The organism is Streptomyces sp. enrichment culture (genome assembly GCF_964272855.1).
Taxonomy (GTDB): Bacteria; Actinomycetota; Actinomycetes; order Streptomycetales; family Streptomycetaceae; genus Streptomyces.
In genome coordinates this window covers 2059999-2521371 of sequence record NZ_OZ186847.1, presented here as the reverse complement: position 1 = coordinate 2521371, position 461373 = coordinate 2059999, and the positions used below count along the sequence as shown (strand labels likewise).

The following is a 461373-nucleotide window of genomic DNA, read 5'->3' as shown; positions in this document are numbered from 1 at the left end:
GTGTATCCACTGGTCCCCATAGGTTCACCCGCCCGGGCAGGCGCTCGGAGTGAACCGGGGGAGCGGAAGGGGGCGCGTTCACCTCGCGATCTGTCCCGCTGATCACCACGCCCCTACCGTCGGACGCAAAGCACGCGTACGGCGGGAGGTTCGACCATGGCGGCACGGGGCCGGCGGGGCGGACCGGATCCGAGACCGGATCTCAGGCCCGATCCGAACCTGGATCCGAACCCGGATCCGAGGCCGGATCGGGGTCCGGATCCGAGGCCGGATCGGGGTCCGGATCCGAGCTCGCATCCGAGGGAAGACCACGCTTACGCGGCGCGCGACGACCACGGATCCGTGGTGCGCACGGCCGCCGCCCCACCGCCTCCGCCTCCCGCCTGGGACCACGCCCTGGTCCGTGTCCACGACCTCGCCGGGCGTCTGCGCGGCATCGGGATCGCGGCCGACCACCACGGCACGCTGCTCACCAGCCACGAAGCCGTCGACGGCCTGCCCCGGCTCGTCCTGCGCACCGCCGACCGGACGCGCGGACGCGTGGTGACCGCCGACGCGGTGACCCCGCTGCCCGATAGGGGCCTGGCACTCGTACGCGCCGAGGGACTGGGCGTGGACCCGCTCCCGCTCACCGTGCGGGAACGGATCGACACCGGCACCTACGTCCGCGTCGCCGCCGGCTGCTGGCGCGAGGCACGGGTGCTCGGCGCCACCGGCGTCACCTACACCTCGACCGGCCGCCACCACCAGCTCGAGGACGCCCTGGAACTGGCCATCGGCACCGCGGGCCGGGACGCGCTGCGGCTGGGCGGCGGCGCCGCCGGGGGACCGGTCGTGGAGACCGGCACCGGGGCCGTCGTCGCCCTCGTCGGCACGGCACTGAGGTCCGGCGACCGCGAGGCCGGCTTCGCCGTGCCTCTGCGCCCCGCCACCGACGGCCCACTGGCCGACCTGCTGGCCCGCAACGCGGCCACCGTCCCCGCGTACGGCGCCGATCTGAACCTCGCGGGGGTCCTGGAGCTGACCGCCACCTCCGTCGGGCAGGACGGCCCGCCCGGGGCACTGGACGTCGGCACGTCCGGGACCGGGGCGGCGCGGCCGGAATGGGCCGAGCCGGTCGAACGGGCTGCTGCCGCCGCCGAGTTCGCCGCTTTCGCCCACGGCCCGGCCGCGGTGCTCGCCCTCGTCGGAGCGCCGGGCAGCGGCCGTACGACGGAACTCGCGGCGCTCGCCGCCCGCCGCCACCGCGCCACGGCACCGGCGCCCACGCTGTGGCTGCGCGGCGCCGACCTGCGCGACGACGACACCTCGGTCGCCGACGCCGCCCGGCGCGCCCTGGAGCGCGCCGCCCGCATCGTCGCCGCGTCCGGCCCCTCCACGCCCGCCGCCCCGGTCGACGCCGACCCCGAACGCCTCGCCCGGGTCGCCCGCACGGCGGGCCGCCCCCTGCTGCTGCTTCTCGACGGGCCCGAGGAGATGCCGCCCGCCCTCGCCGACCGGCTCCCCGCCTGGACCGAGGGCACGGTGGCCTGGCTGCGCGAGACGGGGGCGCGGCTGGTGGTGGCCTGCCGCCCGGAGTACTGGGAGACGGCGGGCGCCGCGTTCCCGGCGGAGATGCTGCACGCCCCCACGGCCGGCGAGCCCGGCGAGTCGCCTCCGGACGGACTGCCGCCCTGCCTGCCCCTCGATGACCTCACCCCCGCCGAGGCCAGGGAGGCCCGCGCCCGCCACGGCATCCCCGACACCGCCCTCGCCGACCCCGACGCCCGCCACCCCCTCACCCTCCGCCTGCTCGCCGAGATCCGCGCCGCCGTCCCCGACGCGGCCGCCGGCGCACCGCTCGACCGCAACGACGTCTTCGCCGCCCACCTGGACCTGATGTGCCTGCGCGTCGCCGTCCGGCTGGCCGCCGAGAACGGCCTGCGCGGCACCGCCGTACGGCGCCTCGCGGCCCGGGTCTGCGGCCAGGTCCACGAGGCCGCCCGTCGCAGCCTCGGACCCGGCCAGGGTGAACTGGACCGCCCGTCGTTCGAGGCGGTCTTCCCCTGGGGACCCGCCCCCGCACGGCTCGGCGGCGGCACCGGCTGGGCCTCCGCCGTCCTCACCGAAGGGCTGCTCGTCCCCTCGGGCGACGGCTACCGCTTCGCCCACGAGGAATTCGCCGACTGGATCCAGGGCATGCACCTCGACCTCGACGAGGCCCTGCACGCCCTGGTGCACCGCCCCCGCGCGACCGGCCACGCCCACCCCCCGCCCGTCCCGCACCACCGCATCGGCCCGGTCGTGCAGTCCCTCCTCTGCGTCGCCCGCCAGCAGGGCACCGACCGGCTCGCCCGCCATCTGAAGGAGCTGGCGCACGCCCTGGACGCCGACCCGCGCTCCTGGTGGGCCGCCCGCCTGCTCGCCGAGGTGCTGCGACGCGTCCCCGACGCCACCCCGTACCTCGCCGTGCTGCGCCCGCTCGCCGACAGCGTCGTCGACTGGCACCGCCTGCACCGCCCCGTGCCGGGCGAGTTCGGGCCCGGCTTCTGGACCGCCCTGCGGCTGCCCGACGCCGAACGCCTCGACCTGCTGCGCCAGCTCGTCCTCGCCGACCCCGCCCCGCACCAGGCCCCGGCCCCGCGCCACCTGGACGCCGTGGCCCGCCTCCTCACGGCCGCCCCCACCGCCGTACAGCCCCACCTCACCCGCTGGTTCGACGACGAGCGTCCGCTGCCCGCGACCCCGCACGCCACCGTGGCCGCGGCGGCGCAGGCGCTTCTCCACACCCACCGGCACCGGTCGCTCGACGACCTCACCGAAGTCCTGGCCGACTGCGGGCACCCCCGTGCCGACGAACTCCTCGCCGTCCTCGCCGAGGAGGAGCCGTCGGCCGTCTGCCGGGCCGTGGACCGCTGGGCGCACGACGAGCGGCCCGCGCGGCGGGCGGCCGCCATCACGTACGGGCTGTGCGTCGCCCCACACCTGCGCGGCGACGCCGACGGCGAGCTGCTGCGCTACGCGGCCCTCGCCCTGCTCGCCCGCCCCGACGACCACGCCCTGCACGGCGGCGCGCTCGCGCTCCTCGTCCGGGACCCCCGCACCCGCGCCCACCACCTGCCCCGCGCCCTCGACCACTTCGTGGCCGCAGACCCCCAGCTCCCGCCGAGCGCCCTCGCGACCGCTCTGACCACCCATCCCGAGCCGGTCCTCGACGCCTTCCGCGCCCGGCTGCGCCGCCAGGAGGACATCGGCGAGGTCCTGCGCACGCTCGCCGACGTCACCGTCCCCGACCTGGCCCTGCGGATCGCCGCCCTGGTCCGTGAGGCCGTGGGCCTGCGCCGGGACCTCGCCGAACCCGTCGCCGCGTACGCCCACCGCCGCCTGGACCACGGGCCCGACGCCCGCGTCGCACTGTTCCCGCTGCTCACCGGCCTGCTGGACGGCGGCCCCACCGCCGTGCGCGTCGCCCTCGCCGCCGTACTGGCCGAGCCCGGCACCCCCGCATCCCGCCCCCTCCGCCGAGAGCTGCGCGCCTTCCTGCTGTCCCGCGAGCAGGAGCCCGAAGTCCTGGAGGCGCTGCTGGAGGCGACCGTCCGGCACGCCTCCGACGAACCGGACGAGCTGCGTGGCACGGTCCGCGACCTCGGCCTCCGCCTCGTCCGCACTCCCGCCGGGGCTACCCGGTTCGACCGGAGCCTGGTCGACCTGGGCCGTGAGGTGCCCGGCTTCGCCGCGCGGATGGCGGGCTGGCTGGCCGACGCACCCGGCGACTGGGCCGCCGTCGTGGGTCCCAGCACCCGCCGGATGCTGGAGAATCTGGCGGGCGCGCGGGTGCCCGCGTGACCGCCGGCCGCGGTTCACCGGGTGCTCGCGGGCCGCTCGCCGGGGTCGTGGCGGGCGTTCGCCGGGGTCGTGGCGGGCCTTCGCCGGGTGCGACGGGTCACAGCTCCCATGCCGATGCGGGCGGCGAGCACCCGGCATGGCACCCTTAGACCTGCATAAGAGGCATCCGTAAGAGTCAGACACGGGTTCGAGGAGCGGTCACAGTGCAGCGCTGGCGTGGCTTGGAGGACATCCCCCAGGACTGGGGGCGCAGCGTCGTCACCATCGGCTCCTACGACGGAGTCCACCGCGGACACCAGCTGATCATCCGGCACGCCGTGGAACGCGCCCGCGACCTGGGCGTCCCCGCCGTCGTCGTCACCTTCGACCCGCACCCCAGCGAGGTCGTCCGCCCTGGCAGCCACCCGCCGCTGCTCGCCCCGCACCACCGCCGCTGCGAGCTGATGGCGGAGCTGGGCGTCGACGCGGTGCTCGTGCTGCCCTTCACCGCCGAGTTCTCGAAGCTGTCCGCGGCCGACTTCGTCGTCAAGGTCCTGGTCGACAAGCTGCACGCCAAGGCGGTCGTCGAGGGCCCCAACTTCCGCTTCGGCCACCGGGCGGCGGGCAACGTCGAGTTCCTCGCCGAGCAGGGCAAGATCTACGACTTCGAGGTCGAGGTCGTCGACCTGTACGTCACCGGTGAGGCGGGCGGCGGCGAGCCGTTCTCCTCCACGCTCACCCGGCGCCTCGTCGCCGAGGGCGACGTGGCCGGCGCCGCCGAGATCCTCGGCCGGCCGCACCGCGTGGAGGGCGTCGTCGTGCGCGGCGCCCAGCGCGGGCGCGAGCTCGGCTTCCCGACGGCCAACGTCGAGACGCTGCCGCACACCGCGATCCCCGCCGACGGCGTCTACGCCGGCTGGCTGCACGCCCAGGGCGAGGCCATGCCGGCCGCCATCTCCGTCGGCACCAACCCGCAGTTCGACGGCACCGAGCGCACGGTGGAGGCGTACGCCATCGACCGCGTGGGCCTCGATCTGTACGGCCTCCACGTCGCCGTCGACTTCCTCGCCTTCGTCCGCGGCCAGGCGAAGTTCGAGACGCTGGACGCACTGCTCGAGCAGATGGCACAGGATGTGCGGCGGTGCCGGGAGTTGGTGGCGGAGCAGGGCGCGGAGTAGTTCCTTCTGGTTCCTCCTCGTTCCTCCTCGTACGACGTGAAGGCGGCCGGTGCCTTGGGGCACCGGCCGCCTTCGTCATGGTCGGGGGCTGTTACTGCTGCGGGGCTTCCGGCTGATCGGGCTGTCCGGGCTGACCGGGCTGGCCCGGCTGGCCCTGCTGGGGGTAGCCGTAGCCGGGCTGCTGGGGGTACGGCTGCTGTCCGGGCTGTCCGGGCTGGGCGGCGTGCGGCGGGTAGGGCTGCTGGCCGGGCTGGGCGTAGGGCTGGGGCTGACCCGGGTGGACGGGCTGCTGGCCCGGGTGGCCAGGGTGGCCCGGCTGGGCGTAGGGCTGGCCCTGGGCGTACGGCTGCTGGTCGGGCTGCGGGTATGCGCCGGGCTGGCCGGGGATCTGCTGTCCCCGGATCGGCTGACCGGGGACGGGCTGGCCCGGCATCGGCTGGCTGGGGAAGGGCTGGCCGGGGATCTGCTGTCCGGGCATGGGCTGCCCCGGCATCGGCTGTCCCGGCATCGGCTGGCCGGGCATCTGCTGGCCCGGCATCGGCGGGGCCGCGACCGGCGGCGGGTTGCCGTCGTTGGTCCACAGGCCGTGTGCCTGCTGGTGGCGGGTGAAGTCCTCGGCGACCATGGCCGCGAGATTGAAGTACGCCTCCCGCACCTTCGGCCGCATCATGTCGAGGTCGACCTCCGCACCGGCGGCCAGATGCTCGTCGAACGGGACGACGATGACGCCCCGGCAACGCGTCTCGAAGTGCGTGACGATGTCCTCGACCTTGATCATCTTGCCGGTCTCGCGGACACCGGAGATGACGGTGATCGAACGGGACACCAGGTCCGCGTACCCGTGCGCGGACAGCCAGTCGAGCGTCGTGCTCGCACTGCTGGCACCGTCCACCGACGGGGTGGAGATGATGATGAGCTGGTCGGCGAGGTCCAGCACACCGCGCATGGCGCTGTAGAGCAGACCGGTGCCCGAGTCGGTGAGGATGACCGGGTACTGCCGCCCCAGCACGTCGATCGCGCGCCGGTAGTCCTCGTCGTTGAAGGTCGTGGAGACGGCCGGGTCGACGTCGTTGGCGATGATCTCCAGGCCCGAGGGTGCCTGCGAGGTGAACCGCCGGATGTCCATGTACGAGTTGAGGTACGGGATCGCCTGGACGAGGTCACGGATGGTGGCCCCGGTCTCACGGCGCACCCGCCGCCCGAGCGTACCGGCGTCCGGGTTGGCGTCGATCGCGAGGATCTTGTCCTGCCGCTCGGTGGCGAGCGTGGAGCCGAGCGCGGTGGTCGTGGTCGTCTTGCCCACACCGCCCTTGAGGCTGATGACGGCGATGCGGTAGCAGGACAGCACCGGCGTGCGGATCAGCTCCAGCTTCCGCAGCCGCTCGGCTTCCTCCTTCTTCCCGCCCAGCTTGAACCGGCCACCGGCCGCGGGACGGCTGCTCTTCGCCTTCTGCTTCCTGCTGTTGAGCAGCCGGTCGGAGGACAGCTCCACGGCCGCGGTGTAACCGAGCGGCGCGGCACCGGGGTTGGTGGGCTGCCGCTGGTCGTGCTGCAGGGGCTGCGGCCACGCGGCGCCCGCGCGGGGGTCGACCGGGGGCTGGGCGTACGGGGGTTGCGCCTGGGGCTGGGGCTGCTCGGCGGGCGGTTGCTGGCCCGGCTGTACGTGCTGCCCCTGCTGTGCGTGCTGTGCGTGCTGGTCCTGGGGGGCCTGCGCGGGCTGCGGCTCTGCGGGGTGACCGGGCTGGCCGGGCTGGCCGGGCACCTGGGGCGCCTCGGGTGCCTGCGGCTGCTGCGGCGCAGCCTGCGGGGGCACGCCGGGCTGGCCCTGCTGGGCGGGCGGCTGCGGGAAGCCGTAACCGCCGGGCTGGGGGAAGCCGTAACCAGCCTGGGCGGTCGGGGCGGCAGGGGCGGGGGCCGGAGTGCCGGGTCCTTCGGGCGTGGGCTGCGGGAAGCCGTAACCCCCCTGGGCCTGGGGCACGCCGGGCTGCGGGAAGCCGTAGCCGGGCTGCGCCGGGGGCATGGGCGCGGCGGGCGGCTGGTGCCAGGCAGCGGGCGCGGGCTGCGGGGCCTGCGGCTGGAAGGGGGGCTGCTGCACGGGCACGTACGGCTGGCCCGGCGCCCCGCCCTGCTGCTCGGGCTGCGGTTGCGGCTGCGCCGGCCACTGGGCGGCCGGGGCCGGAGCGGCGGGCTGGTACGCCGGCGGCAGGGGCGGCACGCCCTGCGCCGCCGGCGGGGGAGTCCAGGCGGCGGGGGCGGCCTGCGGGTCCTGGGGAGCCTGCGCGAACGGCTGGGGCTGCGGGGCCTGCTGGGCCGGCGGGGCCTGCTGCTGGGCCGGGTCGGAGGGCACAGGCTCGGCAGGAGCGGCCGCCTGGGGCTCGGCGGTGTCCGCCGCCTCGGCCTCGGGCTCTTCGGCGACGGGCTCGGCACCCTCCGGGGCGGCGGCCGGGGCCTCCTCGGAACCGGCCTCCTCGGATCCAGCCTCGTCCGGCTCGGCCGCCGAGGCCTCGGCACCGGCGTCCGCGTCCGTCTCAGCGTCCGTACCCTCGACGGTGCCGTCGGACTCCGCCGCCGGAGCTTCCGCGTCCGTGTCAGTGCCCTCGGCGCCGTCGTCCTCGCTGTCGACGGCGGCGGACTCACCTGCGACAGCAGCAGGTTCACCTGCGACGGCAGCGGATTCACTTGCGACGGCAGCGGATTCACCCTCGTGGGCAGGCGTCTCACCGGCGACGGCAGGGCCCTCACCGACCACCGCAGCGGGTTCACCGGCCGTCCCCTGCTGCGCGGCCGCCGCGGCCGCGGCCTCCGCCTCGGCTGCCGCCGCCCGCTCCTCGATCTCCCGCTTCAGCGCGGCCGCGGAGAAGCGCATGGTGGCGCCGCTCTCCAGATCGCCGTTCCCGGGACCGTCCTGCCCCGAACTCACCGGCGCTGCAACGGGAGTCGGCTGCGCGGGTGCCTCCGGCTGTGGCGGCACCGGCTGCTGGGGCTCGAACCCACTGCCCTCGGGCAGCCTGGGCACGGCCATCGGGTTCCCGACGGGCGGCGCGGGCGGGGGCGTGGTGAACGGAGCGTTCACAGCCGGCTGAGCCGACGGGTCGAACGCGGGCTGATTCGTGGGCGCGACGGGCGGAGCGGACGGAACGGACGGAGCAACCGGAGCCGGTGGCACGGGAGGAACGGGCTGCGCGGGCTGTACGGGCTGCGCGGGAATCGCGGCCCCCGAACCCCCGGGAATCCCGGCCCCCGAACCCCCCGGAATCCCCGCCCCGTTCGAGCTTCCCGACGCGTTCTGCGTGTACCAGGCAGGCGGCGCGTAGTCGATGGTGAACTCGCCGGTCGTCTCGATGGCCGTCTCCGCGTCGGGCTGGTCATCGCCGGGCGTCGCCCAGCCCCCGCGCATCCCGTCCCGATCGCTGCTCACAGTTCCTCCTGGTGTGGTCGAGCACCCTCATAGCGTGCTGAGGCGACCATTGGTGTCGTACGAGTCAGTGGGCTGTCCCCCTGGGTCACCCGAGTCACCCCCGGATCGCGCGTCACCCTGTTGGGTCCTCGCTTCGTGCCCCGCCCCAGCCTAATCAAGAAAGGGGCGGACACGGCAGGCGCGTCCGGCCCTCCGATGTGCGTCCGACACAAAGTCGGCGGAACCTCCGCCGGTTCGCGGTCAGTCCATCCGGCGGGCCACGCCCAGCAGACCGATCTCGGCGTCCGTGGGCTGCGTCATCACGTACTGCCGGTCACCGTCGGTGCACCACAGGGTCACCCCGTCGGCGAGGGTCGGCAGCGGTTCGTACTCGGCGCGGGGCAGGCCGATCACCCGGCCGATCTCGGCCGCCTCGTCGGGCGACACCCGCTGCACTCCGATGAGCCGCGCCTGACGCATCAACCGGGGTGCCACCGGGCTGAGATAGGGCAGCAGGGTGAGCACCGACTGCCAGGGCGCCGACACCACGCGTCCGCGCGGCGGCCGCATACCGCAGTCCCGGATCACCAGGACCGGACTGCCCGCCGAGGCGCCGAGCGGAGGCACCCGGCCCACGTCGTGCACGGTCATCCCGGACTGGCCGCCGCCCACCGCCTGCACGACCTGCGCCCAGTGCTGGGCGCGGCCGGTCTCTACGGCGACGCGCGCGCCCGTCGCCGCGGCGCGCAGCGCGAGCACCTGGGCCGTCCACAGACCGCCGATCAGCAGCACGTCGTACGGCGTGGGGCGGTTAACCCCGAGCACGGCGGGCTGGCCCTCGGCGGTGACGCCGACGACGACGCCGTCGTCACCGATGGGCAGCGACAGCGCGTCGAGCTGGTCGACCGGCAGCGTGTGCCGCGGATGCCGGGGCCCGAGCAGCCCGAAGCCGGTGCGCAGCCGCTCCGCGAGACTGCGGGATGGCGCGCCCTGATCCGGAGCCGGGGCCGCGGGGGAGTTGGCGGGCGAGGTCGGTGTCGTCATGGCGGCCATCAGCGGGCACCTCCGAGCGGCAGGGTGGCCAGGACTCCGGGCAGTTGCTCCCGGTCGAGGCGGGCGAGTCCGGTCCGCGCCTGCCGCGCCACGCGTTCCAACTCGCGGCGGGACGCGGCCAGTTCGGTGCTGCTGCGCCCGGTGACCCGCACATGCCCGGTGAGGGACACCTCCTGCTGTCCGCCCCGGGCCAGCGTCAGGCTCAGCGTCGTCGCCAGCGCGGGCACCGCGGTCAACTGAGCGACCAGCTGCGGCAGACCGGTGCCGGAGCCGCCGAGGGAGGGCCAGCGGCGCACCCAGTACGTGGTGTGTCTGCGGTTGTCGCAGCGCCAGCTGCGACTGGTCTCCTCGGTCCGCCGCCGGGGCGCCTCGCTCTGCCCGGCCTGGGCGGTCACCATCGGGTTGGCGCAGGCGGAGGTGGCGATGGCGGCGGTCACCTCCTCCTCGGTGAGCACGCTCACCCGGAACCCGGCGCCCGTCAGCCGGCTCGCCAGATGCTCCGCCGACCGCACCAGGCTCTTCTGCGCCCCGACGAGCCCGCCGCCGCGGGCGGCCACCGCCTCCGGGCACAGCTCGGGGTCCAGCTTCAGCGCGATCCACATGATGCGGACGGCCGGGGAGGCGGTCTGCGCCTGGAGCTGTGTGTAGTTGGTCACGACGACCGACTGCTGGGGCAGGTGCGGCGCGGGCGCTGGCTGGGTGTGCACCACGATCTGTGCGGATTCCAGGTGGATTCCGTCGACGTCCAGTGCGTCCCGGACCAGGGCGAGGGGGAGCGGGCGGCGGCCGCGCTCCGCGCGCAGCGCCCCGAAGTCCGCCTCCACCTGGAGGACCGCGGTGAGGAAGCCGCCGTCGCCGACCATGCCGACGGGCCGCTGGTCACGGTCGTTGCCGCGGCTGTAGCTGTAGGTGCGCAGGCTCGGGTCGCACTCGACGGCGGGGGCCAGCCCGGAGTCGGTGCCCGGCGGCACCGGGGTGTTCGCGGCCTTGCGGCGGCGGGAGCGCAGGGCCTGCACGCCGGCCAGCCACTCGGGCAGGGAGCGCCCCCGGCGCCGTACCAGCGCGAGCACCACCAGGATCACGGCCACGACGGCGGCCGGGATCAGCGCGTACGTCCCGATCACCCAGCCGCAGACGACGAGCGCAGCCGCCAGTTCGAGCAGCACCAGCCGCTGCACGGCGAACGAGCCTCCGCGCCCCGAACGTGCTCTCAGATGCGGTGTGACGGAGCCCGATGCCGCGGCACCGCCGCGGGACGCCGCCGGACCGGCGCTGCCCGATCGTGACCTCGATTGCGATCGCGACCGGGTCCGCCGTGCGGAAGCCATCACTCCAAAACCCCCGAATCTCTACCGAAAACCCTTGTCCACACGCTCCTGCGAGTCCTGAGCGCCCTACCCATGACACACGCACGGCCACGCAACAGGCATAGTAGGGGCCGGGTCTGACAACCGAGGCACCAGAGGCAACCACGGGCGGGCGACGGTGACCATCACCGTCCCCAGGGCTCCGCAACGGGGAGAGAGCGGACACAGATGGCATCACGCCGCGATGAACTCAACGCCTACACCTTCGCGAAGCGTCGCACACTCGCTTCGTTCCTGCGGCCGTCGCCGTCGGGTTCGGAGGAGGGCGCGCCGAAGCCGCTGAGCGCGGTATGGCCCGGTGTGGTCGTAGGCGTGGTGATCCTGGCGGTGTTCGGCGCCATCGGCCTGTTCAGTCCCACCGCCCCGAGGGGCTGGGACACCCCGAACGAACACGTCATCGTCGCCAGCGACTCGACGACGCGTTATGTCGTCCTGGAGACGAAGGGCAAGAAGCAGCTGCACCCGGTGCTCAACATGGCCTCCGCGAAACTGCTGCTGAAGCCCGACAAGAACAGCATCATCACGGTCGACGAGAAGGTCCTCGACAGCGGCAAGCCCCCGCACGGCGCCACCATCGGCATCCCGTACGCCCCCGACCGGCTGCCCTCCACCGGCGAGGCGGAGGCCGCCAAGCGCTGGGCGGTCTGCGAACGCCCCAGCGACGGCGGCCGGGCCATCCAGAAGGCAGCGTTCGTCCTCGCCGAGAAGGAGTGGGGCAAGACGGAGGGCCGCAACAAGCTCTCCGGCGGCGACCTGATGTACGTCGTCGGCCCGGACGGCGAGACCCAGTACGTCGTCGACTCCCGCGGCTGGGCATACCCGCTCGCCGACCCCGAGGACAAGGAACTCCTCAAGGCCCTCGACACCCAGGGCCGCGCCCCGCAGCGCGTCTCCCAGAACTGGCTGGACACCCTGCACAAGGGCGATCCCCTGACGATCCCCTCGATCGACGGCACGCCCGGCGCCGAGGCCGGCGCCTCCGACAGCCTCGGGAAGTACGACAAGGTCGGCATGGTCATCAAGGCCTACGACGGCACGCGCATGCAGTACTACGTCGTGCTCCCCGGCGAGGTCGCCCGGATCAGCGAGTTCACCGCCACCCTCCTGCTGAACAGCGGCAAGCTCGTCGCCGTCGGCCAGACCGGTGAGGCGCAGCAGGTCAGCCCCGGCGCGGTGGTCGACAGCACCACCTTCCGCGGCGAGAAGAAGTGGCCGACGTACAAGCCGAAGACCGTCAACAACGGCACCAGCGCCACCACCGGCCGCAACACGGTCTGCAACGTCCTGCGCTCGGTCGACGCGAAGAACGGCACGACCACCCTGTCCACCTGGGTCGGCACCGACTTCCCCGCGCAGCTGCCCACCGGCTCCTCCAGCGCGTACGTCACCGCCGGCTCCGGACAGCTCTACCGCCAGTTCCAGGGCACCGAGACCAAGGCGGGCAGCGTCTTCCTGGTCACCGACACCGGCCTGCGGTACGCCCTGCAGTCCAACAGCGACAGCGCCACCGAGGACAAGGGCATCGGCACCTCCAAGGAGCAGCGCGAGCAGGCGCTGACCGAGGCCAAGATCGCCCAGACCCGGCTCGGTTACGAGAAGGTCGATCCGACCCCCGTCCCCGTGGCCTGGTCGAGATTCCTGCCCACGGGCCCCCGCCTGTCCGAGGCGGCGGCGCGGCAGCCGCAGGGCTCGTAGCCGCGGACGTCCGGTAGGAGAGCGAACCGATGCTGAAAGCAGGCGACATGAGGCCCAGGAGCCGCTCGCTGGTGGCGACGCTGCTCGCCACGACGGCCCTCACCGCGACGACCCAGCTCGCCCTCCCGGCCCCCGAGGCCCGGGCGGACGACAGCGGCCAGTGCACCTTCCCCTCGAAGAAGTACGAGGGCCGCCCCTGGTCGCTGCAGCGCGTCAACCTCGACGAGCTGTGGGCGCAGACCAAGGGCGAAGGCGTCCAGGTCGCCGTGATCGACACGGGCGTCGACGTCAAGAACCCCCAACTCACCAAGGCCGTCGACGCGTCCAAGGGCAGGAACTTCCTCCCCAAGAAGAACAAGAAAGGCGAGGAGATCGACCGCGGCAACGCGAGCGGCACGACGGACACCGTCGGCCACGGCACCCGCGTGGCCGGCATCATCGCCGCCCGCCCCGTCAAGGGAACCGGCTTCGTGGGCCTGGCCCCCGAGGCCACGATCATCCCGATCAAGCAGAACGACGCGGAGGGCAACGGCACGGCGTTGACCCTGGCCGACTCCATCCGCCACGCCGTGGACGTGGGCGCGGACGTCATCAACATCTCCCAGGACACGGCCAACGCCGTCAGACCGGACGAGAAACTGGAACAGGCGGTGAACTACGCCCTCGGCAAGCAGGTGGTCGTCGTCGCCTCGGCCGGCAACGACGGACTCGGCGGCAACGTCAAGGTCACCTACCCCGCGTCGTACAAGGGCGTCCTCGCCGTGGCCTCCTCGGACCGCAACAACGAGCGTGCCCCCTTCTCCCAGTCCGGCACGTTCGTGGGCGTGGCCGCACCCGGCGTCGACATGATCTCCACCGTCCCCGGCAACGGCCACTGCTCCGACAACGGCACCAGCTTCTCCGCCCCCTACGTCGCCGGAGTCGCCGCCCTGCTGAAGGCCAAGTACCCCAAGTGGACCGCCCAGCAGATCGTCGCCCAGATCGAACAGACCGCGGAACGCACCATCCCCGGCCATGACATCCTCGTCGGCTGGGGCGTGGTCGACCCGGTGAAGGCCCTCACCGACGTCGACCCGGCCAACCCCGTCGAGTCCCCCAGCCCCGAGCAGAACCTGGTCGGCGCCGAGGCCCCCTCGGTGGCCCCCGTCCACTTCGGCGAGACACCGGAGGAACGCAACACCCGCCTCGGCACGTACGTCGTGGTCGGCGGCCTCGTCCTGGTCGCGGGGCTCAGCGGGACGGCGGTGGCGGTACGGGACGCGCGGCGCCGGCGGCGAGGCCTCGGGGGCCCGGCGTGATGACAGGGCTCTCCGTCATCTCCTTCGTCCTGGCGGCCCTGCTGATCCTCATGGCCTGCGTGAAGGCGCAGCGGGTGCGGTCCTGGCGCGAGTCCCTGAACCCGTCCGCGCCGGAGGTCCCGGACGCGGCGTTCGTCGCCGCCCGCATCGCACTGATCGGTGCCGCGATCGGCTGCGTCGTCGTCGGGGTCCGGGGGCTCGGCGTCGAGGACGGCTCGAAGTGGAGCGACGACGAGTTGAAGAGCGCGGTGGAGCAGGCCGCGGATGAGCTCGACGGGTTCCTGTACCGGGTCGACGAGTCGGGCGAACCCGTCGTCTACTTCCACGACTACGAAACGCTCATCGAGAGCGAGGTCGTCGAGAACGGCGGGGGCGACGCCCCGCAGGACGGCGTGGACGCCGCACCGATGTCCGGTAATTCGGACACCGATGCCTACTTCACGGTCTCCGGCAACGGCGCGGACGCCGAATTCTGCACCCACATCAAGCGCGTGCGCTCGAAGGAGGACGACTACACGCCGCCGGGCATCACGGGAGGCGAGGGGACGTACACCGAACTCGGCTACCGGCTCGCTGTCACGATGCGGGAGGGGGCGTGCTGATCGCTCAGCCGATGTCGTCCAACGTGGCGGAAGGCGTCTTCCCCTCCTGAGCCTGTTCGGCGCGCTCGGCGAAGAGGGTGGCGAACTTCTCGAGCGTCTTCGGCAACTCGACGCCGGCCCCGGCTTCCCCCGTCGTCACCATGATGACGCTGCCGACCCGCGCCTGGACGAACGCGGTCCGCGCCCCGTCCACGAGCGAGGGACTCGCGCCGCTCACGGCATCGCTCTCGTCCCCGACCTTGCCGAGATCCAGATCACGGGGCTCGACGCTCTGTCCGCTCCAGGCCTTCCACACCGGCTCGTACGAAGCCCGCGCGGCCTGTGCGTCCTCGTACGCCATGAGCACGAAGTCGAGCCGGGGCTTGCCGCGGCCGCCCGCGAGCGCCGACACCCCGGTGACCCGGGGCCTCGAGCACTCCTCGGGCCCTTCGTAACACCTGGCCACGCGCAGCTCCCGCGCCTTCTTCTGCGGGTACGCGACGGGCTCCACGGTGACCTTCCACCCCGGGGCGGCCTTCGCGTCGGGCAGTGTGGCCTCGGCCTGCCGGGCACTGAGCGGGCCGGCGTCGTCCGCACTGCCGCTGCCGTCCGCACTGCCGCAGCCGGCCAGGAGCGCGAGGGCCGCGCAGGACGCGACAGCGTGTCGGCGCAGACGGCCCGCTCCTCGACTGAGCCCTCTCATTCCCAGCCTTCCGCCTCGCAGGAGGCCGAGCCCTCGACCTCACTCGTGTAGGCGGTGATCAGCCGCTTCATCGCGTCGGCGTCCTCGTGGTCCGAGCCCTGGGCCTGAACCGCCGTGTACAGTTCCTGGCCGTGCTGCTCGTCCACGCAGCCCTTCGTCTTCCCGAACGCCTCGTTCCCCGAGTACCGGAAACGGTCGCCCTCCGCCGACTCCCGAGGGGCCTTGAGCGTCTGACCGGAGGCGAAGTACGCGGTGGTCTTCCCCTCCTCCACCCACGCCTGGGTGGCCCTCAGAGCCAGCGTGTCGTCCACGACGACCTCGCACACCTTCGTGCCCCCGCCGGACCTGTCCCGCACGGTGACCTTTTTGCCGTCGGGGAGGAACGGGCCGAGGTCACCGGCGTTGACAGTGACTCCGCACAGTTCCTCCGGGACCGCGTAGTCGCGTCCGGACTCGTCACCGCCACACCCTGAGAGCGCGGCGACAAGGACGGCGATCGCCGGTACGACAACCATGCCTCGCTGTCGCGACGGCGTAGGGCGAACACTCACAAGATCCCCTTCGTCGGGCCGGGATGATCAGAAGGCGGCGATGCTACCGGGCGCCTGTCCGTCCACGATGGCGCGTGCGTTGATGTAACCCTGGCGTGCCGCCTCACGGGCGGTGATGCCGGCGTCGCTGGTGTCCATCGTGTGGTACTTGTCCGCCGCGGTCCGGGCGGCGTCCTCCGTGATGGTCAGGTTCCGCGTCAGGCCTTCCTGCCAGTACTCGCCGCCGGTCTGCTGCGCCTGGTCCATGGCATGACCCTCGGCATCCTTGAACACCGACTCCAGGACGGTGCTGGTGACCGTGCCGGCCGCGCCGCCGACCGCCGCTCCGACCCACGGGGTGGCGACGAAGGAGGTACCGACGCCGACCACGGTGCCGACCGTGCCGGAGATGATGTTCTTCTTCTGGGCGACGGCGTGCTCGTACTCCTTGTCCTTGTCCGAGGCCTCCTTGCCGATGTACTCCTGCGCGCCCAGCGCGAGCGTGCCGGACACCTCGCCGGACCGGCCGGCGATCTGCCGGATGACCAGCTCCTCGTCCTCGGAGAGCCGCTGGGCCTCCGGCAGGTCCGGGTTCAGGTGGTAGTCCATCAGCTTGCCCATGTAGGCCTTCTGGCCGACCTCGACGGCGGCGTACCCCTCCGGGTTCTGGCCGACGGCGAAGAGCAGCTTGCTCACCGACGCGTGATCCAGCTTGGCCTCCGAACCGGCGACGGGGTACAGCTTCTCCACCTCCCGCCACTTGTCCGACTCCGGGTCCCGCTCGACATCGGTCATGGACCGGTTGATGTCCGGCAGGTATTCGGACGTGATCTGTCCGACGCTGTCGGTCATGAACCCCCGGCCGGTGAGCCGCTCCGGATCGTCCGCGATCGACGCGACCAGGCTCTCCATGAGCTTGGCCTGGTCGGCGCTGTGGGCCGGCGTGTCGATGGTCGGCATCTCGCCCGCGGGATGACCCGTGGTGGCCGCCTCCAGCGCCAGGGCCAGGTTGTTCTCGCCGGTACGGAGTTCGTCGCCCTTGAGGTTGCTCTCCTTCGGCCACTCCCGCTCCTCGAAGAGGTACTGGAAGTTGGAGAGCGTGACCTTGCCGTTCTTGCCGTTGCCGTCGGTGTCCCGCTCGAACGGGTTGTCCTTGTCGTCCTTGTTGATGAACTCCTGGTTGAAGAAGTCCGTCGCGGCGTCGGGGCTGTTGGACAGGCCCTTCAGGTAGCCGGTGAGCGGGTCGGAGCCGCTGTCCTCGCCGATGCGGTTCAGCCAGGGGTCCATGCCCATGTGCTGCCACGCCCTGTTCTCATGCTCGCCGTTGCCGGTGAGTTTGCGCTCGGTGGCCATGAGCTTGTTGCCGTAGTCCTTCAGGAACTGGTCGTCGTAGTCCCCGGTCCGCATCAGGTTGCTCATGACCTGGAAGCCCATGGGGCCGCCGCCGTTGTTGCCGTAGATCGGCTTGTCGCCGATGTCGATCATCGTGCGCTTCCACTCGGTCATCGCGACCGAGTCGCTCTGCGTGGCGTTGGCGAGCGTCGTGCCCAGGCTGCGCTGCAGATCGTCGAACTTGTCCAGCCGCTTCTGCCCGAGCTCGTAGTTGCCCCGGTGCGGATCGTTGACGCCGGTCCAGAACTCCAGCGTCTTCTGCGGGCCGAGCGTCGTCGCGAACCGCTCGGCGAACAGGTCGTCGTTGCCGTACTTGTTGAGCCCTTTGAGGAGCCGGTCGAACTCCTCGGGGCTGAGGTCCTTGGGGTCCTTCCGCGCCAGCTTCGCCAGCTCGTCGGCCTGCTTGACGGCCTCGGCGGCGCTGTCCCGGTCCTTGTACGAGGCGTCCGAGAAGCCGAGCTTGCTCTGGTCGGCGATGGCCTGCAGAACGGTCTTGGCCGAGTTGTCGCTCTCGGTCGCCTTGTCGAGGATCTTCTGCAGCTGGTCGCGGAGCGCGGTGATCTCGGACTGCTTGTCCTTGTCCTGCTGCGCCCGGCCCTCCGGGGGCACGTTGGTGGTGACGGTGAACCCGCCCTCGTAGCCGATGACCGTCAGGTTGTTCTTCCGGCCGCCGTCTATCGCGTCCACCAGCTCCTGGTGGTAGCCCTTCAGCTCGGTCCGCGTGTCCTCGAGGATCTTGTGGATCGTCGTCGCCTGCGTGTGCGCGTCGCTGAACTCACCGGCCGTCTTGCCGATGAACTCCTTCGACACCTGAGCGTTCACACCGGCCCAGTCCGCCTTGTTCGCGGCCTGGTGCAGTTCGTCCTCGGCGTCCTTCTTCAGCGTCTCCAGATGCTTGACCAGCGTCGACCAGTCCGTGACGGCGTCGTCGAGCAGCTTGAAGTTGGCGTCGCGCAGAGTTTCGAGGTCCATCGGTCTCTATCCCCAGAAGTTCCGGAAGTCCAGAAGTGTCGAGCAGTGGCTGAGTGAGTCGGTGAGCTGCGTGCCGGGCTCCGGGCAGTACGCCGCGAAACACACCGGCGTCCCCCCGCGCCGCCGCTACTCGTCCTTCTTCTTCTCGTCCTTCTTCTCCCCGTACACGGGGTTCTTCTCGCCCGGCTGCCCGACGCGCTCGTCGAAGCCGGCGTCCAGGGTGTCGATGCTGCTCATCTGGCGCACGATGAAGTTGTCGTCGCCGGCGTGGATCTTCTTTGTGACCTGCAGATGGTTCGTGATCTGCGCGCACGCGTCCATGAGGGAGCGGAGCTGCTCCTCCCACCGGTTCGACACGTGCTGCAGCCCCGCGCCGAGCGCGAAGCCCTGCTTCGACAGGTCACTGGCCGCGGAGTCACTGCTGGGGACGGAGACGCGGGCCTTGTCCCACAGCGCGTTGTACAAGGAGTGTGCGGATTTGCTGATCTTCGTCAGCGAAGCGTTCGCGACCTTCAGATCGCCGTACGACGACGGCCCTCCCGCCGTACCGGGCGAACCGTCGCCCGGGTCGAGCTGGTTCAACTGCATCTGCGTGGACTGCTGCTCCGCAGCCTGACTCTTGAGCTGCTCCCACTCGTCCCATGCCATGGGTGGACCCCTTCCCCCGTACTGCTCGGCTCCCGGAGCTCGTGCCGGTTGGATGACTTGGTTCCGGTGCTGTAGTTGAAAGCCAACCTAGCAACCGGGTAGCGGAGGGGCCGGGGGTAGGCCTGATGTGCGAGATATGTCCGCGGTGAAGGTTCGAAGGAGGCAGGCGGACGGGCGTGGCGGCGCGATGAGCTGCAAAGGCTGTGGAGGTGTTGCAAAGGTCGCAGAAAACGATCTTGCGGCAGGGGCTGCCGACACCTCGGCAAAGCGGCAAATAGGTCAAACGGTGGCGCGTGCCCGAGACTCGTAACTGACTTAAGACACACCACGGTTGGACCCGTTGTGCAGGTTGACTAGAGTGGTAAACGCGTTGTTCGACGCGGCTCGCTTTGCGATCGTGCGGCGAGCGAGTGGTCGGTCCGGATCTGATCGGGGCCGATGGATGTCACGGGGAAACGGGGAGGCGTGTCGGTGGCCGGCGGGAAAGATGTGGACGTCAGCAGCATCTCGATGCTGAAGGATTTCGCCGACCGGGTGGACGCGGCCCTACGGGACCTTGAGGAATCGGCCGGCAACCCGAAGAAGGTGGGCGCGCAGACCATCAAGGCGTCGTCCCTGAGTAGCGGACGGGCCGATCTCTTCCCTGAAGCGCAGAGTCTGTACTCCCAGTACAACAGCGTCCACGAGCAGCTCACCACCTTGTCCAAGACGCTGCACCTCCACATCGAGGCGATCAGTATCGGCGTCAGGGGCGCGGCCAACGGTTACCACAACCTGGAAGACGACCAGCGTCGACGGTTCCAGGAGATTCGCGGGGAACTCGCGTCGATGGACCAGAAGGGCACGTCCGGCCAGCACTCCAACAAGGATGAATCGGGGATGGGGGCCTGACGATGAGCGACGAGCAGCACAAGCAGGATCTCGAGCGCGCCACCAACCAGAACAACTTCGCCGACGTCGCACGAGTCGTCGAGCACTCGGACGGCGATGGGTGGATCACCCGGATGGTGACCGACCCTGTCCGAGCGGTGGTCGGGTCCACCGCCCAGGGCAAGGCCGTCTTCGGCAGCACGGACTTCGGGGCGAAGGATCTCGACCTCAACGAGATGGTCGACCTGGTCGAGCAGACGAACCCCGAGGATCTGGAGTCGTCCGGCAAGGCGCTGTGGGACGCGCGCGACGCCATCAAGGCGGCAGCGGATGAGCTCAGGGGGCGCATCAGCAAGATCAAATGGAAGGGCCAGGGCGGCACTGCCTTCGAGGACTACGGCGACGCACTCGTCAAGAGCGCGGATGGCGTGAGCGAGTTCGCCGGAAAGGCGGGAGACCAGCTCACCGCCGCCGCGGTGGGGCTGGCCTCGGTGCGAGCGGCGATGCCGAAGCGCGACCCGCGGAACCTGAAGCGGCCCGATAAGTTCACCGAGGCCGAGAAGACTGAGAAGAAGGACGACTACGACGCTGCCGTCAAGGTGGAGAAGGACCGCCAAGAGGCGATCAACCAGATGAACCGGTTGGCGTCTTACTACGCGGTCTCCAGCCAGCAGCTTTCGGCGTTGCAGGAGAAGCCTCCGACGTTCCGCGAGTTGCCGGGTATGGGGGTGCCGAAACCCAAGCGTGACTACAGTGGCCCGGGAGCGGCCGGTGCAGCGGCTGGGACTGCGAAGGCGAATGCCACCACGTACGACGCGCCGGTGGAGTCGCAGGGCCGCTCCAGCGTGGACGGCGTAACGGACAGGCAGGCCCCCCAGACCACCGGCAAGGGGACGGTCACATACCCCGACGACGCTGTCGGTACCACCATCGACAGTGTCGGCACTCTGCCGCCGACCACGACGACGCCGCCCACCGGGAACATGCCTCCGGTCACCGGAACACCGCCTACGACGGGCGGGCAGCCCGGCACCTTCGACAACTACGCGCCCACTGTCCCCGGCAGGGCCAACGGCAAGACCACGGGTGGGACGAGCTGGCCTCGCACTCCTGTCACCGCCCAGGGACGTACTCAGCCCGGTTTGACCAACCCGGCCAACGGGCGCACCACCGGTCCCGGTGCCACGAACCCGATGGGTCGTCCGACGGCGACGGGCCAGCCGGTTGCCAAGGGAACCGGTTCCGGTTCCAAGCCGTTCCCGATGGGACAGTCGGGTGTGCACGGAGGCACTCCCCGCCCCGGTGGTACGGCCGCACCGCGGGCGAACACCGGTCCGGCCACTGGTGCCGGGCGGGCGAACGGAGTGGTCGGCGGGCGACCCGCGACCACCGGTGGTGCGGCGGCGAAGGGCGGACCGAAGGTCCCTCGCGGCACGGTGATCGGTGCCGGTCCGACCGCTGGGGCCCGGCCGTCGACTGGTGGTCCCGGACAGCGTGGGGTCTTCGGTGCGCCTCAGGCCGGCATGAGGCCTGGTGCCGGTGCGGGTGGTGCTTCTCGTGGTGGTGTCGCGGGTGGAACCAAGCCTGTGACCGGCCGCTCGACGGGCCGCAACTCCGCCGTCCAGGCGGAGCGCAACGGCATGACGCAAGGTGGGGCGGGCCTGGCCCGCAGGTCTGGTGACAAGCGCGAGCCTGGCGACGAGAGAGACCCGCAGGGATCGCAGCGCCCCGACTATCTCGTCGAGGATGAAGAGACACACCTGCCCGACAAGCCCCGGCGCGACGTGCCGCCGGTCGTCAACTGAGTGCTAGCGAGGACTAACAACGCCATGAAGTCAGGGACGACGCTCCTCGGTGCATGGTGCGGTAGGCGGGCGCGTGCGGTGGGCGCGCTCACCGGCGCCCTGGCTGCCGTGAGCATGGGGCTGGCCCCGAACGCCTCTGCGGCTGACGCCCAGTCGATGCAGTGGTACTTGGGACCGATGAAGACCGACCAGATGTGGGACGTCAGCACGGGTGAGGGCGTCAAGGTTGCCGTCATCGACTCCGGTGTGAACCCGAACACGCCATCGCTGAAGGGCCAGGTTCTGACCGACGAAGTCCCCAAGGCTGTTGACTACCACGTCACGAAGGACTTCTCCGGTCATGGGACGACCATGGCGGAGCTCATCGCCGGCACGGGGGCAGGCGGGGGCATTCAGGGACTGGCGCCCGGCGCGAGGATCGTTCCCTACCGAGTTGCGCTCGAAGGGCTGGAGACGGATCCGGCGGAGTACGATAAGTCGCCTGAGGCCTACGAGGCACTGAGGGCTGCGGCCGACAGCGACGCCAAAATCATCAATATTTCTTTCGGCGGCATGTACTCCAAGGAGGACAAGGCCGCGGTCGAATACGCCGCTTCAAAAGGAAAGCTGCTCGTCGCGGCAGCGGGCAACGACGGCTTCCCTGACGCGCCCGCCATCTTCCCTTATGTGATCGGTGTCGGGGCAGTTGACTCCTCCTACGACGTCACGGAATTTTCCAGAAAGTCATCAAAGGGCTTCGCCGACGTCGTAGCGCCCGGTGAGGGAGTGCCTGGGTGGTGCGACAAAACCTTCCGTTCGTACTGCGAGCAACGCGGGACGAGCCACGCAACCGCTCTCGTCTCCGCCTCCGCCGCCCTCATCTGGTCCGCCCACCCCGACTGGACCGTCAACCAGGTAACCCGAGCCCTGCTTGACACCGCTGGCCGCGGCTGGCCCAAGGACAAGCCGAGCGAATACGCGGGTTACGGAATGATCCGCCCCCGAGTTGTCCTCGAGGACCCCAACTACGACGCCGGCGCGCCGGACGTCGACCCCTTGGCGAAGGTGAACAAGGGTGACGTGCTCGCCAAGGCGGGGGCACGGGACGCGAGCAACACCGACAACGCAGGCAGCGGGGACGACACCTCGTCCGAGCCCTCCGCTTCTGCATCAGGCGCGTCACAGGCCCCGGAAAAGTCTTCAACCGGCGGCACATCGGCGGCAGGATCGAACACGAAGTCGGCCACCGACGACAACAACACCCTGTGGATCGCGCTGGGCGGCGCGGCAGCGGTGATCGTGATCGGTGGAGCCGGTGCGGCCGTGCTGCGGGCGCGGCGCGCCAGGTGATCTGAACCAGCGGTCCGAGCCGAGTGCCCACGCGAGCGTGGGCGACTGGGTGCGGCCTCGCCATCTGAACCAATTCGACCCGAAGACAGACAGACGAAGGGAAGGCTGGCCATGGCTATGGACCAGAAGCTCGAAGATGCAGCAGTAGTCAAGCTGCAGAAGCAGATGTACGAGAAGTACGAGGGCATCCGCAAGCGGGTGCACAACCTCCAGGGCGTCATCGACAGCCTTGAGGGCGGCCAGTGGCAGGGTATCGGTCGTGCTGAGTTCGACAAGAAGCAGTACGAGATCAACGAGTCTCTGGTCAAGATCGGCAACATCCTCGGTGAGGTCATGGAGGCCATGACCACGACGCGGAACATCAAGGACAGCAAGGAAGACGAGGTCCGCGCGTCGGTCAACCGGATCAACCTCCAGGACGGTGCCCCGACCGTTCAGCCGTCCGCTTTCAACTCGATGTGACCGGCCTGAACCGAGGGCATTCGGTTCGGGGCATCTGGCACGACGGTTCACCCACATTACCCACCGCAACGAGCGAGACAAGGTAGGCAGGCATGGGCCTCAACGGCGACGGACTTTCCGTCTCTTACGACGCGCTGGACTTCGCGGCCACCAACATCGGCAACGAGGCAAAGGCGCTTGAGCAGGACCTGGCGGAGCTCCGCAAGCTGGTCGAGAGCAGCAAGCAGTACTGGGCTGGTCAGGCTCAGGACACCTTCAACGGCAAGCTGGCCCGCTGGGACAAGGAAGCCAACGACATCCACCAGGCGCTGACGGGCATCGGCCACGTCGTCGGCCAGTCCGGTGGTACGTACATGGAAGGCGACAAGAAGGCCGCCAGCTACTTCCTGTAAGAGGACGGCTGGTTCGCAGGACGAGCACAGGGTGGGCGCGCGCGGGAGGCGCCCACCCTGCTGTTGTGCACGGAACGGGGCGAGGAACACCATGAAGTCAGCGAGGGGCCGGCGCGTGCGTGCCGCGGGCGGCGCTCTGGTGGGGGCCCTGGCCGTGGTCGTCACCATGACCACGGGACTCGCCCCGAGCGCAGCCGCGGCCGACGCCCAGTCGAAGCAGTGGTATCTGAAGCCGATGCAGGCCGAGCGGATGTGGAAGGTCAGCACGGGGGAGGGCGTCAAGGTCGCTGTCATCGACACCGGCGTCAACGCTGACACGCCTTCGCTGAAAGGGCAGGTCCTGGTCGACGAGGTCCCCGAGGCCGTCGATTACCGCACCACCGATGACTACACCGGCAACGGCACCACCGTGGCCGAGTTGATCGCGGGTACGGGAGCGGGAGGCGGACTGAAGGGTCTGGCACCCGGCGCCAAGATCGTTCCGTACCGAGTCCAGCTGGACGCCTTGCAAGTCGGGGTGAAGGAGCAGGAGAAGACCCCCGACCTCTCGGACGCCATCACGGCGGCAGCCGACACGGACGCGAAGATCATCAACTTGTCGCTCAGCTGGAGATGGGTCACCGGTAACGATGATGCGGCCATCGAGTACGCGGCATCCAAAGGCAAGTTGCTGATCGCGTCCGTCGGGATCGACGAAGATCAGGAGGTCGGCTTTCCCTCCAACCGCCCCTACGTGGTGGGAGTGACGTCCAGCGGTTCCTCCGGCACAGTGTCCAAGGGCACCGCACAGGGCTACGCCGACCTGACGGCGCCCGGCGAGAAGATCCCGCGCTGGTGTGACGAGACCTTCCGCGCCTACTGCGTCGGCGAACCGGACACACGGACGGCCGCCGCCCTCGCCTCCGCCTCGGCCGCGCTGATCTGGTCCGCTCACCCCGACTGGACGGTGAACCAGGTCACTCGGGCACTGCTCGACACGGCCGGTCGTTCGTGGCCGAAGGACGACCCGAGCCGGTATCTGGGTTACGGACTCGTGCGCCCCCGCAAGGTCCTGGAGAACGCCGATTACGACCCCGGACCCGCGGACGTCGATCCGCTCGCTGACGTGAACCGTGGCGACCTGCTGGCCGACTCCGCCGCGAAGAACACGCCCGCGCCGGACGACGACGCGGACCAGTCCTCGGCGGAGGATCCGGTCGTCGAGGCATCGACCGCACCGCCCCGCAACTACTACCACCCCCTCTGGCTCTCTCTGTCCGCGGCGGCCGTCGTGGTCGGTCTCGTTGTCAGCGGGGCGGCGATCGTGCGGCTGCGCCGCGCCGGATGACGGCCAGTCGCCGTCAAGGAGGAGATGAGAGGTGAGCATGCCCGCGGCAGGCATCGGGCCCCGTACGAGCACGCGGCAGATCGGCCCTTACACAGTCATCACCCGGCTCGACGACAAGAACACCGCCCCGGGCGCAGCCGTACCCGAACACCGGTTCATCGCCCGCAGCCCGGACGGTGACCGCGCCGTCCTGCTCAGCCGTCCCTTGCCGACCGTCGACCCGCAGCGGTTCATGGCCGAGGCGGACGCATCCCGCTACCTGCTCGGCCCCTGGATCCTCCCCGTCACCGAACTGGCCCCGCCCGGCGACCAGCCCTGGCACGCTCGACCGTACCTACCGGCCCTGCCCCTCCCCACCGCGCTCGCCGTGCACGGCGGTCCACTTCCCGAGCGCACGGTACGAGCCCTCGGCGTCGCCCTGGCCGAGACACTGGCCGTCCTGCACGGCCAGCAGTTGTGCCATGCCGGGCTTTCCCCCTCTGCCGTGCTGCTCGCCGCGGACGGTCCGCGGCTCAGCTCCTTCGGGGCGGTACGGGCCGCCGCCCCCGACGGCACCCCGCGCCACGGGACGCCCGGCCTCGACGCCGGCAGCCTCCCGCCCGAGCAGGCGACCGGGGGCCAACCCCGGCCCATGGGCGATGTGTATGCCCTCGGCGCCACACTGGCGTACGCCGCCACCGGCCACACGGCACCCGAGCGAGACGAACTGCCTGCTGCGCTGCGCTCGCTCGTGCCCCGCTGCCTGGCACGGGACCCTGTCCATCGGCCTCAGCTCGCCGAGATCGTCGCAGGGTTGGCGGACGAAGGGGCCGCCGGCCCGACCGGTATGGAGCCCGCCACTCGTGCCGAGTCACTCCTCGCCCCCGGCTGGCTGCCCGCACGGATCATCGCCGCACTCGCACACCAGTCGGCGTCCGTGCTCGCGGCGGAGGTAGAGCTTCCCGTGCACCCCCAGCCGCCGACCGGCGCACCCACTGCCATGCCCCACCCCAGCCACTGACGACAAGAAACCCCATGCCGCTCCCTCTCACACACGACGACCCCGCCACCCTCGGCCCCTACCGGCTCATCGCCCGGCTGGGCAGCGGCGGCATGGGGACCGTGTACGCGGCGCGCTCCGCCGGTGGGCGTACGGTCGCGCTCAAGACCATGCACGGCGGAATCGCCGCCGACCCTGCCGCCCGTACCCGCTTCCGGCTGGAGGTCGACGCGGCCCGGGTCATCGGAGGTGAATTCGGCGCGCGGGTCGTGGACGCCGATCCGCTCGCCCCCACACCCTGGCTGGCGACGGAGTACGTGCTCGGGCCGCCGCTCGACGAAGCCGCCGGGCCGCTGCCCGAACCGGCGTTGCGCGCGCTGGGCGCCGCGCTGTGCGTGGCGCTCGGCCGACTGCACCAGTCCGAGGTCGTCCACCGCGATCTCAAGCCGTCCAACATCCTGGTCACCGCCTACGGCCCGAAGCTCATCGACTTCGGTATCGCGCGGGCCATCGGTGACGACCGGCTCACCCGGCTCGGCGCGGCCGTCGGTACCCCGGCCTTCATGTCCCCCGAGCAGGCGACCGGGCAGGACCACGACGCGGCCGGGGACGTCTTCGCGCTCGCCGGAGTGCTCGTCTTCGCGGCCACCGGGCGGGCGCCGTTCGGCCACGGCCAGACGCAGGACCTGCTCTACCGGGTCCGGTACGCCGACCCGGACCTCACCGGCGTACCCGCCGCTCTCGTTCCCGTCCTGGCGCAGTGCCTGGACAAGAACCCTTTCCGGCGACCGACCACCGGCGAACTGGCCGCCCGGCTCCACGACGGCACCGGCCGCTTCGCCGACCACCTGCCGGACGCGCTGCTCGCGGAGATCGCCCGTCGTGCCACCGATGTCTGGCACATGACCTCGCAGCGGCTCCCGCCACCACCGCCCGAGGAAGGCAAGGAGGACGCAGCGCCGGCTCCGGCGATGTCCCGGCGGCGTCTGCTGCTGGCGGGCAGTGGTCTGGCGGTCGGTGCGGTGGCCGCAGGAGCCGGCGCCTGGGCGTGGAGCCGACGGTCCGGTCCCGAGCCGGCTCCGCCGGTCGTCGGTCCGAGCAACAGCGCGCTGCCGACCAAGGACCTCGACTCGATCTGGCAGCGACAGGTGGCCGACCCCGAGCCCGACGAGTACCCCGCCCTGCCGCGCACGGTGGGAAACCTGGTCACGGTGGTGGCAGGCCAAGGACTGGCCGGCATCGACGCCGCGTCGGGGGAGATCCTGTGGGCGTCAGGGGAGCATGAGCCGACGTGGCAGGTCGCGACAGACGGCGAGCGGCTCGTCCGGGTCGTGATGCCGGAGGGTACCGAGGGCAACCTGGGCAAAACCGGTGGGTTTCCGCTGATCCTCGCTGCCGTCAATCTCGCCACCGGCCTGGTGGGGGAGCCGTTCGCCGAATTCACGGATGTCAACGGTGTCATCGGCTACACCCAAATTCTGTGCACGGCCGACGGCGTCGTGTACGTCGCGGCAGGTCAGGGGAAGTACGACACCTACTGGGTCGCATCGCAGTCCTGGCGGCTTTTCGCCGTCGACCTCGACAGCGGCAAACGACTGTGGAGCCAACCGCTGCCGGGCCGCGATGACGGAGCGGATCGCCTGCTCTTCGTCACCGCCCACGTGGTCGGACGCCACTTGGTGACACTCACGGAGACGAACGACGGCAAGGTCCGGCTCGTCGTACGCGACAGCCGCACGGGCGCCGTCCGCTGGGAGAAGCCGCTCGACGGCCGCTCACCGGACAGCCTGCAGCTGCCGCTCGCGACCGACACCCGCAATCTCTACCTGGGCACCGGCCGCCTCCAGGCCTTCCGGCTGAGCGACGGCAGCGAGACGTGGGACTCCTCGACGGAACGCCCCGGCCGTACCTACGGGCCGCCGACCGTCAAGGACGGCGTCGTGTACGCCGTCGAAAAGGGACTCGGTCTCGTCGCGGTGGACGCCGGGACCGGGAGGGTGCGATGGGGGGAAAAGGGTGGTGAGGGAGCGAAGGCGGACCTGAAGGCCGCTCCCGTCATCGGGGCCGACCGCGCGTACAGCAGGCGCTCCTCGGAGCTCTGGGCGATCGACCTGTCCTCCCGTACACCCGCCCACTCCTACCGGACCACCGGTGACCGCTTCGTCGCTCACGAGAAGGCCGAGGTGACCGTCGCTCTCGGCGGCAAGTTCCTCGCGGCCTTCCCCCTGGAGTGAGCGGTCGGGCGTCACATCGAACGATCCACGGACACGACAGAAGGCAATCAGCGATGAAACCCCTCGGCACCGGCGATCCGATTCGTCTCGGGCCGTACCGCCTGCTCGGCGTGCTGGGCGAGGGCGGCATGGGCAAGGTGTACGTCGGCCAGGACCGGGCCAGGGCCGTCGCCGCGGTGAAGGTGCTCCGACCGGAACTCGCCCACGACCAGAACCTCTCCCAGCGTTTCGTGCGTGAGGCGCTCGCCGCCCAGGCGGTCCGCAGCACCGGCGTGGCGGCCGTGCTCGGCGCGCAGACCGAGGGCGGACGGCCCTGGATCGCCACCGAGTTCCTCGCCGGGCCCACACTGGACGAGGCGGTCGAGAGGTACGGCCCTCTCGACGAGCCCCGGGTGCGTGCCCTGGCCGCGTCGATCGCCCGCACCCTGACGGACATCCACACCGCCGGGTTCATCCACCGCGACCTCAAGCCGCAGAACATCGTGCTGACGGCGACTGGGCCGCGAGTGATCGACTTCGGCATCGCGCGTCCCGAGCACGGGCTGACGCTCACGACCACCGGACAGGTTCCGGTCACGCCGGGATACGGCGCGCCGGAGCAGGTCCTGGGCCGGCGGGTGACACCCGCCGCGGACGTGTTCTCCCTCGGCGCGGTCCTCGTCTATGCGGCGACCGGTCGGCGCGCGTTCCAGGGTGGCCATGTGGCAGCCGTCCAGTACGAGGTGGTCCATGGCGAGCCGCAGTGGCACGGACTGTCCCCTGAGCTGCACGCGCTCATCGCCCCGTGCCTGGCCAAGGACGAGGCTATGAGGCCCGCCGCCGAACAGGTCGTCACGGCGTTCGGCGCGTCCAAGAACGGTGGACGGGTATGGACGCGTGGTCCGCTGGCCGAGGAGATCAAGCAGCGTGAGAGCCGGATGCGGCAGCTTGCCGCACCTTCCACGGTCGACGGCTCGCTCACACCCGCCGCTTCGCTCGGTGTGCCCCGGCGCCGACTGCTCACCGCCATCGCCGCCGGCGGCGCCGCACTGACCGTGGGCGGTGCCACGACCGGGTGGTGGCAGCTACAGGAGAAGTCGCGCAGGGAAGCGCGGGAGGCCCTGTTCTCCGTCCCGCCTGCCGCGCAGAGGCCGCAGGCACGCCTGCTCGACGCGGATGCCGGTGACTACGTCGTCGGTGAGTCCCCCAAGGCACTGTGGATCACCGAGCAGGCGATCGATGCCGAATCGCCCGCCCCGATGCCCGTGCGGGATGTCGTGGTGGTCGGAGGGTTCGGCGGTATCGCCGCCCACAACGTCGTCGACGGCAAGCTGCGATGGGAGCGGTTGGATCTGCTGTCCAGCCACTACCTGTCGCTGTCCGACCGGCTGATCGTCGCCATCGACGCGAAGGGCACGCTGGTCACCTTCGTGCCGTCCACCGGTGAACCCAAGTGGACCGTGGACGCCGGAGCGAAGGCACTGCTGGCCGCGGACGAGGACCTCGTGTACGTCCTGACGAAGGACGACCGGCTGCGCGCCGTGCGGCGCTCGGACGCCACGATCCGATGGACGGCGAAGCTTCCGGCGGCGTACCGGGGCAAAATCTCCACCAAGGTGGCGCTCGGCGGTGGTCGCCTGGTGCTCCCGAGCACCGATGGTCATGTCCTGGCGGTGGCCTCGGAGGACGGGCGGTTCGCCTGGGAGCAGCGCGAGCAGGCCGAGAAGCTGGCGATCGAGCCCGTCGTCCAGGACGGGATCGTGTACGTCAACGGCAAGACGCTGAGCGCGCGGAAGGTGACGGACGGGACCGAGATCTGGTCCGAGTCGACCCGCGATGAGTACAGAATCCCCACGGAGTGGGGTCCGGTGAGCGTGCACGAGGGTTCCGTCTACTCCGTCGGCGGCGTGGGGCTGGAACGCCTCGCAGCCGGAGACGGGAAGCGGATCTGGCGTCCCAGCCCGGGCGCCGACAGCACCCGATCCGTCCTTTTCCAGGGCACGGGCGTGTGGATGATCGATACGGTCGACACGGCCGAGGTGCGTACCCTGGACATCGACGAGGGGTACACGATCTGGACCTACGAGCTGAAGGACGCCGAGCGGAACGCGCTCGCCGTCGACGGCTTCAGAGCCTTCGTCAGAAACGGCGCCTCGCTCCACGCCCTCCCCGTCTTCTGACCCTCCCGGCCCAACGGCAACGGGGCCGCCCCACCGAAGCAGAGCGACCCCGAAGCCGAACCGGCGACGACCTCACCGAAGCGGATCCGCCACCAACCCCACCTGGACCAACGGCTTCCCCCGCTTCCGTGACACGAACACGCCCCGCCCCGCGGGCATGGGGCGCGGCCGTACGCCGCCCAGCAGGTCGCCCTCGCCGGAGTCGCCGGCGAGGACCACGCCCTGGGCGCCGAGTTCCTTCATGCGCTGCATGAACGGCTCGTAGGCCGCGCGGCCCGCGCCGGCGGTGGAGCGGGCGATGATGAAGCGGACACCGACGTCCCGGGCGAACGGGAGCATCTCCGTGAGGCCGGCCAGCGGGTTGCCGCTGGACGTGGACACCAGGTCGTAGTCGTCGATGACGATGTACACCGTGGGGCCCTGCCACCAGCTGCGGTCGCGCAGCTGCTCGGGGGTGACGTCGGCGGTCGGCGTGCGGCGCTGCATCAGGTTGGCCAGCGCGTCCATGTGGTGCTGCATCTGGTTGGACATGGGGATGTACTCCGCCAGATGCGAGTCCGGGGTCACGCCGAGCAGCGAGCGCCGGTTGTCGACCACGAAGAGCTTCGCCTCGTTGCCGTCGTAGCGTTCGGTGATCCGCTGGATGAGCAGCTTGAGCAGGTTCGACTTGCCGGACTCGCTCTCGCCGAAGACGAGGAAGAACGGGTCCTGCTCGAAGTCGACGAACACCGGCTCGAGGTTGTCCTCGTCGAGGCCGAAGGCGACGCCGCGGTTCGGGAAGCGGTTGCCGGGCGGGAGCTGCTGCGCGGGGAACTCGCGCGGCAGCAGCCGTACCTCCGGAGCACCCGGCTGCTGCCAGTGCCGGGAGACCTCCGCGGCGAGCGCCTGCGTCGCCTCGGCCAGGTCGGTGTCGGAGGACAGACCGTCTATGCGGGGTACCGCCGCCATGAAGTGCTGCCGCTGCGGGGTCTGGCCGCGGCCCGGGACGCCGGTCGGCACGTTCGCCGCGACCTTGCGGTCGAACTCGGAGTCCATGGGGTCGCCGAGCCGCAGCTCCAGGCGGTTCATCAGGTGGTCCTTGAGGTTGGAGCGGACCTCCATGGAGCGTGACGCGGTGAGGATCAGGTGCATGCCGTAGCCGAGGCCGCGCGCCGCGATGTCCAGGACCGCCGGTTCGAGACCGTCGTAGTCCTGCCGGAAGTTGCCCCAGCCGTCGATGGCCAGGAAGACGTCGCCCCACGGCTGGTCGGTCGTGGAGATGTCGCCGCGGGCGCGGCGGGCGCGGAACTCGGCGATCGAGGAGATGCCCGAGGTGCGGAAGTACTCCTCGCGGCGGGTCATGATGCCGTAGACCTCGGCGACCGTACGCCGGACTTTCTCAGGGTCGAGGCGTGAGGCGACGCCGCCGACGTGCGGCAGGCCCGCCACCGACGCCAGACCGCCACCACCGAAGTCGAGGCCGTAGAACTGCACTTCCTGCGGGGTGTGGGTGAGCGCGAACGAGGCGACGATCGAGCGCAGCAGGGTCGACTTGCCGGACTGCGGACCGCCGAGGATCTGCATGTGGCCGGCCGCGCCGCCGAAGTCGGTCCACAGCGGGTCACGGCGCTGCTCGTACGGCTTGTCGACGATGCCGACGGGGATGACGAGCCGGCCCGCGCCCTCGTAGCCGGGCTGGGTGAGGCCGCGGCCGGGCACGGCGGCCAGGCCGGGCAGCAGGGAGTCCAGCGACGGCGGGCTGTCCAGCGGCGGCAGCCACACCTGGTGGGCCGCCGGGCCCTGCGCCTCCAGCCGCCGCACGATCACGTCGAGCACGGTGTCGGCGAGCGCGTCGTCGGTCTGGTCGGGCTCCTCCTCCTGCCGTTGCTGCGGCACCGCCACGTACTGCACGGGCACCGGCGCCGCCGTGAACAGCACGGGCCGGCGGTCCACCGGGAGCGGGCCGCCGTACGACGCGGCCTGCTGGGCGCTGGAGCGGTAGACGCCGGAGACGTACGCCGCCTTGAAGCGGACCATCTCGTCCGTGCCGTACTTCAGGAAGCCGGAGCCCGGCACGTTCGGCAGCTCGTAGGCGTCCGGGACGCCGATCGCGGCGCGCGACTCGGCCGCCGAGAAGGTGCGCAGACCGATCCGGTAGGAGAGGTAGGTCTCCAGGCCGCGCAGCCGGCCTTCCTCCAGGCGCTGCGAGGCCAGCAGCAGGTGCACGCCCAGCGACCGGCCGATACGGCCGATCTGCACGAACATCTCGATGAAGTCCGGCTTGGCGGTGAGCAGTTCGCTGAACTCGTCGATGACGAGGACGAGTGAGGGGATCGGCTGCAGCGCGGCACCGGCCGCGCGGGCCTTCTCGTAGGCGTGGATGTTGGCGTAGTTGCCCGCGTCGCGCAGCATCTCCTGGCGGCGGTTGAGCTCACCGCGGATCGAGTCGCCCATGCGGTCGACGAGGGTCAGGTCGTCGGCGAGGTTGGTGATGACCGCGGCCACGTGCGGCATCTGGGACATGCCCGCGAACGTCGCACCGCCCTTGAAGTCGGCGAGGACGAAGTTCAGCGTCTCGGAGGAGTGGGTGACCGCGAGGCCGAGGACCAGGGTGCGCAGCAGCTCCGACTTGCCGGAACCGGTCGCGCCGACACACAGGCCGTGCGGGCCCATGCCCTCCTGCGCGGCCTCCTTGAGGTCGAGCATCACGGGCCGGCCGTCCTCGCCGACACCGATCGGCACCCGCAGCCGCTCGGACTGCGAACGCGGCCGCCAGGTGCGCCGCGGGTCGACGGTGGCGGCGTCCCCGAGGTTCAGCAGATCGGTGAACTCCAAGTTGGCCAGCAGCGGTTCGTCGTCGTCCCCGCCGGAGGCCATGCGCAGCGGCGCCAGCTGCCGGGCGAGCGCCTCGGCCGCCTCGTAGGACAGGACGTCGGGGGTGCCCTCGTAGACCATGCCGTGCGCCGACTCCAGGCGCAGCTCGCGCGGGTGCACGACGATGGACAGGTCGCCGCGGCCGGTGGTGAGTTCGCCGGGCACGACCTCCAGGACCGTCACGCCCTGCAGCCCCTCCGGGCTGGCGAGCAGCGAGGTCGGCGGCAGGGAGACACCGTCCAGGACGACCACCAGGTGCGGCTGTTCGGGCACGGGAGGCGCGCTCGGGTGGAAGCGCGGGCGGCCCTGGAGCCGGGCGCCGAGCAGGTCCTCCAGCTCGATGGGGTTCGTGGTGATCAGACGCAGGCTGCCGGCGCCGTCCGCCTCGCCCCTGGCCTGTACGTGCGGCAGCCACTTCGCCCACTCCCACTCGGGCGCGGACTCCCGCCCGGTGGCGACGGCGATGACGAGGTCCTCGGGGGAGTGCAGCGAGGCCAGGGCGCCCGTCACCGCGCGGGCGGCGCCGCGCACGGTGACCGGCTCACCGCTGATCGACACGTGGTAGAAGGCCCGCAGCGAGACCGCCATCGGCAGGTCCTCGAGGGTGCTGTGCGTGGCCAGGAAGCGCTGCATGGCGCCCGCCGTCAGCGGCTCCAGCTGGTCCACCGGCGCGGTCTCCGGCGGGAGCAGCGGGGTGGCCAGGGACTGCGCGCCGAGGCCCACGCGCACCTGCCCGAAGTCCTCGTCGCCGGCGCGGCGTTCCCACACCCGGCTGCCCTCGGCGACCAGCGCCCACAGTTGCTCCGGCGAAGGGTGCAGGTAGTACTGGGCGTCGCGCTGCGCCTTGGCGGTCTTCTGCGCCGTACGCCGGGTCTGCGACAGGTACCGCAGGTAGTCGCGGCGGATGTCGGCGATCTGCCCCTGGTTGCCCCGCCGGTAGCGGATCAGCATCGCGATGCCCATCGCGATGGTGGAGGCGATCATCACCATGCCCATGATCTTCATGAAGGGCTGGGCCTGGGGGTTGAAGAAGAACACCACGGACCCGCCCATGCCGAGCATGGGCAGAAGCTGCATCAGGGCGCCTTCCCGCTCCCCGCGCGGCAGCTCCGGCGGCGGTTGCAAGACGACCTCGTTCGTGGGCACTTCCCGCGGCAGAGCCCTCGGTGGGCGCTTGACGACGATGTGGCTCACTTCGCACCAATTCCCTTGCCGGACCGACCGTTCCGTCCGCCGCCCCGTGTCCGGCGAACGTCGATCGCGAAGCGCGATCCTACTGACAACCACTGACAACCGTGGGCGGTAGGGTGCCCGTGAGACGTGTGAGCAGTTGCGAATCGGGCGCCGGAAAACCAGACATTCCGCACTGTTCGTGGTGAGTGCCCGCCGCCTGATCCCGGGCAGCACGGCGCATGCGACCGGCGGCGCGGGCGGCAGCGCACAACCTACACAGGATCGTTACAGGCGATCGCGCGCTCGACGGCGCGAACGCCGTACCACCGACGAGGGGGAACAGCAGGTGAGCATGACGGCCTCCGCGCCGACCGGCGCGACCGGCGGAGCGGGCACCGGAGCCCCTTCCGGGGCCGGTACCGGGTTCGGGTTCTGCCGAGTCACCATCGTGGCACCGGACAGCCGTATCGACGTGGCGCTGCCCGACGACGTGTCAGTCGCCGATCTCTACCCGGAGATCCTGCGGCTCTCCCGGCAGAGCCCCGCCGAGGGTGCCCCGGTCGGCTACCACCTCGTACGCCGGGACGGCACCGTCCTCGACGGCTCGCGTTCGTTCGCCGCCCAGCGCATCCTCGACGGCGAGCTGCTGACGCTGCGTCCGTTCGCCGAGTCGCTGCCGCCCGCGGTGCACGACGACGTCTCCGAGGCGGTCGCCTCCGCCGTGACCGAGGACCGCACCCTGTGGAGCGGCACCCTCACCCGCGCCGCCGGCCTGGTCGCCGGCGGGGTCCTGCCCGCGCTGCTCGCGTTCGTGGTGTGGAGCTCGCAGATCCGCCACGACATGAACAGCCTCCAGGGCATCCTGGCCGCCGTCACCGGTGTCCTGCTGGTCACCATCGCGTGCGTCCGCGCCCGGGTCTACGACGACCGCGGCTCGGCCGTCGCCCTCGGCCTGGGCGCCCTGCCGAACATCGCCGTGGCCGGCTCCGGACTGCTCCCGCTGTCGGAGGGTCAGGGCATCGGACGCCTGCAGTTCCTGCTCGCGTGCGCGGCCGTCCTCGTCGCCGCGCTGGTCCTCACGCTGGTGTCGCCCAGCGGCGACGGCCCGTTCGTGGCGTTCGTGTTCGCCTCCACGATCGGCCTGCTGACCACGTTCGTCGCGATGCTCACGCATCTGAGGCCCATCGAGACGGCCGCCGTCTGCGCGCCGCTCGCGGTCTGCGCCCTCGCGTTCCTGCCCGGCCTGTCCATGCGCTTCGCCCGGCTGCCCATCGGCTTCGAACCGCCGAACCCCGGCCGCGGCTACACCACCGAGGAGCCCACCGCCCAGCACGAGCCCGTCGACGCCCAGCGCATCGCCGCCCAGGTCCGCCGCGGTCACGAACTCCTCGTCGGCCTCGTCGGCGGCTGCGCGCTCGTCACGGTCGGCGCGTCCATCGTCCTCGGCTTCTCCGACAACGTGTGGGCGCAGCTCCTCGCCCTCGCCACCGGCATCGCCATGCTGATGCGCGCCCACCTGTTCCGGTACACCGCGCAGGTCGGCGCCACGCTCGCCGCCGGTCTCGCCGCCCTCGTCTTCCTCGGCCTCGGGCTCGCCCTGAACCCGCCCGTGGAGTTCCTGCGCGACGCCCTCCAGGGCGACACCACCGGCCTCGACATCCGCTCGGTGTGGCTCGCCGCCGCGATCGCCGCGACCGCCGCCCTGCTGACCGCGATCGGCCTGATCGCCCCGCGCAGCGGCGTCACCCCCTTCTGGGGACGCTTCACGGAGATCGCCGAGACGTTCGTCCTGCTGACACTGGTCCCGCTGGCCCTCGCCGTGTTCGACGTGTACGCGTCGGCGCGGTCCATGGCCGGCAACTGAGCCGCCGCCCGCGACGACCAGCGAAGGGATCACCCAGCGTGAGCTTTGGCCCGCCTCCGTCCGTGTTCACCCAGTCCGTGACGGCCGACCGGCAGCGCAGGAAGCGCCGTACGATCCTGCTCACCGCGGTCGTCGCGGCCGCGGTGCTGGCGGCGTCCGCCGCCGCGTGGCTGTGGTGGCCCGAGACGGCGCACGAGGACCCCAAGCCCGCGGCCGCGGCCGGCCAGGACAGGCTCGACGTCCGCGAGACCGTCGAGCGGCGCCCGGCGAGCCCCCGGGGCGTCATGGCCGTGCGGTTCTCCGCCGACGACATGGGCCCCGGGGAACGCTACGAGATGCCGGGCATGTGGGCCACGGACAAGATCCTGGCCAAGGGCGTCAACAGGACCCTCATCGGCATCGAGATCGGCACGGACGCCAGCCTCGGCGAGGAGGCCTGGCAGCTCCGGCTGGGCGGGCCGATCTGCGGCAGGACCCGGCACGTCAACGTCGACAACCGGACCGCCGTGCTCTTCCGGGACAGCGAGGACAAGGAATCCCTCTGCAACCACGTCGCCTTCGTCGACCTGGACGACGGCAAGCTGGTGTGGCAGGCCGAGTTCCCGATCACCGGCAACGGCATCGGCGACCCCGACGACGCCGGCAGCCAGTGGACCCCCGGTGACCCTCACGCACGCCACGGTCGCGGTGACCTGGGGCGGCGGCACGGACGCCTACGAGATGGACGGGGGCAAGCTGCGCTGGCGGGTGAAGCCGGAGAAGGACTGCGACTCCAGCGGCGGGGCCGGCGGCCGGGCCCTGCTCGTCCGGTTCGCCTGCTGGGACCCGGACATCCAGCAGAACCACGGCCGCACCTTCAAGGTGCGCGCTCTCGACCCGGAGACCGGCCGCACCCGGTGGACGTACGCACCCGCGCTCGGGGTCAAGGACGTCCGGCTCGTCTCCGCGGACCCCGCCGTCCTCGCGACCTCGGCCGGCGACATCGGCATCACCGAGATTATCTCGCTCGACGAGCGGGGCAAGTACCGGACCACTGTCCCGCTCCAGAACGGTACGTATGTCGCGGAGTGCAACGAGGAGATCACCTACCTCGCCGCCGATGAGTGCCCCTCCGTCGCCGTAGGTGCCGGGCAGGTCTTCCTGACCAGCAAGGAACAGGGCGACCTGGTCCACAACGCCAACTGGATCATCGGCTTCGACCTGGGCACCGGCAATTCGGTCAAGAAGTTCGAGTCCGGGCCCGACGCCCTGCTCCGCCCTCTGAGGATGAGCGGCGACCAGCTCCTCGCTCTGCGCGAGAGCAGCGACCACATCTCGCCCATGGCCCTGGTCAGCCTGAATCCGAAGACCGGCGCGGAGACCCCGTACTTCTACTTCGACCTGCCGTTGGAGGGCCGGAGCCTCAGCTCGATGACAGTGGCCGACACCGTCGTCCAGAACGGCCGCCTCTTCTTCGGGGCCAAGACGGCCGAACCTCCGGCAGGCGCCGATGGCAAGGCCTGGGTATGGCTGGCCCTCGGCATCGAGAGCGACGCGACGAGAAAGCCGTAGAGGTCCTGGCGGTCGCAGGAGCCGAGGAAGACGCGACGTACGCGCGCGTGCGCCCCCGACGGGCTCCACGCGCGCGTACACGCACCACTGTGTCACTGCCCCTCGGGCGCCGGCTCCAGGTCGAACTCGCCGTCCCGCGCCCCCAGCACGAACGCCCGCCACTCCGCCTCGGTGTACCGCAGCACGGTGTCGGGGTCGAGCGACGACCGCATCGCCACCGCGCCGCCGGGCAGGTAGGCGATCTCGACCCGCTCCTCGTGCTCCTCGGTGCCCGGCGCGCCGTGCCACTCGACGCCGGAGATGTCGAGCGCGTAGAGCTCGTCCCGCTCCCGCTCCTTGCGCGCCTTGATCTCCGCTTCCGTCTCCGCCATGCCTCAGCGACCCCTTCCCCGCATGCTGCTCGCGTACGATCCGACGGCTCACCCTAGTGGCCGCGACCCCGCCGACCGGCGGGTTCCGGGACCCCGCGACGGGCGCCGTCCACGTGCTGGTACCCTGAGTGACGGCCGTTTGTGTACGCGCCCCCGGAGCCCTGCTCTGGAGGCCGCGCCCAGCGGATCCCCGCCTCCCGAGTAACGGAAGCTCCCCCGAGATGTAGACCGGGGGCACTCGGTGGCCACTCACAGACCCATGAGGAGTACGCGTGTCGCTCGACGCCGCCACGAAGAAGCAGATCATCGCCGAGTTCGGTACCAAGGAGGGTGACACCGGCTCCCCCGAGGTCCAGGTCGCTCTGCTGTCCCGTCGGATCTCCGACCTGACGGAGCACCTGAAGACCCACAAGCACGACCACCACTCCCGCCGCGGCCTGCTGATCCTCGTCGGTCAGCGCCGCCGCCTGCTGCAGTACCTCGCCAAGAAGGACATCCAGCGCTTCCGTACGCTGGTCGACCGCCTCGGCATCCGCCGTGGTGCGGCGGGCGCCAAGTAAGACGCCGTGGAGGGAGCGGTTCCCGTTCGAGGGGACCGCTCCCTTTGCTGTACGTGCGGAGTGTCACCGCCCCTTTGTAGTGTGGTAGCACAACGCATGACGTACGACACAGCACGACAAGAATGAGGAGTAGCGCACCACGCCGCCGCCGGTCCTCGGTAGTGGCCCCCGGGGGGAAGCGAGCCCCGAGGGCTTCGATCGAAGACCGGCCCGCACACGGCGCGCAGCTCCGCGACCGTCCCCCTGCCACACGGGCAGCAGGGACGAAGACGAGGAGAAAACGCTAGTGGAGAACGAGACCCACTACGCCGAAGCCGTCATCGACAACGGCACCTTCGGCACCCGTACCATCCGCTTCGAGACGGGCCGCCTGGCCAAGCAGGCCGCCGGTTCCGCCGTTGCGTACCTGGACGACGACACCATGGTGCTGTCGGCCACCACCGCCTCCAAGAACCCCAAGGACCAGCTCGACTTCTTCCCGCTGACGGTGGACGTCGAGGAGCGGATGTACGCCGCCGGCAAGATCCCCGGCAGCTTCTTCCGCCGTGAGGGCCGTCCCTCCGAGGACGCCATCCTCACCTGCCGTCTGATCGACCGCCCGCTGCGCCCGTCCTTCAAGAAGGGCCTGCGCAACGAGATCCAGGTCGTCGCCACGATCATGGCGCTCAACCCCGACCACCTGTACGACGTCGTGGCGATCAACGCCGCGTCCGCGTCGACGCAGCTGGCCGGTCTGCCCTTCTCCGGCCCGATCGGCGGCGTCCGCGTCGCGCTGATCCGCGGCCAGTGGGTGGCCTTCCCGACGCACACCGAGCTCGAGGACGCCGTCTTCGACATGGTCGTCGCGGGCCGCGTCCTGGAGGACGGCGACGTCGCGATCATGATGGTCGAGGCCGAGGCCACCGAGAAGACCATCAAGCTGGTCGAGGGCGGCGCCGAGGCGCCCACCGAGGAGGTCGTCGCCGCCGGTCTGGACGCCGCGAAGCCCTTCATCAAGGTGCTCTGCAAGGCCCAGTCGGACCTCGCCGCGAAGGCCGCCAAGCCGACCGCCGAGTTCCCGATCTTCCTCGACTACCAGGACGACGTCCTGGAGGCCCTGACGGCCGCCGTCAAGCCCGAGCTCGCCCAGGCGCTCACCATCGCCGGCAAGCAGGAGCGCGAGGCCGAGCTGGACCGCGTCAAGGGCCTCGCCGCCGAGAAGCTCCTGCCGGAGTTCGAGGGCCGCGAGAAGGAGATCTCCGCCGCGTACCGCTCGCTGACCAAGACCCTGGTCCGTGAGCGCGTCATCAAGGAGAAGAAGCGCATCGACGGCCGTGGCGTGACGGACATCCGCACGCTCGCCGCCGAGGTCGAGGCCATCCCGCGGGTGCACGGCTCCGCCGTGTTCGAGCGCGGCGAGACCCAGATCCTGGGCGTCACCACCCTGAACATGCTCCGCATGGAGCAGCAGCTGGACACCCTCTCCCCGGTGACCCGCAAGCGCTACATGCACAACTACAACTTCCCGCCGTACTCCACCGGTGAGACCGGCCGCGTCGGCTCCCCGAAGCGCCGCGAGATCGGCCACGGCGCCCTCGCCGAGCGCGCCCTGGTGCCGGTCCTGCCGACCCGCGAGGAGTTCCCCTACGCGATCCGCCAGGTCTCCGAGGCGCTGAGCTCCAACGGCTCGACGTCCATGGGCTCGGTCTGCGCCTCCACCATGTCGCTGCTGAACGCCGGTGTGCCGCTGAAGGCCCCCGTCGCCGGTATCGCCATGGGCCTGATCTCCCAGGAGATCGAGGGCGAGACGCACTACGTCACCCTCACCGACATCCTCGGTGCGGAGGACGCCTTCGGCGACATGGACTTCAAGGTCGCCGGCACCAAGGAGTTCGTGACCGCCCTCCAGCTCGACACCAAGCTGGACGGCATCCCGGCCTCCGTCCTGGCCGCCGCCCTGAAGCAGGCCCGCGACGCCCGTCTCCACATCCTCGACGTGATGATGGAGGCCATCGACCGGCCCGACGAGATGTCCCCGAACGCGCCGCGGATCATCACCGTGAAGATCCCGGTCGACAAGATCGGTGAGGTCATCGGCCCCAAGGGCAAGATGATCAACCAGATCCAGGAGGACACGGGCGCCGAGATCACCATCGAGGACGACGGCACGATCTACATCGGCGCCGCCGACGGCCCGTCCGCCGAGGCCGCCCGCGCCACGATCAACGGCATCGCCAACCCGACGATGCCCGAGGTCGGCGAACGGTACCTGGGCACGGTCGTGAAGACCACCACCTTCGGTGCCTTCGTCTCCCTGCTGCCCGGCAAGGACGGCCTGCTGCACATCTCGCAGATCCGCAAGCTGGCCGGCGGCAAGCGCGTGGAGAACGTCGAGGACGTCCTCGGCGTGGGCCAGAAGGTCCAGGTCGAGATCGCCGAGATCGACTCCCGCGGCAAGCTCTCCCTCGTCCCCGTGATCGAGGGCGAGGGCGAGTCCGACGGCTCCGGCGACGAGGCGAAGGACGACACCGACCAGTGACGTCCCGTGGCTCCAAGGCGACGGCCCGCACCTCTTCGGAGGCGCGGGCCGTCGCCCGTACCCAAACCCTGATCAAGGGCACCAACGGCATCGGCACCGTCCGCAAGACCACCCTCCCGGGCGGTCTGCGCGTCGTCACCGAGACCCTGCCCTCGGTCCGCTCGGCGACCTTCGGCATCTGGGCGCACGTCGGCTCCCGCGACGAGACCCCGGCCCTGAACGGCGCCACGCACTACCTCGAGCACCTGCTCTTCAAGGGCACCTCGCGCAGGACCGCGCTGGACATCTCCTCGGCCGTCGACGCGGTCGGCGGCGAGATGAACGCGTTCACGGCCAAGGAGTACACGTGCTACTACGCGCGCGTGCTCGACACCGACCTGCCGCTCGCCATCGACGTCGTCTGCGACATGCTGACCGGCTCGCTGATCCTCGAGGAGGACGTCAACGTCGAGCGCGGCGCCATCCTCGAAGAGATCGCGATGACCGAGGACGACCCGGGCGACTGCGTGCACGACCTGTTCGCGCACACCATGTTCGGCGACAACCCCCTCGGCCGCCCGGTCCTCGGCACCGTCGACACGGTCAACGCCCTCACCGCCGACCGCATCCGCCGCTTCTACAAGAAGCACTACGACCCCACCCACCTGGTGGTCGCCTGCGCCGGCAACGTCGACCACAACAAGGTCGTACGACAGGTCCGCGCCGCCTTCGAGAAGGCCGGCGCGCTCAGCGACCCGGCCGCCGAGCCGATCGCCCCGCGCGGCGGACAGCGCGCCCTGCGCACCGCGGGCCGCGTCGAGCTGCTCGGCCGCAAGACCGAGCAGGCGCACGTCGTCCTCGGCATGCCCGGCCTGTCCCGCACGGACGACCGCCGCTGGGCCATGGGCGTGCTGAACACCGCCCTCGGCGGCGGCATGTCCTCCCGGCTCTTCCAGGAGGTCCGCGAGAAGCGCGGCCTGGCCTACAGCGTGTACTCGTACACCTCCGGCTTCGCCGACTGCGGCCTGTTCGGCGTGTACGCGGGTTGCAGGCCGTCGCAGGTGCACGACGTGCTGAAGATCTGCCGCGACGAGCTCGACCACGTCGCCGAGCACGGCCTGTCCGACGAGGAGATCGACCGCGCCATCGGCCAGCTGCGCGGCTCCACGGTCCTGGGCCTGGAGGACACCGGCGCCCTGATGAACCGCATCGGCAAGAGCGAGCTGTGCTGGGGCGAGCAGATGTCCGTCGACGACATGCTGGCCCGGATAGCGTCGGTCACCCCGGACGACGTGCGCTCGGTCGCCCGCGACATCCTGGGACGACGGCCCTCGCTGTCGGTCATCGGCCCGCTGAAGGACAAGCAGGCGGCCCGGCTGCACGACGCCGTCGCCTGATCCACCCCAGTCCCGTAAGGAAGCAACAGACATGAGCAAGCTGCGCGTGGCGGTCCTCGGCGCCAAGGGCCGGATCGGCTCCGAGGCGGTGCGGGCGGTCCAGGCCGCCGAGGACGTGGAGCTGGTGGCAGCCCTCGGCCGCGGCGACAAGCTGGAGACGCTGACCGAGACCGGCGCCCAGGTCGCCGTCGAACTCACCACGCCGGACTCGGTGATGGACAACCTCGAGTTCTGCGTACGGCACGGCATCCACGCCGTCGTCGGTACGACGGGCTGGAACGACGAGCGCCTCGCGCGGCTCAGGGGCTGGCTGGCCGAGTCCCCGGAGACCGGTGTGCTCATCGCGCCCAACTTCTCCATCGGGGCCGTGCTGACCATGAAGTTCGCGCAGATCGCCGCGCCGTACTTCGAGTCGGTCGAGGTCGTCGAACTCCACCACCCGAACAAGGTTGACGCCCCGTCCGGCACCGCCACGCGCACCGCCCAGCTCATCGCCGAGGCCCGCCGCGCGGCCGGCACCGCCCCGGCCCCGGACGCCACCGCCACGGCCCTGGACGGCGCGCGCGGCGCGGACGTCGACGGCGTCCCCGTCCACGCGGTCCGCCTGCGCGGCCTGCTGGCCCACCAGGAGGTGCTGCTCGGCGGCGAGGGCGAGACCCTCACCATCCGGCACGACTCGCTGCACCACAGCAGCTTCATGCCGGGCATCCTGCTGGGCGCCCGCCGCGTGGTGACCACCCCGGGGCTGACGTTCGGCCTGGAAAACTTCCTGGACCTGGGCTGACCCGAGCCATGCGAGCCAAGCTGTCCTACGCCGTCACGGCCGCCGTCCTGGTCTTCTACTTCCTCCTGGTCGGCAGCCGTGGCGTCATGCTCATCCAGGCCGGCACGCTCCTCACCGTGACCCTCGGGGTCGCGGTGCTGATCCTGCCGGTCATCGGGCTGTGGTTCCTGTGGAAGAACACCCAGTTCGTCCGCCGGGCCAACGCCCTCGCCGCGGAACTCGACGCCGAGGGCGGCCTGCCCGTCGACGAGCTGAAGCGCATGCCCAGCGGCCGGATCGACCGCGACTCCGCCGACGAGGTCTTCGCAAGGCGCCGGGCCGAGACCGAGGCGGCCCCGGACGACTGGCGCGCCTGGTTCCGCCTCGCCGTCGCCTACCACGACGCCCGCGACACCCCGCGGGCCCGCAAGGCCATGCAACGCGCGATCGCCCTGCACGACGGCAAGCCCGTCCAGGCCTGAGCCGTACGCGAAGGGGCCGGCCCGCGATCTCCGCGGGACCGGCCCCTTCGCACATCCACCGACCGGGAACCGGGCTCAGCCGTGCCGGTACTCCGCAGCCCACGCCTCCACCGTGTCCGCCGCCCGGTCGAACGCCTCCACGCGCGCCAGGAAATCGGCGTTGTGCGTGGTCATCAGCGGCGTCACATGCGCCGCAGGCCGGTCCCCGCGTACGAGGGTCAGGGCCTGCCCCTGGACCGTGCGCGGCAGTCCCAGCCAGCGCACCGGCTGCTGCGCCGTCCGTACCGCCGAGACCTGGTTCCAGGGCACCGTGCGCGTGACGAGGAAGCCCACCTGCCGCAGACCGCGCGCGCTCACCCACACGCCCATGCGCAGCAGCCGCAGCGCCACGGCGATCACCACCAGTGCGACGCCAAGCACCGCGCCGGCGGCGGCCGGCGTGCCCGTCAGGGCGATGATGACCGCCGCGAACAGCACGTACGAGGCGAGCAGCAGCCAGACGGCGGCCGCGCCCACCCGCCAGGGACCGGGCCGGTAGGGCCGCCGCCAGCGGTCACGGTCGTCGAACGGCAGCGCGACGTCGTCCGCCGCGTCGAGGGCCCGGTCGGCCGTCAGAAAGGGCAGGGGCACGGCGAATCCTCACTCGATCCAGGCGTGGGCTGTGCCCGGTGAGGTTATCGACCTGTGTCCCGACTCACCACCCTAGGGGGCCCGTCCGGGGCAGTGGGGACTCAGCGCCCGTCGGACGCCTGGGACTGCTGGGCCGGCGTGGACGACTGATCCAGCTCCAGCGCCGGCATCCCCACCACCAGCGACCCCACCAGCGCGGCGACGATCGTGAGCCCCATCAGCCAGCGCCCGGCTATCTCACCGAGGGACGCCCGCTCACGGGGTGGGGGAGTGACATTGCTGCGGAACCTGTCGGCTTCGGCGACGAAGGCGAACGGTACGGGCTCGCGCCGACGGAACATGGGAAGTACATCCTCCTCTGGGGGGTTCGTGCGGATGGCTGTCTCTGGTACAGACGCGCGAGTGCCCCGGAAGGTGCCCTGTTTCACCAAGTTCACAGGCGAATGTCGCGACCCGGCACCGAACGCCCCGTTGTCAGTGGCGGGCCGTAGAGTGGGCGCCGCCCGAGAAGTGATGGAAGGGAACCCTCCGAGCCGTGACCGACACCCCCGCCGACGACCTCAAGCCCAGCTTCCGCAGTGATGTGACCGTCGAACTGGTCAAGCACACCGCATCCGACGCCGACGTGCTCTTCGCCGCCCGCGTCTCGACCATCGGCGAGCAGTCCCTGGACGAGCTGGACAAGGACCCGGAGCGCTCCAAGGGCCTGATCAACTACCTGATGCGGGACCGGCACGGCAGCCCCTTCGAGCACAACTCGATGACGTTCTTCATCAGCGCCCCGATCTTTGTCTTCCGCGAGTTCATGCGGCACCGCGTGGGCTGGTCGTACAACGAGGAGAGCGGCCGCTACCGGGAGCTCCAGCCGGTCTTCTACGTCCCGGACGAGTCCCGCAAGCTGGTCCAGGAGGGCCGCCCCGGCAAGTACCGGTTCGTCGAGGGCACCCAGGCCCAGCAGGAACTGGTCGGCCGCGTCATGGAGGACTCCTACCGGCAGGCCTACGAGGCCTACCAGGAGATGCTGGCCGCCGGCGTCGCCCGCGAGGTCGCCCGCTCGGTGCTCCCGGTCGGCCTGTTCTCCTCGATGTACGCCACCTGCAACGCCCGCTCGCTGATGCACTTCCTCGGCCTGCGCACCCAGCACGAGCTGGCCAAGGTCCCGTCGTTCCCGCAGCGCGAGATCGAGATGGTCGGTGAGCGGATGGAGGCCGAGTGGGCCAGGCTCATGCCGCTCACCTACGCCGCCTTCAATGCGAACGGACGTGTGGCGCCGTAACGGTCAGCCGCATGAAGTGTCCGTATTGCGGCATTTAGAGAAGTTCATCTAGCCTGATCAAACGGACCCGGCACTGCTTGAACCCCCGAGCAGGCAGTGCCGGGCTCCGCATATGTCAGGACTTATCCCGCCCCCCGAGGGCAGACCGCGCCTTGAGCAACGAGTAGCGTGTAACCCATGGCTCCGACCTCCACTCCGCAGACCCCCTTCGGGCGGGTCCTCACCGCCATGGTCACGCCCTTCACGGCGGACGGCGCACTCGACCTCGACGGCGCGCAGCGGCTCGCCACGCACCTGGTGGACGCAGGCAACGACGGCCTGATCATCAACGGCACCACCGGCGAGTCCCCCACCACCAGCGACGCGGAGAAATCGGACCTCGTACGAGCGGTCCTGGAGGCCGTCGGCGACCGGGCCCACATCGTGGCCGGCGTCGGCACCAACGACACCCACCACAGCATCGAGCTGGCCCGCGCCGCCGAGAAGACCGGCGCCCACGGCCTCCTCGTCGTCACGCCGTACTACAACAAGCCCCCTCAGGAGGGCCTGTACCGGCACTTCAAGGCCGTCGCCGACGCCACCGGGCTGCCGGTCATGCTCTACGACATCCCCGGCCGCAGCGGCGTCCCGATCAACACCGAGACCCTGGTCCGGCTCGCCGAGCACCCGCGGATCGTCGCCAACAAGGACGCCAAGGGCGACCTCGGCCGCGCCAGCTGGGCCATCGCCCAGTCCGGCCTCGCCTGGTACTCCGGCGACGACATGCTGAACCTCCCGCTGCTCTCCGTGGGCGCGGTCGGCTTCGTCTCCGTCGTCGGCCACGTGGTCACCCCGGACCTGCGCGCCCTCGTCGACGCCTACGTCTCCGGCGACGTCCAGAAGGCGACCGAGATCCACCAGAAGCTGCTCCCGGTCTACACCGGCATGTTCCGCACCCAGGGCGTCATGACCACCAAGGCCGCACTCACCCTCCAGGGCCTGCCCGGCGGACCGCTGCGCCCCCCGATGGTCGAACTCACGCCCCAGGAGATCGAGCAGCTCAAGATCGATCTTGCTGCCGGCGGGGTACAACTCTGACATCAGACTTCGCGGAGCAGACGCTTCGCAGCAACAAGCTCCACAACTGAATAGCGCGGGCCACCGGTGCCTGCACCCCACAACGACAACTGCTTCTGCACGAACGTCACGCGCGCCACGTGCCCGACCGGTACGTGGCGCGCGTGGTTGAGGAGAGTCTTTTGAGTCATCCGCATCCTGAACTCGGCCCGCCCCCGCCGCTGCCCGAGGGCGGCCTGCGCGTCACTCCGCTCGGCGGTCTCGGCGAGATCGGCCGAAACATGACGGTCTTCGAGTACGGCGGCCGCCTGCTGATCGTCGACTGCGGCGTGCTCTTCCCCGAGGAGGAGCAGCCCGGCATCGACCTGATCCTCCCGGACTTCTCGTCCATCCGGGACCGCCTCGACGACATCGAGGGCATCGTCCTCACCCACGGCCACGAGGATCACATCGGCGCCGTCCCGTTCCTCCTTCGCGAGAAGCCGGACATCCCGCTGATCGGCTCCAAGCTGACCCTGGCCCTGATCGAGGCCAAGCTCCAGGAGCACCGCATCCGCCCGTACACCCTCGAGGTGGCGGAGGGGCATCGCGAGCGCATCGGCCCGTTCGACTGCGAGTTCATCGCGGTCAACCACTCCATCCCGGACGCCCTGGCGGTAGCCATCCGCACCCCCGCCGGCATGGCGGTCCACACGGGCGACTTCAAGATGGACCAGCTCCCGCTGGACAACCGCCTCACCGACCTGCACGCGTTCGCGCGGCTGAGCGAGGAGGGCATCGACCTCCTTCTCACCGATTCCACCAACGCCGAGGTCCCCGGCTTCACGCCGCACGAGCGGGACATCTCCAACGTGCTGCGCCAGGTCTTCGCGGGCGCCCGCAAGCGGATCATCGTGGCCAGCTTCGCCAGCCACGTCCACCGCATCCAGCAGATCCTGGACGCCGCGCACGAGTACGGCCGCCGGGTCGCCTTCGTCGGCCGCTCCATGGTCCGCAACATGGGTATCGCCCGTGACCTCGGCTACCTGCGGGTCCCCCCGGGCCTCGTCGTGGATGTCAAGACACTCGACGACCTCCCGGACCACGAGGTGGTCCTGGTCTGCACGGGATCCCAGGGCGAACCGATGGCCGCCCTGTCCAGGATGGCGAACCGGGACCACCAGATCCGCATCGTCCACGGCGACACGGTGATCCTGGCGTCGTCGCTGATCCCCGGCAACGAGAACGCGGTCTACCGCGTGATCAACGGCCTGACCCGCTGGGGCGCGAACGTCGTCCACAAGGGCAACGCCAAGGTGCACGTTTCCGGCCACGCGTCCGCGGGCGAGCTGCTGTACTTCTACAACATCTGCCGCCCGAAGAACCTGATGCCGGTCCACGGCGAATGGCGCCACCTGCGCGCCAACGCCGAACTGGGCGCCATGACCGGCGTCCCGCACGACCGCATCGTCATCGCCGAGGACGGCGTGGCCGTCGACCTCATCGAGGGCAAGGCCAAGATCTCCGGCAAGGTCCAGGCGGGATACGTCTACGTCGACGGCCTCTCGGTCGGCGACGTGGGCGAGCCGGCGCTGAAGGACCGGAAGATCCTCGGCGAGGAGGGCATCATCTCGGTCTTCGTCGTCGTGGACTCCTCCACCGGCAAGATCACCGGCGGCCCGCACGTCCAGGCGCGCGGTTCAGGCATCGAGGACTCCGCCTTCGACGCGGTCCTCCCGAAGATCACGGAAGTCCTGGAGCGCTCGGCTCAGGACGGCGTGGTCGAGCCCCACCAACTGCAGCAACTCATCCGCCGGACGCTGGGCAAGTGGGTCTCGGACTCCTATCGGCGCAGGCCGATGATCCTCCCGGTCGTCGTGGAGGTCTGACCCGCCGGACGCCTGGTCGTCCGCGCGAACTCGGAGCGGGGCACCTCGATTTGCATCGGGGCGCTCCGCTCCAGTACGTTTACGGCCCTGCCCCGGAGGGAACCCGGCCGCCTCGTGCGCCGGAACCAGTCCCCTCAAGGGGGCGGGAAATCCGACTCAGAAACTCTGATAAAGTCGGAAGCGCCGGAAAGGGAAACGCGAGAGCGGGAACCTGGAAAGCACCGAGGAAATCGGATCGAGAAAAGATCTGATAGAGTCGGAAACGCAAGACCGAAGGGAAGCGCCCGGAGGAAAGCCCGAGAGGGTGAGTACAAAGGAAGCGACCGTTCCTTGAGAACTCAACAGCGTGCCAAAAGTCAACGCCAGATATGTTGATACCCCGTCTCCAGCATCCGCTGGGACGAGGTTCCTTTGAAAAAACACAGCGAGGACGCTGTGTGCGAGAGGACTATTCCTCCTCTCGCACCGCTCTCGTGATGTGTTGCACCGGATTACCGGTAAACATTCACGGAGAGTTTGATCCTGGCTCAGGACGAACGCTGGCGGCGTGCTTAACACATGCAAGTCGAACGATGAACCTCCTTCGGGAGGGGATTAGTGGCGAACGGGTGAGTAACACGTGGGCAATCTGCCCTGCACTCTGGGACAAGCCCTGGAAACGGGGTCTAATACCGGATACTGATCATCTTGGGCATCTTTGATGATCGAAAGCTCCGGCGGTGCAGGATGAGCCCGCGGCCTATCAGCTTGTTGGTGAGGTAACGGCTCACCAAGGCGACGACGGGTAGCCGGCCTGAGAGGGCGACCGGCCACACTGGGACTGAGACACGGCCCAGACTCCTACGGGAGGCAGCAGTGGGGAATATTGCACAATGGGCGCAAGCCTGATGCAGCGACGCCGCGTGAGGGATGACGGCCTTCGGGTTGTAAACCTCTTTCAGCAGGGAAGAAGCGAAAGTGACGGTACCTGCAGAAGAAGCGCCGGCTAACTACGTGCCAGCAGCCGCGGTAATACGTAGGGCGCAAGCGTTGTCCGGAATTATTGGGCGTAAAGAGCTCGTAGGCGGCTTGTCGCGTCGGATGTGAAAGCCCGGGGCTTAACCCCGGGTCTGCATTCGATACGGGCAGGCTAGAGTTCGGTAGGGGAGATCGGAATTCCTGGTGTAGCGGTGAAATGCGCAGATATCAGGAGGAACACCGGTGGCGAAGGCGGATCTCTGGGCCGATACTGACGCTGAGGAGCGAAAGCGTGGGGAGCGAACAGGATTAGATACCCTGGTAGTCCACGCCGTAAACGGTGGGCACTAGGTGTGGGCAACATTCCACGTTGTCCGTGCCGCAGCTAACGCATTAAGTGCCCCGCCTGGGGAGTACGGCCGCAAGGCTAAAACTCAAAGGAATTGACGGGGGCCCGCACAAGCGGCGGAGCATGTGGCTTAATTCGACGCAACGCGAAGAACCTTACCAAGGCTTGACATACACCGGAAACACTCAGAGATGGGTGCCCCCTTGTGGTCGGTGTACAGGTGGTGCATGGCTGTCGTCAGCTCGTGTCGTGAGATGTTGGGTTAAGTCCCGCAACGAGCGCAACCCTTGTCCCGTGTTGCCAGCAGGCCCTTGTGGTGCTGGGGACTCACGGGAGACCGCCGGGGTCAACTCGGAGGAAGGTGGGGACGACGTCAAGTCATCATGCCCCTTATGTCTTGGGCTGCACACGTGCTACAATGGCCGGTACAATGAGCTGCGATACCGCGAGGTGGAGCGAATCTCAAAAAGCCGGTCTCAGTTCGGATTGGGGTCTGCAACTCGACCCCATGAAGTCGGAGTCGCTAGTAATCGCAGATCAGCATTGCTGCGGTGAATACGTTCCCGGGCCTTGTACACACCGCCCGTCACGTCACGAAAGTCGGTAACACCCGAAGCCGGTGGCCCAACCCCTTGTGGGAGGGAGCTGTCGAAGGTGGGACTGGCGATTGGGACGAAGTCGTAACAAGGTAGCCGTACCGGAAGGTGCGGCTGGATCACCTCCTTTCTAAGGAGCACTTCTCAACCGGGCTTGCCTGGTTCAGAGGCCAGTACATCAGCGAACGTCTGATGCTGGTTGCTCATGGGTGGAACGTTGACTACTCGGCACGGTCCAGGATGGACCAGGCGCTAGTACTGCCCCTCGGGGCGTGGAACGCTGATCTGGTCAACTGATCGTGTCGGGCACGCTGTTGGGTGTCTGAGGGCACGGCCGCATGGTCTGTCTTCGGATCGCCGGCCCCAGTGAACTTGAGTCTTGATGGCTCGGGGTGATGGGTGGCTGGTCGTTGTTTGAGAACTGCACAGTGGACGCGAGCATCTGTGGCCAAGTTTTTAAGGGCGCACGGTGGATGCCTTGGCACCAGGAACCGATGAAGGACGTGGGAGGCCGCGATAGTCCCCGGGGAGTCGTCAACCAGGCTTTGATCCGGGGGTTTCCGAATGGGGAAACCCGGCAGTCGTCATGGGCTGTCACCCTTGCCTGAACACATAGGGCAAGTGGAGGGAACGCGGGGAAGTGAAACATCTCAGTACCCGCAGGAAGAGAAAACAACCGTGATTCCGGGAGTAGTGGCGAGCGAAACCGGATGAGGCCAAACCGTATGCGTGTGAGACCCGGCAGGGGTTGCGCATGCGGGGTTGTGGGATCTCTCTTCTACGGTCTGCCGGCCGTAGGACGAGTCAGAAACCGTTGATGTAGGCGAAGGACATGCGAAAGGTCCGGCGTAGAGGGTAAGACCCCCGTAGTCGAAACGTCAGCGGCTCGTTTGAGAGACACCCAAGTAGCACGGGGCCCGAGAAATCCCGTGTGAATCTGGCGGGACCACCCGCTAAGCCTAAATATTCCCTGGTGACCGATAGCGGATAGTACCGTGAGGGAATGGTGAAAAGTACCCCGGGAGGGGAGTGAAATAGTACCTGAAACCGTGTGCCTACAAGCCGTGGGAGCGTCGGAAGCACTTCGGTGCTTCTCGTGACTGCGTGCCTTTTGAAGAATGAGCCTGCGAGTTTGCGGTGTGTTGCGAGGTTAACCCGGGTGGGGTAGCCGTAGCGAAAGCGAGTCCGAATAGGGCGCTGTAGTAGCACGCTCAAGACCCGAAGCGGAGTGATCTAGCCATGGGCAGGTTGAAGCGGAGGTAAGACTTCGTGGAGGACCGAACCCACCAGGGTTGAAAACCTGGGGGATGACCTGTGGTTAGGGGTGAAAGGCCAATCAAACTCCGTGATAGCTGGTTCTCCCCGAAATGCATTTAGGTGCAGCGTCGTGTGTTTCTTGCCGGAGGTAGAGCACTGGATAGGCGATGGGCCCTACCGGGTTACTGACCTTAGCCAAACTCCGAATGCCGGTAAGTGAGAGCGCGGCAGTGAGACTGTGGGGGATAAGCTCCATGGTCGAGAGGGAAACAGCCCAGAGCATCGACTAAGGCCCCTAAGCGTACGCTAAGTGGGAAAGGATGTGGAGTCGCACAGACAACCAGGAGGTTGGCTTAGAAGCAGCCACCCTTGAAAGAGTGCGTAATAGCTCACTGGTCTAGTGATTCCGCGCCGACAATGTAGCGGGGCTCAAGCGTACCGCCGAAGTCGTGTCATTGCAGCGTATAGCCCCAACGGGTGCTGTGATGGGTAGGGGAGCGTCGTCTGCCGGGTGAAGCGGCACTGGAAGGTAGTCGTGGACGGTTGACGAGTGAGAATGCAGGCATGAGTAGCGATACAAACGTGAGAAACGTTTGCGCCGATTGACTAAGGGTTCCTGGGTCAAGCTGATCTGCCCAGGGTAAGTCGGGACCTAAGGCGAGGCCGACAGGCGTAGTCGATGGATAACCGGTTGATATTCCGGTACCCGCTGTGAAGCGTCAAACATCGAATCCAGTGATGCTAAGGCCGTGAAGCCGCCCCTGATCTCTTCGGAGTGAGGGGGAGTGGTGGAGCCGCTGACCCAAGTTGGTAGTAGGTGAGTGATGGGGTGACGCAGGAAGGTAGTCCATCCCGGGCGGTGGTTGTCCCGGGGTAAGGGTGTAGCCCGAGTGGTAGGCAAATCCGCCACTCATGCAGGGTGAGACCTGATGCCGAGCCGATTGTGGTGAAGTGGATGATCCTATGCTGTCGAGAAAAGCCTCTAGCGAGTTTCATGGCGGCCCGTACCCTAAACCGACTCAGGTGGTCAGGTAGAGAATACCGAGGCGTTCGGGTGAACTATGGTTAAGGAACTCGGCAAAATGCCCCCGTAACTTCGGGAGAAGGGGGGCCACACCCGGTGATCCGATTTACTCGGTGAGCTGGGGGTGGCCGCAGAGACCAGCGAGAAGCGACTGTTTACTAAAAACACAGGTCCGTGCGAAGCCGTAAGGCGATGTATACGGACTGACGCCTGCCCGGTGCTGGAACGTTAAGGGGACCGGTTAGCTAGGATTCGTCCTGGCGAAGCTGAGAACTTAAGCGCCAGTAAACGGCGGTGGTAACTATAACCATCCTAAGGTAGCGAAATTCCTTGTCGGGTAAGTTCCGACCTGCACGAATGGCGTAACGACTTCTCGACTGTCTCAACCATAGGCCCGGTGAAATTGCACTACGAGTAAAGATGCTCGTTTCGCGCAGCAGGACGGAAAGACCCCGGGACCTTTACTACAGTTTGATATTGGTGTTCGGTTCGGCTTGTGTAGGATAGGTGGGAGACTTTGAAGCGGGCACGCCAGTGTTCGTGGAGTCGTCGTTGAAATACCACTCTGGTCGTGCTGGATGTCTAACCTGGGTCCGTGATCCGGATCAGGGACAGTGTCTGATGGGTAGTTTAACTGGGGCGGTTGCCTCCTAAAGGGTAACGGAGGCGCCCAAAGGTTCCCTCAGCCTGGTTGGCAATCAGGTGTTGAGTGTAAGTGCACAAGGGAGCTTGACTGTGAGACCGACGGGTCGAGCAGGGACGAAAGTCGGGACTAGTGATCCGGCGGTGGCTTGTGGAAGCGCCGTCGCTCAACGGATAAAAGGTACCCCGGGGATAACAGGCTGATCTTCCCCAAGAGTCCATATCGACGGGATGGTTTGGCACCTCGATGTCGGCTCGTCGCATCCTGGGGCTGGAGTCGGTCCCAAGGGTTGGGCTGTTCGCCCATTAAAGCGGTACGCGAGCTGGGTTTAGAACGTCGTGAGACAGTTCGGTCCCTATCCGCTGTGCGCGTAGGAGTCTTGAGAAGGGCTGTCCCTAGTACGAGAGGACCGGGACGGACGAACCTCTGGTGTGCCAGTTGTTCTGCCAAGGGCATGGCTGGTTGGCTACGTTCGGGAGGGATAACCGCTGAAAGCATCTAAGCGGGAAGCCTGCTTCGAGATGAGGACTCCCACCCACTTGATGGGGTAAGGCTCCCAGTAGACGACTGGGTTGATAGGCCGGATATGGAAGCCAGGTAACTGGTGGAGTTGACCGGTACTAATAGGCCGAGGGCTTGTCCTCAGTTGCTCGCGTCCACTGTGTTGGTTCTGAAACCACGAACAGCCGTCGTAGCCGATGTGTTGCGGCTCCGGTTGTCAGTTTCATAGTGTTTCGGTGGTCATAGCGTGAGGGAAACGCCCGGTTACATTCCGAACCCGGAAGCTAAGCCTCACAGCGCCGATGGTACTGCAGGGGGGACCCTGTGGGAGAGTAGGACGCCGCCGAACAATTCTTCAAAGGGTTGGATCCTGAACTTCGGTTCGGGGTCCAACCCTTTTTTGTTCCGCGTCACTTGAAGTTCACGTGTCGCAACCACCATCCGAAGCATGGGTACTGCTGCAATGCTCAGGGCCGCCGGCGTCGGAGTCGGTGACGAGGTCGTCGTACCGGCCTTCGGGAACGTCGAAGTCGCCGAAGCGGTGACCCTGGCCGGTGCGCTCCCGGTGTTCGCCGACATAGATCCGGCGACGTACTGCCTCGATCCGACCGCGGTCGAGGCGTCCGTAACTTCTCGGACCGTGGCCGTGGTTGGCGTGCATCGCTTCGGGCGGCCGGCCGACGTGGCCGGGCTGCGTGCCGTGGGGCAGCGGCACGGGCTGCTGGTGCTGGAACAAGGGGAGTCCGAGGCCCCGTACGACGAGATAGCTCAGCGGCGGCAGCGAGCCGGGTATCTCGACGCGCGGCTGAAGGGCGTGCGTACCCCCGAGGGCGGGGTCGGGCACACCTATCAGCAGTACGTCGTGAGGGTGCCGGGGAACGGGCGGCCGGACCGGGACGCCTTCGCACGGGCCGTCCGGGCCAGGGGTGTTGACTGCCGGGTGCCGGTGAAGACGCCTGTGCACCGGCTGCCGGGGTTCCGGCAGTGTGTGTCGTTGCCGGAGACCGAGCGGGCCGCGGACGAAACGCTGGCGCTGCCGGTCGACGCCTCGTTGACGAAGCGGGAGATGCAGCGGATCGTGTCCGCCTGCAACGCGCTCGGAGGGCTGCTGCAACCCGCCTTCTGATCGGTTTTGGAACACGGGTCTGTTCGGGGTATGATCTATTCCGTTGCCGCGAGGGAAACCTCGGAAAGCGACAGGCCCCTATAGCTCAGTCGGCAGAGCGTCTCCATGGTAAGGAGAAGGTCAACGGTTCGATTCCGTTTGGGGGCTCAGAAAAAAGGCCTCCGCCCTTTCGGGCGGGGGCCTTTTCGCTGTTTCCGGACCGGCTCCTCAGCTGTTCTGCAGGCCCGGGACCCGCATCGCCAGAATCGCCATGTCGTCGGAGGGCGCGTCGGACGCGAAACGCTCCACGGCGCGCATGATGCGGGCCGCCACCGCACCCGCCGTGAGGCCGGTGCAGGTGGTGAGGACGTCGGCGAGGCCGTCGTCGCCGAGCATGCGGGTGCCCTCGCGGCGTTCGGTGACGCCGTCCGTGACGCACAGGAGGACGTCGCCCGGGTCGAGGGTGACCGTCTGCTCGTAGAGCTCCAGGTCCTCCAGCACACCGAGGAGCGGCTGCGGTTCGGCGGCGGCCTCGACCGTGCCGTCCTGGCGCAGCCGGAGGGGGAGCGGGTGTCCGGCGCAGACCACCTTCAGTTCCGCGCTGCCGTCCTCCTGGGGGCGCATCTCGCCGTACAGAAGGGTCAGGAAGCGGCTGCGGGCGCCCTCGTCGAGGATGGCGGAGTTCAGGCGCTGGAGGACGGCGGGGCCGCTGAGGCCCTCGCGGGCGAGCAGTCGTAGCGCGTGCCGGGCGAGGCCGGTGACGGCCGCCGCGTTCGGGCCCGTACCGCAGACGTCGCCGATGGCGAAGCCGTAGGCGCCGTCGCGGATGGGGAACAGGTCGTAGAAGTCGCCGCCGACCTCGTTGCCCTCGCCGGCCGCGCGGTAGATGACCTCGACTTCGACGCCGTCGATCGTGGGCAGCTCCGGCGGGAGGAGGCTGCGCTGGAGGGACTGGCTGATGGCCGTGCGCTCGGAGTAGAGGCGGGCGTTGTCCAGGGCCAGGGCGGCCCGGCGGGAGAGGTCCTCGGCGAGTTCCAGGATCTCCTGGCGGAAGTGTTCGTCGGTGGGCTTGCCGAGGGTCAGCATGCCGATGACGCGGTTGCGGGCGACCAGCGGCAGGACGACCGTCTCGCCGCCGACCGCGGAGGCGGTGGCGAGGGTGGTGCCGATGCCGGAGCTGACCGTGGCCGGCTCGCCGAGGCCGAGGCTGCGCATCGAGGTGCGCAGCGCCGCCTGGTGGGCGGTCTGCGCGGGCGCGGACCAGACGCGGGCGCCGGGGGTGGGGACCGGGTCGGGCGGGGGGACCTTCGAGAGCAACGACTTGATGCCGTCGATGAGTTCCTCGTCCTCGTGCAGCACGTACGACAGATACGGTTCCGAGGCCTGGTCGGCGATCGTGTAGACGGCGCACCAGGTGGCCAGGGTGGGGACCGTCATCTGGGCCATGAGCGCCAGTGTCTGGTCGCGGTCCAGGGTGCCGGCGAGGAGGTCGGAGGCCTCGACGAGGAAGCTCAGCGAGCCTCGGCGAAGGCGCTCCAGCTCGCCGAGGCGGGCGGATTCGACGGCCAGGGCGATGCGGTCCGCCGCGAACTGGAGGCGAAGGGCCTCCTCGTTGCTGTAGCGGCCGGGGGCCTCCGCGGCGACGCCGAGGGAGCCGGTGAGGCGGCCCTCGACCTTGAGCGGGACGGTGACGACCGAGCGCATGCCGGTGCCGTTCAGCAGCGGCACGGCGCCGGGTACGGCCGTGAGGTCGTCGTGGACCGCGGGCATGCGGGCGGAGCCGTAGCGGCCGGGGCCCGCCTCGACGGGGACGCGGGCGAAGCGCTGGCGGGCGGAGGGCAGGCCGGTGGAGGCGCGGACCTCCAGTTCGGTCTCGTCGTCGGTGGCGAGCAGGAGGAACGCGGAGTCGCCGTCGAGCATGTCGCGGGCGCGTTCCACCGTGCGCTGGAGGAGGCCGTCCAGGTCGTCCGGGGCCGGGGAGCCGATGAAGACCTCGAACGGGTCGGTGCTCTGGCCCTCGGCGGCGGGGGGTGCGTCGGGGGCGACGAGGCGCATCGGCGTCTGGAGGACGGCGCGTTCGTGGTCCCGTACGAGGAGGCAGACCGTCGAGGGTTCGCCGGCGGTGTCGCGGACGCGGAGGTGGGAGGCGTACACGGGGACGACCCGGCCGCCGGCGTCGCGGATGCCGTAGCTGCCCTCCCAGCGGGAGAGTTGTAGGGCTTCGGCGATGCCGGTGCTGATGCCGGGGGTGTGCGGCCAGGCGGCGAGGTCGGTGAGGGGTTTGCCGGTGACGAGGTCGGCCTGGTAGCCGAAGAGTTCCTCGGCGTCCTCGTTCCAGGCGGTGATGGCGCCGGTGCGGTCGATCTGGATGACGGCGACACGGACGCGGCCGTCGGCGAGCGGCAGGAGGTCGGCCGGGAGGGAGGGCCCCGCGGCCCGGGTGCCGACCGGGCGTTCGGGGAGGGCCAGCTGGAACCAGACGTTCTTGTGGGTGGGCGTGTACTCGACGCCCCAGCGGCCGGCGAGGGCCGCGCACAGCTGGAGGCCGCGGCCGCCCTCGCGGTCGGGGCTGCCCATGTTGACGGCGGCGCTCTGGAGGGGGACCTCCCGCTCCGGGTAGCGGTCGGAGACCTCGATGCGCACGCCTGCCTCGGTGCGCAGGCACAGCACGTCCGCGGCGGTGCCGGCGTGGACGACGGCGTTGGTGACCAGCTCGCTGGTGAGCACCACGGCGTCGTCGACGATGTCGGCGTAGCCCCAGCCCTGGAGGGTGTCCCGCACGAAGGAGCGGGCGGACGCGACCGAGCGCCCCACGGGCTCGAAGCTGGCAGCCGCGCGCGCGGTGATCACGGAGCTCCTCGACCTGCTTTCGTCGTGCCGGGCCTCGCCGCCCTCCGGCTCCTGCCGGGTCTGAGGCGGCAGGCCGCCGGCCGGCAGGGGGTCCGGGGGCTGCTCCCCGGGGATCAGTCCGGTGGTCATGTGTGCGGCCGCCCCTCCGATGCCCGCTCGTTCTCGTGCCACCGCCCAGGCCGGACGGACCGGCGCGGCTGGACAGCCGGATGCAAGGTTACTTACCTTCGCCGTCCGTACGGATGCCGGTCCGCGGTGTTTCCGCCCGGAGGGTGTGCGGACGGTGTGCGAAGCTGCCGAACTGTTATGGCCTGGTTCGGCCGGGGTGAAACACTGGGCAGGCTTCTGTCTGAGGTTCGGGCAGGCCGAGTGGCTTCCGTTCAGGGTGGGCAGCAGCCCTTGGTACGGGCTGGTGCGACGTGGCGGAATCTCGTTCGGGCTACCGGTACGCCGAGCGGTGACAGCAGCAGGACCCGAGAGCACAGCAGTAAACGGTCGATCCCTGCGGGAGGGACACAGTGGAGTCTGGCGCAGCGACGCGGGGCACGAAGACGCGCGCGAAAGGCGGACCGTCCCTGGGCAAGCGGCGTGCGGCGCCGAACGGCACCACCGAGGTGGACACGGCTGCCCTGAACCGGCTGCTGGCGGCGCTTGTGTCCATGCGCGACGGGAACTTCCGCAAGCGGCTCACGGTGTCCGGGGACGGCGTGATGGCGGAGATCGCGGCGGTCTTCAACGAGGTGGCCGACCGAAATCTCCATCTGACGGGTGAGCTGTCGCGGGTCCGGCGGGTGGTCGGCCGGGAGGGCAAGCTCACGGAGCGGCTGGAGACGGGGGCCTGCGAGGGGTCGTGGGCGTCGGCGATCGATGCCTCGAACGCCCTGGTGGACGATCTCGTATGGCCGGTGTCCGAGGTCGGCCGGGTGCTGTCGGCGGTGGCCGACGGTGATCTGTCGCCGCGGATGGACCTGCGGACGCACGCGTCCGACGGGAGCGGACACCCGCTGCGCGGGGAGTTCCTGAAGGTCGGGCGGACCGTGAACAACCTGGTCGACCAGCTGTCGACGTTCACCGACGAGGTCACGCGCGTGGCCAGCGAGGTGGGCACCGAGGGCAAGCTGGGCGGGCAGGCGCGGCTGCGCGGGATGTCGGGTTCGTGGAAGGGCTTGACGGAGTCCGTCAACACGATGGCGCACCGGCTGACGGCCCAGGTGCGGGACATCGCGCTGGTGACGACGGCGGTCGCCAAGGGCGATCTGTCCCGCAAGGTCACGGTGGACGTGGCCGGCGAGATGCTGGAGCTGAAGGAAACCGTCAACACGATGGTGGACCAGCTCTCGGCGTTCTCCTCCGAGGTGACGCGGGTCGCGCGTGAGGTGGGCACGGAGGGTGAGCTGGGCGGTCAGGCCCAGGTGCCCGGGGTGGCCGGCGTGTGGAAGGAACTCACCGATTCGGTGAACACCATGGCCGGGAATCTCACCGCCCAGGTGCGGGGCATCGCGGAGGTGACGACCGCGGTCGCCAGCGGTGACCTGTCGCGCAAGGTGACGGTGCAGGCGCGTGGTGAGGTGGCGCAGCTCGCCGAGACCATCAACCAGATGACCGAGACGCTGCGGATCTTTGCGGACGAGGTCACGCGGGTGGCCAACGAGGTCGGCGGGGAGGGACGGCTCGGCGGCCAGGCGAACGTGCCGGGTGCGGCGGGCACGTGGAAGGACCTGACGGACTCGGTCAACACCGTGTTCCGGAACCTGACGACCCAGGTGCGGGACATCGCCGCGGTGACGACGGCGGTGGCCAACGGTGATCTTTCGCAGAAGGTCACGGTGGACGTGGCCGGCGAGATGCTGGAGCTGAAGAACACCGTCAACGGGATGGTCGACCAGCTGTCCGCGTTCGGTTCCGAGGTCACGCGGGTCGCGCGGGAGATCGGTGACGAGGGCGAGCTGGGCGGTCAGGCGCAGGTGCCGGGCGCGGCGGGGACGTGGAAGGACCTGACGGACTCCGTCAACACCGCGTTCCGGAATCTGACCGGACAGGTGAGGAACATCGCGCAGGTCACGACGGCGGTGGCCAACGGTGACCTGTCGCAGAAGGTCACGGTCGACGTCTCCGGCGAGATGCTCCAGCTGAAGAACACCGTGAACACGATGGTGGATCAGCTGTCGTCGTTCGCCGACCAGGTCACGCGGATGGCCCGGGAGGTGGGTACGGAGGGCCGGCTCGGTGGCCAGGCGCAGGTGCCGGGTGTGTCGGGGACGTGGAAGGAGCTGACCGACTCGGTCAACGGCATGGCCGGGAACCTGACCGCTCAGGTGCGGCAGATCGCGCAGGTGACGACGGCGGTGGCACGCGGTGACCTGTCGCAGAAGATCACGGTCGACGCGCGGGGCGAGATCCTGGAGCTGAAGAACACCATCAACACGATGGTCGACCAGCTCTCCGCGTTCGCCGACCAGGTGACCCGGGTGGCCCGCGAGGTGGGTACGGAGGGCCGGCTGGGCGGTCAGGCGCAGGTGCCCGGCGTCGCCGGTGTGTGGCGTGACCTGACCGATTCGGTGAATGGCATGGCCGGGAATCTGACGGCCCAGGTGCGGCAGATCGCGCAGGTCGCCACCGCGGTGGCGCGCGGTGACCTGTCGCAGAAGATCACCGTGGACGCGCGGGGCGAGATCCTGGAGCTGAAGAACACCCTGAACACGATGGTGGACCAGCTGTCGTCGTTCGCCGAGGAGGTCACCAGGGTCGCCCGTGAGGTGGGCACCGAGGGCAAGCTGGGCGGGCAGGCCGAGGTGCAGGGCGTCGCCGGCACCTGGAAGGACCTCACCCAGTCGGTGAACTTCATGGCGAACAACCTGACCGTGCAGGTGCGTTCCATCGCCGACGTCACCACCGCGGTCGCCAAGGGCGATCTGTCGAAGAAGATCACCGTCGACGCCAAGGGCGAGATCCTGGAGCTGGTGACGACCGTCAACACGATGGTGGACCAGCTGTCCTCGTTCGCGGAGCAGGTGACCCGGGTGGCCCGTGAGGTGGGCACCGAGGGCATCCTGGGAGGCCAGGCGCACGTGCCGGGTGTCACGGGCATCTGGGAGGACCTGAGCGACAACGTCAACCTGATGGCCAAGAACCTGACCATGCAGGTGCGGAACATCTCCCAGGTCGCGGCGGCGGTCGCCAACGGTGATCTGACGCGGACGGTGACGATCGAGGCGCGCGGTGAGGTGGCGCAGCTCGCCGACACCTTCAACACCATGGTGAAGACGCTGAGTTCGTTCGCCGAGCAGGTCACCAAGGTGGCCCGTGAGGTGGGTACGGACGGCATCCTCGGCGGGCAGGCGCACGTGCCCGGTGTGGCGGGTACGTGGAAGGACCTCACCGAGTCGGTGAACCAGATGGCGTCCAACCTGACCGGTCAGGTGCGGAACATCGCCATGGTGACCACCGCCATCGCCAAGGGTGACCTCACCAAGAAGATCGACATCGACGCGCGCGGCGAGATCCTGGAGCTGAAGACGACCATCAACACGATGGTCGACCAGCTGTCCTCCTTCGCGGAGGAGGTCACCCGCGTGGCCCGCGAGGTGGGCACCGAGGGGCAGCTGGGCGGTCAGGCCCGGGTGCGGGACGTGGACGGCACCTGGCGGGACCTGACCGAGTCCGTGAACGAGATGGCCGGGAACCTGACCCGGCAGGTGCGGGCCATCGCGCGGGTGGCGACCGCGGTGACCCGCGGCGACCTGAACCTGAAGATCGACGTGGACGCCTCGGGCGAGATCCAGGAGCTTCAGGACTACATCAACAAGATGATCGCCAACCTGCGCGACACCACGATCGCCAACAAGGAGCAGGACTGGCTCAAGGGCAACCTGGCCCGGATCTCCGCGCTGATGCAGGGCCGCCGGGACCTCGACGACGTGGCGTCGCTGATCATGAGCGAGCTGACGCCGGTGGTGTCCGCGCAGCACGGCGCGTTCTTCCTGGCGCTGCCGCTCGCCGACGACACGGACCTGGGCGGCGACAACGGCGACCAGTACGAGCTGCGGATGCTCGGTTCGTACGGCTACTCGATGGGCTCCATGCCGACGTCGTTCCGGCCGGGTGAGGCGCTGGTCGGCACGGCCGCCATGGAGAAGCGGACGATCCTGGTCGAGAACGCGCCCAGCGGCTACCTGAAGATCTCCTCCGGGCTCGGTGAGGCGCCGCCCGCGCAGGTGATCGTGCTGCCGGTGCTGTTCGAGGGCACGGTGCTCGGGGTCATCGAGCTGGCCTCGTTCACGCCGTTCACGCAGATCCAGAAGGACTTCCTGAACCAGATCGCCGAGATGATCGCGACCAGCGTCAACACCATCTCCGTCAACACCAAGACGGAGGTGCTGCTGAAGCAGTCGCAGGAGCTGACCGAGCAACTGCGCGAGCGTTCCGCGGAGTTGGAGAACCGGCAGAAGGCCCTCCAGGCGTCCAACGCCGAACTGGAGGAGAAGGCCGAGCTGCTGGCCCGGCAGAACCGGGACATCGAGGTGAAGAACACCGAGATCGAGGAGGCCCGGCAGGTCCTGGAGGAGCGCGCCGAGCAGCTCGCCGTGTCGATGCGCTACAAGAGCGAGTTCCTGGCGAACATGTCGCACGAGCTGCGCACGCCGCTCAACTCGCTGCTGATCCTTGCCAAGCTGCTCGCCGACAACGCCGACGGCAATCTGACGCCGAAGCAGGTCGAGTTCGCCGAGACGATCCACGGGGCCGGCTCCGATCTGCTCCAGCTGATCAACGACATCCTGGACCTGTCGAAGGTCGAGGCGGGCAAGATGGACGTGTCGCCGACCCGGATCGCGCTCGTCCAGCTCGTCGACTACGTGGAGGCCACGTTCCGGCCGCTGACCGCGGAGAAGGGCCTGGATCTGTCGGTACGGGTGTCTCCGGAGCTGCCGGCGACGCTGCACACCGACGAGCAGCGGCTGCTGCAGGTGCTGCGCAACCTGCTGTCGAACGCGGTGAAGTTCACCGACTCCGGCTCGGTGGAGCTGGTGATCCGGCCCGCGCGGGACGACGTTCCGCAGGCGATCCGGGAGCAGCTGCTGGAGGCCGGTTCGCTGACCGACCCGGAGGCGCAGCTGATCGCGTTCTCGGTGACGGACACCGGGATCGGGATCGCGGCGAGCAAGATGCGGGTGATCTTCGAGGCGTTCAAGCAGGCGGACGGCACGACGAGCCGCAAGTACGGCGGTACGGGCCTCGGGCTGTCCATCTCGCGGGAGATCGCGCAGTTGCTCGGCGGTGAGATCCACGCGCAGAGCGAGCCGGGGCGCGGCTCGACGTTCACGCTGTACCTGCCGCTGCACCCGGGGGAGCTGCCGCCGCACGGCTACCCGCAGGCGATGCCCGCGGTGTCGGCCGGTGAGCCGCTCGCCCTGGAGCCGGCGCCGTCCGAGGTGCCGATCGAGACGCCGGCCGAGGTGAAGTCGTACCGCGAGACGCAGAACGGCGCTGCGGCGCTCTTCCGGCGCCGGCGCCGGGCCAGCTCCGTCTCCGAGCACCAGCTCGGGGCGCCGGAGCAGTGGTCGCCCGTGGAGCAGGAGGGGGAGCAGCGGGCGCATCGCGGGATCCGGTTCGGCGGGCAGAAGGTGCTGATCGTCGACGACGACATCCGCAACGTGTTCGCGCTGACCAGCGTCCTGGAGCAGCACGGCCTGTCGGTGCTCTACGCCGAGAACGGCCGGGAGGGCATCGAGGTCCTGGAGCAGCACGACGATGTGGCCGTGGTCCTGATGGACATCATGATGCCCGAGATGGACGGGTATGCGACGACCACCGCGATTCGCCGGATGCCGCAGTTCGCGGGGCTGCCGATCATCGCGCTGACCGCGAAGGCGATGAAGGGTGACCGGGAGAAGGCGATCGAGTCGGGTGCGTCCGACTATGTCACCAAGCCGGTCGATCCTGATCATCTGCTGACGGTGATGGATCAGTGGATGCGCGGCGAGTGACCACGGCGCAGGGTGTGCGCGGGGCGTGTGTGCGGATCTGGCGGGAAGTGTAGGTGTTCACGCGGTTGTGCTGAGCCGGTGTGGCGGAGGCCGTGTGGACGTACGCGATTCTGGGAACCTTCTGGTCTCCGCTTTCGTTTCTGCTATGTGCACAGTGACATCGCGGTGACAGGGTGTGGCGGCAGGCGGGGTGCGGCTACGATGACCGGCACGAGGACGGGCGGCGTAACGGAGTCGTCCCCTGGGGCGGCGCCCGGTGCACTGCCGGGGCGAGGAGGGCGGGCCATGGTGCAGAAGGCCAAGATCCTCCTGGTCGATGACCGGCCGGAGAATCTGCTGGCGCTGGAGGCGATCCTCTCGGCGCTCGATCAGACACTGGTACGGGCATCGTCCGGGGAGGAAGCGCTCAAAGCACTGCTCACGGACGACTTCGCGGTCATTCTGCTGGACGTCCAGATGCCGGGCATGGACGGGTTCGAGACCGCCGCGCACATCAAGCGGCGGGAGCGGACCCGGGACATCCCGATCATCTTCCTCACCGCGATCAACCATGGTCCGCACCACACCTTCCGTGGCTATGCGGCGGGCGCGGTGGACTACATCTCCAAGCCGTTCGACCCGTGGGTGCTGCGCGCCAAGGTCTCGGTGTTCGTCGAGCTGTACATGAAGAACTGCCAGCTGAGGGAGCAGGCGGCGCTGCTGCGGCTCCAGTTGGAGGGCGGCGGCAAGGGCGCGGTCGGCGGCGGCAAGGAGGCGGCCGGACTGCTCGCCGAGCTGTCCGCGCGGCTCGCGGCGGTCGAGGAGCAGGCCGAGGCGCTGTCCAAGCAGCTGGACGACGAGTCGGCGGACGCGGCCGCGGTGGCCACGGCGGCGCACCTGGAGCGCAAGCTGACCGGACTGCGGCGCGCGTTGGACGCGCTGGAGCCGGGAACCGGCGGGCCCTCCTCGGTGCCTTCGCAGAACTGACCGCCCGGCGGGGTCCGTTGCGACAGCGCCGTCGAGTGAGCCCGCGTCAGTTTCCCGCCCCCGCAAGGGCGACACGAACGGGTGAAGCGGTAGGCACACGTGTCCCCTGTCGGCTCCCCCGGTAATCTCACACCTATGGCCTCACGTCCCTCCGCAGCCAAGAAGCAGCCCGCGAAGAAGACGGCCGCTCCCGCGAAGGCTCCGGCGAGGAAGGCCGTGGCGAAAAAGGCACCCGCGAAGAAGGCGCCCGCCAAGAAGGCCCCGGCGAAGAAGGCCGCGCCCGCGAAGCCGGCACCGAGCCCCACCGGGGGCGTGTACCGGCTCGTGCGCGCCCTCTGGCTCGGCCTCGCGCACGCCGTCGGCGCGGTGTTCCGCGGCATAGGGCAGGGCGCCAAGAACCTCGACCCGGCACACCGCAAGGACGGCGTCGCGCTGCTGCTGCTCGCCCTCGCGCTGATCGTCGCCGCGGGCACCTGGTCGAACCTGCGCGGGCCCGTCGGCGACCTCGTCGAGGTGCTGGTGACCGGCGCCTTCGGCCGGCTGGACCTGCTGGTGCCGATACTGCTCACGGTGATCGCCGTCCGCTTCATCCGGCATCCGGAGAAGCCCGAGGCCAACGGCCGGATCGTGATCGGCCTGTCCGCGCTCGTCATCGGTGTCCTCGGCCAGGTCCACATCGCCTGCGGCTCGCCCGCGCGCAGCGACGGCATGCAGGCCATACGGGACGCCGGGGGCCTCATCGGCTGGGGAGCGGCGACCCCGCTGACGTACACCATGACCGACGTGCTGGCCGTGCCGCTGCTGGTCCTCCTGACCGTCTTCGGCCTGCTGGTGGTGACCGCCACGCCGGTCAACGCCATCCCGCAGCGGTTGCGGCTGCTCGGTGTGCGCCTCGGCCTGGTCCGTGACCCCGAGCCGGACGAGTTCGGCGAGGACGACGAGCGCTACGAGGAGCAGTGGCGCGAGGCGCTGCCCGCCCGTCCGCGCCGGCGCGGCGGCCCCGCCCCCGAGGTGTACGACCCCGACGGCGCGGAGCAGGAGGCGCTCTCGCGGCGTCGCGGCCGCCCCCGGCGCTCCGCGGTGCCGCAGCCCGAGATGGACCGGCAGATGGACGCCGTGGACGTCGCCGCCGCTGCTGCCGCCGCGCTCGACGGCGCCGTGCTGCACGGCATGCCGCCGTCGCCGGTCGTCGCCGACCTCACTCAGGGCGTACGTGCCGAGGACCGCGAGCCGACGACACCGACACCGACGCCGGTGCCGGCCGCGCGGCCCAAGCGGGAGCAGCTGAAGCGCCCCCAGCAGGAGCAGCTCAAGACGGAGGTCCCCGACCTCACCAAGGCGCCCCCGAACGAGCCCCGCGACCTGCCCGCGCGGGCCGAGCAGCTCCAGCTGTCCGGCGACATCACCTACGCCCTGCCGTCGCTGGACCTCCTCACGCGCGGCGGGCCCGGCAAGGCGCGCAGCGCCGCCAACGACGCGATCGTCGACTCGCTGACCAACGTCTTCACCGAGTTCAAGGTCGACGCGCGGGTCACCGGCTTCACGCGCGGGCCGACGGTCACGCGCTACGAGGTCGAGCTGGGCCCCGCCGTGAAGGTGGAGCGGATCACCGCGCTCACCAAGAACATCGCGTACGCCGTCGCCAGCCCGGACGTGCGGATCATCAGCCCGATCCCCGGCAAGTCCGCGGTCGGCATCGAGATCCCGAACACCGACCGCGAGATGGTCAACCTGGGCGACGTTCTCCGGCTCGCGGAGTCCGCCGAGGACGACGACCCGATGCTGGTCGCCTTCGGCAAGGACGTCGAGGGCGGGTACGTCATGCACTCGCTGGCGAAGATGCCGCACATGCTGGTCGCCGGCGCCACCGGCTCCGGCAAGTCGTCCTGCATCAACTGCCTGATCACCTCGGTCATGATGCGGGCGACCCCCGAGGACGTCCGGATGATCCTGGTCGACCCCAAGCGCGTCGAGCTGACCGCCTACGAGGGCATCCCGCACCTGATCACACCGATCATCACCAACCCGAAGCGGGCCGCCGAGGCGCTCCAGTGGGTCGTACGGGAGATGGACCTCAGGTACGACGACCTCGCGGCCTACGGGTACCGGCACATCGACGACTTCAACCGCGCGGTGCGCGAGGGGAAGGCCAAGCCGCCGGAGGGCAGCGAGCGGGAGCTCCAGCCGTACCCGTACCTGCTGGTGATCGTCGACGAGCTGGCGGACCTGATGATGGTGGCGCCGCGCGACGTCGAGGACGCGATCGTGCGGATCACGCAGCTCGCGCGGGCCGCCGGCATCCACCTGGTGCTCGCCACCCAGCGGCCGTCCGTGGACGTCGTCACCGGCCTCATCAAGGCCAACGTGCCCTCGCGGCTCGCCTTCGCCACCTCCTCACTGGCCGACTCGCGGGTCATCCTCGACCAGCCGGGCGCCGAGAAGCTGATCGGCAAGGGCGACGGGCTGTTCCTGCCGATGGGGGCGAACAAGCCCACCCGTATGCAGGGCGCGTTCGTCACCGAGGCCGAGGTCGCGGCCGTCGTCCAGCACTGCAAGGATCAGATGGCGCCGGTCTTCCGGGACGACGTCGTCGTCGGGACCAAGCAGAAGAAGGAGATCGACGAGGACATCGGCGACGACCTCGACCTGCTGTGCCAGGCGGCCGAGCTGGTCGTCTCCACGCAGTTCGGGTCGACCTCCATGCTCCAGCGCAAGCTGCGGGTCGGCTTCGCGAAGGCCGGGCGGCTGATGGACCTGATGGAGTCCCGGAACATCGTCGGACCGAGCGAGGGGTCCAAGGCGCGGGACGTGCTGGTGAAGCCTGACGAACTGGATGGCGTGCTGGCCATGATTCGTGGGGAGTCTGAAGCGTAGGGAAACGGCTGCGGTGGTGCTCTCACGGACGGGTACGCGAGTGGTTGCGCGGAACGGTGCGCGGATGGGTGCGCGTTCCGCCGGTTGCTGGATCGTGACTCACCCGTAAGGGATCAGTGAGCAACCGTTTCCCTTTGACGCACGTCAAGTTGAGGGAAGCGAAAAGCGCGTACCCCACCATCGGGATGTCCGGCCATTCCGATGGCGTACAAAGTCCTACCGCCCGGTTGCCCCACCCTTTCGCACCCCCCCTAGACTGAACCTCCAGCAGGTGGCTACACGCTCGAAAGGCGCCCCCGTGTCCATCGGCAACTCCCCTGAAGACGAGCGTCCCTTCGAAGACGTTTCCGAGGAAGCCCACCCCTCCATCGGCCACGCGCTGCGGCAGGCGCGTATCGCGGCCGGGCTGACCGTCGACGACGTCAGCGCCGCCACCCGGGTCCGGATCGCCATCGTGCACGCGATCGAGGCGGACGACTTCGCGCCCTGCGGCGGAGACGTCTACGCCCGCGGTCACATCCGGTCGCTGGCCAAGGCCGTCGGCCTGGATCCGGAACCCCTGCTCGCCCGGTACGGCGCCGAACACGGCGGACGGCCCGCGCCCACCCCGGCGGCACCGCTGTTCGAGGCGGAACGCATCCGGCCCGAGCGGCGCGGGCCGAACTGGACCGCGGCCATGGTCGCCGCGATCGTCGCCGTGGTCGGCTTCGTCGGGTTCACCGCCTTCAAGGGTGACTCCGACAGCGGGTCGAAGGAACAGGTCGCCGAGGGCGTCACGTCGACGAAGAGCAAGGACGTCTCGCCGAGCGCCGGGACCGGCAAGCCCACCGACTCCAAGCCGGACCCGACCGAGAGCGCCATCGCGGCCGCGCCGCGCGACAAGGTCACCGTCCAGGTCAGCGCGGTCGACGGGCGCAGCTGGATCTCCGCCAAGGACCACAGCGGCCGGCTGCTCTTCGACGGGCTCCTGAAGCATGGCGAGTCCAAGACCTTCCAGGACAGCTCCGAGATCAACCTGGTCCTCGGCGACGCCGGGGCGATCGAGCTGTACGTGAACGGCAAGAAGATCGACGAGGACTTCCGGCCGGGTGCCGTGGAGCGGCTGACCTACAGGAAGAGTGATCCGCAGGTCGGATAAGGGAGTCGCAACGGGGCAGCGGGTGCGGGGTCGACCAAGATCGGCCAACCCCGTCGACGTGGGGTGTCAGCGGGACGAAGTAGTCTTGAGCCCATGCCTGAACGCCGTACCGTCGCACTGGTCACCCTTGGCTGCGCCCGTAACGAGGTGGACTCGGAGGAGCTCGCAGGCCGTTTGGAGGCGGACGGCTGGCAGCTCGTCGAGGACGCCGCGGACGCCGATGTCGCCGTCGTCAACACCTGCGGCTTCGTCGACGCCGCCAAGAAGGACTCCGTAGACGCCCTGCTGGAGGCCAACGACCTCAAGGACCACGGCAGAACCCAGGCCGTGGTCGCGGTCGGCTGCATGGCCGAGCGGTACGGAAAGGAGCTGGCCGAGGCCCTTCCCGAGGCCGACGGCGTGCTCGGCTTCGACGACTACGCCGACATCTCCGACCGCCTCCAGACCATCCTGAGCGGCGGCATCCACGCCGCCCACACCCCGCGCGACCGGCGCAAGCTGCTGCCGATCAGCCCCGCCGAGCGGCAGGAGTCCGCGGCGGAGGTCGCCCTGCCGGGCCACGCGCCCACCGACCTCCCCGACGGCCTGGCCCCCGCCTCCGGGCCCCGCGCGCCGCTGCGCCGGCGGCTGGACGGCGCCCCGGTCGCCTCGGTGAAGCTCGCCTCCGGCTGCGACCGGCGCTGCACCTTCTGCGCCATCCCGTCCTTCCGCGGCTCCTTCATCTCGCGCCGCCCGAGCGACGTGCTGAACGAGACGCGGTGGCTGGCCGAGCAGGGCGTCAAGGAGGTCATGCTGGTCTCCGAGAACAACACGTCGTACGGCAAGGACCTGGGCGACATCCGCCTGCTGGAGTCGCTGCTGCCCGAGCTGGCCGAGGTGGACGGCATCGAGCGGGTCCGCGTCAGCTACCTCCAGCCCGCCGAGATGCGCCCCGGCCTGATCGACGTGCTGACCTCCACCCCCAAGGTCGCCCCCTACTTCGACCTCTCCTTCCAGCACTCCGCCCCCGGCGTGCTCCGCGCGATGCGCCGCTTCGGCGACACCGACCGCTTCCTGGAGCTGCTGGACACCATCCGGAGCAAGGCCCCGGAGGCCGGTGTGCGGTCCAACTTCATCGTCGGCTTCCCCGGCGAGTCCGAGGCCGACCTGGCCGAGCTGGAGCGCTTCCTGACCGGCGCGCGGCTGGATGCCATCGGCGTTTTCGGTTACTCCGACGAGGAGGGCACCGAAGCCGCGACGTACGACAACAAGCTCGACGAGGACGTCGTCGCCGAGCGGCTGGCCCGGGTCTCCCGGCTGGCCGAGGAGCTGGTCTCGCAGCGGGCCGAGGAACGCGTCGGCTCGACCGTGCGGGTCCTCGTCGAGTCGGTGGACGACGAGGAGGGCGTCTACGGCCGCGCGGCCCACCAGGCGCCGGAGACGGACGGCCAGGTGCTGCTCACGAGCGGCGCGGGCCTGAGCGTCGGTCGTATGGTCGAGGCGAAGGTGGTCGGTACGGAGGGTGTCGACCTGGTGGCCGAGCCGCTGGCGGGCCACCCCGGAGGCAGCGAGGAGGCGGGCAGATGAGCGGAGTGCCGGCGGCCGCGGGCGGTCCCGCCCGGGCGAACGGCGCGGCTGCGGCTTCCGCCCCGGGCAAGGGGGCGGCGGGCGCCGCCGCCCACGGTCCGAGCGCTGCCGGGCCTCGCGGGGCCGCCGTCGCCGCTTCGGTGCCGGGAGGCTCCGCGGAGTCGTCGCCCGGGAATGCCGGTGGGGCGTCCTCTGCGGGCGCTGCCGGAGGGGCGTCCGTCGGTTCCTCCGAGGGCGGACCCGTGGCTTCGCCCGGGGCAGCGCCGGAGAGCGCGGCGGACGGCGGATCGGGCAGCGGCCCGGCGGGTGCCAAGCCCGCGCGGGGCGGCAAGATCGCGGCTGCAGCGGTCAACCAGGCCAGCGTCTGGAACATCGCCAACCTGCTGACCATGCTCCGGCTGCTCCTCGTGCCCGCCTTCGTCGCCCTGATGCTGGCCGACGGCGGATACGACCCGGCGTGGCGTTCGCTCGCCTGGGCCGCCTTCGCCATCGCCATGATCACCGACCTGTTCGACGGGCATCTGGCGCGCACCTACGACCTCGTCACCGACTTCGGGAAGATCGCCGATCCCATCGCCGACAAGGCGATCATGGGAGCGGCGCTGGTCTGTCTCTCGGCGCTGGGCGATCTGCCGTGGTGGGTGACAGCCGTGATCCTCGGGCGGGAACTCGGCGTCACCCTGCTGCGTTTTCTGGTCATCCGGTACGGCGTCATCCCGGCGAGCCGGGGCGGCAAGCTCAAGACCCTCACCCAGGGCGTGGCCGTCGGCATGTACGTGCTCGCGCTGACGGGGTGGCTGGCCACCCTGCGGTTCTGGGTGATGGCGGCGGCGGTCGTACTGACCGTCGTGACCGGCCTTGACTATGTGAGACAGGCCATTGTGCTGCGCCGGCAGGGAATCGCCGAGCGCAAGGCCGCGCTGGAGGAGACGCAGGGGTGAGGTCCACGGCAGCCGACGTGGTGCGACTACTCACCGTGAGGGGTGAGACGGTCGCCGTCGCCGAGTCGCTGACCGGTGGGCTGGTCGCCGCGGAGCTCACCACGGTTCCGGGTGCGTCCAAGGCGTTCCGGGGTTCCGTGACCGCGTACGCCACCGAAGTGAAGCATCGGCTGCTGGGTGTCGACGCCACCCTGCTGGCCCAGCGAGGTGCGGTGGATCCGCAGGTCGCGGCCCAGATGGCGGTCGGCGTTCGGAAGGCGCTGGGCGCCGACTGGGGCATCGCCACCACCGGTGTCGCCGGCCCCGATCCGCAGGACGGACAGCCCGTCGGGACGGTTTTCGTGGCGCTGGACGGGCCCTTCGGCCCTGGTTCCGGTTCCGCCGGTGGCGGAAAAGTGGAGTCGCTGCGATTGAACGGCGACCGCGAGGAAATTCGTATGGAGAGTGTACGGAGCGTACTCGCACTGCTCCTGAAGGAGCTTGCGGGCGAACAGACCGGGAATGAGCGGGCACAGGATACGGAACAGAACGGGGGGTTTTGATGTTTGCAGCCCTGAGTGAACACGACATCGCTCCCCGCACGGCCGCGGCGCGAGGCGGTACGGTGGGGCGTGAAGGATGCGGCTACGCGGTCCGAGGAGGGAGCCACCGATGATTCTGCTCCGTCGCCTGCTGGGTGACGTGCTGCGTCGGCAGCGCCAGCGCCAGGGCCGTACTCTGCGCGAAGTCTCCTCGTCCGCCCGAGTCTCACTCGGCTATCTCTCCGAGGTGGAGCGGGGGCAGAAGGAGGCTTCCTCCGAACTGCTCGCCGCCATCTGCGACGCGCTGGACGTACGGATGTCCGAGCTGATGAGGGAAGTGAGCGACGAGCTCGCCCTCGCCGAGCTGGCCCAGTCTGCAGCGGCCACCCCCAGCGAGCCTGTGCACACGCCGGTTCGCCCGATGCTGGGCTCTGTTTCGGTGACTGGTGTGCCACCGGAACGGGTGACCATCAAGGCGCCTGCCGAAGCGGTGGACGTGGTCGCCGCGTGAGTGTGGCGCGGCGCTGAAAGAGCGTGACGTGTGAGCCCCGGCGGGGCTTCTTCAGGGGGATCTGGGGAAGCGGGTCGGGGTTTTCGCGTGTCTGGGCCCTTGTTTGGGGCGATGCCCCGTCGGCGTCTCGCTCGCGTCTGGCGATTTGCTCCGTTTGCCGCATTTTGCGGATCCGGTCATCGTGGAGGGGCCACGACTGGGTGAGTTGCCGGAGGTGCGGATGAACGCCGTGAAGAGCCCCCTGTCCGATTCGGATCTGAAGACCGTCGCCGACGCGCTGCAGGGCGCCCTCGTCGATCTGGTGGACCTGGCGTTGGTCGCCAAGCAGGTGCACTGGAACGTGGTGGGGCCGCGGTTCCGGTCCGTGCACCTCCAACTGGACGAGGTGGTCGACACCGCCCGGACGCACTCCGACACGGTCGCCGAGCGGGCCTCCGCCCTGGGGGTCTCGCCCGACGGGCGGGCCGCGACCGTGGCCTCCGGCAGCGGCATCGGAGAGGTGTCCGGCGGATGGGTCAAGGACGAGGACGCGGTACGGGTGCTCGTGGACGCCCTCGGGGCGGTGATCACCCGGATGCGGGAGCGCGTTGCGGCGACCGGGGAACCGGATCCGGTCTCGCAGGACATCTTCATCCAGGTCACCGCGGACCTCGAGAAGCATCACTGGATGTTCCAGGCGGAGAACGTGTGACGTGCAGGTGAGCGAGGGACGCAGGGGTGACGCGAGTGGTGCGCCCGTGTGCCGGTGGTGCGCCCTCCCCGCGCTGAGAGCGGCCGTCTAGCGTCGGCCCGGTCGGGGTGAGACGGCGTCTGGCGTCGGGCTGGAGGTGGCCGCCATGGCGGGGCGGATAGTGCGCTGGGGGGCCGTTCTGACGCTTGGCGCGGTGTGGTGGTGGGCCGTCGTCCGGGTCGCTGTCGCGCCGGACGCGGGGGTGCTGGAGGGGACGGTCGCGGCCGGCGGGTGGGGGCTGAGTCTGCTCCCGGTGCACACGGTCTCCAAGGCGCGGGCCGTCGGCGCCGTCGGTACCGGGCGCTGGCGGGCCGCCTGGCGGGCGGCGGACGCCACCAGGGCATCGGCGGATGGCGCCAGGGCGTCGGCGGACGCTACCAGGGCATCGCCACCCCACGGTTCGGGCGCAGAATCTGACCCGTCGTGAAGGACGGGGCGTCGCAGGCTAGATACAGGACCGCGTGAGCGATGTCCTCCGGTGTGCCGACCCGGCCCATCAGGGACATCCGGGCCATCGCCGCCTCGGTTCGGGACCGGGTCTCGTCGTCGCGGCGGGCCGTCATGGGGGTACGGGCCAACCCGGCGCGACCGCGTTCGCGCGGATGCCGTGGCCGCCCAGCTCGGTCGCCAGCGTCTTCGTCAGCTGCACCACGGCCGCCTTGGCGAGGCCGTAGCAGAGCAGGCCGGGGGCGCCGCCGTCTCGCGCAGGCCCGGTGCGTCGAGGTCCGCGCAGTGCACGGTGGCACCGGCGCCGGCGAGCAGGACGGCCGAGGCGCGGCCGATGCCGCCTGCCGCGCCGGTGACGAAGGCGGTGCGTCCGGTGAGGTCGTACGCGGGGGCCGGTATGGGGGGACCGTACGAAGGATCTGACGGGACGTCAATTGCTGCCGGGAGATCGGCTGGAATGGGCGGATCGGCTGGAGCGGCCGGCGGTCGGGGCCGGGGCCGGGCCGGTCTGGCAGGTCGGGCACCAGTAGGTGGGGCGGTCCCGGGAGCCGTCGCCCTGGTCGGCGACGCGGATGGGAGTGCGGCAGCGCAGGCAGGGGCGGGGTGCCCGGCCGTAGACGAACAGGTCCTGGCCGCGGCGGCCGGTCGTGCTGCGGACCGGGCGGTCGCGGTTGGCCTCCAGGAGCTTCTTGGCGAGGACCGGGAGCTGGGCGGCGCGGTCGGGCGGGAGCGCGCCGACGGGGAGCCATGGGGTGGCGCCCACCAGGAAGCACAGCTCGCTCTTGAAGACGTTGCCGATCCCGGCGAGATTGCGCTGGTCCAGCAGGGCCTCGCCGAGCGGGCGGGCCGGGTCGGCGAGGAGGTTGGCGAGGGCGAGGCCGGGGTCCCAGTCCGGGCCCAGCAGGTCGGGGCCGAGATGGCCGACCGCGCGGTCCTCGTCGGCGGTGCGGAGGAGTTCCAGGACGGGGAGGCGGTACCCGACGGCCGTGCGGTCGGCGGTGCCGAGGATCGCGCGGATCTGGTGCGCCGGGCCGCCGGTCCAGCGCTGGCCTGCCGCGTAGACCTTCCACGAGCCGTCCATCCGCAGGTGCGAGTGCAGGGTGAGACCGCCCTCGATGCGGGTGAGGATGTGCTTGCCCCGCGGGGTCACATCGAGCACGGTCCGGCCGGTGAGGTCGGCGGTCGCGTACCGCGGGACCCGGAGGTCGGAGAGGGTCAGCACCTCGCCCGCGAGGGCGGCGTGCAGCCTGCTCGCGGCCTGCCAGACGGTGTCTCCTTCGGGCATGGGTCAAGGGTGACACGGGGCGAGCGGGTCATGCCTGGTCATGTCTGTCTCATGCCTCGTGCTGCCTGGTGCTGCCTGGTCACTTGGTCGTGCCTGGTCTCCCGGTCATGCCCGCAGACGCAGTCCTCTGGGTGTCGCGACGAAGCCCGCTCCCTCCAGGAGGGCGCCGATGGGTGACGTCAGTGCCTGGGCGCCGTTGATCCGCTCCACGGTGACCGTGCCGAGGGAGCCCGCGCGGGCCGCGTCGGCGAGGGCGTCCGCGGCGGCGCGCAGCCGGGTGTCGTCGGTGGGGGTGGTGTCCGGGTCGGTGGGCCAGGCCAGCAGGGTCTTGCCGCCCCGCTCCATGTAGAGCACCAGCTCGCCCTCGGCGAGTACGACGAGGGAGCCCGCCTTGCGGCCCGGCTTGTGCCCGGCGTCGGTCGGCGGGTCGGGCCAGGCGAGGGCCGCGCCGTAGGCGTTCGCCGGGTCGGCGGCGGCGAGGACGACGGCGCGCGGGGCGGGCGGACCGGAGGCGCGGCGTCCGGGGGCGGCCTGGGCGTACGGTGGGCGGCCGCCGTTCTGCCAGGCGGGGGCGGGGCGGTCCTGGCCGCGGGGGGTGCGGTGGTCGCCCGGCGCAGGGTGGGCGGCCGGGGTGTCGAAGGGGTCGCCTCCGTCGGGGGTGTCGTACCAGGCGGGAGAGTGGTCCTCGAAGGGGCCCAACGGGCGGGCTCCGTCGAGGAAGTCGGCGGTGGCGCCGTCGACGCCGAGGAAGGTGCCGGGGCCGGAGCCTGGATTGCCTGCGCCGGCACCCGTGCCCGTGCCGACGCCTGTGCCGTGGGCGAAGTCGGCGTCCGGGCGGCCGGCGTTGCGTTCGCGGGCGTTGGCCACCGCGCGGAGGCGGTCCACCGCACCGTCCATGGCGAACTGGGCGGCGCCGAGCCCTTCCACCACGTAACCGCGCCGGGCCTGGCCGCTCTCCTCGAAGGCGGACAGGATGCGGTACGTCGCGGAGAAGCCGCCCTCGACGCCTTCCGCGGCGACCGCGCCGCGGGTCACCACGCCGTGCCGGTCGAGCAGGGTGCGGGCCAGGGCGTGGGCGCGCACCGTGGTGTCGGGCTCGCGCTGCGGGAGCAGGGACCAGCGGCCGGCGACGGTCGGCGGGCCGCTTCGGGAGGCCGGGCGGGCGGCGGCCGTCAGGGAGCCGTAGCGCCCGCGCGGGACGGCACGCTTGGCGCGGTGGGCGGTGGAACCGGCGGTGCGGCCCGAGCCGAGCAGGGCGCGCATCGGGGCGAGCGTGTCGTTGGTGAGGCGTCCGGACCACGCCAGATCCCACAGGGCGTCGGCGAGTTGCGGGTCGGTGGCGTCCGGGTGGGTGGTGGCGCGTACCTGGTCGGCGATCTGACGGAAGAACAGGCCGTAGCCACCCGAGAGGGCGTTGAGGACGGACTCGTGCAGGGCAGTCAGTTCGAGAGGGTGCGGAGGCGGCAGCAGCAGCGGGGCCGCGTCCGCGAGATACAGGGAGACCCAGCCGTCCTTGCCGGGCAGCGCCCCGGCACCGGCCCACACCACCTCCCCGGCGGCGGTGAGTTCGTCGAGCATCGCCGGGGTGTACCCCGTCACGCGCGACGGCAGGACCAGCTTCTCCAGCGCGGAGGCCGGCACCGAGGCGCCCTGCAACTGCTCGACGGCGCGCACCAGTCCGTCGACACCGCGCAGGGTGTGCCCCTGCCCGATGTGCTGCCACTGCGGGAGGAACTGGGCGAGCGCGGCCGGGGGTACCGGCTCCAGTTCGTGCCGCAGGGCGGCGAGGGAGCGGCGGCGCAGTCGGCGCAGTACGGCCGCGTCGCACCACTCCTGGCCGATTCCGGCCGGGTGGAACTCGCCCTGGACGATCCGCCCGGACGCCGACAGCCGGTGCAGGGCGCCCTCGGTGACCGCGACACCGAGGCCGAAGCGGGCGGCCGCGGTGGCGGAGGTGAACGGGCCGTGGGTGCGGGCGTAGCGCGCGAGTAGGTCGCCCAAGGGGTCCTTCACCGGTTCGGTGAAGGCCTCCGGGACGCCGACCGGCAAGGCTGTGCCGAGGGCGTCGCGCAGGCGGCCCGCGTCCTCGATCGCCGCCCAGTGGTCGGCGCCGGCGATCCGTACCTTGATCGCGCGGCGGGCACCGGCCAGCTCCTGGGCCCACTGGGGCTCGGCACCCCGCTCGGCCAGCTCGGCGTCGGTGAGCGGGCCGAGCAGCCGCAGCACGTCGGCGACGCCCTCGACGTCCTTGACGCGGCGGTCCTCGGTGAGCCACTGGAGCTCCTGCTCCAGCTCGGTCAGCACCTCCGCGTCGAGCAGTTCGCGCAGCTCGGCCTGGCCCAGCAGCTCGGCCAGCAGCCGCGAGTCCAGCGACAGCGCGGCCGCGCGGCGCTCGGCGAGGGGCGAGTCGCCCTCGTAGAGGAACTGGGCGACGTATCCGAAGAGGAGGGAGCGGGCGAAGGGGGAGGGCTCGGGGGTGGTGACCTCGACCAGGCGGACCTTGCGGGACTCCAGATCGCCCATCAGCTCGACGAGTCCGGGGACGTCGAAGACGTCCTGGAGGCACTCGCGGACCGCCTCCAGGACGATCGGGAACGAGCCGAACTCGCTCGCCACCTGGAGCAGCTGGGAGGCGCGCTGACGCTGCTGCCACAGCGGGGTGCGCTTGCCCGGATTGCGGCGGGGCAGCAGCAGCGCGCGGGCGGCGCACTCGCGGAAGCGGGCCGCGAACAGGGCCGAACCGCCGACCTGGTCGGTGACGATCTGGTCGACCTCGCCCTTGTCGAAGACGACGTCGGCCGCGCCGACGGGGGCCTGCTCGGCGTCGTACTCCGCGCCCGCCTTCATCGGCTCCTGGTCGAGGAGGTCCATGCCCAGCAGGTCGGCGTCGGGCAGGCGCAGCACGATGCCGTCGTCCGCGTGCATGACCTGGGCGTCCATGCCGTACCGCTCGGAGAGCTTGGCGCCGAGGGCGAGGGCCCAGGGAGCGTGGACCTGGGCGCCGAAGGGGGAGTGCACGACCACCCGCCAGTCGCCGAGTTCGTCGCGGAAGCGCTCCACGACGATCGTGCGGTCGTCCGGGATGTGGCCGCAGGCCTCGCGCTGTTCGTCGAGGTACGAAAGGACGTTGTCCGCCGCCCAGGCGTCCAGGCCTGCGGCGAGCAGGCGCAGACGGGCGTCGTCCTTGGACAGCGAGCCGACCTCGCGGAGGAACGCGCCCACCGCGCGGCCCAGTTCCAGCGGCCGGCCCAGCTGGTCGCCCTTCCAGAACGGCAGGCGGCCGGGGACACCGGGCGCGGGGGAGACGAGGACGCGGTCGCGGGTGATGTCCTCGATGCGCCAGGAGCTGGTGCCGAGCGTGAAGACGTCCCCCACGCGGGACTCGTAGACCATCTCCTCGTCCAGCTCGCCGACCCGGCCGCCGCCCTTCTTCGGGTCGGCACCGGCGAGGAAGACGCCGAACAGGCCTCGGTCGGGGATCGTGCCGCCGGAGGTGACGGCGAGGCGCTGCGCGCCGGGGCGGCCCGTGACCGTGCCCGCGACGCGGTCCCACACCACGCGGGGGCGCAGCTCGGCGAACGCGTCGGACGGGTAGCGGCCGGCGAGCATGTCGAGGACCGCGGTGAACGCCGACTCCGGCAGCGAGGCGAAGGGGGCCGCGCGGCGCACGGTGGCGAGCAGGTCGTCGACCTGCCAGGTGTCCAGCGCCGTCATCGCGACCAGCTGCTGGGCCAGCACGTCCAGCGGGTTGGCGGGCACCCTCAGGGACTCGATCGCGCCGGTGCGCATGCGCTCGGTGACCACGGCCGCCTGGACCAGGTCGCCGCGGTACTTCGGGAAGACCACACCGGTGGAGACCGCGCCCACCTGGTGTCCCGCGCGGCCGACGCGTTGCAGCCCGGAGGCCACCGAGGGCGGGGACTCCACCTGGACGACGAGGTCGACCGCGCCCATGTCGATGCCCAGTTCGAGGCTGGAGGTCGCGACGACGGCGGGCAGGCGGCCGGCCTTCAGGTCCTCCTCGACGAGGGCTCGCTGCTCCTTGGAGACCGAGCCGTGATGGGCGCGCGCGATGACCGGCGGTGCGCCCTGCGCGGCACCCGAGCCGCCCATCAGCTCGGCCGGGGCGTGGTGCTCGTCGAGGGGTTCGCCGGTGGCCCGCTCGTACGCGATCTCGTTCAGCCGGTTGCACAGACGTTCGGCGAGGCGGCGGGAGTTGGCGAAGACGATGGTCGAGCGGTGGGACTGGACGAGATCGGTGATCCGTTCCTCGACGTGCGGCCAGATCGACGGGCGCTCGCCGCCCTCGGTGCCCTCGGCGACGGGGGAGCCGCCCAGCTCGCCCAGGTCCTCGACCGGGACGACCACGGACAGGTCGAACTCCTTGCCCGACTTCGGCTGGACGATCTCCACCTTGCCGCGCGGGGAGAGGAAGCGGGCGACCTCGTCGACCGGGCGGACGGTCGCCGACAGGCCGATGCGGCGCGCCGGCCTCGGCAGCAGCTCGTCCAGGCGCTCCAGGGACAGGGCCAGGTGGGCGCCGCGCTTGGTGCCGGCGACGGCGTGCACCTCGTCCAGGATCACCGTCTCCACGCCCGTCAGCGCGTCCCGCGTGGCCGACGTCAGCATCAGGAACAGGGACTCGGGGGTGGTGATCAGGATGTCCGGCGGGCGGGTGGACAGGGCGCGGCGCTCGGCGGCGGGCGTGTCGCCGGAGCGGATGCCGACCTTGACCTCCGGTTCGGGCAGGCCGAGGCGGACGGCCTCGTGGCGGATGCCGGTGAGCGGGCTGCGCAGGTTGCGCTCGACGTCGACGGCCAGGGCCTTCAGCGGGGAGACGTACAGGACGCGGCAGCGCTTCTTGGGGTCCGCCGGCGGGGGTGTGGAGGCGAGCTGGTCGAGGGCGGCGAGGAAGGCGGCCAGGGTCTTGCCGGAGCCGGTGGGGGCGACCACCAGCACGTCCGAGCCCTCACGGATCGCCTGCCACGCGCCGGCCTGCGCGGTGGTGGGCGCGGAGAAGGCACCCGTGAACCAGGCGCGGGTCGCGGGCGAGAAGCCGTCCAGGGCTCGGTGCGGGGAGCTGGCCATGCGTCCATCCTGCACCCCGGCACTGACAATGGGCCTGAGCTGCGGCTTTGCGTCGAGGAGGCGGCTCGCCGGACCACCGGGGCGGTCGCGTGTCCGCACGTCGTCCGGCTGGCCGACAATGGGTGCATGGCGGGTTCGAGCGAGCGGGCGCGGCACTGGCGCTACGCCGAGCTGCCCGGAGTGGATCTGCTGCGGGCCCGGTACGTCAGGAAGACGTTCGTGCGGCACACCCACGAGAACTTCGTGATCGCGGCCATCGCGGACGGGGTCGAGGTCTTCCACCACCGCGGGGCCGACCAGTACGCCGGGGCGGGCGCGCTGGCACTGGTCAATCCCGACACCCCGCACACCGGGCGGGCCGGGGTGCCCGAGGGGTGGCGTTACGGGGCCGTGTACCCGTCGCCCGGACTCGTGGCGGAGATCGCCGCCGAGACGACCGCCATCCGGGGCACGCCGGGATTCGTCAGCCCGGTGCTCGACGATCCGTACACCGTGGGTCTGGTGCACCAGGTGCTGCGGGCCGCCGACGAGGGGAACGCGCTCGCCGCCGACACCCTGCTGCGGGTCGCGGTGACCCGGCTGCTCCGGCTGAACGGCGGGGCGCTGCCGCAGCGCGAGGTGCGGACGGCCGGGGCGCGGGTCGCGGCTCGGGCCCGCGCGGTGCTGGAGGAGCGGATGACCGAGCCGCCGACGCTGGAGAAGCTCGCCGGTGACCTGGGTACCAGCCCCTTCGCGTTGCTGCGGGCGTTCCGCGCGGCCTACGGGATGCCGCCGCACGCCTGGCTCACGGACGCCCGGGTGCGGCGGGCGCTGCGACTGCTGGACGCGGGCCGCTCGCCCGCCGAGGCCGCGGTGGCCGTCGGGTTCACGGACCAGCCGCACCTGAACCGGCACTTCAGCCGGATCGTCGGAGTGCCCCCGGGCGCCTACCAGCGGGAGCGCAAGAACGTACAAGACGCGTCCCGCCGGCTGGTCCTACCGTCCGACGGGTGACTGAGGAAACAGCTCTCGCGGAGATACGGGCGGACGACGGCGGCAAGCCGGACGCCGCCGTCGTCCGGGACGCCCTGGGGGTCGGCGTCGCCGTAGGACTGTCCGGGTTCGCCTTCGGGGTGACCTCGGCGGGCAACGGGCTGACGCTGGCGCAGACCTGCGTGCTCAGCCTGCTGGTGTTCACCGGGGCGTCCCAGTTCGCGCTCGTCGGGGCGCTCGCGGCCGGTGGTGGTCCGGTCACGGCGGCCGCCGGTGCCCTCTTCCTGGGGGTGCGCAACGCCTTCTACGGGTTGCGGCTGTCGCAGTTGCTGGCCCTCCCGCGCGCGGTGCGCCCCTTCGCCGCCCAGTGGGTGATCGACGAGACGGCGGCCGTGGCCCTGGCACAGCCGACGCGCCGCACCGCGCGGATCGGGTTCGCCGTGACCGGGCTCAGCCTCTATGTCCTGTGGAACCTCACCACGCTCCTCGGCGCGCTCGGTGCCGAGGCCATCGGTGACACCGATGCCTGGGGCCTCGACGCGGCCGGGCCCGCGGTGTTCCTGGCGCTGCTGGCGCCGATGCTGCGGACGGCCACCGAGCGGGCCGTCGCCGCGCTCGCCGTCGTCCTGGGGCTCGGGCTGCTACCCGTCCTGCCCGCCGGAGTGCCGGTCCTGGTGGCCGCTCTCGCGGCGCCCGTGGTGCTGTGGGCGCGTGGTCGCCGGGAGGTGGGAGACCGGTGAACACCTGGATCGCCATCGCCGTCACGGCCGCGGGCTGCTACGCCGTCAAGCTCGCCGGGCTGCTCGTCCCCGCCGGACTGCTGGAGCGGCCGCTGGTCAGGCGGCTCGCCGCGCTGCTGCCGGTCGCCCTGCTCGCCGCCCTCACGGCCCAGCAGACCTTCGCCGACGGGCAGGCACTGGTGCTGGACGCGAGGGCCGCCGGGGTCGCCGCGGCCGGTGTGGCGCTGCTGCTGCGCGCCCCGTTCCTGCTCGTCGTGGCGGCGGCCGTGGTGGTGACCGCGGGGGTGCGGGCGCTGGGCGGCTGACGGTCAGCCGATCGGGCGGCCGTGGGCCCTCAGGGTGCGCAGGGCCTCGATGGTCACCATGGGGCGGGCCTCCAGGGTGGCGCCGGGTGCCCACGGCCGCCAGAGAATCGGCCAGCCGCCGTCCTCCTGCTGCTCGCTCGCCAGATGGTCCAGGGCGCGGGTCATCTCGTCGTCGGTGAACCACGCGCGCGCGAGGGACTGCGGTGTTCTCGCGTAGTCGTACGGGAAGTGGTGCTCGCCCGGGGCGTAGCCGGGGGCGACGGGGAAGGCGTCCAGTCGGTCCGGGTCGAGGGCCGCCAGCCGCTGCTCGCGCACCAGGCGGCCCAGACGGTCGGCGGCCGCCTCCGCGCGGGGGCGGTCGGGAGCCGAGTCGAGGAAGGCCACGGCGGCCTGGATCTCGTAGGGGTGCGACCGCTCCAGCGACTCCACGGCCTGCCAGCAGAAGTCCGTCGCGCGGAACAGCCACGCGTGCCACACCTCGTTGCGGTGCAGCAGGCCGACCACCGGGCCGGTGGCCAGCAGCTCGCTGGGCGGATCGTCCACGATCGGCACGAAAGGGGCGGCCGGGTAGCCGCGCTGGCTGGGATGGACGGCGGGCAGTGCGCCGTCGGGGGTGGACACCGAGGTCAGGTAGCGGCACACCCACTCCACGCGCTGTCCGCCGCAGCGGCCGATCGAGTCCAGCACGCGCAGGGCCCGCGCGGTGTGCAGCGGTTGGCTGACCGGGCCGCGCAGATCGGGCTCCAGAGCGTGGCCGTAGCCGCCGTCCTGGTTGCGGTGGGCGTCCAGCGCCGTCTCGACGGGATCGGCACCGCCGTTGAGGAAGTGGTACGCGAAGAGGCGCTGTTCCAGCACCCGCGCGGTGAGCCAGACGAAGTGTTCGGCGCGGAAGAGCGGGGAGCGCGCCGGGGGCGATGAGGGGAGTGGGGATGCTCCTGTTTCGGCCATGGCTCAGACCGTAGGGCGAAAAGGGAGCCGGGCGAGCGGTCCCGGGCCGGGCCCACTCTCAGGGGCGGGATACTGGTGTCATGCGGTTGACGGTCTTCTGGGAGCGGATGGCGGAGCACTTCGGGACGGGGCACGCCGACACCTTCGCGCGTGATCATGTGATGTCGGAACTCGGCGGGCGCACCGTGCACGAGGCACTGGCCGCCGGCTGGGACGCCAAGGACGTGTGGCGCGTGGTCTGTGACGTCATGCACGTGCCACAGGAACAGCGCTGACAGATCACGGAGTCGCCCTGGGGCGGTAGGTTGTCGGCGGCGTGGGCCAGACTTGCAGCGTGACATCCACAGATGAGACCGGACCGGCCGCGCAGCACGCCTCCTCGAGCGGTACGACGCCGCCCGACCGGCCGCCGGCCGACGGGGCGGCCGCGCCGGGTGCGCGCATGCCGCGCTGGCTGCCGCGCGCCATGGTGCTGGCGCTCGCGCTCATCGCCGTCTTCCAGCTGGGCAGTTGGGCCTTCCACCAGCTCACCGGCCTGCTGATCAACATCCTGATCGCGTTCTTCCTGGCCCTCGCCGTCGAGCCCGCGGTCAGCTGGATGGCCTCGCGCGGTGTGCGCCGGGGGCTGGGCACCTTCCTGGTCTTCCTCGCCGTGTTCATCGTGACCGCCGGATTCGTCACGCTGCTCGGCTCGATGCTCGCGGGCCAGATCATCACCATGGTCGAGAACTTCCCGGACTACCTCGACTCCGTGATCAACTGGGTCAACACCCACTTCAACACCGAACTGCGGCGGGTGGACATCCAGGAGGGCCTGCTCCGCTCCGACTGGCTGCGCAACTACGTGCAGAACAGCGCCACCGGCGTCCTGGACGTCTCCGCGCAGGTCCTGGGCGGCCTCTTCCAGCTGCTGACGATCGGCCTGTTCTCGTTCTACTTCGCCGCCGACGGGCCGAGGCTGCGCCGGGCGCTGTGCTCCGTGCTGCCGCCCGCCCGGCAGGCCGAGGTGCTGCGGGCCTGGGAGATCGCCGTGGACAAGACCGGCGGCTATCTGTACTCGCGCGGTCTGATGGCGCTCATCTCCGGAGTGGCGCACTACATACTGCTGGAGTTCCTGGGTGTGCCCTACGCGCCCGTGCTGGCCGTGTGGGTGGGCCTGGTCTCGCAGTTCATCCCCACCATCGGCACCTATCTCGCGGGCGCCCTGCCCATGCTGATCGCGTTCACGGTCGACCCCTGGTACGCGCTGTGGGTGCTGATCTTCGTGGTGATCTACCAGCAGTTCGAGAACTACGTGCTCCAGCCGAAGCTGACCTCGAAGACCGTCGACATCCACCCGGCGGTCGCGTTCGGCTCGGTCGTCGCCGGCACCGCGCTGCTCGGTGCGGTCGGCGCGCTGGTCGCCATCCCGGCGGTCGCCACGCTCCAGGCCTTCCTGGGGGCGTACGTGAAGCGGTACGACGTCACGGACGACCCCCGGGTCCACGGGCACCGGAGGCGAGGCGGGCGCGACGCGGGACCCGGTCCGGTCACGCGGGCGCGGGAGCTGTGGGGACGGCTGCGGGCGGCGGGGCGGTCGGGCCGGTAGGTCCTCGCGGCGGGTCCCGAGGGCCCGGAGAGCCGCGTGGTGCGCTTGACACGAAAATCGAACATCCATTCATATGGAAGCTCCGGCGAGGCTCTCGGTGGGCGTTTCGACCTGTTATGAGGGGAGAAATGTCCGGGTTATCCACAGGCCGGACCCGCGTCGGGGCGCATTGTCAGTGGCAGGCGTTAGCGTCTTTGACGTGAAGCGATCGACTCAAGCAAACCGGGTGGAACCCATGGCAGGAACCGACCGCGAGAAGGCTCTCGACGCCGCCCTCGCGCAGATTGAACGACAATTCGGCAAGGGCGCCGTCATGCGCATGGGCGAGCGGTCGAAGGAGCCCATCGAGGTCATCCCGACCGGGTCGACCGCGCTCGACGTGGCCCTCGGCGTGGGCGGCCTGCCCCGCGGCCGTGTGGTGGAGATCTACGGACCGGAGTCCTCCGGTAAGACCACGCTCACGCTGCACGCCGTGGCCAACGCTCAGAAGGCCGGCGGCCAGGTCGCCTTCGTGGACGCGGAGCACGCCCTCGACCCCGAGTACGCGCGCAAGCTCGGCGTCGACATCGACAACCTCATCCTCTCCCAGCCCGACAACGGCGAGCAGGCCCTGGAGATCGTGGACATGCTGGTCCGCTCCGGTGCTCTCGACCTGATCGTCATCGACTCCGTCGCCGCGCTCGTCCCGCGCGCGGAGATCGAGGGCGAGATGGGCGACAGCCACGTCGGTCTGCAGGCCCGCCTGATGAGCCAGGCCCTGCGGAAGATCACCAGCGCGCTCAACCAGTCCAAGACCACGGCGATCTTCATCAACCAGCTCCGCGAGAAGATCGGTGTGATGTTCGGCTCCCCCGAGACCACGACCGGTGGCCGGGCGCTGAAGTTCTACGCCTCGGTGCGCATCGACATCCGTCGCATCGAGACCCTGAAGGACGGCACGGAGGCGGTCGGCAACCGCACCCGGTGCAAGGTCGTCAAGAACAAGGTCGCCCCGCCCTTCAAGCAGGCCGAGTTCGACATCCTCTACGGCCAGGGCATCAGCCGCGAGGGCGGCCTGATCGACATGGGCGTGGAGCACGGCTTCGTCCGCAAGGCCGGCGCCTGGTACACGTACGAGGGCGACCAGCTCGGCCAGGGCAAGGAGAACGCGCGCAACTTCCTCAAGGACAACCCCGACCTGGCCAACGAGATCGAGAAGAAGATCAAGGAGAAGCTGGGCGTCGGCGTGCGGCCCGAGGAGCCGGCGGCCGAGTCGGGCACGGACGCCGCGGTCACCACCGCCGCGGACGACACCGCCAAGTCGGTGCCCGCTCCGGCGGCCAAGACGGCCAAGACCAAGGCCGCGGCTGCCAAGAGCTGACCCCGTGACACGGCGAACCGACTGGGCCGAGTACGCCTACCCCGGCACCCCGCGGGAGCCGGAGCCGGGGCATGAAGGCGAGCGGCGGGCCGCCGGGCACGGCGACGGTCGGCCGGACGGCGACTCGTACCCCGGCGGGGGGACGAGCGGCGGTGACCGGAGCGGCGCGGGTGGCTCACGTCGGGGGCGTGGGCGCCGGCGGCGCGGCTTCGGAGACCCGTCCGCCGAGGACGGGGGCTCCTCCTCCTCGTCGAGGGCCGAGCAGGGGGAGTCCTCGGGGGACCCGGCTGAGCGGGCACGGGCGATCTGCCTGCGCCTGCTCACCGGGACCCCACGTACCCGCAAGCAACTCGCGGACGCCCTCCGCAAGCGGGAGATCCCGGACGAGGTCGCCGAGGAGGTGCTGTCCCGGTTCGAGGAAGTCGGACTGATCGACGACAGCGCCTTCGCGGACGCCTGGGTGGAGTCCCGGCACCACGGCCGAGGGCTGGCCCGGCGGGCGCTCGCCCGGGAACTGCGCACCAAGGGCGTCGACTCCACGCTGATCGACGCGGCCGTCGCCCAGCTCGACTCCGAGCAGGAGGAGGCGACCGCGCGTGAGCTGGTCGCCCGCAAGCTGCGCGCCACCCGCGGGCTCGACCGCGACAAGCGGCTGCGCCGCCTCGCCGGGATGCTGGCCCGCAAGGGCTACTCCGAGGGCATGGCCCTGCGGATCGTCCGGCAGGCGCTGGAGGAGGAGGGGGAGGACACGGAGTTCCTGGAGGACGAGGGGTTCTGACGGCGCCCGCGTGCCATGACGGGCCCCGGACACGGAGGGCGGGCGGGGGCGCCGATCGCGTGCATGGCCGAGCAAGGCCGAACAGGGCCGAGCAGGGCCGATGGGAAACCTCGTCTCACAGAACGCACGATTACCTTGCGCGCCTGGAGGGGTGATCCACTCCCCGCCGCCGGTACCGTCTGCTGCCGCACGGCCACGCGTCCGTACGCGCACCCCGCGTACTCGCACGGCTGTGCCCGCATCCCCAGACGCCCGAAAAGGCTGCCCCGCCATGCCCGTGTCCGCCCTCCCGAAGAGCGCTGGCCGCGTCCCTCCTCGGCGTCGGCGTCGGCCTCGCGCTGAGCGGCTGTCAGCTGCGATCGACCGCCGGGCAGGCTGCCGACGGTCCCGGCACACTGGGATTCGTCAACGGCGGCACCACCCAGTTCCACACCTGCCTCCAGCGGTCGATCGAGCAGGAGGCCAGGAACAACCTGGTCGACCTGTACACGGCCGACTCGGGTCAGGACTCCGCCGCGAACTGGCCAGCACAGAGGACATGATCGCCCGGGACGTCGACGCCCTGATCGTCCAGACCGTCGATGCCGACGCGCTGGAGAAGCACATCGCCAGGGCCCGCGACGCGGACATCCCGGTCTTCCTCACCTCGGTGGTGCCCGAGGACACCTCGGACATCCTCGGCGCGGTCGTGGTCGACCTGAAGGCGGCCGGCCGGCCGCCGAATGGATCGCCGAGGACGCGGCCGGCCGGCCCGTGGCGGTCGGCATCGTCGCGGGTGCCCCGGGCGCCGCCTCCGACCTGCTGGTGGGCGGCTTCACCTCGGCGCTGCCGGACAACGCCGAGGTGGTGGCCGAAGCGCCGGGCATGTACGACCCGGCCGGGGCCCGGCGAGTCGCCGAGGACATGATCCGCAGCCACCCCGACCTCACGTACGCCTTCGTCGCCAACGAGCAGATGGCGTTCGCCGTCCGCAAGGCGTTCGACGCGACCGGCGCCGGCCAGGTGAAGATCGTGACGGTCAATGGCACCGACGAAGGCCTCGCCGCGCTGAAGGACGGACGCTTCTCCGCCACCGTCGCCAACTCGGCGGCCCGGGCTGGTCGGTCCGGGGGCAGGAGCCGCCCCGGACCAGGGTCAGAAGCGACTTCCGGCCCCGGACCGGATCACCGACCCGCCTGGACCACCAGCGGCAGCCCCGCCGCCCGCCACCCCTGGAAGCCGCCCACCAGATCCGTGGCCCGGTGCAGGCCGAGTCGGTGCAGTGAGTCGGCCGCGAGGCTCGACGCGTATCCCTCGTTGCAGACCACCACGACCCGCAGGTCGTGACCGGTGGCCTCGGGCAGACGGTGGCTGCCCCAGGGGTCGAGGCGCCACTCCAGCTCGTTGCGCTCCACGACGAGGGCGCCGGGGATCAGACCGTCCCGCTCGCGCAGGGCGGCGTACCGGATGTCCACCAGCAGTGCCTCACCGCTCTGCTGGGCGTCGTACGCCTCCCGCGGCCCGATCCGCTCGTAGCGGGCCCGGACCCGCTCCAGGAACTCGTCGATCCCGACCGGGACTTCGCGCTCGCCGCTCACTGCCAGTCCTCCGGGCGCTCGACGTGCTCCAGGCGCAGCACCTGGCCGCTGCGACTGTAGCGGCGGATCTGCGGCAGCGGCGGATAGTAGGCGTGGACGGAGATCGCATGCTGATCGGGGGACCCGTTGAGGACCTCGTGGACGTGGTGGCGGCCGAAGGCGCGGCCCCGCCCGGCCGGCAGCAGGCGCTCCCGGTCCACGCCTTCGCTGAGTTCGAGGGTCTTCCAGCCGTCGGTGGGCAGCCGCGCGGCGAGCGCGTTCTCCGTCAGCTCGCCGCGCGCGGTGACGAAGGCACCGACCGAGTCGGCGTGATCGTGCCAGCCGGTGCCCGTGCCGGGCGGCCAGCCGATCAGCCAGGCCTCGCTGCCGCCGGGCCCCTGGAGCCGTACCCAGGTGCGGCCCTCCGGGTCGAGCGGCAGCGAGTCGATCAGTTCGGTGTCGGCGGCCGTGCGCCGGGCGAACTCCAGCAGATCGGCCTGGGTGGGAGGGGCGGCCTGCCGGGCGGCAGGGGCGGAAACGGAACGGGAGAAGGAAAGCGCAGACACGTGGACCGTCCTGGTGAGTTCGCGTGAGCACGCGCGACGACGCCTCGGCGGCGCGCGGCAGAGGGAGAGGCGAGATCAGCAGGACGGTCGACACACGCAGCCCGCATAGCGGACGAGGTCCATATGGACCCTCCGCCACAGGCGCACGTAGGTGTCGGTCACGATCCGGAGTACACCATGCCGGTCGGGACGGGTCAACTCACTGTCACCATGTGGACACACGGTGACCGTGGCCGCGGGTTGTCAGCGTGAGCCCGCCCCGGCCCCGGCACCGGCCTCCGCCCTCCCCTGCGCCTTCACGGGGCCACCGAGCGTCGCCTCGGCCGCCGTGTACAGATCGGCCGGGCGCACCCCGTTCAGCGCGGTGACCAGATGGCCGTCGGGCCGGACGAGGAGCACGGTGTGCGGGGCCGCACCGGGATAGTGCTCGGCGACCAGCAGCTCGGCGGGGTGGGGCAGCGCGGTCACCGCGGCCGCGAGCCGGGGCATGATCCCGGCCGACACCCAGTGCTTGCGTTCCCACACGCCCGTGCCCGGCGCGACGAGCACGACGAGCAGCGCGCCGCGGCCCAGCCGGTCCCGCAGCCACACGAAGGAGCCGTCCTCCGCCGTGACCACCACATCGGTGACCGGCGCACCCGGCGGGGTGTCGACCGGGACCTCGGCCTCGACGTGCCGGGGCGCCAGAGGGGACCCGGCGTACGTCCCCGGCGCGCCGAGCGGGCCGCTGCCGAGGTGCCCGTCGGTGAGCAGCGCGTCGTGGCCGCGGGCGGTGCCGGGGACGTACGAGCGCAGGCCCTTGCCGCCGCGCAGCAGCGGGAGCGCCTGGTCGGCGGCCCGCAGCCGGGCGGCGACGACGGCGCGCCGCTCCTCCTGATAGCTGTCCAGCAGCGCCTCGTGCGGCCCGTGATGCCATGCCAGCGCCAGCTTCCAGGCGAGGTTGTCGGCGTCCCGCAGCCCCTCGTCCAGGCCCTGCGTGCCGAGCGCGCCGAGCAGGTGCGCCGCGTCCCCGGCGAGGAAGACCCGGCCCGCCCGCCAGCGCCGCGCCAGCCGGTGGTGGACCGTGTGGACTCCGGTGTCCAGCAGTTCGTACGACGGTGACGCGCCGTCCGTCCAGCCGGCCAGGGTCTCCCGGACCCGGTCCATCAGCAGCTCGGGCGTGACCAGGTCCTTGCCGGGCGGCAGCAGCCAGTCCAGTCGCCAGACACCCTCCGGGAGCGGGCGCCCGGTCACCTCCCCGGCCGAGGGGCCCGACGTCCGCCACGGCGGCATCCGGTGGAGCAACGCCTGACCGGTCCACCTGAGTTCCGTGCGCAGCGCGGCCACGGCGTGTCGCTCGACGGCCGTACGGCCGGGGAAGCGGATGTCCTGGAGTTTGCGCACGGTGGAGCGGGGGCCGTCGCAGCCGACCAGGTAACTTCCGCGCCACCATGTGCCCTTGGGGCCGCGGGTGTGCGCGGTGACGCCCGAGGCCTCCTGCTCGATGGTGTCCAGCCGGCTCTCCACAGCGATCTTGACGAGCCGTTCGCGGGCGATCGCGGCGCGCAGGGCGCCGGTCAGCACATGCTGTGCGATGTGCAGGGGGGAGGCGAGCGGTGTGGCGGCCTCGTCTCCCTCGGCTTCCTCCGGGGCCTCGCCGAACGTGATCTCGCGCATCACCTGCTTGCGCCGCATCGACCGCCATCCGGCCCAGCGGGCGCCCGCTTCGGCGAGCGGCACACCGGTCAGCCGTTCGATCAGGGCGGCGGTGTCGTCGCGCAGGACGACGGTACGCGCGAGTCGTGGTTCGTCCTTGCCCGGACCCTCGTCCAGGACGACGGACGGCACCTCCTGACGCGCCAGTGCCAGGGCGAGCGTGAGCCCGACGGGCCCCGCTCCGACAATGATCACCGGGTCCACGGCGCTGCGCCCCCTGCCCGTGGCGGTGTCCTGAGGGACGGGTGTGAACAGGAAGTTGGAGCAGGGTGCACGATCACAGAACGTATGCAACCCATTGCCGGTGCTTGCGTCAAGTGACACAGGGGCAGTGGCGATCATGCCACTGCCCCTGCGTCACGGACGGTTACTGACCGACCATCAGACCGTCTTGCCGACCCCCGACCCGGGTGCACCACCGACCTCGGCGGCGTTCAGATCGTCGACGTCCTCGGCGTGCAGCACCGCGCCCGTCGACCGCTTGCTGCGCCGCAGCTTGCCCTCCAGCCAGCTAGCGAAGCTGGTGAGGATGAAGTTGAGGACGATGTAGATGATCGCCACCACGATGAAGCTGGGGATGACGTTCGCGTAGTTGGCCGCGAGCGTGCCGCGCGAGTTCAGCAGCTCGGTGAAGCCGAGCATCACACCGCCCAGCGCGGTGTCCTTCACGATGACGACCAGCTGGGTGACGATCGCCGGGAGCATCGCCGTGACCGCCTGCGGCAGCAGGATGCTGGTCATCGTCTGGCCCTTGCGCAGACCGATCGCCTGGGCCGCCTCCGTCTGCCCCTTGGGCAGCGACAGGATGCCCGCGCGGACGATCTCGGCGAGAACCGAGGCGTTGTAGAGCACCAGACCGGTGACCACCGCGTACAGCGGCCGGTCCTCGCTGGTCACGTCCGTGTAGCGGGCGTACAGCTCGTTGGCGAACAGCATCAGCAGCAGCACCGGGATGGCCCGGAAGAACTCGACCACCGCGCCGGCCGGGACGCGCACCCACCGGTGGTCGGACATGCGCGCGATGCCGAAGAAGGCGCCCAGCGGGAGGGCGATGACCATGGCGAGCGCCGCGGCCTTGAGCGTGTTCTCGAGGCCGGGGATCAGATATGTCGTCCAGGCCTCGGACTCGGTGAACGGCTTCCACAGGGCCCACTCCAGCTGGCCCTTCTCGTCCATCGTCTTGTAGACCCACCACAGAAGGAGTGCGAGGAGGGCGACGAAGACGACGGAGAAGATGATGTTGCGCCGCTTGGCCCGGGGGCCGGGCGCGTCGTACAGAACGGAGGTCACCGCTTCACCGCCAGTCGCTTGCTCAGCCAGCCGAGGAACAGGCCGGTGGGCAGGGTCAGTACCACGAAACCGAAGGCGAAGATCGCGCCGATGAGCAGCGTCTGAGCCTCGTTCTCGATCATTTCCTTCATCAGCAGCGCGGCCTCCGCGACACCGATCGTGGCCGCCACCGTCGTGTTCTTGGTCAGCGCGATCAGCACGTTCGCCAGCGGGCCGATGACCGCGCGGAACGCCTGCGGCAGCACGATCAGCCGCAGCACCTGACTGAAGCTCAGGCCGATGGCACGGGCCGCCTCGGCCTGCCCGACCGGCACGGTGTTGATGCCGGAGCGCAGGGCCTCACAGACGAAGGCCGCGGTGTAGGCGACGAGTCCGAGCACCGCGAGGCGGAAGCCCTGCACCTCGAAGTCGTCCGGCGCGCCCATGGTCATGCCGAAGATGTCGGCGAGACCGAGCGAGGTGAAGACGATGATGACGGTCAGCGGGATGTTCCGGACGATGTTCACGTATGCGGTGCCGAACCACCGCATCAGCGGTACCGGGCTGACCCGCATCGCCGCCAGCAGCGTGCCCCAGACCAGGGAGCCGACGGCGGAGAACACGGTGAGCTGCACCGTCACCCAGAAGGCACCCAACAAGGTTGGATCGTCATAGTCAGAAATAAAGTCGAACACGATCTCCCGCGCTTCCGGGTGTGTGGCGTACGTGGCGGACGCGGCGCGCCGCCGTCCTGATCGCGACGGACGGCGGCACGCCTCAGAGACCCCGCGTTACTTGGACGGGCCAGGGCCTACTTGACGATGTTGCCGATCTGCGGCGCCGGCTCGTTCTTGTAGCTGGCCGGGCCGAAGTTCTCCTCGACCGCCTTGTTCCACGACTTGTCGCTGACCATCTTCTCCAGCGCGTCGTTGATCTTGTTCACGGTCTCGGTGTCGCCCTTCTTGACGCCGATGCCGTAGTTCTCGTTGCTCAGCTTCAGACCGGCCAGCTTGAACTGACCCTGGTACTGCTTCTGCGCGGCGAAGCCGGCGAGGATCGAGTCGTCCGTCGTCAGCGCGTCCACCGCGCCGCTCTGCAGGGCGGCGACGCACTCCGAGTAGGTGCCGACCTGCTTCAGCTGGGCCTTCGGGGCGAAGTCGTCCTTGACGTTCTGCGCGGACGTCGAGCCGACCACCGAGCAGAGCTTCTTGTTGTTGAGGTCGGTGGCCTCGGTGATGTCCGAGTCCTTCTTGACCAGCAGGTCCTGGTGAGCCAGCAGGTACGGACCGGCGAAGTCGACCTTCTCCTTGCGCTCGTCGGTGATGGAGTAGGTCGCCGCGATGAACTTCACGTCGCCGCGGGCGAGCGCGTTCTCACGGTCGGCGCTCTTGGTCTCGACCCACTCGATCTGGTCGGGCTCGTAGCCGAGCTCCTTGGCCACGTACGTCGCCACGTCGACGTCGAAGCCGGAGAACGAACCGTCCGGCTCCTTCAGGCCGAGACCGGGCTGGTCGTACTTGATGCCGATCTTGATCTTGTCGCCGCCGCCGGAGCCTGAGTTGCTGTCGCCGTCCTTGTCGCCGCCGCCACAGGCGGTCGCGGTGATCGACAGGACGAGTGCGGCGGCAGCCGCGGCGGTGACCTTGCGGAGCTTCATGGTGAACATCCTTTGCGGGGTGAAGGGGACGCGGGCCGTCCGGTTCAGGGGTGACGCGGGTCGACGCGTGGGGGCGCGGTGGACGCGCGGGCGACGAGAGTGCGTCAGTGGTGAAGGATCTTCGACAGGAAGTCCTTGGCACGATCGCTGCGCGGGTTGCTGAAGAACTGCTCGGGCGCAGCCTCCTCGACGATGCGGCCGTCCGCCATGAACACCACACGGTTGGCGGCGGATCGCGCGAAGCCCATCTCGTGGGTGACCACGATCATGGTCATGCCCTCACGGGCGAGCTGCTGCATGACCTCGAGGACCTCGTTGATCATCTCCGGGTCGAGAGCCGACGTCGGCTCGTCGAAGAGCATGACCTTGGGTCCCATGGCGAGGGCCCGAGCGATGGCGACGCGCTGCTGCTGGCCGCCGGAGAGCTGGGCCGGGTACTTGTCCGCCTGGGTGGCGACACCGACGCGGTCGAGAAGGGCGCGCGCCTTCTCCTCGGCCTGCTTCTTGTCCGCCTTGCGGACCTTGATCTGGCCGAGCATCACGTTCTCGAGCACGGTCTTGTGCGCGAAGAGATTGAAGGACTGGAACACCATCCCGACGTCGGCGCGCAGCCGGGCCAGCGCCTTGCCCTCCTGGGGCAGCGGCTTCCCGTCGATCGAGATCGTGCCGGAGTCGATCGTCTCCAGGCGGTTGATGGTGCGGCACAGGGTGGACTTTCCGGACCCGGAGGGCCCGATGACCACCACCACCTCGCCGCGGGCGATCGTCAGATCGATGTCCTGGAGTACGTGCAACGCGCCGAAGTGCTTGTTGACGCTCTTCAGGACGACCAGTTCGCCGGACGCGGCCACGTCTTCCTTGGCCACCGATACTTCGGTCATCGCTTGCTGGCTCCGTCCTCCTCGGGTTTCGGAGGACACTAATAACCCTACGCGACCTGCGTCATTACATCTGAGGGGAATCTGAGCATCACGATCCGATAGCAATCGGACACCTGTCGTAGCACTTGTGACCAGCGACCGTATCGGCCGGATAACTTCGGGCGCCGCGCAACCGGAACCCTCTTGACGCCGTCGACATCCATCAGCGTGACTGCCATGGTGCACGCGCGCGTGCACGTGTTTCTAGCCAGCGCATCCAACCAGCCGATGAACCGAAGGGGGCCGGGATGAGACTGCTCCTCGTCGAGGACGACAACCATGTCGCCACCGCTCTGTCCGCGGTCCTGGCGCGGCACGGCTTCGACGTCACGCACGCGCGCAGCGGCGAGGAGGCCCTGCAGGCGCTCGTGCCCGAGGGCGCCGGATTCGGCGTCGTCCTGCTCGACCTCGGCCTGCCCGACCAGGACGGCTACGAGGTCTGCAGCAAGATCCGCAAGCGCACGGGCACGCCGGTCATCATGGTCACCGCGCGGTCCGACGTCCGCTCCCGCATCCACGGCCTCAACCTCGGCGCCGACGACTACGTGGTCAAGCCGTACGACACCGGGGAACTGCTCGCCCGTATCCACGCGGTCAGCCGCCGCTCCGTCCACGAGGACGCCACCGGCTCCATCGAGACCGCCCTGCACCTGGGCCCCGTCCGGATAGAGCTGCCCACCCGCCAGGTCAGCGTGGACGGTTCGGTTGTCCAACTGACCCGCAAGGAGTTCGACCTCCTCGCCCTGCTGGCGCAACGCCCGGGTGTGGTCTTCCGGCGGGAGCAGATCATCAGCGAGGTCTGGCGCACCAGCTGGGAGGGGACCGGCCGCACCCTGGAGGTGCACGTCGCGTCCCTGCGCGCCAAGCTGCGCATGCCGGCGCTCATCGAGACCGTACGCGGCGTCGGCTACCGGCTCGTCGCCCCGGGCGCGTAGCGGGGCAGGGTGCGCACACGTCTCCTGCCGCTGCTCATCGTCCTGATGGCGGCCGTGCTGCTGGCGCTGGGCGTCCCGCTCGCCGTCAGCCTGGCCGCCGCCCAGCAGCAGAAGGTGGTCGTCGACCGGATCGACGACACCGCGCGGTTCGCGGCCCTCGCGCAGTTCGTCACCGCCGCGCCCACGGTCAAGGACGAGCGCCGCGAGACGCTCAGACGCGAGCTGATCAGTTACTACAAGGTCTACGGCATTCATGCCGGTGTCTTCTACCGCGACGACGCCCCCATGGCCCATGCCCCCGACGACTGGGCGCTCCCCCGAACGGGTGAGGTGCGGGACGCGTTCGACGAGGCGTTCCTCAGCCGCCGCAGCCACGATCCGCAGCAGGTGTGGCCCTGGCAGCGCAATCGGCTCGTCGTCGCCTCGCCGGTCATCCGGGACGGCGATGTCGTCGCCGTGGTGGTCACCGACTCGCCCACCGGGCAGATGCGGTCCCGGATCCTCCAGGGCTGGCTCGTCATCGCCGCCGGCGAGACGGCCGCGATGCTGCTGGCCGTCGGCGCCGCGCTCCGGCTCACCGGCTGGGTGCTCCGCCCCGTACGCGTGCTGGACGCGACGACCCACGACATCGCCACCGGACGGCTGAAGTCCCGGGTGGCGGTGGCGAGCGGGCCCCCCGAGCTGCGTCGGCTGGCCCGGTCGTTCAACGAGATGGCGGACAACGTCGAGGACGTCCTGGAGCAGCAGCGCGCGTTCGTCGCCGACGCCTCGCACCAGCTGCGCAACCCGCTCGCGGCCCTGCTGCTGCGCATCGAGCTGCTGGCGCTGGAGCTGCCCGAGGGCAACGAGGAGATCGCCTCCGTGCAGGCCGAGGGCAAACGCCTCGCCGATGTGCTGGACGACCTGCTGGACCTGGCGCTCGCCGAGCACGCCGAGGCGGACCTGGAGATCACCGACATCGGTGCGCTCACCGCCGAGCGAGTCGCGGCCTGGGCGCCGACCGCCGAGGCCAAGGGCGTACGGCTGGAGGCCGACTGCCCGCCGACCACCGCGTGGGCCGACGCGGTCACCCTGTCCAGCGCGCTGGACGCGGTCATCGACAACGCGGTGAAGTTCACGCCGGCCGGGGAGTGCGTCGAGGTCACCGTCGCCTCCAACGGCGAGACCTCCACGATCGTCGTCGCGGACCACGGCCCCGGTCTCACCGACGAGGAGCTGACCCGCGTGGGCGACCGCTTCTGGCGCAGCGGCCGCCATCAGAACGTGAAGGGTTCGGGCCTCGGCCTGTCCATCACCCGCGCACTACTCGCCGCGGCGGGCGGCTCCATCGCGTACGAGCATCATGAGCCGCACGGTCTGAAGGTGACGGTGCGGGTGCCCAGGACCGGCCCGGGGGTGTGATCCGGCGGACCGCGTGGGGCGGGATTACCGCTGATGGGGATCCGCGCGGAGACGGGATGCGGGGAGACGGCGAAGGGGCACCGCGCGGAGACGGGATGCGGGGAGATGGCGAAGGGTCACCGCGCGGGGACGGATTTACGGCTTGACCGAGCGGTAGTAGCGTCGCGCGCCCTCGTGCAGCGTCAGCGGGTCCGTGTAGATCGCCGTGCGCAGATCGACCAGCTGCGCGGAGTGGACGTGGGCGCCGATGCGGTCACGGCTCTTGATGACGGTCCGGGTCAGCCACTCTGTCAGCCGGGGATCCATGTCCTTGCGGGTGATCAGCACATTGGACACCGCGATGGTGGGGACGGCCTCGCCCTGCTGGATGGCGGGGTAGGCCGACTCGGGCATGTTGGTGGCGCGGTAGTACCGCGTGGCGGCGCGCTCCTTGTGCAGCTTGGCGACCAGGTCGACGTCGATGGGCACGAACCGGAAGGGCTGCGCCTCGGACTCGGCCTCGGTGAGCTTGCGCAGGCCGTCCGTGGGCAGTCCACCCGACCAGAAGAACGCGTCGAGTCGTTTCCCCAGCTCCTTGGGCCCGGTGTCGATGCCGTCCGAGTACGCCGTGATGTCCTTCTCCGGATCGATACCGGCCGCCTTGAGCACCCGGCTGGCGATCAGCCGCACGCCCGAGTCGGGCAGCCCTATGGCCACCCGCTTGCCACGCAGGTCCCTCACCGACCGGATGTCCGAGTCCGGCGGCACGACGAGCTGCACGTAGTCGTCGTACAGGCGGGCGACACCGCGCAGCCGGTCGGCTCCCACGCCGTCCAGCTTGTACGTCTCCACCGCGTCGGCCGCCGCGATGGTGAAGTCGGCCCGGCCGGTCGCCACGCGGGCGACGTTCTCCTGTGATCCGGCGCTGGTGAGCAGCTCCACCTTGAGGTCCGGCATGTCCTCGGCGAGTTCCTTGCGCAGCCGTTCCCCGTACTCGTAGTAGACGCCCGCGCGGGTGCCCGTGCTGAGGGTGATCGTCCCGCGCGGGGGCTCCTCCTCCAGAGGCAGCAGCCACCACAGCAGCAGCCCGAGAGCCACGACACCGGCGGCCGCGCTCTGCAGGGCCCGGCGCCTGCCGATACGGGGGAACAGCTTGGACATGCGCGAGATCCTGCCAGCCGGTGCGCCCACTGACCAGGGCCGGAATCACAGCGGGGACTTTCGGTGGCGGTCGATACAGTCGAGGCATGAGTTCCTCCCCCGCCGACCTCGTCCGTGAATTCCACAGCGCCTTCGGTCTGGACGCCCGCAGCACCCCGACCGAGGTCTCGCCCGAGCTGGCCGCCCACAGAGGCGACCTGCTGGCCGAGGAGGCAGCGGAGGTCGCCGAGGTCTCGGTCTCCGGCCCGCTCGACCGGCTCGCGCACGAACTGGCCGACGTGGTGTACGTCGCGTACGGCACGGCCCTGGTCCACGGCATCGACCTGGACCAGGTGATCGCCGAGGTCCACCGCTCCAACATGTCGAAGCTGGGCCCGGACGGCAGCGTCGCCCGCAGAGCCGACGGCAAGGTCCTCAAGGGAGAGCACTACGAGGCGCCCGACGTGTCGGGCGTGCTGCGGCGCCAGGGCTGGCGGGCGGAGTCGGTCTGAGGCGGCGGCCCGTGGGGGGTGCCCGCCCGAAGCACCGCGCCGCCGCGCTCCGCCCGTCAGTCGCCCACCGGCGCCTGCGCCCGCTGCTCCTCCTCCGGCCGTACCGTGTCCGCGGCCCCCGCGCGGGCCGCGCCTCGGCGGCTCCACCACATGGCCACCGGCTCGGTGTACCGCGCGGTGAGCGGGCCGAGGACGACCAGCAGGAGGACGTACGCGGTGGCCAGCGGGCCCAGGGACGGCTCGATGCCGGCCGTGACCGCCAGCCCGGCGATGACGATCGAGAACTCGCCCCGGGCGACCAGCGCGCCGCCCGTGCGCCAGCGGCCCTTGACGGAGATCCCCGCCCGCCGCGCCGCCCAGTACCCCGTGGCGATCTTCGTCAGGGCGGTGACGACGGCCAGCGCGAGCGCCGGCAGCAGCACCGGCGGGATGCTCGCCGGGTCCGTGTGCAGCCCGAAGAAGACGAAGAACACCGCGGCGAACAGGTCCCTGAGCGGGCTGAGCAGCGTGTGCGCGCCCTCCGCGACCTCGCCCGACAGCGCGATGCCGACCAGGAACGCGCCGACCGCCGCGGACACCTGGAGCTGCTGCGCGACACCGGCGACCAGGATGGTCAGACCGAGCACGACGAGCAGCAGCTTCTCCGGGTCGTCGCTGGAGACGAACCGCGAGATGAGCCGGCCGTGGCGCACGGCGGCGAAGAGGACGAGCCCGGCGACGCCGAGCGCGATCGCCAGCGTCACACTGCCGGCCGCCAGCCCGACCCCGGCGACCAACGCGGTCACGATCGGCAGGTACACGGCCATCGCCAGGTCCTCCAGGACCAGCACGCTGAGGATGACCGGGGTCTCCCGGTTGCCGATCCGGCCCAGCTCGCCGAGCACCTTGGCGATCACTCCCGAGGAGGAGATCCAGGTGACACCGGCCAGGACGACGGCGGCGACCGGCCCCCAGCCGAGCAGCAGGGCGGCCACGGCACCCGGCAGCGCGTTGAGCGCGCAGTCGACCAGTCCGGCCGGATAGTGCGCCTTGAGGTTGGAGAGGAGATCGCTCGCGGTGTACTCCAGGCCGAGCATCAGCAGCAGCAGGATCACGCCGATCTCGGCGCCCGTGGCGATGAACTCCTCGCTCGCCCCGAGCGGCAGCAGACCACCCTCGCCGAACGCCAGACCGGCCAGCAGGTACAGCGGGATGGCGGAGATGCCGAAACGGGCGGCGACCCGGCCGAGCAGGCCGAGGCCGAGGATGATGGAACCGAACTCGATCAACAGGACCGCGGAGTGCACCGGCTCACTCCCGACCGAGTATGTCGGCGGCCGCGTCGACGCCCTCCCGGGTGCCGATGACGATCAGGATGTCGCCGCCCGCGAGCCGGAAGTCCGGCGCCGGGGACGGGATCGCCTCCGCGCGCCGCAGCACCGCCACGACGGACGCACCGGTCTCGGTCCGCATCCGGGTCTCGCCGAGCAGCCGCCCGTTCCAGTGCGAGGTCGCGGTGACCTCGATCCGCTCGGCCACCAGGCCCAGGTCGGTGGTGTACAGCAGGTTGTTGCTGTGATGCGACGGCTTCAGCGCGTCGATCAGCGCGCCCGCCTCCGCGCTCGTCAGCCGCAGGGACTGCGCGCAGGAGTCGGGATCGTCCGCGCGGTACACGCCCACCGTGCGGGCTCCGTCGCGGTGGGCGACCACGGACAGGTGGCGCTGCTCTCGTGTGACGAGGTCGTACTGGACCCCGATGCCCGGCAGTGGCGTCGCCCTGAGGCGTGGAGCAGACACGTTTCTTCCCTTTGCTCGCCAGCTCGTCGATACGGCTCGTAGTCCCCGGCTCGTGGCGGGGGGCTACGAGGCCGTCATGCTGTCACCCGCCCGTACGGTGGCGATATGGGTGTTGTCACGGATATGCGCGGTGGACGAGCGGTGGAGAAGCTTGACGGGGCGCGATCGTGCCGGGAGGCGAGCGGCGCCAGAGGGAGCGGAGTGGGAAGCGTGTCGCTGTTCTGGCGGATCTTCTCGCTCAACTCCGCAGGACTGGTCGTGGCCACCGCGCTGCTGCTGGGCCCGGTCACCGTGTCCACCCCCGTCCTGCCCGGCGAGGCGCTCGTGCTCCTCGCCGGCCTCGCGGTGCTGCTGGCCGGGAACGCCTTGGTGCTGCGCATCGGACTCGCCCCCTTGCAGCGGCTCGGCCGGGCCATGGCCGCGGTGGACCTGCTGCGGCCGGGCGCCCGCGCGGTCGTCGCCGGCCCCGCGGAGGCCGCCGAGCTGATCACCACGTACAACACGATGCTCGACCGCCTGGAGACCGAACGCGCCACCAGTGCGGCCCGCGCGCTCTACGCCCAGGAGCGCGAACGCCACCGCGTGGCGCGGGAACTGCACGACGAGGTCGGCCAGACGCTCACCGCCGTACTGCTCCAGCTCAAGCGGGTGGCAGACCGGGCGCCGGAGGAGCTGCGTGAGGAGGTCGGCCACGCGCAGGAGGCCACCCGCGCGGGCCTCGACGAGATACGCCGGATAGCGCTCCGGCTGCGTCCCGGTGTGCTGGAGGAGCTGGGCCTCGCCAGCGCCCTGCGTTCGCTCGCCGGTGAGTTCACCGCCCATGGGCTGACCGTGCGGCACGAGGTGCGCGGTGAGCTGCCGCCGCTCACCGAGGAGACCGAACTCGTGATCTACCGGGTGGCCCAGGAAGGGCTCACCAACACCGCGCGGCACTCCGGCGCCGACCGCGCGGAACTGCGTCTGACACCCGTCCCCGGCGGCGTCGAACTGCTCGTCCGCGACAACGGCAGGGGCCTGGGCGAGACGGCGGCCGAGGGCGCGGGCATCGGCGGCATGCGGGAGCGGGCGCTGCTGATCGGCGCCGAGCTGAGCCTCGGCCCGGGCCCGGAGCACGGCACGGACGTGCGGATGCGGATATCGTGCGGGCCGGACGGGCGGGACGGGCCGATGAGCGCCGGGACAAGGGCCGCCGGCGGGCCGACGGACGTGCCCACGTGCGTGACGGAGGCAGGCCGATGAGCGCGCCAGGACGCGGGCGGAGCGCGACGAGCGGCCCCGCGCGCGGCGGAGCGCCGAAAGGAGCCCCGTTCCGCGTCCTGCTGGCCGACGATCACACCCTCGTACGCCGTGGCGTCCGGCTCATCCTGGACGGCGAGCCCGATCTGACGGTCGTGGCCGAGGCCGGCGACGGCGCGGAGGCCGTCGCACGCGCGCGTGAGGGCGACGTGGACCTGGCCGTCCTGGACATCGCCATGCCCCGCATGACGGGTCTGCAGGCCGCCCGCGAGCTGTCCCGCCGGCTGCCCGGTCTGCGCATCCTCATCCTCACGATGTACGACAACGAGCAGTACTTCTTCGAGGCCCTTAAGGCCGGGGCGTCCGGCTACGTCCTCAAGTCCGTCGCCGACCGCGACCTGGTCGAGGCGTGCCGCGCGGCCATGCGGGACGAGCCCTTCGTCTACCCCGGCGCGGAGCGCGCCCTCGTCCGCGCCTACCTGGAGCGCCTCCATCGCGGAGAGGGCCGCCTGCCCGCGCGGCCCGTCACCGAGCGCGAGGAGGAGATCCTGAAACTGGTCGCCGAGGGCCACACCTCCAAGGAGATCGCCGAGCTGCTGTTCATCAGCGTCAAGACGGTCGAACGCCACCGCGCCAACCTGTTGCAGAAGCTCGGCCTGCGCGACCGCCTGGAACTCACCCGGTACGCCATACGGGCCGGCCTGATCGAGCCGTGAGCCGACCGGGTGATCCGCGCCGTGCGAGCCGGTTGTCCACAGGCGGCCCGAGCCACTTCTGCCGACGGCCTACCCTTGTCCCATGAGCAGCATCGACCGGAGCCAGGCAGTGGGCGTCAAAACATATGAAGTACGCACCTACGGGTGCCAGATGAACGTCCATGATTCCGAGCGACTGGCCGGTCTGCTGGAGGACGCCGGCTACGTGCGCGCGCCCGAGGGGTCGGACGGCGACGCGGACGTCGTCGTCTTCAACACCTGCGCCGTACGTGAGAACGCCGACAACCGGCTGTACGGCAACCTGGGCCACCTCGCCCCGAAGAAGGCCCAGCGCCCCGGCATGCAGATCGCGGTCGGCGGCTGCCTCGCGCAGAAGGACCGCGACACCATCGTGAAGCGGGCGCCCTGGGTGGACGTCGTCTTCGGCACCCACAACATCGGCAAGCTGCCGGTGCTGCTGGAGCGCGCCCGCGTCCAGGAGGAGGCGCAGGTCGAGATCGCCGAGTCGCTGGAGGCGTTCCCGTCGACGCTGCCGACGCGACGCGAGAGCGCGTACGCCGCGTGGGTCTCCATCTCCGTCGGCTGCAACAACACCTGTACCTTCTGCATCGTCCCGGCGCTGCGCGGCAAGGAGAAGGACCGCCGTCCCGGCGACATCCTCGCCGAGGTCGAGGCCCTGGTCGCCGAGGGCGTCAGCGAGATCACCCTGCTCGGTCAGAACGTGAACGCGTACGGCTCCGACATCGGCGACCGCGAGGCGTTCAGCAAGCTGCTGCGGGCCTGCGGCGGGATCGAGGGCCTGGAGCGGGTCCGCTTCACCTCGCCGCACCCGCGCGACTTCACCGACGACGTCATCGCCGCCATGGCCGAGACGCCGAACGTGATGCCGCAGCTGCACATGCCGCTCCAGTCCGGTTCGGACACCGTCCTGAAGGTGATGCGCCGCTCCTACCGCCAGGAGCGCTACCTCGGGATCATCGAGAAGGTCCGCGCGGCCATCCCGCACGCCGCGATCACCACCGACATCATCGTGGGCTTCCCCGGCGAGACCGAGGAGGACTTCGAGCAGACGCTGCACGTGGTGCGCGAGGCCCGCTTCGCCCAGGCGTTCACCTTCCAGTACTCCAAGCGCCCGGGCACACCGGCCGCCGAGATGGACGACCAGATCCCCAAGGACGTCGTCCAGGCACGCTACGAGCGTCTGGTCGCCCTCCAGGAGGAGATCTCCTGGGAGGAGAACAAGAAGCAGGTCGGCCGCACCCTGGAGCTGATGGTCGCCGAGGGCGAGGGCCGCAAGGACGGCGCCACCCACCGCCTGTCCGGCCGGGCCCCCGACAACCGCCTGGTGCACTTCACCAAGCCGGAGCAGGAGGTCCGCCCCGGGGACGTGGTCACCGTCGAGGTCACCTACGCCGCCCCGCACCACCTCCTCGCCGAGGGCGCCGTCCTCGACGTGCGCCGCACCCGCGCGGGCGACGCCTGGGAGAAGCGCAACGCCGCGGAGGCGGCCAAGCCGGCGGGAGTGATGCTGGGTCTGCCGAAGATCGGCGTGCCGGCACCGCTGCCGGTCGCCACGGGAAGCGGCTGCGGCTGCGACTGAGGGCGGATGACCGCGCGGCGCGTGCAGCGTGCCGCGCGGAGGCGGGGTGAGGCGTGGGCCCCCTGGGAGTTACGCTGCCGATCATGCTTGTCGCCGCCGCTGTCTGCCCATGCCCGCCCCTCCTGGTACCCGGCGTCGCCGCGGGCGCCGCACCCGAACTGGACGCCGCGCGTGCCGCGTGCACGGACGCGCTCGGCGTGCTCGCCGCCGCCCGCCCGGACCGGCTGGTGGTGATCGGCCCCGCCGACGAGAGCGGGCGCGGGCCGTACCCGGAGGGCACCCCGGGTTCCTTCCGCGGCTTCGGCGTCGACCTCGCCGTACGGCTGGGCCGCGCACAGGCAGGCGAGGGTAAAGCCGTCGAGGGGGAGGGGGACCTGCCGCCCTCCCTGGCGGTCGCCGCGTGGCTGCTGGAGCGCACCGGGTGGTCCGACGCCCCGATCGAGGGACTCGGCGTGGCGGAACCGATCGACGCCGAGCGGTGTACCGAAGTGGGAAGGGAGATCGCCGCGCGGGCCGGACGGGTGGCGCTGCTGGTGATGGGCGACGCCAGCGCGTGCCGGACGGTCAAGGCGCCGGGCTATCTCGACGAGCGGGCCGAGCCCTTCGACGCGGAGGCCGCGCGTGCGCTGGGGGCGGCGGACATCGAGGCCCTCAAGGCGCTCGACGCCGGGCTGGCCCAGGAGCTGAAGGTGTCCGGGCGGGCGCCCTGGCAGGTGCTAGCGGGCGCGGCGGAGGACGCCGGGCTCGGCGGAGCCCTGCTGTACGAGGACGCGCCCTACGGAGTGGGGTACGTGGTGGCCGCCTGGTCGTAGGGCTTCCTGACCGTCAAGGCACCTCATGGGGGCAAGGCCCCCGAAAACGGCGGGCGGCCGGGAGCCTGCTGCTCCGCGGCCGTCCGCCGTGTGCGTTGTGCTGTTGTGTGTCGACTGCCGTGTCAGGCCGGTGGCGGTGCGCTCGGCGGTGTGCCGGTGCCCTCTCCCCGGCCGGGTTCGTGCTTGTGGGCGAGTCGGTCCATGGCGCCCTTCGCCTTGCCGGTGCCCGACTGGATCTTGTCGCTGTACTTGCCCTTGGTGCGCTGGTCGACGGCGTGGGCGGCACGGTCGATCCCGTGCTGAATCCTGTCCCCGTGCTGATGCGCGAGGCCGGAGACCTTCTCCCTGGCCGGGCCGAGCTTGGCCTTCAGATTGTGGAAAAGACCCATGGGTTCACCTTCTCTCACGGGCAGTCTAGGTGCGGGCGCCCTTGTCGGCCTCGCTGTCGGCCGCCTCCACGGCGGACTGCTGCTTGGGGATTCCGACGGGGTCCGACGCGGCTGCCTCGCCGGCCTCCTTGACGGCCGTCGCCGTGCCACCGCCCGGGCCCGTCGTCGTCTCCGTCTCGGCGCCGGACCCGGCCTCGGCCGGTTCCTCGGCTTCCGCAGCGCCAGTCGCGCCGGTCTTTTCGGTCGCCTCGGCGGCTTCGGTCGCCTCTGACCCGGCCGACGACCTGTCGGCCTGTGCCTCGGCGGTCGACGCCTCCTCCGCAGCCTTCGACCTCCGGAAGAGTCGCGCAAAAACGCCCATATCTACTCCATATGTTACTCGTGCGGACGAAATCCCGCGTCGCCCGGTGCGTCCGTTTGCGTCGCCCGGGTCACAGCCCCTGTGAACCGGCGGCGGAAACCTCGCAACGGGCAACGACCCCGGTTGCGGGTCGTCACGTAACTCGTTCGAGGCCACGCTGTGAGGTTTGCGAGACTGTTCCGGTGAGCAGCGCAGCCCCCGCCCCCCGCGTCATCGCCGTCGTCGGACCCACCGCGGCCGGAAAGTCCGATCTGGGTGTTTTTCTCGCCCGGCAACTCGGCGGGGAGGTCGTCAACGCCGACTCCATGCAGCTCTACCGGGGGATGGACATCGGCACCGCCAAGCTGACGTCCGAGGAGCGCGGCGGCGTGCCGCACCATCTGCTGGACATCTGGGACGTGACCGTCACGGCCTCCGTCGCCGAGTACCAGCGGCTCGCCCGCGAGCGGATCGACGCGCTGCTCGCCGAGGGCCGCTGGCCCATCCTGGTCGGCGGCTCGGGCCTCTACGTCCGTGGCGCCGTCGACAACCTGGAGTTCCCGGGCACCGACCCGGAGGTGCGGGCCCGACTGGAGGACGAGCTCGCGCTTCGCGGCTCCGGCGCGCTGCACGCCCGGCTCGCCGCCGCCGACCCCGGAGCCGCGCAGGCCATCCTGCCCAGCAACGGCCGCCGTATCGTCCGGGCCCTCGAGGTGATCGAGATCACCGGCCGGCCCTTCACCGCGAACCTCCCCGGCCACGACTCGGTCTACGACACCGTGCAGATCGGCGTGGACGTGGCGCGGCCCGAGCTCGACGAGCGCATCGCGCGCCGGGTCGACCGGATGTGGGAAGCGGGACTCGTCGAGGAAGTGCGCGCACTGGAGGCGCAGGGGTTGCGCGAGGGGCGTACGGCGTCGCGCGCACTCGGCTACCAGCAGGTGCTCTCGGCGCTGGCCGGGGAGTGCACCCTCGACGAGGCACGGGCCGAGACCATCCGTGCCACCAAGCGCTTCGCGCGCCGTCAGGATTCATGGTTCAGGCGCGACCCGCGCGTGCATTGGCTGAGTGGGGCCGCGGCGGACCTCACGGAACTTCCGGGGCTCGCTCTGGCGTTGGTCGAACGACCGGTTACAGCCTGATCACGTCATGGCATCGGGACGCTCCGGCCGTCAACGGGGCCTCCGGCGCCGTGCCATCATCGAGCTTCGATCGACCAAGTGGAGTCCTAGTTGGGAGGGCGCGTGGCGATGGAGGCCGGCCCTCGTGACACCGCACCAGGCACCGAGCACACCACCACCGGAAGTGGCGGCGCTGAGCGGGAAGACGACCGTCTGAGCCCCGACGGGCCCGAGGAGACCCCGGACGGGGTCACCGACGACGGCCCCGAGCCCGAAGAGATGTTCGTGGGCGGTCCCGAGGTCGAGGTCGAACTGCGTCCCCAGCGGCGACTGCGCCTGTGGCAGCTGGCGCCGATCGTGGGCCTGAGCGCGCTCGGCTCCCTGATGTTCGCCTTCCCGCTGGCCTTCGACTTCGGTGACAGCGGGGCCATGATCGCCATGTTGGGGCTGCTCATCTGCTCCTGCGCGGCCGGCTGGGGCATGATGGCCGCCCGCAGGGTGGGCTACACCTGGCCCGGACTGCCGCAGCGCGGCTCGGGACGGCGCCCGGACTGGCGGGTCGTGATCGCGTACGTGATCGTGGTCGCCGCGGTGGCCGTGCTGGCCGTGTGGCGAGTGGCGCGGCTGCGCTGAGCCTCCGCGCGGGGCGCGCCCGGCGGGTGGGCCCCGCGGGCCGCCCATGGGCCAGCCGGTGTCGTAGCCACCCCGTACGATCGAGGCATGAGCACGCGGATCGCCTTCCTCAAGGGTCACGGCACCGAGAACGACTTCGTGATCGTCCCGGACCCCGAGAACGCCATCGACCTGACCCCGGCCGCCGTCGTCGCGCTGTGCGATCGCCGCGCGGGCATCGGAGGCGACGGAGTGCTGCACGTGGTGCGCTCCGCCGCGCACCCGGAGGCCGAGGAGATGGCCGCCGAGGCGGAGTGGTTCATGGACTACCGCAACGGCGACGGCTCGGTCGCGGAGATGTGCGGCAACGGCGTACGCGTGTTCGCGCGCTACCTGCAGCACGCCGGGCACGTGGCCGAGGGCGACATCGCCGTCGCCACGCGCGGGGGCGTGAAGACCGTGCACATCGCCAAGGACGGCGACATCACCGTCGGCATGGGCAAGGCGCGGCTGCCCGAAGGGGACGTCACGGTGAGCGTCGACGAGCGCAGCTGGCCCGCGCGGAACGTGAACATGGGCAACCCCCACGCGGTGGCTTTCGTCGACGACCTCGCGGACGCGGGCAACCTCCTCTCCCCGCCGCCGTTCAGCCCCGCTGCCGCGTACCCGGACGGCGTGAACGTGGAGTTCGTGGTCGACCGGGGCCCCCGGCACGTCGCGATGCGCGTGCACGAGCGCGGGTCCGGCGAGACCCGCTCGTGCGGCACGGGCGCGTGCGCCGTCGCCGTGGCCACCGCCCGCCGGGACGGCGCCGACCCGGCCGTCACCGGTACGCCGGTCAGCTACACGGTCGACGTCCTCGGCGGCACCCTGGTGATCACCGAGCGGCCCGACGGCGAGATCGAGATGACCGGCCCCGCGGTGATCGTCGCCGAGGGCGAGATCGACGGGGACTGGCTGGCGGACGCGCTGCGCTGAACGGCGGCCGGTCCGCGCTGACGGCTGGCCCTCTGCGCCGGCGGCTGGTGCTCTGCGCTGACCGGCTGACGCCGCGCGCCGATCGGCCGACGCCGTGGCGCGGCCGCGCGGTCCCCTCGGGAGCGCGTCGCCGCCGGGCCGCTCCCGTCGGCCGACGCGTTCCAAGGGGCCACACCGCCCCTTCGGAGCCACACCGCCCCTTCGGGGGCGCGCCGACGTGCGAAGACGGTCGCACTCCTCTTCGGGCGGCGCGCAACCGCAAACATCCGCGCCATCCCTCGAATGGGTGATCCGTTTCACGCTCGGCGAGAGGCGGTCAGCCGCGCGTGATGGGCTCGGTAGCATCAAGCACCGGCCCGGACGGGGGAGACGTCGCCAACCCCTGAGCCGAGTCCGCCCTGGGGTACCCCGTCCGCCGGTCCACGCAGCCGGAGGTGCCCATGAGTGCGGAGGCCACGAACCCTGCGAGTCCAGGCGCTGTGACGGACCCCGTGGTGGGCGCCATGGCGCCCACGGCGCCCGCGGCCCCACGCAGGAGGAGCCGACCCGGGATCGACCTGCGCCGCCTCGGCCGCGCCGCGCTGCTCGGCTCCGCCGCCCGCGGCCGGCTGCCCGACGCCATCAGCCATGTCGTCGACGCCCACCGGGCGCACCACCCCGACGCCGACCTCGAACCCCTGCGCCGCGCCTACGTGCTGGCCGAGTCCTCGCACCGGGGCCAGACGCGCAAGAGCGGCGAGCCGTACATCACCCACCCCCTCGCGGTGACCCTGATCCTCGCCGAACTCGGTGCCGAGACCACCACGTTGACCGCGTCCCTGCTCCACGACACCGTCGAGGACACGGATGTGACGCTGGACCAGGTCGGCGAACAGTTCGGCGAGGAGGTGCGCTATCTCGTCGACGGGGTCACCAAGTTGGAGAAGGTCGACTACGGCGCCGCCGCCGAGCCCGAGACCTTCCGCAAGATGCTCGTCGCCACCGGCAACGACGTCCGGGTGATGTCGATCAAGCTCGCCGACCGGCTGCACAACATGCGCACCCTCGGCGTGATGCGCCCCGAGAAACAGGCCCGGATCGCCAAGGTCACCCGGGACGTCCTCATCCCCCTCGCCGAACGGCTCGGCGTCCAGGCACTCAAGACCGAGCTGGAGGACCTCGTCTTCGCGATCCTCCATCCCGAGGAGTACGAGCGCACCCGGGAGTTGATCGCCGAGAACGCCACGCGGGCCGACGACCCGCTCGCCGAGATCGCCGACGACATGCGGGCCGTCCTGCGCGAGGCCGACATCCAGGCCGAAGTCCTCGTCCGCCCCCGGCACTTCGTCTCCGTCCACCGCGTCTCCCGCAAGCGTGGCCGGCTGCGCGGCGCCGACTTCGGGCGGATCCTGGTGCTGGTGAACGAGGACGCCGACTGCTACGGCGTCCTGGGCGAACTGCACACCTGTATGACCCCGGTGGTCTCGGAGTTCAAGGACTTCATCGCCGTACCGAAGTTCAACCTGTACCAGTCCCTGCACACCGCCGTCGCCCGCCCCGACGGTCAGGTCGCCGAGGTTCTCATCCGCACCCACCAGATGCACAAGGTCGCCGAGGCCGGCGTGATCGCGCTCGGCAACCCGTACGCGGCGCCCTCGGAGGAGCAGTCGGCGGCCGAGGGCGAGCGCGTCGACCCGACGCGGCCTGGCTGGCTCTCCCGCCTCCTCGACTGGCAGCGGGCCGCGCCCGACCCCGACACCTTCTGGTCGACCCTGCGCGAGGACCTGGCGCAGGACCGCGAGATCACCGTCTTCCGGCCGGACGGCGGCACCCTCGGCCTGCCGGAAGGCGCCTCCTGTGTGGACGCCGCCTACGCCCAGTACGGGGAGGACGCGCACGCCTGCATCGGCGCCCGCGTCAACGGCCGGCTCGCGACACTGAGCACCGTGCTGCGCGACGGCGACACCGTCCAGCTGCTCATGGGGCAGGACCCGGCGTCCGAGCCCTCCAGGGAGTGGCTGGAGCACGCCCATACGCCCACCGCGCGGATCGCCATCCAGCGGTGGCTGGCGGCGCACCCGGCGCAGGAGGGCCACGCCCACGGAACGGCGGCCGAGAGCCGTGAGACGGCGGCCCGCGCCACCGCGAGCCCGCCCGTCGCCGCCCGGCCCGTCTCCGCGCGTGCCGTCGCCGAGCGGCCCGGCGCGGCCGTACGGCTCGCCGGCTGCTGCACTCCCGTACCGCCCGACGAGGTCACCGGGTTCGTGGTACGCGGGGGAGCGGTGACCGTGCACCGGGTGCAGTGCGCGGCCGTCGCGCGGATGAAGGCCGCGGGCCGCGCGGAGGCTGCGGTGCGCTGGAGCGAGGACGCCGGGAGCGGGACGACGGGGTGCCGCGTGACGCTGATCGCCGAATCGTTCGGCCGCCCGCATCTCCTCGCGGACCTCACGGAGGCGATCGCCCTGGAGGGCGCCGAGATCGTGGCGGCCACCGTGGAGCCGCCCAGCCAGCAGCGGGTACGCCACACGTACACGCTGCAACTTCCGGACGCGGCCCGTCTGCCCGCCCTCATGCGGGCGATGCGCAACGTCCCCGGCGTGTACGACGTGAGCCGGGCGCAGCACCCCGCTTCGGCCCACTGACCGCCGTCAGGGCCCCGTTCGGGTGTGCCCGGCGCGCGTCGCCGCCGAGCGCCGGGTACGCGCTGGTAGCCGTGGGGCATGCCGTTCCCCCCTCGCACCCACGCGCCCCGACGGCTGAAGGCGGCGCTGCTCGCCTCCGCCGTCACCGTCTGCCTCGTCGCCGCGAGCGCCCCGCCGGCCCCGCTGGGCGTCGGCGACCGCCTCTTCCCGTACCTGGGCAACCCCGGGTACGACGTGGCGTCGTACGACCTCTCCTTCTCGTATCCCGGCGCCAACGACAGGCCGCTGCAGGCGGTCACGACGATCGACGCCTGGACCACCGACGAGCTCGAACACGTCAACCTGGACTTCGCGCGCGGCAACGTCCAGTCGGTCGAGATCGACGGCGAGCCGACGACGTACGCCGCGGCCGGCGAGGACCTGGTGATCACCCCCGAGGAGCCGCTGTCCGCGGGCCGGTGGATGCGGATCACCGTCCGGTACACCAGTGACCCGGTGCCCGGGAAGGGCCGGACCGGCGGCTGGGTGCAGACGAAGGACGGACTCGCGATGGCTAACCAGGCCGACGCCGCGCACCTGGCGTTCCCCTGCAACGACCACCCCTCGGACAAGGCGATGTTCACCTTCAGGGTGACCGCGCCCAAGAGCTACACGGCCGTCGCCAACGGTCTCCCGGCCGACGTCGAGCACGCCGGCTCCGCCACCACGTGGACGTACCGGACCCACCACCCCATGGCCACGGAGCTCGCCCAGGTCTCCATCGGCCGCTCCACGGTGCTGCACCGCACCGGCCCGCACGGACTGCCGGTACGCGATGTCGTGCCCACCGAGCACCGTGAGCAGCTCGAACCGTGGCTGGCGAAGACGCCCGACCAGATCGCCTGGATGGAGGGCAAGGTCGGCCGGTACCCCTTCGAGACGTACGGCGTCCTCATGGCCGACGCCTCCACCGGCTTCGAACTCGAGACCCAGACCCTCTCCCTCTTCGAGAGAGACCTGTTCACCGATACCGCCTTCCCCGCCTGGTACGTCGATTCGATCATGGTCCATGAGCTGGCGCACCAGTGGTTCGGCGACAGCGTCACCCCGCGCAGCTGGTCCGACCTGTGGCTCAACGAAGGGCACGCGACCTGGTACGAGGCGCTGTACGCGGAGGAGAAGGCGGACCGGTCCCTCACGGACCGCATGAAGGCGGCGTACGGCGCCTCCGACCGCTGGCGCGCCGAGGGCGGACCGCCCGCCGCCCCCAAGGCGCCCCGGTCCGGCAGCCGCCTCGGCATCTTCCGCCCCAACGTCTACGACGGCGCCGCCCTGGTCCTGTACGCCCTGCGCCAGGAGATCGGCCGCCCCGCCTTCGAACGGCTGGAGCGGGCCTGGGTGAACCGCCACAAGGACGCCGTCGCCGGCACGGCCGACTTCGTACGGCTCGCCTCGGAGATCTCCGGACGCGACCTCGCCGGATTCCTCGAAGGCTGGCTCTACGGTGAGAAGACCCCGCCGATGCCCGGCCACCCGGACTGGAAGCCGGAGGCACCCGCGAAGAAGGCCGGGTAATAACACGGTGACGAGACGGGGCGTCCCGTGCGACCATCTTCAGGCAGGCACAGCACGGTGCACCGGGAATCTCCCGGGGTACTCGTACGTTGTGACCAGTGACGGATTCCCCAACGACGTAAGGACCCAATGACCTCCTCTTCTTCCCCTTCCCAGGACACCCAGCGCAAGCGTCTCGCGCACGACTACCCCGAGGGCCTTCGGGCCGATGCCCTGATGGAAGAGGACGTCGCCTGGAGCCACGAGATCGACGGAGAGCGGGACGGCGACCAGTTCGACCGCTCGGAGCGCGCGGCTCTGCGCCGTGTCGCGGGTCTCTCCACCGAGCTCGAGGACGTCACCGAGGTCGAGTACCGCCAGCTCCGCCTGGAGCGGGTCGTGCTCGTCGGCGTCTGGACCTCGGGGACCGTGCAGGACGCGGAGAACTCCCTCGCGGAGCTGGCCGCACTCGCCGAGACGGCGGGCGCGCTGGTGCTCGACGGCGTGATCCAGCGCCGCGACAAGCCCGACGCGGCCACCTACATCGGCTCCGGCAAGGCAGAGGAGCTGCGCGAGATCGTGCTGGAGACCGGCGCCGACACCGTCATCTGCGACGGTGAGCTGAGCCCGGGCCAGCTGATCCACCTCGAGGACGTCGTCAAGGTCAAGGTCATCGACCGTACGGCCCTGATCCTGGACATCTTCGCCCAGCACGCCAAGTCCCGAGAGGGCAAGGCGCAGGTCGCGCTCGCGCAGATGCAGTACATGCTGCCGCGGCTGCGAGGCTGGGGTCAGTCGCTGTCCCGGCAGATGGGCGGCGGCAAGGGCGGCGGCCTCGCCACCCGTGGTCCCGGTGAGACCAAGATCGAGACGGACCGGCGCCGGATCCGCGAGAAGATGGCGAAGATGCGCCGGGAGATCGCGGAGATGAAGACCGGACGCGACATCAAGCGCCAGGAGCGCCGTCGCCACAAGGTGCCCTCCGTCGCGATCGCGGGCTACACCAACGCCGGCAAGTCCTCGCTGCTCAACCGCCTCACCGGCGCGGGCGTCCTGGTCGAGAACGCGCTGTTCGCGACCCTGGACCCGACCGTGCGCCGGGCCGAGACGCCGAGCGGGCGGCTGTACACCCTGGCCGACACCGTCGGCTTCGTCCGGCACCTGCCGCACCACCTGGTCGAGGCATTCCGCTCCACGATGGAGGAGGTCGGCGACTCCGACCTGATCCTGCACGTGGTGGACGGTTCGCACCCGGTCCCGGAGGAGCAGCTGGCCGCCGTGCGCGAGGTGATCAGGGAGGTCGGCGCCACCGACGTCCCCGAGATCGTCGTGATCAACAAGGCCGACGCGGCCGACCCCCTGGTGCTGCAGCGGCTGATGCGGAACGAGAAGCGCTCCATCGCGGTCTCGGCCCGTACCGGCCAGGGCATCACCGAGCTGCTGGCGCTGATCGACAACGAGCTGCCGCGCCCGGCCGTCGAGATCGAGGCGCTGGTGCCGTACACCCTCGGCAAGCTCGTCGCCCGCGCCCACGACGAGGGCGAGGTGATCTCCGAGGAGCACACCGCGGAGGGCACCCTGCTCAAGGTCCGGGTGCACGAGGAGCTCGCGGCCGAACTGACGCCGTACGCTCCGGCCTCGGCGGTCTGACGCCCGACGCACGGACGACCTCCGGGCGCACGGACGACCGAGAACAGCCCGAAGGCCCGCCCCCGCACACGCGGGGAGCGGGCCTTCGGCATGTCCGGTGCCCGACGGCGTCACTGGCCGCCGTACGTCTCACTCATGTTCTCGTACAGCGCCTGGGCGTCCTGGCCGAGCTGCGGGCCCGCCAGCCAGGTGTTGTCGGCCGGGCCGATCGAGGTGTTCGAGACCAGCTTGGTCTCGCCGTCCACCACCCGGAACCAGCCGCCGCCGGACGAACCCCCGGTCATGGTGCAGCCGATGCGGTACATCGTGGGCAGCGACGGGCTCAGCGAGAGCCGGCCCGGCTGGTCGACGCACTTGAACATCTTCAGACCGTTGTACGGCGGCGCCGCCGGGTAGCCCCAGGCGCCCATGTCCCCGGCGTCCGCCGCGGCCGGCGCGGAGAAGTCCACGTCCAGCGCCGCGCCGACGGTCTCCTCCAGCGACTTGGCGCCCTGCTCCGGCTTTACGTGCAGCACGGCGTAGTCGTACGCCGCACCCGCGCCGCCGGTCTCCGAACCGCCCTCGATCCAGCCGTTCGACGTCGACGCCCAGTCCGCCCACCAGTTGCCGTAGGGGGCGATCTCGACGGCGCCGGCGTTGCTCAGCTGGGCCTCGGACTTGCCGAGGTCGTTGTAGGCCGGGACGAACGCGATGTTCCGGTACCAGCCGCCGTTCTGGCCCGCGTGCACGCAGTGGCCCGCGGTCCAGACGAGGTTGGACTTGCCCGGGTGGTTCGCGTCCTTGATCACCGTGCCCGAGCAGACCGCCGAGCCCTCGGGGGTGTCGAAGAAGATCTTGCCGACCGGGGCGGCGTTGTCGTGGTACGGCGTCTTCTCGGGCGTGGCCGTGACCGGCGCGGGCTCCGGGTCGCTCACGCCCTGGGCGGCGGCCATGTCCTTCGTCGTGACCGTCTTGTCGGCCTCCTTCGCGGACTGCATCCGCTCCGGCTTCCACAGCCCCTCGATGACGGGGTTGACGAAGTCCTTGGCCTCACTGAGCCACTGGTCCTTGTCCCAGTTCTTCCAGCCGCCGTTCTTCCAGTCGTCGACGTCGATGCCGTGCTCCTTGAGCCGGTCGGCGATGTCGGACGGGATCTTGACCTTGCCGTCACCCGCGCCGTCCGCGGCCCGGGAGGCGCTGGCGCCCGGCTGGTCGGCAGCCTCCTCCTCGCCGGAGCCGTTGCACGCGGTCGTGGTGAGCGCCAGGGCGGCGACGAGGCCGGTGGCGGCGACAACGGTGCGCCGACGCCGCTGCGGTGTGGCGGACGTGCGTATGGAACGCATGGTGCGATGACCCCCGTGTGAACGTGTGAATGTCATGTGCTTGGCATGCTGCTGGTGCTTGTCACGCAGACGGAAAGCGAGCCGGCGAAGGACTCGCCTCGCGCATGCGACACCCCACTATGCCCGTGGAGTTGAGGGCGAACGGCGGTGGGACGGTGAAGGTTTCCGCACGGCACCCACCGCCGCGCCCCCGGCTGTCACTGGTCGGCGAACTTGCCGCTCACCTCGTCGAACACGGCCTTGGCCTCCTTGCCCAGGCGCGGACCCGCCAGCCAGCCCGCGGTGATCGGGCCGATCGAGGTGTTGGACACCAGGGCCGGCTTGCCGTCCGAGCCCGTCGCGACCCAGCCGCCGCCGGACGAACCGCCGGTCATGGTGCAGCCGATGCGGTACATCGTCGGATCGGCGTCGGTGATCGACAGCCGGCCCGGCTTGTCCTCGCACCGGAACAGCTTCTGGCCGTCGTACGGCGGCGCCGCCGGGTAGCCGATCGCCGTCATGCTGTCCATCTTCGGCACGGCGGGAGCGTTGAAGTCCACCGGCAGCGCCGAACCGACCATCTCCTCCAGCGACTTGCCGCCGCTGCCCTCCTCCGGCGTCACATGGATGACGGCGAAGTCGTACGGAGCACCGTCACCGCCGGTCGCGCCGCCCTGCTCGATCCACTGGTCCGAGGTCTGCACCCAGTCCCCCCACCAGACACCGTACGGAGCGACCTCTTCCTCGGTGGCGCTCTCCAGCTCCGCGGCCGACTTGCCCGCGTCGTTGTACGACGGCACGAAGGCGATGTTGCGGTACCAGCCGCCGGCCTTGCCCGCGTGCACACAGTGCCCCGCCGTCCACACCATGTTGGACTTGCCGGGGTTCGCCGGGTCCTTCACGACCGTCGCCGAGCAGACCATCGTGCCCTCGGGGGCGTCGAAGAACACCTTGCCCGCCTCGGGAGCGTTGGCGTGGTATGAGGCCGGCACGGCCTCCGCCTGCACCGGAGCCGGCTCCGGGTCGGTCACGCCCTGGTCACCGGAGAGGTCGCTGTCGTCGACCTCCTGGTCCGGCTCCTCCGCCTCCCGCATCCGGTCCGGGTCCCACAGGTCCTCGATGATCGGGTTGACGAAGTCCTCGGCCTCGCGCAGCCAGTCGTCCTTGTTCCAGTTCTTCCAGGCGCCGTCCCGCCACTGGTCGATGTCGATCCCGTGTTCCTTGAGCCGGTCCTTGATGTCGTCCGGGATCTTGATCTTGTCGTCCGCGGCCGCCGCGGAGGCCGTCGCCTCGCCGCCCGCCTCGGCGTCGCCCGACTCACAGGCGGTGGCGGTGAGCGCGAGCGCCGAGGCCAGCGCCACGGCGGTCAGCACGGGGGAGGTTCTGCGGCGGCGCCCGCTCCTCTCCCGGCGAGCGGTGAACGACAGCCGTGTGGATCGCATGGTGTTACTCCCCCTGGGGTGAACGGACTTGGTGCAGCGACCGTGAGCGCACCACCCGAGCTCATGCCGAACTCGGGCTGCTCTCACGGCCTTCTGGGAATGGCACCCCACACTATGCGCTCGCTGTGGGGGACTTCCGACGGAACGGCAACGGTTACGTCACGGCAAGGATCTTGAAGCAACCCGTAACCCGTTGCCCGGTGCGCGGTTGTAAGCGGTGGGGTCTGCCCGATCGGGCGGTTCGGGCACAGGTGAGGCCGGATGGCCGAGGACGCGGTGCGGCTCGGGTCGGGTCGGGGTGGATGTGAGTCGGTGTCGAGGAAGCGGCGCTGCGGGCGAGGGCCGGGCAGGCCCCGAGCGGCCGCCAACTCCTTGGTGCACAGCGGAAGGATGAGGAGCCGTGGTCGTTACCGAGGAGATCCCGCGCCGCCCGCCGGCGCGCGAGCCGGCCGCGCGCACCTATCCGCACGCCCTGCCTGTCGTACCGGTACGGGCACGCGGACTGACCATCGAGGACGCGGACGGCCGCCGCTACCTGGACTGCCTCTCCGGCGCGGGCACGCTCGCCCTCGGCCACAACCACCCGGTCGTCCTGGAGGCCATCCGCAAGGTCCTCGACTCGGGCGCCCCCCTCAGCGTGCCCGATCTGGCCACCCCCGTCGAGGACGCCTTCGTCACGGAACTGCTGCGCACCCTCCCACCCGGGCTCGCCGACCGGGCCCGCGTGAGGTTCTGCGGACCGGCTCGCGCGGACGCGGTGGCCGCCGCCGGCGCGCTGGTGCGAGCCGCGACCGGCCGAACCGCGATCCTCACGTTCGGCGAGACCGACGCCGACACCGGCGCCGAGACTCCGGGAGCTTTCGCCACCACGGACGCCACCGGCCGTACGCTGCCCTACCCGCACGACTACCGCTGCCCCTTCGGCCTCGGCGGCCCCCACGGCGCGGAACTCGCGGCGCGCTGGACCGAGGCGGTGCTGGAAGGCGCGGTCTGCGCGGGTGGTCCCGCTCCCGGGGCTCCGGGTGCGCGCACCTTTCCGGCCGCTCCCGACATCCCCGCCGGAATACTCCTGGAGCCGGTGCAGGGTGAGGCCGGGGTGAATCCCGCGCCGGACGGCTGGATGCGCCGGATGCGGCACATCACGGCGTCCCGCTCCGTCCCGCTGATCGTCGACGAATCGCAGACCGGAGTGGGCCGAACCGGCACCTTCTGGGCAGTCGAGCACAGCGGCGTGATTCCTGACGTGATGATCCTCTCCAGGGCCATCGGCGGCAGCCTTCCCCTGTCCGCCGTCGTCCACCGCGCCGACCTGCTGGACACCGACACGCCCACCGCCCACACCAGCCCGTTCCGCGGCAACCAACTGGCCATGGCCGCCGGCACGGCGACTCTCGCCCATGTCCGGCACCACCGCCTCGCCGAACGAGCGGCCACCCTGGGCACCCGCCTGCTCGCCCAACTGCGCGCCCTCGGCCAGGAGTTCCGCTGCGTCGGTGACGTGCGGGGGCGAGGGCTGATGATCGGCCTCGAACTCGTCGACCCGGAGGCGGAGTCCGGCCCGGCCCACACGGCGGACAGCCACGCTCCCGGAGAGGGAAACCGCACCGCCGGTGTCCCGCTGCCGCACGGCCCCGCCCATGACGTCACCCGGACGGGAACCGGCCCGTTCAACGCCGACTCTCCACGCCCACCCGCGCCCCGTCTCGCCTCCGCCGTCCAGCGGGAGTGCCTTCGACGGGGACTGATCGTCGGGCTCGGCGGGCGCGGCACGAGCGTCGTCCGGCTGCTCCCGCCGCTGACGATCAGCGACGAACAGGCGGCCGCGGTACTGGACCGCCTGGCCGACGCGCTGGCGGCAGCGGCCAGCGACCACACCGGCCACCCTCAGCAACGCCGCCCCGACCAGCCCGCCCGTCCGACCCAGCATCGCCAGGAGCCCGGTGACCCCACCGGGCGAACGCGGTAACGAGGCAGCCCGTGAACATGCGCTCTCACCCCATCACCGCGTCGGGCGCGAGCCCCACTGCGTCGGGCGCGAGCCCCACCGCGTCGGGCATGCCCTCCTTTCCTCATGCCTGCCGACCGAACCCCCAGCCGTACCAGGGCCCAACGCGATCCTTCGGCCCACGCCGATTACCTCCCCCCGCTCCGTCCCTCACCTGGCGAGGTCTTCACCGCGCCCATCCCCGTCGCCGTACCGCTCGGTCACTCCCCAGAGAGCCGGCACACCCTCCGAGGAACCGTCTTGAACACCACGCCCACAGCCGCCATCCCTCTGCGCCCATCAGAGCCGGGCCTCCCCGGCCGGCAAGGCGGGCCCAGGGACGCCGAGCGGCACCGGCCGGGCGCCGCCACCCTCGACCTCCTCCACCACCCGGACCCCCGCATCGCGGCCGAGGCCGCCGCCGTGGAGAACCTGCTGCGCTGCTGGGTACGCGAGGCCGGCATCCCCGTTCCCCCGCACGGCACGCTCCGCATCCCCCTCCTCGCCAGCGGCACCGCGCTCCTCGCCCCCGTCCGCTACCGCTCCGAAACCGGCTGGCACCGCTTCGGCATGCCCCAACTGGCCGACGCCCAGCAACAGCCCCAGCCCGCCCAACCGGCCTCGCCCGTGCCACCGACCCCACCTGTCGACGCCGTCACCGTCGCCGCCCTGTTGGCCAGAGAGGCGGCCAGGGGGTGCCGCTCGACCGACCTGTCCGCGCTCGCCCCCGGCCACGGCACCGACCTCGTGGCCCGCGTCGCCGATTCCGTCCGCCGGACAGCCGCCTTCATCCGCGAACGCCGGACCAGCCCCGCACACGGTCCCGACCTCTTCCTCACCGCCGAACAGGCACTCCTGCTGGGCCACCCCCTGCACCCGACACCGAAGAGCCGCGAGGGAATCACCGAAGCCGAAGCGCGGTACCACTCACCCGAGTTGCGCGGCTCCTTCGCCCTGCACTGGCTGGCCGTCGCCCCCTCCTTGCTCGCCACCGACTCGGCCTGGACGGAACGTGGCCGGATCATCCCCGCCCACCGCCTCACCGCACACCTCGCCGGGACGGGCCTCCCCCTGCCCGAGGGGTACGCAGCCCTGCCTCTGCATCCGTGGCAGTTCCGCGAGACGCGGCACTCGCGGCAGGTCGCGGCCCTCCTCGACGCGGGGCTGCTCAAAGACCTCGGCGTACGAGGCGCCCCGTGGCACCCCACCTCCTCCGTGCGCACCGTGTACCGGTCCGAGGCGCCCGCCATGCTCAAGCTGTCGGTGGGCCTGCGCATCACCAACTCCCGTCGGGAGAACCTCCGCAAGGAACTGCACCGCGGCGTCGAGGTGCACCGCCTGCTGCGCACCGGTCTGTCCCAGCAGTGGCGCTCCGCGCACCCCGGCTTCGACATCGTCCGCGACCCGGCCTGGCTCGCCGTCGACGCACCCGACGGCGACCCCGTCCCCGGGCTGGACGTGATGATCCGGCACAACCCGTTCACCCCGACCGACGACGTGTCCTGCATCGCCGCACTCGTCGCACCCCAGCCCCAGGCCCGGACACCGTCCCGGCTGGCCCACCTCGTCACACGCCTTGCCGTGCGGACCGGACGACCGCGCGCGGCGGTCGCCGCCGAGTGGTTCCTGCGCTACCTCGAACAAGTCGTCCGGCCCGTGCTGTGGCTGGACGGTGAGGCGGGCATCGCCCTGGAGGCCCACCAGCAGAACACCCTGCTCCTGCTGGACGCTCAGGGCTGGCCCTCAGGGGGCCGCTACCGCGACAACCAGGGCTACTACTTCCGTGAGTCCCACCGAGCGCGACTCGAAGCGCGGCTGCCCGGCATCGGCGAGCGCAGCGACACATTCGTCTCCGACGAGGTCACGGACGAGCGCTTCGCCTACTACCTGGCGATCAACAACGTGCTCGGCCTCGTCGGCGCCTTCGGATCCCAGCGCCTCGCGGACGAGCGACTGCTGCTCGCCGCCTTCCGCCGCTTCCTGGACGGCGCGGCCGCCGGCCCCGACCGACTCCGCAGCTCCCTGCCCGCCCGACTGCTCGACTCCTCCGTCCTGCGTTGCAAGGCCAACCTGCTCACCCGGCTCCACGGGCTGGACGAACTCGTCGGCCCGGTGGACACCCAGTCCGTCTACGTCACCATCGCCAACCCCCTGCACTCCTGACCGTCGGAGAGGAGCCCCGTCCGTGCCAGCCACCGACACGGAAGACCTGCTCGACCGGGTCGGCGAGTGGGGTCCCGCCGCCACCCCGGCGGGCACCTTCCTGCTCGTCCCCGTGCGGGTCGAGCGGGATCTCCGGCTCGTCAGCCGCTGGATGAACGACCCCGCCGTGGCCGCCTTCTGGAAGCTGTCAGGGCCGTCGGAAGTGACCGAGAAGCACCTCCGTGCCCAGCTCGACGGCGACGGACGCAGCGTGCCGTGTCTCGGTGTGCTGGACGGCACGCCGATCGGTTACTGGGAGATCTACCGGGCGGACCTCGACCCGCTCGCCCGCCACTATCCCGCCCGGCCTCATGACACCGGAATCCACCTCCTCCTCGGTGATGTCGGCCACCGTGGCCGAGGTCTCGGCAGCATGCTGCTCGGAGCCGTGGCCGACCTGGTCCTCGAGAAACGGTTTGCTTGCCGACGCGTGATCGCTGAGCCCGACGTTCGCAACACTGCCTCCCTGTCCGCCTTCCTTCGCGCCGGCTTCCGCCTCACCACCGAGGTCGATCTGCCCGACAAGCGGGCCGCCCTCATGGTCCGGGAGAGGACCGGCTGCCGTACGCCTCCATAGCGCTGTGACGACGTCGTCACTTCTGGTACACCGCTCGCGGCGATCCGGTTCCACTCGATTCGCGTCGGCTCGAATCAGGGCCAGTCGGGTCACGTCGACGCGCTTCCCGTCGGCTCGATTCACGCCGATCGCCACCGAGCCCCACATCCATCACCACCCAACCCCTCTCCAGGAACCCGACAGTCTTGATCCAGCCCTCCGCCTCCGCCGTGATCCCCCGTTTGTCAGTGCCGCGCCGTAGGGTGGTCGCGCTATGACGAAGCCCTCACTCCCCGAACTCCTGCATGCTGCCGTCACTGCCGTCGGCGGCACGGAGCGCCCCGGCCAGGTGACCATGGCCGAAGCCGTCGCGGAGGCGATCGACGACGGCTCGCATCTGCTCGTCCAGGCCGGCACCGGCACCGGAAAGTCGCTCGGCTATCTCGTGCCCGCGCTCGCCCACGGGGAGCGAGTGGTCGTGGCGACCGCCACGCTGGCCCTGCAGCGCCAGCTCGTGGAGCGCGACCTGCCCCGCACGGTCGACTCGCTGCACCCGCTGCTGCGCCGCCGCCCCGAGTTCGCGATGCTGAAGGGCCGGTCGAACTATCTGTGCCTGCACCGCCTCCACGAGGGCGTCCCGCAGGACGAGGAAGAGGGCCTGTTCGACCAGTTCGAGGCGGCCGCGCCCACCAGCAAGCTCGGCCAGGACCTGCTGAGACTGCGCGACTGGGCCGACGAGACCGAGTCCGGTGACCGCGACGACCTCACCCCCGGCGTCTCCGACCGTGCCTGGGCGCAGGTGTCGGTGTCGTCGCGGGAGTGTCTGGGCGCGACGAAGTGCGCGTACGGAGCCGAGTGCTTCGCGGAGATGGCCCGTGAGCGGGCCAAGCTCGCCGAGGTCGTGGTCACCAACCACGCGCTGCTCGCGATCGACGCCATCGAAGGCGCCCCGGTCCTGCCGCAGCACGAGGTACTGATCGTCGACGAGGCCCACGAGCTGGTCTCCCGGGTGACCGGTGTCGCCACCGGCGAGCTGACCCCCGGCCAGGTCAACCGCGCGGTGCGCCGGGCGGCGAAGCTCGTCAACGAGAAGGCGGCCGATCAGCTGCAGACCGCCGCGGAGGGCTTCGAGCGGCTGATGGAGCTGGCCCTGCCGGGGAGGCTGGAGGAGATCCCGGAGGATCTCGGTTATGCGCTGATGATGCTGCGCGACGCCTGCCGCACGGTGATCTCCGCGATCGGCGCGACCCGCGACAAGTCCGTCCAGGACGAGGACGCGGTCCGCAAGCAGGCGCTGGCCTCCGTGGAGACGGTCCACGACGTGGCGGAGCGCATCACCAACGGATCCGAGTGGGACGTGATCTGGTACGAACGGCACGACCGCTTCGGTGCCTCCCTGCGCGTGGCCCCGATGTCCGTCTCGGGCCTCCTGCGGGAGAAGCTGTTCGCGGACCGGTCGGTGATCCTCACCTCCGCGACCCTGAAGCTGGGCGGCGACTTCAACGGGGTCGGCGCGTCCCTGGGGCTCGGCCCGGAGGGCATGGAGGGCGACGACCTGCCGCAGTGGAAGGGCGTGGATGTCGGGTCGCCGTTCGACTACCGCAAGCAGGGCATCCTGTATGTGGCCAAGCACCTGTCGCGCCCCGCGCGGGACGGTGACCGCGCCGACATGCTGGACGAGCTGACGGAGCTGATCCAGGCGGCCGGCGGCCGCACGCTGGGGCTGTTCTCCTCGATGCGGGCCGCCCAGCTCGCCGCGGAGGAGTTGCGCTCCCGTATCCCCGAGTTCCCGATCCTCCTCCAGGGCGAGGAGACCCTCGGCGAACTGATCAAGAACTTCGCGGCCGACCCCGAGACCTGTCTGTTCGGCACGCTCTCGCTCTGGCAGGGCGTCGATGTCCCCGGCCCCAGCTGCCAGCTGGTCGTGATGGACAAGATCCCGTTCCCGCGTCCCGACGACCCGCTGATGAGCGCCCGCCAGAAGGCGGTGGAGGACGCCGGGGGCAATGGCTTCATGGCCGTCGCCGCCACCCACGCGGCGCTGCTCATGGCCCAGGGCGCCGGTCGCCTCGTCCGCGCGACCGGGGATCGCGGTGTGGTGGCCGTACTGGACCAGCGGCTGGCGACGGCCCGCTACGGCGGTTTCCTGAAGACGTCACTCCCAGACTTCTGGTACACCACGGACCGTAACCAGGTCCGGAAGTCGCTCGCGGCGATCGACGCGGCGGCGAAGCAGGCGGAAGCGACGTGATCGCGGGGAGGCCTGTCCGGCAGCGGACGGGCCTCCCCGCATCCCAGCGGCACCGGGCGCGGCACAGGGCCCCGGATCCAGCGGTACCGGTGCCGGCAAAGCACAGGGCCCCGGAACCGGCGCAGGGGTTCCGGGGCCCGGTCGGAGGGGCGCGGCTGTCGCCAGCCCGCCCGTCGCGGCCGTCACACGCGCCGCAGTACGGCCACCACCTTGCCCAGGATGGTCGCGTCGTCGCCCGGAATGGGCTCGTAGGCCGCGTTGTGGGGGAGGAGCCAGACGTGGCCGTCCTCGCGCTTGAAGCGCTTCACGGTGGCCTCGCCGTCGAGCATGGCGGCGACGATGTCGCCGTTCTCGGCGACGGGCTGACGGCGGACCGTGACCCAGTCGCCGTCACAGATGGCGGCCTCGATCATGGAGTCGCCGACGACCTTCAGGACGAAAAGCTCTCCGTCACCGACCAGCTGCCGGGGCAGCGGGAAGACGTCCTCGACCGACTCCTCGGCGAGGATGGGGCCACCGGCGGCGATCCGGCCGACCAGCGGCACGTACGACGCGGCGGGCTTGCCGGCGGTGTCGGTGGGGGCCACGGAGGCGGCCTGGTCGGAGCCGCGCACCTCGTAGGCGCGCGGGCGGTGCGGGTCACGGCGCAGGAAGCCCTTGCGCTCCAGTGCCATCAGCTGGTGCGCCACGGAGGACGTGCTGGACAGGCCGACGGCCTGGCCGATCTCGCGCATCGACGGCGGGTAGCCGCGCCGCTGGACGGAGTCCCTGATGACCTCGATCACACGGCGCTGCCGGTCCGTGAGCCCGGAGCTGTCCGCCCGGATGCCTGGAGGTCGTCCCGGAAGGGAGCGCTTGTGCCCCTCGGGATTCGTGGCTTCGTTCATCGCATGCACCGGCTCGAGTCGGCCCTGGGGGCGGTCCTGGGCAGTGATGGTGGCACTGTCTGCGGTGGTGGTCACGTCGGCCCCTCTCGATGGTCTCCCTGCTGGACAACGGTAGTTGCTTTCGAAAGGTTGCGCCAAACACACGTTCGAGTGAAAATTCGCGATTCGGCTGACGTGATCATGTGTCCGGGTGTATGGGTCACGCGGTGCCTCGCGGGCAAAAGTGCCCATTGTTGTACTCTTCACCGCCGGGAAAGCGCCCCGGGGAAGCGCCCTTGTGGGGCGGGCCCCAGTCTGCCATCCGGCCTCCCGTCGGTCGGGCATGGGCTGCCGTTCGCGCAGGAGTCGCACGCGTCCTCCCTGCGGCGGCCACGGTATCTCCCCATGCGTCATCGCATCAGGCTGGCGCGCCGACGTGCGTGCTTCGACACGCGGGGCTGGGCTGGATGTATGAGCCAATCCCCACATCTAGTGGTTGGATGACGGCGGCAGCCCACAAGTTGTGGTCCCCCCGGTCATCGACCCCTCGGCGATCGCCTATGCTTGTGGCTGCTTCGAGGGGCCCCTGTGGCTCCCGAGGCCATTGAGTCTGCTGTGAGGAGGGTTGGGAGTTCATGCACTGCCCCTTCTGCAGGCACCCCGACAGCCGCGTCGTCGACAGCCGTACGACCGACGACGGCACGTCGATCCGCAGGCGCCGCCAGTGTCCGGACTGCTCCCGTCGTTTCACGACCGTGGAGACGTGTTCGCTCATGGTGGTCAAGCGATCCGGAGTCACCGAGCCATTCAGCCGTACCAAGGTCATCAACGGTGTGCGCAAGGCATGTCAGGGAAGGCCTGTCACCGAGGACGCGCTGGCCCAGCTGGGGCAGCGGGTCGAGGAGGCGGTGCGGGCCACCGGAAGCGCCGAGCTGACCACCCACGACGTGGGACTGGCCATACTCGGCCCGCTGCAGGAGCTCGACCTCGTCGCCTACCTGCGATTCGCGTCCGTGTACCGGGCGTTCGAGTCGCTCGAGGACTTCGAGGCGGCGATCGCTGAACTCAGGGAACAGACGGGACGCCCCGCCGCGGACGACGGAGACGCCGGCGTGGGGCGCCAGGAAGACGACCGCGGGTCGGGAGAGGCCGTTTCGGTCCCCGAGCCCGCCGGCGCCGCCGACTGATCGAGGGGCCGGGCCGGACACCGCGTCCGGACCGGCCGGTCGGCGGCGATCCAAGACCTGTTGCGGGCCGCAGCGAGAGGGTGCCCGCAACACCAGACAGAACACCGTGCTTCGGGAACATCGGGGCACTTCAGGGCGTTTTCGCCCGTACAGGGAGGCGGCATGACAGAGACGGCGAGCGGTCCGGCACGAGGTTCCCGAGCCAAGGGCACCAAGGCGAGCAAGGGACTGCGTATCGAGCGCATCCACACCACCCCCGGCGTGCACCCGTACGACGAGGTGACGTGGGAGCGCCGTGACGTCGTCATGACCAACTGGCGCGACGGCTCGGTGAACTTCGAGCAGCGTGGCGTCGAGTTCCCCGACTTCTGGTCGGTGAACGCGGTCAACATCGTCACCAGCAAGTACTTCCGGGGTGCCGTCGGCACCCCGCAGCGCGAGACCGGCCTCAAGCAGCTGATCGACCGCATCGTGAAGACGTACCGGAAGGCCGGTGAGGACTACAACTACTTCGCCTCGCCCGCCGACGCCGAGATCTTCGAGCACGAGCTGGCGTACGCCCTCCTGCACCAGATCTTCAGCTTCAACAGCCCTGTCTGGTTCAACGTCGGCACCCCGCAGCCCCAGCAGGTCTCGGCCTGCTTCATCCTGTCCGTCGACGACTCCATGGAGTCGATCCTCGACTGGTACAAGGAAGAGGGCATGATCTTCAAGGGCGGTTCCGGCGCCGGCCTGAACCTGTCCCGCATCCGCTCCTCCAAGGAGCTGCTGTCCTCCGGCGGCAACGCCTCCGGTCCCGTCTCCTTCATGCGCGGTGCCGACGCCTCCGCAGGAACGATCAAGTCCGGTGGCGCCACCCGCCGCGCGGCCAAGATGGTCATCCTCGACGTCGACCACCCCGACATCGAGGACTTCATCGAGACCAAGGTCAAGGAAGAGGAGAAGATCCGCGCGCTGCGCGACGCGGGCTTCGACATGGACCTGGGCGGCGACGACATCACGTCCGTCCAGTACCAGAACGCCAACAACTCGGTCCGCGTGAACGACGAGTTCATGAAGGCGGTCGAGGAGGGCGGCAAGTTCGGCCTGCGCGCCCGCATGACCGGCGAGGTCATCGAGGAGGTCGACGCCAAGTCCCTCTTCCGCAAGATGGCCGAGGCCGCCTGGGCCTGCGCCGACCCGGGCATCCAGTACGACGACACGATCAACCACTGGCACACCTGCCCGGAGTCCGGCCGGATCAACGGCTCGAACCCCTGCAGCGAGTACATGCACCTGGACAACACGTCCTGCAACCTGGCCTCGCTGAACCTGATGAAGTTCCTGAAGGACGACGGCAAGGGCAACCAGTCCTTCGACGCCGAGCGCTTCGCCAAGGTCGTCGAGCTCGTCATCACCGCGATGGACATCTCCATCTGCTTCGCGGACTTCCCGACCCAGAAGATCGGCGAGAACACCCGCGCGTTCCGCCAGCTCGGCATCGGCTACGCCAACCTCGGCGCCCTGCTGATGGCCACCGGTCACGCGTACGACTCCGACGGCGGCCGCGCCCTCGCCGGTGCCGTCACCTCCCTGATGACCGGCACCGCCTACCGCCGCTCCGCTGAGCTCGCCGCGGTCGTCGGCGCCTACGACGGCTACGCCCGCAACGCCGACGCCCACAAGCGCGTCATGAAGCAGCACGCCGACGCCAACGACAAGGCCGTCCGCATGGACGACCTGGACACGCCGATCTGGGCCGCCGCCACGGAGGCCTGGCAGGACGTGATCCGCCTCGGTGAGAAGAACGGTTTCCGTAACTCCCAGGCGTCCGTCATCGCCCCGACCGGCACCATCGGTCTGGCGATGTCCTGCGACACCACCGGCCTCGAGCCCGACCTCGCCCTGGTCAAGTTCAAGAAGCTGGTCGGCGGCGGCTCGATGCAGATCGTCAACGGCACCGTCCCGCAGGCCCTGCGCCGCCTGGGCTACCAGGAGGAGCAGATCGAGGCGATCGTCGCCCACATCGCCGAGAACGGCAATGTGATCGACGCCCCCGGCCTCAAGCTCGAGCACTACGAGGTGTTCGACTGCGCCATGGGCGAGCGCGCCATCTCCCCGATGGGCCACGTCCGCATGATGGCCGCGATCCAGCCGTGGATCTCCGGCGCCCTGTCCAAGACGGTCAACATGCCGGAGACGGCGACCGTCGAGGAGGTCGAGGAGATCTACTTCGAGGCCTGGAAGATGGGCATCAAGGCCCTCGCCATCTACCGCGACAACTGCAAGGTCGGCCAGCCCCTCTCCGCGAAGACCAAGGAGAAGGAGAAGGCCGAGGTCACGGAGAAGACCGAGGCGACGATCCGCGAGGCCGTCGAGAAGGTCGTCGAGTACCGCCCGGTCCGCAAGCGCCTCCCGAAGGGACGTCCCGGCATCACCACGTCCTTCACCGTCGGCGGCGCCGAGGGTTACATGACCGCGAACTCCTACCCGGACGACGGTCTCGGCGAGGTCTTCCTGAAGATGTCCAAGCAGGGCTCGACCCTCGCGGGCATGATGGACGCCTTCTCCATCGCGGTCTCCGTCGGCCTCCAGTACGGCGTGCCGCTGGAGACGTACGTCTCGAAGTTCACGAACATGCGCTTCGAGCCGGCCGGCATGACCGACGACCCGGACGTGCGGATGGCCCAGTCGATCGTCGACTACATCTTCCGCCGCCTCGCGCTGGACTTCCTGCCGTTCGAGACGCGTTCCGCGCTCGGCATCCACTCCGCCGAGGAGCGTCAGCGCCACCTGGAGACCGGCTCCTACGAGCCGCTGGACGACGAGGACGTCGACGTCGAGGGCCTGGCCCAGTCGGCTCCGCGCGCCCAGGAGCTCAAGGCCGTTGCCACCCCGAAGGCCGAGACCGAGGCGGCCAAGCCCGCCCCGCGGCAGGCCCACACCAGCGCCGAGCTGGTGGAGATGCAGCTGGGCATCCAGGCCGACGCCCCGCTGTGCTTCTCCTGCGGCACGAAGATGCAGCGGGCCGGTTCCTGCTACATCTGCGAGGGCTGCGGCTCCACCAGCGGCTGCAGCTGACCGCTGAGATGTGACCGCTGAGATGTGAGTGAGGGGCGCCGGAGAAATCCGGCGCCCCTCTTCGCGTATGTGAAGCGGATGCGGAGGTCAGGGCCGGTGGGCGGCGCCCATGGTTCGCGTGAAGGTCGCGGGGTCGTCCTCGAAACCGGTCACCCCGGGGTGGAACTCCCACACGCCCGACTCGTCACGCCGGAACTCCGCGACCGTCGCCGCCGTGGCCCCGAGAACGCCGCCGAAGTCGTCCTGGGCGAGATCGGTGTATCCCTCACGGATGCGCAGCGACGGGTTGACCACGCTGACGAAGGTGCGCCGCGCGGGCCGCTGCTGGATGACGACACCGACGACCACGCGCGCGTAGCGGGCGTCGAGCCGGTCGAGCTCCACGGTCAGGACCTCGTCCCAGCCGAAGCCCTTGCCGTCCTTGCTGTCCCGGTTGAGGTAGATGGTGCCGTCGGGGGAGCGGCTGTCGAAGTGCACCAGGTACGAGGGTTCACCGTGCGGGTCGTCCGCCAGGTAGGTGCCGGCCACTATGTCGAGATCGGTGGGTGGCTGACCCGCCGGACTCGGGTCCCACTTCAGTGCGATCTCGACCTTGCGGATTCCCTTGCTGACGCCGTTCACGAACGTCCCCTTCCCCGTGTGCGCGCAGGCCGAACTGCCGGTCCGTCAAAGCCGGTTGTCCATCCTGCCACGCGAGACCGGGCGCCGGTGCGCGTCCGGTCCACCGGAGGCCGTCCGTCACCACGCTCCGTGGCCTTACCATGGCGCGGTGCTGGTCAAGTGGATTCGCTGCACCGTGGTGGACCGCCGGGGTTTCGAGCGGGGGCAGCGAAAGTGGGCGGGGCTGCTGGGTGAGCCGGGTTTCCGGGGGCAGGGCGGGGGCTGGAGCCGCAGCCGGCCCTCGGTGGCCCATGTCTTCGCCTTCTGGGAAAGCCGGGCCTTCTACGACTCCTTCATGGCCCGCTCCCACGACCGGCTCGCAGCGGCACAGTCGGGCACCTTCAAGGACGCCCAGGCCAGACTGTTCGACCACCGCTTCGACGTGAAGACCGGCTTCGAACCGCGCTTCACCGACGCCGATCTCCTCCGGGTCGCCCTGTGCCGGGTCCACGAGGACCGCGTGGAGAACTTCACCCTCATGCAGGAGAAGGTGTGGAACCCCGCGATGGCCGGTTCGCCGGGCATGATCCGCGGCCTGTTCGCCGAGGCGCCCGGGAACGAGTTCATGGTCCTCTCCATGTGGCGGTCGGCGGCCGAGCACGGCAAGTACCGCACGGAACGGGTGGAACGGCTCGCCCTGAGGGCCCAGACCGAAGCGGACGTCGCCGCGCTCACGGGTGACATCGTGGACATGGAACCGACCTGGACGGTTTGAGATCCGGACGGGCACATCGTGTGCCCTGTGTGGTGCACGGTGTGACCTACGCCGTACGGAACCCGTCCGACTGCTCGCCCGCCCGTCACTCCCACTAGGGTTTTTGGCATGGCACGACCACGGCGCATCGTCCTTGTCCGGCACGGCGAGTCAACGGGCAATGTTGATGACTCCGTGTACGAACGCGAACCCGATCACGCCCTCGCGCTCACCGAGCGGGGCTGGCACCAGGCGGAGGAGACCGGGAAGAGCCTGCGGGAGCTGTTCGGGCGGGAGCGGGTCAGCGTGTACGTCTCGCCCTACCGGCGCACGCACGAGACCCTGCGCGCCTTCCATCTCGACCCCGACCTGATACGGGTCCGCGAGGAGCCCCGGCTGCGCGAGCAGGACTGGGGGAACTGGCAGGACCGCGACGACGTACGGCTGCAGAAGGCCTACCGGGACGCCTACGGCCACTTCTTCTACCGCTTCGCCCAGGGGGAGAGCGGCGCCGACGTGTACGACCGGGTCGGCGGCTTCCTGGAAAGCCTGTACCGCAGCTTCGAGGCCCCGGACCATCCACCGAACGTGCTCCTGGTGACCCACGGCCTGGCCATGCGGCTGTTCTGCATGCGGTGGTTCCACTGGACGGTCGCCGAGTTCGAGTGCCTGGCGAACCCCGGGAACGCGGAGATGCGCATGCTCGTTCTGGGGGACGACGGCAAGTACACACTGGACCGGCCCTTTGAACGCTGGCGAGATCCGGAACCGTACGGGATCACCGATTAGAGTGGCAGGGCGATGACCGCTGACTCCTCTTCCGACGGGCGCCTGGACCGCGCCCTGGCCAGCCTGCGCGGACTTGCCGTGGGAGACGCGCTGGGCTCCCAGTACTTCGTCCCCGCCAACTATCCGCTCCTCAAGCGACGTGAGGTCCCGCCCGGCCCGTGGCAGTGGACCGACGACACGGAGATGGCCTGCTCCGTGGTCGCCGTCCTCGCCGCCCACCGGCGCATCGACCAGGACGCGCTGGCCCACTCCTTCGCCCACCACCACGACTTCGACCGCGGCTACGGCCCCGCCGTCAACCGGCTGCTCCGGCTGGTCCGAGAGGGAGGCGACTGGCGCGAGCTGGCCGCCGCGCTGTTCAACGGACAGGGCTCCTGGGGCAACGGCGCCGCCATGCGGATCGCGCCCCTGGGCGCCTGGTACGCGGACGACCCCGAGCAGGCCACCCACCAGGCGGAGATCTCCGCCTACCCCACGCACCAGCACCGCGAGGCCGTCGTCGGCGCCATGGCCGTCGCCGCAGCCGCCGCGCTGGCAGCCGATCCCGCCGGGCCGCCGACCGCCGAGGCGCTGCTCGACGGGGTCGTCGCGCTCGTACCCAAGAGCGCGGTCGGAGCCGGCCTGCGCCGCGCCCGCGACATGCTCGACTACGGCGACGCGACCACGGTCGCGGCCGTGCTGGGCTGCGGACGGCGTACGACGGCCCACGACACCGTGCCCTTCGCCGTCTGGTCGGCCGCTCGCTCGCTCGGGGACTACGAGCAGGCGTTCTGGACGACCGCGCAGGTCGGAGGGGATGTCGACACCACCTGCGCCATCGTGGGCGGGGTGATCGCCGCCGGCAAGACGGGGGTGCCGCCCGCCGAGTGGGTGGCGCGGACGGAAGCGCTGCCGGACTGGGCTCCGACGGCCGGCTAGTCCGCAGCCTCCGGATTTTTTCGAAACTCTCCGTGCACGCCGGGAACTCTCCGTGACCGGTCGCCGTTGTCCTGGTAACCGCAGGGCGTCGACCACGTCCGCGGACACGTCGTAGGCGTCGCAGGGGGTGGGCATGGAAACGCGGTGGGTGCTGCTCGCGCTGCTTGTCGCGGTGCTCTGGGGCCGGGCTGCCACGCGCGGGGCCGGACCGGCGTCCGGGCTGTCGGTGCCCTGGACGCGGCCCGGCCCCGCGCGGCTCCTCGCGGGCCGGCCGGTTCGCCTTGGGCATACCCCCGTCATGCCCGGCGGCCGGCCGTGGAGTGCGGCCCGCGACGGTCTCGGGTCAGCCGCCCACCGGGCCCGCCGTGCCGGCCAGGGCCTCCAGGTCGCTCTTTCGGACTCGGATCACCAGCCCAGCCGTGATCAGGGCGAGCACGGCCATCGCGGCAGCCGGGACGAACGCCGTCGAGATGCCTTGCGCGAGCACCTCGTGCCCCCAGGGCGCGGGCAGCTGAAGGGTCTCGGCGAACTCCGCCTTCTGCTGCGGAGTGCCCTCGGCGAGGAAGCCCGGGAGCTGCCTCTCCGCTTCCTCCTTGCTGGCCGTGCCGAAGACGGTGGTGAGGATGGACAGGCCCAGCGAACCACCGACCTGCTGGGTGGCGTTGAGCAGGCCGGACGCGGCGCCCGCCTCGCTCGGGGCGACTCCGGAGACCGCGGTCACCGTCGCGGTCACGAAGTTCAGGCCCATGCCGAGTCCGAAGACCAGCATCGGGCCGAGCACCCCGCTGAGGTAGGAGCTGTCGGGGCTGATGAAGGTCAGCCACGTCAGTCCGACGACGACGAGCGCGGAACCGGCCAGCATGAACGGCTTGGGACCGAGGACCGGCAGGAACCGCTGCGACAGGCCGGCGCCGATCACGATCGCGACGGTGACGGGCAGGAAGGCCACCCCCGCCTTGATCGGGCTGTACCCCAGCACGTTCTGCACGAAGAGCACGATGTAGAAGAACATGCCGAACATCGCCGCGGCCAGGCTCAGCATGATCACGTAGGTGCCCGCGCGATTGCGGTCGGTGAACATCTTCAGCGGGGTGATCGGCTCCTTGGCCCGCATCTCGGTGAGCACGAACGCGACCAGCAGGACCACGGCGACACCGAACGACGTGAGGGTGAGGCCGTCCCGCCAGCCTTCCTCCGCCGCGCGGATGAAGCCGTACACGAGGGAGGCCATGCCGAACGTCGAGGTCAGCGCGCCCGCGATGTCGAACCGTCCGGGGTGCCGCTCGGACTCGCTGATGTAGAGCGGGGTCAGTACGGCGATCAGCACACCGATCGGCACGTTGACGAAGAGGACCCAGCGCCAGTCCAGCCACTCGGTGAGCATGCCGCCCGCGAGCAGGCCGATGGCGCCACCGCCCGCGGACACCGCGGCGAAGACGCCGAAGGCACGGTTGCGTTCGGGGCCCTCGGCGAACGTGGTGGTGATCAGCGCCAGCGAGGTCGGCGACGCGATGGCGCCGCCGACGCCCTGCAGGGCGCGCGCCGCCAGCAACTGCCAGGGCTCCTGGGCGAATCCGCCCAGCAGGGAGGCGAAGGTGAACAGCAGGATGCCGGCCATGAAGACCCGGCGGCGGCCCAGGATGTCACCGGCTCGGGCACCGAGGAGCAGCAGACCGCCGAAGGTCAGGGTGTAGGCGCTGACCACCCAGGTGAGGTCGGTCGTGCTGAACTCGAGTGCGCTTTGAATGTGCGGGAGCGCGATATTCACAATCGTCGCGTCGAGTACCACCATGAGTTGGCAGGCCGCGATGACGGTGAGCGCGATGCCGGGACGTCCCTGGCGGCGTGCCGCGCCCGGTTTCTGATCCGATATCAACTGAGAGGTCGTCACTATGGGTCCCCCACAAGAGCTTTAGTGAACGCTCGCGTTCACTGTCGCGTCAACGGTAGTGAGTCCCCGGTAGTGAACGCAAGCGTTCACTCAGGCCGCGCTCTTGCGGCATGTGCCCGGCTGGTGCTGGGTGCAATGTCCCCATTGCTCGCAATTACCGAAATATTCCTTTCTGTAGTCCGCTGGAGACGCTCGGATGGTTACTTCGCGCTGGTCGGCCGCCCCCGCTCAGGCGGCCGCTCCCCGTCGGCGCGGCGCGGTGCTCGAACGCGCGATTCTCGATGCCGCGCTGGAACAGCTCAGCACGGTCGGCTGGAACGGCCTCACCATGGAGGGCGTCGCCGCCGGGGCCCAGACCGGCAAGGCGGCGGTCTACCGCCGCTGGCCGTCCAAGGAGGACCTGGTCGCCGACGCGCTGCAGGCCGGACTGCCGCGCCTGGACGCGGCACCCGACCTCGGCAGTGTGCGCGAGGATCTGCTGGCGCTCTGCCGGCAGGCCCGGGATGCGATGTTCTCGCGGCCGGGGAGTGCCCTGCGTTCCGTCATTCACGAATGCGACACCATGCAGGCGGAGCGCTTCCATGCGGTGATCGTCGAGGGGGTGGTGGAGCCGACGATCAAGCTGCTCCGTGAGGTGATCATCCGTGGTATCCAGCGTGGAGAGGTCCGTGAGGACGCTGCCAACGGTTACGTCTTCGACGCCGTGCCGGCGATGATGATGTACCGGTCGAAGATGTGCGGGTGCGAATGGAGTGACCGTGACCTCGAGGAGATGACCGACCAGCTGATGGTGCCGCTGCTCCGGCGGACCGATGTCTGAACGGGGGTGACGGCCGGTGTGACATGGCTAGGGGGTGTCTCGGCAGGTTCGGAGCGGCGTACGCTAAGGGCGCCATGCCGTACGAACCACCTACTCACACCGTCGAGCGCTCCCTTCGCGCCACGACCGGAGCGAAGGTCATTGCCGGTGTCGACGAGGTGGGGCGCGGCGCGTGGGCCGGCCCCGTCACCGTCTGCGCGGCGATCACCGGACTGCGCCGGCCCCCCGAAGGTCTCACCGACTCCAAGCTGCTCACCGTCAAGCGGCGCACCCAGCTCGCCGCCGAGCTGCAGAAATGGGTGACGTCCTATGCGCTGGGGCACGCCTCCCCCGAGGAGATCGACGAGGTCGGGATGACCGCGGCGCTGCGGCTCGCGGCGGTCCGTGCCCTGGAGGGCCTGCCGGTCCGCCCCGACGCGGTGATCCTCGACGGCAAGCACGACTACCTCGGTGCGCCCTGGATGGTCCGGACCGTGATCAAGGGCGACCGGTCGTGTGTGGCGGTGGCGGCGGCCTCGGTGATCGCCAAGGTTCAGCGCGACAAAATGATGGCCGAACTGGGTGTCGAACATGCAGACTTCGGTTTTGCGGACAATGCCGGGTATCCGTCGCCCGTGCACAAGGCCGCACTGGAGGTGCGGGGCCCCACTCCGTACCACCGGATGTCGTGGGCGTATCTTGATGCGCTGCCCCAGTGGCGGCACCTCAAGAAGGCGCGCAGCTGGGCGGACGGGAGCGTTCCGGAGATCGAGGGCCAGCTCGGCTTCGATTTCTGACGGTTCCGGTCGCACGTATGTGCCACCCACCGACGCGTGCCGCACCAACGTTTGATAAACATCAGCTCATGCCTCTCATCCCCGAGGAGCCTCAGATTCACGAGAGTGCCCAGGGTCCCCGCGCCACTCCGGCCAGCGGCCGCGTCGCGCCGACCCCCCGCCCCGTACCCGGCCCCCGCCCCGCGGCTCCGCCGCGTCCTGGTCGTCCCGGCCCTCTCCGGCCCGCGCCTCCGGTGCAGCGGACGACGCGTGACGCGGCTCCGGCCAAGCCCGGGCCGGCCGGTCCCGCCGCCCCCGCCGCGGCTCCGGCGACCCCGCAGATCCAGCTGATCCCGGCCTCGGCCGAGGGCGCGCTGGACGCTGCCGAGGAAGCTGTGGACCTTCTGCTGGACTCCGGTCGCGCCCCCGGCGACGTACTGGTGATCACCACCGGTGAGTCGCACCCGTGGGCCGCCCACGAGCTGTCCTTCGGCGAAGCGGCCTACTGGGCCCAGCACGACGCGCGCGACGACGTCTTCTACGCAGACGCCGCCGTCGCCGGGCGTGCCGCCACCCGTGCCGTGGTCGTCGTCGCCGTCAACGGCGGCACCGACGCCGCGGTCGCCGCCGCCCTGCCGCTGGCCCTGAGTCGTGCCGGTGCCCTGCTGATCGTCTGCGGCGACCCGCAGCAGATCAACGCGGTGCTCGGCGTGGGCGTCTGAGCCGGTTCGAGCAGGTCCCCGGTCCCGGCACGGGCGGGCGTCGTCCGGCCCGTCGGGGCGCCGCCATGGCGGCACCCGCACGGCTCGGCGACTTCGGCGTGCTCGGACGGCCGGGGCGCACGGCTGTCCGCGGCCGTTCGCGGTGACGTGGTCCCGCGGTGCGCTGCGCTGCGCTGTGCCCGAGGTGTGCGCGGTGGTCCGGCGAGGATGTCGCGTCGGGCGCCGGGTGTGGGCCTGGGTGGTCGTGCCGCCGGGTGTGCGGTGGGCCGGCGGGGTCGCACCGCCGGGATTTCGCTGAGGCGGTGCGGTTGTTCCGTCGGTCGTCGGGTGCGGTGGGCTGGTGCCGTTGGTGCACCGGGTCTGCGGTGGGCCGGTGTGGGCCTACCGGTGCGTGACGCAGTGGGCCTGGGTGGTCCTGCCGCCGGGTGCGTGGTGAGCCGGTGTGGTCGTGTCGGCGGAAGCTTCTTGGCGGGGCGCCGCGTGGTCGAGCGCGCCGGTGTGGTCCTAGGGGACGTCTCGCCGATCATGCCGGGCTCGCGGCGCCTGGCACCGCGCCTCGCCGCGTTGTCGTCACTCGCCGGTGCGCCGCATCGGCTCCCTTCTCCGCCTTGCGATGCACGGCACCAGACGCCGCTCCCTGATCCGGCCTGATCGACGAGACACCCCCTAGCACCGAGTGCTCGGTGAGCCGGTTCTGTGGTCCAAGCGCCGCGTGCGAGGTGAGCCGGTGCTGTCGTGTCGGCGGAAGCTTCCTGGCGGGGCGCCGCCTGGCGCAGTGGGCCGGTGTGGTCCTGTGTCCGGGTGGGCGGTGCGCCGGTCCGGGCGTGCTGCGGGGTGGGCAGGGGGTTGGTCCAGTCCGTGTTGCCGGGTGTGCTGGGGCGGTGTGGTCGTGCCGTCGAATACGTGCCGTGGGGGGCGGTGCTGTTGTGGCGGGGGAGGTTCCTCAGCGGGCCGCTGCGCGGCGGAGTATGTCCGAGGTGGCGCCGCCGGTGCGTGGGGGTGGGGTCTCGGAGAGGGCGACGGACTCGGGGGGTGAGTCCGAGCTCGGGCGGCGTCCGCCGCGGCCCTCGCCGAGGACCTGCCAGCCGTCGCGGGTCAGGGTGATGTACGCCCCGCAGCGCAGCCCGTGCAGTGTGCAGGCGTCCCGCAGGCCCCACATCCAGGCGCCGTCCTCCTCCGTCCAACGGGCGTCGCCGTCACGGCAGTACAGCAGCACCGCCGTGCGCACGGGGGTGCGGCGGCGCAGGTCGTGCGGGATGACCCGGCGCAGTTGAGCGAGGAGCGCGTTGCGGAACATCCAGCCGTCGGCCGGGGCCGGCCGGCGGATGAACGACGCGCTGGCCCGCAGCCGTTCGTCCGGGTCGAGCACGGCCACGATCGCGGTGGCCGGCTGCGGACGATGCCGCGCGTGCAGCCCGCTGACCACCTCACGCGGGTTGCGCAGCAAGGGGATTCCGGCGGCGGCCCACTCCGCGGGTTCGAGCATGCGGGCCACGGAGTTGGCGGAAGCGGCGGACAGGTCGGCGGACGTCGACGTGGATGCCGTGGACGGAGCGAATCCGAAGGTCACGATCCTCCCTTCGGCTACGCGCCCACACTGCGGGCGGGGTTGGAATCGGGGGAGCGCGCACCGCAGCGGAGCCCTACCTGATCACGGACGGGGCCGTGCGGGGAGCGGACTTCAATTCTTCCTGCCGAACCAGGAAGCGGCAACGAGCAATTGGGGCCACCGACCCTTATCAGGTGGTCCGGGGCTTATATCCGTACCCACAAGTTCACGGTCTGATGCCGGTGCCGGCGTGGATACGGTACAGGTCGTCACGCTGTGTGAATTGGCGGCTTGCCCGCGGGATCGGGTTGCATGGAGACATGGACAGTCCCGAGCTCCGCGCCGAAGCAGATGCCGTCCTCGCCGAGCTGGTCGGCACCCCAGGGGGTTCGGCGCGGCTGCGGGAGGACCAGTGGCAGGCGGTGTCGGCGCTGGTGGAGCAGCGCCGACGGGCGCTGGTCGTGCAGCGCACCGGCTGGGGCAAGTCGGCGGTGTACTTCGTCGCCACCGCCCTGCTGCGCCGGCGTGGCGCCGGCCCGACGGTGATCGTCTCGCCGCTGCTGGCACTGATGCGCAACCAGGTCGAGGCGGCGGAGCGGGCCGGTATCCGGGCCCGCACCATCAACTCGGCCAACCCGGAGGAGTGGCGGACGATCTACGACGAGGTCGAGCGCGGCGAGACCGACGTTCTCCTGATCAGTCCGGAGCGTCTGAACTCCGTGGACTTCCGGGAGCAGGTGCTGCCGCAGCTCGCGGCCACGACCGGCCTGCTGGTGGTGGACGAGGCGCACTGCATCTCCGACTGGGGCCACGACTTCCGGCCCGACTACCGCCGGCTGCGGGCCATGCTCGGCGACCTCGCCCCGGGCGTGCCGGTGCTGGCCACCACGGCGACGGCCAACGCGCGGGTGACGGCGGACGTCGCCGAGCAGCTGGGCACCGGTGCCGGCGAGGCACTGGTGCTGCGCGGCTCGCTGCACCGGGAGAGCCTGCGGCTCGGCGTGGTCCGGCTGCCGGACGCCGCGCACCGCCTGGCCTGGCTCGCCGAGCACCTGGACGAGCTGCCCGGGTCGGGGATCGTGTACGCGCTCACCGTGGCCGCGGCCGAGGAGGCCACCGCGTTCCTGCGGCACCGCGGCTTCCAGGTGGCCTCCTACACGGGCCGCACGGAGAACGCCGACCGGCTCCAGGCCGAGGCCGCCCTGCAGCGGAACGAGGTCAAGGCGCTCGTCGCGACCTCCGCGCTCGGCATGGGCTTCGACAAGCCCGACCTGGGCTTCGTGGTGCACCTCGGCTCGCCGTCCTCGCCGATCGCCTACTACCAGCAGGTCGGCCGGGCGGGACGCGGGGTGGAGCACGCGGACGTGCTGATGCTGCCGGGCAAGGAGGACGAGGCGATCTGGCGCTACTTCGCCGACTCCGCCTTCCCGCCCGAGACGCAGGTACGGCAGACCCTGGCCGCCCTCGACGACGCGGGACGGCCACTGTCCGTGCCCGCTCTGGAGGCGGCCGTCGACCTCCGGCGCACCCGGCTGGAGAGCATGTTGAAGGTCCTCGACGTGGACGGCGCCGTACGACGGGTCAAGGGCGGCTGGGAGAGCACCGGGCGGCCCTGGACGTACGACACGGAACGGTACGCCTGGGTGGCCCGGCAGCGGGCGGCCGAGCGGCAGGCCATGCGCGACTACGTCGACTCCTCCCAGTGCCGGATGGAGTTCCTGCGCCGGCAGCTGGACGACGAGGGGGCGGCCCCGTGCGGCCGGTGCGACAACTGCGCCGGGCCCTGGATCGACTCCTCCGTCTCCACCGAGGCGCTGAGCGGGGCGGCGAAGGAGCTGGACCGGCCGGGCGTGGAGGTCGAACCGCGCCGGATGTGGCCGACCGGCATGCCCGCCCTGGGCATCGACCTGAAGGGACGCATCCCCGCAGGTGAGCAGTGCTCCACCGGGCGGGCGCTGGGGCGGCTCTCGGACATCGGCTGGGGCAACCGGCTCCGCCCGCTGCTCGCCGAGAACGCGGCCGACGGGCCGGTCCCGGACGACGTCCTGCGGGCCGCGGTGGCCGTCCTCGCCGACTGGGCGCGCTCGCCGGGCGGCTGGGCGCCGAACGTCCAGGACGCCTCCGCCCGACCGGTGGGAGTCGTCGCCGTGCCGTCGCTGGCCCGGCCGCAGCTGGTGGACACCCTCGCCCAGGGCGTCGCGGCCATCGGCCGCCTGCCCTACCTGGGCACTCTGACGTACACCGGAGCGGGCGGCGCGCACGCGGCACGGCGCAGCAACTCGGCTCAGCGCCTCCGGGCGCTGTCCGGCGCCTTCACCGTCTCCGAGGAGCTGGCCGCCGCCCTGGCCGGCAACCCGGGACCCGTGCTGCTCGTGGACGACTACACCGACTCGGGCTGGACCCTCGCGGTCGTCGCCCGTCTGCTGCGCCGGGCGGGCGTAGAACGGGTTCTCCCGCTGGTACTCGCCGCGGCGGGCTGAGCCCCGCCCGGCTCTTGCCGGCGTGTCCTCGGCCGGCTCCGCCGTTCGTGGTGGCGTGGCCTGGGCCGTCTCCTCCGCCCTCGGAGGCGTCGCCCGGGTCTCCCCCTCTCGGTGGCGTCGCCTCGGTCGGCTGTGCGGTCGTGCCTTCGCCGCTCTTGTCGGCGCCGGCTGGCTCGGTTTCGCCGCTTGCCGGTGGCGCTGCCTGGGTCGGCCGACCGCGGTGGCGTCACCCTGGGTCGTCTCCTGCGCCCTCGGGGGCGTCGTCCGGGTCTCCCCCTCTCGATGGCGTTGCCTCGGGCGGCTGTGGAGCCGTACCTCCTCCGCTCTCGTCGGCGCCGCCTCGCTCGCCCCCTGCTCTCATCAGCGACGCCGCCAGACGCGCCGCCCCGGACCGCGTCGACCCGTACCCCGCCCCTCCATGCCACCACCCCCACCCACCGCCGCTTTAGAGCCGCAAGGCAGGATCAGGGAACTCCCGTATCCCCGGGGGGTTTTGGTGAGAAGGGATGAGGATGACAGGCTCTGCCGTCGACAGTGACCAGTGGATCAGGCGTTACCACCCGGCGCCCGCCGGGGGCGGCACGCTTCCCCGGCTTGTGTGCTTTCCGCACGCGGGTGGTGCGGCGACCTACTTCCATGAGTTCTCCCGCCGCCTGCAGGGGACGGTCGACGTGCTCGCCGTGCAGTACCCGGGGCGTCAGGACCGGCGTACCGAGCCGTTGCCGGCGAGCCTGGGTGAGCTGGCCGAGCGGATCGCCACGGTGCTGCGGCCGTGGACGGGTGCCCCGCTGGCGTTCTTCGGGCACAGCATGGGCGCCCTGATCGCCTTCGAGGTGGCCCGGCGGACGCGGCCCGGCATGCTCTTCGCGTCCGGGCGCCGGGCGCCGTCGACGCACCGGGAGGAGCGGATGCACCTGCTCGACGACGACGGCTTGGTGGCCGAGGCCACCCTCCTCGGCGGCACCGACCGGCGGGTGCTGGCCGACCCCGAGATGCGCGAGCTGGTCCTGCCGGTGCTGCGGGCGGACTACCGGCTGCTGGAGACCTACCGCCCCGATCCCGGGGCCGTGATCGACGTACCGATCGAGGTGTTGTACGGCGACCGGGATCCCAAGGTGACGGCCGAGGAGGCGCGGGCATGGGACGCGCACACCAGCCGTGACTGCGCGGTGCACGTCTTCGAGGGCGGCGGGCACTTCTACCTCGCGGACGCCCTGGACGAGGTGAGCGAACTCGTCGTGCGCCGCTGGGCGCTCACCGCGGCGGCGCCGGACGCAGACCGTCGATGAGGACGGTGACCACCTGACCGGCCTCCTCCGGCGCGTGTTCGGTGGCCCACGCGGCGGCCGCGATCAGGGCGAACAGCTCGCTGGGGGAGGTGTCGTCCCGTACGTCGCCGGCCTGCTGCGCCCGCCGCAGCAGGCGCTCGCCCGCCGACTGCATGGACGTACAGGCCGTGTTCAGTTCGGAGGCCTCGTTCTTCAGGCTGTGCATCAGCATGTCGACCAGCCCGCGGTAGGTGGTGGCGTGCGCGACGGCGGCGTGCACCCATGTGGTCAGCGCCGTCCCCGGCGGGTCCACCGCCATCAGCTTCTCCGCCGTGGCGCCCAGTTCCTCGATGCTGTCCCGCAGCACCGCCTCCAGGAGGTTCTCCCGGGTGGGGAAGTGCCGGTAGAGCGTGGCGTTGCCCAGGCCTGCACTGCGGGCGATGTCGTCGAGCGAGGTGTCGATGCCGTCCTTGCCGAAGGCCAGCTTGGCCTCGGTCAGGAGGCGCTCGTAGTTGCGGCGGGCGTCTGATCGCATGCGCTGCCTTCTCCTCGGCGGCGGGAAGCGGGGCCGGCACCCCGGTGGCCGGACGGTACCGGCTGAACCGGGGTGACACCCCGGATTTTACCCCGCGCCGCCCGACGGCACGGCCTGCGCGCCCGTCAGTTCGGCGAGCAGCCGCCGGGCCAGTCCGGCCGGGGTCGGGTGCTCGAAGGCGATGACCGCGGGCAGGGTCAGGCCCGTCGCCTCGCACAGCCGGTTGCGCAGTTCGAGCCCGGTGAAGGAGGTGAACCCGGCGTCGAGGAAGGTGACATCGGGGTCGATCTCCTCGGGTGACACGTGCCCCAGCACCTCGGCCGCCCCGGCCCGCACCAGCTCCAGCAGGACGGTCTCCCGCTCCTCGGAGCCGAGTCCGTCCAGGCGCCGCCGCAGGCTCCCGTCGTCGCCGTCCTCCGCCGTGCCGCGACCGTCCTCACGCAGGGGGACGCGCACCGGGCCGTTCTCGGGTGCGGCGGGCCGGGCCGGGGCGTGCAGCCAGTACGAGCGGCGCTGGAACGCGTACGTCGGCAGGTCGGCCGGGGAGAGCCGGTCGCCCGGAGCCTCCTGCCGCCAGTCGACCGGCCGGCCGTGCGCCCACGCCTGCCCGATGGCGGCGAGCAGCGTGCGCAGCTCCGGCCGGTCGCCGCGCAGCGCCGGGACCAGCACGAGCGGTTCGGCGCGCAGGCTCTCCCGGGCCAGGGCGGACAGGACGCCGTCGAGGCCGAGTTCGATGTGGACGCGTACGCCGTTGTCCTCCAGGTACCGGACGCCGGAGTGGAAACGGACGGGCTCGCGCAGGTGCCGGACCCAGTAGTCGGGCGAGCACAGCTCGGCGGGATCGGCCAGTCGGCCGGTCAGGTTCGACACCAGCGGGACGGCGGGCGGCTTGAACGCGAGGTCGCTCACCCGGCGCCGGAACTCCTCCAGCACCCCGTCCATGTGCGGCGAGTGGAAGGCGTGGCTGACCCGCAGCCGCTTGGTCTTGCGGCCCAGGCCGCGCCAGTGCGCGATGGCCTCGGCCGCGGCGTCCGCGTCCCCGGAGACGACGACGGCCCGCGGCCCGTTGACCGCGGCGACCGCCAGCCGGCCCGGATACCCGGCGACGAACTCCTCGACCTCCGCGGGCGTGGCCTGGACGGAGACCATGGCGCCGTCGTCGCGTGCCGACTGCATCAGCGCGCCGCGCACGGCGACCAGGGACACCGCGTCGTCCAGCGAGAGGACCCCCGCGGCGTGCGCGGCGGAGATCTCGCCGAGGGAGTGCCCGATCACGAAGTCCGGGACCAGACCGTGATGCTCCATGACCCGGTACAGCGCGCTCTCCACGGCGAACAGCGCGGCCTGCGCGTAACGCGTGGTGTCCAGCAGCGCGGCATCCGGGGTGCGCGGCGCGGCGAACACCACGTCGCGCAGCGGGCGTTCGAGATGCGGGGCGAACCTCTCGCATACCGCGTCGAACGCCTCCGCGAACACCGGGTGGGTCGCGTGGAGTTCGCGGCCCATGCCCGGCCGCTGGCTGCCCTGACCGGTGAAGAGGAAGGCCGTCCGGGCGCCGGGCGCCGCGCGCCCGCGCACCACCGCGGCTCCCGCCGTACCGGCGGCCAGGGCCTCCAGAGCACGGGTCAGCTCCGCCATGTCCTCGCCCAGCAGCACGGCCCGGTCCTCCAGCTCCGGCCGGGCGGCCAGGGCGCCCGCCACCTCGGCGGGGGAGAGACCGGGGTGCTGCCGTACGAAGTCCAGGAGCCGTCCCGCCTGTGCGGCCAGCGCCTGCCGGCCCCGGCCGGAGACGGGCCAGGAGAGGACCGGCAGTGCGGCGGCGGCCGGGGCGGGCTCCGCGTCCTCGGGGCTCGGCGCCTCCTCCAGGATCAGATGGGCGTTGGTGCCGCTGATGCCGAACGACGACACCCCGGCCCGCCGTGGCCGCCCGTCCTCGCGCGGCCACGGCCGCGGCCGGCGCAGCAGGCGGACGTCGCCGCCGCTCCAGTCGACCTGCGGCGTGGGCTCGTCGACGTGCAGGGTGCGCGGCAGGGTGCCGTGGCGCAGCGCCATGACCAGCTTGATCACTCCGCCGACCCCCGCCGCGGCCTGGGTGTGGCCGATGTTCGACTTCAGCGCGCCCAGCCACAGCGGACGTCCGGGATCGCGGTCCTGCCCGTAGGTGTTCAGCAGCGCCCGCGCCTCGATCGGATCACCCAGCGTGGTGCCGGTGCCATGGGCCTCCACCGCGTCGACGTCCCTGGGCGTGAGCCGGGCGTCGTCCAGGGCCCGCCGGATGACGTCCTCCTGCGCGGGGCCGTTGGGGGCGGTCAGTCCGTTGCTGGCACCGTCCTGGTTGACGGCGGTGCCGCGGATCACCGCGAGCACGGGGTGCCCGTTGCGCCGCGCGTCGGACAGCCGCTCCAGGACCACGAGCGCGGCGCCCTCGCCGAAGCCGGTCCCGTCGGCGGCGGCGGCGAAGGACTTGGAGCGGCCGTCGGGCGACAGCCCCCGCTGCCTGCTGAACTCCGTGAACAGCCCCGGCGTCGACAGCACGGTGGCCCCACCGGCCAGCGCCAGCGTGCACTCACCCTGCCGCAGCGACCGCACGGCGAGGTGGACGGCCACGAGCGAGGAGGAGCAGGCGGTGTCCACGGTGACGGCGGGACCGCGCAGCCCGAACGTGTACGCGATCCTGCCGGTGGCGACGGACGCGGCGCTGCCGTTGCCGACGAAGCCCTCGACCTCCTCCGGGATCGACGGCAGGCGGGTCGCGTAGTCGCTGTACATCAGGCCGGCGAACACCCCGGTCCGGCTGTCCCGCAGCCGCCGCGGGTCCAGTCCGGCGCGTTCGAACGCCTCCCAGGCGGTCTCCAGCAGCAGCCGGTGCTGCGGGTCCGTGGCCAGCGCCTCGCGGGGGCTGAGCCCGAAGAAGGCGGCGTCGAACTCGGCGGCGTCGTACAGGAATCCGCCGTGCCGGGTGTACGAGGTGTTGGACCGGTCGGGGTCGGCGTCGTAGAGGGAGTCCAGGTCCCAGCCGCGGTCGTCCGGGAAGGCGCCGATCGCGTCGACCCCGTCGGCCACGACCCCCCACAGGTCGTCGGGGCCGCGCACCCCGCCGGGGTAGCGGCAGCCCATGCCCACGACGGCGATGGGTTCGTGGGCCGCCGCCTCCAGTTCGGCGAGCCGCCGCCGGGTCTCGTGCAGGTCGGCCGTGACCCACTTCAGGTACTCGACCAGCTTCTCCTCGTTGTTCGGCGCGTTCGTTGGCGTCGTCATGACGATCAGGCCTTCCTGCCGAATTCGGTGTCGATGAGGTCGAGGATCTCGGCGGCCGACGCCGACCGGATCCGCGCCGCCACGTCCGAGCCGGGATCCGCGGCGGGCTGGTCCGTCTGGTCCGTCTCCCAGACGCGCAGCAGCTCCCGCAGCCGCCGGGTGACCTCCGCGCGGACGCCGCCGTCCTCGCGCGGCACCCGGGCCAGGGCCCGTTCCAGGTCGTCCAGTTCGGCCGGCGGTCCGGCCGGGGTGGCCGGCGCGGTCTCGTTCCGCAGCAGCTTGGCGAGAGCGGCCGGCGAGGGGTGGTCGAAGACCGCGGTCGCCGACAGCCACACCCCGGTCGCGCCGCCCAGCCGGTTGCGGAACTCGACCGCGGTCAGGGAGTCGAAACCCAGATCCGTGAACGGCCGGTCCGCGTCGATCAGCGAGGCGTCGCCGTGTCCGAGGACGACGGCCGCGGTTTCCCGCACCACGTTCAGCACCATGGGGTCCCGCTCCGGCTCCGGCACGGACGCGAGACGCGCCGCCAGTGACGTGTCCCCGGCCGTGCGGGCCGCCCGCCGCTCGGGCAGCCGGACCAGGGACCGGAACACGTCGGGCAGCAGCCCGGCCGCCGCCCGGCGGTGCAGCTCGGCGGTGTCCAGCCGGGCCGCCACACACGTGGCCGGGTCCGCGGCCAGCACCCGGTCGAAGAGGGCCAGACCGTCCTCGGCGGACAGCGCGGCCACGCCGTCCCGGCTCAGCCGCTCCAGGTCCCGGCCCGCCAGACGCCCGGCCAGCCCGCCGTCCTGCGCCCACAACCCCCAGGCGACGGCGTTCGCGGGCAGCCCGAGGGAGCGCCGCCGGTGGGCGAGCGCGTCCAGGTAGGAGTTGGCGGCGGCGTAGTTCGCCTGCCCGGCGTTGCCGACCACACCGGCGAGCGAGGAGAACAGCACGAACGCGGTGAGGTCCGCGTCCCGGGTCAGCGCGTCCAGGTGCTCCGCGGCGTCCGCCTTGGCGGCCAGCACCGCCTCGAACCGCTCGGCCGTCAGGGACTCCAGCACACCGTCGTCGAGGACCCCGGCCGTGTGGACCACCGCCGTCAGCGGATGCGCCGCGGGCACCGACGCCAGCAGCTCGGCCAGCGCCCGCCGGTCGCCGACATCGCACGCCTCGACGCGTACGTCGGCCCCCGACCGGGCGAGGTCCGCCATGAGTTCGTCGGCGCCGGGCGCCTGCCGGCCGCGCCTGCTCACCAGCAGCAGGCGCCGGACGCCGTACCGGCCGGCCAGATGGCGGGCGACGAGGCCGCCGAGAGCGCCGGTGCCGCCGGTGATCAGCACCGTGCCGTCCGGATCCAGGCGCGCCGAACCGTCGGACGGCTGCTCGGTCATCGCGGTCAGCCGCGGCGCGTACACCGTCCCCGCGCGCACGGCCAGCTCGCTCTCACCGCTCGCCAGAGCGGCGGCCAGGCCGCGCCACGCGGGCTCCGCCGGATCCGCGTCCACCAGGACGACACGGTCCGGGTGCTCGCTGCGCGCGGAGCGCAGCAACCCCCACACCGCGGCCGCCGCCGGGTCCGGGACCTCCGCGTCGCCGACGGCGACCGCGCCGCGGACGACCACGACCAGACGGCTGTCCGAGAAGGAGTCGTCCGTCAGCCACGACCGCAGCAGTTCCAGCGGCGCCCGCAGCGCGGCCCGCACCACCGCGGCGGCCGAGTCCCCGGCGCGGCTCCCGTCCGAGTCCCCGGACCCGGACACCGGCGGCAGCGGCGCCACGACCACCTCGGGCGCCGGCCGTGCGCCCCCGGCGACGGCCGCGCGCAGCGCGTCCAGCCCCGGGTACGCGGTGCCGCCCAGCGCGGCGGCGGGCTCCCCGGCGTCCGCTCCGACGACCGCCCAGCCCTCGGACGGCGCGGGCCGCGCCGACGGCAGCGGCGTCCACCGCAGCACGTGCGGCAGCAGACCGCCCGCGGCGCGGTCCCGCAGCGCGGTCAGCTGCTCGGCCGGCACCGGCCGCAGCGCCAGCCGCGCGCAGGCGGCGACCGGTGCGCCGTCCGCGTCGAACACCGCGAGGGCCGCCGTGTCGGTGCCCGTCCGGGTCAGCCGCACCCGCAGGCTCCCGGCTCCCCTGGCGTGCAGGCTCACCCCGCCGAACGAGAAGGGGAGCCGGATGTCGTCGTCCTTCCCGTCGCCGCCGGTGAGCGCGAGGGCGTGCAGTGCCGCGTCGAGCAGCGCGGGATGCAGGGCGTGCCCCGAGGCGTCCGTGTCCTCCGGCAGCGACACCTCCGCGTACAGCTCGTCGCCGTCACGCCACAGCGCGGTCAGACCCTGGAACACCGGCCCGTACGTGTAGCCGCGGGCGGCGAGTGCGGCGTACCCCGACGAGAGGTCGACCGGCTCGCCGGAGGGCGACCAGACCGACGGGCCGCCCGGCGCGGACGCCTCCACCAGGGTGCCCGTGGCGTGCCGGGTCCACGCGGCGTCGTCTCCGGCGCGCGAGTGGATCGCGACCGTACGCCGCCCCTCCTCGTCCGGCGCCTCCACGGCGACCTGCAGGGCGACCGGGCGGTCCGCGGGCAGCGGGAGCGGCGCTTCCAGGGTGAGTTCCTCCACCGAGCCCGCGCCGGCCGGCCCGGCCGCGTGCAGCGCCAGGTCCAGGAAGGCCGTGCCCGGGAGCAGCGCGGTGCCCTGCACGGCGTGGTCGGCGAGCCAGGGATGGGTCCGCGTCGAGATGCTCCCGGTGAGCAGGAGACGGTCGCCGTCGGCGAGCGGGACCCTGGCGCCGAGCAGGGCGTGATCGGCCGCCTGAAGGCCGAGATCGCCGGCGCCGACGGCCGCCGGGGGCGCCTGGAGCCAGTACCGCTGCCGCTGGAAGGCGTACGTGGGCAGGGAGCCCACCGGCGTACCGGGCCGTCGCGCGGGCCGCCACGACGCGGGCGGTACGCCGTTGACGTGGGCGGTGGCCAGCGAGGTGAGGAAGCGGTCCGGCCCGCCCCGGTCACGGCGCAGCGTCTCCAGCGCGACCGCCGGCGCCTCGGCCTCCGCGATCGTCTCCTCCAGCGACGTGGTCAGCACGGGGTGCGCGCTGACCTCGACGAACGCGCGGTGCCCGTCGTCGAGCAGCCGGCGCACCGTCTCGTGGAACCGCACCTGCTCGCGCAGCCCGCGCACCCAGTACGCGCCGTCCAGCTCCGTTCCGTCCAGCGGCGCGCACGCGACCGTCGAGTAGAACGGGATCCGCGCTGCGTGCGGCCGGGTCGCCCCGAGCAGGTCGTGCAGCTCGGGCAGCAGGGCGTCGACGTGCGGCGAGTGGGACGCGTAGTCGACCGGCACCGTACGGGCCCGCACCCCCTCGCGGACGAACCGCTCGCGCAGCTCGTCCAGGTCACCGGCCGGGCCGGACACGACGGTCGAGGCCGGGCCGTTGACGGCCGCGACGTGCAGGCCGTCGGCCAGCCGCTCCCGGACCCGGTCGGCCGGCAGCGGCACCGACAGCATGCCGCCCGTACCGGCCAGCCTGGTCAGGGCGCGGCTGCGCAGCACCGCCACCCGCGCGGCGTCGGCCAGGTCCAGGGCGCCCGCCACGTGGGCGGCGGCGATCTCGCCCTGGGAGTGGCCGACGACCGCCGACGGCTCGACCCCGTGGTGCTGCCACAACCGCGCCAAGGACACCATCACCGCGAACAGCGCGGGCTGCACCACGTCGACCCGCTCCAGGCTCGCCGCCCCCGGATCACCCCTGAGCACTTCGAGGAGATCCCAGTCGGTGTACGGCGCCAGCGCCTCGGCGCACTCCCGTACGAACCCGGCGAACTCCGGGCTGCCGGACAGCAGTTCGCGGCCCATCCCGGCCCACTGGCTGCCCTGCCCGGGGAACACGAAGACGACCCGCCCCGGCTCGTGCCCGACGGCGCTGCCGGTGACGAGCTGCGGGTGGGCGGTGCCGTCGGCGAGGGCGGTGAGGGCGGCGAGACGGGCCGGCCGGCCGGGGCCGAGGATCACGGCCCGGTGCTCGAAGAGGCTGCGGGCGGCGAGGGCGTGGGCGGTGAGGGCGGTGTCGGTGACGGCGGTGTCGGTGACCGCGGTGTCGCTGTCGGACGTGGCGCGCAGGTGGCGCAGGAGACGGCGGGCCTGGCCGCGCAGCGCCTCCGGCGTCTTCGCCGACAACTGCCAGGGCAGGTCGGGGAGTTCGCCGTGCCGCTCGGCGTTCTCCGGCACGGGTGCCTCTTCGAGGATCACGTGGGCGTTGGTGCCGCTGATCCCGAAGGAGGAGACGGCGGCGCGACGGGGCCGGTCGTCCGGGGTGTCCCAGGGCCGGGCCCGCTGAAGCAGCCGGACGGTCCCGTCGGACCAGTCGACGTGGCCGGAGGGCCGCTCCGCGTGCAGGGTGCGCGGGAGGGTCCGTTCCCGCATGGCCATCATCATCTTGATCACGCCGCCGACCCCGGCCGCCGCCATCGTGTGGCCGATGTTGGACTTGATGGAACCGAGCCACAGCGGCCGCTCGGGCGTGTGGCCCTGCCCGTAGGTGTTGAGGAGGGCCTGCGCCTCGATGGGGTCGCCGAGCTTGGTGCCGGTCCCGTGCGCCTCGACGGCGTCGACCTGGTCCGCCGACAGGCGGGCGTTGGCGAGGGCCTGGCGGATGACACGCTCCTGCGCGGGCCCGTTCGGCGCGGTCAGGCCGTTGCTCGCGCCGTCCTGGTTGGTGGCGGTGCCGCGGATGACGGCGAGGACGGGGTGGCCGTTGCGGCGGGCGTCGGACAGGCGCTCCAGGAGCAGCAGGCCGGCGCCCTCTCCCCAGCCGGTGCCGTCGGCGTCGTCGGAGAACGCCTTGCAGCGGCCGTCCGGCGACAGCACCCGCTGCCGGCTGAACTCCACGAAACTCGTCGGACCGGCCAGCACGGTCGCCCCACCGGCCAGCGCGAGCGAGCACTCGCCCTGGCGCAGCGACTGCACGGCCAGATGCAGCGCCACCAGCGACGAGGAGCAGGCGGTGTCCACCGAGACCGCCGGACCCTCCAGACCGAAGCTGTACGCGATCCGTCCGGACGCCACGCTGGCCGTGGTGCCGGTGGCGAGATAGCCCTCGACGGACTCCGGGGTCCGGCCCAGCCGGGTGACGTAGTCCCCGGCGACCACACCGGTGAAGACCCCGGTGTCGCTGCCGCGCAGCGCCGTCGGGTCGATCCCGGCCCGCTCGAAGCTCTCCCACGCGGTCTCCAGCAGCAGCCGCTGCTGCGGATCCATCGCGGTCGCCTCACGCGGGCTGATCCCGAAGAACGCGGCGTCGAACCGGTCGGCCCCCGTCAGGAACGCACCCCGCCGGGTGTACGACGTCCCCGGCCGGTCGGGGTCCGGGTCGTACAGCCGGGCGATGTCCCAGCCCCGGTCCTCGGGGAACTCCGCGACCGCGTCGGTGCCCTCGGCGACCAGCCGCCACAGGTCCTCCGGGGAGGCGACGCCGCCCGGGAAGCGGCAGGCCATGCCGACGACGGCGACCGGGTCGTCGCCGACCGCCGGGCTTGCCGGGTCCGCCGGGGCCGGTACGGACACCGGGCGGCTGTCCGGCGCGGCCCCGGTGCCGGCCAGCGCGGTGCGCAGATGGGCGGCGAGCGCCGCGGGCGTCGGATGGTCGAACACCAGGGACGACGTGAGACGGAGCCCGGTGGCGGTGCTCAGGCGGTTGCGCAGCTCCACCGACGTCAGCGAGTCGAACCCGATGTCCTTGAACGCCCCGTCCGGGGCGAGCGAGTCGGGCGTACCGTGCCCGAGCACCGCCGCGGCGTGCGTGCGGACCACGGACAGCAACAGCCGCTCGCCCTCCGCCGGGTCGAGCACCGCACACCGCGCGGCGAGCGACGCGCCGTCCCCGGCCTCGGCCGGACCGGCGGCGGCACGTCGCGCGGGAGCCCGGACCAGACCCCGCAGCAACGGTGCCGCCGTACCGGCGGCGGCGCGGGCGCGCAGCGCGGGCGGCTCCAGCCGGAGCGGCACCAGCAGCGGCTCGTCCAGGGCCAGCGCCTCGTCGAACAGCGCCAGCCCGTGCTCAGCGGAGAGCGGCGCCAGACCCGTACCGGCCAGCCGGGCCAGGTCACCGTCGCCCAGCGCGCCCGCCATGCCCTCGCCCCACAGGCCCCACGCCAGGGACAGCCCGGGCAGGCCCGAGGCACGCCGGCGGGCGGCGAGACCGTCCAGGAACGCGTTGGCGGCCGCGTAGTTGGACTGCCCCGGGTTGCCGACGATCCCGGCGACGGAGGAGAACACCACGAACGCCGCCAGATCCAGATGCCGGGTGGCCTCGGACAGATGCCACGCCGCGTCCCGCTTCGGCCGCGCCACCGTGTCCAGGCGCTCGGGGCTCATCGCCGCGAGGGTTCCGTCGTCCAGCACACCGGCGGCGTGGACGACCGCGGTCAGCGGCTGCTCCTCGCCGGCCGAGGCGACCAACCGGTCCACGGCGGCGCGGTCCCCGACGTCACAGGCGACCACCGTGGCCCGGGCGCCCAACCCGTCCAGCTCGGCGACCAGTTCGGCCGCGCCGGGCGCGTCCGGGCCGCGCCGCCCGGCCAGCACCAGACGGCGCACCCCGTGCGCGGTGACCAGATGCCGGGCGACGAGCCGGCCGAGACCACCGGTGCCGCCGGTGATCAGCACCGTGCCGTGCGGATCCAGCGCACGCGGCAGCGTCAGGACCACCTTGCCGACATGCCGTGCCTGGGCCACATGACGGAAGGCGTCCGGCACGCGGCGCACATCCCACGCCTGAAGCGGCAACGGCACCAGCACGCCCGCCGTGAAGCACTCCGTGAGCTCACCGAGCATCTCCTGGACACGGTCCGGGCCGGCTGCCTCCAGCAGGTCGAACGCCCGGTACACCACACCGGGATGCCGCTCGGCGACCGCCCGCGGGTCACGCACATCGGCCTTGCCCATCTCCACGAAGCGCCCACCGCGCGGCAGCAACCGCAGCGAGGCGTCGACGAACTCACCGGCCAGCGCGTCGAGTACGACGTCCACGCCGCGTCCGCCGGTGGCGTCCAGGACGCTCCGCTCGAAGTCCAGCGTCCGGGAATTCGCCAAGTGGGCGTCGTCGAACCCGAGATGCTCCCGCAGCGCACCGCACTTGGCCGGGCTCGCCGTGCCGTAGACCTCCAGCCCGCGTGCCCGGGCGAGCTGGGCGGCCGCCATACCGACACCCCCCGCCACCGAGTGGATCAGCACGCTCTGGCCCGGCCGGGCCTCGGCGAGGTCGTGCAGCGCGTACAGAGCGGTGAGGAACACCACCGGCGTGGCCGCGGCCTGCGCGTCCGACCAGCCCTCCGGCACCCGTGCCACCAGCCGGTGGTCGGTGACCGCGACGGGACCGGCGGCCCCCGCCGTGAACAGGCCCATCACCCGGTCCCCGGGCGCCACCGACGTGACCTCCGACCCGGTCTCCAGAACCAGCCCGGCACCCTCGCTCACCAGCGGCGCCTCACCCGGGTACCGGCCGAGGGCGAGCAGCACGTCACGGAAGTTCACCCCGGCGGCACGCATCGCGACCCGGACCTCACCCGGGCCGAGCGGTACGGCACCGTCGTCGGACGGCAGCAGGGCGAGGTTCTCCAGCGTGCCCGGCCCGGTCGAACCCAGACGCCAGCCGGAGGCGGCCTCGGGCGGCGTCAGCAGGCCCTTGGGCGCACTCCGGGTCAGCCGGGCCGCGAGAACGGTGCCACGCCGGACGGCGAGCTGCGGTTCGTCGGCCGTGTCCAGCGCAGCGGCGACGGCCCGGGACGAGCCGTCGTCCAGGTCCACGTCGATCAGCAGGAACCGGCCCGGATGCTCGTTCTGCGCCGAGCGGACCAACCCCCAGACGGAAGAGGCCTCATCCCGTACGGGCTCGTCGTAGCGCGTGGCGACGCCATGCCGGGTGATCAGCACCAGCCGGGACTGGGCGAAACGGTCGTCGGCCAGCCAGCGTTGCATCAGGTCCAGAGCGTGCTGCGCAGCCTCCCGGGCCGCCTCCAGGGGGTCGTCGTCCGTCCCCGCAGGGGGCCGCACCCCTGTCAGGGGCACCAGCACATCCCGCGGCACGGGACCGCTCGCGGCCGCCAGCGCGTCCAGGTCGGCGTGCCGTACCACGTCGTCGCCGAAGGCGGCGGTCATGCCGGTCAGGCCTTCGCCGAGAACTGCCGTGAGAGCGGTGCGGGCCGGCGGTTCGGGGGTCGGCTGGGGCTGCCATTCCACCCTGAAGAGACCCACGGAGGGGTCGGCACCTGTGCCGGCCCCGGCAGTCACCGCCGCGAGATCGGCGGGGCGAAGAAGCAGCGACTCGATCTCGATGACCGGTGCGCCTTGGGGGTCGGTTGCGGTGAGGGCGTAGGTGTCGGGGCCGGTGGGGGTGAGTTGGGTGTGGAGGTGGGTGGCGTCGGTGGCGTGGAGGGTGACGCCGCTGAAGGTGAAGGGGAGGCGTGGGGTGGTGGTGAGTTGGAGGAGGGGGTGGAGGGTGGCGTCGAGGAGGGCGGGGTGGATGGTGTGGCCGGTGCTGGGAGGGGTGGTCGTTTGTGTGTGGAGGGTGCCGGTGTGTGGGTCGTGCCAGGCGTGGGTGAGGTTCTGGAAGGTGGGGCCGTAGGTGTAGCCGTGGTCGGCGAGGTGTTCGTAGAGGAGGGTGGTGTCGAGGGGTGGGGAGGTCGGGGGCCAGGTTTGGGTTGCGGAGGGGCTGGTGGGTGTGGTGGTGAGGGTCGCGGTGGCGTGGCGGGTGAAGGGGGCGTCGGGGGTGGGTTGGGTGTGGATGGTGACGGTGCGGTGGCCTTCGGCGTCTGGTGCGCTGACGGTGATCTGGAGGTGGGTGGTTGCCGTGGTGATGGGGAGGGGTTGTTCGAGGGTGAGGTCTTGGATGGTCGGGGTGTTGGTGTGTTGGGCTGCGTGGAGGGTGAGGTCGAGGAAGGCGGTGGCCGGGAGGAGCGGGGTGCCGGCGATCGCGTGGTCGGCCAGCCATGGGTGAGTGCTGAGGGATATACGGCCGGTGAAGACCAGCCGATCCTCGTCGGCCAGGGAGACGAGAGCGCCGAGTAGCGGATGTCCTGGGTTGATCAGGCCTGCGGTGGTGATGCCGGTGGTGGTGCGCTGGACCCAGTAGGGACGGTGCTGGAAGGCGTATGTGGGCAGGTTGGTGGGGGGCTTGCTGGTGGGGTTGTAGGTGGTGGGGGTGTGGCCGGTGGTGTGTAGGTGGGCCAGGGCGCTTTCGAAGCTCTGGGCTTCGGGGGCGTTGGGTCGCAGTGTGGGGGTGGCGTGTGGGGTGAGGGTGGTGAGGGTGGTGTCGGGGCCGAGTTCGAGGTAGCGGGTGTGGCCGGTGGCGGTGAGGTGGGTGATGCCTTGGTGGTAGCGGACTGTGCCGCGGATGTGGCGTGCCCAGTAGTCCGGACCGAGTTCGTCCTGGGTGAGGGGTCGGCCGGTGAGGTTCGAGATGACGGGGGTGGTCGGTGGGTGGTGGGTGATGGTGCTGATGGCGTTGCGGAAGTCGTCGAGGATGCCGTCCATGTGGTGGGAGTGGAAGGCGTGGCTGGTTCGTAGCCGGGTGGTCGTGCTGAAGTGAGCGGCGATGGTGTTGATCGCCTCGGTGTCGCCGGAGATGACTGTGCTGTGGGGGCCGTTGACGGCGGCGATGTCCACGCTGGCGTTGAGCAAGGGCCGGATTTCGTCCTCGATGGCGTTGATGGCGAGCATGGCGCCGTCATTCCGAGCCTGGTGCATGTGGTGGGCGCGGGTGGCGATGAGGGTGACGGCGTCTGTGAGGGTGAGGACTCCGGCGAGGTGGGCGGCGGTGATTTCGCCGAGGGAGTGGCCGATCAGGGCGTCCGGGGTGATGCCGTGGTGGTCCAGTAGGCGGTGCAGGGCGACCTGGAGGGTGAACAGGGCGGGCTGGGCGTAGCGGGTGTCGTTGAGGTGGTGGCTGTGTTCCCCCCACATCACCTCCCGCAGCGGCAGTTCCAAGTGGGGGTCGAAGAGGTCGCACACGGTGTCGAAGGCGTCCGCGAAGACGGGCTCAGACCGGTACAGCTCCCGTCCCATGCCAGGGCGCTGGCTGCCCTGCCCGGTCAGCAGGAAGACCGTCTTCCCCTCCCGGGCCTGCCCGGTCACCACCTGCGGATGCGGGGCATCCTCCGCCAGCGCCGCCAGCCCAGCGACCCGGTCGGCACCCAGAATCACGGCCCTGTGGGCGAACCGTGTCCGGGCGGCCAGTGCCTGCCCAATGACCGCCGTATCCGCACCGGGCGCATCCTTCAGGTGTTCCAGCAGCCGGCGTGCCTGATCGCGTAGCGCCTGCGGCGTCTTCGCCGACAACTGCCACGGCACATCGGGCAGTTCGCCGTCCCCCTCAGCGCCTTCCAAGACCGGCGCTTCCTCCAGGATCACATGCGCGTTCGTCCCACTGATCCCGAACGAGGACACTCCCGCCCGCCGAGGCCGGCCCTCCACGGTCCCCCACTCGCGGGTTTCGTCCAGCAGCTGAACGGTGCCGTCGGACCAGTCGACATGCGTGGTGGGCCGTTCCGCGTGCAGGGTGCGCGGCAGCGTCCGCTCCCGCATGGCCATCACCATCTTGATGACCCCGGCGACGCCTGCCGCCGCCTGGCTGTGTCCGATGTTCGACTTGATCGACCCCAGCCACAGCGGCTGCCCGCCCTCGCGAGCACGCCCGTACGTGTTCAGCAGGGCCTGCGCCTCGATCGGATCCCCCAGCTTGGTCCCCGTCCCGTGCGCCTCGACGGCGTCGACCTGGTCGGCTGTCAGGCGGGCGTTCTCCAGTGCCTGGCGGATGACGCGTTCCTGGGCGGGCCCGTTCGGCGCGGTGAGTCCGTTGCTGGCGCCGTCCTGGTTGGTGGCGGTGCCGCGGATGACGGCGAGGACGGGGTGGCCGTTGCGGCGGGCGTCGGAGAGGCGTTCGAGGACCAGGACGCCGACGCCTTCTCCCCAGCCGGTGCCGTCGGCGTCGTCGGAGAAGGCTTTGCAGCGGCCGTCGGGGGACAGTCCGCGCTGGCGGGAGAACTCCGTGAAGAGCACGGGCGATGCCATGACCGTCGCGCCGCCGGCGAGGGCGAGGGAGCATTCGCCCTGGCGGAGGGAGCGTACGGCCAGGTGCAGGGCGACGAGGGAGGCGGAGCAGGCGGTGTCCACCGTGATCGCCGGGCCCTCGAGGCCCAGCGTGTAGGCGATGCGGCCGGAGGCGACGCTGGTGGTGTTGGTGACGAGGTAGCCCTCCAGTTCGGGGCGTATCTCCTCGGGGCGCGCATAGTCCTGTGCGATGACTCCGAGGAACACGCCCGTGTCGCTGCCCCGCAGCCGGTCGGGGTCGATGGCGGAGCGCTCCAGCGCCTCCCACGAGGTTTCCAGCAGCAGCCGCTGCTGGGGTTCCATGGACTCCGCTTCGCGGGGGCTGATGGCGAAGAACTCGGCGTCGAACTGGTCCGCGTCGTGCAGGAACCCGCCCTTGGCGACGTAGGTCGATGCGGGTGACTCGGTTTCCGGGTCGGGGTCGTACAGGGTCTCGAGGTCCCAGCCGCGGCCCGTGGGGAAGTCGGAGATCGCGTCGCCGCCCGAGGCGAGCAGGTCCCACAGACCTTCGGGGGAGGTCACCCCGCCCGGGTAGCGGCAGCCCATTCCGACGATCGCGATCGGCTCATGGGCGGCGGCCTCGACGTCGCTCAGCAACTGCCGGGTCTGCTGAAGGTCCACTGTGACCCGCTTGAGGTAGTCCCGCAGCTTCGCTTCGTTGGCCATGAACTCATCCCTCGTGTACGACGACCGAGATGGGCAAAGTCGCCGAGCGGGCTTACGGGGCGCTTAGCGGTGCCTAAAGCCGGGCGGCGTGGCGTGCTCGCGCGCTCGCCCGTTGTGCCGTACCTAAGGGGCTCTTTAGAGCGGTGGCGGACGCTCCCGCTATGGAAGCCTCGGAAGTTCACATCCTCTCGGCCCGTACCGCCCTGCCGGGGGAGCCGCTGGACAACGCGGCGCTCGCGCGCCACTTCGGCATGGACGAACTGTGGGAGCAGTGGGTCGACGCGTTCGTCGGCACCCGGGCCAGGCATCTGTCGGTGGATCTGGGCACCGGGCGGCTGCGTTCCACCCTCGCCGACCTGAGCGCCGAAGCCGCCGCCAAGGCCCTCGCCGACGCGGGACTCGGTCCGGCCGACGTCGATCTGGTCGTCCTCGGCACCGCGACCCCCGACCAGCTGATGCCCGCCACGGTGAACGTCGTCGCGGACCGGCTCGGCATCGACGGCGTACCGACCTACCAGCTGCAGTCCGGCTGCGCGGGGGCCTTCCAGGCCCTGGAGGTCGGGCGGCAGATGCTGCGCTCGGGCGAGTACCGCACGGCGCTGGTGATCGGCGGGGAGCTGTGCTCCCGCCACTACGACCCGGACGCGGAGCTGGCCGAACTGGACTCGGCGGAGCTGGTGAACTTCGTGCTGTTCGGCGACGGTGCCGGCGCGGCGGTGCTCACCACGCGGCCGGCTCCCGGCGCCCCGGTCGTCCGCCGCATGCTGAACCGGCTGACCGGCCTGAACCGGGCGCCGGGCCAGATCGTGGAGTGGACCGGTGCGCTGGACCGGCGGTTCGCGGACCGGTCGCACATCAAGGAGGACTACAAGGCCATCGAGGCGTCGGTCCCGGTGATGTCCCGGGAGATCGCCGACGAACTCCTCGACGGCCTCGGCTGGGCGCCGACCGACGTCGACTATCTGCTGCCGCCGCAGCTGTCCGGGCGGATGACGCGCCGCATCGTGGACGGGCTGGGCATCCCGGCCGCCGAGGAGATCAGCCCGGTCGCCACGATCGCCAACACCGGCAACGCCATGCCCTTCTTCCAGTTGGAGGAGGTGCTGCCGCAGCTGGCGGTCGGGGACCGGGTCCTGGGCGTCTCCGTGGAGTCCAGCAAGTGGCTGAAGGCGGGCTTCGCCCTGGAGACGGTCTGAGTGGGCGCGGTCCGTCAGCGCGGGGCACCGAACCAGGTCTTCAGGGCCGCCTCCAGCGTTCCGGCGCCCTCGGTCCACACCACGTGTCCGTCCGGACGCAGCAGGACCGGCGGGGCCTCGGCGGCCGGTCCGTCCGCGGCCGCCGACGCCGTGACCGTGTCGACCCGGTCCGCCCAGCCCGCCGCCGTGTCAGCGAGGGCCGCGGCGGCCTCGTCGGGGACGAGCAGCAGGCCGCGTCCGCCCCGCAGCAGCGGTGCCGTGCCGGGGAGCCGACCGCCCAGCCGTTCGTCCGGCTCCGAGCCGCCGTCCGCCGCCACGGGGTACCGCACGTCGGACCCGGTCACCAGTTCCACCAGGTGCCGGTTGACGTCGTCGTACCGGGCCAGTCGCGTGATCAGGGACCGGATGCCGGCCGACCGGCCCGGTGGGTCCATCATCGCCAGCTGGGCGTCCAGGGCCAGCCGGGCCCGCTCGCCCTCCGGGTGGCGTTCGGCGTGGTAGGTGTCCAGCAGTCCGGGCGGGGCCCAGCCGGCGAGCTCCGCGGCCAGCTTCCAGCCGAGGTTCACGGCGTCCTGGAGGCAGGTGCTCAGCCGCAGTCCGCCGAGCGGGAAGAAGGAGTGCGCGGCGTCGCCGGCCAGGAACACCCGGCCCGCGCGGTAGCCCTCGGCGTTACCGTTGACGCTGGTGAACCGCTCCGCCCAGACCAGTCGGCGCGCCGGGAGGGGGCGGCCCGTCAGCGCCCGCACGTCCCGCTGGAGGTCGTCGAGGGCGGCCGGTCCGGCGTCCGGGGTCCCGCCGTCGAAGCGGACGGTGATCACCCGGAGGAGGTCGGGTCCGGCGGGGGAGCCGGAATACACGCCGCCGGAGCTCGTGTGGAACGCGCCGAGGTGATCGGGGGCCAGGTCCGCGAAGTCGGCCTCGACATCCCCGACGGTTCCCGACACGGTCCAGTCGGACCCCGGGAAGCCGATCCCGGCCAGCCGTCGTACGGTGCTCCGGGTGCCGTCCGCCGCCACCAGGTAGGAGCCGTGCAGCAATTCGTCCCCCGAGGGCTCACGGTCCGTCGCGCGCAGCCGTACGGTGACCCCGTCCGCGGACTGCCGAAGGTCCACGACCTCCCGGCCGCGCAGGATCCGTGCGCCCGACCCGACGGCACGCCGCTCCAGCAGCGCCTCCAGACGCGACTGGGCGACCAGCAGCCCGCGCGGGCGGGGCGGCCCGGTCAGCCGCTCGGGGTCCAGCCACACCAGGGAGAAGTGCGCGCCGGGCAACGGCCGCCCCGACTCCCGCAGTTCCCCGGCCAGACCGCGCTGGTCGAGCAGCTCCATCACCGCGGAGTTGACCGCCTGCCCCGGCGAGTGCGGGTCGGGGACGGCGTTCCGTTCCACGACGACGACGGGCACGCCGGCGAGCCGCAGCTCGCAGGCCAGCATCAGTCCGGTGGGCCCGGCGCCCACCACGATCACGGACTCGGTCAACGGGCTCACCCTTCCCTCAGCAGCGGGATGACGGGCGCGAAGTCCCGCAGGAACGGGGCGAAGACCGTGATGTACGACAGCCCGAAGCGTGCGCGGGCCGCCCGCAGTTGAGCGGCGATCTCCTCGTGGGTGCCGATCAGCACGGTCGGCAGGTCCAGCAGCTGCGACGCGGTCAGGTGGGGCGCCAGATCGATGCGCACCTTCTCGGCGGCGGTCTCCCGGTCGTCGGTGATCACCACGCGCTTCGCGCCCACGTTGAGTTCGGCGGTGCGGCCCAGCGCCGCCAGCCGGTCCCGCAGACCGTCAACCGTGCGGGCGAACTCGTCGGGGGCGAGCAGCCGGAGACCGCCGCCCAGGGGCAGCTCGGCTCCCATGACGCCGATGACGTCGGCGCGCCGCGCGGCGAGCTCCACCTCGCCCGGCTCGTTGACGACGATCATCAGCGGCGGCCGGGGCCGCTGCAAGGGGCGCGGCCGGTGCTCGGGATCGGGCAGCAGCCGTTCCAGGACGTCCACCGTCTCCGCCAGCCGGGCCAGCCGGTCCGCCTCGGTGAGCCCGGCCGTGGCCGTGCTGCTGCTCCAGCCGGGATGCAGGCCCACCTCCAGCCGGCCCCCGGTCAGCCGGTCGGTGCCGGCGATCTCCCGGGCGAGCACCTCGGGATCCCACAGGGTCGTGTTGACGACGTACGTGGTGACCCTGATCCGGCTGGTGGCGGCCGCGGCGGCCACCAGCGACGGGAACGGCGCCGTCATGCCCAGATGGTCGCTGGTCCCGATCAGGTCGTATCCGAGCGACTCCGCCTCACGGGCCAGCGCGGGCCAGTCGGTGTCGTGCGCGAGGGCGTTGACCGCGAAACGGAACGGCCGCTCTGTGGTCTCGGTCATCGCTTCCCCTTTCCGGCCGCGCCCGGACGCGCGACCGTCCTCGTCCCGTTCCGCGGCGCGGGCACCGCCGCCGTGTTCCGCCGGGCCAGCACCGTGGCCACCCGCTGCCGGGCACGCAGCACCGACAGGGCCGCGCCGAGCACCGCCTGCTGCGGCGGACGGCCGCCCAGCACGTCCAGCGCCTGCCGCAGACTCCAGAGCCGGCTCTCCGCCACATGCGAGGGCGAGCCGTGCACGTCGTCGTGGACCAGCAGCCGCAGCGTGCGGACGTGCTCCCGCAGCAGCCGCGGATCACCGGCCGGAATGATCTCGTCGCGTTCGCTGACGACATACGCGACCGGCACGTCCAGCGCCGCCAGCTCGTCCGGTGTCAGTGCCCAGCCCTCCAGATGCGCGCCCACCGCGTCGGGCGTCACGCCCGCCAGCGCCGCGAGGGTGTCCACGGTGACCCGGGGGACCGCCGGCCGCCGGCCGGTGTCGGTGAAGAAGTCCCGCACCGGCGCCCCGGCTGTCACGACCCCGCGGATCCGCCGGTCGTGCAGGGCGGCCCGCAGCGCCAGATGCCCGCTGAAGCTCAGCATCAGCGCGCACACCCGGGACACGTCCGCACGGTCGGCGAGCGCGTCCAGCACCTGCGTCACCATGTGGTGGCTGTCCGCGGCGTAGCGCCAGGTGTTCTCGCCGACGCCCGGCATCTCCAGCGCGACGACCGTCGCGCCCAGCCGCTCGGCACGGGCGAGGATCGGCCCGAACTGCTCCTTGACGCTGACGATCCCGCCGCTGAGCAGGAGCACGGGACGCGGTTCGGTGCCCGGCCGGGCCAGCCCCGCCACCCAGCAGCTGAGGCGGCCGCCCTCCAGATCCAGTTCCAGACGCCGGATCCCGGCGTCCAGCCCGGCCCGCCACCGGTCGAAGGACGCGACGGTGAGCCGCTGCGCCTCCGCGCGGGCCGGCCCGTCGACGTACGGGAACCGGGCGAGGTTGAAGCACTTCCCGGCCGCCGACTCCCGGCCCCGCCGCTCCAGTTCGATGCCGGCGGCGGTCCACTCCCGTGCCCAGGACCCCGGCTCGCCCTCCTTGTCGTGGGCGATGCGGCCGAGCACCGTACGCGACCTCTCGCGGGGGATGCCCAGGAGGCGGGCGTGCACCCCGACGAACGTCTTCAGCTCCTCTACGTCGTTCACCGCGCCTCCCCGTCCGGGTGGCTCTCCAGCAGTTCCTTGACCTCGGTGAGGATGTCGGCGGCCTCCGCCCCGTCGATCACCCGGTGGTCGAAGGTGAGGTTCAGCCGCATCACCGGCGCGCTGCCCACCGCGCCGTCCCGGACCACCGGCCGGTCCACGATCCGGCCCACGCCGAACGTGACCGTCGTGCCGCCCACGGAGTGGAAACCGTCGACGGCCCGGTGCCCGAGCGAGCTGACCGCGAACGTGCCGAAGAAGCGCGGGTGGCGCACCAGCGGCCGTACCGCCAGCCGGTACAGACCGCGTGCGACGGGACCGGGCAGCCGGTGCAGGAGCAGCGTGGAGGCGAACTCCGGCATGGCCTCGGGGTCGCCGTCCCGCAGCTGTGTGACGCGCCGCTGGATCTCCGCCAGGCCGGCCTTGTGCAGATCCGGCAGTACCGCCGAGACCACGACCCGCCGGCCCCCGATCTCCTTGTCCAGGGCGATCTTCCCGGACACCTCGCCGAAGCGCGCGACCCGCGGCCGCAGATGTCCGCGGATCGCGGCGTTCGCCTCGGGGTGGGCGGCCAGCACCCGGGCCGCGGCGTGGAGCACGTACGTGACCACGGAGAGCGGGTGCCCGTCGCTCTGGGCGGCCCGGTGGGCCAGCACCTCGGACATGTCCACCTCGGTGTCCAGGTGCACCGGCGCGAACGGACGTATCTCATCCAGGAAGAGCAGGGTGTGCCGCCGTTCCCGGGCGATGGCTGCGATCTGCATCCCGCCAATCTCGTCAGCGCGGCTGAAGGGCACCCTAGACTTCGCTAAAGCCGCACGCCGCCGGGCCGTTCACCCCTGCCGGGCCGTTCGCCCTCGCCAGGCCGTTCACCCTCACCCGGCCGCCGCCCACGGCCTTCTGCCGCCTCTTGCCACGCCGACCCGCCCGGCCAGGGCTGTTAGCCGCCCTTTAGAACCGCGCTAGACGCCGCTTCCAGACTGGCCCGCATTCCAGGACGCCGCTGCTCGCAGGAGACCGCCCATGGCACACCCCAGCGTCGCGACCCTCCCCGAGGGCACCGAGCCGCTGCCCGACTTCCCCCAGGCGCGGCACTGCCCCTACCAGCCCCCGCCCGGCTACCTCGAACTGCGCGAGACCGAGGGCCCCGTCGTCCGGGCGCGGCTGTACGACGGGCGGGCCACCTGGGTCGTGCTCGGTCACGCCGAGGCCCGCGACCTGCTCGTCGACCCCCGGCTGTCCTCCGACTGGAACCGCCCGGACTTCCCCTCCCCGAGCCCGCGCCGCAAGGCCATCCAGAAGGCCACCATCCTCATCGGCATGGACCCGCCCGAGCACACCGCCTACCGGCGCCGCCTCATCCCGGCGTTCTCGGTGCGGCGCACCCGCGAACTGAGCGAGTCCATCCACCGGCGCGCCGGCGAACTCGTCGGCTCCATGCTGGAACAGGGACCGCCCGCCGAAGTGCTCACCGGCCTCGCGCTGCCGCTGTCCTCGCACACCATCTGCGGCATCCTCGGGGTGCCGTACGCGGACCACGAGTACTTCGAGCAGCAGTCGTTGCTGCTGGTGTCACCGCAGGTGTCCGAGGAGCAGGCCACCGGCGCGCTGATGAATCTGCGCTCCTACATCACGGACCTGGTGGGCGAGAAGCAGAAGCAGAACGAGCCCGGCGAGGGGCTGCTGGACCTCCTGGTGCACCGGGACCTCGCGGAGGGCTCGATCCCGTACGACGACGTGATCCGGCTCGGGATCATCCTGCTGATGGCCGGCCACGAGACCACCGCCAGCATGATCACCCTGAGTACGTACACCCTGCTCCGGCACCCCGACCAGCTCGCCCGGTTCCGCTCCGACCCGGAGAACGCCGCGCTCGCCGTCGAGGAGCTGCTGCGCTACCTGTCCATCGGGGACGTGCTCATGCGGGTCGCCGCCGCCGACATCACCGTCGGTGACGTCACCATCCGCGAGGGCGACAGCGTGATGCTGTCCACCACCGGCATCAACCGCGACCCGCACGTCTTCGACGACCCCCACACACTCGACCTGGAACGCGGAGCCCGGCACCACCTCGCGTTCGGCTACGGCGCGCACCAGTGCATCGGACAGAACCTCGCCCGCGCCCAGCTGCTGAGCGCGCTGTCCGCCCTGTTCGGCGCGATTCCCGGGCTGCGCCTCGCCGGTTCCGCCGACGAGGTGCGGATCAAACCCGCGCAGAGCGGGGTCCAGGGCATCTACGAACTCCCGGTGGCGTGGTGAGCGCCGTGCGGGTCGTCGCCGACAGCGAGCGCTGCGTCGGCGCCGGACAGTGCGTACTCGCCGCCGGCGATCTGTTCGACCAGGACGTGGACGGCCTCGTGACCCAGCTCACCGACGGCACGGTCTCCGGCACCGCCGTGGAACGGGCCCGTGAGGCCGCCCACCTGTGCCCGGCCGCCGCCATCACCGTGGAGCAGCCGGGCACTTGAGGACGCGGGAGCGGCCGGTGGAGGGAGCCGGCCGGTTCCGGGGGTTGTTCAGGCCCTCGCCGCGGCGAGGGCCGGGACCCGTCCCGTGACCTGGGCGAGCAGCTCGTAGGAGCGGACCCGTTCGTCGTGGTCCTGGATGGCGCTGACCACCATCACCTCGTCCGCGCCGGTCGTCTCGACCAGCTCGCCGATCCGCTGACGCGCCGTCTCCGGACCGCCGAAGACCTGGGCACCGTACAGCGCGTCCACCACGGTCCGCTCCTCGGCGGACAGCTCGAAGCCCGCGGCCTCCTCGACCGACGGGAAGAGCGGATCGAGGCCGCGCAGCGACTGCGCGGTGATCGCCCGCAGCGGCTCGCCGAGCCGCCTGCCGCGCCGGTCGTCGTCGGCGACCGCGGCGAAGACGGACACCAGGCAGTACGGCTCGCTCAGATACGGCGACGGCTGGAACCGCGTGCGGTAGGTGTCGAGGGCGGCAAGGGTGCCGTGCGGCGAGAAGTGGTGCGCGTAGGCGAAGGGCAGCCCGAGGACCGCGGCCAGCCGGGCACTGTAGTCGCCGGAGCCGAGCACCCAGACCGGCACGAAGTGCTCGTTCGCCGGAACCGCGCGGACGGCGCGGACGGGATGGACGGCGCGGGCTCCGGCGGTCGGGTCCTGGCCGTCCTGGCCGTATTGGCTGTATTGGTCGTCTCGGCTGTTCCGGCCGGTGTCGGCTCCCGGCGGCGCGAAGTAGCTGAGCAGTTCCTTGACCTGTGCGGGGAAGTCGGTGCCGCCCGCCGGGCCGGCCTCGCGCCGTAGTGCCCGGGCGGTGAGCGGGTCGGTGCCGGGGGCGCGGCCGACGCCCAGATCGATCCGGCCCGGGTGAAGGGCCGCGAGGGTGCCGAACTGTTCGGCGGCCACCAGCGGCGGGTGGTTCGGCAGCATCACCCCGCCGGCGCCGACCCGTAACCGGCGGGTGGCGGCGGCCACCTGACCGGCGAGCACGGCCGGTGAACTGGTCGACAGGGCCGTCATGTTGTGATGTTCGGCCAGCCAGAAGCGGTGGTAGCCGAGCCGGTCCACCGCCCGGGCCAGGCGCACGGTGTTGCGCAGGGAGTCGGTCGCCGTCGACCCCTTCCACACGGGCGCGGTGTCCAGGACGGACAGAAGGACGTCTGAGCTGGGGGAGGTGGTCATGGACGCAGAATATGGGGACAGTCCCCGGTTTAACAATGCGTCCCCTGCGGCCGGTGCCGCGCCGTGCGCGGTCACGCCGCGCTCGGCACGGTCGGGTCGTCGTCCACCAGGATCCGGTGATGCAGCTCGCGCACCTGGCGGCACGGCGCGATCCCCAACTCGCCGTCCAGAACGGCGCACAGGTCGCGGAAGGCCTGGAGCGCGTCGGCCCGCCGGTCGGAACGGTAGAGGGCGAGCATCAACTGCCGGTGGAACGCCTCGATCAGCGGATGCCTGCGCACCAGCGCGTACAGCGGACCCACCAGCTCACGGTGGCGCCCCAGCGCCAGCTCGGCCTCGTTGCGCTGCTCGACGCACTCCAGCCGCGTCTCCTCCGCCCGCAGCGCGAACTCCTCGACGATCGGCCCGCCGCGCAGCTCGCCCAGCACCGGGCCCCGCCACAGCGACAGCGCGCGACCGTGCAGCGCGGAGGCGTCCGCGTACCGCCTGGTCCGGCTGGCGGCCCGGCCCTGCCGGGCTAGGGCGTGGAACTCGTGGGCGTCCAGGATGCTGTTCCCGAGGTGCAGCAGGTAACCGGGAAAGCGCGTCTCTATCAGGCTCGCGCTCCCCGTCGTGTGCCGCAGCAGCTTGCGCAGCTGGGAGATGTAGACGTGCAGGGTGGCCGTGGCCCGCCGCGGGGGCTCCTGCCCCCAGATCTCGGTACACATCTCGTCGGTGGAGACGACCTCCCCGGCCCGCACCAGCAGAGCCCCGAGAAGGGACTCCATCTTCGAGGCGCTGACCGTGGACACCTCCTCCCCGTCGGTGATGCGCAGACTTCCCAGGACCTCGAATCGCACGACGTCTCCTTCCTGAGCGAGCTGAGGGGGCGAGGGGCTGTATCGGCGACCTCGGCCGGCCGGGGCGGCCCGGGCCGACCGGGCCGCCCCGGCCGATGGGACCGCCCGGGCCGACGAAACCGCCCGGGCCGACGAGACCGACGGGATCGACGGAACCGGCCGGGGTGAGGGCCGCGCGAGCGAACACGCGGCGGCGGGTCCGCCTTACCGGAGCGGGACCGCCTTCTCGTCGGCGGGCTCCTCCGGCACCTCTTCGGCCGCTCCGGCGCCCGTGGGCACGGCACGCATGGCGAGCGTGAGCAGAATCGTCGCGGCGGTGAAGACGGCGCCCCAGGTGAACGCCGCCGTGACCCCTTCGGTCAGTACGTAGTTGGCGGCGCCCTGGGGGTCGAGGTTCGCGGGGATGTGCCCTTCGGCGTCCCGGCTCGCGGTGCCGAAGACCGTCACCATGATGGCCAGACCGAGAGCGGCACCGATCTGCTGCATGACGTTGAGCAGGCCGGAGGCGGCACCCGTGTCCTCCGGGGCGACGCCGGACATCAGGATCGTGGTGACCCCCACGAGCAGCGTGCCCATGCCCAGGCCGGCCACCAGCATGGGGCCGAGCAGGTCGGCGGCGTAGGTGGAGGACGGGTCGATCCGCGCGTACCAGAAGAGGCTGGCGCTCATGGCGGCGGCGCCGACCGCGGTCAGCACCCGCGGCCCCGCCTTCGGCAGCGCCTTCGCCGCGACGCTGGAGGCGCCGAGGATGAGCAGGGCCAGCGGCACGAACGCCAGCCCTGCCTGGATCGGGCTGAAGTCGCTGACCTCCTGGAGGAACTGGGTGAGGAAGAAGAACATCGAGTTGCCCGCCGCCATGACGAACAGCAGGGCCAGGTAGCCGGTCACCCGGTTGCGGTCGGTGAGCAGACGCAGCGGCATGATCGGCTGCCGCGCGTTGTTCTCGATGAACACGAACGCGGCGAGCAGGACCACGGCGAGGGCGAAGGCGCCGAGCGTCAGCGGGTCGCCCCAGCCGTCCTCGGCGGCCCGGATGAAGCCGTAGACCAGGGCGGTCATGCCCACGGTGGACATCAGCGCGCCGGAGAGGTCGAAGCGGCCGGGGGAGCGGTCGGTCTCGCGGATGAACGCCGGGGCCAGGGCCAGCAGGGCCACGCCGATCGGCACATTGATGAACAGCACCCAGCGCCAGGACAGCCAGTCGGTCAGCAGGCCGCCGCCGATCAGGCCGATCGCGGCACCGGAGCCGGAGACCGCGGCGTACGCCCCGAGGGCGCGGGCCCGTGCCCGTTCCTCGGTGAAGTGTGTGCTGATCAGGGCGAGCACGGTGGGCGCCGCGACCGCCGCGCCGACGCCCTGCAGGGCGCGGGCGGCGAGCAGCAGCCCGGCGGAGGTGGCCAGACCGCCGAGCAGGGAGGCGGCGGTGAACACCGTCACGCCGATGAGTAACCCGCGGCGATGGCCGAGGATGTCGCCGATCCGGCCGCCGAGCAGCAGCAGCCCGCCGAAGGTGAGCAGATACGAGTTGAGCACCCAGGACAGTCCTGTCGGACTGAACCCCAGGGACTCCTTCAGCTGCGGCAGCGCGATGTTCACCACGTTGACGTCGAGGATGAGCATCGTCTGCAGGGCGAGAACGATGACGAGCACGACACCGGGCCGGCCGGCCGGCTTGGTCGTGGCGCCCGCCGGGTTCGCCGGGTTCGCCGGGCCTGGCGGGCTCTGGGCTGTGGTGCCGGTGCCGGTTCCCGTGCCGGCGAGGGTCTCTTCACTCATGGTCGGCTTGTCTCCTCGGCAATTAGCGGGGACTGTCCCCGATTCCATCCGGAAGATACAGGGACAGTCCCCGCTTCTCAATCCGCCTATGTGAAACTTCAGTTGACGCCCAGCTCACGGTCGATGAAGTCGAAGATCTCGTCGTCGGAGGCCTCCGCCAGCACAGCGGCCCCGGCCCCGGCCTCGCCGCCACCGCCGCCGTCCGGGCCGCGCCGGCCGTCGGGCTCGAGACGCGACAGCAGCTCCCGGACCCGTGTCGCCACCTCACCCCGGCCGCCCTCCGCCGCGGGCAGCGCCACCGCCCGGCGTGCCACCCACTCCAGATCCGCCAGTACGGATGCCAGGGCGTCGTCCTCGGAGGGCGCCAGCGCCTGCGTCAGGAACCGGCCCAGCGCGGCGGGCGTCGGATGGTCGAAGACCAGCGACGACGGCAGGCTCAGCCCCGTGACACCGGCGAGCCGGTTGCGCAGCTCCACCCCGGTCAGCGAGTCGAAGCCCAGCTCCTTGAACGGCCGTTCGGTGGCCACCCCGTGCGCGTCCGTGTGCCCGAGCACCGCCGCGACGTGGCCCCGCACCAGGTCCACCACCTCGTCCTGACGCCGTACCGCGTCCAGCCCGGCCAGCCGCTCCCGAAGCGACGGCCCACCCGGAGCCACGGCCGCCCGCGCCGCCCGCCGCGCCACCCGCTCCGCACCGGGCAGCTCCGCGAACAGCGGCCGCACCGCCGCACCGGCCCCGGACCGGACCGCCGACATGTCGAGGGCGGCCCCCACGGCCAGCGGCTGCCGCCCCTCCAGCGCGGCGTCGAACAACGCCAGCGCCTCCTCCGTCCCCAGCGGCAGGATGCCCTCGCGTGCCATCCGAGCGTGGTCGGTGGGGGTGAGGTGTTGGGTGAGGGTGCTGGTTTGTTGCCAGAGGCCCCAGGCGAGGGAGGTGGCGGGGAGGGCTTGGGTGTGGCGGTGGTGGGCGAGTGCGTCGAGGAAGGTGTTGGCGGCGGCGTAGTTGGCTTGGCCGGGTGTTCCGGTGAGGCCGGTGAGGGAGCTGTAGGTGATGAAGTGGGTGAGGTTGTGGTTTTGGGTGAGGTGGTGGAGGTGCCAGGCGGTGTCGGTTTTGGGTTGGAGGGTGGTGGTGAGGTGGTGGGGGGTTTGGGTGGTGAGGGTGGCGTCGTGGGTGGTGCCGGCGGTGTGGATGACGGTGGTGAGGGGGTGGTTGGGGTTGATGGTGGTGAGGAGGTGGGCGAGTTGGGTGGGGTTGCTGGTGTCGCAGGCTTCGATGCGGGGGTGGGCGCCGTGTTGGGTGAGGTCGTGGAGGAGTTCCTGGGCGCCGGGGGCGTCGGGTCCTTGGCGGCTGGTGAGGAGGAGGTGGCGGATGCCGTGGTGGGTGGTGAGGTGGCGGGCGAGGAGGCTGCCGAGGGTGCCGGTACCGCCGGTGATCAGCACCGTCCCCTCCGGATCCAGCGAGCGCGGCAACGTCAGCAGCGCCTTGCCGGTGTGCCGGGCCTGACTCAGATGACGCAGCGCGTCCCGTGCGTGACTGACGTCCCACGCCGTCGACGGCAACGGCCGTAGCGCCCCCGACTCGAACAGACCGACCAGCTCCGTCAGCATGGCCTGCACCCGCTCCGGTGCCACCCGCATCAGGTCGTACGCCGTGTACGACACCTCGGGGAACCGTGACCGCACCTCCGCCTCGTCGCGGACGTCCGTCTTGCCCATCTCCAGGAAGCGACCGCCCGGCGCCAGCAGCCGCAGCGACGCGTCCACGAACTCCTGGGCCAGCGAGTTCAGTACGACATCGAAACCGCGCCCGCCGGTCAGCGCCCGATACCGCTCCTCGAACTCGAGGGTGCGGGACGAGGCGATCCTCTCCTCCGGCACCCCCAGCGACCGCAGCACCTCCCACTTCGCCGGACTCGCCGTGCCGTACACCTCCAGGCCCCAGTGCCGGGCCAGTTGCAGCGCGGCCATGCCCACGCCACCGGTCGCCGCATGCACCAGCAGCCGCTCGCCCCGGCGCACCTCCGCCAGGTCCCGCAGCCCGTAGTAGGCGGTCAGGAACACCACCGGAACGACCGCCGCCTGGTGGAACCCCCACCCCGCCGGCATCCGGGTCACCCAACGGTGGTCGGTGACCGCGACCGGACCGATCCCACCCGAGGGGAACAACCCCATCACCCGGTCCCCGGGAGCCACCGACGTGACATCGGACCCCGTCTCAAGCACCACACCGGCCGCCTCGCCACCGATGCGCGCGTCGTCACCCGGGTACATGCCCAGCCCGATCAGTACGTCCCGGAAGTTCAGACCGGCGGCCCGGACCGCCACCCGCACCTCCCCGGCCCCCAGCGGCGCGCCCGCCTCCGGCGCGGGCAGCAGCGCGACCCCGTCCAGCGAACCGGCGGTGTCCACGTCCAGCTTCCAGTGCTCCACCCCCTGCGGCGGCGTCAGCACATCCCCGGCCGACTCCGCCGGCACGATCCGCGGCACGTACAGCCCGTTGTCCCGTACCGCACCCTGGAACTCCTCGTCGGCACGCAGCGCCGCCACGACCGCCCGCACCGCGTCCAGCCGCCCGTCCAACGGCCCGTCGAGGTCTAGCAACCCGAACCGACCCGGGTGCTCCGAGTACGCGGTGCGCACCAGCCCCCAGACCGTGGACGCCGCCAGATCCCGGATCTCCGGGCCCGGCCGGGCGGCCACGGCACCCCACGTCACCACGACCAGCCTTGCCCCCTCCGAGCGTTCGTCGGCCAGCCAGTCCTGGGTGAGGGCGAGGGCGCGTTCCGCGTGGTGGCGGGCCTGTTCGGGCACCGATGCGCCGGCGTCGGCGTCAGCGTCCGCATCTCCGGTTCCGGTTCCGGTTCCGGCTTTGGTGTCGGCTCCGGTCAGGGTGGCCAGCACCCGCACGGGCGCGGGCGCACCCGCGGCCACCGCCTCCCACAGCGAGGCGAGATCCGTGTGCGCGGTGACACCGAGCGCATCCGCCAGACCCAGCGGGTCGGGCCCCAGGACGTAGGTTCCCGCCGGGACGGCGGCCGCTTCCGCCTCGGCCGCGGGGAGCGGGACGGGCTTCCAGCGCAGCAGATGCAGCGGAGTCCGTCGGACGCTGTTGCCGCCCGTGCGCGGTACGGCGAGAGCGTCGCGGCCGACCGCACGCGCGGTGACCTCTGCGACCGTCATCACCGGGGCGCCGGCCAGGTCCGTGACATCCAGGCGCATGCTGTCCGCCCCGACCGGCGTGAGCCGCACCCGCACCGACGTCGCGTCAGTCGCGTGCAGCCGCACTCCCGACCAGCTGAAGGGGAGCAGCAGCCGCTCATCCCCGGCCGGGCCCCGCTCGGCACGGACCGAGGCCCAGACGTGGAGGGCTGCGTCTAGGAGGGCGGGGTGGATGGTGTGGCCGGCGGTTCGGGTGTCGGGGGCGAGGGTGGTTTCGGTGTGGAGGGTGCCGGTGTGTGGGTCGTGCCAGGCGTGGGTGAGGTTCTGGAAGGTGGGGCCGTAGGTGTAGCCGTGGTCGGCGAGGGCTTCGTAGAAGCCTGTGAGGTTGAGAGGTGGGGCTGTCGGCGGCCAGGTCAGGGCTGTCGGATTCGTGGGTGTGGTGGTGAGGGTTGCGGTGGCGTGGCGGGTGAAGGGGGCGTCGGGGGTGGGGTGGCTGTGGATGGTGAGGGTGCGGTGGCCTTCGGCGTCTGGTGCGTTGACGGTGATTTGGAGGTGGGTGGTTGCCGTGGTGAGGGGGAGGGGTTGTTCCAGGGTGAGGTCTTGGATGGCCGGGGTGTTGGTGTGTTGGGCTGCGTGGACGGTGAGGTCGAGGAAGGCGGTGGCGGGGAGGAGGGGGGTGTCGGCGATGGTGTGGTCGGCGAGCCAGGGGTGGGTGGTCAGGGAGATGCGGCCGGTGAGGACTATGCGGTCGTCGGTGAGGTGGATGGTGGTGTCGAGCCAGGGGTGATCGGTGGTCTTGGCCGGCGCCGGGGGTGTGGGCAGCCAGTAGGACTGGCGCTGGAAGGCGTAAGTGGGCAGGTCAGGGGTGATGTGACTGGTGGGGTTGTAGGTGGTGGGGGTGTGGCCGGTGGTGTGTAGGTGGGCCAGGGCGCTTTCGAAGCTCTGGGCTTCGGGGGTGTTGGGTCGCAGTGTGGGGATGGCCTGTGCCGTTGCGGCGGTGAGGGTGGTGAGGGTGGTGTCGGGGCCGAGTTCGAGGTAGCGGGTGTGGCCGGTGGCGGTGAGGTGGGTGATGCCTTGGTGGTAGCGGACTGTGCCGCGGATGTGGCGTGCCCAGTAGTCCGGACCGAGTTCGTTTTGGGTGAGGGGTCGGCCGGTGAGGTTCGAGATGACGGGGGTGGTCGGTGGGTGGTGGGTGATGGTGCTGATGGCGTTGCGGAAGTCGTCGAGGATGCCGTCCATGTGGTGGGAGTGGAAGGCGTGGCTGGTTCGTAGCCGGGTGGTCTTGCTGAAGTGAGCGGCAACGGCGTTGATCGTGTTCGCATCACCCGAGATGACTGTGCTGTGGGGGCCGTTGACGGCGGCGATGTCCACGCTGGCGTCGAGCAGCGGGCGGACCTCGTCCTCGCCGGCGTTGATGGCGAGCATGGCGCCGTCATTCCGAGCCTGGCGCATGTGCTGGGCACGGGTGGCGATGAGGGTGACGGCGTCTGTGAGGGTGAGGACTCCGGCGAGGTGGGCGGCGGTGATTTCGCCGAGGGAGTGGCCGATCAGGGCGTCCGGGGTGATGCCGTGGTGGTCCAGTAGTCGGTGCAGGGCGACCTGGAGGGTGAACAGGGCGGGCTGGGCGTAGCGGGTGTCGTTGAGGTGGTGGCTGTGTTCCCCCCACATCACTTCCCGCAGCGGCAGTTCCAAGTGGGGGTCGAAGAGGTCGCACACGGTGTCGAAGGCGTCCGCGAAGACGGGCTCAGACCGGTACAGCTCCCGTCCCATGCCGGGGCGCTGGCTGCCCTGCCCGGTCAGCAGGAAGACCGTCTTGCCCTCCCGGGCCTGCCCGGTCACCACCTGCGGATGCGGGGCATCCTCCGCCAGCGCCGCCAGCCCAGCGACCCGGTCGGCACCCAGAATCACGGCCCGGTGGGCGAACCGTGTCCGGGCGGCCAGTGCCTGCCCAATGACCGCCGTATCCGCACCAGGCGCATCCTCCAGGTGTTCCAGCAGACGACGTGCCTGATCGCGCAGCGCCTGCTGCGTCTTCGCCGACAACTGCCACGGAATGTCGGGGAGGCGGACGTCGTCTTCGGGGCCCTGTGGAGTGGTGGCTTCTTCGAGGATGACGTGGGCGTTGGTGCCGCTGATGCCGAAGGAGGAGACGGCGGCGCGGCGGGGGCGGTCGTCTGTCGCTTCCCATGGGCGGGGTGTGTTGAGGAGTTGGACGGTGCCGTCGGACCAGTCGACATGCGTGGTGGGCCGCTCGGCGTGCAGGGTGCGCGGGAGTGTCCGCTCCCGCATGGCCATCACCATCTTGATGACCCCGGCGACCCCGGCGGTGGCCTGGGTGTGGCCGATGTTGGACTTGATCGAGCCGAGCCAGAGGGGCTGGTCGGGCGTGTGGTCCTGTCCGTAGGTGTTGAGGAGGGCCTGGGCCTCGATGGGGTCGCCGAGTGTGGTGCCGGTGCCGTGGGCTTCCACGGCGTCGATGTCGGTGGGGCTGAGCTGTGCGTTCTCCAGTGCCTGGCGGATCACGCGTTCCTGGGCGGGCCCGTTGGGTGCGGTGAGTCTGCTGCTGGCGCCGTCCTGGTTGGTGGCGGTGCCGCGGATGACGGCGAGGACGGGGTGGCCGTTGCGGCGGGCGTCGGAGAGGCGTTCGACGAGGAGGAGGCCGACGCCTTCCGCCCAGCCGGTGCCGTCGGCGTCGTCGGAGAAGGCTTTGCAGCGGCCGTCGGGGGACAGCCCGCGCTGCCGGCTGAACTCGACGAAGGTCCCCGGGGTGGCCATCACGGTCACGCCGCCCGTGAGGGCGAGGGAGCATTCGTTCCGGCGGAGCGAGTGCACGGCCAGGTGCAGGGCGACCAGTGACGAGGAGCAGGCGGTGTCCACCGAGACCGCCGGTCCTTCGAGACCGTAGGTGTACGCCAGTCGCCCTGATGCCACGCTGCCCAGACTCCCGGTGGCCAGGAACCCTTCGTACTCCTCGGGCGCGGGGCGCAGCCGGGAGGCGTAGTCGTTGTACATCACGCCAGCGAAGACGCCCGTGTCGCTGCCGCGCAGGCCGGTCGGGTCGATCCCGGCGCGTTCGAAGACCTCCCAGGCGGTCTCCAGGAGCAGCCGTTGCTGCGGGTCCAGGGCGAGTGCCTCGCGTGGGCTCATGCCGAAGAACTCGGGGTCGAAGTCGGCCGCGTCGTAGAGGAAGCCGCCTCGGCGGGTGGTCGACTTGCCGGTCGCGGTGGGGTCCGGGTCGTGGAGTTCGTCGACGTTCCAGTCGCGGTTGCTCGGGAACTCGCCGATGGCGTCGGCGCCTTCCGCGACCAACTGCCACAGTTCCTCGGGGGAGGTCACCCCGCCCGGGTATCGGCAGGCCATGCCGATGATCGCGATCGGCTCGTGCAGGCCTTCTTCGATCTCCGTCAGCCGGCGCCGGGCCTGGCGCAGATCGGCGGTCGCCCGCTTCAGGTAATCGCGGAGCTTGTCCTCGGTGTTCGACACGGAAGGTCACCCTTTGCTGCTGACGGTTCGGCGATCGGTGGGACGTGGCGGGGAGCGGGTCAGGACAGGCCGAGTTCCTGGTCGAGTACGTCGAAGAGCTCGTCGTCCGTCGCGGATTCGAGGCTGCCGTCGTCGGGGGAGGACGGGCGGGTGAGCGCCTGCCAGTTCTGAGCGATCCGTTGCAGACGCTGTGCGATCTCGGCGGCTTCGACGACCTCGGCGGCCTCGCCGGCGCCGTCCTGGGTGGCGTACCGCTTGAGGAGCGACTCCAGCCGGTCGATGGCCTCCAACGGGCCGGCCTCCGTCCGGGGAGTCGACGACGTGAGACGGCCGAGGAGATGGCGGGCCAGGGCGTTCGGTGTCGGGTGGTCGAAGACGACCGTGGTGCTCAGCCTCAGCCCCGTCACCGAGTTCAGGCTGTTGCGGAACTCGACCGCCGTCAGCGAGTCGAAGCCCAGGTCCAGCAGCCCCCGGTCGGCCTCGATCCGGGCCGGGGAGTCGTGGCCGAGCACCCGGGCCGCGTGCTCACGCACCAGGGCGAGCAGCAGGTGCTCGCGCTCGTCGGGAGCGGCGGCCGCGAACCGCCCGGCGAACGCTGCCGCGCCCTTGCCCGGACGCTCGGTGCCGGCTGCTCCGGCTCGACGGAGGGGACCGCGTACCAGGCCTCGCAGCGGTTCCGGGAGCGTGCCGTCAGCCGCACGGGCCTGTAGGGCGGAGGTGTCGAGACGGGCTGGCACCAGAAGCGGCGATTCGTGCGCCAGCGCGGCGTCGAACAGGGCCAGCGCTTCCTCCGGGGACATGGGGACGATCCCGGAACGGCGCAGTCGTGCGTGGTCGGTGGGGGTGAGGTGTTGGGTGAGGGTGCTGGTTTGTTGCCAGAGGCCCCAGGCGAGGGAGGTGGCGGGGAGGGCTTGGGTGTGGCGGTGGTGGGCGAGTGCGTCGAGGAAGGTGTTGGCGGCGGCGTAGTTGGCTTGGCCGGGTGTTCCTGTGAGGCCGGTGAGGGAGCTGTAGGTGATGAAGTGGGTGAGGTTGTGGTTTTGGGTGAGGTGGTGGAGGTGCCAGGCGGTGTCGGTTTTGGGTTGGAGGGTGGTGGTGAGGTGGTGGGGGGTTTGGGTGGTGAGGGTGGCGTCGTGGGTGGTGCCGGCGGTGTGGATGACGGTGGTGAGGGGGTGGTTGGGGTTGATGGTGGTGAGGAGGTGGGCGAGTTGGGTGGGGTTGCTGGTGTCGCAGGCTTCGATGCGGGGGTGGGCGCCGTGTTGGGTGAGGTCGTGGAGGAGTTCCTGGGCGCCGGGGGCGTCGGGTCCTTGGCGGCTGGTGAGGAGGAGGTGGCGGATGCCGTGGTGGGTGGTGAGGTGGCGGGCGAGGAGGCTGCCGAGGGTGCCGGTACCGCCGGTGATCAGCACCGTCCCCTCCGGATCGAGAGCACGGCTCGGGTTGCCGCCGCTCGCCGGTGCCGCCTTGGCAAGTGCCGCCTCGGCGTGAGTGAGGAACGGGACGTACAGCGTTCCCTTGCGTACGGCGAGTTGGCCGCGTCCTGACGCTACGGCGGCGGGGAGCACCCGGACGCCACCGGCCCCCGTGTCCGGCTCGCCGGGGTCCAGGTCCACCAGCGTGAACGAACCCTCGGTCTCGGCCTGCGCGGTGCGCAGCAGCCCCCAAACCGGTGAGGTCGCCAACGACCGGACACTTGGCTGCGGACCAGCCGCGACCGCGCCTCGCGTCACGACCACCAGCCGCGACTCGGCGAGCCGCTCGTCCGCCAGCCACTCCTGGACCACCGCGAGAGTGGCACACGAGATCTCGTGCGCCGCAGCGGGCAGTTCGCCTCTCGCCTCCGGGACGGGCCACACCACCACATCCGGGACTGTGCCGCCTGCGGCGACAAGCGCTCGCAGAGCGGAGAGATCCGGATGTACGGCCTCGATGCCCAACTCGGCGGCGACGCCTGCAGCATCGTCCCCGACCGCTGCCCAGTGCTCCGCCTTGATGTCGTGTGTGCCATCGGCGCCGCCGATCTCACGCCAATCGAGGACGTACAGCGAATCGCGGGCCGGGTTCGTAGCGGTCAGCTTTCCGAAGTCGACCTCCCGCAAGGCCAGTTCGCTGATCGACAGCACCGGTGCGCCTTGGGGGTCGGTTGCGGTGAGGGCGTAGGTGTCGGGGCCGGTGGGGGTGAGTTGGGTGTGGAGGTGGGTGGCGTCGGTGGCGTGGAGGGTGACGCCGCTGAAGGTGAAGGGGAGGCGTGGGGTGGTGGTGAGTTGGAGGAGGGGGTGGAGGGTGGCGTCGAGGAGGGCGGGGTGGATGGTGTGGCCGGTGCTGGGAGGGGTGGTCGTTTGTGTGTGGAGGGTGCCGGTGTGTGGGTCCTGCCAGGCGTGGGTGAGGTTCTGGAAGGTGGGGCCGTAGGTGTAGCCGTGGTCGGCGAGGTGTTCGTAAAAGGTGGTGAGGTTGAGAGGTGGGGAGGTCGGGGGCCAGGTCAGGGCGGTTGGGGTGGTGCGTGTGGTCGTGAGGGTTGCGGTGGCGTGGCGGGTGAAGGGCGCGTGGGGGGCGGCTTGGGTGTGGATGGTGAGGGCACGGTGGCCATCGGGCGTGGGCGCGTCGATGGTGACCTGTATGTGGGTGGTTGCCGTGGTGAGGGGGAGGGGTTGTTCGAGGGTGAGGTCTTGGATGGTCGGGGTGTCGGTGTGGTGGGCGGCGTGGAGGGCGAGGTCCAGGAAGGCCGTTGCCGGGAGGAGGGGGGTGTCGGTGATGGTGTGGTCGGCGAGCCAGGGGTGGGTGGTCAGGGAGATGCGGCCGGTGAGGACTGTTCGGTCGTCGGTGAGGTGGAGGGCTGTGTCGAGCCAGGGGTGATCGGTGGTCTTGGCCGGCGCCGGGGGTGTGGGCAGCCAGTAGGACTGGCGCTGGAAGGCGTAAGTGGGCAGGTCAGGGGTGATGTGACCGGTGGGGTTGTAGGTAGCGGGCGTTTGACCGGTGACGTGCAGGTGGGCCAGGGCCGTGGCGAGGCTTTCCGATTCCGGGGTGTTCGGCCGCAGTGTGGGGATGGCCTGTGCCGTTGCGGCGGTGAGGGTGGTGAGGGTGGTGTCGGGGCCGAGTTCGAGGTAGCGGGTGTGGCCGGTGGCGGTGAGGTGGGTGATGCCTTGGTGGTAGCGGACTGTGCCGCGGATGTGGCGTGCCCAGTAGTCCGGACCGAGTTCGTTTTGGGTGAGGGGTCGGCCGGTGAGGTTCGAGATGACGGGGGTGGTCGGTGGGTGGTGGGTGATGGTGCTGATGGCGTTGCGGAAGTCGTCGAGGATGCCGTCCATGTGGTGGGAGTGGAAGGCGTGGCTGGTTCGTAGCCGGGTGGTCTTGCTGAAGTGAGCGGCGATGGTGTTGATCGCCTCGGTGTCGCCGGAGATGACTGTGCTGTGGGGGCCGTTGACGGCGGCGATGTCCACGCTGGCGTCGAGCAGCGGGCGGACCTCGTCCTCGCCGGCGTTGATGGCGAGCATGGCGCCGTCATTCCGAGCCTGGTGCATGTGCTGGGCACGGGTGGCGATGAGGGTGACGGCGTCTGTGAGGGTGAGGACTCCGGCGAGGTGGGCGGCGGTGATTTCGCCGAGGGAGTGGCCGATCAGGGCGTCCGGGGTGATGCCGTGGTGGTCCAGTAGGCGGTGCAGGGCGACCTGGAGGGTGAACAGGGCGGGCTGGGCGTAGCGGGTGTCGTTGAGGTGGTGGCTGTGTTCCCCCCACATCACTTCCCGCAGCGGCAGTTCCAAGTGGGGGTCGAAGAGGTCGCACACGGTGTCGAAGGCGTCCGCGAAGACGGGCTCAGACCGGTACAGCTCCCGTCCCATGCCAGGGCGCTGGCTGCCCTGCCCGGTCAGCAGGAAGACCGTCTTCCCCTCCCGGGCCTGCCCGGTCACCACCTGCGGATGCGGGGCATCCTCCGCCAGCGCCGCCAGCCCAGCGACCCGGTCGGCACCCAGAATCACGGCCCGGTGGGCGAACCGTGTCCGGGCGGCCAGTGCCTGCCCAATGACCGCCGTATCCGCACCAGGCGCATCCTTCAGGTGTTCCAGCAGACGACGTGCCTGATCGCGCAGCGCCTGCTGCGTCTTCGCCGACAACTGCCACGGCACATCGGGCAGTTCGCCGTCCCCCTCAACGCCTTCCAAGACCGGCGCTTCCTCCAGGATCACATGCGCGTTCGTCCCACTGATCCCGAACGAGGACACTCCCGCCCGCCGAGGCCGGCCCTCCACGGTCCCCCACTCGCGGGCCTCGTCCAGCAGCTGAACGGTGCCGTCGGACCAGTCGACATGCGTGGTGGGCCGTTCCGCGTGCAGGGTGCGCGGCAGCGTCCGCTCCCGCATGGCCATCACCATCTTGATGACCCCGGCGACGCCTGCCGCCGCCTGGCTGTGCCCGATGTTCGACTTGATCGACCCCAGCCACAGCGGCTGCCCGCCCTCGCGAGCACGCCCGTACGTGTTCAGCAGGGCCTGCGCCTCGATCGGATCCCCCAGCTTGGTCCCCGTCCCGTGCGCCTCGACGGCGTCCACCTGGTCCGCCGACAGGCGGGCGTTCTCCAGTGCCTGGCGGATGACGCGTTCCTGCGCGGGTCCGCTGGGCGCGGTCAGGCCGTTGCTGGCGCCGTCCTGGTTGGTGGCGGTGCCGCGGATGACGGCCAGGACGGGGTGGCCGTTGCGGCGGGCGTCGGAGAGGCGTTCGACGAGGAGGAGGCCGACGCCTTCCGCCCAGCCGGTGCCGTCGGCGTCGTCGGAGAAGGCTTTGCAGCGGCCGTCGGGGGACAGCCCCCGCTGCCGGCTGAACTCCGTGAACATTCCAGGACTTGCCATCACTGCGGCCCCGCCCGCGAGGGCGAGGGAGCACTCGCCCTGGCGTAGCGACTGCACGGCCAGGTGCAGGGCGACCAGCGACGACGAGCAGGCGGTGTCCACCGTGATCGCCGGGCCCTCAAGCCCGTACGTGTAGGCGATGCGCCCCGAGGCGACGCTGCTGAACTGGCCGGTGAGCAGGTGGCCGGCCACGTCTTCGGGTGCCTCGGTGAGCCGTGGGCCGTATTCCAGCCCGTACGTTCCCGTGAAGACCCCGGTGCTGCTGCCCCGGAGGGCGGTGGGGTCGATTCCGGCGCGTTCGAACGCCTCCCAGGATGTCTCCAGGAGGAGCCGCTGCTGCGGGTCCATCGCGGTGGCTTCGCGGGGGCTGATGCCGAAGAACTCGGGGTCGAAGTCGGCGGCGTCGTAGAGGAAACCGCCCCGGCGGGTGGTCGACTTGCCGGTCGCCGTCGGGTCGGGGTCGTACAGGGCGTCGACGTCCCAGCCCCGGTCGGTCGGGAACTCGCCGATGGCGTCGGTGCCTTCGGCGACCAGTCGCCACAGCTCCTCCGGTGTGCTCACCCCGCCCGGATAGCGGCAGGCCATCCCGATGATCGCGATCGGCTCGCCGGGGGACGCGGCGGTCGGCCGGATGTCATGGGTGCCTGCGTCCGTCGGCTCGTCGTACATCAGCGCGTGCAGATGTGCCGCGAGGGCCATCGGGCTGGGGTGGTCGAAGGCGACCGCGACCGGGAGCCGTACGCCGAGCAGCCGGGTGAGCCGGTTGCGCAGTTCGACCGCGCCGGCCGACTCCAGGCCCAGGGCGTGGAAGGTGTGTCCGGCGGCGGCCTCCTCGCGGTCGGGTCCGTGGGTGTCATGGGTGCCGTAGGTGTTGTCATCGTCCGCGGGCCGTTCCGTCCCCCAGAGGACCGCCGACGTCTGTTCCCGTACGACGCGCAGGAGCAGCTCGTGCCGGGTCTCGTCCCGCGCGGCGTCCAGCTCGCGGCGCAGGGGGAGCTGCTGCCGGGAGGCCGCCTCGGCCCGGTCGGCGGCCTCGTCCTGCGGGCCGTATGCGGGCAGGTCGAGCCGTACGGGGTCGTCGGTGGCTGCGGCGGGTGACACGCGGGCGAGGTCGACCGGCAGGCCGTGTACGTACAGGGCGGCGAGCGAGGCCGCGAGTTCGGTGCGGGCGTCCCGGCCCCGGGTGAGGGAGCCGGTCACCAGGGTCGGGCCGGTCGCGTGGGTGTCCTGCTCGCGGTCCAGGACGTCCTGGACCGCCGGTGTGAGCACCGGGTGCGGGCCGGCCTCCAGGAAGACGTGGAAGCCGTCCGCGACCAGTGCGCGTACCGCCGCTTCGAAGCGGACGGGGTCGCGCAGCTGGTGGGCCCAGTAGGGGCCGTCGAGTTGCTCGGTGGGCAGGCGGGTGCCGCGGGCCGCCGAGTAGAAGGGGATGGCCGCGGGCTTCGGGCGTATCGTGCCCACGTCCCGCAGCAGCCGTTCCATGATCGCTTCGACCTGGTGGACGTGCACGGGGAAGTCGGCGGCGACACGGCGGGCGCGGACTCCGTCGGCGGCCAGTGCCTCCAGCAGTTCTTCGAGCGCGTCGCGGTCTCCGGAGACGGTCACCGAGCCGGGGCCGTTGACGGCGGCGACGTCCAGTCGGTCGCCCCAGGCTTCCAGCCGTACGCGCGCCTCCTCCTCGGGCAGCAGGACGGCGGCGATACCCCAGGCGCCGGAGCGGTCCTCGGTCAGGGCGCTGCCCCAGACCGCCGCCACCCGCAGCGCGTCCGGCAGGGAGAGCGCGCCGCAGGCGTACGCGGCGGCCATCTCGCCGATGCTGTGCCCGACCACCGCGGCCGGCGTCACACCCCGTGAGCGCCAGACCTCCGTCAGGGAGATCATCACGGCGACGAGCGCGGGCATCACCACGGCCGCCGTCTCCAGGGGCGGAGCCCCGTCCGCGCCCCGCAGCACGTCCGTCAGCGACCAGTCCACCAGCGGCGCCAGCGCGTCGGCGCAGCGGTCGATGTTCTCGCGGAACACCGGGTCGTCGAGGAGACAGGCGGCCATGTCCGGCCAGTGCGCGCCGAAGCCCGGGTAGACGAACACCGCCTCCGCGGGGCCGCCCGTGCCCGCCGGTCCCTCCGGCCGGTGCGTTTCGTCCGTCCGGTCTGTCCCGGCCGTGTTCACCGCGTGTCCCTGGAACAGTCCCTCGGCCGTGTCGCCCGCGGCGAGGGCGCGCAGGCCCGCCAGCAGTGTCTCGCGGTCCCGGCCCAGTACCGCCGCCCGGTGCGCGTGGCCCCGGTCGGCGGCCGCCAGGGCGGCGGCGGCCTGGGCCGGGGACAGCGCGGGGAGGGCGTCGAGTGAATCGGCCGCCGCTGCCGCGCGCGCCCGCAGTGAGGCCGGTCCGGGTGCCGAGACCGGCCACAGCACGACCGGGTTGGACACAGCGTTCATCGTCTACCGTCTCCGAGACTTGGTGGTGAGGGAGTTCCGGGCGGGCAGGGGGAGGGCGGTCAGGCGGCCGGTGACCGGACGGTGAGTTCGTAGATGTCCCACAGGCTCGTCGCCTCCAGCACCTGGGGCATCGGGACCCGCTGTCCGGTCTGCCGTTCGAGGGCGGTCAGCAAGGTCAGAAGGTGCAGCGAGTCCCACTCGGGCAGCTGGTCGAAGGAGTGGCGCACGGCGTCCGGGGTCAGCCGGAGACCGATCTCGTCGTGGACGAGTGCGAGGAAGTCGTCGATCGTCTTCATGGCGTGTGCTGCCCTCCCAGGCTCCGCGTCAACTGGATGTGCTCCGGTGGCCCGGCGATCTCCGCCAGGTCGTGCTGGAACGTCGATACGGCGGTGTCGGCCGTATCGGCCGTATCGGCCGTATCGGCCGTATCGGCCGTGTCGGCGGTGTCCGCTCTGGTGGCGTCGCCTTCGAGCGGGCGGAAGCCGTTGCCCACGTAGAAGTCGCCGACCTTGCCGTTCTTGGCGGACGGCCGGTAGTAGGCGCGCACCGACCGCATGCCCTGCCGGCGGGCGTGGCCGAGCAGGGCGGACAGGCAGGCCTGCTCGATGCCCCGGGCCAGCACCCGGCAGCTGAGCAGGAAGTTGTCGATGTGCAGGATGTCGTCGTCCCGGTGCGCGAGGATCGCGCCGACCACGCCGTTGTCGCCGAAGCGGTCGGCGGAGCGGATGGTGAGGACGAGTGCGTCGGGGTCCTCCGCCAGCCGGGTCACATCGGCCGGCTGGAGGCGGCGGGTGGTGAGGTTGAACTGGTTGGTGCGCAGCGTCAGCTGGGAGACACGGGCGATCTCGCTGTCGGAGGCCTCGGCCAGCCGGACCCGGATGTCCAGCTCCCGCAGATAGTCCGTCAGCGACTCGAAGCCGTGCAGGAAGTCCTTGCGGCTCAGTTCCTCGCGGTAGCGTTCGGGCCGCTCGAGGTCGTCGGCGGTGATGCTGCGTACGTCGAACCAGCCGTCGCGCAGCAGCTTCTCGGTGTGCAGGGCCGGGTCGTCGTCCAGCCGGATCACGGCGACGTCGGGCAGCTCGCGGGTGACGAGCCCGCATTCGTAGGGGCTGTCGTCGGCAAAGACGAAACTGTCCACGCCGATGCCGAGGTCGTCGGCGAGTTCCCGCAGGTTGTCGTGCTTGGGGCGCCAGTTGGCGATGACGCGTACGAAGTCGTCCTCGCGCAGCGTCATCTCGGCGTGCTCGCGCAGCACCCGCCGTACCGGATCGAGGTCGTTCTTGCTCACCGCGGCCAGCAGCACTCCTTGGGAGGCGATCTGCCGGGCGGTGCGCTGCAGGGTGCGGAACGCCTCGCCGCGGTAGGTGCCGGCGACCTCGATGCCCTCGGGGCCGTCGTCGCCGAGGACCCCGCCCCAGACGGTGTTGTCCAGGTCAAGGACCAGGCACTTCTTCGCCCGCCCGGTCGCTGCGCGCAACAGGTGGGCCACCTCGCGGGCGTACTCGGCCAGCAGCTGCGGCGTGAACTGGGTCTTGGTGTACGTACCGAGCCGCGCGTCCCGCAGCGGCAGTTCGCCGCCGAGCAGCGGGTCGATGTCGACGACGACCAGCTCGGGGTGGTCGTCCATCAGCCGCAGCAGGCGGGCGTTCGCCTCCCGCCACACCGCGCCGAGGCGGGCCCGTGCGCTCAGGACGACCTGCTGGGCCGCGTGCAGTCGCGGGAGGGGGAGGGTGTTGAGGATCAGGGTGCCCCGGCCGGCGGCGGCGAAGGAGGAGGCCAGCCGGTCGAGCAGGGCCAGCTTCTCGTCGAGGACGCGCGCCACGTCCTCCGGCTGCCACACCGGCGGGACCTCGTCGAACACCACCGACGCGTCCAGCAGGCAGACCACGGCGTCGGGCCGGGCGGCGTACAGGTCGCTGTCCGGCGACGCGAGGCCGGCGACGTAGCCGTCGAAGTCGCCGACGTGGGGCCGCAGCAGCATGCCGTGCCGGGCCAGTTCGGCGGTGAGCGGGCCGGTCAGCCCGGACACCGTGCTGTGCCCGGTGATCGCCACCGACACCACCGGGGTGTCCGGGTGCTCCGCGAGCACCGCGTCGGCCCCGATCCGGGCCAGGAGGTTGCCGGCGCGGCGCAGTTCGTCGGGGTCCCCGGAGTCGCCGAGCGCGCCGACGAGCCGGCGTACGCGCGGGTACTCCGCGGCCACGCGGCCCCGCTCGTGCAGGGACCACAGTGTGTCCTCTGTTGTGTCACCCATCCCAAGCCTCTTCCGGTACGTGGGCACGACCTGGGGCATCGTCAGCAGGTTTTCTAAAGCGCCGCTTACCGCGGTCTAGGAGCAGGGCCGCGCGGCCGGCCGGCCGCGCCGTGCCGAGCTGAGCCGGGCGGGGGCCATGGGGGCGCCCCCGCACGGGCTCGTCCGTCCGTTCGTCCGTCTGTTCGTTCGTGGAGGCAGGGCCTAGGGGGTGTCTCGTCGATCAGGCCGGATCAGGGAGCGGCGCCTGGTGCCGTGCATCGCAAGGCGGAGGAGGGAGCCGATGCGGCGCATCGGGGACCGACGACAACGCGGCGAGGCACGGTGCCAGGCGCCGCGAGCCCGGCATGATCGGCGGACGCCCCCTAGGCGCGGCCCGGGGCCGCCACGTCGTGCAGGCGCGGTGCCGGCGCGCTTCCGCCGGACAGGATCGCCCGGTGGACCTGGCGCAGCTGGCGGCCGGGGCCCAGGCCGAGTTCCCGGCTCAGGGTCGTCGCCGCCTGCTCGTAGACCCGCAGGGCCTCGGCTCGCCGTTCCGACGCGTCCAGGGCGCGCATCAGCTGGCCGTAGAACACCTCGTGGAACGGGTGTTCCGACACCAGGGTGGACAGCAGGCCGATCAGGGAGCGGTGCCGGCCCAGTTCGAGGCTCACCTCGACGTAGTCCTCCAGGCAGTGCAGCCGGTGCGTCTTCACCCAGGCGGCGAAGTCGCCGATCAGCGGGCCGTTCTGCCGGGGGCAGGGCAGGGGGCCGCGCCACAGTCCGACCGCCTGGGCGAACGCGTGGGCGCTGTCCTCCAGGTCGCCCCTGTCGCGGGCCGCCCGGGCCTGCCGGGTGAGTTTCTCCAGCTGCCCCCAGTCCGTGTCCTCCGGCCCCGCCACCAGCATGTAGCCGGGGCGCTCGGTGACGATGGGCGACGCGTCCGGCGCGCCCATCGCCAGGAGTTTGCGCAGCTGGGACACGTACACGTGCAGGGCCGCGGCCGCCCGGCGCGGTGGGGTCCCCTCCCAGATCTCGGTGATCAGCGCCTCCTTGGAGACGACGGTGTTCGCGCGGACCACCAGCGCCACCAGGAGTGTTGCCATCTTGGGCGCGTTGACGGTCAGGACGGTGGATCCGGCCGTGATGCGCAGCGGCCCGAGTACCTCGTACTTCATGACGGCACCTCGTCCCTCATTGCGGCTCGCCGCCGCTCAGGCCGTGTACTGGGCGTTCCAGCCGGCGGCCACGTCGAGCGAGACGCCGCTGATGTGACGGGCCGCGTCGGACGCCAGGAACAGGGCGGCGTCGGCGGCTTCGGACGGCTCGATGTAGGGGACGCGCATCGGCATGAGGTTCGTCCATGTCTCGGCGGCGGCACCCGGCGTCGGGTCGTCGGGGCTGAACTGCCGGTAGTTCAGCTCGTTGTTGATCATCGCGGTGTTGGTGAAACTGGGCGAGATCGCGTTCACGGTGATGTTGTGCGGGCCGAGTTCCAGAGCGGCGGACTTGAGCAGTCCGAGCACACCCCACTTGGCGGCCGTGTAGTGCGCCATGTTCGCCGAACCGACGCGGGAGGCGACCGACCCGGTCACCAGGATGCGCCCGGACTTCTGCGGCACCATGACCCGGGCCGCGGCACGGAACGTGTGGAAGACACCGCTGAGATCGGTGTCGATCATGTCGCGCCAGGTCTCGTCGGTCATGTCCAGTAACGAGGACGTGCTCCACAGGCCCGCGTTGGCACAGACGACGTCCAGGCGCCCGAACTCCTCCACCGCCGTGCCGACCACCGCGTCGACCTCGGCGGAGACCCGCACGTCGGCCGGGCGGACGACACATTTCGCACCCAGCTCCTCGACCGCCTGCCGGGTTTCCTCGAGGTCCTTCGACGTGCCCATCGGAATCGGCACGGAATCGATCTGGGCCGCGATGTCGGAGAGGACGACATGTGCCCCTTCGGCGGCGAATGCAAGAGCGTAGGCACGGCCGATTCCACGGGCTGCGCCCGTTATCGCCACGACCTTTCCGGTAAACCTGGCCACGCTTGTTTCCCTTCGCGCGAGGACGTTTCGCTCGAGGCTAGGCGGTGGCGTTCAAGGCCCATACAAGGCTCGGCTTAGGCGGTGCCGACGTCGCTGGACAGGGCCGACCGGGGTTCGTCAGGATCTCCACCAGTGTCGGAGTGCCGGCCGAACTCGCGGAAGAAGGGTAGTCCTGTGATTCCTGACAGCCATCGTGACCTGCTGGAGCGGCCGCTGTTCGCGCATTTCGCCACGGTTCGGCCGGACGGTTCACCGCAGGTGAACCCTACGTGGTTCGAATGGGACGGAAACCATCTGTGGTTCACCAATTCCACGTTGCGCCGCAAGTACCTGAACATTCAGGAGAACCCGGCGGTGGCCATTTCCGTTCTCGACCCGGACCAACCGTATCGGTACCTGGAGATCCGCGGGCAGGTGGATCTCGTCGAGCCGGACCCGGAGGCGTCGACGTTCCTGCGGCTGGCCGAGCGCTATGGCGTGAAGGACGCGTCGGTGCCGCCCGACGCCCCGTCGCGGGTCGTGTACCGGATGACGCCGAGGCGCGTCACTTTTCAGTGATCGGCCGGTCGCTCAGGATCAGATCGAGCAGGCCGGGGAACTGCTCGTCGAACTCCGCCCGGCGCAGACGGTTGAGCCTGCGGGGACCTTCGTCGTGCTGGAGGATCAGGCCGGCCTGGCGGAGGACGGCGAAGTGGTGACTCAGGCCCGACTTGCGCACCGGCAGATCGAAGGTGCCGCACGCGAGCTCGGTCGGCTCCGCGGCCGCGAGCTGGCGGAGCAGTGACAGCCGTACCGGATCGGACACGGCCTGCAGCACGGTCAACAGGGGCACGTCGCGCGGATCGCGATGGGTCAGCGTCGCCGCTCGAGCAGTGACTTTCCCACTCGACTTGCGCGAAGCAGTGTTTGAGTTGGATCGTACACTCGTAGAGCCTGTTTGATTCATGTCGTACACCTTACCGGGTCGGCCCGGCCCGGACCGTCCCCAGACCAAGGAATGATGCTCATGACCTCCACCGCGTTAATCGACGATCGCGTCCGCAGGCCGGGCCTGACGCTCCTCGCCGTGTGTCTCACGGTGGTCCTCTTCCCGCTCGCCATCACCGGCGCGTCGGTCGCGCTGCCGGCCATCAGCGCGGACCTCGACAACTCGCTCGCGGCCGGGCAGTGGGTGGTCAACGGGTACGACCTGACCTACGCCAGCTTCATGCTCGCCAGCGGCTCGATCGCCGACCTGGTGGGACGGCGCAAGGTCTTCCAGGTCGGTGTACTGCTGTTCGCCGGCGGCGCGCTGGTCTCGGCGCTGGCGCCCAACATCATCGTCCTCGACCTGGCCCGGGCGGTGGCCGGCATCGGCGCGGCCGCGGCCACCACCAGCGGCAGCGCCATCCTCGCCCACGCCTTCGACGGCCCCGCCCGCGCCCGCGCCTTCGGCCTGTTCGGCACGTCGGTCGGAATCGGCCTCGCCTTCGGACCCAGCATCGCCGGTGTGCTCACCAGCAACCTCGGCTGGCGGTCGGTGTTCCTCGTGCCCGCGATCATCGGCCTGGTCGTGCTGCTGTTCACGCCCGCGCTGGCGGACTCCCGCAACCCGCAGGCCAGCAAGGTCGACTGGCCGGGCACCGTCACCTTCACGCTCGCACTGCTGCTGCTGATCCTCGGCCTGGTCGAGGGGCCGCAGCTCGGCTGGGGCAGCCCGCTGGTGCTCGGCAGCTTCATCGGCTTCGTCGTCCTGCTCGTGGTCTTCGGAGTCGTCGAACAGCGCCAGTCCGAGCCGATGTTCGACCTGAGCCTGCTCAAGCACCGCAAGTTCGTCGGCGTGTCCCTCGCCACCGTGCCGGTCGTCTTCGGCTTCACGCCGCTCGCGGTCTACCTGCCCGCGTACTTCATCGCCGCGGACGGGGTCAGCGCCCAGAAGGCCGGTCTCATCCTGATCATGCTCACCGGTCTGACCCTGTTCTTCCCGACCATCGCCGGCTACGCCACCCGCTGGATCTCCGCCCAGGTGCAGATCGCCCTCACCGTCATCCTCGCAGCGGTCGGACTCGCCTGGCTGACCGTGCTCGAGCCCGGCATCAGCTACTGGGCGCTGCTGCCCCCGCTGGCGCTGATCGGCATCGCCGTGGGCATCTCGTTCGGCCTGCTCGACGGCGCCGCCGTCAGCAGCGTCGAGGTGTCCCGGGCCGGCATGGCGGCCGGCATGTTCAACACCGTCCGGCTGGCCGGTGAGACCATCGCCATCGCCGTCGCCGGTTCGCTGCTCGTCAGCTTCACCCAGTCCTCCGTCAGCGGGAAGCTCGACCAGTTCGACACCCGCTACGCCGACGACCCCGAGGCGCTCGCCAACCTGATGAACCAGGGTGAGCTGGAGAGCGCCGCCAAGACCGTCGAACCGGCCGCGCAGCGCGGCGACTTCACGGACGTGGCCGCCTCGGCCTTCGCCCAGGGCTTCCACAGCCTGCTGTGGGTGCTGGCCGCACTCTGCGCGGTGACGTTCGTCGTCGTCGCCCTCCTGCTGCGCGACCGGCGCGACGACGCCGCGACCGCGGTCGAGCAGAAGCCCGCGTCGTCCCGTCCGACGGAGGTGGCTCACGCCGCGGACTGACGACTCCGTCGGGTCTGACGCAGTGTTCTGACGCAGTCCTCTGGGGGGCGCCGTGATCCGGCGCCCCTCAGTGCGTTGGCACTGCGCTGGCCTAGGGGGTGTCTCGTCGATCAGGCCGGATCAGGGAGCGGCGCCTGGTGCCGTGCATCGCAAGGCGGAGGAGGGAGCCGATGCGATGGGGATCCCCCCTGCTCGAGCGGAGCCGAGAGCTTGGGGGAATCGGGGACCGACGACAACGCGGCGAGGCGCGGCACCAGACGCCGCGAGCCCGGCATGATCGGCGAGACACCCCCTAGGGGGTTGGTGCGGGGCTGGGTGTGTGGGCGTTTGCGGGGCTGGGTTGTTGGTGCTGCGGGGCTGAGGGGGGTTGGCGTTCGCGGGGGCAGGATGCGTCGGTGCTGTGGTGGCTGAGTGTTGAGGTGGGTGGTGTCTGTGCTGGGTGGGGCGTGTGCCGGCTGAGCCTGTGCTGAGTCGGGCCTGTGCCTGGTCGGGCCTGTGCCGGGCTGAGCGTGTGTCAGGGTGGGTGTGTGTTGGAGTGGGCGTGCGCTCACGGTGAGGTTGTCGCGCTTCGGCGGCGCGGGGGTGGGGCCTGCCTCGCTCGCGGCGTGTGCCGCCGTGTCCACCCGTGGCGTCCCAGTGGCACGTCTGCCCGCGGCTACGCCGTGCCTGGCTGGGTGTGTCGCCGGGGTGGCCGTGTGCCGAACTGAGCGCGGGTGCTGGGGCTGTATCTGTGCGGAGCCGAGCGTGTGCCGGGCTGCGTCTGAGTCGGCTCGGGGCCGCCCAGGGCCGAGCGCTGTCCCGGGCCGGCTGCCGTGCTTGTTCACTGCCGTGCGGGTCCGCTGAGTGCTCGTCCAGGGCTGTGCTGGTCCGGGGCGCACTCGTCCGCTCGCCCCCGCTCCACTGATCCCCCGCTCAGTGGCCCCCGCTTAGTGCGCCCACATATGGCTGAGGGGCGCCGAATTCGGCGCCCCTCGGTGGGTGGTGGTGGCCGTCCGTGGACGGGGTGGGTCAGGCGAGCTGGGGCAGGACCTCGGAGGCGATCAGCTCCAGGTGGTCCAGGTCGTGCAGGTCCAGTACGCGCAGGTAGGCGATGTCCGCCCCCGCCTCGGCGAACCGGCCGAGCTTGTCGACCAGTTCGGCCGGGGTGCCGCGCAGCGCGTTGCCGTCGAGCTGCTCGGTGAACGCGTCGTTCCGCGCCTGGACCTGTGCGTCGTCCTTGCCGCAGCACACGGTCTGGATGATCGAGAACTCCAGGGACTGCGGGTCGCGGCCCGCCTTCGCGGACTCCTCGCGGACCCGGCCGTACAGCTCCGCCGCCTTCTCGGGCGTGACGAACGCGGTGTTGAACTCGTCCGCGAAGCGCGCCGCGAGCGCCGGCGTCTTGCCGGTGCCGACACCGCCGACGATGATCTGCGGCCGGGTGCCGTCACCCGCCCTCAGCGGGGCGACGGCGCCCTCGAGCTGGTAGTGCGTGCCCTTGAAGTCGTAGGTGCCGCCGGCCGGGGTCTCCCAGAGCGCCTTGACGATCTCCAGCTGCTCCTCCAGCATCCCGAACCGCTTGGCGGGGAACGGAATGCCGTAGGCGGCGTGCTCCTCGGCGAACCAGCCGGTGCCGATGCCCACGGACACCCGGCCGCCCGCCATGTGGTCGACCTGCCCGACCTGGATCGCCAGCTGGCCCGGCCAGCGGAAGGTGACCGGCGTGACCAGCGTGCCGAGCCGGATCCGGGAGGTCTCACGGGCGAGGCCCGCCAGCGTCACCCACGCGTCGGACGGTCCCGGCAGCCCGTCGACGTCACCCAGCTTCAGGTAGTGGTCGGAACGGAAGAAGGCGTCGAATCCGAGGTCCTCCGCGGCACGGGCGACCTTGAGCACGGTGTCGTACGAGGCGCCCTGGGACGGCTCGGTGTGGATACGCAGACGCATGACAACCTTTCGTGAAAGGGGAGTTGGGAATCAAGGGGAACTGCGGGCCGGGTACGGACCTGGCGGGACCCGGGCCGGCCGGGGCCGTCACGCGGGGCGGGCGAGACCCCGCTGTCCGCGTTCGGCCAGCTTGCGGGCCGCTCCGGTGCCGAACGCCGTGACCGTGTCGGGCGCGTGGTCGCCGGCCAGGATGACCTGCTGGAGCGCCTTGACGTGGGAGGCGGGCTCCAGGCCGATGTGCTCGATGAGCCGGGTGCGCAGCTGCTGGTAGACCTCCAGCGCCGAGGCGCGGCGGCCGCACCGGTGCAGCACCGTCATCAGCTGGGCGTGCAGGCACTCGTTGAGCGGGTGCTGTGCCACCAGCGCGGTGAGGTCGCTCAGCACGTCCTGGTGCTGCTGCAGCGCGAGCTTCGCGGCGATCCACTGCTCCACGACGCTCAGCCGGGACTCCTCCAGCCGGTCGATGTGCGTGCGCAGCAGGGGACCGGCCTGGACGTTGGCGAGCGCCGGACCGCGCCACAGGGCGAGCGCCTGGGTGAACAGCATGGCGGCCTTGGCGGGGTCCTGGACCGTCGCCGCGCTGCGCGCCCGGTTCACCAGGCGTTCGAAGTCCTGTGAGTCGAGGCTGATGGCCGTGCTGCGCAGCATGTAGCCGCGGCCCTCGGTCACCAGCATGTCCTCCGCCACGGCGGCGGAGGGCAGTCCGGTGGTGTCGGACAGCAGCTTGCGCAGCTGTCCCAGGTAGGTCTGGACGGTCCGCAGCGCGGTGCGCGGAGCGTCCTCCGGCCACAGCTCCCGGAAGATGGAGGAGACCGGGACGACCTGGTCGGCGTGCACCGCGAGCAGGGCGAGGACCTGCCTGACCTTCGGCGCGCTGGGCGTTGCGGAACCGTGCGCCGCACTGGCCTCGAAGTGACCGAGCAACTGGATGCGGACCGGGGGGTGACCGGCGGTCTCAAGGGAGCCGAATGCGTCGCTTCTGTGGAGGACTGACGCCGAAGGGGACACGAACCCAACCTCCTTGCTGACTGAAGGCCCGTGGTGGATGTGCCTCGAGCCGGGCACAGACACCGGGGGCACGACGCTGTGCTCCCGTGCTGAACGGCTCCAACCTGTCAGATGGTTATGTCGGGTCTCTTTCAACGCGCTTGCATGGCCTCTTGCACCCGCGATTCACCGCTTCGGACCGGCCCGGGGCGTGCTGCCGCGTCCGCGTGAAAGGGGCGGTTTCAGCTGTCGAAACCGCACGCAGACTGCGCCAGCACGGTGGTGGCGAGCGGCACGAACCGCGGCGACGCGCGCAGGAACTCCGCCAGGTCGAACATGCCCAGCTCGGCCTGCCGGACCAGCTCGCGCGACCGCTCCTCGCCACAGCTGCTGCCGAGCGCGAGATACGTGTCGGCCGCGTCCGAGCCGCACACCACGGCGTCCTGCCACTTGCCCATGGCGCTGAAGGCCACACAGCGCAGCAGCGTCACATGGGCCTCGCACAGCACCAGGTGGTCCTTGCGAGCGTGGTCCATCGCCCTCGAGAGGCAGTCGAGCGCCCGGTGCGGAAGGCCCCGCTCCAGCGCGACGACCGCCAGACCGAACAGGGCCTCGACGGCCGACTGCGGATGTCCCGCGAGACCGGCCAGCACCCTCGCCCGCTCGTACTCGTGCTCCGCCAGCTCCAGGTGTCCCGACATCCGGCTGCAGGACGCCAGGATGTTGTGCGCGTCCGCCGAGACGACCTGGTCACCGAGGTCCTTGGCCAGCATCTCCGCGGCCCGGGCGTGCTCGGTCGCCGTCCCCGGCTGCCGCTCCATCAACTGCCCCACGGCCAGACGGCAGTGCGCCGCGGCACGGTCGAACCGCCCGCCCAGTTCGTGGCTCGCCCGCAGCGACAGCCACAGCGCGCCCAGACCCTCCTCGCCCCGGCCGAGCGCGCACAGCGTCAGCCCGATCCGGCCCAGGGTCTCCGACTCGGTGAACCTGACGCCGTGCTCCCGGTCGATCCGCTGGGCCCGCTTGAACTGGGCCAGCGCACTGCTGAAGTGGCCCCGCGCGTGCTCCACGCTGCCCAGGTGGCGCCGTGCCCTGGCCTCCGCGATGGGCAGGTCCAGCTCGCGGTCGAGCACGAGACCGTCCTCCAGCGCCTGGGCCGCGTCCCGCAGCCGGCCCTGGGCGAGCAGGAGCAGGCCCATGCCGTTGCTGGTCTCGGCGGCGAAGGTGCGCAGCCCGTGCTGGGCGGCGAGCCAGCCGGCCTCCGTGAGGTGGGTGTGGGACAGGTCGTAGTCGGCGCTGCGGTAGTTGGCCAGGCCCAGGCTGTAGTTCATCGCCCACTGGGCCGGCGGGTCGCCCGCCTTGCGCGCCGAGTTCAGACCGGCCCGGGCGGCCGTCTTCCACTCGTTGCTGTTCCAGCCCGACCAGAAGTACCCGCGCAGCACGTCGGCTAGGAGCCAGCCGGTCTCGTGCGCGGTCAGCGAGTCCTGGGCCGCCGCGCAGGCTATGACCGCGATGAGGTTGGCACGCTCCACGAGCAGCCACTGCAGGGCCGCCTCGTCCGTGGCGAAGGGCAGCGGATGCACGGAGTCGGGCGGGTCGGCCATCGGCAGCCGGATCATCCCCGGGTAGCGGGGGACCACGGCGGACGCCGCGCTGTACAGGTACCAGGTGAACAGCCGCTGCTCGGCCGCCCGGCGCTCCTGCACGGTGTCCTCCTCGCGGGCCCGCTCGGCCGCGTAGATCTGCATCAGCTCGTGGAACCGGTAGCGGCCGGGCGAGTGCTCCTCCAGCAGGCTGGCGAACGCCAGGTCCTGGAGCAGCAGTTCGGCCTCGGAGGCGGGCAGGTCGAGCAGGGCCGCGGCCGACGCCGCGGTGTAGTCGCGGATCGGCACCAGCCCCAGCATCCGGAACAGCTGCTGCGCCCGGGCGGTCTGCGCGTGGTACGACAGGTCGAAGGCGGCCTGGACCGCAGCGCGCCGGTTGCTGCCGACGGTCAGCTTCGCCACCCGGTTCCCGTGCCGCAGCTCCTCGATGTAGGTGCTCAGGGCCAGCTGCGGACGCGACAGCAGGCTGGCGGCGGCGACCCGCAGCGCCAGCGGGAGGTACGCGCACAGCTCCGCCAGTTCGGCCAGGTCCTCAGGGTCGGCGGACCGGCTCGGGCCGAGCATGTGCGACAGCAGCGACTCCGCCTCCCGCGCGGTGAGCACGTTCAGCGGCACCAGCCGGGCGCCGTGCAGGGCGACCAGCTCGGTGAGGTTGCTCCGGCTGGTGATCAGCACCGTGCAGCTGGACGTGCCGGGCAGCAGCGGGACGATCTGCTCGGCCTCGCGGATGTCGTCCAGCAGCAGCAGGACCCGCCGGTCCGCGAGGCGCGCCCGGAACATGGCGGCGCGCGACTCGACGTCGGACGGGATGGCCGCGCTGGACACGCCGGAGCGGCGCAGCAGCTCGGCCAGCACGTCGGACGGGGACCGGGACTGGTCGCCCGCGCCGCCGAACCGGACGAACCACTGGCCGTCGAGGAAGTGGGAGCGCACCTGGTGGGCCGCCCGCACCGCGAGAGCGGTCTTGCCGACTCCGGCCGGGCCTGTCACCACCACGATGGAAAGGGCGGTTCCCCCGGCGTTCCCCTTCAACAGGGCGGTCATCTGTTCAAGCGGTTCGTCGCGTCCCACGAAGTCCGCGACGATCGGGGGGAGTTGGCAGAGTTCGGTCCAGTTGTAGGACGCGACCGCCGCATTGTCGGGCTCGTGATCCGGTTCCTGCGGCTGCGCGGCCGGCTCGGGCTCGGGCGGCTCGTAGGAATCATTCAGAATGCTTCGATGAAGTTTCTGGAGATCATTGCTCGGGTCGATTCCGGCTTCTTCCGCGAGCGTCCGGGAGAGCGTCAGATAAGTCTGCAGGGACTCCGCCTTGCGGCCGGTCTCGTAAAGCGCCCGGATCAATTGCGCCCATAGATTCTCGCGGAGCGGGTGTTTCACGACCGTGCTGCGCAGTTCGCCGATCGCCTCTTCATGCGCGCCCATGCGCAATTTGAGTTCGAAATGGTATTCCAGCAGGGCCAGCCGGCGTTCGGTGAGTTGCGGTGCGACGCTCTGGCGCAGCCGGTCACTGGGAATGTCGCACAGGGCCGGTCCGCGCCACATCGACAGCGCCGCCTCGATCAGGTCGGACTCGGCCTGCGGGGCGACGCGTCCGCGCTGCCTGCGGAACTCCTGCTCCAGCTGCTCGAAGCGGAGGATGTCGAGGTTGTCGGCGCCCACGTCGATGGCGTAGCCGTCGGGTGTGGTGCGGATGAGGTCGCCGCCCGTCGCGCCGGTGGAGGTCAGCGTCCGGCGCAGGCGGTTGATGTGGATGTGCAGAGCTCCACGACTGTTCTTGGGGACGTCTTCGTCATCCCAGAGAAGAGAAACCAGCCGGTCGTTGCTCACTCCTCGGTTTCCGCCGACCAGAAGCGCGGCGAGAAGTATGCGAGGTTTCTTTGCCTTGAGGTGGACGGTCCTCCCGTTGGCCGCTATTTTCAGCGGTCCAAGCAACTGGAATGTGAACAAGTGGATCCCCCTAACACTTGCTGGGCCCGGCCGGCCGGCCGTAGCGCCAGCAAACATTGTGACGAGCGCAATCAAAGCGGGGGTATGAGCTGCGTCACATTTTCATATGACTTTGTCAATCGCGTTGGCCGGGCGGCGGCAACTCGGTCGTTTGTATCGTTACACCGAACTGCCGATTTTTGGCCGGAACTCATCGCCGGGTGTGAACGGATTGTTTCCGGTGTTCACCGCGTCGACGGCCCCCGGGCGACACCAGCCGCGGATTCCGCCGTTCCGCGACCTGTGCGCCCGCTCGCCCCGGTGACACCCGGGGGAGGGCCAGTGGCGGCCCGTATGGCCGGATCCTTGCGTCCCGGCGGCGCGTCCGGAGACGCGGAACCCGGGTCCGCGCCCGTGCTCACGGCGGCGCCGGGCCGCCTTGTTCGCGGCTTGAGTGCCCCTTGCACGCCGACTGCAAGCATGAGTTCACCGCGCTGACAACGACCCCGGTGGTCGCTGTGCGAGTGCGTTGTCCATAGCCGGTCCGCGAGGGGGCAGTTCAGATGACCGCAGGGAAGGTGCTCGCAGCAGCCGACATCGGAACGCTGGTGCACCGAAGTGCCGAGACGGAGATCTTCCTGGCCGGCGCCGAGCAGACCGGAGAGTACGAGTTCGTGGGAACGGCCCGGCTGCCCAGCCGGCACCCGTACTACAACGACCTTCCGGACGCGCCCTCCCACGCCGATCCGCTGCTCCTCCTGGAGGCCTGCCGGCAGGCGGGGAGCTACCTCGCCCACGCCGCCCTCGGCGTGCCGCTCGACGCGGCGTTCCTCGTCACCGACTGGGACGTCCGCGCCCACGCCACCGCGTGGGGCGTCCTCGCCGACGGCGACGCCGAGCTGACGCTGCGGATCGGCGCGGACGACGTCGTGCACCGCGCCGACGCCGTCCGTTCGCTGCGCTGGCGCATGGCCCTCTCCGCCCGCGGCGAGGACATCGGCGAGGTGGTCATCGGAGTCGTGTACGCCGGCCCGGAGGAGTACCAGGCCCTGCGGACCCTCCAGCGGGGCGCCCCGCCGCCCCGGTCGAGCGACCTGCCGGACCCGCCCGCCGAGTCGCCCGCGCAGGCCGCCGCCGTCGGCCGCGGACGTGCCGAGAACGTGCTCATCGCCGATCTCGCCGGGGAACCGGCGTGGGACCGGGCGCGGCTCGCCGTGTCCCTGCGCCACCCCACGCTCTTCGTCCACGCCAACGACCACTTCACCGCGCTGACCCTCACCGACGCGGCCCGTCAGCTGTGCTTCGCCCTGCACGCCCGGGCCACCCGGGCGGCCGCCGCCGGACTCGCCCTGACCGGGTTCACCGGCACCTTCACCCGGTTCGCCGAGCTCGACGCCCCCGTCCTGCTGCGGGCGGAGCCCACGGCGCCGGGCCCCGACCGGACGGTGCCGGTCGAGGTACGGCAGCACGACCAGACCATCGCCCGCATCGGCATCACGTACGCGCCCGTCGAGGCCGCCAGGAGGACCGCATGACGTACGGCAGCACGGCCACCAGCCCCTCGCTGGGCACCATCTCCGCCGTCTGGACGGACTTCGGCGGGGTGCTCACCCCGCCGGTGGCCGACGACACCGCGGTGTTCTGCGCCCGGCACGGCATGACCCCCGAGCAGTTCCAGGGCGCCATGCGGCGCGTCGGCGAGCGCTACGGCACCGACGCGATGGGCCCGCTGGACACGCCGCTCATCACCGAGGACGCCTGGGTCGTCGAGGTCCAGGAGGTGCTCGCGGCGGAGTACGGCGTCCACACCGACCTGTCCGGGTTCGCCGACCGCTGGTTCGAGGGCCGCAGCGGCAACCCGGTCTGGGAGCGCTGGCTGCGGGCCGCGCACGGCCGCGGCGTCTTCGTCGGCCTGCTGTCCAACATGCCGCCCGCCTGGGACACCCACTGGCGCCGCATGGTCCCGCCGGACGGCCTCTTCGACGACCTGGTGATGTCCTTCGAGGTGGGCTGCCGCAAGCCGGAGCCGGCCATCTTCGCGCTGGCCGCCGAGCGGGCGGGCGTCGACCCCGCGCAGTGCGTGCTGGTCGACGACCTGGAGAAGAACTGCGACGGCGCCCGCGCCGCGGGCTGGCAGGCCGTCCACTTCACGGACGCCGGCCAGGCCATCCAGTGGCTCGAACCGCGGCTGGCCCCGGCCGTCACGGGAGTCTGAGATGCGGCTCGCCACGGAACTGGGCATCGCCGCGGTGGAGGCGTACTTCCCCGCGGGCCGCGAGACCGCCCGGCAGGCCGTCGCGGACGGCCGGCTCGACGCGGGCGACATCGACGACCTCGGCTACGAGGAGGTGCCGGTGGCCACGCACGAGGCGGCTCCCGAGATGGCGCTGCGCGCGGCCCGCACCGTCCTCGCCGACGCCGGATGGCCGCCGGCCGGACTCGGTCTGCTGGTCCACTCCTGGATGTACCACCAGGGGCACGACATCTGGTCCGCCCCGCACTACCTGGCCGCCGCGCTCGGCGCCGACCAGGTCCAGCCCATCGGCGTCCAGCAGGTGTGCAACGGTGCCGTCGCCGCGCTGGAGGTCGCCGCGACCCGGATCGCCGCGGACCCCGCGGTGGACCGGGTGCTGGTGACCACCGCGGACCGGTTCGCGCCGCCCGCCTTCGACCGGTGGACCGCCGACTACGCGCTGGTTTACGGCGACAGCGCCACGGCCGCGCTGGTCGGCCCGCTGGACCCGGAGCGCGACCTGTTCCGGCTGCGCGCCGTCGTCACCCACTCCGCTCCCGAGCTGGAGCTGATGCACCGCGGCGAACTTCCCTTCGGTCCCGCCCCGTTGTGGCCCGACCAGCGGGTGGACGTCCGCCGCGCGAAGAAGTCGTATCTCACCCGGTACGGCCTCGATGTCTTCACCAAGACCACCCGCGAGAAGGTCCAGGCGGTCGTGCGGGACTGCCTGGCCGACGCAGGCATCGCACCCGATGCGGACGAACTGGCCTGCGTGGTGCTGCCGCGCCTCGGCGGCAAGACGCTCCGGCACGCCTGGGTGCCGGCGATCGCCGAGGTGACGGCGGCACCGACGGTGTCGACGGGACACCTCACCGGACATCTGGGCCCCGGCGACGCCCTGGCGGGAGTCGCCGACCTCGTCGGGCGGCTGAGTCCCGGGCAGAGCGGCCTGGTGCTCAACGCGGGCGCCGGCTTCGCCTACTCCGGTGTGGTGGTCACGCGTCTCGCGGCCGAGCGCGCCCGGCCGGCGGACGAAGCGAAGGAGGACAAGCGATGAGTGACCGCGCGGACTGCGACGTGCTGATCGTCGGTGGCGGGCCCGTCGGCCTGGTGACCGGCTGCGAACTGCTGCAACGCGGTGTGCGGGTGCGCCTGGTGGACGCCGAGCGGCGCTTCACCCGGCACTCCCGGGCCAATGTGCTGTGGCCGAGGATCATGGAACTGCTCGACCGGATCGACCTGACCCGGCGGCTGGTCGGCCGCGGCCACCCGGTGTCCGGCGTCGGCTACTTCTCCCAGGGCCGCCGCATCGGCGACGTCCCCATGGACGGGATGCCGACCCGCTACCCCTTCGCCCTCGTCATCTCGCAGAACACCGTCGAGGAGGTACTGCGGGAACGATTCGCCGAACTGGGCGGCACCATCGAGTCCGGGCTGCGCCTCACCGGCCTCGACCGGACGGCGTCCGACGGCACGGTGCTCAGCACCCTCGAGGACGCCGACGGCACCACCCACCACATCCGCAGCGACTGGCTCGTCGGCGCGGACGGCGCCCACAGCACCACCCGGGAACTGCTCGGCGTGGACTTCGAGGGCGACGTCGTCGACGTCAGCTTCGCGGTCGCCGACGCGCCCGTCGACGGCGCGCCGGACGACGACATGACGTACTACTGCTACTCACCGGACGGCGGCCTCGCCCTCGGACCCTTCGGTGAGGGCCTGTGGCGGCTGGCGATCACCGTGCCGCACCAGGAACCCGGCGCGGCCCCGCCCGGCCGGGAGGTCTTCCAGCAGGCCGTCGACGAGCGCGCCCCCGGACACGCCGTCGTGGGCGAACTGCGGTGGAGCGCCGTCTTCCGCGCCCGCTGCCGGATCGCCGCCACCTTCCGGGCCGGCCGCTGCCTGCTGGCCGGCGACGCCGCGCACATCACCAGCCCCGCCGGCGGCCAGGGCATGAACACCGGCATCCAGGACGCCGTCAACCTCGCCTGGCGCCTCGCCGGAGTCGTCGACGGCAGCCTGCGCGACGTCGTCCTCGACCACTACGACAGCGAACGCCGGGCCGCCGCCCACCACGTCGCCCGCACCACCACCGCACAGACCAAGTGGGGCATGGCCCGCACCCCGAAGCGCATCCTGCTGCGGGACGGCCTCTTCCACCTCGCCCACCGCTCCGGACTGCTCCGCCGCCGGATCACCCCGCTGGTGAGCCAGCTCGGAGTCAGCTACGACAGCCCGGCCTCCGGACCGTCCCTGGCGCCCGGCATCCGGCCCGGGGAGCGCGTGCCGCTGCCGCTCGCACCGGTCAACGGCCGCCGCGTCCTCGCCCGTGACGAGCCCAGCGTCCTGCTCTGGCCCGGCCGCGCCGGCTCGGGCGGCGACTGGCAGCGCGTCAAGGAACGCCTGCACAAGGAACTGGCCGGACTGGCCCAGGTCGCCGAACCCGACGCCGTGGTGCGCCGGCGGCTGCGCGCCGCCCTCGGCGGCCGGCCGCTGGCCGTGGTGGTCCGCCCGGACGGCCACCTGGCAGCCGCCGTACCCCCCGACGACCCGGAGGCGGTCGCCCAGGCCCTGTACACGCTGGGCGTGCGGCCCGCCGCCCGGCAGGGAGAACAAGTCCACGCGCACGACACGACACCGACAGGAGGCGCCCGATGACCCGAGCAGCCGTGCTCGCCGGCGTGGGGGCCACGCTGCCCCCGCGTGTGGTGACCAACGACGATCTCGCCCGCCGCCTCGACACGTCCGACGAGTGGATCCGGACCCGCACGGGCATCCGGCAGCGCCACGTCGTCGACCCCGGCACGGCCACCGGCGACCTCGCGGTGCAGGCGGGCCGGCGCGCCCTGGAGTCGGCGGCCCTGACCAGCGGCCAGCCGGCCGGCGCCGACCTGCTGATCCTCGCCACCACCACACCCGACCGGCCGTGCCCGGCCACCGCGCCCGACGTGGCGGCCCGGCTCGGACTGGGCGGCATCCCCGCCTACGACGTCAACGCGGTCTGCACCGGCTTCCTCTACGCGCTCGCCGCGGCCGAGGGACACATCGCGTCGGGGCTCGCCGAACAGGTCCTGGTGGTGGCCGCCGACACCTTCTCCACCATCCTCGACCCGCAGGACCGCACCACCCTCGCCGTCTTCGGCGACGGCGCCGGGGCCGTACTGCTGCGCGCCGGGGAGCGCGGCGAACCCGGTGCCCTGCTCGACATGCGCCTGGGCAGCGACGGCACCCGGGCGGACCTGATCACGGTCCGCGCCGGAGGCTCCGCCCGGCCGCTGCACGGCGCCGACGTGCCGGACGAGGACCGGTACTTCAGCATGAGCGGCCGCGAGGTCTTCATGGAGGCCGTGCTGAAGATGGCGGGCTCCTCCCGCGCCGTGCTCGACCGGGTCGGCTGGGACGTGGCCGACCTGGACGCCGTCGTCGGCCACCAGGCCAACCTGCGGATCCTGCACGCCGTCGCCGAACAGCTCGACCTGCCCCGGGAGCGCCTGGTGGCCAACATCGACCGGGTCGGCAACACCGCCGCCGCCTCCATCCCGCTCGCCCTCGCCGACGCGGTGGACTCCGGGCAGCTGACCAAGGGCGACCGGGTCCTGGTCACGGCCTACGGCGGCGGGGCCACCTGGGGTGCCGGCGCCTTCGAATGGCCCGGACTGGCCCCCGCGGCGCCCTGACCGTCCCCCCCACCGCGCCGGCACCGCCGCCGCACCACACCCGACCATCCACCGAGCACAGCCGACTGAGGAGTTGCTGACATGAGCAAGGTCACCGAAGAGATCACCGGCATCCTGGCGAGCCGTTACGGCGTCCCCACCCCCCGGATCGCCGCCGGCGGCAGCCTGAACGACCTGGGCATCGACTCGCTCGTCACCGTCGAGCTCACCCTGACCCTGCAGAAGACGCTGGGCGTGCCGCTCGCGCCGGGTGAGATCACCTCCGCCCACACGCTCACCGAGATCGTCGAGCTGATCGAGTCCAAGGGGGCGGCGGTCAAGTGAGCGCCCCGACCTCCCGTCAGGAGATCGCCGTCACCGGCCTGGGACTGGTGTCCCCGGCCGGGCTCGGGGTCGGGCAGAACTGGGAGCGGGTGCTCTCCGGAGAGTCCACCGCGGCCAAGGACCCCCAGCTCGAGGGACTCCCGGTGGACATCTCCTGCCGGGCCGGCGCCTACGACCCCGAGGCGCACTTCGAGCCGAGCAAGCTGTGGAAGCTCGACCGGGTCACCCAGCTCGCCCTGGTCGCGGCACGCGAAGCGGTGAGCGACGCCGGACTCGACCCCGAGACCTGGGACGGCGCCCGCGTCGGCGTCGTCCTGGGCACCTCCATGGGCGGCATGGCCAGCCTGGAGGCCGAGCACCGCAAGATGCTGGAGGAGGGCGCGGCCTGGATCTCACCGCTCGTGTGGGTGATGGCCCCTGTCAACATGATCGCGGCGTACGTCGCGATCGAACTCGGTGCCAAGGGCCCGAACCTGGTCACGGCGACCGCGTGCGCCTCCGGCCCGACCGCCGTCGGCACCGCCCGCCAGCTGCTCGCCTCCGGGGCGTGCGACATCGTCATCGCCGGCGGCGCGGACGCCCCGATCACCACGATGACCATGGCGGGCCTCGCCCAGATGGGCGCGCTGTCCCGGCGGACCGGCGAACCGGCCGCGGCGTCCCGCCCGTTCGACGCCGCGCGCGACGGCATGGTGGTGGCCGAGGCCGCCGGTGTGCTGGTGCTGGAGCGGCTGGAGGACGCCACCGCACGCCGGGCCCGGGTACGGGCCAAGGTCCTCGGCTACGGCGCCTCCGCCGACGCCCACCACCCGTCGGCGCCGCACCCGGAGGGCGAGGGAGTCGAGCGTGCGCTGCGCGCCGCCCTCGCCGACGCCGGGGTCGGCGGCGGTGACATCGACCATGTCAACGCGCACGGCTCGTCGACCCCGCTCAACGACGTGACGGAGGCGCGCGTGCTGCGCCGGGTGCTGGGCGAGCGGCCGCTGGTCACCTCCACCAAGGGCGTGACCGGACACGCGCTCGGCGCGGCCGGCGCCATCGAGGCGGCGTACACCGTGCTCGCGCTGGAGCACGGCGTGGTACCGCCGACCGCCAACCTGGACAGCCAGGACCAGCAGATCGAGGTGGACGTCGTGGCGAAGGAGCCGCGGCAGGCGCCCCTGGAGGTCGCCGCCAGCAACTCGTTCGGGTTCGGCGGGCAGAACGGCGTGCTGATCATGGGCCGTGGCTGACCGTGCGGCACCGAGCAGGAACACGGAGAGGGAAGCAGTGAGTCGTTCGGTTCTGGTGACAGGTGGGAACAGAGGGATCGGCCTGGCCGTGGCGCGCGCCTTCGCCGACGCGGGGGACAAGGTGGCCGTGACCTATCGCTCCGAGCCCCCGGAGGGGGACCTGTTCGCGGTGCGCTGCGACGTGACGGACGCCGGTTCCGTCGAGGAGGCCTTCACGGCGGTCGAGGCCCAGCAGGGCGCCGTCGAGGTGCTGGTCGCCAACGCGGGCATCACCCGCGACGGGTTGTCCCTCACGCTGACGGACGACGACTTCCTGTCGGTGCTGGAGACCAACCTGGCGGGCTCCTTCCGGGTCGCCCGGCGAGCCGCCCTCGGCATGCTCGGACAGGGCCGCGGGACGATGGTGTTCATCTCCTCCGCGGTCGGCATGACGGGCGCGCCCGGACAGGCCAACTACACCGCGTCCAAGACCGGCCTGATCGGCCTGGCGCGCTCGCTGGCCCGGGAACTGGGGCCGCGCGGCATCACCGCGAACGTGATCGCGCCCGGCGTCATCGAGACGGACATGGCCGCCACGATCACCGAGGAGCGACGGGCCGAGCTGATGGCGTCCACGCCGCTGGGCCGGCCCGGCACGGTCGAGGAGGTCGCCGCCGCCGTGCGGTTCCTGGCGGACGAGTCGGCGCGGTACATCACGGGCGCGGTCCTGCCGGTGAGCGGCGGACTCGGAATGGGGCACTGATGGCGCTGCACGAGGAGATGCGCGCGTTCCTCGACTCGGCACCCGAGGGCGAGGTCGACTTCCACGACTTCACGGTGGCCGAGGTGCGTACGGCCGTCGACGGCTGGATGGAGGTCGCGGGCGAGGGCCCGGAGGTCGCGGAGGTCAAGGACGTCAGTGTGCCCGGCCCCGACGGCGGCGCCCCGGCGATCCGGGCCCGGCTGTACCACCCGCGTCCCGAGACCGCGCTGCCGCTGCTGGTCTTCATGGTGGGCGGCGGGTTCGTGGCGAACTCCCTGGAGGTGGAGGACACCCCGGTACGCCGGATCGCCGGCACCGCGGACGTCGCGGTGCTCGCCGTCGAGTGCCGGTCGGCGCCCGAGCACCCGTACCCGCTGCCCAACGACGACGCCGCCACCGCCCTGACCTGGGCACTGGAGCACGCGGCCGAACTGGGGGCCGACCCCGCGCGGGTCGGCGTGGGCGGGCACAGCTCGGGCGGCGCGCTGGCCGTCGGCGCCGCCCTTCGCGTCGCGCGCACGCACCCCGGCCGGCTGCGGGCCCTCGCTGTCGTCACCCCGTCCCTGGGCGCCGACTTCGACACACCGTCGTACCGGCGGTACGCGCAGGGGTACGCCCTCACGCGGACCAACGCCCGCTGGTTCTGGTCGCAGTACCTGGGGGACCGGCTGGCCGATCCGCCCGTGGAGGCGACCCCGGCGCGCGCCCAGCACGTCGAGGGCCTGCCGCCCGCCGTCTTCCAGCTGGCGGAGTTCGACGTGCTGCACGACGAGGCGACGGCCCTCGCGGACCGCATGCGGGACGCCGGCGTGCCGGTGACCCTGTCCCGCGGTGAGGGACTCATGCACGGCTTCTTCTACATGGACCGGGTCAGCGAGGCCGCCGCGGCGGCCAACCGCGCCTTCGGCCTGGCGACGGGCCGGCTGCTGCACGGCCCGGACGGCACCCGGCCGCGGGCCTGACCCGTCCGGTGGGCCGGGAGGCTCAGTCCGCCACGCGCAGGACCAGCTTTCCCACGCTGGTTCCGCTCTCCAGCAGGCGGTGGGCCTCCCGGGCGCACTCCAGCGGCATGATCTCGCCGACGTCGACGGCGAGCCGCCGCGAGGCCATCAGTTCGGCGGCGCGCAGGGCCTGTTCGCGCAGGACGCGCGGAGCCTGTACCGCGATCTCGCCCATGTTGTAGCCGATCACGGCCTTGGACGAGAGCCAGAGCGCGTGCGTGGAGACCGGGGCGTCGGCGTGGTTGCCCGGGTTGCCGTAGACGACCACCCGGCCCAGGGCGCGCAGGGCGCCGATGCTCGCCGTGGTGGTGGGGCCCGAGACCGAGTCGAGGACCAGGTCGACGCCGTGCTCCGGGGCGCTCGGTTCGGCCCAGCCGCGCACGTCGTCCCGCAGGTACAGCTCGTCGTAGAGGGCGGCCTCGGCTCTGGCCAGCTTGGCCGGCGACCCGACGGTCCCCAGCACCCGGCGGGCGCCGAGCAGCCGCGCGATGCCGGCCGTCGTACTGCCCACGCTGCCCAGCGCGGCGTGGATCAGCACGTCCTCGCCCGCGGTGAGACGGCCGGCCGCCAGCAGGCCGTAGGCGGTGGTGACGGTGCAGGGGAGCGCGGCCGCCGTCAGCAGGTCCACCTCGCCGCGCTCGGTGCGCAACGGGTACACCAGCTCCTGCGGCGCGACCGCGTACTGGGCGTAACCGCCGCTGGCGCCCGTCTGCTCATGGGTGAGGGCGGCCACCGGGTCGCCGACGGCCAGACCGCCGACGCCTTCGCCGCACGCGGCCACGTGTCCCGACACCTCGAGCCCCGGCACCACGGCCGCGTCGCCGGCCGCGGCCGCCCAGCCGCGCCGACGGTAGATCTCGGCGAAATTCACGCCCGCGTAGGCGACTTCGACCAGGACCTGGCCGGGCCCCGGCACCGGCACGGGTACGTCCACGACCTGCAGAACCTCGGGTCCACCGGGCCTCCTGAAGCCGACCGCGCGCATAGTGCTCCCCTTCAGTCGAAGACCCCCCGAGTGTTCGATGCAATTGAAACACAGGGCCCTGGCCGCGCCTTGTACAGACCTTTAGAACGCTCCGAAAGAGTGAACGCAGGCGTCACAGCGCGAGGAAGGATTGGGCATGGACCGGGTTCCGATGCGACTCGTCTGCTTCCATCACGCAGGGGGCGACGCTTCCCTGTTCTCCGGGTGGCAGCACCGGCTCGCCGACGATGTGGAGGTCGTGCCGGTCACTCTTCCCGGACGCGGCGGGGACCAACGGGTCAAAGACCTGAACGAACTCGTCGACCGGCTCGAAGAGAGCCTCACGCCCCTGCTGAACGGCCCGCACCTGGTGTACGGGCACAGCTTCGGCGGCCTCGTCGGCTACGAGCTGGTGCGGCGCCGCGCCGCCCGCGGCCTGCGCGCCCCCGAGGCCCTGTTCGTCGGGGCGTTCCCGGCGCCGGACGTGGCCCACACCCTCGACTCCCTGGAGCTCGACGAGGACAGCCTCATCGAGTTCATGCTGGAGATCAGCGGAATGCCCCGCGAGGTGCTGGCCTACCCCGACTGGGTCGACTCCGTCACCGCGTCGCTGCGCGAGGACCTGCTCCTGTGGCGGACGCACCGCGACGAGCCGGGCTCGCGGATCCCCTGCCCCATCCACGTGTTCTCGGGCACCGAGGACTGGCTGGTGCCCCGCGACCACATGGCCGGCTGGGCGGACCGCACGACGGCCACCTACCGGCTGCACCAGGTGGACGGCGGACACTTCTTCGTCCGCGAGAACCGCGCCGAGTTCCTGGAACTGCTGCGCACGGTGCTCACGCCCTACACCGCGGCCCCGGCCACCGTGCCGCCCCCGGCGCGCGTCCAGAGCCTGGAGGCCAGCCCGTTCCGCGGCTTCGGCACCCGGCGGGCCGTCCCGATGCCGTTCGACGCCGCCGCCTTCACCCTGGGCCCCGGCACACCGGTGTCCGGCCGCGACAGCGTCCTCGCCACCACGGCCTGGCAGCTGCTCGAACGGGTCATGATCCCGCCGGCCTCCACCCGCGGCCGGCAGGTCGGCGTCTTCGTCGAGCGCTCCCTCACCCCCGAGACGGGCGACGGCGACGACGGCCGGCCCGGCGGCGCGGGCCGCTCGGCCGCCCGCCTGTCCGCCACCTACGGCTGGCAGGGACCCGTCGGCGCGCCGGACGCGGGCACCTCGCCCGGACGTGCCGCGCTCGCCGCCGCACACCGTGCCCTGCGGCGCGGCGAGTGCGACCTGGCGATGGCGGCGGCCGCCCCGGACACCTGGGCCGAGGAACCCCTGCGGATCCTGCGGCGGCAGGAAGCCGACCGCGCGGACCGGCCCGCCTCCTCGGTGTCCGGCAAACCCGCCACGGCCCCCGGCGCCCTGCCCTGGGTGCTGTCCGCGCACGACGCTCCCACCCTGCTGCGGCAGGCCGACCGGCTCAGGACGTACGTCACCGAACACCCGGACCTGGACCTGGGCGCCGCCGCGTACGCCCTCGCGGCGGGCCGCAGTCCGCTGGCCCACCGGGCCGCGCTGGTCGCCGCGGACCGCTCGGAGGTGCTGGCCGGAATGGAGGCGATCGCCGACGACGGCTTCGCGGTCAACGTGGTGCCGCCGGCCCGGGCCGCCGACGAGCCGACGGCCTTCCTGTTCACCGGACAGGGCAGCCAGCGCCCCGGCATGGGACGCGAACTCCACGCCGAGTACCCCGTGTTCGCCGCCGCGCTGGAGGAGATCGCCGAGCGCTTCGACCGCCATCTCGACCAGCCGCTGCTGGACGTGATGTTCGCGGAGCAGGGAACCGAGCAGTCCGACCTGCTCAACCTCACCCTGTACGCGCAGCCCGCGCTGTTCGCCCTCGAAGTGGCGCTGTTCCGGCTCGTCACCGACTGGGGACTGACGCCGAGCCAGCTGATCGGCCACTCGCTCGGCGAACTCGTCGCCGCCCACGTCGCCGGCGTGTTCTCCCTCGACGACGCCTGCGACCTGGTCGCGGCACGGGCCCGGCTGATGCAGTCGGCGCCCGCCGGCGGAGCCATGATCGCCGTCGCCGCGGACGAGGCGACCGTCACCAGGGCCCTCGAACGGCACGGCGACGGACGCGTCGACATCGCCGCCGTCAACACCGCCACGGCCACGGTGATCTCCGGGGACGAGGAACCGGCCGCCGCGGTCGCCGCGGCACTGGCCGAGGAGGGCTTCAAGACGACCCGGCTGCGGGTCAGCCACGCCTTCCACTCGCTCCACATGGAGGGCATCCTCGAGGAGTTCCGCACGGTCGCGAGCAAGGTCGACTACCACGCCCCGCGGATCCCGGTCGTGTCCAACCTGACCGGCATGCGCGCCGGGGACGACGAACTCGGCGACCCCGACTACTGGGTCGAGCACATCCGCCGCCCCGTCCGGTTCGCCCAGGGCATCGGCTGGCTCGCCGGCAAGGGCGTGACGTCCTTCCTCGAACTCGGGCCGTCGCCCGTGCTCAGCGCGTTCGCGAGGATGGCCGCGCCCGAGGGCGGCTTCGCCTACGCCCTGCGCCCCGGACTGCCCGAAGGGGCCACCCTGAGCACCGCTGTCGCCACGCTGTTCACGCGGGGCGCCCAGCCGGACTGGGAGGCGGTCTTCGGCCCGGCGGCCGAACCCGGCGCCGCCCGCCGTGCCGCCGCGGACCTGCCCGCCTACCCCTTCCCGGCAGCGGATCACTGACTCCCGTGCCGCCTGGAATCCCCCACCGGGCGGCACGGGTGACGCACGCGGCGTGCGGTGGCCCGGCCCTCACCCGGGCCGCCCACATCCGCGTGCCCGAACCGGCGACGGGGAGCACCCGCGGTCCGCGTACGGCGACGGACTCGACGAGGAGACCGTCCGGGCCCGCGCGGCACCCACCGGCATCCGGGGGCGTGCCCGCGGGTCTTGATCCGTGACCGGCGCGGCCGGGCCGCCGGGCGGCCCCCGCCATCGCACCGAGACACCGCGCGACCCGTCGCGCACCACATCGCGCATCACCCGGGAGCACCGCTCCGGCACCGCCGCGCGCGGGCGCCGCTCCCGACCGTACCGGGGAGGAACACACCACCATGGGCCGCCGACACGGTCACGACAGCAGCGGCGTCTCGTCGCACGGGCCCGCGGAGCCCCCCGCGCACACCGCCCCGCCCGACCCGCGGGACGCGCCGATCGCGGTCGTCGGCGTGGCCTGCCGGCTGCCCGGGGCCTCCGACCCGCACGAGTACTGGTGGCTCCTGCGCGACGGCGTCGACGCCGTCGTCCCCCTGCCGCCCGAGCGCCGCGCCGCGAACCCGGCCGGCGACGAGGCGGACGGGGCCGACCGGCTCGCCGGGCTCGCCCACGGCGGATTCCTCGACTGGTCCACCGTCACCGGATTCGACGCCGCGTTCTTCGGTATCGGCCCCCGCGAGGCGCAGGCGATGGACCCCCAGCAGCGGCTGATGCTGGAACTGGGCTGGGAAGCCCTCCAGGACGCCCGCATCGTCCCCGAACGCGTCGAAGGCAGCCGCACCGGAGTGTTCGTCGGCGCCATCTGGGACGACTACGCGACCCTGCTGCGGCGCGAGGGACCCGACGCCGTCGGACGGCACTGGCTGACGGGTCTCCAGCGCGGCATCATCGCCAACCGCGTCTCGTACGGACTCGGGCTGCGCGGACCCAGCCTGACCGTCGACACCGCCCAGTCGTCCTCCCTCGTCGCCGTGCACCTGGCCTGCGAGAGCCTGCGGCGCGGCGAGAGCGACCTGGCCCTGGCCGGCGGAGTCAACCTCGCCCTCGCCGCCGAGAGCGCGGCCACCGCGGCCAGGATGGGCGGGCTGTCCCCGGACGGCCGCGTCCGCACCTTCGACGCCCGCGCCAACGGCTACGTACGCGGCGAGGGCGGCGCGCTCGTCGTCCTCAAACCCCTCGAACGGGCCCTCGCCGACGGCGACCCCGTGCTGTGCGTGATCCGCGGCAGCGCGACGAACAACGACGGCGGCGGCGACAGCCTCACCACACCGGACCCCCGCGCCCAGGAAGAGGTCATCCGGCAGGCCCACCGGCGCGCGGGAACCACCCCGGACGACATCCAGTACGTCGAACTCCACGGCACCGGCACGCCCGTCGGCGACCCGGTGGAGGCCGCCGCCCTGGGAGCCGCCCTCGGCACGCGCCGCACCCCCGGAACCGCGCCGCTGCGCGTCGGGTCCGTGAAGACCAACATCGGCCACCTGGAAGGCGCCGCGGGCATCGCCGGGCTCATCAAGGTGGCGCTCAGCATCGGACACCGGCAGCTCCCGCCGACGCTCCACCACGAGACACCCAACCCGCGTATCCCGCTGGACGAGTTGAACCTCGACGTCCAGACCCGCCTGACCCCCTGGCCCGACGAGCGGCGCGAACTCGTCGCGGCCGTCAGCTCCTTCGGGGTGGGCGGCACCAACTGCCACGTGGTGCTCGCGCAGGCCCCGACCGCCGGCCGGCCCGCACCGGACGCCGGGCCGCGGCGGGAGACCGGCGCGCGCGCCGCCGCCCCCGTGCCCTGGGTGCTGTCCGCCCGCGGCACCGACGCGCTGCGCGCGCAGGCCGGGCGACTCGCCGGCTTCGTGGCGGACCGGCCCGAGCTGGAACCGTCCGACGTCGGCCACTCCCTGGTGACCACCCGGTCGGTGTTCGAGCAGCGCGCGGTGGTCGTGGGCGGCGACCGCGACGAACTCCTCGCCGGGCTCGCCGCGGTCGCCGACGGCCGGCCGGCGAAGAACGCCGTGGTGACCACGGGACCCGTCGCACGCGGGCGTACCGTCCTCGTCTTCCCCGGCCAGGGGTCCCAGTGGGTGGCGATGGGACGGCGGCTGCTGGCGGACAGCGAGGTCTTCGCCGCGCGGATCGCGCAGTGCGAGAGCGCCCTGTCCGCGTTCGTCGACTGGTCCCTGACCGCGGTGCTGCGCGCGGACGCCGACGCGCCGTCGCTGGACCGGGTCGACGTCGTCCAGCCCGCCCTCTGGGCGGTCATGGTGTCGCTCGCCGAGGTGTGGAAGGCCCACGGGGTGACGCCCGACGCGGTGGTCGGCCACTCGCAGGGCGAGATCGCCGCCGCGCAGGTCGCCGGGGTGCTGAGCCTGCGCGACGCGGCGAAGATCGTTGCCCTGCGCTCCCAGGCGATCGCCCGGCTGGCCGCGACCGGCGGCATGGTCTCCGTGCCGCTGCCGGTCTCCGAGGTCGCCGAGCGCGTCGCACCGTGGAGCGAGCGGGTCGCCGTCGCCGCCGTCAACGGACCGTCCTCCACCGTGCTGGCCGGCGAGACCGCCGTACTCGACCAGTTGCTGGCCGCCTACGAGGCGGAGGGCGTACGGGCGCGGCGCATCCCCGTCGACTACGCCTCCCACTCCCCGGGCGTCGAGGCCGTGCGGGACGAACTCCTCACCGCCCTCGCCGACATCACGCCGCGGCCCACCGCGGACGTCGCCTTCTACTCGACCGTGACGGCGAGTGCCGTGGCCGACACCACGGAACTGGGCGCCGAGTACTGGTACCGCAACCTGCGGCGGACCGTGCGGTTCGAGGAGACCGTCCGCCTGCTCCTCGCCGACGGACACCGGCTGTTCGTCGAGTCCAGCCCGCACCCCGTGCTCACCGTCGGCGTCCAGGAGACCTTCGATCTCGCCACCACACCGGACGACCCGGCGGCCGTCGTCGGCACCCTCCGGCGCGACCAGGGCGACCGGGCCCGGCTGCTGACCTCCCTCGCCCAGGCGCACGTGGCCGGGGCGGCCGTCGACTGGGGCACCGTCTTCGGCGACGCCCGTACGGTCGACCTGCCGACGTACGCGTTCCAGCGCCGGCCGTACTGGCTGCCCACCGGCCGGGCCGCCGCGTCGGTCGGCGCATTGACCGGCGCGTCGGCCGGCGCGGGACCGCACACCGGCGCACCGGACGCGGCCGGCCGCTCGCCGCGAGCACGGCTGACCGCGGCGCCGGAGGCCGACCGGGACGCCCTGCTGCTCCGGCTGGTCCAGGACGAGGCCGCCGCCGTCCTCGGCCACGACTCCGCCGACGCGGTCGACCCCCGGCTCGACTTCAAGACCCTCGGCTTCGACTCCCTGGGCGCCGTCGAACTCCGCAACCGCCTAAACGCCGCCACCGGCCTGCGGCTGCCGGCGACGACCGTCTTCGCCCACCCCACACCACGGGCCCTGGCCACCCGCCTCGGCGCCGAACTCTTCGGCACCGGCGACGACAAGCCCACCCCAGTGCCCGCACCCGGTGCCCCCGCGCCTGACGACGATCCGGTGGTCGTCGTGGGCATGGCCTGCCGCTACCCGGGCGGCGTGGACAGCCCCGACAGCCTGTGGCGGCTGGTCGCCGACGGCCGTGACGCCATCACCGCGTTTCCCGACAACCGCGGCTGGGACCTGGACGCCCTCTACGACCCCGACCCCGGCCACCCGGGCACCTCCTACACCCGCCACGGCGGCTTCCTGCACGACGCCGACCGCTTCGACGCCGAGTTCTTCGGCATGTCCCCGCGCGAGGCGCTGGCGACGGACCCGCAGCAGCGGCTGCTCCTGGAGACGGCCTGGGAGGCGTTCGAGCGGAGCGGCATCGACCCGGCCGCCCTGCGCGGCAGCGACACCGGCGTCTTCACCGGACTGATGGCGTCCGACTACGGGCCGCGCCTCCACGAGGCGGTGGAAGGCACGGACGGACACCTGCTCACCGGCAGCGCGGCCAGCGTGGCGTCCGGGCGGCTGGCCTACGTCCTCGGCCTCGAAGGGCCCGCGGTGTCGGTCGACACGGCGTGCTCCTCGTCCCTGGTGGCACTGCACCTGGCCGCGCAGTCGCTGCGGCAGGGCGAGTGCTCGCTCGCCCTGGCGGGCGGTGTGACGGTGATGTCGACGCCGGGGACGTTCGTGGAGTTCTCGCGTCAGCGGGGTCTTTCGCCGGACGGGCGGTGCAAGGCGTTCGCGGGCGCCGCGGATGGTACGGGCTGGGGTGAGGGTGTCGGTGTCGTGCTGCTGGAGCGGTTGTCGGACGCGCGGCGCAACGGGCACCGGGTGCTGGCGGTGGTGCGGGGTTCGGCCGTCAACCAGGACGGCGCGAGCAACGGTCTGACGGCGCCGAGCGGCCCTTCGCAGGAGCGGGTGATCCGGCAGGCGCTGGCGCAGGCCGGGCTGGCGCCGGGGGACGTGGACGCCGTGGAGGCGCACGGGACGGGTACGCGGCTGGGTGACCCGATCGAGGCGCAGGCGCTCCTCGCCACCTATGGGCAGGAGCGGCCTGGTGAACGCCCCCTTCTCCTTGGGTCGTTGAAGTCGAACATCGGGCATGCGCAGGCGGCTGCCGGTGTGGCCGGTGTGATCAAGATGGTGATGGCGATGCGGCACGGTGTGTTGCCGCGGACGTTGCATGTGGACGAGCCGTCGCCGGAGGTGGACTGGTCGGCGGGCGCGGTGTCGTTGCTGACGGAGGCGGTGCCGTGGGAGAAGCAGGGTGGGGTGCCGCGGCGGGCGGGGGTGTCGTCGTTCGGGATCAGTGGGACCAACGCGCACGTCATCCTCGAAGAACCCGAACCCGAACCCGAGGGTGGGGCGACCCCGCCCGGCATGGACCTCGTGCCCCTCGCGCTGTCCGCGAAGACCCCGGAGGCGCTGCGCGAACTCGCCCTGCGGCTGAGCCGGTACCTGGCCGCCGAACCCGGACCGAGCCCGGTGGACGCGGCGTACACACTGGCCACCACGCGGACGGCGTTCGAGCACCGCGCGGTGGTCCTGGGAACCGGGCGTGACGACCTGCTCGCGGGCCTGCGTTCCGTCGCCGCCGGCGCCGAGGGCGTCGTGGCTGCCGCACCCGCCGCCGCCGGCCCGGCCGCCGGCCTGGTGGCGTCCGCCGCGGCGGACTTCGCCGACGGGGTCGGCGTGGACTGGGACGTGCTGTTCGCCGGTACGGGAGCGCGTCACGCCGAGCTGCCCACCTACCCGTTCCGGGCGGAGCGCCACTGGCTCGTACCTTCCGGCGGCCGGCCCGCCGACGCACCGGCCGAGGCGCCCGACGAGGCACAGCGCAGGCTCTGGACGGCCGTCGAAGAGGGCGACGCGGAGGCGTTCGCCGAGGAACTGGGAGTCGGCGTCGGCGGCACGCCGGACGAGCCGCCCGTAGAGGCGCTGACCGCCCTGCTGCCCGCGCTGTCCCGCTGGCACGACCGACGGCGTGCCGACGCCGGTCTGGACGGTCTGCGCTACCGGATCGGCTGGCGGCGCGTCGGCCCCGCCCCGGCCGGCGTCCTGCACGGCACCTGGTTCGTGCTCCGCCCGGCCGGACCCCGCTCCGACGCGTGGGCGCGGACGGCCGCAGACGCACTGAGCGCCCACGGCGCGGACGTACGAGAGGTCCGGATCGACCCGGCGGCCGACCGCGCGAACATCGCCGGACTGCTCCGCCCCCACCTCACCGAGGCACCCCCGGCCGGAATCCTGTCCCTGCTGGCACTCGACGACGGCCACGCCGCCGGGCACCCCGCCGTGCCGGCCGGGCTGGCGTCCTCGCTCGCCCTGGTCCAGGCGCTCGGCGACCTGGACTCACCCGCCCCCCTCTGGTGCGTCACCACGTCAGCCGTGTCCACCGGCCCCGGCGACCGCCTGCGCGACACCGACCAGGCACAGCTGTGGGGCCTGGGACGGATCGTCGCCCTGGAACACCCCGAGCGGTGGGGCGGCCTGATCGACCTGACCGAGCACCCGGACGACACGGCCGCCGCCCACCTCGCCGCCGTCCTCGGCGGTGCAGCCCCCGGCGAGGACCAGCTCGCCGTAAGGCCGCACGGCGTGCTCGTGCGACGCCTCGAACGCGCACCCGCGACGGCCCGGGCGCGACGCCCCTGGCGGACCCGGGGCACCGCCCTGGTCACCGGCGGCACCGGCGCGCTCGGCGCCCGGGTGGCACGGTGGCTCGCGGCCGCCGGGGCGGAACACCTGCTGCTCGTCAGCCGACGGGGCGACCGGGCACCCGGAGCCGACGCCCTGCGCGCCGAACTCGACGCCCTCGGCGCGCGGGTCACGTTCGCCGCGTGCGACGCAGCCGACCTCGACGCCCTGCGCGCCGTGATCGCCGACGTGCCCGAGGACCTGCCGCTCACCACCGTGGTGCACGCCGCCGGGCAGCTCGACGACGCCCTGCTCGACGCCCTGACCCCGGCCCAGCTGGACCGGGCGCTGCGCGCCAAGGCGACCGGCGCCCGCAACCTCGACCTGCTGACCAGGGACAACCCGGACCTGACCGCCTTCGTCCTGTTCTCCTCCGTGGCCGCAACCTGGGGTCTGCCCGGGCAGGGCGGCTACGCCCCCGGCAACGCCTGCCTCGACGCGCTGGCCGAACACCGGCGCGCCGAGGGGCTGCCGGCCACCTCCATCGCCTGGGGTGCCTGGGCGGGCGCGGGCATGGCGGCGGGCGCGGCCGTCGCGGGGGAGTTCGCCCGCATCGGCCTGGAGGGCGTCGACCCCGACGACGGACTCGCCGCGCTGGGCCGGGCGCTCGCCGGTGACGACGTCTGCGTCATCGTGGCCCGCGTCGACTGGGACACCTTCGTCCCCGCCACCGCGGTGGCCCGCCCGCGCCCGCTGTTCGAGGCGTTCGCCGCGGACCGGCAGGCGTCCGCCGCCCCGGCCGGACCCGGCGGCGACCTCGCGCAGCGGCTGGCCGGTCTCGGCCCGCAGGAGCGCGAGCAGCGGGTGGGCGACATCGTCCGGGAAGCGGTCGCGGCCGTGCTCGGCTTCGCGTCCCCGGAACGGGTCCGCGACGGCCGGGTGTTCTCCGAGCTCGGTCTCACCTCCCTGACGGCGGTCGAACTGCGCAACCGGCTGGGCGCCGCCACCGGCCTGCGGCTGCCGACCACCCTGGTCTTCGACCACCCCACCCCCAAGGACGTGACACGGCTCGTCCTCACCCTGCTCACCGGCGAGGACGGCGAGGACGGCACCGACGGGCGCACCGCACGGCCGCACACCCCGGGCCCGGCCGCCGCCGACGAGCCCATCGCGATCGTCGGGATGGCCTGCCGCTACCCGGGCGGGGTCACCTCACCCGAGGCACTGTGGGACCTGGTCGCGTCCGGAGCCGACGCGATCGGCGGCATGCCGCTCGACCGGGGCTGGGACGTGGACCGGCTGTACCACCCCGAGCCGGGCCGCCCCGGTACGACCTACACCCGAAGCGGCGGCTTCCTGTACGACGCGGCCGACTTCGACGCCGAGTTCTTCGGCATCAGCCCGCGCGAGGCGCTGGCCATGGACCCGCAGCAGCGGCTGCTCCTGGAGGCCGGCTGGGAGGCCGTCGAGCGCGCGGGCATCGACCCGGCCGCCCTGCGCGGTACCGACACGGGTGTCTACGTCGGCACGTCCAACGGCGAGTACGGCCCCCGCCTCGCGGAGCCCGCCGACGGCGCAGACGGCTACGTCCTGACCGGCAGCGCGGCCAGCGTGGCGTCCGGGCGGCTGGCCTACGTCCTCGGCCTCGAAGGGCCCGCGGTGTCGGTCGACACGGCGTGCTCGACATCGCTGGTGGCACTGCACCTCGCCGCGCAGTCTTTGCGTCAGGGCGAGTGCTCCCTCGCCCTCGCGGGCGGGGCGACCGTGATGTCCAGCCCCGGCGTCTTCCTGGAGTTCTCGCGTCAGCGGGGTCTTTCGCCGGACGGGCGGTGCAAGGCGTTCGCGGGCGCCGCGGATGGTACGGGCTGGGGTGAGGGTGTCGGTGTCGTGCTGCTGGAGCGGTTGTCGGACGCGCGGCGCAACGGGCACCGGGTGCTGGCGGTGGTGCGGGGTTCGGCCGTCAACCAGGACGGCGCGAGCAACGGCCTGACGGCACCCAACGGCCCTTCGCAGGAGCGGGTCATACGGCAGGCGCTGGCGCACGCGGGACTGACGCCGGGGGACGTGGACGCCGTGGAGGCGCACGGGACGGGTACGCGGCTGGGTGACCCGATCGAGGCGCAGGCGCTCCTCGCCACCTATGGGCAGGAGCGGCCTGGTGAACGCCCCCTTCTCCTTGGGTCGTTGAAGTCGAACATCGGGCATGCGCAGGCGGCTGCCGGTGTGGCCGGTGTGATCAAGATGGTGATGGCGATGCGGCACGGTGTGCTGCCGCGGACGTTGCATGTGGACGAGCCGTCGCCGGAGGTGGACTGGTCGGCGGGCGCGGTGTCGCTGCTCACCGAGTCCGTGCCGTGGGAGAAGGCGGACGGGGTGCCGCGGCGGGCGGGGGTGTCGTCGTTCGGGATCAGCGGGACCAACGCCCACGTCATCCTCGAAGAACCCGAACCGGAGCCTGCACCCGAGGGGGAGGCGGCTCAGCCGGGCGGCCTGGTCCCCTGGGTGCTGTCCGGTCGTACCCGCGACGCGCTGCGGGCCCAGGCCGAGCGGCTGCTCGCCGACCTGACGGGAGACGTTCCCGAACCGCTCGCCGTGGCGCGGGCGTTGGCCACCACGCGGTCGGCGTTCGAGCACCGCGCGGTGGTCCTGGGAACCGGGCGTGACGACCTGCTCGCGGGCCTGCGGTCCGTCGCCGCCGGCGCCGAGGGCGTCGTGGCTGCCGCACCCGCGGTCTCCGGGCCCGCGACCGCCGCCGCCGAGGACTTCGTCCAAGGCGTCGCCGTGGACTGGACGGCGCTGCTCGGCCCCGCCGAGGGGCCGCACACGCCCCTGCCCACCTATCCGTTCCAACGCAGGCGCTACTGGCTGGACCGGCCCGGACCGGTCACCGGCGGGTCCGCGCACGGCCTGGGCCAGCAGCCGCTGGATCACCCGCTGCTCTCCTCGGTCGTCCACCTCGCGGGCACCGACGAGTACGTCTTCACCGGCCGCCTCACCGACCGGGCGCAGCCGTGGCTGGCGGACCACCGGGTCGCGGGCGTGGTCCTGCTGCCGGGCACGGCCTTCGTCGAGCTGGCGCTGCACGCCGGCGCCCACGTCGGCTGCGGCGCCATCGGTGAGCTCGGTCTGACCGCGCCGCTGGCCGTACCGGCCGCCGTCGGTGTCGCCCTCCAGGTGTCGGTCGGCGCGGCCGACGAGGCGGGCCGCCGGTCCGTGCGCATCCACTCCCGGTACGAGGACGGCGCCGCCGGATCCGAGTGGACCACGCACGCCACCGGTGTGCTCACGACCGCCCCCGAAGGGGCCGCGGACGCACCGGCGCCCACCGAGTGGCCGCCACGCGACGCCCGCCCCGTCGAGGTGACCGGCCTCTACGAGCGGCTGGCCCGCCGGGGCTACGGCTACGGACCCGCCTTCCAGAACCTGACCCGGGCCTGGCGGGCCGGTGACGACCTGTACGCCGAGGTCGCCCTGGCCGACACCGAGGCGGCCGAGGCGGAGCGCTACGGAGTGCACCCCGCCCTGCTCGACGCGGCCCTGCACACGGTCGGGCTCGCGGCGGACGAGGACTCGGACGCCGTCCTGCCGTTCGTCTGGCAGACCGTGTCCGTCACCCGTCCCGGCGCGGCCGCCCTGCGGGTACGGCTGACCACCGCGGGCGCGGGCGAGGCCGCGCTGACCGTGTTCGACGAGGACGGCGAGCAGGTCGCGGCCGTCGGCTCGGTCGTCCTGCGCCCCGTGCCGAAGGACCTGACGGCCGCTCTGCCGGCCGCCGGTGAGACCGGGCTCCACCGCCTGGACTGGCCCACGACCACCGTCCGGCCCGACCCGGACGCCACGCCGGACACGGCCGCCGTCGTCGCGGCGGACGACGACTCCCGCCTCACGGGCCTGCCGGCCGGCGTACGCCGTCACGCCGGCCTGGGCGCGCTGCGCCGCGCCCTCGACGCCGGAGAGCCGGTGCCGCGGCTGGTGTTCACCACCACCGGCGCGGATCCGGACGGCGGCCCGGCCGAGGCGCCGCCCGTCGCCGCCGCCGCGGCGGCCACGCGTGTCCTCGCGCTCGTCCAGGAGTGGCTGGCGGACGACAGGCTGGCGGGCGCCCGCCTCGTGCTGGTCACCCGGGCCGCCGTCGCGGTGGCCGCCGGCGACCCCGCCGACCCGGCCCAGGCCGCCGTCTGGGGCCTGCTGCGCTCCGCGCAGACCGAGCACCCGGGCCGCTTCGTCCTCGTGGACGTGGACGGCACCGACTCCTCGGCGCGCGCCCTGCTCGCCGCGGCGGCGGGCGACGAACCCCAGCTCGCGCTCCGCGACGGCACGGCGCACGTGCCCCGCCTGGTGCGGGCCGCCCCCGCGTCCCGGCCCGCCCCGGCCTTCGACCCGGACGGCACCGTCCTCGTCACCGGCGGCACCGGCCTGCTCGGCCGGCTCGTCGCCCGGCACCTGGTCGCCGAGCACGGCGTACGCCACCTCCTCCTGGTCAGCCGCGCCGGCGACCGCGCCGAGGACGCCGGGGAACTGCGTGCCGGACTCGCCGGTGACGGCGCCCGGGTCACCTTCGCCGCGTGCGACGTCACCGACGGCGACGCCCTGGAGCGGCTGCTCGCGGCCGTGCCGGCCGAACACCCCCTGACAGCGGTGGTGCACGCGGCCGGCGTGCTGGACGACGGCGCGATCACCTCCCTGACGCCCGAGCGGCTGCACCGCGTACTGCGTCCCAAGGCGGAGGCCGCCTGGCGGCTCCACGAACTCACCCGCGAACTGGACCTGTCGGCGTTCGTCCTCTTCTCCTCGGCCGCCGGAGTGCTCGGCTCGGCCGGACAGGCCGGCTACGCCGCGGCCAACGCCTTCCTGGACGCGCTCGCTGCCCACCGCCGCGCCCAGGGCCGCACCGCCACCTCGCTCGCGTGGGGCCTGTGGGAGGAGCGCGGCGGGCTGACCGCCGCGCTCGACGAGACGGACCTGCGCCGTCTCGCCCGCACCGGCGTCCGCCCGCTGACCAGCGCGGACGGCCTCGCCCTGCTCGACGCGGCCCTCGCCGCCGACGAACCCGCCCTCGTGCCCCTGCGGCTCGACGTCAACGCCGTCGAGGCGGCGCTCGCGACCGGTGCCGGCAGCGGACCCGGCACCCCACCGGCCGTCCCGGCCCCGCTGCGCGACCTGGTGCGCGTCACCCCGCCAGGCCGCCCCGACCGGCCGGCCGCCGCACGGCGCACGACCGCCCCCGCCGGTGCCCTCGCCGAGCGCGTCCGCACGCTGGGCGAGACCGAGCGGACGCGCGTCCTGACCGGCCTCGTACGCGAGGAGGCGGCCGCCGTGCTGGGACTCGACGCGATGGACGACACCCAGGACACCCGCGCCTTCTCCGAACTCGGCATGGACTCCCTGACCGGGCTCGAACTGCGCAACAGGCTGGGCGCGCTGACCGGCCTCACCCTGCCCGCCGGGCTCGTCTTCGACCGGCCCACCCCACGCGAACTCGCCGAACACCTGGCGGCCGAACTGCTCGGCTCGACCGCCCCGCGGACCGGGCCGGCGCGGGCGGCACGGGAGCGGGCCGCCGACGACGAACCGATCGCGATCGTCGCCATGGCCTGCCGCTACCCCGGCGACCCGGACACGGGTGACCTCACCACGCCCGACGCCCTGTGGTCGCTGGTGGCGCGGGGCGCCGAGGCCGTCGGGGACATGCCGCTCGACCGGGGCTGGAACCCCGACGAGCTGTACGACCCGGAGCCGGGCCGGCCGGGCCGCAGCTACACCCGCCGCGGGGCGTTCCTGCGCGGCGCCGCCGAGTTCGACGCAGAGTTCTTCGGGATCAGCCCGCGCGAGGCGCTGGCCATGGACCCGCAGCAGCGGCTCCTCCTGGAGACCGGCTGGGAGGCCGTGGAACGCGCGGGCATCGACCCGTCGGCGCTGCGCGGCAGCCGAACCGGGGTCTTCGCCGGAGTGATGTACCACGACTACGGCTCCTGGGCGCGGCGCGTGCCCGAGGAGGTCGAGGGCTACCTCGGCTCCGGCACCGCGGGCAGCGTGGCGTCCGGGCGGCTGGCCTACGTCCTCGGCCTCGAAGGGCCCGCCGTGTCCGTGGACACCGCCTGCTCCTCCTCGCTGGTGGCGCTGCACCTGGCCGTGCAGTCGCTGCGGTCCGGCGAGAGTGACCTGGCGCTGGCCGGCGGCGTCACCGTGATGGCGACCCCCACCCCCTTCGTCGAGTTCTCCCGCCGGCGCGGCCTCGCCGCCGACGGACGCTGCAAGCCGTTCGCAGCGGCCGCCGACGGCACCGGCTGGGGCGAGGGCGCCGGCGTCCTGCTCCTCGAACGGCTCTCGGACGCCCGCGCCCACGGCCATCCCGTCCTGGCCGTGGTGCGCGGCTCCGCCGTGAACCAGGACGGCGCGAGCAACGGCCTCACCGCGCCCAACGGCCCCTCCCAGGAACGGGTCGTCCGCCAGGCGCTCGCCGCCGCCGGGCTGGCCCCCGCCGACGTGGACGCCGTCGAGGCGCACGGCACGGGCACCTCGCTGGGCGACCCCATCGAGGCGGAAGCCCTGCTCGCCGTCTACGGCGAGGGCCGTCCGGCGGGGCAGCCGCTGCGCATCGGCTCGGTCAAGTCCAACATCGGGCACACCCAGGCCGCCGCGGGCGTCGCCGGAGTCATCAAGATGGTGATGGCGATGCGGCACGGCGCGCTGCCGAAGACCCTGCACGTCGACCGGCCCACCCCGCACGTCGACTGGTCGTCGGGCGCGGTGGAACTGCTCGGCGAGAGCGTGCCCTGGCCCGCGACGGGCCGGCCGCGCCGCGCCGGCGTCTCCTCGTTCGGGATCAGCGGCACCAACGCCCACGTCATCCTCGAACAGGCCCCGGTCGAACCGGCCGCCGCCGCACCCGTGCGGACCCCGGGCCCGGCCGGGCGCGAGGCGGTGCCGTGGCTGCTGTCCGCCCGCACCGCACAGGCCCTGCGGGCCCAGGCCGCGCGGCTGCGGCGACGCCTCACCGAGCGCCCCGACCTGCGTCCGCTCGACGTCGGCTACTCCCTGGCCACCGGCCGTGCCGCCCTCGAACACCGCGCGGCCCTGGTCTCCGCCACCCGCGAGGACCTGCTGGAGCGGCTGGACGACCTGGTCTCGGGAGAGACGGCTCCCGGACAGGCGGCGGGCCGGACGGCCGGGGGCGGGACGGCCGGGGGCGGGACGGCCGGGGGCGGCACGGCCTTCCTGTTCGCCGGACAGGGCAGCCAGCGGCTCGGCATGGGACGCGGGCTCAGAACCCGGCACCCCGTCTTCGCCGAGGCGTTCGACGCGGTCCGCGCGGAACTCGACCGCCACCTCCCCCGCCCGCTGCACGAAGTCGTCGACGCCGAGGAGGACACGGAGGAGGCCGCGCTCCTCGACACCACCGAGTACACCCAGCCCGCCCTCTTCGCCGTCGAAGTGGCGCTCTTCCGGCTGCTCGAACACCTCGGCGTGCGCCCCGACGCGCTGATCGGTCACTCCGTCGGCGAACTGGCCGCCGCCCACGTCGCCGGAGTGCTGAGCCTGCCCGACGCGGCGGCCCTGGTGACGGCCCGCGGCCGGCTCATGCAGTCGCTGCCTCGCGGTGGGGCGATGGTCGCGGTCGACGCGCCGGAGGCGGACGTCCTGCCCCTCCTGACCGAAGGCGCGGCCGTCGCCGCCGTCAACGGTCCCGCCTCAGTCGTCCTGTCGGGCCGCACCGACGCGGTCCTCGCCGTCGCGGAGCGGCTCGGCGAACGCGGCCACCGGGTCACCCGGCTGCGCGTCAGCCACGCCTTCCACTCACCCGCGATGGACCCGGTCCTCGCCGAGCTGCGCACCGTCGCCGAGGGCCTGACCTTCCACGAGCCGGCCATCCCCATCGTCTCCACGCTGACCGGCCGCGCCGTGACCGCCGAGGAGCTGAGCTCGCCGTCGTACTGGACCGAACAGGCACGCCGGCCCGTCCGGTTCCACGACGCCGTGCGGCACGCGGCCGAGGACGGCGTACGGACCCTGCTCGACATCGGGCCCGACGGCTCCCTCGCCGGCCTCGCCGCCGGACAGGGCGGGCCGGCCGTGGCCGCCGTCGCCGCGCTGCGCCGCGACCGCCCCGAACCCGACGCGCTCGCCGACGCGCTGGGCCGGCTCCACGTCCGCGGCGTGGGGATCGACTGGGAGACGTACTTCGCCGGCACCGGCGCGCGGCGCGTGGACCTGCCGACGTACGCCTTCCAGCCGCAGCGGTACTGGCTGCCCGCGACGGACGAGCCGGCCACGCCCGCCGGGCCCGGCCTCGCGGGCACCGGACTCCGCCCGCCCGAGCACCCGCTGCTCGGCGCCTGGGTGGAACTCCCCGACACCGACGAGCTGCTGCTCACCGGCGCCCTGTCCCGCGACACGCACCCGTGGCTCGCCGACCACCGGATACGCGGCGAGGTACTGCTGCCCGGCGCCGCCCTGGTGGAGCTCGCGCTCCACGCGGGCGCCCGCCTGGGCTGCGACCACCTCGCCGAACTCACCCTGCGCAGCCCCCTGGTCCTGCCCGAGCACGACGACGTCCAGCTCCGCCTGCGGGTCACCGGGCCGGAACCCGACGGCCGCCGTCGGCTGTCGCTCCACGGCCGGCCCGGCGGGGCGGCGCCGGGGGAGACGTGGACCCTGCACGCCACCGGCACACTGACGACAGCGCCCGCTGCCGCCCCGTTCCCCACCGGCGCCTGGCCGCCGCCCGACGCCGTCCCCGTCCCGGTCGACGCGCTGTACGAGCGGCTTGCCGCGTCCGGCACGGACTACGGACCGCTGTTCCGGGGCCTGCGCGCCGCGTGGACCCACGGTGACGACCTGCTCGCCGAGGTGGTCCTGCCCGAGGAGGCCCGTGCCGACGCCGGACGGTACCGGCTGCACCCCGCGCTGCTGGACGCGGCGCTGCACGCCGCGGCCCTGCGCCCGCCGCGCGACGACGGCGACGCACCGCGCCTGCCGTTCGCCTGGACCGACGTCACGCCGCACGCGGACGGCGTGGACCGGCTCCGGGTCCGCCTGGCCGTACGCGGCGAGAGCCTGTCGCTGCACCTCGCGGACGAGACCGGCGCCCCCGTCGCCACCGTCGGATCACTGCTGCTGCGCCCCGCCGCACCGACGGCCCCGCGGTCGCTGTACGAGCTGCGGTGGCGGTCGCTGCCCGTCGCCCCGGCCGCCCCGGACACCGTGCCCTCCGCCGTGGTGGGCGAGCACCCGGACGACGGCCTCGACGCCGTGCCGTACGCCGACGTCGACGCGCTGCGCGCCGCCCTCGACCGCGGTCTGCCCGCCCCGCGGATCGCGTTCGCCCCGGTGCCCGCCGGGCGCGCGCAGGACGACGTGCCCGCCCGGACCCGCGCCGCGCTCCGGCACACCGCCGGACTGCTGCGGTCGTGGACGGCCGAACCACGCCTGGCCGCCACCGCCCTCGTCCTGCTGACCCGGGACGCCGTGGCGAGCGCGCCCGGCGGCCCGGCGCCCGACCCCGTCGCGGGCGCCGTGTGGGGGCTGGTCCGCTCCGCGCAGCTCGAACACCCAGGCCGCGTGGTCCTGGCGGACACGGACCGGGAGCCGTCCTCCACCGCCGTACTGCCCGCCGCCGCCCTGTCCGGCGAGCCGCAGCTCGTCCTGCGGACCGGCACCGTCACCGTGCCCCGGCTCACCCCCGCACCCGCCCCGCCCGCCCCCTCAGCCGGACCGGCGTTCGACACCGACGGCACCGTACTGATCACCGGCGGCACCGGCGGACTGGGCGCCCGGATCGCCCGCCACCTGGCCGCCGAGCACGGTGTACGGCACCTGCTGCTCGCGGGGCGGCGGGGCGGGGAGGCGCCGGGGGCCGCCCGGCTCACCGCCGAACTCGCCGAGCTGGGCGCCCGGGTGCGGATCGCCGCCTGCGACGTGTCCGACCGCACGGCACTCGCCGCGCTCCTCGACTCCGTCCCCGCCGACCGGCCCCTGACCGCCGTGGTGCACTGCGCCGGGCTGCTCGACGACGGCGTCCTGGAGTCGCTCACGCCGGGACACTTCGACCGGGTGCTCGGGCCGAAGGCCGACGCGGCCTGGCATCTGCACGAGCTGACCCGGGACCGGGACCTGACCGCGTTCGTGCTCTTCTCGTCCGTCGCCGGCACCCTGGGAGCCGCGGGCCAGGGCAACTACGCCGCCGCCAACGCCTTCCTGGACACCCTCGCCGCGCACCGCCGCGCCCAGGGCCTGCCGGCCGTCTCCCCGGCCTGGGGCTGGTGGGGGGAGACCGGCGGCATGGCCGGGGAGCTCGCCGCCGCCGACCGGGCCAGGCTCGCCCGGGCCGGGGTCACCGCGCTGGAACCGGCCGAGGCGCTGGCCCTGTTCGACGCCGCGCTCCGCCAGGACATCGCGGTGCCGGTTCCCGTCCGCCTCGACCCCGTCGCGCTGCGCGAACGAGCCGGTCAGGGCTCGCTCACCCCCGTCCTGCGCGAACTGGCCGACGCGGCGGCGCCGTCCGCGACCGGTGCCGCGCCCCGCCGCGAAGGCGACTCCGCACCGGGCACCCCTGCGTGGGCGCGGCGGCTGCGGGCCGCCACGGACGAGCAGCGGCCGCGCCTGCTGACCGACCTGGTGCGCGGGGAGGTGGCCAAGGTCCTCGGCAGGCCGTCGCCGGCGGGTGTGGACGCTCACGACCGGCTGCTCGACCTGGGCTTCGACTCCCTGACCGCGGTCGAACTCCGCAACCGCCTCGGCGACCTGTGCGGCCTGGACCTGCCCACCACCCTGGTCTTCGACCACCCGACCCCGGCCCGCCTGGCCGACCACCTCCTGACCCGGCTGGCGCCCGCACCGACCGGCGCCCCCGCCGACGGGGACACCGGCGGCGATCCCCTCGCCGAACTGGACCGCCTGGAACACGCCCTCACCGCGGCGCCCCAGGACCCGGGCCTGCGCGCGCGGGTGGAACTGCGGCTGAAGTCCCTCCTGTCCGTGTGGCAGCAGCAACCGGACCCCAAGGCGGACGACGACCCCGCGAAGACCGCGACCGTGACCGCGACCGCCACCTCCACCGCCGACGAACTCATGGCCTACATCGACAAGAACCTCCGAAGGCCCTGACCGGCCACGCAGACACGCACCACCGCAGACACGGCACACACGCACCCACGCACACCACCCGCGGACACGCACCCCGCACACCCGCACACACGACAACGAGTGAGGTTCCCATGGCCGACGACGACAAGCTCGTCGAGTACCTCCGATGGGTGACCACCGACCTTGAGGAGACCCGCCGACGGCTGGGCGAGGTCGAGGAGGCCGCCCAGGAGCCCATCGCGATCGTCGCCATGAGCTGCCGGCTGCCCGGCGGTGTCACCACCCCCGAGGAGCTGTGGCGGCTGCTGGCCGACGGCACCGACGCCGTCTCCGGGTTCCCCACGGACCGGGGCTGGGACCTCGACTCCCTGTACGACCCCGACCCGGACCGCGCGGGCACCTCGTACACCCGCCACGGCGGATTCGTCGACGGGTACGCGGACTTCGACCCCGCCTTCTTCGGGATCAGCCCCCGCGAGGCACTGGCCATGGACCCGCAGCAGCGGCTGCTCCTGGAGGTCGCCTGGGAGGCGTTCGAACGGGCCGGCCTGCCCGCCGAGCGGGTGCGCGGCAGCCGCACCGGCGTGTTCGCCGGCGTGATGTACAACGACTACGGCAGCCGGGTCCGCCGCCCCGCCGAGGACACGGAGGGCTACCTCGGCACCGGCAGCGCGGGCAGCGTCGCCTCCGGGCGGGTGGCGTACACCTTCGGCCTGGAAGGTCCGGCCGTCACCGTCGACACCGCCTGTTCCTCCTCGCTCGTCGCCCTCCACCTGGCCGTCCAGGCGCTGCGGCAGGGCGACTGCGAACTCGCCCTGGCCGGCGGTGTCTCGCTGATGGCCACCCCGGCCACCTTCGTCGGCTTCAGCCGGCAGCGCGGCCTCGCGCCCGACGGACGCTGCAAGGCGTTCGGGGCGGCGGCGGACGGCACCGGCTGGTCCGAGGGCGCCGGACTGCTGCTTCTCGAACGGCTCTCCGCCGCGCGCGCCAACGGCCACCCGGTCCTGGCCGTCGTCCGGGGCACCGCCGTCAACCAGGACGGCGCCAGCGGTGCCCTGACCGCGCCCAACGGTCCCGCGCAGGAACGCGTCATCGAACAGGCCCTGCGCAACGCCCGGCTGCGGCCCGACCAGATCGACGCCGTGGAGGCGCACGGCACCGGCACGACGCTCGGCGACCCCATAGAGGCACGGGCGCTGCAGTCGGTGTACGGAAAGGGCAGGCAGGCGGCGCGGCCGCTGTGGCTCGGCTCCCTGAAGTCCAACATCGGCCACACGCAGGCCGCGGCGGGCGTCGCCGGGATCATCAAGACGGTGCTGGCGATGCGCCACGGCGTCCTGCCGCGGACCCTGCACGCCGACGAGCCCTCACCGCACGTCGACTGGCAGGCCGGACCGCTCGCGCTGCTCACCGAGGCCCGGCCCTGGCACCGCGCCGACGGCCCCCGCCGCGCCGGAGTCTCCGCGTTCGGCATCAGCGGCACCAACGCGCACGTCCTCATCGAGGAGGCACCCACCGGCGACGAATCCGAGGGATCCGAGGAATCCGCCGCGCAGGATTCCGAGCCGCCGCCCACCGCCCAGCCGTCGGGCCTCCCGCCGCTGTGGACGCTGTCGGCCCGGACCGCCGAGGCCCTGAGCCGCCAGGCCGAACGGCTCGCCGCCCACGTACGGGCCCACCCCGAGCTGCGTCCCGCGGACATCGGCTGGTCGCTGCTGCGCACCCGCACCGCGTTCGCGCACCGCGCCGCCGTCGTGGGCCGTGACCGGGACGAACTCCTGGCCGCCCTGGAGGCGACGGCGGCCGGGGACCCCGCCCCCGGCGCGGCACGCGCCGCCGCCACGACCGGCCGGGCCGCCCTCGTCTTCCCCGGCACCGGCAGCCAGTGGGCGGGCATGGCCGGCGACCTCCTCGACACCTCACCGGTGTTCGCCCGGCGGATCGAGGAGTGCGCGCGGGCGCTGCGCCCCTACGTGGACTGGTCCCTGACCGACGTGCTGCGCGGAGCGCCCGGCGCGCCGTCGCTGGAGCGCACCGAGGTCGTCCAGCCCGCGCTGTGGGCCGTGATGGTCGCGCTGGCCGCCCTCTGGGAGTCCGCCGGCGTCGAGATCTCCGGGGTCGTGGGCCATTCGCAGGGCGAGATCGCGGCGGCGGCCGTCAGCGGTGCCCTGTCGCTGCCGGACGCGGCGCGCGTGGTGGCCCTGCGCGCCCGCGCCCTGGCGTCGATCAGCGGTCGCGGCGGTCTGGTGTTCGTCGCCGAGGCCGCCGACGACGTACGCCGCCGGTTGGCGGACGGCCACGGCGGCCTCACGGTGGCCGCGGTCAACGGGCCCCGCTCCGTGGTCGTCGCCGGATCCGACGCGGACCTCGACGCGCTGCTCGCCCGCTGCGAGAAGGAGGGCGTCTGGGCACGCCGCGTCCCCCTCGCCTACGCCTCCCACACCCCGCAGGTCGAGGCGGTGCGGGAGGAACTGCTGACCGCACTGGCGCCGGTGGCGCCCCGGGCCGCCGCGAGGCTGCCCCTCTACTCCCCGGCGACGGGCGGGCTCGTGGAACCCACGGCGCTGGACGCCGGCTTCTGGTACCGCAGCCTCCGGCAGCCGGTGGAGTTCGAAGCCACTGTCCGCGCCATGCTGGCGGACGGCTTCGACCTGTTCATCGAGTGCGCCCCGCACCCCGCCCTCGCCCAGGCCCTGCACGAGACCGTCGAGGACACCGGCGCCGAAGCCGCCGTCGTCGGCACGCTGCACCGCGGAGACGCCGGCCTGCGCCGCTTCACCCACGCCGTCGCCGAGGCGGTGGCGGCCGGCGCCCGGCTGGACGCCGACCGGTACTTCGGCGCCGCCGAGCGGGTCGACCTGCCCACGTACGCCTTCCGGCGCACCCGCTTCTGGCTGCCGGGCGACGACGACACGGCGGCGCCCACCGCGTCGCGGGACAGCGAGGACACCTGGCGGCTCGCCGTGACGGAGCCCGGCGACCTCGGCAGTCTCGCTCCGGTGCCCGCCCCCGACGCCCGCCGTGACCTCGCCCCGCACGAGATCCGGGTCGCCGTGCGGGCGACGGGACTGCACTTCGGGGACGTGCTCGCCGGACTCGGCCTCGCCCCGCACGGGCGGGACGGCACGGCCCTGGGTGTCGAGGCCGCCGGTGTGGTCCTGGAGACCGGGGCCGACGTCACCGGTGTCGGCGTGGGCGACCGCGTGATGGGTCTCTTCCCGGGCGGCGCGGCCGGCCCGGTCGCCGTCACCGACCACCGCTTCACCCTCCGTACGCCCGCCGCCTGGTCCTTCGCCGAGGCCGCGGTGACCCCGCTGGCCTACGTCACCGCCCACCACGCCCTGTTCGGGCTCGCCGGGCTGCGTCCGGGCGAGTCGGTGCTCGTGCATGCCGCGAGCGGCGGCACCGGGCGGGCGGCGGTGCACCTCGCCCGGCACCATGGGGCGGACGTCCTCGCCACCGACACCCCCGACCACTGGACGGAACTGCTCGCCCTGGGGCTGCCGGAGGAGCGGCTGGCCTCCTCGGCCACCCCCGGGTTCGCCGCGTCGCTCCTCGACACCACCGGCGGGCGCGGCGCCGACGTCGTCGTGAACTGCCTGGCGGGGGAGTACACCGACGCCACACTGCGGCTGCTGCCGCGCGGCGGGCGGTTCGTGGAGACCGGCCGCACCGACGTGCGCGACGCCGACCGCGTCGCCGCGGACCACCCGGGCGTCAGCTATCTGGTCGCCGACCTCGCCGGCCTGGCCGCCGCCGGACCGGACCGCATCCGGTCCGTCCTCACCGAACTCGCCCCGCTGTTCGGCGACGGCACGCTCTCCCCGCCGGCCGCGCCCGTCTGGGACACCGACGGGGCCGCGGCGGCGCTGGACCATCTCGCCCGGGCCCGGCACGCAGGCCAGGCGGTGCTCGTCCTGCCGTCGGCGGACCGCTCGGGCCCCGCCGCCCCACCCGCCGGGCCGCCCGTCGCGCCGGCCCGGGAGACCGTGCCGGCCGAGCTGCGCGACCTCGACCCCGGCGCCCGGCACGCGTTCCTGCTGGACCTCGTCCGCACGGAGGCCGCCGCCGTCCTCGGCCACGACGACGCCCGCGCGATCGGCTCCGACCAGCGCTTCCAGGAACTCGGGCTCGACTCGCTCACCGCCGTCCAGCTGCGCTCCCGGCTGGCCGCGGCGACCGGACTGCGGCTCACCGCGACCCTGGTCTTCGACCACCCCACCCCCCGGGCGGTCGCCCATCACCTCCTCGCCCGCACCGGCGGGGACGCCGCCGGCCAAGAGCCCCGGCCCGCCGGCACCCGGCCCGCCGGCACCGACGAGCCCCTGGCGATCGTGGCGACGAGCTGCCGGTTCCCCGGCGGCGTGAGCTCGCCCGAGGAGCTGTGGCAGGTGCTGGACGCCGGAGCCGACGTCATCGGCGACTTCCCCCGGGACCGCGGCTGGAACCTCGCCGAACTTCACGCGGAGACGGACGGGCCCGGCACCACCTACGCCCGCCAGGGCGGCTTCATCGACACGGTCGCCGACTTCGACGCCGCGTTCTTCGGGATCTCACCACGCGAGGCACTGGCCATGGACCCCCAGCAGCGGCTGCTGCTGGAGACCGCCTGGGAGGCGTTCGAACGCGGCGGCATCGACCCCGAGTCGGCGGCCGACGGCCGCGTCGGCGTCTTCGTCGGCTCCAACGGACAGGACTACCCGAGGGTCCTCGCCACCGGGAAGGAGGACCTGGAGGGGTACGTCGGCACCGGCAACGCCGCCAGTGTCCTGGCCGGACGCGTCGCCTACGCGTTCGGCTTCAAGGGCCCGGCGGTCACCGTCGACACCGCGTGCTCCTCGTCGCTGGTGGCCCTCCACTGGGCCGCGCAGGCGCTGCGCCGGGACGAGTGCTCCCTGGCCCTGGTGGGCGGCGTCACCCTCATGACGAGCCCCCTGCTGTTCACCGAGTTCAACCGGCAGAAGGTGCTGTCCCCGGGCGGCAGGTGCCGGTCCTTCTCCGCCGACGCGGACGGTACGAGCTGGAGCGAGGGCGTCGGCGTCCTGCTCGTGGAGCGGCTGTCCGACGCGCGGCGCCACGGGCACCGGGTGCTGGCCGTGGTGCGCGGCTCCGCCGTCAACTCCGACGGCGCCAGCAACGGCCTCACGGCACCCAACGGACCGGCCCAGGAGCAGGTGGTGCGCAGTGCCCTCGCCGACGCGGGCCTCACCGCCGCCGACGTGGACGCGGTGGAGGCCCACGGCACCGGCACGAGACTCGGCGACCCCATCGAGGCGCAGGCGCTGCTCGCCACCTACGGGCAGCGCCCCGCCGGCGCCCCGCTGTGGCTGGGCTCGCTGAAGTCCAACATCGGCCACACGCAGGCCGCTTCAGGTGTCGCGGGCATCATCAAACTGGTCGAGGCGCTGCGGCACGAGCGGCTGCCGAAGACCCTGCACGTGACCGAGCCGACCCCGCACGTCGACTGGTCGGCCGGGGCGGTGGAACTCCTCACCGAGCCCCGCCCGTGGCCGCGCGACGGGCGCCCGCGCCGGGCGGGCGTGTCGTCGTTCGGCATCAGCGGCACCAACGCCCACGTCATCGTCGAGGAGGCCCCCGCCGCCGACCCGGAAGACGCGAGCGACCCGCACAACGACCCGTACGACCCGTACGACCCGAGCGCCCCGGACGGCCTGGAGCCGGAGCCGGAGCGGGAGCCGTCCGCCGAGGACGGCCGCCCGGTGCCGTGGATCCTGTCCGCCAGGAGCCGGCAGGCCCTGCGCGGCCAGGCCGCGCGGCTGGCGGAACACTTGACGGCCGCCCGGCCCGCGCCCCGGCCCGTGGACGTGGGCTGGTCCCTCGCCACCACCCGCGCCGCCCTGCGCCACCGGGCCGTCGTCCTCGCCGAGGACCCCGAGCAGGTGTCCGCCGCGCTCGCCGCGGTCGCCGCGGGCCAGGACGCCGCCGGTGTGGTGTACGGGGAGGCGCGCGAGGACCACAAGGCGGCCTTCCTGTTCGCCGGGCAGGGCAGTCAGACCGCCGGCATGGGACGGGACCTGTACGCCGCCCACGCCGCCTTCGCCGACGCCTTCGACGCGGCCTGCGCCGCCCTCGCCCCGCACCTGCGGCTGCCGCTGCGCGAGGTGGTGCTCGCCCCGGCCGACGCCGCGCCCGACGGGCTGCTCGACCGCACCGAGTACGCGCAGCCCGCCCTGTTCGCCTTCGAGGTGGCCCTGTTCCGGCTCCTGGAGTCCTGGGGGATCACCCCGGACCTGCTGGCCGGGCACTCGGTGGGGGAGATCGCGGCCGCCCACGTGGCCGGAGTGCTCGACCTGGCCGACGCCGCCGAACTGGTCGCGGCGCGCGGCCGTCTGATGCAGGCGCTCCCGGAGGGCGGCGCGATGGCCGCCGTCGAGGCCGGTCCGGAGGAGGTCGGCGCCCTGCTCGACGCGGCGGGCGGCGCGGTCGGGATCGCCGCGGTCAACGGCCCGCGGGCGACCGTGCTGTCCGGACCCCGCGACGCGGTGGACGGTGTCGTCGGCGCCCTCCGCGAACGCGGCCGCCGGGTCTCCTGGCTGCGGGTGAGCCACGCCTTCCACTCCCCGCTGATGGACCCGATGCTCGACGCGTTCGAGCAGGTCGCCGAGCGGCTGACGTACCACCCGCCGCGTATCCCGGTCGTCTCCACCCTGACCGGACGGGCCGCGACCGGCGAGGAGCTGTGCTCGCCCGCCCACTGGGTCCGGCACGCCCGGGGCACCGTGCGCTTCCACGACGCCGTCCGCACCCTGGAGGAAGCGGGCGCCACCCTCTATGTGGAGGTGGGTCCGCTGGGCGTCCTCAGCCCGATGGCCGGCGACTGCCTGACGGGCGGCGGCACCGTCGTCGCGGCCCAGCGCAGGGACCGGCCGCAGGAGGCGACGCTGCTGCTCGCCGTCGGCGAACTGTACGCGCGGGGCCTGCCGGTGGACTGGCGGGCCGTCCTCGCCGGGCGCGGCCCGCGGACGGTGGAGCTGCCCACGTACGCCTTCCAGCGCGAGCGGTACTGGCCGCGGCGCGGCCTCGCCCGGCACGACGCCTGGCACGACGCCCGGCACGACGGGCACCCCGTCCTCGGCACGGTCACCCGGCTCGGCGACAGCGGCCGGTACCTCGCCACCGGCCGCCTCTCGGTCGAGGCGATCCCCTGGCTCGCGGAACACCGCGTGTTCGAGGCCACGGTCGTACCCGGAACCCTCTACGTCGAACTGGCCGTCCAGGCCGCGCACGCCGTCGGCAGTCCGCTGGTGCGGGAACTGACCCTGCACACCCCGCTCGTCCTCCAGGACGCCGAGGCCGAACTCCAGCTCCTGGTCGGCGAGGAGGACGAGTCCGGAACGCGTCCGCTCCAGCTGTACGCCCGGCCGTACGACGGCACGGACACCGCGAGCTGGACCCTGCACGCCGACGGCACCCTCGCCGCCGCCGACGCGGCGCCGGGCCCCGGCCTGCGCCAGTGGCCGCCCGCGGCGGCCGAGCCGGTCGACGTGGACGGCCTGTACGCGGACTTCGCCGCCCAGGGCGTGGACTACGGCCCCCTCTTCCAGGGCGTGACCGCGGCCTGGCGGGACGGGGACGTGCTCTACGCCGAGGTCGGCCTCCCGGACGGCGGCGACCCCGGCGCCTTCGCCCTGCACCCCGCCCTGTGGGACGCCGCCCAGCACCCGGCCGCGATGGACGGCCTGGGCTCCGGCTCCGGAGCGGCGGTGCCGTTCTCCTGGACGGACGTCCGGGTGCACGCCGCGGGCGCCGCCCAACTCCGGGTGCGGATCGCGCCGGCCGGCGAGAACACCGTCACCATGGCGATCGCCGACGGCCTGGGCGAACCGGTGGCGGACGTCGCCCGCCTGACGGCCCGGCGCGCCTCCGCCCGGCACCTGGGCACCGAACCCTCCGGCGCGGCGGGCGACCTGTACCGCGTCGACTGGGTGACGGGCACCGTCGCCGGCACCGCCGAGCCGCCGACCCTGGCCTGGCTCGGCACGGAACGGCCCCCCGCCCCGCTCACCGGCATCGTCGAGGCCGGGGCCGACGCGGGCGCCGACTTCACCCTCGTACCGATCACCCGGCAGGACGACGCGGTACCGGCTGCAGCGGCGCAGGCGCTCCGGGCCGTGCGGTCCTGGCTCGCCGACGACGGCCGTTCCGCGCGCGGCCGGCTGGTCCTGCTCACCACGGGCGCCGTCGCCTGCGACCCGGACGAGCCGCTGGACAGCCCCGCCCAGTCGGCCGTATGGGGCCTGGCGCGCGCCGCCCAGGCCGAGTACCCCGGGCGGGTCGTGGTGGCCGACCTGGCCGGGGGCGATGCCGCCTGGGACGCCCTGCCCGCCGCCCTCGCCTCGGGCGAACCCCAGTTCGCGCTGCGCGGCGACCGCATGCTCGTACCCCGGCTCGCCCCAGCGGCCGCCCCCGCCACCGGCGGCACCGCCCTCGACCCGGACGGCACGGTCCTGATCACCGGCGGCACCGGAGACCTCGGCGCGCTCCTGGCCCGCCACCTCGTCGAGGCACACGGCGTCCGCGGCCTGCTGCTGGCCAGCCGGGGCGGCCCCGCCGCCGAGGGCGCGCCGGAACTCGCCGCCGCGCTGCGCGAGTCGGGCGCCGAGGTGACGGTGGCCGCCTGCGACGTGACCGACCGGGACGCGCTGGCCGCACTGATCGCCGCCGTCCCCGCCGAACGGCCGCTGACCGCCGTCGTGCACGCCGCCGGGGTCCTGGACGACGGTGTGATCGGCTCCCTCACCGAGGACCGCCTGGACCGCGTGATGGCGCCCAAGGCCGTCGCCGCCCGGAACCTGCACGAACTCACCCGGGACCTGGAGCTGTCGGCGTTCGTGCTGTTCTCCTCCGCCTCCGGCGTGCTCGGCTCCGCCGGACAGGGCGCCTACGCCGCCGCCAACAGCTACCTCGACGGGCTCGCCCGGCACCGCGCCGCCGCCGGACTGCCCGCCACCTCACTCGCCTGGGGCCTGTGGCAGCAGCGGGAGCGCGGCATGGCCGGCGGACTGACCGACGCCGAACGCAGCCGCATCACACGGGCCGGCTTCGGCGCGATCGCGCCGGACACCGGACTCGCCCTGTTCGACGCCGCACTCCAGCGGCCCGAACCGGTCCTCGTCCCCGCCCGCTTCGACCTGCCGCTGCTCCGGCCGCGCGGCGCCGACCCCGACTTCCCGCCGGTCCTCAAAGGCATCGTGCGCCCCCCGCGCACACCCGCCCCCGCCGTACGGGCCGCCGCGGCCGGCGGCCCCACGCTCGCCGAGCGGCTGCTGCCGCTGGACGACGCCGGACGGGAACGGCTGCTGCTCGACCTCGTCCTCGCCCAGACCGCCGCCGTGCTCGGACACGGCTCGGCCCGCGCCATCGCACCCGACCGGCCCTTCACCGAGTCCGGGCTCGACTCGCTGGCGGCCGTGGAGATCCGGGGCCGGCTCGACTCCGCCACCGGGATCCGCCTGCCCGCCACCGCGGTCTTCGACCATCCCACGCCCGCCGCGCTGGCCGCCTACCTCCGCGACGAACTCGTCCCCGCCGCGCCCCGGCCCCTCGACGCCGCCCTCGACGACCTCGCCCGGCTGCGGGACGCGATCCCCGAACTGGCGGGCGACCCAGAGGCGGCCGAACAGGTCCGGCTACGGCTGAAAGGGCTGCTCACCGCCTGGGACCAGGCCGTCGCCACCGCGGAAGCGGTGCCCGACGAACCCGAGGGCGACGCGCTCGACTCCGACGACATCGGCGAACTGCTCGCCATCATCAACGAAGAGCTGGGGAACACCTGATGACGGCCACCGACGCGACAGCCCCGGACTCCCGGCAGGTCGTGGACACCCTCAAGCGGCTGACCACCGAACTGCGCCAGGTCCGCAAACGGCTCCAGGACACCGAGGACGCGGCCCGCGAACCCGTCGCCGTCATCGGCATGGCCTGCCGCTACCCCGGCGGCGTCCGCACCCCCGAGGACCTGTGGCGGCTCGTCGCCCAGGAACGTGACGCGGTGTCCGCGTTCCCCACCGACCGCGGCTGGGACCTCGACGCCCTGCACGGGCCGGACGCCGAGGACGCCGGCACCAGCCACGCCGACGCCGGCGGATTCCTGTACGACGTCGCCGACTTCGACCCGGCGCCCTTCGGCATCGGCCCCCGCGAGGCCACGGCGATGGACCCCCAGCAGCGGCTGCTGCTGGAGACGGCGTGGGAGGCCTTCGAACACGCGGGCATCGACCCGGCGACCCTGCGCGGCAGCCGGACCGGCGTCTACGCCGGGATCATGTACCACGACTACGCCGCCCGGCTGCGCGAACTGCCCGACGAGGTCATGGGCTACCTGGGCACCGGCACCTCCGGCAGCATCGCCTCCGGCCGGATCGCCTACACCTTCGGCCTGGAGGGCCCGGCCGTCACCATCGACACCGCCTGCTCCTCCTCCCTGGTCGCCCTCCACCTCGCCGTCTCGGCGCTGCGCAAGGGCGAGTGCTCGCTCGCGATGGCCGGCGGGGCCACCGTGATGGCGTCCCCCATGCCCTTCGTCGACTTCAGCCGCCAGGAGGGCCTCGCCTCCGACGGCCGGTGCAAGTCGTTCGCCGCCGCCGCCGACGGCACCGGCTGGGCGGAGGGCGCCGGGATGCTGCTGCTGGAGCGGCTGTCCGACGCCCGCCGCAACGGCCACCGCGTGCTGGCCGTCGTCCGCGGCACCGCCGTCAACCAGGACGGCGCCAGCAACGGCCTGACCGCGCCCAACGGGCCGGCCCAGCAGCGGGTGATCCGGCAGGCCCTCGCCGACGCCGGCCTCGGCCCCGCCGACGTGGACGCCGTCGAGGCGCACGGCACCGGCACCAAGCTCGGTGACCCCATCGAGGCGCAGGCCCTGCTCGCCACGTACGGCCGGGGCCGTCCCGCCGACCGCCCGCTGCTGCTCGGCTCCCTGAAGTCCAACATCGGCCACACCCAGGCCGCGGCAGGCGTCGGCGGCGTCATGAAGATGGTGCTCGCGCTGCGCGAGGGCAGCCTGCCCAGGACCCTCCACGTCGACGAGCCGACCCCGCACGTCGACTGGACCGCCGGCGCCGTGGAACTGCTCACCGAGGCCCGCCCGTGGCCCCGCGGCGAGGCGCCCCGCCGTGCCGCCGTCTCCTCGTTCGGGTTCAGCGGCACCAACGCGCACGCCATCATCGAGGAGCCCCCGCACCCCGACGAGCCCGCGCCCGCCGACCCGCGGCCCGCCGCCCGGCCCGCCGCCCTGTGGGCCCTGACGGCCGCCTCCGAACCGGCGCTGCGCGGCCAGGCCGCCCAGCTCGCCGCACACCTGCGCCGCCACCCCGAGACCCGTGCCCTCGACGTCGGGTACTCCCTGCTCACCACCCGCACCGCCCTGGAGCACCGCGCGGTCCTGGCCGGGCACGACCGGGGGGCGATGCTGCGCGACGTGGAGGCGTTCGCCGCCGGCCGGTCCTCCGGGCTGCTGCACACGCGGACCGTCCAGGGCGGCCTCGCCATGATGTTCACCGGCGGCGGCAGCCAGCGCCCGGGCATGGGCCGCGAACTGCACGCCGCCTTCCCGGCCTTCGCCGACGCGTTCGACGCCGTCTGCGCCGAGCTGGACCGGCACCTGCCCGCCCCGCTGCGCCGCGTCGCCTTCGGCGAGCCGGGGGAGGAGGCGGAGGCGCTGCTGGCCGGGCAGGCCTACGCGCAGCCCGCGCTGTTCGCCGTCGAGGTGGCCCTCTTCAGGCTGTTCACCTCCTGGGGCGTCGAACCCGACCACGTCCTCGGCCACTCCGGCGGCGAACTGGCCGCCGCCCACGTCGCCGGAGTGCTCTCGCTGCCCGACGCGGCGGCCCTGGTCGCCGCGCGCGGCCGGCTCACCCAGGCACTGCCGGAGGGCGGCGCCATGGTGGCGGTCGCCGCCTCGGAGGACGAGGTCCGGCCCCTGCTGGCCGACGGCGCCGAGATCGCCGCCGTCAACAGCCCCGAGGCGGTCGTCCTCACCGGCGACGAACACGCCGTCACCGCGCTCGCCGCCCACTTCGCCGGACTAGGCCGCAAGACCAGGCGGCTGAACGTCAGCTACGCCTCCCACTCGTCCCGCGTCGACCCCATGCTGGACGACCTCCGGCAGGTCGCCGCCGGCCTGGAGTTCCGGCCGCCCCGGATCGGCTTCGTCTCCACCGTCACCGGCCGGCCGGTCGACGACGAGGAGCTGTGCACCCCCGAGTACTGGGTGCGCAACGCCCGCCGGCCCGTCCGGTTCGCCGACGCCGTACGCCACCTCGAGGCCGCCGGGGTGCGCACCTTCCTGGAACTCGGGCCCGACGCGGCACTCACCCCCATGGCCGGTGCCTGCCTCACCGCCCCCGACGCGGCGGCCCTGTCCGCCCAGCGCGCCGGCCGCGCCGAGGTCACCACGGTGACCACCGCCGTCGGCCACCTCCACGCGCGCGGTACGGCCGTCGACTGGGAGGCCTGCTTCCAGGGCACGGGCGCGCGGAAGGTGGAGCTGCCCACGTACGCCTTCCAGCGCCGCCGCCACTGGCTGGAGGCACCGGCACGCCGTCGGCTCGACGTGTCCCAGGCCGGCCTCGCCTCCCCCGAGCACCCGCTGCTCGGCGCGAGCATCGTGCTCGCCGACTCCGGGGAACTGCTGTACACGGGGCGGCTGTCGGCGGCAGGCCAGCCCTGGCTGGCCGACCACGCCGTCGGCGGCGCCGTCCTGCTGCCCGGCACCGCCTTCCTGGAACTCGCCCTGCGCGCGGGCCGCCAGGCGGACTGCGACCACCTCGACGAACTCACCCTCACCGCCCCCCTGGTGATACCGGCCGACGCGGCGGTGGTCCTGCAGATCCGGGTCGGCGCCCCCGACCCGGACGGACGACGGCCCGTCGAGGTGTACGCGCGCGCCGAGGACGCCCTGCCCGGACAGCCGTGGACCCGGCACGCCTCGGGCACCGTCTCCCCGGCGCAGCCCGGCCCGGAGCCCGATCCGGAGCCCGACCCGGAACTCGCCCACTGGCCGCCCGCCGACGCCACCGCCCTGGACCTCGACGACCTCTACGACCGCCTCACCGCCCAAGGGCTGCGCTACGGCCCGGCGTTCCAGGGGCTGCGCGCCGCCTGGCAGCGCGGGGACGACCTCTTCGCCGAGGTCGCCCTGGACGACGAACAGCACGACTCCGCCGACGCGTTCGGCATGCACCCCGCCCTCCTCGACGCCGCCCTGCACGCCCTGGCCCTGGGCGCCCTGCCAGGAGCCCCCGACACCGCCGCGCTCCCGTTCGCCTGGCACGGCGTGACCCCGCACGCGGGCGGAGCCGCCGCCGCGCGGGTACGGCTCACCGCGGCCGGCCCCGGCACCGTCGCCCTCCACGCGGCCGACCCGGCCGGCTTGCCGCTGCTCACCGTGGAATCCCTCGCCCTGCGCCCCGCCGGACAGCTCGCCGACACCGGCCCGGCCACGGCCGAACCGCTGCTGCGGGTCACCTGGGCGGCCCCGCGGACCCCGGTCGTCCCGGCACCGTACGGCGGGACGGCACCGCTCGCCGAGGCACTGCGCGCCACGGACCCGCCCCCGGACGTCGTGCTCCTGGCCCTCCTCGACGCGCCGCCCGGATCCCGGTCGGCCCCGGCGGCGGCGGAGACCGTCGCCGACGCCCTGGAACTCGTCCGCGGCTGGCTCGCCGACGACCGGTTCGCGGACACCCGCCTGGTCGTCGCCACCCGGGGCGCGGTGGCCGCCGACGCGGACGAGGACGTCACCGACCTGCCCGCGGCGGCCGTCCTGGGCCTGCTGCGGTCGGCCCAGTCGGAGCACCCCGGGCGGATCGTCCTGGTGGACACCGACGACCCCGGCACGCTGCCCCGCGACCTGGGCGCGGTGCTGGGCGCCGACGAGCCGGGCGTCGCCCTGCGCGGCGGCCGGCTCCTCGTGCCCCGCCTCGCCCCCGTCCCCGCCGCCGACGAGGGACGGCCGGTGGCGTTCGACCCGGACGGCACCGTCCTGATCACCGGCGGCACGGGGGCGCTCGGCGGGCTCCTGGCCCGCCACCTCGTCACCCGGCACGGCGTGCGCCACCTGCTGCTGACCAGCCGCAGCGGCCCGGCCGCCGACGGCGCGGACGAACTCGCCGCCGAACTGCGCGAGGCCGGCGCCGACGTCACGGTCACCGCGTGCGACGTCGCCGACCGGGGCGAGGTGGCCGCCCTGCTCGACGCCGTCCCGCCGGACCACCCGCTGACCGCCGTCATCCATGCCGCCGGGCTCCTCGACGACGGCACCGTCGAGGCACTGACCCCCGAACGGGTGCACCGCGTCATGGGCCCCAAGGCCGTCGGCGCCTGGCACCTGCACGAGCTGACCCGGGACCTGGAACTGTCCGCCTTCGTGCTGTTCTCGTCGGCGGCCGGCCTGCTCGGGGCCCCCGGACAGGGCAACTACGCCGCCGCCAACGGCTTCCTGGACGCCCTGGCCGTACACCGCCGCCGGCTCGGGCTGCCCGCCCTGTCCCTGGCCTGGGGACTGTGGGAGGGCACCTCCGGGATGGTCGCCGGAGTGGACGCCCCGGCACGCCGCCGCCTGGCCGCTCTCGGCATGCGGCCGATCCCCGCGGCCGAGGGCCTGGTGTCGTTCGACGCGGCCCTGCGGGGCACCGACCCGGTGGTGGCACCCCTCCACCTGAACCCGCGCCGGGTCGACGCGACCGCCGTACCGGCCCTGCTGCGCGGCCTGATCCGGCCCGTACGGCAGCGGCGGCGCACCACCGCACCGGCCGGTCCGGGAGACGGCGGCCTCGCCCGGCGTCTCGCCGCCCTGCCCGAGAGCGACCGGCTGCGCGAGCTGACCGGGCTGGTGCGGGCCGAGGCCGCGGCGACCCTGGGCCACGAGGGCGCCCAGGACGTGCCGGGCGACCGCCCGTTCTCCGAGCTCGGCTTCGACTCGCTCGCCGCGATCGAACTGCGCAACCGACTCGGCGCGGCCACCGGGCTGCGGCTGCCGACGACCACGGTGTTCGACCACCCCACCCCCGGTGGTCTCGCGGCCCGCCTGCTGACGCTGCTGCTCGACGCCCCGGCGCCGGCCCGCGCGCCCGCGCGGACGTCCGCGCCCGCGGACGAGCCGATCGCCATCATCGGCATGGCCTGCCGCTACCCGGGCGGCGTGACCTCGCCGGAGGACCTGTGGGACCTCGTCCGGACCGGCCGCGACGCCATCACCGAGATGCCCCGCGACCGAGGCTGGGACATCGACGGCCTGTACGACCCCGAGCACGGCCGGCGCGGCACCTTCTCCACCCGGCACGGCGGGTTCCTGCACGACGCGGCCGACTTCGACCCCGGCTTCTTCGGCATCAGCCCCCGCGAAGCCCTCGCCATGGACCCGCAGCAGCGGCTGCTGCTGGAGGTGTCCTGGGAGGCGTTCGAACGCGCGGGCATCGACCCGAAATCCATGCGGGGCAGCGACACCGGTGTCTTCTCCGGCGTGATGTACCACGACTACGGGTCCTGGTCGCGGAGCGCCCCCGAGGACGTCGAGGGATACATCGGCTCCGGGACCGCCGGCAGCGTCGCCTCCGGACGGGTCGCCTACGCGCTGGGCCTGGAGGGACCGGCCGTGACCGTGGACACGGCCTGCTCGTCGTCGCTGGTCGCGCTGCACCTCGCCGCGCAGGCCCTGCGGGCCGGCGAGTGCTCCTACGCCCTGGCCGGCGGAGCCACCGTGATGGCCACCCCCGCCCCCTTCGTCGAGTTCAGCCGCCAGCGCGGGCTGTCCGGGGACGGGCGCTGCAAGTCGTTCGCCGCGGGCGCCGACGGCACCGGATGGGGGGAGGGCGTCGCCGTCCTCCTCGTCACCCGGCTCTCGGACGCCCGCCGCGACGGGCACCGCGTCCTCGCCGTGCTGCGCGGCAGCGCCGTCAACCAGGACGGCGCCAGCAACGGCCTGACCGCCCCGAGCGGACCCGCGCAGCAGCGGGTGATCCGGCAGGCGCTGGCGGCGGCCGGACTGACGGCCGGTCAGGTCGACGCGGTCGAGGCCCACGGCACCGGCACCGTGCTCGGAGACCCCATCGAAGCGCAGGCACTGCTGGCCACGTACGGCGGCGAGCACGGCGAGGACCGGCCCTTGTGGCTCGGCTCGCTCAAGTCGAACATCGGGCACACCCAGGCCGCGGCCGGAGTCGGCGGCGTGATCAAGATGGTGCAGGCGATGCGCCACGGAACGCTCCCGCGCACCCTGCACGTCGACAGCCCCTCACCCCACGTGGACTGGTCGTCCGGCGGGGTGCGGCTGCTGACCGAGGCCGTCGAGTGGCCCGACACCGGCGAACCGCGCCGGGCGGGCGTGTCCTCCTTCGGCATCAGCGGCACCAACGCCCACGCCATCGTCGAACAGGCCCCGGAAGACCTGGCCGCCCCGCTCCCGGCACAGCCCCTTCCGGCGGGGCGGGCGGACGACGACGGCGCGCCCTGGCTGCTGTCGGCCACCACCCCCCACGCCCTGCGCGACCAGGCACGGCGCCTGCTGGCGCAGGTGACCGCGCGGCCGGACACCCCGGCCCGCGACATCGCCTTCAGCCTGGCCACGACCCGGTCCGCGCTGCGCCACCGCGCGGCCGTCCTCGCCGCCGGCCGGGAGGAACGGCTCGACGCGTTGCAGCGGCTCGCCGAGGGCGCCACGGCCGCCCCGGGCGTCCTGACCGGGCGGGCCGCCGACGGCAAGGTGGCCTTCCTGTTCAGCGGACAGGGCAGCCAGCGGGCCGGCATGGGACGCGAACTGGCCGCCGCCGACCCCCACTTCGCCAAGGCGCTGGACGAGGTGTGCGAACACTTCGGCCCGCTCCTCGACCGCCCCCTGCGGGACGTCCTGTCCGCCGGCCCGGGCACGCCAGACGCCGCCCTCCTGGACCGCACCGAGTACGCCCAGCCGGCGCTGTTCGCCATCGAGACCGCGCTGCTGCGCCGACTCCAGGCGTGGGGTGTGCGGCCCGACGTGGTCGCCGGGCACTCCGTCGGGGAGTTCGCCGCCGCCCACGCGGCGGGCGTCCTCGGCCTGGCGGACGCGGCCGCCCTCGTGGCCGCGCGAGGCCGGCTGATGCAGGCGCTGCCCGCCCACGGCGCGATGACGGCCGTCGAGGCGTCGGAGGAGGAGGTCGCCCCGCTGCTGACGGAGCAGGTCACCGTCGCCGCCGTCAACGGCCCGGCCTCCGTGGTGCTGTCCGGCGACACCGACGCGGTGGACGCGGTGGCCGCCCGGCTCGCCGCGGAAGGCCGCCGGACCCGCCGGCTGCCGGTCGGCCACGCCTTCCACTCGCCCCACGTGGACGGGATGCTCGACGAGTTCCGGCGGATCGCGGAGAGCTTCATCTTCCGGGAGCCCACCCTCCCGTTCGTCTCCACGGTGACCGGCGCTCCCGCCTCCGCCGCCGAACTGTGCTCACCCGAGTACTGGGTGCGCCAGCTCCGGCGGCCCGTGCGGTTCCGCGACGCGGTCGAGAGGCTGGAGTCGGACGGCACGACCCTCTTCGTCGAGGTCGGGCCCGGCACCGCGTTGACCGCACCGGCCCGGGCCACCCTGACCGACCGGGAACGCGCCGTCGTACCCCTGCTGAAGCCCGGCGCCCCGGAGCCCGCAGCACTGCGCGCCGCCCTGGCCGAGGCGCACCTGAACGGCATGACCGTGGACTGGGCGGCGTACTTCCAGGGCTCGGACGCCCACCGCGTCGACCTGCCGACGTACGCCTTCCAGCGCCGGCGGTACTGGCTGGCCCCCGCGCCCCGGCAGACGGACCAGGCCCACCCCGTGCTGGGCCCCGCGGTCACCGCACCGGACATCGAAGGCGCCGTCTTCACCGGTGAGCTGGACGCGCGCGTGCTGCCCTGGCTCCCCGGACACCGCGTCGCCGGAACGGCCGTCCTGCCCGGCGCCGCCTTCGTGGAACTGGCCCTGCACGCGGGCACCGAACTCGGCTGTCCCACGGTCGAGGACCTGGTGCTGCGGGCCCCACTCGCAGTCCCGGAACACGGCACCCTCCCGCTGCGGCTGTCCGTGCGGGAACCCGACGACCACGGCAGGCGGCCCTTCACCGTCTACGCCGCGACCGACGGCGACTGGACCGCGCACGCCGTCGGCACACTGGCGCCCGACACCGCCCGGCCGCCCACCCCGCCCACGCAGTGGCCACCGGCCGGCGCGACGGCCGTCGACCTCACCGGCGCCTACGAGCGGCTGACGGAGGCGGGCCTGGCGTACGGCCCGGCGTTCCGGGGCCTGAACGCCGTATGGCGCCACGGCGACGAACTCTTCGCCGAGGCCGCCCTCCCCGACGACACCGACCCGGGCGCCTTCGCCCTGCACCCCGCGCTCCTGGACGCCTGCCTGCACGCCCTCGGACTGGGCGAGGAGGACGGGCGACCCGCCCCGGCCGTCCTGCCGTTCTCCTGGCGTGGCGTCCGGCTGCACACCACCGGGGCGCGCACGGTACGCGTCCACCTGACGCCCGACACCGCCTCCGGAGACTTCTCCCTGGAGCTGACCGACACCGACGGCACACCGGTCGCCTCCGTCGCGGCCCTCGCCCTGCGCCCGGTGACCGGCGACCGGCCAACGGCCGCCGACCGGGCGCTGCTGCGCGTCGACTGGCACCGGCCGGACGCCGCGCGGCCGCCCGCGACGACGCCCGACACGAGCACCTGGACCGTCATCGGCCCCTCGCGCGTCGGCCCCTTCCTGCGCGCCGCCGACCTGGCCTCCGTCCCGGAGAACACCGACACCGTCCTCGTACCGTTCCAGGAACCCGCCGACCCGCTCGACCCGGAGCCCCCGCGCCGGGCCCTGGAACTGATCCGCGGCTGGCTGGCCGACCCGCTGCGGGAGAGGTCCCGGCTCGTCGTGGTGACCCGGCGCGCCGTCGCGGCGGCGCCCGGCGAGGACGTCCCCAACCTGGCGCACGCCCCGCTGTGGGGCCTGCTGCGCACCGCCGCCACCGAGCACCCCGGCAGGTTCGCCGTCGTCGACGTGGACGGCGAGGAGGCGTCCTGGCGCGCCCTGCCGGCCGCCGTGGCCGCCCACGCGACACAGATGGCCGTACGACAGGGCGAACCGCGCGTGCCCCGGCTCGTGCCGGGCACGTCCGGTGCCTTGCCCGGCGCGTCCGGTGCCGTCCCCGACATGTCCGGTGCCGTGTCCGGCACGCCGTTCGGCCCCGACGGCACCGTGCTGGTCACCGGCGCCGCGGGCGGCCTGGGCGGCCTGATCACCCGCCACCTCCTGGCCGCGCACGGCGTACGGCACGTCCTGCTCGCCGGCCGTCGCGCCGACGACCCGAGGCTGTCCGCCCTGGCCGCCGAGGTCGACCGGCTCGGCGGTACGGCGGTACTCGCCGGCTGCGACATCGGCGACCGCGCGGCGCTGGCGGCGCTGCTGGACGGTGTCCCGCCCGAGCACCCCCTCACCGGGGTCGTGCACTGCGCGGGCGTCCTGGACGACGGAGTGCTCGCGTCCATGACCCCGCAGCGCCTGGAGAACGTCCTGCGCGTGAAAGCCGCCTCAGCCTGGCACCTGCACGAACTGACCCAGGACCGCCAACTGTCCGCCTTCGTGCTGTTCTCGTCGGCGGCCGGTCTGCTCGGCGCGCCCGGACAGGCCAACTACGCCGCCGCCAACACCTTCCTGGACGCGCTGGCGCAGCACCGCCGGGCACACGGCCTGCCCGCGCTCTCCCTGGCCTGGGGCCCCTGGGACCAGGACGGCGACGGCATGGCGGGCCGCGCGCAACTGCGGCGCATCGCCCGCGCGGGCGTCCAGGCACTCACGCCCGAACGCGGACTGGCCCTGTTCGACGCGGCCGTCCGCGCGAGCGACCCCGACCCGGTGCTCGCCCCGCTCGTCACGGCCCCGGCACGGCAGGCCGCCCCCGGCGACACCGCCGCCCTCCCCGAACTGCTGCGGACCACGGTCCGGCCCCCGGCCGGGACACCCCGCCCCGCACGGCACGAACACCCGGGTGACACCACGTCACCGGCCGCCCGCCTGGCCGGACTGGGCGCCGCCGACCTGGAGGCCGCCCTGCGCGACACCGTCCGCACCGAGGTGGCGGCCGTCCTCGGCTTCCCCTCGCCCGACACGGTCGACGAGCGGGGATCACTCCCCGAGCTGGGCCTGGACTCCCTCACCGCGGTCGAACTGCGCAACCGGCTGGAACGGGCCACCGGCCTGCGACTGGCGGCGACCGTGGTGTTCGACCACCCGACCCTCCCCGCCCTCGCCGGCCGCCTGCGCGACGACCTGCTCAGCGACCGCCCCGCCCCGGCGGAACCCGGCGCCGACAGCGTCAGCGCCCTGTTCCGGCAGGCCCGGCGGACGGGCCGCACCCTGGACGGCATCGAACTGCTCAAGACGGCCTCCCGGTTCCTGCCGTCCTTCACCGGCACCGCCGGCCTGGACCCGCGGCCCGAACCGGTGCGGCTGGCGGGCGGCGACACCGCCGCACCCGCACTCATCTGCTTCCCGGCGCTGGTCGCGAAGTCCGGGCCGGGGCAGTTCGCCCGGTTCGCGGGCACCCTGCGCGGACTGCGCGAGGTGGTGGCGCTGCCGGAGCCGGGCTTCCTGCCCGGCGAGCCCCTGCCCGCGCGCTGGGAGGCGGTGGTCGACGCCCAGACCGAGGCGGTCCGGCGGTTCGCGGGCGGGGCACCGGTCGCGCTGCTCGGCTACTCGTCGGGCGGCTGGATCGCCCAGGCGGTGGCCGCCCGGCTCGACGAGACCGGGGAGACACCGGCGGCGCTGATCCTCCTCGACACCTATCTGCAACGGGAGACCAGCGGCGCGCTCGCCACCGCCCTCACCGACGGACTCTTCGCTCGGCACGGCTCGGACGCGGACACCGACGCCCGGTCCCTGACGGCCATGGGCGCCTATTTCCGGGTGTTCGAGGACTGGACTCCCACCGGGACCGACGCCCCCACACTCTTCCTGCGGGCGGCCGACGCGCTGCCCGGCACCCAGCCGGACGCGAAGCCGTCCTGGGCCCCCGAGGCCACGCTGCAGGAGACCCCCGGCGACCACTTCTCGATGCTCGAGGAGCACGCCGGCACCACCGCACGAGCCGTCCACTCATGGCTCTCCGAGCTTCCGGAGCTTCCTGGGCTCTCCAGGCCTCCCGAGCGGACGGTTCCCCTTACGAGCTCAAGGAGCGAACGCAATGACTGAGATAACCCCCGAGCTGGTGGAGAACGCGTACGTGGCGCTCGTGTCCCTCGACCGCGCGGAGGCCGCCAAGTACTGGTCGGAGGACGTCCGCTTCTCGGTCCCCGGCCGTCACGCGCAGGCCGGCTGGCACAACGGCCTCGACGAACTCCTCGCCTTCCGGCGCGCGTTGACGGAAGCGGCGGGCGGGAACTTCGAGGTCGAGATGGTCACTTCCATGATCAGCGGCAACGAGTGCATGGACGTGGTCAAGGTGCGCGCGGTACGCCCCGGCGCCCCGGAGGGCAGCACCTCTCCCTACGACGTGCTCGACGCCCTCGGCGTGCAGGTGTTCCGCTGGGAGAACAGCCTGATCGTCGAAGGCCGCGCCGGATTCTTCGGCGACGGCGCGACCAACTACGACCAGTGGTGGTCGCCGCTGGGCGCGGACGGCGAGCGCCGGTACCGCTGACCATGACTGGCGTGTCCCTGACCGGAGTTATCCACAGGGCAAGCGGAGTTTCGTGGTCCGCGAGATCGTCTTCGCATGACGAATCACGGCGAAACCACCGATCCCTTCAATACCTCTGAAAACGGCGACATCACGGGACGGGAGGCGCACCGGGTCACCCTGCGCACCCCGGCCGAACTGGCCGACGCCCTGCCGTATCTGCTCGGGTACCGCCCCGAGGACAGCATCGTGCTGGTCGCCCTCCACGACCGGGGCGGAGGCGGCAGGTTCGGCGGCCGGGCCCGGCTCGGCATCCCCACCAACCCGGACGACTGGGCGCCGGTCGCGGCCCAGTTGTCACGCGGTCTGATGACGGGCAGCACCCGCAGAGGAGCCCCGCCGGAGCGGATGGTGGCCTACCTCTGCCAGGAACCCGGGGCGGGCGAGACGGGCCGGGAGGTGATGGAACGGCTGCGCCCGCTGGCGGAGCGGCTGCGGACCGAGTGCGGTCTCCTCGGCGCACCGGTGGTCGAAGCGCTGTGCATCTCCGGCGGACGCTTCTGGTCGTACTGCTGCGAGAGGGCGGGGTGCTGCCCGCCGGAGGGCGAGCCGATGGGCCTGCCCGGCACGTCCGTCCTGGCGGCCGCCGCCACCTACGCCGGGCTCCAGGTGCGCGGCACCCTGCGCGAACTGCGGGCCCGGCTGCTGCCCTGGGAGACCGGGGCCGCCCTGGAGCAGGAAGTCGCCCTGGACACCGCCAGCATGAGCCTCGTTCCCCGGATTCTCGACGACACCGGCCGCGCCGGCGTGGCCGAGGAGACGCTGGCGCTGGCCGAACGGATCATCGGACGGCTGGCCACGGCCCGTCCGGTGACCGGGGCGCTCCTGGCGGACCTCCGCGACGACGACCTCGTCGACCACGACGAGGCCGCCGCGCTGATCCTCGGTCTGCAGGACCGTACGACCCGTGACCGCGCGGCGGAGTGGATGGAGGGCGACGAGGCCGGGCCCGCGCTCCGGCTCTGGCGGACACTGGCCCGCCGCTGCGTCGGCCCCTACGGCGAGCACGCCGCGGCACCGCTCACCCTCGCCGGCTGGGTCGCCTGGTCGACCGGCGACGACCTGGAGGCCCGCGAGGCCCTGGCCATGGCCCTGGGCGCCGACCCCGACTACCTCTTCGCCCGCCTCCTCCACCAAGCGGTCAACGAGGGCCTGGACCCGGAATCCATCCGCCGCTGCCTCCGCGCGGAACGCACCGACCGCACGGCACACGCCGCCACCGATGACCGACCGACGCCGGCCACACCGGACACCACCGGGCACCCAGCAGTTCCGGAGCCGGCAGCTCCGGAGCCGAGCGGGCCGGAGGCGACCGGTCCGAAGCCGGCCGGGCCGTCGCCGGCGCCGCGCGACGCGGACACCGGGCGGGACTCCACGGCGGCGGCACCGCACGAGCGGGATTCCGGCCGGGTGGCTGCGCGCCGTGCGGACTCCAAGAAGCCCCCGCGCCCCCGCCCCGCAACCGCCGGCACGCACCCAGGCGCGGCCCGCGCCGGCGGCACCCGCCCACGTTCGTCGGGCAGGGGCGCGGGCGGCGCGCGGCGTCGCGGGACGTGCCCGGGGGCCCTGCCCTCCGGCGGCAGCAGTGCGCGGGAGGAGGCATGACGCCCGGCGCGGCCCGTCTCCGCCACCGCCGTAATCACCGTCACCGTCGTCATCACGGCAACCTCCGCCCTCACCGTTACCGCGTTTCCGCGGGCCCGGCCGATCACGGCCGTGACCCGGAGCAGCCTCGCCCCGTTCACCTGAGTGGCGGAACACCCGCACGGGCCGTGCCGCCGCACCCACCCCGTCCTGCCGGAACCCCGCGACCGGCGCCGACCTCGCCCCAGGCGTACAGCGCGTAGAGGAAGCCGCCCCCGATGCACCAGCCGACTCCGCTCTGGCCCGACGCTCCCCACCGCCCCACGCCCCTGGGCGGCAACCCCCGGATCGCCCCGCCCGGCGACCGGACCGGACCGCCGCCCCCGCGGGCCGGTGCGGACCGAACCCCGGACAGAGCGGCGGGAGCGGCCGTGCCGGACGGCACGGGTGAGGGACGGGCGACCGGTGCAGGGGGCGGCGCGGACCGGCCCGGCGTCCAGTGGGTGCCCGCCGGATCCGCCCGGCAGTCACCGCGGCCCGCGTCGTCCCCGCACCCGCCGTCCCCGCCGCCACGCCGGGCCGGCGAGCTGCCCCCCACGCACACCGCCCTCATCTGCGTCGCCCTCCCGGGCCTCGCCGTCTCCACGGAGCAGGGCCAGCTGACCGGCCACGGACTGGAGGGGTTCTACCGTGCGGGGCGGCGCCTGCTCTCCCGCTGCCGGCTCCGGGTGGCCGGGCGCGAACCCCTCCCCGTGCAGGCCCGGATGACCGGAGCCGACCGCGCCCGCTTCGTGGGCACGCTGAGCGTGTCCCCGCACGGCGGACCGGACCCTGACGTCGTCGTCGAACGCATCCGCCACGCGGACGGCACGGAGCGGATCACCCTGCACAGCGCCGCGACCCGCCCCTTGCGCCTGCCGGTGGAGGTGGCGCTCGGCACGGACCTGGCCGCGCTCGGCGCGATCGCTGCGGGCGAACCGGGACCGGAGGTGCCCGCCAGCGTCCACGACTCGGGCCTGCGCTGGTCATGCCCCACGGGCGCGTCGTCGGTCTCGGCCGAGCCGCCGCCCTCCGACGCGCTGGCCTCCGCCGGGCTGCTGCGCTGGGAGTTCGAGCTGCCACCGGGCGGCAGCGCCGGCGTGGAGCTGCGGGTACGTCTGGACGGCGCCGCGCCCGTCCGGGCAGTAGGCCGCGCCGCCACGAGCCCGGTCGTCCCCGCCCACGCCACGGGCGACGACCCCCGGGCCGAGGCGCTCCTGCGGACCAGCGTCGAAGACCTCCAGGCCCTGCTGCTGCGCGACCCGGAGCATCCGGCCGACACCTATCCCGCGGCCGGGGCGCCCTGGCGCTGCGGCCTCGCCCCCGCCGAAGCGCTCGCGGCGGCCCGGATGGCGCTGCCCCTCGGCACCCGGCTCGCCGCCGGCACCCTGCGCACCCTCGCCCGTACGCAAGTCACCGGCTCCCGCCCGCAGTCGGGCCTGATCCCCGGACCGCGCCGGGACGCCGGGCCCCATCTGCCGCCGGGCTGCACCGGCACGGAGGCCACCCTCCTCTTCCCCGTACTGCTCGCGGAGGCGCGCCGCTGGGGCCTGCAGGACCCGGAGACGGAGGAGCTGCTGCCGGCCGCCGAACGCTGTCTGACCTGGCTGCGGACCACCGTGGGCGACGGCCCCTACCTCCGCGACCCGCAGCCCGGAGGCCCCGTCCGCTGCGAGACCCAGGCCCACGCCCACCGCGCCGCCCTGCTCGGTGCCGATCTGCTCGACGCCTGCGGCAGACCCGGCGGCGCCGGGCTGCGGCACTGGGCCGAGGCCCTGCGGACGGCGTTCCACGAGGACTTCTGGGTCGACGGCCTCGGCGGCGGACGCCCCGCCGCCGCGCTCACCCCGGACGGCCGCCCCGTGCCCCACCTGGGGTCGGGCGCGGCACACCTCCTGGACACCGGACTGCTCGGCGGGGGAGAGCACGCGCCCGGCCTGCTCGACCGGGTGCGGACCGAACAGCTCGCCCGACTGCTCGGCGGCCCGGCGATGGACTCGGGCTGGGGCCTGCGCGGACTGGGCGCGAAGGAGCCCGGCCACAACCCCTTCGGCCATCGCAGCGGTGCCGTACGCACCCAGGAGACGGCGATCGCCGTCGCGGGCCTCGCCGCCTTTGGCTACGAGAAGGAGGCGACGTCCCTGCTGCGCGGTGTCGTCGCGGCGGCGGAGGTCTTCGGCCACCGGCTGCCGGAGATGTACGCGGGGCAGCAGCGCACCGACGGCAGTGCCCCGCTGCCCCACCCCGCCGCGTGCCGGCCGGCCGCCACCGCCGCGGCCGCCGGAGTCCTCCTGCTGACCATCCTGGCCGGAATCCGCCCCGACGCCCCCGCCCGCACGGTCACCCTGCGCCCCGTGCGCACCGCCCCCCTGGGCGAGCTCTGCCTGACCGGCCTGCGGGTGGCGGGCGCCCCGTTCTCCGTACGGGTCAGCCGTCTCGGCCTCGCCATGGTCGAGGAGGCCGCAGACGGTCTGCAGCTGGGGGTGTGAGCGTGCGGGCCGGGGTGTCGGGGAGGCGAGCGGGGCCGGCGATGTGACCTGTGAAGGGAGTGTTTATCGTCAGGCAGACGACTATGATCGCGGCATGCCCTACGACCCGTCAGCCTTTCCGCCCTTCGCCGTCACCGTGGACCTGGTCGTGCTGACCGTGCGCCGCCATGCCCTGTGTGCGCTGGCGGTACGCCGGGGCGAGCCGCCGTTCCAGGGGCGCTGGGCGCTGCCCGGCGGCTTCGTACGGGACGACGAGGACCTGGCGCAGGCGGCGGCGCGCGAGCTGGCCGAGGAGACCGGACTGCGGGTCCACGACCCCGCCGCTCCCGCCCAGGACAACGGCGCCCACCTGGAACAGCTCGCGACCTACGGCGACCCGGACCGCGACCCCCGGATGCGGGTGGTCAGCGTGGCCCACCTCGCCCTCGCCCCGGACCTGCCCGCCCCCCGCGCGGGCGGCGACGCCAGCAACGCCCGCTGGGCGCCGGTCGAGGAACTGCTGGAACAGGCCGGCTACGGCCGGGAAGGCGACCCCTTGGCGCCGCTCGCCTTCGATCACGCGCGGATCCTCGCGGACGGGGTGGAACGCGCCCGCTCCAAGATTGAGTACTCGTCGCTGGCCACCGCCTTCTGCCCGCCCGAGTTCACCGTCGGCGAGCTGCGCCGGGTGTACGAGGCGGTGTGGGGCGTGGCGCTCGACCCCCGCAACTTCCACCGGAAGGTCACGGGCACACCGGGCTTCCTGGTCCCCACCGGCGGTACGACCACGCGCCAGGGCGGCCGCCCCGCCCAGCTCTTCCGCGCCGGCGGTGCCACGCTCCTCAACCCTCCGATGCTGCGCCCCGAGGTGTGAGCCGGGCGCCCCGAAGGGCCCGAGACGAGCGCCTGCTCCATGGACAGGCCGTTCGATGCCCGGAAAACGGTATATAGCGCGCTAAATTGCTTCAGGTGATCCAGGCCTTCGGACTGACCAGCGACCCCCGCAAGGATCTTCCGCCCGCCGTCGACGACGTTTCCTTCGAGGCGCGCGCGGGCCATGTCACCACGCTGCTCGGCGCCACGGGCGCGGGCAAGACGACGGTGCTGCGGCTCATGCTCGAACTCCAACAGGGCCGTGGCGTCACCCACTTCAGAGGGCGCCCGCTGCACCGCATCGCCCACCCGTCGCGTGAAGTGGGCGTCCTCCTGGGCGACGTGCCGGGCCACCCGGGGCGCACCGTCCGCGGCCATCTGCGGATGCTGTGCGCCGCCGCGGGCGTCCCGGTCGGGCGGGCGGACGAAGTCCTCGAAGCGGTCGGACTGGTCAGCCTGCGCGACGAACGCCTCGGCACACTCTCCCGGGGCGTGGACCGCCGCCTGGGCCTGGCCTGCGCCCTGCTCGCCGACCCGCACACCCTCGTCCTCGACGACCCCGCCGACGGGCTCTCCGCACGGGAGGGCCGCTGGCTGTACGGCATGCTGCGCGCCCACGCCGCGCACGGCGGCACCGTCCTCGTCACCACGGCCGACCCCAAGGAGGCCGCGCGCACCGCCGACCGGGTCGTCACCCTGGACGGGGGCAGGGTGATCGCCGACCAGAAGGCCGCGGACTTCGCCCGCACCCGGCTGCGCCCACGGGTCGCCGTGCGCACCCCGCACGCCGCCCGCCTCGCCGCCGTCCTCACCAAGGAGGCCCGCACCGGGCAGCGCTCCGTGGAGGTCGTACCGGAAGGCGGCAACCGCCTCTCCGTGTACGGCAGTACATGCGCCGACATCGGCGAGACCGCGTTCCGGCACGGCATCCTGGTCCACCAACTCGCCGACGAGGTGGGCGACATGGGCGCCGGCGCGGGAGAGACGGCACAGCTCCCGCCGGAACCCCCACCGGGCGGACCGGACCACGCCGGCCAGCCCGCCGGGACGGACGCCCCGCAGGCCCCCGGCGCCGAGCCGGACGCCCCGCAGACTCCCGGCGCCGAACCGGACGCCGCCGAGCACGCAGACGCGACGCCCCCGCAGCCACCCACGGCACCCGCCGGCGAAACGACGCCCGCGCTGACACCCACCCCGGCCGAGACCGCTCAGCCCGCCCCGGCCCCGGCGACCCCGGAGGCCGGCACCCCAGCCGCATCACCGGCACCCCCTCGCGACCTACCCGAGCTCCCCGAACCACCCCCCACCCCGGACACGCCCCCTTCGCGCCTGCCGCCCCCCTCACCCTCGACCCCCTCGACCCCCTCTCCCCACTCGCCCTCCTCGACGGAATCCCTCCCCGAGCTCCCGCCCCCCATCTCCGTCCGCCCCGCTCCCAGCCCCCTCCGCCCGCTGCGCTACGAGCTGCGCCGGGCCACCGGGATCCGCGTGGGGTTCCTCACCGGGGCCGTCGTGCTCGTCGTCTCCGCTCTCACCGCCGTACTCCTGGCCCGTGTCGGACACACCCCGCAGCACCGGCTGCTCGCCGCCTGGCCCCGGGAGCTGCCGCTGCCGCCCGCGGCGCTCGGTGCCGGGCTGCTGGGGGCGCTGGCCTTCGGGGACGAGTTCCGCCACCCCGCGCTGGCGGCGGACCGCGGCACCGTGCCCCGCAGACTGGGTCTGCTCGCGGCGAAGCTGCTGGTCTCGGCGGTCACCGCGCTCGTCCTGGCCGTGCTCACCGTGGGCTGCGACGCCGAGCTGCTCCATCTCTTCTACGGACGGGAGCTCGCCCGGGTTCCCCCGGACTGGCTCTCGCTCGGCGCGAGTTGGGTCGGGCTGGTGATCGGCTGCGCCTGGGCCGGGGTCCTCGCCGCCGGTGTCTTCCGGTCCACCACGGCGGGGCTGGCGGCGGTGGTCGCCGTACCGGTCGTCGTCGTACCCCTCGTACAGGAGATCCTGGCGGGACCGTCCGTGCGAAGCGCGGCCGGACTCCCGCTGCGGCTGCGCGAGCTGCTGCTGTCGCAGTGGCCCTTCGGGGGAGAGCGTTATCTGTCGGCCGTGGCCGGTGTGCTCGCCCAACCCGTGGGCGGCGCGCTGACCTTGTCGCTGGCCGCCCTGCTCTGCGCTTATCTGCTCACGACCCTGCGGAGCGGGGCCCGATGACAACCCCCCGCGCCCTTCCGGTCCCCCTTGTGCACAACTCCCTCGCAGAAAGCCCGTTTCTTTCCGATAAGGCGTCAATTGCGACGAGGTGAGCGATCACCCTTTCGTGTGCTTTTCACCAAAGACCTCAAGGGAGTTGAGGACGGCGCCGACAAAGGATGCGTGAGTACCCTTGCGCACACCATGATGACCTCCGCCCGCGCCGCAGACTCCGGCCTGTCCGGCCCCGGCGAACTCGACCGCTACCCCTACGCCGAGACCGCCCCCGCGGACCGCGTCGGGGCCCCCGCCTGGGAGGGCGCGGACCCCGAGCTGGGCCGGGTGGGCCGACGAGCCGCGGGCAGCCGCGGCCGCGGCCTGCACGGCCAACTCGTCCAGCAACTGGGCCAGATGATCGTTTCCGGCGACCTGGGCGCCGACCGCCCACTGGTGCCAGAGGAGATCGGCCAGCGCTTCGAGGTCTCCCGCACCGTCGTCCGTGAGTCACTGCGCGTCCTGGAGGCCAAGGGCCTGGTCAGCGCCCGTCCGAACGTCGGCACGCGGGTCCGTCCGGTCAGCGACTGGAACCTGCTCGACCCGGACATCATCGAGTGGCGGGCCTTCGGGCCGCAGCGCGACGACCAGCGCCGGGAGCTGAGCGAGCTGCGCTGGACGATCGAGCCCCTCGCCGCGCGGCTGGCCGCCGGCCACGGCCGTGAGGACATCCAGCAGCGACTGTCCGACATGGTCGAGATCATGGGCCACGCCATGGGGCAGGGTGACGCGCTCACCTTCTCCCGCGCCGACACAGAGTTCCATTCGCTGCTGATCCAGATCGCCGGCAACCGCATGCTGGAGCACCTGTCCGGGATCGTCTCGGCGGCCCTCCAGGTCTCCGGGGGCCCGGTCACGGGCTGTGACCGGCCGAACGAGGCGACGCTGGCCCACCACGGCCGGATCGTGGACGCGCTCGCCGCGGGCGACGGCGCGGCGGCCGAGGCGGCCATGCGGCAGCTCCTCACCGTCCACCCCGAGGTGGAGCGCGTGGTACCCGCGCCGCGCGAGCACTGAGCGGGCATCGCGGGCGTCGCGGCCGGAGGGCTTCCCCCCTTCCTCTTCCTCTCTCTCCGGCGGCGCTCCCCGGCATCGCCCACCCCGGCGTCGCCCTCTTCTTCGGCGTCCGGCCCGGCGGGCCGTCTCTCGTCGGGCCCCGCGGAATCCTCAAGATCCGCGGGGTCCGACGGCGCGACGGCAGCCCTGGATGAACCATGAGCGACCCTGTCTGTCACTGTCTGACCGTTTTTGATCGCTTATGGGGTGTGACTCGGGCCACGCAGATTGGCCGTAACGCTCGGGGGAACAGCGCGATGACCTAAGAGGTGACAGCCGCGGAGGGAATACGGACGCCGTTCAAGGCGCTGTGCATCTTCCCGGCCCCCGCCCGCGCCGTCGGCCCATTCCCAAGCCGGCGGTCGGCTCCTGTCCGCCGTGGACGGGGCCGGAAGTCGTTTTCCAACGTTCCGAGAGGTTGTTCGTGTCGGCCAGCACATCCCGTACGCTCCCGCCGGAGATCGCCGAGTCCGTCTCTGTCATGGCGCTCATCGAGCGGGGAAAGGCTGAGGGGCAGATCGCCGGCGATGACGTGCGTCGGGCCTTCGAAGCTGACCAGATTCCGGCCACTCAGTGGAAGAACGTACTGCGCAGCCTCAATCAGATCCTCGAGGAAGAGGGTGTGACGCTGATGGTCAGTGCCGCGGAACCCAAGCGCACCCGAAAGAGCGTCGCAGCGAAGAGCCCGGCCAAGCGCACCGCCACCAAGGCGGTCGCGGCGAAGACGGTGACCACCCGTAAGGCCACCGCCGCGCCGGCCGCCCCGTCCGCGCCCGCCGAGCCTGCCGTCGATCCCGCCGAGGAAGCCGCACCCGCCAAGAAGGCAGCAGCTGCCAAGAAGACGACCGCCAAGAAGGCGGCCGCGAAGAAGACGGTCGCCAAGAAGACGGCGGCCAAGAAGACCACCGCCAAGAAGGACGACGTCGAGCTTCTCGAGGACGAGGTTCTCGAGGACACCAAGCCGGGCGACGAGCCCGAGGGTGCCGAGAGCGCGGGCTTCGTGCTGTCCGACGAGGACGAGGACGACGCCCCGGCGCAGCAGGTCGCCGCGGCCGGCGCCACCGCCGACCCGGTCAAGGACTACCTCAAGCAGATCGGCAAGGTCCCCCTGCTCAACGCCGAGCAGGAGGTCGAGCTGGCCAAGCGCATCGAGGCGGGTCTGTTCGCCGAGGACAAGCTGGCCAACGCCGACAAGCTGGCCCCGAAGCTCAAGCGCGAGCTGGAGATCATCGCCGAGGACGGGCGCCGCGCCAAGAACCACCTGCTGGAGGCCAACCTCCGTCTGGTGGTCTCGCTGGCCAAGCGCTACACCGGCCGCGGCATGCTCTTCCTGGACCTCATCCAGGAGGGCAACCTCGGTCTGATCCGCGCGGTCGAGAAGTTCGACTACACCAAGGGCTACAAGTTCTCCACGTACGCCACCTGGTGGATCCGTCAGGCGATCACCCGCGCCATGGCCGACCAGGCCCGCACCATCCGTATCCCGGTGCACATGGTCGAGGTCATCAACAAGCTCGCGCGCGTGCAGCGCCAGATGCTCCAGGACCTGGGCCGCGAGCCCACCCCGGAGGAGTTGGCCAAGGAACTCGACATGACCCCGGAGAAGGTCATCGAGGTCCAGAAGTACGGCCGCGAGCCCATCTCGCTGCACACCCCGCTCGGCGAGGACGGCGACAGCGAGTTCGGTGACCTCATCGAGGACTCCGAGGCCGTCGTCCCGGCCGACGCGGTCAGCTTCACGCTGCTCCAGGAGCAGCTGCACTCGGTGCTCGACACCCTGTCGGAGCGCGAGGCGGGCGTCGTCTCCATGCGCTTCGGTCTCACCGACGGTCAGCCGAAGACCCTCGACGAGATCGGCAAGGTGTACGGCGTGACGCGTGAGCGCATCCGCCAGATCGAGTCCAAGACCATGTCGAAGCTGCGCCACCCGTCGCGTTCGCAGGTGCTGCGCGACTACCTCGACTAGGTCGCGGTCGTACGACGTCGAAGGCCCGGTTCCGCCACCGCGGGACCGGGCCTTCGTGCTGAGCGGATGCCGGGCGGCGGTCCCCGCGGGTGCGGTGCGGCGCGTACTGGATCACTCTGGGTGTTCCATGACCACCCCAGAGTGAGGAGTGCGTATGCGTCACCCCTTTGCCCGGGCGCTGGCCCGGCCGCTGACCCTGGTGGCCGCCGCGGCCGCGATACCGCTGGCACCGCTGGTCTCCGCCACGCCGGCGGCCGCCGACAGCATCGTCGTGGGCGGCTTCCCGGTCGATGTGTCCGAGGCGCCCTGGACGGTGGCGCTGTCCAGCCGTGACCGGTTCGGGGGTACGCGGTCGGGACAGTTCTGCGGCGGCGTGGCGGTCGGCCCGACCACGGTGCTCACGGCGGCGCACTGCCTCGCCGAGGACGTCCTGGGCGCGCCGCCGAACCAGGTGCGCGACCTCAAGATCATCGCCGGGCGCACGGATCTGCGTACCACCCAGGGCCAGGAGATAGCGGTGCGCCAGAGCTGGGTGAATCCCGCCTACGACGACGGCAGCAACGCCGGGGACTTCGCGGTGCTCACCCTCGCCGAGTCACTGCCCCAGGGCGCGGTCGTCGGAATGGCCGGCGCGGGGGACCCGGCGTACGAGCCTGGTACGGGAGCCACCGTCTACGGCTGGGGGGATGCCACGGGCACCGGCGACTACTCCTACGGCCTGCGGGCCGCGCCGGTGCATGTGCTGCCCGACACGATCTGTGAGACGGCTTATCCGGGCGGTGGTGACGGCAGTTATCTCTCCCAGGCCATGATGTGCGCGGGGGAGGCGGCGGGCGGCCGGGATTCCTGCCAGGGGGACAGCGGTGGGCCGCTGGTGGCCCAGGGCCGGCTCATCGGACTGGTGTCCTGGGGGAGCGGCTGCGGGCAGGCCAACAGCCCCGGTGTCTACACACGCATCTCCGACGCGCTGCGGCAGCTGGGCTGGGACCGGGCGCGCCAGGAGAGCGATGGCAGCGCCTGACGGAGCCTGAGCGGCCCGGCCGGGTAGGACGACGGGCGGCCGACCCCATGTCCGGGGTCGGCCGCCCGTTCACCGGCCTGGGCCGGCACTGGCTCGTCGTGGACGCCGTATGTCAGCGCTCTTCTTCGGAGGCGTTGCCGGGAACGGAGGTGAGCCGCTCCGTCTCGTCCTGTATCTCAGCGGCGATCTTCTTGAGTTCCGGCTCGAACTTGCGGCCGTGGTGGGCGCAGAAGAGCAGCTCTCCGCCGCTGAGCAGGACGACGCGCAGGTATGCCTGGGCGCCGCAGCGGTCGCAGCGATCAGCGGCCGTCAGCGGGCTCGCGGGGGTCAGAACAGTAGTCACGTCGCCTCTTCTCTAGCTCGACGAGCTGTCGTACCAGGGTCAACATCCAACCAGCCCCAAAACGTTCCCGCTCGCGGCTTTTCCTCGAAAGATTTTTTCCGAGGCGGCTGGCTGCTGCCGGTTGGCGGCGAATGTGCCGTAGTGCGTGTCTGTGTGTCGTACGGTTTCGCGCGGTTGTCTTGTCGGTCTCGGTCCTCCCGGCCGGGTTGCCGGTTTGTTCATGAGGACGTGCCCGGAGCCTAAATGGTTCATGCCTCCAATGGAACGTGATATGTACTTCACTCCATCGAGGGATCGAACACGCATGCGACTCTGGACTAGTCTGAGTTCAGACGAGGGTGGCGTTACAACGGCTCTACCAGGCCTCGGTACCCTCTGAGCGGCAACCGAAGCCAGGCCTTACCCAGACGGGCCCCATCTGAAATTCAGCGAGGAGCGAACCGCGTGACCGCCGAGACGTCCGTGCCGTCCACAGCGCTGCTGGCAGGAGCAGACCGGGACGGTTCCAACTACACCGCTCGGCACCTGCTCGTCCTCGAGGGGCTGGAGGCCGTCCGCAAGCGCCCGGGCATGTACATCGGATCGACCGACAGCCGCGGTCTGATGCACTGCCTGTGGGAGATCATCGACAACTCCGTCGACGAGGCCCTGGGCGGCTACTGCGACCACATCGAGGTGATCCTCCACGACGACGGCTCGGTGGAGGTGCGCGACAACGGCCGTGGCATCCCGGTCGACGTCGAACCCAAGACCGGCCTGTCCGGCATCGAGGTCGTCATGACCAAGCTGCACGCCGGCGGCAAGTTCGGCGGCGGCTCCTACGCGGCCTCCGGCGGTCTGCACGGCGTCGGCGCCTCCGTGGTGAACGCCCTCTCCGCGCGGCTGGACGTCGAGGTCGACCGCAACGGCCACACGCACGCCATCAGCTTCCGGCGCGGAGTGCCGGGCGCCTTCGCCGCCGTCGGCCCGGACGCCCGGTTCGAGGCCAAGGGCGGCCTGCGCAAGGCGAAGAAGATCCCCAAGACCCGCACCGGCACCCGCGTGCGGTACTGGGCCGACCGCCAGATCTTCCTCAAGGACGCCAAGCTCTCCCTGGAGAACCTGCACCAGCGGGCCCGCCAGACCGCGTTCCTCGTGCCCGGCCTGACCATCGTCGTCCGTGACGAGTACGGCCTCGGCGAGGGCGGCAGCAAGGGCGAGGAGTCCTTCCGCTTCGACGGCGGCATCAGCGAGTTCTGCGAGTTCCTCGCGTCCGACCGGCCGGTCTGCGACGTGCTCCGCTTCTCCGGCCAGGGCACGTTCAAGGAGACGGTCCCGGTCCTCGACGAGCACGGCCAGATGACGCCCACCGAGGTCACCCGGGAACTCGGTGTCGACGTCGCCCTGCGCTGGGGCACCGGCTACGAGACGACCGTCAGGTCCTTCGTCAACATCATCGCCACTCCCAAGGGCGGCACCCATGTCGCCGGTTTCGAGCAGGCGATCGCCAAGACGGTGAACGAGGTGCTGCGGGCGAAGAAGCTGCTGCGCGTCGCCGAGGACGACATCGTCAAGGACGACGCCCTGGAGGGCCTGACCGCGGTCGTCACCGTGCGGCTCGCCGAGCCGCAGTTCGAGGGGCAGACCAAGGAGGTGCTCGGCACCTCGGCGGCCCGCCGCATCGTGAACAACGTGGTCAGCAAGGAGCTGAAGGCGTTCCTGACGGCCACGAAGCGTGACGCCGCCCAGCAGGCCAGGGTGGTCCTGGAGAAGGTCGTCGCCGCCGCGCGGACCCGTATCGCCGCCCGCCAGCACAAGGACGCGCAGCGCCGCAAGACGGCTCTGGAGTCGTCCTCGCTGCCCGCGAAGCTCGCCGACTGCCGCAGCGACGACGTGGACCGCAGCGAGCTGTTCATCGTCGAGGGCGACTCCGCGCTCGGCACCGCCAAGCTCGCCCGGAACTCCGAGTTCCAGGCGCTGCTGCCGATCCGCGGCAAGATCCTCAACGTCCAGAAGTCGTCCGTGACCGACATGTTGAAGAACGCCGAGTGCGGCGCGATCATCCAGGTCATAGGGGCGGGCTCCGGCCGGACCTTCGACATCGACGCCGCCCGCTACGGCAAGATCATCATGATGACCGACGCCGATGTCGACGGCTCGCACATCCGGACACTGCTGCTCACGCTGTTCCACCGCTACATGCGGCCCATGGTCGAGGCCGGCCGGGTGTTCGCGGCGGTGCCGCCGCTGCACCGGATCGAGCTGATCCAGCCCAAGAAGGGCCAGGACAAGTACGTGTACACGTACTCGGACCGCGAACTGCGCGACAAGCTCATGGAGTTCCAGAGCAAGGGCGTCCGCTACAAGGACACCATCCAGCGCTACAAGGGTCTGGGCGAGATGGACGCCGACCAGCTGGCCGAGACCACCATGGACCCGCGCCACCGCACCCTGCGCCGGATCAACCTCTCCGACCTCGACGCCGCCGAGCAGGTCTTCGACCTGCTGATGGGCAACGACGTGGCGCCGCGCAAGGAGTTCATCTCCAGCTCGGCGGCGACGCTGGACCGCTCGCGCATCGACGCCTAGCCGGGAGGCCCGTCACCTGATGGGGTGAAGAGCGGGGAGAAGAAGAGTCACGGATCTTCCCGTTCTGTCCATCCTTGGGCATGCACGCAACGTACGACGACCCCTGGCACGACGCGCTCGCCTCCGGCTGGGGCGATGCGGACGCGACGCCCGCGAACACCGTGCCCTCCGCGCGCCCCGAGCGGGCGGAGCGGCGCGAGGACGGCGCGGTGGACGCCGCGGCCGTCTATCTGGAGGTGCAGCGCAGCGCCGCCTTCCAGGAGGTGCGCAGCCGGTACCGGAGGTTCGTGGTGCCGGCGTCCGCCGCCTTCCTCGCCTGGTACGTGGGGTACGTCGTGACCGCCACCACCGCGCCCGGGTTCATGGCGCGGCCGGTGGTGGGCGCGGTGAACGTGGCCATGGTGGCCGGGCTCGGACAGTTCCTCTCCACCTTCCTGCTCACCTGGGCGTACGCCCGGCACGCCCGGCTGCGCAGGGACCGCGCGGCGCTCGAACTGCGCTGGGACACCCAGGAACTGACGCGCGGTCTTCGGGGCGGTGCCTCATGACGGGCGATCATCAGACGCTGGCCCTGGTGCTGTTCAGCGGGTTCGTCGCGGTCACGCTCGGGATCACGACATGGGTGAGCCGTCACCGACAGGGCTCGGCCGAGGAGTTCTACGCGGGCGGGCGTCTGTTCTCGCCGATGGAGAATGGTTTTGCCATCGCGGGCGACTACATGTCGGCCGCCTCCTTCCTCGGCATCTCCGGACTCATCGCGCTCTTCGGCTACGACGGGCTGCTGTACTCGGTGGGCTTCCTGGTCGCGTGGCTGGTGGTGCTCTTCCTGGTCGCCGAACTGGTACGCAACTGCGGGCGGTTCACCCTCGCCGACGTGGTCGCCGCACGGATGCGGGAGCGGCCGGTGCGGATCGCGGCGGGAACCTCCTCGGTCGCCGTGTCCGTTCTGTACCTGGTGGCGCAGATGGTGGGGGCGGGCAGCCTGGTCGCGCTGCTGCTGGGCGGGACGAGCGGAGCCGCGCGGGCCTGGACGGTCATCGGGGTCGGCGCGCTGATGGTGATCTACGTGTCGCTGGGAGGGATGCGGGCCACCACCTGGATCCAGATCGTGAAGGCCGTCCTGCTGCTGGGCGGGACGATCACACTGACCGTGCTCGTACTGCTGCGGTTCCATGGCGACTTCGACCAGCTGCTGCGCACCGCCGCGGACCGCAGCGGCCACGGCACGGCCTTCCTGGCCCCCGGGCTGACGTACGGCGAGGACTGGACCGCCCGCCTCGACTTCATCAGCCTCGGCCTCGCGCTGGTGCTGGGCACCGCCGGGCTGCCGCACATCCTGTCCCGCTTCTACACCGTGCCCACCGCACGGGCCGCGCGGCGCTCGGTGGTCTGGTCGATCGGGCTCATCGGCGGCTTCTACCTGATGACGATCGTCCTCGGCTTCGGCGCGGCCGCGATCGTGGGCCCGGACGCCGTACGCGCCTCCAACGCGGCCGGGAACACGGCGGTTCCGCTGCTGGCGCTGGACCTCGGCGGCGGCGCGGGCTCCACCGGCGGAACGGTTCTCTTCGCGATCGTCGCCGCCGTCGCGTTCGCCACCATCCTCGCCGTGGTCGCCGGCATCACCCTCGCCTCCTCGGCGTCCGTCGCCCACGACCTGTACGCGTCGCTGCGCCGCAAGCGCGGCGAGCCCCGCGGCGAGGTGGCCGTCGCACGGGTCGCGGCGGTCGGCATCGGCGCCGTCGCCATCGCCCTCGGACTGCTCGCCCGCGACCTCAACGTCGCCTTCCTGGTCGGTCTCGCCTTCGCCGTCGCCGCGTCCGCGAACCTGCCGGTGCTGCTCTACTCGCTGTTCTGGCGCCGCTTCACCACCCGGGGCGCCGTCTGGGCCGTCTACGGCGGGCTGATCCCGGCGGTGGCGCTGATGCTGCTGTCGCCCGTGGTGTCGGGCGGCCCGGACGCGCTGTTCCCCGGCGCCGACTTCCAGCTCTTCCCGCTCCAGAACCCGGGACTGGTCTCCATCCCGCTGGGCTTCCTCGCCGGCTGGCTCGGCACGGTCACCTCGGCGGAGACCCCGGACGAGGCCGGACACGCGGAGACGGAGGTGCGCTCGCTCACGGGGGCCGGGGCGGCGTGAGGCCGGGCAGCCGTCGAGAAAACGGCGGCCCGCGTCCGTACCCCTGGGGGCACGGTCCTTCCCCCGCCCCTGGGCCGTGCGTCAGGCGCGGGTCGCCCACACGTAACGGTGTTCCGGGCGGCCCGCGTCGCCGTACTTGAGGGTCAGCGTGGCCCGCCCGGTGCGCTCCAGGAGCTTCAGATAGCGCTGCGCGGTCTGCCGGCTCACCCCGGTCCGCTCGGCGATCTCCAGCGCCGACAGAGGGCCCTCCGCGTTCATCAGGGACTGACGGACCAGCTCCGCGGTGGTGGGGGAGTGGCCCTTCGGCAGATCCGGCTCCGAGGACGCCGACAGCGCGCCGAAGATGCGGTCCACCTCGGCCTGCTCCGCCTCGCCGCCCCCGTCGAGGGTCCGGCGCAGCTGCGCGTAGGCCTCCAGCTTGGCGCGCAGACCGGCGAAGGCGAACGGCTTGACCAGGTACTGCAGCGCGCCGTGCCGCATCGCCGCCTGCACGGTCGCCACGTCGCGGGCGGCCGTCACCATGATCACGTCGGTCTGGTGCCCGCGCCGGCGCATCTCCTGCACCACCGCCAGGCCCGTCCCGTCGGGCAGATAGTGGTCCATGAGGACCAGATCCACGTGCGGCAGCGTCTCCAGCAGCCGCAGCGCCTCCGCGGCCTGGTGCGCCTCCCCGGCGACATGGAAGCCCGGCACCTTCTCGACGTACGCGGCGTTCACCCGCGCGACCCTGGTGTCGTCGTCCACGACCAGGACCTCGATCATCGTGACTCCTCCTCGGTGGTCCGCGCGGCGGACGGCACGGTCAGGGCGGGCCGCGGCCCCGGCTCGGCCAGCGCCTCGGGCAGGACGACGACGAACTCCGCGCCCCCGCCGGGCGCCTCGCCCACCGTCACCGAACCGCCCTGCCGCTCGGCCAGCCGCCGGACCAGGGACAGGCCGATGCCGCGCTTGCGGTGGGCGGGCGGCTCCTTCGTCGACCATCCCTCGGTGAAGACGACCTCGCGCCGCTCCTCGGGGATCCCGGGCCCCGTGTCCCGCACCGCGAGCACGGCGGCCCGCCCCTCGGCCTGCAACTCGACCTCCACGCGCGCGTGCGGCGTGCCCGCGACGGCGTCCAGGGCGTTGTCGACCAGGTTGCCCACGATCGTGACCAGTCCCCGGGCGTCGACCAGCCGGTCCGGCAGCCGGGTGCGGCCGGAGAGCCGCAGCGCGACCCCCCGCTCGGCCGCGACGGTCGCCTTGCCGACCAGCAGGGCGGCGAGCAGCGGGTCCTCGATCTTCTCGGTGACCTGTTCCGCGGTGGCCCGGTGATCGCCGACCACCTCGCCGACGAACTCCACCGCGTCGTCGTACATCTCCAGCTCGAGCAGCCCCAGCAGCGTGTGCATCCGGTTGGCGTGCTCGTGGTCCTGGGCGCGCAGCGCGTCGATCAGGCCGCGGGTGGAGTCCAGCTCCCGGCCCAGCTGCTCCAGCTCGGTGCGGTCCCGCAGGGTGGCGACGGCCCCACCGTCGCCGGTGGGCATCCGGTTGGCGACCAGCACCCGCTGCCCGCGCACGGTGAGCAGATCGGTGCCCGTCACCCGCCCGGCCAGCACGTCGGCCGTACGCCCCTCGCCCAGCGCCTCGTCGGGGGAGCGGCCCACGGCCTCGTCGCCGATGCCCAGCAGGCGCTGCGCCTCGTCGTTCAGCAGGCGGACCCGGCCCGCGCGGTCCAGGGCGACGACCCCCTCCCGGATGCCGTGCAGCATCGCCTCGCGCTCCGCGAGCAGCGCCGCGATGTCCGAGAAGGCCAGGTCGCGGGTCTGCCGCTGCACCCGGCGCGAGATCAGCCAGGAGGCCAGCGCGCCCACGGCCAGGGCGCCGCCGGCGTACGCCAGCAGCTCCGGGATCGCGTGGATGAGCCGCGCGCGGACACTGTCGTACGCGATGCCGACCGACACCGCACCGACGATCTCGCCGTCGCCGTCGCGCAACGGCACCTTGCCGCGCGCGGAGCGGCCCAGGGTGCCCTCGTCGATCTCCATGACATCCCGGCCGGAGAGCGCCTCGCTGGGGTCGGTGGAGACATGCCGGCCGATCTCCGCCGGCTCGGTGTGCGACCAGCGCACCCCGCGCGTGTCCATCACCACGATGTACTCGGCCCTGGTGGCCTTCCGGATCCGCTCGGCCTCCCGCTGGACGGGCCCGCCGGGGGTCGGCGGTGTGCTCCGGACCTCCTCGGCGAGGCGAGGCTGGGCCGCGGTGGTCTGCGCGATCGCGAGCGCCCGGCGCATGGCCTGGTCGTCCAGCTGGTCGCCGAGCGGCGCGAGGAACAGCCCGGTCGCGAGCACCGCGACTCCCGCGGCGATCGCCACCTGCATCAGCAGCACCTGCGAGAACACCCGGCGCGGCAGGCCGAGGCGCAGGCGGCGGGCGGGGGACGTGGGGCTCATACCCACGACGGTACGTGGACGGGTGCCCTCCGCCGTAGTGGGGTGCCGGGATCTCCCGCCCGCGCGGAGGTCAGCTCGCGAGGGCCGCCGGGGTCAGTTCGCGCAGCGCCAGGACGTCCATCCGCGCGGGGGCGCCCAGGACCGACGTGCCGCAGCTCTCGGGGCGGGGCGGCTCGGAGGCCCCCTGCGCCACCAGGACGCGCCAGCAGCGGCCGTCCACGTGGGCGACGGTCACCTCCCAGCGCGGGGCCGCCTCGTCCGTCCGTACGGCGCTCTCGGCGCGTACGACGCTCAGCGCGTCCGCCGCGTACTCGCCCACCGCCCTCCGCACGGCCAGCTCGGCCGCCTGACCGGGCCGCTCCCAGGCCGAGCCGCCCCGGCATCCCTCGACGACGATCCGGCCCTCCTGGACGGCGTGCAGCACCTCCTTGACGCCGCGGGCGTCGGCCCGGCCGTACGCGTAGCCGTACGGCAGGACGAGCAGCGTCGGCGAGAAGCGGTGACCGCCCAGATGGGTGACCTCCCAGACGCCCTCCACCCCGGACGCGGCCAGCTCGGCGGCGAGCGGGCGGCCGAGGAGCGCGCAGCAGCGGTCGCGCTTGCCGTTGGTGCACACCAGGGCGAGCGGGCCACCGGTGTGGGGCCGGCCCCGCAGTGCGGTGTCGAAGGTGTGGTGGTCGCCCCGGCCGAGGGCGGCGAAGTCCAGATCGAGGAGCTGCCGGGGGTCGGTGGTCGTGGCGGTGCGCAGCCAGGCGTTGCCGGGCATGGTGTGGGCGGCGTACACCCGGCGTACGGAGGTCGTGTGACAGTCCGCGTGGCGGCCCGGGCGGCGGATGAGCGCGATGCGTACGCCGGTGCCCTTCGCGGCGGCCTCCAGCGCGCGGCCCAGCGCGGGGTCCAGGTGGCTCGAAGTGAGCGCCCTGGCGCCCCATGGACCGGGCTGTTCCACCAGGAGCCAGGTCCTGGCGGTCGCCGCGGTTCCGGAAATGGGCTCGCCGAGGCTCCGGGAGACGGTCGCGCACGTACTCACAGAGGTGAGCCTAACCTGACTTCGTCCCCGATGACCTCCCGACCGCGCCGGGGCCCGCGCCGGCGCTCGTATTCTGGGGGCCGCAGTCAGTGCTCGCACACGCGCCGGGCCGCGCGCCGGGGCCCGCGTCGGTAGGAGAGAGGTCGCACGTTGGGGCAGAGCCCGAGGCCGCAGCAGATCCCGGTCGTCGTCCTCGCCGGATTCCTGGGCTCCGGCAAGACGACACTCCTCAACCATCTGCTCCACCGCAGCGGCGGCAGCCGTATCGGCGCCGTCGTCAACGACTTCGGCGCCATCGAGATCGACGCCATGGCGGTGGCCGGGGCGCTCGGCGACTCCACCGTCTCGCTCGGCAACGGATGCCTGTGCTGCGCCGTCGACGCCAGTGAGCTGGACCTCTACCTCGACCGGCTCGCCCGGCCCGAGACCGGCATCGACGTCATCGTGATCGAGGCCAGCGGCCTGGCCGAGCCGCAGGAACTGGTCCGCATGCTGCTCGCCAGCGAGAACCCGCGGGTGGTCTACGGCGGTCTCGTGGAGGTCGTCGACGCCGCGGAGTTCGACGAGACCCGCGCGAAGCACCCCGAGATCGACCGGCACCTCGCCCTCGCCGACCTCGTCGTGGTCAACAAGCTGGACCGGACCCCGGACGCCGAACGTGTCCTCGGCCTGGTCCGCAACCTCACCGACCGGGCCGCCGTCGTGCCCGCGACCTACGGCCGGATCGACCCGGAGTTCCTGTTCGACTGCCGGCCGAGCGAGGAGCGCGTCGGGCAGCTGTCCTTCGACGACCTGCACGACGACCTGCACGCGGACGAGGACCAGGACGTGCCCGGCGAGGCGCACGGCCACGCGGGCCACCTGCACACCGCCTACGACAGCCTGTCCTTCGTCTCCGACCGCCCCCTCGACCCCCGACGCCTGATGCGGTTCCTCGACAGCAGGCCCGAAGGGCTCTACCGGATCAAGGGGTACGTCGACTTCGGCGCTCACGACCCCCGCAACCGGTACGCCGTCCACGCGGTGGGCCGGTTCCTGCGGTTCTACCCGGAGCGCTGGGCGTCCGACGCCGAACGGCTCACCCAGCTCGTCCTGATCGGCTCCGGCATCGACGCCCCGCTCCTCCGCAAGGAGCTGGAGTCCTGCCGCGACGACGCCCCGCACACCGCCGACGAGCACGGCATGTGGGGCGTCCTGCGCTACGTCCGGGACCCGGACGAGCCGGACCCCGAGGCGTACGCCGAGTACGACCCGGAACCCGGCGCGGACCCGGGGTTCTAGACCGGCCCGGCCACCGCCGCCACCTTCTTCTGCAGCGACACGCCCGAGCCGTCGCGGCGCGGGTCCATCTCGGGCAGGTCGGCCGGCGAGCCGTTCTTCTGGGCCGCCCGTGCCGGGGTCGCGCCCGCCCAGGCGAAGGACAGGCAGTCCTCGCCCTTCAGGAACCGCTGGCAGCGCACGCCGCCCGTGGCCCGGCCCTTGCGCGGGAACTGGTCGAACGGGGTCAGCTTGGCGGTCGTCTGCACGGAGTCGTCCAGCGTGCCGCGCGAGCCCGCGACGGTGAACACCACCGCGTCGGCGGCCGGGTCCACCGCGGTGAAGGCGATGACCTTCGCGCCGTCGGTGAGCTTGATGCCCGCCATACCGCCCGCCGGCCGGCCCTGCGGGCGGACCTGGGAGGCCTGGTACCGCAGCAGCTGGGCGTCGTCGGTGACGAAGACCAGGTCCTCCTCGCCGGTGCGCAGCTCCACCGCGCCGACGATCCGGTCACCCTCCTTGAGGGTGATCACCTCCAGCTCCTCCTTGTTCGCCGGGTAGTCCGGCACCACCCGCTTGACCACGCCCTGCTCCGTGCCCAGCGCCAGACCGGGGGAGGACTCGTCGAGGGTGGTCAGGCAGACGACCGTCTCGTCGTCCTCCAGGGTGACGAACTCCGCCAGCGGCGCGCCGCCCGAGAGGGTGGGCGCCGCCGCCGTCTCCGGCAGCTGGGGCAGGTCGACGACGTTGATCCGCAGCAGCCGCCCGGCCGACGTCACCGCGCCGACCTCGCCACGGGCCGTGGCCGGCACCGCCGAGACGATCACGTCGTGCTTGGCGCGATTGCCGTCGGCGTCCTCCGCGAACGGCTCGGCGTTGGCCGTACGCGCCAGCAGACCCGTCGAGGACAGCAGCACCCGGCACGGGTCGTCCGCCACCTGCAGCGGCACGGCGGCGGCCGGGGCGCCCGCGGACTCCAGCAGGACCGTACGCCGCTCGGTGCCGAACTTCTTGGCCACCGCGGCCAGTTCGGAGGAGACCAGCTTGCGCAGCTCCGCGTCGGACTCCAGGATCCGGGTCAGCTCCTCGATCTCGGTGTTGAGCCGGTCCTTCTCCGCCTCCAGCTCGATCCGGTCGTACTTGGTGAGCCGGCGCAGCGGCGTGTCGAGGATGTACTGGGTCTGCACCTCGCTCAGCGAGAAGCGCTCCATCAGGCGCGCCTTGGCCTGCGCGGAGTTCTCGCTGGAGCGGATCAGCCGGATGACCTCGTCGATGTCCACCAGGGCCGTCAGCAGGCCCTCGACCAGGTGCAGGCGGTCGCGCCGCTTGCCGCGGCGGAACTCGGAGCGGCGGCGGACGACCTCGAAGCGGTGGTCGAGGTAGACCTCCAGCAGCTCCTTGAGGCCCAGCGTCAGCGGCTGGCCGTCCACCAGCGCCACGTTGTTGATGCCGAAGGACTCCTCCATCGGGGTCAGCTTGTACAGCTGCTCCAGGACGGCCTCCGGCACGAAGCCGTTCTTGATCTCGATGACCAGGCGCAGCCCGTGCTCACGGTCGGTGAGGTCCTTGACGTCGGCGATGCCCTGGAGCTTCTTCGAGCCGACCAGGTCCTTGATCTTGGCGATCACCTTCTCCGGGCCGACCGTGAAGGGCAGCTCGGTGACGACCAGGCCCTTGCGGCGGGCCGTGACGGTCTCCACGGACACCGTCGCGCGCATCTTGAACGTGCCGCGGCCCGTCTCGTAGGCGTCGCGGATGCCCGACAGGCCGACGATCCGGCCGCCGGTGGGCAGGTCGGGGCCCGGGACGTGCCTCATCAGCGCGTCGAGATCGGCGTTCGGGTACCGGATGAGGTGGCGGGCGGCGGCGATGACCTCGCCGAGGTTGTGCGGCGGCATGTTGGTGGCCATGCCGACCGCGATGCCGGAGGCGCCGTTCACCAGGAGGTTCGGGAACGCGGCGGGCAGGGCGACCGGCTCCTGCTCCTGGCCGTCGTAGTTCGGGCCGAAGTCGACCGTGTCCTCTTCGATGGACTCGGTCATCAGGCCCGTGGCCGCGGCCATCCGGCACTCGGTGTACCGCATGGCCGCCGGCGGGTCGTCGTTGCCCAGGGAGCCGAAGTTGCCGTGGCCGTCCACCAGGGGCACGCGCATCGAGAAGGGCTGGGCCATGCGCACCAGCGCGTCGTAGATCGACGCGTCACCGTGCGGGTGCAGCTTGCCCATGACCTCGCCGACCACGCGGGCGCACTTCACATAGCCGCGTTCCGGGCGCAGGCCCATCTCGTTCATCTGGTAGACGATGCGGCGGTGCACCGGCTTGAGACCGTCGCGTGCGTCCGGCAGGGCTCGGGAGTAGATGACCGAGTACGCGTACTCGAGGAAGGAGCCCTGCATCTCGTCGACGACGTCGATGTCGAGGATCTTCTCCTCGTACGAGTCGTCGGGCGGCGGGGTCTTCGTGCTGCGGCGGGCCATCGCTGCCTGGCTCCTTGCTGAAGCGTGGTGAACGGGATCTGACGCGGACCATTGTGGACCGCGGCACTGACAACGCGGAGCGGGACCCGGCGCAGTCCGCCCGGCCCCCCTGCTGCCCCGCAGGCTACGCCCTCGCGCCGGGTTACCCCCCTCTCGCTCTCGGCGTACGCGGTCCGGGAACTTCGCAGACGGTCCGCACGCTTGCATACAGTGGCAGGACGGCAGGAAACCAGCGGTCTCACCCACCGCATCCGCGATCGAAGGGACGTACATGCCCATGGGTCACACGGCCACAGCCGAGGCAGGCTCCGGCGGCCTGACAGCGACCGAGCACCGCCTGGCCAACGGTCTGCGCGTGGTGCTCTCCGAGGACCACCTGACCCCGGTCGCGGCGGTGTGCCTCTGGTACGACGTCGGCTCACGCCACGAGGTCAAGGGCCGTACCGGCCTGGCTCACCTTTTCGAGCACCTGATGTTCCAGGGCTCCGGCCAGGTGAAGGGCAACGGCCACTTCGAACTGGTGCAGGGCGCGGGGGGCTCGCTCAACGGCACCACCAGCTTCGAGCGCACCAACTACTTCGAGACCATGCCCGCCCACCAGCTGGAGCTCGCCCTCTGGCTGGAGGCCGACCGCATGGGATCCCTGCTGACCGCCCTCGACGACGAGTCGATGGAGAACCAGCGGGACGTCGTCAAGAACGAGCGCCGCCAGCGCTACGACAACGTGCCCTACGGCACCGCCTTCGAGAAGCTCACCGCCCTCGCCTACCCGGAGGGCCACCCGTACCACCACACGCCGATCGGCTCGATGGCCGACCTGGACGCGGCGACGCTGGAGGACGCCCGCGCGTTCTTCCGCACCTACTACGCGCCGAACAACGCGGTGCTCTCGGTGGTCGGCGACATCGACCCGAAGCAGACCCTCGCGTGGATCGAGAAGTACTTCGGCTCCATCCCCTCGCACGACGGCAAGCCCGCCCCGCGCGACGGCTCGCTGCCCGAGGTCATCGGCGAGCAGCTGCGCGAGGTCGTCGAGGAGGAGGTCCCGGCGCGCGCCCTGATGGCCGCCTACCGCCTTCCGCACGACGGCACGCGCGCGTGCGACGCCGCCGACCTTGCGCTCACCGTCCTGGGCGGCGGCGAGTCCTCCCGCCTGTACAACCGGCTCGTGCGCCGGGACCGCACGGCCGTCGCGGCCGGCTTCGGCCTGCTGCGCCTCGCCGGGGCGCCCTCGCTGGGCTGGCTGGACGTGAAGACCTCCGGCGACGTCGAGGTGCCGGTCATCGAGGCCGCCATCGACGAGGAGCTGGCCCGGTTCGCCGAGGAGGGCCCCACCGCCGAGGAGATGGAGCGCGCCCAGGCCCAGTTGGAGCGCGAGTGGCTGGACCGGCTCGGCACGGTCGCCGGCCGCGCCGACGAACTGTGCCGGTTCGCCGTGCTGTTCGGCGACCCGCAGCTCGCCCTCACCGCCGTCCAGCGGGTGCTGGAGGTGACGCCGGAGGAGGTCCAGGAGGTCGCCAAGGCCCGCCTGCGCCCCGACAACCGCGCGGTGCTCGTCTACGAGCCGCTCAGCCCCGAGCAGCCCGAGGACGTGGAGGGCACCGAGGACCCGGAATCCGCGGCGACCGTGGAAGCCGCCGACGACAACGAGGAGGCGGCCAAGTGACCGAGCTCGCCACGATGGACTTCCACCCGCAGCCGCAGCCGGGCGACGCCAAGCCGTGGGCGTTCCCGGCCCCCACGCGCGGGACGCTCGACAACGGCCTGACGGTGCTGCGCTGCCACCGCCCCGGCCAGCAGGTCGTCGCCGTCGAGGTGCTCCTGGCGGCGCCGCTGGACGCCGAGCCCACCGGCCTGGACGGCGTCGCCACGATCATGGCGCGCGCCTTCTCCGAGGGCACCGACAAGCACTCCGCCGAGGAGTACGCCGCCGAGCTGGAGCGCTGCGGCGCCACCCTCGACGCGCACGCCGACCACCCCGGCGTCCGGCTCAGCCTGGAGGTCCCGGCCTCCCGCCTGGAGAAGGCCCTCGGGCTGCTCGCCGACGCGCTGCGGGCGCCCGCGTTCGCCGACAGCGAGGTCGAGCGGCTGGTCCGCAACCGGCTGGACGAGATCCCGCACGAGCTGGCCAACCCGTCCCGGCGCGCCGCGAAGGAACTGTCCAAGGAGCTGTTCCCGGCGGCCTCGCGCATGTCGCGCCCGCGCCAGGGCACCGAGGAGACGGTCGCGAAGATCGACTCGGCGGCCGTCCGCGCCTTCTACGAGCGGCACGTCCGCCCGGCCACGGCCACCGCCGTGGTGGTCGGCGACCTCACCGGCATCGACCTGGACGCCCTGCTCGGCGACACCCTCGGCTCCTGGACCGGCTCCTCGGCCGAGCCGCGGCCGGTGCCGCCGGTGACCGCCGACGACACCGGCCGCGTCGTCATCGTGGACCGCCCCGGCGCGGTCCAGACCCAGCTGCTCATCGGCCGGGTCGGCGCCGACCGGCACGACCGCGTGTGGCCCGCCCAGGTGCTCGGCACGTACTGTCTGGGCGGCACCCTCACCTCCCGCCTTGACCGCGTCCTGCGCGAGGAGAAGGGCTACACCTACGGCGTGCGGGCGTTCGGGCAGGTCCTGCGGTCCGCCCCGGACGGCACGGGCGCGTCGATGCTCGCCATCAGCGGCTCCGTCGACACCCCGAACACCGGCCCCGCCCTTCACGACCTGTGGACGGTGCTGCGCACCCTCGCCGCGGAGGGCCTGACCGACGCCGAGCGGGACGTGGCCGTGCAGAACCTGGTCGGCGTGGCGCCGCTCAAGTACGAGACGGCGGCGGCCGTGGCGAGCACGCTGGCCGACCAGGTCGAGCAGTACCTGCCCGACGACTACCAGGCGGCGCTCTACCAGCAGCTGGCCGCGACCGGCACGGTCGAGGCGACCGCGGCGGTCGTGAACGCCTTCCCGGTGGACCGTCTGGTGACCGTCCTCGTCGGTGACGCGGCGCAGATCAAGGAGCCCGTGGAGGCTCTGGGCATCGGCGAAGTCACCGTGGTGGCGGCCGAGTAGACGACCGCGCGGGCACACGCACGCGCAGTGGCCCTGGTGACCGAAGCGTCACCAGGGCCCCTTGATGTCCGAATTGAGGCGGAGGTTGCCTGTCTGCCCTGTGGGATGCGCTACAAAATCCCGCGTTGGTTTGGGATTTGAAAGCCGTCCGTCTTAGCGTCGTGCGGGCTGTTCGTCAGGCAGTGCGCCGCATCCGCGGCACCGGACAGTCATCGCCGAGTCCCCGTACGGCGCGAGCCAGGGGAGCCGGGGACCCACCTGTGCAGTCCCTGGGGTGAATCGGACGCCCGCGCCTGAGCGAGGGTGGCCGTAGGAGACCTTCCTGCTCCGAACCCGTCAGCTAACCCGGTAGGCGAGAAGGAAGGAAAGGACCAGCCACTTCATGGCGTTGACCCGCGCCACCGGGAAGCATCGTCGTCCCAGCCGGATGCAGCGCACCACCGCCCGCGCGGCGGGTGTCGCGGCGCTCACCACCACTGGCGTCATCGGCACCCTGGCGGGCCCGGCGCTCGCCGCCGAAAGCCCCGCCGAGCAGACCGGCGTACTCCCGGTCCTCACCCTCGGCGACGAGGTCGCCGAGCAGATCGACGCCCAGGCCGCCGCGCAGCAGCAGGCCGCCGAGCTGGCCGCCGCCGAGCAGAAGGCCGAGGCGGCCGCTCTGAAGCGGGCGGAGGCGGAGGCCGTGCGGGCCCGCGAGGCCGAGGAGCGCGCCGCCCGGGAGGCCGAGCGCAAGCGCCTCAACACGTTCGTGGCGCCCATCAGCGGCTCCTACGTCTCCACCGGCTACCAGGCCGGCAGTTCCCTGTGGTCCTCCGGCAGCCACACCGGTGTCGACTTCCACGCCGCGAGCGGCACCTCAGTCCACGCGGTCGGCTCCGGAACGGTCGTCGAGGCCGGCTGGGGCGGGGCGTACGGCAACCAGGTGGTCATCCGGATGCACGACGGCACGTACACCCAGTACGGCCACCTGTCCTCCATCGGCGTCGCCGTCGGGCAGACCGTGACCCCCGGCCAGCAGATCGGCCTGTCGGGCGCCACCGGCAACGTCACCGGCCCGCATCTGCACTTCGAGGCCCGCACCGGCGCGGAGTACGGCTCGGACATCGACCCGGTCGCCTACCTGCGCGCGCACGGCGTGAACGTCTGACGCCGTCCCTCGCCCTCCTCCCTCCCCGAAGCCCCGGCGTCCAGCCGGGGCTTTCGGCGTTTCGGGCGCCCCGATGTCCAAAAAATATCCATGATTTCCGGCCCGCCATCGGAAATTGCGGCTCATTGCAATAGAGTCACTGGCCGGACGTCAATCGTCGGCGTTTCACGGGGATTAAGGCGGAGGTCGGTCATGCGTATTCCGGCGCATTCGGTGTGCTCGGCGATCCGGGACGACATCGTCGCGGGTGTCTACGAGCGCGGCAGCCGGCTCACCGAGGAACTGCTCGCCCGCCGCTACGGCGTCTCGCGCGTCCCGGTCCGGGAGGCGCTGCGCACGCTGGAGGCGGAGGGCTTCGTGGTGACCCGGCGGCACGCGGGCGCGTGCGTGGCCGAGCCCACCGAGCAGGAGGCCGCCGACCTGCTGGAGATGCGCCTGCTGCTGGAGCCGCTGGGCGCCTCCCGCGCGGCGCAGCGGCGCACCGAGGCGCATCTGAAGGTGCTGCGCGGTCTGGTCCGGCTGGGCCAGGAGCGGGCCCGCCGGGGCAACAGCGACGACCTGCGCTCCCTGGGCGGCTGGTTCCACGAGACGCTCGCCCAGGCCTCCGCCAGCCCGGCCCTGACGTCGATGCTGAGCCAGCTGCGGCACAAGATCGCCTGGATGTACGCGGTGGAGGCGCCGGTCAGCCCGGTGGAGGCCTGGGCTGAGCACGGGGCGATCGTCGACGCCGTGGCCCGCGGCGACAGCGAGCGCGCACGGGCGATCACCGCCGTGCACGCCGAGCGCTCGACCGGCACGCACCGGCTGCGGTTCGGCCCCGGAGGGGAGCGCGCGGACCGTGTGAGGAATTCGCAACATGCCGTAAACATGTCGGGCCTGCGGCATTAACACGAGAGCCGTATACAAAGAGCAGTTATTCGGCGGGCGGACTGTTTTCCGTGCCCTTTTTCGGCACGCCGTAATTGATCGTGCGTGCGGCGTCCGCATGCCCGGAATTCCCCGGCGGAAAAGCGAAACCGCGCCGCCCGGAAAGGGCGACGCGGCTTCGGGTGACCGGCGCGCGAGCGTCAAACGGTCTCGGGAAGCTCCTCGAGACCCTCGGAGACCAGCTTGGCCAGGCGGTCGAGAGCGATGTCCGCGCCCTCGGCGTCGGAGGCGAGGACGATCTCCTCGCCGCCCTGGGCGCCCAGGCCGAGGACGGCCAGCATGGAGGCCGCGTTGACGGGGTTGCCGTCAGCCTTGGCGATCGTCACCGGGACGCCTGCGGCCGTGGCGGCTCGGACGAAGATGGAGGCGGGGCGGGCGTGGAGGCCCTCGGCCCAGCCGACGTTGACGCGGCGCTCAGCCATGTGTTGCTGCCCTTCAGGTGTTCAGGTTGTCTAGACCAGTTTCCCATATCGTGAAGCGCGCCCGGACGGTCCTGTGCCCGTCCTTCGGGTGTCGCCGGACCGCGGCCTCGGTCCGTACTCCCGTCCTTCACAGACTGCCCCGCGCCGTTGTCGGACGCGAGCCGTACTCTGGGGCCCATGCAGACCTCGTCGGACCGGCACGAGTACCCCGCCCACTGGGAAGCCGACGTGGTGCTGCGCGACGGCGGCACCGCGCGCGTCCGCCCCATCACCGTTGACGACGCCGAGCGCTTGGTCAGCTTCTACGAGCAGGTCTCGGACGAGTCGAAGTACTACCGCTTCTTCGCGCCCTACCCGCGTCTGTCCGCGAAGGACGTCCACCGCTTCACGCACCACGACTTTGTGGACCGGGTGGGACTCGCGGCCACGATCGGCGGCGAGTTCATCGCCACCGTACGCTATGACCGCATCGGCGGGAACGGACTGCCCGCCTCCGCACCCGCCGACGACGCCGAGGTCGCCTTCCTGGTGCAGGACGCCCACCAGGGCCGCGGCGTCGCCTCCGCCCTGCTGGAACACATCGCCGCCGTCGCCCGCGAGCGCGGCATCCGCCGCTTCGCCGCCGAGGTGCTGCCCGCCAACACCAAGATGATCAAGGTGTTCACGGACGCCGGGTACACCCAGAAGCGCAGCTTCGAGGACGGCGTCGTCCGCCTGGAACTGGACCTCGAACCCACCGACCGTTCCCTGGCCGTCCAGTACGCGCGCGAACAGCGCGCCGAGGCACGCTCCGTGCAGCGGCTGCTCGCCCCCGGCTCGGTCGCCGTCGTCGGCGCCGGCCGCACCCCCGGCGGGGTCGGGCGCGGAGTGCTCGGCAACATCCGGGACGCCGGGTTCACCGGGCGGCTCCACGCCGTGAACCGGGCTCTGCCCGAAGGGCTGAAGGAGCTGGACGGGGTGCCGGCGTACCGCTCCGTGCGGGACATCGACGGGCCCGTGGACCTCGCGGTCGTCGCCGTCCCCGCCGAGCACGTGCCCGAGGTCGTCGCCGAGTGCGGCGAGCACGGCGTCCAGGGACTCGTGGTGCTCTCCGCCGGATACGCCGAGAGCGGCCCCGAGGGGCGCGAGCGCCAGCGGGCCCTGGTGCGCCTCGCCCGCGCCTACGGCATGCGGATCATCGGGCCGAACGCCTTCGGCGTCATCAACAACTCCCCGCTGATCCGCCTCAACGCCTCCCTCGCCCCCGAACCGCCACGCCCCGGACGCATCGGCATGTTCGCCCAGTCCGGCGCCATCGGCATCGCCCTGCTCTCCCGGCTGCACCGGCGCGGCGGCGGGGTCACCGGCGTCACCGGCGTGTCCACCTTCGTCTCCTCCGGCAACCGCGCGGACGTGTCCGGCAACGACGTCCTCCAGTACTGGTACGACGACCCGGACACCGACGTCGTCCTGATGTACCTGGAGTCCATCGGCAACCCCCGCAAGTTCACCCGCCTGGCCCGCCGCACGGCGGCGGCGAAGCCCCTCGTCGTCGTCCAGGGCGCCGGATCCGCCCCCCAGGGGCACGCCGTCCGCGCCACCCGGCTGCCGCCCGCCACGGTCTCCGCACTGCTCCGGCAGGCCGGCGTGATCCGGGTGTCCACCATCACCGAGCTGGTGGACACCGGACTGCTGCTCGCCCGCCAGCCGCTGCCCGGCGGACCGCGCGTGGCGATCCTCGGGAACTCCGAGTCCCTGGGCGTGCTGACCTACGACGCCTGCCTCTCGGAGGGCCTGAGGCCCACACCCCCGCTGGACCTGACGACCGCCGCGACGCCCGAGGACTTCCGCGCGGCGCTGTCCCGCGCCCTGGCCGACGACTCGTGCGACGCGGTCGTGGTCACGGCGATACCGGCGATCGGCGAGGAGTCCGCCGGGGACGCGGCGCTCGCCGAGGCGCTGCGCTCGGCGGCCGAGCGGGCCCCCTCCAAGCCGGTCCTGGTCGTGCACGTCGAACTGGGCGGACTCGCGGAGGCCCTCTCGGCCGCCGCGAGCACCGCGCCCCGCGCGCGTGCCGCGACGACGGACACCACGGCGCCCGACACGGGACCGGAACCGGCCCCCGCGGCCGACGCCCCCGAGGGCACCCGCCTCATCCCCGCCTACCCCGCCGCCGAACGCGCGGTCCGCGCCCTTGCCGAGGCCGTGAAGTACGCGCAGTGGCGACGCGAGGCCGCCGACCCCGGCAAGGTGCCGGAGTACGAGGACATCGACGAGAAGGGCGCCGCCCGGCTGATCGACGGCCTCCTCTCACGCGGGCAGGGCCTCACCCTCGGCACCGAGGAGACCTGCGAGCTGCTGGGCCGCTACGGCGTCCAGGTGCGCCGCGCCCTCCCCGCCCCCACCCCCGAGGACGCCGTCGCCGCCGCCCGCGCCCTCGGCTACCCGGTCGCCCTCAAGGCCACCGCCCCGCACCTGCGACACCGCGCGGACCTCGGCGGCGTACGCCTCGACCTCGCGGACGAGGAACAACTGCGGCGCGCGTACACCGAGTTGACCGAGCTGTTCGGCAGGCCGGAGGCGCTGCGCCCGGTGGTGCAGGGCATGGCACCGCGCGGGGTGGACACCGTCGTACGGGCCGTGATCGACCCCGCCGCCGGAGCGGTGCTCTCCTTCGGCCTCGCCGGGGCGCCCTCGCAGCTGCTCGGCGACATGGCGCACCGGCTGATCCCGGTCACCGACCGCGAGGCGACCACCCTGGTCCGGTCCATCCGCACGGCACCGCTGCTGTTCGGCTGGCGCGGCTCCGCCCCCGTCGACACCCCGGCCCTGGAGGAGCTGCTGCTGCGCGTCTCCCGGCTGGTCGACGACCACCCCGAGGTGGTCGCGGTCACCCTCGAGCCCGTCGTGGTCGCCACCCAGGGCGTGAGCGTGCTCGGTGCCTCGGTACGGCTGGCCCCGCCGCCCGCCCGCGACGACCTGGGCCCTCGCACGCTCCCCGCCTACTGAGACGTTTCCGACCCGGGCGGAGGGCGCCGAGCGGTGCCTCGCAGTCAGTGCGCCCCCGTAGGATGGACGGCATGGCCAAGACCAGTACGACGACCCAGGGGCTGCGTGCGGCGATCGAGCGCAGCGGCTACTACCCGGCCCTCGTGGCCGAGGCGGTGGAGGCCGCCGTGGGCGGTGAGCCCATCCGGTCGTACCTGGTCCACCAGGAGACGACGTTCGACCAGAACGAGGTCCGCCGGCATGTGACCGTGCTGGTCCTCACCGACACCCGCTTCATCGTCAGCCACACCGACGAGCAGGCCGCCGACAACACCTCCCCGACGCCCTACGCGACCACCTCCACGGAGTCCGTGAAGCTCGGCCGGATCTCGTCGGTCGTGGTCAGCCGGGTCGTCGCCAACCCGGAGTCGTACACGCCGGGCACCCTGCCGCGCGAGATCGTGCTGACCATCGGCTGGGGCGCCGTCTCCCGCATCGACCTGGAGCCCGCCGCCTGCGGCGACCCCAACTGCGAGGCCGACCACGGCTACACCGGCAGCTCCACGGCGGACGACCTCAGCCTGCGCGTCAGCGAGGCCGGGGACGGCCCGGAGACGGTGCGCCAGGCGCTCGTCTTCGCCCAGGCCATCTCCGAGGCGACCGCGGACCCGACCCGCTGATGGTGCAGCCGCCCACCGCCTGGGGCCCCCACCCGGAACCCCTCGCCGTAGACTCCGCCCCCCTGCCCGAGTACGGCACCGGCTCGCTCGCCGACCTGCTGCCCACGCTCGCCGCCGGCATGGGCGTGCCCGGCACGACCGCCGCCATCCCGGAGCTGACCGCCGCCGACCGGAACTGCGTGTTCCTGATCGACGGCCTCGGCTGGGAGCAGCTGAAGGCGCACCCCGACGAGGCGCCCTTCCTGACCTCGCTGATCGCCAGTTCCCGCGGCGGCACCGGCCGCCCCCTGACCACCGGCTACCCGGCGACCACCGCCACCTCGCTGGCCTCCGTCGGCACCGGCCTGCCGCCCGGCGCCCACGGCCTGCCCGGCTACACCGTGCGCGATCCCGCCACCGGCCAGCTGATGAACCAGCTGCGCTGGCAGCCGTGGACCGAGCCCGGCGCCTGGCAGCCGTACCCCACCGTCTTCCAGCTCGCCGACCGCGCGGGGGTGCACGCCGCCCAGGTGTCCTCCCCGGCCTTCGCCAGCACCCCGCTGACCAAGGCCGCGCTCAGCGGCGGCAGCTTCCACGGGCGGCTGTCCGGCGAGGACCGCATGGACCTCGCCGCCGAACAACTGGCCGCCGGCGACCGCAGCCTGGTCTACACGTACTACGCCGAGGTCGACGGCGCCGGCCACCGCTTCGGCGTCGACTCCGACACCTGGCGCGGCCAGCTGATGTACGTCGACCGGCTGGTCCAGCGCCTGGCCGAGCAGCTGCCGCCGCGCAGCGCGCTCTACGTCACCGCCGACCACGGCATGGTCGACGTGCCCTTCGACGAGCAGCACCGCATCGACTTCGACGAGGACTGGGAGCTGCGCGCCGGGGTCGCCCTGCTGGGCGGCGAGGGCCGGGCCCGCCACGTGTACGCGGTGCCGGGCGCCGAGGACGACGTGCTGACCTGCTGGCGGGAAGTACTCGGCGAGCAGTTCTGGGTGGCCTCGCGGGACGAGGCGATCGCGGCGGGCTGGTTCGGGCCGCGGGTCGAGGAGCGGGTGTACGCGCGCATCGGCGACGTCGTCGCCGCCGCGCGGGACGACGTTCTGATCATCGCCTCCGAGCGGGAACCCAAGGAGTCGGCGATGGTCGGCAACCACGGCTCGATGACCCCGGCCGAGCAACTGGTCCCGCTGCTCGAAGTACGCACCTGAGCGCCGCGGCGCCGACCCGCACAACGCACACCATGACGACTCCGCCGAAAGGTGCTCAACCCCCCATGCCCGAGCTGGTGTTCTTCTCCGGAACGATGGACTGCGGGAAGTCGACGCTGGCTCTCCAGATCGAGCACAACCGCTCCGCGCGGGGCCTGCAGGGCATGATCTTCACCCGCGACGACCGCGCGGGCGAGGGCAAGCTGTCCTCGCGGCTCGGCCTGGTCACCGACGCGGTCGAGGTCGAGGACGGCACGGACCTCTACGCCTACCTCGTGGACCACCTCTCGCACGGCGGCCGCGCGGACTACGTGATCGCGGACGAGGCGCAGTTCCTCGCCCCGGAGCAGATCGACCAGCTCGCGCGCGTGGTCGACGACCTGGGGCTGGACGTCTACGCCTTCGGCATCACCACCGACTTCCGCACCAAGCTCTTCCCCGGCTCCCAGCGCCTGGTGGAGCTGGCCGACCGGGTCGAGGTGCTCCAGGTCGAGGCCCTGTGCTGGTGCGGCGCCCGCGCCACCCACAACGCCCGCACGATCGGTGGCGAGATGGTCGTCGAGGGCGCCCAGGTGGTCGTCGGCGACGTCAACCAGGCGGAGGCCGTGGGCTACGAGGTGCTGTGCCGCCGGCACCACCGCCGGCGCATGACCGCCGCCAGCGCCCACGCGGCGGCCCTGTCCCCGGACGTCCTGCCGGTCGCGCCCGCCTAGGACACGCCCCGAACCGTCCTCGGCGGTCCGGGCGTCAGCCCGGTCGCTGGAGCAGGCAGAAAAGGGCGCCCTCGGGGTCGCTGACGGTCGCCGCGCGGCCGCGGTCGCCGTCCTCGGCCGGTGCGATGACGTGTCCGCCCAGCTCGACGAGGCGGGCGAGCGCGGCGTCGGTGTCGGCCACCTCGAAGTACGTCAGCCAGTGCGGGCCCCGGTCCCGGGGCAGCGTGTGGCCCATGCCGCGGATGCCGGCGACCGGGCGGCCGTCGGCGTGGAGCGTCACGTAGTCGAAGTCGGCGGAGATCACCGGCTCCTCCTCGTAACCGAAGACGGTCTCGTAGAACTTGGCCACGGTCGCGGACTCGAAGGTCAGCAGTTCGTTCCAGAGGGGCGTGCCCGGCACCCCGGTGACGGCCGTGCCGAGGTGCTCCGCCGCCTGCCAGATCCCGAAGACGGCCCCCGAGGGGTCGGAGCCGATCGCCATCCGCCCGGCCTCGGCCGCGTCCAGCGGCCCCACGCCGATGGTCCCGCCGCACAGCCGCGCGGTGTCGGCCGTCCGGTCCGCGTCCGCGGAGGCGAAGTAGGGCGTCCAGGCGACGGGGAGGTGCCGGTCGGGCGGCAGCTGCCCGATGCCCGCCACCTCACGGCCGTCCAGCAGCGCCCGCACATAGGGGCCGAGCTGCTGGGGGCCGGGGCGGAACTCCCAGCCGAACAGCGATCCGTAGAACTCCTGGGTCGCGGCCAGCCCGTGCCCCATCAGACTCACCCAGCAGGGCGTGCCCGGCGCGTACCGGGCGTGTTCACCGTGCCGGCCCTCCGACCCCCGTGCCTCGGTCATCGTCACTCTCTCCTCGGCCCCTCGCGGTGCCGCGTCGCTTCCGCTCTCCGGACCCCGTGCCGATGCTCGCACCACCGGCGCTGTCACGCGCTCCGGGCGCGCCGCCGCATCTCGTCCGGTCACCGGAGAATGCCCGATCTGCGCTTACCGTCCCTTTCGGGAGGATGGCCCACGGATGTCGATCGGTGGTACCCGGGGCTGTACTGCACGTACCCGATCGCATACGCCTCGTGATCGGTCCTGCTTGGCGGAGCAGAGTAGCCGGACATGGGCGCCGCGGCCACCCCGTGCGCCAGGATGGTCCCCATGAACGCCATCATCTCCGCATCCGAACTCGCGAGCGCCCTGGCAGGGGAGAACCCGCCGGTCCTGCTCGATGTCCGCTGGCAGCTGAGCCTGGCCAAGGCGGCCGGCGAGCCGCCCTTCGACGGCCGGGCGGAATACGCGGCCGGGCACGTCCCCGGAGCCGTCTTCGTCGATCTGGACCGGGAGTTGGCCGGAAAGGCGGGTGAGCGCGGCCGTCATCCGCTGCCCGGCGTGGCGGAGTTCGGCGCCGTGATGCGCCGCGCGGGCGTGTCGTCGGGGACGCCGGTCGTCGTGTACGACGGCGGGCAGGGCTGGGCGGCGGCCCGCGCCTGGTGGATGCTGCGCTGGACGGGTCACCCGGACGTGCGGGTCCTCGACGGGGGGTTGCCGTCCTGGGAGGGGCCGCTGTCCCAGGACATCCCGAGCCCCGCGGAGGGCGATTTCCAGCCGGTTCCGGGCTCGGGCCTGCTGGACGCCGACGGCGCCGCCGCGCTGGCCCGTTCCGGAGTGCTGTTCGACGCCCGCGCGGCGGAGCGGTACCGGGGTGACGTGGAGCCCATCGACCGGGTCGGCGGCCACATCCCGGGCGCGATCTCGGCCCCGACGACCGAGAACGTCACCCCGGACGGCCGCTTCCTGCCCGCCGAGGAACTGCGGGCCCGCTTCAAGGCCTTGGGCGCCGCCGAGGACACGGAGGTCGGCGTGTACTGCGGTTCGGGCGTCTCGGGCGCGCACGAGGTTCTCGCCCTCGCCGTGGCGGGCATCCCGGCGGCCCTGTACGTGGGTTCCTGGTCGGAGTGGTCCTCGGACCCGGAGCGTCCGGTGGCGGTGGGGGCGGACCCGCAGTAGGGGCGCGCGGGCGGGCGTCGCGGGGGCTTGCGGGGATTCACAGGGCGCCCCCGCGCCCGGAACACCGACTCGTACCGCAATGCGCGCCTGGGCCCGCCGAGAGGCCCGCGCAGTCGGCTACGACTGCGGCAGGCACGCGACTTGGCCCGCGCCGTTCCCCGGCGCGGGCCAAGTCGTCGTACGCCGACTACTCCTGCTTCTTGCGCCGCGTGCCGAAGACGATCTCGTCCCAGCTGGGGACGGCCGCCCGGCGGCCCGGGCGGACGCCGTCGGCCTCCGCCTGGCGGTCGGTGGCGCCGATGAGGCGGTCCCGGTGGCTGCCCACGGAGCGCGGCATGAGGACGTCCGCGTAGGCGGAACCGGCCGATGCGGCGGGCGCCGGCGGCTCCTCCGCGACGGGCTCGTCGTCGTCTTCCTCCGAGGGCTCGGCGGACCGCTCCGGCACCACCAGGTCGCCCCGGAAGCTGGGCACGGCCTCCAGCAGGCTGGTCAGCGAGTCCCGTTCGGCCGTGGCCGTGGTCTCCTCCGCCGGCTCGGACGCCTGCGCGGGCAGACTCGGCCGCTCGCGGTCCCGATCCCGCTCCCGGTCCCGGTCGAGGGAACCGGCCAGCGCGCGGTCACGCGGCAGCCGGGCGATCCGCGGGACGAACGGCATGCTCGGCTCGGGCGCCCCGAGGTCGTCGGACTCGCCGATCAGCGAGCGCGCCTCGTCGTCGACGGCCTGGACGAGCCGCCTGGGCGGGTCGTACGTCCAGCTCGCCGAGTGCGGTTCGCCCGCCACCCGGTAGACCAGCAGCACTTCCCAGGTGCCGTCGTCGCGGCGCCAGGAGTCCCACTGGACGGTGTCCTTCTCGGCGCCGCGCAGCAGCAGTCGCTCCTGTACGGCCTCGCCGAGCAGCGGGCCGGAGTTCTCGCCGGGGCGGCGGACCGGGGTCTTGCGGGCCCGCTCGGCCATGAAGGCGCGCTCGGCCAGCACGGGGCCCTCGAAGCGGCGTACGCGGTCGACGGGGATGCCCGCCATCTGGGCGACCTCTTCCGCGGTCGCACCTGCACGTATACGCGCCTGGATGTCTCGGGGGCGGAGATGGCTCTCCACCTCGATCTCGATCTGGCCGAGGCGGGGACGGTCGCCGCGCACGGCGGCGCGGAGCCGTTCGTCGATCGGAAGCGTGTACTCCGTGCTGTCCGCAGCCTTCAGCACCAGCCGTGTGCCGTCATTGGAGACGGCCACGACACGCAGTTCGGGCATGGGGACCTCCCGGGTGGTGCCTGCCGACGTCACGTGCGTCGCTGCTTCCGCTAGTCGAGTGTGGCCTGCCCGGGTGCAGCCTGCCACAACCTTGCCGAGTTGCCCGGCGTGTCGGGCGCGGGCCCTGGATCGCCGTTATGGCACGGTTACCTATTCGCAACGCTAAGTGACCAACTCCGTCACCCTGTGCAACAAGCCCCCTCCCGGCGGTCCTTGACGGCCCCGGACACCCTGGCGGGAGACCGGACCCAGGGCTCGCAACAGTACTCCATTCGGACCACGTGCGTGGATTGGCGCGCCGCCGAACTTCTCGCCGACTGCGGGACTCGGCCCTCCCTGGCCGGATTCCGCGATCAAGAACGTGGCCTACTTCACGGAATCAGCAGAAGCGGAACTAGCAGTTCCCACCGTACGTCCCCTTCTCGTACGACCAGTCGATCCAGTAGGGGAAGGGCAGGCAAGGTCCGGGAATGCGCGAAAGGCCCGATGTCGTCCAGGAGTCGAGCGCGGGGGAGGAGGTGAGGCAGAAGCGGATCGACCTCAGCGTGCCCCAGGTCGCGGGCAGCGCGGTGGCGGCGGTCGTGGCCGCCAAACTCGCCTCCTGCTTCGGTGTCTACGGGACGATCCTCGGCGCGGGCGTGTTCAGTGTCATCGCCACCTGCGGCGGTTCGCTGTTCCAGCACTTCCTCAAGCGCACCGGCGAGCAGTTGCGCGGCGCCGCGGCGCCGGCGCGTCCGGCCCGGCAAGCGCCGCCCGCCCCCGGCGAGTTCACCGAGGGGACCGTCTACCGAGCGCGGGCCGGCAAGAGCTGGAAGCGCCCGGTGGTCGCCGCGGCCCTGGTCTTCGGCGTCACCATGGCCGGGATCACGGCCTACGAACTGGTCTCCGGCAGCAGCTTCAGCGGAGCCGGGAAGACCACGGTCGGCGACGCCTTCACCGGACACGCCAAGTCCTCCTCGGCCCCGGGCGGTTCCGGTGAGTCCGGTGATCCCTCCGGTCCCGGCGCATCGGAGGAATCGGGGGACTCGGAGGAATCGGGGGGCCGGGACGGCTCCGGCGGTGACTCCCCCTCCGCCCCGTCGTCCGCGAACCCGGGCGAGCCCGGCGAAGCCAACCCGTCCGCTGACGCCTCCGAGGGCGGCGACAGCGGCACGGCCGGCAGCCCGGCGCCCGCCCCCAGCGCCTCGCCGAGCGGCCGGCCCGACGGCGGCACGGCCCCGGAGGCCGAGCCGAGTCCGTCCGCTACGACCCCAGCACCCGACGCAGATGGTCGTTCTGGAACAGCCGATCCGGATCAAGCCGGTCCCGCAGCGCGGTGAACTCGCCGAACCCCGGGTAGACACCGGCGAAGTACTCCGCGTCCCGCGTGTGCACCTTGCCCCAGTGCGGCCGGCCCCCGTGGGCGGTGAAGATCCGCTCGGCGGCGGTGAAGTACCGCTGGTAGGGCGTACCGCGGAACATGTGTACGGCGATGTACGCGCTGTCCCGGCCCGATGCCGTGGACAGCGTGATGTCGTCGGCCGGGGCGGTGCGCACCTCGACGGGGAAGCTGATCCGCAGCGGCGAGCGGTCGACCATCGTCTTCAGCTCGCGCAGCGTGTCCACGAGGGCCGCGCGCGGGACGGCGTACTCCATCTCCACGAAGCGGACCCGGCGCGGCGAGGTGAAGACCTTGTAGGGAATGTCGGTGTAGGCCCGCGCGGACAGTGCCCTGCTGGAGACCCGGGCGATCGACGGGATGGCGGCGGGCACCGCGCGGCCGACCCAGTTGGCCGCCTGGAAGACGCCGTTGGACAGGAACTCGTCCTCGAACCAGCCCTTCAGCGGGCTCACCGGGCGCTCCGGTCCCGCGCTGCGGTTGTTGCGCTTGGTGTTGGTGCTGCCGGTGTGCGGGAACCAGTAGAACTCGAAGTGCTCGTTCTCGGCCCACAGTTCGTCGAACTCGGCGAGCACCCGGTCCAGCGGCATCGGCTCCTCGCGCGCGTGGAGGAGGAAAAGCGGCTCCACGGCGAAGGTGATCGCGGTGACGACGCCGAGCGCGCCCAGACCGATCCGGGCCGCCGCGAAGATCTCCGGGTTCTCCTTCTCGGAGCAGGTGAGCACCGAGCCGTCGGCCGTGACCAGCTCCAGCGCCTTGATCTGGGCGGCGATCGAGGCGGAGTCGCGGCCCGTGCCGTGCGTGCCGGTGCTGGTGGCCCCGGACACGGTCTGCTCCATGATGTCGCCCATGTTGGTCAGCGACAGACCCTCGCGGGCCAGGGCCGTGTTGAGGCGCTTGAGCGGGGTGCCGGCCAGGACCGTGACGGTGCCGGCCTCCCGGTCGATGTGGCGTATCCCGGTCAGCAGCCGGGGACGTATCAGCACGCCGTCCGTGGCGGCTATGGACGTGAACGAGTGCCCGGTGCCGACGGCCTTCACCTTCAGGCCGTCCTCCGCGGCCGCGCGCACCGCCGCCGACAGCTCCTCCACGGAAGCCGGTGTGACCTCCCGCGCGGGGCGGGCGGCGACATTGCCGCCCCAGTTACGCCACGTGCCGTTCTTCCCGCTCGCCGTGCTGCTCAACGGTGCCTCCCCGACCCGGAACCGGCTGCTTGAGCCGGCGGTAACCGAGGAAACCGACCGCGACCGCGACGGCACCGGCCACCGCCGGAACCCCGTACCCGGCACGCGCGCCGGCCGCGTCGATCACCCAGCCGGCCGCGGAGGAGCCGAGGGCGACCCCCACCGCGAGACCGGTGCTCACCCAGGTCATGCCCTCGGTCAGTTGCGCGCGTGGTACGTGCTCTTCGATGAGGGACATCGTCGTGATCATCGTGGGAGCGATGGACAGACCCGCGACGAAGAGCGCCACGGCCAGAAACGGCAGGTTTCCGACCAGTAGGAGGGGGATCATACTCACGGCCATCGCGCAGACGCCCAGCAGCCAGCGAGGTTCGGGCGCCCCCTTGAAGTGCAGCAGCCCGAAGACCGCCCCCGCCACACAGGAGCCCGCCGCGTACAGCGCGAGGACGACACTGGCGGCACCCTTGTGCCCCTGCTCGTCGGCGAAGGCCACGGTGACCACGTCGACCGCCCCGAAGATCGCCCCGGTCGCGACGAACGTGGTGACAAGGACCTGCAGCCCGGGGGAGCGGATCGCGCTGCCGCCGGCGGCGTCACGGTCACGCGGGTGCGGCTCCGGCTCGGTGGCCCGCTGCGAGGTCAGCCAGAAGACGCCGACCGCGAGGAAGCAGCCGGCCAGCAGCGGCCCCGCCTCCGGGAACCAGGTCGTGGACAGACCGATGGAGATGATCGGCCCGAAGATGAAGCACACCTCGTCCACCACGGACTCGAACGAGTACGCGGTGTGCAGCTGCGGGGTGCCCCGGTACAGGGCCGCCCAGCGCGCCCGGACCATCGACCCGACGCTCGGCACGCAGCCGATGCCCACACAGGCCACGAACAGCACCCAGTCCGGCCACCCGTAGTGCGCGGCGAGCAGCAGCAGGACACCCGCCGCCAGCGAGATCAGCGTCGCCGGACGCAGCACCCGCCGCTGCCCGTACTGGTCCACCAGCCGGGACACCTGAGGGCCCGCCACCGCGGCGGCCAGCGCGATGGTCGCGGACAGCGCGCCCGCGAGCCCGTAGCGCCCGGTGAGCTGGGAGATCATCGTCACGACGCCGATGCCCATCATCGACAGCGGCATCCGGCCGAGGAGACCGGCGGCGGAGAACGCCTTGGTGCCGGGGGCGGCGAACAAGGCGCGGTAAGGGCTGGGCACGGACTCTCCGACGGCTCGGTCAGGCGGGTGGGGCGGGCGCGTGCGTACGGCACGGAACGCGCCCGCACAGCCCGTAAGGCATAAACGTGGTCGATACAGCTTACGAGTTAGGGCACCCTAACGCACTCCCCCGGAGCAGCCCCGGGCGCACCCGCCACCCCGGCGTCACGGCACTGTCAGTGGCGGGTGGCAGGATCGGTGTCATGCCAGACGCGCTCGATGCCACCCCCTACGACGCCCTGCTCCTGCTCTCCTTCGGCGGCCCGGAAGGGCCGGACGACGTGGTCCCGTTCCTGGAGAACGTGACGCGTGGGCGCGGCATCCCCAAGGAACGCCTCAAGGAAGTCGGCCAGCACTACTTCCTGTTCGGCGGGGTCAGCCCGATCAACGACCAGAACCGCGCCCTGCTGGACGCCCTGCACAAGGACTTCGCCGACCACGGCCTGAACCTCCCGGTGTACTGGGGCAACCGCAACTGGGCGCCGTACCTCACGGACACCCTGCGCGAGATGGTCCGCGACGGCCGCCGCCGCATCCTCGTCCTCGCCACCAGCGCCTACGCCTCCTACTCGGGCTGCCGGCAGTACCGGGAGAACCTGGCCGACTCCCTCGCCGCCCTGGAGGCCGAGGGCCTGGAGCTGCCGAAGATCGACAAGCTGCGGCACTACTTCAACCACCCCGGCTTCGTCGAGCCCATGATCGACGGGGTCCTCGAGTCCCTCGCCGACCTCCCCGAGGACGTCCGCGACGGCGCCCACATCGCCTTCACCACCCACTCCATCCCCGACTCCGCGGCCGACACCTCCGGCCCGGTCGAGGACCACGGCGACGGCGGGGCGTACGTCGCCCAGCACCTGGACGTCGCCCGGCTGATCGCCGACGCCGTCCGCGAGCGCACCGGCGTCGACCACCCCTGGCAGCTCGTCTACCAGTCCCGCTCCGGAGCCCCGCACATCCCGTGGCTGGAGCCCGACATCTGCGACCACCTGGAGGAGCGGCACGCCGCCGGGGTGCCCGCCGTCGTCATGGCCCCCATCGGCTTCGTCTCCGACCACATGGAGGTCCTGTACGACCTCGACACCGAGGCCAAGGCCAAGGCCGAGGAGCTGGGCCTGCCGGTGCGCCGCTCGGCCACCGTCGGCGCCGACCCGCGCTTCGCCGCCGCGATCCGCGAGCTGATCCTGGAACGCGCCGCCGGCGAGCGCGGGCAGCAGGTCGCGCCCTGCGCCCTCGGAGCGCTCGGCCCCAGCCACAACCTCTGCCCGGTCGGCTGCTGCCCGGCCCGCGCCCCCCGCCCCGCCGCCGCGGGCGCCGACAGCCCCTACGCGTGAGGAGCCCCGTGACCGACCCCCTGCACACGGACCTGCTCGCACTCGCCCAGGAGGCCGCCCGCCGCGCCGGCGAGCTGCTGCGCGACGGACGGCCGGCCGACCTCGGCGTGGCCGCGACCAAGTCGAGCCCCATCGACGTGGTCACCGAGATGGACATCGCCGCGGAGAAGCTGATCACCGGCTTCCTCGCCGAGCGCCGCCCCGACGACGGCTTCCTCGGCGAGGAGGGCGCCTCCACGGACGGCACCAGCGGCATCCGCTGGGTGATCGACCCGCTCGACGGCACGGTGAACTACCTCTACGGGCTGCCCACCTGGGCCGTCTCCATCGCGGCCGAGCAGGACGGCGAGACCGTCGTCGGCGTCGTCACGGCCCCGATGCGGGGCGAGACCTACAGCGCGGTGCGCGGCCGCGGCGCCCGGGGTACCGGCGCCTGGGACGGCGAGCGCGTGCTGCGCTGCCGCCCGGCACCGCCGCTGGACCAGGCGCTGGTCTCCACCGGCTTCAACTACGTCGCCGAGGTCCGCGCCCACCAGGCCGACGTCGCCCAGCGGCTGATCCCGCGGCTGCGCGACATCCGGCGCAGCGGGTCGGCCGCGGTCGACCTGTGCGACGTGGCCGTGGGCCGCCTCGACGGCTACTACGAGCGCGGGCTGCACCCGTGGGACCTCGCCGCCGGGGACCTGATCGCGCGGGAAGCGGGCGCGCTGACCGGTGGACGCCCCGGAGAGCGCCCGTCCCGCGAGCTGACGGTCGCGGGTACCCCGGGCGTCTTCGAGCCCCTCCAGCGGCTGCTGGAGGACTTCGGCGCCTGGCACGACTGAGCCGACGCCCCCGAGACGCGTACGAGGCGGGCCCCGGCGATGGATTCGCCGGGGCCCGCCTCGTACGGATGGCCCGGTCAGACGCTGTACGCGCCGACTTCCACGCCATGTTCGGCGGCGAGACGGCGCAGGTCGTCGAGTTCGCCCTGCTCGACCTCGACGAGGAAGTCGTCGCCCTCGTCACGCGCCCGCGTCAGGTCGGACTCGGTCGCCTTTATGCGCTGCAGAAGTCCTGCGGTGAATGCGTCCATGCTGCGCCCCCTCGTCCTGGGTCGTGGGTCGGTGGCACGGGGGTGTGCCGTTCGGAAGGGGCGATCACGTCTCCCATGGGTGCCCAGCGCTGCCCAGCCGGGCGGCGACGGTGCCGGACACCCACGCCCACTCTGCGTCAAGCGGGCCGTGACGTACCGCATGGTGCTGCGGCACAAGCAGAGAGTGATCGCGGGGTGTAAACCGTCCTCCCCCTGCTCCCTTCCGCGGAAACCTCAACCGCACCAGAAAATCCCGCATTCCCGCTCCGCGCACCCCTCCTCACCGCCCTGCCGCCGCCCGTTTCCCCGGGTTTCGCCTCCCGTACCCCCGCGCCCCACGGGGCGGCGGGTACCGCCCGGGCGACTTACCGCCGACTTATGGCCGAAAAGGGCAGGATGGAGGCCAACACACCCACTCGAACCCTGCTCGCGCGTGCCCATCGGCGCTGCGCGGGCGGACACAGGAAGGACAGCGACGTGCGCGTACTCGTCGTCGAGGACGAGCAGCTGCTCGCCGATGCCGTGGCCACCGGGCTGCGCCGGGAGGCCATGGCCGTCGACGTCGTGTACGACGGTGCGGCCGCCCTGGAACGCATCGGAGTCAACGACTACGACGTGGTCGTCCTCGACCGCGACCTCCCGCTCGTGCACGGCGACGACGTCTGCCGCAAGATCGTCGAACTCGGCATGCCGACCCGCGTGCTGATGCTCACGGCCTCCGGCGACGTCAGCGACCGGGTCGAGGGCCTGGAGATCGGTGCCGACGACTACCTGCCGAAGCCCTTCGCGTTCAGCGAGCTCATCGCGCGCGTGCGCGCCCTGGGCCGGCGTACGAGCGTTCCCCTGCCTCCCGTCCTGGAGCGGGCCGGGATCAAGCTGGACCCCAACCGCCGCGAGGTCTTCCGCGACGGCAAGGAGGTGCAGCTCGCGCCCAAGGAGTTCGCCGTGCTCGAGGTGCTGATGCGCAGCGAGGGCGCCGTCGTCTCCGCCGAGCAGCTGCTGGAGAAGGCCTGGGACGAGAACACCGACCCGTTCACCAACGTGGTCCGCGTGACCGTCATGACCCTGCGCCGCAAGCTGGGCGAGCCGCCCGTCATCGTGACCGTGCCGGGCTCCGGCTACCGGATCTGATCGCGTGGCCGCGACGCCGGCGCCCCCCGCGGCGCCCCCCAAGCCCACCTGGGACCCGCGCAAGGCCGAGCCGCCCTTCCCGTGGCTGCGCCCGACCATCCGGATAAGGCTCACGCTGCTGTACGGCGGCATGTTCCTGATCGCCGGGATCCTGATGCTGTCGATCGTCTACCTGCTGGCGGCCCAGGCCCTCCACGAGGGCAGCGGCCAGTCCTTCCAGGTGACCGGCAGCAACATCGACATCAGCAGCTCCACCTGTCCCCAGCTGGACACGGCGACCAGCAACAACGAGCTGAACGCGATGCTCAAGGCGTGCAACGCGGACCAGCGGCGGCAGGCCCTGGACGGCCTGCTCAGCCGCTCCCTGCTCGCCCTGCTCGGCCTCGCCGTGATCGCCTTCGCCTTCGGCTACGCGATGGCCGGCCGGGTCCTGTCGCCGCTCGGCAGGATCACCCGCACCGCCCGCGCGGTGGCGGGCTCGGACCTGTCCCGCCGGATCGAGCTGGACGGCCCGGACGACGAGCTGAAGGAGCTGGCCGACACCTTCGACGACATGCTGGAGCGGCTCCAGCGGGCCTTCACCGCCCAGCAGCGGTTCGTCGGCAACGCCTCGCACGAGCTGCGCACCCCGCTGGCGATCAACCGCACGCTCCTGGAGGTGCACCTGTCCGATCCGAACGCGCCCGTGGAGCTCCAGCAGCTGGGCAAGACCCTGCTGGCCACCAATGAGCGCAGCGAGCAGCTGGTGGAGGGCCTGCTGCTGCTCGCCCGCAGCGACAACCAGATCGTCGAGCGCAAGCCGGTGGATCTCGCGGAGGTGGCCTCGCAGGCCATCGACCAGGTGCACGCCGAGGCCGAGGCCAAGGGCGTGGAGATCCGCGGCGAGCGGGCCCCCGCCGTGGTCCAGGGCAACGGCGTCCTGTTGGAGCGGATCGCCCTGAACCTGGTGCAGAACGCGGTGCGCTACAACGTCCCCGAGGGTGGCTGGGTGGAGGTCGTCACCGAGATCCAGCACGGGCAGGCGGTGCTGGTGGTGTCCAACACCGGCCCGGTGGTGCCGGCGTACGAGACCGACAACCTCTTCGAGCCGTTCCGGCGGCTGCGTACCGAGCGCACGGGGAGCGACAAGGGCGTCGGCCTCGGCCTGTCCATCGCGCGGTCCGTTGCCCGGGCGCACGGAGGCCACATCGCGGCCCAGCCGCGCGAGGGGGGAGGCCTCGTGATGCGAGTCACCCTGCCTATCTGAGATCATTCGCCGACACACCCGACGATGTTCGCTTTGCGCGGAATTTTCGGGGTACCCGTCCGGCCGTGTCATGTGTGATCGATCACAACGGCGATTTTCAGGCCATCTACTCTCCGTGATCATTCGGGCCGTCGGAAAGCCGGGAAAATCCGGGTTTTCCGGTGGCTTGATCACGGGAAGTACACGGTGGGGCGCCTTTGAAGTGCGACATTCGGACCGTGTACGGTCCCGATCGCCATCCAACCCGATCACTCGTGAGGGGTCCGGTTGGGTGTCGATTGAGTAACAGACCTTGATGTGAGGCAAAATCTCCGCCTCGGGTCGGGCACAAGTCCGGCCTCTCACGCGTTACGTGCGCTGGAGACACCGCAGACACCCGGAGGGGGAGAGCGACATGGCAACCGATTACGACACTCCACGCAAGACCGACGACGACGTCGACTCGGACAGCCTCGAAGAGCTGAAGGCACGGCGGAACGACAAGTCCGCTTCGTCCGTCGACGTCGACGAGTTCGAGGCCGCAGAAGGCCTGGAACTGCCCGGCGCCGACCTCTCGAACGAGGAACTGGCCGTCAGGGTCCTGCCGAAGCAGCAGGACGAGTTCACCTGCATGAGCTGCTTCCTGGTGCACCACCGCAGCCAGCTGGCCCGCGAGAAGAACGGCCAGCCGATCTGCCGCGACTGCGACTGAGGCGGGGTCGGCCGTGACTGGCTCGACCCCACCCTGGAAGCGCCGCTTCCCCGCGCGGGGAGCGGACTCGGGGCTGTTCGACGGCCCCCACGGCGCGCGTGACGACGAGCGAGGCCCATCCGGCACGGGAGAAAGTCTCCCCGCGGGATCGGCCTCGCTCGAACCGGCCGACGAGTGGGACGGCACCCCGGTGCCGGCGGAGAATCCCGCACCCAACGCGAGACGGCGCGCCGCGGTGTTCCGGGACAAGGCCAGGCAGCTGGCCAAGGAGGGCGTGCGCAAGGGCGGAGACCGCGCCCGCGCGGGCATCGCGTACCTCGCGGACCGGCTCATCGAGATGGCCCCCAGAGTGCCCGTACGGGACCTCGCGACGCTGCGCGCGCAGTTCCCCGGCCTCGGCCCGGAAGAGCTCGCGGACAAGCTCGTGGCGGGTGCCTCGAAGGCCTCGGCGACCGTCGGGGCAGGCGTGGGCGTTGCGGCGATGCTGCCCGTACCGCCCGCGATGCCGACGGAGCTGGCCGCGGAGATCACCGGCGTCGCGGCGATCGAGCTGAAGCTCATCGCCGAACTGCACGAGGTGTACGGCCTGCGGCCGCCCGGCAACCTCAAGGAACGCAGCAGCGCCTATCTGAAGTCCTGGTCGGAGGAGCGCGGGATCGACCCGCGGAAGCCGACCTCGGTCAACTCCGCCCTCGGCGTTCAGATGAAGCGCGAACTGCGCCAGCAGATCATGAAGCGCATGGTCCGCAATCTGCCGAACCTCATGCCCTTCATGGTGGGCGCCGCGGTGGGCGCGGTCATGAACCGGCGGGACACCAGAAAACTCGCCGCGCGGATCCGCACCGACCTGCGCAAGTCGCAGGTGCCCTGGGACACGCTGACCGCACTGCCGCCGCTGGAACAGCCGGCCGAGCCGCTGCCGGTGGGGGACCTCCCGCAGGAGTTCAAGGAACTCGGCGGTCCCTGACGAAGGAGCTCGGTCCCCGCCGGCCGAGCCCGCCCCTCGAGCGCCGCTTCGCGGGCTCAGGAGGCCGCGTGCTCAGAAGGCCGTGCGCTCAGGACGCCGTGGCCGTCCTGGCCGCCTCGATGGCAGCCGCCAGCCGCTCCGGCTCCCGCGTCGACAGGTACAGGTACGGCGTCGGGTCCTCGGGGTCGGTGACCTCCACCCGCAGCGCCGTCGGAATGTAGGCCCGCAGCAGCAGGAAGGCGCGGGTGTCGGCCTTGTACGTGCGCCAGGCGCGGGCCTCCTCGCGGTCCAGCACCTCCGCCTCGCCCAGCGCGGCCACCGGGATCTTCGCCTCGCCCGCGATCAGCGAGCCGTTCACGACGCGGATGCGCAGGCTGCCGTACGAACTGGCCGCGACCGCCGCGACCGCCGTACCGCCGACCAGGCCGCCCAGCATCGGCAGGGTGCCGAACGGCAGCAGGATCAGGGCCATCGAGAGCCCCACCAGGAAGCTGATCAGCCACCAGGAGCGGGGGGCGGTGAGGCGTTCGTCGTACGAGGTGGCGGAGAGCTGCATGAAACAAGCTTGGCACGGTGTCCGCAGGGGGCCGACGCGCGGGTAAGGTCTGCGCCTGTGAGTGGTACATCCGCAGCTCTTGAGCCTCCCGTCGACGCCGCGAAGCCGGTGCGGCACCCCGACGCCCCCGCACCCGGCGAGCTTCTCGGCGCGCACTACGGCCGGTGTTTCGGCTGTGGCGGAGAGCAGCCGCACGGACTGCACCTGGAGGCGCGGGCCGGCGAGGGGGTGTCCCTGACCGCCGAGTTCACCGTCCGGCCCGAACACCAGGGCGCTCCCGGTCTCGCGCACGGCGGAGTCCTCGCCACGGCGCTGGACGAGACGCTGGGCTCGCTGAACTGGCTGCTGCGCACCATCGCCGTCACCGGACGGCTGGAGACCGACTTCGTCCGGCCCGTGCCGGTCGGCACCACCTTGCACCTCGAGGCCGAGGTGACCGCGGTGGCCGGACGGAAGATCTACTCGACCGCCACCGGACGCGTCGGCGGCCCGGACGGTCCGGTCGCCGTGCGGGCCGAAGCGCTCTTCATCGAGGTCAAGGTCGACCACTTCGTCAACCACGGCCGCGAGGAGGAGATCCAGGCGGCCATGAGCGACCCGGACCAGCTCCGGCGGGCCCGCGCCTTCGAGGTGAACCCGTGAGCCGCGCGCCCCTGGACGTCCTGATCCGCCGCGTCGACCCCGACGTACCGCTCCCGGCGTACGAGCACCCCGGTGACGCGGGAGCGGATCTGCGCACCACCGAGGCCTGCGAGCTGGCGCCCGGCGAGCGGGCCGTCCTGCCCACGGGGGTGTCGATCGCGCTCCCCGAGGGCTACGCGGCCTTCGTCCACCCGCGTTCCGGGCTCGCCGCCCGGTGCGGTGTCGCCCTCGTGAATGCCCCGGGGACGGTCGATGCCGGGTACCGTGGGGAGATCAAGGTGATCGTGGTGAATCTCGACCCGCGCGAGTCCGTGCGGTTCGAGCGCTTCGACCGGATTGCCCAACTGGTCGTCCAGCAGGTCGAGAGGGTCCGCTTCCAGGAGGTGGCGGAACTTCCCGGCTCCGCGCGGGCCGAGGGGGGCTTCGGTTCCACCGGGGGCCATGCCGCGGTGGACGGCGGGAGCGGCACAAGTGGTCGGGCCGCCATGGGCGGCACGACGGGTGGGAATCGATACGCTTCGGTCGTATCCGACCGGGAAGGACAGTGACGTGTTCGGACGTCGCAAGAAGAAGGGTGCCGCCGAGGACGCGGCCGGCGAGGCCGAGCAGGTCGTCGACAGCGTCGACACTGAGGCGGACGAGGGCACCCGGGAACGGGTCCGGCTGGAGCCGGGACCCCGGCCCGACGGTCCCTGGGACAGCAGCGAGGTCCGCGACCCGGCCGAGGGCCGGGTGGACCTGGGCGGTCTGTTCGTGCCCGGTGTCGAGGGCATGGAGCTGCGGGTCGAGGTCGCGGGCGACGCGATCGTCGCGGCGACCGTCGTGCTGCGCGACAGCGCCATCCAGCTGCAGGCCTTCGCGGCTCCCAAGCGCGAGGGCATCTGGGGCGAGGTGCGCGAGGAGATCGGCGCCGGCATCACCCAGCAGGGCGGCATCGTCGACGAGGTCGAGGGTCCGCTGGGCTGGGAGCTGCGCGCCCAGGTTCCGGTGCAGCTGCCGGACGGCACCGGCGGTTTCCAGGTCGTGCGGTTCGTCGGCGTGGACGGCCCCCGCTGGTTCCTGCGCGGGGTGATCTCCGGGCAGGGCGCGGTGCAGCCGCAGGCCGCCGGGCTGCTGGAGCAGATCTTCCGGGACACGGTCGTGGTCCGCGGCGAGGGACCGATGGCGCCCCGCGACCCGATCGTCCTGAAGCTGCCGAACGACGCCCAGATGGTGCCCGAGGGCGTCCAGCAGGAGGAGCAGGCCGGTTCCCGCTTCTCCGGCGGCATGGGCCAGCTCCAGCGCGGCCCGGAGATCACCGAGGTCCGCTGACCGGACGTACAGCGAGACGAGGGCCGTGTCCCGCAGGGGTGCGGCCCTTCGCCGTGGCCTGCGCCATGCCGTGCGCGGTGGCCTCCGCCCGGCCCTTCGCCGCGTCGAGTCCGGCGCCCCGGGCGTCAGGGCCGAGTCCGGCGCCCCGGCGTCAGGGTTGCGTCAAAGACCGGTCCGATGCCGCCCCTCGACCGGTTTGCCGGGATCGCTCGCCGTAGGGTCGACGCTGCGTCGGCAGGAGTGACCGGAAGACAATGAGGCCATGGCACGCGGCAAGCTTCGGATCTACCTCGGTGCGGCACCGGGCGTCGGCAAGACGTACGCGATGCTGTCCGAGGCGCACCGCCGGGTGGAGCGGGGCACCGACTGCGTGGTCGCCTTCGTGGAGCACCACGGCCGGCCGCGCACCGAGGTGATGCTGCACGGCCTGGAGCAGCTTCCGCGCCGGGAGCTGGCGTACCGCGGCGGGCTGTTCACCGAGATGGACGTGGACGCGGTGCTGGCCCGCGGCCCGCGGGTGGCCCTCGTGGACGAGCTGGCGCACACCAACGTGCCGGGCTCCCGCAACGCCAAGCGCTGGCAGGATGTGGAGGAACTGCTCGCGGCCGGCATCGACGTGATATCGACCGTCAACATCCAGCACCTGGAGTCACTGGGTGATGTGGTCGAGTCGATCACCGGTGTGCGGCAGCGGGAGACGGTGCCGGACGAGGTGGTGCGCCGGGCCGACCAGATCGAGCTGGTCGACATGTCGCCGCAGGCGCTGCGCCGCCGTATGGCGCACGGGAACATCTACCAGCCGGACAAGGTCGACGCGGCCCTGTCCAACTACTTCCGGCCGGGCAATCTCACCGCCCTGCGCGAGCTGGCGCTGCTGTGGGTGGCGGACCGGGTCGACGCGTACCTGAACGAGTACCGCAGCGAGCACCGGGTGTCGGCGATCTGGGGCTCCCGGGAGCGGATCGTGGTGGGGCTGACCGGCGGCCCCGAGGGGCGGACGCTGATCCGGCGGGCGGCCCGGCTGGCGGAGAAGGGCGCCGGCGGCGAGGTGCTGGCCGTCTACATAGCGCGCAGCGACGGGCTGACCGCCGCCTCGCCGAAGGAACTGGCGATGCAGCGCACGCTGGTCGAGGACCTGGGCGGAACGTTCCATCACGTCGTCGGCGACGACATACCGGCGGCGCTGCTCGACTTCGCGCGCGGGGTGAACGCCACCCAGATCGTGCTGGGGTCCTCGCGGCGCAAGAGCTGGCAGTACGTCTTCGGACCCGGCGTCGGCGCCACCGTCGCCCGCGACTCCGGGCCCGACCTCGACGTGCACATCGTCACCCACGGCGAGGTGGCCAAGGGGCGCGGACTGCCGGGGCCGCGGCGCGCGCGGCTGGGCCGGGCCCGGATCGTCTGGGGCTGGCTGGTGGGGCTGGCGGGACCGGCCCTGCTGGCGTTGCTGCTCAGCGGCGTGCACCTCGGGCTCGCCAACGACATGCTGCTGTTCCTGGCACTGACGGTGGCGGCGGCGCTGCTCGGCGGGCTCTTCCCGGCGCTCGCCTCGGCGGCCTTCGGCTCGTTCCTGCTGAACTACTTCTACACACCGCCGCTGCACCGGCTGACCATCAGCGACCCGAAGAACATCGTCGCCCTGGCGATCTTCGTGGGCGTCGCGGTGTCGGTGGCCTCGGTGGTGGACCTCGCGGCCCGCCGCACCCAGCAGGCGGCCCGGCTGCGCGCCGAGTCCGAGATCCTGTCCTTCCTCGCGGGGAACGTGCTGCGCGGCGAGACCAGCCTGGAGGCGCTGCTGGAGCGGGTCCGCGAGACGTTCGGCATGGACTCCGCCGCTCTCCTCGAACGCCAGAGCGACATCGACCCGTGGACCTGCGTCGGCCGGGCCGGCGTCGGCGGAGCCGTGCACCGGCCCGAGGACGCCGACGTGGACATGCCGGTCGGCGACCACATGGCGCTCGCGCTGACCGGCCGCGTGCTGCCCGCCGAGGACCGCCGGGTGCTGGCCGCGTTCGCCGCCCAGGCCGCCGTCGTGCTGGACCGCCAGCGCCTGCGACAGGAGGCCGACCGGGCCAAGGAACTGGCCGAGGGCAACCGCATCCGCACGGCGCTGCTGGCCGCCGTCAGCCACGATCTGCGCACCCCGCTCGCCGGGATCAAGGCCGCCGTGTCCTCGCTGCGGTCCGACGACGTGGAGTGGTCCGAGGAGGACCGCGCGGAGCTGCTGCAGGGCATCGAGGACGGCGCCGACCGGCTCGCCCACCTCGTCGGCAACCTCCTGGACATGTCCCGCCTCCAGACCGGGACGGTCACGCCGATCATCCGCGACACCGACCTCGACGAGGTGGTCCCGATGGCGCTGGGCGGGGTTCCCGAGGACAGCGTCGAACTGGACGTCCCCGAGTCGCTGCCCATCGTCGCCGTCGACGCCGGGCTGCTGGAGCGGGCGGTCGCCAACCTGGTCGAGAACGCCGTCAAGTACAGCCCGGACGGCACGCCCGTCCTGGTTTCGGGGAGCGCCATCGCCGACCGGGTCGAGCTGCGGATCGTCGACCGCGGCCCCGGAGTGCCCGACGAGGCCAAGGAGCGGATCTTCGCGCCCTTCCAGCGGTACGGCGACGCCCCGCGCGGTGCCGGGGTGGGGCTCGGCCTCGCGGTCGCCCGCGGCTTCGCCGAGTCCATGGGCGGCACTCTGCGGGCCGAGGACACCCCCGGCGGTGGTCTGACCATGGTGCTGAGTCTCCGCGCCGCAGGCACGCGTCCAGGGCCCCTCCGCGCCGCGGAACGCCCCGGTCGCCCCGGTCCCCCTCCTCCCGCAGAACCAGAAAGGCAGGTCTCATGGTGAGCCCGGCTGGGGCCGCACCCCGCACGGCCACGAGGGTGCTCGTGGTCGACGACGAGCCGCAGATCGTCCGCGCGCTCGTCATCAACCTCAAGGCGCGCAGATACGAGGTCGACGCCGCCCACGACGGCGCCGGTGCCCTCGAACTGGCCGCCGTCCGCCACCCCGACGTGGTCGTCCTCGACCTGGGCCTGCCCGACATGGACGGCGTCGAGGTGATCAAGGGACTGCGCGGCTGGACCCGGGTGCCGATCATCGTGCTGTCCGCGCGGCACTCCTCCGACGAGAAGGTCGAGGCGCTGGACGCGGGCGCCGACGACTACGTCACCAAGCCGTTCGGCATGGACGAGCTGCTGGCCCGGCTGCGGGCCGCGGTCCGCCGGGCCGAGCCCACCGGGGGCGGCGAGGGCGACGCGGTGGTGGTGACCGAGGAGTTCACCGTCGACCTCGCCGCGAAGAAGGTCCACCGCGACGGGAGCGACGTACGGCTCACTCCCACCGAGTGGCATCTGCTGGAGGTGCTGGTGCGCAACAGCGGCCGCCTGGTCAGCCAGAAACAGCTGCTCCAGGAGGTGTGGGGGCCGTCCTACGGCACCGAGACCAACTACCTGCGGGTGTACATGGCGCAGCTGCGGCGGAAGCTGGAGGCTGATCCGTCACATCCGAAGCACTTCGTCACCGAGGCCGGCATGGGGTACCGGTTCGAGAAATGACCAGGCCGGGCCGGGGAAGAGCGCCGTGGCCCGGGTGGGGTGGTGACAGCCTGCGGTTGCGGGACTGCGGGAACGGGGCTACGACGGTGTCGGTGGGCCCCGGTACGCTTCAAGCATGAGTGCTGTTCCTCGTTCCGAAAAGCCGGCGGGCCGGTTCCGGCGCATGCTCGACCGGCTCTCCTCGTCGCAGGAGGACCTGGAGTCCGAGGAGCTGCGAGAGGACGCGGACACCACGGGCTGCACCCGCATCGGCGACTGCCACGACCGGCAGATCGTGACCGTTACTGGTACCTTGCGCACGGTCACCCTGCGGCCGCGCGCGGGCGTACCGGCCCTGGAGGCCGAACTGTTCGACGGCTCCGCCGCGCTGGACGTGGTGTGGCTCGGCAGGCGCTCCATCACCGGGATAGAACCGGGGCGCAAGCTGATCGCGTCGGGCCGGATCTCGATGAGCCGGGGCCGGCGGGTGCTGTTCAACCCCAAGTACGAACTGAGACCCCTCGGACGGGAGTAGCCGGTGACGTCGCTCGACAAGCCGACCGAAGACGACGCCCCTCAGGATTCGAGGGCGGTGACGGAGGCCGCGCTCTTCGAGGCGTTCGGCGGTGTGCGGGGCACGGTCGAGACGGTCCTGCCCGGGCTGCTCTTCGTCACGATCTACACCATCAACAAGGACCTCCACCTGTCGGCGATCGCCGCGCTGGGCGTGTCCCTGCTGCTGGTCGTGGTCCGCCTCGTCATGCGGGACACCGTCAAGCACGCGTTCAGCGGTGTCTTCGGCGTCGCCTTCGGTGTCGTCTTCGCGATGATGACCGGCAACGCCAAGGACTTCTATCTGCCCGGCATGCTCTACACGCTGGGCCTCGCGCTGGCGTACATCATCACGGCGATCGCCGGTGTGCCGCTGATCGGCCTCATTCTCGGGCCGGTCTTCAAGGAGAACCTCTCCTGGCGCAAGCGCAACCCCGGCCGCAAGAAGGCGTACACCAAGGCCAGCTGGGCCTGGGGGCTCATCCTGCTCGCCAAGTGCGCGATCCTCTTCCCGCTGTACTGGTGGGCCGACACCACCCAGCTCGGGTGGGTGCTGGTCACGCTGAAGATCCCGCCGTTCCTGCTGGCCGTATGGCTGACCTGGGCCTTCCTCGCCAAGGCGCCACCGCCGATCGACGTGTTCGCCGAGATGGAGGCGGAAGAGGCGGCCGAGAAGGAGCGGGAGGCGGCGCGGAGGTCGGCGTCGGCCGACCAGCCGTGACGAAGGAGTCGGCCGACCAGCCGTAACGAAGGAATCGGCCGACCAGAACGAAGGAAAGGGCGCCCGGAGAGATCCGGGCGCCCTTTCTTCCGTACTGCCCGCGGCCGTCAGGCCGTCGTGTCGTCCCGCCGCACCGACAGCAGGTCCTCCAGCTGCTCCTCGCGCGCCTGGGCGGCGACGAACAGCAGCTCGTCGCCCGCCTCCAGGGAGTCCTCCTGGGAGGGGGTCAGGACGCGGGTGCCGCGGATGATCGTGACCAGGGAGGTGTCCTCCGGCCACTCGACGTCGCCGACCTGGGTGCCGGCCAGGGCCGACTCCTCCGGCAGGGTCAGCTCGACGAGGTTCGCGTCGCCGTGGCTGAAGCGCAGCAGCCGGACCAGGTCGCCGACGCTCACCGCCTCCTCCACCAGGGCCGACATCAGGCGCGGTGTGGAGACGGCGACATCCACACCCCAGGCCTCGTTGAACAGCCACTCGTTCTTGGGGTTGTTCACCCGGGCGACGACGCGCGGAACGCCGTACTCCGTCTTCGCCAGCAGCGAGACGACCAGGTTCACCTTGTCGTCGCCGGTCGCGGCGATGACGACGTTGCAGCGCTGGAGCGCGGCCTCGTCCAGGGAGGTGATCTCGCAGGCGTCGGCGAGCAGCCACTCCGCCTGCGGAACGCGCTCGACCGAGATCGCGGTCGGCGCCTTGTCGATGAGCAGGACCTCGTGGCCGTTCTCCAGCAGCTCGCCCGCGATCGAGCGGCCCACCGCACCGGCACCGGCAATGGCGACCCTCATCAGTGACCGCTCTCCTTCTCGGGGCCCTGGGCGAACGCCGCCTCGACCTTCTCGACCTCGTCCGAGCGCATCATCACATGCACCAGGTCACCCTCCTGCAGCACCGTCTGCGACGTGGGCAGGATCGCCTCGCCGAGCCGGGTCAGGAACGCCACGCGGACGCCCGTCTCCTCCTGGAGCCTGCTGATCTTGTGCCCGACCCAGGCGGCGGAGGCGTGCACCTCGGCCAGCTGGACCCCGCCGGTGGGATCCCGCCACAGCGGCTCGGAACCGGACGGCAGCAGCCGGCGCAGCATCTGGTCTGCCGTCCAGCGGACCGTGGCCACGGTCGGGATGCCCAGGCGCTGGTAGACCTCGGCGCGGCGGGGGTCGTAGATGCGCGCCGCGACGTTCTCCACACCGAACATCTCGCGGGCCACCCGCGCGGCGATGATGTTGGAGTTGTCGCCGCTGGAGACGGCGGCGAAGGCGCCGGCCTCCTCGATGCCCGCCTCGCGCAGGGTGTCCTGGTCGAAGCCGACCCCGGTGACCCGGCGGCCACCGAACGAGGAGCCCAGGCGTCGGAAGGCGGTGGGGTCCTGGTCGATCACGGCGACCGTGTGCCCCTGTTGCTCCAGGGTCTGGGCGAGAGCGGAACCCACTCTGCCGCAGCCCATGATGACGATGTGCACGACCGTCCTTCCGATGTCAAGAGTTGTCGAACCTGGCTTGAACAGGGTCTCAGACCGCGGACCAAGCTACACACGCGCGGTCCGCGGACGGCACCCCCTGTGCCCGGTCCGTACCGAGGTCAGCGGCGGCTGATGCTGCAGACGCTGACCAGGGTGAGGATCGCGAGGCCGATGAGGGTGGCGGTGGCGCCGATCAGCTCCGCTGTGCTGGACATGGGTCCTCCGGTGACCGTCAAGAAATCGTTAGGGTTTTCGGGGCGATGAACACGTGATGACGACGACGTGGGCGGGCGTTTTGTCATATAGACATGGATGACGCCCCGTCCGTTGCAGGTGGAGCGTGCCTCCGTCCGATTTCACTCGGGGGGCAGACGAGGGTGGCGGGTGGGCGGCTCCCTGTTCGAAGGCTTACGATCCTCTGTTGTGTCCAAACTGACCGACGTGCCCAAACGGATCCTGATCGGGCGCGCACTGCGCAGCGACCGGCTGGGCGAAACGCTCCTGCCGAAGCGCATCGCACTTCCCGTCTTCGCCTCCGACCCGCTGTCCTCCGTCGCGTACGCGCCGGGGGAGGTGTTGCTGGTCCTGTCCATCGCGGGCGTGTCGGCCTACCACTTCAGCCCCTGGATCGCGCTCGCGGTCGTCGTCCTCATGTTCACGGTCGTCGCCTCCTACCGGCAGAACGTGCACGCGTACCCGAGCGGCGGCGGCGACTACGAGGTGGCCACCACCAACCTCGGCCCCAAGGCCGGCCTCACCGTCGCGAGCGCGCTGCTCGTCGACTACGTCCTCACCGTCGCCGTCTCGATCTCCTCCGGCATCGAGAACCTCGGCTCCGCGATCCCCTTCGTCGTCGAGCACAAGGTGTTCTGCGCGATGGCCGTGATCCTGCTGCTGACGCTGATGAACCTGCGCGGCGTGAAGGAGTCCGGCTCGCTCTTCGCGATTCCGACGTACGTCTTCGTCGCGGGCGTCTTCGTCATGATCGTGTGGGGCGCGTTCCGCGGGCTGGTCCTGGACGAGACCATGCGGGCGCCCACGGCGGGGTACGAGATCAAGGCGGAGCACGAGGGACTGGCCGGATTCGCCCTGGTCTTCCTGCTGCTGCGCGCCTTCTCCTCCGGCTGTGCCGCGCTCACCGGCGTCGAGGCCATCTCCAACGGCGTCCCGGCCTTCCGCAAGCCCAAGTCGAAGAACGCGGCGAACACGCTGGCGCTGATGGGCCTGCTCGCCGTCACCATGTTCTGCGGGATCATCGGCCTGGCCATGGTCTCAAACGTCCGGATGGCCGAGAACCCGGCCCACGACCTGTACGACAACGGCGTCCCGGTCGGCGCGGACTACGTCCAGCACCCGGTGATCTCCCAGGTCGCCGAGGCCGTCTTCGGTGCCGGCAGCTTCCTGTTCATCGTGCTCGCCGCAGCCACCGCGCTGGTGCTGTTCCTGGCCGCCAACACGGCGTACAACGGCTTCCCGGTGCTGGGCTCGATCCTCGCCCAGGACCGCTACCTCCCCCGGCAGCTGCACACCCGCGGCGACCGGCTCGCCTTCTCCAACGGCATCGTGCTGCTGGCCGGAGCGGCGGCGCTGCTGGTGTGGATCTACGAGGCCGACTCCACGCGCCTGATCCAGCTCTACATCGTCGGCGTGTTCGTCTCCTTCACGCTCAGCCAGACCGGCATGGTCCGCCACTGGAACCGCCACCTGGCCGTCGAGAAGGACCAGGGCAAGCGCCGGCACATGATCCGCTCCCGGGCGATCAACGCCTTCGGCGCGTTCTTCACCTTCGTGGTCCTGGTCGTCGTCCTCGTCACCAAGTTCAGCCACGGCGCCTGGGTCGCCCTGCTCGGCATGGTGATCTTCTACGGCACGATGACGGCGATCCGCCGCCACTACGACCACGTCGCCAAGGAACTCGCCGCCCCCGACGGCCCCAGCGACGACAGTGTCCGCCCGTCCCGCGTCCACTCCGTCGTCCTGGTCTCCAAGATCCACCGGCCCGCCCTGCGCGCCCTCGCCTACGCGAAGCTGCTGCGCACGGACACCCTGGAGGCGCTCAGCGTCAACGTGGACCCGGCCGAGACCAAGGCGCTGCGCGAGGAGTGGGAGCGGCGCGGGATCGACGTACCCCTGAAGGTGCTGGACTCGCCGTACCGCGAGATCACCCGGCCGGTCATCGAGTACGTCAAGAGCCTGCGCCGCGAGTCGCCGCGGGACGCGGTGTCCGTGATCATCCCCGAGTACGTCGTCGGCCACTGGTACGAGCATCTGCTGCACAACCAGAGCGCCCTTCGCCTCAAGGGCAGGCTGCTGTTCACGCCGGGCGTGATGGTGACCTCGGTGCCGTACCAGCTCGCCTCCTCCGAGGCGGCGAAGCAGCGCGCCCGCAAGCGGTCGGAATGGAACGCGCCGGGTTCGGTGCGGCGCGGTCCCGCGCAGGAGCGGGCGAAGGAGTCCAGCACGCGGGAATGACTCGGCCGGGGACGACGTAGACTGGTGGGCTGTTGTCCGGTCCTGGACAGGCCCGTCAGCCGGCCGTCCCCGTTCCCGATCCCGAATCTGGAGTCACCCCGCCATGCAGGCAGAACCGAAGAAAACGCAGGCGGGGTCGCTGGTCGGCGAGGAGTACGAGGTCGAGATCGGGCCCGTCGCCCACGGCGGCCACTGCATCGCCCGCACCGACGCCGGCCAGGTCCTCTTCGTCCGGCACGCGCTGCCCGGCGAGCGGGTCGTGGCACGGGTGACGGAGGGCGAGGAAGGCGCTCGCTTCCTGCGCGCCGACGCCGTCGAGATCCTCGACCCGTCCAAGGACCGCATCGAGGCCCCCTGCCCCTTCGCCGGCCCCGGCCGCTGCGGCGGCTGCGACTGGCAGCACGCCAAGCCCGGCGCCCAGCGCCGGATGAAGGGCGAGGTCGTCGCCGAACAGCTGAAGCGGCTCGCGGGCCTCACGCCCGAGGAGGCCGGCTGGGACGGCACGGTGATGCCGGCCGAGGGCGACAAGCTGCCCGCCGGACAGGTGCCGCAGTGGCGGACGCGAGTGCAGTACGCCGTGGACGCCGAGGGCCACGCGGGTCTGCGCAAGCACCGCTCGCACGAGGTCGAGCGCATCGACCACTGCATGATCGCCGCGGAGGGCGTCAGCGAGCTGGGCATCGAGAAGCGCGACTGGACCGGCATGGAATCGGTGGAAGCCATCGCCGCCACGGGCTCCCAGGACCGCCAGGTCATCCTGACCCCGAAGCCCGGCGCCCGGCTGCCGATCGTCGAACTCGACCGGCCGGTCTCCGTCATGCGCGTCGGGGAGAAGGACGGCGGCGTCCACCGCGTCCACGGCCGCCCCTTCGTCCGCGAGCGCGCGGACGGCCGTACCCACCGCGTCGGCAGCGGCGGCTTCTGGCAGGTCCACCCGAAGGCGGCGGACACCCTCGTCACCGCCGTCATGCAGGGCCTGCTGCCCCGCAAGGGCGAGACGGCGCTGGACCTGTACTGCGGCGTCGGCCTCTTCGCCGGCGCCCTCGCCGACCGGCTCGGCGAGCAGGGCGCGGTCCTCGGCATCGAGTCCGGCAAGCGCGCGGTCGAGGACGCCCGCCACAACCTGGCCGACTTCCCGCGCGTCCGCATCGAACAGGGCAAGGTCGAGAGCGTCCTGCCGAGGACCGGCATCACCGAGGTCGACCTCATCGTCCTCGACCCGCCGCGCGCGGGCGCGGGCCGCAAGACCGTCTCCCACCTGACGTCCCTCGGCGCCCGGCGGATCGCCTACGTGGCCTGCGATCCGGCGGCGCTGGCCCGGGACATCGCGTACTTCCGGGACGGGGGGTACCGGGTGCGGACGCTGCGGGTGTTCGATCTGTTTCCGATGACGCATCACGTTGAGTGTGTCGCGATCCTAGAACCGGCCGCGAAGGGCTCCTGAGCTGCGGTTTTGCGTGTGCGCATTATGTGTGGCGCGGGCGTTACGGGCGATATCGTGACGCTGAAATGACGCTCGCGACGCTCATTTGACGCTCGTTCTGATGGGGCGTCAGATGGATGATCGTGCAGGTCGTGCTGGGTGGGAGGCATGCTCCCGAGGGCTGGCTTTGCGGGATCTTGAAGGAAGATCGGCCGGGACGTGTGGCGGAGTGGGCGCTCAGCAGGTGGGACCGTAGGGGCTCCAGTGCCCGAGGAATGGCCTGAGGTCGTCGGCTCGCGGTTCGGGGACGTCGGGCAACCGGGGTGGTGAGCTCAGCGGGTCGAGGCGCTCGACAGTGGCTGCTGCCCAGCTGATCCATGCGTCGGCTTCGGTCCTGGCCTGGTCCGGCGGCAGGGCCCCGACGCGCGTGCGTACGGCGCCCACGTACTCCGTCAGTCGAGTGGCCTGGCGCCAAGCCGCTTCCTGCGCCTCGAAGTGCCTGACGCGGTATGCCTCGGCATACTGGGCGCGAGCTTCTGCCATGGCGGCTTTCCAGCGGATGCGCTTCTGGGGCCGGGCCGGACGGTGCCGTGGCTGCGACCACCGTCCGGCCCGGAGTGTGCGGGTCTGGTGCTTTCAGGCCGCCTGCTCGTGCTCGCAGGCGTCGTCGACGCCGTACGTCTCCCAGGCAGGGAAGTCGTCGTCGGCGGGGACGGTCTCGCCCGGTGCCAGCAGGCAGGCATCGAGCGCCGCGCGGAGGGCGTCGGTGCGCAGGCCGGTGCCGATGAAGACGAGTTCCTGGCCTTGCGTGGTCTCCGGGCCGCGGGTGCCGGACGGTTCGAACCGGGCGACGGCGCCGGCCTGGGACCACAGTCCGGTCACCCGGGGCCGGCTGGCGAGCCAGAAGAAGCCCTTGGAGCGCAGGACCCGTCCGAACGTGCCGCTGTCAAGGCCCGTGGTGACGAAGGTCCACAGCCGTCCGGGGTGGAAGGGCAGTTCGGAGCGGAAGACGAGCGAGGAGATGCCGTACTCCTCGGTCTCGGGCACGTGGTCGCCGTTGAGTTCCTTCACCCAGCCGGGGGCCTGCTGGGCCTTCTCGACGTCGAACAGGCCAGTCCCCACGATGTGTTCGAGGGGGATCTGTCCGCGCACGGCGGGGACGATACGGGCTGCCGGGTTCAGCCGGGACAGGGTGGCGCGGAGCCGGCGCGCCTCGTCCGGCCCGATCAGGTCGAGCTTGTTGAGCACGATGACGTCGGCGAACTCGACCTGGTCCATGAGGAGGTCGCTGACGGTGCGCTCGTCGTCCTCGTACTGATCCAGGCCGCGGGCGGCGAGTTCGTCGCCGCCTCCGAGTTCCGTAAGGAAGTTCGCGGCGTCGACGACTGTGACCATCGTGTCCAGGCGGGCGAGGTCGCCGAGGGTGGCGCCGTCGTCCCGGGGGAAGAAGAAGGTGGCGGCGACGGGCATGGGCTCGGAGATGCCGCTGGACTCGATGATCAGGTAGTCGAAGCGGCCCTCGCGGGCGAGCCGGTCGACCTCCTCCAGGAGGTCGTCGCGCAGGGTGCAACAGATGCACCCGTTGGTCATCTCGACCAGCCGCTCCTCGGTACGGGACAGGGCCGCCTCGCCGCCGCGCACGAGGGCGGCGTCGATGTTGACCTCGCTCATGTCGTTGACGATGACCGCGACGCGCAGCCCTTCGCGGTTGCCGAGGACATGGTTGAGCAGCGTGGTCTTGCCGGCGCCGAGGAACCCGGAGAGCACCGTGACTGGCAGGCGGTCGGTGGGCGTCATGCGCGTTCAGCCCTCAGGGTGGATGAGGCCGCGCTCGTACGCCTTCACCAGGCGCTGCGGGACCCGGTACACGACGCCGTCGACCGTGATCGGCACCAGCTGGGGCGTGGTCGCCTTCCACTGGGCGCGGCGGTGGCGGGTGTTGCTGCGGGACATCTTCCGCTTGGGGACGGCCATCGTGAGACTCCTCGGTCGGTAGTGGCCCCTAGAGGCTATATGGAAATGGATGTCATTCTCAATCTGGCTCTGCGTGGCTGAAGAGTGGGTCGTGCCACCCGCTCCAGGCCGTGCGGCCCAGCGACAGCTCGGCATCGGTGATCAGCGCACCGTCCAGTGCGACCGTGATGCGTTCGACGTCGAGACCGTGGCCGGTGAATCTGGTCTCGTTGCGCCGCTCGCCGCAGTAGTCGTCCCAGAGCCAGCAGGAGAGCGTGCGGCGCTGCGCGGAGGCGGCTTCCCAGGCGCCGGTGTCGGACTCCTCCAGCCAACGGTCGGCCTCGCGGACATCGAGGTGGGTGCCTGCCGACCGGCGACACAGTCGCCGTGTACGAGCACCACCGCATCCCCGCCGACGGCCATGTGGTCGGCGGCGAGGCCCTGGTGGACCAGGCCGCCGTCACCGACGAGGCCCTGCCGGTATACGCACGCGAGGGCGCCCACGTCCACGCCGGCACCATCGTCACCTCCGGCTCGCTGACCGTCCGCGCCGACTTCGTCGGCCGCGACACGACGGTCGGCCGGATCATCACGCGGGTCGAGGAGGCCCAGGCCGACCGGGCCCCCATCCAGACGGTCGCCGCCCGCCTCACCCAGCGCTTCGTCCCCGTCTCCTTCGCCCTGGCCGCCGTCACGTACGCGGTCACCCGCGATGCGCGCCGGGCGATGACGATGCTGCTCATCGCCTGCCCCTGCGCCGCCGGCCTGGCCACCCCGACCGCTATCAGCGCCGCCGGCCTGGCCGCCCCGACCGCTATCAGCGCCGCCATCGGCAACGGCGCCCGCCGCGGCACCCTCATCAAGGGCGGCACCCACCTCGAAGGCATCGGCCGGGTCACCGCCGTTGTCTACGACAAGACCGGCACCCTGACCTTCGGCAAGCCCCTGGTCACCAGCGTCGTCACCCTCAGCGAACGCTTCGGCGCCTACGAGGTGCTGAGCCTGGCAGCCTCCGGCGAACTCCACGCCCGCCACCCGCTGGCCCAGGCCATCGTCGCCCACACCGAGGAACAGCACCTGCACGTCCCCCTCCACCAGGCGTGCGAGGTCGTCCTCGGCATGGGCATGCGCGTCGAACTCGACGGCACCCGGCTCCTCGTCGGCAGCCCCACCCTGCTGCGCCGGCACGGCATCGAGCTCACCGACGCCGCCCAGGACTGGACCGACCACCTCCGCCGCGGCGGCGAGACCGTCATCTGCGTGGCCCACGACGCCGACCTCATCGGCCTCCTCGGTGTCTCCGACGCCGTACGCGCGGGCGCCGACACCGTCATACAGCAGCTGCGCGACCTCGGCGTCTCCCGGCTCGTCCAGCTCACCGGCGACGCACCGGAAACCGCCCAGGTCGTCGCCGACGCACTCGGCATCACCGAGCTCCACCCCCACGCCCTGCCCGAGGCCAAACTCCAGCTGATCGCACTCTCCAGGCCGAGGGTCACACCGTCGCGATGGTCGGCGACGGCACCAACGACGCCCCGGCCCTCGCCCTGGCCGACGTCGGCATCACGATGGGCGAACGCTCCTCGCACGTGGCCCTGGAGACCGTCGACCTCGCCCTCGCCGGCAACGACCTGCGTCAGGTCCCCGCGGTCGTCGAGCTCAGCCGCCACAGCCTGCGCGTCGTACGGCAGAACTACGGCCTCGCCATCGGAGTCAACCTGCTCGGCCTTGTCGCGGGCGCCGGCGGCTCCATGGACCCGGTACTCGCCGCCCTGCTCCACGACACCAGCAGCATCGCCGTCGTCGGCAACTCCGCCCGCCTGGTCAACCACACATCCCACCTGCCGCACATGAGCGACGAGTTCCTGCACGCGGCACCCCTGGAGGAGCGCCGCGTGCGCTGACTCATGCCCCGCAGCCGGATTCCGCCCACCGGCCGCCGATACGTCCGGATAGAGCTTCCCGCAGAGGCTGCGGGCCTCTGAGTAAGGGGTCGCAGGGCTACAGCTGCCGCGCCACTCGGCGGGCGAGATCCTGCGCGGGGGACTCCCTCAGATCTTCTCTGCCGTCACATGGGGGTGGTCGGCGGTGAGGATGGTGATGTCCTCGACGTCGGACGTCAGGATGGTGACGCGGCCCGGCTGGGCGAGGGCTGTTGCGCAGAGCATGGCGTCGATGGCGTACTTGTGGCCGTGCAGCCCGGCCGCGCGTAGCAGGGTGGAGGCGGATTGGGCGAGGGCCTGAGTGACGGGCTCGACCCGCAGCCGGGACAGCGTCCACTTCAGGGCGACGTCGTTGATCCGGGGGTGGATCACCTCGACGAGGACCGCGGCGGAGGTGGTCACCGGAAGGTCGGCGTCGCGGGCGGCGGTGAGCCACTCATGGACCTCGCGGTCCCGCTGCACAGCCTTGGCCAGGCCCTCGCTGTCCAGAATGAGCGCGCCGCTCACGCGGCCGCCCCGGCATCCGAGGAGGTGCCGCCGGTGAGCTTGGCCCGCTTGGCGGCGACGGCCTCGGGATCGACGGGGCCGTGGAGCTTGTCGAAGTCGGCGATCAGCTCGTCCAGGTTGTCGCGCTCGATCTGCCGCTGCGCGGCCTTCTCCAGGTAAGCGGACACGCCCCGCTTGCCGACCCGCTCACGGATCGCTTGCAGGGTGCCGGCGGTCAGGGAGACGGAGATGCCGCTGGTGGGGCCGTCGCCAGGAGGGAAGTCGGTGTCTTCGTCAGGCATGACACGAGTATGGCATTTGGAATGCTATTCGGCGAGAACTTTGCTGCGATCGGGGCTCGGGCTGCCTCGACGCACTCCTGGGTGCGTCGAAAGCTCGCGCGCAGCGCACGTAATGCCCGTTATGCACATTGATCTCGAGTCCGTTTTGCGTCTCGCGAGCCTCTGACCTGCGGGTGTGCCCTCAGTGGGTCGCTCGACCACTTTCCGGCGATGCAACAGGTGGAGTGATTGAGCAGCCCCAAGATGAGGGACTGACCTGGGCTTTTCGGTTGTGGGGCAATCAGGCCTCCGTCGTCGCCAACACGGTGTCGAAGAATTCTTGGCGCTCGGGTGACGCTCGTTCCAAGAACCGCCCGGACTTCGCCGTCGGGCGGAAGGGCTGGGCGCGGTTCGTCCGGTACGCCGCCGGAAGCTGAAGCGGGTCCCGGCGGTCGCGCTGTTGCGGAACCACCGGGGCCACCGGCACGCCGGATCAGTTGGCCAGGGCCATGCGCTCGACGTAGGCGACCTTCACAGACTTGATGTCGGACAGCTCGCGGCCGTCTTCGAGGGTGGTGTACTCGTCGAACTCGCTCTCGTCGGCGTCGGTCTTGCCGGGGGCCAGGTGGGTCGAGCCGATGTAGGTCTGGCCGACGTAGTCGCCGTCCTCGTCGAAGGCGTTGAGGATGACGGAGTAGTTGGCGGGTTCGTCCCCCTTGTTGGTGATCTTGTAGATGAACTCGTAGACCTCGTCCTCCGAGTCGCTGTAGTCGCAGTCGTTGTAGGCGAACTCGTCGGTGTCGTCGCAGTCCTCGCTGTCGCTGTACGAGTCGCTGTCGTCGGTGACGAGCTTGCCGCCGGAGATCTCGACGTGGTCGATCGGGTCGCCGTCGCGGGTCAGTGCCCACCAGGTGATGCCGCCACCCGCGAGCAGGAGCGCGGCGGCGCCGGCGATAAGGGCACGCTTACGTCGACGGCCCGGTGAGGTGGCGCTCCAGGGCCCGGGGGTCGTGGGCGGTGCCGGGGGCATCGGGGGGAGCGAGGACCCCACGAGTTCTGGCTCGGAGATGGTGGGCTGGGGTTCCGGCTGCTGGGGTGCCTTGTCGTTCAACTTGTTCTGCCTTGTCATGAGGATTGGACGGACTCGGGCGGGCGGATGCGGAGGCCGGTTCCGGCCAGAAGCAGCAGCGCGGCGAGTACGGAGAGGGCGCAGGCGGCCCCGAACATGTCGGACTTCTCGTCCGCGAACATGCCGGCGGCGGCGAGCGCGAGGAACACCCCGGTGGTTTGCCAGCCGATTCCGGAGGGCATCGGGCCTGGCGTGTGGCGCCGCCTGCGGGGGACCCACAGGCGGAGAAGCTCCGTCGTGGTAGCAAGGGCGACCAGCCGGGACGAGATCATCAGCCCGACAGGAGCGGTGTTGTCGGCGAGTTCGCCCACGCCGCCGACGGTGGTGAAGCCGAAGTAGAGGATCGGCAGCAGCCAGCCGAGGCCGGCGCGGTCCCTGAGGGTGGGGGCGGGAGCCGCGTCGGTCTTGTCGGCGAGGCCGACCGGTGAGCGGGGAGAGGGGATCGCGGGGAGGGTGGGGACGTCGGGGATCGGCCGGAGTGCGCGGCGCTGGGCGCGGCGGATGCGCAGGCCGGCGTCGCCGTAGCGGTCCATGTGGGCGGAGAGTTCCGACTGGAGGGCGAGGAGTTGTTCCGCCATCGCGTCGAACTCGGCCCGGCGCTCCGCGGCGAGGCGGGCGGCATCGCGTTCGGTGGTGGCGAGGCGCTCGAGGGTCTCGGCGTGGAGCTGCCCGGCCTCGCTGCGGGCGGTATCGGCCGCGCGGGCGGTCTTGGTCAATTCCTCGCGGAGCCGGGCGCGTTCCGCCTCGGTGATCTCGGAGATACGGTGACGTTCGTCCGGGGGGAGTGTGCGTGGGGCACGGGTTTCGGCGCGGGCGAGGGCGGCCCGCCGCCACTCCATCAGGGGGCGGCTGCGGTGCTGGCCGATGCCGTTGATGTGGACCCGGTGCCCGTCCGTGCGGTGGATGTAGAGGACGTCGCCACCCTTGCCGTTGGGTGCCTTGTCCCATGTCACATGGGTGAAGTCGGCGGCGGTGCTGATTCCCTGGGCGGCGAGGTCGCGGATCAGGCCGGTACCGAGGCCGTTGAGCTCGCTCACGGTGAGAGGCGTGTTCCTGAGCCTCCGCTCGATGAACTCACGGCGCAGGACGGCAAGGGCCTGTGCCTCTTGCTGCTCACGCTTGCCGTCAAGGCTGCTCAAGTCGTGTGTGAGGGACCGCTCTTGCCGCGCCTGCTGTTCATCGATGCGGTGCAGCGTCTCAGTGTGGGTGGTCTCCGCCCGCTTGCGGTGGCTCGCCTCCCGGTTCAGCCGACGGCGGTCGGCCACCTCGAAGGCGCCGCGCTTGCTCAGAAGGCGGCGGAGGGCACGTATGGGCTCGATGGTGCGGCGGCGCTGGGCGCGTATCTCTGCCGGGGATTGCGGGAGGGGGGTGCTGCCGTCCCGCGTCGGGGTGGTGCGGTTGATCAAAGTCAAGCCCCCGGGGTCTCTTCGGGACTGTCGTTGCTCTCAGCCATGACCCTGCCGCCGACAAAAGCCACACCCAAGGCGACTGCGGCGCCACCGAGTACCAGCACTTTCCTCAACGCTCCATCCGGGAATCGCTTGTTCTCGCTGAAAGTGAGTGGTGGGCGGCGTGACGATCGGACAGTGGGCTGGGCGGGGGTGTCCGGCCTGAGAGCCGCCGGCTGCTGGCTCAGCTTCCGGCGTTTGGGCGAACGGCGTCGCGCCCGAGCAGACCTTCGTGCGGAACGCGGACAGGCTTGGGCTCGGGCAGGTCGCGCAGGCCCGTCTGCGGGTGAGCTGGCCCGGCTGGGCCTGCCCGTTCAGGACGTACGCGTGCATGTAGACGTGGACTCCCCGGATGTGGAAAAGGTTGCACCAGTCCGTGGAGAAAATGTGTCACCGTGCATCGGTTGGGTGCGGGCACTTTCTGATGCCGCCGAGCCGGAGGTACCGGAAGACGCCGGGGACTTCGCCGTCGCCGTGGACGCGGCTCTTGCCGTTCTCGATGAGGACCGGTTCTCGCGGCGCCCGGCTGAGCACCGACTGCTCAAGGCGGAGGGCGCTCTGGGGGGACTTCGTCGGGGCGCGACAGGCGCCGCGTTGGTACTCCGCTTCGGTCAGGGCGACTTCGGGCCGGAGACTCAGGAGATGCGGGATTACCAAGTCAGCGGAAGTGGAGGAGCTCACCGACGAGGAGAGAATGGAGATCTTCTCCACCGGTGAGGCCCTGGCCGAGGCACCGATGGAGGAATTCCTGCTGCGGCACGTCCCGGACCCCGAGAGCAGCACGTGCGCGCAGAACTTTCGCGAATCGATGCTGCTGGGCTACGGGGTGGGCAACGACCGGGCGAAACAGCAGGGAAGCGGCTCGGAGACGGGCTGAGGTCGGCGGCCGAGGGCACGTAAGGATGCGGATAGTGATCAGTCGTAGGTCGGTACGCGTTGGACTCCTTGCCACGGCCGTGACCGGCTTGTTGGGTCTCGCGACCGCCGGTTGTGGCGGGGACGGAGACGAGGAGCCGGCCGACAAGGCCTTGGCGGGAACGCAAGTGTGCGGTGGTGACGCCGTGTCCGCCCAGGCGTCCAAGGCACTCAAGGTGATCATGGGGACGTCGCGGTTCGGGACGACGGCGGAGAAGTCCACCGTCGCGCAGGCCGCTACGAACCTGGTCGCTGCGTTTCCGGCCGCCACCGGCGGGCGCGACGACGTCTGTCGCATCTACACGGCCGGCGGTAAGGCGGATTTCGCGATCCGAGTCACCTGGCGGCTGTATGGCGACTCCCCGACGGAAGCGCCGGCCCCGGAATTCACCATGCTGAACATGGGGGAGCGCACCCTGGCGGCGGCGAACAGGGCGTCGGTCCGGTTCGCGTGCCGGAGCGATAAGTTCTCCAACTCCATGAATGAGGCGGCTCACGTCGGCATCGGCGTGGAACGCTGGGGCACGCCGACGGAGCCTGAAGGTGACACCGAGGCGTTGAAGGACGCCTATGCGACCGTGGCTCATTCCTTCTCGCTGGCCATGGCCAAGGAACTGGGCTGTGAGAAGAACGGCGGGCTCCCGGAGAAGCCGGTGCTGGATCCCGCGTAGCCGTCGGCGTATGCGGAATCGACTGTGATCAGGCGGCCGTTCCTCTGCCCGGAGGAGGCCGTGGCCGCCCACGGATCGCGTTCCGCGTTCAAGGGCACCGAGCTGCACCGTCGGCGGAGCGGGCATGGCGGATGGTGGCGGGTACTAGAGTGGCTCCGTTGACGAGGGGGGCTCGTCGGGTGTCTGCGAGGGGGTCGCGGGCTGGACACGCCTGGGGGGTACATGACGCATCCGTGCGGTCTTCGGGGGCAGACGCTGTCTGCCGGACAGTCGTCCCGTGTGCCGAAGGGCGGGCCGTACCAGTGAACCTGCCCGAACGCATAGGCCCTTACCGGCCGACCCGGCACCTCGGCAGCGGCGGCATGGGTACCGTCTACCTCGCGACCGACGCGGACGGCGGGCTCCCCCTCGCCGTGAAGGTCCTGCACCGGGACTTCGCCGATGACCCCGCTCACCGGGCGCGCTTCCGTCGCGAGACCGCCATGCTCCGCAAAGTCACCGGCCCCTATCTGGTTCCGCTGGTCGACGCCGACCCGGACGCCCCGCTGCCCTGGCTGGCGACCGCCTACATCCACGGCAACACCTTGCAGCAGCACGTCCGGGACGCCGGGCCCATACGCTCGGACAATCTGCTGACCTTCGCGGCGGCCGTCGCCCACGCGCTCGCCTGCATCCATGGCGCCGGGGTCGCCCACCGGGACCTCAAACCGACGAACGTGCTCCTGGCGGCCGACGGACCCCGCGTCGTCGACTTCGGCATCGCCCACCACCTGGACGGCACCGCCATCACCGCGACGTCGGTGACCACCGGAACTCCCGGCTGGATGGCACCGGAGCAACTCACGGACGGCACCACCCTCCCGGCCGGCGACATCTTCGCGTGGGGCCTGCTGGTTGCCTACGCCGCTGCCGCCTCTCACCCCTTCGGCGCACTCACGGGCATCACCCACCGCATCGTCAGCGCTGCGCCCTCGCTGCAGGGCGTCCCCGACGGGCTGCTGGCCCTGGTCCGCGAAGCCCTGCACAAGGAGCCCGACCGGCGTCCGAGCGCGGCGGAGCTGGCCGAACGGACGGCCGCCGCGTACGGGCCGACGGGTACCGCCGTGTTCCCCACCATGGCCTACACGCGGCCCCTGGATCGCGGACCAGGGCGGCTCGGTACCGACACCGACGTCACCGTGCCGCCGGACCGCGCGCGTTGGAAGGTTCCGCTACCCGACGAGGAGCCTGCCGACGAGCAACCGCCCGCTCCGCGGGCGCCATGGGAGGAACGCGCACGCGCTCGTCCGGAGAGCCCCGGAAAGCGGACGTCATCCACGGCTGCGGAGGACATGCGGCCGGTACCACCCGCCCCCACCTCCCCGCCGCCTCCCACCCCTGGCTCCGCGCCCGTCGGACGCCGTACGCGACGCCGGGTCGTCTCCTACACGCTGGCCGCCGCCGTGATCGTGGGCGCCGCCGCCGGGGGTGTCGCGGCCGGCATGACGGCCGGCAACAACGACGGAGAAGTCGCTGAGGGGCAGTCCGACGCCAGTACGACAGCCGAGCCCGAGCGAGAGACGCCAAGTCCGGACGCGACCACCGCGGCTCCCCTCGTGGGCGCCTCGCCGGACGCGGAGGAGGCTGTTGCCGAGCAGGAGCCGGACCCGGTTTCCCTCTTCGGGGGCCTGCACGTCACCCTTCCCGCCGACTCCGAGCTGGAGTTGGAGACGGGGGACGAGGTCACGGACTCCGGATTCGCCTGGGAGGAGACGCAGGCGACGACGACCGTGGCGACCAGCGCCGACTTCTCTCTGCACGGTGACCCCGACAAAGGCGTACGGATCCTTTACTCCCCGCATCTGACGTTGGATCAGATCCGCGAGGGGCAGCTGGATTCCGGTGCCATGTGGTCCGTGGAGAGCGAGGACGGCATGAGTTTCACCGACGAGTCGGTGATCTCCGTCAAGGAGCGGCCACTGACCGGCATCGGCGGCGAGAGGGCCATGAACTGGACCTTCGATACCGATGTACTCCCCGATTACGACGGCTCACGCAAGAGCACCCACCGCGTGTGGTGGCTTCCGCACAGCAAATACGTCCTCTACACGTACGGGAAGCACGACAGGGCCACGGAGGCGGAAGTGGACGAGCTGATCGCGGGGATCGGCTTCGAGGCCACGAAGATGCCACGCGACTGCGCGGACGCCGTTGTCGCCCTGGACAAGGCGGCCGCGAGCGGTGAGCCGGGTGACGATCACGGCGCCCTCGCCAACTGCTTCGATGCCGCCGTGAACGGTGCCGAACAGCTCGATCCAGGAACCGTGGACACCGAGAGCGAGGCCGTGTGCGTCGCACTGGCCGATGCCTACGGCCGATGGGGGTACGGTACCGACCTCAGCTACGACGAGGCGAAGACCTACAAGGAACTGCGCCCGTCGTGCGACGTCCCCGGGGCCGTCGGCAATCCGCGCCTGCCGGACTGGACGCTCTGACGCTGCGGCAGATCGGATTCGGGTCGTACGGTCCTACCGGGGTGCGGTTGCGTGCCCCAGCGGTCGGTGATGCCACTTCTTGTCCAGCCCCCTTCGACATCGGCCTCCTCTTGAGCTGCGCAAGGTGTGGCTCGGAGGACCGGGGCGATCTCAGCACCACGTTCGCTTCAGCGCTGTTCCGAGTGTCGACGCAGTGCCATGCGCCAGTGCGTGAAGAGCCCTTCGGGCGGGGGCGCCGGCCGGTCCAGGTTGAAGAGGACCTGCCGGTAGAGCGGGTGCGGCCGGTCACCGCCGTGGGCGGTGACCAGTGCAGACAGCAGTGGCCTGTCGCCCGGTGTTTCGCGGTCCGCCTCGACCAGTAGCGTTACGCGGGCTCCTCCTCCGAAATGTTTCGAGGTCGGAAGCGATACTTGCGAGAGGTCTTGACGCCGTTTACTGGTTCCCTATCCTTCAGTTGATCGATATTGCGGCCGGTGTTCGATATGACGAACGTGTCGAGCCCGCACGTGGTTGTGTCATGAACTCGTCAAAAACTCCGCTGCACACCGCACTGCACCGACAGTCCGGACAGCCTCTGACGAGGCCAACCGGAAACGCCTTCTCAAGGTTGAGGAAGATTCCATGCACAGAGGAAGTTTCAGTCGTCGGCATCCGTCCGCGGTGCTCGCCGCCGTGGTTGCGGCCCTGGCCGCGTTGGCGGCGTTACTCGGCGCCGCCCCGGCTCAGGCGGCTGCCAGTGGCGCCTTGCGCGGTGTCGGTTCGAACCGGTGTCTCGATGTGCCGGGCGCCAGCCAGGCCGACGGCACGTACCTGCAGATCTACGACTGCTGGGGCGGGACCAACCAGCAGTGGACGCTGACGGACGCCAACCAGCTGACCGTGTACGGCAACAAGTGCCTGGACGTTCCGGGCCATGCCACCACGGCCGGTACCCGGGTGCAGATCTGGACCTGTTCCGGTGGTGCGAACCAGCAGTGGCGGGTGAACTCCGACGGCACGGTCGTCGGCGTGCAGTCCGGGCTGTGCCTGGAGGTCGCGGGCGCCGGTACGGCCAACGGCACGGCGGTGCAGATCGGAACGTGCAGCGGCGGCAGCAACCAGAAGTGGAGCGGTCTGCCCGCGACGCCGCCGACGGACGGCACATGTTCTCTTCCGTCGACGTACCGGTGGACATCGACGGGTGTCCTGGCGCAGCCGGCGAACGGGTGGGACGCGGTGAAGGACTTCACCACCGTGACGCACAACGGCAAGCACCTTGTCTACGCGTCCAACTTCTCGGGATCGTCGTACGGCTCGATGATGTTCAGTCCCTTCACGAACTGGTCGGACATGGCGTCGGCCGGCCAGACCGGGATGAGCCAGGCCGCGGTGGCGCCCACGCTGTTCTACTTCGCGCCCAAGAACATCTGGGTGCTGGCGTACCAGTGGGGTGCGTGGCCCTTCATCTATCGCACGTCGAGCGACCCCACCAACCCCAACGGCTGGTCCGCGCCGCAGCCGCTGTTCACCGGCAGCATCTCCGGCTCCGACACCGGCCCGATCGACCAGACCCTGATCGCCGACGGCCAGAACATGTACCTGTTCTTCGCCGGTGACAACGGCAAGATCTACCGGGCGAGCATGCCGATCGGGAACTTCCCGGGCAACTTCGGATCGTCGTACACGACGATCATGAGCGACACGAAGGCCAACCTGTTCGAGGGCGTACAGGTGTACAAGGTTCAGGGCCGGAACCAGTACCTCATGATCGTCGAGGCGATGGGCGCGAACGGGCGCTACTTCCGCTCCTTCACCGCCTCCAGTCTGAACGGCTCGTGGACCCCGCAGGCCGCCAGCGAGAGCAACCCCTTCGCGGGCAAGGCCAACAGCGGTGCCACCTGGACCAACGACATCAGCCACGGTGACCTGGTCCGCAACAACCCCGACCAGACCATGACCATCGACCCGTGCAACCTGCAGTTCCTCTACCAGGGCAAATCCCCCACCGCGGGTGGCGACTACAACCGGCTGCCGTGGCGCCCGGGCGTCCTCACCCTGCAGCGCTGACCCTCCCGGCGTGGGCGGTTCCACCCGCTGACCGACACTCACCGCTTTGCGGAACCCGGAGGTGCGATGCTCGGGGTGAGGGGCTGTGACCCCGCCCCTCACCCCAAGGACGTGCCCCTCAGGGCGGAGTACGGAGAGTGCCACGGTGATCGGGACGGAGTTCCGCAGCGAGGATGTCCCCGCCGACGAGCGGTTCGACCGCTGGCGGGAGTTGATCGGTCACAGTCGCGCGAACGACACCACCAGTCCCCATGCCGCCGACTTCCGGGCGGAATTACGTGTCATGGAGCTGGGACCGGTGACCGTATGGCGGACGTCGTTCTCGCCCGCGCGCTTCCGGCGGAGCTCGCGGAGGATCCGCCGACACGACCCCGAGCTCTACCACCTGTCATTGCTGACCGACGGCGAGCTGACGCTGGACCAGGAGCGCGGGGGGACAGCCACGGTCGGCCCCGGCGGTCTCCTCGTGGACTCCAGCTGGCAGGCGTGCGCGTCACAGGCGTACGCCCCCGGCCCGACGGCCGACGGCAGGCCCGGCGTCGTCGCCGGTGTGGGCGTGGACCTGCCCAGAACCCTGCTCCCGCTGCCCACAGACCAGGTCGAGCGGCTTCTGGGGCGAGGGCTGCTGGTGCGGAAGGGCTCAGGAGCGCTCCTGGCGGACTTCCTCACCGGTCTCGACCGGCAGGCCGGTGCCCTCCGGCCGGCCGACGCGCCCCGCCTGGGCGCGGTCACACTGGAGCTGGTCTCCGCCTTCTTCGCCCACGCCCTGGGCGCCGAGGCCGCCCTGTCGCCGGAAACCCGGCACCAGGTGCTGGCCAAGCGCGTCCGGACCTTCATCCAGCAGCATCTTGCCGACCCGGAGCTGACCCCGGGAACGATCGCCGCCGCGCACCATGTCAGCCTGAGCCACCTGCACCGCGTCTTCGGTGAGCAGTCCCCGGGCGAGACGGTCGCCGCCTGGATTCGCTCGCAGCGACTGGAGAGGATCCGCGCCGACCTGGCGGACCCCTCGCTGCGCTCCAGACCCATCCATGTGATCGCCGCCCGGTGGGGTATGCCCAGCGCCTCTCACTTCACCCGCGCCTTCCGAGCCGCGTACGGGCTCTCACCACGCGACTACCGACAGGGTGTCCAGGCTGTCGCCGCTCGCATCAGCTCCGCGGTACGGGGATCGGCCGGGAAGAACGTCTCGATGGCGATCTCGTCGAGCGTGACGTCCCGCGGGGAACCGAACACCGTTGTCGTGTAGAGCAGCGCGAGTTCCCCGTACTCGCTCGCCAGCCGCAGGGGAACCACCAGGTCGTCCGCCGGACCGGCGACGGAATCGACGGACGCTCCGGCGGCGTCCGCCGTCGGGGCGGGGTAACCCTCCAGCTCGGCGAGGAGTTCGGCGAGGCCGTCGGCCGCCGTCCGCTCCAGCTGGCGACGGATCCGGCGCAGCACATGGGCCCGCCACTGGGCGAGATTCCGGATGCGTCCCGCCAGGCCGTCGGGGTGCAGCGTCGCCTTGAGGACGTTGAACGGCTGCTCCGCGCTCCCGCCCGTGCCGCCGAGGAACAGCTCCGCGGCACGATTGGCGGCCACCAGCTCCCAGCGCACGTTCACCGCGAGTGCCGGGTGCGGCTCGAGCCCGGTGAGGACGGCGTCGACGGCCGCGCGCGCCGCGCCCAGGTCGGCGAGGTCACGCTCGGTGTGGACCGGTGCGAAACCTCCGGCCAGATAGAGCGCGTTGCGTTCCCGCAGCGGCACCTCCAGCTCGTCGCACAGGCGCCCGATCATGTCCCGGCTGGGATTCGCGCGTCCCGTCTCGATGCAGCTCAGGTGCCGGGTGGAGAGTTCCGCGGCGAGCGACACGTCGAGCTGGGAGCGCCGTCGGCGCTCGCGCCAGCGCCGCAACAGCGCTCCGACCGGTTCCGTGGTGCTCGTCGTCATGCCCCCCAGGTTTCCCGGCCGCGCGAACGACGGCAATGACCTCGCAGGTCATCGACACTCCGCTTCGGCACCCCGCACAGTCGTGAACCGGGGCACACCACCGCACGGTGACGCCCCGTCGCGATGAGACTCACCGAAAGGACACCGGTCATGACCGAGACGCTCGTCCAGGACCCCGCCTTCGCACGGCTCGTCGAAGAATACGTGCGGTTCTGGAACGCCGGCACCGAGGAGCAGCAGCGCCGGTCCGCGACGGCGGCCTTCGCAGGCGACGTCGAGTACCGCGCACCCATCGGGATCCTCGGCGGCACGCAGGCCCTGACAGCCTTCCGCGACCGGTTCGTCGGCCACATGGGCACCGTCGAGTTCCGTCTGCGCGAGCGCCCCCAGACCCACCACGCCCGTGCCCGGCTCGCATGGGAGATCCTCACCGAGGACGGCGGTTCCTTCGCCACGGGCACGGACGTCCTCCACCTGGACGCGGACGGAAGGATCAGCTCCGTCACCGTGTTCCTCGACCGGGCTCCCGAGGGCTTCGACCCCGACGCGCACCACGAGGCCGACGCCTGAGGATCACGGGCCCGCCGTCCCGGACCGGGGGAACGCCGCCCGGTGAGCGGTGGCCCACTGGCGGAACGTGCGGGGCGGCCTGCCCGTCACCTGTTCGACGGTCGGGTAGACCTTGGACTCGTCGAGGGTGCCGTCGCCGTAGAAACTGAAGAACGCCTGGATGTACGGCTCCGGCACGCCCGCCGCGGCCATGTCGGCCCGGCCCTCCTCGTCCGACAGCGCGTGGAAGCGCAGGTCGCGGCCGAGTACCTCGGCCAGGACGGCCAACCGCTGGGCCGGCAGCAGCGGTTCGGGACCGCTCAGCTCGTGGACGCGTCCGCCGTGGCCGGGGTCGAGCAGGGCGCGGACGGCGACGGCGGCGATGTCGTACGGGTCGACCGTGGCGACCGGCACCGTGCCGAAGGCGTCCCTGACCACGTCGCCCGCGCGCAGCTGCGGCAGCCATCGCAGGGCGTTCGACATGAAGGCGTTGGGCCGCAGGAACGTCCAGGCGAGGCCGGACTCCCTGACCGCGGTCTCCGAGCCGATCATGTACTCGGACAGGACGTTGCTGGTGTCGGTGGCGACGGTGGCGAGACTGGAGAGCAGGACGACACGCTCCACCCCGGCACCGCGCATGCGGGCCAGCAGCCCGGGCATGTCGCGGTGGCCGGGGAGCAGGAACACTCCCCGAACGCCGTCGAGGGCCGAGGTGAGGGAGCCGGGGTCGTCGAGGTCTCCGACGGTCTGGTCGGCCTCGGGCGGCAGGCCGTCGGCGGGCCGGCGGACCAGGGCGCGTACGGGCTCCCCGGCGCGGGCCAGGGCCTGGACGACCTCTCCGCCCACGTTTCCGGTGGCCCCGGTGACGAGGATCATGACAGGGTCCGGTCGAAGTGGGCGGCCACCGTGTCGACGGCGATCGTGACCTGAGGTTCCGAGTCGTAGAAGTCGAACTGGGTGCCCTGCGTCCACAGGATGTCCTTGGGGCCGGCGAGACCCGCGTGGAAGCGGCGGGCACCCTCGGGGATCGCGGCGTCCTCGCTGTGCACCAGAACGGTGGGCCGGTCGATCCGCGGTGCGAGGGCGATGGCGTCGTAGGTCAGCCAGTCCGCCCACGCCATGACGGCGAAGCGGTTGGGCCACGCGGGGATGCCGCCACGGGCCGGGTTGAGGTAGAAGTCGATGTCGTACGGCATGGCCGCGCGTTCGTCGGTGGCCGAGACCACCGGTACGTAGTCGACCTCGCCGGTCTCCTCGTAGCGGGCGCGGGCCTCCCGGCCGGCCTTGATGCGCTCGGCGACCGCTTCCGCGCCACCGTAGGCGGCCTCGCAGACGGCGGCGTCGTGCAACCAGGGGGCGACGAGCGCGAGCGAGCGGACCCGGGAGTCGTGGACGGTGCTGTCGGACATGTACATCGCGGCCGCGCAGATCCCGAGGGCGCCCAGCCGGTCGCCGTCTACCGCCTCCTGTGCGGCCAGGAAGGTGAGCGCGTGGTGGATGTCGCGGACCTTGCGGGCCGGGTCCTCGACGTCTCGCGGCTCGCCCCCGGACTCGCCGAAGCCGGTGAAGTCGAAGGACAGCGCCGCGTATCCGCGAGCGGCCAGCCGCTCGGCGTACCGGTCGGCCATCAGCTCCTTGACGCTGGTCCACGTGCCGGCGACCACGATCCCCGGCAGCGGGCCCGCGTCACCCGCGTTCTCGGGAAGGAAGAGGTTGCCGGTCAGGGCGACGCCGTCGCTGTCGAAGGTGACCTTGGTCGGGTGTGTCATCAGTACTCCAACTGGCTGTGCTGAGTCGGTCGATCGAAGATGCCGATGCGGGTGGACGGCCGCGTCCGAAGCCGCCTCACCGCTCTCCGTCACTCCAGACCGCGGTCATCCCGACGCCCGTGATGCGCCAACCACCGCCCGTACGGGTCAGGTCGAAGCGGTAGGTGCCGCCCAGCGTCCACAGGGAGCCGTTCGCCTTGCGGTGGGTGGCCTGGAAGGTGGCGGTGCACACCGCCCCGTCGCCGTCGACCGCGACCAGGTGGTTGCCGAGGAGATGCTGGGTGGCGGTGTACACGCCGAGGCCCGTCCGCCAGCCCTCGACGATCTGTGCCGGGGTGAGGGTGACGGGCTCGCCGCCGTTGAGACTGGTGTAGTCGAGCGTCGTCCTGTCGGCGAACACGCCGGCCAGAGCGTCCCATTCGCGCTGGTCCGCGTACCAGGCCATGCGGTTGCAGGTGTCGATGACGTCCAGACGGTCCATGTTGATCATCCTTGGTGCGGCACTCGGCCGGGGTGGGAAAGAGCGGTCGGAAGGTCTGCCCGACGGCGGGGCGTGTCCGTCGCGGCGGGCTGACTGCCCGTCGATGATGCCGCGCCGGCGCCGAACCGCCTTGCCGTCGCGTCCGCGGTTTCTGGACGCCGCGTCTCAAGAACGCCGCCGGACTCTGGGACAAGCCTCTCGACCATTCGAGGCACACCCCCGACGTCGTCACCGGGAACGACAACACCACCGGCACAGGACACGCCGTGGGCACGACGCTGGGCGCCGTTCAGTTCAGTCAGGGCTTCCACATCACGAACCAGGAGGGTGTGCCCATCACCCTGGCGTCCGTGTCCGGGGGGTCGTTCGAGGGGGCCCTGCCGCCCATCACACCGGGGCCGCTGGGACCTCCGGTGTTCCCCGAACCCAGGAACGCGTCGCGCCCCGCGTTTCGCCGTTGCCGAGCATGGCGGTTCCAGGATGTCCGCACCCCGGTCCGCGGGTTGCGCAGGAGCGGCAGGGCTTTGGCCCGGATGGCGCAGGGCTGAGCGGCGGCGTCACGCCTCGTCGACGTCGTTCGGATACGCGCACCCCACCTCCACCCGGTCGAGTTCCACCCGTATCCCGGGCAGTTCCCCATGAGCCGGCCGTGAGGTGAGGAGGGCGGTGAGGGCCCGGCGGAGGCCTTCCTCGTCGCCTTCGGGGTGGACGCCGTGCAGCCGTGCCGGCCGGGGGTCCCGGGCGAGGAACCAGCCGGGACTCCATGAGCCGGCCAGGCGGCCCGCCACGACCGCGACGGCGTCGACGACCGTGCAGCGGAAGGTGATCCGGACCGGGAAGTGTGCCGCCCGGTCGGCAGTCGACAGCTGCCACTCGGCGCACACGGGCACGCCGGGCCGGACGTCGACCACGCTCACCGCGACGGGCCGTTCGTCCGGGCCGGTCCGCACCAGGACCTCGCCCTCGCCCGCGGCCAGCGGGCCGCGCCGCTCGCGCCACGCGCTCCAGCGGAACGCCGGTCGCAGCTCGCGGTGGCGGACGACCGGGTAACGGCCGGTCATGACGCCGCCCGTTTCAGTACTGGAGCGCGGTGGCCACGTCCCGGCCGAGGCGTTCGACCGCGGTGAGATCGAGGCCGTAGTGCACATGGCGGCCGTTGCGTTCCACGCGGACGAGGCCCAGTTCGCGCAGGGTCCGCAGATGACGGGAGACCTGGGGCCGGGTCATCGAGAGCCGGTCCGCCAGGTCGGCGGTGGTCATCGCCTGGCGGGCGATGAGCCGGCACAGCCGCACCCGGCGCGGGTCGGTGAGCGCCAGCATGCGGCTGCGGGCCAGCGTGACCCCGATCTCCGGGGCGTCCACCGGGAAGTGCACGACCGGCGCCGGCCCCGGCTCGTCCTTCACGAGCAGGTGCGGGGCGCCGTAGCGGGTGGGGATCAGCAGGACCGGCGTACGGGCCGGGCTGACCACCGCGTGGTGGACCTTGTCGAGGACCACGCGCGCGGGCTTGTCCAGGCGGGCGCTCGACGGGCTGAGGGAGAGCAGGGCGGCCGTGGGGCCCTCGTCCGCGAGCCGCGCGCGCACGCGGTGCGCGGCCCTGGCGAGGACGGGCTCGGTGCGCGCCCACAACTCGTCGAAGAAGACGCCGCGGCACAGGTCCAGGAACGCCAGGACGTCGGCTCGCAGCCGTTCGGGGTCGTCGAGCAGTGCCTCGGCGAGCGCCGAGTGCGGCTCCGGCAGCGCGGAGGCGGACTGCCGCAACACCCCCGCCTGCGCCGGGTCGTGGAGCACCCGGCCGAAGTCGAAGCCGCGGTAGCCGCTCGCGCAGGCGTACGCGGTCAGCTCGGCGAACCGGTCCACGGGCAGTGCCGCCAGGGGCGCGTCCAGACCCGGGTAGAACCCGCGCCAGCGCAGCGGTGTCCACAGCGGGGCGAACCGCCGCAGCCCGGCCCGGAAGGCGGCGGGCGCCGCACGGGTGGTCTCCTCGGCCCAGGGCGCGTGCCCGGCGTGGTGGGCGTGCTCCGTCAGCACGTGCAGGCTCGCGGCCAGCTCCGCGAGAGGGGACACGACGACCGTGAAGCGGTCGGGGGCGGCCCCTTCCAGGACGAACACGACCGACATGAGCGGGAGTGTACGGGCTCACACCGGCACCCCCTCGAACTCCGCCCGCGCGGCCGCCAACAGAGCCGGTTCCGTGAGGAGTTCGGCGACCACCTTGGCCAGCCCGGTCGCGGCGAGCCGGGTGCTGTCGTGGGCGAGGGGCGTCGCCGCCGCTTCCCGCATCGCCTCCGAGTGAGCGGGCGTACCGGCCTTTGCGATCCGGACGTACGGGTGGATGACCGGCAGCAGCTGGGAGAGGTTGCCGATGTCGGACGAGCCGGCCGGGCTCTCCGGGTGACCGGGCGCGATGTCCACGCCGAGCGCGCGCACCGCCTCCGCGAACCGCTCCGCGAGCACGCCGTTGTCGCGGCGCTCGGCGTACAGCGGCCCGGTCTCGGAGACCTCCGCCCGCGTCCCGGTGGCGAGCGCGGCACCCTCGGCCGCCGCCCGCACCCGCTCCACCAGCGCCTCGGCCGACACCGCGGTGCGGTCCCGTACGTACAGGTCGACGGCGGCCCGCGCGGGGACCACGTTCGGCGCCTGTCCGCCGTCGGAGACGATGCCGTGCAGCCGCGCGGTCGGCGGCACGAACTGCCGCATCGAGTCGAGGGCGTTGAGGAACAGCTGGGCGGCGGCCAGCGCGCTGCGGCCCAGCCACGGCGAGACCGAGGCGTGCGCGCTCAACCCGGTGAACGCGACCCGCAGGTGCGCCGCCGCGAGGCCCGGCCGCCCGGTGAGCCAGCGGTCCCCGGGATGGAACATCACCGCCGCGTCGACGCCCTCGAAGACCCCGGCCCCGGCCAGCCGTACCTTACCCGCGCCGCCCATCTCCTCTCCGGGCGTGCCGATCACGGCGACCGTGCCGGGGTGCGCGGGCAGCGCCCGCACGACGGCGATCGCGGCCGCCGCTCCGCCGGCCGCGATGAGGTTGTGGCCGCAGCCGTGCCCGACTTCGGGGAGGGCGTCGTACTCCGCGAGGACGGCGACGTACGGTCCGGGCCCGCTCCCCTCGTGCACCGCCACGAAGGCGGTGTCGAGGCCGCCGGCCGGGGCGGTCACCGTGAAGCCCGCCTCCGCGAGCCAGCGGGTGAGCACCCGGTGGGCGTGGAACTCGGCGAACTTCAGCTCCGGCCGGGCGTGGATGGCGAGGCTCACCGCCTCCATGCGGGGCCGCAGCGCGGTGAGTTCGGCGGAGAGAGCCCGCAGCGAGGGCGAGGACATCGGAGACTCCCGTCGTACGGGGAACAGGTCGGGTGCGACGAGCGTGCGGCCGCCACGGCGTGGACAGCCGTCGATTACCGCTGGGCAGGCAACCCTCGGCGCGGGTGTGGCGGTCGCTCGACCGGTCTTCCTAACCTCACGACCGTCACGGCCCGTTCCACCGTGACCGTCGGTTCCGTTGCGCGAAACGGATCAAGGGGGGAGAGCGGATGCTGATCGTCGGCGCGGTGGCGGGGATCGTCCTGCTGATCGTGGTGTGGGGCCTCCGGCGGCGGATGGGGGGCCGATTCCGGTTCCGGCCCGTGTACGAGGCGGTGTGCGAGGTCACGGTCGGCGACCGGAGACTCGTGGCGTACTCCGGGCACCGCAAGGTGATCCGGTTCGCGGACCCGGCCGCGCGGGAGGACGTGGCGGTCCTCACGGGTTCGCGTACCTGGGTTCGCGCCCTGTGCGAGGTCCGAGTGGACGGTACGTCCCTGCTGGCGTCCGGCGGCCGGGACGGGGTCGTCCGGCTCTGGGACCCGGCGGGCCGGGGCGAGCCGGTCGCCTCCTTCACCGGTCACCGCGGCTGGGTGTTCGCGCTGTGCACGGTACGGGCCTATGGGCGCGACCTGCTCGCCTCGGCGGGCCGGGACCGCACCATACGCCTGTGGGACCCGCGCGACGGCCGGCTGGTGCGCACGATCGACACCGGCCGCGGGAAGGGGTGGGTGTTCGCCCTGTGCCAGGTACGGACGGACGGGCGGACCCGGCTCGCGGCCGGTTTCGGCGACGGCACGGTGGCCCTGTGGCACGCCGAGTCCGGGCGACCGGACGTGGAACTGACCGGACACCGCGGGTTCGTGTGGACCCTGTGCCAGGTGTCCGACGGCGACCGGACCCTGCTCGCGTCCGCCGGCCGGGACGGGGTCGTCCGGCTGTGGGACGTGGAGGCGGGGCGGGTGGCCCGGGCGTTCACGGCCGGCGCCGGGCCCGTGTACGCCCTGTGCCAGGCGGACGCCGGTGGCCGAACGCTCCTCGTCGCCGGAGGGGACGGCCCGGGCACCGCGCTCTGGGACCCCTTCACGGGCGAGCGCGTCGGCGACCTGGGCATGGACCTCGCCGGCATCATCAGCGCCCACGGCTGGGTTCGCGCCGTGTGCCAGGTACGGCCGTCCGAGGGCCCGCCGCTGGTCGTCACCGCGGGCTACGACGACGGGGCGCGGGTGTGGGACGTGGCGAAGGAGCTCGGCGCGTGAACCCCTGGTGGTCTTCGGCGGCGACCTCCGGCGGGTGCGGCGCCTCAGCCCGTGTGCACCCGGGGCCTGCGGGCGCGGTCGGGCTCCGCCTCGCGCAGTACCTCGCGGGTGACCGGGGCGACCTCGCCCTGGCCGAAGAGGAAGAAGCGCAGGAAGTTGGCGAAGGGGTTGCCCTCGCTCCACTCGAAGTAGACGTGGGGGATGGCGCCGGTGGTGTCGCGGACGTGGAGGAGGAAGGCGGCCAGGGCGTTGGGGACCGAGGAGGACTCCAGGGTCAGGACGCGGTAGCGGTCGTGCATGACCTCGCCGCGCACCGCCAGGCCCGCCTCGAACTCGGAGGGATCGGTGACCGTCACCTCGACGAAGACGAAGTCCTCCTGGGCCGGGAGGTCGTTGTCGTTGCGGATCTGCTCGATCTTGTCGCGGTACTCGGTCATGTCCCGTGTTTTGGGCTCGTTGGCGATGAACCGCATCCTGCGGCTGGCCGTGTCCCGGACGAAACGTTCCGCCATGTCATCCAGCGTCACGCTGGTCACCCGCAGCTCGAAAGCGCGCAGAAGGCGTGAGAGGAGGGAGATCAGGATGATGCCCGCGATGAAGCAGGCGCCGATCTTCACACCGTCGGGGCGCTCGATGACGTTCAGGACGGTCGTGTAGAGGAACACCGCGGAGATCACCGCGAACGTGATGGTCCAGTTCCGCTGCCCCGCCTTGCGCGCGGCGATGGTCACCGCGATCGCCGCCGAGCTGATCAGCACCAGCACACCGGTGGCGTAGGCGCCACCCTGCGCGTCGACGTCGGCGTCGAAGATCCAGGTGACCAGGAAGCCCACCAGGGTGAAGACGATGACCATCGGGCGCACGGCCCTGGCCCAGTGCGGGGCCATGCCGTAGCGGGGCAGGTAGCGCGGCATGAGGTTGAGCAGCCCGGCCATCGCGGAGGCCCCGGCGAACCACAGGATGGTGATGGTCGAGACGTCGTAGACCGTGCCGAAGGTGTTGCCGAGGTAGTCGTGGGCCAGGTAGGCGAGAGCCCGGCCGTTGGCCGGGCCGCCCGCCTCGAACTCCTTCTCGGGGATCAGCAGGGTGGTGATGAAGCTGGTGGTGATCAGGAAGGCGCTCATGATCAGGGCGGCCGTGGTCAGCAGCCTCTTCGTGCCGCGGACGCGGCCGGCCGGCCGCTCCTCCGTGTCCCCGGGCTCGCCCTGGACGTGCGGCATCACCGCCACGCCGGTCTCGAAGCCGGAGAGGCCGAGCGCCAGCTTGGGGAAGACGATCAGGGCCACGCCGATCATGACGAAGACGTTGCCGTGCTCCGCGGTCAGGGCGTTCGCCCAGTCGGTGACGACGTGTCCCGCGGTGGCCAGATGCCACAGCCCCGTGATCACCACCACGGCGTTGAGCGCGAGGTAGACGCCCACCAGGGCGACGGCGACCCCGATCGCCTCCAGGAAGCCCTTGAGGAACACCGCGCCCAGCAGCGCGATCAGGATCAGGGTGATGAGCAGCTGCTTGTCGTGCAGGGGTTCCGCAAGATGGGGGTTCTCCACCAGGTGGGTGGAGGCGTCGGCGGCCGAGAGGGTGATGGTGATCAGGAAGTCGGTGGCCGCGAAGCCCAGCAGCGTCAGAACGAACAGCTTGCCTCTCCAGAACGACAGCAGCCGCTCCAGCATGGCGATGGAGCCCTCGCCGTGCGGGCTCTCCTCGGCCACCCGCCGGTAGACCGGCAGCGCGCCGGCCAGGGTGACGACGACCAGGACGATGGTCGCGACGGGTGACAGCAGGCCGGCGGCGAGCGCGGCGATGCCCGGCTGGTAGCCGAGGGTCGAGAAGTAGTCGACGCCGGTGAGGCACATGACCCGGTACCAGGGCCGGCCCTCGTGCGGTCGTCCCGGTGCCGCGTGCGGGCCCGTGTGGCCGCCCGCCTTGCCCATGTCGGACAGGCCCTGCAGCATCCAGGCGCGCAGACGGTGCGGTGCGCGTTCGGTTGGGGCCATCGGCGTGCTCCTGGTGCGCGAACAGGCGTGGGGTTTCGGCCACCACGCGGACGGCGCGACCAGCGTATGCACGGAGTGACACATGGGGTCATGGATGAGTCCTCCGAATGCGTCAAGACCCCGTCAACACAATCCGGTACACCTTGCTGTGGCGCTGACTTCCGTAAGGGTTCCGTCAAAGCCGTGGGTGCCCCCGTAAGAGGTGCGTCAACGACCGGTCTGATCCGGCCACCGAGGCGCTTGGCTCTGATCGTCCGGTTCCGAACCTCACTCCAGGAGTTCGCGATGGCCGATCTGGCCTTCGTTCTCGTCACGATCGCGGGTTTCGCGTTCGTGGCTCTCGTCGCCAAAGGGGTGACGAAGCTGTGACCGCCGAAAACGTCGTCGGCCTGGTCGTGGCCGTTTCCCTGCTGGGCTACCTCGTCCTCGCCCTGCTCTTCCCGGAGAGGTTCTGACCGTGACATCAGCTGCCACCGCAGCGGGCGACATGGGTCCCGTCCTCGCCGGCGTGCTCCAGCTGCTCGCGCTCATAGCGGCCCTGGCGCTCGTCCACATCCCCCTCGGCAACCACATGGCCAGGGTCTACTCCTCCGACAGGCACTGGCGCGTCGAGAAGTGGATCTACAAGGGCATCGGTGCCGACCCCGACACCGGGATGCGCTGGCCCGCGTACCTGCGCGGCGTCCTCGCCTTCTCCCTGATCGGCGTCCTCTTCCTCTACGCCCTCCAGCGGCTCCAGGGCGTCCTGCCCGGGTCGCTGGGCTTCGCCTCGATCGGCCCCGACCAGGCGTTCAACACCGCCGTCTCGTTCGTCACCAACACCAACTGGCAGTCGTACTACGGCGAGCAGGCCATGGGGCACGTCGTGCAGACCGCCGGTCTGGCCGTGCAGAACTTCGTCTCCGCGGCCGTCGGCATGGCCGTCGCGGTGGCGCTGGTGCGCGGTTTCGCGCGGTCCCGCTCCGGTGAGCTGGGCAACTTCTGGGCCGACCTGGTGCGCGGTGTCGTACGCGTCCTGGTGCCGCTCGCCACGATCGGCGCGGTGGTGCTGGTGGCGTGCGGGGCGATCCAGAACTTCTCCGGCATCCACGAGGTCGGCCAGTTCACGGGCGGCGCGCAGGAGTGGAACGGCGGTGCGGTCGCCTCGCAGGAGGCCATCAAGGAACTGGGCACCAACGGTGGCGGCTACTTCAACGCCAACTCCGCCCACCCGTTCGAGAACCCCACCCCGTTCTCCAACCTGTTCGAGATCTTCCTGATCCTGGTCATCCCGTTCTCCCTGACCCGCGCCTTCGGCGTCATGGTGGGCTCGGTGAAGCAGGGCTACGCGATCCTCGCCACGATGGGCACCATCTGGCTCGGCTTCGTCTCGCTGATGATGTGGACCGAGTTCTCCCACCACGGCCCGGCCTTCGAGCTCGCGAACGGGGCGATGGAGGGCAAGGAGGTCCGGTTCGGCATCGGCGGCTCGTCGATCTTCGCCGTGTCGACCACGCTCACCTCCACCGGCGCGGTGGACTCCTTCCACTCCTCCTTCACCGGCCTCGGCGGCGGGATCACCATGCTCGGCATGATGCTGGGCGAGATCGCGCCCGGCGGTGTCGGTTCCGGCCTCTACGGCATGCTGATCATGGCGGTCATCGCGGTGTTCATCGCCGGCCTGATGGTGGGCCGTACGCCGGAGTACCTGGGCAAGAAGATCGGCACCCGCGAGATCAAGCTCGCGGCCTGCTACATCCTGGTCACCCCGGCGCTGGTGCTCGTCCTCACCGCGTTCGCGATGGCCCTGCCGACCCCGGCGAACTCGACGACCAACAGCGGGGCGCACGGCTTCTCCGAGATCCTGTACGCCTACACGTCGGCCTCGAACAACAACGGCTCGGCCTTCGCCGGTCTCGACGCGGACACACAGTGGTTCAACACCACGCTCGGCATCGCGATGCTGCTGGGCCGGTTCGTGCCGATGGTGTTCGTCCTCGCGCTGGCCGGCTCGCTCGCCGAGCAGAGGCCGGTCCCGGCCACCGCGGGCACCCTGCGCACCGAGAAGCCGCTGTTCACCGGGCTGCTGGTGGGCGCGATCCTGATCATCACCGGTCTCACGTACTTCCCCGCCCTCGCGCTGGGCCCGCTCGCCGAGGGGCTGGCGTGACGACCACCCGTACAGAGAAGTCAGAGGACTCCATGTCCACAGCCACTCCCACCCGGGCGCCGCACACCGGCGCCCCCACCGGGCACAAGCCCGCCGCGGGCCGTGTCGGCGCCGGCCTCTTCGATCCGAAGCAGCTGGTCAAGTCGCTGCCGGACGCCTTCCGCAAGCTGGACCCGCGGGTGATGATCAAGTCCCCCGTGATGTTCGTGGTGTGGATCGGCTCCGCGCTGACCACGGTCTTCTCCTTCCAGGACCCCGGCGACTGGTTCGGCTGGACGATCAGCGCCTGGCTGTGGCTGACCGTGATCTTCGCCAACCTGGCGGAGGCCGTCGCGGAGGGGCGGGGCAAGGCGCAGGCCGACACCCTGCGCAAGGCCAAGACGGACACGGTGGCGCGCAGGCTCGTGGGCGCCCGTGAGGAGCAGGTGCCCGGCACCGCTCTGCGGATCGGCGACCGGGTGGTCTGCGAGGCCGGCGACGTCATCCCCGGCGACGGTGACGTCGTCGAGGGCGTCGCGTCCGTCGACGAGTCGGCCATCACCGGTGAGTCGGCCCCGGTCATCCGTGAGTCCGGCGGCGACAGGAGCGCCGTCACCGGCGGTACGAAGGTGCTGTCCGACCGGATCGTCGTCCAGATCACGACGAAGCCGGGGGAGACCTTCATCGACCGGATGATCAACCTCGTCGAGGGCGCGGCCCGGCAGAAGACGCCGAACGAGATCGCGCTGAACATCCTGCTCGCCTCGCTGACGATCGTCTTCCTGCTGGCCTGCGCCACCCTGCCGCCGTTCGCCGGCTACGCGGGCACGCACCTGACGATGGTCGTGCTGGTGGCGCTGCTGGTCTGCCTGATCCCGACCACGATCGGCGCCCTGCTCTCCGCGATCGGCATCGCGGGCATGGACCGCCTGGTCCAGCGCAACGTCCTCGCGATGTCCGGCCGCGCGGTCGAGGCCGCCGGTGACGTCTCCACGCTGCTGCTCGACAAGACCGGCACCATCACCCTCGGCAACCGGCGGGCGTCGGAGTTCGTGCCGGTGAGCGGGACGACGGAGGCCGAGGTCGCGGACGCCGCCCAGCTGTCGTCGCTGGCCGACGAGACGCCCGAGGGCCGCTCCGTCGTCGTCCTCGCCAAGGAGAAGTACGGCCTGCGCGAGCGCCACCAGGGGGAACTGGTGGGCGCCGAGTGGATCACCTTCACCGCCCGGAACCGGATGTCCGGCGTGGACGCCGACGGGCGCAGGATCCGCAAGGGCGCGGCCGGTTCGGTCACCGCCTGGGTCCGGGAGCGCGGCGGGACGGTCGCGAAGGACGCCCTCGGGATCGCCGACCGGATCTCCGAGGCGGGCGGTACGCCGCTGCTGGTCGCCGCCGAGGACGCCGACGGCGCGCGCGTCCTGGGCGTCATCCACCTCAAGGACGTCGTCAAGGACGGCATGCGCGAGCGGTTCGAGGAACTGCGCCGCATGGGCATCAAGACCGTCATGATCACCGGCGACAACCCGCTGACCGCCAAGGCGATCGCCGAGGAGGCGGGCGTCGACGACTTCCTCGCCGAGGCCACTCCCGAGGACAAGATGGCGCTCATCAAGCGGGAGCAGGCCGGCGGCAAGCTGGTCGCGATGACCGGTGACGGCACCAACGACGCCCCGGCGCTCGCGCAGGCGGACGTCGGCGTGGCGATGAACACCGGCACGTCGGCCGCCAAGGAGGCCGGCAACATGGTCGACCTCGACTCCGACCCGACCAAGCTCATCGAGATCGTCGAGATCGGCAAGCAGTTGCTGATCACACGCGGCGCGCTGACGACGTTCTCCATCGCCAACGACGTGGCGAAGTACTTCGCGATCATCCCGGCGCTGTTCGCGGCCGTCCACCCGGGCCTGGACAAGCTCAACATCATGGGACTGTCCTCGCCGGACTCCGCGATCCTGTCCGCGGTCATCTTCAACGCGCTGGTCATCATCGCGCTGGTGCCGCTGTCCCTGAAGGGCGTGCGGTACCGGCCCGGCAGCGCGGACAGGATGCTGCGCCGCAACCTCACCGTCTACGGCCTGGGCGGGCTGATCGCGCCCTTCGCCGGCATCAAGCTCATCGACCTGCTCCTCTCCCTCATCCCCGGAATCGGCTGATCGCCATGAACAACTCGGTTACGAACACCGCCCGGCTGCTCGGGGCGGGCCTGCGCGCCCTCCTCGCGCTGACCCTGGTGACCGGCGTCGTCTACCCGCTGACCGTCACCGGCATCGCGCAGGGGCTGTTCGGCGGCAAGGCGAACGGCTCGGAGATCGAGGCGGACGGCGAGGTCGTCGGCTCGTCCCTGATCGGGCAGTCCTACAATCTGCCGCCGAAGGAGGGCGAGGAGACGCCCGCGCCCGACCTGAAGTGGTTCCAGGGCCGCCCGCAGAACGGCCTCGGCACCAACAGCGTCAACACCCGGTACTCGATCATCCTGTCCGGCGCGACCAACCGGTCCGGCGACAACGAAGAGCTGATCCAGTGGGTGAAGGACGCCAAGGCCGCCGTCGTCAGGGACAACTCCGTCCCCGGCCACACGGTCAAGCCGTCCGACGTCCCCGCGGACGCCGTCACCTCCTCGGGATCCGGCCTGGACCCGGACATCTCCCCGCAGTACGCGGACATCCAGGTCCACCGGGTCGCCTTGAAGAACGGTCTGCCCGTCGCCGCGGTCCGAGAACTCGTCGACGAGCACACCGAGGGCCGCACCCTCGGCTTCATCGGTGAGCCCCGGGTGAACGTGCTCGAACTCAACGTCGCGCTCAAGGAGCTCGCGGGCGAGACCCGGCATGCCGCCCCGCCACATGCCGGGTGACGTCAAGGCGCTGTGGACGGGCCCGGACGAACGGCTGCCGGCCGCCGCACTGATCCTGGTGCCGCGCTGGCCGCCGCCACCGTGGCGCTGTGGCTCTCGCCGGCGGTGTTCGGCACGTGGCCGCCCGGGCCGGGTGCTAGGTGCCGGGCCGCCAGGTCCCTCTCCACGGCGCGCGCCGCCGTGTCCAGGGCGGCCACCAGGGACTGGAGGCGGTGCGGGTCGTAGCGGACGCCGGGCTGCACCGCGACGCCGCACACCCCTCCCGGCTCGTACCGCGGTGACGACGGCCACGACGGCCGCGGCGGCGGACACGACACGGCAGGGCTCCCGGCACCAGTACTGCCATGGTGGTGGCACCGGTCGGCGTGGTCCTCGGCGCTCCGGCCCTGTCCGGCTCCCGCCACGCCGTCGCCTGACCCGTCCCTTCACCACGGCCTCGGGCCGACCGGGAACGCCGACCAGGGCGCCCGGCCTGCCCGGGGCCGTCCGCTCCTAGCCGCGCACGTGCAGCCCGAAGCCCGAGCGGCCGGCGGGCTCCAGGCCCTCCTTCAGTTGCAGGGAGGGGATCTCGTAGTCGCCGAAGTTCTGCCGCCGGAACGCGATCGGCTCGGTCGACTCCAGGGTGAGCAGGCGCTGCTGCCAGGCCTTCGCGACGTCCGCGTAGTCCTCGCCGGTCATCCGGTCGGTGCCGTACAGCACGAACGGCGGCAGCACCTCGATGCCCGGGTAGTAGAGGATGCCGTGGTGGATCGGGAACAGCAGGTCGTCGATGGGGCCGTTGATGCCGCGAGCGGCGTAATGCGACTCCGGGCCGCCGGCGGTCACCGACAGCAGGGCCTTGCGGCCCGCGAGGGTGCCTTCGCCGAAGCGCTCGCCGTACTTGGTGTCGCTGTGCTCGCCGACGCCGTACGCGAAGTGGTAGGTGAAGACCCGGTCCACCCAGCCCTTGAGGATCGCGGGCATCGTGTACCACCACAGCGGGAACTGGAAGATGACCGTGTCGGCCCACAGCAGCTTCTCCTGCTCGGCGACGACGTCCGGGGTGAGCGTCCCGGCGTCGAAGGCCCGGCCCGAGTCCAGGGCGACCTTCAGCGGGCTCGAGGCGCTGGGGCCGTAGTCCGCGGCGTCCACGACCGCCTTCCAGTTCATCGCGTAGAGATCGCTCACCCGTACCTCGTGACCGGCGGTCTCCAACGTGGACACCGCGAGGTCCTTCAGCGAGCTGTTGAGCGACTTCGGTTCCGGGTGGGCGTGGACGATCAGCGTCTTCACGGGAACTCCTTCGGATCGGATGCCTTCGATCCTGGGCGCCGCGGCGCCCGGCGTTCAGGGACGCCTGTTCCGTAGGACGGGACTTCCTGGTAACGGCAGGACCACCCTCACGGGCCGTGCCGCGGCCATACTGGGGGCATGGACGATCTTGCGGGCTTCCTCCGGACCCGGCGTTCCCGGGTCGACCCGGCGGCCGTCGGCATCCCCACCGACAGCCGCCGCCGGGTCGAGGGGCTGCGCCGCGAAGAGGTCGCGCACCTGTCCGGAGTCAGCGTCGACTACTACGTACGGCTGGAGCAGGGCCGCGCGAGACAGCCCTCCGAGCAGGTCCTCGACGCCCTCGCCCGCGTCCTCGGCCTCGACGAGACCGAACGCGGGCACCTCCACCGGCTCGCCCGGCAGCGCCGCCGCCGCGCGAAGGCGCCGGGCGGGCGGGTCCGGCCCGAGCTGCTGCGCCTGCTCGACCTGGTCGCCGACGCACCCGCGCTGATCATGAACCAACGCCTGGACGTGCTCGCCGGGAACCGCCTCGCCGGGCTCCTCTACGGCCGGCCGATACCGGGCCTGAACACCGCCCGGCACATCTTCCTCGAGGAGGCCGAGCGAGGCCTCTACGCGGACTGGGAGAACTGCACCCTCGACGTGGTCGGGCATCTGCGCCTGGCCGCCGGCAAATACCCCGAGGACCCCCAACTGGCCTCACTCATCGGCGAGCTGGCGATGGGCAGCGAGCGCTTCCGCCGCCTCTGGGCCCGCGCGCACGTGCGCGCCCGCACACATGGACGCAAGGCGTACCGGCACCCCTTGGTCGGACTGCTGGAACTGCACCAGGAGAACTTCGCACCACCGGACGGATCGGGCATGGAGCTGCTGGTGCTGTCCGCGGCCCCCGGCAGCCCCGCCGAGGACGGGCTGCGCCTGCTCGCGGGCCTGGGCGCGGACAGCGGCGACGCGCGTCCCGTCTGCTCGGCCCAGCCCGGCGGACCGCGTTGATGGGCTCGGTCCGCTCCGGGTAGGTCGTCAGAGCGCCGGTGACGCCGGTTCCAAGGCGGTCACCGGTCGCACCTGCGGCCAGGTCATGGCGGCCGAGCCCCAGGTCAGGCCGCCGCCGAAGGCGGTCAGCAGTACCCGGTCGCCGGCCGTCAGGTCGCCGCGTGAGGCCGCCCAGGACAGGGCGAGGGGAATGGACGCCGCGGCGGTGTTGCCGACCTCGCCCATGTGGCACACGACGCGCTCCCGGGGCAGTCCGAGGCGCTTGGCCACGGCACGCAGGATCCGCGCGTTGGCCTGGTGCCCGACGAAGGCGTCGACCTCCTCCGGCCGCCAGCCCGCCGTCTCGGCCACCTCACGGGCGGAGGCGGTCATCGTCGCCACCGCGCGCGTGTACACCTCCTTGCCCTCCATGCGGAAGTACGTGGAGGGGCCGTCCGGACCGGGGCGCGGCGCGCGGGAGCCCCCGCCGGGCACGGTGATCAGGTCCGGCCGGGTGCCGTCGCTGCCGAGCCGGGTGTGGAGCACCGCGCCCGGCGTGGTGGCCGAGCCCCGTTCCAGCACCACGGCCGCCGCGCCGTCGCCGAAGAGCACCGCGGTGTTGCGGTCCGTGGGGTCGACGATCGTCGAGTACGTCTCGGCGCCGATGAGCAGCACCGTCTCGTACAGCCCCGAGCGGATCAGGGCGGACGCCGTCTCGATCCCGTACACGAATCCGGAGCACACCGCCGCCAGGTCGAAGGCGGGCACCCCGGCGCAGCCCAGCCGGGCGGCGACCTGTGGGGCGGTGGCCGGGCAGGGCTGGTCCGGGGTGGTCGTGGCCAGCAGCACCAGATCGCAGGCGCGCCGGCCGGCCGACTCCAGGGCGGCGGCCCCGGCCGCCGTGGCCAGATCGCCGGTGCTGACGCCCGGCTTCACCACATGGCGCCGGGCGATGCCGGTGCGGCTGTGGATCCACTCGTGCGAGGTGTCCAGCACCTTGGACAGGTCGTCGTTCGACACCACGTCAGGAGGCAGACAGCTCCCGATGCCGGTGACCACTGCGCGGACGTCGTCCATGTGAGGGGAATCCTTCCGGATCGGTGTCAGACGGACGCCGTGACCGCGGCGGCCACGCCCTCGCCACCCGGTACGCCATGTGGGGTGGCGGCCCTCCGCAGGTGGCGTTCGGCGAAGTCGTCGTACGCGATGGGGGCGCGCACCAGCGCCTCGGGCACGTCGAGCAGCGCGAGCAGCTCGTCGGCGGGGAGTTCCGCCGCGCCTTCCTCCGCGCGCAGCCGGTCGGCCCGCAGCAGATCGTCCGGGGTGAGCACACCCGCCCGCAGCCCGGTCATGCCGTGTTCGAGCACACAACCGGCGGCGAAGTGCCGCAGCAGTCCCCGCCCGGCCGGGCCGCCGGTGTGCCCGGCCCAGCGGCCGACCGCCAGTGTCTGGTGGACGGCCCGCGACCAGGCGGTGCTGGCCGCCCCCGGCCCCTCGCGGTCCACCTCGTCCAGCAGCACCTCGCAGAGGCGGCGCAGCGCCGAGACGAGGAACCGGGTGTCCGGGTCGGTCCCGCCGCCGGCCGTCTCGCGGACCGCGTCGTCGAGGAGCGCGGCCAGGTCCTCGCGCTCACGCAGCGCGAACCGCGAGGCCTGGTAGCCGAGGACGGTGTTGTCCCCGCCGAAGGTGACGGCGATCTCGTAGTCGTGCTGGAGCGGCGAGATCTGGTTCAGCCGGTGGTAGCCGAGCCCGCCGCAGAGCTCCCTGGTGTCGGCGAGGGTGAGCCGGGCGTCTCCCGTGCTGCCCGTCTTGGCGCAGGAGATCAGCGCGTGCAGCAGCCGGTCCTCGGCGGGGTGCCGGGTGCCGACGCGCCGGACCGCCTGTTCGACCAGGCCTTCCAGCGCGTGCCGGGCGGCCAGGGCGCGGCCGGCGGCGGTGCGCAGACGCATGCGGTAGTGGGCGTGGCCGAGCAGCGGCGCGCCGAAGGTGCGCTTGACGGCCGCGAAGCGGGTGGTGATGGCGCACGCCAGCCGCTGCGCCATGGCCGCGGCCATGCTGGGGAAGAGCCGTTCATGGGTGAAGGTGGCCAGGCACTCGTCGAACCGGCGGTACCGCCGCACGGGGGAGTGGTAGACCCCCTGCTCGTCGATGCGCGCCCAGCGGCCCATCAGGGCGGACAGCGGCAGCACGCACTGGTCGAACCGGATGATGCCGGTCTGGTTGGCCTCGACGCCGCCCTTCGGCTCGGCACCCTGGACGGAGACCCCCTGGTTCAGGCGGCCGCCGGTGCGCAGCGGCACCCGCAGCCAGTGGTGGCCCTCGTCGCGGTCGCCGACCCGCAGCCGGCACAGCACCATGGCCACGTCCCCGGTGTGCAGGCTGTTGCCGATCCACACCTTGCTGTCCGCCGGCTCCGGCGTGTGCAGGACGAGCGAGCGGTCGGCGTGCCGGTAGGTGGCCGTGGTCCCGATCCGGGTCAGGTCGGAGCCGGCGTGCAGCTCCGAGGAGGCGAAGCAGTAGACCCGCTCCATGCTGTCGATCTCCGGCGCGAAGCGCTCCAGCTGCGCCGGGTCGGCGTGGCTGAGGCAGGCGTCCCCGGCGATCTGGTGGGAGACCAGCACGTTGAGCAGGGAGGCGTCGTAGGCCCCGATCCAGCCCATCGCGCGCAGGAAGTCGGGGAACTCGGACGGCTCGCCCCGCCCCAGCCACATCGAGTTGGCGGTGACGCCGGCCCGGTTGATGCGCAGGGCCCGGCGCAGGGTGGTGACGCTGTAGTCGTACAGGCTCTGCCCTTCGGGCCGGATCTCGGCGAAGTCGGGCTCGGCCAGCAGCGTGGTCAGTGTGGCCACGCGCTCGTCGGTCATGAATAAGTCCCCGTTGATCAGTGGCATCCGCTGCCGTCTTCCACTTGCGGGCCCCGCGGCCCTGATGTGCGCACGGTCGTCAACGCCCCAGCACGAGCGCGCAGTTGTGCCCTCCGAAGCCGAAGGAGTTGCTGAGCACGTATGAGGGCCGCTCCTCGCGCGCCTCGCCCAGGACCACGTCGAGACCGGCCAGTTCCGGATCGACGGCCGTGGTGTGGGCCACCGCGGGGACCACTCCGTCGCGCAGGGTGCACAGCGCGAGTACGGCTTCGATGGCGCCCGCCGCCCCGAGGGTGTGCCCGAGGACGCCCTTCGGCGCGGTCACCGAGGGGTTGTGCGGGAAGAGCCGCCTGACCAGTTCGCCCTCGATGCGGTCGTTCACCGGGGTCGAGGTGCCGTGGGCGTTGACGTGGTCGATCGCCTCGGCGTCCAGCCCGGCGTCCCGCAGTGCCTGGCGTACGGCGGCCTCCGCCTGGAAGCCGTCGGCGCGGGGCGCGACCAGGTGGTGGGCGTCCGTGGTGCAGCCGTAGCCGAGCACCCGGCCCAGTTCCTCGGCGCCGCGCCGCGCCGCGCTCTCGGGCCGTTCCAGTACGACGGCGCCGGCACCCTCGGAGATGACGAACCCGTCGCGGTCCGCCGCGAACGGGCGGGAGGCGGTCGGGTCGTCCCGCTTGGACAGCGCGCCCATCCGGGCGAAGCCGCTCACGGTCACGGGCACGACACCCGCTTCCGTACCGCAGGCGATCACCACGTCGCAGGTCCCGGCGCGCAGCAGGTCGCGCGCGACGCCGATGGCGACCGCGCCGGAGGCACACGCGGAGACGACCGTGTGGGCCGGTCCGTTGATGCCGTACCGCAGGGCGACCGCGCCCGCCGCCATGTTGGGCAGCGCGCGGGGATGCATGTACGGCGAGACGGCCTCGGCGCCCCGGGCCGCGAACCGGTCCTGCGCCTGCATGAGGGTGCCGACGCCGCCGATCCCGGTGCCGACGACCAGGCCGACCCGGGTGCCGTCCCAGGTGTCCGGGTCGAGCCCGGACTGCCGGATCGCCTCGCCGACCGCGACCAGGGCGTAACGGATGAAGGGATCCGTGTTCGCGGTTCCCCGGCCCGACAGGACGTCGGAACCGAATTCCGGTACCCGCAGGCAGTAAGGCGCGCCGGTGCCTTCCAGCGCGGCGTCCTTCGTGGCCAGTGCGGGTGCCTTCAGCACCGACTGCCAGGTCTCGTCGACTCCGATCCCGGCAGGGGTGATCAGCCCCGCCCCGGTGACCGCGGCGGGAAATCCAGCTGTCATGACGAGCCCAGTCGGGCATCCACGAGTTCGACCAGTTCGCCGAAGGTCTTGTCCTTCAGGGCGCTTTCCTCGTCGGCCAGGTCGACGTTGAACTCCTCCTTGACCCGGGTGATGAACTCGACGATCGCGAGAGAGTCCAATTCCAGTGTGTCGAGACGCACATCGGTGGCAATGGACTCGGCATCCACCTCGAGGTCGTCGACCAGTATGTCGTGGATCGTCGACTGCAGATCGTTACTCACTCAGAACACCCCTAAAAGAGCCGACAGGAAGAGGCGCCTGCGACCGCGGCAACGATTGCATGCATGCTGTGCAGGGCTACTGCACTCCCCCCGTATGTGATGGACAACACCTGTTCCGCACCCCATTGGGCCGGGCCCATGGGTACGGCAAACAGTTGCTCCGGCACCGGCCGCCCCCCGTGACCGGATGATTTCCGAGATCTGTGCCGCGCAACGCGGACGCATGGCGTGTCGGTCGGTGGCCGGAACCTGGTCTGGATTCTGTACTGTGACGGTCCCGCTGGTCAACGCCACTCTACCGGCCGGTTGTTGACGCGGTCGTGTTAGGGTCGATTGACGCCCCGTCAGCGCCGCGGGCCGCCCGGCGGTTAATTCGTGGCATCGGCAACGAGGGCATTGTTATCTTGCACGTTGATGCGAGACCTCGAGAGCCCAGCGCGTCGGGGGACACGTAACGGGGGGATTTAGGGAAGCTTCCCCCTGCACACATGGGGGAGCGCAGGATGTTCACCGGATCGCCGTCTGCCCGCAATCCGTTGTCGGCGGCCCAGCAGCGCGTCTGGTTCGCCCAGAAACTCATCGCGGACAGCCCGCTCTACAACATCAGCGGTTTCGTGGAGATAGCCGGTCCGCTGGACGTGCCGCAATTCGAGAGCGCGCTCCGGCAGGCCGTGGGCGAGGCCGAGGCACTCCATGTCCGATTCGGTGAGACCGACGGTGTTCCCTGGCAGTCCGTCGCGACTTCCGGCGACTGGCCGCTCGGGGTCACGGATCTGTCCGCCCGGGAAGACGGAGATCCGTCCGCCCGGGAAGACGGACGGGCCGCCGCGCTCGCCGCGATGCGGGACGATCTGGTTCATCCTTTCAACCTTTTCACCGGTCCGCTGTTCGTGCAGAAGCTGTTCCGGATAGCCCCGGACCGGTTCCTCTGGTACATGCGGGTGCATCACATCGCCTGTGACGCTTTCGGGTTCAACCTGATTGTGCAGCGGGTCGCCGACTGCTACTCCGCCCTCTCGGAGGGCCGGCGGATCCCGCCCACCCCGTTCTCCCCGCTCACCGAATTCCTCGCCGAGGACGTCAGATACGCCGAGTCCGCGCGCGGCGGCAAGGACCGCGACCACTGGCTCCAGCGCTTCCGTGACGCCCCGGAGCTGCTCGCCCTGCCCGACCGCCCCACCGGCCTGTGGTCCGAGGCGCACCGCCACACCACCCAGCTGGAGCCGGAGCTGTTCGGCGCGGTCCGGCGACTGGCCCAGGAGTCGGGGACCACCTGGCAGGTCACGCTGACCGCCGCTGCCGCCGCCTACCTCGGCCGTTTCTCCGGCACCGACGACGTCGTGCTCGGCTTCCCCGTCACCGGCCGCCTCACCCCGGTCACCCAGGCCACGCCCGGCATGGCCTCCAACGTGCTGCCGCTGCGCCTCGCGCCGCAGCCGCGCATGTCCTTCACCGAACTCCAGCGGTACGTGGGCCGCGAGATGCGCGCCCTGCTGCGGCACCAGCGGTACCGGGGCGAGGACCTGCGCAAGGACCTGGGCCTCGGCGGCCTGACCCGCCGTATGTTCGGACCTGCCGTCAACTTCCTGCCGCTGCCCCAGGATCTGCGGTTCGGCCCGTGCACGGCCGAGGCCCGCGGAGTGCCCAGCGGACCCGTCGACGACCTGGTGATCGCCTTCGAGGGCGGCTCCGACGAACACGGGGTGCGGGTGCTGCTCGCGGGCAACTCGGCCGCGTACGACGCCGACACCGTCGCCGGTCACGGCCGGCGGTTCCCCGCCTTCCTGCGCGCGCTCCTCGCCGACCCCGCCCGCCCGGTCGGCCTCGCCGATGTGCTCCTGCCCGACGAACGGCACCGGGTGCTGACCGAGTGGAACAGCCGCGCCGCCGACCTCGCCGCGGGCACCCTCCCCGAGTGGTTCGAGGAGCACGTCCGGCGCACCCCCGACGCGGTCGCCGTCACCCACGGGGACACCCGTCTGACGTACCGGGAGCTGAACCGGTGGGCGAACCGGCTGGCCCACCGGCTCATCGCGCGCGGCGCGGGCCCCGAGCGGCTGGTCGGACTGATGCTGCCGCGCTCGGCCGAGCTGGTCGTGGCGATCCTCGCGGTGCTGAAGACGGGCGCCGGCTATCTGCCGATCGATCCGCAGACGCCCGCCGGCCGGGTCGCCACGGTGCTCTCCGAGGCCGGCCCCGTGCTCGTCCTCGACACGGTCGACGACGTACGGGACGTCGGGGAAACCGCCGACACCGACCCCACCGACGCCGACCGGCTCGGCGCGCTGCACCCCGACCACCCCGCGTACGTGATCTTCACGTCCGGTTCGACGGGCAAGCCGAAGGGCGTCGTCGTCTCGCACCGCAACGTCACCCGGCTCTTCTCCGCCACCGCCGAATCGTTCCGCTTCGGCCCGGACGACGTGTGGACCCTGTTCCACTCGTACGCGTTCGACTTCTCGGTGTGGGAGCTGTGGGGCGCGCTGCTGCACGGCGGCCGGCTCGTCGTCGTCGACCACACGGTCTCCCGCTCGCCCGACGCGTTCCGCGCCCTGCTCGCCGACGAGGGCGTCACCGTCCTCAACCAGACGCCCTCGGCCTTCTACCAGCTGATCCAGGCGGACCGGCAGCACCCGGCGGACCGGCTGGCACTGCGCCACGTGATCTTCGGCGGTGAGGCGCTGGCCCCCGGCAAGCTCGCCGCCTGGTACGAGCGGCACCCCGACGACCGGCCGGTGCTCGTGAACATGTACGGCATCACCGAGACCACCGTGCACGTCACCGAGCACCCGCTCGGCCGCGAGGACGCCGCCGCCGACACCGGCAGCACCGTCGGCTCACCCCTCGCGGACCTGCGGGCCTACGTGCTCGACGCCGCCCTGCGCCCGGTACCGCCCGGCGTCACCGGCGAGCTGTACGTGGCCGGCGCCGGACTCTCCCGCGGCTACCTGAACCGCCCCGGGCTGACCTCCGACCGGTTCGTCGCCTGCCCCTTCGGGCCCCCCGGCGCCCGTATGTACCGGACCGGCGACCTGGCCCGGTGGACCCCCGACGGCGCCCTCGCCTACGAAGGCCGCATCGACCACCAGGTCAAGATCCGCGGCTTCCGCATCGAGCTCGGCGAGATCGAGGCCGTGCTCGCCCGCCACCCGCGTGTCGCCCAGGCCGCCGTCGTCGTCCGTGAGGACCGGCCCGGCGACAAGCGGCTCGTCGCCTACGTGGTGCCGCGCGAGTCCGCCCCCGAATCCGACGAACTGCGCTCGTACGCCGCCGAGTCCCTGCCCTCGTACATGGTGCCGTCGGCCGTGGTGACACTGCCGGCGCTGCCGCTCACCCCGAACGGCAAGCTGGACCAGCGCGCCCTGCCAGCCCCGGACTTCGGCGCGCTGGTGTCCGGGCGGGCCCCCCGCTCACCGCGCGAGGAGACCCTGTGCCGGATCTTCGCCGAGGTCCTCGGCGTCGAACAGATCGGCATCGACGACGACTTCTTCGCACTCGGCGGCCACTCGCTGCTGGCGACCCGCCTCGCCGTCCGCATCCGCACCGAGCTCGGCGCGGAAGCCCCCCTCGGCACCCTCTTCCAGCACTCGACGGTGGCGGGACTCGCCGCCGTGCTCACCACCGACGGACCCGCCCGCCCCGCACTGCGCCGGACCGCGCGGCCGGACGCCGTGCCCCTGTCCTTCGCCCAGCAGCGCCTGTGGTTCCTCAACCGCATGGAGGGCGTCGGCGCCGCCTACAACATGCCGCTCGCGCTGCGGCTGACGGGACCGCTCGACCGTACGGCGCTCCAGGCCGCGCTGGGAGACGTCGTCGCCCGCCACGAGTCGCTGCGCACGGTCTTCGCCGACGCCGACGGCGAGCCGCGCCAGGTCGTCCTCGCCGCCCCCGACGTACCGCTGCCGGTGACCGAGGCCGACGCGGACGCGCTGCCCGGCCTGCTGGACGAGGCGGCCGGCGCGGGCTTCGACCTGTCCCGCGAGATCCCGCTGCGCGCCTCGCTGTACCGGCAGAGCGCCGACGAACACGTCCTGCTGCTCGTCGTGCACCACATCGCCGGCGACGAATGGTCCATGGGCCCGCTCGCCCGCGACCTGGCCACCGCCTACCGGGCCCGCCTGGACGGCGGCGCGCCCCACTGGGCCGAACTGCCGGTCCAGTACGCCGACTACGCGCTGTGGCAGCGCGAACTGCTCGCCGGTGAGGACACCCCCGGCACGGTCGCCCACACGCAGCTCGCCCACTGGCGGAACACCCTGGCCGGCCTGCCCGACGAGCTGGACCTGCCCACCGACCGGCCGCGCTCCGCGCTCACCGGCCGCCGCGGCGCGTCCCTGCCGGTCACCTTCGACGCCGAACTGCACCGCGGCCTGCTGCGGCTCGCCGGTGAGCGCCGCGCCACCCTCTTCATGGTGCTGCACGCCGGACTCGCCGGGCTGCTGACCCGGCTGGGCGCCGGCGAGGACATCCCGATCGCGGGCCCCGTCGCCGGCCGCACCGACGAAGCCCTCGACGACGTCGTCGGGTTCTTCGTCAACACCCTGGTGCTGCGCGCCGACACCTCCGGCAACCCCGCCTTCGGCGAACTCGTCGACCGCGTCCGGGACGTGGACCTGGCGGCCTACGCCCACCAGGACGTGCCCTTCGAACGGCTCGTGGAGATCCTCAACCCCAGCCGCTCCGCGAACCGGCTGCCGCTCGCCCAGGTCCTGCTCGTCCTCCAGAACACCCCCGGCTACCACGTCGAACTGCCGGGCCTCGACGTCGACCCGCGGATGATCCATCCCGGCGGCGCGAAGTTCGACCTGTCGGTGAGCCTGACCGAGAAGGTGGACGACCGGGGCGAACCGGCCGGCCTCGAAGGCTTCGTCGAGTACGCCACGGACCTCTTCGACCAGGACACCGTCCAGCGGATCACGCACTGGCTGGAGCGGCTGCTGACCGCCGCGGCCGCCGACCCGAGCCGCCGCCTCGACGACATCGAGCTGCTCACCGACGAGGAACACCGGCAGCTCACCACCACCTGGAACGACACCCGGCAGGACGTCCCGCGGCAGACCGTGCCGGCCCTCTTCGAGACGCGGGCCGCCCGCACCCCGGACGCGCCCGCCCTCGTGTTCGCCGACACCACGCTGTCGTACGCCGAACTCAACCGGCGCGCCAACCGGCTGGCGCGGCTGCTGATCCAGCGGGGGATCGGCCCGGAGGACCGGGTCGCGCTGATGCTGCCGCGCTCGCCGGAGCAGGTCGTCGCGGTGCTCGCCGTCCTCAAGGCGGGCGCCGCCTACCTCCCGGTCGACCCGGAGTACCCGGCCGAGCGCATCGCCTACCTGCTGTCCGACGGCGCGCCCGCGCTGATCCTCGTACCGGACGCCCGGACCGCCACCCCGCCGGGCGCCGCGGACGTCCTCGCCCTCGACTCGGCCCGGCCGGACCGCTTCCCCGGCCACGACGTCACCGACGCCGAACGGCGCTCCCCGCTCACCCCCGCCCACGCGGCGTACGTCATCTACACCTCCGGCTCCAGCGGCCGCCCCAAGGGCGTGACCGGCACCCACACCGGTGCCGCGAGCCTCCTCGCCGCACAGCGGCACACCCTGCGCGTCGGCCCCGGCGACCGGGTGCTCCAGTTCGCCTCGCTCAGCTTCGACGCGGCCTTCTGGGAGATGGTCATGGCGCTGCTGTCCGGCGCCACCCTCGTCCTCGCCGCCCCCGACGGGCTGCGCCCCGGCGCCCCGCTGGCCCGGACCGCCGCCGCGCACCAGGTCACCCATGTCACCCTGCCTCCGACGGTCCTGGAGGTCCAGGAGGCGACGGACCTGTCGACCGTGCGCACCCTCGTCGTGGCCGGTGAGGCGTCCTCGGCCGAGCTGGTGGCCCGCTGGTCGGCCGGCCGCCGGATGATCAACGCGTACGGGCCCACCGAGACCACGGTGTGCGCCACCATGAGCGCCCCGCTCGACGGCGGCCACCGGCCGCCCATCGGGCTGCCGATCGCCAACATGCGCACCTATGTCCTCGACGGCCGGCTGCGTCCCGTCCCGGTCGGCGTGCCCGGCGAGCTGTACCTCGCGGGCGCGGGTGTCGCACGCGGCTACCTGAACCGCCCCGGCCTGACCTCCGAACGCTTCGTGGCCTGCCCGTTCGGCGCACCCGGCGAGCGGATGTACCGCACCGGCGACCTCGTCGAGCGGCGCTCCGACGGCACCCTCGTGTACCTGGGCCGCACCGACGACCAGGTCAAGGTGCGCGGCCACCGCGTCGAACTCGGCGAGATCGAGTCCGCGCTGACCGCCCAGCCCGAGGTCGCCCAGACGGCCGTGGTCACCAGGGCCGACCGGCCGGGCCAGATCATCGCCTACGTCGTCCCGGCCGGCGCCTCCGGCGAATCCCTCGGCGCCGACCTGCGCGGCCGCCTCACCGGCCGGCTCCCCGCCTACATGGTCCCGGCGGCGGTGGTGGTGCTGCCGGTGCTGCCGTTGACGCCGAACGGGAAGCTGGACCGGCGGGCGCTGCCGGCGCCGGACTTCGACTCGGCCGGTGCGGGCCGGGCGCCGCGCACACCCGCGGAGGAGGTGTTGTGCGGGCTGTTCGCCGAGGTGCTGGGGGTTTCTCGGGTCGGGATCGATGACGGTTTCTTCGATCTGGGTGGTCATTCGCTGCTGGCGACTCGGTTGGTGAGCCGGGTGCGGTCGGTGCTGGGTGTGGAGTTGCCGTTGGCGGCGTTGTTCGACGCTCCGACGGTGGCGGGGCTCGCGGGCCGGGTGGAGGTGTTGGAGTCGGGGGCCGCGCGGCGTGCGTTGGTGCGGCGGGAGCGGCCCGAGGTGGTGCCGTTGTCGTTCGCGCAGCAGCGGTTGTGGTTCCTGAACCGGCTGCAGGGGGTGGACGCCCTCTACAACATGCCGGTGGTGCTGCGACTGCGCGGCGAACTCGACCGCACGGCACTCCGGCTCGCCGTCGGCGACCTGGTCGAGCGGCACGAGGCGCTGCGCACCGTGTACCCCGACGTCGACGGGACGGCACGGCAGGTCACGCTCGACACGTGGGACGTGCCCCTGCCGGTGGTGGAGACCGACGAGCCGGAGCTGCCCGAGCTGCTGCGGGAGGCGGCGGGCGCCGGCTTCGACCTGTCACGCGAACTGCCCCTGCGGGTCACCCTGTTCTCGCTCGGCGAGCGCGAGCACGTGCTCGCCCTGGTGATGCACCACATTGCCGGTGACGGCTGGTCGATGGGCCCGCTCGCCCGCGACCTGGGCGCCGCGTACGCCGCCCGCCACGACGGGCGCGCCCCCGACTGGCGGCCTCTGCCGGTGCAGTACGCCGACTACGCGCTGTGGCAGCGGGAGCTGCTGGGCACCGAGGACGATCCGGGCAGCCTGGCCCACGAGCAGCTGGAGTACTGGCGCACGGCGCTGGCGGCGCTGCCCGAGGAACTGACCCTGCCCACCGACCGCCCCCGGCCCGTCGAGTCCACCCACTCCGGCGGCCGCGTGGACGTCGACTGGGACGCCGGACTCCACCAGGACCTGCTCGACTTCGCGCGCGACTCCTCCGCGTCGGCCTTCATGGTGGTGCAGGCGGCGCTCGCGGTGCTGCTGTCCCGCCTCGGCGCGGGCGAGGACATCCCCATCGGCACGCCGATCGCCGGCCGCACGGACGAGGCCCTGGACGAACTCGTCGGCTTCTTCACCAACACGCTGGTGTTGCGCACGGACGTGTCCGGCGGCCCGACCTTCCGGGAACTGCTGACCCGCGTACGGTCGACGGACCTGGCGGCCTACGCGCACCAGGACGTGCCGTTCGAGCGGCTGGTGGAGCTGGTGAACCCGGCGCGCTCGCGTGCCCGCCACCCCCTCTTCCAGGTCCTGCTCGCCTTCCAGAACACCCCCGAGGTCAGCCTCGAACTGCCCGGCCTCACCATCGACACCGCCGGCCTCGACGTCGGCGTCGCCAAGTTCGACCTGTCGCTCAACATCCAGGAACGCCAGGAGGACCGGCGGCCCGGCGGCATCGCGGGCACCCTCGAGTACAACGGCGACCTCTTCGACCGCGACTCCGCCGCCGCGCTCGCGACCCGCCTGGAGCGCACCCTGCGCGCGCTGCTGGCCGACCCGGACCGGTCCGTCGACCGCGTCGACATCCTCGACGACGGTGAACGGCACCAGGTGCTCACCGCCTGGAACGACACCTCCGCCGAGAACCGGCACACCACCCTCCCCGGCCTCTTCGAGGCCCAGGCCGCCCGCACCCCGGACGCCCCGGCCGTCCGGCACGGCCGCGAACACCTCACCTACGCGGAGCTCAACGCGCTCGCCAACGGTGTGGCCCGCGAGGTGACCGGCCTCGGCGTGGGCCCCGAGGACCTGGTCGCGGTGGCCCTGCCCCCGTCGCTGCGCCTTCCTGCGGCGCTGCTCGGCGTGCTCAAGGCCGGAGCCGCCTACCTGCCCGTGGACCCCGGTTACCCGGCCGACCGCATCGCGGCCATGCTGGACGACGCCGCCCCGGCCCTGCTGCTGACCACCGAGGACACGGCCCGGGGACGGGACGAGTTCGGCACCGCCCCGCGGCTCCTCGCCGACACCGTCGCCCCCGTGGCCGGCAACCCGTCCGACGACCGGCGCACCGCACCGCTGCGGCCCCACCACCCCGCCTACGTCATCTACACGTCGGGCTCCACCGGCCGACCCAAGGGTGTGGTCGTGGAACAGCGCAACCTCGTCGACTACCTGGAGTGGGCCGGCGGCAGCTACCCGAGCGCGCGCGGCTCCGCCCTGCTGCACTCCTCGGTCTCCTTCGACATGACGGTGACCGCGCTGCTGACCCCGCTGACCGTCGGCGGCTGCGTGACCGTGGGCAGCCTCGACGAGCGGGGCCTGCCCGCCACCGCGCCGACCCTGCTCAAGGCCACCCCCAGCCATCTGCCGCTGCTGCGGACCCTGCCCGCCCACGCCTCGCCGACCGAGGAACTGCTGCTCGCCGGAGAGCCGCTGACGGCCGAGGCACTGCGCGGCTGGCGCACCGCCCACCCGGGCGTCTCCATCCGCAACGTGTACGGGCCGACCGAGACCACCGTCAGCTGCACCGAGCACCGCGTCGCCCCCGGAGAGGAGCCCGCGGGCGCGTTCCCGATCGGCCGCCCGCTCGCCAACACCCGGCTGTACGTCCTCGGCCGCGGCCTTCAGCCGGTACCGGCCGGCGTGCCCGGCGAGCTGTACGTGGCGGGCAACGGTGTGGCGCGTGGGTATCTGAACCGCCCCGGCCTGACCTCCGAACGCTTCGTTGCGTGTCCGTTCGGTGCGCCGGGTGAGCGGATGTACCGCACGGGTGACCTGGTGCGGTGGAACGCCGATGGTGAGCTGGAGTATCTGGGTCGTGCCGATGACCAGGTGAAGGTGCGGGGTTTCCGTATCGAGCCGGGTGAGATCGCGGCGGTGCTGGACCGGCACGACGCGGTCGCGCACAGCGCGGTGGTGGTGCGCGAGGACCGGCCGGGGGACAAGCGCCTGGTGGCGTACGTCGTTCCCGCCGACGGTGTCGGGGAGACCGACCCGGCCGAGCTGCGCGCCCACGTCGCCGCCACCCTGCCGGACTACATGGTCCCGGCGGCGGTGGTGGTGCTGCCGGTGCTGCCGTTGACGCCGAACGGGAAGCTGGACCGGCGGGCGCTGCCGGCGCCGGACTTCGACTCGGCCGGTGCGGGCCGGGCGCCGCGCACACCCGCGGAGGAGGTGTTGTGCGGGCTGTTCGCCGAGGTGCTGGGGGTTTCTCGGGTCGGGATCGATGACGGTTTCTTCGATCTGGGTGGTCATTCGCTGCTGGCGACTCGGTTGGTGAGCCGGGTGCGGTCGGTGCTGGGTGTGGAGTTGCCGTTGGCGGCGTTGTTCGACGCTCCGACGGTGGCGGGGCTCGCGGGCCGGGTGGAGGTGTTGGAGTCGGGGGCCGCGCGGCGTGCGTTGGTGCGGCGGGAGCGGCCCGAGGTGGTGCCGTTGTCGTTCGCGCAGCAGCGGTTGTGGTTCCTGAACCGGCTGCAGGGGGTGGACGCCCTCTACAACATGCCGGTGGTGCTGCGACTGCGCGGCGAACTCGACCGCACGGCACTGCACACCGCGGTCGGTGACGTGGTCGCACGGCACGAGGCGCTGCGCACGGTCTTCCCCGACCGCGACGGCCACGCCCACCAGATGATCCTGGACGGGGCCGCCGGCGACGTCCCCGTCCGGCACGTGCCCGTCGCGGACGACGCCGAACTGCACCAGGCCCTGCGCCAGGAGGTGACCGCCGGCTTCGACCTGGCGCGCGAACTGCCGCTGCGGGTCACCCTGTTCTCGCTCGGGGAGCGGCAGGAGCACGTACTGTCGCTGGTGCTGCACCACATCGCCGGCGACGGCTGGTCGATGGCCCCCCTCGCCCGCGACCTGGCCACCGCCTACACGGCACGGCTGGCCGGCGGGGCGCCGGAGTGGGAGCCGCTGCCGGTGCAGTACGCCGACTACGCGCTGTGGCAGCGGGAGCTGCTGGGCGCGGAGGACGATCCGGGCAGCCTGGCCCACGAGCAGCTGGAGTACTGGCGCACGGCGCTGGCGGCGCTGCCCGAGGAGCTGGACCTGCCCACCGACCGCCCGCGCCCTGCCGTGGCGAGCCACGAGGGCGGGCTGACCCCGCTGCGCTTCGACGCCGGACTGCACGGCGGTGTCGTGGAGTTGGCGCGGGAGTCGTCGACGTCGGTGTTCATGGTGGTGCAGGCGGCGCTCGCGGTGCTGCTGAGCCGTCTGGGCGCGGGCGAGGACATCCCGATCGGCACGCCGATCGCCGGCCGCACGGACGAGGCGCTGGACGATCTCGTCGGCTTCTTCGCGAACACGCTGGTGCTGCGTACGGACGTGTCGGGTGGTCCGACCTTCCGTGAGCTGCTGGCGCGGGTGCGGTCGACGGACCTGGCGGCGTACGCGCACCAGGACGTGCCGTTCGAGCGGCTGGTGGAGCTGGTGAACCCGGCGCGCTCGCGTGCCCGCCACCCCCTCTTCCAGGTCCTGCTCGCCTTCCAGAACACCCCGGAAGTCGAACTCGGACTCCCCGGTCTCAGCGTCGAGACCGAGACCGCGGAGACCGACGTGGCCAAGTTCGACCTCGTCTTCAGCCTGCGCGAGGAGGGCGCCGAGGGCGGCCTGCACGGCGTGCTGGAGTTCAACAAGGACCTCTACGACGCCGGCACCGCCGCCCGGCTCGCCCGCCGGCTGGAGCACCTGCTCGGCGCCCTCGTGGCCGACCCGGACCGGCCCGTCGACCGCGTCGACATCCTCGACGCCGACGAACGGCACCACGTCCTCACCGCCTGGAACGCCACCGCGTCCCAGGTCGCCCCGGCGCCGCTCCCGGCGCTCTTCGAGGCCCAGGCGGCCCGTACCCCCGAGGCGACCGCACTGCTGCACGACGGCACCGCCCTGACCTACGCGGAGCTGAACGCCCGCGCCAACCGCCTCGCGCGCTGGCTGGTCGCCCGGGGCGTACGCCCCGACACGGTGGTGGCGCTGGCCCTGCCGCGCTCGGCCGACCTGGTCCTCGCCGCACTGGCCGTGGTCAAGGCGGGCGCCGCCTACCTGAACATCGACCCCGGCTACCCGGCCGAGCGGGCCGCCTACATGTGCGCCGACGCCCGCCCCCTGGGGCTGCTCACGTCCGCCGACGCCGACACCAACACCCCGGGTGACCTGCCGCGCTGGCGGCTCGACGCCCCGGAGACGGCGGCCGAGCTGGCCGCCCTGTCCCCGGCCGACCTGACCGACGCGGACCGTACGGCACCGCTGCTCGTCACCCATCCCGCGTACGTCGTCTACACCTCCGGCTCCACCGGCCGCCCCAAGGGCGTGCTCGTCACCCACCAGGGACTGGCGAGCCTCGCCACCGCCCACCAGGAGGCACTGGGCGTCGCCGAGGGCGCGCGGATGCTGCAGTTCGCCTCGCTCAGCTTCGACGCCTCGGCGTGCGAGCTGGTGACCACCCTGCTGGCCGGAGCCACCCTGGTCGTGCCGCGCCCCGACCAGCTGATCGGGGACGAAGTGGTCCGGCTCATGGCCGAGACCGGGGTGACCCACGCGATGCTGCCCCCGGCCTTCGTGGCCACCCTCGACCCGGAGAGCGTCCCCACCCTGCGCGGACTCATCACCGGCGGCGAGGCCTGCGCGCCGGAGCTGACCGCCCGCTGGTCGGCCGGCCGCACCATGCTCAACGCCTACGGCCCGACCGAGTCGACCGTGTGCGCCACCCTCAGCGGCGCGCTCACCGGCGCCGTGAACGCCCCGATCGGCCGCCCGATCGCCGACACCCGCGCCTACGTCCTCGGCCGCGGCCTTCAGCCGGTACCGGTCGGCGTGCCCGGCGAGCTCTACCTCGCGGGCAACGGTGTGGCGCGCGGATATCTGAACCGTCCGGGTCTGACGGCGGATCGTTTCGTTGCGTGTCCGTTCGGTGCGCCGGGTGAGCGGATGTACCGCACGGGTGACCTGGTGCGGTGGAACGCCGATGGTGAGCTGGAGTATCTGGGTCGTGCCGATGACCAGGGGAAGGTGCGGGGTTTCCGTATCGAGCCGGGTGAGATCGCGGCGGTGCTGGACCGGCACGACGCGGTCGCGCACAGCGCGGTGGTGGTGCGCGAGGACCGGCCGGGGGACAAGCGCCTGGTGGCGTACGTCGTTCCCGCCGACGGTGTCGGGGAGACCGACCCGGCCGAGCTGCGCGCCCACGTCGCCGCCACCTTGCCCGACTACATGGTCCCGGCCGCGGTCGTCGCCCTCGAAGCGATCCCGTTGTCGCCCACGGGCAAGGTGCACCGCGACGCGCTGCCCGCCCCCGACTACGACACGGCCGGCACGGGGCGCGCCCCGCGCACGCCCGCCGAGGAAGTGCTGTGCGGGCTGTTCGCCGACGTCCTCGGCCTGCCCAGGGTCGGCGTCGACGACAGCTTCTTCGACCTCGGCGGGCATTCGCTGCTGGCGACGCGGCTGGTGAGCCGGGTGCGGTCGGAGCTGGGCGCCGAACTGCCCCTGGCCGCCCTGTTCGACACCCCGACACCGGCGGGACTCGCCGCCCTCGTCACCGACCTCGGCGCCGGGACCGTGCGCCCCGCCCTCACGCCCCGCACCCGGCCCACGCCGCTGCCGCTCTCCTTCGCCCAGCACCGGCTGTGGATGCTCGCCCGCCTCTACGACGCGGACGCCCTCTACAACATGCCGCTGGTGCTGCGCCTGAGCGGCGACCTGGACCGTGCCGCACTGCGCGCCGCCCTCGGTGACGTGGTGGCGCGGCACGAGTCGCTGCGGACCGTGTTCCCGGACGTCGACGGCACGGCACGGCAGGTGGTGCTCGCCGCGGGCGACGTGCCGCTGCCGGTGGTGGAGACGGACGAGACGGCCCTGCCGGAACTGCTGCGCGCCGCCGCGGCGGAGGGCTTCGACCTCTCCCGTGAGCTGCCGCTGAGGGCCACGCTGTTCGCGCTCGGCGCCGACGAGCACGTCCTGCTGATCTCCCTGCACCACATCGCCGGCGACGGCTGGTCGATGGGGCCGCTCGCCCGCGACCTGGGCACCGCGTACACGGCCCGCCACGACGGGCACGCTCCCGACTGGCAGCCGCTCCCGGTGCAGTACGCCGACTTCACCCTCTGGCAGCGCGACCTGCTCGGCGACGAGGACCAGGACGGCAGCGCGGCCCACGCCCAGCTGGAGTTCTGGCGCGCCGCCCTGGCCGGCGCCCCGGAGGAGCTGGCCCTGCCCACCGACCGTCCGCGACCGGCGGAGTCCACCTACGCCGGAAGCCGCGTGGACGTCGACTGGGACGCCGGACTGCACGGCGGTGTCGTGGAGTTGGCGCGGGAGTCGTCGACGTCGGTGTTCATGGTGGTGCAGGCGGCGCTCGCGGTGCTGCTGAGCCGTCTGGGCGCGGGCGAGGACATCCCGATCGGCACGCCGATCGCCGGCCGCACGGACGAGGCGCTGGACGATCTCGTCGGGTATTTCGCGAACACGCTGGTGCTGCGTACGGACGTGTCGGGTGGTCCGACCTTCCGTGAGCTGCTGGCGCGGGTGCGGTCGACGGACCTGGCGGCGTACGCGCACCAGGACGTGCCGTTCGAGCGGCTGGTGGAGCTGGTGAACCCGGCGCGCTCGCGTGCCCGCCACCCCCTCTTCCAGGTCCTGCTCGCCTTCCAGAACACGCCCGAGGAGTCGCTGCGGCTGCCGGGACTGACCGTCGGCACGGCCGGCGTGGACATCGGCGTCGCCAAGTTCGACCTCGCCCTCAGCCTGCGGGAGAGCACGGCCGGCCAGGACCCCGCCGGCATCCGGGGAATGCTGGAGTACAGCACCGACCTGTTCGACCCCGCGAGCGCGGAGCGGATCGCCGCCCGGCTGGAACGCGTCCTGCGCGCCCTCGTCGCCGACCCCGACCGGCCCGTCGACCGGATCCCCCTCCTCGACGAGGCGGAACGGCAGCGGCTGCGCACCGAGTGGAACGCCACCGAGGTGCCCGTCGAGGGCGTGGCGTCCACCGTGCACGCCGTGTTCGCCGAGCGGGCCCGCACCCGCCCCGACGCGGTCGCCGTCACGGCCGGCGCCCGGCACCTCACCTACGCCGAGCTGGACCGGCGGGCCAACGGCCTCGCCCACCACCTGATCGCGCTCGGCGTCCGGCCCGAGGACCGTGTCGCCGTGCTCATGGAGCGGTCCGCCGACCTCGTCGTCGCCCTGCTCGGCATCCTCAAGGCCGGCGCGGCCTACGCCCCGCTGCACGAGAGCTACCCGGCCGAGCGGATGCGCGAGGTGCTGGCCGGCTCCGGCGCCCGCGTCCTGGTCACCGACCCGGTCTGGCGGGAACGCGGGCTGCCGGACGCCGAACACGTCGTCCTCGTCGAGGACGCCGCGGACACCGGCACCGCCCCCGAGCCGCCGCACCGGCCGGACGGGCTGGCCTACGTCATGCACACCTCCGGATCGACCGGCAAGCCCAAGGGCATCGCGATCACCCATCGCAACCTGCTGGAGCTGGCCCTCGACCCGTCGTGGGCCGACGGCGACCGGCACCGGCACGTGCTGATGCACGCCCCGTACGCCTTCGACATCTCCGACTACGAACTGTGGGTGCCGCTGCTGGCCGGCGGACGTGTCGTGCTCGCCCCGCCCGGCGAGCCGGACATCGCCGAGCTGAAGCGGCTGATCGTCGCGGAAGGCATCACCGGCGTGCACTTCACCGCCGGCCTCTTCCGGGTCGTCGCCGACGACCTCGGCGATGTGCTCGGCGGCGTCGAGGAGATCCTCACCGGCGGTGACGTGGTCTCCGTCGCGGCCGTCGAGAGCGTGCTGCGCGCCGCGCCGCACCTCGTCGTACGCCACCTGTACGGTCCGACCGAGATCACCCTGTGCGCCACCAGCCACCTGGTGTCCGCCGCCGACGGACTCGGCGACCGGCTGCCCATCGGCCGGCCCCTCGCCAACACCCGCGCCTACGTGCTGGACGCTGCGCTCGCCCCGGTGCCCGAGGGCGTCGCCGGCGAGCTGTACATCGCCGGAGCCGGACTCGCCCGCGGCTACCTCGACCGCGCCGGGCTCACCGCCGAGCGGTTCGTGGCCGATCCGTACGGACCCGCCGGGGCCCGCATGTACCGCACCGGCGACCTGGCACGCCGCCGCCACGACGGCACCCTGGAGTTCGTCGGCCGCGCCGACGACCAGGTCAAGGTGCGCGGGTTCCGCATCGAGCCCGGCGAGGTGGAGGCGGCCCTGACCCGCCACCCGTCCGTCGCGCAGAGCGCGGTCGTCGTCCGCGAGGACCGCCCCGGCGACAAGCGCCTCGTCGCCTACGTCGTCCCCGCGGACGGCACACGCGGCGTCGACCCGGCGCAGCTGCGCGCCCACGCCGCCGACCGGCTGCCGGAGTACATGGTCCCGGCGGCGGTCGTCGCCCTGGACGAACTCCCGCTGACGGCGAACGGCAAGCTCGACCGGGCCGCACTGCCCGCGCCGGTCTTCCGCTCCGGCGGCACCGACGCCCCCCGCACCCCGCGGGAGGAGCAGCTGTGCCGTCTGGTCGCCGACGTGCTCGGCCTGGACGACGTAGGCCCGCAGGACAACTTCTTCGAACTCGGCGGCGACAGCATCGGCTCCATCCAGCTGGCCGGCCGGGCCCGCGGGGCCGGCCTCGAACTCACGCCGAAGGACGTCTTCCGCACCCGGACGCTGGCCCAGCTCGCCGCCGTCGCCGGCACGGTCACCACCCCGTCCGACGCGGCCGACGACGGAGTCGGCGAGGTGCCGCTCACCCCGGTCGTGCACGACCTGCGGGCCCGCGGCGGCTCCCTCGACGGGCTGCTCCAGTCGGTGCTGCTCCAGGTGCCGCCCGCGCTCACCGAGACCGGCCTCACCACGGCCCTGGAAGCGCTCGTCGACCACCACGACGTGCTGCGGCTGGAGGTGACCGGCGCCGACTGGCGGCTGCGCGTGCGGCCCGCCGGGTCCGTCCCGGTGACCGACCGGGTGCGCCGGGTCGACGTGGCCGGTCTGGACGACGCCTCGCTGCGCGCCGTCCTCGCCAAGGAGGCGGTCGCCGCGGGCGAACGCGTCGGTCCGGGCGACGGAGTCATGTTCCAGGCGGTCTGGTTCGACGCGGGCGACGAGGCCTCCGGCCGGCTGCTGCTGACCGTCCACCACCTCGCCGTCGACGGAGTGTCCTGGCGGGTCCTCATGGACGACCTCAGGACGGCGTGGACCGAGGCCGAGGCCGGACGCGCCCCCCGCCCCGACCGGGTGGGAACCTCGTTCCGGCGCTGGGCGACGACACTCACCGAGGAGGCGGCCACACCGTCGCGCACCGCCGAACTCGGCTTCTGGACGGGCCTGCACGACCGGCCCGTGCCCCGGCTGGGCGCGCGCGACCTCGACCCGGCCCGGGACACCACGGCCACCGCGCGGTCGCTGACGGTCTCGCTGCCCGCACCGGTCACCGAAGCCGTCCTCGCCCGGGTTCCGGCCGCCTACAACGCGGGCGTCGACGACGTCCTGCTGGCCGCCCTCGCCATCGCGGTGCGGGCCGGCCGGGACGGGCAGCAGGACGCGCCGGTGCTCGTCGAGGTCGAGGGCCACGGCCGGCACGAGGAGCTCGCGGACGGGCTCGACCTGTCCCGCACCCTCGGCTGGTTCACCAGCGTCCACCCGGTGCGGATCGACCCCGGCCCGGTGGACTGGACGGACCTGTGGCAGGCCGGACCCGCCGTAGGCGAGGTTCTCAAGCGGGCCAAGGAACAGCTGCGGGCCGTGCCCGACGAGGGCATCGGCCACGGGCTGCTGCGCTACCTCAACCCGGACACCGCCCCCGCGCTGGCCGCCCTGCCGACCCCGCAGATCGGCTTCAACTACCTGGGCCGCTTCCAGGGCTCCGGCGCCGCGGACTGGGGCCTGGCGCCCGAGGCGGCCGGCGAGGACGCGGTCGGCGCCCCGCCCGGCGCGATGCCGCTGCGCAACCCGCTCACCGTCAACGCCACGACCCGCCCCTCGGCCGACGGCGGCGCCGAGCTGCGCGCGGTCTGGACGTGGCCGGACGGGCTGCTGACCGAGACCGAGGTGGCCGCCCTCGCGGACACCTGGATCCGGGCGCTGACCGTGATGGCCCGCCACGTGGGCCGCGCCGACGCGGGCGGCGCCACCGTGTCCGACTTCGACCTGGTCGACCTCGACCAGGACGAGATCGAGGCATTCGAGGACGAGTTCATGTTCGAGGACGGGGACGAGGAATGAAGCGCGTCAAGGCGCGGATCGAGGACGTACTGCCGCTGACCGCGCTCCAGGAAGGGCTCCTGTTCCACGCGCGCTTCGACGAGCGGCAGGCCGACGTCTACCACCTCCAGTTCGTGTTCGACCTGCGCGGCGAACTGGACGCCGGGGCGCTGCGCCGGGCGGCCGACGGGCTGCTCGCCCGGCACGGCAACCTGCGGGGCGCCTTCCGCGAGCGCCGCAACGGCGAGTCCGTCCAGGTGGTGCCGGACCGGGTGCGGATGCCCTGGCGGGAGACGGACCTGTCGGCGCTGCCGGCCGCCGAGCGTGCGGAGCGGCTGGCGGCGGTGCTCGCCGAGGACCGCGCCACCCGCTTCGACCCGCGCAAGCCGCCGCTGATCCGGTGCGAGCTGGTCCGGCTGGCCGCCGACGAGCACCGCTTCGTGCTGACCAGCCACCACCTCCTGCTCGACGGCTGGTCCGTCCCGCTGATGCTGCGCGAGCTGTTCGCGATGTACGCCCAGGACGGCGCCGGCCACACGCTGCCGCCGCCCGTGCCGTACAAGGAGTACCTGCGCTGGCTGTCCCGGCAGGACCGCGCCGAGGCCGAGTCGGCCTGGCGCCGGTACCTCGACGGACTCCAGGAGCCCACCCTGCTGGGCCCGGCGGGCGCCGGCCGGGACACCGTGGTGCCCGAGGAGACCGAGACCGAGGTCGACGCGGAGCTCACCGCCCGGCTCACCGACCTCGCCCGCCGCCACGGACTCACCCTGAACACCGTGGTGCAGGGAGCCTGGTCCGTGGTGCTGGCCCAGCTCACCGGCGGCGACGACGTCGCGTTCGGCGCGACCGTCTCCGGGCGCCCGCCGGAGCTGCCCGGCGTGGAGTCGATGATCGGCCTGTTCGCCAACACCCTCCCGGTCCGGGTACGGCTGGACCCGGCCGACTCCCTGATCGGCACCATGCGGCGGATCCAGGAGGAGCGCGCCCTGCTCGCGGCCCACGAGTACCTCGGCCTCGGCGACATCCAGCGGCTCGCCGGACCCGGCGGCGAACTCTTCGACACCCTGTACGTGTTCGAGAACTACCCGGCGCCCGCCGACGACGGGGACACCCCCCGGCACGGGCTGCGGATCGCCGGCACCGAGGGCAGCGGAACCGCCCACTACCCGCTGACCCTCACCGTCCTGCCCGGCGACACCCTGCGGATGCGCCTCACCTACCGGCCCGACCTGTTCACCCGGCAGACCGTGCGCGGCTGGGCCGAACGGCTGCGCGGGGTGCTGCGGACCGTCGTCGACGACCCCGGCCTGCCGGTCGCCCGGGTCGACGTGCTCGACCCCGCCGAGCGGCACCGCGTCCTGGAGGAGTGGAACGACACCGCCGCCGAGCCGTCCCCGCACTGCTGGCCCGCCCGCTTCGAGGAGCAGGTCCGCCGCACCCCGGACGCCCTGGCCGTCTGGCGGCCCGACGGAGCCGGACTCACCTACGCGGAGCTGAACGCCGAGGCGAACCGCATCGCCCGCTGCCTGGTGGCGCGGGGCATCGGCCCCGAGTCCGTGGTCGTCCTCGCCCTGCGCCGCACCCCGCAGCTCGTCGCCGCCCTGCTGGCCGTGCAGAAGGCGGGCGCCGCCTACCTCCCGGTCGACCTCGACCACCCCCGCGACCGCATCGAGGGCATCCTCGCCGCCGCCCGGCCCGCCGCCGTCCTCACCACCCGGGACGACAGTGCCCGGCTGCCCGGCGGACCACAGGTGCACTGCCTGGACGACCCGGAGTTCCGAGCCGAGGCCGCCGCCCACCACCCCGGCGACCTCACCGACCGGGACCGGTCGGCGCCGCTGCGGCCCGAGCACCCGGCGTACGTGATCTTCACCTCCGGTTCCACCGGCCGGCCCAAGGGCGTGGTCGTGCCGCACCGGGCACTGCTCAACTTCCTCACCGCCATGAACGAGCGCTTCCCGCTCACGCCCGAGGACCGGCTGCTGGCGGTGACCACCATCGCCTTCGACATCCACGCCCTGGAACTCCACCTGCCGCTGATCACCGGCGCGAGCGTGGTGGTCGCCGACCGGGACACCGTCGTCGACCCGAACGCCCTCGCCGACCTGATCGACGCGAGCGGAGCCACCCTCATGCAGGCGACGCCCACGCTGTGGCACGCGCTGCTGACCGAACGCCCGCGGGCCGCCGAACGGCTGCGCGTCCTGGTCGGCGGCGAGGCCCTGCCCCCGGACCTCGCCGAGCGCATGACCCGCACCGGCGGGCAGGTCACCAACCTCTACGGGCCCACCGAGACCACCGTGTGGTCCACCGCCGCGCTCCTCGACGGCACGGCGGCGAACGGCCCCGGCATCGGCCGCCCCATCCGCAACACCCGCGCCTACGTCCTCGACGCCGCCCTGCGCCCGGTCCTGCCCGGCGTCACCGGCGAGCTGTACCTGGCCGGCGAGGGCCTCGCCCGGGGCTACCTGGACCAGCCGGGCCTCACCGCCGGACGCTTCGTCGCCGACCCGCACGGCGCCCCCGGCGCCCGGATGTACCGCACCGGCGACCTGGCGCGCCGGCGCCCCGACGGCACCCTGGAGTACCTCGGCCGCACCGACCACCAGGTGAAGATCCGCGGCTACCGCATCGAACTCGGCGAGATCGAGGCGGCCCTGGCCCGGCACCCCGGCGTCGCGCAGAACGCGGTCGTCGTCCGCGAGGACCGCCCCGGCGACAAGCGGCTCGTCGCCTACGTCGTCCCCGGCCCCGGAACCGCCGCGGAACCGGAGACCCTGCGGGCGCACGTACGAGGCCGGCTGCCCGGCTACATGGTGCCCGCCGCCGTCGTGACCCTGCCCGCGCTGCCCCTCACCCCGAACGGCAAGCTGGACCGCAAGGCGCTGCCCGCGCCCGGCCCCACCGCCCCGGCCACCGGCACCGGCCTCCCCGGCACCCCCGAGGAGGAGGCGCTGTGCGCCCTGTTCGCCGAAGTCCTCGGACTGACCCGGGTCGGTGTCGACGACGACTTCTTCGAACTGGGCGGCCACTCGCTGCTCGCCACCCGCCTGGTCAACCGGATGCGCGCCGAGCTGGGCACCACCGCCTCCATCCGCAGCGTCTTCGAGGCCCCTACCGCGCGGAGCCTGGCCCGTCGGCTGCACCGGCAGGACGACCCGCTGGAGGTGCTGCTGCCGCTGCGCACCGGCCGCGACGGCATCCCGTACTTCCTCGTCCACCCGGTCGTCGGGATCGGCTGGTGCTACTCCGGGTTCATCACCCGGCTGCGGCCCGACGCCCCGCTGTACGCGCTCCAGGCGAGCGGACTGCGCCCCGGCGACGACTGCGCGTCCAGCGTGAAGGAGATGGCCGCCGACTACGCCGCCCGCATCCGGGCGGTGCGGCCCGACGGCCCCTACCGGCTCATCGGCTGGTCGTTCGGCGGCCTGGTGGCGCACGAGACGGCCGCCCTGCTGCAGAGCGAGGGAGCGGAGGTCGACCTGCTCGCCCTCCTCGACTCCCAGCCCGCGGCCGGTCCCGGACCACGGGAGGCGGAGGACGATCTGCTCCAGGAGATCCTCACCGTGCTCGTGGCGGCGGTGGACCCGGCGCACCGGCACGGCGCCGGGACCCCGGTGACCGCCGCCGAGGTCGCCGCGCTGCTCCGCGAGCACGACAGCCCGCTGTCCGGACTCGGCGAGAGCGGCATCGAGGCCCTGCACCGGGTCGCCGCCAACAACCGCCGGATCGCCGCCGAGTTCACGCCCGGCGTCTTCCACGGCGACGTGCTCGCCTTCCGCTCCGGGCGGGACGGCGCCGCACAGTCCGCCGCGGCCGCGTGGGGCGCCCATGTCACAGGGGAGATCCACGAGGTCGAAGTGGACTGCACCCACCTCGAGATGACCACGCCCGCCGCGCTGGACGTCATCGCCCCGGTGCTGAACGCCCGCACGGCGAACCGCTGAACCACACAGTCACGAACAAGGAGAAACACCATGGCCACCAACCCCTTCGAGGACGAGAACGGCAGCTACCTGGTCCTGGTCAACGCGGAGGGCCAGCACTCCCTGTGGCCGTCCTTCGTGGAGGTGCCGGCCGGCTGGGAGCGCGCCTTCGGCGAGGACACCCGGCAGGCCTGCCTGGACTACGTCGAGCAGAACTGGACGGACATGCGCCCCAAGAGCCTGATCGAGGCGATGGACGCGCAGCACACCGGCGCCTGACCGGGGCCGTCGACGAACTGGTGAAAGCGTGCATATGACCAAGAAGGCGCCGGCGGGGGACACCACGGACTCCTCGGAGGACGGGCGGACGGGCGTCGGGGGAACGGCACTCGGGCACGGCACCCGCGCGTCCCGGGACAGAGCGCTGCGGGAGGCCGGGGACGCCGTCACGGCGTGGACCCACCGGGCGTTCGGCCCCGGCCGGCCGGACTTCGGGGACTTCCCGTACGAGCAGGTGGTCGGCTACTACCAGCAGGTCGGCAAGGCGGCCGTCTCCGCCGAGCTGGTCGCCCTGCTGCGGGGGACACGGCTCGGCCTCGAATGCGCCGGCCGCGCCAGGCCCTGGGCGTCACCGGACGCCTGGCTGTTCGACACCTGGCTGCCGCTGACGTTCACGGACCGGCCGATGAGCTACGACTCCTACGCCGGCAACGACGTACTGGGGCTCGCCCTGTGGGACACCGACGGGGTCCCCGAGGCCACGGAACGGGCCGAGGACCTGCTGCTGGCGGTGCTCCTGGCCGACCTGGTGGAGCGGGAGACGGACGCGCTCGCCGCAGGCGGCGGCGAGGGCCGCCAGCGCACCCGGACCACCGCCGTGTGGCAGGCCCTGGCCCGGCTGGCGGACTTCGCGCCCCTGGCCCTGCCGGACACCGCTCCGCTCGACGGGATGCGGGCCGCGCTCGGCCGGCCGGGCGCCGAGGAGGCGCCGGACGCCGCGCGGGCCGCCGTCGAGGCCGTCCGGGCCGAGGCGCCGCGGGCGCTGCGGCGCGCGGTCGAGGTGGCCCTGCTGCCCGTGACGACCCTGCACGACGAGAGGATGTTCATCCGCTCCATCCAGCTCTTCGAGCGGCTGTTCAGCCGGGTCGCCCGGGCGCTGACCCTCGCCGTGGCGGCCGTCCGCGCCGGGCGGCCGCTCGACGCCGCGGCCTTCCTGGAGTCGGCCGGCACCCGGCTGCCCGGCGCGACCGCCCCGCTGTACCGGATCCTGACGACGATGCCGCCGGAGTCGTTCGCCGTGATCCGCGACCACACGCACGGGGCCAGCGCCATCCAGTCCCGGCCGTACCAGCTGGTGGAGACGGTGAGCGCGAAGCGCGAGGCGGGGGCCCACTCGCCGGAGAAGGGGCCCGTCTTCACTCTCGACGCCACTTTGCAGGAGGCGTTCCTCGAGCACTCGGGCGGCTGGGACACCGCGCAGACCCGCCGGCTGGAGGCGGCCATGCGGCAGCTGGACGCCGCCTGGTGCGGGATGAAGCGCACGCACTGGGGCGTCACCATGAAGATCATCGGCCGGGTGCCCGGCACCGGTGGGACGACGGGCGCCGACTACCTGAAGGCGGCCGCCCAGGTCCCCCTGTTCCCGCTGCTCGGAACGGGCTGAACGAGTGAAGGGCGTCCGCCGGACACATCGGCGGACGCCCTTCGGCACGACGGGCACGGCGCGGGTCAGACCGTCACGGTCTCCAACTCCCTGGCGGCCGCTAGGTCGGGACAGCCCGCCAGCAGCAGGGCCTCCCGCAGCTCGTCGCGCAGCAGCTCCAGCACGCGCAGTGCGCCGGCCTCGCCGTCCAGCGCCAGCCCCCACAGCAGCGGCCTGCCGCACAGTGCCCCGTCCGCGCCGAGCGCCAGGGCCCGCAGCACGTCCGTACCGGTGCGCACCCCGCTGTCGAGCAGCACCGAGCAGCGCCCGCCGACCGCGTCGAGCACCCGGGGGAGCGCGGTGACACTGGCCACGGCGGCGGAGAACTGACGGCCGCCGTGGTTGGACACGATCACCCCGTCGGCACCGGCGTCCACGGCACGGACGGCGTCCCGCGGATCGAGGACGCCCTTCACCAGCAGGGGCAGGTCCGTCCGGGCCCGCAGCCAGGCGAGGTCGTCCCAGCCGAGCGCCGGGTCGAACGCCTCCGCCGTGTGCGTGGCGACGGCGGACCGGCCGTCCTGCCGCCGGTGCGCGGACGTCTCCGGGGCCGGACCGAGGTTCACGGCCCGCACGTGCGGCGGCAGACCGAAGCCGTTGCGCACATCGCGCAGCCGACGGCCCATACGGGGCACGTCGACGGTGACCACCAGGGCCTCGCAGCCGGCCGCCTCCGCCCGGCGCACCAGATCCAGCACGGCGTCCCGGTCGCGCAGCCAGTACAGCTGGAACCACACGGTGCCGCCGACCGCGGCGATCTCCTCGATGGAGTAGCTGCTCAGCGTGCTGATGACGAACGGGGCGCCGACGGCGCGCGCGGCCCGCGCGGCGGCCAGCTCGCCGTCGGGGTGCAGCAGCCGCTGGTACGCCATCGGAGCCACCGCCAGCGGCAGTCCGACACTGCTGCGCACCAGCTCGCCCGAGGTGTCGGGCTCCCGCGCACCGGCCAGCACCCGCGGCACCAGCCGGACCGCGTCGAGGGCGGCCCGGTTGGCCGCCTGCGTCGACTCGTCGCCGCTGCCGCCGTTCACGAAGTCCAGGACGTCCCCCGGCACCCGCCGGGCGGCGAGTTCCGCCACGTCGGCGACGGTGAACGCGGAGACGGAGGTCACCGGTCGGTGTCCTGCCGCGCCTGCTGCATCTCCATCTCCACCGCCGTGTACAGGGCCTTGATGTTGCCGCTGCCGAAGGTGCGCGCGCCGAGCCGCTCGATGACCTCGAAGAACAGCGTGCCGCGCGGGTGGGCGGACCTGGTGAAGATCTGCAGCAGCTGCCCGTCCTGGTCCTCGTCGACCAGGATGTTCGACTCGCGCAGCGCGTCCAGCGAGTGACGCCGCAGGTCGAGGCGCTCGGGCACCATGTCGTAGTACGTCGACGGCGTGGTCAGGAAGCGCACCCCGTCGGCGCCGAGCCGGCGCACCGCGCGCACGATGTCGTCGGTGGCGAAGGCGACGTGCTGCACACCGCCGCCCCCGTGCTCCTTGATGAACGTGTCGATCTGGCCGGGCTCCCGGGAGGTGTCCGGCTCGATCAGGGTGAGCGTCACCGCACCGGACCGGCTCTGCACCACCTGCGAGTCCATGGCCTGGCCGCCGACGATGATCCGCTCGGTGAAGACCATCTCGAAGTCGAGGACCGTCTCGTAGAACGCGACGGTGGCGGCCAGCTGGCCGGGCTCCAGGCAGACGGCGAAGTGGTCGACGGTGTGCAGCCCCGCACCGGCCGCGTCCGGCGTGCCCGCCTCCCCGGCGACCGGGCGCACGGCGGTGAGGCCGGGCAGGGCACGGGAGTCCACGCCGGAGGCGCGCTGCACGAACGTGTGGGTGACATCGGCGAACCCGGCGATGGTCGCGGTGACGACCCCGTCCCGCTCGCTCGGCTCCGCCACCGGCCGGGCCCCGCGCCGCACCGCCTCCGCGAACGCCCCCGCCGCGTCCGCCGTGCTCAGTGCGATGTCCGACACACCGTCACCGTGGCGGTCGACGTAGGCCGTCGCCGGGTGGTCGGCGCCCCGGGCGTCGGTCAGCAGGACCCGTATGTTTCCGCCACCCAGCGCGGTCCGGAGCACGGGATCGTCCGAGGTGCCGGAAACGGACCGGGCGTACACCTCCATCCCGTAGCCGTCGACGAAGAATTCCGTCGCCTGGGTCAAATCACCGACCGAGAAACCGATGTGATCGACGCCGAGGTCGTCGAAAATACTCACGAAATACCTTTCTGGAGGCTCTGGACATCGCATTGCTCGCGGATGAAGTCCGCGAGGCGGTCGATGCCGACTGTGATCTCATCCGGTGTCAGATAGCTGAGGGAGAGGCGGAGCTGCCGTCGCGGGCGCCCGTCGCCGTAGAAGTGGTGCAGCGGAGTCCACAGGACGCGATGGCGCCGCGCGGAGTGCATGAGAAGTTCGTCGTCGACCGGGAACGGAACCGTGACGACGACGAAGAATCCGCCGGACGGTGTGTTCCAGGTCACCTCGGGACGGCGGCCGGTGGGGAATTGGCGGGCCAGCTCGTCGAGCGCGTGGCGCAGATTTCCCTGATACAGCTCCGTTTCCCGGACGTTGGCCGCGCGCAGGCTGCAGCCGTGCGCCAGGAGTTTCCCGCCGATGACGGCCTGCGCGATCGGCGAGGTGTTCACCGTGAGCATGCTCTTGACTTTGGCCAGCTGATCGGCGAGGAGCGTCGTGCGGCCGTCGGCGGAGGTGGTGCGCTGATCGGCGACCACGAATCCGATGCGCGCTCCCGGCAGCCCCGTCTTGGCGTACGAGCCCAGGTGGACCACGCGCCGCCGGTCGCCGTCGAGCGCCTTCAGCGTGGGCGTCGGAGCGGCGTCCGGAGCCTGGAACAACCCGTACGGGTTGTCCTCCAGGATCAGGAAGTCGTGCTCCTCGGCCAGCCGGATCAGTGCCTCGCGCGCGTCGAGGCCGAGGCTCGTGCCGGACGGGTTGGCGAAGTCGGCCACCACGTAACAGGCCCGCGGCCGCAGGCCGTTCGCCTTCGCCTCCGTCACGACCCGTATCAGGTCGTCGAGGTCGATGCCGGCCGAGTGCTCCGCGACGGGCAGCACCCGCATGTCCGCGAGGGCGGCGGCGCCGGTGGCGCCCACATAGCAGGGCATGGGCGCGACGAGGCAGTCCCGGTCGTCCCGGCGTAGGGTGCGCAGGGTCAGGAAGAGCGCCTCCTGACAGCCCACGGTGACGACGATGCTCTCCGGATCGGCCTCGATGCCCTCGTCCGTGGCGAGGTTCTTCGCGATCAGGTCGTGGATGATGCCCTTGGTGCGCCCGTACTGGAGCAGCGTGCGGCGTACCTGCTGTTCGTCCCCGCCTGACTGGGCTCTGACATGGGACTCGTAAAGGCGAAGGTATTCGTGCACATCATCGGTGTCGAAGAATCCCTCGTACGGCCGTCCGGCGGCCATGGAGAGAGCGTCCGGAAATCGTTGGGACACCTCGTTGAGGAAATTCATCGACTCGATGACCGGCGACTCCAGGGACTCATGGAGGCTGAGTGTGTCGAGTTGTGTGTGCATGCGATGTCGGCTGGTAAGGCAGCCGAAGTTCCCCCTCCAGCATGAAATCGAACCCTGGCGGTGCGGTCACACGGAAAACGGCCGGGTTCGATGAATTCTGCTATGAAAATGGCGCAATACCGCCTATCTCCTGATCGATTCAATCATGGTGCTTGATCACCGTCAACCGCGATCCGAATCAAGCCGGACGCAACGGTTTCCGGCCAATCCGCGGCCTGGACGCGCTCGTGCCGGGCACGGTCCGCCGAGGGTGACCCACCGTCAACTCCCCATAACGGCGGGGGCTAAGCTGACCGCAGGGTGCGGACCGCGCCCGTCCCTGTTCGCATCCTCTTCGAGGTGGAAGAAGTGAACATCCTGGCCGCCACCAACGAGGACTTGGCGCAGCTCAGCAACTGGCTCATCTATTCGGCGATGGCCGTCTACTCGCTGGCCTTCCTCGCCCATATCACCGAATGGATCTTCGGCAGTCGCAGCAAGGTCGGCCGCACGGCCGCCGCACTCGTGGCGGAGAAGGACGCGCAGCCGGCCCCCGAGCGCCGTGAGGCGCGCGCCGCGGCCGGGGGCACGGCCGTGCTGGAGCGCCCGAAGGTGGTCGGCCGGCTGCGGGCCGGAGCCTCCACCGTGGCCGACGGTCCCGGAGCGCACGGCGGCGACGAGCGGGGCGACCTCTACGGCCGTATCGCGGTGTCCCTCACCGCCCTCGCCTGCCTGTTCTCGGCCGGCGGTGTGGTGAGCCGCTCGCTGTCCGCGCAGCGGGCGCCGTGGGGCAACATGTACGAGTTCTCGACGACCTTCTCCACGGCGGTCGTCGTCCTCTACCTGGTCCTGCTGGCGCTCGGGAAGAACGTGCGCTGGGCCGGACTGCCGCTGGTCACCACCGTGCTGCTCGACCTGGGCATCGCCGTCACCTGGCTCTACACCGAGAGCGACCAGCTGGTCCCGGCCCTGCACTCGTACTGGCTGTGGATCCACGTGTCCGTGGCGATCCTGTGCGGCGCGGCCCTCTACCTCGGTGCGCTGTCCGCCCTCGTCTACCTCTTCCGTGACAGCTACGAGACGCGTCTTCGCGACGGCCGGGTCGCGGCACTGGAGCGCACCCTGGCCACGGCGGTACGGACCAAGGAGGGCCCGGCCGGCGTCCGGCTGCTGCTGTGGACCCGCATGGTGTGCAACGACATCCTCGCCCGGATGCCCGCCGCGGCCACCCTGGACAAGCTGTCCTACCGCATCAACGCCGCGATCTTCCCGCTGTGGACCTTCACGATCGTCGCGGGCGCCATCTGGGCCGGCTCGGCCTGGGGCCGCTACTGGGGCTGGGACCCCAAGGAGACCTGGTCGTTCGTCACCTGGGTCGCCTACGCCTCCTATCTGCACGCCCGTGCCACGTCCGGCTGGAAGGGCCGCAAGGCCGCGTACATCGCTCTCGTGGCCTTCGCCACCTACCTCTTCAACTACTACGGGGTGAACTTCCTCTTCGGCGGCAAGCACTCCTACTCCGGGGTCTGAGAGCCCGCGGAGGCGATCACCGCGCGAAGCCGGCGGGGCGACAGACCCCGCCGGTCTCTTTTGTGCGGTGGTGCGGGCGGACCGGCTCAGGCGGTCGTGCAGGTGGTGCCGTTGAGGGTGAAGGACGCCGGGGCCGTGTTGGTCGCGGAACGGTTGCCGGTGAAGCCGAGCGTGACCGAACCGGCCGTGGGGATCGTGGACGTGTACGACGCGGCGGCGACCGTCACCGCGGAGCCGTTCTGGGTAGGCGTGCCGCCCCACATGTTGGTGATGGTCTGGCCGTTCGGGAAGCTGAAGGCCAGGGTCCAGCCGGTGATGGCGGCGGTGCCGGTGTTGCGGATGGTGATCTCACCCTGGAAGCCGCCCGGCCACTCGTTGACGACACGGTAGTTCACCGAGCAGCCGGCGCCGGGGGTGCCGGTGTCCTCCTCGGTGGTCACGGTGACCGTGGCCGAGCGGGGCGAGCGGTTGCCGGCCGCGTCCCTGGCGTAGACGGCGAAGGTGTACGACGTGTCCGCCGTCAGCCCCGCGACGGTGACCGTGCCGGTGGTGGAGGCGGCGGCCGGGGTCTCCGCGCCGCCGCTGACGCGGACCACGTCGTAGCCGGTGACGGCAACGTTGTCGGTGGCGGCGGGCCAGGTCAGGGTGACGGAGGTGGGGGAGACCGCCGAGGCCTTCGGGGTGCCGGGGGCGGTCGGGGCCTGGGTGTCGGGTCCGGCGCCGCCGAAGACCGTGGCCTCGCGGGAGGTCTGCGCGATGCCGTTCGCGCCGTGGAAGATGCGCCGGCCCCAACTGCTGAGCCGCGCCGGGTCGAAGTCGATCGCGAGATCGAGAACCGGGTCGGTGTTGCCGCTCCAGGACCAGGCCAGGTAGCCGAGGTCGAGCTGTTCGGCCGTCGCCATCATGGTGTCCTCGTCGGGGTCGCCCCACTGGTCGGCGGGTCCGCCGAACTCGCCGATGAGGATGGGGAGTTCCGCGGCGACGAAGGCGTTCAGGTAGTCGGTGATCTCCTGGGCGGTGTCGAACACGCTGTACATGTGGATGGAGAAGATCAGATTGCCGGTGGGGTCGGCGTCGTACACGGTCCGGGCGTTGGCGCGCATGACGCCCTGCCAGTCCTGGCCCCAGTTGGGCGCGTCCACCATGATCGTGTGCTCGAACCCGGCGGCGCGCAGCTTCCCGACCGCGGCGATGGTCGGCTGGGTCCAGCCCGCGGGGTCGGTGTTGCCCCACGGCTCGTTGCCGATGTTGACGATGACGTAGTCCTCCTGGCCGGCCAGGACGTCCTTCAGGCTGATCCAGTAGTCGGCGGCGTGGTCGAGGGTGCCGGCGGCGGCCTCCTCGCCGTAACCGGTGGTGTCGTGCACCTCCAGTACGCAGATCAGGCGGTTGGCCTTGCAGTCGCCGACGACGGCGGCGACGTCCTCGGGGGTGTTGCGGGTCCAGCGGCGGCCGTCGGAGAGGACGACCCGGACGGTGTTGGCGCCCAGTGCCTTGATGTCGGCCGGCGACTGGGTCTCGCCCGGGTACCAGGTGTGGGCGTGGTTGACGCCGCGCATCACGAAGTCGTTGCCGTTGCCTTCGAGGAGGCGGCCGTTCTCGATGTGCAGGCCGGTGACGGCGGTGCCCACCGGCGACTGGGCGTGCGCGGTGGCCGGGTGAAGGCCGGCAGGCCGACGAGGGTGGCCAGGAAGGCGAGCAGGACGGTGACGGGGCTCTTGAGTGTCGTGCTGCTTGTCGTTCGTGTCGTTCTCACTGCGGCTCCAGGGAGTGAGTGAAGAAACCGGACGGCGGGAGAGCGTGCACGTGTGGGAGCGCTCCCATGAAAGCCATCGCGCCAGGGACACGTCAAGAGCCTGGGCGGGAGGGGCCCTTGGGACGGGGGAAACGCGCGAGGCCGCACCCCGGGCGGGGTGCGGCCTCCTGTCGGTCCGTCAGCGGTGCCGGTCCGTCAGCGGTGTCGGTCTGTCGGCGGTGTTGACTGGTCAGGTCGATGCCGGTCGGTCAGGCGGGTGTCGGCTCCGGCAGCGGCGCCGGGTCGATCGCCGATTCGAGGGTGGATCCGACCAGGGCGGCCAGGTCGGACGTGGACGCGGGGACGGGCGGCAGGGCCGCCTCCGGTATGAGCGGTCCCACGGGCTCCGCGGTGAACTGCGGGGCGGGTTCGGCCACCGCGTCGGTCCCGGACCGCGGGCGGTAGTGGTCGACGTAGTCGGGCCCCGCGATCGGGATCCGGGACAGGAACTCCTCCGGGAGGTCGAAGGCGTCCACCAGGGTCATCAGATGCGGCGCCAGATCGGCGACGACCCCGTCCGCCGCGATGTGCAGCGCCACCACCTGCTGGGGCGTCATCAGGGCGGCGGCCAGGAGGTCACCGGTGTACTGGCGCAGCTGCTCCAGCAGGAAGAGCCGGGAGACGTTCTCCAGCAGGAAGCGGGCGCGGGCGTTGCGGGCCCGGCCGGCGGCGGCCAGCAGCGCGTCCGCCGCCTGGAGGCGGGCGTGCGCGGACACCATCTCGAGGGCCGCGCCGGAGGTCGCGTTCCAGCGCCCGATCGGGTCGCCGGCGGGACCGCCGCGCAGGGCCTCCCGGGCGCGGCTCTGCCAGATGCGCTCGGCGGAGGCCAGCAGATCCCGCAGGAAGCCCACGTCGGTCAGTTCGCGTTCGGCGGGGCGCACCGGCCGCTCGGGCCCGGACTCGTGGCCGAACACCATCTCGGAGGCGGCCTTCACCCAGATCACCAGGTTGTCGCCCTCGGCGGTGATGCCGCCCTCCACGTTCAGCTGGAGGTCCGCCAGGTTGTTGTGCGGGAACAGCCCCTGGGCCCCGCACCGCTCCCGGCACTCGATGGTGATGTCCCGGGCCTGCCAGGTGATCCAGCCCTTGGCGATGGCGATCAGCCGCTCGATCTCCTCGTGCTGCTCGCGGTCGGTCTCGTCGTGGTCGGTCCAGCGGTCGACGACCGCCCGCTGGAGGAAGGTCATGGCGTAGGCGGTTGACAGGGAGCGCAGCAGACGGCCGTGGTGGCTGCGGTGGTCGGTCAGCGGGACGCGCTGGCCGGCCTTGGGGCCGCCGATGTGCCGGTGGTGGGCGTAGCGCACGGCGATGGTCAGGGCCGCGCGGGCCATGCCGAGGGTGCCGGCGCTCATGCAGAGCTTGCCCACGGTGACGCGGCCGACGGACCGCAGGAACCGCTTGCGGCGGTTGCCGAGGGTGCTGGTGAGCCTGCCGTTCTCGTCCAGCCGGCCGTGGGCGGCCTCCAGCATGGCCTCGCGCGGCAGCCGGACGTGGTCGAAGGAGGTCAGACAGTGGTCGACCGGGGTGCCGGTGCGTTCGGGCAGTCGGCGGACCCGAACGCCAGGCAGGTGACCGTTGTCGTCGCTCAGTGGTGTGAGGAAGAGGAAGATGCCCTGGTCCTCGTCGTCGACCAGCAGCCGGGCGGCGACCACCGCGCTCTTCGGGCCGCCGGTGAGGCTGGTGTTCGGCATGAACTTCTGCGCGCCGGTGGTCGGCGTGTGCAGGACGAACTCCCCGGTCTCGCGGTCGAACCGGGCGACCGTCTGGAGGTTGGCCACGTCGTTGCCGTGCTCCAGCTCGGTGCAGAGGAAGACCCCGGTGCGCCGCATGGCGGCGTACGGCGCCAGATCGCGCCGGTAGCCGTCGTGGTCGAGCAGGCTGCCGAGGAAGAGGTTGTAGTGGATGCTCGCCAGCGTGCACAGGCCGCCGTCGACGAACCCGGTCCACTCGTGCAGCGCGGCGAGACCGCGGGCGTCGTAGGTCAGGGCTTCCGCGGACGGTACGGCGCTGTTGACCAGGCGGAGCCGCTGGTAAGAGAGTTCGGCGCGTTCCCGGGGTGTCAGCCCCGGGCGGTAGGCGAAGGCCTCCCCTCCGACGAGGTCGCGCCAGCGGCCGTGGACGTTGTCCCGCTCGTCCCCCTCGAAGAGCAGGTGGGTGAGTTCGTCCACGGCGCTTCCCTCGACCGCTGCGGCGGTACGGAGTGGCGCGTCGGTACGGAGAGATGTGGCGCCGGCAAGATGCGGAATAGAACCGTCCGCGCGGTCTGATTCTTCGGTGGTGCTTCTGAACGGTGCTTCAACCTGCTGAAACATCGACTGTCCCCCAGTGCGTGCCAAGCCAAGATGGTGTTGGTTGAGTCGCGCTGGAGAAAAACTACGGACCAATCGGTTTGTTTTCAAGCCCTTGCAAAACCGGCTGGGTGGTTTTATTGTTCCGGTCGGACGTGTGAATTGACCGGTTTCGCGCGCCCGGTCTGGGACGACGGGGGTGGGGCGGCCGGGCGGCAACTCATCACTCCACGAGGGCCATAGGAATACAAACCACTCGGTCTCTTCCTGCCGAGAGGTGACGGAGGGATGCAGTGGCACAGCAGGAGCGGGCCATCCGTACGCGCCAGAAGATCGTCAAGGCGGCGGCGGAACTGTTCGACGAGGTCGGCTACGAGGCGGCGACCATCTCGGAGGTCCTGAAGAAGTGCGGCGTGACCAAGGGGGCGCTGTACTTCCACTTCTCCTCCAAGGAGGAACTCGCCCAGGAGGTGCTGGCCGCGCAGGTGTCCGCGCTGCCCCCGGTGCCGCCGCAGGAGCTGTTCCTCCAGCAGAGCCTCGACGAGGCGCTGCTCCTGGCCCACATGCTGCGGCTCGGCGACCCCATGGTGCGCGGCAGCATCCGGCTCACCGTGGACCAGGGCTCCCCGCTGGACGGACTGGACCGCAGGGTGCCCATGCAGGGGTGGATCAACCACAACATGGACGTGCTGGCCCGGTCCAAGGCGGCCGGCGAGCTGCTGCCGCACGTCGACGTGGCCTCCACGGCCACCTTGTTCACCAGTAGTTTCACCGGCGTCCAGGTGCTCTCCAAGATCATGACCGGGCACGCGGACATGGTCGAACGGGTGCTGGACCTCATGGGGAACCTCATCGCCGCCATCGCCGTACCCGGCGTGCTGCTGCGGCTGGACTTCTCGCGCGACCGCGCGGAGCAGGTCTACGAGGAGGCGGTCCGGCTGCGCGACGAGCGACTGGCGGCCGAGGCCGCGGCCACGGCATGACCCGTTGCCGTCCCGCGTGATCCGACGCCGGCCGGTGTGATGTGACGCGGGCCGGCGTGTCCCGGGTCCGGCGAGGACGCCGCCCGGCCGTCGGCCGGCGGTGAGCCATGTGCCGACCGGCCGGTGGACCAGCACCGGCCGGCGGACCGGCGCCACGGGGGGAGGGGCGCCGTAGGGCCCCCTCGTTCTCCTCGGTGTGTGTGCGTACGACTGCTACGGAACGCGACTACGACCGAACGGAGTACAACAGAATGAACGTTACTTCTGGTCTCTACACGCTGGACGTGACCGGAAGGGACATCCCGGCCGAGGCCGCGATGCTGCGCGAGCGCGGTCCGGCCGTGGAGGTCGAACTGCCGGGCGGGGTACGGGCCTGGGCGGTCGTCCGGCAGGAGTACGTGGAACGGCTGCTGCTGGATCCCCGGGTCTCCAAGGACGCGCGCCGCCACTGGCCCGCTTTCGTCGAGGGGCGGATCACGCCCGACTGGCCGCTGTTCCCCTGGGTGGCCAACGAGAACATGCTCTTCGCGTACGGAACGGACCACGCCCGTCTGCGAAGACTCGTCGCCGGCGCCTTCACCGCCCGCCGGACGGCCGCGCTGAGGCCCCGCGTCGAGCAGATGACCACCGCCCTCCTCGACACGCTCGACGCCGGATCCGACGGCGGGGTGGTGGAACTCCGCTCGGCCTTCGCCGAGGTGCTGCCGCTCCAGGTCGTCTGCGAACTCTTCGGCGTCGAGGACGGGGAGATGCGGACCGCGCTGTGCGCCGCGCTGCGCGTGGTGTTCTCCTCCAGCGTCACGGCCCAGACCATGGAGGCCGCCCGCGGCACCGCCTTCCGGCTGCTCGCCGAGCTGGTGTCCGCCAAGCGCCGGGAGCCGGGCGACGATCTGACCTCCTCGCTGATCGCCGCGCGCGACGACGGCGACCGGCTCAGCGAGAACGAACTGCTCGGTACGCTTTTCCTGATGATCGCGGCCGGCCAGGACACCACGTCCACGCTCATCGTCAACGGCACGGGCTCGCTGCTGACCCACCCGGAGCAACTGGAGCACATCCGCGCCGGGCGCGCCGGCTGGGAGGACGTGGTCGACGAGACGCTCCGCGTGCACAGCCCCGCCTCCTACTCGCCGATGCGGTTCGCCGTGGAGGACATCGACCTCGACGGTGTGCCGATCCGGCGGGGCGACCCCATCCTCGTCAGCTTCGCGGCGGCCGGACGCGATCCCGAGCGGCACGGGGAGGATGCCGCTCGGTTCGATCTGCTGCGCGCCGGCCGCGACGTCCTGGGCTTCGGCCACGGCGTGCACCGCTGCCTCGGCGCCCCGCTCGCCGTCCTGGAGGCCACCGTCGCCTTCCGAGCCCTCTTCGAACGCTTCCCCGACCTGGCCCTCGGCTGCCCGGAGGAGGAGCTGCGCCCACTGCCGACGTTCCTGCTGAACGGCTTCGGAGCGCTGCCGGTGCTGCTGCGGGGATAGCCGACAGGATCGCGCCAACCTTGATGTGGCCGGTGGCGGCCGAACGGCCGTCCTGAGAGAGGAGTCCGTGTTCGGCGTGCCGTGACGGCGTTCGGCCGCACGTCTGCCGCCCGTATACGACGGGGCCCGTTCTCGCGGGCCCCGTTTGCTTGTGCGCGTGCGGGCAAGGGGAGGGTGAGCCCCGAGTGTGACGGTCCATCGGCGGCTCATCGCCGCTCCACGGGACGCCGCCGGGTCGGTCACCCGGGGGTTCATTTCCGGGCTTTTCGCAGACGGCGGGGTCTACGGGGTAGATAAACCGCGAGCCCGGTTTGTTAAGGTGGTTGTCTGCGGCTACCGGACGGCTACTGAACGGAACCCCGTCTTCCGCAGCACTGACCCCCAGGGGAGCAACGGAGTTCGCCATGGCCAAGCAGGAACGCGCGATACGGACGCGCAACGCACTCATCGACGCCGCGGCCGAGCTGTTCGACCGGGACGGGTTCGAGGTGGCCTCGCTCGCCACCATCAGTGCCAAGGCCGGGGTCAGCAGCGGTGCCCTGCACTTCCACTTCGCCAACAAGGCGGCGCTGCTGGACGCGGTGGTGGGCGTGGCCGGCGAGCGGCTGCGGTGGATCACCCGGCAGCGCGACGCGCTCTCCCTCCAGGTGCTCATCGACGCGAGTCACGACCTGGTGCAGGGGCTGGGCCAGGACGTGGTCCTGCGTGCCGGTTTCGCGCTCGGCTCGCACCCCGAGCGCTCCGAGCACGCCCGCGATCTGCGCCGGGACTGGCAGTCCTGGGTCGAGGCCACGGTCGAACGGGCCGCGCGCGAGGGCGCGTTGATGCCCGGCGTGGCCACAGGAGACCTGTCGGCGGCCGTGGTGGCCGTCGCGGCGGGCCTGGAGGCCCTGGGCGGCCGGGACCACCGCTGGCTGGAGCGGGCCACCCTGACGCGCATCTGGACGCTGCTGCTGCCGCGCGTCGTGGGCCCGGCGGCCCGGGATCTGTTCGTGGCCGCGGGGCGCGCCGCCATCGAGAAGGCGCCCTGCATGACCGCCAGGTGACTTTGAATCGAACTGCCTTCGCTGTTTTTTGTGCACGGGGTCGACCTGGGGGTGTGCACGTGCACGCTACAGGCGTCCGATTTATAGGTACTTACCGCTACTTATGTCGCCAGTTGCTCGCGGTCGACCCCGAGGTGTGTCCGACCGTTCCACCCAACCGACTTGACAAACAGCGGAGCCGGTTTGTTTTCTAGGGGGTGTCGATGAGGAAGTCATCCAACGCGTGGGGGATAGTATGCGGTTCAACCTTCTCGGTCCGCTCGAACTGATCACCGCAGACCGGGCACTGCCTCTCGGGGGGATCATCCAACGGGCCACCCTCGGCTATCTCCTGCTCAACCCGAACAAGACCGTCGCCACCAGCCGGCTGGTCACCGCCCTCTGGGGCGACGATGCGCCGACGACCTCCCGGAAGATGGTGCAGAACGCGATCTCGGGCATCCGCAGGCTCTTCGAGCAGGCGGACCTGGAGGGCGACGGGGTCCGTCTGACCACCGCGCCGCACGGCTACCAGCTGCGCCTGGAGCCGGAGACCGTCGACGCGTTCCGCTTCCGCCGGCTCGCCGCCCAGGGGCGTGCCGAACTCGCCGCCGGTCTCCCGGACGCGGCCGTCGACTCGCTCACCCAGGCCCTCGCCCTGTGGCGGGACTCGGTCCTCGTCGACCTCGCCGAGACCGGCATCAGCTGGCCGTCCTTCGCACAGCTGGAGCGGGAGCGGCTGACGGTCTACGAGGACTGGGCCGCCGCCGGACTGGAGCTCGGCCGGCACCGCGAACTGGTCTGCGAACTGGAGCAGATGGCGTCCGCCGTGCCCACCCGGGAGCGGCTCTGCCACCAGCTGATGCTCGCCCTCTACCGCTGCGGTCAGCAGACCGAGGCACTGGCCGCGTACCGCCGCACCCGGCAGGCGCTGGTCGACGTCCACGGCCTCGACCCGACGCGGGACCTCCAGGAGCTGGAGCGCGCGATCCTCAACCAGGAGCCGCGCCTCCTCGGCCGCCGGCCCCAGCTGGTCTGACCGCACACCTCGCGGTAATTCCAGAAACCTCTGGGGTGGGCTAGGGGATCCCTGAAACAGCCGGAACTTCTACGTTCTTCACAGGGAACGAAGAAACGAAGGAACGTTCCGCGGCCATTCTTCGAGGCCATTCAGGGAGGGTCAGGAAAATGCCGGTACAGCACTCCGATTCCACGGTCGAGGAAGACCCGCGCATCGGGCTCAACGTCGCGCTCGACGCCGCGATCAGCATTTTCACCGGGAACCTCCGGTCGTACTCCGGAACCCCGAACGAGAGCACCACGGACCGCGCCGAACGCTATACCGCGCTCGCCTGGCACCACCCCGCACTGATCCCCGAGTGAGCGCCGGGAAAAGGGGGCGCCCGGAATTCTCCGGGCGCCCCCTTCGCGCTGTTCAGAGCCTGGGCTCATGCCTGGAGCATCTCGGCCACCAGGAAGGCCAGTTCGACCGACTGCTTCGGGTTCAGCCGCGGGTCGCAGCTGGTCTCGTACCGCTGGGCCAGCGCCTGCTCGTCGATCTCCTCGGCACCGCCCAGGCACTCGGTGACGTCGTCGCCGGTCAGCTCGATGTGCAGGCCGCCCGGATGGGTGCCGAGCGCCTTGTGCACCTCGAAGAAGCCCTTCACCTCGTCCAGGATGCGGTCGAAGTGGCGGGTCTTGTAGCCGCTCGCCGCCTCCACGGTGTTGCCGTGCATCGGGTCGCACTGCCACACCACGCGGTGACCGCTCGCCTCCACCTTCTCCACGAGCCCCGGCAGCACGTCACGGACCTTGCCGTTGCCCATCCGGCTGATCAGGGTGACCCGGCCGGGCACGTTGTCCGGGTCGAGCCGTTCGACGTACTCCACGGCCTGCTCGGGCGTCGTGCCCGGGCCCAGCTTCAGACCGATCGGGTTGGCCAGCAGCGAGGCCAGGGCGATGTGGGCGCCGTCCAGCTGACGGGTGCGCTCGCCGATCCACAGCATGTGCGAGGACAGCCCGTACAGCCGCTTCTCGCCGGCCGGGGAGGCCGCCCAGCGCAGCAGCCCGTCCTCGTACTCCACCAGCAGCGCCTCGTGGCTGGCGTAGATCTCCGTGGTGTGCAGGGCGCCGTGGTCGGCCCCCGAGGCGGTCATGAAGGCGAGACCGCGGTCGATCTCCGCGGCCAGCGCCTCGTAGCGCTCGCCCGCGGGGGAGGTGCGCACGAAGTCACGGTTCCAGTCGTGCACCCGGCCCAGGTCGGCCAGGCCCGAACCGGACAGCGCGCGGACCAGGTTGAGGGACGCGGCCGAGTTGGCGTACGCGCGCAGCATCCGCGACGGGTCGGGCACGCGGGCGCCGGGGCTCGGGTCGAGGGAGTTGACGATGTCGCCGCGGTACACCGGCAGGCCCAGCGCGTCCGTGGAGTTGGAGCGGGGCTTGGCGTACTGCCCGGCGATCCGGCCGATCTTCACGACCGGGACGCTCGCGGCGTACGTCAGCACCACGGCCATCTGGAGCAGGGTGCGGATGTTCGCAGTGACGTGGGACTCGGTGTTGCCGTCGAAGGTCTCGGCGCAGTCGCCGGCCTGGAGCAGGAAGCCCTGGCCGTTCGCGACGCGGGAGAGCCGGTCCTGGAGGCGGTCCACCTCTCCCGGTACGACGAGGGGCGGGAGCTGGGTCAAGGCGTCGCGGGCCGCGCGGGCGCGGGAGGGATCCGGCCACTCGGGCTGCTGGGCGGCCGGCCGCGCCACCGCGGCCTTCACCTGGGCGTCGATGTCTTCGGGGAACCGGGGGGTGGGGGAGCCGTGGGCTTCCTGGGCCGTCATGTCGCCGATGGTTGGATTCATGACGGCAGGCTAAGAAGGTCCCGGCCACGGGGAGGGAACCGTGACGGCACTGGGCGGGAACTGCGGCGGCGTGGTCGGCCGGGGGTGCCGCGCGGCCCCGCGCGCCGGGGTGCCGGAGTGCCGCGGGGTCAGCCCAGCTCGAAGAACTCCCGGTACATGCGCAGCTGGTGCGACAGCATGCCGTCGCCGTAGTGGACCGGCAGGCCCAGCCCGGACGCGGTCCGCAGCAGGCGGGTCTCCCGGGGCTTCATGATGATGTCCGCGACGATCGTGCCGGGTGACAGCTCCGCCGGGTCGAAGGGCAGCGGGTCGGTCTCGCGCAGGCCCAGCGGGGTCGCGTTGACGACCAGGTCCGACGTGCGTACGGCGGCGGGGATGCCCGCGCGGACCCGGTCTCCGGCGTGCGGTGCCAGGCGGGCCAGGACGGCGCCCACCCGGTCCGCGTCCAGGTCCACCACGTCCAGGGACGCCACCCGCGCGGTCACCAGCGCCGCCGCGATCGCGCCGCCCGCGCCGCCCGCCCCCAGCAGGGTCACCCGCTTCCCGGCGGGTGCGTGGCCCGCCGCGACCAGGCCCGCCACGAAACCGGCGCCGTCGAAGTTCTCCGCGTGCCAGCGGCCGTCCGGCCCGCGCCGCAGCGCGTTCGCGCCACCCGCCAGCCGCACCGCCGCACTGTGCACCTCGGCGAACTCGCGCACCGCCGCCTTGTGCGGGACGGTCACCAGCAGCCCGTCCACGTTGGCGGCGCGCTGCAGCCCGCGTACCACCTCGCCGAGGTGGGCGACGGGCGCGTGCACCGGCACCAGCACCGCGTCCAGGCCGAGTTCGGCGAACACCGGATTCAGCATTTCCGGCGCCCGCACCTGCTGAACCGGATCACCGAGAACCGCGAACAGCCGGGTCCTTCCGGAAATCGCCGGGGTCTGCCTCCGGGAAATCGAGATCATGGCCAACTCCTTCGATCGTCATTTCTGGCGTGGCTTTTGATCAGGGTCAATTACCTTCGCATTGAGTCACACACCCCTATCCCCGTAACCCTTTCGACGGCAACGCAGGGCCCTCTTAGGGGGGTTGATAGTGGATCCGATCGGCGGCGGAAATGTGACGCTGTTGTCTCCGCTGCAGAAGTCTTTCACTCGACGAGAGGTGTCCGCCATGCTGCGAACCGAGTTGATCCGGCCGGTGCCCGAGTTGCTGAGGGCGAACGCCGATCGCTTCGGGGCCAAGGTCGCGTACCGCGATGCGCGGCGGAGTGTGAGTCACGCCGAACTGGAGGCCCGCACTCGAAGGCTCGCCGGTCATCTGGCCGGCCTGCGACTGCAACCGGGCGACCGCGCCGCGATCCTGCACGGCAACAGCGTGGAGTTCGTCGAGAGCTACCTCGCCATCACCCGTGCGGCGGCCGTCGGCGTCCCCCTCAACCCGCGCCTCACCGAGGCCGAACTCGCCTACCTCCTCGACGACAGCGGCGCCCGCGTGCTGATCACCGAGCCCGCGCTGATGGAGGTCGTCTCCCGGCTGGCCGAGGACCGGCCGCAGCTGAAGGTCGTCGTCACCGGCGACGAGGGCATACCGGTCGGCGCCCCTTCCGGCACCGTCCACTTCGAGACGCTCGCGGAGACCGAGCCGGCCGAGCCGGCCCGTGACGACCTCGGCCTCGACGACGTCGCCTGGATGCTCTACACCTCCGGCACCACCGGCAAGCCGAAGGGCGTGCTGTCCACCCAGCGCAACTGCCTGACCTCGGTGGCCGCCTGCTACGCCCCCATCCCCGGCCTCACCCACGAGGACCGGGTCGTCTGGCCGCTGCCGCTCTTCCACAGCCTCGCCCACATCGTCTGCGTGCTGACCGTGACGGCCGTCGGCGCCACCGCCCGGATCGTCGACGGCTTCTCCGCAGGCGACATCCTGGACGCCGTACGCGAGGAGAAGGCCACCTTCCTCGCCGGTGTGCCGACGATGTACCACTACCTCGTGCAGGCCGCCCGCGAGCGCGGCTTCACCGCCCCCGAACTGCGGATGTGCCTGGTCGGCGGGGCCATCACCACCGCCGAGCTGCGCCGCGCCTTCGAGGACACCTTCGGCGCGCCGCTGCTCGACGCCTACGGCTCCACCGAGACCTGCGGCTCCATCACCATCAACTGGCCCACCGGCGCCCGCGTCGAGGGCTCCTGCGGCCTGCCCGTGCCCGGCCTCGACGTGCGCCTGGTCGACCCGGACACCGGCGAGGACGTGCCCGTGGGGGAGGAGGGCGAGGTCTGGGTCAAGGGCGCCAGCGTCATGGTCGGCTACCACAACCAGCCCGAGGCCACCGCGGCCGCCCTCCAGGACGGCTGGTTCCGCACCGGCGACCTGGCCCGCCGCGACGAGCAGGGCTACTTCACCGTCACCGGCCGCATCAAGGAACTGATCATCCGCGGCGGCGAGAACATCCACCCCGGTGAGGTCGAGGAGGTGCTGCGGACCGTGCCCGGCGTCGCCGACGTCGCCGTCGCCGGCCGCCCCCACGACGTCCTCGGCGAGGTCCCGGTCGCCTTCCTCGTCCCCGGCCCCCAGGGCCTGGACCTGGAGCGGCTGTTCGACGCCTGCCGGGAGAACCTGGCCTACTACAAGGTCCCCGAGGAGCTGTACGAGGTCGAACGCATCCCCCGGACCGCCTCCGGCAAGATCATGCGCCATGTGCTGCCGGCCCGCCCGGCCCGGCTGCGCGCCTCCGGCGACGGCCGCTACGCCGCCCTGTTCCGCACCGACTGGCTGCCCCTGCCCTCCGTCCCGGCCCCGCCGGCCGCCCCCGCCCGCTGGGCGCTCGCCGGAGACATCTACGGCACCGGACTCGCCGCCGCCCTCCAGGAGCTGGGCCACACCGTCGACACCCACCTCTCCCTCGGCGGCCTCGCCGCGCTCGCCGACGTCGACGCCACCTGCGGCATCGACGCCCTCGACGCCCTCGTCGAGGAACTCGCCGGCGGAGCCGACGCCCCCGACGCCGCCGTCCTGCTGCTCGGCGACGACACCCACGGCACCGGGGCGGCCCGCCGCGCCGAGGCCGCCGAGGCGCTGGTCGCCCGGCTCACCGAGACCCTGGACGCCTGGCTCGCCGAGGAACGCACCGCCGGCGTCCCGCTGCTCCTCGCCACCCGCGACGCCGTCGCCACCGGTCCCGACGACGCCCTCGACGGCCTCGCCCACGCCGCCGTGTGGGGCCTGGTCCGCGCCTACCAGTCGGCCCACCCCGACCGGTTCCTGATCGTCGACCTAGGTGCCGACGAGGAGACCGACGAGCCCCGCCTCGCCGCCGCCCTCGCGCTCGCCGCGTCCTCCGGCGAACCGCAGACCGCCGTCCGCGACGGCGTCGTCCTGCGCCCCCGCGTGGTCCGCGCCGCGGCGACCACCGCCCACGGCAACCGCGCCACCGCCCCCGACACCAGCGGCACCGTCCTGGTCACCGGCGCCGACGGGGTCGCCGCCGAACACCTCGCCCGCCACCTCGTCGCCGTCTACCGGGCGCGCCGGGTGCTGCTGGTCAGCCGGGGCGGCCGCAAGGACGCCGCCGCCGTCGCCCTGCGCGACGACCTCGCCCGCGCGGGCGTCGAGGTGCGCCTGGAGGCCGCCGACGTCGCCGACCGCAAGGCCCTCGCCAAGCTGTTCCCGAAGGCGCCCGCCCCCGTCACCGCGATCGTGCACACCGCGGGCCGCGAGGACCTGGACACCGAACGCGGGCGCCGCCAGGCCGTCCAGGGCGCCCTCGCCCTGCACGACTTCACCAAGAACTCCACCCTCGCCACCTTCGTCCTGGTGCCCACCGCGGACGGCCTGCTCGGCACGCCCGGCCACGGCCGGGCCGCCGCCGCGTCCGCCGCCGTCGACGCCCTCGCCGGCCACCGCCACGCCCTCGGCCTGCCCGCCCTGTCCTTCGCGCTCGGCCCCTGGGACGGCACCGCCGACACCGCATCCGGCCCCGCCCCGGCCGGCACCGGCACCCTGGGCACCCCCGAGGCGCTGGCCATGTTCGACGCCGCGCACACCGTCGCCCAGGCCCAGCTGACCGCCGTACGCCTCGATCCGCTCGCGGCCGACCGGCTGCCCGCGCTGTTCGAGGACGTCGTCGACACCCCCACCAGCACGGCCGCCGCACCCGACGAGGACTCCACCGACGCGCTGCGGGCGCGCCTGGCCGGGCTGCCCGAGGCCGAGCAGGACCGGGTCCTGCTGGAGCTGGTCGCCACCCAGGTCCGCGCGATCACCGGCCTGACCTCGTTCGACCCGGCGCGCAGCTTCAAGGAACTGGGCTTCACCTCCGCCACCGCCGTCGAACTGCGCAACCGCCTCACCGACGACTCCGGGCTCCACCTGCCCGTCACCCTCGCCTTCGACCACCCCAAGCCGGTCGCGGTCGCCGCCTACCTGCGGCGCCGCCTGTTCGCCTCCCCGGCCGGCGACTCCCCGGCCGAGCTGCCCGAACTCGCCGTCTCCGACGAGCCGATCGCGATCGTCGCGATGGGCTGCCGGCTGCCCGGCGGCGCGGTCACCCCCGAGGAGCTGTGGCGGCTGGTCGCCGACGGCGTCGACGCCATCAGCGAGTTCCCCGACAACCGCGGCTGGGACCTGGACGGCCTCTACCACCCCGACCCCGACCACCCCGGCACCTCCTACACCCGGCACGGCGGATTCCTGCCGCAGATCGCCGACTTCGACGCGGGCTTCTTCGGGATCTCCCCACGCGAGGCCGTCGCGATGGACCCGCAGCAGCGCCTCCTGCTGGAAACCTCCTGGGAGACCTTCGAACGGGCCGGGATCGACCCGACCTCGCTGGGCGGCTCGCACATCGGCGTCTTCAGCGGCCTCATGCACCACGACTACGGCAGCGACATCCACCAGGTCCCCGAGGGCACCGAGGGCTACCTCGGCATCGGCATCGCCGGCAGCGTCGCCTCCGGCCGCGTCTCCTACACCCTCGGCCTGGAAGGCCCCGCCCTCACCGTCGACACCGCCTGCTCGTCCTCCCTGGTCGCCCTGCACCTGGCCGTGCAGGCGCTGCGCGGCGGCGAGTGCTCCATGGCGCTCGCGGGCGGCGCGGCCCTGATGCCGACCCCCGGCGTCTTCGTGGAGTTCTCCCGCCAGCGCGGCCTCGCCGTCGACGGCCGCGCCAAGGCCTTCTCCGCCGCCGCGGACGGCACCGCCTGGTCCGAGGGCGTCGCCGTGGTCCTGCTGGAGCGGCTGTCGGACGCCCGCCGCAACGGGCACCCGGTGCTCGCCGTGGTCCGCGGCTCCGCCGTGAACCAGGACGGCGCCTCCAACGGACTCACCGCCCCCAACGGCCCCTCCCAGGAACGAGTGATCCGCCAGGCCCTGGCGAGCGCCCGGCTGACCCCCGCGGACGTGGACACGGTCGAGGCGCACGGCACCGGCACCACGCTCGGCGACCCGATCGAGGCGCAGGCCGTCATCGCCACGTACGGGCAGAACCGGCCGCAGGACCGGCCGCTGTGGCTCGGCTCCCTCAAGTCGAACATCGGGCACGCGCAGGCCGCCGCCGGTGTCGCCGGTGTCATCAAGATGGTGATGGCGCTGCGCAACGAGCAGCTGCCCAGGACCCTGCACGTCGAGGAGCCGACGCCGAAGGTCGACTGGTCGGCCGGCGCGGTCGAACTGCTGACGGAGGCCCGCCCGTGGCCCCGCCGGGAAGGGCGCGCGCGCCGCGCGGGCATCTCGTCCTTCGGCGTGAGCGGCACCAACGCCCACGTCGTCGTCGAGGAGGCCCCGGCAGCCGACGAAGTCCCCACCGAACGCGACGAGTTCACCGGCCCGCTGCCCCTGGTGGTGTCCGGCCGCTCCGAGCAGGCCCTGCGCGCCCAGGCCGCACGCCTGGCCGACCGTCTCACCGACGACCCGGCCGACCTCCGGGACGTGGCCTGGTCGCTGCTCACCTCCCGCGCCGCCTTGGAACACCGCGCCGCAGTCGTCGCCGACGACCTGACCGAGGCCGTCGCCGGACTGCGCCGGATCGCCGACGGCGAAGGCGGGACGGTGGCCGCCGACGGCCGGCTCGCCGTGCTGTTCACCGGCCAGGGCGCCCAGCGCCTCGGCATGGGCCAGGAGCTGTACACCCGCTTCCCCGTGTTCGCCGAGGCGTTCGACGCGGTGGTGGCGGAGCTGGACCGGCACCTGCCCAAGCCGCTCAAGGACGTGATCACCGAGGACGCCGAGGAGCTGAACCGGACGGAGTTCACGCAGCCCGCGCTGTTCGCGATCGAGGTGGCGCTGTTCCGCCTCGCCGAGTCATGGGGTGTCCGTCCGGACTTCGTGGCGGGTCACTCGATCGGCGAGCTGGCCGCCGCGCACGTGGCCGGCGTGTGGAGCCTGGAGGACGCGGCGCGTCTGGTCGCCGCGCGCGGCAGCCTCATGCAGGCGCTGCCGTCGGGCGGCGCGATGATCGCGGTGCAGGCGACGGAGGCAGAGGTGCTGCCGTTGCTGACCGACGAGGTCGGTATCGCGGCGATCAACGGGCCGAACTCCGTGGTCGTCTCCGGTGTGGACACTGCTGCCGAGGCCGTGGCCGCCGTCTTCGAGGCGCAGGGCCGCAAGACCAAGCGCCTCACGGTCAGCCACGCGTTCCACTCGCTGCTGATGGACCCGATGCTGGAGGAGTTCCGGCAGATCGCGGCCGGGCTCACCTACAACGCCCCGCGCATCGGTGTCGTCTCCAACGTCACCGGCAAGCTGGCGACGGCGGAGGAGCTGACCTCCCCGGACTACTGGGTGCGGCACGTCCGGGACGCCGTCCGCTTCGCCGACGGGGTCGCCGCGCTGCACGAACTCGGCGTGACCACGTTCCTGGAGGCCGGCCCCGACGGTGTCCTCACCGCCCTCGCCCAGGGCTGCCTCCCGGACGCCGACGGCACCGCGTTCGTCACCGTGCTGCGCGGCGGCGTCCCCGAGCCGCGGGCCGCCATGACCGCCCTCGGCAGGCTCTTCGAGCACGGCGCGCCACTCGACCGGGAGAACGCCCTCGCCGGTACGGACGCCCGCCGCGTCGAGCTGCCGACGTACGCCTTCCAGCGCGAGCGGTACTGGCTGGAGGACGCCGGCGCAGCGGCCGACGTCTCCGGTGCCGGGCTCGCCGGCGCCGGGCACCCGCTGCTCGGCGCGGTCACCCGGCTGCCCGACTCCGGCGGGGTGCTCGCCACCGGTCTGCTGTCGCTGCGCAGCCACCCGTGGCTGGCCGACCACGCCGTCTCGGGCACCGTCCTCGTGCCGGGCGCCGCGCTGATCGAGCTGGTCGTACGGGCCGGTGACGAGGTCGGCGCCGGCGCGGTCGAGGAACTCGTCATCGAGGCCCCGCTGGTCCTGCCGGAGCGCGGCGGCGTACGCGTCCAGGTCGTCGTCGGCGGCGCCGAGGACGGACGGCGCACCGTCAGCCTCTACTCCACCCCGCAGGACACCGGCCCGGAGACCCCGTGGACCCGGCACGTCACCGGCACCCTCACCGAACAGCCGCAGACCCCCGCCTTCGACTTCACCGCCTGGCCGCCCGCGCAGGCCGAGAAGGCCGACCTGGACGGCTTCTACGAGGGCCGGGCCGCCGCCGGACTCCACTACGGGCCCGTCTTCCAGGGCGTACGGCAGGTCTGGCGGCGAGGCGAGGAGGTGTTCGCCGAGATCGCGCTGCCCGACGAGGCCGCCGCCGAAGCCGCCCGCTTCGGCCTGCACCCGGCGCTCCTGGACGCCGCGCTGCAGTCCGGCACGTTCTGCCCCGGCCAGGAGGCCGACGCCGAGCAGACACGGCTGCCGTTCGCCTGGAACCAGGTCGCCCTGTACGCCTCCGGCGCCACCGCGCTGCGGGTCCGCGCGATCCCCGCCGGCTCCGACGGCGTCTCCCTGGAACTGGCCGACGCCTCCGGCGCGCCCGTCGCCGCCGTCGGCTCGATGGTGCTGCGCCCGGTCGCCGCCGACCAGCTCGGTGCCGCCCGCACCCCCGTCCACGACGCGCTGTTCCTGGTCGACTGGACGCCGGTGGCCACAGAGGAGGACGCCGCCGACACCGACGACGCCGTCGCCGACTTCACCGAGCCGGCCACCGGCGAAGGCCCCGCCGCCGCGCTCGACCTGACGGCCCGGGTCCTCGCCGCCCTGCAGAGCCACCTGGAAACCGAGGACGACCGGCTCGTCGTCCTCACCCGCGACCCGCTCACCGACCCGGCCGCCTCGGCCGTGTGGGGCCTGCTGCGCTCCGCCCAGTCCGAGAACCCCGACCGGATCGTCGTGGTCGCCCTCGACGACGAGCCCGCCTCCCGTGCCGCCCTCCCCGCCGCCCTCGCCACCGGCGAGGCACAGCTGGCGGTCCGCGCGGGCCGGGTCACCGCGCCGCGTCTCGCCCGCGCCACGGCCTCCGACGCCCTCGCCGTCCCGGCCGGCACCGACGCCTGGCACCTGGACGTCACCGAGACCGGCACCCTGGAGAACCTGGCGCTGCTGCCCAGCCCCGAGCTGAGCGAGCCGCTCGCCGAGGGGCAGGTCCGGATCGCGGTCCGCGCGGCCGGACTGAACTTCCGCGACGTGCTCATCGCGCTCGGCATGTACCCGGGCAACGCCCACTTCGGCGGCGAGGGCGCGGGCGTCGTCCTGGAGACCGGCCCCGGCGTGACCTCGCTGCGGCCCGGCGACCGCGTGATGGGCCTGCTCCGCGACGGGTTCGGCCCGCAGGCGCTGGCCGACCACCGCCACCTGGTGCGGATGCCCGCCGGATGGACGTACGAGCAGGCGGCGAGCGTCCCCATCGTCTTCACCACCGCCTACTACGGCCTGTTCGACCGGGCCGGCCTCGGCGCGGGCGAGTCGGTGCTGGTCCACGCCGCCGCCGGCGGTGTCGGCATGGCCGCCGTCCAGCTGGCCCGGCACGCGGGCGCCGAGGTCTTCGGCACCGCCAGCCCCGGCAAGTGGGACGCGCTGCGCGCGAACGGCCTCGACGAGCGGCACATCGGCAACTCCCGCGACCTCGCCTTCAAGGAACGCTTCCTCGAGGCCACCGGCGGCCGTGGCGTGGACGTCGTCCTCGACGCGCTCGCCCACGAGTTCGTGGACGCCTCGCTCGACCTGCTGCCGCGCGGCGGACGCTTCCTGGAGATGGGCAAGACCGACATCCGCGACGCGGACGAGGTCGCGGCCACCCACCCCGGCGTCGCCTACCAGGCGTTCGACCTGGTGGAGGCGGGCCCGGACCGGGTCCAGGAGATCCTCACCGACCTGGTCGCCCTCTTCGAGCAGGGCGCGCTCGCCCCGCTGCCGGTCAAGGCCTGGGACGTCCGCAAGGCCCCCGAGGCCTTCCGCTTCGTCAGCCAGGCACGGCACATCGGCAAGGTCGTCCTCACCGTGCCGCGGCCCCTCGACCCGGAGGGCACGGTCCTGCTCACCGGCGGCACCGGCACCCTGGGCCGGCTCGTGGCCCGGCACCTGGCCGAGGAGCACGGCGTACGGCACCTGGTGCTGACCAGCCGCCGCGGCATGGCGGCGGAGGGCGCCGACGAACTCCTCCGCGAACTCGCCGAACTGGGCGCAGACGCGCGCATCGAGGCCTGCGACGCCTCCGACCGCACGGCCCTCCAGGCGCTCATCGCGTCCTTCGAGCAGCCGCTGACGGCGGTCGTGCACACGGCCGGCGTCCTCGACGACGGCGTGATCTCCGCGCTCACCCCCGAACGGCTGGCGAAGGTCTTCCAGCCGAAGGCCGACGCCGCCTGGAACCTGCACGAGCTGACGAAGGACCTGGACCTGTCCGCCTTCGTGGTCTACTCGTCCGCCTCCGGCGTCTTCGGCAACCCCGGCCAGGGCAACTACGCCGCCGCCAACGGCTTCCTCGACGGCCTCGCCCGGCACCGCCGCGCGCTCGGCCTGCCCGGCACCTCCCTCGCCTGGGGCTTCTGGTCCGAGACCAGCACCATGACCGAGAACCTGGACGGCGCCGCCCTCCAGCGCAACAAGCGCGACGGCATGCTCGGCATCACCGCCGAGATCGGCAACGCCCTCTTCGACGCGGGCCTGCGCTCGCCCGAGGCCGCGCTCGTCCCGGCCCGCCTCGACCTCGCCGGCCTCCAGGCCCGCGCGGCGGGCAGCCCGGTGCCGCTGCTGCTGCGCGGCCTGGTCCGGCAGACCCGGCAGGCCGCCAGGTCCGCTACCGCGTCGACCGGTTCGCTCGTCCAGGAACTGGCCGCGCTCTCCCCCGAGGAGCGGGAGCAGCACCTGCTCGACCTGGTCCGTGCCCAGGCCGCGACCGTCCTCGGCCACTCCGCCGCCCACACCATCGACGGCGAGAAGGCCTTCAAGGACGCCGGTTTCGACTCGCTGACCTCCGTCGAACTCCGCAACCGCCTGTCCGCCGCCACCGGCGTGCGGCTGTCGGCGACCGTCGTCTTCGACTACCCGACCCCGGCCGTCCTGGCCCGCCACATCGGCACCGAACTGGGCGTCGACGACCAGCCGGCCGTGGCCGCCGCGGCCACCCCGCAGCACACGGCGGGCGCCGACGAGCCGATCGCGATCGTCGCCATGGGCTGCCGCTTCCCCGGCGGGGTCACCAGCCCCGAACAGCTGTGGCGACTGGTCGACGAGGGCGTCGACGTCATGGGCGGCTTCCCCGACAACCGGGGCTGGGACCTGGACACCCTGTTCGACCCGGACCCGGATGCCGTCGACAAGTCGTACGTCGACCGGGGCGCGTTCCTCCACGACGTCGGCGAGTTCGACGCGGGCTTCTTCGGGATCTCCCCGCGCGAGGCCCTGGCGATGGACCCGCAGCAGCGGCTCCTGCTGGAGGTCACCTGGGAGACCCTGGAGCGCGCCGGCATCGACCCGGCCGCCCTGCGCGGCACGGACACCGGCGTCTTCACCGGCATCATCAGCCACGACTACACCGTCCGCCTCCAGCAGGCGCCCGCCGAACTCCAGGGCCTCAGGCTGACCGGCACCGCGGGCAGCGTCGCCTCCGGCCGCGTCTCCTACACCCTCGGCCTGGAAGGCCCGTCCCTCAGCGTCGACACCGCCTGCTCCTCCTCCCTCGTCGCGATGCACATGGCCGTGCAGGCGCTGCGCGGCGGCGAGTGCTCGATGGCGCTGGCGAGCGGCGCGATGGTGATGGCCACCCCGGACACCTTCATCGAGTTCTCCCGCCAGCGGGGCCTCGCCAAGGACGGCCGCGTCAAGGCGTTCTCCGCCGGAGCGGACGGCACCGCCTGGTCCGAGGGCGTCGGCGTCCTCCTGCTGGAGCGGCTGTCGGACGCCCGCCGCAACGGGCATCAGGTGCTCGCCGTGGTGCGCGGCACGGCCGTGAACCAGGACGGCGCCTCCAACGGCCTGACCGCGCCCAACGGCCCGTCCCAGCAGCGCGTCATCAAGCAGGCCCTCGCCAACGCCGGTCTCACCCCGGCCGACGTGGACGCCGTCGAGGCGCACGGCACCGGGACCGCCCTCGGCGACCCGATCGAGGCCCAGGCGCTCCTCGCCACCTACGGGCAGGGCCGCGACGACCGCGACCCGCTGTGGCTCGGCTCGGTGAAGTCCAACATCGGCCACTCCCAGGGCGCCGCCGGCGTCGCCAGCGTGATCAAGATGGTGATGGCGCTGCGCAACGAGGAACTGCCGAAGACCCTGCACGTCGACGAGCCGACGCCGAAGGTGGACTGGTCGGCGGGCGCGGTCGAGCTGCTGACGGAGGCCCGCCCCTGGCCCCGCCAGGAGGGGCACGCACGCCGGGCCGGCGTGTCGTCCTTCGGCGTCAGCGGCACCAACGCCCACATCGTCATCGAAGAGGCCCCTGACGTCGACGAACTCGCCGTCGAACAGGGCGACTTCACCGGCCCGCTGCCGCTGGTGGTCTCCGCACGCTCGGTCCAGGCCCTCAAGGCACAGGCGGACCGGCTCGCCGACCACCTCGCCGAGGACGCGGCCGGCCTGCTGGACGTGGCCTGGTCGCTGGTGGAGAGCCGGGCCGCGCTGGAGCACCGGGCCGTGGTGGTCGCCGCCGACCGCGACGAGGCCATCGCCGGACTGCGTACCTTCGCGTCGGGCGACAACGGCCCGACGACCGTCGACGGCCGACTGGCGGTGCTGTTCACCGGTCAGGGCGCCCAGCGGCGCGGTATGGGTCAGGAGCTGTACGCGACGTATCCGGTCTTCGCGGAGGCGTATGACGCGGTGGTGGCGGAGCTGGACCGGCATCTGCCGAAGTCGCTGAAGGACGTGGGCGCCGAGGAGCTGAACCGGACGGAGTTCACGCAGCCCGCGCTGTTCGCGATCGAGGTGGCGCTGTTCCGCCTCGCCGAATCGTGGGGTGTTCGTCCGGACTTCGTGGCGGGTCACTCGATCGGCGAGCTGGCGGCCGCGCACGTGGCCGGGGTGTGGAGTCTGGAGGACGCGGCGCGTCTGGTGGCGGCTCGTGGCCGGCTGATGCAGGCGCTGCCGTCGGGCGGCGCGATGATCGCCGTACAGGCGACGGAGGCCGAGGTGCTGCCGTTGCTGACCGACGAGGTCGGTATCGCGGCGATCAACGGGCCCACGTCGGTGGTGATCTCCGGTGTGGACACCGCCGCCGAGGCCGTGGCCGCCGTCTTCGAGGCGCAGGGCCGCAAGACCAAGCGCCTCACGGTCAGCCACGCGTTCCACTCGCTGCTGATGGACCCGATGCTGGAGGAGTTCCGGCAGATCGCGGCCGGGCTCACCTACAACGCCCCGCGCATCGGTGTCGTCTCCAACGTCACCGGCAAGCTGGCGACCGCGGAGGAGCTGACCTCCCCGGACTACTGGGTGCGGCACGTCCGGGACGCCGTCCGCTTCGCCGACGGGGTCGCCGCGCTGCACGAACTCGGCGTGACCACGTTCCTGGAGGCCGGCCCCGACGGTGTCCTCACCGCCCTCGCCCAGGAGATCCTGGACGGTGCCGACATCCGGCTCGCCACCCTGCTGCGGCGCGGCCGGGGCGAGGCCGAGACGCTGCTCTCCGCGCTCGGCACGGTGTACGCGGCCGGACGCGCGGTCGACTGGAAGGCGCTGTTCGACGGCACCGGCGCCCGCCGCGTCGAACTGCCCACGTACGCCTTCCAGCGCGACTGGTACTGGCCGCAGGTCTGGGGCGGCACCGGTGACGCCGCGTCCCTCGGGCTCACCGGCGCCGACCACCCGCTGGTCGGGGCCTGGGTGACGCTGCCCGAGTCGGGCGGGGTGCTGGCGACGGGCCTGCTGTCGGTGCGCACCCAGCCGTGGCTCGCGGACCACGTCGTCGGCGGCACGATCCTGGTGCCCGGCGCCGCCCTGGTCGAGCTGGTCGTGCGGGCCGGTGACGAGGCCGGGACCAGCGCCGTCGAGGAACTCGTCATCGAGGCCCCGCTGGTCCTGCCCGAGAAGGGCGGGACGCGGATCCAGGTGTCGGTGTCGGCCCTCGACGAGCTGGGCCGCCGCGCGGTCGCCGTCCACTCGGCGCCGCAGGACGCCGGCCCGGAGGCCGAGTGGACCCGGCACGTCAGCGGCTTCCTCGCCGAGCAGACGCAGGACGCCGGGTTCGACTTCGGCAGCTGGCCGCCGCCGCAGGCCGAACCGGTCGACCTCGACGGCTTCTACGACCGTCAGCTCGCCGCCGGATACGGCTACGGGCCCGCGTTCCAGGGTGTGCGGGCCGTGTGGACCAAGGGCGAGGAGGTGTACGCCGAGGTCGTCCTGCCCGAGGGCCAGTCCCCGGAGGGCTTCGGCATCCACCCGGCCCTGCTGGACGCCGCCCTCCAGACGACCAGCTTCCTCGGCGCCACCGAGGACGGGGTCACCAAGCTGCCGTTCGCCTGGAACCAGGTCGCCCTGTACGCCTCCGGCGCCACCGCCCTCCGCGTCCGCGCGGTCCGCTCCGGCGCCGACGGCCTCGCCCTCGACCTGGCCGACCACACCGGCGCCCCGGTCGCCGGCATCGGCACCCTGGCCATGCGGGAGATCTCCGCCGACCAGCTCGGCGCGGCGAGCGGCCCGGCCCACGACGCCCTGTACCGCGTCGACTGGATCCCGGTGACCCTGCCGACGGAGACCAGGGCCACGCTCGCGGAGGTCGCCGACGCGGCCGCCGTACGGGCCCTGGCGGAGGCCGGGTCGGTGCCGGAACTGCTGCTGCTGGACGTCTCCGGGACGGGCGGCGACAGCGCCGCCGCCCACGAGGCGGTCGCCCGGACGCTGGCCGTGCTCCAGGCCTGGCTCGCCGAGCCCCGGTTCGACGGCTCCCGGCTGGCCGTCCGCACCGGCGGAGCGGTCCGGGACGTCACCGACCCGGCCGGTACCGCCGTGTGGGGTCTGGTCCGCACCGCCCAGTCGGAGAACCCGGGCCGGATCGTCCTGGTCGACACCGACGAGCGGTCCGCCGACCTGCTGCCGGCCGCCCTCGCCACCGGCGAGTCCCAGCTGGCCCTGCGCGACGGCGAGGCCACCGCGCCGCGCCTCGCCCGGGAGACGCCCGCCGAGACCCGCCGACTTGACCCGGACGGCACGGTGCTGATCACGGGCGGTACCGGCACCCTGGGCGCCCTGCTGGCCCGGCACCTGGTCACCGAGCACGGCGTGCGGCACCTGGTGCTGACCAGCCGACGCGGCATCGCGGCCGACGGGGCTGCCGAACTGCGGGACTCACTGGCCGAGTTGGGTGCGGATGTGCGGGTCGAGGCGTGCGACGCCTCCGACCGCACGGCCCTCCAGGCGCTCATCGCGTCCTTCGAGCAGCCGCTGACGGCGGTCGTGCACACGGCCGGTGTCCTCGACGACGGTGTCCTCTCCGCCCTCACGCCCGAGCGGCTGGCGAACGTGCTGCGGCCGAAGGCCGACGCCGCCTGGAACCTGCACGAGCTGACGAAGGACCTGGACCTGTCCGCCTTCGTGGTCTACTCGTCCGCAGCCGGTGTCCTCGGCAACCCCGGCCAGGCCAACTACGCGGCCGCCAACGCCTTCCTCGACGGTCTCGCGCAGCTGCGCCGGGACGCCGGGCTGCCCGGCACCGCCCTCGCCTGGGGCCTGTGGGCGGAGGCCACCGGCATGACCGCCCACCTCGACGGCGGCGACCGCGACCGGGGCAAGCGCGGCGGCATGCTCGGCCTGCCCGACACGGAAGGCCTGGCCCTGTTCGACGCGGCCCTCGGCTCCGCCCAGGCGCTGCTCGTCCCGGCCGAGCTCGACCTCGCCGAACTGCGCGGCCAGGCGGCGGGCGGCGGCACCGTCCCGACGATCCTGCACGGCCTGGTCCGGCCCCCGGCCCGCCGCAGCGCCAGGTCCGCGGCCGCCCCGGCGGGCGAGACGCTGGCCCAGCGGCTCGCCGGCCGCAACCCGCAGGAGCGGCGCGACCTGCTGCTCGACCTGGTACGGGTGCAGGTCGCCGGAGTACTCGGGGTGGCCAACCCGGCCACGATCGACACCGGCCGCGCCTTCAAGGACGCGGGCTTCGACTCGCTCACCGCGGTCGAGTTCCGCAACCGGCTCACCGAGGCCACCGGGGTCCGGCTGCCCGCGACGCTCGTCTTCGACCACCCGACCCCCGCGGCACTCGTCGAGCTGCTGCTCGAACAACTGGAGCCGGAGATGCCGCAGACCGACGACGGACTCTCCGTCCTCACCGAACTGGAGCGCCTGGAGCGGGCCATGGCCGCCCGCCCGGCCGGCGCCGCCGACGACCTCGTCGCCCAGGCCCATCTGGTCGCCCAGCGGCTGAAGGCGCTCACCGACCGGTGGGAGAGCCTGCACCCCGCCCAGCAGCCCGCGGAGGAGGACCAGCTCGACCTCGACACCGCCTCCGACGACGAGATGTTCGCCCTCATCGACAGCGAGCTCGGTCTGTCCTGAACGGACGACACCGATCTTCGAAAGGACACAGAGGCAGACATGAGCAACAGCACCGGAAACCCCGCGAACGGCGGAACCGCCGGAAACACCGAGGACAAGCTCCGCGAGTACCTGAAGAAGGCCCTCACCGACCTGCGCCGCGCCAACGGCCGGGTCCGTGAGATCGAGGAGGAGCGGCACGAGCCGATCGCCATCGTCGCCATGGGATGCAGGCTGCCCGGCGGCGTCACCGGCCCCGAGGGCCTGTGGCGGCTGGTCGCCGACGGGGTCGACGCCATCACCGAGTTCCCCGACAACCGCGGCTGGGACCTCGACAACCTCTTCGACGACGACCCCGACCACACCGGCACCTCCTACGCCCGGCACGGCGGATTCCTGCACGACGCGGGCGAGTTCGACGCCGCCTTCTTCGGGATCTCCCCGCGTGAGGCGCTGGCGATGAACCCGCAGCAGCGGATCCTCCTGGAGACCTCCTGGGAGACCTTCGAGCGGGCCGGCATCGACCCGACCTCGCTGGGCGGTCAGAGCATCGGCATCTTCACCGGCGTCATGTACCACGACTACGCCCCCACCGGACGGCACATCCCGCCGTCCGTGGAGGGAATGCTCGGCATCGGCAACTCGGGCAGCGCGACGGCGGGCCGCGTCTCCTACACCCTCGGCCTCGAAGGCCCCGCGGTGACCGTGGAGACGGCCTGCTCGTCCTCCCTCGTCGCCATCCACCTCGCCGCGCAGGCCCTGCGCAACGGCGAGTGCACCATGGCCCTGGCCGGCGGCGTCGCCGTCATGGCCACCCCGGACGGCTTCGTCGAGTTCTCCCGCCAGCGGGGCCTCGCCAAGGACGGCCGCGCCAAGGCCTTCGCGGCCACCGCCGACGGCACCAACTGGTCCGAGGGCGCGGGTCTCCTCCTCTTGGAGCGGCTGTCCGACGCCCGCCGCAACGGACACCAGGTGCTCGCCGTCGTCCGCGGCTCGGCGGTCAACCAGGACGGCGCCTCCAACGGCCTGACCGCGCCCAACGGCCCGTCCCAGCAGCGCGTCATCAAGGCCGCCCTGGCCAGCGCCAGGCTGACGCCGGCGGACGTGGACACGGTCGAGGCGCACGGCACGGGCACCTCGCTCGGCGACCCGATCGAGGCGCAGGCCGTCATCGCGACGTACGGCCAGAACCGGCCCGAGGACCGCCCGCTGTGGCTCGGCTCGCTGAAGTCGAACATCGGGCACGCGCAGTCCGCCGCCGGTGTCGCCGGTGTCATCAAGATGGTGATGGCGCTGCGCAACGAGGAGCTGCCCAAGACCCTGCACGTGGACGAGCCGACGCCGAAGGTGGACTGGTCGGCGGGTGCGGTGGAACTGCTGACGGAGGCCCGTCCGTGGCCCCGCCAGGAGGGGCGGGCGCGCCGCGCGGGCGTGTCGTCCTTCGGCGTGAGCGGCACCAACGCCCACGTCGTCATCGAAGAGGCCCCTGACGCAGAGGAAACAGCCCCGGAAGAGGGCGAGTTCACCGGCCCGCTCCCGCTCGTCGTCTCGGGCCGCTCGGCGAAGGCCCTGCGCGCCCAGGCCGCACGCCTGGCCGACCACCTCGCCGAGGAGGCGGCCGGCCTGCTGGACGTGGCCTGGTCGCTGGTGGAGAGCCGGGCCGCGCTGGAGCACCGGGCCGTGGTGGTCGCCGCCGACCGCGACGAGGCCGTCGCCGGACTGCGCGCCCTCGCGGAGGGGCAGACCCCGACCTCCCCCACGGGCGGCGGCCGGGTCGCGGCACTCTTCACCGGTCAGGGCGCCCAGCGGCTCGGTATGGGTCAGGAGCTGTACGCGACGTATCCGGTCTTCGCGGAGGCGTATGACGCGGTGGTGGCGGAGCTGGACCGGCATCTGCCGAAGTCGCTGAAGGACGTGGGCGCCGAGGAGCTGAACCGGACGGAGTTCACGCAGCCCGCGCTGTTCGCGATCGAGGTGGCGCTGTTCCGCCTCGCCGAATCGTGGGGTGTCCGTCCGGACTTCGTGGCGGGTCACTCGATCGGTGAGCTGGCGGCCGCGCACGTGGCCGGCGTGTGGAGTCTGGAGGACGCGGCGCGTCTGGTCGCCGCGCGCGGCAGCCTCATGCAGGCGCTGCCGTCGGGCGGCGCGATGATCGCGGTGCAGGCGACGGAGGCCGAGGTGCTGCCGTTGCTGACCGACGAGGTCGGTATCGCGGCGATCAACGGGCCCACGTCGGTGGTGATCTCCGGTGTGGACACTGCTGCCGAGGCCGTGGCCGCCGTCTTCGAGGCGCAGGGCCGCAAGACCAAGCGCCTCACGGTCAGCCACGCGTTCCACTCGCTGCTGATGGACCCGATGCTGGAGGCGTTCCGGCAGATCGCGGCCGGGCTCACCTACAACGCCCCGCGCATCGGTGTCGTCTCCAACGTCACCGGCAAGCTGGCGACCGCGGAGGAGCTGACCTCCCCGGACTACTGGGTGCGGCACGTCCGGGACGCCGTCCGCTTCGCCGACGCGGTTCCGGCGCTCCAGGAGCAGGGCGTCACCGCGTTCCTGGAGCTGGGCCCCGGCGGGGTGCTGACCGCGATGGGACAGGAGTGCGTCGCGGACGACTCGGACGCCCTGTTCGTGCCGTTCCTGCGCACGGGTGTCGCCGAGCCGTACAGCGCGGTGACGGCGGTCGGCCGGCTGTTCGCGGCCGGGCTGCCCACGGAGCTGGGCGCGCTGGCCGCCGGTGGACGCCGGGTGGAGCTGCCGACTTACGCCTTCCAGCGCGACTGGTACTGGCTGCGCCCGCTGGACACGCGTTCCGACGCTGCCTCGCTGGGCCTCACGTCCGCCGGGCACGCCGTGCTGGGTGCCTCGGTTGCGCTGCCGGACTCGGGCGGGGTGCTGGCCACCGGCGTGCTGTCGGTCCGTACGCACCCGTGGCTCGCGGACCACGCCGTCGGCGGCACGCTCCTGGTGCCCGGCGCGGCTCTGGTCGAGCTGGTGGTGCGGGCCGGTGACGAGGCCGGGGCCGGGGCGGTCGACGAGCTGGTCATGGAGGCGCCGCTGGTGCTGTCCGCGCGGCAGGGCGTCCGTGTCCAGGTCGTGGTCGGCGGCGCGGCGGCCGACGGGCGGCGTTCCGTCAGCGTCTACTCCGCCCCGCAGGACGCCGGCCCGGACACCCCGTGGACGCGGCACGTCAGCGGCACCCTCACCGAGCAGCCGCAGCACGCGGAGTTCGACCTCACGGCCTGGCCGCCCGCGCGCGCCGAGCGGATCTCTCTGGACGGCTTCTACGAGGCGAAGGCCGCCGCCGGATACGGCTACGGGCCCGCCTTCCAGGGCGTGCGGGCCGTGTGGACCGAGGGCGAGGAGCTGTTCGCGGAGGTCGCGCTGCCCGAGGGCCAGTCCCCGGAGGGCTTCGGCATCCACCCGGCCCTGCTGGACGCCGCCCTCCAGGCGACCGGCTTCCTCGACGCGGACAGCGGCGAGACACGGCTGCCGTTCGCCTGGAACCAGGTCGCCCTGTACGCCTCCGGCGCCACCGCGCTCCGGCTGCGGGCGGTCCCGGCGGACGGCGAGGGCGTCCGGCTGGAGCTGGCCGACACGTCCGGCGCCCCCGTCGCCGTCATCGGCGGCCTGGTGACCCGGCCGTCGGCGCCGGACGCCTTCGCGCCGGGCCGGGCCCTCGCGCAGGACGCGCTGTTCCGCGTCGAGCAGGTGCCCGTCACGGTCTCGGGGGCGGCCCCGTCCGTCGCCGTGCTCGACACCGATCCGCGGGAGTTCGCCGCGGCGGTACGGGCGGGCGCCGACGTACCAGCCGTCGTGATCGCCGACCTCACCCGGGCGCAGGCGGCCGAGGGGCCGGAGCGGGCGCGTGAACTCGCCGTCCGCGCCCTGGACCTCGTGCAGACCTGGTCCGCCGCTCCCGAGCTGGAGTCCACCACGCTGGTGCTGCGCACCCGGGGTGCCGCCGGCGACGTCACCGAGCCGGCCGCCGCCGCCGTGTGGGGGCTGGTGCGGTCGGCCCAGTCGGAGAACCCGGGGCAGTACGTCCTCGTCGACGCGGACGACAGCGTGACGCCCGACGAGATCGCCGCCGCGGTGGCCGGGTCCGGTGAACCGCAGCTGGTGATCCGTGAGTCGGCGGTCAGTGCGCCGCGCCTCGCCCGTGCGACGCCCGCCGGTACGGGTCGCGGCCCGGACCCGGAGGGCACGGTGCTGATCACGGGCGGTACGGGCACCCTGGGTGCCCTGCTGGCCCGGCACCTGGTCACCGAGCACGGCGTGCGGCACCTGGTGCTGACCAGCCGGCGCGGCATCGCGGCCGACGGCGCTGCGGAACTGCGGGACGCGCTGGTGGAGTTGGGTGCCGATGTGCGGGTCGAGGCGTGTGACGCCGCCGACCGTACGGCCCTGCAGGCGCTCATCGCGTCCTTCGAGCAGCCGCTGACGGCGGTCGTGCACACGGCCGGTGTCCTCGACGACGGTGTGATCTCCGCCCTCACGCCCGAGCGGCTGGACAGGGTCTTCCAGCCGAAGGTCGACGCCGCCTGGAACCTGCACGAGCTGACGAAGGACCTGGACCTGTCCGCCTTCGTCCTGTACTCCTCCATCGCGGGCACCGTCGGCAGCGCCGGCCAGGCCAACTACGCCGCCGCCAACGCCTTTCTCGACGCGCTCGCCCAGCGGCGCCGGGACGCGGGGCTGCCCGCCGTCTCCCTCGCCTGGGGCGTCTGGGAGCAGGACGGCGGCATGCAGGACACCCTCGCCCACAGCGACCGTGAGCGGATGGCCCGCAGCGGGATGCGGCCGCTGACCGGCGCGGAGGGCATGGCCCTCTTCGACGCCGCCCTGCGCGGCCCGGAGGCCGCCCTGGTCGCCGCCCGGTTCGACTTCCCGGCGCTGAACGCCCGTACGGGGGAGGCGGCCACGCCCGCCCTGCTGCGGGGGCTGGTCCGCCCGGCCCGCCGGTCGGCGCAGGTGGCGTCCGCCCCGGACGCCGCCGAGTCGTTCCCCGAGCGGCTGGCCGCGCTGCCGGCCGAGGAGCGCGGCCAGGCCCTGCTGGACCTGGTCGCCGAGCAGGCCGCCGCCGTGCTCGGACTGGCGGGCGCGGACCAGGTGGCGGACGACCAGGCCTTCAAGGACCTGGGCTTCGACTCGCTGACCGCCGTCGAACTGCGCAACCAGCTCGCCGCCCGCACCGGCGTGCGGCTGCCGGTGACGCTCGTCTTCGACCACCCGACACCGGCCGCGCTCGCCAGGCGCCTGCACGAGGAGCTGGCCCCCGAGCCCGCCCCCGCGCCCGCCGCGCAGGCCGCGGACACACCCGAACCGGCGGCCGACGTGATCGCCGACATGGACGTGGAGAGCCTCGTCGCCCGTGCCCTCAGCGGCGCGGCCAACTGATTCGGTCTCGGACCGGGAGAGAAGATCATGACTGTTTCCGACGAAAGGCTCGTCGAGGCCCTTCGCGCCTCCCTCACCGAGAACGAGCGGCTGAAGCGCGAGAACGAGCGGATCACAGCCGCCGCCCAAGAGCCCATCGCCATCGTGGGCATGTCCTGCCGGCTGCCCGGCGGGATCACCTCGCCCGAGGAGCTGTGGTCCCTGGTGTCCGGCGGCCGTGACGCCGTCACCGGCTTCCCCACCGACCGCGGCTGGGACCTGGACGGCCTCTACCACCCGGAGCCCGGTCACCCCGGCACCACCTATGTGAAGGAGGCCGGGATCCTGCACGGCGCCGGCGCCTTCGACGCGGGCTTCTTCGGCCTCTCCGACCGGGAGGCCCTGGGCACCGACCCGCAGCAGCGGATCCTGCTGGAGCTGGTCTGGGAGGCCCTGGAGCGGGCCGGCATCGACCCGCAGACCGTGCGCGGCACCGACACCGGCGTCTTCGCGGGCCTGATGTACCACGACTACGCCAACGGGGTGCGCAAGCTCCCCGAGGGGGTCGACGCCTTCCTCGGCCTCGGCAAGTCCGGCAGCGTGCTGTCCGGCCGGGTCTCCTACCTGTACGACCTGACCGGCCCGTCCGTCACGGTCGACACCGCCTGCTCGTCCTCGCTCGTGACCCTGCACATGGCCGTCCAGGCGCTGCGCGGCGGCGAGTGCTCGATGGCCCTCGCGGGCGGTGTCGCGGTGATGGCCACGCCGGACGCGTACGTCGGGTTCGCCGCCCAGCGCGCGCTCGCCCCCGACGGCCGCATCAAGGCGTTCTCGTCCTCCTCCGACGGCACCAACTGGGCCGAGGGCGCGGGCGTCCTGGTCCTGGAGCGGCTGTCGGACGCCCGGCGCAACGGGCACCGCGTGCTGGCCGTCGTGCGGGGCTCCGCCGTCAACCAGGACGGTGCCTCCAACGGGCTGACCGCGCCCAACGGGCCGTCCCAGGAACGCGTCATCAAGGCCGCCCTCGCCGCCGCCCGGCTGAGCCCGGCCGACGTGGACACGGTCGAGGCGCACGGCACCGGCACCGTGCTCGGCGACCCGATCGAGGCGCAGGCGCTGATCGCGACCTACGGGCAGGACCGGCCGCAGGACCGGCCGCTGTGGCTGGGCTCCCTGAAGTCGAACATCGGGCACGCGCAGGCCGCCGCCGGTGTCGCGGGCGTCATCAAGATGGTGATGGCGCTGCGCAACGAGCAGCTGCCGAAGACCCTGCACGTCGAGGAGCCGACGCCGAAGGTCGACTGGTCGGCCGGTGCGGTGCGGCTCCTCACCGAGGCCCGGCCCTGGCCCCGCGAGGACGGCCGCCCGCGCCGCGCCGGTGTCTCCTCCTTCGGCATCAGCGGCACCAACGCCCACGTCCTGCTGGAGGAAGCCGGCGCCGAGGCCGACACCGACTCCCAAGCCCCGGCGGAGCCCGTGACCGGGCGTCCCGTCGCCTGGGCGCTGTCCGCCAAGTCCCCCCAGGCGCTGCGCGAGCAGGCCGCCCGCCTGGACGCCTTCCTCGACACCGCGGACGACGACCTCACCCCGTACGCCGTCGGCCGCTCCCTGGCGCTGACCCGCACCGCCTTCGACGAGCGGGCCGTGGTCGTCGGCGACGGCCTGGACGCCCTGCGGGAGAAGGTCCGCGCCCTCGCCGAGGGCGACGCCTCGGCACCCGGCGTCGCGCGCGGCAGCCGCACGAAGGGCCGCCTGGCCGTGCTGTTCACCGGCCAGGGCTCGCAGCGGCCCGGCATGTGGCGGGAGCTGTACGACACCTTCCCCGTGTTCGCCGAGGCGTTCGACGCGGTGGTCGCGGAGCTGGACCGGCACCTGCCGAAGCCGCTGAAGGACGTGGACGCCGACGAGCTGAACCGCACGGAGTTCACGCAGCCCGCCCTGTTCGCCGTCGAGGTGGCCCTGTACCGGCTGTACGAGTCGTGGGGTGTGCGTCCGCAGGCCCTGGCCGGGCACTCCGTCGGCGAGCTGGTCGCCGCGCACGTCGCCGGGGTGTGGAGCCTGGCCGACGCGGCCCGCCTGGTCGCCGCCCGCGGCCGGCTGATGCAGGCCCTGCCGGCCGGCGGCGCCATGGTCGCCGTCCAGGCCACCGAGGACGAGGTGCTGCCGCTGCTCACCGACGGCGTCGGCATCGCCGCCGTCAACGGGCCCAAGTCCGTGGTGGTGTCCGGCGTCGAGGCGCAGGCCGAGGCGATCGGCGAGGAGCTGCGGGCGCGCGGCCGGCGGGTCAAGCGGCTCACCGTCAGCCACGCCTTCCACTCGCCGCTGATGGACCCGATGCTGGACGAGTTCCGGCAGGTCGCCGCCTCGCTCACCTACGCCCAGCCGCGCGTCCCGGTCGTCTCCAACGTCACCGGGAAGATCGCCGCTCCGGCCGAACTCACCGACCCCGAATACTGGGTCGGGCACGTCAGGGCCGCCGTCCGGTTCGCCGACGGCGTGCGCGCCCTGCACGACCACGGCACCACCACCTTCCTGGAGCTGGGCCCCGGCGCGGTGCTGTCCGCGCTCGGACCCGCCTGCCTGGGCGACGCCGCCGACGCCGTCGCCTTCCTGCCCGCCCTGCGCGTCGACGCCCCCGACGCGCACACCGCCCTCGGCGCCGCGGGCGGGCTGTTCACCCGGGGCGTCCGCATCGACTGGACGGCGCTGTACCCCGAGGAGGCGCGGCGGGTGGAACTCCCGACGTACGCCTTCCAGCGCCGCGACTACTGGCTGGAGGCCGGCACCGTCATGACCGAAACCATCACCGCCGTCGAGGAAGCGACCGAGACCACCACCCCCGGCGCCGAGCCCGAGGACGCGGCCCTGGAGGCGACCCGGCGGCAGCTGCTGGAGCGGCTGGCCGGACTGACCGACGCCGAGCGGACCGACACCCTGGTAGAACTGATCACCGCCGAGGCCGAGATCGCCCGCACCCAGCAGAACCCCGACGAGACCTTCGACGACGAACTCGACGGCGACAGCCCGTTCTTCGAGGTCGGCTTCAACTCCCTCAGCGCCGTCGAGCTGCGCAACCGGCTGGTCGAGGCGACCGGCGTCCCGCTCAGCCCCATGCTGCTGTTCGACTACCCGACCCCGGCGTACGTCGCCGAGTACCTGGTCGAGCAGCTGGCCGCCGACCTCGCGAACGGGGGTGCCTGAGATGACGTACCCGCCCGCCCACTCCGACGTCCTGATCGTCGGCTACGGGCCCGTCGGCCAGCTCCTCTCGCTGCTGCTCGCCGACCGGGGCCGCACCGTCACCGTCGTGGAACGCTGGCCCCAGGCCTACCCGATGCCCCGCGCCGTCGCCTTCGACGGCGAGGGCGCCCGCACCCTGTCCGCCGCCGGCATCGGCGGGCTCGTCGGCCGGATCGGCGAGCCCTCCGGGGAGTACCTGTGGCAGAACGCCGACGGCCAGGTGCTGCTGCACATCGACGGCTCGGAACGGAAGCTGGCCGGCTGGCCGGAGTCCACCTCGATGTACCAGCCCGCGCTCGAGGCCGAGATGGAGGCGCGCGGCGCCGGGCTCGACAACATCACCGTCCACCGCGGCCACGAGGTGACCGCCCTCACCGAGCACGGCGACACCGTCGAGGTCACCGCGGTCGACCGGGACGGCGGACAGCGGCGGTTCACCGCGTCCTGGGTGGTCGGCTGCGACGGCGCCAACAGCTTCGTCCGCCGCGCCCTCGGCAGCGAGCTGTCCGACCTCGGCTTCTCCCACGACTGGCTGGTCTGCGACGTCGTCCACCACGACGACCGCGTCTTCGAGCCGAACAACCTGCAGATCTGCGACCCGGCCCGGCCCCGCACCTCGGTGTCGGCGGGACCCGGCAACCGCCGCTACGAGTTCATGCGGATCGCGGGGGAGACCATCGAGGGGCTGAACACCCCGGAGGCCTCCTGGGAGCTGCTGAAGCTGTTCGACGCCACCCCCGACAACTCCACCCTGCGCCGCCACCACGTCTACACCTTCAAGGCCGGCTACGCGGACCGCTGGCACGGCGGCCGGCTGGTCCTGGCGGGCGACGCCGCCCACCTGATGCCGCCGTTCGCCGGGCAGGGCATGTCCTCCGGCTTCCGCGACGCGGGCGCGCTGGCCTGGCGGCTGGACGCGCTGCTCGCGGGCGTCGCCGGGCCGCAGGTGCTCGACGACTACGAGGAGGAGCGCCGCACCCATGTGAAGTGGGCCATCACCATGTCGGTCAACCTCGGCCGGATCATCTGCCAGACCGACCCCAAGGCCGCCGCCGACCGCGACCTGGTGATGAAGGCCGCCGCCGACCGCGCCGCCGCGCGCGGCGAGTCCCAGCAGCGCTCCCCGCTCCAGCCGCTCGCCAAGGGCTTCCTGCGCCGCGCGGCGAACGGCAGGCCCGCCAGGCCGGCCGGTTCCCTCTCCCCGCAGGCGACGGTCGCCCGGGGCGCGCACAGCGCCCTGTTCGACAAGGTCGTCGGCCTCGGCTTCGTCCTGCTCACCGCCGACGACCCGGCCGCCCTGCTCGGCGACGGCGAACGGCGGGCGCTCGACCGGCTCGGCGCGCACACCGTCCGCGTGCTGCCCGCCGGCACCGACCCGGCGCAGGCCGGGCCCGGCGAGGTGGTCGACGCCGACGACGTCTACCTGCCGTTCCTCACCGGCGCCGACGCGACCGCCGTACTGATACGCCCCGACTACTACGTCTACGGCGCCGCCACCGGCGCCGACGACGTACGAGCCCTGATCCGGGAGGCGCACAGCGCGTTCTCGGCCCCCGCGGCGGTCGCCGCCGTCTGACCCGGGAGGAGGCACCCGAGGCGGAAGCCCGCGCAGAGCACCCTCTGCGCGGGCTTCCGGCTTTCCCGCCGCCCCCCTGTGGTGACCTGCGCGTTCCACCGGTGTCCGAGCGGGCGTCGAGCGGTCGTCGAAGGCCTGCGGCCAGCCTCCGGGTGCGCCCCCGGCTCCGCCCGCCCGCCGCACCGCCCCCTCGCACCGACGAAAGGGACTCGTGTGACGACGTACTCCACGGAACGACCCCTCGGCATGGCCGAGTTCACCGCGCTCACCCCGGACGAACGGGTCCGCGCCGCACAGGGCAGCCGGGGCACCGCGGGATTCGCCGAGACCGTGCGGATCCTGCTGATGCTGGGCCGCCCGCGCACCTGCGTGCCCGGTCTGCTGGCCTTCTCCCTCGGCTGGACCGTGGCCGGCCCCGCCTTCGACTGGCGGTACGTCCTCGGCCTCTTCCTCACCCTCGTCTACGGGCTGATCGCCAACCTCTACAACGCCCACACCGACCTGGAGGAGGACAGCCGCAACCTACCCGGCCGGGTCTGGCTGCTGCTGCGCGCCGGCGACCGCCGCGTGGTCGCCGCCGGACACCTCCTCAGCGTGGCCGTGCTGGCCAGCGCGCCCCTGTACGGCTGGGACTACGTCGCCGCGGCGGTGATCTCCCTGATCGGCGCCCACCAGTACTCCTATCCGCCGCTGCGGCTCAAGGCGCGCCCCGTGGCCGGGCTGTTCGCCTTCAGCCTCGCCGTCTTCCGGCCGTTCGTCCTCGGCTACTTCGCCGGACTGCACGGCGTGCGCGCCCCCGACGCGGAGGGCTGGGCCCTCATCGGCTTCCTGATCGTGTGGTTCGTCGCCAAGGGCATGGTCAAGAACCTCCCCGACCACGACGGCGACCGCGCGGCCGGCCTGCGTACCTCCGCCACCGTCTTCCCCGACCGCGCCTCCGCCGCCCGCGCCGCAACCGCCATGACCCTCGTCGGCTACCTCAGCCTGCCGCTGCTGGTGCTCGGCGGCGCCCTGCCCGCGCTCACCCTGCTGGCGCTGCCCTGGGCGGTCCTCGCCTACCTGCAGTGCCGGGCCATGGCCAAGGCACCGGACGCGGCCACCGCCAACCAGGTCCTCAAGCGGGACATGCTGCTGTCCACCGCGTTCCTCGCCACGCTCCTCGTGCTCACCGAGCCCGGCTGGGCGACCGCCGTGGCCGTCGCCCTGGGGGCGGCCGTGCTGCTCGGCAGCGACCGCGTCGCCCTCGACTCCCGCCGCTCCCAGGACGTACGGAACCGGCCGGCCGACGGTCCGGCCCCGGCCCCCGCCAGGAAGGAGACCGCGGCATGACCCGCCGCAGCCACATCCCCGGACCGCGCACCCCCGCCGCCTACGCCCGCGCCCTGCGGGAGTTCCAGCGCTCCCTGCCGCACGGGCTCACCCACCTCGCCCGGACCTACGGCGACGTGTGCGCCTTCGGCTTCGGACCCGCCCGTACGGTCTTCCTGTTCGGCCCGACCGCGAACGCGCGGATCCTCGGCGACCCCGACACCTTCGTGTTCACCGGCGCCTACGACATGCTGCTCCCCATCGCGGGCGACACCGCCCTCGTCACGACCGACGGGGCGCCCCACGACCGGGTCCGGCGGGCCGCCCGCCCCGCGTTCGGGCGCGCCGCCGTCGAGCGCGCCACCCGGCTGATCGTCGACGAGGTCGACGCCACCGTGCGGGCCTGGACGCCGGGCCGCCGCGTCGACGTCTACCAGGAGCTGCGCGAAGCCGTCCGGGCCGCGATGATCCGCGCCTTCTGCGGCCCCGAACTCGCCAGCCGGGGGCGCGAACTGACGTTCCACCTGGACCGCATCCACGAGCTGATGGACTACCCGCTGCCCCGCCAGCTGGTCGCCTGGCGGCTGCCCGGCCGCGCCCGGCGCCGCGCGCTGGACGGCGTCGCGGGCGTGGAGGCCCTGGTGTACGCGGAGATCGCGCGCCGCCGCCGGGAGGCGGACCCCGGCACCCCCGACGGCGACGACCTGATCGGCGTGATGCTCCGCGCCCGCGCCGACGACGGCTCGGCGATGACCGACCAGGAGATCCGCGACATGGTCGTGAGCGCGCTGATCGCGGGCTACGACCCGGTCAGCTCCGGCGTCGGCTGGGCCGTCTACCACCTGGTGTCCGATCCCGGCGTGTGGGAGGCCGCCCGCGAGGAGACCGCCCGCGTCCTCGGCGACGCCCCCGCGACCCCCGGGGACGCGCGCCGCCTGCACCACCTCAACCGGGTCGTGCACGAGTCGATGCGGCTGCACCCGCCGGTGACCATGAGCCCGCGCCGCGCCCTGCGCTCCTTCACCCACGACGGCCACACCGTGCCCGCGGGCAGCCTGGTCGCCGTCTCGCAGTACATCACCCACCGGCAGCCGGAGCTGTGGCCCGACCCGGACGCCTTCCGCCCCGAGCGCTGGGACCGCGACCAGCCGGGACACCGGGCACCCACCCCCTTCGAATACTTCCCCTACGGGTACGGCACCCGGCGCTGCATCGGCAGCGGACTCGCCGCCCTGGTCGTGCCCACCGTGCTGTCCCGCGTGGTCCAGCGCGCCTCGCTGGAACTCCTCGTCACCGACCCCCAGCCGGCCGGCATCCCCGCCCTGTTCCCCAAGGACGGCCTGCCGGCCAGGGTCGGCCGCACCCCGGCGGTGCGGCCGTGAGCGCCCCCACCCGGACCGGCGCGGGGGCGTTACCCGCCGCGGTACCGCTGCCCGACGCCGGACAGGCCCGCGAGGCGCTGCGCATGCGACGCATGATCTACGGGCATCTGCGCTCCCGCGCGGTGTGCGCGATGGCCGAGCTGGGACTCGCCGACCTGCTGGCCGAAGGGGGCCCGCTCGACGCCCGCGCCGTCGCCGAACGCACCGGTGCCGACCCGACCCTGCTGACCCGGCTGCTGCGCGCGCTGGCCGCGTTCGGGGTGCTCGAGGCCGCCGGGACCACCCCGCCGGTGCGCTACCGGCTCACCCCGCTCGGCGCCACCCTCCGCTCCGACGCGCCCGGCTCCGCGCTGCCCACCGCGTTGCTCGCGCTCTCGGCCACCGGTCCCGCCTGGCAGCGACTGCCCCGGGTGGTGCGGGAGGGCCGCCCCGCGTACGCCGCCGAACACGGCGTCGACTTCTTCGCCCACCTCGACGCGGACCCCTGGCTGCGCGGCGTCTTCGACCGCTCCCAGGAGACCGGCCTCGCCCTCGAACTGCGCGGAGTGCTCGACGCCCTCGACCTCACCGGCACCGGCGTCGTGGTCGACGTGGGCGGCGGCGACGGCGCCCTGCTCGCCGGACTGCTCGCCGCCCGCCCCGGGCTGCGCGGCGTCCTGGTCGACCGGGCGGCAGCGCTGCCCGCCGCCCGCGCCCGGTTCGCCGCCGCCGGTCTGGGGGAGCGCTGCGACGCGGTCGAGGGCGACTTCTTCGGCACGCTCCCCACCGGCGGCGACCTCTACGTCCTGCGGCACATCCTGCACGACTGGGACGACGACTCCTGCGTACGCCTGCTGCGGTCCTGCCGCGCGGCGATGCCGCCCGGCACCCGGCTGGCCCTGGTCGACCACATGGCCGACCCCGCCGACGACCCGGAACGGGCCGAGTGGGGCGCGCTGATGGACCTGTACATGATGACGCTGTTCGACGGCGGCCGGGAGCGCGGCCGGGCGGAGACCGAGGCGCTGCTGCACCGGGCCGGCTTCACCGTCACGGCGGTGACCCGGCTGCCGGGCGGGTCCGCGGTGGTGGAGGCACGCCCGGCACGCCCGGCCAGCCAGGCACCGGACGCGCACGACACGGACGCCGACCGCGCCCTGGACGTCGTCCTGCAGTGGATGGGCGGCTACCTCACCAGCCCGCACCCCGAGCTGGGCCGCCCCGGCGCGGTCTGCCCCTTCGTGGAACCCGCGCTGCGGGCCGGCACGGTGCGCACCCGGACCGTGCGCGGCATCCCGCCCGACCGGGCACGCGAGGAACTGCACGCCCTGGTCGACGGCCTCGCCGACGAACTGGACACCACCGACTGGGCGCACTCCAACCGCACCCTGCACACCGCCGTGGCGGTCCTGCCCGACCTGCCGCGCCCGCTGTGGCGGCTGCTGGACGAGACGCAGGCCGAGCTGAAGCCGGCCCTCGCCCGCCGGGGCCTGATGCTGGGGCAGTTCCACCCGGACTGCCCGGAACCGGCCGCACGCAACCCGCGCTTCAGGGTCTCCCGTTCCCCGCTGCCGCTGCTGGCGATGCGCCGGATGGCCCTGCACGACGTGCTCTTCCTGCACCGGGACCCCGCACTGTTCGCGGAGTACCGGCGCCGCTTCGGCGACCGCTACGCACGCGGTGCCGCCGTCGATCCGCTGTTCCGACAGGTGTACGAGGAGGCCGAGCAGGCCATGTCCGAGGGAAGTGGGGCAAGGTGAGGGACTTCGACGAACGCTTCGAGGCGTACATGCTGGGCCACACCAGCGAGGCCAGCCGCTGGATGCACGTCGCCGGGATGGCCGCGGCCCTGGGCGCCGCGGCGGTCGCCGCCCGGCGCCGCCGCGCCCGGGACCTGTGGGCCGTACCGGGCCTGTTCTTCTCGTTCGCCTGGACCGGCCATCTGGTCTTCGAACGCAACCTGCCGGTCGGGGTGACGGACCCGGGGGCCGCGTTCTCCGGCGACCTGAAGATGATCTGGATGATGGCGACCGGCCGCAACGCGGAGCTGAAGGAACTCGTGGCCCGCCTCACCGCCGAACGGGACACCGCCGGCGCCGCCCTGTCCGCGGTACCCGCCCCGGACGCGGCGCCCCGCAAGGCGTCCGCCTGAACCACCGGGCCACGACGCGGGACCGCCCCAGCCGTGCCGAACGACCGGGGCGGCCCTGTGCCGTTTCCTGCGGCGTGTCCTGTGCCGTGGTTTTGTGCTCACTCCTCCCTGGGCATCCCCGCCAGCACGTCCAGGATCAGCGACTCCGGTATCCCGCCGACCAGTTCGGGCCCGTCGGGGCCGGACAGCACGAAGGCGAGGCCGGTCATCGCCTTCTTGTCCAGCCGCATCAGCTCCAGCAGCTCGGCGTCCGCCGGACCGGCCGGCAACCGGTACGGAAGCCCGTACGACCGCACCACCTCCAGGTGTTCGGCGACCTTCGCCTCGTCGATCCGTCCCAGCGCCCCGGCCAGCCGGCCCGCGAACACGGTGCCGATCGCCACCGCCTCGCCGTGCCGCAGCGCGAAGTCGGTGGCCCGCTCCAGCGCGTGCCCGAGGGTGTGCCCGTAGTTGAGGATGTGCCGGATCGAGTCGTCCCGCTCGTCCGCGGCGACGATCTTCGCCTTGCACGCCACGCTCGCCGCGATCTGCTCGACGAGCGGACGCCCGCGCAGATCACCGGTGCCGATGAAGTGCGCGCGGGCGATCTCCCCGTACCCGTTGCGCCACTCGCGCTCCGGGAGGGTGTCCAGGAAGTCGGTGTCGCAGAGCACCGCCGTCGGCTGCCAGTACTGGCCGACGAGGTTCTTGCCCTGCGGCAGGTTCACCGCCGTCTTGCCGCCGACACTGGCGTCCACCTGGGCCAGCAGCGTCGTCGGCAGATGGATCACCGGCAGCCCGCGGTGGTACAGCGACGCCGCCAGCCCCACCGAGTCGGTGGTGGTGCCGCCGCCGACGGAGACCACCGCGTCCGCGCGGGTCAGCCCGTACTCGGCGAACGCCCGGCACATCCGGTCGACGGTGGCGAGCCGTTTGTCCTCCTCGCCGTCCCGCGCCTGCAGATGCAGCGCGGGTACGCCGGGGTCCGGCAGCATGTCGCGCGGCCGGGCGGAGACCACGGCCACCTTCCGGGCGCCGAGTCCGGCGACGACCCCGGCCAGCAGGTGGCGTACGCCCGGACCGATGTGCACGGGGTAGGAGCGCTCGCCCAGTGCTACGTCGATCCGGCGTGCGGAACGGGTGTCCGCGGTCGTGACAACAGTCATCTAGCAGTCCTTTCGTTCATGGGGGAGGGGGTGGTACGGCTGCGAGGAAACGGTTCTTCGGAGGCTCATGCCGACTGCAGCGCCGTCGCCCCGGCCAGCGTCGCCGGGACCGGCGTCCCCGCCGCCAGCGCCGTGCGCACCGCCCGCGCCGCGCGGGCGCCGGTGCGGGCCGCGACACCCAGCCGGTCATGGGTCAGCAGGACGTGGTCGTAGAGCAGGAAGTTCACCGGCACCCCGTCCTCCCGGCCCGCCGCGACCAGCTCGCGCACCGCGGTGACGTATCCGTCCCACAGCCCGGCATCGCCCGGCAGCCGCCGGCACGCCGGGGCCAGCGCCCAGGCGTCCGCCTCCTCCGCCAGCTCCGCCCGCTCCGCCGGGGCCAGCAGATCGGTGCCGAACTGCCAGAAGTGGAAGAGGAACGCAGCCCGCTCGCTCTCGGCGGTCAGCCCGCTCAGCCGCCACAGATGCGCGGCAGCCAGGCACCGCCGCTGCTCCTCGTCCAGCGGGCCGTCGCGCAGCAGCTCCAGCGCGAACGTGCTGGACACGGTGGCCAGCCGGTCGGCGAGCCGCAGCGTCCTGGGCGTGCGGTACCTGGCCGTCTCCGCGAGGTGCGCGCCGGTGATCATCGGCCAGTTGTGCTCGGAGGTCTGGGCGCGCAGCCGGCGCTCCAGCTCCTTCAGCACCGGCTCCGTCGAGTGGAACCACAGCCCGAGGTCGGGCCCGGCCGCGGGGCCGGGGCGGCGGAACTGCCACAGCGCCTGCGGGTCCTCGGCGCGCAGATGGCCGACCAGGTCGGCGGTCATCGTGGCGAGCACCCGGGCGGTGTGCTCCTCGGGACGGCTTCGCATCGGGTTGGGCAGCCGGACGAAGAGCCATTGACGGTTCATCGCGGAAATCACCTCGCGCGAGTCGGGTCGAAAGGGGTGGATTCCGGCCGAGATTAAGGTGCGCGGAGGGCCCTAACCCGGCCGCGGCCCCAACCGGTCCGCCCGCGCCGGGAAATAGGGATGAGTTAGGGGGAGGGCAGGGCGGTGGTACCCCGAGAGCACGGGTGCCGGGGGTCCGCGCTGGACGGGCGGTGGACGCACGGTTACCGGCCGGTGGGTCGCGATCCGGACACTCGCCGCCATGAGTGGCATCACGGGTTTTCTCGGCATCGACGTCGGCGGCACCAAGGTCGCCGTCCGGGTGGAGGGCACGGGCGCCGACCCGTACCGGACCACCTTCCGCTGGTCGGCCGACGGCGACGTGGCCGACGACATGGCCGCGCTCGACCGCACCCTCGCGCAGGTGCGGCGCCACTGGCCCGGCCCCTTGCGCGCCGCGGGCGTGGCCATGCCCGCCACCCTCGACACGGCGGGCCGGGTCACCGCCTGGCCCAACCGCCCCGCCTGGGCCGGCCTCGACCTCGCCGCCGAACTGCGCCGGATGCTGCCCGGCACGGCCGTGGCCTGCGCCGACGACGGCGACCTCGCCGCGCTCGCCGAGGCGCGCGCCGCGGGCCACGACGACCTGCTCTACCTCGGCATCGGCACCGGTGTCGGCGGTGGCGCGGTGCTCGGCGGCGCGCTGTTCCCCGGCACCGCGCGGGGCTCCTTCGAGATCGGGCACCTGGTCGTCGACCGCTGCGGCAGACGCTGCGACTGCGGGCGCGTCGGCTGTGTCCAGTCCCGTGCCTCCGGCCCGGCGATCCTGCGCCGCGCGGCCGAGCTGCGGGACGGGCCCGTCGACCCGGCCGAGCTGCGGGAGGCCTGGCGGCGCCGGGAGTCCTGGGCGGTGGTGGCGGTCGACGAGGCGTGCGCGGTCCTCGCCACCGCCGTCGTCGGCACCGCCGAACTCCTCCACCCGGCGGCGGTCGTGGTGGGCGGCGGCTTCGCCGACGCGTTCCCCGACGTGACCCCCCTCGTCGAACGCCACGCCCGCGCCCTGGCCCGCCCCGGCCACCCGGTCCCGCCGCATCGCCCCGCCCGGCTCGGCGGCCTGTCCTCCCTGCACGGCGCCCTGCACCTGGCGCGGACCCTGCCGGCGCCCGCACTCGTCGACTGACGACCCTCAACTCCCTCTGCAACGACGGATTTCGGGCTCCTGTCCTGCGGCTTTCCCGCCCCCCTGACAGCCAGTGGGTGCGGGATTCCCGGGCAGTGGACCGGGGCCCGGATAGTGGTCACTGCTCAGGCCATGGATGTGATCGCCCACCTGGCCCGCCTTCCGAAACCCCTTGCGTCCCAACGAACTTCCTTAGGAGTGCCGTGCACACCAGACGAACGATTCTCCGGGCCGGAGCAGGAGCAGGGCTGGCGCTCACGGCATCCGCCGCCGTCGCCGGCGGCGTCACCCTGGCGCAGGCCTCCCCCGCGAGCGCCGCCGACTTCAGCGGCCTCGCCGGCAAGCTGCAGGGCGACCTCGTCCTCCCCTCGGACAGCGGCTACGACCTGGCCAAGCAGAACCAGTTCGCGGAGTTCGACGCCGTCACCCCGACGGCCGTCGCCTACTGCGAGACCCCCGCCGACGTCCAGGCCTGTGTCAACTTCGCCCGCGCCAACGGCATATCCGTGCGCGCCCGCAGCGGCGGCCACAACTACCGGGGCTGGTCGACCGGCGAGGGCCTGGTCGTGGACACCTCCCGGCTGCGCCACGCCACCGTCGGCAGCAGCACCGTCCGGATCGGCCCGGGCCTGCAGTCCATCGACGCCCTGCACGCCCTGGCCCCGCACGGCAAGCAGGTCATCGCGGGCACCTGCCCGACCGTCTGCCCCGGCGGCTTCCTCTCCGGCGGCGGCATCGGCTACCAGACCCGCAAGTTCGGCATGGGCAGCGACCGGGTCCGCTCGGTCCAGCTGGTCACCGCCGACGGCCGTCTGATCCGCGCCTCGTCCTCGCAGTACTCGGACCTGTTCTGGGGCCTGCGCGGCGGTGGCGGCGGCAACTTCGGCATCGTCACCGAGTTCGAGGTCGCCCCGATCGCCGCGCCGACCATGGTCTTCTTCAACACCACCTGGTCGTGGGACAAGGCCGAGGAGGTGTTCGCCGCCTGGCAGACCTGGCAGCTGAACAGCTCCGTGAACCTGGGCTCCGCCCTGATCTTCATGCTGCCCGACGCCGCCCCCGGCGCGGTCCCGGAGATCATCGTCACCGGCGGGTACCACGGTCCCGAGTCCGAGGCCGTCGCCGCCCTCGACCAGCTGACCTCCCTGGTCGGCGCCCAGCCCACCAGCCGCTTCCACAGCGACCTGCCGTACCACGAGGCGATGAAGACCGCCTACGGCTGCGGCGACCTCACCCAGGACCAGTGCCACCGCGAGGGCACCGGCCCGGACGCCCTGCTGCACCGCACCGGCTGGCTGCGCGAGGCGTACCGGTTCTTCGACCGGCCGTTCTCCGCGAGCGACCTGAACCGCATCATCACCGCCTGGGACGGCGACCGGGTGGCCGGCCAGCGCCGCTTCCTGCACTGCATGTCGGTCGGCGGCAACGCCAACCGCATCTCCCCGACGGCCACGGCGTTCCCGCACCGCACCGCCAACTTCATCGTCGGCTTCACCACCCAGCTCGACCAGCCGACCGCTTCCGACGCGGAGGCGGCGGCGGAGGCCTTCGTGCAGAAGGGTTCCGACCTGCTGGACCCGCTGGGCATCGGCGCCTACGTCAACTTCCCCGGCTCCCGGCTCCCGGACTGGGCCACCCAGTACTACGGCGACAACTACCTGCGCCTGCTGCAGGTCAAGCGCCGCTACGACCCGGACAACTTCTTCCAGCACCCGCGCAGCATCGGCAGCACCGCCCAGTGACCTGACTCGACGTACCCAGTGACGTACCGATCCGACGGAACCGAGGGGAAAAACCATCATGAGCAAGTCGACCGGCCGCGGCACCGCGGTGGTGATCGGCGCCGGCATCGCGGGCCTGTCCGCGGCCAAGGTGTTGTCCGACGCGTTCGAGCAGGTCGTGGTCGTCGACCGGGACGAGCTGCCGCAGTCGGGCGACCCGCGGCGCGGCGTGCCCCAGGGCCAGCACTCGCACGTGCTGCTCGTCGCCGGCCAGCGGGCGCTGGGGGAGCTGTTCCCCGGCCTGATGGACGAGCTGACCGAGCGCGGCGCGGTGATCTTCGACTCGGGTGAGGACCTGCACCTGTACCGGCTGGGCGCCGCCTGGAACCCGGTGCACAGCGGTCAGCCCTTCGTCTCGATGACCCGGCCGCTGCTGGAGTACACGCTCCGGCAGCGCGTCGAGGCCCTGCCCAACGTGACGGTCCGTCCGAACACCTCGGTGTCCGGGCTCGGCGGCACCGACGGCCGGGTCACCGAGGTCCTGCTGGACGGTGACGAGCGGCTCGCCGCCGACCTGGTCGTGGACTCCACCGGCCGGGGCAGCCGCTCCGACCGCTGGCTGTCGGCGCTCGGCTTCCCCACCCCCGGGGTCGAGGAGGTCAAGGTCAACGTCGGTTACGTCAGCCGGCTCTACCGGGCCGTGCCCGGCGACCTGCCGGTGCAGGCGGCGTTCGTGCAGCCCACCCCGCCCGCCGAGAAGCGCATCGGTGCCGCCCTGCTGGTCGAGGGCGACCGCTGGCTCGTATCGGTCGGCGGCTGGCACAAGGACTACCCGAGCGCCGATGAGGAGGGCTTCCGCCGGCACGCGGAGAGCCTGCCCGACCCGATCATCGCCAAGCTGATCGCCCAGGCGGAGCCGCTGACCGAACCGGTCGCCTTCCAGTACCCGGCCAACCGCCGCCGGCACTTCGAGCAGCTGGAGTCGGTCCCGAGCGGCTACCTCGCGCTCGGCGACTCCATCTGCAGCTTCAACCCCCTCTACGGGCAGGGCATGACCTGCGCCGCCCAGGAGGCGCTGGCCCTCGGCCGGCTGCTCGACGAGCACGAGGGCGTCACGGCCGACCTGTCCAAGGCGTTCTACCAGGCCGCCGCGGGAGTGCTGTTCGTGCCGTGGCAGGCCGCGATCGGCGGCGACTTCGACTACCCGGAGACGGCCGGTCAACGGCCCTCCGCCGCCGAGCTGTTCGGCCGCTACTCCACCCAGGTGCAGCTGGCCGCGCAGGTCTCCGGCGAGGTCCGCAAGCTGGTCCTCGCGGTGCAGCACCTGCTGGAGCCGCCGATGGCCCTGTGGGCGCCGTCGGTGATCGCCGAGGCGGTCCGCGCCGCCCGGCACGCCCCCGAGGGCGCCGAGCCCGAGTTCGGGTACGGCGGCCACGGGCGCCCGCTGTGGACGACGTACGACCGGGACGCCGAGCGGATCCGCGCCGCACTGCGCGAGGCGGGCTGCCGCGAGTTCGGCGACCGGCAGACCGGCTTCGCCGTCGAGGGCGGCGAGCCGATCCTCGTCGCCTGCCTGGACGGCGACCTGATCGCGGCCGGCGAACTGGACCGCTACGCCGAGGCCATCGGTGCGGCCGGCTTCACCGCCACCCCGGACGCCGACGACCCGACCCTGCTCCGCGTGGTGCCCGACGAGGCTCCGGGCGATGCGGGCTGACAGCCGCCGGACGCGGGCGGCCTCCGGCTCAGGCCGGACCGCCCGCCGGCTCTCCCTGATCCTGCTCCGCCACCTGCGCCGCGTCGTATGCGGCGCGGGAGGCGCTGATCGCGCTGCGGTTGCGCTCCGCCCAGTCCATCAACGTGAGGAAGGCGTCGTGCAGTTCGCGGGCGCTGTCGGTCACGCTGTAGACGACCTTCGCCGGGACGGTGGGGTAGACGGTGCGCACCAGCAGACCGTCGCGTTCCAGGCTGCGCAGCGTCAGGGTGAGCATCCGGCGGCTGATACCGGGGATGGAACGTTCGAGCTCGGTGAAGCGGACCGGCTTCTCGGCCGCCGCGAGGATGATCTGGATGCTCCACTTGCCGCTGATGCGGTCCAGCACCTCGCGCACGGCACACGGTTCCCCGACGTTCTCGAACTCCGTCTCCGGGCTGACCTCGACGGTTACACCGCTGTTCCGTTGGGACATGAAAGTGCCTCCTTCCCTGTCGGCTCATCGTTACAGATGATGAGTCCAGTAACAAGCCGTAACCCGGGCTCACGAACAGGGACTTAGATAACCCCCCGCAGAAAGGAAAAATGGCACATGTCTGCCGAAGCTCTTGCCCGGCCCGGAGGACGGCCGGGGCCGAAGATGGCACTGCTGGCGTTCTGCATGCTCATCTTCTCCATCGACTACAACATCGTGTACGTGGCGCTGCCCGAGATCGGCCGTGAGGTCGGCTTCTCCGCGCAGTCCCTCCAGTGGGTCGTCAGCGCCTACTCCGTCGGCCTCGGCGGCGCCCTGCTGCTCGGCGGCCGCGCGGTCGACCGGCTCGGCGCCCGCCGGATGCTGGTCCTCGCCCTCGCCCTGTACGCGATCGCCTCGGTCGCCGGCGGTCTCGCCACCGACCCGGGCCTGCTCGTCGCCGCGCGCGTCGTCCAGGGCCTCGGCGGCGCCCTGCTCTTCCCGGCCACCCTCTCGCTGATCAACACCAGCTTCGAGGAGGGCCCGGTCCGCAACAAGGCGTACGCGGTGTGGGGCACGGCCGGTGCCTCGGGCGCCATCATCGGCTCCCTCGTCGGCGGCCTGCTCACCAACTACCTCGGCTGGGCCTGGGTGTTCTTCGTCAACGTGCCGCTGTGCGTGCTCGCCATCTTCGGCTGCTACGCCTGGCTCGCGACGGACGCCACCGCCGGTGACTCCCGCAAGTTCGACATCCCGGGCGCGCTGCTCGCCACCGCCGCCTCCACCCTGCTGGTCTTCGGCCTGATCGACGGCCCGGAGGCGGGCTGGGGCTCCACCCAGACGCTCACCACGATCGCCGCCGGCCTCGTCCTCGGCATCGCGTTCTTCGTCCTGGAGGCCAAGACCAACGACCCGCTCGCCCCGCCGCGGCTGTTCGGCTACCGCGGGCTGCTCACCGCGATCCTGATCATCTTCGTCTTCCAGGGCGCCATCAACACCCTGCACTACCTGTTCTTCATCCAGCTCCAGGACGTCCTCGGCTACAGCCCGCTGGAGGCCGGTCTCGCCTTCCTGCCGATGAGCGCGGTCGCCATGCTCGGCTCCAGCAAGCTGCTGCCGGCCGTCGTCAAGCGCTGGGGTGTCCGCGGGGCGCTGTTCTCCGGCCTGATCGGCGTCGGTGCCGCGATGATCGTCCTGTCGCTGACGATGTCCACCAACGCCAGCTTCTGGCCGCTGCTCCCCGGCGTCCTGCTGTGGGGTCTGTTCGCCGGCATGATCTACCCGGCGATGTTCATGGCGGCCGGCTCCGACGCCGCCCCCGACGAGCAGGGTGTCGCCTCCGGCCTCACCCAGACCTCCGCCCAGATCGGCGGCGCGGTCGGCATGGCCCTCCTCATCGCCGTCGCCAACTCCGGCCTCGACCTGAGCGAGGGCGCGTCCAACCCGATCGCCGACGTGGTCGACGGCCTCCAGCTGTCCGCCCTGGTCGGCGGTATCGCCGCCGTCGCCGGCGCCTTCCTGGCCTTCCGCATCAAGTCGCAGAAGGCCGCGGAGCAGGAGCCAGCGGCCGCGGACACGGCCACCGAAGCCCCCGAGCGGGAGACGGCCCACTCCGCGTAACCCTGACCCATCCCCCCTCCCCCCGGCCCGCCGCCGACGCCTCCCCCGACGTCGGCGGCGGGCCTCTTGTTGTTTCCGGTGCAGGCCGCCGTCAGCACTTCTCAGCTGAGTTCCAGGACGTGCCATTCGAAGATTGTGTGTGCCGGGATCCTGTAGCCCGCGGCGTAGAACCCACCTTGCCCCCGCAAGCCGACTTTGAGGCGATCGAACTTGTCGAAGGAGAACAGGGTCGCGACCTTCCCCTCGGCATCGGTCTGCAGGTCCAGGTCCCAGCCAGGTGGGGCTTGCCTGCCGAACGCCCACGTTCCGGCGGCCGGGAAGGAAGCCGGTTCGGGAGAGATCCTGTCCCACGGATCGGCCCAGGGAATGTAGGAGCGGTACCTGATGGCGACCTTCGTCGCCGACGAGCCGTGGCCGCCGCTGATCTCGACGAGTGCGATCATGACCGCGTCCTCCGGGATCAAAGAGTTGGCACGCACAAGCGGTGCGCGGCGTACGCAGTGTTCATGTGCTGTTTCCAGCATGAGCCCTGACAGCAGGGTTCGCACCTCCGCACGGCACGCCGTCCCGGCCGGCCGACGCATGACGGTGCCCCACCCGGCCGAACCGGGTGGGGCACCGTCAATGGGGGAGTCGATTGGAGTCGATCGGAGGGGCCGGAGCGAGGCCGTGCTCAGGACTCCGGGACGAGGATGGTCTGGACGGCGTTCTCGTAGTCCGCCGGCTTCACCAGGACGCGGATCTCCTGCTTGCCGTCCACGACCTTGATCATGCGCTTGCCGATCAGGGTGAGCTGGCCGTTCTCCAGGGCGCGGCCCTTGATGAGGGTCACCGCGGAGTTCAGCTCGCGCGCGTACTCCCGCAGGCTCGGCTCGCCGCGCCACTCGGACAGGTCCCGGACGACGTCGTGGAAGCGGTAGATGACCTCCCACGCGCCCTCGGCCGCACGGCGGTTGAGGATCCACCAGTCGCCGTCCCGGTCGAGGCGGTACGCGCAGCCGTACTGCTCCTGCACGCCCTCCGCCAGCCGCAGCGGCTCGATGAACGACGGGCCGGCGAAGCCGACGTCCACGAGCCACCGCTCCTCGCCGAACCGCACGGCGTGGAACATGTGCTCCAGCTCGGGGCCGAACTCGCCGTTCGCCATCCGCACCCCGGCCGACATGATGGCCACGTCGAAGCCGAGCCGGCCCAGCAGGTTGCGGAACAGGCCGCTGATCTCGTGGCAGACCCCGCCGCGGCCCCCGGTGACGATCGCGTCGAACGTCTCGTCGACGTCGATGTCGACGTACTCCCAGATGTCCAGGCCGCGCCCGGCGTTCAGCGCGTTGTCGAACGGCACCCGCATCAGGTGCAGTTTGTGCAGGGTGCGCAGCAGTTCCGGGGTGGGTTCGAGGGGACCGGAGTAGCCCAGTTTCTTGAGATAGGCGTCTGCGTCGAACACGGTGCCTCCTTGGATTTCGGTATCGGTTGAGAGAGGGGCGAGGGAGAGGGAGTGGAGAGGGGTCAGCCGGCCTTGGACGCGTTCGGCCACAGGTCCGACGGCAGGTCCTGGCGGCGCTGGATCTTCAACTTCCGGTACACCCGCGTCAGGTGCTGCTCCACCGTGCTCGGCGTGACGAAGAGCTTCGCCGCGATCTCCCGGTTGGTGTAACCCATCACCGCGAGGGACGCGACCCGCATCTCGGAGCCGGTCAGCTCGTCGATCCGGGTCCGGTGGTGTTCGGGGGCCGGTTCCGTGACCACCGCCGACGCGGTGCCCTCCGAACCGGCCAGCAGTTCCTGGGTGAGCGGCCGCGCCTCGCAGGCCTTCGCGACGTGCAGGCTCTGCCGGAACAGCATGCGGGCCCGGCGCTGCTCGCCCAGCGCGTTGTACAGCCGGCTCATGTCCGCGAGGACCCGGGCCTGTTCGAACCGGTCCCCGGCCGACTCCAGCAGCTCCAGCGCCTCGGTGAGCAGCTGGAGCCCGCGGCCGGGCGCGCAGGTCGCGGCGTACAGGCGCAGCGCGATGCCCCGGGTGCGGCCGCCGCTCGCGCCGGGCCGGGTCAGCTGCTCGTGGATGAGCTGCTTGGCCCGGTCGGTGTTGCCGAGCCGGATGCACGCCTCGGCCGCCCCGGCCCGCCACGGCACCGGGCCGAGCGCCTGGATGCCCCAGGTGCGCTGGAGCTCCCCGCAGGACAGGAAGTCGCCGAGGGCGGCGCGGTGGTGGTTCGTGGCCAGGTGGTGGACGCCGCGCGCCTGGAGGAAGGGCAGGCCGTACCAGCTCTCGTACATCGTCGCCGGCACCGCCTGCGAGAGGTGGCGCAGCGCCTCGTCGTACCGCCCCATCCGGGTCGTCGCCACGATCAGGCTGGACAGGGGCAGTCCGATGGCCACGCCCCACGCCTTCGCCGGCAGCGACCGCAGGGCGCTCTGCGCCCGTTCGACGGCCGTGGCGTGGTCGCCCTGGCGGACCGCGACCTCGGCGCGGACGGCGAGGAACACCGCCTGCCAGGTCGGGGTGGCCCGCTCGGCGGCGTCCACGGCCAGCCGCTCGCACCACTCGGCGGCGCTGTCGGAGCGGTCGCCGTGCAGCAGGGTGAGCAGCGCGAGGACGGCGGCCTCCTCGGACCAGTACGCGGACCGGCTCAGCCGCAGGTCCCACAGGCCCTGTTCGGCCCGTTCCACCGCCTCCGGGTGGTCGCGGACCAGCTGTCCGGCGAGCGCGGCGGTCCGGCCCAGCCACGGTTCGCTGCGCAGCATCGCCACCACCGCGCCCTCGCCCGCGCGGCCGGTGCCGGCGCGGCGCGGTCCGGGGACGGTGGGGCGGGCCGGGCGGGCCAGGGGCGGGTGCGCCCAGGACAGCCACTGCTCCAGGTCGGCGACCTCGCCGGAGGCGTCGGCGCGCCCGGCGGGGCCGCTGCGGATGCGTTCCAGCGCGTCCACGGCCTCCTCCGTGCGCCCGTGCCACAGCAACTGCCGTACGAGCAGGGCGGATTCGGGGAAGCACAGGCGTCCGGCCCGGTCGGCCGTGACGAGCTGCGGCAGATGCCGGGCGGCGGCGGCCGGGTCGGCCTGGAACTCGGTGTGGGCGAGCCGGGCGAGGATCTCGGCCCGTTCGGCCAGGTCCCCGCTGGAGCGCTGGGCGAGGTCCAGGCAGGCGGCGGCCGGGCCGGGCCGGTCGGCGAGCAGATGGTGGTCGGCGGCCTCGACGAGGACCCGGACCGCCCAGGGTTCGTCGGCGCGGCCCGACTCCAGCAGATGCCGGGCCACCCGGCCGGGCTGCGCGCCGGAGTCGTAGAGCAGCCGGGCGGCCCGCCGGTGCAGGGCGGACAGTTCACGCGGGGAGAGGTCGTCGAGGACGGCCTGCCGCACCGCGGGGTGGCGGAACCGGCCGTCCTCGCAGAGCAGTCCGCACGCGGCCATCGCCCGCGCGGTCGTCTCGACGGGTGCTCCCGCCAGTGCGGCGAGGGTGTCGTCGTCCGCCTCGGTGTCCAGTACGGCGCGGGCGCGGGCCAGCGCGAGCGCGGCCTCGTCGCCGCGGTGCAGGCAGCTGAGCAGCGCCAGGCTGTAGGAGTGGCCGGCGCCCTCGTCGCCGTCGGAGCCCTCCCAGTCGTCGGCGAGGGCGCCGAGCAGCAGCGGGTTCCCGCCGGTGGCGGCGGTGAAGTACGGGGTGAGGCGCCGCGCGGTCTCGGGGCCGAGGCGCGGGGTGAGGAAGGCGGTGATCCCGGCTTCGCCGAGCGGTCCGACGCGCAGCCGGGTGAGTCCGGTCTCGCGCAGCAGCTCGGCGCGCAGCTGGAGGTTGACCGACGGCACGTCGGTGTTGTCGGTGAGCAGGACGACGATCCGGGCGGAGCGCAGTCGGCGGGAGAGGTGGAGAAGAAGCCGCAGGGACGGTTCGTCGGCGTGCTGGACGTCGTCCACGGCGATGAGGAGAGGTACCTCGGCGGAACGTTCCAGCAGCGCGGCGCACAGATCGTCGGCGGACTGCGCGTCGGTGCCGGGGCCGCCGGGAGTGCCATAGCCGGGGATGCCGGCGTAGCGGCACAGCTGGTGCATCACGCCGAGGGCGTGGGTGCGTTCGGGCCGTGCGCAGATGGCGTGCAGCAGCCGGAATCCGGCGGCTTCCGCACGGTCCGCGACGGCGTGCAGCAGTTCGGTCTTCCCGGTGGCGGACGGGCCGTCGACCAGGACCATCCGCCCTCTTCCGGCGAGCGCGGCTTCCTGGACGCGGAGCAGCCGTTCCAGATGTTCCTCACGTTCGACAAGCATGGCTGATCCCCCATTGATGGTTGCCGCTTCGCGGCGCGTTCCACTATCCGCGGAAGTGCGCCATCGGCCGGGAATCGCCTATCCACTCGAACGGGAGGACGTACGAACACGAGGGCGTGCGAACGTGTGAACGCGCGAAGGCGCCCGGCCGGTGTGGGGGAAGCACCGGCCGGGCGCGGGTGGTCGGCGGGGACCGCCGTGGACCTCGTACGTCGTCGATCGTTCAGCCGACCACCTCCGCCACCGCCGGGCACAGCGCCAGCAGGTCGGACGGGCGGAACAGGGTCGCGTCGGGGGCCGCGCCCAGGAGTTCCACCGCGTCGCACTCGCCCCACAGTGCCGCCACCGCGTCGACCCCCGCGCCGCGCGCCGCCTGGATGTCGGTGACCGCGTCGCCGACCATCAGCGCGTCCTCGGGGCGGGCGCCGAGCAGCTCCAGCGCGTGCCGCACGATGTCGGGCGCCGGCTTGGCGCGGGCAACCTCGTCGGAGCCGATGACATGGTCGAAGAAGTGGATGACGCCGAGCTTGTCCAGCAGGTGCCGGGCCCGGTCGCCGGCCTTGCCGGTGGCGATCGCGGTACGGAAGCCGCGCCGGCGGAGTTCCGCGAGCATGCCGGGGACGCCGTCGAACATCGGCACCCGGTCGGCGAGCCGGTAGCTCTCCCTCACGAACGGCTGCTCCATCTCCAGCGGCAGCCCCATGATCTTCATGATGTCCGGAAAATATCGGCCCAGGTGGCGCTCGTACTCGTCGAACGGCGCCTGTCCGTCCCCGACGACTTCCGCGTAGGCGATCGTGAACGCCTCCCGCATCACGGGGAAGCTGTCCACGATCACACCGTCGAGATCGAAGACGACGACACTCTTGGGCTGCTGGAACGGGCCGGTGGGTGTGCCGGTGACGGTTCCGGAGGACAAGGCGGTACCAGTGTTCACGGGGATCTCCCTGATGAATGTGGACGCATGCTGCTCGTGATACGGGGTCAGACCGCCGCGGCGACCGGCCGCGCCGCGGACCGGGCCCGGTGGGCGGTGCCGTAGAGGCGTTCGATGACGGCGATGGTCCGCGCCGCGTCGGCGACGGCCCGTCCCCGCTGCGCGGGATCGGCGAGCAGGTCCGGCAGGCCGTCGAGCTGACGGTCGTACTCCGCGCCGATGGGCTCCTCGGGGAACGGCACCGGCTCGGTCGTGCCCGCCCGGGTGAGCAGCAGCTCGGAGCCGCCCGCCCGGTTGGGGCTGAACCCGAAGGTGCAGCGCAGCGACACCGTGCCCGCGCTGCCCTCCACCCGGATCGTGGTGGTGTCCAGCGCCTCGTGCGAGGCCCAGCTGGCGCGCAGCGCCACCGAGACGCCGTCGGACGTGACGAGGAAACCGCGCGCGGTGTCCTCGACGTCCCCGCCGCCCGCCGCGACCGGCTCCTGCTGCCGCCGCCAGGCGGTACCGTGCGAGGCGGCGTTGATGAAGTCGCCGGAGACGGTGCCCAGGGCCTGCTCGTAGCCGACCGGCCCGAGCAGCGAGCCGACCGTGTCCAGCAGGTGCCAGCCCAGGTCGACCAGCGCCCCGCCGCCGGCCAGGCTGCTGCGGGTGAACCAGCCGCCGGTGTCCGGGACGCCCTTGGCCCGGACCCACGCGACCTCGATGTGCCGTACCTCGCCCACCTCGCGGTCCACCGCGGCGGCCAGCGCCGCCACGTCCGCGCGGTGCCGGGCCGCGCTGCCGGCCAGCAGCACCGCCCCGCCCAGCCGCTCCGCCTCGGCCAGCTCCTCGGCCTCGGCCGAGCTGAGGCAGACCGGCTTCTCCAGGAAGACCGGCACGCCACGGCGCAGCAGCCCGGCCGCGACGGGCGTGTGCAGATGGTTCGGTACGGCCACCACGGCGAGGTCCGCGATCCGCGCGGTCAGCTCCTCGACGTCGGTGAGCACCCGCACGTCGGGCCCGGCCGCCGCCGCGGCCTCCTGGGCCGCGGGGGAGGGGTCCACGACGGCGGTCACCCGGTACCGGGGGTGGCGGGCCAGCCGGGAGAGCCAGATCTCCCGGCCCGCCCAGCCGAGCCCCACCACGGCCACTCGGACGGGGGGCGTCACAGCGTGGCCAGGGTCTCGGCGACGATGTCCGCGATCACGTGCATCTGCTCCTCCTCGGCGAGCAGGGTGCGGTGGTGCAGCCAGATCGTGTCCGCGTACACCGCCTCGGTGTTGGGGCAGCGCGCGGCGATCGACTCCAGCGACTCCTCCGGGGCGGCGTACTCCCAGAAGCCGTCGGAGCGGTAGATCGCGCGGAAGGCGGCGAAGGCCGGCAGGCCGCGCTCGATCAGGGCGTCGACCAGCCGGTTGCGGCGCTCGGCGCTCAGGCCCGGCACCCGGAACATCGCCATGTAGTGCGGGTTGCGGGTGACGCGCTCGTCGATGACCTGCGGCTGCACCCCGTCGATCTCGCTCAGCAGGCGCGACAGCACCGGCCAGTTGCGCTCACGGGTGTCGATCTGCCCGGCGAGCCGGCCCAGCTGGGCGCGCAGCACGCTCGCCGAGAACTCGTTCATCCGGAAGTTGGAGCCGGAGGTCTTGTGGTAGTACAGCCGGTCCGTGCTGGGGCGGCCACAGCTGTGCCGCAGGAACGCGGTCTCGCGCTGCTCGGCGTCCTCGAACGTGACCAGGCCGCCCTCGCCGGCTGTCATCAGCTTGCCGTTCTGGAAGCTGAACGCGGCGACCGCGCCCAGCTCGCCGACCTTCTTGCCGTCCCACTCGGCGCCGTGCCCGTGCGCGGCGTCCTGGATCAGCGGCACACCGCTGTCCGCGGAGATCTTGCCCAGCGCGTCCATGTCGCAGATCTGGCCGGCCATGTGGACCGGCATGATCGCGGCGGTGCGCGGGGTGATGGCGTTGGCGGCGGCGGTCGGGTCGATGTTGAAGGTGCCCGGGTCGATGTCCACCGGCACGGCCACGGCACCGAGCCGCTGGGCCGCCTGGGACGAGGAGATGAAGGTGAACGCGGGCACGATGACCTCGGTGCCCGGGCCCACGCCGAGCACCTGGAGGGCCAGTTCCAGGGCGTGCGTGCCGTTGGTGACGGCCAGGGCGTGCGGGGTGCCGTGGTAGGCGCCGAACTCCTCCTCGAAGGTGTCCACCTCGCTGCCGCCCATGCGCCACCACTGGCCCTGCTCCAGAGCACGTATCAGGCCGACGCGTTCCTCGTCCCCGTACTGGGGCCACACGGGAAAGTTCGGCTTGGGCCGGGAATCCTGGGTCATTTTCTTTTCCGCTCCTTGTGGTCCTGCTGGGTCCGTACCCGCTGTCGAAAGCGAATGTAGGGCCTGAATGCAGGCTCAGTCATCCCCCTACTGGGACCCCTAACCCACCCTGGGAATGCGGTCGTTGCAGCCGCCTCAATTAAAGGCTCCACAAGCGTGCAATAGCCTTTTCATTGGTGGAGTCACCTTGGAGGCGAGATGAGCGAACTGCTACTGCTGAACGGGCCGAACCTGGGCATACTCGGACACCGGGAGCCCGAGATCTACGGCACGGAGACCCTGGCCGACATCGCCGATTCGATCTCGGAAGAGATCGCGGAGCGGGGCTGGAAAGTCAAGCAGGTACAGCACGACGTGGAAGGAGAGCTGGTACGAGCCATTCAGGAAAGCTATGACACGGTAGGGGCCATTGTGAATCCCGGGGCCCTGATGATCGCGGGCTGGAGTCTGCGCGACGCGCTGGCGAATTACCCGCGCCCGTGGATCGAGGTGCACATTTCCAATATCTGGGCACGGGAATCCTTCCGGCATGAATCCGTGATCGCTCCGATCGCGTCGGGATTCATCGCCGGACTGGGCGCCGACGGCTACCGGCTGGCGGCCCGTGCGCTGATGGCGAAGACGCCGGTCGAGGTCCGATGACCGGCACCGTCCAGACGCAGGGCCGCCCGTCCGCGGGCGGCCCCCCGTCGGTGGACCCCGAGGACTGGATCCGCCGGTTCCAGCCGGCCCCCGAGGCGCCGGTACGGCTGGTCTGCCTGCCGCACGCGGGCGGTTCGGCCGCGTTCTACCACCCGGTCGCCCGGGCACTGGCCCCCGAGATCGACGTCCTGGCCGTCCAGTACCCCGGCCGCCAGGACCGCCGGCACGAACCCGGCGTCACCCGGCTCGACCGGCTGGCCGACCTCGTCACCGAGGCCCTGGCGCCCTGGACCGACCGCCCGCTCGTCCTGTTCGGGCACAGCATGGGCGCCCTGCTCGGCTACGAGGTCACCGCCCGGCTGGAAGCGGCGGGCAGCGCCCCCCGGGCGCTGATCGCCTCCGCGCGGCGCGCCCCCTCCCGGTACCGCGACGAGTCCGTCCATCTCCGCCCCGACGAGGGCGTGGTGGACGAACTCCGGTTGCTGGGCGGCGTGGAACGGGCGTTCCTCGAGGACCCCGAGCTGCGCGCGATGATCCTGCCGTCGATCCGCAGCGACTACGAGGCGATCGAGACCTACCGCCACCCGCCCCGCCCGCCGCTGCGCACCCCCGTCACCGTCCTCACCGGTGACGCCGACCCCCAGGTCACCCCGGAGGAGGCCACCGCCTGGGCCCGGCACACCACCGACTTCGCCCTGCACACCTTCACGGGCGGCCACTTCTACCTCACCGAGCACATCCCCGAGGTCCTGGACCTCATCCGCTCGGTCGCCGGCGGCCCGGACGGACGGGGGTGAGAGCCGGACCCGCGGGCCGCGGATGAGGGGCGGAGCACACCCGTGGGCACCGAACGGGGCGGACCCGGCGACAACGCCGGGCCCGCCCCGCACGTGTGCGCACCACCACGACGGACTGACCGGCGTCCGGCGTCACACCGGCTGCGCGTGCAGGGCGCAGGGCGATCTGCGTGCCGCGGGGATCGTCGTGACAGTGCCCGCCGCCGGCCGGGACGCCACACCCCAGGCCGTCCTGACCGCGGTGATCAGGGGACGCGCGCTGTAGGGCGAGAGCTCCAGCTCCTGACGAGCCTGGGCCAGCATCTCCGGATCGCCGTCCGGCCCGTGCCGCCGTGCCGCCTCCCTGCGCCGAGCGAAGTCGGGGCGGCCGAACACGTCCAGCAGGGTCAGCGAGAACAGGACGTACGCCGAGGCCTCGTCGATCAGCAGCCGGGTGGCCTCCGGGACGTTGGCCGCCGCGTCGGTGCCCAACTGCTCCTCGAGGTCGTAGAAGGCGACGTGCTGCAGCGCCTTCTGCAGTTCGGGGGAGGGGCACGGGCACAGGTACCGCAGATGCCCCATGAGGCTGCGGAAGGACAGGAGGGTGGCGCTCGTCTCCGGGGTCCACTCGTGCTTGCCCAGCAGGGTGCGGAAGCCCGCCATGGTCTCGGACAGCTCCTCCAGGATCATCTGGCGGGAGATGTCGGTGAGCTCGACGAACCGGGTCTTGTCCTCGATCTCCATGATGCGCAGCCCGTACCGCATCAGATCGCGCGGAAGTCCGCCCGACAGCGCGTGCGCCAGCAGGCTGTACGGCTCCGAGAGCCCTGGCGCCCGCCGCTGCAGCAGCTCCACGGACTCCGAGAGCGTGCACGGCTGGACGTGCACGATGTCGTCGAGGGAGCTGTCGGTCACCCCACGGTGCGGCAGACCGCGCCGGACGAACGAGGCGCCGACGTCCTCGGCCACCGAGATGAGGTAGTGCACGCCCGGCACACCCAGGATCGCCTTGATCTCTCCCAGGAATTCCAGCGCCTGCGCGTCCGAACCCAGCCGGTCCACCTCGTCGATGGCGATGACGACACGGCCGTCGCGGGCGAACCGCTCCTGCGCGATGTCGGCCAGCAGCTCGCGGAAGTCGGCCACCAGCTCCGGCATGTTGGGCGGCACGGTGGACAGCGAGGACGTGTAGGCGCTCAGCAACTGGGGCGGGCCCGCGGTCACGGCGGCGGAGGTGGTCTGCACGGTCTGGAGGCGGTAGAGCTGATTGCGGCACTCCCGCACGAGCCGCGGTTCCGGCTGCGGGGCGTTCCACGCCCCGGCCCTGGCCATCAGGACACCGAGCAGGACACACGCGACACGGAAGGCGTTGTCGTCGTCGGCCGCCAGAGCGTACAGCGCCGGGGTCTGGTGGAGCAGGACCGCCACGACGACGAGAAGCAGCCCCAGGGCCGTTTTCAGAACGCGGTCGGTGACCGGGAATCCGGAGCCCGGCCACAGACCGACGTCCTGCCCCTTGAGCGCCGCCAGGGACAGAGTGAGCAGCGACACCAGGAGCAGCACGCCCAGCGCCCCGAAGGACTCGGTGACCAGGACGCGGGCGTTCCGCCGGATGTCCGTGTCGAGGAAGAGGGAGACGGGGGCGACGAGGACGAGGGCGACTCCGCCGACGCCGCCCGTCAGCAGCCGGACGCTGCGCAGCAGTTCGTCGGTGCCCGGCCACCGGCGCAGCCGCCAGATCAGCACTCCGGTCAGCGTCACGGCCAGAGCGGCACCCGCCCGCTCCCCGCCCCAGATGCCCTCCAGGGTCCCGGTGAGGTGGCCCCAGACGTCCCGTGCCCGCTCCCTTACCGTTTCCTCGTACCGGTCCTCCATCGACCGCGCGGTGGCGGCCAGTCCGAGAACGACCAGGGCACCCGCCGACGCGGCGAACAGGAGATGCCGCGTCACCCGCCGGGCGGCCGGCACGACATGGAGCAGGACCCGACGGAACGCGGACAGCCGTGCGAACTCCGGTACCTCGTGCCCCTCGTCCTTCAGGTAGGTCTCGCACACCCGGATGTACAGGGACAGCAGGAACTCGTACGGCGAGTACGTCGCGGGCGCCTGCACCACCACCGAGAAGTCGGCCTCCGCGGCGCAGGTCTCCAGCAGGGTGGACTTGCCCGCGCCGCGCGGGCCGCTGACGGCGATGGTGCCGCCCCGCAGCTGCGCCACCTTGCGGGCGAGTCTTCGTGACGCCTCGTTGCCGACGACGTACTGCCGGCTGCGCGGCGAGCGCAGCCCCTCGTAGCTGTCCGGCAGCAGCAGCGAGTCGTGGTCGTCGCCCAGCAGCGCCTCCACCACGCGCCGCATGAGCGGGCGCACCCCGTTCACCTGGAGGTCGCGGCGCCAGCGCCGGTCCGCGTGCTCCGCCTGCCGCTGCCTGACGAACAGGGCCGCACGCAGCACCAGTTCGCCGACATTGTTGTGTACACGCATGCGCCACAGCGGATGGGTCCGGGCGACCGCTCCCAGTACGACGGGCGGGACCGCGGCGACCGCGACCCCGGTCCACGGTGCCGTGACGAGGGCGCCCAGGAAGATCAGGGACAGCAGCGCGAGGGCGATGGTCGCCGGTGCGGGCGGATCGTGCAGGTAGTCGACCCGCGTCCGGGCCGCCTGGTACTGCTCCAGCGCCGCGCGGAAGCGCAGATGATGCTCACGGCACGGTTCGAGGGCCCGCCGCACGTTCGCTTCCGACAGCATGTGCGCGCGGACGTTCTCGGCGGTGGCCTGCGGCCTCTTGCCCAGCCGCCGGGCCACGGCCGGCTCGGCCAGGCAGGCGTCGACCGCGGCCTCGTAGGCCGCCGCCTCCCGCTCGTGCGCGAAGAGGTCGCCGATCTGCCAGGGGGCGGCCCGCCGGTGTCGGGGCATGGTGTGCGGCCTTTCTGAGGTGCGGCCCTTCAGGGGCTGGTCGAGACGCCGCGGGAGGCGCGGACGCGTTCGAGTTCTCGTCGGGAGATCCGGGTGCCGGTCTCGTGCTTGAGCTGGAAGAACGCCTCCAGCTCCGGCTCCTCGGGCGTCTGCGTGCCGTAGGTGACCGCGTGGGCGGCTCCGTCGTCGAGCAGGCGCCCCACGCACTGGGCGAGCGTGCCGGGCCCCGAACCCCGGTAGCCCCAGGAGAGGCCGGGCGCGGCCATGGAGGGCGCGGGATACAGCACTCCCTTGCCGGTCCGCACCCAGATCGGGTCGTCGAGGACGACCTCCTTGATCACGGAGCCCGCGGGCAGCCGCCGGGGCGCGCGGCCCATGTAGCTGATCTCGCGGTCGCCGCCGAAGCGGAATCTTCCCCTGAATGCGACGACGGGTGTCCCGGTGACCGGGTCCACGAACGTGCCGACCACATGGTCCCCGCTCGCGGCCAGGAGCCGGTGGATGGCGGTCGGCGGGACGCGACGCAGCCGGTTGATCCACTCGGCGCCCTCGCGGGTGACCCGGGTCCTGGTGACGTTGAAGGCCCCGCCGAACGGCAGGTTCTCGTCGTTCCACATGCTGACCTGCTCCAGGCACTCCACCGCGAGGTCGTCGGTACGCCCGCACAGCTCCGCCAGACCCAGGGCGACCGCGTCGGAGGGGACGGTCTCGTCGCGGCCGGGGTCGTCGGTGCCGAGCACGGCGGGAAGGATCATCGCCGCCCGTTCCGCCTTGGCCCACGCGGTCGCCGACGGGCTGAACGCGCCCCGCCCCTCCAGGATGTTCTCCACCTCGTGGCGCATCGACCGGGCGGCCCGGTCACGCATCTCGTGGCCGATGGTGAAGAGCGCGCCGCGTACCGGCGAGCCCTCGGGTTCCGTCTCGGCCAGCGCGTAGAGCGGCTCCCACGACGGCCAGGTGACGACATCGACGGGCGCGGGGGCGTCACCCGGCCGCCAGGCCGTCATGTGCTCGGGGCGGCGCACCTCCGACGGCCACCAAGGGACCCGCGTGCCGATATGGGCGGCGATGTCCGACCAGTTCGGCTCGTACTCGGCGTCGGGGCGGGCGCGGTCGACCGCCTCGAGCGCGGGGCCGTAGAGGTCGTAGTCGTGCTGGACGACCACGACGGTCGCGGCCTCCTCGTGGAAGTCGAGCAGGCTCCTCGGCGCGTACGCAGTGTCGGCCGGGTAGGTGACGGCCACCACCCCGGCCTCGGTCCGCCACAGTCCGGCGAAGTGGCCGTGCCCCAGGCCGGCCTGCTCGTACGTGGCGTAGCGGCCTCCGAGGTAGTGGTGCTCCGCCGTCCTCGCAGGACGCAGCAGCAAGGGGACCCAGGCGGCCAGTCCGGGATGGGTGCGGGCGAGCCAGCGGGCGAACGCCTGGCCGTCCCACTTCGTGACCCCGTCCGTGTACTTCAGGTCGATCGGTTCGATCAGCCCGGGATCCGAACCGATCCGCTCCCACGCGGTCTCCGACAGCCCGAACGTCTCCTGGAGTTCGGCCGACGTCATGCTGTCCAACGTTTCCCCCTCCGCGAACGCCCGCCCTGCGCATCCCATCATGCGGGGGACCACTGACAACGAGGGGCGCCGACCTCGGCGGGCGGCCGAATCGGCCGTCGGCCGCGAGGAGTTCGGGATCATCCGGGACCGGCTCCGCGTGACGCGCGGCGCGGCCACCGTCGCCGCGGCCCTCCGTCTCACCCGCGCGACCGGCTGACCTCCGCCCTCGCCCGCGCTGTCGCGCACCGTGTCGCTGTTGGGCCGAACGGGTGACTTGGCGTAAGAATTGGCTGGTGCAGGCGTTCAGTGCGAGTCAGATCGGGGGGAGCCGGTGAACCGTCACAGTCACGACGTCACCGATGAACAGTGGGAAGGGCTCGCCCAGGTCGTGCCGCTCCGGGGCCGCGACGCGTGGCCGTCCGCGGTGAACCACCGCAGCCTTCCCGAGGCGGAGACGGAGACCCGCCGGCGCTTCGTGGTGCTGCGGGTCAACGTCTTCGCGGACGCCCGCGAGGTCGCCGAGACCCTGATGTCGGGCATCCCCGTGCTGCTCGACCTCACCAGCGCGGAGACCGAGGTCGCCAAGCGCGTCCTCGACTTCAGCACCGGCGTCGTCTTCGGGCTCAACAGCGGTATGCACCGCGTCGACCGCAACGTCTTCCTCCTGACCCCGCCCGGTACCGAGGTCCAGGGCCTGATGGCGGGCGCCGGCCTGCCCGGCGTCTGAGCCGGAGCCCGCGCCCGGTCGCCCGATCGTAGGAAGGGCGGACGAGCGGAACGGTTCGCCGGACGACCAAGGTCCTACGGTCCCGATATGACCGCGTCGTCCGCATCACCCGCAGCAGCAGCCCCGGCCCCGGCCGCGCCCGCCGGGGACCAGTTCTCCCACCCGCCCCGCCCCCACCTCACCGAGCTGCGGCTGTCGGCCTTCGCCGGGCATCGGCGGGCGGGCTTCCCGCTGGGTCCCGTGACACTGTTCGCCGGGCCCAGCGGGTCCGGGAAGAGCAGTGCGCTGCGGGCGTACGAGGCGTTGGCGCGGCTCGGCGGGGGCGCGCGGCTCGGGGAGGCCTTCCGGGATCCGCGGGCCTGTGTCCCGGAGCGGGCCCGGCCGGACGCCCAGCGGCGCCGCGGCTTCCGCATCGGGTGCACGGCCGACGGGCCCGAGGGGCCGGTCCGGCTCGACGTCGCCGTCCAGGCCGAGCCGGAACTGCGCGTCGTGGGGGAGCGGCTCACCGCGCGCGGGGTGGTGCTCCTGGAGACCGCCCTGCGCGACCCGTCCCGCCGCGCGGTCCAGGCCGCCTGGCACACGGCCGGCGCCGCGCCCGTCACCCGGGCACCCCTGCCCGACGACCGGCTCGGCACCGCGCTGCTGCCGCTGCGGGTGGCCGGCAAGACCGACGGGCAGCGCCGTGTGCTCGCGGCGGCCGAGCAGATGGTGGTCGCCCTGCGGTCCGTGTTCGCCTGCGACCCGCTGCCCGAGCGGATGCGCGCCCCCGTGCCGAGCGGCCCGGGGAGGCTGCACGACGGCTGCGACAACCTCGCCGACGTGCTGTGGCGCACTCGCGCGGAGTGCGGGCGGCGGCACGCGCAGTTCGTCGAGGCGGTGGCCGCCGGATGCGCCGGACCGGTCGTGGACGTCCTGGCCGAGCCCACCGGCCACGGCACCGTGCGCGCCCTGCTCGACCGGGGCGACGGCGTCCGCACCGACTTCGCCCGGCTCGGCGACGGCGAACTGCGCTACATCGCGCTGGCGCTGGTGCTGCTCACCGGCCCCGGCGTCCTGGAGGTCGACCCGCCCCGCGAGGTGCCCGCCGCGCTGCGGGCGCTGACCGTGCTCACCGACGGCTTCGACCGGCAGGTGGACGTGCCCCAGCGGCTGGCGCTGCTGCGGCTCGCAGTGCGCTCCGCGCGGGTGGGGCACATCCGCTGCCTGGGCGCGGTGAGCGACGCGTCGTGGGCGGCCGGGGCGGACGGAGTGACGGTGGTACACCTGAGGCCGTGACAGGAGAGCAGCAAGAGCCCCGGGATTCCCGTGAGCCGCTGGATGTGGCGCGGCTCCAGCGCAGGCTGGCCGAGTTCGCCGCGGCCCGCCACTGGCAGCCGTACCACACCCCCAAGAACCTGGTGGCCGCGCTGAGCGTCGAGGCCTCGGAACTCGTCGAGATCTTCCAGTGGTTGACGCCGGAGGAGTCGGCGCGGGTGATGGCCGACCCGGACACCGCGCACCGGGTCCGGGACGAGGTCGCCGACGTCCTCGCCTATCTGCTCCAGTTGTGCGAGGTGCTCGGCATCGATCCGCTGGCCGCGCTGGACGCGAAGATCGACCGCAACGAGCGGCGCTTCCCAGCGCCGGAGTGAAACCGTCCGTTATCACTCTCCGAAGTCGAAATCCCCGTCGAATCCGAATCGTTGTCCACAGATTTCGGTCTTCCTCTGGCCTTTCGTCTCAAGGGCCTTCACTCTGGGTAGTGAACCAGTGAGGTCGGGCGGACGCGCCGCGGGCGCGTCGGGACAGACGGGGGCAGCCCATGGACGCGGTGCGGCTCATCCTGACGAGCAGGCGTGCCCTTGCGGCGAGCGGTGAAGTGCCGCAGATCATGACGGAGGTGTGGCAGGCCCAGGCGCTGGCTCAGGCGATCGGCAGCCGGCTCGCCGTCTTCGGCCCGCCCGAACTGCGCGGCGAGGCACTGGGGTTGACGGAACTGGCGGGCCGCGGCTGCGGAGTGCTGGACCCGCCGGAACTCGGCCTGGACGAACTGCGCGCGGCCCAGCTCACCGAACTGGGTGACGCCCGCCGGGCGCTGACGTCCCTCGGCGGGCTGCTCGGCGAGGTCGGCATCGCCCTGGTCGGCATCGCCTGCGCCGCGCCCGACGAGGCGACGTACTGGCAGTGCATGGAGGCCATCGACGCGGCGGACGAGTCCCGGGACCGCGTGCGGGAACTGCTGCGCAGACTGGCGGACCGGGAGAAGGCGATACCCCAGCGGGAGGCGGGCTGACGCCCGCCTCCCGCCGAGTCACACATCGGAAGGTCTCGCCACGGGCGGTTCGACGCCCCGCGGACCCTGCTCCTCGCACCCCGCGCCGTCCCGTCCCGCCGCCTGGAGGTCCGCGTCCAGGGCGGACAGGTCCGCGTTCAAGGCCGCCATCAGCTCCTCCATCTGCTGCAGCAGCCCCTTCGGCTGGGCGGGCCCGCCCTGCTGCGGCACGGTTTCTTCGGACATGACGGCCTCCTCGGCCCGTGGCCCCGAGGGGCCGGTACGGGGGGCGCCCCGGCGTCGACCGGCCGGTGCGGGTGCCGGGCGGTCCGGCTCCGCCCGAGCCAACGATCATCATCTGACCAGGTCACTGGCCGGGCGCGCCCCCGCCCCGGGGTTGACGTATTTCACCCCCTGGGGATGACCCGGCCGGGCGCGCACGGCCGAACACCCGCGTGCGGGCGCCCACCGTGGCGCGCACGGCCCGTGGCACGCACGGCCCGTGGCGCGCACGGCCCGCCGGCGCCTCCCTGGGCCCCGGACCACCCCGCCCGAATCCGTGGGAGGCAGGATGGAGGCATGGATCTTCGAATCTTCACCGAACCCCAGCAGGGCGCCACCTACGACACCCTGCTCACCGTGGCGAAGGCCACCGAGGATCTGGGGTTCGACGCGTTCTTCCGTTCCGACCACTACCTGAAGATGGGGGCCGTCGACGGACTCCCCGGGCCCACCGACGCCTGGGTCACCCTCGCCGGTCTCGCCCGTGAGACCAAGCGGATCCGCCTCGGCACCCTGATGACCGCCGGCACCTTCCGCCTCCCCGGCGTGCTCGCCATCCAGGTCGCGCAGGTCGACCAGATGTCCGGCGGCCGGGTCGAGCTGGGCCTCGGCGCGGGCTGGTTCGAGGAGGAGCACACGGCGTACGGCATCCCCTTCCCGAAGGAGAAGTTCGCCCGCCTCGAGGAGCAGCTGGCGATCGTCACCGGGCTGTGGGCCACGGAGGTCGGCAAGACCTTCGACTTCCACGGCACCTACTACGACCTCACCAACTCGCCCGCCCTGCCCAAGCCGGCCCAGTCCAAGGTCCCCGTCCTCATCGGCGGCCACGGCGCCACCCGCACCCCGCGGCTGGCCGCCCGCTACGCCGACGAGTTCAACATCCCGTTCGCCTCGGTCGAGGACAGCGAGCGCCAGTTCGGCCGGGTGCGCGCCGCCGCCGAGGAGGCCGGCCGCGCCCCCGGCGACCTCACCTACTCCAACGCCCTCGTGGTCTGCGTCGGCCGGGACGACCAGGAGGTCGCCCGCCGTGCCGCCGCGATCGGCCGCGAGGTCGACGAGCTGAAGCTGAACGGCCTGGCCGGCTCCCCGGCCGAGGTGGTCGACAAGATCGGCCGCTACGCGGCGATCGGCTGCGAGCGCGTCTACCTCCAGATCCTCGACCTGGACGACCTGGACCACCTGGAGCTGATCTCCGCCGAGGTCCAGTCGCAGCTGTCCTGACCCGCTCACGGGACGGGAATAACCGAAGGCGCAGGTCCGGCCGTGTGTGCGATGGTGTGACGGTCGTCCTGCCGAAGCCCCCGGGATCACCACCCTGGGGGCTTTCGCGTACGGCGTCCCCTGACCCTTCGGCCCGTCGGAGAGGCCCTCCGTATGTTCCTGACGATCAGTACCACCGGCACCCCCGAACGCCCGGCGACCGACCTCGGTTACCTGCTGCACAAGCATCCTGGGAAGGCGCAGGCGTTCTCCACCTCGTACGGCACCGCGCACGTCCTCTACCCGGAGGCCGACGACCAGCGGTGCACGGCGGCGCTGCTGCTGGAGGTGGACGCGGTGGCACTGGTCCGGCGCGGCAAGGGCAAGGGCCGCGGCGGCGCCCCCGACGCGGCGCTCGCGCAGTACGTCAACGACCGCCCGTACGCCGCGTCCTCGCTGCTCGCGGTGGCGATCGGCGCCGTGTTCTCCAGCGCGATGCGCGGGGTGTGCCACGCCCGGCCCGAACTGCCGGAGCAGGCCCGTCCGCTGCGCGTGGAGGTGCCCGCGCTGCCCGCCCGCGGCGGCCCCGACCTGGTCCGCCGGCTCTTCGAGCCGCTGGGCTGGACGGTCACCGCGGAGGCCATAGCCCTGGACACCGATTTCCCCGAGTGGGGCGACTCCCGCTATGTGCGGCTGACCCTGGAGTCGGAGAGCCGCACGGTCGCCGAGGCCCTGCGCCAGCTGTACGTCCTGCTGCCCGTCCTCGACGACGCCAAGCACTACTGGGTGGCCTCCGACGAGGTCGACAAGCTGCTGCGGGTCGGCGAGGGCTGGCTGGCCGAACACCCCGAGCAGAAGCTGATCACGAGCCGCTATCTCACCCGCCGCTGGTCGCTGACCCGCGAGGCGATGAACCGCCTGGAGCTGGTGCGGCTGGCCGAGACCGACGACAGCGAGGTCGAGACGATCGACAACGCCGTCGCGGCGGAGACCGCGACCGAGGAGAAGCCGACCCCGCTCGCCGTGCAGCGCCGGGAGGCGATCGTCGCGGCGCTCAGCGAGTCCGCCGCCGCCCGCGTCCTGGACCTGGGCTGCGGCGAGGGCCACCTGGTGCAGGCCCTGCTGAAGGACACCCGGTTCACCGAGATCGTCGGCGTCGACGTGTCGGTGCGCGCGCTCACCATCGCCTCCCGGCGGCTGAAGCTGGACCGCATGGGGGAGCGGCTCGCCTCCCGGGTGAAGCTCTTCCAGGGCTCGCTCGCCTACACGGACCGCCGGCTCAAGGGCTACGACGCCGCCGTGCTCAGCGAGGTCATCGAGCACCTGGACCTGCCCCGGCTGCCCGCCCTGGAGTACGCCGTGTTCGGCGCCGCCCGCCCCCGCACGGTCCTCGTGACCACCCCGAACGCCGAGTACAACGTCCGCTGGGAATCTCTCCCGGCCGGCCACGTCCGGCACCGCGACCACCGCTTCGAGTGGACCCGGCGGGAGTTCCGCGCCTGGGCCGAGGCGGTCGCCGCACGGCACGGTTACACGGTCGGGTTCCGCCCCGTCGGACCGGACGACCCCGAGGTCGGGCCGCCGACCCAGATGGCCGTGTTCACCTTGGACACCACCACCCCGCACGAGAAGGAGAAGGAGGCGAAGGCGGCATGACCGAGACCACCCCGACCGCGAGGGCACGGGCCCTGCCGGTCACCGACCTCTCGCTCGTCGTCCTCATCGGCGCCTCCGGCTCCGGCAAGTCCACGTTCGCCCGCAGGCACTTCAAGCCCACCGAGGTGATCTCCTCCGACTTCTGCCGCGGCCTGGTCGCCGACGACGAGAACGACCAGAGCGCCAGCAAGGACGCCTTCGACGTCCTGCACTACATCGCCGGCAAGCGGCTCGCCGCCGGCCGCCGCACGGTCGTGGACGCCACCAGCGTGCAGAAGGAGTCCCGGCGGCAGCTGATCGACCTGGCCAAGCAGCACGACGTACTGCCGATAGCCATCGTGCTCGACGTGCCCGAGGAGGTCTGCGCCGAGCGCAACGCGGCCCGCACCGACCGGGCCGACATGCCGCGCCGGGTCATCCAGCGGCACACCCGCGAACTGCGCCGCTCGCTGCGGCACCTGGAGCGGGAGGGCTTCCGCAAGGTGCATGTGCTGCGCGGCGCCGAGGAGGTCGAGCACGCCACCGTCGTCACCGAGAAGCGGTTCAACGACCTGACGCACCTCACCGGCCCGTTCGACATCATCGGCGACATCCACGGCTGCTCCGCCGAACTGGAGGCGCTGCTCGGCAAGCTGGGCTATGCCGACGGCGTGCACCCCGACGGCCGTACCGCCGTCTTCGTCGGCGACCTGGTCGACCGCGGCCCGGACAGCCCCGGCGTGCTGCGCCGGGTGATGTCCATGGTGAAGTCCGGCAACGCGCTGTGCGTGCCCGGCAACCACGAGAACAAGTACGGCCGCCACCTCAAGGGCCGCAAGGTCCAGCAGACCCACGGGCTCGCCGAGACCATCGCGCAGATGGAGGGCGAGAGCGAGGAGTTCGCGCGCGAGGTGCGGGAGTTCATCGACGGCCTCGTCAGCCACTACGTGCTGGACGGCGGCCGGCTGGTGGTCTGCCACGCCGGTCTGCCGGAGAAGTACCACGGCCGCACCTCCGGCCGGGTCCGCTCGCACGCCCTGTACGGCGAGACCACCGGCGAGACGGACGAGTTCGGGCTGCCGGTGCGTTACCCGTGGGCCGAGGACTACCGGGGCCGCGCGGCCGTCGTCTACGGCCACACCCCGGTGCCGGAGGCCACCTGGCTCAACAACACGATCTGCCTGGACACCGGCGCCGTCTTCGGCGGCAAGCTCACGGCGCTGCGCTGGCCGGAGCGGGAGCTGGTCGACGTACCGGCGGAGCGGGTCTGGTACGAGCCGGTGAAGCCGCTGCGCAGCGAGGCGCCCGGCGGGCACGACGGGCGGCCGCTGGACCTGGCCGACGTGCAGGGCCGGCGGGTCGTGGAGACCCGGCACGCGGGCCGCGTCTCCGTGCGCGAGGAGAACGGGGCCGCCGCGCTGGAGGTCATGAGCCGCTTCGCGATCGACCCCAGGCTGCTGCCGTACCTCCCGCCGACCATGGCGCCGACGGCCACCAGCACGGCCGAGGGCTACCTGGAGCACCCGGTGGAGGCGTTCGCGCAGTACGCCCGAGACGGCGTCGCGCGGGTCGTGTGCGAGGAGAAGCACATGGGCTCGCGGGCGGTCGTGCTGGTGTGCAAGGACGCGGAGGCCGCGAGGAAGCGCTTCGGGGTGGACGGCCCCACCGGATCCCTCTACACCCGCACCGGTCGCCCCTTCTTCGACGACGACACGACCACCGAGGCGATCCTCGGCCGGCTGCGCGAGGCGATCGGCGCCGCCGGGCTGTGGACCGGACTCGACACGGACTGGCTGCTGCTCGACGCCGAGCTGATGCCGTGGTCGCTGAAGGCGTCCGGGCTGCTGCGCAGCCAGTACGCCGCGGTCGGCGCCGCGTCCGGCGCGGTGTTCCCCGGCGTCCTGGCCGCCCTGGAGGGCGCCGCGGCCCGCGGGGTCGACACGGGCGGGCTGCTGGAACGGCAGCGCGAGCGGGCCGCCGGCGCGGCCGCGTTCACCGAGGCCTACCGGCGCTACTGCTGGGGCACCGACGGCCTGGAGGGTGTCCGCCTGGCCCCGTTCCAGATCCTCGCCGTGCGAGGGCGCAGCCTCGCCGGGCTGCCGCACGACGAGCAGCTGGCCCTGCTGGACCGGCTCGTCGAGCACGACGGCACCGGACTGCTGCAGACCACCCGGCGGCTGTACGTCGACACCGCCGACCCCGAGTCGGTGCAGGCGGGTGTCGACTGGTGGCTGGAGATGACCGGACGCGGCGGCGAGGGCATGGTCGTCAAGCCGGTCGGCGCGCTCGTCCGCGACGAGAAGGGGCGGCTGGTGCAGCCCGGCGTGAAGGTCCGCGGACGGGAGTACCTGCGGATCGTCTACGGCCCCGAGTACACCCGCCCGGACAACCTCGACCGGCTCCGGCAGCGGTTCCTGAACCACAAGCGGTCGCTGGCCATCCGCGAGTACGCGCTCGGCCTGGAGGCCCTGGACCGGCTGGCGGACGGCGAGCCGCTGTGGCGGGTCCACGAAGCCGTGTTCGGGGTGCTCGCACTGGAGTCGGAGCCCGTGGACCCGCGGCTCTAGGGGGCGTCTCGCCGATCATGCCGGGCTCGCGGCGCCTGGCACCGTGCCTCGCCGCGTTGTCGTCGGTCACCGATTCCCCCAAGCTCTCGGCTCCGCTCGAGCAGGGGGGACCCCCATCGCATCGGCTCCCTCCTCCGCCTTGCGACGCACGGCACCAGGCGCCGCTCCCTGATCCGGCCTGATCGACGAGACACCCCCTAGCGGACGTCCGGATCCGTACCCGGCGACGGTGGATTCCGGCCAGGTCGCCTCCGTAAGGGGGCGATCTCGGCCGACCCGCCGTTCCCGCCCCGCCCGGTCCCATTCGTCCCTGGTTAACCGCTGGTTGCCGTGCTAACTTCGCTGGTCGGTCAGGCAGGCATACCGACTCAGGGGGAAAGTCGGTGCGGACAGGCGCGGGACTGGGCACAGCGGGCGAACCGGACGACGATGACGCGCGCGCCCGGGGCCTGGAACTTCTCTTACGGCTGACCGACGCGCTCTGCGAGCTGGGCTGTACGGCCGACCCGCAGGAGCGGATCAGGTTCGCCGAGGTCCTCGGTGATCATCTGACCAAGCAGGTCGACATCCGGGGCGTCAAACTGCGCGAGGACGCGGTGACGCTGGCCCGCGCCGCGCTGAACGCGCCACACGGCGAGCGCGTACTCGTCACGGTGGTGAGGATTTTCGAGGGCGCCGCCGCGGCCGCCGAGTTCGACCGGCTCATCGAGGCCGCCGCCCCACCCGCCCTGAAGCTGCCCGGCCCGCTCTCCGCCCAGGACGAGAGCACCGCCCGCGCGTTATTGGCCAGAGCCCAGGGCGAGATCTCCGCCCGACGCCTGCGCGACGGCCTGGTCGGCGACCTCAACGGCCTCCAGCTGCCCGCGGGGCTCACCCCGGAACAGCTGTTCACCCATGTCCTCGAGTGGAACGCCCAGCCCGACGGACTGCCGCCCGCCGTGCTCCTCCTCGACCACGCCGCCCGGCTCACCCCCACCCACCGTGCCGCGCTCACCGTCTGGGTCGACGGCTGGGCGCAGCGCGCCGGACTGGCGGACGCGGTGCGCCGGCGCCGCGCCGAGCGCCCCGCCGGCCCGGCCGACACCGACATCCCCCGCTGTCTGATCATCGCCGTCGAGCCCGCCCGCGACGGCTCCGGCGAGGTCGTCGTCCGCACCTGGCTCAACACGGTCACCGGATACTGGGACCCGCAGCCCGAGGAGCCCGTCGTCACCACCCTGGAAGGCCTCGGCGCGGCCGTGGAGTGCGCGCTCCAGCAGGGAGCCCGGCTCTGGGCCGCCCAGTGGGCCCCCGACCCCGGCGGACGCGAGCAGCCACCGCCGTACATCGAGTTCGTCCTCCCGTACGACCTCCTCAACCACGATGTGGCCGGATTACGGCTGCGCTCCGGTGACGGGCGTCCACTCCCGCTCGGCGTGAAGTACGGGGTCCATCTACGCAGTCTGGAGCGCATGCGTACCGACGACGTCCTGGTCCGGCACCAGTGGCGGGAGCGCTGGCGCGCCCTGCGGCAGCACGGCGTCACCGTGCACGGGTGGAGCGAACCGGACGCGCAGCGGCTCGACGCGTGGCAGATCGCCCTCGCCGGGGAAGCCAGACATACGGCGGTGGTGTTGGACGCACCGGCCGACTCCTTCGCCCGGGAGGCGCTGAAGGCGGCCATAGCGGAGGGCATAGGGCTCGCGGTCTGGGACCGCAGGGGGGTGTTCGTGGCGGAGCGCAGGGAAGTGGTCACGGCCGTCTTCGCGTCCGTGCCGACGTCGGCGCAGATCCCGCGGGCCATCCACCGCCTCCGCCAGAAGGCCCAAGTCGACAGCCAGCCGCATCTGCTGGGCCGGCATATCGCCTTCTTCTGGGATGATCCGACCCGCCCGGTCGACATCCAGCCCACCGACCACGACGACCTGGCCAGCTAGGAGGCACCGGCATGACCGTGCAGGAGCACACGGAACCAGGCGGCTGGCGCATCTTCCACGCCACCGGCCGGGCGCCCGAGGTGCCGCCGGCCCTGCCCGAGCCGCCGCCCTGGCGCCGGTTCCGCGGCGGACCGCTGCAGCCCGCCCCGCCGGACGACCCGGAGGCCGCCGAGCGCCGCCTCGGCCCCGGCGAGATCACCCCGCAACTCGGCCAGGACGAGATCGACACCGTCAACGCCGCCCTGCTGCTGCGCCGCCCGCTGCTGATCACCGGCCCGCCCGGCGTCGGCAAGTCCACGCTCGCCTATGTGATCGCCCGTGAGCTGGGGCTGGGCCGGGTCCTGGAGTGGAACGTGGTCAGCCGCACCACCCTGCGCGACGGCCTCTACAGCCACGACGCGATGGGCCGCGCCCAGGCCATCGCCGCCTGGCAGGCGGGACTGGGGGAGGCCGCCGCGGTCGAGTCCGAGGACAGCGAGGCTCAACTCCCCCCGGCGCTCGGTGACTTCATCACTCTGGGGCCGCTCGGCACCGCGCTTCTGCCCTACGATCGTCCCCGGGTGCTCCTCGTCGACGAACTCGACAAGAGCGACATAGACCTGCCGAACGACCTGCTGCACGTCCTGGAGAACGGAAGCTATGACGTCCCGGAACTGGTGCGAGACGCCGCGGAGGTCGCCCGCGTCCACACCGGCGACCCCGGCGGCCACGCCGTGGTGCGCGACGGGCGCGTCGAGTGCCGGGAGTTCCCGGTCGTGGTGATCACCAGCAACGGGGAGCGTGAGTTCCCGGCGGCCTTCCGCAGGCGCTGTCTCCCGCTGGAGATGCGCGTGCCCACCCGGGAGCAACTTCTGGCCATGGTGGAAGGGCACCTCGGGGCGCGCCCCGAGGGCACCGAAGACCTGGTGAAACTGTTCGTCCAGCGGGTCCAGGCCGGGGGCACCCACTCCCTGGACCAGCTACTGAACGCTGTCCATATGACTACGGCGGGTGGTTTCCAGGGCGACGGTCACGGGCGTAAGCTCGTGGAAATGCTCCTCCGCGACCTCGCGAAGGGCCGCTGAATGAACGGCTTTCCCAGGGAGCGCGCATCCGGACTCGGCGACAGTGGCCCCGCCTCGGGCTCGTCGCCTCCTGTGGCGTACCCCGAGTCAGACGAGTTCGCGAGTGAGGACGGAGGGGCGCTGCGCGACACCCCGGAGCGCGACTCCCCAGGCCTTCCGCAGCCGTCCGCCGAGGCGGAACTCCCCCCGCGCTGGCAGGAGATCGCCGACGCCGTCTGGCTCGCCGCCTACTGGGACCGGCACGGCGGCCCGGCCGCACCGGGGCGCGAGGGCGGCGGCGAGGCACGCCCCGAGGGCCCCGTCGCCGAGGACGCCGCGCGCCCCCGCACACCCCCGGCCGACGACACCGAACCCCCCGCCGGGCAGCCCGCCCCCGACCCCGCCCCGGCCCCGGACGTGCGCCGGCCGCGCGACCCCGGCCCGCTGTCGCCCCGGGAAAGGCCGATGCCTCCCGCCGGGTCCTCGCCCGCCGGAGCCGGGCGCCGGTTACCCGTCCCCGACCCCGAGGGGCCGCTCACCCTGCACGTGGCGCGCCCGCTGCTGCCCGACACCGAGACCGCGCCGGCCTCGCCCGGCCGGCCGACTGCCCTGCTCGCCCGCGCCCTGCACCGGCTGGCCCGGCGTGTGCCCTCCCGCGACACCCTGGAACTGGACGAGGAGACCACCGCCGAGCAGGGGGTCGTCGACGGCATGTGGATGCCCTTCCTGCGCCCCGCCCGGGCCTCCGCGTTCGACCTGGTGCTGCTCGTCGACGACGCCCCCACCATGCGGATCTGGGAGGACACCACCGCCCGCCTCACCGAGGCCGCCGAGCACAGCGGCGCCTTCCGCGGGGTGCGCGCGGTCCGGGTGGACGTGCCGCGCACCGGGAACGCCACCCTGCGCTGGGGCACCGGCCGCGCCCCCACCGACCCCGCCGAACTCCTCGACGGCCGCGGCGGCCGGGTCTTCCTCGTCGTCACCGACGGACTCGCGCACGGCTGGGCCGCGCCCGCCGCCGACGCCCTCCTCGGCCGCCTCGCCCAGGCGGGGCCCACCGCCCTGGTGCACCTGCTGCCACCCCATCTGCGCCACCGCACCTCGCTCTACCCCCACCAGGCCGTCCTGGAAGCGGGGGGATTCGGCGCCGCCAACCGGGGCCTCGGCCACTGGGCGCCGCCCGGCGGCCCCGACCCGCTGCGGCCGCTGCCCGACGCGGGCGACGGTTCCGTGCCGGTGCCGGTGCTGTCCCTGAAGCCCGGTTCGCTGGCCGCCTGGGCGGACCTCGTCACCGGCGACCGCGGAGTGCGCCGCGCCCTGCCGGTCGTCCTCGCCGGCACCCTCACCAAGGGCGCGCCCGCGCCCGGACTGCGCGCGCCGCGCCTCCCGCGCGCCGCCGCCGGCGCCGTACGCCGCTTCTTCACCCTCGCCACCCCCGCCGCACGCCGCCTGGCCACCCAACTCGCGGCCGTGCCCTTCGACTTCGACCTCGTGGAGCAGCTGCGCCGGCGCACCATGCCGGAGACCGGCCCGGACCACCTCGCCGAGATCCTGATGGGCGGGCTGATCGACTGGGACAGCGGCGCCGAAGGGCGCCCCGAGTTCGCCGAAGGGGTGCGCGAGGCGCTGCTCGCCGCCACCACCCGCACCCAACTCGCCCGCACCGTCAGCCTGGTCGGGGAGCTGCCCGCGGCCGGCGAGCGCGGGGTCGCGCTGCGCGCCGCGCTCCGCGACCCGGTGGGCGCGCGGCTGCCCGACCCGTCCGAGCGGGCCTGGGTGCGCAGCGAACTGGCCGTCATGCGCGCGCTGTCGGGGCCGTACTCCGAACGCGCGAAACGGATCGAGCCCAACCTCGACCGGGCCGCCTCCGAGCCATCCGAACGGGTGCAGGCAGGCACATACTCCGGTTTGTCCGGAATTGCACCCGGTGAGGTGAACCACCACGGCGGCGAGGGATCATCCGGCGGTGGATCAGGCAGTGATTCAGGGGCGAACGTGCCCGATCCCCCTGATCCCCCTGATCCACCTGGAGAACCTGTGCCGAGCCCGGTAACCGAAGCGACCCCACAAGAAGCCCCGGAGGCTGAGCCGCTCATGCAGAGCACCACGACCGCAACGCCGGCCCTTCTGGTGAACGTTCCCTTGCGGAACAACTCGTTCGTCGGCCGCCAGGCGCTGCTGAGGGCCGTGGAGGAGCAACTGAGCGCCCGGGACACGGCGGCCGTGCTGCCGCACGCGTTGCACGGCCTCGGCGGAGTAGGCAAGTCGCAGCTGGCGCTGGAGTACATCTACACCCACCTGCACGAGTACAAGGTGATCTGCTGGATCCCGGCCGAGCGGGAATCGCTGATCCTCGCGGCGCTGACCACGCTCGCCGCGCAGATGGGCGTCGCCCCGGCCGGCCAGGAGGGCGCCCCCACCGCCAACACGGCCGTGCCCGCCGTCCTGGAGGCCCTGCGCAGCGGAGCACCGTACGACAACTGGCTGCTCGTCTTCGACAACGCCGAGGACGTCGAGGCGGTGCGCAACTACTTCCCCACCAGCGGGCCGGGGAAGGTCATCGTCACCTCCCGGAACCGGGCCTGGGAACGCGTGGCCACACCGCTGTCGGTCAACGTGTTCGAACGCGAGGAGTCGATCGAGCTGCTGCAGAAGCGCTCGCCCGACCTGTCCACCGAGGACGCCAACCGGCTCGCCGAGGCCCTCGGCGACCTGCCGCTCGCGGTGGAGCAGGCCGGCGCCTGGCGCGCGGTGACCGGAATGCTCGTCGACGAATACCTCGAACTGCTCGAACAGCGCAGCCCCGAGATCCTCGAACTCGAACCGGCGCCCGACTACCAGGTGTCCGTCGCCGCCGCCTGGGACATCTCCCTGGAACGGATCCAGGAGAACAACCCCGGCGCCCGGCAACTGCTCGACATCTGCGCCAGCATGGCCCCCGAGCCCATCCCGAGGTCCATGCTGCGCGCCAGCCGCGGCATCAACATCAGCCCGGAGGTCGACCCGCTGCTGCGCGAGCCGATCAAACTGAACCGAGCCATCCGCGACCTCAGCCAGTTCTCCCTGATCAAGGTCGACCCGCGGTCCGACACTCTCCAGATGCACCGTCTGCTCCAGACCGTGCTCCTCGGCAAGCTGGACCCCGAGGAGCGCGAGCGGATGCGCAACGGCGCGCACCAGCTGCTGTCGGCGGCCAAACCCGGCAACTACGGCTCCTCCGCCGAATGGCGCGCCTACCAGGCGCTGCTGCCCCACGTGCTCGCCTCACAGGCGCTGACCAGCACCGACCGGTTCGTGCGCGAGCTGGTCTTCGAGACCGTGCTGTTCCTCTACGTCTGGGGCGACCACGAAGGCGCCGCGAACTACGGCCAGCAGGTGTGGACCGCCTGGCTCGCCTCCTCCGGCGAGGAGGACATCTTCGTCATCCGCATGGCGAAGTCCTTCGCCTTCCTGCTGCGCCAGATCGGGCAGATCGCCGAGTCCATCCCGATCACCGAGCGGGCCCTGGAGGTCTCCCGCCGTATCGACGTCGAGCCGGAGGAACTCATCGACGGGCTCGTCGAGATGTCCGACGCGCACCGCTACCAGGGCCTGTTCTACGAAGCCCGGGACCTGGGCAAGGAGGCCACCGAGCTGGCCCGGTCGCTGTTCGGCCCCGACGACCCGACCACCCTGCGCGGTGCCCACAGCTGGGGCGTCGACCTGACCCTGTCCGGCGACTTCCGCGAGGCCCTGCCGCTGAACCAGGAGACCGCACGGCAGCGCGAGCTGCTGTACGGCCCCACCAGCTACTTCACCCTCAACACCCTCAACGTGCTCGCGGTCGACATGCGGGAGGGCGGCGACTACCCGGGCGCCCGCGACTTCCAGGAGGACGTCTACCGGCGCGCGCGGAGCACTTTCGGCGAGGAACACCCGCTCACCCTGCGCATCGCCCGCAACCTCGCGGTCTGCCGGCGCCGCGACGGGGCGCTCGCGGAGGCGGCCAAGCTGAGCGAGGAGACGCTGCGGCGCTTCACCGCCCGGTACGGGGTCGACCACGCCGACTCCCTCGCCACGGAGGTCAACCTCTGCGTCGACCAGCGTCTCGCCGGGGAACTCGAACGGTCCCGGGCGCTGGGCGAGGACGCCGCGCGCCGCTACGCGGCCCGGCTGGGCGAGCACCACGCGTACACGCAGATGGCCAAGGCCAACCTGGCGGCCACCCTGCGCGCGCTCGGCGACCTCGACGCCGCGCAGGAACTGGAGGACGAGGCGGCCCGACGGCTCACCGAGACGCTGGGGGACCGGTACGTGGTGACGCTGACCGTGGCGCTGGGCCAGGCCAACACGGTGTACGCGCGTCTGGACTTCGAAGGCGCGCGGGCACTCGACGAGGCCAACCTGCCGCTGCTGGCGGAGGTCGCTGGCGCCAGTCACCCGCTGACCCTGGCCTGCACCGCGAACCTCGCCCTCGACCTGCGCGGACTGGGCCGCGTCGCGGAGGCGGACGAACTCCAGCGCAAGGCGGTCGAGGGCTTCCAGCGGGTCGTACGGTCCGACCACCCCTGGCTGCTGGCGGCCCGTCAGCGCCGCCGGATCGAGTGCGACCTGGCGCCGATGCCGCTGTAGCCCGGACGGCTGACCGCGGTGACCGCCGCCCCGCCGCCCGCCGCTGGAAGCGCGGCGGGCGGCGGGGCGGCGGCGGGCCGCCGTGGCGGTCAGCTCACTTCGGGAGCCGGGGCGGGGGCCTGCTGCGGAGCGGGAGCGGGCTCCACAGGCAGCACCGGCCCCCGGTCGGGCTCGCGGGCGGCGAGACGGCCGACCAGATACAGCATGGGCTGCGTGAGCAGCGTCGTCGCCAGGGCCATGAAGACCAGCACCGTGTACAGCGGCGCGCTCAGCAGACCCGCCTGGTGGCCGGCGTTCAGGGCGATCAGCTCGGTCAGGCCGCGGGCGCTCAGCAGCACGCCCACCGTGCGCGCGTCATGCCGGCCCAGGCCGGTCAGCCGCGCCGCCACGGAGCCGCTGCCGACCTTGGTGACCACGGCCAGCACGGTCACCACCAGCAGGGTCAGCCAGCCCGCGCCGTCCACGCCCCGCAAGGTGACCGACTGGCCCGAGATCACGAAGAAGAACGGCAGCAGCAGCGAACCGACGTCGTGCAGCGGCCGGACCAGGTCCGGATCGAGCCTGCCGCCCCGCTCGCGCGGCACCACGACCCCCGCGAGCAGCGCACCGAAGATCACATGCAGTCCCAGCGCGTGCGTCACCCACGCCGACCCCAGCGCGAACCCGATGAGCAGCGCCAGCCGCAGCGAGGGCTCCAGCCGGGTCCGCCACAGCAGCCGCCGCAGCAGCGGCCGGCCACCGACCAGCATCAGCGCGGTGAACCCGACGGCGAGCAGCGCCCGCCACGCCCAGCCGAGCGACTGGTCGTGCCCGCTGTCCAGCAGCGTCCCGGCGAGCACCGTCCAGCCGATCACGTCGAGCAGTCCGGCGGCGGACATCGCGACCACTCCGGGGACGGTCGACGCGAGCCCGTTCTCCCGCACGATGGCGGTCAGCACCGGCACCGCCGTGATGGACAGCGCTATCCCCGCGAAGACCACCATGGAGGGCGTGAGGTGCCGGGGCATGCCCAGTCCGTGCAGCCAGTCCTGGAACAGCAGCGCACAGCCGCTGCCCACGGCCATGGGCACGACGAACGCGGCCACCGCCGTGATCACCGCGGTGCGGGCCCGGTCGCCGAGCAGCTTCAGATCGAGCTCGTACCCCACCAGGAACAGGAAGACCACGAGCGAGAACTGCGCGAAGCCCGTCAGCGCCGGTCCGACAGCGTCGGGGAACAGCGCGTCGTACGCGCCCGGCGCCAGCGCGCCGAGCACGGTGGGGCCGAGCGCGATGCCAGCCGCCAACTGGCCGACGATGTACGGCTGTTTCAGGCGCCGGGCCAGCCAGCCGCCGACGTGGGCGGCCACCAGGATCAGGGCCGAGGCTCCTACGACATGCGCGATCAACGCGTCAGGGCTCACGGTGTCTCCCCGCTGTGCGGCCGTCGGGGCGGTCCTACTCTCAACTTCCCTACAATAATGGTGATTTGACGTCGTGGCGGGAGTCGTACACAGGCCTGGTCCGGGCTGACGGGGGGCACATGACAGAGGTCTTTCTCATCCAAGGCACGGGCGTGAGCGAACCGGGCTTCTCCACGTTTGCCGGGCGCATGGCGGCGGGACCGGCCGCGCTGCGCGACGGATTACGTATCGTGCCGTACGACCGGGGAGGGGCGCACGGCGCCACGCTCGCCGCTCGGGCGGCCCCGTACGACTGGCTGAATCCGTACGCCCCCCGCGGCCTCCCGGCCTCGCGCGGCGCCCACCGGAGTCGTCCGTGACCGGCCGCGCCGCGCCGGGCCGGGTGCACGCCCTGATCGTCGGCATCGAGCGGTACGACGCCGGGGAGGGCTGGGACCTGCCCGGGCCCGCCCGCGACGCCGTCGCCTTCCACCGGCTGCTGCGCGCCGCCGGGGTGCCCGAGGACCGGCTGCGGCTGCACCTGGCGCCGCTGCCGCCGTACGTCCCCGACGTGCCGTACGCGCCCGCCGACCACGCCACCCTGCGCCGCGTCCTGGTCCGCGAACTGCCCGCGCAGCCCGGCGACGTGCTGTGGGTGTGGTGGGGCGGGCACGGCGTGCTGGACCGGTCCGGCGGGCTGCGGCTGTTCTGCGCCGACGCCACCACCGCCGACAAGGTCGGCATCGACCTGGAGTCCGCGCTCACCCGGTACGCCGGGGACGCCGTCCCCGGATTCGCCGAGCAGCTGTGGATCGTGGACGCCTGCGAGACCTTCGAGGAGGCCCTGAACTTCCGGGACCCGCTGCCCGCGCAGGCCCTGCCCGTGGGGCGGCGCGATCTCAAGCACCGGCAGACCGTGCTGCGCGCCGCGGGCCGCGGCCGGGTGGCGGCCAACGACCCGGTGCGGGCGACGGGACTCTTCTCCGACGTCCTGCTCGGCCTGCTGGCGGAGCGGACCACCGCACTGCCCGGGCCGCCCGATCCGGAGGAGTTGTTTCCCGCCGTCCGGGAACGCCTCGCAGCCCTCAGAAAGGAGGGGCGTACTCTGCAGCATCCCGAGATCCGGTTGCAGAGTGCGGAGCGTGTGGAGATCCTGCCGCCCACCGGGCCGTCCGGCGGGGAACGCGCGGTCTCGCCGCTCGTACGCGCGGTGGACGCCCTGCTCGCCTACCCGTTCATGTCCGATCCCGTCGAACGGCAGGCGCTCGTCGGCCAGTTGAGCACTCGCGTCACCGCGACGCTGCCCCGTCACACCAAGGCCCGGACGGACGCCACCGGTATCCTCAACACCCTCGCCCGGCGCCACCCCGGGGCGCTGTGGGAGCTGTACGACGCCGTCGTCTCCCTCGATGACGACCCGTCCCTCAGGGACGAACTGGGGGCAGCCCTGGGCGAGTTGGAGCGGCGGGGAGGCGACGTTCGCGGCGGGCGATGATCAGGTGGCGTGATCGTACGGTTTCAGATGCGGCCGGGAATGGCCATGATGGAACAGGACGCGGGGCATCGCGTGCCACCGCCGAGAAGGGGGACGCATCTTGCACCAGCCACCCGCACAGCGTGACGTCGAGGCCGCCGCCCGCGAGCCCAACCCCGCGGCGGGTGCCCATGTCTGGGAGTCGGATCTGACGGATCTCGCGGCCCTGCCCCTGGCCGCCGTGGACATGCTCACACCGCTGCGCCCCGACGCCCGCCTGCTCGCCGAGGTGCTGCGCTCGCGAAGCAGCATCCGGGGCGGCGAACCCCGCCCCGACCCCAGCGGCCGGGCCGAATAGTCCCGCCCCTCCCGACGGCAGGTCCGCCTGCCGCGGTTTCCCCTGCCCGCACACGACCGGAGGTCCCGGGAATGACCAGCGAGCCGCGCCCAGCCCCGTTCCGTATGCCCGAGCGGCTCTTCGCGGAGCTGGCCGCGGGGGGTGGCTCGGCCGAGGCGGTCGACTTCCTCGTCCGGGGTGAACGGGCCCGCCGACTGCTGCTCCTGCGGACCCTGCTCGACCGGCTCGACGGGCTGTCCACGCCGCTGACCCCGGCCCGCGAGGCCTGGCGGGCCGTCAAGGAGGCGGCGGAGCGCGCGCCGGAGGCGGTCGACCGGCTGCTGGTCGCACCGACGACGGGTGGCTGGATCGCCCACATGCTGCGCCGGGTGCACGGTACGGCCATGGGGCCGCCGGTGTGGGCGGAGGCGGGGCAGCTGTGCGCGCTGGCCGTCACCGCGTCCCTGCGCGCCGGTACGGACGCGGAGCTGCGGGTGGCGCTGACGGACGGCGGGCTGCATCTGCCGGGACTCGGGCTGGCCGTGCTGCCGGACGCCCGCCGGGGCACGGCCGTGGGGCACGCGCGCGTACACGCAGGCCGGCTGACCCTCTCCGGGCCCGGCACGGACGGCCGTACGACCTCGATGACCTGCCGCCCCGCCACGCAGCCCCTCGCCACCGCCGCGACCGCGGGCGCGGCGGCCGAGGACCCCCGCTGGCTCCCCCTGCGCACCCTCACCCACCGCACCCCCCAGGGCGCCGTCGCGATCCCCCTCGACGACCTCGACCCCTACCGCGACCTCGACGACCCGATCCCCCCGGACCGGCTCGACCTCGACGAGGCCGAGGCCTGGCAGCGGCTGTTCGAGGAGGCCGCGGCGATCCTCGCGGTCCCCGGCGGCAGCGGCCCCGGGCGGCTCGACCCGGCCTGGATCCGCACGATCGTCCCCTGGGGACGGACCGCCGTCACACCCCCCGCCCCGCCGGCCGTGGTGGTCTCCGCCTCCAGCGGGGACTCGTTCGGCCTGATGGTGATATCCCGCCCGGCGACGGCCCTCGCCCTCGCCGAGACCCTGGTCCACGAGGTCCAGCACAGCAAGCTGGGCGCGCTCCTGCACCTCTTCCCGCTCCTCGACGACGACCGCGAGGAGCGCTACTACGCCCCCTGGCGCCCCGACCCGCGGCACCTGACCGGCCTGCTGCACGGCGCGTACGCCTTCACCGCCGTCGCCGGCTACTGGCGGGACCGGATGGCCGAGCCGCACCACGCCGACGTGGCCGCCTACCACTTCGCGCTGCGCCGCCTCCAGAGCCGTCTGGTGGTGCGGACCCTGCTGACCAGCGGCCGGCTCACCGCGCCCGGACGGCGGCTCGTCACCGGACTCGCCCGCACCCTGGACGCCTGGCTGCGGGAGCCCGTCGCCCCGGACGCCCTCGCCCGGGCCCGCACGGCCGCCGCCCTGCACCGCACGGAGTGGCGGCTGCGCAACGTCGCGCCGGGGCCCGGCGACACACCCGCCCTGCCGCGGCTGCGGCCGGACCGGGAGCACTGGCCCGACCGGCGCACCCAGGCCTTCGCCGTCCGCCCCGCCGCCCCGCGCACCGCCGACGAGCACCTGGCCGCCGCCGACCCGGCCACCGCGCTCGCCCGGTACGCCGACGCCCTGGCCGGACACCCGGCGGATCCCCATCTGCTGGCCGGCTGGATCGTCGCCCGCGCCGCGCGGGAGCCCGGCCCGGCCAGCCGCCGCCTCCTGGCCCGTCCGGAACTGCTGCAGCCACAGCCCAGCGGCTGACCGCACAACGGCGAAACGCGGGTGAACACGCGCCCGAATGGTCAGGATGGAGGCATGGGATTCCAAGTCGACTCCGAGGCCGGGCGGCTCAGCCGCGTCATCCTGCACCGGCCGGATCTCGAGCTCAAAAGGCTCACCCCCAGCAACAAGGACGCCCTCCTCTTCGACGACGTGCTGTGGGTGCGCCGGGCGCGCGCCGAGCACGACGGGTTCGCCGACGTGCTGCGCGACCGCGGCGTCACCGTCCACCTGTTCGGTGACCTGCTCACCGAGGCGCTGGAGATCCCGGCCGCCCGCGCCCTGGTCCTGGACCGCGTCTTCGACGAGAAGGAGTACGGTCCGCTCGCCACCGACCACCTGCGCGCCGCCTTCGAGACCCTGCCCGCCGCGGAACTGGCGGACGCGCTGGTCGGCGGCATGACCAAGCGGGAGTTCCTGGAGGCGCACCCGGAGCCGACGTCGGTGCGGTTCCACGTGATGGACCTGGACGACTTCCTGCTGCGCCCGCTGCCGAACCACCTGTTCACCCGGGACACCTCCGCGTGGATCTACGACGGGGTCTCCATCAACGCCATGCGCTGGCCGGCCCGGCAGCGGGAGACGGTGCACTTCGAGGCGATCTACCGCCACCACCCGCTCTTCCGAGGGGAAGCCTTCCATCTCTGGTCGGAGGGGCAGGCCGACTACCCGTCCACCATCGAGGGCGGGGACGTCCTCGTCATCGGCAACGGCGCCGTGCTGATCGGGATGAGCGAGCGCACCACCCCGCAGGCCGTGGAGATGCTGGCGCACAAGCTGTTCGCGGCGGGGTCGGCGCAGACCATCGTGGCCCTGGACATGCCGAAGCGGCGCGCGCTGATGCACCTCGACACCGTGATGACGATGGTCGACGGCGACACCTTCACCCAGTACGCGGGCCTCGGCATGCTCCGCTCGTACACCATCGAACCGGGCGCCGGGGAGAAGGAGCTGAAGGTCACCGACCATCCGCCGGAGCACATGCACCGGGCGATCGCCGCCGCGCTGGGCCTGAGCGAGGTGCGGGTGCTGACCGCCACCCAGGACGTGCACGCGGCCGAGCGGGAGCAGTGGGACGACGGCTGCAACGTGCTGGCGGTGGAGCCGGGCGTGGTCGTCGCCTATGAGCGGAACTCCACCACCAACACCCATCTGCGCAAGCAGGGCATCGAGGTGATCGAGATCCCGGGCAGCGAGCTGGGCCGGGGCAGGGGCGGGCCCCGCTGCATGAGCTGCCCCGTCGAGCGAGCGGCCGTATAGGGGGCGAGCGGGTGGCCGTATGAGGGTCGTACGGGCAGCTGTATGAGAGCTGAACGGGTGGCCGTATAGAAATTCTGGAGTTCGTATAGACTTCCATGGTCCTGTCCTCGCACCCCTGGAGCGCCCCATGGCGACAGTCCCGACCGCCCTCGCCGGCCGCCACTTCCTCAAGGAGATCGACTTCTCCGAGGAGGAGTTCCGCGGTCTGATCGAGCTGGCCGCCGAGCTGAAGGCCGCCAAGAAGGCCGGGACCGAGACCCAGTACCTGCGGGGCAGGAACATCGCCCTGATCTTCGAGAAGACCTCCACCCGCACCCGCTGCGCCTTCGAGGTCGCCGCCGCCGACCAGGGCGCCTCCACGACCTACCTGGACCCCTCCGGCTCGCAGATCGGGCACAAGGAGTCCGTGAAGGACACCGCCCGGGTCCTCGGCCGGATGTTCGACGCCATCCAGTTCCGCGGCGACAGCCAGGCCGGTGTCGAGGAGCTGGCGGCGTACGCGGGCGTGCCGGTCTACAACGGTCTCACCGACGACTGGCACCCCACCCAGATGCTCGCCGACGTGCTCACCATGACCGAGCACACCAGCAAGCCGATCAAGGAGATCGCCTTCGCCTACCTCGGCGACGCCCGCTTCAACATGGGCAACTCCTACCTGGTCACCGGCGCCCTGCTCGGCATGGACGTGCGGATCGTCGCCCCGAAGTCCTACTGGCCCGCCGAGGACGTCGTCGACCGGGCCCGCGCGCTCGCCGAGACCAGCGGCGCCCGGATCACCCTCACCGAGTCCGTCGAGGAGGGTGTGCGCGGCGCCGACTTCGTCGCCACCGACGTCTGGGTCTCCATGGGCGAGCCCAAGGAGGTCTGGGACGAGCGGATCGCCGCCCTCGCCCCCTACGCGGTCACCATGGACGTGCTGCGCGCCACCGGCAACCCGGACGTGAAGTTCCTGCACTGCCTGCCCGCCTTCCACGACCTGGGCACCAAGGTCGGCCGGGAGATCCACGAGACGCACGGCCTGGACTCCCTGGAGGTCACCGACGAGGTCTTCGAGTCGGCGCACTCCGTCGTCTTCGACGAGGCCGAGAACCGCCTGCACACCATCAAGGCCGTGCTGGTCGCCACCCTGGCCTGACGACCAGGCCTTATGCTGTCCGGCGGCCCGGAGCCACCCCTTCCGAGGCCGCCGCGCGCCCCCACCGTGGCGCACCCCGTCCCAGAAACGAGCACCACCCGCATGCCCCGCATCAAGCCCCCCGCCCTCCTGGTGGCCGAAGCCGGCACCGACCTCGAGGGTCACGGCCTCCGTCGCACGATGGGCCTCTTCCAGCTGATCTGCTTCGGCGTCGGCGCGATCGTCGGCACCGGCATCTTCGTCGGCCTCTCCGACTCGGTCGCCCAGGCCGGCCCGGCCGTCGTCGTCTCCTTCGTCCTCGCCGCGATCACCTGCGTGTTCACCGCGTTCGCCTTCGCCGAGCTGGGCGGCGCGATCCCGGTCTCCGGCTCCTCGTACTCCTTCGCCTACGCCGGACTCGGCGAGACCACCGCGTTCCTCGTCGGCTGGTGCCTGCTCCTGGAGTACGGCGTGTCGGTGTCCGCGGTCGCGGTCGGCTGGAGCCAGTACGTCAACGAACTCCTGGACAGCCTCATAGGCCGGCAGCTGCCCGCCGCGCTCTCGTCGAGCCCCGGCGACGGCGGCGTCGTCAACCTCCCGGCCATCCTGGTCATCGCCATGGCCGCGGTGCTCCTCGTGCGCGGCGTGCGCGAGAGCGCCCGCGCCACCGCCGCGATGGCCGTCCTCAAGCTGGCCATCCTCGTCGCCTTCTGCGCGATCGGCTTCAGTGCCTTCCGGGACGGCAACCTGGTGCCGTTCGCGCCCGCCGGGATCGCCGGGATCGGCGCGGGCACCACGGCCGCCTTCTTCTCGTACATCGGCTTCGACGCGATCACCACGGCCGGCGAGGAGGCGAAGAACCCGCGCCGCGACATCCCGGTCGCCATCCTGGTCTGCATCGGCGTGGTCACCGTGCTGTACTGCGCGGTCGCGCTGGCCGCCATCGGCGCCATCGGCGGCGGCGAGGTCGGCGGCCGGCCCGCCGCGCTGTCCCACGTCGTCGACGAGGTCACCGGCTCCGGCGTCGGCGGCGGGATCATCGCCTTCGGCGCGGTCGTCGCGATCGCCTCGGTGGTGCTCGCCGTGATGTACGGCCAGAGCCGCATCCTGATGTCCATGTCCCGGGACGGACTGATCCCGGGCGTCTTCGAGAAGGTCTCCCCGCGCACCGCGACGCCCGTCGCCGGCACCCTGATCATCGCGGTGGTATTCGCCGTCCCGGCGGCCTTCTCCTCGCTGGACGCCGTGGTCAACCTCTGCACGATCGGCACGCTCGCCGTCATGGCCGCCGTCAACATCGCGGTGATCGCCCTGCGCCGCCGCGAGCCCGACCTGCCCCGCACCTTCCGGGTGCCGCTCTACCCCGTGCTGCCGGTGCTCGGCGTCGGCTTCTGCCTCTACCTGATGTACGAGACCGGCTGGACGACCTGGCTCCAGTTCGCCGTCTTCCTGGCCGCCGGACTCCTGGTCTACCTCGGCTACGGCCGCCGCAGGTCGCGGCTCGCGCGGGTCACGCCGGACGCGGACCCCGCTGACGCGGTACCGCAGCCAGTCTGAACCACACCGCCTTGCCGGAATCGGTGGGGCGGTGACCGCACGCCGAGCTGAGGGCGCGGATCAGCAGCAGCCCGCGCCCGTGCTCCTGCCAGGGGTCGGGCATGCCGGCGGCCGGACGGGTGAGGTCGCCGGGCGGCGCCGGGTCCGGGTCGTGCACCTCGACCTTGCAGCCGGTCGGCTGCAGCTCGACCACCAGCTCTATCGGGGCTCCCCCGGAGGTGTGCTCCACGGCGTTCGCCACCAGCTCCGCGGTCAGCAGCTCGGCGGTGTCGGTGTCGCTGCCGTGCTCGAGCTCGGCCAGCGCGGTACGGACCAGCGCGCGCGCCACGGGCACGGCCGCGGCGGAGTGCGGCAGTGCGACGCGCCAGGAGGCGGGGGCTGAGGGTTCGTACAAGGCGAGTCCGTTCATGGCGCAGGCTTCCTGAGGCCGGACACAGGCGCTCCTGCTTTCAACTTCGAGAATGGTACGGGTCGGTCCGGCGGAGTCCTCAGGCGGGCAACCGTCCGGCACCGGGCGGCCTACCCACCGCAAGGGCCCGCCGCGCGCGACTGCTCCCGCCGTTACCGGCCTGTCGACGACTGGACGACGATCGGTCACACGGTGACATCTGCCCGGCCGCTGTATCGCGTACTCATGACGGCAGTCACATATGAGTGATAACTTCGTAAGGCACCCTCCCGTCTCCGAGGAGGCCGCCCCGCCATGAGTCCCTTCACCGGCTCCGCCGCCCGCACCCCCCGCTGGCAGCACCTGCGCGTGGACCTCGCCGACGGCGTCGCCACCGTCACCCTCGCCCGCCCCGACAGACTCAACGCGCTCACCTTCGGCGCCTACGCCGACCTGCGGGACCTGCTCGCCGAGCTGTCCCGGGAGCGGGCCGTGCGCGCGCTGGTGCTCGCGGGGGAGGGGCGCGGCTTCTGCTCCGG

Annotated in this window: 285 protein-coding genes, 1 tRNA gene, 3 rRNA genes, 6 pseudogenes and 1 riboswitch (1 of these 296 only partly in view); of the genes and pseudogenes, 185 read left to right on the top strand and 110 right to left on the bottom strand. The window is 72.4% G+C overall.

Going from position 1 to position 461373, the window contains the following annotated elements; translation table 11 throughout:
- Window positions 1-345 precede the first annotated feature (345 nt).
- A complete protein-coding gene (locus ACSU6L_RS10380; RefSeq protein ID WP_437064836.1) occupies window positions 346-3825 on the top strand; it encodes a serine protease in 3480 nt (1159 codons plus the stop codon).
- 203 nt (window positions 3826-4028) lie between these two features.
- Window positions 4029-4982 carry a bifunctional riboflavin kinase/FAD synthetase gene (locus ACSU6L_RS10375; RefSeq protein ID WP_073941246.1) on the top strand — a complete coding sequence of 318 codons (954 nt, stop codon included), beginning with the start codon at window positions 4029-4031 and terminating at the stop codon, window positions 4980-4982.
- 91 nt (window positions 4983-5073) lie between these two features.
- On the opposite strand, the gene ACSU6L_RS10370 is transcribed toward ACSU6L_RS10375, so the two are convergent.
- From ACSU6L_RS10370 to eccE, 3 genes are all read right to left on the bottom strand, one after another.
- The gene (locus ACSU6L_RS10370; RefSeq protein WP_437055740.1) at window positions 5074-8400 is read right to left on the bottom strand and encodes an SCO5717 family growth-regulating ATPase; all 3327 of its coding nucleotides are present in this window, start codon (window positions 8398-8400) and stop codon (window positions 5074-5076) included.
- Window positions 8401-8640: 240 nt separating this feature from the next.
- On the bottom strand, window positions 8641-9432 hold the full coding sequence (locus tag ACSU6L_RS10365) for a hypothetical protein (protein ID WP_437055738.1): 792 nt from the start codon (window positions 9430-9432) through the stop codon (window positions 8641-8643).
- On the bottom strand, window positions 9432-10760 hold the full coding sequence (gene eccE / locus ACSU6L_RS10360; protein ID WP_437055736.1) for a type VII secretion protein EccE: 1329 nt from the start codon (window positions 10758-10760) through the stop codon (window positions 9432-9434). The genes ACSU6L_RS10365 and eccE overlap by 1 nt, the downstream gene beginning before the upstream one ends.
- A 207-nt stretch (window positions 10761-10967) precedes the next feature.
- Here eccE and eccB point away from each other — a divergent pair, with 207 nt between their 5' ends.
- The 3 genes from eccB to ACSU6L_RS10345 are packed head-to-tail and all read left to right on the top strand — an operon-like array spanning window position 10968 to window position 14394.
- Entirely contained in the window at window positions 10968-12494 is a 1527-nt protein-coding gene (eccB, locus tag ACSU6L_RS10355) for a type VII secretion protein EccB (protein ID WP_073941250.1), read from the top strand.
- 47 nt (window positions 12495-12541) lie between these two features.
- Window positions 12542-13792, top strand: a complete 1251-nt coding sequence (gene mycP, locus ACSU6L_RS10350) for a type VII secretion-associated serine protease mycosin (RefSeq protein ID WP_437055734.1) — start codon at window positions 12542-12544, stop codon at window positions 13790-13792.
- Window positions 13792-14394 (top strand): hypothetical protein, encoded by a 603-nt coding sequence (locus ACSU6L_RS10345; RefSeq protein WP_437055732.1) that lies wholly within the window; start codon window positions 13792-13794, stop codon window positions 14392-14394. Before mycP ends, ACSU6L_RS10345 begins: the two co-directional genes overlap by 1 nt.
- A 4-nt stretch (window positions 14395-14398) precedes the next feature.
- Here ACSU6L_RS10345 and ACSU6L_RS10340 read toward each other — a convergent pair whose 3' ends face one another.
- From ACSU6L_RS10340 to ACSU6L_RS10325, 4 genes are all read right to left on the bottom strand, one after another.
- Entirely contained in the window at window positions 14399-15076 is a 678-nt protein-coding gene (locus ACSU6L_RS10340; protein ID WP_437055730.1) for a hypothetical protein, read from the bottom strand.
- A complete protein-coding gene (locus tag ACSU6L_RS10335; protein WP_437055728.1) occupies window positions 15073-15591 on the bottom strand; it encodes a hypothetical protein in 519 nt (172 codons plus the stop codon). The genes ACSU6L_RS10340 and ACSU6L_RS10335 overlap by 4 nt, the downstream gene beginning before the upstream one ends.
- Before the next feature lie 63 nt (window positions 15592-15654).
- Window positions 15655-17970, bottom strand: coding sequence for a hypothetical protein (locus tag ACSU6L_RS10330; RefSeq protein ID WP_437055726.1), 2316 nt, complete (start codon window positions 17968-17970; stop codon window positions 15655-15657).
- Window positions 17971-18096: 126 nt separating this feature from the next.
- Window positions 18097-18618 carry a hypothetical protein gene (locus ACSU6L_RS10325; RefSeq protein ID WP_073941255.1) on the bottom strand — a complete coding sequence of 174 codons (522 nt, stop codon included), beginning with the start codon at window positions 18616-18618 and terminating at the stop codon, window positions 18097-18099.
- Between the two features lie 438 nt (window positions 18619-19056).
- Between ACSU6L_RS10325 and ACSU6L_RS10320 the strand changes: the two genes are divergently transcribed.
- The 9 genes from ACSU6L_RS10320 to ACSU6L_RS10280 all read left to right on the top strand — a co-directional run bounded on the left by ACSU6L_RS10320 (window position 19057) and on the right by ACSU6L_RS10280 (window position 30175).
- Entirely contained in the window at window positions 19057-19509 is a 453-nt protein-coding gene (locus ACSU6L_RS10320; protein WP_437055724.1) for a hypothetical protein, read from the top strand.
- A gap of 2 nt (window positions 19510-19511) precedes the next feature.
- Window positions 19512-21293: a hypothetical protein gene (locus ACSU6L_RS10315; RefSeq protein ID WP_437055722.1), complete on the top strand. Its 1782-nt coding sequence runs from the start codon at window positions 19512-19514 to the stop codon at window positions 21291-21293.
- A gap of 114 nt (window positions 21294-21407) precedes the next feature.
- Window positions 21408-22622: a S8 family serine peptidase gene (locus ACSU6L_RS10310; RefSeq protein WP_437064835.1), complete on the top strand. Its 1215-nt coding sequence runs from the start codon at window positions 21408-21410 to the stop codon at window positions 22620-22622.
- Between the two features lie 111 nt (window positions 22623-22733).
- Window positions 22734-23084, top strand: coding sequence for a WXG100 family type VII secretion target (locus ACSU6L_RS10305; RefSeq protein ID WP_437055720.1), 351 nt, complete (start codon window positions 22734-22736; stop codon window positions 23082-23084).
- A gap of 92 nt (window positions 23085-23176) precedes the next feature.
- Window positions 23177-23476, top strand: a complete 300-nt coding sequence (locus tag ACSU6L_RS10300) for a WXG100 family type VII secretion target (protein WP_437055718.1) — start codon at window positions 23177-23179, stop codon at window positions 23474-23476.
- A gap of 91 nt (window positions 23477-23567) precedes the next feature.
- Window positions 23568-24803, top strand: coding sequence for a S8 family serine peptidase (locus ACSU6L_RS10295; RefSeq protein ID WP_437055716.1), 1236 nt, complete (start codon window positions 23568-23570; stop codon window positions 24801-24803).
- 37 nt (window positions 24804-24840) lie between these two features.
- Window positions 24841-25803, top strand: coding sequence for a serine/threonine protein kinase (locus tag ACSU6L_RS10290; RefSeq protein WP_437064833.1), 963 nt, complete (start codon window positions 24841-24843; stop codon window positions 25801-25803).
- Window positions 25804-25817: 14 nt separating this feature from the next.
- Entirely contained in the window at window positions 25818-28016 is a 2199-nt protein-coding gene (locus tag ACSU6L_RS10285; protein ID WP_437055714.1) for a protein kinase domain-containing protein, read from the top strand.
- Between the two features lie 53 nt (window positions 28017-28069).
- On the top strand, window positions 28070-30175 hold the full coding sequence (locus ACSU6L_RS10280) for a serine/threonine-protein kinase (RefSeq protein ID WP_437055712.1): 2106 nt from the start codon (window positions 28070-28072) through the stop codon (window positions 30173-30175).
- Between the two features lie 72 nt (window positions 30176-30247).
- Here ACSU6L_RS10280 and eccCa read toward each other — a convergent pair whose 3' ends face one another.
- Window positions 30248-34222 (bottom strand): type VII secretion protein EccCa, encoded by a 3975-nt coding sequence (gene eccCa / locus ACSU6L_RS10275; protein ID WP_437055710.1) that lies wholly within the window; start codon window positions 34220-34222, stop codon window positions 30248-30250.
- Window positions 34223-34553: 331 nt separating this feature from the next.
- On the opposite strand from eccCa, the gene eccD reads away from it, so the two are divergent.
- Complete coding sequence (gene eccD / locus ACSU6L_RS10270) at window positions 34554-36065, top strand: type VII secretion integral membrane protein EccD (RefSeq protein WP_437064832.1); 1512 nt, start codon at window positions 34554-34556, stop codon at window positions 36063-36065.
- A 660-nt stretch (window positions 36066-36725) separates the two neighbouring features.
- Window positions 36726-37616, top strand: coding sequence for a hypothetical protein (locus ACSU6L_RS10265; protein ID WP_437055708.1), 891 nt, complete (start codon window positions 36726-36728; stop codon window positions 37614-37616).
- 92 nt (window positions 37617-37708) lie between these two features.
- Here ACSU6L_RS10265 and ACSU6L_RS10260 read toward each other — a convergent pair whose 3' ends face one another.
- Window positions 37709-37987: a DUF397 domain-containing protein gene (locus ACSU6L_RS10260; protein WP_437055706.1), complete on the bottom strand. Its 279-nt coding sequence runs from the start codon at window positions 37985-37987 to the stop codon at window positions 37709-37711.
- 272 nt (window positions 37988-38259) lie between these two features.
- On the opposite strand from ACSU6L_RS10260, the gene rpsO reads away from it, so the two are divergent.
- The 5 genes from rpsO (at window position 38260) to ACSU6L_RS10235 (ending at window position 43686) form a co-directional block, all read left to right on the top strand.
- The gene (gene rpsO / locus ACSU6L_RS10255) at window positions 38260-38547 is read left to right on the top strand and encodes a 30S ribosomal protein S15 (protein ID WP_030619140.1); all 288 of its coding nucleotides are present in this window, start codon (window positions 38260-38262) and stop codon (window positions 38545-38547) included.
- 286 nt (window positions 38548-38833) lie between these two features.
- Window positions 38834-41065 carry a polyribonucleotide nucleotidyltransferase gene (locus ACSU6L_RS10250; protein ID WP_437055703.1) on the top strand — a complete coding sequence of 744 codons (2232 nt, stop codon included), beginning with the start codon at window positions 38834-38836 and terminating at the stop codon, window positions 41063-41065.
- On the top strand, window positions 41062-42441 hold the full coding sequence (locus ACSU6L_RS10245) for a M16 family metallopeptidase (protein ID WP_437055701.1): 1380 nt from the start codon (window positions 41062-41064) through the stop codon (window positions 42439-42441). The genes ACSU6L_RS10250 and ACSU6L_RS10245 overlap by 4 nt, the downstream gene beginning before the upstream one ends.
- Before the next feature lie 31 nt (window positions 42442-42472).
- Window positions 42473-43225, top strand: a complete 753-nt coding sequence (gene dapB, locus ACSU6L_RS10240) for a 4-hydroxy-tetrahydrodipicolinate reductase (RefSeq protein ID WP_437055699.1) — start codon at window positions 42473-42475, stop codon at window positions 43223-43225.
- A gap of 8 nt (window positions 43226-43233) precedes the next feature.
- Window positions 43234-43686, top strand: a complete 453-nt coding sequence (locus ACSU6L_RS10235; protein ID WP_073941268.1) for a tetratricopeptide repeat protein — start codon at window positions 43234-43236, stop codon at window positions 43684-43686.
- A 75-nt stretch (window positions 43687-43761) separates the two neighbouring features.
- Here the strand turns inward: ACSU6L_RS10235 and ACSU6L_RS10230 are convergent, their stop codons facing one another.
- A complete protein-coding gene (locus ACSU6L_RS10230; protein ID WP_437055697.1) occupies window positions 43762-44316 on the bottom strand; it encodes a hypothetical protein in 555 nt (184 codons plus the stop codon).
- A gap of 101 nt (window positions 44317-44417) precedes the next feature.
- On the bottom strand, window positions 44418-44657 hold the full coding sequence (locus ACSU6L_RS10225; RefSeq protein WP_437055695.1) for a hypothetical protein: 240 nt from the start codon (window positions 44655-44657) through the stop codon (window positions 44418-44420).
- Between the two features lie 194 nt (window positions 44658-44851).
- On the opposite strand from ACSU6L_RS10225, the gene thyX reads away from it, so the two are divergent.
- The 8 genes from thyX (at window position 44852) to ACSU6L_RS10185 (ending at window position 55116) form a co-directional block, all read left to right on the top strand.
- Complete coding sequence (gene thyX / locus ACSU6L_RS10220) at window positions 44852-45592, top strand: FAD-dependent thymidylate synthase (RefSeq protein WP_437055693.1); 741 nt, start codon at window positions 44852-44854, stop codon at window positions 45590-45592.
- Between the two features lie 177 nt (window positions 45593-45769).
- Entirely contained in the window at window positions 45770-46669 is a 900-nt protein-coding gene (gene dapA, locus ACSU6L_RS10215) for a 4-hydroxy-tetrahydrodipicolinate synthase (protein ID WP_437055691.1), read from the top strand.
- Between the two features lie 161 nt (window positions 46670-46830).
- On the top strand, window positions 46831-48516 hold the full coding sequence (locus ACSU6L_RS10210; RefSeq protein ID WP_437055689.1) for a ribonuclease J: 1686 nt from the start codon (window positions 46831-46833) through the stop codon (window positions 48514-48516).
- Window positions 48517-49020: 504 nt separating this feature from the next.
- Window positions 49021-50548: ribosomal RNA gene (locus ACSU6L_RS10205) — 16S ribosomal RNA — on the top strand.
- A 316-nt stretch (window positions 50549-50864) separates the two neighbouring features.
- Window positions 50865-53986: ribosomal RNA gene (locus ACSU6L_RS10200) — 23S ribosomal RNA — on the top strand.
- An 89-nt stretch (window positions 53987-54075) separates the two neighbouring features.
- A 5S ribosomal RNA gene (rrf, locus tag ACSU6L_RS10195) occupies window positions 54076-54192 on the top strand.
- The 16S, 23S and 5S rRNA genes sit together here, the layout of an rRNA operon.
- Before the next feature lie 114 nt (window positions 54193-54306).
- Entirely contained in the window at window positions 54307-54969 is a 663-nt protein-coding gene (locus tag ACSU6L_RS10190) for a DegT/DnrJ/EryC1/StrS family aminotransferase (RefSeq protein WP_437064830.1), read from the top strand.
- Between the two features lie 74 nt (window positions 54970-55043).
- A tRNA-Thr gene (locus ACSU6L_RS10185) sits at window positions 55044-55116 on the top strand.
- A 60-nt stretch (window positions 55117-55176) separates the two neighbouring features.
- Here the strand turns inward: ACSU6L_RS10185 and ACSU6L_RS10180 are convergent.
- Window positions 55177-57927, bottom strand: coding sequence for a SpoIIE family protein phosphatase (locus ACSU6L_RS10180; protein WP_437055687.1), 2751 nt, complete (start codon window positions 57925-57927; stop codon window positions 55177-55179).
- 389 nt (window positions 57928-58316) lie between these two features.
- Here ACSU6L_RS10180 and ACSU6L_RS10175 point away from each other — a divergent pair, with 389 nt between their 5' ends.
- From ACSU6L_RS10175 to ACSU6L_RS10135, 9 genes are all read left to right on the top strand, one after another.
- Window positions 58317-63782 carry a HAMP domain-containing protein gene (locus tag ACSU6L_RS10175; RefSeq protein WP_437055686.1) on the top strand — a complete coding sequence of 1822 codons (5466 nt, stop codon included), beginning with the start codon at window positions 58317-58319 and terminating at the stop codon, window positions 63780-63782.
- A 285-nt stretch (window positions 63783-64067) separates the two neighbouring features.
- Window positions 64068-64748: a response regulator gene (locus ACSU6L_RS10170; RefSeq protein ID WP_073939526.1), complete on the top strand. Its 681-nt coding sequence runs from the start codon at window positions 64068-64070 to the stop codon at window positions 64746-64748.
- Window positions 64749-64883: 135 nt separating this feature from the next.
- Window positions 64884-67622 (top strand): DNA translocase FtsK, encoded by a 2739-nt coding sequence (locus ACSU6L_RS10165; RefSeq protein WP_437055683.1) that lies wholly within the window; start codon window positions 64884-64886, stop codon window positions 67620-67622.
- A 298-nt stretch (window positions 67623-67920) separates the two neighbouring features.
- Complete coding sequence (locus tag ACSU6L_RS10160; RefSeq protein WP_437055681.1) at window positions 67921-68760, top strand: helix-turn-helix domain-containing protein; 840 nt, start codon at window positions 67921-67923, stop codon at window positions 68758-68760.
- Window positions 68761-68853: 93 nt separating this feature from the next.
- A complete protein-coding gene (rimO, locus tag ACSU6L_RS10155; protein ID WP_437055679.1) occupies window positions 68854-70326 on the top strand; it encodes a 30S ribosomal protein S12 methylthiotransferase RimO in 1473 nt (490 codons plus the stop codon).
- Window positions 70323-71267, top strand: a complete 945-nt coding sequence (gene pgsA, locus ACSU6L_RS10150) for a CDP-diacylglycerol--glycerol-3-phosphate 3-phosphatidyltransferase (protein ID WP_437055677.1) — start codon at window positions 70323-70325, stop codon at window positions 71265-71267. Before rimO ends, pgsA begins: the two co-directional genes overlap by 4 nt.
- Window positions 71264-71809 carry a CinA family protein gene (locus ACSU6L_RS10145; RefSeq protein WP_437055675.1) on the top strand — a complete coding sequence of 182 codons (546 nt, stop codon included), beginning with the start codon at window positions 71264-71266 and terminating at the stop codon, window positions 71807-71809. Before pgsA ends, ACSU6L_RS10145 begins: the two co-directional genes overlap by 4 nt.
- A gap of 109 nt (window positions 71810-71918) precedes the next feature.
- Window positions 71919-72299 (top strand): helix-turn-helix domain-containing protein, encoded by a 381-nt coding sequence (locus tag ACSU6L_RS10140; protein WP_043504588.1) that lies wholly within the window; start codon window positions 71919-71921, stop codon window positions 72297-72299.
- 220 nt (window positions 72300-72519) lie between these two features.
- Window positions 72520-72990 (top strand): Dps family protein, encoded by a 471-nt coding sequence (locus ACSU6L_RS10135; protein ID WP_365515780.1) that lies wholly within the window; start codon window positions 72520-72522, stop codon window positions 72988-72990.
- A gap of 413 nt (window positions 72991-73403) precedes the next feature.
- Here the strand turns inward: ACSU6L_RS10135 and ACSU6L_RS10130 are convergent.
- The 3 genes and pseudogenes from ACSU6L_RS10130 to ACSU6L_RS10120 all read right to left on the bottom strand — a co-directional run bounded on the left by ACSU6L_RS10130 (window position 73404) and on the right by ACSU6L_RS10120 (window position 79849).
- Window positions 73404-73875, bottom strand: a pseudogene (locus tag ACSU6L_RS10130) (SDR family NAD(P)-dependent oxidoreductase).
- Between the two features lie 31 nt (window positions 73876-73906).
- Window positions 73907-74761: an Fpg/Nei family DNA glycosylase gene (locus ACSU6L_RS10125; RefSeq protein ID WP_437055672.1), complete on the bottom strand. Its 855-nt coding sequence runs from the start codon at window positions 74759-74761 to the stop codon at window positions 73907-73909.
- 105 nt (window positions 74762-74866) lie between these two features.
- Entirely contained in the window at window positions 74867-79849 is a 4983-nt protein-coding gene (locus ACSU6L_RS10120; protein ID WP_437055670.1) for an ATP-dependent helicase, read from the bottom strand.
- Between the two features lie 126 nt (window positions 79850-79975).
- Between ACSU6L_RS10120 and ACSU6L_RS10115 the strand changes: the two genes are divergently transcribed.
- The 3 genes from ACSU6L_RS10115 to ACSU6L_RS10105 are packed head-to-tail and all read left to right on the top strand — an operon-like array spanning window position 79976 to window position 81866.
- Window positions 79976-80842 (top strand): AraC family transcriptional regulator, encoded by an 867-nt coding sequence (locus tag ACSU6L_RS10115; protein ID WP_437055668.1) that lies wholly within the window; start codon window positions 79976-79978, stop codon window positions 80840-80842.
- Window positions 80839-81561, top strand: coding sequence for an AzlC family ABC transporter permease (locus ACSU6L_RS10110; RefSeq protein WP_437055666.1), 723 nt, complete (start codon window positions 80839-80841; stop codon window positions 81559-81561). The genes ACSU6L_RS10115 and ACSU6L_RS10110 overlap by 4 nt, the downstream gene beginning before the upstream one ends.
- Window positions 81558-81866, top strand: a complete 309-nt coding sequence (locus ACSU6L_RS10105; RefSeq protein WP_073939517.1) for an AzlD domain-containing protein — start codon at window positions 81558-81560, stop codon at window positions 81864-81866. Before ACSU6L_RS10110 ends, ACSU6L_RS10105 begins: the two co-directional genes overlap by 4 nt.
- A 3-nt stretch (window positions 81867-81869) precedes the next feature.
- Here ACSU6L_RS10105 and ACSU6L_RS10100 read toward each other — a convergent pair whose 3' ends face one another.
- The gene (locus ACSU6L_RS10100; RefSeq protein WP_437055663.1) at window positions 81870-82814 is read right to left on the bottom strand and encodes a hypothetical protein; all 945 of its coding nucleotides are present in this window, start codon (window positions 82812-82814) and stop codon (window positions 81870-81872) included.
- Window positions 82815-82894: 80 nt separating this feature from the next.
- Between ACSU6L_RS10100 and ACSU6L_RS10095 the strand changes: the two genes are divergently transcribed.
- The 5 genes and pseudogenes from ACSU6L_RS10095 to ACSU6L_RS10075 all read left to right on the top strand — a co-directional run.
- The gene (locus ACSU6L_RS10095; RefSeq protein WP_437055661.1) at window positions 82895-83089 is read left to right on the top strand and encodes a DUF3046 domain-containing protein; all 195 of its coding nucleotides are present in this window, start codon (window positions 82895-82897) and stop codon (window positions 83087-83089) included.
- A 59-nt stretch (window positions 83090-83148) separates the two neighbouring features.
- A complete protein-coding gene (locus tag ACSU6L_RS10090) occupies window positions 83149-84402 on the top strand; it encodes an AI-2E family transporter (protein ID WP_437055659.1) in 1254 nt (417 codons plus the stop codon).
- Window positions 84403-84637: 235 nt separating this feature from the next.
- A complete protein-coding gene (gene recA, locus ACSU6L_RS10085) occupies window positions 84638-85762 on the top strand; it encodes a recombinase RecA (RefSeq protein ID WP_437055657.1) in 1125 nt (374 codons plus the stop codon).
- A 4-nt stretch (window positions 85763-85766) separates the two neighbouring features.
- Window positions 85767-86540 (top strand): recombination regulator RecX, encoded by a 774-nt coding sequence (gene recX, locus ACSU6L_RS10080; RefSeq protein WP_437055655.1) that lies wholly within the window; start codon window positions 85767-85769, stop codon window positions 86538-86540.
- Window positions 86541-86640: 100 nt separating this feature from the next.
- Window positions 86641-87587: pseudogene (locus tag ACSU6L_RS10075) on the top strand (sugar ABC transporter substrate-binding protein); the annotation flags it as partial.
- 116 nt (window positions 87588-87703) lie between these two features.
- Here the strand turns inward: ACSU6L_RS10075 and ACSU6L_RS10070 are convergent.
- The 8 genes from ACSU6L_RS10070 to ACSU6L_RS10035 form a co-directional block, all read right to left on the bottom strand.
- Window positions 87704-88117: a rhodanese-like domain-containing protein gene (locus ACSU6L_RS10070; RefSeq protein ID WP_437055653.1), complete on the bottom strand. Its 414-nt coding sequence runs from the start codon at window positions 88115-88117 to the stop codon at window positions 87704-87706.
- Window positions 88114-88662 carry a cysteine dioxygenase gene (locus ACSU6L_RS10065; RefSeq protein WP_437055651.1) on the bottom strand — a complete coding sequence of 183 codons (549 nt, stop codon included), beginning with the start codon at window positions 88660-88662 and terminating at the stop codon, window positions 88114-88116. Before ACSU6L_RS10065 ends, ACSU6L_RS10070 begins: the two co-directional genes overlap by 4 nt.
- 75 nt (window positions 88663-88737) lie before the next feature.
- A complete protein-coding gene (locus ACSU6L_RS10060) occupies window positions 88738-88809 on the bottom strand; it encodes a putative leader peptide (protein ID WP_309544753.1) in 72 nt (23 codons plus the stop codon).
- A 96-nt stretch (window positions 88810-88905) separates the two neighbouring features.
- On the bottom strand, window positions 88906-90561 hold the full coding sequence (locus ACSU6L_RS10055; protein ID WP_437055649.1) for an FAD-dependent monooxygenase: 1656 nt from the start codon (window positions 90559-90561) through the stop codon (window positions 88906-88908).
- 177 nt (window positions 90562-90738) lie between these two features.
- Window positions 90739-91647, bottom strand: a complete 909-nt coding sequence (locus ACSU6L_RS10050; RefSeq protein WP_437055647.1) for an amino acid ABC transporter permease — start codon at window positions 91645-91647, stop codon at window positions 90739-90741.
- A complete protein-coding gene (locus ACSU6L_RS10045) occupies window positions 91644-92321 on the bottom strand; it encodes an amino acid ABC transporter permease (protein ID WP_365515812.1) in 678 nt (225 codons plus the stop codon). Before ACSU6L_RS10045 ends, ACSU6L_RS10050 begins: the two co-directional genes overlap by 4 nt.
- 116 nt (window positions 92322-92437) lie before the next feature.
- The gene (locus ACSU6L_RS10040; protein WP_437055645.1) at window positions 92438-93283 is read right to left on the bottom strand and encodes a glutamate ABC transporter substrate-binding protein; all 846 of its coding nucleotides are present in this window, start codon (window positions 93281-93283) and stop codon (window positions 92438-92440) included.
- Between the two features lie 104 nt (window positions 93284-93387).
- On the bottom strand, window positions 93388-94164 hold the full coding sequence (locus tag ACSU6L_RS10035) for an amino acid ABC transporter ATP-binding protein (RefSeq protein ID WP_073939504.1): 777 nt from the start codon (window positions 94162-94164) through the stop codon (window positions 93388-93390).
- 287 nt (window positions 94165-94451) lie between these two features.
- Between ACSU6L_RS10035 and ACSU6L_RS10030 the strand changes: the two genes are divergently transcribed.
- Window positions 94452-95138 carry a response regulator transcription factor gene (locus ACSU6L_RS10030; protein WP_073939503.1) on the top strand — a complete coding sequence of 229 codons (687 nt, stop codon included), beginning with the start codon at window positions 94452-94454 and terminating at the stop codon, window positions 95136-95138.
- A 9-nt stretch (window positions 95139-95147) separates the two neighbouring features.
- The gene (locus ACSU6L_RS10025; RefSeq protein WP_437055642.1) at window positions 95148-96539 is read left to right on the top strand and encodes an ATP-binding protein; all 1392 of its coding nucleotides are present in this window, start codon (window positions 95148-95150) and stop codon (window positions 96537-96539) included.
- A gap of 135 nt (window positions 96540-96674) precedes the next feature.
- Here ACSU6L_RS10025 and ACSU6L_RS10020 read toward each other — a convergent pair whose 3' ends face one another.
- Window positions 96675-97679 carry a TAXI family TRAP transporter solute-binding subunit gene (locus ACSU6L_RS10020; protein WP_437055640.1) on the bottom strand — a complete coding sequence of 335 codons (1005 nt, stop codon included), beginning with the start codon at window positions 97677-97679 and terminating at the stop codon, window positions 96675-96677.
- 86 nt (window positions 97680-97765) lie between these two features.
- Between ACSU6L_RS10020 and ACSU6L_RS10015 the strand changes: the two genes are divergently transcribed.
- Window positions 97766-98170 carry a MazG nucleotide pyrophosphohydrolase domain-containing protein gene (locus ACSU6L_RS10015; RefSeq protein WP_437055638.1) on the top strand — a complete coding sequence of 135 codons (405 nt, stop codon included), beginning with the start codon at window positions 97766-97768 and terminating at the stop codon, window positions 98168-98170.
- A 56-nt stretch (window positions 98171-98226) separates the two neighbouring features.
- On the opposite strand, the gene ACSU6L_RS10010 is transcribed toward ACSU6L_RS10015, so the two are convergent.
- A complete protein-coding gene (locus tag ACSU6L_RS10010) occupies window positions 98227-99456 on the bottom strand; it encodes a cation:proton antiporter (protein ID WP_437055636.1) in 1230 nt (409 codons plus the stop codon).
- A 4-nt stretch (window positions 99457-99460) separates the two neighbouring features.
- Window positions 99461-99946: a cation:proton antiporter regulatory subunit gene (locus tag ACSU6L_RS10005; RefSeq protein WP_437055634.1), complete on the bottom strand. Its 486-nt coding sequence runs from the start codon at window positions 99944-99946 to the stop codon at window positions 99461-99463.
- 210 nt (window positions 99947-100156) lie between these two features.
- Between ACSU6L_RS10005 and ACSU6L_RS10000 the strand changes: the two genes are divergently transcribed.
- The 4 genes from ACSU6L_RS10000 (at window position 100157) to ACSU6L_RS09985 (ending at window position 104310) form a co-directional block, all read left to right on the top strand.
- Window positions 100157-101185 carry a sensor histidine kinase gene (locus ACSU6L_RS10000; RefSeq protein ID WP_437055632.1) on the top strand — a complete coding sequence of 343 codons (1029 nt, stop codon included), beginning with the start codon at window positions 100157-100159 and terminating at the stop codon, window positions 101183-101185.
- Window positions 101182-101898 (top strand): response regulator, encoded by a 717-nt coding sequence (locus ACSU6L_RS09995; protein WP_437055630.1) that lies wholly within the window; start codon window positions 101182-101184, stop codon window positions 101896-101898. Before ACSU6L_RS10000 ends, ACSU6L_RS09995 begins: the two co-directional genes overlap by 4 nt.
- An 82-nt stretch (window positions 101899-101980) precedes the next feature.
- Window positions 101981-103498, top strand: coding sequence for a tRNA (N6-isopentenyl adenosine(37)-C2)-methylthiotransferase MiaB (gene miaB, locus ACSU6L_RS09990; RefSeq protein WP_437055628.1), 1518 nt, complete (start codon window positions 101981-101983; stop codon window positions 103496-103498).
- A gap of 83 nt (window positions 103499-103581) precedes the next feature.
- On the top strand, window positions 103582-104310 hold the full coding sequence (locus tag ACSU6L_RS09985; protein WP_437055626.1) for a class III extradiol dioxygenase subunit B-like domain-containing protein: 729 nt from the start codon (window positions 103582-103584) through the stop codon (window positions 104308-104310).
- A gap of 122 nt (window positions 104311-104432) precedes the next feature.
- Here ACSU6L_RS09985 and ACSU6L_RS09980 read toward each other — a convergent pair whose 3' ends face one another.
- Together ACSU6L_RS09980 and ACSU6L_RS09975 are read right to left on the bottom strand one after the other, a co-directional pair.
- Window positions 104433-104699, bottom strand: coding sequence for an antitoxin (locus ACSU6L_RS09980; RefSeq protein ID WP_437055624.1), 267 nt, complete (start codon window positions 104697-104699; stop codon window positions 104433-104435).
- 25 nt (window positions 104700-104724) lie between these two features.
- The gene (locus ACSU6L_RS09975; RefSeq protein ID WP_437055622.1) at window positions 104725-105060 is read right to left on the bottom strand and encodes a hypothetical protein; all 336 of its coding nucleotides are present in this window, start codon (window positions 105058-105060) and stop codon (window positions 104725-104727) included.
- A gap of 182 nt (window positions 105061-105242) precedes the next feature.
- Here ACSU6L_RS09975 and miaA point away from each other — a divergent pair, with 182 nt between their 5' ends.
- From miaA to hflX, 6 genes are all read left to right on the top strand, one after another.
- On the top strand, window positions 105243-106181 hold the full coding sequence (miaA, locus tag ACSU6L_RS09970; protein ID WP_365515843.1) for a tRNA (adenosine(37)-N6)-dimethylallyltransferase MiaA: 939 nt from the start codon (window positions 105243-105245) through the stop codon (window positions 106179-106181).
- A gap of 108 nt (window positions 106182-106289) precedes the next feature.
- On the top strand, window positions 106290-106793 hold the full coding sequence (locus ACSU6L_RS09965; protein WP_437064828.1) for a hypothetical protein: 504 nt from the start codon (window positions 106290-106292) through the stop codon (window positions 106791-106793).
- Window positions 106794-106880: 87 nt separating this feature from the next.
- A complete protein-coding gene (dapF, locus tag ACSU6L_RS09960; RefSeq protein ID WP_437055621.1) occupies window positions 106881-107750 on the top strand; it encodes a diaminopimelate epimerase in 870 nt (289 codons plus the stop codon).
- Window positions 107751-108190: 440 nt separating this feature from the next.
- Window positions 108191-110371, top strand: coding sequence for a RelA/SpoT family protein (locus ACSU6L_RS09955; protein ID WP_437055619.1), 2181 nt, complete (start codon window positions 108191-108193; stop codon window positions 110369-110371).
- 78 nt (window positions 110372-110449) lie between these two features.
- Complete coding sequence (locus ACSU6L_RS09950; protein WP_437055617.1) at window positions 110450-111925, top strand: M1 family metallopeptidase; 1476 nt, start codon at window positions 110450-110452, stop codon at window positions 111923-111925.
- A 129-nt stretch (window positions 111926-112054) separates the two neighbouring features.
- Complete coding sequence (gene hflX, locus ACSU6L_RS09945; protein WP_437055615.1) at window positions 112055-113554, top strand: GTPase HflX; 1500 nt, start codon at window positions 112055-112057, stop codon at window positions 113552-113554.
- Window positions 113555-113664: 110 nt separating this feature from the next.
- On the opposite strand, the gene ACSU6L_RS09940 is transcribed toward hflX, so the two are convergent.
- Window positions 113665-114876, bottom strand: a complete 1212-nt coding sequence (locus ACSU6L_RS09940; RefSeq protein ID WP_437055613.1) for a trypsin-like serine peptidase — start codon at window positions 114874-114876, stop codon at window positions 113665-113667.
- Window positions 114877-115073: 197 nt separating this feature from the next.
- Window positions 115074-116297 (bottom strand): trypsin-like serine peptidase, encoded by a 1224-nt coding sequence (locus ACSU6L_RS09935; protein WP_437055611.1) that lies wholly within the window; start codon window positions 116295-116297, stop codon window positions 115074-115076.
- 400 nt (window positions 116298-116697) lie between these two features.
- Between ACSU6L_RS09935 and ACSU6L_RS09930 the strand changes: the two genes are divergently transcribed.
- From ACSU6L_RS09930 to ACSU6L_RS09915, 4 genes and pseudogenes are all read left to right on the top strand, one after another.
- Window positions 116698-118263, top strand: a complete 1566-nt coding sequence (locus tag ACSU6L_RS09930; protein WP_437055609.1) for an aminotransferase class III-fold pyridoxal phosphate-dependent enzyme — start codon at window positions 116698-116700, stop codon at window positions 118261-118263.
- 105 nt (window positions 118264-118368) lie between these two features.
- Entirely contained in the window at window positions 118369-120444 is a 2076-nt protein-coding gene (locus ACSU6L_RS09925) for an IucA/IucC family protein (RefSeq protein ID WP_437055607.1), read from the top strand.
- A gap of 40 nt (window positions 120445-120484) precedes the next feature.
- Window positions 120485-121060: pseudogene (locus tag ACSU6L_RS09920) on the top strand (GNAT family N-acetyltransferase); the annotation flags it as partial.
- A 253-nt stretch (window positions 121061-121313) separates the two neighbouring features.
- Window positions 121314-123290: an ATP-dependent DNA helicase gene (locus ACSU6L_RS09915; protein ID WP_437055605.1), complete on the top strand. Its 1977-nt coding sequence runs from the start codon at window positions 121314-121316 to the stop codon at window positions 123288-123290.
- Window positions 123291-123472: 182 nt separating this feature from the next.
- On the opposite strand, the gene lexA is transcribed toward ACSU6L_RS09915, so the two are convergent.
- Window positions 123473-124252 (bottom strand): transcriptional repressor LexA, encoded by a 780-nt coding sequence (lexA, locus tag ACSU6L_RS09910; protein ID WP_073939483.1) that lies wholly within the window; start codon window positions 124250-124252, stop codon window positions 123473-123475.
- A gap of 539 nt (window positions 124253-124791) precedes the next feature.
- On the opposite strand from lexA, the gene nrdR reads away from it, so the two are divergent.
- On the top strand, window positions 124792-125343 hold the full coding sequence (gene nrdR / locus ACSU6L_RS09905) for a transcriptional regulator NrdR (protein WP_073939482.1): 552 nt from the start codon (window positions 124792-124794) through the stop codon (window positions 125341-125343).
- 162 nt (window positions 125344-125505) lie between these two features.
- Window positions 125506-128403 carry a vitamin B12-dependent ribonucleotide reductase gene (locus tag ACSU6L_RS09900; RefSeq protein ID WP_437055602.1) on the top strand — a complete coding sequence of 966 codons (2898 nt, stop codon included), beginning with the start codon at window positions 125506-125508 and terminating at the stop codon, window positions 128401-128403.
- Between the two features lie 87 nt (window positions 128404-128490).
- On the opposite strand, the gene ACSU6L_RS09895 is transcribed toward ACSU6L_RS09900, so the two are convergent.
- Window positions 128491-129024: a TerD family protein gene (locus tag ACSU6L_RS09895; RefSeq protein ID WP_437055600.1), complete on the bottom strand. Its 534-nt coding sequence runs from the start codon at window positions 129022-129024 to the stop codon at window positions 128491-128493.
- A 148-nt stretch (window positions 129025-129172) separates the two neighbouring features.
- Here ACSU6L_RS09895 and ACSU6L_RS09890 point away from each other — a divergent pair, with 148 nt between their 5' ends.
- The 3 genes from ACSU6L_RS09890 (at window position 129173) to ACSU6L_RS09880 (ending at window position 131464) form a co-directional block, all read left to right on the top strand.
- The gene (locus ACSU6L_RS09890) at window positions 129173-129778 is read left to right on the top strand and encodes a YdbC family protein (RefSeq protein ID WP_073939479.1); all 606 of its coding nucleotides are present in this window, start codon (window positions 129173-129175) and stop codon (window positions 129776-129778) included.
- A gap of 108 nt (window positions 129779-129886) precedes the next feature.
- Window positions 129887-130546, top strand: coding sequence for a histidine phosphatase family protein (locus ACSU6L_RS09885; protein WP_437055599.1), 660 nt, complete (start codon window positions 129887-129889; stop codon window positions 130544-130546).
- A 12-nt stretch (window positions 130547-130558) separates the two neighbouring features.
- Window positions 130559-131464 (top strand): ADP-ribosylglycohydrolase family protein, encoded by a 906-nt coding sequence (locus ACSU6L_RS09880; protein WP_437055597.1) that lies wholly within the window; start codon window positions 130559-130561, stop codon window positions 131462-131464.
- 343 nt (window positions 131465-131807) lie between these two features.
- On the opposite strand, the gene ACSU6L_RS09875 is transcribed toward ACSU6L_RS09880, so the two are convergent.
- Complete coding sequence (locus ACSU6L_RS09875) at window positions 131808-133355, bottom strand: MFS transporter (RefSeq protein ID WP_437055595.1); 1548 nt, start codon at window positions 133353-133355, stop codon at window positions 131808-131810.
- 196 nt (window positions 133356-133551) lie between these two features.
- Between ACSU6L_RS09875 and ACSU6L_RS09870 the strand changes: the two genes are divergently transcribed.
- The 3 genes from ACSU6L_RS09870 (at window position 133552) to ACSU6L_RS09860 (ending at window position 135652) form a co-directional block, all read left to right on the top strand.
- The gene (locus ACSU6L_RS09870) at window positions 133552-134175 is read left to right on the top strand and encodes a TetR/AcrR family transcriptional regulator (protein WP_073939475.1); all 624 of its coding nucleotides are present in this window, start codon (window positions 133552-133554) and stop codon (window positions 134173-134175) included.
- Window positions 134176-134249: 74 nt separating this feature from the next.
- Window positions 134250-134951 (top strand): ribonuclease HII, encoded by a 702-nt coding sequence (locus tag ACSU6L_RS09865; RefSeq protein WP_437055593.1) that lies wholly within the window; start codon window positions 134250-134252, stop codon window positions 134949-134951.
- Window positions 134952-135019: 68 nt separating this feature from the next.
- Complete coding sequence (locus ACSU6L_RS09860) at window positions 135020-135652, top strand: hypothetical protein (RefSeq protein WP_437055591.1); 633 nt, start codon at window positions 135020-135022, stop codon at window positions 135650-135652.
- Window positions 135653-136595: 943 nt separating this feature from the next.
- Here the strand turns inward: ACSU6L_RS09860 and ACSU6L_RS09855 are convergent.
- A complete protein-coding gene (locus ACSU6L_RS09855) occupies window positions 136596-137222 on the bottom strand; it encodes a hypothetical protein (protein WP_437055590.1) in 627 nt (208 codons plus the stop codon).
- 299 nt (window positions 137223-137521) lie between these two features.
- On the opposite strand from ACSU6L_RS09855, the gene ACSU6L_RS09850 reads away from it, so the two are divergent.
- Together ACSU6L_RS09850 and ACSU6L_RS09845 are read left to right on the top strand one after the other, a co-directional pair.
- Entirely contained in the window at window positions 137522-139681 is a 2160-nt protein-coding gene (locus ACSU6L_RS09850) for a RecQ family ATP-dependent DNA helicase (RefSeq protein ID WP_437055588.1), read from the top strand.
- Window positions 139682-140193: 512 nt separating this feature from the next.
- The gene (locus ACSU6L_RS09845) at window positions 140194-140970 is read left to right on the top strand and encodes a thioesterase II family protein (RefSeq protein ID WP_437055586.1); all 777 of its coding nucleotides are present in this window, start codon (window positions 140194-140196) and stop codon (window positions 140968-140970) included.
- Here the strand turns inward: ACSU6L_RS09845 and ACSU6L_RS09840 are convergent.
- The 3 genes from ACSU6L_RS09840 to ACSU6L_RS09830 all read right to left on the bottom strand — a co-directional run bounded on the left by ACSU6L_RS09840 (window position 140936) and on the right by ACSU6L_RS09830 (window position 156486).
- Entirely contained in the window at window positions 140936-141484 is a 549-nt protein-coding gene (locus ACSU6L_RS09840) for a TetR/AcrR family transcriptional regulator (protein WP_073939469.1), read from the bottom strand. The two genes, ACSU6L_RS09845 and ACSU6L_RS09840, sit on opposite strands and share 35 nt — an antisense overlap.
- An 87-nt stretch (window positions 141485-141571) precedes the next feature.
- Entirely contained in the window at window positions 141572-144742 is a 3171-nt protein-coding gene (locus ACSU6L_RS09835; RefSeq protein ID WP_437055583.1) for a type I polyketide synthase, read from the bottom strand.
- Window positions 144743-144747: 5 nt separating this feature from the next.
- The gene (locus tag ACSU6L_RS09830) at window positions 144748-156486 is read right to left on the bottom strand and encodes an SDR family NAD(P)-dependent oxidoreductase (RefSeq protein ID WP_437055581.1); all 11739 of its coding nucleotides are present in this window, start codon (window positions 156484-156486) and stop codon (window positions 144748-144750) included.
- Between the two features lie 161 nt (window positions 156487-156647).
- Here ACSU6L_RS09830 and ACSU6L_RS09825 point away from each other — a divergent pair, with 161 nt between their 5' ends.
- Entirely contained in the window at window positions 156648-157682 is a 1035-nt protein-coding gene (locus ACSU6L_RS09825; RefSeq protein ID WP_437055579.1) for a 3-oxoacyl-ACP synthase III family protein, read from the top strand.
- Window positions 157683-157696: 14 nt separating this feature from the next.
- Here ACSU6L_RS09825 and ACSU6L_RS09820 read toward each other — a convergent pair whose 3' ends face one another.
- The 4 genes from ACSU6L_RS09820 to ACSU6L_RS09805 are packed head-to-tail and all read right to left on the bottom strand — an operon-like array spanning window position 157697 to window position 161989.
- A complete protein-coding gene (locus ACSU6L_RS09820) occupies window positions 157697-159160 on the bottom strand; it encodes an FAD-dependent monooxygenase (protein WP_437055577.1) in 1464 nt (487 codons plus the stop codon).
- 5 nt (window positions 159161-159165) lie between these two features.
- Window positions 159166-160044 (bottom strand): TIGR03621 family F420-dependent LLM class oxidoreductase, encoded by an 879-nt coding sequence (locus tag ACSU6L_RS09815; RefSeq protein ID WP_437055575.1) that lies wholly within the window; start codon window positions 160042-160044, stop codon window positions 159166-159168.
- Window positions 160041-161228 carry an alpha/beta hydrolase gene (locus tag ACSU6L_RS09810; protein ID WP_437055573.1) on the bottom strand — a complete coding sequence of 396 codons (1188 nt, stop codon included), beginning with the start codon at window positions 161226-161228 and terminating at the stop codon, window positions 160041-160043. Before ACSU6L_RS09810 ends, ACSU6L_RS09815 begins: the two co-directional genes overlap by 4 nt.
- Window positions 161225-161989 (bottom strand): 2-oxo acid dehydrogenase subunit E2, encoded by a 765-nt coding sequence (locus ACSU6L_RS09805; protein ID WP_437055571.1) that lies wholly within the window; start codon window positions 161987-161989, stop codon window positions 161225-161227. The genes ACSU6L_RS09810 and ACSU6L_RS09805 overlap by 4 nt, the downstream gene beginning before the upstream one ends.
- A 259-nt stretch (window positions 161990-162248) precedes the next feature.
- Here ACSU6L_RS09805 and ACSU6L_RS09800 point away from each other — a divergent pair, with 259 nt between their 5' ends.
- Both ACSU6L_RS09800 and ACSU6L_RS09795 read left to right on the top strand, forming a co-directional pair.
- On the top strand, window positions 162249-163484 hold the full coding sequence (locus ACSU6L_RS09800) for a cytochrome P450 (RefSeq protein WP_437055569.1): 1236 nt from the start codon (window positions 162249-162251) through the stop codon (window positions 163482-163484).
- Window positions 163481-163693, top strand: coding sequence for a ferredoxin (locus ACSU6L_RS09795; protein WP_437055567.1), 213 nt, complete (start codon window positions 163481-163483; stop codon window positions 163691-163693). Before ACSU6L_RS09800 ends, ACSU6L_RS09795 begins: the two co-directional genes overlap by 4 nt.
- 48 nt (window positions 163694-163741) lie before the next feature.
- Here the strand turns inward: ACSU6L_RS09795 and ACSU6L_RS09790 are convergent, their stop codons facing one another.
- The 9 genes from ACSU6L_RS09790 to ACSU6L_RS09750 form a co-directional block, all read right to left on the bottom strand.
- A complete protein-coding gene (locus ACSU6L_RS09790) occupies window positions 163742-164869 on the bottom strand; it encodes an LLM class flavin-dependent oxidoreductase (RefSeq protein ID WP_437055565.1) in 1128 nt (375 codons plus the stop codon).
- 71 nt (window positions 164870-164940) lie between these two features.
- Complete coding sequence (locus ACSU6L_RS09785; RefSeq protein ID WP_437055563.1) at window positions 164941-165708, bottom strand: AfsR/SARP family transcriptional regulator; 768 nt, start codon at window positions 165706-165708, stop codon at window positions 164941-164943.
- 204 nt (window positions 165709-165912) lie between these two features.
- Entirely contained in the window at window positions 165913-167484 is a 1572-nt protein-coding gene (locus tag ACSU6L_RS09780; RefSeq protein WP_437055561.1) for an MFS transporter, read from the bottom strand.
- A 98-nt stretch (window positions 167485-167582) separates the two neighbouring features.
- Window positions 167583-174125 (bottom strand): beta-ketoacyl synthase N-terminal-like domain-containing protein, encoded by a 6543-nt coding sequence (locus ACSU6L_RS09775; RefSeq protein WP_437055559.1) that lies wholly within the window; start codon window positions 174123-174125, stop codon window positions 167583-167585.
- Between the two features lie 59 nt (window positions 174126-174184).
- On the bottom strand, window positions 174185-181396 hold the full coding sequence (locus ACSU6L_RS09770) for an acyltransferase domain-containing protein (protein WP_437055557.1): 7212 nt from the start codon (window positions 181394-181396) through the stop codon (window positions 174185-174187).
- Between the two features lie 59 nt (window positions 181397-181455).
- Complete coding sequence (locus ACSU6L_RS09765; RefSeq protein ID WP_073939457.1) at window positions 181456-181692, bottom strand: phosphopantetheine-binding protein; 237 nt, start codon at window positions 181690-181692, stop codon at window positions 181456-181458.
- A complete protein-coding gene (locus ACSU6L_RS09760) occupies window positions 181689-183650 on the bottom strand; it encodes an HAD-IIIC family phosphatase (RefSeq protein ID WP_437055554.1) in 1962 nt (653 codons plus the stop codon). Before ACSU6L_RS09760 ends, ACSU6L_RS09765 begins: the two co-directional genes overlap by 4 nt.
- Window positions 183651-184012: 362 nt before the next feature.
- Window positions 184013-184804 (bottom strand): AfsR/SARP family transcriptional regulator, encoded by a 792-nt coding sequence (locus ACSU6L_RS09755; protein WP_437055552.1) that lies wholly within the window; start codon window positions 184802-184804, stop codon window positions 184013-184015.
- A 36-nt stretch (window positions 184805-184840) separates the two neighbouring features.
- Window positions 184841-185671, bottom strand: coding sequence for a mycofactocin-coupled SDR family oxidoreductase (locus tag ACSU6L_RS09750; protein ID WP_437055550.1), 831 nt, complete (start codon window positions 185669-185671; stop codon window positions 184841-184843).
- Window positions 185672-185845: 174 nt separating this feature from the next.
- Here ACSU6L_RS09750 and ACSU6L_RS09745 point away from each other — a divergent pair, with 174 nt between their 5' ends.
- Window positions 185846-186229: a PPOX class F420-dependent oxidoreductase gene (locus tag ACSU6L_RS09745; protein WP_073939453.1), complete on the top strand. Its 384-nt coding sequence runs from the start codon at window positions 185846-185848 to the stop codon at window positions 186227-186229.
- On the opposite strand, the gene ACSU6L_RS09740 is transcribed toward ACSU6L_RS09745, so the two are convergent.
- A complete protein-coding gene (locus ACSU6L_RS09740) occupies window positions 186216-186617 on the bottom strand; it encodes an ArsR/SmtB family transcription factor (RefSeq protein ID WP_437055548.1) in 402 nt (133 codons plus the stop codon). The two genes, ACSU6L_RS09745 and ACSU6L_RS09740, sit on opposite strands and share 14 nt — an antisense overlap.
- A 60-nt stretch (window positions 186618-186677) precedes the next feature.
- Between ACSU6L_RS09740 and ACSU6L_RS09735 the strand changes: the two genes are divergently transcribed.
- A complete protein-coding gene (locus ACSU6L_RS09735; RefSeq protein ID WP_437055545.1) occupies window positions 186678-188276 on the top strand; it encodes an MFS transporter in 1599 nt (532 codons plus the stop codon).
- A gap of 1008 nt (window positions 188277-189284) precedes the next feature.
- On the opposite strand, the gene ACSU6L_RS09730 is transcribed toward ACSU6L_RS09735, so the two are convergent.
- From ACSU6L_RS09730 to ACSU6L_RS09720, 3 genes are all read right to left on the bottom strand, one after another.
- Window positions 189285-190202 (bottom strand): TIGR03560 family F420-dependent LLM class oxidoreductase, encoded by a 918-nt coding sequence (locus ACSU6L_RS09730; RefSeq protein WP_437055543.1) that lies wholly within the window; start codon window positions 190200-190202, stop codon window positions 189285-189287.
- 87 nt (window positions 190203-190289) lie between these two features.
- The gene (locus ACSU6L_RS09725) at window positions 190290-191210 is read right to left on the bottom strand and encodes an AfsR/SARP family transcriptional regulator (RefSeq protein ID WP_437055541.1); all 921 of its coding nucleotides are present in this window, start codon (window positions 191208-191210) and stop codon (window positions 190290-190292) included.
- Between the two features lie 221 nt (window positions 191211-191431).
- Window positions 191432-194620 carry an AfsR/SARP family transcriptional regulator gene (locus ACSU6L_RS09720; protein WP_437055539.1) on the bottom strand — a complete coding sequence of 1063 codons (3189 nt, stop codon included), beginning with the start codon at window positions 194618-194620 and terminating at the stop codon, window positions 191432-191434.
- Window positions 194621-195282: 662 nt separating this feature from the next.
- On the opposite strand from ACSU6L_RS09720, the gene ACSU6L_RS09715 reads away from it, so the two are divergent.
- The 9 genes from ACSU6L_RS09715 (at window position 195283) to ACSU6L_RS09675 (ending at window position 203889) form a co-directional block, all read left to right on the top strand.
- Window positions 195283-196254 carry an AfsA-related hotdog domain-containing protein gene (locus ACSU6L_RS09715; protein ID WP_437055537.1) on the top strand — a complete coding sequence of 324 codons (972 nt, stop codon included), beginning with the start codon at window positions 195283-195285 and terminating at the stop codon, window positions 196252-196254.
- On the top strand, window positions 196251-196934 hold the full coding sequence (locus tag ACSU6L_RS09710) for an HAD family hydrolase (RefSeq protein WP_437055535.1): 684 nt from the start codon (window positions 196251-196253) through the stop codon (window positions 196932-196934). Before ACSU6L_RS09715 ends, ACSU6L_RS09710 begins: the two co-directional genes overlap by 4 nt.
- 1 nt (window position 196935) lies before the next feature.
- Window positions 196936-198009 (top strand): ketoacyl-ACP synthase III family protein, encoded by a 1074-nt coding sequence (locus ACSU6L_RS09705; protein WP_437055533.1) that lies wholly within the window; start codon window positions 196936-196938, stop codon window positions 198007-198009.
- The gene (locus tag ACSU6L_RS09700; protein ID WP_437055531.1) at window positions 198006-199610 is read left to right on the top strand and encodes an FAD-dependent monooxygenase; all 1605 of its coding nucleotides are present in this window, start codon (window positions 198006-198008) and stop codon (window positions 199608-199610) included. Before ACSU6L_RS09705 ends, ACSU6L_RS09700 begins: the two co-directional genes overlap by 4 nt.
- The gene (locus ACSU6L_RS09695) at window positions 199607-200629 is read left to right on the top strand and encodes a beta-ketoacyl-ACP synthase III (RefSeq protein ID WP_437055529.1); all 1023 of its coding nucleotides are present in this window, start codon (window positions 199607-199609) and stop codon (window positions 200627-200629) included. Before ACSU6L_RS09700 ends, ACSU6L_RS09695 begins: the two co-directional genes overlap by 4 nt.
- Before the next feature lie 81 nt (window positions 200630-200710).
- Complete coding sequence (locus ACSU6L_RS09690; RefSeq protein ID WP_073939443.1) at window positions 200711-200953, top strand: acyl carrier protein; 243 nt, start codon at window positions 200711-200713, stop codon at window positions 200951-200953.
- On the top strand, window positions 200950-202185 hold the full coding sequence (locus ACSU6L_RS09685) for a beta-ketoacyl-[acyl-carrier-protein] synthase family protein (RefSeq protein WP_437055527.1): 1236 nt from the start codon (window positions 200950-200952) through the stop codon (window positions 202183-202185). The genes ACSU6L_RS09690 and ACSU6L_RS09685 overlap by 4 nt, the downstream gene beginning before the upstream one ends.
- A 37-nt stretch (window positions 202186-202222) precedes the next feature.
- Window positions 202223-202927, top strand: coding sequence for a 3-oxoacyl-ACP reductase FabG (gene fabG, locus ACSU6L_RS09680; RefSeq protein WP_073939442.1), 705 nt, complete (start codon window positions 202223-202225; stop codon window positions 202925-202927).
- Window positions 202927-203889, top strand: a complete 963-nt coding sequence (locus ACSU6L_RS09675) for an alpha/beta hydrolase (protein ID WP_437055524.1) — start codon at window positions 202927-202929, stop codon at window positions 203887-203889. The genes fabG and ACSU6L_RS09675 overlap by 1 nt, the downstream gene beginning before the upstream one ends.
- Before the next feature lie 22 nt (window positions 203890-203911).
- Here the strand turns inward: ACSU6L_RS09675 and ACSU6L_RS09670 are convergent, their stop codons facing one another.
- Window positions 203912-204862 (bottom strand): quinone oxidoreductase family protein, encoded by a 951-nt coding sequence (locus ACSU6L_RS09670; RefSeq protein ID WP_437055522.1) that lies wholly within the window; start codon window positions 204860-204862, stop codon window positions 203912-203914.
- 187 nt (window positions 204863-205049) lie between these two features.
- Between ACSU6L_RS09670 and ACSU6L_RS09665 the strand changes: the two genes are divergently transcribed.
- The 12 genes from ACSU6L_RS09665 to ACSU6L_RS09610 all read left to right on the top strand — a co-directional run bounded on the left by ACSU6L_RS09665 (window position 205050) and on the right by ACSU6L_RS09610 (window position 257794).
- Entirely contained in the window at window positions 205050-207629 is a 2580-nt protein-coding gene (locus ACSU6L_RS09665) for an acyltransferase domain-containing protein (protein ID WP_437055520.1), read from the top strand.
- A 371-nt stretch (window positions 207630-208000) separates the two neighbouring features.
- Window positions 208001-224878: an SDR family NAD(P)-dependent oxidoreductase gene (locus tag ACSU6L_RS09660; protein WP_437055519.1), complete on the top strand. Its 16878-nt coding sequence runs from the start codon at window positions 208001-208003 to the stop codon at window positions 224876-224878.
- Window positions 224879-224988: 110 nt separating this feature from the next.
- Window positions 224989-234654 (top strand): SDR family NAD(P)-dependent oxidoreductase, encoded by a 9666-nt coding sequence (locus tag ACSU6L_RS09655; protein ID WP_437055517.1) that lies wholly within the window; start codon window positions 224989-224991, stop codon window positions 234652-234654.
- Window positions 234654-246065: an SDR family NAD(P)-dependent oxidoreductase gene (locus tag ACSU6L_RS09650; protein ID WP_437055515.1), complete on the top strand. Its 11412-nt coding sequence runs from the start codon at window positions 234654-234656 to the stop codon at window positions 246063-246065. The genes ACSU6L_RS09655 and ACSU6L_RS09650 overlap by 1 nt, the downstream gene beginning before the upstream one ends.
- A complete protein-coding gene (locus ACSU6L_RS09645; RefSeq protein ID WP_437055513.1) occupies window positions 246058-246513 on the top strand; it encodes a nuclear transport factor 2 family protein in 456 nt (151 codons plus the stop codon). The genes ACSU6L_RS09650 and ACSU6L_RS09645 overlap by 8 nt, the downstream gene beginning before the upstream one ends.
- 75 nt (window positions 246514-246588) lie before the next feature.
- The gene (locus tag ACSU6L_RS09640) at window positions 246589-248157 is read left to right on the top strand and encodes a DUF4192 family protein (RefSeq protein ID WP_437055511.1); all 1569 of its coding nucleotides are present in this window, start codon (window positions 246589-246591) and stop codon (window positions 248155-248157) included.
- A gap of 257 nt (window positions 248158-248414) precedes the next feature.
- Window positions 248415-250664, top strand: a complete 2250-nt coding sequence (locus tag ACSU6L_RS09635) for a glycogen debranching N-terminal domain-containing protein (protein WP_437055509.1) — start codon at window positions 248415-248417, stop codon at window positions 250662-250664.
- A gap of 94 nt (window positions 250665-250758) precedes the next feature.
- Entirely contained in the window at window positions 250759-251517 is a 759-nt protein-coding gene (locus tag ACSU6L_RS09630) for an NUDIX hydrolase (protein WP_073939434.1), read from the top strand.
- Between the two features lie 95 nt (window positions 251518-251612).
- Window positions 251613-253718, top strand: coding sequence for an ABC transporter ATP-binding protein (locus tag ACSU6L_RS09625; RefSeq protein WP_437055507.1), 2106 nt, complete (start codon window positions 251613-251615; stop codon window positions 253716-253718).
- Between the two features lie 162 nt (window positions 253719-253880).
- Window positions 253881-254768, top strand: a complete 888-nt coding sequence (locus ACSU6L_RS09620) for a FadR/GntR family transcriptional regulator (RefSeq protein ID WP_437055505.1) — start codon at window positions 253881-253883, stop codon at window positions 254766-254768.
- A gap of 463 nt (window positions 254769-255231) precedes the next feature.
- The gene (locus ACSU6L_RS09615; protein ID WP_365514834.1) at window positions 255232-256773 is read left to right on the top strand and encodes an RNA polymerase sigma factor; all 1542 of its coding nucleotides are present in this window, start codon (window positions 255232-255234) and stop codon (window positions 256771-256773) included.
- Window positions 256774-256927: 154 nt separating this feature from the next.
- Window positions 256928-257794, top strand: coding sequence for a S1 family peptidase (locus tag ACSU6L_RS09610; protein ID WP_437055502.1), 867 nt, complete (start codon window positions 256928-256930; stop codon window positions 257792-257794).
- A gap of 112 nt (window positions 257795-257906) precedes the next feature.
- Here the strand turns inward: ACSU6L_RS09610 and ACSU6L_RS09605 are convergent, their stop codons facing one another.
- Window positions 257907-258137 carry a DUF7455 domain-containing protein gene (locus ACSU6L_RS09605; RefSeq protein ID WP_073939430.1) on the bottom strand — a complete coding sequence of 77 codons (231 nt, stop codon included), beginning with the start codon at window positions 258135-258137 and terminating at the stop codon, window positions 257907-257909.
- A gap of 444 nt (window positions 258138-258581) precedes the next feature.
- Here ACSU6L_RS09605 and ACSU6L_RS09600 point away from each other — a divergent pair, with 444 nt between their 5' ends.
- The 3 genes from ACSU6L_RS09600 to ACSU6L_RS09590 all read left to right on the top strand — a co-directional run bounded on the left by ACSU6L_RS09600 (window position 258582) and on the right by ACSU6L_RS09590 (window position 262842).
- On the top strand, window positions 258582-260705 hold the full coding sequence (locus ACSU6L_RS09600) for a DNA gyrase/topoisomerase IV subunit B (protein ID WP_437055500.1): 2124 nt from the start codon (window positions 258582-258584) through the stop codon (window positions 260703-260705).
- A gap of 80 nt (window positions 260706-260785) precedes the next feature.
- Entirely contained in the window at window positions 260786-261253 is a 468-nt protein-coding gene (locus tag ACSU6L_RS09595; protein ID WP_437055498.1) for a DUF485 domain-containing protein, read from the top strand.
- Window positions 261250-262842, top strand: coding sequence for a solute symporter family protein (locus ACSU6L_RS09590; protein WP_437055496.1), 1593 nt, complete (start codon window positions 261250-261252; stop codon window positions 262840-262842). The genes ACSU6L_RS09595 and ACSU6L_RS09590 overlap by 4 nt, the downstream gene beginning before the upstream one ends.
- 81 nt (window positions 262843-262923) lie before the next feature.
- Here ACSU6L_RS09590 and ACSU6L_RS09585 read toward each other — a convergent pair whose 3' ends face one another.
- From ACSU6L_RS09585 to ACSU6L_RS09575, 3 genes are all read right to left on the bottom strand, one after another.
- Window positions 262924-263604, bottom strand: coding sequence for a response regulator (locus ACSU6L_RS09585; protein WP_437055494.1), 681 nt, complete (start codon window positions 263602-263604; stop codon window positions 262924-262926).
- On the bottom strand, window positions 263601-265274 hold the full coding sequence (locus ACSU6L_RS09580; RefSeq protein ID WP_437055492.1) for an ATP-binding protein: 1674 nt from the start codon (window positions 265272-265274) through the stop codon (window positions 263601-263603). The genes ACSU6L_RS09585 and ACSU6L_RS09580 overlap by 4 nt, the downstream gene beginning before the upstream one ends.
- A gap of 70 nt (window positions 265275-265344) precedes the next feature.
- Complete coding sequence (locus ACSU6L_RS09575) at window positions 265345-266304, bottom strand: sucrase ferredoxin (RefSeq protein ID WP_437055490.1); 960 nt, start codon at window positions 266302-266304, stop codon at window positions 265345-265347.
- Between the two features lie 150 nt (window positions 266305-266454).
- On the opposite strand from ACSU6L_RS09575, the gene ACSU6L_RS09570 reads away from it, so the two are divergent.
- Window positions 266455-267585 carry a CobW family GTP-binding protein gene (locus ACSU6L_RS09570; protein WP_437055488.1) on the top strand — a complete coding sequence of 377 codons (1131 nt, stop codon included), beginning with the start codon at window positions 266455-266457 and terminating at the stop codon, window positions 267583-267585.
- On the opposite strand, the gene ACSU6L_RS09565 is transcribed toward ACSU6L_RS09570, so the two are convergent.
- Entirely contained in the window at window positions 267582-270038 is a 2457-nt protein-coding gene (locus ACSU6L_RS09565; protein WP_437055486.1) for a DNA gyrase/topoisomerase IV subunit A, read from the bottom strand. The two genes, ACSU6L_RS09570 and ACSU6L_RS09565, sit on opposite strands and share 4 nt — an antisense overlap.
- A 271-nt stretch (window positions 270039-270309) precedes the next feature.
- Between ACSU6L_RS09565 and ACSU6L_RS09560 the strand changes: the two genes are divergently transcribed.
- The 4 genes from ACSU6L_RS09560 to ACSU6L_RS09545 all read left to right on the top strand — a co-directional run bounded on the left by ACSU6L_RS09560 (window position 270310) and on the right by ACSU6L_RS09545 (window position 275124).
- A complete protein-coding gene (locus ACSU6L_RS09560) occupies window positions 270310-271704 on the top strand; it encodes a M16 family metallopeptidase (protein WP_437055484.1) in 1395 nt (464 codons plus the stop codon).
- Complete coding sequence (locus ACSU6L_RS09555) at window positions 271701-273089, top strand: M16 family metallopeptidase (RefSeq protein WP_437055482.1); 1389 nt, start codon at window positions 271701-271703, stop codon at window positions 273087-273089. The genes ACSU6L_RS09560 and ACSU6L_RS09555 overlap by 4 nt, the downstream gene beginning before the upstream one ends.
- A 203-nt stretch (window positions 273090-273292) precedes the next feature.
- A riboswitch (cyclic di-AMP (ydaO/yuaA leader) is annotated at window positions 273293-273458 on the top strand.
- A 13-nt stretch (window positions 273459-273471) separates the two neighbouring features.
- Complete coding sequence (locus ACSU6L_RS09550) at window positions 273472-274236, top strand: M23 family metallopeptidase (protein WP_437055480.1); 765 nt, start codon at window positions 273472-273474, stop codon at window positions 274234-274236.
- A 192-nt stretch (window positions 274237-274428) separates the two neighbouring features.
- Window positions 274429-275124: a GntR family transcriptional regulator gene (locus tag ACSU6L_RS09545; protein WP_437055478.1), complete on the top strand. Its 696-nt coding sequence runs from the start codon at window positions 274429-274431 to the stop codon at window positions 275122-275124.
- 179 nt (window positions 275125-275303) lie between these two features.
- On the opposite strand, the gene ACSU6L_RS09540 is transcribed toward ACSU6L_RS09545, so the two are convergent.
- Entirely contained in the window at window positions 275304-275585 is a 282-nt protein-coding gene (locus tag ACSU6L_RS09540) for an HPr family phosphocarrier protein (protein ID WP_071381868.1), read from the bottom strand.
- 177 nt (window positions 275586-275762) lie between these two features.
- Here ACSU6L_RS09540 and ACSU6L_RS09535 point away from each other — a divergent pair, with 177 nt between their 5' ends.
- The 4 genes from ACSU6L_RS09535 (at window position 275763) to ACSU6L_RS09520 (ending at window position 281141) form a co-directional block, all read left to right on the top strand.
- Window positions 275763-278573 carry a bifunctional acetate--CoA ligase family protein/GNAT family N-acetyltransferase gene (locus ACSU6L_RS09535; RefSeq protein ID WP_437055476.1) on the top strand — a complete coding sequence of 937 codons (2811 nt, stop codon included), beginning with the start codon at window positions 275763-275765 and terminating at the stop codon, window positions 278571-278573.
- 62 nt (window positions 278574-278635) lie between these two features.
- Window positions 278636-279232, top strand: a complete 597-nt coding sequence (locus tag ACSU6L_RS09530; RefSeq protein WP_198948442.1) for a DUF5998 family protein — start codon at window positions 278636-278638, stop codon at window positions 279230-279232.
- Window positions 279232-280428 (top strand): alkaline phosphatase family protein, encoded by a 1197-nt coding sequence (locus ACSU6L_RS09525; protein ID WP_437055474.1) that lies wholly within the window; start codon window positions 279232-279234, stop codon window positions 280426-280428. Before ACSU6L_RS09530 ends, ACSU6L_RS09525 begins: the two co-directional genes overlap by 1 nt.
- Window positions 280429-280493: 65 nt before the next feature.
- Window positions 280494-281141 (top strand): thymidine kinase, encoded by a 648-nt coding sequence (locus tag ACSU6L_RS09520; protein WP_437055472.1) that lies wholly within the window; start codon window positions 280494-280496, stop codon window positions 281139-281141.
- Between the two features lie 34 nt (window positions 281142-281175).
- Here ACSU6L_RS09520 and ACSU6L_RS09515 read toward each other — a convergent pair whose 3' ends face one another.
- Window positions 281176-281976: a VOC family protein gene (locus tag ACSU6L_RS09515; RefSeq protein ID WP_437055470.1), complete on the bottom strand. Its 801-nt coding sequence runs from the start codon at window positions 281974-281976 to the stop codon at window positions 281176-281178.
- 306 nt (window positions 281977-282282) lie between these two features.
- On the opposite strand from ACSU6L_RS09515, the gene ACSU6L_RS09510 reads away from it, so the two are divergent.
- Window positions 282283-283131: a sulfurtransferase gene (locus ACSU6L_RS09510; protein WP_437055468.1), complete on the top strand. Its 849-nt coding sequence runs from the start codon at window positions 282283-282285 to the stop codon at window positions 283129-283131.
- Window positions 283132-283318: 187 nt separating this feature from the next.
- On the opposite strand, the gene sepH is transcribed toward ACSU6L_RS09510, so the two are convergent.
- Entirely contained in the window at window positions 283319-284380 is a 1062-nt protein-coding gene (gene sepH / locus ACSU6L_RS09505; RefSeq protein ID WP_437055466.1) for a septation protein SepH, read from the bottom strand.
- Between the two features lie 470 nt (window positions 284381-284850).
- Here sepH and ACSU6L_RS09500 point away from each other — a divergent pair, with 470 nt between their 5' ends.
- Window positions 284851-285699 (top strand): hypothetical protein, encoded by an 849-nt coding sequence (locus tag ACSU6L_RS09500; protein WP_437055464.1) that lies wholly within the window; start codon window positions 284851-284853, stop codon window positions 285697-285699.
- Here ACSU6L_RS09500 and ACSU6L_RS09495 read toward each other — a convergent pair.
- Together ACSU6L_RS09495 and ACSU6L_RS09490 are read right to left on the bottom strand one after the other, a co-directional pair.
- Window positions 285623-286942 carry a D-arabinono-1,4-lactone oxidase gene (locus ACSU6L_RS09495; protein ID WP_437055462.1) on the bottom strand — a complete coding sequence of 440 codons (1320 nt, stop codon included), beginning with the start codon at window positions 286940-286942 and terminating at the stop codon, window positions 285623-285625. The two genes, ACSU6L_RS09500 and ACSU6L_RS09495, sit on opposite strands and share 77 nt — an antisense overlap.
- Complete coding sequence (locus tag ACSU6L_RS09490; protein WP_437055460.1) at window positions 286902-288143, bottom strand: MFS transporter; 1242 nt, start codon at window positions 288141-288143, stop codon at window positions 286902-286904. Before ACSU6L_RS09490 ends, ACSU6L_RS09495 begins: the two co-directional genes overlap by 41 nt.
- Before the next feature lie 203 nt (window positions 288144-288346).
- Here ACSU6L_RS09490 and ACSU6L_RS09485 point away from each other — a divergent pair, with 203 nt between their 5' ends.
- A complete protein-coding gene (locus ACSU6L_RS09485; protein WP_437055458.1) occupies window positions 288347-289474 on the top strand; it encodes a ferrochelatase in 1128 nt (375 codons plus the stop codon).
- Window positions 289475-289482: 8 nt separating this feature from the next.
- Entirely contained in the window at window positions 289483-290298 is an 816-nt protein-coding gene (locus ACSU6L_RS09480; RefSeq protein ID WP_437055456.1) for an inositol monophosphatase family protein, read from the top strand.
- A 77-nt stretch (window positions 290299-290375) separates the two neighbouring features.
- Here the strand turns inward: ACSU6L_RS09480 and ACSU6L_RS09475 are convergent, their stop codons facing one another.
- A complete protein-coding gene (locus tag ACSU6L_RS09475; RefSeq protein ID WP_198948432.1) occupies window positions 290376-290549 on the bottom strand; it encodes a hypothetical protein in 174 nt (57 codons plus the stop codon).
- Window positions 290550-291026: 477 nt separating this feature from the next.
- Here ACSU6L_RS09475 and ACSU6L_RS09470 point away from each other — a divergent pair, with 477 nt between their 5' ends.
- The 4 genes from ACSU6L_RS09470 (at window position 291027) to ACSU6L_RS09455 (ending at window position 294584) form a co-directional block, all read left to right on the top strand.
- On the top strand, window positions 291027-291680 hold the full coding sequence (locus ACSU6L_RS09470; RefSeq protein WP_003993508.1) for a response regulator transcription factor: 654 nt from the start codon (window positions 291027-291029) through the stop codon (window positions 291678-291680).
- Between the two features lie 4 nt (window positions 291681-291684).
- The gene (locus tag ACSU6L_RS09465; protein ID WP_437055454.1) at window positions 291685-292926 is read left to right on the top strand and encodes a sensor histidine kinase; all 1242 of its coding nucleotides are present in this window, start codon (window positions 291685-291687) and stop codon (window positions 292924-292926) included.
- 394 nt (window positions 292927-293320) lie between these two features.
- Window positions 293321-293617 (top strand): DUF4193 domain-containing protein, encoded by a 297-nt coding sequence (locus ACSU6L_RS09460; RefSeq protein WP_043504706.1) that lies wholly within the window; start codon window positions 293321-293323, stop codon window positions 293615-293617.
- Between the two features lie 13 nt (window positions 293618-293630).
- On the top strand, window positions 293631-294584 hold the full coding sequence (locus tag ACSU6L_RS09455) for a hypothetical protein (RefSeq protein WP_437055451.1): 954 nt from the start codon (window positions 293631-293633) through the stop codon (window positions 294582-294584).
- An 88-nt stretch (window positions 294585-294672) separates the two neighbouring features.
- On the opposite strand, the gene ACSU6L_RS09450 is transcribed toward ACSU6L_RS09455, so the two are convergent.
- Window positions 294673-295140, bottom strand: coding sequence for a DUF3093 domain-containing protein (locus tag ACSU6L_RS09450; RefSeq protein ID WP_073939404.1), 468 nt, complete (start codon window positions 295138-295140; stop codon window positions 294673-294675).
- A gap of 57 nt (window positions 295141-295197) precedes the next feature.
- Between ACSU6L_RS09450 and ACSU6L_RS09445 the strand changes: the two genes are divergently transcribed.
- The 7 genes from ACSU6L_RS09445 (at window position 295198) to ACSU6L_RS09415 (ending at window position 301900) form a co-directional block, all read left to right on the top strand.
- Complete coding sequence (locus ACSU6L_RS09445) at window positions 295198-295782, top strand: PaaI family thioesterase (protein ID WP_365514892.1); 585 nt, start codon at window positions 295198-295200, stop codon at window positions 295780-295782.
- Window positions 295779-296330: a dUTP diphosphatase gene (gene dut / locus ACSU6L_RS09440; RefSeq protein WP_241842548.1), complete on the top strand. Its 552-nt coding sequence runs from the start codon at window positions 295779-295781 to the stop codon at window positions 296328-296330. Before ACSU6L_RS09445 ends, dut begins: the two co-directional genes overlap by 4 nt.
- A gap of 1 nt (window position 296331) precedes the next feature.
- Window positions 296332-297093, top strand: coding sequence for a DUF3710 domain-containing protein (locus ACSU6L_RS09435; protein WP_437055448.1), 762 nt, complete (start codon window positions 296332-296334; stop codon window positions 297091-297093).
- A gap of 262 nt (window positions 297094-297355) precedes the next feature.
- On the top strand, window positions 297356-299938 hold the full coding sequence (locus tag ACSU6L_RS09430; RefSeq protein ID WP_437055446.1) for an ATP-binding protein: 2583 nt from the start codon (window positions 297356-297358) through the stop codon (window positions 299936-299938).
- A complete protein-coding gene (locus tag ACSU6L_RS09425) occupies window positions 299932-300648 on the top strand; it encodes a response regulator (protein ID WP_437055444.1) in 717 nt (238 codons plus the stop codon). Before ACSU6L_RS09430 ends, ACSU6L_RS09425 begins: the two co-directional genes overlap by 7 nt.
- Window positions 300649-300763: 115 nt before the next feature.
- Complete coding sequence (locus tag ACSU6L_RS09420) at window positions 300764-301162, top strand: OB-fold nucleic acid binding domain-containing protein (protein WP_437055442.1); 399 nt, start codon at window positions 300764-300766, stop codon at window positions 301160-301162.
- Window positions 301163-301165: 3 nt separating this feature from the next.
- Window positions 301166-301900 (top strand): DUF3159 domain-containing protein, encoded by a 735-nt coding sequence (locus tag ACSU6L_RS09415; protein WP_437055440.1) that lies wholly within the window; start codon window positions 301166-301168, stop codon window positions 301898-301900.
- 107 nt (window positions 301901-302007) lie between these two features.
- Here the strand turns inward: ACSU6L_RS09415 and ACSU6L_RS09410 are convergent, their stop codons facing one another.
- Window positions 302008-302685, bottom strand: coding sequence for a potassium channel family protein (locus ACSU6L_RS09410; protein WP_437055438.1), 678 nt, complete (start codon window positions 302683-302685; stop codon window positions 302008-302010).
- Window positions 302685-303356 carry a potassium channel family protein gene (locus ACSU6L_RS09405; protein ID WP_437055436.1) on the bottom strand — a complete coding sequence of 224 codons (672 nt, stop codon included), beginning with the start codon at window positions 303354-303356 and terminating at the stop codon, window positions 302685-302687. The genes ACSU6L_RS09410 and ACSU6L_RS09405 overlap by 1 nt, the downstream gene beginning before the upstream one ends.
- Before the next feature lie 423 nt (window positions 303357-303779).
- Between ACSU6L_RS09405 and ACSU6L_RS09400 the strand changes: the two genes are divergently transcribed.
- Window positions 303780-305828: an APC family permease gene (locus tag ACSU6L_RS09400; protein WP_437055434.1), complete on the top strand. Its 2049-nt coding sequence runs from the start codon at window positions 303780-303782 to the stop codon at window positions 305826-305828.
- Between the two features lie 103 nt (window positions 305829-305931).
- Entirely contained in the window at window positions 305932-307272 is a 1341-nt protein-coding gene (locus ACSU6L_RS09395) for a class I SAM-dependent RNA methyltransferase (protein WP_437055432.1), read from the top strand.
- Between the two features lie 615 nt (window positions 307273-307887).
- On the opposite strand, the gene ACSU6L_RS09390 is transcribed toward ACSU6L_RS09395, so the two are convergent.
- Together ACSU6L_RS09390 and rpmF are read right to left on the bottom strand one after the other, a co-directional pair.
- Complete coding sequence (locus tag ACSU6L_RS09390; RefSeq protein WP_437055430.1) at window positions 307888-309048, bottom strand: GTP-binding protein; 1161 nt, start codon at window positions 309046-309048, stop codon at window positions 307888-307890.
- A 6-nt stretch (window positions 309049-309054) separates the two neighbouring features.
- Window positions 309055-309225, bottom strand: a complete 171-nt coding sequence (gene rpmF / locus ACSU6L_RS09385) for a 50S ribosomal protein L32 (protein WP_437055428.1) — start codon at window positions 309223-309225, stop codon at window positions 309055-309057.
- Between the two features lie 366 nt (window positions 309226-309591).
- Between rpmF and ACSU6L_RS09380 the strand changes: the two genes are divergently transcribed.
- Window positions 309592-311058 carry an HAD-IC family P-type ATPase gene (locus tag ACSU6L_RS09380; protein ID WP_437055426.1) on the top strand — a complete coding sequence of 489 codons (1467 nt, stop codon included), beginning with the start codon at window positions 309592-309594 and terminating at the stop codon, window positions 311056-311058.
- A 197-nt stretch (window positions 311059-311255) separates the two neighbouring features.
- Here the strand turns inward: ACSU6L_RS09380 and ACSU6L_RS09375 are convergent, their stop codons facing one another.
- The 4 genes from ACSU6L_RS09375 to ACSU6L_RS09360 all read right to left on the bottom strand — a co-directional run bounded on the left by ACSU6L_RS09375 (window position 311256) and on the right by ACSU6L_RS09360 (window position 314455).
- The gene (locus ACSU6L_RS09375) at window positions 311256-311654 is read right to left on the bottom strand and encodes a PIN domain-containing protein (RefSeq protein ID WP_437055424.1); all 399 of its coding nucleotides are present in this window, start codon (window positions 311652-311654) and stop codon (window positions 311256-311258) included.
- A complete protein-coding gene (locus tag ACSU6L_RS09370) occupies window positions 311651-311935 on the bottom strand; it encodes a hypothetical protein (RefSeq protein WP_437055422.1) in 285 nt (94 codons plus the stop codon). Before ACSU6L_RS09370 ends, ACSU6L_RS09375 begins: the two co-directional genes overlap by 4 nt.
- A 472-nt stretch (window positions 311936-312407) precedes the next feature.
- A complete protein-coding gene (locus ACSU6L_RS09365) occupies window positions 312408-313043 on the bottom strand; it encodes an FxLYD domain-containing protein (RefSeq protein WP_437055420.1) in 636 nt (211 codons plus the stop codon).
- Window positions 313040-314455, bottom strand: a complete 1416-nt coding sequence (locus ACSU6L_RS09360) for a hypothetical protein (RefSeq protein WP_437055418.1) — start codon at window positions 314453-314455, stop codon at window positions 313040-313042. Before ACSU6L_RS09360 ends, ACSU6L_RS09365 begins: the two co-directional genes overlap by 4 nt.
- Window positions 314456-315158: 703 nt before the next feature.
- On the opposite strand from ACSU6L_RS09360, the gene ACSU6L_RS09355 reads away from it, so the two are divergent.
- The 5 genes from ACSU6L_RS09355 to ACSU6L_RS09335 all read left to right on the top strand — a co-directional run bounded on the left by ACSU6L_RS09355 (window position 315159) and on the right by ACSU6L_RS09335 (window position 321846).
- Window positions 315159-315368 carry a hypothetical protein gene (locus tag ACSU6L_RS09355; protein WP_437055416.1) on the top strand — a complete coding sequence of 70 codons (210 nt, stop codon included), beginning with the start codon at window positions 315159-315161 and terminating at the stop codon, window positions 315366-315368.
- Window positions 315369-315393: 25 nt separating this feature from the next.
- Window positions 315394-316077, top strand: coding sequence for a hypothetical protein (locus tag ACSU6L_RS09350; RefSeq protein ID WP_437055414.1), 684 nt, complete (start codon window positions 315394-315396; stop codon window positions 316075-316077).
- Between the two features lie 302 nt (window positions 316078-316379).
- Window positions 316380-318551 carry a serine/threonine protein kinase gene (locus tag ACSU6L_RS09345; RefSeq protein ID WP_437055412.1) on the top strand — a complete coding sequence of 724 codons (2172 nt, stop codon included), beginning with the start codon at window positions 316380-316382 and terminating at the stop codon, window positions 318549-318551.
- 621 nt (window positions 318552-319172) lie between these two features.
- Window positions 319173-320597 (top strand): non-reducing end alpha-L-arabinofuranosidase family hydrolase, encoded by a 1425-nt coding sequence (locus ACSU6L_RS09340; protein WP_437055410.1) that lies wholly within the window; start codon window positions 319173-319175, stop codon window positions 320595-320597.
- Window positions 320598-320742: 145 nt separating this feature from the next.
- Window positions 320743-321846 (top strand): AraC family transcriptional regulator, encoded by a 1104-nt coding sequence (locus tag ACSU6L_RS09335; RefSeq protein WP_437055408.1) that lies wholly within the window; start codon window positions 320743-320745, stop codon window positions 321844-321846.
- Here ACSU6L_RS09335 and ACSU6L_RS09330 read toward each other — a convergent pair.
- Window positions 321804-322529, bottom strand: a pseudogene (locus tag ACSU6L_RS09330) (helix-turn-helix domain-containing protein); the annotation flags it as partial. The gene ACSU6L_RS09335 and the pseudogene ACSU6L_RS09330 overlap by 43 nt on opposite strands.
- A 150-nt stretch (window positions 322530-322679) precedes the next feature.
- Between ACSU6L_RS09330 and ACSU6L_RS09325 the strand changes: the two are divergent.
- Window positions 322680-323099: a nuclear transport factor 2 family protein gene (locus tag ACSU6L_RS09325; protein ID WP_437055406.1), complete on the top strand. Its 420-nt coding sequence runs from the start codon at window positions 322680-322682 to the stop codon at window positions 323097-323099.
- 3 nt (window positions 323100-323102) lie between these two features.
- On the opposite strand, the gene ACSU6L_RS09320 is transcribed toward ACSU6L_RS09325, so the two are convergent.
- From ACSU6L_RS09320 to ACSU6L_RS09295, 6 genes are all read right to left on the bottom strand, one after another.
- Complete coding sequence (locus ACSU6L_RS09320) at window positions 323103-323954, bottom strand: NAD(P)H-binding protein (RefSeq protein ID WP_437055404.1); 852 nt, start codon at window positions 323952-323954, stop codon at window positions 323103-323105.
- On the bottom strand, window positions 323951-324847 hold the full coding sequence (locus ACSU6L_RS09315; protein ID WP_437055402.1) for an alpha/beta hydrolase: 897 nt from the start codon (window positions 324845-324847) through the stop codon (window positions 323951-323953). Before ACSU6L_RS09315 ends, ACSU6L_RS09320 begins: the two co-directional genes overlap by 4 nt.
- A 76-nt stretch (window positions 324848-324923) precedes the next feature.
- On the bottom strand, window positions 324924-325328 hold the full coding sequence (locus tag ACSU6L_RS09310; protein WP_437055400.1) for a nuclear transport factor 2 family protein: 405 nt from the start codon (window positions 325326-325328) through the stop codon (window positions 324924-324926).
- 557 nt (window positions 325329-325885) lie between these two features.
- Window positions 325886-326389 carry a hypothetical protein gene (locus ACSU6L_RS09305; protein ID WP_437055398.1) on the bottom strand — a complete coding sequence of 168 codons (504 nt, stop codon included), beginning with the start codon at window positions 326387-326389 and terminating at the stop codon, window positions 325886-325888.
- A gap of 13 nt (window positions 326390-326402) precedes the next feature.
- Complete coding sequence (locus tag ACSU6L_RS09300; protein WP_437055396.1) at window positions 326403-327449, bottom strand: DUF5937 family protein; 1047 nt, start codon at window positions 327447-327449, stop codon at window positions 326403-326405.
- 18 nt (window positions 327450-327467) lie between these two features.
- Window positions 327468-328649, bottom strand: a complete 1182-nt coding sequence (locus ACSU6L_RS09295; RefSeq protein WP_437055394.1) for a M20 family metallopeptidase — start codon at window positions 328647-328649, stop codon at window positions 327468-327470.
- A 209-nt stretch (window positions 328650-328858) separates the two neighbouring features.
- On the opposite strand from ACSU6L_RS09295, the gene ACSU6L_RS09290 reads away from it, so the two are divergent.
- On the top strand, window positions 328859-329887 hold the full coding sequence (locus ACSU6L_RS09290; RefSeq protein WP_437055392.1) for a WD40 repeat domain-containing protein: 1029 nt from the start codon (window positions 328859-328861) through the stop codon (window positions 329885-329887).
- Window positions 329888-329931: 44 nt separating this feature from the next.
- On the opposite strand, the gene ACSU6L_RS09285 is transcribed toward ACSU6L_RS09290, so the two are convergent.
- Window positions 329932-331884 (bottom strand): amino acid transporter, encoded by a 1953-nt coding sequence (locus tag ACSU6L_RS09285; protein ID WP_437055390.1) that lies wholly within the window; start codon window positions 331882-331884, stop codon window positions 329932-329934.
- Window positions 331885-332124: 240 nt separating this feature from the next.
- Here ACSU6L_RS09285 and ACSU6L_RS09280 point away from each other — a divergent pair, with 240 nt between their 5' ends.
- Genes ACSU6L_RS09280 through ACSU6L_RS09260 form a run of 5 tightly spaced genes read left to right on the top strand, consistent with a single transcriptional unit; the run spans window position 332125 to window position 336866 of the window.
- Window positions 332125-332253, top strand: a complete 129-nt coding sequence (locus tag ACSU6L_RS09280) for a hypothetical protein (RefSeq protein WP_437055388.1) — start codon at window positions 332125-332127, stop codon at window positions 332251-332253.
- Window positions 332250-332339 (top strand): K(+)-transporting ATPase subunit F, encoded by a 90-nt coding sequence (kdpF, locus tag ACSU6L_RS09275; protein WP_060886496.1) that lies wholly within the window; start codon window positions 332250-332252, stop codon window positions 332337-332339. Before ACSU6L_RS09280 ends, kdpF begins: the two co-directional genes overlap by 4 nt.
- Window positions 332340-332371: 32 nt before the next feature.
- Window positions 332372-334033, top strand: a complete 1662-nt coding sequence (gene kdpA / locus ACSU6L_RS09270) for a potassium-transporting ATPase subunit KdpA (RefSeq protein WP_437064825.1) — start codon at window positions 332372-332374, stop codon at window positions 334031-334033.
- Between the two features lie 32 nt (window positions 334034-334065).
- Window positions 334066-336165 (top strand): potassium-transporting ATPase subunit KdpB, encoded by a 2100-nt coding sequence (gene kdpB, locus ACSU6L_RS09265; protein ID WP_437055386.1) that lies wholly within the window; start codon window positions 334066-334068, stop codon window positions 336163-336165.
- Between the two features lie 5 nt (window positions 336166-336170).
- A complete protein-coding gene (locus ACSU6L_RS09260; RefSeq protein ID WP_437055384.1) occupies window positions 336171-336866 on the top strand; it encodes a potassium-transporting ATPase subunit C in 696 nt (231 codons plus the stop codon).
- A 492-nt stretch (window positions 336867-337358) separates the two neighbouring features.
- On the opposite strand, the gene ACSU6L_RS09255 is transcribed toward ACSU6L_RS09260, so the two are convergent.
- A complete protein-coding gene (locus ACSU6L_RS09255) occupies window positions 337359-338138 on the bottom strand; it encodes an NAD(P)H-dependent oxidoreductase (RefSeq protein ID WP_437055382.1) in 780 nt (259 codons plus the stop codon).
- A gap of 138 nt (window positions 338139-338276) precedes the next feature.
- Here ACSU6L_RS09255 and ACSU6L_RS09250 point away from each other — a divergent pair, with 138 nt between their 5' ends.
- Window positions 338277-339131, top strand: coding sequence for a helix-turn-helix transcriptional regulator (locus ACSU6L_RS09250; protein WP_437055380.1), 855 nt, complete (start codon window positions 338277-338279; stop codon window positions 339129-339131).
- A 27-nt stretch (window positions 339132-339158) separates the two neighbouring features.
- Here the strand turns inward: ACSU6L_RS09250 and ACSU6L_RS09245 are convergent, their stop codons facing one another.
- The 4 genes from ACSU6L_RS09245 to ACSU6L_RS09230 form a co-directional block, all read right to left on the bottom strand.
- Window positions 339159-340187, bottom strand: coding sequence for a beta-ketoacyl-ACP synthase III (locus ACSU6L_RS09245; RefSeq protein ID WP_437055378.1), 1029 nt, complete (start codon window positions 340185-340187; stop codon window positions 339159-339161).
- A 26-nt stretch (window positions 340188-340213) separates the two neighbouring features.
- Window positions 340214-341974, bottom strand: a complete 1761-nt coding sequence (locus tag ACSU6L_RS09240) for an acyl-CoA dehydrogenase family protein (RefSeq protein ID WP_437055376.1) — start codon at window positions 341972-341974, stop codon at window positions 340214-340216.
- 79 nt (window positions 341975-342053) lie between these two features.
- A complete protein-coding gene (locus ACSU6L_RS09235; protein ID WP_437055374.1) occupies window positions 342054-343271 on the bottom strand; it encodes a beta-ketoacyl-[acyl-carrier-protein] synthase family protein in 1218 nt (405 codons plus the stop codon).
- Window positions 343268-343513 (bottom strand): acyl carrier protein, encoded by a 246-nt coding sequence (locus tag ACSU6L_RS09230; RefSeq protein ID WP_437055372.1) that lies wholly within the window; start codon window positions 343511-343513, stop codon window positions 343268-343270. Before ACSU6L_RS09230 ends, ACSU6L_RS09235 begins: the two co-directional genes overlap by 4 nt.
- 503 nt (window positions 343514-344016) lie before the next feature.
- On the opposite strand from ACSU6L_RS09230, the gene ACSU6L_RS09225 reads away from it, so the two are divergent.
- Genes ACSU6L_RS09225 through ACSU6L_RS09210 form a run of 4 tightly spaced genes read left to right on the top strand, consistent with a single transcriptional unit; the run spans window position 344017 to window position 366861 of the window.
- Entirely contained in the window at window positions 344017-361293 is a 17277-nt protein-coding gene (locus ACSU6L_RS09225) for a non-ribosomal peptide synthase/polyketide synthase (RefSeq protein ID WP_437055370.1), read from the top strand.
- Window positions 361290-365219 (top strand): non-ribosomal peptide synthetase, encoded by a 3930-nt coding sequence (locus ACSU6L_RS09220; protein WP_437055368.1) that lies wholly within the window; start codon window positions 361290-361292, stop codon window positions 365217-365219. The genes ACSU6L_RS09225 and ACSU6L_RS09220 overlap by 4 nt, the downstream gene beginning before the upstream one ends.
- Window positions 365220-365249: 30 nt before the next feature.
- A complete protein-coding gene (locus tag ACSU6L_RS09215) occupies window positions 365250-365477 on the top strand; it encodes an MbtH family protein (RefSeq protein WP_073939324.1) in 228 nt (75 codons plus the stop codon).
- 34 nt (window positions 365478-365511) lie between these two features.
- On the top strand, window positions 365512-366861 hold the full coding sequence (locus ACSU6L_RS09210) for a hypothetical protein (protein ID WP_437055366.1): 1350 nt from the start codon (window positions 365512-365514) through the stop codon (window positions 366859-366861).
- Window positions 366862-366926: 65 nt separating this feature from the next.
- On the opposite strand, the gene ACSU6L_RS09205 is transcribed toward ACSU6L_RS09210, so the two are convergent.
- The 3 genes from ACSU6L_RS09205 to ACSU6L_RS09195 are packed head-to-tail and all read right to left on the bottom strand — an operon-like array spanning window position 366927 to window position 370431.
- Entirely contained in the window at window positions 366927-368012 is a 1086-nt protein-coding gene (locus tag ACSU6L_RS09205; RefSeq protein WP_437055364.1) for an alpha-hydroxy acid oxidase, read from the bottom strand.
- Window positions 368009-369106 carry a 4-hydroxyphenylpyruvate dioxygenase gene (gene hppD, locus ACSU6L_RS09200; RefSeq protein WP_437055362.1) on the bottom strand — a complete coding sequence of 366 codons (1098 nt, stop codon included), beginning with the start codon at window positions 369104-369106 and terminating at the stop codon, window positions 368009-368011. Before hppD ends, ACSU6L_RS09205 begins: the two co-directional genes overlap by 4 nt.
- Window positions 369103-370431: a PLP-dependent aminotransferase family protein gene (locus tag ACSU6L_RS09195; RefSeq protein WP_437055360.1), complete on the bottom strand. Its 1329-nt coding sequence runs from the start codon at window positions 370429-370431 to the stop codon at window positions 369103-369105. The genes hppD and ACSU6L_RS09195 overlap by 4 nt, the downstream gene beginning before the upstream one ends.
- A gap of 348 nt (window positions 370432-370779) precedes the next feature.
- On the opposite strand from ACSU6L_RS09195, the gene ccsB reads away from it, so the two are divergent.
- The gene (gene ccsB, locus ACSU6L_RS09190) at window positions 370780-371940 is read left to right on the top strand and encodes a c-type cytochrome biogenesis protein CcsB (RefSeq protein ID WP_437064823.1); all 1161 of its coding nucleotides are present in this window, start codon (window positions 370780-370782) and stop codon (window positions 371938-371940) included.
- 86 nt (window positions 371941-372026) lie between these two features.
- Here ccsB and ACSU6L_RS09185 read toward each other — a convergent pair.
- Together ACSU6L_RS09185 and ACSU6L_RS09180 are read right to left on the bottom strand one after the other, a co-directional pair.
- Window positions 372027-373696, bottom strand: a pseudogene (locus tag ACSU6L_RS09185) (cellulase family glycosylhydrolase).
- 248 nt (window positions 373697-373944) lie between these two features.
- Entirely contained in the window at window positions 373945-375903 is a 1959-nt protein-coding gene (locus ACSU6L_RS09180) for an acyl-CoA dehydrogenase family protein (protein ID WP_437055358.1), read from the bottom strand.
- Between the two features lie 413 nt (window positions 375904-376316).
- Between ACSU6L_RS09180 and ACSU6L_RS09175 the strand changes: the two genes are divergently transcribed.
- The 5 genes from ACSU6L_RS09175 (at window position 376317) to ACSU6L_RS09155 (ending at window position 380892) form a co-directional block, all read left to right on the top strand.
- The gene (locus ACSU6L_RS09175) at window positions 376317-377006 is read left to right on the top strand and encodes a ScbR family autoregulator-binding transcription factor (RefSeq protein WP_437055356.1); all 690 of its coding nucleotides are present in this window, start codon (window positions 376317-376319) and stop codon (window positions 377004-377006) included.
- 251 nt (window positions 377007-377257) lie between these two features.
- Window positions 377258-378484: a cytochrome P450 family protein gene (locus ACSU6L_RS09170; protein WP_437055354.1), complete on the top strand. Its 1227-nt coding sequence runs from the start codon at window positions 377258-377260 to the stop codon at window positions 378482-378484.
- A 404-nt stretch (window positions 378485-378888) separates the two neighbouring features.
- Window positions 378889-379530 carry a ScbR family autoregulator-binding transcription factor gene (locus ACSU6L_RS09165; RefSeq protein ID WP_437055352.1) on the top strand — a complete coding sequence of 214 codons (642 nt, stop codon included), beginning with the start codon at window positions 378889-378891 and terminating at the stop codon, window positions 379528-379530.
- 235 nt (window positions 379531-379765) lie between these two features.
- Window positions 379766-380548: an AfsR/SARP family transcriptional regulator gene (locus ACSU6L_RS09160; protein WP_437055350.1), complete on the top strand. Its 783-nt coding sequence runs from the start codon at window positions 379766-379768 to the stop codon at window positions 380546-380548.
- A gap of 149 nt (window positions 380549-380697) precedes the next feature.
- Entirely contained in the window at window positions 380698-380892 is a 195-nt protein-coding gene (locus ACSU6L_RS09155) for a hypothetical protein (RefSeq protein ID WP_437055348.1), read from the top strand.
- A gap of 65 nt (window positions 380893-380957) precedes the next feature.
- Here ACSU6L_RS09155 and ACSU6L_RS09150 read toward each other — a convergent pair whose 3' ends face one another.
- Both ACSU6L_RS09150 and ACSU6L_RS09145 read right to left on the bottom strand, forming a co-directional pair.
- Window positions 380958-382337, bottom strand: a complete 1380-nt coding sequence (locus ACSU6L_RS09150; protein WP_437064821.1) for a class II 3-deoxy-7-phosphoheptulonate synthase — start codon at window positions 382335-382337, stop codon at window positions 380958-380960.
- 149 nt (window positions 382338-382486) lie between these two features.
- Complete coding sequence (locus tag ACSU6L_RS09145) at window positions 382487-383305, bottom strand: shikimate dehydrogenase family protein (RefSeq protein ID WP_437055346.1); 819 nt, start codon at window positions 383303-383305, stop codon at window positions 382487-382489.
- Between the two features lie 208 nt (window positions 383306-383513).
- On the opposite strand from ACSU6L_RS09145, the gene ACSU6L_RS09140 reads away from it, so the two are divergent.
- From ACSU6L_RS09140 to ACSU6L_RS09105, 8 genes and pseudogenes are all read left to right on the top strand, one after another.
- Complete coding sequence (locus ACSU6L_RS09140; protein ID WP_437055344.1) at window positions 383514-398207, top strand: SDR family NAD(P)-dependent oxidoreductase; 14694 nt, start codon at window positions 383514-383516, stop codon at window positions 398205-398207.
- Window positions 398208-398246: 39 nt separating this feature from the next.
- Window positions 398247-403583, top strand: coding sequence for a type I polyketide synthase (locus ACSU6L_RS09135; RefSeq protein ID WP_437055342.1), 5337 nt, complete (start codon window positions 398247-398249; stop codon window positions 403581-403583).
- 69 nt (window positions 403584-403652) lie between these two features.
- Window positions 403653-406736: pseudogene (locus ACSU6L_RS09130) on the top strand (type I polyketide synthase); the annotation flags it as partial.
- A gap of 28 nt (window positions 406737-406764) precedes the next feature.
- Window positions 406765-408378: a bifunctional 3-(3-hydroxy-phenyl)propionate/3-hydroxycinnamic acid hydroxylase gene (locus tag ACSU6L_RS09125; RefSeq protein ID WP_437055340.1), complete on the top strand. Its 1614-nt coding sequence runs from the start codon at window positions 406765-406767 to the stop codon at window positions 408376-408378.
- Between the two features lie 213 nt (window positions 408379-408591).
- Complete coding sequence (locus ACSU6L_RS09120) at window positions 408592-409707, top strand: UbiA family prenyltransferase (RefSeq protein ID WP_437055338.1); 1116 nt, start codon at window positions 408592-408594, stop codon at window positions 409705-409707.
- Window positions 409704-411068: a cytochrome P450 gene (locus tag ACSU6L_RS09115; RefSeq protein ID WP_437055336.1), complete on the top strand. Its 1365-nt coding sequence runs from the start codon at window positions 409704-409706 to the stop codon at window positions 411066-411068. The genes ACSU6L_RS09120 and ACSU6L_RS09115 overlap by 4 nt, the downstream gene beginning before the upstream one ends.
- Window positions 411065-412807, top strand: a complete 1743-nt coding sequence (locus tag ACSU6L_RS09110; RefSeq protein ID WP_437055334.1) for a DUF6875 domain-containing protein — start codon at window positions 411065-411067, stop codon at window positions 412805-412807. The genes ACSU6L_RS09115 and ACSU6L_RS09110 overlap by 4 nt, the downstream gene beginning before the upstream one ends.
- Entirely contained in the window at window positions 412804-413199 is a 396-nt protein-coding gene (locus tag ACSU6L_RS09105) for an Mpo1-like protein (protein ID WP_437055332.1), read from the top strand. The genes ACSU6L_RS09110 and ACSU6L_RS09105 overlap by 4 nt, the downstream gene beginning before the upstream one ends.
- Before the next feature lie 98 nt (window positions 413200-413297).
- Here the strand turns inward: ACSU6L_RS09105 and ACSU6L_RS09100 are convergent, their stop codons facing one another.
- Complete coding sequence (locus ACSU6L_RS09100) at window positions 413298-414344, bottom strand: 3-dehydroquinate synthase family protein (RefSeq protein ID WP_437055330.1); 1047 nt, start codon at window positions 414342-414344, stop codon at window positions 413298-413300.
- Between the two features lie 65 nt (window positions 414345-414409).
- A complete protein-coding gene (locus tag ACSU6L_RS09095) occupies window positions 414410-415231 on the bottom strand; it encodes a lantibiotic dehydratase C-terminal domain-containing protein (protein ID WP_437055328.1) in 822 nt (273 codons plus the stop codon).
- 241 nt (window positions 415232-415472) lie between these two features.
- Here ACSU6L_RS09095 and ACSU6L_RS09090 point away from each other — a divergent pair, with 241 nt between their 5' ends.
- The 3 genes from ACSU6L_RS09090 to ACSU6L_RS09080 all read left to right on the top strand — a co-directional run bounded on the left by ACSU6L_RS09090 (window position 415473) and on the right by ACSU6L_RS09080 (window position 419828).
- Window positions 415473-416390, top strand: a complete 918-nt coding sequence (locus ACSU6L_RS09090; protein ID WP_437055326.1) for an ROK family protein — start codon at window positions 415473-415475, stop codon at window positions 416388-416390.
- Window positions 416391-416593: 203 nt separating this feature from the next.
- The gene (locus ACSU6L_RS09085; RefSeq protein ID WP_365515153.1) at window positions 416594-418132 is read left to right on the top strand and encodes an FAD-binding oxidoreductase; all 1539 of its coding nucleotides are present in this window, start codon (window positions 416594-416596) and stop codon (window positions 418130-418132) included.
- Between the two features lie 58 nt (window positions 418133-418190).
- A complete protein-coding gene (locus ACSU6L_RS09080) occupies window positions 418191-419828 on the top strand; it encodes an FAD-dependent oxidoreductase (protein WP_437055323.1) in 1638 nt (545 codons plus the stop codon).
- Window positions 419829-419856: 28 nt separating this feature from the next.
- Here ACSU6L_RS09080 and ACSU6L_RS09075 read toward each other — a convergent pair whose 3' ends face one another.
- Complete coding sequence (locus ACSU6L_RS09075; RefSeq protein ID WP_437055321.1) at window positions 419857-420300, bottom strand: winged helix-turn-helix transcriptional regulator; 444 nt, start codon at window positions 420298-420300, stop codon at window positions 419857-419859.
- Window positions 420301-420417: 117 nt separating this feature from the next.
- Here ACSU6L_RS09075 and ACSU6L_RS09070 point away from each other — a divergent pair, with 117 nt between their 5' ends.
- Window positions 420418-421899 carry an MFS transporter gene (locus tag ACSU6L_RS09070; RefSeq protein WP_437055319.1) on the top strand — a complete coding sequence of 494 codons (1482 nt, stop codon included), beginning with the start codon at window positions 420418-420420 and terminating at the stop codon, window positions 421897-421899.
- 101 nt (window positions 421900-422000) lie between these two features.
- Here the strand turns inward: ACSU6L_RS09070 and ACSU6L_RS09065 are convergent, their stop codons facing one another.
- The 6 genes from ACSU6L_RS09065 to ACSU6L_RS09040 form a co-directional block, all read right to left on the bottom strand.
- Window positions 422001-422342, bottom strand: a complete 342-nt coding sequence (locus ACSU6L_RS09065; RefSeq protein WP_437055317.1) for a hypothetical protein — start codon at window positions 422340-422342, stop codon at window positions 422001-422003.
- A gap of 230 nt (window positions 422343-422572) precedes the next feature.
- The gene (locus ACSU6L_RS09060) at window positions 422573-423343 is read right to left on the bottom strand and encodes an arylamine N-acetyltransferase family protein (RefSeq protein WP_437055315.1); all 771 of its coding nucleotides are present in this window, start codon (window positions 423341-423343) and stop codon (window positions 422573-422575) included.
- Between the two features lie 62 nt (window positions 423344-423405).
- Complete coding sequence (locus tag ACSU6L_RS09055) at window positions 423406-426150, bottom strand: AAA family ATPase (RefSeq protein ID WP_437055313.1); 2745 nt, start codon at window positions 426148-426150, stop codon at window positions 423406-423408.
- A 223-nt stretch (window positions 426151-426373) separates the two neighbouring features.
- Window positions 426374-427087: an HAD-IA family hydrolase gene (locus ACSU6L_RS09050; RefSeq protein WP_437055311.1), complete on the bottom strand. Its 714-nt coding sequence runs from the start codon at window positions 427085-427087 to the stop codon at window positions 426374-426376.
- A gap of 47 nt (window positions 427088-427134) precedes the next feature.
- Window positions 427135-428235: a Gfo/Idh/MocA family protein gene (locus tag ACSU6L_RS09045; protein ID WP_437055309.1), complete on the bottom strand. Its 1101-nt coding sequence runs from the start codon at window positions 428233-428235 to the stop codon at window positions 427135-427137.
- Window positions 428232-429398: a DegT/DnrJ/EryC1/StrS family aminotransferase gene (locus ACSU6L_RS09040; protein WP_437055307.1), complete on the bottom strand. Its 1167-nt coding sequence runs from the start codon at window positions 429396-429398 to the stop codon at window positions 428232-428234. Before ACSU6L_RS09040 ends, ACSU6L_RS09045 begins: the two co-directional genes overlap by 4 nt.
- 198 nt (window positions 429399-429596) lie before the next feature.
- Here ACSU6L_RS09040 and ACSU6L_RS09035 point away from each other — a divergent pair, with 198 nt between their 5' ends.
- Window positions 429597-430040: a type II 3-dehydroquinate dehydratase gene (locus ACSU6L_RS09035; protein ID WP_073939287.1), complete on the top strand. Its 444-nt coding sequence runs from the start codon at window positions 429597-429599 to the stop codon at window positions 430038-430040.
- On the top strand, window positions 430037-430837 hold the full coding sequence (locus ACSU6L_RS09030) for a thioesterase II family protein (protein WP_437055304.1): 801 nt from the start codon (window positions 430037-430039) through the stop codon (window positions 430835-430837). Before ACSU6L_RS09035 ends, ACSU6L_RS09030 begins: the two co-directional genes overlap by 4 nt.
- Before the next feature lie 132 nt (window positions 430838-430969).
- On the opposite strand, the gene ACSU6L_RS09025 is transcribed toward ACSU6L_RS09030, so the two are convergent.
- Together ACSU6L_RS09025 and ACSU6L_RS09020 are read right to left on the bottom strand one after the other, a co-directional pair.
- Window positions 430970-433732 (bottom strand): hypothetical protein, encoded by a 2763-nt coding sequence (locus ACSU6L_RS09025; protein ID WP_437055302.1) that lies wholly within the window; start codon window positions 433730-433732, stop codon window positions 430970-430972.
- A 29-nt stretch (window positions 433733-433761) separates the two neighbouring features.
- Window positions 433762-435285, bottom strand: a complete 1524-nt coding sequence (locus tag ACSU6L_RS09020) for a hypothetical protein (RefSeq protein WP_437055300.1) — start codon at window positions 435283-435285, stop codon at window positions 433762-433764.
- Window positions 435286-435334: 49 nt separating this feature from the next.
- On the opposite strand from ACSU6L_RS09020, the gene ACSU6L_RS09015 reads away from it, so the two are divergent.
- From ACSU6L_RS09015 to ACSU6L_RS08995, 5 genes are all read left to right on the top strand, one after another.
- Entirely contained in the window at window positions 435335-435493 is a 159-nt protein-coding gene (locus tag ACSU6L_RS09015) for a hypothetical protein (protein ID WP_437055298.1), read from the top strand.
- A 114-nt stretch (window positions 435494-435607) separates the two neighbouring features.
- Window positions 435608-436003, top strand: a complete 396-nt coding sequence (locus ACSU6L_RS09010; protein WP_365515185.1) for a cell division protein SepF — start codon at window positions 435608-435610, stop codon at window positions 436001-436003.
- Window positions 436004-436090: 87 nt separating this feature from the next.
- Window positions 436091-437278: an AAA family ATPase gene (locus ACSU6L_RS09005; protein ID WP_437055295.1), complete on the top strand. Its 1188-nt coding sequence runs from the start codon at window positions 436091-436093 to the stop codon at window positions 437276-437278.
- A complete protein-coding gene (locus ACSU6L_RS09000; RefSeq protein WP_437055293.1) occupies window positions 437275-437634 on the top strand; it encodes a nucleotide pyrophosphohydrolase in 360 nt (119 codons plus the stop codon). Before ACSU6L_RS09005 ends, ACSU6L_RS09000 begins: the two co-directional genes overlap by 4 nt.
- A 170-nt stretch (window positions 437635-437804) precedes the next feature.
- A complete protein-coding gene (locus ACSU6L_RS08995) occupies window positions 437805-438275 on the top strand; it encodes a DUF6099 family protein (RefSeq protein ID WP_437055291.1) in 471 nt (156 codons plus the stop codon).
- An 18-nt stretch (window positions 438276-438293) separates the two neighbouring features.
- Here the strand turns inward: ACSU6L_RS08995 and ACSU6L_RS08990 are convergent, their stop codons facing one another.
- Window positions 438294-438500, bottom strand: a complete 207-nt coding sequence (locus ACSU6L_RS08990; RefSeq protein ID WP_437055289.1) for a hypothetical protein — start codon at window positions 438498-438500, stop codon at window positions 438294-438296.
- A gap of 333 nt (window positions 438501-438833) precedes the next feature.
- On the opposite strand from ACSU6L_RS08990, the gene ACSU6L_RS08985 reads away from it, so the two are divergent.
- From ACSU6L_RS08985 to fxsT, 6 genes are all read left to right on the top strand, one after another.
- Window positions 438834-439757 carry an LLM class F420-dependent oxidoreductase gene (locus ACSU6L_RS08985; protein WP_437055287.1) on the top strand — a complete coding sequence of 308 codons (924 nt, stop codon included), beginning with the start codon at window positions 438834-438836 and terminating at the stop codon, window positions 439755-439757.
- 153 nt (window positions 439758-439910) lie between these two features.
- Entirely contained in the window at window positions 439911-441392 is a 1482-nt protein-coding gene (locus ACSU6L_RS08980; protein WP_437055285.1) for a 3' terminal RNA ribose 2'-O-methyltransferase Hen1, read from the top strand.
- Entirely contained in the window at window positions 441389-443938 is a 2550-nt protein-coding gene (locus tag ACSU6L_RS08975; protein WP_437055283.1) for a polynucleotide kinase-phosphatase, read from the top strand. Before ACSU6L_RS08980 ends, ACSU6L_RS08975 begins: the two co-directional genes overlap by 4 nt.
- A 383-nt stretch (window positions 443939-444321) precedes the next feature.
- Entirely contained in the window at window positions 444322-445854 is a 1533-nt protein-coding gene (locus ACSU6L_RS08970) for an effector-associated domain 2-containing protein (protein ID WP_437055281.1), read from the top strand.
- 11 nt (window positions 445855-445865) lie between these two features.
- Window positions 445866-446918 (top strand): AAA family ATPase, encoded by a 1053-nt coding sequence (locus ACSU6L_RS08965; protein WP_437055279.1) that lies wholly within the window; start codon window positions 445866-445868, stop codon window positions 446916-446918.
- A 72-nt stretch (window positions 446919-446990) separates the two neighbouring features.
- On the top strand, window positions 446991-451508 hold the full coding sequence (gene fxsT, locus ACSU6L_RS08960; RefSeq protein WP_437055277.1) for an FxSxx-COOH system tetratricopeptide repeat protein: 4518 nt from the start codon (window positions 446991-446993) through the stop codon (window positions 451506-451508).
- A gap of 89 nt (window positions 451509-451597) precedes the next feature.
- Here fxsT and ACSU6L_RS08955 read toward each other — a convergent pair whose 3' ends face one another.
- The gene (locus ACSU6L_RS08955; protein ID WP_437055275.1) at window positions 451598-452911 is read right to left on the bottom strand and encodes a cation:proton antiporter; all 1314 of its coding nucleotides are present in this window, start codon (window positions 452909-452911) and stop codon (window positions 451598-451600) included.
- Window positions 452912-453030: 119 nt separating this feature from the next.
- On the opposite strand from ACSU6L_RS08955, the gene ACSU6L_RS08950 reads away from it, so the two are divergent.
- The 7 genes from ACSU6L_RS08950 to ACSU6L_RS08920 all read left to right on the top strand — a co-directional run bounded on the left by ACSU6L_RS08950 (window position 453031) and on the right by ACSU6L_RS08920 (window position 460446).
- Window positions 453031-453270 (top strand): hypothetical protein, encoded by a 240-nt coding sequence (locus ACSU6L_RS08950; protein ID WP_437055273.1) that lies wholly within the window; start codon window positions 453031-453033, stop codon window positions 453268-453270.
- The gene (locus ACSU6L_RS08945; RefSeq protein ID WP_437055271.1) at window positions 453267-454385 is read left to right on the top strand and encodes an effector-associated domain 2-containing protein; all 1119 of its coding nucleotides are present in this window, start codon (window positions 453267-453269) and stop codon (window positions 454383-454385) included. The genes ACSU6L_RS08950 and ACSU6L_RS08945 overlap by 4 nt, the downstream gene beginning before the upstream one ends.
- 100 nt (window positions 454386-454485) lie before the next feature.
- Window positions 454486-454722 carry a hypothetical protein gene (locus ACSU6L_RS08940; RefSeq protein ID WP_073939271.1) on the top strand — a complete coding sequence of 79 codons (237 nt, stop codon included), beginning with the start codon at window positions 454486-454488 and terminating at the stop codon, window positions 454720-454722.
- Between the two features lie 71 nt (window positions 454723-454793).
- A complete protein-coding gene (locus tag ACSU6L_RS08935; protein WP_437055269.1) occupies window positions 454794-456497 on the top strand; it encodes an HEXXH motif domain-containing protein in 1704 nt (567 codons plus the stop codon).
- Between the two features lie 54 nt (window positions 456498-456551).
- Complete coding sequence (locus ACSU6L_RS08930) at window positions 456552-457775, top strand: arginine deiminase (RefSeq protein WP_437055267.1); 1224 nt, start codon at window positions 456552-456554, stop codon at window positions 457773-457775.
- A 127-nt stretch (window positions 457776-457902) separates the two neighbouring features.
- Entirely contained in the window at window positions 457903-458910 is a 1008-nt protein-coding gene (gene argF / locus ACSU6L_RS08925; protein WP_437055265.1) for an ornithine carbamoyltransferase, read from the top strand.
- A 102-nt stretch (window positions 458911-459012) separates the two neighbouring features.
- Window positions 459013-460446 carry an amino acid permease gene (locus ACSU6L_RS08920; RefSeq protein WP_437055263.1) on the top strand — a complete coding sequence of 478 codons (1434 nt, stop codon included), beginning with the start codon at window positions 459013-459015 and terminating at the stop codon, window positions 460444-460446.
- Here the strand turns inward: ACSU6L_RS08920 and ACSU6L_RS08915 are convergent.
- Entirely contained in the window at window positions 460400-460855 is a 456-nt protein-coding gene (locus tag ACSU6L_RS08915) for an ATP-binding protein (protein ID WP_437055261.1), read from the bottom strand. The two genes, ACSU6L_RS08920 and ACSU6L_RS08915, sit on opposite strands and share 47 nt — an antisense overlap.
- 294 nt (window positions 460856-461149) lie before the next feature.
- Between ACSU6L_RS08915 and ACSU6L_RS08910 the strand changes: the two genes are divergently transcribed.
- Window positions 461150-461373, top strand: the 5' end (the start) of a protein-coding gene (locus tag ACSU6L_RS08910) for an enoyl-CoA hydratase family protein (protein WP_437055259.1). 604 nt of this gene lie beyond the right edge of the window; only the first 224 of its 828 coding nucleotides appear in the window; the start codon lies at window positions 461150-461152; its stop codon lies off the right edge, out of view.

Bases quoted from the DNA above. Each gene is read 5' to 3' on its own strand.
- ACSU6L_RS10365 (WP_437055738.1), bottom strand. From the start codon at position 9,432: ATGGCCGCCATGACGACACCGACCTCGCCCGCCAACTCCCCCGCGGCC.
- eccE (WP_437055736.1), bottom strand. From the start codon at position 10,760: ATGGCTTCCGCACGGCGGACCCGGTCGCGATCGCAATCGAGGTCACGA.
- eccB (WP_073941250.1), top strand. From the start codon at position 10,968: ATGGCATCACGCCGCGATGAACTCAACGCCTACACCTTCGCGAAGCGT.
- mycP (WP_437055734.1), top strand. From the start codon at position 12,542: ATGAGGCCCAGGAGCCGCTCGCTGGTGGCGACGCTGCTCGCCACGACG.
- ACSU6L_RS10345 (WP_437055732.1), top strand. From the start codon at position 13,792: ATGACAGGGCTCTCCGTCATCTCCTTCGTCCTGGCGGCCCTGCTGATC.
- ACSU6L_RS10340 (WP_437055730.1), bottom strand. From the start codon at position 15,076: ATGAGAGGGCTCAGTCGAGGAGCGGGCCGTCTGCGCCGACACGCTGTC.
- ACSU6L_RS10335 (WP_437055728.1), bottom strand. From the start codon at position 15,591: ATGGTTGTCGTACCGGCGATCGCCGTCCTTGTCGCCGCGCTCTCAGGG.
- ACSU6L_RS10330 (WP_437055726.1), bottom strand. From the start codon at position 17,970: ATGGACCTCGAAACTCTGCGCGACGCCAACTTCAAGCTGCTCGACGAC.
- ACSU6L_RS10325 (WP_073941255.1), bottom strand. From the start codon at position 18,618: ATGGCATGGGACGAGTGGGAGCAGCTCAAGAGTCAGGCTGCGGAGCAG.
- ACSU6L_RS10320 (WP_437055724.1), top strand. From the start codon at position 19,057: ATGGATGTCACGGGGAAACGGGGAGGCGTGTCGGTGGCCGGCGGGAAA.
- ACSU6L_RS10315 (WP_437055722.1), top strand. From the start codon at position 19,512: ATGAGCGACGAGCAGCACAAGCAGGATCTCGAGCGCGCCACCAACCAG.
- ACSU6L_RS10310 (WP_437064835.1), top strand. From the start codon at position 21,408: ATGGGGCTGGCCCCGAACGCCTCTGCGGCTGACGCCCAGTCGATGCAG.
- ACSU6L_RS10305 (WP_437055720.1), top strand. From the start codon at position 22,734: ATGGCTATGGACCAGAAGCTCGAAGATGCAGCAGTAGTCAAGCTGCAG.
- ACSU6L_RS10300 (WP_437055718.1), top strand. From the start codon at position 23,177: ATGGGCCTCAACGGCGACGGACTTTCCGTCTCTTACGACGCGCTGGAC.
- ACSU6L_RS10295 (WP_437055716.1), top strand. From the start codon at position 23,568: ATGAAGTCAGCGAGGGGCCGGCGCGTGCGTGCCGCGGGCGGCGCTCTG.
- ACSU6L_RS10290 (WP_437064833.1), top strand. From the start codon at position 24,841: ATGCCCGCGGCAGGCATCGGGCCCCGTACGAGCACGCGGCAGATCGGC.
- ACSU6L_RS10285 (WP_437055714.1), top strand. From the start codon at position 25,818: ATGCCGCTCCCTCTCACACACGACGACCCCGCCACCCTCGGCCCCTAC.
- ACSU6L_RS10280 (WP_437055712.1), top strand. From the start codon at position 28,070: ATGAAACCCCTCGGCACCGGCGATCCGATTCGTCTCGGGCCGTACCGC.
- eccD (WP_437064832.1), top strand. From the start codon at position 34,554: ATGACGGCCTCCGCGCCGACCGGCGCGACCGGCGGAGCGGGCACCGGA.
- ACSU6L_RS10260 (WP_437055706.1), bottom strand. From the start codon at position 37,987: ATGGCGGAGACGGAAGCGGAGATCAAGGCGCGCAAGGAGCGGGAGCGG.
- dapB (WP_437055699.1), top strand. From the start codon at position 42,473: ATGAGCAAGCTGCGCGTGGCGGTCCTCGGCGCCAAGGGCCGGATCGGC.
- ACSU6L_RS10235 (WP_073941268.1), top strand. From the start codon at position 43,234: ATGCGAGCCAAGCTGTCCTACGCCGTCACGGCCGCCGTCCTGGTCTTC.
- ACSU6L_RS10225 (WP_437055695.1), bottom strand. From the start codon at position 44,657: ATGTTCCGTCGGCGCGAGCCCGTACCGTTCGCCTTCGTCGCCGAAGCC.
- dapA (WP_437055691.1), top strand. From the start codon at position 45,770: ATGGCTCCGACCTCCACTCCGCAGACCCCCTTCGGGCGGGTCCTCACC.
- ACSU6L_RS10190 (WP_437064830.1), top strand. From the start codon at position 54,307: ATGCTCAGGGCCGCCGGCGTCGGAGTCGGTGACGAGGTCGTCGTACCG.
- ACSU6L_RS10180 (WP_437055687.1), bottom strand. From the start codon at position 57,927: ATGACCACCGGACTGATCCCCGGGGAGCAGCCCCCGGACCCCCTGCCG.
- ACSU6L_RS10170 (WP_073939526.1), top strand. From the start codon at position 64,068: ATGGTGCAGAAGGCCAAGATCCTCCTGGTCGATGACCGGCCGGAGAAT.
- ACSU6L_RS10165 (WP_437055683.1), top strand. From the start codon at position 64,884: ATGGCCTCACGTCCCTCCGCAGCCAAGAAGCAGCCCGCGAAGAAGACG.
- rimO (WP_437055679.1), top strand. From the start codon at position 68,854: ATGCCTGAACGCCGTACCGTCGCACTGGTCACCCTTGGCTGCGCCCGT.
- pgsA (WP_437055677.1), top strand. From the start codon at position 70,323: ATGAGCGGAGTGCCGGCGGCCGCGGGCGGTCCCGCCCGGGCGAACGGC.
- ACSU6L_RS10140 (WP_043504588.1), top strand. From the start codon at position 71,919: ATGATTCTGCTCCGTCGCCTGCTGGGTGACGTGCTGCGTCGGCAGCGC.
- ACSU6L_RS10135 (WP_365515780.1), top strand. From the start codon at position 72,520: ATGAACGCCGTGAAGAGCCCCCTGTCCGATTCGGATCTGAAGACCGTC.
- ACSU6L_RS10125 (WP_437055672.1), bottom strand. From the start codon at position 74,761: ATGCCCGAAGGAGACACCGTCTGGCAGGCCGCGAGCAGGCTGCACGCC.
- ACSU6L_RS10120 (WP_437055670.1), bottom strand. From the start codon at position 79,849: ATGGCCAGCTCCCCGCACCGAGCCCTGGACGGCTTCTCGCCCGCGACC.
- ACSU6L_RS10115 (WP_437055668.1), top strand. From the start codon at position 79,976: ATGGCGGGTTCGAGCGAGCGGGCGCGGCACTGGCGCTACGCCGAGCTG.
- ACSU6L_RS10100 (WP_437055663.1), bottom strand. From the start codon at position 82,814: ATGGCCGAAACAGGAGCATCCCCACTCCCCTCATCGCCCCCGGCGCGC.
- ACSU6L_RS10095 (WP_437055661.1), top strand. From the start codon at position 82,895: ATGCGGTTGACGGTCTTCTGGGAGCGGATGGCGGAGCACTTCGGGACG.
- recA (WP_437055657.1), top strand. From the start codon at position 84,638: ATGGCAGGAACCGACCGCGAGAAGGCTCTCGACGCCGCCCTCGCGCAG.
- ACSU6L_RS10040 (WP_437055645.1), bottom strand. From the start codon at position 93,283: ATGAAGCTCCGCAAGGTCACCGCCGCGGCTGCCGCCGCACTCGTCCTG.
- ACSU6L_RS10035 (WP_073939504.1), bottom strand. From the start codon at position 94,164: ATGACCGAAGTATCGGTGGCCAAGGAAGACGTGGCCGCGTCCGGCGAA.
- ACSU6L_RS10030 (WP_073939503.1), top strand. From the start codon at position 94,452: ATGAGACTGCTCCTCGTCGAGGACGACAACCATGTCGCCACCGCTCTG.
- ACSU6L_RS10020 (WP_437055640.1), bottom strand. From the start codon at position 97,679: ATGTCCAAGCTGTTCCCCCGTATCGGCAGGCGCCGGGCCCTGCAGAGC.
- ACSU6L_RS10015 (WP_437055638.1), top strand. From the start codon at position 97,766: ATGAGTTCCTCCCCCGCCGACCTCGTCCGTGAATTCCACAGCGCCTTC.
- ACSU6L_RS09995 (WP_437055630.1), top strand. From the start codon at position 101,182: ATGAGCGCGCCAGGACGCGGGCGGAGCGCGACGAGCGGCCCCGCGCGC.
- miaB (WP_437055628.1), top strand. From the start codon at position 101,981: ATGAGCAGCATCGACCGGAGCCAGGCAGTGGGCGTCAAAACATATGAA.
- ACSU6L_RS09985 (WP_437055626.1), top strand. From the start codon at position 103,582: ATGCTTGTCGCCGCCGCTGTCTGCCCATGCCCGCCCCTCCTGGTACCC.
- ACSU6L_RS09980 (WP_437055624.1), bottom strand. From the start codon at position 104,699: ATGGGTCTTTTCCACAATCTGAAGGCCAAGCTCGGCCCGGCCAGGGAG.
- ACSU6L_RS09975 (WP_437055622.1), bottom strand. From the start codon at position 105,060: ATGGGCGTTTTTGCGCGACTCTTCCGGAGGTCGAAGGCTGCGGAGGAG.
- ACSU6L_RS09965 (WP_437064828.1), top strand. From the start codon at position 106,290: ATGGAGGCCGGCCCTCGTGACACCGCACCAGGCACCGAGCACACCACC.
- dapF (WP_437055621.1), top strand. From the start codon at position 106,881: ATGAGCACGCGGATCGCCTTCCTCAAGGGTCACGGCACCGAGAACGAC.
- ACSU6L_RS09955 (WP_437055619.1), top strand. From the start codon at position 108,191: ATGAGTGCGGAGGCCACGAACCCTGCGAGTCCAGGCGCTGTGACGGAC.
- ACSU6L_RS09950 (WP_437055617.1), top strand. From the start codon at position 110,450: ATGCCGTTCCCCCCTCGCACCCACGCGCCCCGACGGCTGAAGGCGGCG.
- hflX (WP_437055615.1), top strand. From the start codon at position 112,055: ATGACCTCCTCTTCTTCCCCTTCCCAGGACACCCAGCGCAAGCGTCTC.
- ACSU6L_RS09940 (WP_437055613.1), bottom strand. From the start codon at position 114,876: ATGCGTTCCATACGCACGTCCGCCACACCGCAGCGGCGTCGGCGCACC.
- ACSU6L_RS09935 (WP_437055611.1), bottom strand. From the start codon at position 116,297: ATGCGATCCACACGGCTGTCGTTCACCGCTCGCCGGGAGAGGAGCGGG.
- ACSU6L_RS09925 (WP_437055607.1), top strand. From the start codon at position 118,369: ATGCCTGCCGACCGAACCCCCAGCCGTACCAGGGCCCAACGCGATCCT.
- ACSU6L_RS09915 (WP_437055605.1), top strand. From the start codon at position 121,314: ATGACGAAGCCCTCACTCCCCGAACTCCTGCATGCTGCCGTCACTGCC.
- nrdR (WP_073939482.1), top strand. From the start codon at position 124,792: ATGCACTGCCCCTTCTGCAGGCACCCCGACAGCCGCGTCGTCGACAGC.
- ACSU6L_RS09900 (WP_437055602.1), top strand. From the start codon at position 125,506: ATGACAGAGACGGCGAGCGGTCCGGCACGAGGTTCCCGAGCCAAGGGC.
- ACSU6L_RS09885 (WP_437055599.1), top strand. From the start codon at position 129,887: ATGGCACGACCACGGCGCATCGTCCTTGTCCGGCACGGCGAGTCAACG.
- ACSU6L_RS09880 (WP_437055597.1), top strand. From the start codon at position 130,559: ATGACCGCTGACTCCTCTTCCGACGGGCGCCTGGACCGCGCCCTGGCC.
- ACSU6L_RS09870 (WP_073939475.1), top strand. From the start codon at position 133,552: ATGGTTACTTCGCGCTGGTCGGCCGCCCCCGCTCAGGCGGCCGCTCCC.
- ACSU6L_RS09865 (WP_437055593.1), top strand. From the start codon at position 134,250: ATGCCGTACGAACCACCTACTCACACCGTCGAGCGCTCCCTTCGCGCC.
- ACSU6L_RS09860 (WP_437055591.1), top strand. From the start codon at position 135,020: ATGCCTCTCATCCCCGAGGAGCCTCAGATTCACGAGAGTGCCCAGGGT.
- ACSU6L_RS09850 (WP_437055588.1), top strand. From the start codon at position 137,522: ATGGACAGTCCCGAGCTCCGCGCCGAAGCAGATGCCGTCCTCGCCGAG.
- ACSU6L_RS09845 (WP_437055586.1), top strand. From the start codon at position 140,194: ATGACAGGCTCTGCCGTCGACAGTGACCAGTGGATCAGGCGTTACCAC.
- ACSU6L_RS09840 (WP_073939469.1), bottom strand. From the start codon at position 141,484: ATGCGATCAGACGCCCGCCGCAACTACGAGCGCCTCCTGACCGAGGCC.
- ACSU6L_RS09835 (WP_437055583.1), bottom strand. From the start codon at position 144,742: ATGACGACGCCAACGAACGCGCCGAACAACGAGGAGAAGCTGGTCGAG.
- ACSU6L_RS09830 (WP_437055581.1), bottom strand. From the start codon at position 156,486: ATGGCCAACGAAGCGAAGCTGCGGGACTACCTCAAGCGGGTCACAGTG.
- ACSU6L_RS09825 (WP_437055579.1), top strand. From the start codon at position 156,648: ATGGAAGCCTCGGAAGTTCACATCCTCTCGGCCCGTACCGCCCTGCCG.
- ACSU6L_RS09815 (WP_437055575.1), bottom strand. From the start codon at position 160,044: ATGACCGAGACCACAGAGCGGCCGTTCCGTTTCGCGGTCAACGCCCTC.
- ACSU6L_RS09805 (WP_437055571.1), bottom strand. From the start codon at position 161,989: ATGCAGATCGCAGCCATCGCCCGGGAACGGCGGCACACCCTGCTCTTC.
- ACSU6L_RS09800 (WP_437055569.1), top strand. From the start codon at position 162,249: ATGGCACACCCCAGCGTCGCGACCCTCCCCGAGGGCACCGAGCCGCTG.
- ACSU6L_RS09790 (WP_437055565.1), bottom strand. From the start codon at position 164,869: ATGACCACCTCCCCCAGCTCAGACGTCCTTCTGTCCGTCCTGGACACC.
- ACSU6L_RS09780 (WP_437055561.1), bottom strand. From the start codon at position 167,484: ATGAGTGAAGAGACCCTCGCCGGCACGGGAACCGGCACCGGCACCACA.
- ACSU6L_RS09770 (WP_437055557.1), bottom strand. From the start codon at position 181,396: ATGAACGCTGTGTCCAACCCGGTCGTGCTGTGGCCGGTCTCGGCACCC.
- ACSU6L_RS09765 (WP_073939457.1), bottom strand. From the start codon at position 181,692: ATGAAGACGATCGACGACTTCCTCGCACTCGTCCACGACGAGATCGGT.
- ACSU6L_RS09760 (WP_437055554.1), bottom strand. From the start codon at position 183,650: ATGGGTGACACAACAGAGGACACACTGTGGTCCCTGCACGAGCGGGGC.
- ACSU6L_RS09755 (WP_437055552.1), bottom strand. From the start codon at position 184,804: ATGAAGTACGAGGTACTCGGGCCGCTGCGCATCACGGCCGGATCCACC.
- ACSU6L_RS09740 (WP_437055548.1), bottom strand. From the start codon at position 186,617: ATGAATCAAACAGGCTCTACGAGTGTACGATCCAACTCAAACACTGCT.
- ACSU6L_RS09735 (WP_437055545.1), top strand. From the start codon at position 186,678: ATGACCTCCACCGCGTTAATCGACGATCGCGTCCGCAGGCCGGGCCTG.
- ACSU6L_RS09730 (WP_437055543.1), bottom strand. From the start codon at position 190,202: ATGCGTCTGCGTATCCACACCGAGCCGTCCCAGGGCGCCTCGTACGAC.
- ACSU6L_RS09715 (WP_437055537.1), top strand. From the start codon at position 195,283: ATGACCGCAGGGAAGGTGCTCGCAGCAGCCGACATCGGAACGCTGGTG.
- ACSU6L_RS09710 (WP_437055535.1), top strand. From the start codon at position 196,251: ATGACGTACGGCAGCACGGCCACCAGCCCCTCGCTGGGCACCATCTCC.
- ACSU6L_RS09705 (WP_437055533.1), top strand. From the start codon at position 196,936: ATGCGGCTCGCCACGGAACTGGGCATCGCCGCGGTGGAGGCGTACTTC.
- ACSU6L_RS09700 (WP_437055531.1), top strand. From the start codon at position 198,006: ATGAGTGACCGCGCGGACTGCGACGTGCTGATCGTCGGTGGCGGGCCC.
- ACSU6L_RS09695 (WP_437055529.1), top strand. From the start codon at position 199,607: ATGACCCGAGCAGCCGTGCTCGCCGGCGTGGGGGCCACGCTGCCCCCG.
- ACSU6L_RS09690 (WP_073939443.1), top strand. From the start codon at position 200,711: ATGAGCAAGGTCACCGAAGAGATCACCGGCATCCTGGCGAGCCGTTAC.
- ACSU6L_RS09675 (WP_437055524.1), top strand. From the start codon at position 202,927: ATGGCGCTGCACGAGGAGATGCGCGCGTTCCTCGACTCGGCACCCGAG.
- ACSU6L_RS09665 (WP_437055520.1), top strand. From the start codon at position 205,050: ATGGACCGGGTTCCGATGCGACTCGTCTGCTTCCATCACGCAGGGGGC.
- ACSU6L_RS09660 (WP_437055519.1), top strand. From the start codon at position 208,001: ATGGGCCGCCGACACGGTCACGACAGCAGCGGCGTCTCGTCGCACGGG.
- ACSU6L_RS09655 (WP_437055517.1), top strand. From the start codon at position 224,989: ATGGCCGACGACGACAAGCTCGTCGAGTACCTCCGATGGGTGACCACC.
- ACSU6L_RS09650 (WP_437055515.1), top strand. From the start codon at position 234,654: ATGACGGCCACCGACGCGACAGCCCCGGACTCCCGGCAGGTCGTGGAC.
- ACSU6L_RS09645 (WP_437055513.1), top strand. From the start codon at position 246,058: ATGACTGAGATAACCCCCGAGCTGGTGGAGAACGCGTACGTGGCGCTC.
- ACSU6L_RS09640 (WP_437055511.1), top strand. From the start codon at position 246,589: ATGACGAATCACGGCGAAACCACCGATCCCTTCAATACCTCTGAAAAC.
- ACSU6L_RS09635 (WP_437055509.1), top strand. From the start codon at position 248,415: ATGCACCAGCCGACTCCGCTCTGGCCCGACGCTCCCCACCGCCCCACG.
- ACSU6L_RS09630 (WP_073939434.1), top strand. From the start codon at position 250,759: ATGCCCTACGACCCGTCAGCCTTTCCGCCCTTCGCCGTCACCGTGGAC.
- ACSU6L_RS09610 (WP_437055502.1), top strand. From the start codon at position 256,928: ATGCGTCACCCCTTTGCCCGGGCGCTGGCCCGGCCGCTGACCCTGGTG.
- ACSU6L_RS09595 (WP_437055498.1), top strand. From the start codon at position 260,786: ATGCACGCAACGTACGACGACCCCTGGCACGACGCGCTCGCCTCCGGC.
- ACSU6L_RS09590 (WP_437055496.1), top strand. From the start codon at position 261,250: ATGACGGGCGATCATCAGACGCTGGCCCTGGTGCTGTTCAGCGGGTTC.
- ACSU6L_RS09585 (WP_437055494.1), bottom strand. From the start codon at position 263,604: ATGATCGAGGTCCTGGTCGTGGACGACGACACCAGGGTCGCGCGGGTG.
- ACSU6L_RS09580 (WP_437055492.1), bottom strand. From the start codon at position 265,274: ATGAGCCCCACGTCCCCCGCCCGCCGCCTGCGCCTCGGCCTGCCGCGC.
- ACSU6L_RS09565 (WP_437055486.1), bottom strand. From the start codon at position 270,038: ATGGCCCGCCGCAGCACGAAGACCCCGCCGCCCGACGACTCGTACGAG.
- ACSU6L_RS09560 (WP_437055484.1), top strand. From the start codon at position 270,310: ATGCCCATGGGTCACACGGCCACAGCCGAGGCAGGCTCCGGCGGCCTG.
- ACSU6L_RS09550 (WP_437055480.1), top strand. From the start codon at position 273,472: ATGGCGTTGACCCGCGCCACCGGGAAGCATCGTCGTCCCAGCCGGATG.
- ACSU6L_RS09545 (WP_437055478.1), top strand. From the start codon at position 274,429: ATGCGTATTCCGGCGCATTCGGTGTGCTCGGCGATCCGGGACGACATC.
- ACSU6L_RS09540 (WP_071381868.1), bottom strand. From the start codon at position 275,585: ATGGCTGAGCGCCGCGTCAACGTCGGCTGGGCCGAGGGCCTCCACGCC.
- ACSU6L_RS09535 (WP_437055476.1), top strand. From the start codon at position 275,763: ATGCAGACCTCGTCGGACCGGCACGAGTACCCCGCCCACTGGGAAGCC.
- ACSU6L_RS09530 (WP_198948442.1), top strand. From the start codon at position 278,636: ATGGACGGCATGGCCAAGACCAGTACGACGACCCAGGGGCTGCGTGCG.
- ACSU6L_RS09525 (WP_437055474.1), top strand. From the start codon at position 279,232: ATGGTGCAGCCGCCCACCGCCTGGGGCCCCCACCCGGAACCCCTCGCC.
- ACSU6L_RS09520 (WP_437055472.1), top strand. From the start codon at position 280,494: ATGCCCGAGCTGGTGTTCTTCTCCGGAACGATGGACTGCGGGAAGTCG.
- ACSU6L_RS09515 (WP_437055470.1), bottom strand. From the start codon at position 281,976: ATGACCGAGGCACGGGGGTCGGAGGGCCGGCACGGTGAACACGCCCGG.
- ACSU6L_RS09510 (WP_437055468.1), top strand. From the start codon at position 282,283: ATGAACGCCATCATCTCCGCATCCGAACTCGCGAGCGCCCTGGCAGGG.
- sepH (WP_437055466.1), bottom strand. From the start codon at position 284,380: ATGCCCGAACTGCGTGTCGTGGCCGTCTCCAATGACGGCACACGGCTG.
- ACSU6L_RS09500 (WP_437055464.1), top strand. From the start codon at position 284,851: ATGCGCGAAAGGCCCGATGTCGTCCAGGAGTCGAGCGCGGGGGAGGAG.
- ACSU6L_RS09485 (WP_437055458.1), top strand. From the start codon at position 288,347: ATGCCAGACGCGCTCGATGCCACCCCCTACGACGCCCTGCTCCTGCTC.
- ACSU6L_RS09475 (WP_198948432.1), bottom strand. From the start codon at position 290,549: ATGGACGCATTCACCGCAGGACTTCTGCAGCGCATAAAGGCGACCGAG.
- ACSU6L_RS09460 (WP_043504706.1), top strand. From the start codon at position 293,321: ATGGCAACCGATTACGACACTCCACGCAAGACCGACGACGACGTCGAC.
- ACSU6L_RS09450 (WP_073939404.1), bottom strand. From the start codon at position 295,140: ATGCAGCTCTCCGCCACCTCGTACGACGAACGCCTCACCGCCCCCCGC.
- ACSU6L_RS09430 (WP_437055446.1), top strand. From the start codon at position 297,356: ATGGCACGCGGCAAGCTTCGGATCTACCTCGGTGCGGCACCGGGCGTC.
- ACSU6L_RS09425 (WP_437055444.1), top strand. From the start codon at position 299,932: ATGGTGAGCCCGGCTGGGGCCGCACCCCGCACGGCCACGAGGGTGCTC.
- ACSU6L_RS09420 (WP_437055442.1), top strand. From the start codon at position 300,764: ATGAGTGCTGTTCCTCGTTCCGAAAAGCCGGCGGGCCGGTTCCGGCGC.
- ACSU6L_RS09410 (WP_437055438.1), bottom strand. From the start codon at position 302,685: ATGAGGGTCGCCATTGCCGGTGCCGGTGCGGTGGGCCGCTCGATCGCG.
- ACSU6L_RS09395 (WP_437055432.1), top strand. From the start codon at position 305,932: ATGCAGGCAGAACCGAAGAAAACGCAGGCGGGGTCGCTGGTCGGCGAG.
- ACSU6L_RS09390 (WP_437055430.1), bottom strand. From the start codon at position 309,048: ATGACGCCCACCGACCGCCTGCCAGTCACGGTGCTCTCCGGGTTCCTC.
- rpmF (WP_437055428.1), bottom strand. From the start codon at position 309,225: ATGGCCGTCCCCAAGCGGAAGATGTCCCGCAGCAACACCCGCCACCGC.
- ACSU6L_RS09370 (WP_437055422.1), bottom strand. From the start codon at position 311,935: ATGCCTGACGAAGACACCGACTTCCCTCCTGGCGACGGCCCCACCAGC.
- ACSU6L_RS09365 (WP_437055420.1), bottom strand. From the start codon at position 313,043: ATGACAAGGCAGAACAAGTTGAACGACAAGGCACCCCAGCAGCCGGAA.
- ACSU6L_RS09350 (WP_437055414.1), top strand. From the start codon at position 315,394: ATGCGGATAGTGATCAGTCGTAGGTCGGTACGCGTTGGACTCCTTGCC.
- ACSU6L_RS09340 (WP_437055410.1), top strand. From the start codon at position 319,173: ATGCACAGAGGAAGTTTCAGTCGTCGGCATCCGTCCGCGGTGCTCGCC.
- ACSU6L_RS09325 (WP_437055406.1), top strand. From the start codon at position 322,680: ATGACCGAGACGCTCGTCCAGGACCCCGCCTTCGCACGGCTCGTCGAA.
- ACSU6L_RS09320 (WP_437055404.1), bottom strand. From the start codon at position 323,954: ATGATCCTCGTCACCGGGGCCACCGGAAACGTGGGCGGAGAGGTCGTC.
- ACSU6L_RS09315 (WP_437055402.1), bottom strand. From the start codon at position 324,847: ATGACACACCCGACCAAGGTCACCTTCGACAGCGACGGCGTCGCCCTG.
- ACSU6L_RS09310 (WP_437055400.1), bottom strand. From the start codon at position 325,328: ATGGACCGTCTGGACGTCATCGACACCTGCAACCGCATGGCCTGGTAC.
- ACSU6L_RS09305 (WP_437055398.1), bottom strand. From the start codon at position 326,389: ATGACCGGCCGTTACCCGGTCGTCCGCCACCGCGAGCTGCGACCGGCG.
- ACSU6L_RS09300 (WP_437055396.1), bottom strand. From the start codon at position 327,449: ATGTCGGTCGTGTTCGTCCTGGAAGGGGCCGCCCCCGACCGCTTCACG.
- ACSU6L_RS09295 (WP_437055394.1), bottom strand. From the start codon at position 328,649: ATGTCCTCGCCCTCGCTGCGGGCTCTCTCCGCCGAACTCACCGCGCTG.
- ACSU6L_RS09290 (WP_437055392.1), top strand. From the start codon at position 328,859: ATGCTGATCGTCGGCGCGGTGGCGGGGATCGTCCTGCTGATCGTGGTG.
- ACSU6L_RS09285 (WP_437055390.1), bottom strand. From the start codon at position 331,884: ATGGCCCCAACCGAACGCGCACCGCACCGTCTGCGCGCCTGGATGCTG.
- kdpA (WP_437064825.1), top strand. From the start codon at position 332,372: ATGGGTCCCGTCCTCGCCGGCGTGCTCCAGCTGCTCGCGCTCATAGCG.
- kdpB (WP_437055386.1), top strand. From the start codon at position 334,066: ATGTCCACAGCCACTCCCACCCGGGCGCCGCACACCGGCGCCCCCACC.
- ACSU6L_RS09260 (WP_437055384.1), top strand. From the start codon at position 336,171: ATGAACAACTCGGTTACGAACACCGCCCGGCTGCTCGGGGCGGGCCTG.
- ACSU6L_RS09250 (WP_437055380.1), top strand. From the start codon at position 338,277: ATGGACGATCTTGCGGGCTTCCTCCGGACCCGGCGTTCCCGGGTCGAC.
- ACSU6L_RS09245 (WP_437055378.1), bottom strand. From the start codon at position 340,187: ATGGACGACGTCCGCGCAGTGGTCACCGGCATCGGGAGCTGTCTGCCT.
- ACSU6L_RS09240 (WP_437055376.1), bottom strand. From the start codon at position 341,974: ATGACCGACGAGCGCGTGGCCACACTGACCACGCTGCTGGCCGAGCCC.
- ACSU6L_RS09235 (WP_437055374.1), bottom strand. From the start codon at position 343,271: ATGACAGCTGGATTTCCCGCCGCGGTCACCGGGGCGGGGCTGATCACC.
- ACSU6L_RS09225 (WP_437055370.1), top strand. From the start codon at position 344,017: ATGTTCACCGGATCGCCGTCTGCCCGCAATCCGTTGTCGGCGGCCCAG.
- ACSU6L_RS09220 (WP_437055368.1), top strand. From the start codon at position 361,290: ATGAAGCGCGTCAAGGCGCGGATCGAGGACGTACTGCCGCTGACCGCG.
- ACSU6L_RS09215 (WP_073939324.1), top strand. From the start codon at position 365,250: ATGGCCACCAACCCCTTCGAGGACGAGAACGGCAGCTACCTGGTCCTG.
- ACSU6L_RS09210 (WP_437055366.1), top strand. From the start codon at position 365,512: ATGACCAAGAAGGCGCCGGCGGGGGACACCACGGACTCCTCGGAGGAC.
- ACSU6L_RS09195 (WP_437055360.1), bottom strand. From the start codon at position 370,431: ATGCACACACAACTCGACACACTCAGCCTCCATGAGTCCCTGGAGTCG.
- ACSU6L_RS09170 (WP_437055354.1), top strand. From the start codon at position 377,258: ATGAACGTTACTTCTGGTCTCTACACGCTGGACGTGACCGGAAGGGAC.
- ACSU6L_RS09165 (WP_437055352.1), top strand. From the start codon at position 378,889: ATGGCCAAGCAGGAACGCGCGATACGGACGCGCAACGCACTCATCGAC.
- ACSU6L_RS09160 (WP_437055350.1), top strand. From the start codon at position 379,766: ATGCGGTTCAACCTTCTCGGTCCGCTCGAACTGATCACCGCAGACCGG.
- ACSU6L_RS09155 (WP_437055348.1), top strand. From the start codon at position 380,698: ATGCCGGTACAGCACTCCGATTCCACGGTCGAGGAAGACCCGCGCATC.
- ACSU6L_RS09150 (WP_437064821.1), bottom strand. From the start codon at position 382,337: ATGACGGCCCAGGAAGCCCACGGCTCCCCCACCCCCCGGTTCCCCGAA.
- ACSU6L_RS09145 (WP_437055346.1), bottom strand. From the start codon at position 383,305: ATGATCTCGATTTCCCGGAGGCAGACCCCGGCGATTTCCGGAAGGACC.
- ACSU6L_RS09140 (WP_437055344.1), top strand. From the start codon at position 383,514: ATGCTGCGAACCGAGTTGATCCGGCCGGTGCCCGAGTTGCTGAGGGCG.
- ACSU6L_RS09135 (WP_437055342.1), top strand. From the start codon at position 398,247: ATGAGCAACAGCACCGGAAACCCCGCGAACGGCGGAACCGCCGGAAAC.
- ACSU6L_RS09125 (WP_437055340.1), top strand. From the start codon at position 406,765: ATGACGTACCCGCCCGCCCACTCCGACGTCCTGATCGTCGGCTACGGG.
- ACSU6L_RS09115 (WP_437055336.1), top strand. From the start codon at position 409,704: ATGACCCGCCGCAGCCACATCCCCGGACCGCGCACCCCCGCCGCCTAC.
- ACSU6L_RS09100 (WP_437055330.1), bottom strand. From the start codon at position 414,344: ATGACTGTTGTCACGACCGCGGACACCCGTTCCGCACGCCGGATCGAC.
- ACSU6L_RS09095 (WP_437055328.1), bottom strand. From the start codon at position 415,231: ATGAACCGTCAATGGCTCTTCGTCCGGCTGCCCAACCCGATGCGAAGC.
- ACSU6L_RS09090 (WP_437055326.1), top strand. From the start codon at position 415,473: ATGAGTGGCATCACGGGTTTTCTCGGCATCGACGTCGGCGGCACCAAG.
- ACSU6L_RS09080 (WP_437055323.1), top strand. From the start codon at position 418,191: ATGAGCAAGTCGACCGGCCGCGGCACCGCGGTGGTGATCGGCGCCGGC.
- ACSU6L_RS09075 (WP_437055321.1), bottom strand. From the start codon at position 420,300: ATGTCCCAACGGAACAGCGGTGTAACCGTCGAGGTCAGCCCGGAGACG.
- ACSU6L_RS09070 (WP_437055319.1), top strand. From the start codon at position 420,418: ATGTCTGCCGAAGCTCTTGCCCGGCCCGGAGGACGGCCGGGGCCGAAG.
- ACSU6L_RS09065 (WP_437055317.1), bottom strand. From the start codon at position 422,342: ATGATCGCACTCGTCGAGATCAGCGGCGGCCACGGCTCGTCGGCGACG.
- ACSU6L_RS09055 (WP_437055313.1), bottom strand. From the start codon at position 426,150: ATGCTTGTCGAACGTGAGGAACATCTGGAACGGCTGCTCCGCGTCCAG.
- ACSU6L_RS09040 (WP_437055307.1), bottom strand. From the start codon at position 429,398: ATGACCCAGGATTCCCGGCCCAAGCCGAACTTTCCCGTGTGGCCCCAG.
- ACSU6L_RS09035 (WP_073939287.1), top strand. From the start codon at position 429,597: ATGAGCGAACTGCTACTGCTGAACGGGCCGAACCTGGGCATACTCGGA.
- ACSU6L_RS09030 (WP_437055304.1), top strand. From the start codon at position 430,037: ATGACCGGCACCGTCCAGACGCAGGGCCGCCCGTCCGCGGGCGGCCCC.
- ACSU6L_RS09025 (WP_437055302.1), bottom strand. From the start codon at position 433,732: ATGCCCCGACACCGGCGGGCCGCCCCCTGGCAGATCGGCGACCTCTTC.
- ACSU6L_RS09020 (WP_437055300.1), bottom strand. From the start codon at position 435,285: ATGACGTCGGCCGAACTCCAGGAGACGTTCGGGCTGTCGGAGACCGCG.
- ACSU6L_RS09015 (WP_437055298.1), top strand. From the start codon at position 435,335: ATGCGGGGGACCACTGACAACGAGGGGCGCCGACCTCGGCGGGCGGCC.
- ACSU6L_RS09005 (WP_437055295.1), top strand. From the start codon at position 436,091: ATGACCGCGTCGTCCGCATCACCCGCAGCAGCAGCCCCGGCCCCGGCC.
- ACSU6L_RS08995 (WP_437055291.1), top strand. From the start codon at position 437,805: ATGGACGCGGTGCGGCTCATCCTGACGAGCAGGCGTGCCCTTGCGGCG.
- ACSU6L_RS08990 (WP_437055289.1), bottom strand. From the start codon at position 438,500: ATGTCCGAAGAAACCGTGCCGCAGCAGGGCGGGCCCGCCCAGCCGAAG.
- ACSU6L_RS08985 (WP_437055287.1), top strand. From the start codon at position 438,834: ATGGATCTTCGAATCTTCACCGAACCCCAGCAGGGCGCCACCTACGAC.
- ACSU6L_RS08980 (WP_437055285.1), top strand. From the start codon at position 439,911: ATGTTCCTGACGATCAGTACCACCGGCACCCCCGAACGCCCGGCGACC.
- ACSU6L_RS08975 (WP_437055283.1), top strand. From the start codon at position 441,389: ATGACCGAGACCACCCCGACCGCGAGGGCACGGGCCCTGCCGGTCACC.
- ACSU6L_RS08965 (WP_437055279.1), top strand. From the start codon at position 445,866: ATGACCGTGCAGGAGCACACGGAACCAGGCGGCTGGCGCATCTTCCAC.
- ACSU6L_RS08950 (WP_437055273.1), top strand. From the start codon at position 453,031: ATGACAGAGGTCTTTCTCATCCAAGGCACGGGCGTGAGCGAACCGGGC.
- ACSU6L_RS08935 (WP_437055269.1), top strand. From the start codon at position 454,794: ATGACCAGCGAGCCGCGCCCAGCCCCGTTCCGTATGCCCGAGCGGCTC.
- ACSU6L_RS08930 (WP_437055267.1), top strand. From the start codon at position 456,552: ATGGGATTCCAAGTCGACTCCGAGGCCGGGCGGCTCAGCCGCGTCATC.
- argF (WP_437055265.1), top strand. From the start codon at position 457,903: ATGGCGACAGTCCCGACCGCCCTCGCCGGCCGCCACTTCCTCAAGGAG.
- ACSU6L_RS08920 (WP_437055263.1), top strand. From the start codon at position 459,013: ATGCCCCGCATCAAGCCCCCCGCCCTCCTGGTGGCCGAAGCCGGCACC.
- ACSU6L_RS08915 (WP_437055261.1), bottom strand. From the start codon at position 460,855: ATGAACGGACTCGCCTTGTACGAACCCTCAGCCCCCGCCTCCTGGCGC.